The following is a 453,363-nucleotide window of genomic DNA, read 5'->3' as shown; positions in this document are numbered from 1 at the left end:
AATCCTTCAGGGATGACCACCGTAACCGCCACACTGTGCTCTCCGGGGTCAGTCTGCGGCTCGACGCCGGCGAGATCGTTTGGCTCCACGGCGACTCAGGCTCAGGAAAGTCAACAGTCCTGAACATTGCCGGGCTTCTGTCCACCCCGGATGCAGGAAGTGTTTGGGTTGATGGTCGTGACCTCACGCGTGCAGCTCCGAAAATCGCTGCTCGGACAAGGGCCGGCCGGATTGGAATGGTCTTCCAAAGCAGCAACTTATTGCCTGAGCTGACAGCGCTGGAAAATGTTCTTCTGGCGGCCCGCGAACGCCCCTCAAGGGACCAGCTCCTGCACGAACTGGACCGATTCGGTCTCACCGCAGTGGCCGATAGAAAAGCAAAGAAGCTGTCCGGCGGACAGCAACAACGCGTTGCATTCTGCCGTGCTGTTTTCAACAGGCCTGCCGTGCTCCTGGCGGACGAACCGACTTCAGGGCTTGATCCAACGAACACGGAACTCGTCCTCGAAGCTTTGCGATCGAGTGCCGCAAACGGCTGTGGTGTGTTGGTCGCGTCGCATGACCAGATTTTCGAGCAAGTCGCTCATCGAGAACTCCCAATGAGCGAGGTGCTGATTGAACAAGTATGACGTTTTTATCAAGAAGTCCGTACAGCTGACGCTTTCCAAACTGCGTCCGCTCGCGGTCCTGATGGCACTCGGCATAGCCGCCTTCGTCTTTGCGGACAGTGTGGTGGGGGCAGGAATATCCTCGTACTCGAACAACATCACCACCAATTCCGCTCTAAACTACGTTGAAGTGAGCTCCGTTGGCCCCGGCAGCGCGAAGGACATCACGGACGAGTCACTAGGGCAGTTTGATGAGATTTCACACGTTGCCGGTTCTACGGGATGGGCTCAGTTCGATCTAGCACTCCAAGAGCCGGCCACATGGCCGACCACTAACAACCCGGGAGCGTTTACCGCCACGCCCTTCATCAGCGGCGTGACGCCGAAAGTACTTCAAGGCGAAGTCCCGGAATCCGGCCCAAAGGCAGGCGAGGTGCTGCTCCCAGACACCGGACAGGGACAGAAATTCGGCCAGCTTCTCGGCAAAGAAATCAACTTCGTTTACACGAAAGTCATCGGCCCCGGGAACGGAGAGCCGGCGGCAATCGCACTGCGGGTAGTTGGCATCTACGACAACTCATCGCCGGCAACCGACGGAACCCAGGCCGCCTATGTCTCCGATAGCGTCCTTAAGTCCACAATCTCAGATTCCAGGATGGCCGGTGAAGAACTCACTTACCCCCGGGCTTTTGTTCGCGTCGACACAGCTGAAGAAGTAGTCAGCGTACAAAACGCTGTCCGTGAATTGGGCTACTCAGTCAACAGTGTGGCAGGGCAGATCAGGTCACTTACCGGACTCTTCGCACTTCTTGCCCTTGCCAGTTGGGTCATCGGAGCAGTCCTCGTCATATTCTGCCTGGGTGTTGGTATCTCAGTGGGTGGAAGTTGGATCAAGCAACGAGCTCGGGAGGTCGGACTCCTCAAAGCTGTCGGGTGGTCTGCGAAGTCGATCGGCGGGGCCTATTTGACTGAGCTGGCCGTGGTGGGACTGGCAATTGGAGTTGGGGGAGCGCTCTTGGGTTCGCTTTTGTCGATATTTGGGACAACTGTATTCAGCAGCCTCCAAATCGAACTCTTGCCAGTGACCCCGTGGGCAGCGCCGAACTGGCTTCTGGTCCTGGGTGCGCTGGGCTGTGTGCCATTGTTTCTATGCTTGGGCGCAGTGGGCCATATCGCTCGGCTCGCCCGCTTGGACGCGGATTCCTCCCTGCGCGATCTCTGAGTGCAGACTGCCGAAGGCGTGCTTTATCAAAAGCACGCGGCGCAGGCGTGCCTGGGACCCGGCGGCGACGCTTCGGCGCGGTGCTTAGTTGTGCTTCAGGCGGCCCAGCCGCGGGCAACGGCGTCCAGGGCGCCGGCGTAGACGGCGGCCCAGTCGGCATCCGGTGGGCCGACTTGTGCCAGTTCCAGGCTGACCAGGCCATGGACCTGGCCCCAGATGGCGGCGGCGACCAGTTCCACGGGCGCTTCCAGGAGGGTCCCGGCGGACTGTGCAGAAGCGACGGCGTCCATCAGCGGCTGCATGGCATTGAGGGCAACGTCCGGGTCTGGCCGGCACTCGACGTAGGCGGCCAGCACCCCGCCAAACATCAGCCGGTAGAGTGCCTGGTGCTCCAGGGCCCAGGCCCGGTACGCCGTGCCAAGTCCCTGCAGGCCGCCAGCGGCTGCGGCCGCCTGCGATTCGCCGAACGAGCGGAAACCGTCCTCCACGACTGCGGTGAGCAGCTCTGATTTCCCGCCAAACAGCGAGTAAACGGCGGTGGTGGAGGTCCCCGCGGCCGCGGCCACGTCCCGCACCGTCACCCGCGCCGGACCAGTGCGGTCCACCAGTTCAGCCGTGACGGCCAACAGGTCCTGCCTCAGGGAATCGTTATGCACAACAGGTCTTGCCATGGACCCCATTGTTTCATAACCTTGTTTTGTAACAGCGTTACACAACACCGTGCCGAAAGGGTTCCCATGTCGCAGAAGGTATTTCCGGGCCGCTATACAGCCGATCCGGGCCGGGAGTCCGTTACGGTTTTCCTGATCGGGATGCGGGCCAACCGGTGGTGGAAGGTGGGGACCGTGGGGAGGGTCGGTGCCGCCATGGGGCGGATGCTTCAGCATTTGGGCGATGACCCGGCGGCGGGGATGCTCGGTTACCAGCAATGGGTGGGGCGCACCACCATGATGCTCAGCTACTGGGAAAGTCCGGAGCACCTGCGGAAGTTTGCGGCGGACAGGGATGCGCCCCATCTGGAACCCTGGCGCCGTTTCATGAAGGAGCTCGCCGGAACCGGGGACGTCGGCGTCTGGCATGAGACCTATCAGGTGCCCGCTGCCGGCATCGAGGTCATCTACAGCGGGATGCCGCTCTTCGGGCTCGCCAAGGCCACGAACCATGTCCCGGTCGGAGCAGGCACCAACACCGCCAAGCAGCGGATGGGGCGGGCTGCCCGCCCCGCCGGCGGTTCCTGACCGCAGGGGTTTGACGACGCCGAACCGGGCTGGGGCCAGGCGTCCCCCGCCGCGGGGCAATGACGCGCGTTTCTTCCCGAGGTCCGGCTGCGCAGTAGAATCCGGATCTGACAGGAGAACAGATGACTGACGCAGCGAAACCATCCAGCCCTGCGCCGTACGTCCCGCGGCAGATCAGCGGGCCGGTGCTGATGGGCGTCGTGCCCGGCCAGCCGCTTGCCGTCGCGCACCGTGCCGCGGAGCTGGCGTTCAGCCTCGGAGTGAAGCTGGTCTGTGCCTACGTGGACGTAACCACCTACCTTGCCGGGGAGCCGGACGGCAGGGCGGAGGCCCGGCCGATCGACCCCGACGGGGTGGATGACGATATCGAAGGAATCGGTGCCACCATTGCCGCGGACCTCCGTGCAGCTTTCGACGGATCCGGGGTCGACTGGTCCTTCGTGACCCTTGCCGGTGACCCGGCCCGGGCGCTGGGACGCCTGGCGGAATCCGCCGATGCGTCCGTCATCGTGGTGGGCACCCGCGAGCGCGGACTCGGGGCCCGGCTTGAGGAAATGCTGGTGGGATCCGTGGCGGTGCACCTCACCCACCGCCAGCACCGGCCCGTGCTGGTGGTCCCGCTGTCGCCGCACAAGCACCAGCCCAAGGCGGGCCGATGATGGAACCGCCTGTCCCCGGCGCCCAGACGCAGGCGGGGAACGCGGACCAGCGGGGGGACGACGACGGGACCGGGCGTCCGGAGGCCGGCGGCCGGGAGGCTGCGGCGGACCAGGGGACGCTTGGTGCGGCGCGCCCGCACCGGCCGGTGCACCTGCATCCCGGGTTCCTGCTGGTCGTCATTGCGGGCGGCATCCTGGGGGCGCTGGCCCGTTTTGGACTGGCCGGCATCCTGCCTGCACCGGGTGGCTGGCCGGTTCCCACCCTGGCCATCAACCTTTCCGGCGCCTTCCTGCTCGGCCTCCTGCTGGAGGCCCTGGTGCGGCGGGGCCCTGACTCGGGTCGGCTTCGGCTGATCCGGCTGTTCGTCGGCACCGGGTTCCTGGGCGCGTTCACCACGTACAGCACCCTGGCGCTGGAAACGAACACCCTGTTCGGAGCCGGCCGCGTCGCGGACGCGCTGCTCTATGTGGCGGTCAGCGTGGTGGCGGGCGCGGCTGCCACCGTGGCGGGAATTTGGCTGGCGGCGGGCCACCACGCACGGGCAACCGGCAGCCGGAAGGCTCTGAAGAAGGAGAACCGGTGAACGTCGCCACCATTATCCTGGTCGGCGTCGCCGGCGGGCTCGGGGCAGCCACCCGGTTCGTGGTGGACGGCCTGGTACGGTCCAGGGCCCGCACCGCCCTGCCGGTGGGAACCATCATCATCAACGTCACGGGCTCGTTCCTGCTGGGCCTGCTCGCCGGCGCCGTGATCGTCCATGCCGCGCCCGCCGAGCTGCAGGCCATTGCCGGCACCGGGTTCCTGGGCGGGTACACCACGTTCAGCACGGCAAGCTTTGAGACGGTCCGGCTCATCCAGTCCCGCCGTACCGGGCTGGCCCTCCTCAACGGCATCGGCACCGCGGTGGCCGCGGTGGCCGCTGCTGCCGGCGGGCTTGCCCTGGGGACTCTGTTCTAGCAGGGGCAGGCGGGCGCGTCCCCAGGCGGCACCTGTTGCCGCGGTTTAATTCCCGTGCGCGCCGTACTCTTCGATCACCACGCCCGACTTGAACGAACGGGTTCCCGTCAGGGCGAACGACTGTGCAGCGAAGGGCTTGTTGCCGAACAGCGGAATGCCCGACCCGAACACCACGGGGTTTCGCTTCAGCACGAGCCGGTCAATCTCCGGCAAGAGCGAGCCGGCCAGCGCGCCGCCGCCGCACAGCCAGATGTCCAGGCCCTCTTCCCGTTTCAGTGCTCCGACGGCGGACAATGGGTCGGCGGTCACGGTGATGGCGGGGTCCAGCGTGCGCGGGCTCCGGCTGGCCACAATTTGCCGAAGATGCGGATACGGGCTGCTGATCCCGGCGTCGAGTGCCGGGGCCAGGGTCTTCCACCCCATGATCACCGTATCGAACCGTGTTCCGGGTGGCTCCGTGCCGAGTGCACAGTGTGCGTGTGCGGGCAGGGCGTCGGCGTAATCGCCGAACACGTATGCCATGTGGTCGCCGTCGGCAAGGAAGGCGTCGAATCCGCCGGTTGGGTCGGCAATGTATCCGTCAATGCTCACGGCAACGTAGTAAACGAGTTCACGCATGGTTTCTCCAATCACGACACCTGTCGTAGTTAAAGTACAACAGCCGTCGTGGTTTGGCTAGCATGATCCGTATGGCCCGAAACGATGAACGACGTTCCACCCTTGCCGACGCCGGCATCCGCGTCCTCGCGGAGGAAGGCGCACGCGGCCTCACGCATCGCGCCGTTGACGCCTCGGCGGGGGCGCCCCGGGGGACTGCCTCCAACTACTTTCCCACCCGGGACGACCTCATCGCCGCGTTGGTTGACCGCATCGGCGAACGGCTGACTCCTGATCCGGCCGCCGGCCCGGGGCAGGGCCGGGAACCGGACAGGGCACTGTTCGCCGCGTACCTGCGTGACGTTGTGCGGCGGCTCAGTGCCGACCCCCAAGTGTCCCTCGCGCTTTTCGAACTGCGGCTGGAAGCTGCCCGGCGTCCGGCTGTTGCCGACTCGCTGGGCAAGTGGCGGCAACGCGCCTTCGAAGACGACGTGAAATTCAATGACCGGGCCGGACTGCCCGGAGGCCGAACAGAGCTGGCCCTGTTCCACTACGCCATCGACGGGCTCATGCTGGACCACCTCACTGTCCCGCTGACCACGGGACTCTCCCTCGACGCCGTCGTGGACGAACTGGTGGACCGGATCCTCAAATGAGCGGGTTGCCGGCGCCGGGATCACCCCTGACCTAACGGCCCGGGCCGGGCGGCCGACAGTAGGGAGGGAACGCCCACCCAACAGAGCAGAAACGGCCCATGATCGTTGTCACCCGCCTCAACGGCACCCGCTTTGCCGTGAATCCGGATGTGATCGAGCGGATCCACGAGAGCCCGGACACGCACCTGGTCACGCTCGACGGCGCCACGTACGTTGTGCGCGAAAGCCTGGCTGAGGTTGTGGAGCTGATTGCGAACTACCGGGCCTATGTTCTCCGCCGGGCACGTGACCTGCCCGCAGCCCCCGGGCATTCGCTCAGCCTTGTCCGGACGCCCGAGGAGTAACCCATGGATCCCGCAACAATCATCGGGCTGCTGCTGGCCTTCGGCTCCGTCTTTGCCATGGTCACCCTGGAAGGCGCCAGCGTGGAGGCTCTCCTGCTGCCGGCGCCGATGGTCCTGGTGTTCGGTGCCACCCTGGCGGTGGGCCTGGCCGGCAACACCCTCCGGGACACCCTCCAGGCGTTCAAGGACCTGCCCCGGGCATTCGTGGCCAAGCCGGCCAAACCGCAGGACAGCATCGACCAGCTGGTGGGGTTCGCGGAGATTGCCCGCGGCGACGGCCTCCTGGCCCTGGAGGATGAGGCCGGCAAGGCCAAGGACCCGTTCCTGGCCCGTGCCCTGCAAAACATCGCCGACGGCACGGACGCCGAAGAGCTGCGGATGCTCATGGAAGACGAGATCGACACCAAGCAGCGCCGCGACCGGATCTCCAGCAAGTTTTTCGCCAGCCTGGGCGGGTACGCACCCACCATCGGCATCATCGGCACGGTGGTGTCGCTGACCCACGTCCTGGAAAACCTCTCCACCCCGGACCACCTGGGCCCCATGATCGCCACCGCGTTCGTGGCCACCCTGTGGGGCCTGGTGTCCGCGAACTTCCTGTGGCTGCCGTTCAGTTCCCGGCTCAAGCGCCTCTCTGACCTGGAAATCGAGCGGATGACCCTGCTGATGGAAGGCATGCTCGCGGTGCAGAACGGCACCCAGCCGCTGCTGCTCGCCGAACGGCTCAACGCCATGGTTCCGGCCGGGCAGGCCAAAGGCAAGGGCAAAACCAAGGGCGCCCCGGCCGCCGGCGAGCTCTCGGACCTGGGCCGAGCCGCTTGAGCAGGCGCCGCCGCCGGAGCCACGAGCCGGAGGAAGAACACGTGGACGAACGGTGGATGGCGTCCTACATGGACATGGTCACCGTGCTCATGTGCATGTTCATCGTCCTGTTCGCCATGTCCACCGTGGACCAGGCCAAGTTCGACAAGCTCCGGAACTCCCTGGCCACCGGATTCGGCGCCGTGGCCACGCAGACGGTGGACACCGCCAGCGGAACCGTGGTGCCGCCCGAGCAGATCAACAAGGATGCCGAAGCCTTCTCCTCCCTGGAACTGGCCATCAAAGAGGTGGACCGGCTCACCGCCCTGCAGCAGAAAATGCAGTCGGACCTCAAGGCCGGCCAGTTGGACGCCAATGTCCAGTTCCAGGTCACCGAGCGTGGCCTGACCGTGAAACTGGTGGGTTCGCAGGCCTTCTTTCTGCCGGACCGGCCCGAGCTCACGCCGCGCGCCAGCCAGGTCCTGGACACCATCAGCCCCACCCTGGCCCCGGCCGGCCTGGAGATCATGGTGGAAGGCCACGCCGCCAACGGCATCACCTCGTTCCCGTCCACCTGGGAGCTGTCCTCCGCACGGTCCGTCAACGTGCTGCGCTACCTGGTGGACCGCGGGGGAGTGCCGCCGGGCAGGATCGGGGCGGTGGCGTTCGGGTCCGCCCGCCAGGTCAACGACGATTCCACCGAGGAACTCATGGAACTGAACCGCCGGGTGGATCTGGTGGTCCTCTCGGACAAGGCGGAGGCCATCCGGGCGCTCATCCCCGAAGCCATCAAAGTGGAGGCCGCGAAACCGGCCCCGTAAGGGACAAGAACACCGGCCCACCCGCTTACGCGCCGGGAACCGCTGCCGATAGTCCCACCCGTGAGTGAACTGGAGGACCGGCAGGCGCCACGGCAACGGACCGTGGACGTCTACGATTTCCGCAGGCCCACCACCTTGCCCCGGCAGCACAGCCGGGTCCTGGAAGTGGCGTTTGAAACATTCGCCCGGCAGTGGGGCACCCAGCTCACCGCGAAGGTCCGGGTGAAATCTTCCGCCACCCTGGACCAGCTGAGCATGCAGAGCTACGACGAATACGCCGCCTCCCTGCCGGCCGTCACCGCCATGGTCCTGTGCCGGATCGAAGGCAGCGAATCCCGGCTGGTCCTGCAGTTCCCGGCCACCGCCGCCCTGTCCTGGATCAGCCGGATGCTGGGCGGCGCCACGGACCCGGTGGTCCCGGAACGCAAGTTCACCCAGATCGAGCACGCCCTGGTGCGGCGCATGGTGGAGGACGGGCTGGAGGACCTGCGCTATTCACTGGGCTCCCTGCTGTCCGCGCCGCTGGCCATGGACGTGGTCCAGTACAACTCCCAGTTCGCCCAGGCGGCGGCGCCCGGCGAGCTGATGATCGTGGCCGCGTTCAGCGTCAAGGTGGGCGAGAACCACAGCGCCGCCACGCTGGCCATCCCGGCGGACGTGCTGCTCCCGGGCCTGGGTGCGGTCAACCCGATGGTTCCCACGGCCGACGCCGGCGCCCTGGTCCGTGCCCAGGTGGCGCAGGTGCCGGTGGACGTGGCCGTGCAGCTGGCGTCCGCGCCGGTGACGCCCGGACAGATCCTTGGCCTGGCCGTGGGCGACATCCTGCCCCTGCCGCACCGCGAGAACAGCCCGTTCGACGTCACCATCAACGGCACCCGGCTGGCCACCGCGGCCCCGGCCCGGAACGGTTCCCGTGCCGCCGCCGTCATTGTCACCACCGAGGAGAACCAGCGATGACCATCACTTTGAACCTGCACGAATCCTCGGCGCAGCAACTGGCCCTGCACCTGCCGCATCCGGCGGTGCTGTCCGTTTCCGGCATCGTCCCGCCGCTGGCGGCCGCCGCGTACGCGCCGCAGGGCATCGCGGCCACGTTCGTGGGCGCCGTGACGGCGGACCTGGCCCTGGTCCTGGCGGACCGTTCGTTCCTGGCTGCGGCCGGCGGTGCGGGAGCGGCTGCCGGCGGCGGGGCACCGGGCCTGGTGTCCGCCGTCGACATCCTGCGCCCCGCCATGGAGGCGGCTGCCGCGGTGTTCGACGCCGGCGTGCTGGGGGAGTTAAGGGAAGAGGACGCCGCCGGGCTGCTCTCGGACCCGGAAACCGCGGTGTTCGAACTGACGGACGGCACCAGCCCGGCCGGCTGGTTCGCGGTGCGGGTGCGCGAGCACGGCACCGTCCATGACGCCGGCCGCGGCTCCCGCCGGGATTCCGGCGTTCCGGCCCGGCTCAGCCTGATCAGCAACGTGGAAATGTCCCTGACCGTGGAGATCGGCCGCACCAGGATGTCCGTCCGGGACGCCTTGGCACTGGAACCGGGCAAGGTCATTGAACTGGACCGCTCCGCCGGTGCCCCCGCCGACGTCCTGCTCAACGGCCGCCTGATCGCCCACGGGGAAGTGGTGGTGGTGGACCAGGACTACGCCGTCCGCATCACCCGCATCCTGGATACCGCCGAGGGACTGGGGTAGATGGATTCAGTCATCCTGGGGCTGCGCGTGCTCGTGGCCCTTGGTGCGGTGCTGGGCCTGATGTGGTACCTGCAGCGCCGCCTGGGCAAGGCAAAAGGCCACGGCCGCCGCCGCGCCAACGGCACCCTGAGCGTGGTCAGCCGCCAGAGCGTGGGCCAGAAGGCCTCCGTGGTGGTGATCGACGCCGGGGACAAGCGCTTCCTGCTCGGCGTCACCGAACACAGCATCAACGTCCTGCATGCCGGGGAGATCCCGGTGGAAGCAGTGGACATCACGACGCCGGAGCAGCGGGCCGCGCTCCCGGCACCCGGGCGGGTGGCGGCGGCGCCGTCGGAGAGTTTCGCCGCCGTGTTCCAGGAGGCGGCGGGCATGCCCCGCCGGGCCGAGCTGCACCGCCGCGTGGGCCCCGCGGCCCTGCCCGGATCCAGGGTGTCCGGTCCCGGTGTGCCGGCGTCGAAGCTGCACGGCTCCCTCCTGGCCGGTTCCACCTGGCGGCAGGCCGCCGAAGCGCTCCGCGGACGCCGGAGTTGACCGGAACCGCGGCCGCCCGCCCGCGGCCCCGCCAGGCCGCCACGGCAACCCGGCTGCTGGCGGCCGCCGTCGCGGCGGTGCTGCTCGCCGTCGTCGTCCTCTGGCTGGGCGCCGCCCTGGCCGGAACCCCCGCGCACGCCGCCCCCGTCCCGGTGCCCACGCCCACCCCGCCCGCGGCCCCCGCCGAACCGGGCAACGGCAACGTGAGCATCAACATCAACGGCCTGGACGGCCAGCCCTCCACCGCCGTGGTCACCCTGATCGGCATCACCCTGCTGTCCGTGGCGCCGGCGCTGCTGCTGATGATGACGTCCTTCACCAAGATCTTCGTGGTGCTGGCCATGACCCGGAACGCCCTGTCGCTGCCGTCCATCCCGCCCAACCAGGTGCTTGCCGGGCTGGCCCTGTTCCTGTCCCTGTTCATCATGTGGCCGGTGATCCAGGACATCAACACCGCCGCGGTGCAGCCGTACCTGAACGGCAGCATCGACTTCGGCGGGGCCGTGTCCGCCGGTGCCGCGCCGCTGCAGCGGTTCATGCTGGGCCACACCCGGCAGGAGGACATCGCCCTGATGACGCGGGCAGCCAAGATGGCCAACCCGGCCAACCCGGAGTCGGTGCCGCTGCAGACCCTCATCCCGGCGTTCATGATCTCCGAGCTGCGGGCGGCGTTCATCATCGGGTTCGTCATCTTCATCCCGTTCCTGGTGATCGACCTGGTGGTCTCCGCCGCCCTGATGTCCATGGGCATGATGATGCTGCCGCCGGTGATGATCTCGCTGCCGTTCAAGATCCTGCTGTTCATCCTGGTGGACGGCTGGGGACTGGTCATCACCTCCCTGATCCAGAGCTACGGCTGATGGATACCAACGCCGTCCTGGACATCTGCCTCCAGGCCATGATCGTGGCGGCCAAGCTCTCCGCACCCGTGCTGGTCACCGCGCTGGTGGTGGGCCTGGCCATCTCGCTGCTGCAGTCCATCACCCAGCTCCAGGAAGCCACCCTGTCCTTCGTGCCCAAGGCCGTGGCGGTGGCCATCGCCCTGGTGGTGTGCGCGCACTGGATGATCACCGAGATGGTCTCCTTCACCAACGAGCTTTTCGCCCGCCTGCCCGGGTTGATCGGGGGAGCGTGAACATCCCCATCGACCAGGGCTGGCTGGAAGTGATGCTGCTGGCCTCCGTCCGGATGGTCGCGTTCCTGGTGGTGGCGCCGCCGTTCGCGCACCAGGCCATCCCGGCGCAGGTCAAGGCCATGCTGGGCATCGGGCTGGGCCTTGCCGTGTCCGGGCGCCTGGCAGCCGGGTACGTGCCCCTGGATACGGCCGGGTTCCTCACCGCGATCGTCCTGGAGCTGGCCACCGGCCTGGCCCTGGGGTTCCTGGTGTACCTGGTGTTCGCCGCCGTCCAGTCCGCGGGCAGCCTGATCGACCTCTCCAGCGGATTCCAGATGGCCCAGGCGTTCGATCCCCAGATGATGGTCAACGGCGCCCAGTTCACCCGGCTCCTGCAGATGGCGGCGCTGGCCCTGCTGTTCGCCTCGGACGGCTACCAGCTGGTGATCGGCGGCCTCACCGGCAGCTTCACGGCGTTCCCCCTGGCCGGCGGAATCGACCTCGCCCGGCCCGCCCAGGCAATGGTCCAGGCCGTCACCGGGATGTTCCTGTGCGCGGTGCAGATCGCCGGGCCACTGATGGTGGTCCTGCTGCTGGCCGACGTCGGCCTGGGCCTGCTGACCCGCGTGGCGCCGGCCCTGAACGCGTTCGCGCTCGGTTTCCCGCTGAAGATCCTGCTCACCCTGGCCCTGGCGGGTTTCCTGTTCCTGGGGCTGCCGCGGATCGTGGCCGTCCTCGCGGGGCAAGCCGTCAACACGCTGATGGGGGTGGGCTGAATGGCGGACTCGCAGGAGCGCACCGAGCAGGCCACGGACAAGCGGATGCGCGAGGTCCGGTCCAAGGGCCAGCTCAGCCGCTCGCAGGACCTCACCGCCTGGCTGGGTGTCGGTGCCGGCGCCGTGATGCTGCCGGCCACCATCGACCGGGCCGCCAACGCCGCCGTGGACCAGGTGTTCAGCATCCGTTCCGTGATGGAAAGCCCGGACCCCGGCAAGGCCCTGCACGCCCTGGAACTGGGGCTGGGCTCGCTGGCCGGCATCCTGGGGCCCCTGCTGCTGGTGGTGTTCCTGGTGGTGCTGGCCGGATCCGCCGTGCAGGGCGGGGTGCATTTCAAGAAGTTCCGCCCCGAGTTCGGCCATTTCAACCTGCTCAGCGGGCTCAAGCGGCTCTTCGGGATGCAGGCCGTGTGGGGCGGGCTGAAGGCGCTCCTGAAGGCGGCCGTCGTCGGCGTCGTCCTCTATTTCGTGGTCCAGCGCCTTATCCCTGTGCTGCTCACCGCCGGCGGGCTGCCGGTGTCCGGGGTGATCGCCGCGGCCACGGACGGCATCGGCTCCCTGGTGCAGTTCGCCGTGGCGGCGGGCCTGGTGCTGGCGGCCGCTGACGTGCTGGTGGTGATGCGCCGCAACCGCAAGAAGACGCGGATGTCCAAGAAGGAAGTCACGGACGAGAACAAGAACACCGAGGGCGACCCCCTGATCCGCTCGCACCGGCGTTCCCGGCAGCTGGCCATGAGCCGGAACCGCATGATCGCCGCCATCGCCGACGCCGACGTAGTGCTGGTCAACCCCACGCACGTGGCCGTGGCGTTGAAGTACGACGCCGGCACGTCGGCTCCGCGGGTGGTGGCAAAGGGGGCGGGGGTCATCGCCGCCCGGATCAGGGCTGAGGCGGAGGCCAAGGAGGTGCCCATGGTGCAGGACATCCCGCTGGCCCGGGCGCTGCATTCGGCGTGCGGACTCGGCCAGGAGATCCCGGTGGAGCTGTACCGGGCGGTGGCCGGGGTGCTGGCGTTCGTGATGTCCCTCAAAGCCCGCGGCGCCGCCCGCGGGATGCACCGGATGGCGGAAGTGCCATGACCGCCGCGCTGCTTGAACCCGACCGCCGTGAAAGGACCTCCGCATGAAGAAGCCGCTTGGCCCGTTGGCCGTTCCGGTGGGGATCGTGGGCATCGTGCTGCTGCTCGTGGTCCCCGTTCCGGCGCCGCTGCTGGACGTCCTGATTGTCTGCAACATCCTGCTGGCGCTGCTGGTGCTGCTGACCAGCATGTTCGTCAAGAAGCCGCTGGACTTCTCGGTGTTCCCCTCGCTGCTGCTGGTGGCCACGCTGTTCCGGCTGGGCATCAACGTGGCCTCCACCCGGCTGGTGCTGGGGCAGGGGTACGCGGGGCAGGTGATCGAGGCGTTCGGCCATGTCACGGTGGGCGGGTCCATGATCATTGGCGCGGTGGTGTTCCTGATCCTGGTGGTCATCCAGTTCGTGGTGGTCACCAAGGGTGCCGAGCGCGTGGCGGAGGTGGGTGCCAGGTTCACCCTGGACGCCATGCCCGGCAAGCAGATGGCCATCGACGCGGACCTGAACGCCGGCCTCATCACGGACGCGCAGGCCCGCAGCCGGCGCGCGGACGTCTCGGCGGAGGCGGACTTCTACGGCGCCATGGATGGTGCGTCCAAGTTCGTCAAGGGCGATGCGATCGCGGGCATCATCATTATCATCATCAACTTCATCGGCGGCATTGCCATCGGGGTGCTGCAACGCGGCATGAACGTGGGGGATGCGCTGGGCACCTTCGGGCTGCTGACCATGGGCGATGGCCTGGTCACGCAGATCCCCGCGCTGCTCATGGCCGTGTCCACCGGCATGATCGTCACCCGGTCCAACGCCGAGGAGGACATGGGCAAGACCGCGTCCTCCCAGCTGATGCAGTCGCCCACGGCCATGATGATCGCAGGGCTGGCCGCGGCCGCCATGGCCTTCATCCCGGGCATGCCCATCCTGCCGTTCCTGCTGGTGGCCGCGCTGCTGCTGTTCGGTTCGCGGCGGCTGGCCGCAGACCAGAAGGCCCGGGCCGACGCGGCGGCGGCGGAGGAAGCCTCGCTGCTGCCGGAGGAGGACCCGAACGAGCGTCTGCTCGAGGACATGCGGGTCCACCCGGTGGAGATCCTGCTGGCCCCGGACCTGGTGGACATCGTCTCCGGAGCCTCGGATGACCTGCTGGCCCGGGTGCGTTCCCTGCGGCATAAGATCGCCATGGACCTGGGGCTGGTCATCCCGCCTGTCCGCACCCGGGACAGCGTGGAGCTGCCACCGGCCACCTACGTGATCCGGATCGCCGGGGTGGAGGCCGGCCGCGGCACCGCCCCGGCCGGGCGGATGCTGGCCTTGGGCGACTTCCTGGACGCCCTGCCCGGCGCCTCCACCGTGGAACCCGTGTTCGGGCTGGCCGGCAAGTGGATCCCGTCCGAGATGCGGCACAGCGCGGAAATGACCGGCGCCACCGTGATCGACCGCGTCTCGGTGCTGGTGACGCACCTGTCCTCGATCGTTACGGCCAACGCGGCGCGGCTGCTCTCGCGGGAGGACGTCCGGGTGCTCACCGAAGGTGTCCGGAAGCTGAGCCCGGCGGCCGTGGAGGAACTCACCCCGGGGCTGCTGTCCCTGGCGGAGATCCAGCGGGTGCTGCAGGGCCTGCTGGAGGAGCAAGTCCCCATCAACGACCTCCCACGCATCTACGAGGCCCTGGCGCTGCGGGCGAAAGCTTCCACTGATCCCGAGGCGCTGATCGAGGCGGCCCGGCAGTCGCTGGGCCCGGCGCTGGCCGCGAAGTTCCTGGACGGCGGGGTGCTGCACGTGATCATGATCGATCCGCTGCTGGAGCAGTCCATGCTGGAGGACCTCCGCCCGGGGGAGGGCGGCACGCAGATCGTCATGAACCAGGCCCGGCTCGACGCCGTGCTGGGCTCGGTCAAGCAATCCATGGAATCCGCCGCGGCGGCGGGGCGGCAGCCGGTGCTGGTGTGCGCGCCGGCGCTGCGGCCGGCGGTGCGGCGGCTGGTGGCAGGGCCCGACGGCGGCGTGCAGGTTTTGTCCTACCGCGAGGTGACAGCCGCGAACGTGGGCATCGAGACGATGGGGGTGGTGCGGCATGCCGAAGCAATTCAGGCTTAAGGGGTCCTCGCTGGAGGCCATCCGGGACAAGGCCGTGGCCCAGTACGGGCCCGGCGCCCGGATTGTCGCGGCCGAGAAAGTGACCAACCCCGGGTTCGGCGGCCTGTTCGCCAAGGACCGGTTCGAGGCCACGGTGGAGGTGCCGGACGGTGCTGCCTCCGCTGGCGTTGGCGCGTCTGTGCAGGCGCCTTTGGCAACCGCGACGCCGGCACCGGGCACGGCTGCCAACGCCCACGCCGGACTCCGGCGCCCCGCTATTGCCGCCCTGCTGGAGCAGGCGGACCAGAGCGAGCTGCGGCTCCACGGCCGGGGTGGCGGGCTTGGCGCTGCTTCAGGTTCTCCGCACGTCCCGTCCGCTGCCGCGCAAGCCGCGGAGCCCGTGGAGCCCGTGCCGGTTTCGACGGCGCGGGCCGACTTCGCCGGACTGTTAGCGCAGCTGGGTGCCGAATACGGCAAGCCGCTTGCCGCCGTCGAACCTTCCCCGGCGCTTCCCGCAGGTGCTCCGGGTGAGGCCGTTGGCCAGGCAAAGACCCGTCCGAAAGCTCCGGCACCGCTCACCGGTGCCGGGGACCTGGTGCTGCTCCTGGGGCTTGGCGACGACGCCCTGGGCCCGGCCCTGGAGATGTCCCTGGCCGCGGGGGGCTGCGATGTCCGGACCAGCGGCAAGCTGACCGCGTTCGGCCACCTGCACGTGGCGGACCGGCAGGGCGCGACGGCGGCGCGCGCCTCGGCCGTGGCCACCGGGCAGGCGGTGCTGCTGGCGTTCGGGCTGGGCAGCCCGCGCGACGTCGCAGGCCACGCAGCCGTGATCGCAAGCCTCGGCGCTGACCAGGCCTGGGTGGTGGCGGACGCCCGCCGGAAAACCGACGATACCGCTGCCTGGCTGACGGCACTGCGGAACCTGACCGCTGTGGACGCGCTCGCCGTCGTGGGTTCGCAGGACACCCTGACCCCGGGAACAGTGCACGGTTTGGGGCTGCCCGTCGGTTGGCTGGACGGCAGAAAGGTAGATTGAGTACATGTTGGTTCTGACGCGCAAGCCGGGCGAGAAAATCATGATCGGGGATGACATTGTCATCACCGTCATGGAGGGGCGCGGCGACGGCGTGCGGATCGGGATCGAAGCCCCCCGCGGCGTCACCATCCAGCGCAGCGAGGTGGTGGAAGCCATCGCAGCAGCAAACGTCGCAGCAGCGCAGGCGGGCCCGGAAACCGAAGAGCTCCTGAAGGCGTTCCTCCCGCCCGCGGACTGACGCTTCCGCCGGGGTTGGGTCCCTGGCACGTGCGGCGGAAAGCCTTACGCCGAGAGGACCGGGCGCGTGATGCCGCCGTGGGTGGCGGCGCCCATTTGGGCCATGTAGTCGTTCCGGCGGCGGGCGTTGATTCGTGACTCCGGCGCGTGGGTGGTGCCGGGGTCGTCGGCGTAGTGCGCGGCCAGGCCGTCGCGCATCAGCCGGATGGCTTCTGCACGCTGCTGGGAGACGGCGGCGTGGGTGGATCCGAGTTCGGCGGCAAGCTCCTTGACGGTGCGGCCGGCGAGGTAGATCTCTTCCACCACGTAGCGCATCTTGGCGGGCAGCGCCGTGACGGCGGCGCGAAGGTACTTGACGCGTTCATCCGCCAGCACTGCGTGTTCGGGGGACGCCGTTTCCGCAGCGAACGTTTCCACAATGACGTCGTCCAGCGGAGTGAGGGTCCGGGCGGCGTCGGCCAGGGCGGCTTCCACCACGCTTCGCTCCACTCCGAGGGATGACGCCATCTCCGACACCGTGGGGTTCCGGCCCAGGAGTCCGCGCAGGGTTTCCTCCACGGCCATGGTTTCCTTGATGCGTTTGCGGGCCGAGCGTGTGGCCCAGTCCTGGGAGCGCATCTCGTCCGCGAAGGCACCGATGATACGACGGCGGGCGAAGGCTCCGAAGGGAACGCCCAGGGCAGGATCGAAGGACTCCGCGGACGTGATCAGCGCGATGGACCCCACCGACGCGAGGTCGTCACGCGACAAATGGGAGGCTTTGGCGCACACCTCGGAAACCAGATAACCCACTAAGGGGAGGTGCTGGAGGACCAGCTCGTTGCGGTGTTCGCGATCCAAAAAAAGTCCCCCCACGAGACTGTAGTGATGGTGCTGCCGCGCAGCACTGAGCGAAGACTATCACCTCAAAGCGACCCATTACGTGTACTGTCATGCAAAAGACGGCGCGGATTTCGCATCTCCGCGGCGGCAGAACTCCATAGTGATTGGGGAACCATTGGGGGCAGATGGACTTTCCGCGACGTTGTGGCGCGAAAGACGGCAACTCGAGCTGTTGAATTTCCGCTTGGAAACGCAGCTCCTGTACCTGGGCACGGGCAAAACCCAATGGTTAACGTTCACATCCGCGGACCTGGAAGCCGTCCTGGAGAAGCTCCGCTTCGAGACCCTCGCCCGCAATATCGAGGCCGCCGCGGTCGCCGCAGAGTGGGGCGTTCCCGGCGAACCGGACCTTCAGCGCCTGGCCGCGGCGGCGCCCGAAGGCATCTGGGGCGAGCTCCTGCTGGACCACCGGCGCGACATGTCCCTGCTGCTCCAGCACATCCAGTCCGCCATAGAGGCGAACCGGGAGGCGCTGAAGTCCGCGCTGGAGGGCGTGGCCCGGGACCTGGATGCGGTCGCGTCGTCCCCCGAGCCGGCCGACGAACTCTCGGTCCTGGCCCGGCAGGCCAACGCGGCGCACGCCCTTGCCGTGGTGGAAAATTGTGGGCAGCCGCTGGTGGCGGAGTTCCTGGGCGCCACCGAGTAGGAGCCCGGCGCAGGGCATTGCGGCCGGTCACGGCGCGGGGCTACGTTGTGGCGATGGAGCGCAAGGCAACACTGGGCGACATTGATGCCATCTGCAGGGGCCTTCCCGAGGTTGTGCTGGGGACCTCCTGGGGTGACCGTCCCACCTACAAAGTGCCGCACGGACCCAAGGGCCGGGGCTTCTTGCTGTACCGGACCCCGCACAAGACGGCGATTAATCCGGAATCCGGCGAGCCGTACCAGGACCTGCTGGTCATCGTGGTCCCGGACGATGCCGCGAAGTCAGCCCTGGTGGAGGACCCGTCGCTTCCGTTCTTCACCGTGCCCCACTTCAACGGGTACAACGCCGTCCTGGTGCAGGAGTCCCGGCTTGGCGAGATGTCACGCGAAGAGCTGGCGGAGATCCTGGTGGAAGCCTGGGCGGCCCGGGCACCCAAAAGGCTGGTCAAGGAGTTCTTCGCCGGCCGTTGACGCACGACGCCGGCCCGCGACGTGCCCCATGACGCCCCGTTAGCTGGGTGGGCCTCAGCCACAAGGAGCCGCCGCACACTGTCAGGCCGCCAGGTGGAAGGTGTCCGCAAAGCGGCGGAGGAGGTCTCCCGGCCCGCTCAGCACCCGGACCACGCCGCTTTCGATCGCGCGGTCTGGTGCCATGTCGCCGGAGATGAGCAGCCGGATGTCCGGCCCGGTGGAAAAGGCGAGGTCCGCCGCGCCGTCACCGCGAATGACGTCGAGGCTCGGTCCCTGGACCCTGATCAAAAGGTCGGCGGAACCAAAGTGGGCCGCATAGGCCGTGACAGGAAGGGCGGCCGCCACATCCGGCCGGAACGCGGTGCGCAGGTCCATGGTCATCGAGTCGGGGCTGATGATCTGGTCCTCGCGTGGATCGCCCATGGCCTTGAAGCCCCAGGCGCCCAGCGCGAGGACCACCGGTTCGAGTTCCCGTCCGTACGGCGTGAGCTCGTAGACGATGACCCGCGAGCGTGGCGCACGGCGGATCACGCCGGCCGCCTGCAGTTCCTTGAGCCGCGCGGCCAGGATATTGCTCGGGATCCGTGGCAGGCCCTCGGCGAGCTCACCGTAGCGGCGCGGCCCTACGAGCAGGTCGCGGACGATCAGCAGGGCCCACCGTTCGCCGACGATCTCCATGGCCCGCGTGATGCCCGAGTACTGTCCGTAGTCGCGTGCGGCCATGAACCTCAGGCCTGCTGGTTCATGAAGGCTTCCGGGCCCTGTTCGGCGGCAGCGGCTTCCATGTAGCCAAACTCAAGGATGTTGCCGTCCGGGTCCGTCAGCTGGCGCTGGTACATGAAGCCGTAATCGGAAGCGGGCTGGGCCTCGGTCCCGCCTGCTGCCAGGCCACTGGCAACGCTGGCGTCCACTGCATCCCGGCTCTCCAGGAAGATTGCGGTGGTGGCCGATACGGTCGCGGACGGGTCGCCGATGGGCCGGTCGCTGAAGGTCTGGAAGTACTCGCGGACCAGGAGCATGAAATAGCTGTGGTCTTCCTCCACCACCACGCATGCGGCGTTGTGGTCAGTGAAGAGCGGGTTGATGGTGAAACCCACCGCCGTATAGAACGCCTTGGCGCGCTCCAGGTCAGTCACCGGCAGGTTTACGAACATTGCGGTCATCACAGTCTCATTTCCCAAGATGGAGTGGATAACCACGATACTTGCAAAAAACAAGTGAGGGGTCAATACCCAGACTGCATGCTTCCAATCCGTTCGTTCAGCCCGCCCTTCAGTCCCGCGCCAGCGGCAGTGCCAGCCTCATGGTCGTGCCGTCGGATCCGGTCCGCTGTACGTCCACGGTGCCGCCGGCTGCGGTGGCGATGTCGCGGACCAGGGCCAGGCCTATGCCAAAGCTGCGCCTGCCCCCGGATCCGTCCAACCCCGGGGCGCGGACGAACCGGTCAAAGATCCGGCCGGGGTCCACGCCGGTGATCCCGGTTCCGGTGTCTGCCACCAGGACCACGGCCCGCGATCCCTCAACACTGGTGCTGATGGTGATGCTTCCGCCGGAGGGGGTGTGGGCCAGCGCGTTATCGGCTAGGGCCAGGATGGCGCGCCGCAGCGAGCCGGGATCCGCGCGCACCCACGCCATGCCGGCCCCGGAGAAGTCCAGCCGGACGCCCTGTTGGCCGGCCAGGCCCTGGAGACTTTCGGCGGCGGACCGGGCAACCGCCGCGACGTCCACCGGCTCCGGGACAACGTCCCCGGACGCGCCGGCGGATCCGCCGGGGGATCCGGTCGCCGCCAACAGGAGTTCGTTGACGATGCCCGTCAGCGTGGCCGTGTCCTCCCGGATCTTCGCCAACGCCTGCGCCGGCTCGGACCCGGGCTCGGCCTTGCGCTGCGCCAGCTGGATACGGGTATCAAGGATCGCCAGCGGGGTGCGGAGTTCATGGCTGGCGTCCTGGACGAAGCGCCGTTGCCTGGCCAGGGCCTCGCCCAGCGGCCGGATGGCACTGCGGGCGCTGATCCAGCCCACCACACCGGCCAGCACGATGCCCCCCAGCCCGGCCAGGATCATGCCCTCGATCAGGTCCTTCGAATCCAGGTAGGTGTAGGCCTTGCCGGCGGTGGAACCGGGCGGCGTGGGATGGGCCAGCTTGTTCATGAGGCACACCGTGGCGGCGGTAAGCAGCACCAGCACCAGGACGGCCACGCCGGCGCTGATCCGCAGTGCCACCCTCAGCGACGCGCGGCGGAGGATGTCCTGGTCCGCGTCCCCGGAGCCGGAGTGGGACACGCCGGTGGAGCCAGGGCCGGAGGAGCCAACACCGGAAGAGGAAGAGGTCATGAGGGGTCGCCGATCTGGTAGCCCACGCCGTGGACGGTGCGGATGACGGTCCGGGAGATCTTGCGGCGCAGGTGGTGGACGTAGGTGTCGATGACGCCGGGCTGGTCCGTGGACTGGAAATGCGCGGCGAGCAGGTCGTCGCGGGTGAACACCCTGCCGGGTTCGGCGGCCAGCGCCGCCAGGACTTCGGCTTCCTTGGCGGTCAGCGTCACCACCTCGCCGTAGGCGGAACGGACAGCGCGCGACGCCGGATCGAAGTCCCAGCTGCCGATGCCCACCGGTCCCGCGGGCGGAGCAAAGGTGCGCGTCAGTGCGCGCAGCCGCGCCGCCAGCTCGCCGGCGTCGAACGGTTTGGTCATGTAGTCGTTGGCGCCGGTGTCCAGCCCGCGGACCTTCTCGTCCGTCTCGCCCAGCGCGGTGAGGATCAGGATGGGGGTGGCGATGCCTTTGGCCCGGAGCGCCGCGATGACGGCCAGTCCGTCCATGACGGGCAGGCCGCGGTCAATGACCATCACGTCCCAGGGCTGCGTCAGCCCCAGGTGCAGGGCTTCCTGGCCGGTGGCAGCGAGCCGGATCCGGTAGTCCGGCTCCAGCAGTTCCGCGATCAGTGGCCCCAGCGCGGGATCGTCCTCGGCGAGCAGCAAGGAGGGCCGGTCCGCGGTGGTCATGCGGCCTATTCTTCCGTGAATTCGTCCTGCCGGGCGCTGCTGCCCACCGTGTCGAGGTGCTGCGGGGCACCCGCGGAAGCGTCGTCGTCGTACTCTACGGACGGGTCTGCGGCGGCGCGGCGGTTGGCGCGGCGACGCTTGAGGTATTCCACGGCCCAAGGAACCACGGACACCAGGACCATGAGCACGGCAATGACGTCGATGTTCTTGGCGATGATTTCGTAGTGCCCCAGCCAGGTGCCCAGGAGGGTCACGGACGTGGCCCAGGCGGCGGCTCCCACAATGTTCCACAGCGTGAAGGCCTTGTACCCGTAGCGGGCGGTGCCGGCGGTCAGCGGGGCGAACGTCCTGATGATGGGGACGAAGCGGGCCAGCACCACGGCAGCGCCACCGTGCCGGCGGAAGAAGTCCTCGGTGGCGGTGAGGTGGGCGGTCTTCAGGACCTTGGCGTCGTCCTTGAACCAGCGCCGGCCGAACCGACGTCCCAGCAGGTAGCCCACCTGGTCGCCGGCGATGGCGGCGGCCGTGATCACGCCGATCAGGACGGGGAGGGCCAGCTGCAGCTGCTGGTGCAGGAGCCCGGCGGTGAAGAGCAGCGAATCCCCGGGCAGGAACGGGAACAGGACGCCGGATTCGATGAAGACCATGCCGGCGATCACGCCCAGGGCTGCCGGTCCCAGGCCGCTCAGCAGGCCGGCGGGGTCCAGCAGGGACGGTGATCCGGTGGTGGCCATGGCGGTGACCAGGTCAGGGGTGAGGAAGCTGTGCATGGGGGTCCTTTAGCGTCGGCTGGACGGGGTGGTGAGCGCGGCGGGCAGGCGGTCGAAGAGCCGGGGAGCATAGCGGTTCCAGAGCCCGGCGAGCAGCACGAAGGCGGCGCTCGCGGCCAGGAACGAGGCCGCCACGTCGGTGGGGTAGTGCACGCCGACGTACAGCCGGGACCATGCCACGATGACGGCGACGACGGCGCCGGCCGCGGCCACCAGCTTGGACCAGCGGGTGCCCCGGGCCAGGAAGTACAGGGCGAAGGCCAGGGCGACGGCGAAGCTGACGTGGCCGCTGGGGAAGCTGTTGGATCCGGTCTCCGGCGAGAGGGGGTCGAACAGCAGCGCCGGGTTGGGCCGCTGCCGGGCGACGATCAGCTTGAAGGCTTCGCTGGCCACCCAGCCCGAGCACGCCACCACGCCGAAGGCAACAGCCGTGGCCAGGTCGCGGCGCACCAGCAGCACCACCAGGGCGATGACGGCGATCAGGCCCAAGCCTGCCACCGGGCCGAACAGGAGGTTGATGCCCATCGCGACGGCGGTCAGCACGGCAACGTGGTGCGTGCTGAGGTCCTGGTCCACGTGCAGTTCGGCGGCGGTGTCGCCGGGCAGGAGCTGCACCGTGAAGCCGAGGGCGACGACGGCGGCGCACAGCAGCGCGCCCAGCAGCAGCCAGTGCCGGGCCTGGGGGAGCACGGGGAACCGGGTGCGGGCGGCGGCGATGGTGCGGGGGCCGGCTATTGTCTTGTGGGCTCGGGTTGGTCCGTTCACGAATCCTCCGGGATGGTCCTGCGGCGGACAGGGTTCTGTCCGTGGTCTCTGTTTCGATCCTTCCCCAGGGTTCCTAAGAAAGGCTTAAGAAACGTGACCGCCGCAGGGCCGCCGAAGGCGCCCTGTCAGGTCATGGGCCGGCCGAGATCGCGGTGAGGAGCGCAGCTCCGTCGGGGCTGCCGAGGCCGGTGCACGGGTCCCAGCCGGCGGCGGCCTTGTAGGTGCCGTTGTTTCCGGCGGTGATGTCGCGGAAGGCCGCCTTGTTTCGGTACAGCAGCGGCTGGATCTGCCCGAAGGTGCGGCTGGTGGACTCCGCCAGGAGTGCGATGAGTGCCGCCCAGAGCGGTGCCACGGCGCTGGTGCCGCCGATGACCATGTCCGTGCCGTCCACCCGCACTTTGTAGCCGGTCTGGGGGTCGGCCACTGCGCTGACGTCCGGCACTCCGCGGCCTTTCGGCCCTGCGGGGTGGTGGCCGCCGTGATGCGCGGACTGGCCGGACTGCCACGCGGGGACGGGGAAGGTATCGCTGTAGCCGCCTCCGGTGGCAGAGTGCGGGCCGTCGTTCCACACCGTCTCGGAGGTGATGGTCCCGGTTCCGGGGTCAGCGTCGAGGCGCGTTCCGCCGCAGGCCAGCGCGTGGGGGCTGGAGGCGGGGAAATCGGCGTGGTCTTTGCCGTCGGTGGCGCCGTCTGCGCTGCCGTTGTCCCCGGCGGCGGCGGTGACGGTCACGCCGAGTGCCGTGGCGTCGGCCAGGGCCTGGTCGAAGGCTGTCCGGGCCTGGGCGGTCCAGTCGTCCTCGCTTTGGCCCCAGCTGATGCTGATGGACGTGGGTGCCGGGGCGGCGTGGGAGGCGTTGATGATGGCGTCGAGGAATCCGGCGTCGGTGTTGGGGGCGAAGTAGACCGGAATGTCCGCCTGAGGCACCAGGGCGCCCACCACTTCGATGTCCAGGAGGACTTCGCCGTCCGCGCCCGTGGGGTCCTGTCCGGGATGGTTCGCGGCGCCGTCGACCCCCACTGCCCGCACCGTGGGCCCGGTGATGCCCAGTTCGGCGAAGTAGGCGTCCAGGTCGGATTGGGCGAAGCCGCCGCCGAGTTCGATGATGGCCACGGTCTGGCCGGCGCCGCCGCCGCCCGCGGGGAAGTTGTAGATCCGGGCAAGCTCGGGCGGTGTGTAGCTGGTCCCGGACGCCGCCCGCGGAATGGCATGGAACTGGGCGCGCGCCTGGGGCCGGTCATCAAGGCCCAGTACCGCCGTGACAACGCCGTCCAGTTCCGCGGGGATCTCCAGCCCACCGGTCCTGTGCCGGTGGGTGACATCGTGGCCGTGCGGACCGCTGCTGGTGACTTCCTCCAGGCTGGTGCCGAAGATCCGGCTCAGCACCTCCACCGTCCCGGCGAGGCGGATGCGGCGGGAGGCGGCGTCGGCCTCGACAACCTCGGCGCCGAGCCGGGTGAAGGTCTCGGTGGCAAGGTTCAGGTCAGCGTCGGAGGCGCCGTGGCGGGCTGCCAGTTCGTCGCGGGTCAGGGGCTGGGCGGGCTCGCTGGAGGTCTCCGGCAGCGGTTCCTGGCGGCGCAGGATCACGGTGACCTCGATCCTGTGCGCGGGATTGGCAGGACCCAGGGTGTTTTGGATCCGTGCCGCCGCGGGGCGTTCTGAGCCGGGGAGGGGGACACGGCTCTCTGCGTGCTCGGGGGTGGGGTTGGTGTGCTCAGACATGGGATGGCTCCGTTCGTGGTCAGGCAAGGCCAATTGTGCTCCGCGCCACTGACAATGAACAGGGAACATTGGTCCCTCCGGAGCGGCCGGCGACGCACCAGTTCCCCTCCGCCGCGCATATTCCGTTGCGCGCCAGTTATGTGGGTGCATGGAGAACCGCGGCAGCGCACGACGGCGGTCCCCGCTCCTTGAGCGGACGCAGCCCGTCCTACCGAACGCCCACCCACCTGCATAGACAACGGACGGCGGCGCGGACCCTTCAACAGGATCCGCGCCGCCGTCCAACCACAGCCGCCCAGCGATTGGGGACTCCGTCAGGGGGACAGCTCCTCAAGCACCTGGCCCTTTGTTTCGACGGCGAAGAAGATGGTGATCAGGCCGCCGATGAGGGCAACGGCCGCGAACACCGTGAAGACCAGGCTGATGCCGTAGTTGTCCACGATCCAGCCCACCAGGATGGGGCCGATCGCAGAGCCGGCCCGCAGCCAGGCGCTGCCGAAACCGGTGCCGATGGCGCGGAGCCGGGTGGGGTAGAGCTCGGCGGAGTAGAGGTAGAGGGAAAAGGAAATGGTTTGCAGGATTGCGTAGGCGATGCTGGCGAACACCACCACTTGCGTGGCTGAGACGGCACCCAGTGCGGTGAGGATGACCAAGGGAACGGTGGCGGCGAGGAAGGCGACGGAGTACCAGCGTTTCCGTCCCACGCGGTCGATGAGCAGCGCGCAGAGGATCGAGGCCACCACGCCCACTGCCGAGGTGACCCAGCCGTAGGCGAGGCTGGTCTGGAGGGGGAGGTTGAAGGCCTGTTTGTAGAGCGTTGGGAGCCAGGTGACCAGGCCGTTGTTGACCATGTAGACGCAGATCCAAAGTGCCCAGATCATCAGGGTGCGCTTCTTGTAGATGCCGGAGAACAGTTCACGCCAGTCGGTGCGGGCGGTGGCCTTGGGGTCAACAGGCCGCAGGACGGGCTCCGAAAGGGTGTGACCTGCCTTGACGGCCTCCTTTTCCAGCATGGCGACGACGGTTTCGGCCTTCTGGACGTGGCCTCTGGCGGCGAGCCAGCGCGGGGACTCGGGCATGAGCCAGCGCATGGGAATGGTGAGCAGGGCGGGGATGATGCCGACGACGAACATCGCCTTCCAGCCCACGACGGGGACGAGGAAGTACCCGGCGATGCCGGCGAACATGAGCCCTACAGGGAAGATCACCTCGTAGAGGAGGAAGAACCGGCCGCGCTTCTTGGCGCCGACGAATTCATTGATGTAGGCGCTCGCCACGGGTACCTCGCCCCCGGTGCCGATGCCCTGGATGAATCGGAAGATGATCATCGAGGTGGCGCCCCAGGCGAACAGGCAGGCGATGTCCATGGAGACAAACAGGAGGATGGTGAAGAGCAGGACCGGCAGGCGTCCGATCCTTTCGGCCAGGTGCCCGAAGAAGAGTGATCCGAAGATCTGGCCGACGTACCCGGCCGAGAGGATCATGCCGATTTCGCCGGCGTTGAGGTGCCATTCGGCGGACAGTTGCGGCATGGCGAACGCGATCGCCAGGACGGTGTAGGCGTCGAAAAATGTGGCTGACCCGATGACCACGCGGATCAGGGTCAGGCGCCGCGTGAGCGGAAGCCGCTCGAGCCTGGCTACGAGCTCTGCATTCATCCTGGCGGCGTTCGGGCTGCCGGCCATGGTGGTGGTGTTGTTCGGCTCGCGCATTGCGAGTCCTCCTTCTCCAGCTGCGATGCTGGGGTCCTCATTGACCAAGAGTGGAGATGGCTTAAGCCTAGGGGAGGGTGGCGGGCGGTTGACCCGCCACCCTCGGGATCCTTGGGATCAGGCGGAAACGGTGACGTTCCCGAGGTTTGCGGCGGCGAAGGCCTCCGCTATTTCGATGTCGGCGCCCGCCGGGAGCGGCAGGAGCGGAGTACGGACTGTGGCGTGTTCCAGGATGCCGCGGTTCACCAGGCCCCACTTCAAAGCGACGGTGCCCTCCATGTGGGAGCCACGGTGGTACACGTTCTTGGTCACCGGCAGCAGCCGCTCATGAATGGCATGGGCACGCTTGTAGTCCTGGGCCTTGCCTGCCTCGATCAGTTCGACGAGCAGTTCGGGGGCGATGTTGCCGTAGCCGACGAGCAGGCCGTCCACATCGAACATTGTCGGGAGCAGGTACTCGTCATGGCAGGACAGCACCTGCAGTTCGGGGTACGCGGCGCGAAGGGCGGGAATTTCGGTGTACCAACGGCGCATGTTGCGGACGCCGTTCTTCGTGGCAAAAACGCCCTCCTGGCCGGCGATCTCCAGCTGGGTGTCGAGGTCGTAGCTTGCTTTGGTGTTGTCGGGGTACTGGAAGAGGATTAGCGGCAAACCCGACTCTTCGTAGATCTCCTGGTAGCGCGACTGCGGGGCGCCCTTCTGGTAACCGAAGCGCAGCCACCCGTGGGAGGGGTAAACGAGGCCGGCCGACGCCCCGGCTTCCACGGCCTTCTTGGCCTCGAGGGCAGCGGTCTTGTTGCCCTCCTTCGTGATGCCGGCCACCACCGGTACGCGCCCGTCGGTTGACGCCACGAAGGCCCGGATAACGTCCAGCTGCTCCTCTTCGGTAAGGAACGTGCCTTCGCCGGCGTGTCCCAGGACCACGAGGCTTTTCACGCCCTCAATCGACCCGAGCCACGAACCCAGGCGCTGGATCGCAGCGAAGTCGACGGCGCCGTCTTCGGTGAACGGGGTGACGGGTGCAGGGCTGAGTCCGCGGAGATCGAGTGTCATTTCAACTACCTTCTTGTCTTCTTTGATGGTCGGTAGTCCCGCTAAGATGAAAACGTTTGCGGGAACGTTTTCAATATTGCAACGTGTCGCGGCTCACTGTCAAGGGAACGTTTGCAGGGGAGGAATAGAGTGGCTTCTGCACCCCTGCTGAAGAGGAGAAGCTTTATGGAACCGGCGGCACCAGGTATGCCCGTCACGCTCAAGGACGTCGCGGCGGCCAGCGGCGTCAGCGTCTCCACCGCCAGCCGTGCACTCGATGAACGCGGTAACGCACCCAGGTCGGCCGCGGCGGCCCACGTGCGCAAGGTTGCCGAGGAACTGGGTTACCGGCGTAATTCCTTCGCTTCCAGCCTCCGCCGGGGCGAGACCCGGACCCTCGGCGTCCTGGTTCCCAGGCTCAGCGACACCGTCATGGCGCTCATGTTCGAAGAACTGGAACGGGCCGCGGCCTCCAGGGGCTACTTCGCCATGGTTGCCACCAGCGGAGATGATCCCGACGACGAGCGCCGGGCCGCCGAGACGCTGCTGGACCGCAACGTGGACGGGCTGATCCTGGCAACGGCCCGGCTCGACGACGAGCTGCCGCGGCTCCTGCGACAGCGCGGCGTGGCCCATGCCCTGGTGCTCCGCACGGATGGCGTAAGCCCCTCCTCGCTGGGCGATGACGAGGTAGGAGGCTATCTCGCCGTGCGCCACCTTCTCGATCTGGGCCACCGGGATATCGCCGTGGTCACCGGCCCGGCCTTCACCTCTACTGGAACGGCGCGCCTGGAGGGTGCCCGCCGGGCGCTTGCCGAGGCGGGAATCGAGCCGCGCGACGAGTGGCTGATCGCGGCTGGCTATGGCATCGAAAACGGCTACGCGGCGGGGGAAGCCTTGCTCGCGAAGGCCGCGGGGAATCGTCCCACGGCAATCTTCGCCGCCAATGACAACATTGCCATGGGTGTCATGGCTGCAGCGCACCGTCGCGGCATCGCCATCCCGGAGGACCTGGCGCTGGTGGGATACAACGACATTCCGCTGTCGGCCCGCCTCCCCACGCCCCTTAGCTCCGTGCGCGTACCCCTCGCCCAGATTGCCGCCACGGCCATCGACCTCATCGTCAAGCCAAGCGCTGAGCCCCGCATCCGCCGGTCCATGCCCACGCTCATCCCGCGCCAGTCCAGCGGTGCACCCGTGACGTTTGCCGGCACGCCGGGCCGTTAAAGCCGCCGATTCCGCTCCGGTCTCGCCGAGTGCTATTCCGGTGCCTGTGGCGCACGGCTTGGTCCTCTCCGTGCCCGCCTTCGGCTCGCCCCATCGGTCGAAGGTGAGCGGGCGTCGGGGGAGGACCGGTCGAAGGTGAGCGGGCGTTGGGGGAGGAGCGGTCGAAGGTGAGCGCGCGTTGGGGGAGGAGCGGTCGAAGGTGAGCGCGCGTTGGGGAGGGTACACGCTTGACGAGTTCCGCCGCGCCCGCATATCCTGAACGAACGGTCGGTAAATAATTCCGAGCCGCCCGACAGGTCTTTGCATAGGAGCAACCATGGCAGCGCAGAACTTGCAGTCAGTGCCGGCTGAGCTAACCCAAGAAGCGGACGCCGCGGGCCAGGCCCACTTCGACCGCATCATCGCCGAGGACTCCCGGATCGAGCCCCGCGACTGGATGCCGGCGGCTTACCGCAAGACCCTCCTGCGCCAGGTGTCCCAGCACGCGCACTCCGAGATCATCGGCATGCAGCCGGAGGCCAACTGGATCTCCCGCGCCCCCAGCCTGAAGCGCAAGGCCATCCTCATGGCCAAGGTCCAGGACGAGGCCGGCCACGGTCTCTACCTCTACAGCGCCGCCGAGACCCTGGGCCAGTCGCGGGACAAGATGATGGACGACCTCATCGCCGGCAAGGCCCGCTACTCCAGCATTTTCAACTACCCGGCCCTGACCTGGGCGGACATGGGCGCCATCGGCTGGCTGGTGGACGGCGCAGCCATCTGCAACCAGGTCCCGCTGTGCCGCGCCTCGTACGGCCCCTACGGCCGGGCCATGGTGCGCATCTGCAAGGAAGAGTCGTTCCACCAGCGCCAGGGTTTCGAGATCCTGCTGGAACTCTCCAACGGCACGCCCGCGCAGAAGCAGATGGCCCAGGACGCGGTGAACCGCTGGTACGCCCCGGCCCTGATGATGTTCGGCCCGCCGGACGACGATTCGCCCAACTCCAAGCAGTCCATGGCCTGGAACATCAAGCGGTTCAGCAATGACGAGCTCCGCAGCCGCTTCGTGGGCATGATGGTGGAGCAGGTTCGGGTCCTGGGCCTCACCCTCCCCGATGACCAGGTCCGTTTCAATGAGGACACCAAGAAGTGGGAACACGGCCCGCTGGACTGGCATGAGTTCCAGGAAGTCCTGGCCGGCCGCGGTCCCTGCAACGCCCAGCGCCCTGAGCGCCGGAGGGCAGCGCACGACGACGGCGCCTGGGTCCGCGAGGCAGCCGCCGCGTATGCGGACAAGCAGCGAGCAAAACAGTCAGCAAAGCAGCAGAAGGAACACGCAGCATGAGCCCCCACGGCAACCCGGAAACCCCGGCCAGCTCCGCCACCGAGATCAACCGCGAAGCCCCCAAAGCATCCCCCGCGCCGCAGGAGCACCACGACCGCGGTGCCTGGGGCCTCTGGGAGGTTTTCGTCCGGTCCAGCCGCGGCCTGAGCCACGTCCACGCCGGGTCCCTGCATGCCCCGGATGCCGCCATGGCCCTCCGCAATGCCCGCGACCTCTACACCCGCCGCAACGAGGGCGTCTCCATCTGGGTGGTCCCGGCGGACGCCATCGCGGCCAGCGATCCCGATTCCAAGGGCTCCTTCTTCGAGTCCCCGCAGGGCAAGGACTACCGGCACGCCACGTACTACACCAAGAGCGAAGGGGTTAAGCACCTGTGAGCACCCCCGAAACCAGCACCCACGAAAACACGGGCCACGGCGACATCTCCACCGGCGTGGCCGGCGGCGACTCCAACGCATCGGCAACAAGAATCACCCCCGGCAACGCCCTGCGCCCGGAGGACATCGCCCTGGAGGTCAAGACCGGCCTGGTGAAGCCCAGCGGGGACGTCGCCGAGTATGCACTGAGGCTGGGCGATGACGCCTTGATCCTCGCCCAGCGGCTGGGCCACTGGATTTCCCGCGCCCCGGAGCTGGAGGAGGACATCGCCCTGGGCAACATCGCCCTGGACCAGCTGGGCCACGCCCGCAGCTTCCTGACCTACGCCGGCGCCGGCATGCCCAAGGAGGACGGTACGGCCACGTCCGAGGATGAGCTGGCCTACTTCCGCCGCGAGCACGAGTTCCGGAGTGTCCAGCTGTTCGAGCAGCCCAACGGGGATTTCGCCGCCACCATCGCCCGCCAGTTCGTGGTGAGCTATTACCAGTACGAGCTCTACCGCCGGCTCACCGAATCCACGGACGCCACCCTGGCAGCCATCGCCGCCAAGGCCGTGAAGGAAGTGGATTACCACCGGGACCACAGCAGCCAGTGGGTGCTGCGCCTGGCCGGCGGCACCGAGGAATCCCGCAAGCGGATGATCCACGGCCTGCGCCTCATGTGGCCGTACGTCAACGAACTGTTCCAGGATGATGACCTGACGCAGCGCCTCGCTGAGGCGGGCGCCGCCGTCGCACCTTCCAGCCTTAGAGGCGACTTTGACCGCCTAGTCACCGCCGTCCTTACCGAGGCCGAGCTAGAGGTGCCGGACGTGCCCGCAGCCCCGGGCGGCGGCCGGCACGGCAAGCACTCGGAGCACTTGGGCTACATCCTCGCGGAGATGCAGGTGCTGGCCCGCGAGCACCCCGGGGCCAGCTGGTGACTGCCATGTACATCTCGGACTTCGAAACCCGGACGCAGACGCCCCGGCAGAAGGCGTGGGACATCGCCGCCACGGTGGTGGACCCGGAGATCCCGGTGCTCACCATCGCGGATCTGGGGATTTTGCGGAAGGTCGACGCCGGCACGGACGGACGCGTCACGGTCACCATCACACCCACGTACTCGGGCTGCCCGGCCATGGACGCCATCAGGGACGACCTCTACGCGGCCTTCAAGAAGGAGGGCTACGGGGAGGTGCACGTTGACCTGGTCCTGGCCCCGGCGTGGACCACGGACTGGATGACGGAGGCCGGCAAGCAGAAGCTGCAGGAGTACGGCATCGCCCCGCCCAGCGGCCACTCGAAGGCCGGCGGCCACTCCGGCCCCATCCGGCTGAGCCTGGCGGTGAAGTGCCCGCAGTGCAACAGCCTGAACACCAAGGAACTCACCCGCTTCGGTTCCACGTCCTGCAAGGCGCTGTATGTGTGCCAGGACTGCAAGGAACCGTTCGACTACTTCAAAGTCCTGTAAGGAATCCCCATGCCTGTTGTCCGCCAGACCGCCGCCGAAGAGGCTGAGGTGACCGGCCGCCGTCGTCCGTCCTTCCACACCCTCACCGTGCAGGAGGTGCGCCGGCTCACCGAGGACGCCATTGAGGTCAGCTTCCACGTCCCTGCGGAGCTCGCCGGCAAGTTCGACTACCTGCCCGGCCAGTACGTTGCCCTGCGCACCACGCTGCCGGACGAGCACGGCGAGCCGAAGGAAATCCGCCGCAGCTACTCCATCTGCGCCGAGCCGCGCAGCTTCGAGGACGGCACCAGCGAGATCCGGGTGGCCATCAAGAAGGACCTGGGCGGACTGTTCTCCACCTGGGCCAACGCCGAGCTGAAGGCCGGGGACACCCTGGACGTGATGAGCCCCATGGGCGCATTCGTGTCCAAGCACGGCCGCGACGGCGTAGCGGTGGAGCAGAACGTCATGAACTCTATGAACCACCCGGAAGACCTCGCGGGGGAGGCCGGGAACTTCGTGGCCATCGCCGCCGGGTCCGGGATCACCCCGGTGATCGCGATCGCCCGGACGCTGCTGGCCGCCAATCCGGAGACCCGGTTCGACCTGATCTACGCCAACAAGGCCGCCATGGACGTGATGTTCCTGGAAGAGCTGGCGGACCTGAAGGACAAGTACCCGCAGCGGCTGGCCATCCACCACGTGCTCTCCCGGGAGCAGCGGATCGCGCCGCTGCTGTCCGGGCGGATCGATGCGGAGAAGCTGCAGCAGCTGCTGGGTACCGCCCTGCACGCGGACGATGTGGATGAGTGGTTCCTGTGCGGGCCGTTCGAGTTGGTGCAGCTGTGCCGGGACACCCTGGCCGAGCGCGGGGTGAAGCCGGAGAACGTCCGGTTCGAGCTGTTTACTTCGGGCAAGCCGGACCGCCCGGAGGGCCAGGCCGGCCGTCCCGTGGTGGTGGACGAGTCCAAGGAGACGTACAAGATCACGTTCAAGCTGGACGGCCTGCAGGGCGAGGTGGCCAGCCCCACGCATGCCCGCGAGTCGATTCTGAATGCGGCGCTGCGGGTCCGCCCGGACGTGCCGTTCGCTTGCGCCGGGGGAGTGTGCGGCACCTGCCGGGCCAAGGTGGTCACCGGCAGCGTGACCATGGACGAGAACTACGCGCTGGAGCAGGATGAGCTGGACAAGGGCTACGTGCTGACCTGCCAGAGCCACCCCACCAGCAAGGAAGTCACGGTCGACTTCGACGTCTAATCCGTTTTCACTACAAGGAGCCCCATGATTTCCCTTTCCATCAGCAACGGCATTGCAGAGGTCGTCCTGGACGCCCCGCACAAGCTGAACTCGCTTGATGAGCAGGCGCTGCGGGATTTAACCCAGGCGTACGACGACGCTGCTGCCGCCGCCTCGCGCGGTGAGGTGCGGGCGCTGCTGCTGAGGGGAGAGGGCCGGGCCTTTTGCGCGGGCCGGGACATCGCCGGGGTCACCCCGGAGAGTGACGACGCCGCAGCGTACCTGGGCGGGCTGGTGGAGCCGCTGCTGAAGAAGATGGCCGCGTTCCCGGCACCGACGTTCGCCGCGGCCCAAGGCGCCTGCCTGGGCGTGGGGCTGGGGCTGCTGCTGGCCACGGATGTGGTGTACGTGGCGGAGAACGCCAAGTTCGGCTCGCCGTTCGCCAAGCTGGGCGCCACGCTGGATTCGGGCGGCCACTGGTACTTCACGGAGCGGCTGGGCATGCACCGGACCCTGGACCTGATCTACACGGCGGACCTGATCTCGGGGGCGGAGGCCGTGGCGCAGGGCATGTTCAGCCGTGCCATGCCGGCATCTGAGCTGCTGGACTCCACCCGGGCCATCGTTTCGCGGGTCGCTACCGGTGCCACGGGTGCGTTTGTTGCGTCGAAGGAGCTGGTGGCGCATATCCGCGACCAGCGTCTGGGCCTGTGGCAGTCCATGCAGGAGGAGAACGAGGAGCAGGCGCGCCTCTGCAAGACCGCTGATTACGCGGAGGGTTTCCGGGCATTCCAGGAGAAGCGCGAACCCCAATTCCGCGGTGAGTGAGCTTGTCGACATCGAGCTTGGCGAAAACCACCGAAACCCGGTCCACGAAATCATAATTGCCCGCCGCTCCATCAAATTTGTTAAGGTTCAGCTATGACTATGGGGAGAGCTATCACCAAAGCCGTCATTCCTGCTGCCGGATTGGGAACTCGCTTCCTGCCCGCCACCAAGGCAATGCCGAAGGAAATGTTGCCGGTGGTTGACCGCCCGGCCATCCAGTATGTGGTCGAGGAAGCGGTGGATGCCGGCCTCACTGACCTGCTGATGATCACGGGCCGCAACAAGCGTGCCCTGGAGGACCACTTCGACCGCGAGCCCGGCCTGGAGGCTGCGCTGGAGGCCAAGGGGGACAAGGACAAGCTGGGCATGGTGGAGTACGCCTCCAACCTGGGTCCCATCCACTACGTCCGCCAGGGTGAGGCCAAGGGCCTGGGCCACGCAGTGCTCTGCGCCCAGCAGCACGTAGGGGATGAGCCCTTCGCGGTGCTCCTGGGTGATGACCTCATTGATGAGGCCGAGAACCTGCTGGGGACCATGATGGAGGTGCAGCAGAAGACCGGCGGTTCGGTCATCGCACTGATCGAGGTTGACCCCTCCCAGATCAGTGCCTACGGCTGCGCTGACATCTCGGTTGTTGAAGGCGAGGACTACGTCCGCGTCAACAGCCTGGTGGAGAAGCCGGCCGTCGCGGACGCACCGTCCAACCTGGCCGTGATCGGCCGCTACGTGCTGCACCACTCGGTGTTCGGCGTCCTGGAGAATACCGCTCCCGGCCGTGGCAACGAGATCCAGCTGACCGACGCCCTGCAGACCCTCGCCGCCGGCGAGGGCGAAGGCTCCGGCGTCTACGGCGTGGTCTTCAAGGGCCGCCGCTACGACACCGGCGACAAGCTGAGCTACCTCAAGGCCGTCATCACGCTGGCTTCCGAGCGCGTGGAGTTCGGCGAGGACCTCAAGACCTGGATGAAGGGCTTTGTCGGGTAGTCCTGGCGTTCTATTGTTTTTGGGAGGCCCGTTGCCGGAAGGCGGCGGGCTTCCCTTTTTGCATGGCCAGGAGTGCCACCAGGGCGCCGATGACAGCACCTGACGTGTTGGTCATGACATCTGACGGGCTTGCAAAGCGGCTGTGAAGAAACAGGAACTGCCCCAGTTCGATGCAGCCGGAAACGAGCATTCCGAAAGCTCCGATTTGCCACCATTTTTTGTTGGGAAATGCCAGGGCGGCAACGAAACCAACGGGAAGGAACAATGCAACGTTGGCGGACCGTTCCACAAAGTCGTAGTTAAACCAGCGGGGAATGCCGTGGTGGTGGAGGAAATTCAACACAATGGCCAGCTGCCCTGAGACGGGCTGGTCCACGGGTGTTGGCCAGAAAGCGACGAGCGCCAACGGAACCACCATGGCCGCGAGGATGAGCTGCCACAGCCGGTGGTTGTTGAGGATTCTCAAAGGGGCCTCAGGACGTCCGTAGAAGGGCAAAAGCGGCGGTGGCGAAGGCACAGGCCGCGAGGAGAACGAGGAGGGCGTAGCCGAGCACCTGTGGCCGGGGGAGTGGGACGGAAAAGTCGTATTCGCGTGGTGCCCTGCGCCAATGTCTCCCCATAGCCCTAATAGTTACCACAAAAGCGTTGGTGATTGAGCTTGCTGGAATCAAGGTTGCGGGAACCCGCAGCATCAGCCCCAAAGCAAAAGGTGGGTGCATCTCCGTTTCCGGAGATGCACCCACCTTCGTTGGTGCTAGGAGTTGCTGCGGTTAGGCGGCAACCTCTGCCTTGGCGCGGCGGCGAACCACCACAACGGAGGTTGCACCGGCGGCCAGTGCGCCTGCGCCCACCAGGGTCCACAGGATCAGGCCGGAGTCGGCGCCGGTGTTGGCCAGGCCGCCCGTGTTGGCCAGCGGAGCGCCGCCGTTGGCACCAGCAGCGGCGCCACCGGTGTTTGCCAGGGAGGCAGCCACGGTTACCGTGACGGGGCCAACGGTGACACCGGAGGTGTTGCCGGTTGCGGTCAGGGAGTAGGTGCCGGCTTCGCTGATGGAGATCGGCAGGGAGAAGGCGCCCTGGGCGTCAGCGGTTGCGGACAGGGTCTGCGGTGCCTGGAAGACGGGAATCTTCACGGCAACGGAGCGGCCCAGCCCGGCGCCGTTGGAGGCCGGAGCCTGGCCCGGCGTAACGGTGATGGTCAGGCCTTCGCCGGCGAGGAAGCCCTGGCCGCGGAAGACGAAGGTTTCACCCGGTCCAACGGTGCCGTCGGAAACAGCGGCCTGCGGCGGAAGTGCCGGGTAGGTTGCGGCCATGGCAGGCGCGGAACCGATGAGTGCGATGGAGCCCGCGAGTGCGAGAGCTGCGAGTGTTTTCTTCATGTGTGTCCCCCCGGAGACGTTTAATTTTTGATACCCGATTTTGGGGAGATGCCCCCTCCGCACGAGACCATGTGCAGAACTACGGATAGATATCCCAGATAGAAGGTACCATCCCGGATCGGTTGTAACCAACCTCAATCCAGTCGGTTTACATAGTGTTAACGCGACCGTCACTGGCCTTGATCACAGGAAGCATTTTCCGTCGGCAGGACAACGTCCTTTACATGCTGGACGGTCGGTGTGACAACCACGTTAGGTTCGTTGTGCTGAACAATTTTCCCGAAGGTAAAGTCCACCGTTTTGCTTTCGCCTGGCGCAAGCTGCTGGGCAACAACGCCCACTGGCCTATTTGCATGGATGTAAGGCGCAAAGGGAGTCTTCTGTCCGTCAACCGTGGCTGACTCCACGTTTGCTTGCGCTGGCCCGTAGACAACGATGTTTGTTTGGACCATACCAGGTGCTACTCCGAAAAGTCCTGCACCGGTAACGTAGGCGGGTAGTGAGGTTGCGGCATCCGCTGGAGCTGTGTTCGTGCTGGTTACACGCACCCTCGTTTGTTCGTAACCGTCCGCGGGGCACTCTTTGACAAGTTGGATGGTTCGCTTGACGTAGTAGTCCATTTTCGCGCCAGTACCGTCGTTGAAATATACGCCGAACTGAGCCGGTGAAACGCTCGGCCCGGAAACAGAGCCGCTCACGGCGTATTTTGAGATTACGTTTTGCTCGGATGCGCTTGCGGACCAGACCAAGAGTCGTCCCTCATCTGTCCCCCGCCCAAGACCGGTCATGAGTCCTTTCGCTTCGCCTTTGCCGCTGGAGAGCGCTGAAAAGACTTCTTTTGCCACGCCAGCGAAGTAAACGTCCTGAAGCTTGGGTTGCTTGATCTTCGCGTAGACATCAGAAAGCAAGGTGGAAACAACGTTGCTGCCAGTGAGTTCCGTCGGAAGGCCTGCTGCTTTTGCTGCCTCTAGCTCTGGTCCACTTAGTGCAACTGGCCCTGTGGATTGCAGGATATAGCTCAGCACTAGAGGATCAATTGAGATGACGCCGTCGACGCTTTGTCCGGTCTTTTTAGCCCACATCTCCTGAGCAGTAACGGCAGCGGTGGGAAAATCAGGAGTGAGGTTTACGTCCTGCATGTATTTTCCGAGGCGACTTGAGTAAATCTGTTGCTGTTGCGGATCCACGGGGAGGCTCGGAGACATGGCACCCAGGTCCACAGCGCTGCTCTGAGCGCCGAGCGAGAGTTTCCCGTTGTCCAAAGTCAATACCGCAAGGGCACCGGGTATTCCGCCCGATGCTCGTGACTCCGCGTTGTTTTGGATGATGAGCAGGTAGGTTCGGCGACCATCTATACCCAACATGTCTGGAGCAATAGCGGCGGCGTCTGCCGCGGTGCTAAGGGCGCCGACCGCTTGCTTGAGCTCCGTGGTGGCTTCGGCAAGTGGAATCGCAATTTGCGGAAGCAGCTGCGACGTGTCAATGGCTTCGAGCCTCTCGGCTGAAGCTTGGACTGCGTGGGCAGAGGATGCAACTCGAGGAGCTGCAACCTTGATTGGATTTAGGTTTGCCCCTGAACCGCTCGGTAGCAGTGAGTCCCAGTTTAAGGAGTCGTAAATTTCGACCAGCGGGGCGAGACCGAGTGTGGTGACGTCGTCGGCTGATCTTGCGACCTCGGCTACGGCGCTTAGGTTGGGTCCGACCCACGGCAGTCCGGACGATAGGGTCCAAAACGGATCTTCTGTCTGTTGCCGGGCAGAATACGTGTGCTCTCTAAGCCTGGTAATCGTGGCGTCAGCTGACCCTGAATCTGAGCTTAGGATTTCTTCTTTTAGCTGTGGGACTAACGCGGTGGCGGCCTCCAGATCAGTCTTCACCGAGTCTGCCTTGAGTCCCAGCCAGAGGGCTCCAGCTCCTAGCAGCACTACGATGAAAATAAGAAGCAATCCTAAGCGTATGAATGATCGGTTCGTCAGCCTTGTGCGCCGACCGTGTTCAACTGCGTTGTCGGACAATAACAAGGCTTTGTGCTGGTCGGTGGCCATCCTTATGGACGCCCGAGTCCGCGATATGTCCAGCCCGCTGCACGCCATTTGCTGGTGTCTAGAACATTTCGTCCATCAAGGATTCGTGGCGTTGATACAAGGGTCGCTGTCTCATAGGGATCCAAATTGCGATATTCCTGCCACTCCGTCAAAAGGAGAATCGCATCCGCGCGCTGCAGAGCCTTCTCCGCGGACTGCTCGTAGTGCAACTCGGGGAACCTACGAGCCGCGTTAGCTAGCGCTTCCGGGTCAGTAACCGTCACTGTGGCCCCCTGCAGTTGCAACTGGGCAGCCACGCTGAGAGCAGGAGAATCACGCACGTCGTCACTTTCCGGTTTGAAGGCTGCACCGAGGACTGTGATTCGCTGTCCCATGAGGGAACCTCCACATAGTTCTCGCGTTATCTCTACTACCCGGCTCCTACGACGCATATTGATGGCATCTACCTCACGAAGGAAAGTAAGAGCCTGATCCGCGCCAAGTTCGCCTGCCCGCGCCATGAAAGCACGGATGTCTTTGGGGAGACACCCACCACCAAATCCGATCCCAGCGTTGAGAAACTTACGTCCAATACGATCGTCCATGCCTATGGCGTCTGCTAGCAGAGTCACGTCGGCGCCCGCAGCGTCACAGAGTTCAGCCATGGCATTTATGAATGAGATCTTGGTTGCAAGAAATGAGTTCGCTGCCGTTTTGACCAATTCAGCCGTTGGCAAGTCTGTAACCAACCTGGGGATGCCTGTCTCTAATAGCCCCGCGTAGACCTCATCCAGTACCTCAACGGCACGGTCATCTTCGGATCCACTTGAGACGCCGTACACAAGGCGATCCGGATGCAGGGTGTCCGACACAGCATGTCCTTCACGAAGGAACTCCGGATTCCAAAGCAGATCCGACGCCGGCTGAGCATTGGTCACGAGTTGAGACAAGCGAGCGGCGGTACCGACTGGCACGGTTGACTTGCCGACCACAAGATCTCCTGGAGCTAGATGCGGCAGAAGTTCATTTATCGACGCATTTACGTACGATAGGTCGGCACCATTTTCGCCTTTTTTCTGGGGAGTACCGACACAGATAAAGTGGACGGTATTTCCATGGGTAGACGCCATCTCCGTCGTAAATGTGAGCCGTCCAGTTGCTTGGACTTCCTTCAGCAATGCCTCAAGACCTGGCTCAAAGAACGGCGCTCGTCCGGCCGAGAGCTCGAGGATCTTTCGTTCGTCCACGTCAATACCGACTACGTCGTGCCCGAGTTTTGCCATGCAAGCCGCATGGACGGCACCCAAGTAACCACAACCAACAACCGAAATACGCATAATTTGTTTCCTTTTCAAGGCGTATAATGAACCGCCAAAGAATTAGTAGGCTCCAGCACCTTGAAAAACAGCGCGGAAGGTCTTCATCAAAATCAGCAAGTCTCCGGCCAATGACCAGTTCTCCACGTAATATAAGTCAAGTCGAACTGAATCCTGCCAAGAGAGGTTGGATCGCCCGCTGACTTGCCATAAACCTGTAAGGCCTGGTTTTACAAGTAGCCTGCGGCGAACGTCCTGCTCATATGCCTCTACTTCTGAGGGAAGAGGCGGGCGAGGTCCGACGAGGCTCATTGATCCTCCAAGAACATTGAATAGCTGAGGTAATTCGTCCAAGCTGAACTTTCGTAAAGCCCGTCCTACAGGCGTAATTCTTGGATCATTTCTCATCTTAAAAAGGACGCCGCTACCCTCATTGCGATCTCTGAGTAACTCCAGCCGACTTTCGGCATCTATCACCATCGAGCGAAACTTAAGCATCTGAAAGTGGTGGCCTTCTATACCAACGCGATCTTGCCTAAAAAGCACCGTTCCACGATCATGGATTTTTATCAAGAGACCAACTACGGCCATGACAGGCAAAGAAGCAAAGATAAGGAGGCCGGAAATGACGATGTCAAATAGTCGCTTAGCTACTCGCTGTCCGCCCTCAAGCGTAGGGGTGGTCACGTGTATAAGGGGAAGTCCCGCAACTTGTTGAGTGTGAATCCGGGGACCGGCTATGTCCGTTAATGCGGGGGCCATGATAAGACCAACGTTTCTTGCGGCCAGTTCCCAGCCTAAATGGCGAAGGATTTGAGGATGCAACTGAACTCCAGCCGAAACTGCTACGGCGTCGGCCTTGCACGATTCTATGGCCTCCACGATAGAGCGAGTGTCGGGCGAATTTCCGACGACGGGAAGCCCGGATTCTGGATCAACTGACGGTATGTCAGCAACGTTGGGAGTATAGACAGCCACCGGCAAGTACCCTGCGTGTTTCGCGGTTCGAAGGGACCTAGCCAAATGCGCCACGGCACTCGGGCCGCCGAGCAGTAGCAAACGAGACATGCTCTGCCCCATTTGTCTGTTGACGTTTAGGTGTTGACGTATCAACCAACGCGCCAGCAGCAGCCCGAAGAGTCCAGCTGGCAGGGCAACTCCCACGTAACCACGCGCGGTATCTAATCTAAGGACATACGAGACGATTGCCACTAATCCGAAGAGCCATAGCGATGCCGCCGCAACCCGTTTGTATTCGTCAGGCCCCGCGCCAAGAATTCTGCTCTGCCTGCTGTTCCAGGCTCCGAGCATTATCCACCAGGCCGTAGCGAGAAGTAGCGACAACCACGCGTAGATTGCTTCTTGCCCAGCAATGACCAGATCAGAAGCCCAGCCAAAACGAATGACGTAGGCGCCAGCCACGGCCCAAGCGATTACGAACGCATCTACGATGCGCAATTGCCGGCCGCATCGAGCTCGCCAGTCGCGCATCTCTTTCACCAAAGTCCCCAACCTTTTGCATTCTTCGAGATAGACCGGGTCGAAGTGCTAGCTCCGAATTCCGTCACGATTTGCGCGGTACCACGTGACTGTGGACCTAATGCCCTCTTGAAGGTCTATTGATGCTTTCCATCCGGCATCCGACAACTTGGAGACATCGAGGAGCTTTCTGGGTGTACCGTCCGGCTTTGTTACGTCCCATTCGATCTTTCCCGCGTAACCAACGGCCGAGGCAACCATGGAAGCAAGTTCCTTGATTGATATGTCTGATCCCGTGCCTACGTTCACCTGTGATGGGCCGTCGTAGTTCTCGAGGAGATGTAGGCATGCATCCGCCATGTCGTCCACGTGCAGGAACTCCCTCAGAGGGGAGCCCGTTCCCCAGTTGGTGACGCGTGTGTCCCCTGCAGCAGCCGCTGCATCGTACCGCCGGATGAGCGCGGGCAGGACGTGGGACCCTTCGGGGGAGAAATTATCACCAGGCCCGTAGAGATTGGTTGGCATGGCAGAGATCCAGGGCAACCCGTACTGCCTTCTTACCGCTTGTACTTGCATAATTCCGGCAATTTTAGCTATCGCATATGCATCGTTCGTGGGTTCCAAGTGCCCCGTTAGGAGCGAATCCTCTCGAATAGGCTGCTCAGCGAACTTGGGGTATATGCAGGATGAGCCAAGAAAAAGAAGCCGCTCAACGCCATGTTCTCGTGCAGCGTCCATAACGTTCACTTGAATGCGCAGGTTGTCGCTCAAGAAGTCCACCGGATAGGTGTTGTTGGCGAGGATTCCACCTACTTTCGCCGCGGCCAGCACAACATATCGGGGCTTGGTTTCGGCAAAGAACGAAAATACTTCTTCCCGGTTCGTGAGGTCGAGTTCAGATGATGAACGACCAATCAAGTTCGTGAAGCCCTCGCTGCGGAGTTTCCGCTCGATGGCAGAGCCGACCAGCCCTCTATGCCCCGCGATGTAGAAGGGAGAGGCTCGGTCGAGTTTCGTCGGGGTAAATGAGACCTCGTTCGTCACAGGTTTTTCCAGCTTTCAAGATTGACAGTGTCAATCCAGTGGCTACCTGCGTGTTCAAGAGCTTCGATGTCGGCGTCGACCATGATCCGGGCCAATTCCGGAGTGTGAACTGACGCCTTCCAGCCGAGTTTCTCCTGTGCCTTGGAAGCATCTCCGACAAGAGCGTCAACCTCTGTGGGACGAAGGTAGCGTTCGTCGAATCGGACGTGGTTTTCCCAGTTGAGGCCAGCATGCTCGAACGAGATCTGTAAGAAATCTCGCACGGTGTAGTTGCCACCAGTTGCGAGGACAAAATCGTCGGGCTCGTCGGCCTGGAGCATGCGCCACATGCCTTCTACGTATTCAGCTGCGTAACCCCAGTCGCGCACGGCATCGAGATTGCCCATGAAGAGAAGGTCTTGCTTCCCGGCCTTGATGGCAGCGACGGCCCGGGTTATTTTCCGGGTCACGAAGGTCTCTCCGCGACGGGGCGACTCATGGTTAAACAGGATGCCGTTGACCGCAAACATGCCATACGCTTCGCGATAGTTCTTAGTTATCCAGTAGCTGTATACCTTTGCAGCACCGTATGGGGAACGCGGGTAGAACGGGGTGTCTTCATTTTGAGGTGGGGGAGTCGCACCGAACATTTCCGATGATGAGGCCTGATAGAACCTCGTCTTGATACCAGCAAGCCGCACTGCTTCCAGAAGTCGGATCGTCCCTATGCCAGTAGTGTCGCCGGTGTGCTCCGGTTCGTCGAAGGAAACACGGACGTGAGACTGGGCGGCCAGGTTGTAGACCTCATCGGGGCGTATCTCTGACAGCAAGGTCACCAGTCTGGCACCGTCGCTTAGGTCCCCGTAATGGAGAAAGAGTTTGGCGTCGCTTTCATGCGGGTCGACGTAAAGGTGGTCGACGCGCAACGTGTTGAACGTTGATGCTCGTCTAATCAGTCCGTGAACCTCGTAGCCCTTCTTCAGAAGCAACTCTGCAAGATATGAGCCATCTTGGCCTGTTATTCCCGTAATCAGTGCGCGTTTTACCATGGTGAGCCCCCAGAGGTTAGATACAAATAATGGCCATGAGTAGCCGAACATGCGCCCAGGCTGACTACGACAGAGGCAATTATATGCATCTCTCCTCGGAGAGCTACCGCTTACCATCGGCTCCAGACCTGGAGATCTTGCCCGCCCCGAGCCTAAGTAGGTATGGTACGCGCCCTGTTACGTCCGCTCGCGTTAAGTACACAGGATTGTTACGGCGTAGTGCTCGGGTAGAATTGCGCACTGGGGGCAGAGCGCAAAGTTGCGGGTCGGCGACCGATTGGACGACACAACAACGAAGGCGCAGGCAAGTCAGACGTGGCAGTAACTCAGCGGAGCATAGCGACAGGCGCACTGTGGACTTATGGTTTCAGCGGGCTAATGCTGGTGTGCCAAGTGGGCTACACATCTATCTCGGCTCGCATTCTTGCTCCCCATGACTTTGGTCCATACGCGCTGGCAGTTTCAGTGGCTCAAGTCGGTACGTACTTTGTGGGATCCGGAGTAGTCCAGGCAGTCCTTCAAGCGCGAGAGAGCGACCGCCAGTCGCGTCTGTCAGCTACTTCGTTAGTATTCGCGGCTGGGACTGTGGTTGGAATTATTATCAGCGCAATTGCGGTGTTTCTGGCAAGCAAACCAGAAACCCAAGTCATGGCCTCGATGTTGTTTCTCTTGGCGTGGATGCCAATGGTAACGGGAATTTCTGGTGTCGCAACAGCGTCTATGAGAAGATCCGGTAGGTTTCGCCTACCGTCGCTAGCTGAAGCAATTGCGCTAATTCTCAGCTTAGGTTTGTCGCTTGTGTGCATGGTGCTCGGCGTCGGGGCACTGAGCCTTGCTATAGCGTCTCTGTCGAGTCCGCTTATTAGTGCCATCTTTGTTTGGACCTTGCTCCGAGAAATCCCGGGACTTTCCTGGACTCGAATATTTAGGAATGAGCACCTCAGAGTTGCTTTCCATATTTCGGGACAGAACTTGGTTCATTACCTTCAATACACGGCACCCCTTTGGACGCTGGGCGCCAGCAATTCGACTGCCAATGTAGGGCATTATTCAAGGGCTCAGGCGGTCGCTACTATTCCTCTAAATCAGCTTTCGCAGGCTTTCACGCGGGTGGTTTACCCACATCTGGCTGCGACGCGGCATAACGGAGGAGATGTCAGTTCGCCGATAAGAAAGTCCTTGAGCATCGGACTGTCACTATCAGGAGTCGTCTTTGGCGCAATTTGCGGTCTAGCCGAGCCTCTTACGCTATCTTTCTTGGGCGAGCAATGGCGCCCAGCTATTCAGCTCACTGGTCTTTGGGCTGTATTCGCAGCCATCAATCTCTGCTACGTAGCAGCAGGGTCCTCCCTTGAGTCTCAGGGGCGGTTTAGGGCGATCTGGCGTGTGCAGTGTGTCTCGCTAGCTGTTTTGGTACCAGCACTGGCCGGTGTGTACTTCTTCGGAACCTCTCCGGTCAGGATCCTATTCGTTGCGATACTGGTGCAATTTGTAGCGCATTCTTGCCAGTTACTCATCCTAGTTCGATCTCAATATTTAAGATTCAGCGAAGTGGCATCGACATATCTGCACGGAATTCTGCTGTTTTCAGTGGTTGCGGTTGCAGGATCGTACTCGTCTGGATTTGTCGGCGGAAATTCTCCGCCGTTCCTGGCGCTATTAATCGGCGGAGTCGTTTCTACCGTAGCGGGAGTCGTCTACTTCGCTTGTACCTATTGGGCGGCTTCTACGCGCAACTTGGTCAGCGTATTAGTGGCTCTTAGACCCAAAAAAGTTAAGAAGGTATTGGTGTGAAGGGATACTCAATTGCGATGCCTTTTGGGGGCTATCGCGGTGCTGGTCTCGGAAATCAGGCTATTCCAATGGGTAAGGCGTGGCTCGCAGCTCAGGCGCTTGACCAACACTACGTAGACATTCCTTGGTCCCTAAACCCTAGGGGGTACCGTAAGGAACTAGGAGCGGCCAGATTAGATTGGTTAAGGCATGTTACCCTGCGTGCTACAACGCGCGCCGTTGAAGTGTCGACCGAGGAATACATAGACTCGGGAATTCTTGACTATGGCGAGTTCATTCAAAACTGGGCGACGGACAGCGGGCGATCTCTCGTACACACCTCAGGTATGTCTGGAGGTTATGCAAGCATTGCGGGTGCGCGTGATTTCTTGACAAGACGCCTGACTCAAACTGATTCCGCCATTGGGAGCCTCGTTCGGACTAGGCTGCAGCAAGTCCGCTTGGAGAAGGTTACTGTAGCTGTTCACGTGAGGGCGGGCGATTTTGGGAGCGATACGCCGGCGCCGGGAACATTCAACAACAGAATTCCGATTGACTGGTATGAAGACGTCATTGATTTCTTGTCCAACGGTCTTGGCGATGATGGTCACTTCTTTTTTGTTACGGAACCCGACGCTATACCCCTTGTCTCGGATCTCATTTCGCGGTTGAAAATTCGTAATTCAACTCTTTCCAGTGGGACTGCGTCCGAGGATCTCGGTATCCTAGCGTCTGCAGATGTCGTTGTTTGTTCCGTCTCAAGTTTCTCGCTGTTGGCATCATTCCTTGGTGATAACGACTACATATGGTACTCAGGACATCTAACTGCGCTAGATGGATCTGCTTACATTTGGCCCGACGGCCAATCCATGGTCTTCTCAGCGAGGAGAAAACGAGACGATCGATTCAAGCTGGGTGCGGGCGGCATTCAGGGTTTGCCCTTTCCAGGGGATAGTGGAATACAGCAGGATCTTCTAGGCCGCCTTCGGAGAAATCTTTCGGCCCGGCATCCGGAGTCAAACATGCTCTTCTATGGAAGTATTGACGAGACATATTTAAAGGAGCCCAGCAGGTGAGGCATTTAGTTGTTCTTATCGCGAGCCACAATCGCAGAAATTTGACTGTGAGAGTACTTCAACAGCTTGAACGCCAAGTGCCTTCTGGAATTCGCCTTACGGCTGTTCTTGTTGATTGTGGAAGCACAGATGGGACCGTTGAGGCTTGTGAGGAGCTCGGTGACTGGGTCCATGTAGTGAGAGCTTCGTCCGACTACTTTTGGGCCCAGGCTATGTCGATGGCGGAAAGGGTTGCTCAGGAGAAGTCGCCGGATTTGTTGTTGTGGGTCAATGACGACGTTGCCTTTGATTCCGATGCACTGACTCGCCTACTGCAATGTTATGACGAGGCAGAATCGCGGCATGATGACGTTGTGGCGATCGGCTCTATGCGCGACTCTTCCGGGAACGTTTCTTACGGTGGTGTTCGCTTTCGTAACAGGATTTCGCGATGGGAGCACGTGGTGCCTGGTGCCTCTGCTTCTCTTGCGCAGGCAGCAAATGGAAATTTTCTGTTGTGTAGCAGTGCATTCGTAGATCGGATAGGCGGAATCGATGGTTCCTTCGGTCACTCTTTTGCGGATTTTGACTGGACCATTCGTGCTTCGAAAGCCGGTGCAGCAGTGATTGTGGCGCCGGGCTATTTTGGGGTTTGCAATCGAAACTCATTGCGTGGAACCTATCGTGATCCCGGTTTGTCCGCAAAGGAACAGTGGAAACATATTTGTTCAAAAAAGGGATTGCCCTTGATTGCCAACGCTAGATTTCTTTCTCGACACGGCGGTATGGCTTGGCCCGTCATATGGGCCAAGCCATACGCCAGAATTCTGATGCGATTTGCGAGCGGTAAGTGATGAGAGACGGATGTATTCGCACGGCCTCTTGTCGAGTGAGGATTGACGCAGTTTCTGAGGAGACTGCAGTGGAAGTCATCACGACTCCTCGCGGGTTACAAAATTGGGAACCAGGGCTGGTCGTCACACCCAACATGCATCATCTGGCGTTGCTCGAGGAAGGTAGTAGCCTAACTCATGCCTATGAGCGTGCATCTTTGATCCTCGCCGACGGGTGGCCCGTTGTTGCCTTGGCGAGAATGATGGGAGTCAAAGTAAGTAGGCGCAGTACTGGCAGTGGATTGGTGGATCGGCTGTCCAAGATGTGTGGCAGGGGTCTAGCAGTATTGCTAATCGGTGGCAGTTCGTCTGAGAGTAACAGGGCGGCAGTTGCAACATTTGATGACTCAGGGTGGACGGCTTCGGGAGAGGACGCGCCTGCGTCAGAGCTTGAAGACAAGGGTCGCACTCAGCGACTTGTTGATCGAATACTTGAACGCAGTCCGGACCTGATCATAATTGGGGTCGGAACGCCTAAGCAGGAGAAGCTTGCACTGCAAGTCTTGGACGCTGGTTTCGAAGGATGGATTCTTTGCGCCGGGGCAGGTATCGACTTTCTTTCGGGACAGTCCACTCGAAGTCCTTTATGGCTTCAACGCTTGGGACTGGAATGGCTTCACCGGATCGTGCAGGAGCCGAAACGACTAATGCGCCGGTATGCCTCAGATGTCCCCCCTTTTATCTCAGTGTTCCTCCGGTCGTTCCAGGGAGTAGATCGAGTATGACTAATGTTTTGATTGTTACCCCGATGCACAACGAGGCCGACAATATTCGAGCTTTGGCTCGAAGTCTGTCATTGCAGAGCTTCAAAGAGTTCGAATGGTGGGCTGTCGACGATGGAAGTAATGATGGCACTGCAGATATACTGAGCCGACTTTCAGAGGAAGGCGTAATCAAGTTCGTTTCTAAGGATAATGACGGCGGCCTAATTGGTGGATCGGCCTACACATCTTGGCGGTTTGGTGTGAAGTCCGCGCTACTTGCTCATCGAGATAAACCGGTTACGCATGTGATGAAACTCGACGCTGATGTTCGGCTAGAGCCTGACTATCTTGAGTTAGTAATGTCGAGTTTTGAAAATGACGACGTGGCTTTGGCCGGTGGCGTCATAAGCACTGCCGGAATGAAGGAACAGAAGTTTCATGTCCCGGGTCCGGTGAAGCTGTACACGATTGACGCGTTCGAATCGTTGAGGGAACTCCCTTCTGCCATTGGATTTGACGTCATGGACGAGGTCGTCGTTGCACGGTCCGGAAGGACAGTGGCGGTGAAGACAGAAGCGAAGTTTGACCTTGCCCGGGCAATTGGCGCAAGCGAAGGCGGTCTGCACGGTCGATTTAGAAACGGACGCGTATGTCGTTGGACGGGTTACGACTTTCCGTACTTCTTATTACATTGCGTTCGATATGTCGCCAGGCGCCCATATGTGTTGGGTTCGGTTTGGATGTTGGCCGGATATGCAACGGCCGGAACCGGGCCCTATGCTCGGGACCTTCGAGTTACTCATCGGAACATTCAAAGAGCGAAACTGAGAGATGCCGTACGTAACCCTATTGACTGGTACGGGCGGGCCTACGGTAAAAGTTCGGATCGGAAAACTTCACACGCATGAAATTGAGAGCTCTAATGAGACGATTTGCCCGTCTCAATGACAGGGTCGCGATTCTTATGTTGCGGCGGATGCAGGCTCTCGAGATAGGGCGCGGTGTCATAGTTCGCGGATGGCCTGAGATAGATTCTCATCCGAAGGGGAGCATATCAATTGGTCACGACGCAGTTCTTTGTAGCCGGACTAGCGATACTGCCTTAGGTGTGACTCGCCCCGTGGTTCTTCGAACGCTTCTACCCGGTGCGCGCATCCATGTGGGTAGGAACGCTGGCCTAAGCGGAACAGTTGTTTGCGCCGCGTTCAGTGTCTCCATAGGCGATAATTCCTTGATTGGTTCTGAAGTAATTATCGCGGATACTGACTTTCATCCTGTTCATCATTCGAAAGAACGCAGGAGAGCGGCCATACCCTCGCCTCAGGAAGGACATTCTGTTTGTATTGGAGAAAATGTCTTTATTGGTGCTCGATCAATTATTCTTAAGGGAACTACCATCGGCGATGGCTCCGTTGTTGGAGCCGGGAGTGTTGTGACGGGAAAGTTTCCAGCAAATTCTATTATTGCGGGAAATCCCGCACGTATCATTGGCTTGGTCGAGGATAGCGAATGAAAATTGGGTTTGCTGCGCCAATCCATCTTCCTGGACTTGATGGCTGGCTCGACGCTGAAAGTACCCAGGTTAGGACCTATTCCTTCCCCTACATGTCTGAGCTGGTGAGCGCGTACTTGGAGCGCGGTCATGAGGTGGACGTATATTCCTACAAATTGAGTTCGCGCGACCCCAATACGCTGGGGAGAGGCCCTTTGAGGGTCTTTCTCGCAAATCGTAGAAGCCAGCCGAAATTACGCGCAGCTGACAAATTCTTTCAGGAACGACGTTCCTTGGCAAGAGTTATCGCATCTAGCAAGCCTGACGTCATCCATGCGCACTGGACGTATGAATTTGCATCTGCTGCACTCCAAAGCGGTCATCCCACATTAGTGACTGCCCATGACTCACCCAGCGCATTGCGGAAAAATTTCGGTGGCTTTTATTGGAATCGAAGGGCGAGCCTTGGGCGGCAGGTGCTTCGTAAAGTTTCGAAGCTTTCTGCGGTCAGCCCAGAACTTCTCAAAGAGCTACTCACGGACTCACCCTCACTCGAAGGGAAGTGCCGGGTCATACCGAACGGCATCGCTCCCACTTACCTCCCTTCGGTTACTGCCACTTCCGTCAAGTCTTTCGTCGCCATCGCTAATGGGTTTGATGATCGGAAAAACACAAAGGCTGTGATTGAGGCGTTTGCATTACTTCTCAAGGAACGACCTAATGCCAGATTGACCCTATTTGGGGCAGACCATGGCGAACGAGAAAAAGCATGGCAATGGGCACATAGGCGTCATTTGACCCGCTCAATTCGGTTTGCCGGTCTGGTGGAGCCAGCGACTCTCAAGCATGAGCTGTCGAGTGAGCTTCAGTGCCTGGTGCATGGAAGCCTGTGGGAGGCATGTAGCATGGCCATCCTTGAAGCGTTGGCTCTGGGGATGCCGGTTATAGGAGGAAGGCATTCAGGAGGCGTCGGCTTTACTCTGGGTTATGGGGCTTCAGGATTGCTTGTAGATGTGACGTCGCCGGCGGAGATTGCCGGCGCGATGCAGCGCGTTATGGATTGTCCGGACCTAGTCACCAACCTGCAAGACAAAGGCCTAGCTTTGGTGAAAGGCCAGTTCGCCCTCGACGCAGTAGTGGATGCATATTTAGATGAGCTTACGCTCTTGCAGAGCCCTGGCGGCGCACCGTAGCTAGCCTTATTCCGCTGTGGATAACTTGTCTCTAACTTCTTGGGCCAGCCTTACGTCGTGTTGAGCGTTGACTGGACTGCCCCACCTTTGTTGACTCGGGGGTCTTAGGCCGCTGAGAGCTCGGTCCGGTTTATTGTTTCAAATTCGGTGAGCCTCAGTTGGCCCAGCCGTCTTTGGCGGTCCAGGACTTTCTTCTGCATCTCCGAGAAAGACGAGTCCATGGTGGCGTTGTCCGCACACGCACCGAACCCGCCCATCGACTCGGTGTGGCCGTGGTGCCGGAGCGAGCCAACGATGCGACGGGAGCGGAACTGGGAACCGCGGTACGAGTTGACCGCTCTCACTTGCGGGCGGCGTGAGCGCCCCCCGTCCTCCGGGGCGGCGACGCCAGCGAGAACGTCATCCGCGAGTCCATCGAACGATCTTGGCGGAATGCCCGTCCTTCAACGCGCAAAGGTAAAGCTCGGCCTCAGCGGTAGGGTGCTCGGTGATGTACGTCAGCCACAGTTCGTTCGGAACTGCCGTGGTGAAATCCAGGTGGACCAGGCCATCATGGCCGGGCGGCGTTGGCCTGTGGTTCAAGCCTCGCCTCTTCGAGAACTCGGACCAGATGCCGTGGGGGGCAGTCCCGACATGCCCAGCCGCCTTGGGCGACCGGGCTTACCCGCTGCGGATCTTTGGCAGCATTGAAAATCACAGTGACACGCAGAATCTCACAGAGGGTCGCGGCAAAGTCTGCTTCCCGGAGTCGCCCGACTCGTTTAGTGGCTACGGTAGGTCTGCGTTGTAATAGGTTTCCTTTTTTACCCCGCCGTACTTCTTACCTCGACCTTCCCACGGGGAAGGTGCTCGCTGACCTACGGGAAGGCTCGCGCGTCGATCCAAATTCTCCAATAGGGGCAGCGGGACGAGATTTTCTGCTGACTGTCTTAGTTGGCCCGGCGTCGGCACTTGCGTAGTAAGAGTACGAATACGCGTCGGGCCCCTTTGCCGGCAGTCTGTTCATCACGATTCCCAGAACCTTGGCTTCTACCAGCTGAAGTGCATCCATGGCGCGCTGAAGTTCTTGCTGACGTAATCTCTGAGACCCGACCACGACCATGACGCCGCCTACGTGTTGGGACAGGACCGCGGCATCCGTAACGGGTAGGAGCGGCGGGGCATCGATGACTACGACATCAAATGCTTGTTCAAGCCCAGCTACGAGTTGGCCCATCTCGTCAGACCCGAGGAGCTCACTCGGGTTAGGGGGGATTTGCCCAGAAGTCAGGACGTAAAGCTGGTCCTCGCCCCATTGCTGTAATAGGTCGTTGACGTCGGTTACTCCGACGAGCGCTGTTGTGAGGCCGACCCCACGGTCCAAGCCCAAGTATTCATTGACCATCGGGCGACGAAGATCTGCGTCCACCAAGCAAACGGTTTGTCCAGCTTGGGCTAGGGCGATAGCAAGGTTTGTGGCAGTCGTACTTTTGCCTTCGCCGGGAACCGACGAAGTTACAAGCACTGACTTTGCATGCCGCGACACGTTTGCGAACTGAAGGTTGGTTCGGAGCTGTCGAAAGGACTCAGCTCGCGGGCTATGCGGCGAAGACTGCGTAAGCAGCGGCCTCTTCATCGCATCTTGATCGAACGCAATACCTCCAATTAGCGGCGCCGCTGTTATCCGGCGGAGATCTGATTCACTGCGTACTCGATTGTCCAGTAAGTTGCGTACGACCGCGGCCGCCAGCCCCAGCATGAGCCCCACCACAACACCGAGAAGTAGATTTACCTTGGTGTTTGGAGCAGACGGTGAAGTAGGTGCCTCAGCTGGCTTCGTGATGGACAAGCTGACAGGCGAGGTTCCTTTTTTCCCGGGATTTTCCAGGGCGTCCACAGTAACGATCAGGCTTTTCCCGACAGCCTGAGCAATCGCAGATGCTTGCACAGGTGATGGATCTGTGACGGCAATATTTATAAGAACCGTATTCACGTCCGTCGAGGCCGTTATTCGCTTACTGAGCTCTTCCGCGGTCGAGGGGAGACCCAGTGTCTCAATCACCGGTTGCAGAACAACGGGGGAACTAACAATCTTTACATAGGACTGCACCCGGGCTTGGCTGAACGTATTGCCTTGCTGAAGTTCTTGAACGCTTCCTGAGCCCTGGATGGAAACGAAGAGCTGAGTCTCTGATGTGTAGGAGGGCTTCGTAAGAATCGATGCGGCGCCGCCGATAAGGAGTCCGGCCAAGGCCGCAACCGCAATCAAGAGCCAGCTGCGGCGCAGCACGCGCAGATAATCGTTGAGAAGCAAACCGAAGTCCCCCTGAGTCAAATTTGTGGCAGCCGGTTGGCAGGCCCGAGAACCGCACGTTATCTCGCGATCAAGTCAATTATACCTGTCCGATGGCCGCGCGCTTTGGTTCATGGCTGGGAGCTGGCACCCCCTGTTGGCACTTTTCGTTGGGTGGAGCGCACAACTGGGTGAGTTTAGACCCGCGAGGTACTTGCCCCTCTGCGCGCGGTCAATTGGCCGCTAGTTGGAGGTTCCTTTACGGAGAATTATTCAGCCGTCAGATGGCAGTTGACGATTTGTCTGGGCTCTTCGCGTACGCATTCAGTCCCGATCATGAGGCGGGCACGCTTCCTGTAGGCGGTCTTGACTTGCCCCTCCGGCAGGGCGTCGTACTCTGTCTCACCATAAAGGGATCTCGCCACCGCATTCACCGCGTCTGCGTTGATGTCTTCCATTCTCCGACGCTAGGGGTATTCCACCGCCGTAGCACGAGAAGCTGATACCTGAATTCTCTGCCCTGACTACTTGGAAGGGCCTTAGCAAGCACCGGTACGATGCATCTAAACAAGGGAAGCTGGCAGCGCAAGTTCACGGATGTCTATCCATAGCGGTGGTTTTGAGCTTTGATCTGCTTCGGAGATTTCGAAATGGTTCCTACCGTCTCTCCTTGGACGGGCCAAGCAATGTCAATGACGAAGACATCCGCTAACGGACTCCGGAGGCGCTCGGCAGCGAACAGTGAACTTGGAATGTTTAGGAAGTCCAAAGGTGGGCCGTGCATATTCCAAGTGCGTCCCTGGCGTTGCCGTACTTGCTCTAGCGGAGCTTTGAGATGCTGTCCATGGGTACAATCGGTCACCAAGACGAACGCACGCTGCTCTGCCGGAGGTACGGAGAAACAATGTCGGAATGGCTCGAAGTCGGCACGGACAACTATGTACTGGTAACCGAAGGCTCCCTGCTGAACACTGGGGTGATCGTCGGTTCGGATCGTGCCATGGTTATCGACACCGGCTGTGGTCCCCGCCAGGGACGCGAGATTTTGGATGCAGTCAGGACATTGACCGCTCTGCCCCTCGTCGTCGTCAACACTCACGCCCACTACGACCATTTCTTCGGCAATGCCATCTTCGCCGAAGCAGGAGTCACTGAGTTCTGGGGGCACCAAAACTGTGCCACGGAGATAGACCAGCGCGGCGACGTTCAGCGTCGGCATGTTGGGACGCTGGAGCCTGAAATGGCTTCCGGCGTCGGTGAGAACGTCGAGCTCGTGGTACCCAATGTGATCGTCAAAGACCAGCCCGTCCTAGTGGACTTGGGTGGCCTGACAGCAACCTTGTTCTACTTGGGTCGCGGCCACACCGATGGTGACCTACTGGTGGGAACGCCGACCACTCTCTACGTGGGTGACTTGGTGGAACAGGGGGCCCACCCATCCTTCGAGGATTCCTACCCCGCGGAATGGGCCGACGCTCTCCGGCACATTTCCGCATTGCGCCATCGCTACGAGTTCTTGATCCCTGGACACGGCAAGCCCTGCAGCGACCAGTTCGTCAAAACCATGGCCAACACCATGACCACCGCCGTCCGCCAGGCCCAGCAGTCCATCCGCGACACCCCCAGTGACGCCACCAAAGCAATTCCAGTTCTGCCGTACGGGCCCGAACAGTCCCGTTGGTTCATTAAGCGGTTACAGGAGACGCGCAGGGAATCTGGCCGCGACTCGTAAGGCAGGAAATTGGGGACCCCAGCTCTTGTCATAGACCGTGCCCGCCTGCCACATCGGCGAAAGTCGCTGCAGACGTTCTGACCCGGCGCGTGGAGCACCGGGAGGCCCGTTGGAATTGACCGTTCGCTGCGGAACGAGCGCGACGATGGTGTCCCGGGCCACCCACCCTGCCGCGAAAGCGACGCTCTCGGACACATGATTCACGTCATCGTCAAGAAGATCGGACGAATCGCGGACGGCGGAGGCGCGGGCCGACACGAATCCGTTCGCCCGCCCGGTCAAGAGGCCACACCCGGCTCGGTTTGACGACGTCGACGTGGCTGTCGACGACTATTCCCGTCCTTCGTCGAGTTCCCGATGAGAACACCCGATAGGCGACGGATTACTTACCAAGGCCGCCAACCGCCCTTGCACGCAAGCGGCGCACCCGTCCACAGAGACATGACCTGCAGGCGTTCGTCTACCTGCTCTCCAGCTAATCTCAGGTAAGTCCAACCTTCCCGAATGGCAAGGTTGAAGTGCCCTTATTTAGCGTGCTGCCATGGATTCGGGGTTTGATTAGGACGTGCTTGGCCCCCATTTGGGCTAGGGCGTTCCGCGGACCCTTCACCTCCAAGCCAGCCAGCGCGGATGCTCCGTAGCCTTGGCTAAGATCCCAAGACAACCATCTCGGAGGCAATCCACCCAAGAGCAGGTGCAAACAACCTAACGACCTCGATAACGAGTGGGTGTTGCTCTGAGCGTTTCGCAAGCCCTAGCTTAGGTTGGCAGGCGCCCCTCTGCCGCTGAGACGCCATAGCAAAGACCACGTCCGCCTCAACGAGGCAGGGTGCACACTCCTCTCCGATACCACAGTTGAGGACGTCACCACTGATGACATCAATTCCTTAAAGAAGTTATGGCATGCACGTCCGTGACATAATCGGGAGATGGACTTTGCGGGGGTATTCGGGGTACTGCTGGTGGTCGGCTTGCTGATAGCAGCGCTCCTGGTTGTCTGGCACGTCCATAAATGGCCCGTTCTCGGATGGGGAATCATTGCGTACGGTGTCCTGACTAACTCAGACGCAACGCCAACGCCGGTTGTGAATATTGGCAGTATCCATGTATTCCAAGAGGACGCAATCGCTGCCCTACTCTTGGCGGTTGCGCTTTTAAGCGGCCGAATGATATGGCAAAACTTAGGGCGCAGACCCCTAACCCCAATCCTCTTTTTTCTTGTTTTAGTTGTAAACCTAGCGCTTGGATTTGCGGCATTTGGCATGCCGGCAATTGTTGAATTTCGCCCGTTCTTATATTTCTTCGCCTGCCTTGCATGGGGACTGTCTCTTGATTGGGCTGCGGGCCGAAATAGAAATAACGTGCGGTATTTTCTGTACATCTGCGGATGGGGTTTGGTCGCCATCGCAGCACTGAATGTTGCTAAGCACGGGATTGCATCGTCATCGGATATGTATATTGACCCAGAGGGTACCTATCACACTCTCCGGCCGGTGGTGGCGTCTCAAGCAGCTGTGCTTACTGTAGCTGGGCTGTACGCTCTCCATGAGTGGGGGCGAGTGAGGGGTGGTCGGCTGCTCCTGTCAGGACTCGCATTTTCTGGGGTAGTGCTAATTGCCCAGCATCGTTCGGTATGGATCGCTTTTGGCGCTGGTGTTCTAATCTTTGGCTTGCGGGCGGCGAATAACATTCGGTGGCGCATTGCCCTTCTCACGATCATTACCTCGTTTGGAATCCTAGTTCTCGCACTCGCCGGGGCTCTGAACACCGTATTGGATTCGTTCGCGGCCTCCATAGACGCCGTCACCGCTACGAACAGCACGCTCACCGACAGGACCTCTGGCTGGGACTCGCTGGTGTCAGATTCCTTTGGTCGAGGACCTGCAGCGGTGCTTTTTGGACAACCCTTCGGTACGGGCTACTTACGTATTGGGCCAAACGGACTGCCTCAAACATATGCTCCGCACAACTGGTACGTTTCTATCTACCTCCGCACCGGAATTGTAGGCGCACTTGCATTCAGTGGCTTGCTGTTGGGTGCGCTGGTCCGGCTTGGCAAGCAGCGCTCTTTATGGGCCAGCATCATGGCATGTATCGCCGTCTTTGCTCTCGCCTACACGGTGCAGTGGTTCCTTGCGCCTCTGATCGCTACGGCAATTGCTGTATCAAACCTCCGAAACACGGCACCTATTAACGTAGGAGCCCGGAAGGAAATGCGTCCAATTTCTGAGGCGTACAGAAACTTTCTTCAGAAAATCTGATGCCATCATTAGGAAGTGGAAGCAGTCCCGGTGGTTCATCAAGCGGCTCCAGGAAAACTGGCGCAGCGGCCACGACGCCTCGTAACAAACCGCCGTTCACAGCAAATCTTGAGGTTTGCTCCCTATGGTCAGCGCATGAGCCGGCACGGGGGAAGTTACGACGTTCGCTATTCGAAGCGGGATGTACGGCAGCGCAGGCTGCGGTTCATCTCCTATGTGGCACTGGCCGCTCTGGCCGTTGCCACTATCGGGGTGGTCCTGATGGCCGTGGAGCGCTAACCGCGCCACCGGCACACAGAGCCAAAAATCATCCCTGACCTGCACAAACACCCATTCTTGAGTCAACCTTGAGGGTAGACCGCAGGGTAAATTGAGTTCGCCCCGCCAAGGTGGAGGCATGCTCTCACGTCTCCGGGCAGGGAGCGTTGTTCTCACCTGCGCCCTGCTTGCCGCCGTCCCATTCCAGCCCGCCACCGCCGCAGCCGCGGCAGCCCCCGCGGAACGCGTCGCCGCCACCCACACCAACCCGGCCACCGCCCCCGCCAGCCTGGGCTCCGTCTCGGCCATGCCCGGCCAGTCCGGCCAACAGCTCGCGGTCCCGGTGGCCTCCGGCCTGCAGCCCGCCCGCATCACCGGCAGCATCGCCGTCACCGGCCAGCCCACCACCGGCACCATCCGCGTCAGCGCCCAGGGCCGCACCCTCCTCGAAGCACCCGCCAAGGGAACCATCGCCCTGGACGCCCCTGTCAGCGCGGCGGACCTCACCGACCACCAGCTGGTCCTGGCCCTCGAATACACCCCCGCCGTCCGGGACGTCTGCACCGCCACCCAGTCCACCGCCACGCTCAGCAGCCTCAGCCTCACCACCCAGGGCACCGAAACCGCGCCCACCACCGTGGCCGAATTCCTGTCCCCCTCCGTGCCGGCCATCCTCATTCCCGTTCCGGCCGAACCCGCCACGGACCTCTCCGCCGCCATCCTCGCCGCGTCCGCCGCCATGGCGCACCGCTACCCGGACGCCGCACTCAAGCTCGTGCCGCCGTCGGACGTGGACGTCCAGGCCGCCGCCCTCCCGGCCGGCTCCCGCATCATCACCATCAGCAGCACGGACGGCGACCCCAGCACCACGCTCGGCACCCAGGCCGGCCGCCCCAACCTCACCATCACCGGCACCGGCGAGGGCCTCCGCACCGCCGCCCGCGCCCTGGCAGACACCAAATCCGCCTTGGCGGACGGCGCCACCGTCACCGGCATGACCGCCACCGTCCCCGCCGCCGCCGGACCCGAACAAACCTTCACGGACCTGGGCGCCCAGGCCATCCGGCTGTCCGGCTATGGAACCCAGGAAACCTACCTGGGTGTCAACCAGTCCCAGTTCGGCGGCCCCGTCTCCGCCATCAGCCTCCAGCTCCGCGGCACCCACACCGCCATCCCCACCGGCGGCCAGGCCGCACTCTCCGTCTACTGGAACGACTACCTCCTCAGCTCCCAAACCCTCAACGGCGACACCTTCGACATCACCGCGGACGTCCCCGCCGGCCACATCCAGTCCCGCAACGGACTCCGCCTGCGCCTCACCGCCCTGCCCGCGGGCGGCGACTGCTCCGGCCCCGCGGGCCTCCTCCCCATGGAACTGACCGTGGACACCACCGGCAGCAAACTCACCGCCCAGCGCGGCGACTCCATCAAGCCCGGCTTCGCCCGCTTCCCCCAGGTCCTGGGCACCACCCTCCCCATCGCGTTCGACGCCGGCGCTACCGCCCAGCAAAACACCATCAACGCCGCCACGCTGGCGTTCTCCCTCCAACGCGACAACGACGCCCTCCTGGACGTCCGCCTCACCACCCCCGCCGCCCTGCTGGACTCCAGCGACTCCGGCCTCCTGGTGGGCGCCACCCCCGCCACCGCCGACCAGGCCGGCGCCCCGCTCCGGCTCGCCGGGTTCCGCACCGTGTCCAGCAAGGACATCGAATACGGCGTAGGCACCACCGCCCCCTACGGCGCCCTGGAAGCCTACGAACACAACGGCCGCAACCTCCTGCTCCTGGGCGGCTGGGCCCCGGACACCGCCGACGCCACGGCGAAGGCAGCAGCCACCCCCGGAACCCTGCAGGCCAGCCTGGCCAGCTACATCCAGCAGCAGCCCGGCGGCTGGAGCTCCCTGTCCCGCAACCTCCTGGTCACCCAGACCACCGGCAACCCCGTGCTGCTGGAAACCAACGCCATCACCCCCCAGGCCGAGGTCACGGACGGCTTCCGGCCGCTGGCACTGTGGCTCGCCGCCGCAGCCGCCGCGCTCATCCTGGCCGCGGGCACCCGGGTGCTGCTCCGGCGTCGCCACCGCCGCGCAGCCCGGGCCCACGCCGACGCCCTGGAACAGGCCGCCGCGGACACCGCCCATGGCCAGTGACCTTCAGGCGGCCCCCGCACCCCCGACGGACGCGCCGGCCGGACCGGCCGCACCGGCGGGGGAGCGGACCCCATGGCTGCGCCGCACCTGGACCGCCCTGGGGGCCCCGGCTGCCGGGCGCCGCGTCCCCGGGACGGCCGCCATCGCCGTGGTGGCGGCCGCCGTCGGCTTCCTCGCCTGCCTCTACACCACCGGGCAGGGCAGCAACCTGGACTACTCGGACGCGCAAAGCCACCTCACCATCGCCCGGCGCGTGTTCGACAGCAAAGCCCCCGGGTTCGAACAACTCGGCACCGTGTGGCTGCCCATGCCGCACCTGCTGCTCATGCCGTTCATCATCAACCTTTGGATGTTCAGCAGCGGCTGGGGCGCCTGCGTGCTGGGCATCATCGCACTCGCCGCCACCGCCTCCGGGCTCTACCGGATCTGCGCCCGCCTGGGCTACGGGCGAACCGGCCGGCTGGCCGCCGTCCTGGTCCTTCTGGCCAACCCCGCCGTCCTCTACACCTACACCACCGCCCTCACCGAACCAGTGCTGCTCATGTGCCTGGTGGCCGGCATGGCGGGCCTGGCGCACTGGGCCACCAGCCGCCGCCGCATGAGCGCCGGCGAGCTGGCCGTGTTCGCCGGCATCCCGTCCGGCGCCGCCGTGCTCTCCCGCTACGAAGGCTGGGCGCTGGTCCTCACCGGCACCCTGTTCGTCCTGGTCACCGAGCTCCGCCGCTCCCGCCGGTGGCGCGAGGCCACCAAGATGGCCGCCGCCTACGCCATGGTCCCCGCCGCCGCCGTCCTCTGGTGGCTCTCCTACAACTGGGCCATCTACGGCAACCCGCTGGAATTCATGTTCGGCCAGTACTCCGCCTACGCCCAGCAGAAGAACATCACCGACGGCGGCCTGCTTCCCACCAAGGGCAACCTGGGCCTGACCCTCTGGACGTTCCACTGGTCCCTGCTGGAAACCCTGGGCGTGGTGGTGCTCACCGCTGCGGCGTGCGGCGCCCTGGTGGTGGTGTACCGGCGCGGGCTGGCCACCAGCACCCTGCTGGTGGCCGTCACCGGCAGCGCCTACGCCTTCGCCCTGGTCAGCCTCTACCTGGGCCAGACCGCCATCAACAACGACCATTCGCTCCCCAGCACCTGGTGGAACAACCGCTTCGCCCTCACCGCGCTGCCCCTGGCCGCCGTGCTCGTGGCGGCATTCGTGCACCAGGTGACCCGCCGCCGTCGAACCCGTTCCTGGGTGGTGGCCTTCCTCCTGCTCGCCCTGGCCGGGCAAAACGCGTGGTGGCTGCAGGACCCCGCCGGCAGGATGGCCATCCTGGCCGAGGGCCGCATGTCCCACGACTCCAACACCTACTCCTTCGCCGCGGCCCGCTGGCTGAAACAGCATTACGACGGCGGCGGGATCCTCCTGGACGAAAGCGCCCGCGGGAACGCCGTGCTCCCCATGATGGGCATCCCGCTCGCCAACATCTACAACCGGGCCGCCGGCGACCACTTTGGCCCGGCCCTGCAGGACCCGGCCAAGTATGCCAAATGGGTGCTGGTGAACGTCGAAGGCGAGGACGCGCCCCTGGATTCCGGGTTCACGGACCTGGTGCACCAGGCCATCAGCGCCAGCCCCGCGTTCAACGCCCGCTACGCCGTGGTGTTCTCCAGCCCCACGCACCGGATCTACGAAAGGACCGTCAACTGATGGCAGAGCACGCCCCGGTCCTCTCCACCGCCCGCGCCGGTGGTCCCGCCGCTTCCTATGACGACGGCGTGGGCGTGCAGTCCGTGGCGCTGGGCCAGTCCCTGCTCATGGCCGGACTGATCACCCCGGAGCAGCTGGACCGCGCCCTGGACCGCGCGAACACCGAAGGCGGCCTGCTGGGCCGGCACATCATCCTGGAAACCGGGCTGAACCGGCGGCACGTCTACCAGGTGCTGGCCGAGCAATGGGACGCGCCCCTGGTGGACCTGGTGCACCACCCCTCGGACGACGCCCTGCTGGAGCAGCTGAGCTTCACCGAGGTGTCCGAGCCCGGCTGGCTGCCCTGGCACCTGGAAGACGGCGTCCTCACCGTGGCCACCGCCGTCAAACCCAGCGACGAGATCCGCCGCGCCGCCCTCCGCATCCCCGGGGCCGAACAGGTGGTGTTCCGCACCACCACCGACTGGGACATCAACCACTCCATCCAGCGCGCCTTCCGCAACCACCTGCTCTACGAATCCGCCGAACGCCTGGCCGAGGAACAACCGGACGGCTCCGCCCGCACCGCCCTGAACCTGTGGCAGCGGCTCCTGCCCGCCGTCCTGCTCAGCTGCCTGCTGGGCGGCCTGCTCCTGGACGCGCAGCTGACCGTGATCGTGCTGCTCACCGCCGTGAACGTGGTGTTCCTGGTGAGCATCGGCTTCAAGACCCTGGCCAGCCTCCGCCAGCCGTTCGACGCGCTGCATGACAGGGCCGCCGCGAAGGCACAAGCCCGGGAACTGGAACGGCGCGGCGTGGGCACCGGGGCTTTGGGGGACCCGTCCGGGCTGGCCGGGCGGATCCCCGACGGCGAACTGCCCGTGTACACCATCCTGATCCCGGTGTTCCGCGAGGCCAACATCATCAACAAGCTGCTGGCCAACCTGGGGCAGCTGGACTATCCGCGCTCCAAGCTGGACGTGCTGGTGCTGCTGGAAGAGGACGATACCGAGACCATCGAGGCCGCCAAGCGCTCCCGGCCGCCCGAATACGTGCGGATCCTGGTGGTGCCCCGCGGCGAGCCGCAGACCAAGCCCCGGGCCTGCAACTACGGCCTCACCTTCGCGCGCGGCGAGTATGTGGTGATTTACGACGCCGAGGACCGGCCCGACCCGGGACAGCTCCGCGCGGCCATTGACGCGTTCCGGCAGGACGCCTTCGAACGCCGCTACCTGGCCCCGGACCGGCGGCCGCTGATCTGCGTGCAGGCCGCCCTGAACTACTTCAACGCGGACCAGAACGTGCTCACCCGGCTCTTCGCCATCGAATACACGCACTGGTTCGACTCCATGCTCCCGGGCCTGGACCGCTCCGGCATCCCGCTGCCGCTGGGCGGCACCTCCAACCACTTCGACACCCGGCTGCTGCGGCTCGTGGGCGCCTGGGACCCGTGGAACGTCACCGAAGATGCGGACCTGGGGCTCCGCGCCGCCGTCGAAGGCTACCGGGTGGGCGTCATCAACTCCACCACCTGGGAGGAAGCCTGCTCGCAGGTGCCGGCCTGGATCAAGCAGCGCACCCGCTGGATCAAGGGATACATGGTTACCGCGGCCGTGAACACCCGCAACACCGTCCGGTACGTCAAGCGCACCGGGGTGGCCGGCGCCGTCGGCTTCCTGGGCCTGATCCTGGGCACCCCGCTGGCGTTCCTGGCCTACCCGCTGGTGCTCGGCTTCACCATCGTCACCTATGTGGGCTACAACTTCGTGGGCCTGGTGCTTCCCGAATGGCTGCTGCTGGGCGGGGTGGTGTCCATGCTGTTCGGCAACGCCATGATGATCCTGGTGTCCGGCATCGCCACCTGGCGGCGGCACGGCTGGCGGATCGCCATCTTTGCGCTGCTGAACCCGGCGTACTGGGTGCTGCACGCCGTGGCCGCGTGGCGTGCGGCCTGGCAGATGCTCTCCAGCCCGCACAAATGGGAGAAGACCCCGCACGGTCTGGATGAGGAATACCACGACGACGGGCGGTGGTCCGCGTGAGCGCGCACCTTTCCGTGCTGGACCCGCTGACCCTTCCTGTGCTGGACCCCCGGCACGTCCGGGACCTGGGGGAGGAGCTGGACAGTCCCGCCGGCGCGCACGCGTTCCTGGGCACCTACCTGGAGATGCTGCCGGACCGGCTGGCGTCGGTGTGCCACGCTGTCCGCGGTGGCGACTGGGACACCGCCATGGACCGGGCGCTCAGCCTCAAAGTCACCTCCACCATGGTGGGCGCCCTGCAACTGGCGGCGCTCGCCGAAACCATGGAGGCGCTGATGTGCCGGGGCGACTGGGCAGCCGCGGAACCCCTGCTCGAGGTCCTGGCACCCGCCGTCGCCGCCGTCCGGACGGCCGGGGGCGCCGTCGTCAACGGGCTGCTGCACCCCTGACCCGGGGTATTGGGGCGGCAGGTGGGCATGCCTGGGGAATCTTGCAGGTCCCCGCTGGAGTTTTCCCGCCGATAGGCTGGCAGGATGACTGATGTGGGGACAGTCCTTGAGGCTGAAGAGCTATTGGTGGGATACGCGGGGGCACCTGTATGCGGTGCGGTGTCGATGGCCTTGCGAGCCGGTGATGTGCTGGGAATTGTTGGCCTCAACGGTGCCGGCAAATCCACCGTCGCCCGGACACTCGCTGGACGGCAGGTTCCACTGGCCGGTGACGTCAGAGTCCAAGGGCTACCCGTGGATCCTGACACGGTCCAGTTTCGCCGGGGCGTATCTGCAGTCTTCGATGATGACCTGTTCTTTCCTTCCCTGACTGTCCGTGAGCACTTGCTGCTCGTGGCACGCGGGCATTCAATGAAAAACCCTGACGAGAGCGTTGACGCTGAACTAGCGTTCTTTGGCCTGGCTGCCCGGTCACACGTCGTACCGGGTGCATTGTCGTCCGGGCAACGGCGCAGGCTGCTGCTGGCAGCCGGCCTGATGCGTCCCTCGAACCTGCTCATCCTCGATGAGCCCGAACAGCGCCTTGACCCGCTGATGCGCGATGATCTCGGGCAGCGGCTACGCGACTATGCCAGGGGCGGGGGAACGGTGGTGCTGGTCACTCACGATCCCGTCCTGCTGAACACTGCCGCATCGACGTGCCTGGTCATAGACGACGCCGTACACACCGTCACACCGGAGCAGGGGGCGTCGACCATTGCCGGGAGTTGACGTTGAAATGCTCGATGGCCGGGCCGCAGCCGTGTCCCGGGCAGCATCGAGCCGGTCTCTTGCCTGGGAAATCGTCAGGTCAACCCGGAGATCTTCGCGCCGGTACAACCGCAGCCGTACATCCGTGGCGGACCTTTTCGCGGACCTTTACAGCTACGCCTTGGCGCTGGGCTGCGCCCTGACAGTGGCTGTGTCTTTCGTTATCGGCCTGCGCATTGAGATTGGTGACCGGGGTCCTGCCGGGCGAGGCGTCATCAGCCCGGAGTGGCTCGTGCTGCCGGCCCCGGTCCTCTGGACGCTTCTCACGTATGCGGCCCTTGCCGGGATCACGACACTTGCCCGGAGGCTCGGTCCGATTTCTGTCCGGGGACCCGAAGGGAATTGGTGGTTGCCCCTGCCGGTGGACCGGCGGCCGATGGTGCTACCGGCCTTTCTGCGCCGGTGCGTCCTCACATGTGCCGGCGCAGTTGCCGCATTCCTGCCCTTCAGTTTCCTGACCTCCCTTGAGCGCACCGCACCCGAACACCTGCTGGCATCAGCTACCTTCGGCGCAGTCAGCGTCCTGGCCGTAGCCCTGGCGGCACTGCAGCAGTTGGAGATAATCAACCACCGGTTCACCCGTTCGGCCTCCGCCGTTGTCCTGCTGCCGTGTGCTGTTCTCCCTTCCCTGACGTGGTCACCCTGGCCGCTGATCCTGGCGGCCTTGTCCGCCATCGTCCTCATCAGCGTCATCGCGCCACGTGCGGGCCAGGTTCGGGGAGCGGAACTGATCCGTGGCGGCGCCGTGGCCGGCCACGCGAGTGCATCCATTTTCTTCATGGACACCAACGAAATGTTCCGGGTGTTCCGAGGAAACCGGCACGCGGTCGAGACCGGGAGAGCAGCCCGGTTCTACGCCCGGCCTGCACGTGGCCCAGTCGGCGCGCTGTTCCGGGCAGACATCGTGGCATTCGTCCGCCTGCACTCGTCCATGGCTGCTCCGGTGTTCTGTCTGGGGGCATGCATCTCGGTTTTGCTCGTCGACGCCGGACTGCCCGCGCCCCTTCAGCTCGCCGTCATCACCCTTGCAGGCTGCGCTACTGCTTCCAGTGTTGGAACCGTGCCGCGCCGGACAGCCTTGGTTCCTGAACTCGACGCACTCCTGCCCGTAGCGCCGGCCCTGGTGAGGGCCAGCAGGACACTCATGCCGGCCCTTGCAATGTCCCTCTGGATGGTATGCCTGAGTGGCATCCTGGTGATGTTGGGGCCAGTTGAACCGGCGCTAATCCTGATGGGGGCGCTATCGGGTGTCGCGATGGGCGCCGGCGCGGTACGCAGCGCGACCCGCCCGGCACCTGACTGGTCCGTTCCCCCGGTCGAAACACCATTCGGGCCGGTGCCCCAATCACAATTTTCGTCCCTCCTGCGCGGGCTGGACGTAACCATCCTCGCGCTGGGCCCGCTGCTGCTCGCCCTCTACTTTGGCGCCGTCAACCCCTTCCTGATCATCCTGCAGGCGATCATCAGCACCGGCGTGGTGGCCGTCGTCGTACTCCGTCCTTTCAGCACGCGGTAGTCGCCGTAACACTGATGGCAACTCCTGCACCGCTGAGCCGCGGTTCCTGGGCTAGGACCCCGCTGGGCGGCACGTGGTCCCGGACCCGTATTGCAGCCAGTCCGGCAAGGCCGCGGTGAAGGCGTCCCGGATGGCGGGGGTGTTGGTGATGGTCCAGTCGATCCGGCCGTTGACCTCGGTCTCGTTCTTGTCCCACTCGAACCAGTTGATCATCTTCAGGTTGGGGAACTGTGCGTGGGTTTGGGCTCCGAACACCTGCTCCCACCAGGCGCGCTTGATCTCCGCCTCGGACGCGCCACCCACCGCAGGGTTGTATAGGGCGGCGGTTTCCGGGATGGCCACAGGCTTGTTGTGGTCCTTGCCGTACACGCCGTAGAAATCAGGCAGGAGGCTGTCATCGCCGTTGGCGCCGTCGTAGTTGCCGGTCAACTGGTCCGCGAACTTCTTCGCCTCCGGGATTTCGTTCTCGCCCCACGGGTACTTCGCGCCCCAGTGGTAGAGGGACATCCCCACCCAGTCCACCGCGTCGTCACCCGGGTAATACGGGGCGTAGGCGTCGTCCGCCATGGTGATCACGCCGTCGTGGTTGGTGTCCAGGGCGGCGAAATCCGCGGTGCCCGGCTTGGCCTCGTATTTGCCGCCGGCGAACGGGTAGCCGCCGCCATAGTTCGGCGCCCACATCATGGCCGACCCCGGCGCGGTGGTGTGCACCGCAGTGGCGAGGGTCTTGAAGGCGGCCACGTACTCCAGCGGCTGCTGCGACCAGGCATACCAGGAGCCGTTCATTTCGTGGGCGAACCGGACGATCACCGGGACGCCGTTCTTGTTGAACCGGTCCAGGTCCTTCGCCAGGGCCGTGGCGGTGGCATCGGTAATGGTGGACAACCCGTCGGCGGGCTCCAGGGTCAGGAGCATCATGTGGCCGTCGGCGCGGATCTGGTCCACCGCTTTGGCAAGGTCATCCTCATCCTTGGCTGTCAGCGGGAAGCCGGTGAAGGACACACTGACTGCCGGTTTATGGCCCAGGTCCGCGGCGAACGTGGCCAGCGGCTTGGAGTGGAAGTCCAGGTTCACGCCAAACAGGGCGCCATCAGCCGGGGCAAGCGACGCGCGGGGCTCCACCTCGCACGTGGACGCCGCCGGGGATGACTGCGACTGCCGCTGGGAGAGGTCATTGGCGAAGTTCCATCCGGCAAAGCCCAGAGCCACCAGCCCGATCAGGACGGGCAGCACGAACGCCCGGCGCAGTTCTGCCCTGTTCTCTTTCCTGGACTCGCTGTGCTCCGCAGGACGTTCCCCCACAACCGACACCAAACCTTTCCTGACCAGCAGTTCTGTCCCATCCTAGGGACGTGACGGGCAACTCGCGGACTTTTCTGCGCGCGGCGGCGTATGCCCGGGTTTGCGCCGTGGCTAGGACCCTGCGGGTCGGCAGGTGGCCCCGGACCCGTACTTGAGCCAGTCCGGCAGTGCCGCGGTGAAGGCGTCCCGGATGGCCGGGGTGGTGGTGACGGTCCAGTCGATCCGGCCGTTCACTTCGGCCTCGTCCTTGTCCCATTCGAACCAATTGATCATTTTCAGCTGCGGGAACCGGGCGTGGGTCTGGGCGCCGAACACCTGCTCCCACCAGGCGCGCTTGATCTCCGCCTCGGCCGGACCGCCGGCGCCCGGGTTGTACAGGGCAGCCGTTCCCGGGATGGCCAGCGGCTTGTTGTGGTTCACCGCGTACTCGCCGTAAAAGTCCGGCAGGGACCGCTCGTCCCCGTTGGTGCCGTCGTAGTTGCCGGTGAGCTGGTCCGCGAACTTGTTGGCCTCCGGCACCGCGTTGGCGCCCCACGGATACGTGGCGCCCCAGTGGAAGAGGGACAGGCCCACCCAGTCCACCGCGGCGTCCCCGGGGTAATACGGGGCGTAAGGGTCATCCGCGACGGTGAGGACGCCGTCGTGGTTCGTGTCCAGGGCCGCGAAGTCCGGCGCCCCGGGCTGGGCGTCATTGAGGCGGCCGGGGTAGGCGTAGCCGCCGGCGTAGGACGGCGCCCACATCATGGCCGAGCCCGGCGCCCCCGCATGGACGGCGTCAGCCACCCTGGTGAAGGCCGCCCGGTACTCAATCGGCTGCTGCGACCACGGGAACCAGAAACCGTTCATCTCGTGCCCAAAGCGGACGATCACCGGCACGCCCTGGCCGTTGATGTTCGCCAGGTCCTTGACCAGGCCGGCGATGGCGTCGGGGGTGACCGCGGACAGGCCGGTCTTGGGTTCGAGGGTCAGCAGCATCATCTGCCCGTCCTTGCGGATCTGGGCCGCGGCCTGCTGCAGGTTGGTACGGTCCTGGTCCGTGTAGGGGAAGTCCACGAAGGAAACGCTCACGGCAGGCTTGTGCCCCAGGCCCGTGGCGTATTGGGCCAGCGGCTTGGCTGCCAGGTCCAGGTTCACCCCAAACAGCGCTCCCGACGACGGCACCAGGCTGCCGCGGTCCGCCACCTCACAGACGGGCAGGCTTGGGTCCGTGGAGGCTTGCCCCGCTGTGCTGTGGTCCGTCGCGGGGGTGTCCCGGTTCCGGTCGGCCAGCCCGTTGGAGATGCTGGCCACCCCGAATCCCACGGCCAGCACCGCGGCCGCCACGGGGAGGGCCCAGGACTTGAACCTGTCCGCCATGGCCTCGCGGCGGGTCACGGAATTGTCCGTGGACTGCTCTTCAGGCAAAGCGGAACCCCCTGGTGGCCTGCGGTTTTGTCTCCCATCCTAAATGTCGTCCGGCGGTCCTCCGGTTGGCAGAGCGGACTGCGGAGCGTGCTGCGATCCGCTACGCTCCGGACTATGCCTTCGTCCTGGACCGTGTTGATCTCACTTCATGCCATTGCCGCCAGTTATTCACTGATCTTCGGCGCCGTGAACCTGTTGAGCCGGCATAAGGGCGGCAGAGTTCATCGGATCGTTGGTCGAATTTGGGTTGTTTCAATGTATGTGGTGGTGCTGACGTCGTTTGGTGTCAGGACCATAGACGGCGGGTTCAATTGGCTCCACGCACTTTCCGTGCTGACGTTCTGCACGCTGACGGCGGGACTGTTGGCCATCCGTAAGGGAAACATCAAAGCGCACCGCAGTTTCATGACCGGCAGCTACCTGGGCCTCCTCGGAGCGTTCGTGGGTGTTCTGTCAGTGCCCTCACGCCGTATCCCGCAGCTTGCCATTCATGAGCTCCCGACTCTGGGGCTGCTGATCCTCGTCCTGCTGGGAACGGCTGCACTCACCATCACCGGCATCGCCCAGATCCGCAAAACCTCATTCATCCGCAGCGGCCGTTAATCGTTCCCTACCGGGAGCCCCTGCGCCGAAGGGGCCGTTAAGAGTTGGAGGATGCGGTCACGCAGATCTGCGAGTACTTCGGTTTCGGGATTGCTGCGTGCGAGGGCCGCAAGGCCGCGGCAGGCAAGTCCAGCGTCGGTGAGTTCTCCGCTGACAAGAAAATCCATGAGTTCCGATATAGGAAGAAGCTGCACGTGGCCGGATTCAGAATCATCCCAGGTCGTTGCAAATTCTTCCGATGCATTGGCGGCGATCACAAGATGCTTACGTCGTGAAGAGTTAGCAGCAAACCATTCTGAACCAGCGTAGAAGGCTGATTCTGAGGAGTAGCCGGTTTCTTCCCGCAGCTCGCGAAGAGCCGCATCCATGGGGTGCTCGGCGTCATTGAGGTATCCGCCGGGGAGTTCGAGTAGTGACTTCCCGGGTCCAACGCGGAACTGCTCGAAAAGGACGACGTGACTTGCTGCAGGTGTGAATGCAAGGACCGCCGCAGAATCACGACCGACTATGACGTCCCAGTCCGTCACGGCTCCACTCGGCTCTTCGTAAGTTTGACGGTTGACCGTCACGAAGCCTTCGTACGCGGTCGTCGTTCGAATCTTTTTCCAGGTGTCGCTGACAGGCACAGTTCTCCGTCTCTCAGTGGCTAAACGGTCTCAACACGTCCCGCTACGACAACCAAAGCCGGGGGCACCCGAGGCAGCGAAGGCAAAGATGACGGCAACGACCGGCACAGACCGTGGATGACGTACCGGGCTATGAAGCGTTGGGGTTCTCAGCCGTGCGAATGGTCAGGATTGCTTTTGAAGCAAAGGTAATGCCGGCCAGGAGAAGAATGGCGGCCGAAAGTACGAGGTACCAGGTGCCAGCGGATGTCAGCGCGATGTAGACGCCCAGGAGTGAACAAATAACTGCCCCCAGCGACCAAATGAGCGTAGCTCTCTTGGAGTTATTCATGAGCCCAGCCTAGGCCAAAGGCCAGGTCGAGCGTCCACCGGGCGCGGCCTGTAGCATCTTGAGGAAACCTTGAGTTTTTGACGCAATTTGTCACTTTGGGTTTCATCTGGTTGGGTCTATGCGGGGGCTCACTATCACCAATGGAGACTGTTGTGGCTTTTTCCGACTACGCAATGGCGCTTGGCGCACTGCTCGGCACCCTGTTGATCCCCTTTGCAGTCCTCTACCAGATGCTGCGGCTTAAGCGCCGCGCACTCCGGATCCCCGTCCGTCCCGCACCCCGAGGTATTAAGCGCTGACATGCCGTATGTCGATATCAACCCCCACAAAGGCCGTCCCAAGTGGGTGGGCTACGCTGTCCTGACTGTTCTCCTGGTGCTCACCGTCGCCGTCGTGGCGGCAGCACTCACACACCACTAAGCATCCATCCCGGCCGGGGGAGTACCGCCGTCGCCGGGATGTCCCGGTCTCAGGCCTTGGGACTGAGCTTTCCACGGGCGACGCTGTCGTCCGAATGTGCCGGATTTCCGTTGTACGCCTGGTTTGAGATGTCCACCACCGGATACTGGGCCAAGTCGATGCCGGTGGGGATGGTGAACGAGCCCGTATCGTTGGCGAGGACGCCCAGGCTGACCATCCCGGAGAGATCGCTGGTGGCCACCCACACCTCCCGGTACCCCGAAGTCTGCTCGGCGGAGAGATGGACGGTGAGTTGGCGGGTCCCGTCGGGCAGTTGTTCCATCTGTGCCTCGCCGCTGCCCGTATGCGCGGCCAGGGGAGTCAGCGGCGTTTCGGCGAGGACCCTCGCAACCGGACCTGACCGGGCGGGGCCGGGCGACGGCGTACCCCCTTGTCCCAGGACCCCCGCAGCGGTCCATCCGGCGGCCGTGCCGAGGACGATCCCGGCGGCGGCGGTTGCCATCCACAGCCTGGGGCGGCGCCGGTCCCTGGCACCCGGCCGCAGCGGAATGGGTGCGGCAACCTTGCCGTCGTCGGGCGTTGACGGTGTCTCCACCTCGGCAGGCGGGGCGGCCGGCTGCGCCGCCTGGCTCCCGGGCGTGGCTTTGGGATCGGGCCCGGCCAGGGGATCCGCTGCCAGCGCCGGTGAAAGTCCCAAGGCCTGATGGATGGCCGTCCAGGTCCCGGCGCTGGGTTGTTCGAGCACGATGCCCGCAGTATCCAGGGTGGCGATGTCGGTGACCCGCCGGAAACCCCGCAGGGTTGCGGCGCACTCCGGACAGGTGGCCAGGTGGTGTGCGTCGGCCTCCGTGCCCGGTGTCTCGCCCAGGGCCATGAGGCCCAACAGTTCCGCGTCAAGGTGTTCCATGCTCCACCTCCAGGCGGGTGCGGAGCCGGGCCAGGCTGCGCCGGATATGGCTTTTGACGGTTCCGAGCGGCAGGTTCAGCCGCGACGAGATCTGATCGTGGGTCAAGTCATCGTAGAACGCCAGCCTGAGTATCGCCTGTTGGGGGTCTCCCAAATGTTCCAGTTCATCGTCAAGGATCAGCCGGTCGGCCACGGCCTCCGCGAGGGCGTTCTCGTCCCCGCCGGCAAACGCCGGGTCGAGGCCGGGGTCCCATTCGCGTGTGGCGGCAGCCTCCATCGGGATGCTCCTTGGGCGGCAACGGGCCTGATTGGAAGCCCCATTATGCCGCTGCACGGGACGGTCCGCTACGGGCTCATGGCACTGGCGGGACCCCCGTGCTTGTCCCCGGCGGCGCCAGGGTGCGGGCGCCGCCGGGGACAAGTTGCAGGTGCGTGCGGCCGGACTGCGGGGGTTAGTCGCAGTCGCGTCCGCGTGAGGCGGAGTCCACCACCTGGACGGCCACGCCCAGGGTGTTATCGGCCAGGCTGCCCCAGGCGTACACGATCGTGTTCTTGCCCTCGGCGATGTTCACGTCGGCGGGGCCGATGAGAGGGGTGGTGGTTCCCGCTGCCGCCACCGAGGCAGAGACGGTTCCTTCCTTCAGGGTGAGGGTCTTCTGGTTCGGGTTGGTGAGCCCCTTGACGACGGCGGTCCCGCCGGCCAGGACATCGACGGCCGGGGCGGCGGCGACGTGCCGGACGGTCAGCTTCCCCTTGCCGTCAGGGCTGGGCTTGGTGTTGTTCTTGAAAAGCGTGGCTGTGGGGGTCCCGTCCGCGGCCAGGTGCGCCACCGCCGTGTAGTCCCTGCCGGCCTTGAGGTCCACGGTGACCGGGCCGATTACCGGGTTGTCGGCGCTGGTCGCGTCGGCGCCCGTGATGGCAATTTTGTGGTCTCCGTCCGGAACCTCCAGCGGCCCGGCCAGGGTGCCCGGCGTGAAGTTGTCCAGGGTGAGCTTGCCGTCCACCCAGACGTCCACTGTCAGGCCCGGGACGCCGTGGAGGACGGAGAGTTTGGCCGTTCCGTCATGGTCGTGGTGCCACCCGGACGCCTGGGCGGGGGTGGCGAAAGCGAGTGCTGCCAGCAGCGTCGTTGCTCCTGCGACTGCAGAAAGTGTCTTGCGCATTCCAACTCCTAATGAGGGGCCCCGATGGGGCCGAGGTTCCGCTTACAACCCCTACTACCGGCCGAATGCCCTGCCCGGATGCAGCCCGCGGAAGAATCTTTGCCACTCTTACCCGGCTGGTTCCCGTGTGCGGCGCCAAGGAACTCTGCCAGCCCTGCGGTCCATCAGCGTTGCCGCGCCGAGGGCCCCTGAAATGACCACCATGCTGCCCAGCCAGCCGGCGGCAAGGATCAGCAAGGTCATCCGGTCACTGGCTTCCACCGGCGCCAGCGACTGGCCGGCCACCACCACCTTGCCGGCCGCCTCCCGCGCGACGATTGCCATCCGCAGGCCGGTCTCCGGCTGCCACGTCACAGTGTCCGTACCCAGCGTCCGCGCCGCCGCTGCCGCCGCGGGAGCGGTGTTGGCCGCACGGCGTCCGATTTGCTGGAACGTGACGTAGGTGCTGCCGAAAGCGAAAGTGGCAATGATGGCTGCGGTCACGCACCACATGATCCTTCTCATGTGAATATGATCCGCCGGAACCCTGCGAGCAACAGTGCCAAAAGGAACAGGCGCCCGCCGCCCGGGGCCGGATGCTCCCGGCATAGCCCGTAGACTTACTGTTTGAACTAGTGCTGCATAACAGTTTGCCGATCGTCCGGGGGGACAGACATGCCACAACCGGCGGATCAGAATGCAGGCGCCCCAGCAGAGGATGCAGGGCAGCCGCAACTGCGCCGACGCCGCGACCTTCGTCGTGCCGACGGAACAGTGGACGATGCCTGGACAGGAACCATGCCAGCAGTAACCCCTTCCCCTTCCAGCCAGAACGACGCCGGAAAGCCGGTGACGCGCCGCACGTCCTGGGCCGAGGCGGCCGCCGCAGCCGACGCCACCAAGCCGTCCCGCGCCCCGGCCCCCACCCGCACCCCGCCGCCGGCACCCGAAGCCCCGCCCGCTGTGCCGGTGTCGACGCCCGCCGAACCCATCGCCTCCGTGCCGGGCACCTCCCAGCCGGGAACCGCCGAACCCGCCGCGGCCGAGTCAGCCCGCCGCGCAGGCGGGGTTGCGCCGGAAGCCGCAGCGCCGTCGTCGGATACCCCGTCATTCCGCCGCAGCCGGCCCACCGTGGCCGACACGATCGCCGAAAGCCCCATGCCTGACTTCATCAGCTCGCCCGGCCTGTTCGTCAAGGAACAAAAGCCGCGGCCGGTGGGCGGATTCCGCGGTGCGCTGTACAACCTGACCGGCGGCGCCTGGAACCTGGGCCCCGGCCCCAAACAGCGCCTCGAAGACGAGCTGGGCCGCCGGATTTCCCGGCAGCTCCAAGGCAGCTACAACACCGCCGTCCTAAGCCTCAAGGGCGGCATCGGCAAGACCTCCACCACCGTGGGCGTGGGCCTGACCCTGGCCGAATACCGCGGCGACGCGCCGTGCGCCATCGACGCCAACCCGGACTCTGGCGACCTCGTGGAACGCGCCCTGGGTGAGGGCATCTACCAGCAGTCCAGCCCGCGGACCATCACGGACCTGCTGGAGAACATCGAATCCATCGATTCGCTCACCGCCCTGGCCCGGTACATGCACCACGCCGGCCGGCTGCACCTGATCGCGGGGGAGCAGGACCCGGAAGTCTCGGACTCGCTGACCGCCGAGGAATACCTGCGGATCCGCAAGCTCATCTCAAGCTACTACTCGGTGGCCCTGACCGACTGCGGCACCGGCGTGACGCACAACGCGATGAGCGGGATCCTGCAGTCGGCAGACAACCTGGTGATCGCCGCAGGCTACGCCGTCTCCGGCGCCAAGCGGGCCCGCAGCACCCTGCATTGGCTGGCCAGCCACGGGTACGAGGACCTGGCCCGGAACGCGATCGTGGTGATCACGGACAAGGACGAGGTGTCCTCCCGGGTGGACAAGGACGCCATCGAGGAACACCTCTCCGGGATCTGCCGCGAACTGATCGCCGTGCCGCACGACCGCGGGGTGGCCGACGGCGACCTGGTCACCCTGGATGTTTTGAAGCCCGAGACGCGGCGCGCCTACAAGGAGATTGCCGCCGCAATCGTGGACGGGTACCGGTAACCAGTTCGTTATTTTCCGGCGCCGGGGCAGGTATGCCGGCCGCCGGATTCAGGTATCGGTTACTGATCACATTTTTCGGGCGGCTGCATATCCTGCATTCATGCTGAAAACCGTGCTTCGGAGTTTTCGTCCCAAGCCAAAGTGCAAGGTCTGCGGCTTGGTCCTCCCTCCCTCTCCCACTGCGGTGTTTTGCTCCCGGGACTGCTATGACAGCTACCTGTCCACGGCTGACGGTGCCCGCCGCGGACAGTAGCTGATCGTCTGAGTAGTGCCCGGTGCGAAAGACAGGTAGCCGGTACCGGGGACATCCCGGCGGCACGCTCGTAGCCTCGTCAGCATGATGGATCTCATGGATGGTGGGCGCCGCCGTCGCCGCCTGCCGAAGCGCGAGACGCTGGAACTCGTTGGGTTCACGGCGTTGTCCGTGGCGGCCGCGGCTGTACTGCTGCCCGTGATCGGGGTGAAGACGGTGGTGGGCTCGCTGCCGTTCGTGAAGCCCGCGCCCGGGCACGACGCCGAGGACAGTTACCTGATCAATTAGCGCCGTGCCGGGCGCCTGCCCGGCGCTTTGCCGCGCGCCGCTTATCCACCGGCGCCTCGACTGCCTACCGTTGGGCGATCCTGAACAGCGCTCCCGTGGGATCGGCCAGGGCGGCAATGCGGCCAAACGGCGTATCCTCGGGCGGATGGATCACCGTGCCACCCAGGGACGTAGCCATGTCCACGCCCGTATCGGCGTTCCCAATCGCGAAATTCACCTGCCAGTTCGACGGAACACCCTCGGGAAGATAGGTGGCGTCCATAATGCCGGCCCGTGATGATTCACCGGATCCGAGCGTGGTGTAACGGAAGTCCTCCGTGTCGCTCAAGACCTCCGTTTCCCAGCCGAAGACGTCCTGGTAAAACTTCACCGACGGAGCATATTCGCGGGTGTGGAGTTCGTGCCAGTAGGGGGTGCCGGGTTCGCCCTTCGCCTGGTACCCGGTGTGGCCGCCGAACTGCCATGCGCCCACGGCCGCGCCGCCCGTGTCACCAAACATGGCCATGTGCCCCTGCTCCGGGACCTCCATGGGCGGCATGAAAACCTGGCCGCCGGCCGCGTGGGCAGCCGCCGCGGTGGCCTTGATGTCCTCCACCCGGAGATAGGTGGTCCACACGTCCGGGTAGCCGGATTCTCCGTCGTTCTTCATCATCCCGGCCACCGGCAACCCATTGGCCAGGGCGGTGATGTAACCGCCGTATGTCTCCTGGTCGCCTTCCTGGTAGGTCCAGCCGAACAGCCGCGAATAGAACTCGCGGGCCCGTTCAGTGTCCGAGGTCATGAGGTCGATCCAGCAAGGATCACCGGGGGCAAACGTGGGCTGGGGCATGGGGACTCCTGGGGTTCGTTGAGGAAAAGCAGGGTGGTCTGCTACCGACTCTAGTGCCGCTCTGGCCGCCCGCGACAGCCCTTGCCGGGAGGCCGTCGTGCCCTGACATGGGCGCGGTGCGCGCGTTGGCGTCCGACGGCGGCCTCCGCCACAATGGTGCCCGCGGCCCCAGTGACGTGGCTCCAGCGGCCCCGGGTGAGCCGGTCCCTGGAACGCGGGAGCAGCGGAATCATGGCTGCCTTGGGCCTGGGGATGGTGGCCTCCAGCGCCGGCTCCTGGTTCCTGTGAATTGGCTGGCAGTATCCCTCGGTCCCGGAGTTCCGGCCCGATTCCGCCGAGTTCGCGGAGTAGGGTGAAAAGACGGTTGCCGGCGTGATGTGACGCGGGGACCTGGCAACCGGTGCTGTACCACCACGCGCGGAACCGGAGACCCACATGCCCAAGGAATCCCCTGCCGCGCCGCAGCCAGCCAAGCGCCGTCGCACGAACCTCCTCCTCGCCACGGGAACCACCCTGGGCTGGATCACGCTTTTCCTGGGCGTCAGCGCGCTCTGTGGCGCCCTGGTGGCGGGCCTGATGATGCCTGCGGCGGCGGTGACCGAGACGGCAGTGGCTGACGGCGCCGCTGCGCTCAAGACCGACCTGCCCAACGACGTGTTCTCGGCGCCCCCTGCCCAGATGACGCGCGTGCTTGCCGCTGACGGGTCACTGATTGCCACCCTGTTCAGTGAGAACCGGACCCGTATTTCCCTGGACCAGATGTCCCCCAACATCAAGAACGCCATCGTGGCCATTGAGGATTACCGGTTCTACCAGCACGGCGGCATCGATCCCGAGGGCATCTTCCGTGCCTTGGTCATTGACGCCGGCGGCGGCCACCAGGGGGCCTCAACGCTGACGCAGCAGTACGTCACCAACATGCTCAACGAAAACCTGATTGCCCAGGGCAAGGACGCCCAGGTGGTGCTGAACGGGCAGAAAGGCCTGGACCAGAAAGTCCAGGAGATGAAGCTCGCCATCGGCCTCGAAGAAAAGTACTCGAAGGACCAGATCCTCGCCGGGTACCTGAACGTGGTGGGTTTCAACGCGAACGCCTACGGCATCGAGGCGGCCAGCCAGTACTTCTTCTCCGTCGACGCCAAGGACCTCACGCTGCCGCAGGGGGCGCTGCTGGCCGGACTGGTCAACGGCCCCTCGCTGTATGACCCCACCGTCCATCCCGAGGCCGCGAAAGCGCGCCGTGACCTGGTGCTGGACGCCATGCTGCAGCACGGCTACATCGACCAGCAGCAGCACGACGACGCCGTGAACACATCCCTCCAGCTCAAGGTCAATCCACCCAAGCAAGGGTGCGCCTACGCCTCCCAGGCCCAGTACTTCTGCGACTACGTGCTCCACCAGATTGAAAACGACCCCGCCTACGGCGCCACGCAGGATGAACGGGACCAGAAGATCATGGCGGGCGGCCTGACCATCAAGACCACCCTGGACCCGCGGCTGCAAGGAACGGCCCAGTCCCAGGTGGACGCCACGGCCGGCGCCAATCCGGACAAATGGGGCGCATCCCTGGTCACCATCGAACCCGGTACCGGGAAGGTGCTGTCCATGGCGCAGAACTCCAGGAAGCTGCCCGACGAAGGCAGCGGGTTCGTCTCCGACTACAACTTCAACGTGGACAGCAGCGACGCCGCCGGGAACAGCCTCGGCGGTGTTGGCGGGATGCAGCCCGGTTCCACGATGAAGCCTGTCACCCTCGCTGCGTGGCTGGGGGAGGGCAAGTCCACCAACCAGGTGGTTGATGCCTCCAAGCGCCGCTACGGCATCAACTACCCGTGGAAGACAACCTGCCACCCCGTCCAGGGCTGGTTCGACAGCACCGTGCCGCAATCCTCCGACCTGCAAAACGACGAGCCCAACTGGTACCGGCCCATGACGGTCCGGGAAGGCATCTACCAGTCGATCAACACCGCAACGTTCGCGTCGCTGGCCGGGTTGAACGATTTCTGCGACGTCCAGCGTGCGGCGGACGCCATAGGGCTGCACCTGGGCAGCGGGCACGACCAAAAGATCGACCTCTCCACCCTGGGCAACATCCTGGGCAGCCAGAACGTTGCCCCCCTGACCATGGCGAACGCCTTCGCAACCTTCGCAGCCAACGGCACCTACTGCGCACCCATCTCCATCACGGAAGTGGACGACGCCCAAGGCAAGAAGATCGGCGGACAGGCACCGTCCTGCCAGCCAGGCTCCCTGAATCCGGACGTGGCCAAAGCCGTCACCAACGTCCTCCAGGACGTCCTCACCAAGGGTTCGGGCCTGCTGATTCCGCAGAAGCTGGGGGTTCCGGACGCCGCCAAGACGGGCACCAACGAGTACAACAACCAGACCTGGGTGGTGGGCTACACCAGGGGGCTGGCCACGGCTTCGTTCTTCGGCGACCCCTTCAACGGCGGGCCCAGCCGGCTGGGGCGCAACATCACCGTCAACGGAAAGTTCTATCCGGCAGTGGACGGGGCCTACATTGCCGGACCGCAATGGGCGCAGTACATGCAGGGCGTGGTGGGCCTCTTCGACCACGGGAACTTCGACGCCCCGCCGCAGAGCTTGGTCAGCGCCCCCGGCCCGCAGCCCACCAAGAGCAGGTAACGGCGGCCCCTTCCGCCGGGTGCTGAAGGTTCCCGCATGCACTGTGGTGCGCGCCGCCGTCGTACCTCCTTGCCCTGCCGCCGGGCCTGCCCTGGCGCCGGGGCCTGCACGGGCCTACGCGGCGGTTGCGCGGGGCAGCCGGATGCAGAAGCAGGCCCCCGGGTGCTCCGGGGTGGCTGGTTCCACAGTCAGCCGGAGGTTCATGCGCTGCGCCAGCCGGGAGGCGATGGACAGGCCCAGGCCGGTGCCGGTGGGGCGCTGTCCGTCGTACCGGCGCGCTAAAACACCGCGGTCAAAGGCGACGGCGGCATCCTCCGGAGTCAGGCCCGGGCCGCTGTCACGGACCAGGATGGCGACGACGCCCGGCGGGGCTGCCAGGTGGCCGTTCCCGGGTGCCGGGCCGGGCGAGGAAGCCACGCCTTCTGTCCGGGCCTGCAGGACCAGCGGTTTCCCCGCCGGGGTGACGCGCAGGGCGTTGCCGATCAGCCCATCAATGAGCTGGCGGAGCCGCTGCGCATCCGTGCTGGCCAGCAATGGTCCGGCGGGGTCCGCGGCGGGCACGTCCAGCACCAGGTCCACGCCCGCCTGCGCTGCGGCCGGGTGCCAAGCACGTTGGGCTTGTTCAAGGACGGCGGGAACGTCGACGGGCTGGATGTCCAGGGAGAAGTCGTCCGCCTCCAGCCGGGCCAGGGCCAGCAGGTCGCGGACGAAGCCGTCCAGCCGATCGGTTTCGGCGGCAAGGGTCTGCCCAACGCGCACCGTGTCCTCGGGCGGGATCAGGCCGTCCTGGAGGGCTTCGGCGTAGCCGCGCAGGGCCGTCAGCGGGGTGCGGATCTCATGCGAAACGGACAGCAGGAACTCCCGTTGCCTGCTTTCACTGGCCAGCAGCGCGTGGTCCAGCGTGTTGATGGCCTCGCCCACGGCCCGGACCTCGGTGACCCCTGCCGGGCTGAGCTGCACGGTCCGTTCGCCCCGGGCCATCCGCCGCGCCGCCGCCGCGGTCCGGACCAGCGGGCCGGAGAGCCACCGCGCCAGCAGCGTTCCCGCCAGCACCGCGATGAGCAGCCCCGCGGCCAAAGCCAGCAGCATGGGCTGGAGGAGCCGGGCGGAGGTTGCGTTGACGTCCGCCAGGGGCCGGATCAGGGCGATGCCGCCGCCCTTGGCCAGCGGCCTGGCCTCCACCAGGTACTGGACGCCGCCGCGGGTAAGGGTGCGGGAGACTTTCTGCCCCGAGAGGACCGGTTGCACCTCGTCCATACCCAGGATCCGGCCGGCCACGCCGGTGACCGTGCCGGACGGGGTGATGCTGGCGAGGTCGTAATTGTCCGGGCCCAGCAAATGGCGTTCCCGCAGGTCCAGCGCCTGGGACGCCACCGGTGCCGCGCTGAACGCATCGGCCTGCCGGGACAGTTGTTCCCGGGCCTGGGCCACGGCGGCGGAACGGATCAGCGGGAAGGCCACGCTGCCAGTGACCAGGGCCGCCAAAACCGCGACGACGGCGGTCACCAGGGTGGTGCGGCCCGCGAGGGAACGCAGCCAGGGAGCCCGCGCGCGGCGTGGCTGCTGCTCCGGCGCCGCCGTCGTACTTGTATGGGCGCTCACGATCCCTCCGCGTCCGCGGAGTAGCCCACGCCCCGCCGGGTGCGCAGCGGGTGCCCGGGACCCAGCTTTGAACGCAGCTGGGCGATGTGGACGTCCACAGTTCGTCCCGCCGAATAGTCCGCCTGCCCCCACACCGCGGAGAGCAGCTGCTCCCGGCTGAACACCCGGCCCGGGCTGGCCATCAGGTAGGCAAGCACATCGAATTCCCGCGCGGTCAGCTCCACCGGCGAGCCGTCCACTGCCGCGGTGCGGGCTTCCGGGTCCAGGGTTACCGGCCCTGCGCGGAGGACGCCCCGGCGCGGAATCCCGGCGCTGCGCCGCAGGACCGTCTTGAGCCGGGTCACCAGCTCACGGGGAGAAAACGGTTTAGTCATGTAGTCGTCCGCGCCCAGCTCCAGCCCCAGCAGCATGTCCACTTCGTCGTCGCGGGCGGTGACGAAGATGATGGGCGTCCAGTCGTTCCGCGCACGCAGACGCCGGCACACCTCGATCCCGTCGATGTCCGGCAGGCCAACGTCCAGCACCACCGCCACCGGCCGGAGGCCCCGGATCCGGTCCAGGCCCCCTTGGCCGGTAGTTTCCACGTGCACGCCGAAACCTGCCCGGCTCAGGTAGATCCGCTGCACATCGGCGATGGCGCGCTCGTCCTCAACGATCAGCACCAGGCCGCGGGACGGCGGGGCGCTGGCCGCTGTTGGTTGTTCCATATATCTATTGAACGCTGCGGCAGCTCCGGCCAGCGGCCACGGACGCGCGACTTTACGTTCCCCTTACATTCCCCGAACACCCGCCGGATGAGGGAGCGCCAGAGTAGGAGACGCACAACCTGCAGCGCCCGGAACGTCCGGGCATGAAACACCGAGGAGTACACCATGAACACCACACCCATCGCGTCCCGCAACCGCACCGCACGCTTTTGGGCGGTCCGCGGAGGCGCCGTCGCGGCCGGCGTTGTCCTGGTGGGCGGGGCCGTCTTTGGGGCCACGGCCGCGTTCGCGGACGGCCAGAGCCCGGCGCCGTCGGCCTCCCCGTCCGCCTCCCCGTCAGCAGGCTCCGGGTCCGGTTCCGGCAACGCCAAGCACGCCGCCCACCCGTTCGTCCGTTCGCTCCGCACCGAACTCCGTGTGGACATCAAGGGCGGCGACGGCTTTGGGGACAAGGCCCACGTGATCGCGTACGCCCTGATCCACCGCGCCCAGGCCTTCGGCAAGCTGCCGGCCAACCTGCAGGCGGACCTGAAGACCCTGGAAGCAGCCGCAGCCTCAGACCGTGATGCCGCAGCCGCCAAGATCAAGGACACCGCCCTCAACGGCGGCTACGGGGACAAGGTCCAGAAGGAAGCCAAGGCCATCCAGGACAAGGTCAACCAGGCGCCGGCCAAGCAATAAGCGTCCCTGACCTGCGCCGGCGCTCTCCCAACAGTCCTGCTGGGAGAGCGCGGTCAGCGCATCGTGGCCTGGCGGGTGGCGGCGTGACAAATGGGTACCTTGAGGGTTAGTGCTGACAGGTACATATCCCGCCGAAAGGGGCGCCATGGACATCGTTGAAGTGATTCTGAACGACCACCACGAACAGCGGCGCCTGTTCGCCCTGCTCGATGAGATGCATGGCTGCTACGCAACACCAGGCCGGTGCACCGGAGTGGTGGGCGGCGTTGGCCAAGGTCAATGAATCAACGGTGATCATATGGCAGAGGAAGAACGCGAAGGCTTGACCGACTCCCGGCAGCACGCGTCCCTGGAACTGCGCCACCGCCTCGGCCTGTCATTCGCCATTTTCGAATCGAAACCCGCCGCAGGCATAAAAGCCCGGACGTCAGCCCCGAAGAGTACGTCCGCGAGAACGAGTAGGGCCTGGAACAACCGTGGGGCTCGAAACCGCTCACGTGCGTCGTCAAGGAATGTGTGCGTCGCTGATCGGCCTCGCCGAGTGCGTTCCGCTCCCGGTGGCTGTCTGAGTAGTGGCCGGTGCGAAAGACAGGTAGCCGGTACCGGGGAAATCCTGACTGCGGGCTCGTGGCGTCGTCACCATGATGGATCTCATGGAGGGTGGGCACCGCCGCCGCCTGCCCAAGCGCGAGACGCTGGAGCTTGTTGGTTTCACCGCGTTGTCCGTTGCGGCCGCGGCGGTATTGTTGCCCCTGATCGGGGTGAAGACGGTAGTGGGCTCGCTGCCGTTCGTGAAGCCCGCGCCCCGGAGCGACGCCCAGGACAGTTACCTGATCACCTAGCCCAGGCCCTGCTCCGGTGCACGCAGGCACTCGGCGCGTGCCGCCGTCGTACTTTGCCGTGCCCGCAGTGGGCAATCAGCGAGGAGCCGGGGAATGTCGAGTGCAGCGGAAGTCCAGGTACGCCGGGTCTATGACGGGACCAGGGCCGACGACGGCGTACGGGTTCTGGTAGACCGCATGTGGCCGCGCGGGATGACCAAGGCCAAGGCGGCACTGGACGAGTGGTGCAAAGACGTCTCCCCGTCAACGGAGCTGCGCCAGTGGTACGGCCACGACCCCGCCAAGTTCGACGAATTTGCCAAGCGCTACAAAGCAGAGCTCAAAGACCGGGCCCGGGCGCAGGTGCTTGACCATCTGCGCGATCTCGCCAAGGGCCAACGGCTAACGTTGCTAACGGCAACCAAAGCCGCCGAAATCAGTGAGGCCCAAGTCCTGGCCGAGCTGATCGGGCGGTAGCCACCCCCGGCGCGAGGCTCCTGGCGCTAGATGGATTGGCGGTAGCCGAAGAATTCGTGGTCGTTGTTGTATCCGCCCTCGCCGCCGCCGATGTGGGAGAAGTCTTTGACGAATTCGATGCCTTTGACCCATTTGACGAGTTTGAAGCCGAGCTGGACCTCGTTGCGCAGGCGGAGCGGGGCGCCGTGTCCGTAGGTCAGCGGTGTGTTGTTCATGTCGTAGGCGAGCATGGTGAGGTGGTAGCTCATCTGTTCGATCGGCTGGGCGTCGTAGTAGATGCCGCCGTCGGATCCTTCGGCGAAGGAGTAGAAGATCACCCACTTCGCCTCGGGGTCCGGCTGGACCAGGTCGATGATGGTTTGCATGGAGACGCCGCCCCATTTGGCTACTCCGGACCAGCCCTGGATGCAGAAGTGCTGGGTGATCTGCTCGTGGTACGCCAGGCCGTGAAGCTGGGCCAGGTCGAGTTCCAACGGGTTCTTTACCAGGCCGGAGACCCGGAGGCGGTAGTCGGCGAAGCCTGTGGCCAGGAGCGCTTTGTATTCAGTGGATTCGGGATACTTGCCGTTGTGCCACATATACGGGGAAATGTCATTCTCGGTGTACCGGCCGGGTTTTGAATCGAGGTGCTCGAACAAACGTTGCGCCGGGCCAATGAGTGCAAACCCGATCCGCTGGACCATCCGGGGATGCCGGTAGGTGAGCGGGGTGACGCCCAACCAGATGACGATCATTACGGCCAGGGAGGCGGCGAAAATCCAGAACCCGTACCAGTCGCCGGAGTTGCGGCCCGCATACATGTAGTTGAAGTTCCGCAAGGCATCCGTCGCGATCACGAGGGAGACGTGCATCACGATGAACAACAGGAACCAGACAAGGACCAGGAAATGCAGGGACCGGGCAGCCTGGATGCTGAGGACCCTGCTGATCCACCGGAATTTTGTGGACAGGGCCGGGGACATGCCCAGCCCGGTGATGAACGCCAGCGGTGCAGCGATGAAGACCGTGATGAAGTAGGCCAGGACCTGGAGACTGTTGTAGGCGACCCAGCTGTTGTCGGTTGGCCAGTCCAGGGAGGCGTACTGGATGGACATCGAGAGGGCATTGGGGATGACGTCCCAACTGGTGGGCACCAGGCGGAGCCACTGACCCGTGGTGAAGATCAGTACGTAAAAGATCAGGCCGTTGAGCAGCCAGAGCGTGTCCATGCCCAGGTGCCACCACCGGGCCAGCCCGATCGAGTGCCGCCGGCCGGGCAGACCCACGCCGTTGGGGAGGGTAATGGAGTCCTGCTTTGCCGTGTACAGCGGGTCCGGGGGCACCGGTTTCTGGATCCTGAACCACGCCTTGCCCGGGGTTGAATGCCGGGTCCAGTACAGCCTGGGATGATCGGCAAGGATGGTTACCCCGGAACGGATGATGGGGATCAGGAGCAGCATGTTGAAGAAATGCTGCCACCCGACCCAGGCCGGGAACCCGGCGCGGTCTTCGGCCCCGGGCGGAACAACCAGGCCTGGATATTCCCTGATGAACTCCGCCACGCCGGGGACACCACGCAGTCCCCTCGCAACCGCAACGGCAGTGAGCAGCAAAACGAAGCCGATCGGGAGCAGCCACAGCAGGTTGAACCATTTGCTGCTTCCTATGCGCACCCGCGGCGCCACCCCGTACTGCGCAGGGACAGACCCTGCCCAGGAATCATCGACGACGGTGGTCGCTTTGGTTGAGAGTTCCTCCCGGAGGCTGGCCGGCGTTGCCCGGCCCGTGCCCGGCGTTGCCCGGCCCGTGCCCCGGACAGCAGGCCGGGAACCGTCCCGGGTGCCCTGCTCATCCTCACGCGCCACTATGTGCCTTCAGCCGTTAATTCCCGTGCCGTTTCCGGGAGGAATGATTCCTGTTCCCCAGACTACGCCTCCACGACGGACAGCGGTGCCCAGCCCTTGTTCGGGTATGGTGTGACGGTCATCGTATGACCCCTGGCTGGACCGGTTTCTTGACCGTGGCCAGCAGGAAAACGCCCGCGACGGCGGTGGCTCCGGACAGCAGGAACAGGACGATCGCCAGCGGGGGTGCTGCGTCCGCTTCGCCGAGGATGGCGATGCCGATGGCGACGGCGACGAGCGGGTCGATGACTGTCAGGCCGGCGACCACCAGTTCTGACGTTCCCCGGGTGTGGGCATTCTGGACCAGGAAGCTGCCGGCCAATGCGGCAATGAGCAGCCCCGCCAGGCAGGTCAGGGACAACCACTCGAAATCGCCCTGGAACAGCCGGGCAATGACGGTCTTGGCCAGTGCTGCGACGAACCCGAACAGGATCCCGGCGCCGGCGGTGAACACCACTGCGCCCGATCGGTGGCGCCACAGGGCGAAAGCCATGCCCACACAGGCCAGGACGACGGCGAGCACGATCAGGATGGTGACCAGGTGCCGGTCGCTGATCTCCACGTCCTCCGCCGACAACGCCGCCACGGCGACGAACACGCCCACTCCGCCAACGCAGAGGGCGACGGCGGTCAGGGCGCGGCGCCCGGGCAGCCTGCGGGTCATTCGGGCGGTAGCCAGAGTGGTGACCATCAGGGCCACCGCACCGATGGGCTGCACCACGATCAGGGGCGAGAACCGGAGGCTGGTGAGCTGGAGGAGGATTGCAGCGCCCAGCATCCCCGTCCCGGCAAGCCACACCGGCCTGCGGATCAACGCCTGCAGGCGTCCGCCGCCCATGCTCCCCGCTGCGCGCCCGGATGCGGCCGGCTGGTCTTCCACGGCCCGGTGCTGGAACAGCGTCCCCAGCGCGAGCAGCACCGCGCCGACTGCGGCGATCGGAATCCCGAGCCAGTGATAAGACGTCAGTGCCGATACGGCCGATGCCTGGATCATGGTCCGACATTACCCAAAGCGTGCACCTCCGAACGGTTGCCGGGTCTTACGATGTTGTGGCGACGGCGAACAGTCCGGCGATGCCGAGCAGGTACAGCACCAGCACCACCAGGGAGTCCACCCCCATGGCCAGCACCTTCTTTTTCGGCCGGAAGAGAAGCCCCAGCAGGTAGACGAGGGTCAGCAAAATGGCCAGCGCGGTGAGGTAGATGTCCGTCGCGTGGGCCTGGGGGAGCACCGGCTTTCCGGTGATCAGCACCGCCACCAGGAACAGCACCGGAAGGAAGGCGTTGCCGCCGAAGATGTCGCTGAACGCGAGTTTGTAGTCCCCCTGCTTCACGGACGTGAGCCCGGTGGAGATCTCCGGCAGTGAGGTTGCCAGCGCCAGGAACGTGGCACCGAACAGCACCCCGGAGAGTCCGATGTTTCCGGCGATCGCATCACCGCTGCGCTCCAGCACCACGCCGGACCCCAGCGTGGCCAGCGCCGCAATACTGAAGATCAGCACCGACTTGCCCGTGCTCAGGTGCTTGTTCTTCTCGCTGTTCTGCTTCTTGGAGTGGCCCCGTGGTTTGTCCTGGGCGCCCGGGGCATCACCCTGTTCGTGCCAGGGGAGGCCCTTTTGGGAGCGTTGGACCAGGATCAGGCCTAGGATCCAGATCACCGCGATGAGCACTGCCGCCGGCGTGAGCCGGAAGGCCACAAGGTTGCCGGGCATCTGGCTGCCCGCGATCACCACGCCCAGGACGGCGACGACGGTGACCGCCTCGATCACCAGCGTCAGGGATGCCGCGCGGTAGCTCAGCGGGTGGCCGCCTTTGGTGCCCAGGGCATCCAGGACCACCAGCACCACCGTCTGGATGGCAATGCCGCCCAGGATGTTGCCCACCGCCACGCCAATGTTGTTGGCCAGGGCTGCGGAGACGGTGATGGCGATTTCGGGCAGGTTGGTGGCGATGGCCAGCAGGATGAGGCCGCCCAGCGCGGAGCCCAGGTGCAGGCGGTCATCGAGGATGTCCGTCTGTTTGGACAGCTGGATCCCGGCCACCCAGATCACGGCCGCAGCGGCGGCAAAGATGAGCAGGAGGACTGCAAGGGGCAGTGATTCCAATCCGGGGTCCCTTCCTGGTGGGGTCGCTAAAGCGCGTGACGTATTCCCCCATGCCTGGGCCGTACCCACATTTGTGCTGGTCACCCATCTTCACGCTGCTCAAACCCACATTGACGCTCCATTGGTTAGAGTCGTCTTTCGGGCACTGTGAAAGGCGTATGAGGCCTTGGAGGGAAGCCTTACGTGCCGAATGAATTGCTGTCTCGGCTGGTGGGGAACCGGCTGTACTCGGTGGATTTCGTCCACAACGACTACGTGCAGCTGCGCTTCGACGGCGCTTTGGCCGGGATCTCAGGTGTTGGTGCCAGGATGCCCAACAGACGTGCTTTTTGGACTGCCATGAGCCGGTCACGCACGTCCAGTTTGCGGTAAACATGCTCAAGGTGTTTGGTTGCAGTGCGTGGCGATATGGTGAGCCGCCTGGCGAGTGCTTCTGCCGTTAGACCCTCACTCAGGAGCGTGAGGATTGTCAGCTCACGACCCGTCAAATCATGTGCTGAGCTCTTCGGGACCAGGTTGGCCTGAGTCGCTGCAACACTCAGCTGGAGGGACAGCCCGGTGAGCACGGGTTGCAGCAGTCCGGCCAGCGCCATCTCCTGTTCAGTGAAGTCACTGTCAGGCCGGGAGACAAGGTAGGCGTTATGGTCGGGGCCACCGAGTCGCAGCGGTATGGAGAGCTGATGGTTAACGCCCCAGGGGCGGGACAAGTCTTCCCAAACCCCTTTCTGGTGGTCGCTGGCCAACGCGGCGGGGACCCGGCCGTAGGACTGCGGCGCGGTCTGCCCGGTGAACACAAACCAGCGAAGCAGCGGTTGTTGCCTGAAGTCGTAACCGCCTGGAGGATCGTTCGGAATGTAGTCGAGCGGCCAACAGGAAAGGATATGGTTCTCCCACTCCGGGCTCACGTGGTTCCGCGATGCAAACGAACCGTTGAACGACTCGGCCATGAGCTTAAGAAGCTGTGCCTCGTAATGCGTGGACGCGGCCGGTGGCCCCTGAAGGACGTCCCCCAAGAACTCCAGCCACAATTTGTAAAGCGCGTCATTGCGAACCACGCGAGAATCTTAGATCCAGGCGGCGCTCAACAACAGCCGCGATACTACCCATTTAAGCCCCTGTTTGGTGTTCCTTCCAGTACGTAGAACTGCTTAGGGAAACAGCCCGCAAACTTTTCTAAGCTGGACATAGCGGGCACAGAAACTTACCTCACTGTCCTGCATTTATTGAACTGGAGCCGCCTGCATCCCAGGGAGGCGGCGATCTAGGTCCGGTCGCACGGCTTGCCCGGAAGCGTGCAGGCACACTCCATTTCCGGGAACACGCATCGCACCAGCACCCAATTTTGAATAGAGAAGAATCATGAAAAATGGAGCCAAGCCCTTTGCGCTCGTTGCGCTGCTGACGGCCACCGCGGTTGCCACGGCCCAACCAGCCCGCGCAGACGATTCCCTCATCCTGCCTGCAGGTTTGGGCTGTGCAAACTTTGACCTGCAACTCCAGAGCTCCGGAGGTAACTTGCAGACAAAAGACTTCTACGACAGGGACGGAAGCAAGGTCCGTACCATTACGGCGGGAAAGGGCGTCCTGCTCACCTATACAAACCTGGCAAACCGGCGATCCATTTCTTTCAACACGAGCGGCTCGGTATCGAAGACCGCGTACAACGCTGACGGTTCCTTAACCGTCAGCGCAAGTGGCCATAACGGATTGATTCTCTTCCCCACCGACGTTCCGGCTGGCCCAACCACCACCCAGTACATCGGGACCATCGTTTACACGGTCGATCCCGCCACTGGCGTGTTCACGTTGACCAGCACCTCAGGGCAAGCCGTGGACGTCTGCGCTGTGCTGGGCTAGCAAGGCCGCAGGACGCCACACGGCAGTCACCGGGCCAGCGCAACAAGGTCGCGGCGAAGTGCTTCAATAGCCGGCATTTCCCGCCACTCTCTTGGGCTGGCCACCCATTACAGTTCATGCCGTACTTGGAGACAGCCATGATCGCACAACACAACTTAGTCATCGCCGCCCTTTTCCCTGCGCTCTTCCTCACCGGAGGAGGAACTGCCAATTCATCCGATTCCGGGGACAATCCACTGACTACATACGTGGACTGCCCGCTGGAAAGGATCGGGTCCCAGCTCGTGCGCTGCGACAATCTCACAGGCACTGGAGCGGAAGCACCTGCCTGGATCCCCGAACAGAAGTAGGCCACGAAGCCGCTGAGGCCGGCCCCCGCCGCCGGGACCCTGTCAGTGCTTCGCAAAACTGCTAATCATGCTTACTATTGTGGGGCGCGGGCTGCCCGCTGGGGGCAGAGCACCCGCGCCGCACCGGAGGTCTCTCAAGCATGGACAACGAACTGCGTCCCCTCACCGATGATGAACTGATGTCTGAGCGGGCCACCGCCCTGCCGGACAAGGAAGTGGCATCCGTCCTGGACCTGAACGCGGACCTGGACCTGGGCATTAACGCTGCGGCTCCCATCGACCTGGCCGTAGCCGCCAACGCGAACGTGGCGGCCCCCATCGACGCGGCAGCCTCGGCCAACATTCTCTCCTTCGGCTCTGACGCGCAGGCGCTCTCGAACCAGGACGCCGCGATTGACCAGGGCATCGTGGCCGACGCCAATGCCGACTCCGCCCAGGACAGCGTGATCGGCCAGGGCGACGGCACCACCGACACGGGCACAGGCACCACCGATGCTGGCACCACCGGAACCACGGATGGGACCACCGGAACAGCTCCTGCCCCCACAAGCACCGGTGGCGTCACCGACGCAGCGGGCGCGCTGAACGGCAACCTGCTGAACGTGGACGTGAACCTGGACGCCGACGCCGCCATCGCCGCCCCCATCAACGGTGCCGTGGCCGCGAACGCCAACGTCGCCGCCCCCATCGATGCGGCCGTTGCCGCGAACATCGGTTCCATCGACAGCCAGGCGTACGCCATCTCGGACCAGAGCGCCACCATTTCGCAGCACATCGACGGCGAGGCCAATGCCACCGCCGGCCAGACGTCCAACCTGCAGCAGTAAGCCAAGATGACCCAAACCCACGGCGGCCCGCCTCCCGAGGCGGGCCCGCCGTCGTCACGCGTTTCCCTCGCCCAGGAACCGCCGGGCCAAGGACGTACGACGGCGGGAGCCCACCTTCCGGCCCTGGCCGACGGCGTGCAGCTGCTTGGCACGGCTGAGGGCTCCGGCTACCGTGAGCCGCCCGCCCTGGTGCGCCGCGGCGACGGCCAGACCCTCCAGCTCACCCGGCTGCTGTACCTGGTGCTGGAAGCGGCGGACGGGAACCGGGACCTCGACGGAATCGCCCGGCACGCCAGCGAGGGATCCGGGCGGCTGGTCAGCGCGGAGAACGTCCGCACCCTGATGGATTCGCAGCTGCTCCCGATGGGCCTGCTCCGGCTTGCCGACGGCAGCCAGCCCGAGGTCAAGAAGTCCAACCCGCTGCTGGGCCTGCGGTTCCGCTACATCGTGACGGATCCCGAACGGACCCGCAGGATCACCGCGCCGTTCGCTGTCCTGTTCAACCCGCTGATCGTGGTGGCCGTGACCGCGGCGTTCCTGGCGGCCTGCTGGTGGGTGCTCATGGTCAAGGGCCTGGGCTCGGCCACCCACGAGGCGTTTGCCCAGCCCGCCCTCCTGTTGCTGATCCTCGCCGTCACCATCCTCTCTGCCGGCTTCCACGAATTCGGCCACGCCGCCGCCACCCGCAAGGGCGGCGCAACCCCCGGAGCCATGGGGGCCGGGCTGTATCTCTTGTGGCCGGCATTCTTCACCGACGTCACCGACTCCTACCGGCTGGGCCGCGGCGGCAGGATCCGCACCGACCTCGGTGGCCTGTACTTCAACGCGATCGTGGCGGTGGCCATCATGGGGCTGTGGTGGGCCACCGGCTTCGACGCGCTGCTGCTGGTGGTGGTTACCCAGATCCTGCAGATGGTCCGCCAGCTGATCCCGCTGGTGAAGTACGACGGGTACCATATCCTGGCCGACGCCACGGGTGTGCCTGACCTCTTCCAACGGATCAAACCCACCCTCCTGGGGATCCTGCCGTGGCGGTGGGGGAACCCGGAAAGCAAGGTGCTCAAGCCCTGGGCACGCGCCGTCGTCACCGCCTGGGTCCTGGTCACCGTGCCTGTACTGCTCTTCAGCATGGTGATGATGGTGCTGTCCCTGCCCAGGCTGCTGGCCACGGGCTGGGCCAGCGCGGGGAAGCAGCAGGAACAGCTCGCTGCCAGCCTGTCCGCCGGTGACTTCGCGGGCGTGGCGGTGCGGGCGCTGGCCATGGTGGTGGTGGCGGTGCCGGTGCTGGGCGTCCTGTACATCGTGGTGCGGCTGCTGCGGCAGCTGGTGACGGGGCTGTGGCAGAAGACCCGCGGCAAGCTGGTCCAGCGGACCATCGCCATGGGTGCCGTGGCCGTCCTGCTCGCCGGGCTGGCGTGGGCGTGGTGGCCCGACGGCGGGACGTACCGTCCGGTCCAGGCGTACGAACGCGGGACGCTCGGTGATGCCACCCGGGCCATCCTTCCCGTCCGCGACAGTGGGGCGTTGCGGCAGGGCAGTGCCGGACGGACCCTTGCGTTGTGGCCTGCTGGAGCCGCCAAGCCCACCCGGGACAACCCGCAGCTGAGCATGGTCTTGGTGCCCGTTGGCGGATCCCCGGCGGGTGCAACGTCCGGCACTGCGTCCGGCGGTGCCTCGCCCGCATCCGCTCCGTCCTGGGTGTTCCCGTTCGACCGGCCAGCCGCGCCGGCCGCCGACGGAAACCAGGCGCTCGCCGTCAACACCACCGACGGCTCCGTGGCTTACAGCGTGGCGTTCGCGCTCGTATGGGCCGAGGACGGCGAGCCTGTGACCAGCACCAACGAGGCCTACGCTTTCGCCAACTGCACCGGGTGCGCGGCCGTGGCCGTGGGTTTCCAGGTGGTGCTGGTGGTGGGGCAGGCCGATGTCATCGTGCCGCAGAACCTCTCCGCGGCCGCCAACTACAACTGCCTGGACTGCCTGACCTATGCGCTGGCCAGCCAGCTTGTCCTCACGCTCGACGGTCCGCTGGATGCGGCCGCCAAGCAGCAGCTCGAGGCATTGTGGGCGCAGATCGCCGACTACGGGAGGCACATCCAGGACGTGCCGCTCTCCGAGATCCAAGCCACGCTGTCCGGATACAAAGACCAGATCACGTCCATCGTCAAGGGCAATTCCGTGGCCGGAGGGACCTCGGTGGCAACGTCCCCGGCGTCCGCGGGCCCCAGCGGCGTTCCCTCCACGGGGCCCACCGCCCCGGCGGTGGACAGCCCTGCTGCGGTTCCCGCGACAGCACCCGCCGGTACCGCCGCACCTGCGCCGGCAGGGACCGGGGCGGCCACGGCACCGGCGGCCCAGTACGTGGAAGGCGGGCAGCCGACGTCGGCCGTTACGGGTGCGACGCCGGCACCCACCAATGACGCCGGGTACGGTGCCACGCCTGTTCCGGCGCCCACTTCCAGCGCCGGCTGACACCGGACCGGTTGCGCCGTTGAGCCCGGCACCCTTGTGAAAAGGGTGCCGGGCTCAATGGTTTTCCTGTTGGGTTACCGTGCGTCCGGGTCAGCCGGCCCTACTGCGTGGCCCCGGCGATGAAGTAGCCCGAGATATCGGCGATCAGGTCCGTGGTGCCGGGCGAGTTGTTCTGCAGGGCGATCTTGTTATCGGCACCGACGGGGACGGTGACGTTGTTAGGGATGGTCTGCCCGGCGCTGAAGTTCACGTTGGACGTCACCGGGACTGGAGTTCCGGACGCCCAGGCAATGATGTGTCCGTAGGACTGTGGACGGGTCACCGTGAGGTTGAAGACAATCGCCGAAACTTTCGCAGGCACTCCGGCAACTCCCGAGGCTTGGAAGGAAACCGGGGAGAACGAGCCCGCCGGGGCGGTGTTGCGGGTGTCCAGGAGCCGGGTGGGGGCAACGGGGACGAACGCGCCCGGGACTGTCGGGGTTCCGGCGATGTAGTAGCCGGCGATGTCGGCGATCAGGTCCGTGGTGCCGGGTGAGTTGTTCTGCAGGGTGATCTTGCCGTCGGCCCCGACGGGGACGGTGACGTTGTTCGGGATGGTGTCTCCGGCGTTGAAGTTTTCGTTGGAGGTGACCGGGACGGGGGTGCCGGAGGCATAGGCGATGATGTGGCCATAAGACGTCGGCCGGGTCACGGTGAGGTTGAAGACCACCGCCGAGACTTTTGCGGGTACCCCCGCCACGCCAGCGGCCTGGAACGATACCGAGGAGAACGAGCCCACCGGTGCGGTGCTGCGGGTGTCCAGGAGCCGGGTGGGGGCAACGGGGACGAACGCGCCCGGAACTGTCGGACTTCCAGCGATGTAGTAGCCGGCGATGTCGGCGATCAGGTCCGTGGTGCCGGGCGAATTGTTCTGCAGGGTGACCTTGCCGTCGGCCCCCACGGGGACGGTGACGTTGTTCGGAATGGTGTCTCCGGCGTTGAAGTTTTCGTTGGAGGTGACCGGGACCGGGGTGCCGGAGGCGTACGCGATGATGTGCCCGAACGACGTCGGCCGGGTCACGGTGAGGTTGAAGACCACCGCCGAGACTTTTGCGGGTACCCCTGCCACACCAGCGGCCTGGAACGATACCGAGGAGAACGAGCCCACAGGTGCGGTGTTGCGCGTGTCCAGGAGCCGGGCGGGGGCAACGGGGACGAACGCGCCGGGGACAGTGGGGGCAGGAGCAACGGTGAGTGGCCTGTCGGCGAACCAGTAACGTTTGGCCACGTCATCGCTGGCCAGGATTACCAGGCCTGATGCACTGGTGACCGGCTGCTTGCTCGTAGTCACGTTGTTCATGTTGGGGGACGTAGGGTCTTGGATAACGGGAGTACCGCGGCCTGCCCCGAACACTGGATTGTCCATGGACGCGGTCTTTTCGTAAATGCTGCCCGCTTCCCCTGTGAAGGAGCATCCGCTGACGGAGGCGGCCGGTGCTGTTTGAAAGACATGCACGAGGTTGTTTTCCGGATCCAGCACCACTTGCGGGCGCGTCACGCAATCGCCCAGGGTGGCAATGGTGGTCTGCGTGAAGGCCCCGGTGCCCGGCTTGAAGACGAGCATCAGGAGTTGTGGAAGCTTGGGATCGGACGAAACCTGGTCGAGGCTGGTCTTCACTGCCGCGAACACGCGCCCGGTCGAGTCTGCCTGCAGTGACTTCAGGTTCAGGTGGTCATCGGCCAGGCCGTTGCCCTTGACGGCCGACTGCACCTTCCATGAAGACGACGCTGCCGGAGCAGTTCCGTCGGTACGCGTAGCCCACCAGACGGACCCGGTGAGCTGATCGGTCCACATCACCCCGATCTTCTTGTTCCCGAAAGCGACCACCGAGGAAATGTCATCGGCTGCCGGGTGCGGGTTGGCCACGGGCAACACAAACGGCGTGGACCAGCTGGTTCCCCCGGGAGCTGAGTTGTTGACGTACACCGTGCTGGTGAAACCGTTGGTTGGATCACCCGCCACCTCCGTCCAGGTGGCCCACATGGTGCCCGTGCTGTCCTGGTCGATCGTCATGGACTCGCTGCTGTTGGGAGCGATGACTGTCGGGAACCCGCTGTCCAGCGTGTACTTGCCGCCGGCGTAGCTGTACCGGTAGAGGTAGGCAGGCTTATTGGGAACCGAGGCCTGCGGTACCGCCTCGGTGGACACCGTTACGACGTGGGAGGCAATGTACAAGTGGGTGCCGTCCCACAGGGTATCCGCGAGGGTATTGGGTCGGCTGTCATTCAGCAGGCCGGTGTCCACCCAGGTCTCGGTCCCGCGGTCCAGGCGGTAGATGTGCCAGCCGCTGCCGGTGGTCCACATGTCGGCCCACCAGGAACCGTCATTCCACCACAGCTTGCTCTGGGGCTTGTCCGCGGTGGGAGGATTCACGGCACCCGCATAGTTGATGCTCGGATTCCCGTAGGTACCGTCCGCCGCCGCATTGGCTGGAGAGGCCAGCACCGTAGCGGTAAGGACGGCGGCCAGGGCCAGTAACTGGGCCAGCCAACTAACAGAACGCTTAATCTTCATCACAGCTCTCCCGCGCTTGATCGGATTACCCCAAAGCCGGCCACGTCAGTGTGGGCCGGCAGCAGTTCTTATCCGGTCGCGTTCCGGGCACAAACCCCAGCGTTTATCAGCACACAGGTCGTGGCCGGTCTGCCGAGCCTATGGGCAGGATCCCTGGGCCGTCATGAGTAGTAAGTACTCGATGTTTTGTGGCGGGTACTCTGTGCTGACCGGCAGAATTGGCCAATCAGTACCTGTTTCCTTTGGCGTTGCTCTGCCGGAGGCGTCCCTGGTCCGGTCCTTTGCGGCGTCGAGAAGCAGCGCGCCCGCTGTTAGCCGGACGCGCTGCTTCGCCTCCGCCGATGGCTGCTGCGAGGGCGAGGCTGGCGATCGCTGACTTTACGGTGGTCTTCATGTGGGGCTCCTTCTGGGTTGGCCCTCCGCTGGAGGGGGATGACTCAAGCATCCGGGCCCCGGCTGTTCCCGATGTAGGGCTCCGCTGTGCAACCGCTGTGGAGATTCTCGGGCCGCTGAACGTTGGTGTTTGTGCCCCTGACCAGCAGGAAGCCCCTGGCATGTGTGCGCCAAGGGCTTCCTTCGGATTCTGTGCCTGTGCCCGCTACTCCGCGAGCTTGGAGACGGCCTGGGCCCAGAGGAAGAACTTGTTGGTCCCCAAGTCCTTGACGGTCTTGATGTTCAGCGCCTCTTTGAGCTTTTGGGCGTCGCCCTCGGAAAGGCCCTTCAGTGCTTCGACTGGCGCCGCAGCCAAGTCGTCGATGCCTTTGTCGAGGTATTCCTTGTCGAACTTCGCATTGATTCCAGCCATACTGTCCTCCTGGTGTTCGGGGTCCTGACTGTGCTGTGGGGCACAACCGCCATTGAACCACTGTGTTTATCAATACGCACGGGCTAACAAGTATTGGCGTAGCGGCACCGGAAGTGACCGGCACTCCACATATCTCGAAACACGCAACGGCTCCCCGGCGACGAATAGACGGGGAGCCGCTGCCCGGGTCTAGAAACGAGATGTTGCCGTGAGTGCGAATGAACCGAGCGGGTTGCCCGCCGGGTCGGCAAAGCCGGTCCCGGGGGTGTAGGTGGGAGCGTCCGGGGTGGTGGTGGTCCCGGAGGTCCCTCCGCCGGACTTGCCCAGTTTGATGGTGAGGATGCTGGACCCGTCCCAGGTTACGGAGCTCATGTTGCTCGCGTTGCCATTGCCGCTGAAGCTGAGGGCGCCGGCTGACGCGTACTTGGCGTTGGATCCCAGGGCAATCGAGCCCAGGTTCAAGGTGCAACTTGTACTGGTCACCGTCAGTAGGTTGGCAGTGCTGATGTTCACGGTGACGTTGTTGTTGCCGCTCAGAGTCTGAGTTCCGCTGTTGGTCCAGCTGGAGCAGATCTTCGTTGCGTCGATCTGTTCGGAGAACTGGATTGTCAGCGAGTCCCCTTGTTCCACCTTGCCCAACGTGCCCCCGCTGTTCACCAGCGTGACCGCGGTAACCGTCGGAGCCACCATGTCCTTCGCGGTAATGCCGGAAGCAGTGGCCGTCCCGGGGTTTCCTGCAGCATCAGTTGCTGCCGCCGTGTAAGTCAGGGTGCCGTCGGTCAGGGTGGACAGGTCCATGGTGGTGGACCAGGCCGTCCCGGTGGCTGTGACCTGCTTGGTGACACTTTGCGAGACTCCGTTCCTGACCGTCACGTTCACGACCGTCCCCGCCTCGGTGGTTCCGCTGACCGGGACCGCCGCCACGTTGCTGCTGAGGTTCACGAACATCGGCGCCGTGATGGTCAGGACGGGTGCCACGGTGTCCTTCGTGTCCGTCGCAGTGGCAGGGGCGCTGGTGTTGCCCGCGGAGTCCGTCACGGTGACCGTGTACGTCACCGTTCCGTCCCTCAGGGACGTGAGGTTGAGATTCACCGCCCAGCCTGAAGCGGTGGCAGTCGCCGTGCCGGTAACCGCCGCGGCTGAACCCGGGCTCATCGCCGAAACGGTCACCACCGCGCCGGTTTCAGCGGTGCCGGCGACGGGAACCGAACCAACCCCGGCACTGTTCACGTATTGCGGCACGCTCGAGAACTGCGCTGCGGCCGGAGCCACCGTGTCCTTAGTGCAAGTAGCCGTCTTGGCCGGGCTGGTATTGCCCGCGGCGTCCGTGGCCGTGGCCGAGTAGGTGACTGCGCCTTGGTTCAGGCTGGTCAAGTCCAGGGATGCAGACCAGGTACCCGTCCCCGATGCCGTCACCGTGGCCGAAATGGAATGCGCGGAACCCGGATCGCTGGCAACAAGCGTCACCTTGGACCCCGCCTCAGCGGTGCCTGTCAGCGGCACCGCTCCAACGTTGCCGGCATTCACGTACGCCGGAGGGGTGAACGCCGGCGCGGCTGGTGCCTGGGTGTCGATCCGCACTGTCTGGCTCTGCGCGGACCCTGCATTGCCCACCTTGTCCGTGGCGAAGTATGTGAGCGTGTGGGTCCCGTCGCCGCTGACGGGGACATTGGCCACAGCGCCGCTGACCGTCTGCTGCGCGCCGCCGTCGAGCCCGTAGGAAATGGAGGCGACGCCGGACCCGGCGGCCCCGTCATCTGCCGTGACCGTCACGCTGACGGGGCTTGTGTTGTTCCATCCGGCCGCGTTGGGCGTGGGCGAGATCCCGGAAACGGTGGCCACCGGTGCGGTGGAGTCACTGCTGGTGCCGTTGCTCCTCGGGCTCTCGGCGCCGGTCCACAGGGCAATCGCAGGCGTCACCGTGTAGTACCAGATGCCGCCGGGCACAGACAGTTCCGTGCAGGTAAGCGTGGTGACGGTCCCGGCACAGCCGCCCGTGGCAGGGGTAGCCGTGCCGCCGGTGGCCGCCGAATAGCGTGCAACGGTGTAGCCGGTGGCGGCCCGACCGTTCACAGTGGTGCCGCCGGCCCAGGTGACCGTTAATGCGGAGCCGGCGGCGGTGACCGCGGGCTTCGATCCTGGTGAGAGCGTGTCTGCCGTGGCGGCCGCGTTGCTGCTGCTGGTGCTGGAGGCCCAAAATGCGTAAGCGGCGGTGCCCGTTCCCAGCAGGAGCAGCAGGGCCGTGACGATCCAGGGCAGCCGGCGGGACGGGCGGCCGAGCAGAAGGAAACTCATTTCCGCACCTCCGCCGTCACGGGGACCTTGAAGGTTGCGCCCTGGCAGGCGGCGAGGGAAGTGGTGTCCATGGTGGCCGCTCCGGGGAGGGTGATGAGTGCTGACGAGTTCGCGGCAACGTACGTTGCGGGAGTGAGCGGCGCGGCACCCGCGAAGCGGACACCGGTGGTGGTGCAGCCCGGATGCGCGGCATCAGCGGCGGCGGGGCCGTTCGCAGTGACGCCGTAAACCTGCACCGAATACGGGTTGGGATTGGTCAGGCGGAGCACGACGTCGGCGCTGCCGCCCGGGATGAGGGCCGTCTTCGGGTTGTCGCCGGCCACCAGGGCGTCGACTGTGACTGCCTGCATGGTGCCGGCCGCGGCGGACCCGGAGCCTCCGCCTGCCGCGGACCAGTAGGCGTAGGCGGTACCGGCGCCGGCAGTGGCCAGGAGCCCGGCGAGGGCCGCGGCCTTGATGCCGCGACGACTGTGGATGCTGGTCATCTCAGTTCCCCTGTCCTGATCCCGAGTACGTCAGCTGGAGGGTTGCGCCTTTGCAACCGTCCTGGTTCCTGGAACTGTCCAGCATCCCCACCCGCGGCCACGCGGACTGTGCCAGGCGGAGACCGGACAGCGAACTGCTGCCAGTTGGCGCCACCAGGGGGTATGGCCCGCTGTACTGGGTGACGGCGAAATCGGCCGGCGTGCACGCCAGGTTCTTCGCGGTGGCATCCGCGCTCCTGGTAACCCCCGCGATAGCTACGGACAGGTTGCTCAGGGAAACAGATTTGTTGTTCGGGTTGCTGATCTGCAGGTCCAGTGCGGCCGAGGTCCCGGGCGACAGTGTCCCGGGCACGTTCCCGGAGAGGGTGAACTGCTTGATGGTTGAATCCAAGACCAGTTGAACGTTCGCGTAGGCGTACTGCGACTTCCCGGCGGCGTCCTTTCCGGTCCCCACCAGGTACAGGTTGTAGCTGCCGGTTGGTGAGGCGGCCGTGGTTGCCACCTGGAGCGTGCTCGAATTTCCGGTTGTCGGTGTGGGAGAGAACGTTGCCGTGGCGCCGGCGGGCAGTCCGCCCTGGACGCTGAAGGAAACGGCGGCGGGAAAGTTGTTGCGGGCCAACTGCAGCGTGTAGACGGCGGTTGCCCCGGGCGGGACGGTGACGGAATCCGGTGTGGATGCCACCGAGAACGCGGTGGACATCTTGTAGTTCACGGTGAGGCTGGCGTCCACGCTGCCGGACACCTTGCCACTGGTTCCGGTAATGGTCAGGGCATTGGTCCCGGCCGGAGTAGTGGCGCCGGTGGTGGCGTTCAACGTTGCGGTCGCGTTGCTGCCGGAGGTCAGGGTGACGGACGACGGCGTGAAGGCGCCTGCCGCGCCGGCCGGGAGTCCCGCGGTGGCCAGGTTGACGGCTCCGCTGAATCCTCCGGTGGACGTCACCGTCACCGTGTAGGAGGCCGACTGGCCCTGCTGGACGGACTGGCTGGCAGGGGAGACCTGCACAGTGATGCCCGGCTTTGGATTGTTCGATGCCGCGATCAGCGCCCCCGCACTGCCCAGCAGCAACAGCAGCGCTATCAGCGCTGCCTTGATGCCGTTCCTTGTGCCGTGCCGTGATGGCCCGTCCTGCTTGTGCACCTTGTGCCCCCTTGTTCCTTGGTGCAGACGACGGCAAGCCGGGGGCGGATTGCGCCGCCCCCGGCCAGCTGTTGGCTAGTTGCTTCCGACGGTCACGGTGATGGTTGCGCCCTTGCAGGCATCCTGGTTGACCGTTGCACTGTCAGTCAGGGTCAGGGTTCCGGTGCCCAGGGCAGTGGCTGTCGCGCCGGCAGGAACGTTGGTGGCGCCGGTGGGAGCGGTGGCCGTAAACCAGGCAGGCAGGCAGCCCTCAACATCGGTAGTGACGACGGGGGTTGCCAGCGTCACTTGGGTGTTGCTGGCATTGGGGTTGGCGGCGGTGTAGGTGATGTTCTTAGGCGTGCCTGGGGCAACGCCCGGCGCCACGGTCACGTTGATGGTGACGGGGCTGGTGCCGGAGGAGGCTACCGCGGAGCCGTTACCACCGCCTGTGGTGCTCCAGTAGGCGTACGCGGCACCGCCACCGACGGCCACCAGGGCGATGGAAGCGGCAGCTGCGGCGATCTTGTTCTTCTTGGTCATTGGGCGCATGGAAAGACTCCTTGTGTGTGTGATTGAGAACCCGTTCCCCCATAGGTGGCTCCATCGAGGTGCCTTCCGGTGGATCGATGACCCAATATTTGCGAACGCAATAGGGCGCAACAACACGTAGTGGTACCCGAATTTCCAGCGACTGGAATTGACCGCTACTTGGATCGGCGGGCGGGTACTCGCACGGGTGGGCAACGCCCTGCCCTGTGCGTCGGCGTCACCTCCCGGCGCCGACGGCAAGGGGTGGTCGGCGACTTAGCCCGCTTCTACCGCGTATCCACGTCCTCGAACACCAGGAAAGTCTGCGTATCCAGGACGCCCGGCATGGTCTGCAGTTGGTCGAAAATGACCCGGCGAAGGTCGATGTTGTCCACGGCCCGGACCAGGAGGATCACGTCGAAATCACCGCCCACCAGGGCGATATGGTGCACCTCCGGGATGGCGCCCAGCTGGTCCCGAAGTTCCCGCCAGGAGTCCTGCTTCAGCTTGAGGGTGACATAGGCCGATGACTTCAGCCCTGCCTTGATGGGGTCTACCAGTGCGGTGAAGCGGGTCAGCACCCCGTCGCCGGTCAGCCGGGCGATCCGCGAGTAGGCATGTGCCCGGGAGATGTGCACGTTTTCCGCCACCTGGGTCACGGACATCCGTCCGTCCCGGGTGAGCTCACTGATGATCCGGCGGTCAATGTCGTCCAGCGGGACCTCGGCTGCAGCATCCTTGCCCGGCATTTTGTCCACGGCTCCCGTCGGTAATCCACGTCACAGTTACAAATCGTCTCCCATAGTAGGCGCTTTGAAGCAGCTTCTCCACGATTTGCCCACCCGGTAGATACGAAACCTGCTGCGGGACCATACTGGGAGCGAATAGTGGCAACCGAAGGACGGACCAATGACGATCTCCGCAGACCACACCGCGCCGGACACCACCAGCACCGAGCCAGCAGGAAACGCGCTGACCGACGCTGTGAAGAAGTTCGGCATCACGGTGGAGGACTACATGCTCCCCGCCCGGCACCAGATCCAGATGGTGGACCCGGACGGCCGGCTCATCCCCGAAGGTGAGCAGGGCACCCAGCCCGGCCACGAATACCCCGTGCCCGGCGACAAGGAACTGCTGGCAGCCTACGAGCAACTCGTCGTCGGCCGCCGCGTCAACGACCAGAACTCCGCCTTGGTCCGCCAGGGCCGGATGGCCGTCTACCCCTCCAGCCACGGGCAGGAAGCCTGCCAGGTTGCCGCCGCCCTGTGCCTCTCCGACGCCGACTGGATGTTCCCCACCTACCGCGACGCCGTGGCCGTCATGACCCGTGGCGTGGACCCGGTGCAGGTGATGACCATTTTCCGCGGCGACTGGCACGGCGGTTACGACCCCCTCGAAAACAAGGTGGGCATCCAGTGCACCCCGCTGACCACCCAGCTGCTGCACGCCGTCGGGGTGGCCCACGCCGCCAAGCTCCGCGGCGAGGACACCGTGGTCCTGGCCATGTGCGGCGACGGCGCCACCAGCGAAGGCGACTTCCATGAGGCCCTCAACTTCGCCGCCGTCTTCCACCTGCCGGTGATCTTCTTCGTCCAGAACAACAAGTACGCCATCTCGGTGCCGCTGGCGCACCAGTCCGTGGCGCCGTCGCTCGCGCACAAGGCCGTGGGCTACGGCATGGCCGGCGAGCGCGTGGACGGAAACGACGTCGTGGCGCTCCTGGCCGTCCTGGACCGCGCCGTCAAGCTCGCCCGTGAAGGCTCCGGCCCGCTGCTGGTGGAAGCGAACACGTACCGCATGCAGGCCCACACGAACGCCGACGACGACACCCGCTACCGCGAAAACAGCGAGGTTGCCGAGTGGCGGGCCAAGGACCCGGTCAACAGGATGCGCACGTACCTCACGGACCGCGGGTTGTTGGACGACGACGGGGAGGCCCGCATCAGGGAACACGCCGAGGCCGTTGCCGCGCAGCTCCGCGAAGGCCTCAGCGAGGACGTTCCCGTCGACCCGCAGGAACTGTTCCGCCACGTTTTCGACCGGCAGACACCGCAGCTGGCGGAAGAATCCGCCATGCTCGCCGACGAACTCGCCCGCGACGCAGCTGCTACCGATTCACAGGAGGCCGGCAAGTGAGCCCCACCATCACCACCTCGTCCGAGGCCAACGGCAACGTTTCCGCCGCCACCGCCCGGGCCGCAGCCTCCGCGGCGGCGTCCGCCGAAGCCGCCGGCCCGCAGCCGGTCACCATGGCCAAAGCCCTGAACACGGCGCTCGCCGACGCCATGCACGCCGACTCCTCCGTCCTGGTCTTCGGCGAGGACGTGGGCATGCTGGGCGGCGTCTTCCGCATCACCGACGGCCTCACCGCCACGTTCGGCGAACAGCGCTGCTTCGACACTCCGCTGGCCGAATCCGGCATTGTGGGCATGGCCGTCGGCATGGCGATCAACGGGATGCGCCCGGTGATCGAGATGCAGTTCGACGCGTTCGCGTACCCCGCGTTCGAGCAGATTGTCAGCCACGTGGCCAAGATGCACAACCGCACCAAGGGAGCCGTGAAACTGCCCATGGTCATCCGCATCCCGTACGGCGGCGGCATCGGCGGAGTGGAACACCACTGCGATTCCTCCGAGTCCTACTACGCCCACACCGCCGGCCTGAAGGTGTACACCCCCGCCACCGTGGCGGACGGCTACCGGATGCTCCGCGAAGCGATCGACTCCGACGACCCCGTTATCTTCATGGAGCCCAAGAAGATGTACTGGACCAAGGACCAGGTGGACTTGGGTGAGCTGCGCCGCGAACACGCGGAAGGCACGACGACGGGACGCACCTCCGAAGGCCGGGCCGCCGTCGCCCGTCCCGGCACGGACGCCACGCTAATTGCCTACGGTCCGTCCCTCCCCACCGCGCTCGCCGCCGCCGAGGCCGCCGCCCTGGAAGGGCGCTCGCTGGAAGTGATCGATGTGCGGACGATTGTGCCGTTCGATGATGAGACCGTGTGTGAGTCCGTCCGCAAGACCGGCCGGGCCGTGGTGATCGCCGAGGCCCACGGCTTCGCGTCCGTCTCTTCCGAGATCGTTGCCCGGGTCCAGGAACGCTGCTTCCACTACTTGGCCGCGCCCATCCGCCGGGTCACCGGGTTCGACGTCCCGTACCCGGCGCCCAAACTCGAGAAGTACTACCTGCCCGGCGTGGACCGCATCCTCGACGCCGTCGACGACCTTCAGTGGGAGAACTGACCATGAGCCAAGCACGTGTGTTTTTGTTGCCGGACCTGGGCGAAGGCCTGACCGAAGCCGAACTCGTTGCCTGGCACGTTTCGGTGGGGGACACGATTGTTGTTGACCAGCCGATCGCCGAGGTGGAAACCGCAAAGTCCGCCGTCGAGGTTCCGTCCCCGTACGCGGGGATCGTCACCGAGCTGCACGGGAAGCCGGGGGAGACCCTGGACGTGGGGAAGCCGCTGATCTCGGTGACGCCGCTCTTTACTGGTGTCGCCGGTGGGGCTGACGCGGATGACGCCGCCCCCGCCCCTTCGCCGGACGACCATGCTGCAAGCAGCATGTCGTCCGGCTCAGGAAGGCCCGATGCCACTCCCGGGGCGGCATCATCCGCGCCAGCTGCCTCAGAGGCGGCAGCCGAGACTTACCGGGAAGAGGAGAAGGCCGGGTCAGGGAATGTCCTGATTGGTTACGGCACTCCCGGGGGTCACGGCGTTGCCCGGCGCACCCGTGCTCCCAAAGCCTCGCTCTCGGTGGTTGAGCCTGTCGAAACCAAGCCTGTCAACACCACCGAGGACGACCTCAGCCTCCTGCGCACCCGCGTCCCCGGCAGGCTCGGCGCGGTGATTTCACCGCTGGTCCGGCGCATGGCCCGGGAGCACGGCGTCGATCTCGGCGGCCTCCAAGGCTCCGGCGACAGTGGCCTCATCATGCGCCGCGACGTCGAAGCGGCCATCTCCACCCCGGCGGTCGAGCAGGCGGAAACCAGGCGCACCCCGGTGGTTGAGCCTGTCGAAACCAAAACCGCAGACCCCCGCACGGGTCTCGCCGTCTCCGCCCGCACTCCTGTCCGCGGTGTCCGGAAGGCAGTGGCCGCGAACATGGCGCGCAGCCGCTCGGAAATCCCGGAAGCGACCGTGTGGGTGGATGTGGATGCCACGGCGTTGATGGAGCTGCGGGAAGGACTCAAAGCCAAGGGTGGGGAAGCTCCGGGCCTGCTCGCCTTCATCGCCCGGTTCGTCACCGCCGGGCTGAAGAAGTACCCGGAACTGAACACGCGGATCGAAACGGCTGAGGACGGCTCGCAGGAGATCGTCTCATTCGACGGGATCAACCTCGGCTTCGCGGCCCAGACCGAGCGTGGCCTGGTGGTGCCTTCCGTCCGCGGCGCCGAGAAACTCAGCGCCCGGGAACTGGACGCGGAAATCCGCCGCCTCACGCAGGTGGCCCGGGACGGCAAGGCGACACCCGCCGAACTCGGCAGCGGCACCTTCACCCTGAACAACTACGGCGTATTCGGCGTGGACGGATCCGCTGCGATCATAAACCACCCGGAGGTGGGCATCCTCGGGGTGGGCCGCATCATCGACAAGCCCTGGGTGGTCAACGGCGAGCTCGCTGTCCGCAAGGTCACCGAGCTCACCCTCACCTTCGACCACCGGGTGTGCGACGGTGGCACCGCCGGCGGCTTCCTCCGCTTCGTGGCGGACGCCATCGAAAACCCCACGTCCTTGCTGGCGGACATCTGAGCTCCTCCACGTTCGACGAGCGCCGCCGGTAGGTTGGCCCTTAGCCGGCCAGCCCTCGGCGGATGTTCCTTATGTGGAGGTAGGCCATCAGCACCAGCAGGGGAGTGTGGATGGCCGGAAGGTTGTGGGCGAACCATTTCGGCAGGTAGATGTCCGTGACCGAGCCGGTTTCGGCGCCGTACCGTTTCGCGAGGCCGGTGAGGGGGCAATGGAATCCGTTGGCGGCAAATACCAGGGTTTCGGCGGCGACCACTGCCGCCGCCATGCCGACGCGCTTGTCGGTCCGCCCGGCCAAGCCGGTGACGAGCACGTAGACGACGCATAGCTCAATCGACAGCCACGCGAGAGTGTGGACTGCCTTGATTGCTGCCACGGCGGACGGATTGTGTTTCGTGGCTGTCACGTTGCCACGGCTTCCCATCGTGACCCCGGGGCTGCTTCGGGAGTCCCCTCGGCAGCCAGCGCGGTGTCCTTGGCCATTCTGCGTTTCCTTTCGGGCGGGATGCACTGGCACCTGCTGGTACCAGTGCATCTCCGGGGATGGTCCCGGACCAGAGGAATAGGTCCCGCCGAAAGGAAACCTAGGGCGTGGTGTGGCCGGGGAGGTCCTGGCTGTTGGCGTCGCCGGGCTGGTGGGCGCGGTACACGAAGTGCTCCACGCGGCGGTCCGGGACCAGCCAGATCAGCGCCACCACCGTGTACACGGCGATACCCAGGAGCGGCTGGGCGAGGGTCAGGGCTATGCCGACGAGGTAGATCAGTGGCGAGGCCTTGCCTTTCCAGTCGCGCCCCAGGGCCTGGGCGACGGCCCCGGTTTTGCCCTGTTCGCGGATGAGTGCCTGCTCCAGGATGTAGAAAGCGATGGCTGCGGCGAGAAGGTTGATGCCGTAGACCAGCACCGGCACCTCTACGAACCCGGACTCATCCATCCACCGGGTGGTGAAGGGGAACAGGGAGAGCCAGAACAGCAGGTGCAGGTTGGCCCAGAGGATGGCACCGTTGACGCGGTCCGCAATCTGGATCAGGTGGTGGTGGTTGTTCCAGTAGATCCCCACATAGACGAAGCTGAGCAGGTAGCTGAGCAAGGTGGGCAGCACCCCGGCGACGCCATGCCAGGTGGGCTCCTCAGGTACTCGCAGCTCCAGCACCATGATGGTGATGATGATTGCCAGCACGCCATCGCTGAACGCCTCAAGCCGGTTTTTGTTCACAGTTCTGCCCTCCGTCAGAAGCATAATGCCCGGTCGCTGGCTTGGGCACCGGTCGCTGCCATGTCAGACGCCGGTCGCGCCCCGCCGTCGAACGCCGTGCCTTTTTTCGATTAGGGTCTTTACGCCCTAGCCGGAGGTCACTAAAGTGATTTAGGTCATAGTCCGGATGGGCGCCCGGGGGCGTCCGGGAAGGGGGAGTGCATCAACACCGACCACTATCGGAAGCCAAGTGACAACCACTACGTTGAAAGCCCCTCCTAGGAGGGGCTTTCCCTTTGCCGCGGGCCACGGCGAACCGGCAACTGGCGGCGTCAGCCGGCCAGGCCGGACAGGCGGGCACGGAGGAAACGCTGCTCGGCTTCGTTGTCCGTCAGGATCAACGCCTCCTCGAACGCCACCCGCGCCTCATCCGGCCGGCCCAGCCGGACCAGGAAGTCACCGCGCGCCGCAGCCAGGTACGGGTACCTGGCAAGCTGCGGCTCGGCGCCAAGCGCATCGAGTTCTGCCAGCCCCTCGGACGGCCCCACCGCGAAGCCCAGGGCGATGGCCCGGTTGAGCCGGACCACGGGGGAGGGCCACCGCTCCATCAGCAGGTCGTAAAGGCCAAGGATCTCCTGCCAGTCGGTGCCGGACCAGGACCCGCTCTCGTCATGGACGGCAGCGATGGCTGCCATGAGGACAAAGCGGCCGGGCGGCCGGGACGCCAGCGCCTCGCGCAGGAGCGCCACTCCTTCCGTGACGGCGTGCCGGTCCCACTTGGACCGGTCCTGGTTCTCCAACAGGACGAGGTCCCGGTTCCCGTCCATCCGGGCATCCCGCCGCGCCTCTGTCAGCAGGACCAGGGCCAGGAGCCCGGCCACATCGGGGTCGGCAGGAAGCAGTTCACGCAGCAGCCGGGCAAGCTCCGCGCCGCGCTCGGCAAGGTCCCGGCGCATCAGGTCGGCTCCTGACGGCGCCGTGTGCCCGGTGGTGTACACGAGGTACACCACCGACAGGACTCCGTCCACCCTCTCGTGCAGCTCGTCCGCCGACGGCACCCGGTAGGGGATGTGAGCGGCCGTGATCTTCTTCTTCGCCCGGGTGATGCGGGCCGCCATGGTGGCCTCGGGGACCAGGAACGCCCGCGCCACCTCGGCCGTGGACAGTCCGCAGAGCAGCCGCAGCGTCAGGGCCACCCGTGCCTCAAAGGGAAGGGCAGGGTGGCAACAGGTAAAAATCAGCCTCAGCCGGTCATCCGGAATATCGTCCCCATCTGTGAACCCGCCGTCGTCGTCCTCACGGCCAAGGAGCTTGGGCAGAGCCCGTTGCGCCGTTGCCGCACGGCGCCGCATATCCAAGGCCCGTCGTCGTGCCGTCACCGTCAGCCAAGCCCCGGGATTGCTCGGGATGCCGTTCCCGCCCCACGTGGACAAGGCGCTGGCGTACGCGTCCTGGACGGCTTCCTCAGCGGCGTCAATGTCCCCGGCAACCCGCACCGTGGCCGCCAGCACGAACGCCCACTCCCGGCGGTGCGCATCGGCAACCGCGGCAGCAACCTCCGAGCCGGCGGCCCGCGCCATCAGCTGACCACCCGGACCGGCCACACCTCAACCCCGACGCCGGCGGGCACCTCCTTGCCGATCTGGAGCGCTTCGTCGAGGTCGGCCGCCTCCACCAGGTAGTAGCCGCCCAGGGTCTCCTTCGACTCGGCAAAGGGGCCGTCCGTCACCACGAACCCGCCGGCCCCGTCGCGGCGGATGGATGTCGCCGTGGAGGACGGGTGGAGGGCGGCGCCGCTGATCAGGGACGCTCCGCGGCGTTCCATGAACTCCTGGTAGTTGGCGCTGATCGACTCGCCTTCGGCCTGCCTGGTCACCGCTTCGTCCTGGTAAATCAGGATCAGATACTTGGACATTTTGAACTCCCTTCGCTTGTCAATAAGAGCCCACTGTTGGAGCCCCTACCCATACGACGCGCAGGGGAAGCCCGGATCGACAACGCTCTAAAAAAAGTTCGCCCGGGCAGCGGAGTTTATGCCGCCGCCCGGACGAGTGTCCGCCTAGCCCAGCTCAGCGCAGATGTTCCGCTGCGTGCCTGACTGCTGCTGGAAGGGCTGGGTCAGGGTGTAGTTGCTGTCAGTGGTGTACTTGACCACACCGGTGTACAGGATGGTGGACGGTCCGCCGAGGTCAACCTTGTCGAACAACAGGACCAGGTTTGCGCCGGACAGCGACCACGTAATGTCGCCGGTGTCGATGTCCGTGGCGCTCCTGGTGACCGAACCCTTCGTGCCGAACGTTACTGACTTTCCGGATTCGGCATTGGTCACCGTGATGGTTGTTCCACGGCCGGCGACGACGGTGTAGATGATTCCGTCCTTGATTCGTGTCATGCGGACGTCCTGTGTCCCACCGGTCGAACTGAGCGTGACGTCAAAACCGGGGCACGCAGGATACGCCGGGACCGGCGGGGCGGCCTGGACCGCTTGTGGAGCCAGCAGCGCCATCGCTGCCAAGAGCGTCGCCAGAAGCAGGCGCACTAGTATTTTCCTCATTTTTGGTTTCTCCATTTTTGCCTGAATTGAGCAATGTGGTTGGCGCACCACCAAGACGGGGGAGGAGACCGTTCGCCATGCAAAGTCGGGGCTATGCCCTGTGTGCAGCACCGGAACGGCGCTGTGTGGCGTCCATGGCCGCTGTGCGGCCTACGCCACAGCGTACGGAGGATCGGTGTGGCGCAAACAGTCTTGACAGGTGTAAAGGCGGGTGAATTCGGCGTAAACGGCGTGCCCATTGGTCGATGACGCACGCGCGTCCTGGGGGCGGGCCGTTCCGCCCGGCGTAAAGGAATCGTTAAAGTTTCGGCCGAAAGAGCAGCCGGCGGGCTGTGCCGCAGGCGCCGGCAAGTACTTTGGACGCAGTGCCGCCTTCTCAGGGACCCCCAACCTGGAGAAGGCGGCACGCCTGCTTTTGGGGCGGCAGTCGTCCCTGTATTTCCAAGGTACCGCGCTCCGGGGGGCTTGCCGCAAGGCCCCCGGGCTGACGCATACTGGGTGCCGCATCCCGGCTGGCGGGTGCAGGAACGGGCGGGGACAACATGCATGATGTGGTGATAGCGGGGAGCGGGCCCACGGGGTTGATGCTCGCGGCGGAATTGCGCCTGGCGGGCGTGGAGGCGCTGGTGCTGGAGCGGCGGCCGTCCCAGGAGCTGGCCGGCTCCCGCGGCGGTGGAATCCACGCGCGAACCATTGAACTGCTGGACCAGCGCGGCATCGCGGAGCGGTTCCTTGCCGAGGGCAAGACCGTTCAGGCGGCAACGTTTGGCGCCACCCAGCTGGACCTGGCCGGCCTGCCCACGCGCCACCCGTACACGCTGGCCCTGTTCCAGAACCACATCGAGCGGCTGCTGCTGGGCTGGGCAGAGGAGCTGGGCGTGCAGGTCCGGCGGGGCGTGGAGGTCACCGGCGTGGTTGCGGACGACGACGGCGCCGACGTGCAGCTCGCCGGCGGCGGACCCGTGCGGGCCAGGTTTGTGGTGGGCACCGACGGCGGACGCAGCGTGGTGCGGCGCTCGGCGGGGATCAACTTCCCCGGCCCGGACGCCACCCGCAGCAGCCTCATCGCGGAGGTGAAGGTGGCCGGCGAACCCGTGCAGCAGGGCACAGTGGATGCCCGCGGCATCCACGGGCTGTACCCGATGGGGGACGGCATGGTCCGGGTGGTGGTGACCGAAGGGGAGCTGGGTCCCGCCACCGAGCCCACGCTGGAGGACCTGCGCCGCGCTTTGACCGATGTGTTCGGCACGGACTTCGGCGTGCACAGCCCTGCCTGGCTCTCGCGTTTCACGGACGCCACCCGGCAGGCGGAGTCCTATCGGAAGGGCCGCGTCCTGTTGGCCGGCGACGCCGCCCACGTCCATTCCCCGACCGGCGGGCAGGGCATTGGCCTGGGCCTCCAGGATGCCGTGAACCTCGGTTGGAAGCTGGCGCAGGTGGTCCGCGGAATATCCGGGGACCACCTGCTGGACACCTACCATGCCGAACGCCACCCGGCAGGCGCCCGCGCGCTCAAATACACCATGGCGCAGTCCCTGTTCCAGAAGGCCGATCCCCGGCAGGAGGCGCTGCGGGACCTGCTGGACGAGGTCCTCCGCCGCGATGGCGCCGCCGATCCGGTGACGGCACTGGTCACCGGCCTCGACGTCGCCTACGGTCCTGGCACGGGCCACCCCCTCGTGGGGCGCCGGATGCCCGACCTGGATATCGCCACCGTTGGGGGATCCGTGCGGATTTGTGAGCTGTTGCACCAGGCACGGCCACTGCTGCTGGAACTTGGCGGTGCCGGCCTGGACGCGGGTGCGTGGACTGGACGGGTGCGGCAGGTTTCCGGGACGTACGACGGCGCGTGGGAGCTCCCGGTGCTGGGCGTGGTGCCTGCACCAACGGCAGTGCTGGTGCGTCCCGACGGCTACGTGGCCTGGGCCGGCGGGCACTCGGCGTCGGGCCTGCCGGAAGCGATGGCGGAGTGGTTGGGTCCAGCCCGCTGAATCCTTGCATGATCTTGACAGAAAATTGTGCGCTTGCACGCTGTTGCCGGAAGGCAGGTGCTTGTAGGCTGGCCCAAGGTCAGGCAGACGGCCAGCAACGCACCGTCTGAGGATATCCGTGACCGCTCTCCCCACAACACCCGAGCCCCTTCCGGGCGTGCATCCGCCTCCCCCCTAGCTGGCGCGGATGTGGCCCAAGGGAAATCCATGATTCGGGGGTGGGCCACATCCACGCCGTACACTCCGGGAGTCAGCAGCGTCGCTGGCTCCCGGGCCGGCGGGGAACGCCGCCGGCGTGCAACCTCAATCCTCGAAGTAGGCGGCTGTGGGCTGGGAGCCCGTGAACCGGTCCACCAGCGACTGGGCAAGATCGTTGAGCTTTTGGTTCCGCGTGTTGGAGGCCCGGCGGAGTACTTCAAACGCCTGGTCCTTGCTGCACTGGTTTTGCGCCATGATGATCCCGCAGGCCACGTCAATCGCGGTCCTGGTGTCCATCGCGGCCTTCAGGTGCTCGGCACGCTGGTCCGCGGACGCTATCCGGATGGCCAGGCGCAGGGCCATGCCCGCCATGTCCGCAAACCGTACCGCCTCGGACACCGCCCGCTCACTGAAGAGCCCGCTGGCGGGTGCGAAAAAATCCAGGACGGCCCCGGCGTCGTCCTGCAGTTTCATGGGCACCCCCAGCGCGCTGGCGATGCCCGCGGCTGCGAGGGCCTGGCGGTACTCGGGCCACCGGGGGTCGGAGTCCACGTCACCCAGCAGGACGGGGACGCCGGTCTCCAGCGCGTCGACGCAGGGCCCGTCTCCCAGCGTCTGCTCGATCCTGTCCAGCACCACCGCAGTATCGCTGCTGCCGCCAATGGTGGCCGTGTGCTTGCGGCGGCGCAGGGTCACGGCGCATTCAATAGGCGTGCCGGTGGTGTCCGTCATGGTGGCCGCCGCAAACGTGGTGATGGCGTCCAACACGGATTTGATGTCTTCCGTGCCGCCGATCAGTTCGACGAGCCGCTCGAAATCTTCTGCCATGTCCTGGTCCACCATGTGTTCAATGTAGAAGGCGCGCCGGCCGGCCACAAGCCACGATGTTGGGCCCCGTTTTCAGCGTCCGCCCAGCTTCCACACAGGGCAGTTATGGAAACGTTATATATGCTTGCTTAGTGGTTTTTAGGTCAAGCAGTGGAATTTTGTCAGCCGCGGAGCGCCCGGCCTTGCCCGGAACGGGGCTCATCGCCGGGCGCAAGCATGCCCTGGACGGGCTCCGCACCATCGCCGTGGCGGGAGTGTTCTTTTTTCACACGGCCACCGATCTTGTCCCCGGGGGATCCATCGGCGTCGACGTCTTCTTCACGCTCAGCGGCTTCGTGATCACGCTGCTGATCATGAAGGAGTGGAGCACCACCGGCCGCCTCCACCTGGGCATCTTCTACGCCAAGCGCCTGGCCCGGCTCTGGCCGGCGTTGCTGGCGCTCTGCGCGGTGATCCTCGTGGCAGGCCTCCTGTTCCCGGCCTCGGGCTGGGGCGGACAGGCGGGGTTCGTCCTGCCGGCCGCGGCCTACGTGATGAACCTGGCGCACTTTGGCGTGTTCGGCGACTCCATCGCCGGGGAAACGCTGGGCCCCACCTGGACCCTGGCCGTCGAGGAGCAGTTCTACCTGGTGTGGCCGCTCCTGCTGCTGGTGATGCTCCGGTTGTGGAAGGTCCGCACCGTCGCCTTCGCCACGCTGGCGGTGGCCGGCGCGTTCCTGCTGAACCGGATCCTGCTGGTCACCGAGGGCCAGCCGCTGGCCCGGATCTACAACGGCCCGGATACCCGCGCCGACGAGCTGCTGATTGGCTGCGCACTGGCCCTGCTGTTCACCTCCGTGCGGACCGGCTCCCGGCTGCACGGTGGGTTGGTGTCCGTGGCCCGCTGGGGAGCCCCGCTGGCGGCCATTACTCTGGCGGCCGCCCTGTTCCTGTTCCTGGAACCTGACAGACCTGGCGTGTGGTTCACGGTTTTCTGGGCTGCCGGGCCCGCGGTGCTCGCCCTGTTGTCAGCGGTGCTGATAGGAGCCTTGGTGCTCGAGCCGGCAGGGTTCCTGGCGCGGATCCTGAGCCACCCGTGGCTTGCCAACCCCGGCCGCGACCTGTCGTATGCGATGTACCTCTGGCACTTGCCGGTGTACCTGTTGCTGATGCGGCTGATCCCGGCGTTGCCCCTCCGGATCGCGTTGACCGCGGTCCTCACCGTGCTGGTGGCGTACGCGTCGGTCCGCTTTGTGGAGCGGCCGCTCCGGCAGTGGGCCAACGCAAAGCTGGAACCCGCCGTCGAGCCGGTACCACGGGAACGCACCAAGGAGCCGGTGGCCGCCTGAGCCACTCTGCTCCCGGCGGCCGAAGGCCCGGCCGGCAGGCGGCCTGTGCCGTCAGTGCTGGATGCTTTCCTGGTCGCGGTGCGCAGCGGGTTCGATCTGGAAGGTGGAATGCTCGATGCTGACGTCGAAGTCCTTGGCCACGCAGCGTTGCAGGTCGGCCAGGATGCTTGCCGAGTGCCCGTCGCGCATGCACTGATCCTGCACGGTGACGTGGGCGGACAACACCGGAACGCCCGAAGCCACCAGTGAAGCGTGCAGGTCGTGGACGTCGATGACGTGCGGCAGGGCCAGGATGTGTTCCCGTACTTTGGCCAGGTCCAGGCCCGGGGGAGTACTTTCCATCAGCACGTTCACTGTGTCCCGGAGCAGGCTGAGGGTGCGCGGGATGATCAGCGCACCGATCAGCAGGGACACGACGGCGTCCGCCCGGGTCCAGCCGGTCAGGGCGATGACCAGTGCTGCCACGATCACCGCGATGGAACCCAGGGCGTCGTTGAGCACCTCGAGGAACGCGGCCTTCATGTTGAAGTTGTGGTGACGGCCGGAGGCGAGCACCAACAGCCCCACCGCGTTGCCGGCCAGGCCGATGACGCCGAACCACAGCATGAGGGAGCCGCCCACCTCGGGAGGGGCAAACAGCCGGCGGATGCCCTCCACAATGACGAATCCGCCCACGCCCAGCAGCAATGCGGCCTGCCCGGCCGCGGCGATGATTTCGGCGCGCTTGTAACCCCAGGTGCGGGTGTGGGTGGCAGGCTTCAGGGCGAGGGATGCCGCAATCACTGCAATGAGGAGCCCGGCGGAATCGGTAAACATGTGCCCGGCGTCCGCCAGCAGGGCCAGGCTCCCGGTCAGGACCGTTCCGAGGATCTCGGCCAGCATCACGGTAAACGTGATGCCGAAAACCAGCAGCAGCTTTCCGCGCTGGCCGTGGTGGTCGGCTCCGCCGTGGGAGTGGCTGTGTCCGCTGCCCACGGGTCAGCCTTTCCTCATGGTGGGCATGCCCAAGGACTGCGGAGCCGGCCCGCAGCAGTCGTCGCCGGCCGGGTCCTGCTCCGCGTGCGGAACCGCGCAGCAGGGGTCCCCGCGCCACGCACTGATGCCTTCACGGACGGCGATTGCCGCAATGACCAGGGCGGCCCCGGCATCCGCCCACCACCAGCCCAAGGTGCTGTTCAGGACCAGGCCAACCAGCAGCACGGCGGAGAGGTAGGTGCACAGCAGGGTCTGCTTCGAATCGGCCACTGCCGTCCGGGAGCCGAGTTCGCGGCCGGCACGGCGCTGGGCCCAGGACAGGACGGGCATGACGGCCAGGCTCAGGGCCGCGATGACGATGCCGGGACCCGAGTGCTGCGCTTCTCCCGCGCCTGCCAGCGAGCGGACGGCGTCAACGGCCACGAACGCGGCAAGGGCAAAGAAGGAAACGGCGATGATCCGCAGCGTCAGGTGCTCGCGCCGCTCCGGGTCCTTGGCGGAGAACTGCCAGGACAACGCCAGTGCGGACGCCACCTCGATCACCGAGTCCAGCCCGAAGCCGATCAGGGCCGAGGAGTCGGCCACCCCGCCCGCCCACAGCGCCACGGCGGCCTCGATGACGTTGTAGGTGATGGTGGCCGCTGCAAAGAGCCGGATCCGGCGGCTGAGGACCCGCCGGCGTTCCGTGCCGGGCATGTGGAGTGCTGTCATCACGCCACGTTCCCGTCGGGGCCGCAGCAGGTGGGGTCCACGGCCAGGACCACGTTGATCAGGTCCGTGATGGCGTGGCCGATCCGGGCATCCGCGAGCTCGTAGCGTGTGCGCCGGCCGTCCGGAACAGCAACCACCAGGCCGCACCCGCGCAGGCACGCCAGGTGGTTGGACATGCTCTGCCGTGACACGCCGAGGCTGTCCGCCAGGTCCGAGGGGTACGAGGCTGCCCCGGAAAGCGCCAGGAGGACACGGGCGCGGGTGGGGTCTGAGACCGCGTAGCCGAACCGGGCCAGCACGGGAGCCTGCGTGAGGGTTTGCATGATCCCAAAGTACATAGCTGGCTGTATTCAGGCAACTGTGTACTTTGGGACTGCGACGGCCCCCGGGTTGCTAGTAGCCGGAGGTGTTGGTGGCCTGGCAGGTCTGGTCGCTTCCGGTCTGCGCCACCACGCTTCCGGAATCAGCTGACGACGGCGGTGTGGCGGGCTTGGTGCCGGTCACGAAGTCGGTGCCGGCAGAGAGCTGCACGCCCTGGATGTTGGCCACCTGCTGGACGCTGCCGGCCGGCAGGCCGAACAGTGCGGCGACGTCCGCTGCCACGTCTTCATACCCGGCGCTGTAGTAGACCATGGTCTGGGTGCGGACGGTGGCCTGGAGCTTGGTCACCTTGGTGAAGCCGGCGTCGGCCAACAGGCCGGCGATGGCAGTGCTTCGGGCCGTCACGCCGGTGCCGTTGGCAACGGATACCGGCTGCAGCGCCTTGTCGTAGGCGGGTGCCGCGGGTGTCGCGGGTGCCTGGGTGGGGGCGGCGGTGGCCGGCTGGCTCAGGTCCGGATTGCTGCGCAGTGCAGCGAAGAAGTTGGCGGCCGCCGGCTCGTCCAGGGCCAGCCTGTTGGGGTCCTGCGGCGCCGGGACGGTGGGAGTGGTGATGAAGTTGACGCTCGCCGGATCGATGTTCTTCAGCCGGTTGGCGATGGTCAGCAGCGACGGCACGGAGGACAGCCCCGAATCCACGGTCAGGTTCTTGGTGACCGTATCAGCGATGGTCAGTACCTTTTGCGGGTTGCTGAGTGTTCCCTCGGACTTGAGTTTGCGGGTCAGCGAGGCCAGGAATCCCTGCTGGGCCTTGATCCGGCCCAGGTCCCCGCCGTTGGCGAAACCATGCCGGGTGCGCAGGAACGCCAGCGCCTGTTCACCCTGCACCTGGGAGGTGCCGGCGGGCAGGTGCAGCCCGGAATCGGGATCGTCCACGGCGTCGCTGACACATACGTCCACGCCGCCCACCGCGTTGGACAGTTCCTTGACGGCGTTGAAATCGGCCATCATGAAGTGGTCGATCTCCAGGCCGGTGAGCTTGTTCACGGTGTCCACTGCGCAGCCGATTCCAGCCTGCTTCATGGCGCTGTTGATCATGGCGCCCTGCTGTGCGGGATACTTCTGGCCGGTCTTCGGGTCCGTGCAGGCCGGGATGTTCACCAGGAGGTCGCGGGGAAAGCTCACCACGTTGACGTGTTTGTTGTCCGCCGAGATGTCCAGCAGCATCATTACGTCGGACTGTCCGTAGCCGGAGGAATCGTCCGCGCTGCCGTACTCGCTGTTGTTCCCGCTCCGGGTGTCCGAGCCCAGCACCAGGATCTGCATCCGGTCCGTGCTGTCATTGACCGCACCTTCGGTGCGTTCGCCACCGGCGGTCAGCGCCGCGGTGCTGATGTTGGACTGCAGGCGCCAGGCCCAGTAGCCGCCGAACGCCAGGACGCCGAGGAGGAGCACGGAGACGACGGCGACCACAGCCTTGACCCAGCGCGGGGCACGGCGGCGGGGCCTGCTGTGGCGGAAACTGGCGGCGTACAGCTCGCCTTGGCCCGGATAGGCAACGGGAGTGGAGCCTTCCTGTTCCGGGCCGGGAGATTTTCTGGAACCGAACACGACGAAATGACCTTCGGGAGGGGACAGGTTTCCGCTACCCTACAGGGCCAAGCTGGCAATTTCCCCAGAATGCCGGTTTCCCGGCCGCGCCGGTGCGGTCCCCGGGCGGCGGGGGCGTACTCTTTTTTCTCGGCGGTACCCGCCCCGGAGATGGGCCCGGCCGTGGAGGAAGCCCGGGGTGCAGGCTGAGGAACGGACAGATGGATACAGGTCAAAAACAACGCAGCGCGGCCCGCCCTGCCCGGCCCGGATGGGGACGATTTACTCTCTGGCTGGAGGATGACTCGCCGGGTCGCCTCCGGCCGCTGATCCTGGCCGTGGTCCTCACGCTCTCGGCGATCGGGCTCGTGGAGGTGGCGTCGGCGTCGTCCGTGGAATCCGTGGCGGCAGGAAACAATCCGTACGATCTCCCGCTCAAGCAGGCCATGTGGACCGTTGCAGGCGTGGTGATCATGCTGCTTCTGGCCCGGATGCCCGTGCGGCGGATCCGGCGCCTGGGCTGGCCCATGCTGATCGGGTCACTGGCAGCGCTGGTCCTGGTGTTCACGCCGCTGGGCATGTCCGTGAATGGCAACCGGAACTGGCTGAGCGTAGGCGGATTCACCGCCCAGCCCTCCGAGTTCGCCAAGCTGGCGCTGATTGTCTGGGCCGCGGCCATCCTGGACCGGAAACAGGCCCTGCTGGCGAACTGGAAACATGCGGTGGTACCGCTGGGCCCCGCCGGCGGGCTGATCATGATCATCGTGGCGTTGGGGCACGACCTCGGCACCACCATGATCATCATGTTGATCCTTGCCGCCACCATGTTCTACGGCGGGGTTCGGATGAAGGTGTTCTCCGTGGCCGGCCTGATCTGCGTTGTGGCCGCCCTGGTCCTCGCGGCAACCAGCGGCAACAGGATGGGCCGGATCTCGTCCTGGCTGGGCATGGGTTCGGACGAGGACGCCCAGGGCATGGGTTACCAAGCGCAGCACGGCGCATACGCGCTTGCCTCCGGCGGCTGGTTCGGAGTGGGCCTGGGGCAGAGCCGGCAGAAATGGAATTGGATCCCGGAAGCCCACAACGACTTCATCTTCTCCATCCTGGGCGAAGAACTTGGGCTGGCCGGCACCCTCCTGGTCCTCGGGCTGTTCGCGATCCTTGCCATCACGGTCTTCAAGACGATTGCCCGCACCACGGACACCTTCTCGCGGATCGTTGCCTGCAGCGTGATCACCTGGATCCTGGGGCAGGCGGTGATCAACATCGCCATGGTGAGCGGGTTGCTGCCGGTCATCGGTGTCCCGCTGCCGTTCATCTCCTACGGCGGCTCGGCCATGGTCTCCTCCCTGGCCGGCATCGGGGTGATCCTGGCCGTGACCCGGCCGGAACATCCGGACACCAAGTCCCCGGCCAAAGCTGCCGCCCCGGCGAAGCGGGTGAGGGAACACGAACACCAGCGGTAGCGCCGGTAGGGCCGTTCCGGGAACGCCCATGACGGCTGTCCGCTTCATTGTGGCCTTCGGGATCGTCAGTGCCCTGATGGACATGGTGTACGAGGGCGCGCGGAGCGTCACCGGGCCCTACCTGGGCGCCCTGGGTGCCTCGGCGCTCCTCGTCAGCGTGGTCACGGGGGCGGGTGAGGCCGTCGCCCTGGTCCTCCGCCTGCTGTTCGGGCGCCTCGCGGACCGGCCGGCACTGCGTTGGTCCCTTGCCATCTCCGGCTATGCCCTCACGGCGTTGTCCGTGCCGCTCCTGGGCATCAGCAATGCACTGTGGATCGCCTGCCTCCTGGTCCTGGCCGAACGGCTGGGCAAGGCCGTGCGGAGCCCTGCCAAAGACACCATGCTGGCTGAGGCCGGTTCCGCCTTGGGCCAGGGCAAGGCCTTTGCGCTGCACGAAGCGCTGGACCAGGTGGGAGCACTGCTGGGGCCCCTCCTGGTGGGGGCGGCGCTCGCCCTGACGGGAAGCTACGGGCCGGGATTCCTGCTGCTGGCCATCCCCGGGCTGGCGGCCATGCTGTTGCTGTTCTGGCTGAAGAACAAGGTGCCGGACCCGGCCGCCTACGAGACCGTCCCGGGCCAGCCGCCCGCGGAACACGCCACCCCGCAGGCCGATGCCCGTCCTGGGGCTCCACCCGCACCGCCCGGCAGGGCTGCCCCGTTGCCCCGGCAGTACTGGATTTACGCCGCGTTCAGCAGCCTCACCATGTTTGGCTATGCCACGTTCGGGCTTCTCTCGTTCCACCTGGTGCAGGCCGGACTGCTTCCGCCCGCGCTGGTCCCGGTCCTCTACGCGGTGGCCATGGGAGTTGACGCCGTGGCGGCCCTGGCCTCCGGGTGGCTCTTTGACCGGGTGGGCCTGAAAGTCCTCGTGGTCCTGCCGGTGCTGGCCGCAGCAGTCCCGTGGCTTGGCTTCAGCAACAACACAATGCTCGCGGTGGCGGGGGTGCTGGTGTGGGGAGCGGCCATGGGGGTCCAGGAAAGCACCATGCGGGCCGGCGTCGCGGGGCTGGCACCCGCAGCCCGGCGGGGGAGTGCATACGGGATGTTCACTGCCTGTTACGGCCTTGCCTGGCTGGCGGGAAGCTTCCTCATCGGCCTGCTCTATGAACAATCAATTCCGGCCTTGGCGGTGACCATCACCGGGGTGCAGGCAGTGGCCCTGGTGATCTTCGTCGTCGTCCGTCCGCACGCCGGCAGGCCATAAGCCGGCCGGAGGAGGCGCCGAAGGGACTCAGGCGACGGCACTCTCAATCTCGGGGCACTCACTGCAACGGACCTCCGCAACCAGCGAGCCGGCGTCGTCCTTGCGGAAATGCGTGACGTGCTTAGTGGCCCTGCCGCAGGTGGGGCAGTAGCTCTGGCTTTGTTTTGTCCACATGCATGAATAATACGGAACGCCCCGCCAAAGGGAAGATCGGGGAACCGAACTATGTGGATGCCCGCAGCTGATTTTCATCAGATCTTGACCAAACCTGCTGGCGATCCTTCGGGAAACGCTGAGACTCGGCGCGTAGCTTGGGCTCATCAGGCAGTTTCAGTGGCATGGACGGAGCGCAGGGCAATGACCATTACAGATTACTTCGTGGCTCTCGGCGGCATGTTGGCTTCCCTCGGAGCTGCCGGGCTCGTCGCGGCCGGGCTCATCCGGGCGCGGGCGCGCCACTAACCCCTCCGGGTACCGGTACGCCGCTGCCCTTCCGGTAGTCCTCAGGCAAACGCCGGGGGCTCAAACCGGGTGCCCGCGGCGCCGCTGGGCATGGTGCTGAGGATGCTGTCCGCAACGCTGCGGACCTTGAGGTTGCGGTGCCGCGACGCCCCGGCGAGCCTGCTGAAGGCCTCGGGGTAGGAACAGCGGTTTTGTGCCATCAGCACACCGCAGGCCACATCGATGGAGGTCCTGCTCTCCAGCACCTGCTTCAGGTTGTCCCCGGAGCGGATGACGCCGTGGACGTCCAAGGCCAGCTTCAGGCTCTGTGAGGCCACCCCGGCAAACCAGGCCGCCTCGTTGGTGATCCGGGTGATGAAGGCGTAGTTGCCGTGGGCCAGGAACACCAGGGCTCCCGACGATCCGGGCCTCAGTTCGAGGGGGAGGGCCAATGCCGCTCCGTATCCGCCGTCCAGCAACCGGTGACGGTACGCCTGCCAGCGCGCGGCGGAGCCCGTGGGGTTGACCACCACGGGCGCTGACAACGCCACGCCCAGCGCTGTGGGCCCGTCCCCGTGTTCCTCCTCGGCCGCCGCGAAGCGGGCTGCTCCCGGTGTGCTGCCGGCACCGGCGGCGTAGGTTCGCTGCCTGTGCAGCACGGCGCCGCACTCGATCGTTGAGCCGGCCGTCGTACTGAGCCACCTGGCCCCTGCGTCGGCGAGCGTCTGCAGGGAGCCGGCGTCGTCTTCGGTACCTGTTATCAGGTCCAGCAGGAACCCTTGCCGTTCGGGTCCCCTGTTATGCGCCGGGCCAACCGCCACCCCGCACCCCCATTCAAGTCGTACCCAGTGGCATCGGCCGCCGCAGGTTTCCTTGCAATTTATTGGGTGGCCAGGGCGCGTGCACGAGTAGCCGGTACTCTACTTTTTCCGGCGGCCGGCGCAGGTACTTGCCCGGGCTCTTCGGGAACCGGGCCGGCGGATGGGCTACGATAGATTCGTTAGACAGCCAAGCAAGTAGGATATCGAAGGAATTCGCATGAACCCGCATGGTGCAAGCGAAGGCTACTCGTACCCCACCCTGGAAGACACAGAGCCCAGGGCCGTTGATGTGATCAACGCCCTCCGGGAGTTCCGCACATCCGAAACCGCCATGCGCCGGCGCACCCGCTCGTCGCCCGCAATGGGGGAGACCGATCTCTTGGCCCTGCGGTACCTCATTGACGCAGAAGCCGCCGGCGTGGGCGTACGCCCCACGGAACTGGCAGGCCGGCTGGGAATCACCTCGGCCTCCATGACCACGCTCGTGGACCGGCTGGTTGCCAGCGGCCATGTAACGCGTGAACGCCACCCGTCGGACCGCCGCGCCATCATTCTCCGGCCCGCACCCGGAGCCGACGAGGAAGTCCGGCATAACCTCAACCAAATGCATAAGCGCATGCTCGAGGCCGCCGAGTCCCTGTCGCCGGAGGAAATCAAAGCGGTGATGCACTTCCTGATGCGCATGCGCGAGGCGGTGGACGCCGTCAACATGGCTCCGCACATTGGATCCCGGTAGACAACGAAGTAATCCTAGTTAGACTAGCTACATTGTTAGTGAACTATCGGATGGTGGATCGAATGACTGCAGTACTTGAACCTCAGGCGGCCGGGCACTCGATCCCGGTGACGATAGACACCGAGACTCCCGCCCGGCCCGCGGAAAGCGTGGCGCTGGACATCACGGCACCCGCGGCCCCCATGCATTGCGGCGTGGAAATGACGGCCTCCCCGGTCCCCATTGCTTCCCTCGGCTGGGCTCCACTTGAGCTCGGCTCCTCCGAATGGTCATGTGCCTGCGGGTACAGGCTGGATAGCGAACCTGCCGGAGATCCACTGGAAGCGGTCCGACTGGCCTCCGCGCGGGTGGAAAGCATCCAGTGGGAGCTGGATGCCGCGCAGGAGGGGTTTGCCAACGCCGTGCGCGGCGCCTCCCGGCTGGGTGCCGCGCCGGACGCCCTGAGCGACGCGGCGGGCCTGACCCAGCTGGAACTCCGGGAGTTCCTCGCCGGCAGCGACCGGCTGCTGTAGGTCCAGGAGCTGTTCGACCCGAAACTCCCGGAAGAAAGCCATGACGTCACGAAGTGCAGCCACCCGTCTGTTCGGGTGCAGCTGCACTTCGTTGGTTAAAGCGGGAGAGGAAAATGTGGCCGGCCGGCTCTGGCCCGATCAGGGGGCGCGGCGAGCGGCCGGGACGGGCTATGCGGCCTGGCGGGCAGGCGTCGCGGAACGATGCCGCCGGTCAGCCAGCACGCTGATGGTGCAGGGTGCCTGGCCGGGATCGATCTTGGCCGGCAGGTGCCTGGACCGGGCTGCGGAACGGAGCATTTCCAGCGCATCCTCATCCACCCAGGCGCTGGAGATATCAAGCTCCAGGTCCAGGCCCCCTTTGAGGGAGTTGGCACGCTTGGCCACGACATAGAGTGCGTTGATGCTGTGGATGGTGATATGCCCCTTTGCAATCACCTGGGCCTTGCTGTGGTCCAGGTCAATCCGGACCACGATATTAAGCTTCGAATTCACGTTGTAAAGCCTTCCCCGGCATTGGCTGCGACGCTGCAGCTTCTTGCATGGCCTGTTTGCTTAAGCCTCAACCAGAGTAGGGACAGAATGTGATGTGCGCAACACTGCGGCCTTTATGACATCGAAGCGATCGTTGGCCCTCCCGCTCTGATCCGTGATGTGATCAAGGCACGCCCAGTAGCACCGCCTCCGAAGGACAACCCATGAGCAAAGAACAGCTGATCATTATCGGTTCCGGCCCGTCCGGCTACACCGCCGCCATCTACGCCGCCCGCGCCGGACTGAACCCGCTGGTCCTGGCCGGCTCCGTCACGGCCGGCGGTGCCCTGATGAACACCACCGAAGTGGAGAATTTCCCCGGTTTCCCGGGCGGCATCCAGGGCCCGGAGCTGATGGACGGCCTGCAGCAGCAGGCGGAAAAGTTCGGCGCCCGTATCGAGTACGACGACGCCACCTCCGTTGAGCTCAAAGGCCCCGTCAAGCGCGTGGTCACCGGCGGCGGGGAGACGTACGAGGCGCAGGCGGTCATCCTCGCCACCGGCTCCGCCTATAAGGAACTCGGCCTGCCGGAGGAGAAGAAGTTCAGCGGCCACGGCGTCTCCTGGTGCGCCACCTGCGACGGGTTCTTCTTCCGCGACCAGGACATCATCGTCGTGGGCGGCGGCGACTCCGCCATGGAGGAAGCAACTTTCCTGACCCGCTTCGGCAAGACCGTCACTGTGGTGGTCCGCAAGGGCGAACTGCGGGCCTCCCGCATCATGGCGCAGCGGGCCAAGGACAACCCCAAGATCCGGTTCGCCTGGAACTCCGCGGTCAGCGCCATCCACGGCGACGGCAAGGTCACCGGCGTGACCCTCACGGATACCCGCACCGGCGAAACCCGGCACCAGGACGCCACCGGCATCTTCGTGGCCATCGGGCACCTGCCGCGGACCGAACTCGTGGCCGGCCAAGTGGATCTGGACGAGGAGGGCTACATCAAAGTGGATGCCCCCACCACCTGCACCAACCTCGCCGGAGTCTTCGCCTGCGGCGATGCCGTTGACCACCGGTACCGGCAGGCCATCACTGCGGCCGGCACCGGCTGCGCGGCTGCCCTGGACGCGGAACGCTTCCTGGCAGCCTTGGAGGACGCAGCCAGCATCGCGACCGCGCTGGTGGAGGAACCGACGCACAACTGAGGCAGTCCGGCGGCGGGCCCCCGGGGTCAGACCACTTCGGGGAGCCTGCCCGTTAATACAGAGACCGGAGCGGCAGACCAGCGCTCGCGTTCGGGCTCGTAGGAGATCACCATCGACGCGTCGTTCTCGCGAGCCTCGTCGATGGCGAGCAGCAGGGCATCCTCCATGTGCCGGGCATACTCCAGGCGCTCCTGCAGGGAACCCTGCAGGCCGGCGTCGTCAATCAGCACGTGGCCCTTGCCGTCCACAATGACCTTCAGTGAATACCCGCGGTCCTCGTGCAAGGACCCCCGGGTGGACGCAATCTCGGTGACCCGGTCTGCCCGGACCAACCCGTTGCCCAGAGTGCGAACCCACACTTCACCCATGAAATGACCTCCCCTTGGCGGTGGGCACGAATCAGCGCCCCATAAGGCGAACGCTACTCCTCGCCGGCCCTTTTGTGACCCCTGTATTTTTACCGCCGGGACGCACGCCGGTGGGGGGACCTTCGGCACTTTCGGCATGCGGTGGGGCCGGGGGAGGGTGGTGCCATGGCGGACCGGACTTCCACCGGCGGGAGCGGCAACGTTGGCTCCGCAGTGGTCAATGCCCTGCTCCTGTACGGGATCAACATCTGGCCCGGGTGGCAGGTGCTGCCCTTCCTCACCTCCGGCATGGTCCGCGTCCTTGACCTCATCAACGCGTCCCTGATCGCCGGCATCGTGGTGGGCGTGGTCTGCGTCCTGATCCGTGCCCGGGCCCTTTGGGCCGTGGGAAACCTGGTGGCGCTGGGCTTCGGCCTGGCCGCCACCGTCCGCGTCTGGGAGGTCTTCCCCTTCGACTTCACGGGCGGCTGGACCGGCTGGCCGGTGCTGGTGCGGGTGCTCCTGGTGATCGCCATGGCGGGCTCGGTCATTGGGGCTGTGGCGGAGCTGGTCAACCTGGTCCGGGCGTTGGCGGGCATCGAGCCCCGGCCCAGGAAACGTTAGGGGCCGGGGGCGCTGCCACACCCCGTCCTTCGCGTCACGGCCCTGATGCGTTGGCGGCGGCCATAGGATAAATCTGATGACTTCCCCGGATGACGCCCAGCCCTTCAACCTGCGCAGTATTGCGGTCGCCGCGTTCGGTCCCACGCTGCTCTTCGGAATCGGCCAGGGTGCCATCCTCCCGGTGGTGGCATTGTCGGCCCGCGAGCTGGGCGCATCAGTGGCCGTGGCAGCCCTCATCGTGACCCTCATCGGCCTGGGCTCCTGGTTCTTCAACCTTCCCGCGTCCCTGGTGACCCTGCGCTTCGGAGAGCGTTGGTCCATCGTGGGCGCCGCCGTCGCCGCCGGCCTGGCCCTCGCCGCCGCCGCCACCTCCGCGCTGGCCCCGAACGGACTCTGGCTGCTGGCCGTGGCGATGACCGTCGTCGGGATGTCCGGTGCGGTGTTCGGCCTGGCCCGGCAGAAATACCTCACCGAGGCCGTGCCCGTGGCGTTCCGTGCCAGGGCACTGTCCACCTTGGGCGGGGTGAACCGTATCGGAGTGTTCATCGGCCCCTTTGCGGGCGCGGCCGTGATGCAGTTCTTCGGCATCGCCGGCGCGTACTGGGTGGGCGTGGTGGCCATGGCCGCGGCAGCCCTGCTGTCCCTCACCATCCCGGACCTGGCCGTGCCGGACGCCCCGCCGGGCGGGGACGGCGCCGCCCAGCCCACGCTCCGGAGCGTCGCGGTTTCGCACGCCGGCGTATTCCTCTCGCTGGGCGTGGGCATCCTGCTGCTCAGTGCGTTGCGGTCCTCCCGGCAGGTGGTGATCCCGCTCTGGGCCGACCATCTGGGCATGGACGCCACCTCCGCGTCCCTGATCTACGGCCTCTCCGGTGCGATCGACATGCTGGTGTTCTATCCCGCCGGCAAACTGATGGACCGCAAAGGCCGGCAATGGGTGGCCATCCCGTCCACGTTGCTCATGGGAACCGCACTGCTGTTGATCCCGCTCACCGGATCCTTTACGGGACTGCTGCTGGCTGCGCTGCTGATCGGCTTCGGCAACGGCATCAGCTCCGGGCTGGTGATGACCCTGGGAGCGGACTTCTCGCCGGATCGCGGCCGCGGCCAGTTCCTGGGACTCTGGCGGTTCATGGCGGACGCCGGGTCCACCGGGGGCCCGGTGCTCCTCTCCGGGGTGACGGCACTGGCCTCCCTGGGGCCGGGGATCTCAGCCACGGGCATCCTGGGGTTCGCGGCGGCGGCCGTGTTCGGCGTCGTCCTTCCCCGCCTCAAGCATCGCCGGAACTACTGACGCCGGCAGGCTATTCTCGACACATGACCGACCCCGGCGTGAGCGCCCGCATCAGCCCCCTGCACAAAGCCGTGTGGTGGGCCCAGGATTATGCCTATGCCACCGGCTGGCAGGTCAGGGGGTTCCTCTCCCGCGTGCAGCCGGCCTCCTTCCGGACCGGCACCCTGCAGCCCGTGGTGATCATCCCCGGCGTCTATGAAAACTGGCAGTTCATGATGCCGCTCATCCGGGCCATCCATGATGCCGGGCATCCCGTTCACGTGGTCACTGTGCTGCAGCGCAACAAACTCAAGGTCCCGGACGCCGCCAGGCTGGTGGCCCAGCACCTGGAGGAGGCGGGCCTGCACAACGCCATCCTGGTGGCCCACAGCAAAGGCGGGCTGATCGGCAAATACACCATGCTGTCCCTGGATCCCGAGCACCGGATCGACCGGATGATCGCCGTGTGCGCACCATTCTCCGGTTCCCGCTACGCCCGGTACATGCTGCTGCCCAGCCTGCGGATCTTCTCACCGCGCAACGCGTTAACCCTGCAGATGGCGCGCGAGCAGACCATCAACAGCCGCATCACGTCCCTGTACGGCCCGTTCGACCCGCACATCCCGGAGGGCAGCGTGCTCCCCGGCGCCAACAATATCGAGTTGCCGGTGGCCGGGCACTTCCGGATCCTTGGCGACCCCGGGACCGCGAGGATCATTGTGGAGCAGTTGAGCCTTCCGGCCTGACCGCATCCGGTGCTGCAGTTGATGATCCCGCGGCTGCCGCCGGTGCCGCGGCTGCCGCGATCCTGCCGGCGATGAATTCCGCGTCGCGGCCTACGCCGTGGACCATGGAGGAGGCGAGCGAATGCTGGAAGGTGGCGCCGAGGAAGTAGAGTCCGCGCTGGCTGGCGGCCACGCCCCGGTCTTGGGCAGGCTGGCCGTCCGCGCCCATCACGGGCAGGTGGATCCAGTCCAGGTCCGGAGTGAATCCGGTACACCAGATGACGTTGGCCACTTCCAGTGTCCTCCCGCCAGCCAACAGCGGAAGGCCGTCTTTGGTGCCTTCCGTCCTGGCAACGCGTACGACGCCGGCGCGGACCAGGTCCCGGTTCTTCACCCTGACCAGTGGCCCGCTGTGCGAGAGGACCCGGGGCCGGGCCTTCCGGCCGGCGGGCGTGCCGAGCGTGAGGATATGGGAGAAGGCGAAGAAGACGGCCAGCGTCAGCGGGCGGGCGGCGAGGGCGTCGACGCGCCAGGGGATTTCGCCCGGATGGCGGCCGGACAGGTAAGTGGTGCGGGTGGAAGCAAGTTCCAGGGCGATGTCCGCGCCTGAATTGCCGGCGCCGACCACCAGGACCGGTCCCGGCGCGAGGTCACGGGGGCTCCGGTAGCTCCCGGCTGTGAGCTGCCGGATGGCCTGGCTGAGCTGCCCGGCGAAGGCGGGAATCCGGGGTTTCCGGTCCCAGCCGGAGGCGACCACCACGTTGTCGGCTTCGAACCGCCGGCCGCCGGCGTCGATGACGAAGGCGTGGCTGTCGTGGCGGAGGCCGGTGACCCGGACATTGTGCCGGACCGGCAACCTGAACTCTTCACCATAGCGGTCCAGGTAATCGGCGAACTCTTCGCGGGAGGGGAAGGACCATTGCGGTGCGGGGAACCGGCTGCCTGGCAGGGCGTCGTACCGGGCCGGGGTAAAGAGCCTGAGGGAGTCCCAGCGGGCGCGCCAGCTGTCACCGGCTGACGCATGTTCATCCAGGATCACAAACGGCCGGTTGAGGCGGGCAAGGTGGTAGCCCATGGCCAGGCCTGCCTGGCCGCCGCCGATGACCACGGTGGTGAAGTGCTCCGACACGGTGTCCTGCCCTTCCGTCCGTGCCGCTCCGCTGCGGTCCCGGGCTTCCTGCTACAATTCATCCGAAAGATGTTCGGATGAATTAAGGCTAGGCCCGGCGATGAGTGAAGTCAATGCCCAGGCACGCCGCTACAACTCCCCGTTGCGGAGGGAACAGGCGGCGGCAACCCGGGACGCGGTGCTCTCCGCTGCCCGGGACCTGTTCGTGGGCGAGGGGTACCGGTCCGCCACCGTTGCGGCCATCGCCCGGCGGGCGGGTGTCGCCGTCGACACGATCTACGCCACGATCGGGCGGAAGCCGGACCTCCTGCGCGGGGTGGTGGAGACGGCGATCTCGGGGACCGGCCAGGCCGTCCCGGCCGAGCGCCGGGACTACGTGATCCGCATACGCGAGGCGACGCGGGCGGCCGAGAAGATCTCCCTGTACGCCCAGGCCCTGGCACACATCCAGCCCCGGCTGGCGCCGGTGTACGAGGCGCTCCGTGATGCGGCCGGCACCGATCCGGACTGCGGCGCGCTCTGGCGGGAGATCTCGGACCGGCGCGCGGCCAACATGCGCCAATTCATCGCGGACCTCGCCACGACGGGGGAGCTCCGCACCGACCTGCCGGCCGCGGAACTCGCCGACGCTGTATGGAGCATGAACGGGCCGGAGTACTGGGGGCTGCTGGTGGGCCAGCGCGGCTGGGATCCGGAACGGTTCGCCGTGTGGTTGGGCGATGCCTGGTGCCGGCTGCTGCTGGACCGGTCCTGAGCCGGGGTTGCGCCTATAAGTGAAACGCTCCTCCGGAAAGCCTTGTCGGCCTTCCGGAGGAGCGTAACTACTGTGTCCCGGACGGTATCACCCGTCGGAGCCGGCCGGGGTGGTGGTGGCGGTGTAGCCCTCAAGCTTCAGTGCCGCCTGGGCATACTTCTGGTCGAACGTATCCGCCATGTTGACCTTGGAGGTATCAACCCCGATGGTCTTCTCCTCGTCAAAGACTGTCTTGGGGCCGCCGGCGGGCATGATGCCGTCAGGGAGGAACTGGCCCTTGTCCTGGTCCAATGCCTTGACGTAGTCGTCCTTGCTGATGGTGCTGTTCTGGACGAAGGCCGGCGGCAGCTTGTCCGCGATCTCCTGGGCGGAGTGGGTGCTGATCCAGTGCATGGTGTCCACCAGCGCATCCACCACTTTCTGGGCTTCATCCTGGTGGCTGTTGACCCAGTCCGCCTGGGCGAGCAGGCCTGCGGACGGCAGCGAACTGCCGAGGGCCGCCTTGGCACCATCCGCCGTAGCCAGGTCAATGGCGGGAACCGCAAGGTTCTTGGCCTCGAGGGCGCCCACTGTTGGCTGGGTGGTCATGACGCAGTCGGCGGACCCGCGCTGGATGGCGGCGATGGCGGTGGCGCCGGCACCGACGGCGATGGTCTGGTAGTCGCTCTTGGACAGGCCGGCCTTGGACGCAATGAACTGGGTGAGTTCGTCGGTACCGGAGCCGAGGTCCGTGACACCGACAGTCTTGCCCTTGAGGTCGGCTCCGGAGTGGACGTTTGCCTTGGGGCTGCACATGATGCGCTCGCCGGGGGCGCCGGAGAGCTGGATGAGGTTGGTGACCTTCTTGCCTTTGGCCTGGAAGTCCACGGTGTGGATGTACCACGCGCCGGCCATGTCCACCTGCCCGGACGCCATGGCCTCCTCCGCACCGACGCCGCCCTGCTGCTCGGTGGAGAGTTCCATCTTGACCCCGTACTTCTCGTAGTAGCCCAGCTGCTGGGCCAGTTGGTACGGGAGGTAGATCTGCTTGTCGATGCCGCCCACCATCATCTTCACAGTGGGCATGGAACCGGTTCCGGCGGACGCACTGCCGCCGGCGGAGCTGCCGCTGGCTGCAGGGGTTGAACTGCTGCCGCAGGCCGCCAGGCTGAGGGCGACGGCTCCGGCTGCTGCCGCGGCAAGAATAGGGCGCTTCATCATCATTGTTTTACGCATCCTTTTGTTTGTCCCGATCGGGACATGGGGGTGGGTTACGGGTAGTGCGGGTTGGAAAGCTGGGTCCGGGGTCAGATGGCCTGGGCCTCGGAACGGTTCGGCGGGCGCCATTTGAGGAGCCTGTGTTCGAGGAGGTTGATCAGGGATTCGGCAAAGAGAGTGACGACGGCGATGATCACCATGCAGGCGAAGACCGTATTGGGATCGAAGGTCCCCTGTGCCTGGCTGATGATCAGGCCGATGCCTTTCTGCGCGCCGAGCACCTCGGCCACAAGGGCTCCGATGATGGCGAAGCCGAAGGCGGTGTGCAGGCTGGCGATGATCCACGTCATCGCAGAGGGAATGGTCACGTGCATCGCCACCTGGTACGGCGAAGCGCCGAGCACCCGCACATTCGCCACCAGGTTCTGGTCCACCTCACGGACGCCTTGGAAAGCGTTGAAGAACACCACGAAGAAGACCAGCACGGCTGCGAGCAGGATTTTCGGGAAGACCCCGAGCCCGAACGCCACGATGAATATCGAGCCGAGCACGATGCGCGGAATCGAATTCACGATCCGGATGTAGGGCCCGACGACGGCCGACAGGTACTTGTTGGACCCCAGGAGGATGCCGAGGATCACGCCGACGAAGGTTCCCAGCAGGAAACCAAAGAACGCCTCCTGGGCGGTGACCCCCAGGTTCTCCCAGATGGTGCCGAACGCCGTCCCTTCCGTGAAGAGCTTGACCAGGCTGTCCCAGATTTCAGAGGGCTGGCCGAAGAAGAATTTGTCAACCCATCCTTCCGTGGTGAACCACTGCCAGCCGCCCACCACCGCGACGGCCAGGACCACCCGGCCGATCCAGATGGACGTGGTGCGGCGCCGGGCTTTGATCCGGCCGGCGCTCTTCGCTGCTGTTTCTGGTTCCACTGGCGTCTCGCTTTTGCGGGTTTCGGGGTGGGCAACGGTTGTCATGCCGCACCTGCCGTCAGGGCATAGGCGCGGGTGACTTCGTCCTTCAGGGATTCCCAAATACGGCCCTGGAGTTCCAGGAACCGCTCCTCGTGCCGGATTTCCTGGACATTGCCGCGGGGCCGGGGAAGGTCGATGTCGAAGACGTCCTTGACGGACCCGGGGCTGCTGGTCATGATGACCACCCGGTCCGAGAGTGCCACCGCCTCGTCCAGGTCGTGGGTGATGAACAGGACCGAGGGCCGCAGTTCCTCCCAAAGCTTGAGCAGTTCGTTCTGCATGATGGCCTTCGTCTGCACATCCAGCGCTCCGAACGGCTCGTCCATGAGGAGGATCCGCGGATTATTGATCAATGCCGCCGCCATGGCCACGCGCTTGCGCATACCGCCCGAAAGCTGGTGCGGGTACCGGTCCTCGAAACCGGCCAGGCCCACCCGGCGCAGCCAATCCCGGGCAAGGTCCGTGGCCTGCCGCTTTGGCATGCCGAGCAGGATGGGCCCCATCATGACGTTGCTGAGGACGCTCTTCCAAGGGAACAGGGCGTCCGCCTGGAACATGTAGCTCACGCCGTTGGTGATGCCTTCCACCAGGTTGCCGCCCACCCTTACCGAACCGGCACTGGGCCGCTCCAGGCCGGAGACCTGGGCCAAGGTGGTGGACTTGCCGCAGCCCGTGGGTCCGACGATCGAGCAGAACTGTCCGGCCTCGACGGTTACCGTCACATCACGGATGGCCGTGAAGGTTTCGCCTTTCGGCGTCAGGTAACGCTTCGTCAGGCCGGACACTTCGATCCGTGCCCCTTCGGCGGCCTTCTGCGGAGGCCCGGGCGGCCTGGGTGTGGGGGTGCTGTCCATTGCAAGACCTCGCTGTCTCTTGTCCATGTAGTTCTGGTTCGTGATGTTGGTCACTGGAACTGTGTGAAGCTTAGGAAGTGATCATTCCGGCCAGAAAGACTTCCGTAAGATGTGTGCTTTAGCCGCAAAAGTGCACGTTTTGTGCATTTTCTGCCCCCATGCAAAAACCGTGCCTCCGAGGCTTCGATGAGCAACGAATCAGCGCCGCGCAGGCCACGGGCTGGCAGGCTTTTCACAACGCTGACGGCCCAAATCCTGCTGGCCTCGCTGTCGCTGCTGATCTTCACCGTGGCCTTGGGCGGTTTCCTCTTCTCGATGATCAGCAACCAGACGCTGGACCAGCAGTACCAGCTGCGCGCCCTCGGGATTGCGACCACCACGGCGCAGATGTCGGAGATCCGCTCCGCAGTGGCCTCCGGGGACCCCGGCCACCTCATCAACGGGATTGCCCGCCAGGTCATGGCAGCCGCCGGGACCGATTACGTCGTCGTCACCGACCGGGAGGGGATACGGTTCTCGCACCCGGATCCAGCGTTGATCGGCCACCGGCTGGAAGAACCGGTGGCGGTCCTGGACGGCCAAACCCATGTCGGTTTCGACCCCGGAAGCCTGGGCCGCTCCGCGAACGCCAAGGCCCCCATTTTCGGCGCAGACGGCTCGGTGGTGGGCCAGGTCTCGGTGGGGATCGAGGACACCCAGGTCCTGAGCAACCAGATGCAGAACATCTGGCTGATCACGGGCTTCTCCGCCCTGGTCCTGGCCTTGGGCATCGTGGGCTCCCTGCTCCTCTCGCGGCGCATCAAGCGGGTCACGTTCGACCTGGAGCCAGCCGAGATCGCCTCCCTCCTGCAGGAACGTGAGGCCCTGCTCCACGGAATCCGGGAGGCCGTCGTCGGCCTGGACGATGCCGGCAAGGTGACGGTGATCAACGAGGAGGCCCGGCGGCTGCTCCACCTGGAAGGGGAGGCCCTGGGGAAACCCATTGCCGAGCTGCTGCCGCACGGCCGCCTCCGGGACCTGCTGGCCGGCCGGCTCCCCGGTGCAGACCAGGTGGCGCTCACCGAGGATGCCCTGCTGGTTGTCAATAGGATGCCGGTGGCCACCGCCGGCCGCAGTATTGGGTCCGTGGTAACCCTTCGGGACCGCACCGAAATCGAAGGCCTGGTGCGTGACCTTCACTCGATCCAAGGTTTGATGGAGGCCATGCGGGCCTTGGAACATGAGTACGCGAACCGGCTCCACATTGTTGACGGCCTGCTGGAAATGGGGGACCTTGACCAGGCCAAGAAGTACGTCTCGCAGGTATCAACCATGTCCAGGTCCCTGGGGGAAAGGCTGCGCGCCAGCATTTCCCCGCCGGAGCTGGCTGCCTTGCTGCTGGCCAAGGTGGCCGTCGCCGCCGAACAAGACGTGCAGATGGAGGTGACCGCCGACTCCAGGCTGGAACATCCGGAGGCCGATCCCACCGAGCTGGTAACCATCGTTGGCAACCTCCTCGACAACGCCGTGGACGCGCTGGCGACTACGCCGCGGCCCCGCCGCGTGACGGTACAGTTCGATGACGCGGACGGCGTCTTCATCGCCGTCCGGGACAACGGGCCCGGCATCCCTGCCGACAAGCTTGACCAGGTCATGGTGGACGGATACTCAACCAAGGACCCGCGGCCAGGGATGCGTCGAGGCATCGGGCTGGCCCTGGTAAGCAGGATCGTGCGCAGGGCAGGCGGAACACTGGATGTGTTTCCAGGTCCCGGCGGTAACTTTGAGGTGTGGCTGCCGGCAAAGACGCAGGCAGCGGTTGAAGACAGGAGTGCAGGCGTTGATTAAGACGCTCGTCGTGGATGACGATTTCCGGGTTGCGGGCATCCATGCGGCCAGGGTGGAGCGGGTGGACGGATTCGAGTGCGTCGGCCAAGTCTACAGCGCCGCGGCCGCACGGGATGCCATCGTCCGTCTGAACCCTGACCTCCTCTTGCTGGACATCCACCTGCCGGACGAGGACGGACTCTCCCTCCTCCGGTCCCTGCAAGCAGCCGGAACCCAGGTAGACAGCATCGTGATCACCGCCGCGCAGGACCTGGCCACCGTCAAATCCGCGATGACCAGCGGCGCCATCTACTACCTGGTCAAGCCCTTCGGGTTCGACCGCCTCCGCACGCAGCTGGAGGCCTACAAGATGTGGCGCGAGGAGCTGGAAGCCGTTTCGACGGCAAGCCAGGCAACCATAGACAGCCTCTACAAGGCCCGGCTGGCAGGGATCAAGGCGTCGGCTCCAGCCCCGCGCCTCCAGCCCACCATGCAGAAAGTGTTCGACGCCGTCCGGGCCGCCCGCGGGCCCGTCAACGCCGCGGAAATTGCGGAGCAGCTTGGCGTCAGCAGGCCAACCGCCCAGCGCTACCTGAGCACCCTGGAACGGAAGGGCCTCCTGGTCCTGGACTTGGCCTACGGCAGTACAGGCAGGCCGATGAATTCCTACACGATTTCCTAACTGCCGCCCTGACCGGCCGGCCACCGCTGCCGGGTGGCAGTAGTGATATAACCGCAGGTCAAGCAGCAGTTGAAATTTCAAATACCTTGAGCATTTGTTGACTCTTTACCCCCTCGCTTCCTGAGCTTGGCCCTGCAAAGTAGTTCCCAGCTAGTCAAAACGAACACCACAAAGTCTGAGGGGACACCATGAAGAACAGCACTCTGGTCAAGGGAACTGCCGCTATCGCCGTTGGCGCCGCACTGCTGCTGGGCGGCGGGGGCACCCTGGCCAACTGGAACGCAGAAGCAACCGCCGCTCCCGGCACCATCGTTTCCGGCGACCTGAACGTCGTCAAGGCCGTCAACGGCGTCTGGAAAGACCGTACCGGCACCGTCATTCCCGACATCTCCGCTTACAAGGTTGTCCCGGGCGACAAGCTCACGTTCACCCAGGACCTGACCGTGACCCTGGTGGGCAACAAGATGGCCGCCAACGTCACCACCACCGGCATCAGCGCCACCAACGGCTTCACCCCGGCCAACGTCTCGGTCAGTGCTCCCGCGCTCACCGTGGGCAGCACCGCCGTCGCAAACCCCCTGGTTCCAACGGGATCGGACCAGACGGTCACCGCAACCATCACCTTCGAATTCCTGTCCACCACCACCGGCCGCGCGGACACCACCAAGAGCTACAACTTCAACAACGTGGCCTTCCAGCTGACCCAGGTCACCCAGCCCGGCCTCTCCTAGCCTGACGTGGCCGGGTGGCCCCAGGGCCACCCGGCCGGCAGTACCAGGAAACAGGACCAGGAGGAAGCCACATGCGCATCACGCGCTCACTAAAGGCAGCGGCATTGATCGCCGCTGCCGTGGTCCTGGGCCTGTTCACCGTGCAGGGAACTTTTGCCCTCTGGAACGCGTCCGCGGTGGCCGCTCCCGGAACCGTGACCGCGGCCTCGTTCGATGTGGCGCTGACGGCGGTCAACTCCGGCACCACCACGAACATGACCCTGGCCACCGGGGCCGCGGCGAACCTGGCATTGTCTCCAGCCGGCACGCTCGGGCCAGGGAGCCCGGTCTCCGGGGGAGTGGTGGTCACCAACAACACCAACGCCGGCGGCCAGTTCAACACCGCCACCACTTTGGGCCAGCCAACAGTGGCCAACACCGGCGGGGGCACGCTGGCCTCCTACATCATCGTGAGCGCGAAGACCGCCGTTTCCTCCACGGAATGCAGCTCCAGCACCGGCTACGCGCAGATCGGCGCCAGCGGCCTTGCCTCGCCCACAGTGGGCAAAGGCGGGTCCACCATCTTCTGCTTCCAAGTCAGCCTCGCCTCCGGCGCCCCGTCAACAGTGAAAGGACAAGCAGTGACCATCTCCCTTCCACTCACCGCACGTCAACTCTGCGGGGTGCCCAGTGGCTGCTGACCTGACCGAACGCCTTCTCGGCGGAGACACCGAACCCGTCACTCCGGCAGCCGAGCCAAAGCCGGCACGCCGGCGCAAAGGCGCCTGGGCCGCCGTCGGACGCATTCTGAGCATGGCGGCGATGCTCGTGGCGCTGTTCGCCGCCATTGTCCTGATCGTGGTGCCGGTGGCGACCGGATCGCAGACCTACACCGTACTGACCAAGTCCATGGCGCAGCACTACCCGCCGGGCACCTTCATGGTGATGAAGCCGGTGCCGTTCAACGAACTCAAGTACGGCGACGTCATCACCTTCCAGCTGTACTCGGGCCGGCCCGACGTGGAAACGCACCGGATTGTCGGGTTTGGTTCCACCCAGTCCGGGGAGAAGACGCTCATCACCAAGGGCGACAACAACGGGGCCAACGATCCCGAGCCCATCCGGGCCATCCAGGTCAAAGGCAAGCTGTTCTACGCCGTCCCGTATGTCGGTTTCGTGGCCAACTTCCTGGGCAATTCGGACCGGGAAATGTGGACGGTCATCGCGGCTGTGGCACTGATCGGCTACGGCTCCATCACGGTCTACAAGTCCGTTCGCAAGGCCCGCAAGCATGATGACCCCGCTGCCGAGGCCGCCTGAATGCCGCGGCTGAGGAGCATTCGAGGAGCCACGTTCGCCGTGGGGGCATTTTTGCTCACAGTGCTGCTGGGTGCCGGCGCCGGCACGGCCTCGGCCCTCTGGCAGCAAAGCGCGACGGCAAGTATGGCCGTCACGGCGTCCGGCACCTGGCCGACGCCGGTCCTGCCCACCCCTGCCTGCACCGCCGGGGACACCGCCAACAAGACCATCCAGTTGAGCTATTCCGGATTGTCCGAGGTACCAACAAAGTTCACCGTTTCTGCGGCCGGGTCCAACGGGACGTACGGATCCAGCCTGGACTTCGCGGGATCCGGCGGGACATCCGGGAGCTTCGTGGTTTCGGGTGATTCCGTGGTCTTTTCCCAGGTCAGTTCCGCCACCGCAACCGTGCGGGTGGTTGCCACGTTTGCCAGCGGGGCGCAGTCCACCGCATCGGTCAAGGTCACCCTGGACATCGGCACCGGAAACAGGAAGGTCTACTGCGCCTGACCACCGCCAGCCCGGCGGAAGAGGGCGCCGCTGCAGCCCCCCTTGCAGCGGCGCTCCCTCCCGCCGGGCTGGCCTCGCGACACCCACATTCGGTGGCGACCCGGAGCCGCCCGGACGCCCCCGAAATGTGGGACGCGCAAGGGAGAATTCACCGCGAAAAGGGGTTTGCGCGTCGGTAGACTGCGGTCATGTCATCCCGAATCAGTGAACTCGTCCTGAATTGCGCCGACCCCGAACTGCTTGCGGGGTTCTGGTGTGGAGTCCTTGGCTACGTCGAGCTGGACCGCGAGGAGGGCTCGATCGAAATCGGGCCGGCGGCCGGTTTCGGCGGCCTTCAGCCCACCATCATCTTCAGCCCCAGCAGCAACCCGCGCGTGGGGCGGCTGCCGCTGCACATCGACATCAACCCGGTGGACCGGGACCAGGATGCCGAACTGGAACGATTGCTGGCACTGGGAGCGCGGCCGGCCGACGTCGGCCAGACCGGCCGGGAGCAGTGGCACGTCCTGCAGGACCCGGAGGGCAACGAGTTCTGCCTCCTTCGCAGGCGGCTCGAACCCTGAGCCTGGCCGGCCCCGGATACTGGAGTGCCTGGGGGCGCCCACTTCAAGACGCCGCCAGGCACTAGCAACTATCGACGGCGGCGCTCAAGTTACCCGGAGTAAATTCCGCAAGGTTCGGTCAAGAGTTTCCGGCTGCGGGCCGGACCTCCAGGCTCCGACATAAAATGGGCAGCCGACTTCGGTGCCGGCGCGTCCCGTTCAGGTACTAGGACCCTTTACCGGCGTGCCAGGGAAGGCGCTAAATTGTAGCTACCTATCCGGGCGACGCCCATGACAGCCCGCGGCTATGGAGGGACGAACGTGGAACTCTTCGGCGACAAACCTGCCGTCGCTGCCGCGGCCCTGACCAGGCTCGTCGCCGCCGAGGCCCGGACTCCTGGAAAGCCGGCCGGCCGCCTCCAGGCGTACCTCAGCGATCTGGTGGTGCGGAACGGGCCCCGCATCGTCGAGCAGCTCGCCATCGAACTGGCACGCCAGCACTTGGCCACCATGGATTTGCTGGCCAAGGAGACGGGAAAGCCCGCCGCCCGCTACCTTGACGACGTTGAGCTGGCGGCCGCCATGGATGAGAGCATCGGCCGGGATTCGGCAGACCCCGGCGACGGTTACTGACGCCCGCCGGTGGCCCTTTACGGGCCGGTCGCGTCCCGGCGCCGTGCCGCGAACGCGAACAAGGACGTCGTTGCCACCGTAGCCAGGTACCCCGCGATCACAATCAGCGAGATCCCGGCCCAGAAGTAGTTCGTGGTGCTGGTTTCCTGCCACGGGCTGGGCGCAATCCGGATCAGCGAATAGACGGCCACCCCGGCCGAGGCCAACCCGATCAGCACCGGAAGCGTCAGCCAGATCCGGGCCGAGCCAAGGTGCCGGCCGAACCCGTCCCACTCGTTCCAGGAACCGCGGCGCAGGATCAGCCAGCCCGCAGGGATCATGAAGGCACCCACCAGCAGGAAGGCGGCCACCACGTCCGCGGGCCGGTGCCACTGGTTGATCAACGTGGAGGCGCCGGAGGCAATGGCAAACGAACCACCAATGAAACCGGCCATGGGGCGCCAGCGCGGGGATGCCATCAGGAACACTGCGGCCGCGGCGGAGGCCGCCAGCGTGGTGTGCCCCGACGGCAGGGAGTTGAGCTCAAGGGTCAGCACGCCTTTGTCCGGACGGGCAGGCAGCAGGTCCTTGAGCACCTGTGTGGCCACGTTGGCGCCGATGCACGCCGCCACCGCGATTCCCGCTTCCGCCCAATGCCGCCGGATCACCGTGACGAACAGGACCACGACGGCGGCCATCACCAGGGAGATGGTGGGCAGCCAGTCCAGGAACTGGGTGGCTGCCTTGCCTGCCGGTCCGTGGATGTCCACGGCTTCCACCAAAGCGGACTCATCGATGAACTGGCCCGTTGCAGTCTGGACGAAGAAGTAGTAGGTGGCAACCAGCCCGGCAATGCAGGCCACAGTGGACAGCACGAACAGGAACGCCGAGCCCGGAGCGGGCCGGGAGGGTGTCCTGGTGGGTAGTTGCTGTGAAGAAGTCATCGCGCTTAAGGGTGACACAAAAAGCTGGATGGCTGCTCAGGGGCCGGCGGCATCCGGCTTAACGGGGTCGAGCCGGGGAATGCTTGCTGCCGCCACCAGCACGGCGAGGACGCCCAGGCCGAACGGCAGCGCCGTGGCCGTCGCGATGCCGCCCACCAGGAGCGGGCCGCCGGCGTCACCCAGTTCGCGGCCGAGGTCGGCCGAGCCCATGGTCCGGCCCATCCGTTCCGGCGGCGTGGTGTCCGCCAGGTGCGCGAAGCCCAGCGGCGTGGCGGCGCCGATCCCGGTCCCGATGCACGCCGCGGCCACGAAAACGGTCACCACGCCCGGGGCAGCCGCAACGAGGGCGACGCCCGCGGCAATCAGCAGCAGGCCAACGGTGGTGCCCCTGTTGTCAGTGACGGCGTTCCGGTCACGCAGCCTGCCGATCCACGGCTGGGTCAGCACCGAGCCCAGCGCCACCACGCTGACCGCGGCCGTGCCGGCGAAGGCGTCCATGCCATGGCGGGCGGCCAGTGCCGGAAGGAAACCGACGGCGGCACCCAGCGCGCCGGTGGACGCGGCCAGCACCAGCGTGGGAACCAGGAACTGACGCTCGCCCACCTGCCGGGCCAGGTCCATCACCGTGTACCGCTTCCGGGGGAGCGGTTCCAGGTTCGCGACGGACACCAGCACCCACACGGCCGTGAGCGCCGCCAGGACGGAGAGGGCGCCGAACAACAGCGGGAAACCGCCCGCCAGGATCAGCCCCGCACCCAGCGGCGGCCCGATGATGTAGCCCAGGCTCTTCCAGGAGCCATACCGGCCAAAGTAGGTGCCGGCCTTGCCGCCGCGTGCCATCCGGGCCACCATCGCGGACGACGCCGGCGAAAAGGCCGACGCCGCAGCGCCCTGTCCCAGCCGGGCCAGGGCAAGGACCAGGGGATCGGCCGCGCCAAGTCCGATCAGCGACAGCACGGCGAAGGCCAGCAGGCCGCCCACGACGACAGGTTTGGTTCCGATCCGGTCGCTGAGCGCACCGAAGACGGGTTTGAGGAACACCTCGGCAACGTCATACAAGGCCAGGAGGATTCCGAGGTTCAGCAGCGTCAAGCCAATATTTCCGCTTTGCGAGCCCAGCCCGGCCGCGATGCTGTGGGCGCCGAAGGCTGTGACGAATCCCGCTGCGTACAGTGGCGCCGAGGACGAGCGGACGGCCTGGCCTTCAGTGCTCATGATTGGGACTTTAGTACCTTCACAAACTTGTGAAAACTCCGAAGATTAATCCATGAACACTGTCATCCAAACTGTGGGCTTGCATAAAAACTTTGGCAAGGTCCGTGCCCTGGACGGGCTGGACCTTGACGTCCGGGCAGGGGAGATCCATGGCTTCCTGGGGCCCAACGGCGCAGGGAAATCGACCACCCTGCGCATCCTGCTGGGCCTGGCCAAGGCAACTTCCGGTTCCGCCACCGTCCTAAGCATGGACCCCTGGACCCAGGCTGTTGAACTCCACCGGCGCCTGGCCTATGTCCCCGGCGACGTCAGGCTGTGGCCCAACCTCTCCGGCGGCGAAACCATCGACCTGCTCTCCCGGCTCCGCGGCGGTACAGCGGATGGTGCGGCGTACCGCCGCAGCAAGGACCGGCTGTGCCAGGCCTTCGACTTTGATCCGGCCAAGAAGGGGCGCGCCTACTCCAAAGGCAACCGGCAGAAGGTGGCCCTGATCGCGGCCCTCGCCACGGACGCCGGGCTTTACCTGCTCGACGAGCCCACGAGCGGCCTCGACCCGCTCATGGAGGAGGTCTTCCGCCGGGAACTGCTCGCCGTCGTCGAACGGGGCGCCACCGTGCTGCTCTCCAGCCACATCCTGACCGAGGTGGAGGTCCTGTGCCACCGGGTAAGCATCATCCGCGCCGGCAGGATTGTGGATGGCGGAACGCTGGACTCCCTGCGCCACTTGACCAGGACCGAAATTTCGTTCGCCGCCGATGGCCTGGACACAGCCTCCCTGGCACGGCTGGGGGCCGTGCATGACCTGACATTCGACGCCGGCCGGGTCAAGTTCAGCGCGGAATCGGACCGGGTGGCGGAGGTGCTGCCCGCCCTGGGCGCCCTGGCGGTGCAGGGGCTGACCATTACGCCGCCGTCGCTCGAGGAACTGTTCCTGCGGCACTACGGCGACCCGGCGGCAGGTGCCGAATCCGGGGCGCGGGACGATGACGGGGACCACCGGCACGGCGCGCGCCGGCACCTGCTGGGCGCCAGGGGACGTGGCTGACATGGCCGTCCTCATGATCCTCTGGGGCCAGCGGTTGCGCCGTGACCGCTGGCAGCTGCTGAGCTGGATCCTGGGAATCGGCGCCTTCGCCCTGTTCGCCGCCTCCGCCGTGACCCAGACGTACGGCAACGCCGCCAGCCGCGCCGAAATTTTGCAGGTGGCCATCGCCACCCCCGCCATCCTGATGCTGCGCGGCCTGCCCCGCGGCGCTGACCAGGGCGCCTTCACGTTCTTCCTGGTCTATGCCTTCCTGGCCCTGCTGGCCGGACTGATGAGCACGTTCCTGGCCGTGCGCCACACCCGTGCCGACGAGGAAACCGGGGGCGCCGAGCTGGTGGCCGCCACCCCCGCGGGCCGGCTCTTGCCCACAATTGCCACCGTCCTGCACGGTGCGGCGGCCAATGTCCTGGCGGCGCTCGCCGTCTTCGCCGGCCTTGCCGCCCAGGGCCTGGACCTGCAGGGGTCCCTCGTTGCGGGTGCGGCCACGGGCGCCGTCGGCCTTGCCTTCCTTGGCGTGGGCATCCTGGTGGCCCAGTTCATAAGCACCTCGCGCGGCGCCAACGGTGTCTCCTCCGCCCTGGTTGTCCTGGCGTACGTGCTGCGCGGGATCGGCGACGCCACCGGAACCCCGCACGCTGACGGAACGTCCATGACCGAAGGCGCCGCCAGCTGGTTCTCGCCCATCGGATGGGGCCAGCAGACGTTCGCCTTCTCCGGCAACCGGGCCTGGCCGTTGCTGCTGCCGCTGGGGCTCGGCGTCGCCTGCCTCGGGGCCGCATGGGTCATCCTGGGCACGCGGGACAGCGGCGCCAGCGTTTGGGGTGCCCGCCCCGGACGCCTCACCGCCCGGCCGGGCCTGCGCAGCCCTGCGGCCCTCGCCCTGCGCCTGCAAGCCAACTCGATCATCGGCTGGGCACTGGGTGGCCTGGCCCTCGGCCTGCTGGCCGGGTCGCTGGGAAAGGCGATTGCCGCCGTCGACACGCCGGACACCAATATCACCGCCGTCCTGAGGTCGATCCTCCAGTCGCAGGGCACTTCCCTGACCCAGCTCATGGTGTCTGTCCTGTTCTCGATGGCAGGGATCCTGGCCGCTGCCTGCGCGCTGCAGGCCGTGATCAGGCTCAGGCAGGAAGAGGCCGCCGGGACCGCGGAACTGCTGCTCGCCGCTCCGGTGGGGCGGATGCGCTGGCTGGCCGGCTACCTGGTGCTCGGTGCCGCAGCAGTGGTCCTGGTTATTGGCCTGACCGCGGTGGGCACGTGGATCACGTTGACCGGTTCCGGTGACCAGGCCATGCCGGCCGATGCACTCTGGCAAACCGCCGTAGCGCAGCTGCCGGCGGCGCTGGTCTACCTCGCCGTGCCCGCCCTGGTGTTCGTCCTGTGGCCCGCCGCGACCATCGGCGGTGGCTGGGCCCTGCTGGGGCTCGGGGTGTTTCTGGGGATCTTCGGCGGCATGCTGGGCCTGGACCAGAGCCTCCGCGACCTCTCCCCGTTTACCCACACGCCGGTCCCGCACGGGAACGCGACCGACTGGAGCGGGGCGTGGTGGATGCTGGCCATCGCCGTCGTCGCCGGCGCGCTTGCCGTCGCGGCGATGCGGCGGCGGGAGGTGGGGGCGGCATGAGCGCCGGGACGGGGGTGGCTGCCGCCCGGGACGCCGGGGTGGCCGCCGCTGCTGCCGAACGGACGGCTGCCGCGTTCGCCGCCGCCGGGTTTCCCAAGATGCCCGCCAGGACGCTGCTGGCCCTGGTGTCATCCGAGCAGGGGAGCCTTACGGCTGCAGAGCTCGCGGAGCGGCTGGGGGCCAGCGCCGCCGCCGTGTCCGGGGCGGTGCGCTACCTGCAGACCGTCGGCTTCGTGCACCGCGTATCGCAGCCCGGCAGCCGCCGCGACCTCTACGCACTGCACGACGACGAGTGGTACGTGGTGTCCATGCGGAACAGTCCCATTTACGAGAAGCTCGCCGAGCTGACGGACGCCACCGCCGAGGCCCTGCCGGAGGGTTCGGCGGCCCGGGCCCGGGTGGCCGAGATGGCCCGCTTCTACCGCTTCCTCAAATCAAGGATGCCGGCCCTGCTGGACGACTGGGAAAAGGAACGGGAGGCGCAGCCGTGACCATCATCGACAACGCGGTGTACGTGAACGGGCTGCGGACCGAGGACCCCGAGGACCTGGACGAAACCTATTTCCTGCTGCGGCAGCGTGAGGGGATGGCATGGATCGGGCTCTACCGGCCCGATGCCGCCGAACTGGAGTCCGTCGGCGAGGAATTCGACCTTAACCCCCTGGCCGTTGAAGACGCGCTCGCCGGGCATCAGCGCGCCAAACTGGAACACTACGGCGAGTGCCTGTTCCTCGTGCTTCGGCCCGCCAAGTACCGTGACGACGTCGAGAAGGTCGACTTTGGCGAGATCCACGTCTTCGTCGGCGAAGAATACGTCGTCACCGTCCGGCACGCCGAGTCCCCGGACCTGGCCCGGGTCAGGCGGCGGATGGAGTCCATGCCGGAATTCCTTGCCCTCGGCCCGGACGCGGTGCTGTACGGCATCCTGGACCAGGTGGTGGACGAATACGAACCCGTCGCCGCCGGGCTGGAAAACGATATCGACGAGATCGAGGACGACCTCTTCGGCGCGGACCCGGACGTATCCCGCCGCATCTACGAACTGTCCCGCCAGGTGATCATGTTCCAGCGTGCCACCAGTCCGCTGGCCGGGATCCTGCAGGCCCTGATGTCCGGAACCCCGGACCGCGAGCAGGCATCGGAGCTCCGTGACCACTACCGGGACGTCCTGGACCACGTGCTCCGGCTCAACGAACGCGTAGCGGCCTTCCGCGCCCTGCTGCAGAACGCCCTCGCGGTCAACGCCGCCTTGGTGGCCCAGCGGCAAAACGATGAAATGAAGAACCTGACAGTTTCCAGCTACGCCCAGAACGAGGAGGTCAAAAGGATCTCCTCCTGGGCTGCCATCCTGTTCGCCCCCACGCTCGTGGCATCCATTTACGGCATGAACTTCCGCATCATGCCCGAGCTCGAGTGGGACTACGGCTACCCGTATGCCATTGGACTGATGCTGCTCCTCGGGCTCATCCTGTACCTGGCGTTCAAGCACAACAAGTGGATCTAGGTTTTCCACACCGCCGGTGCCGCAGATCCGGGAGGACTCCGGCGCCGGTACAGTGAAACGCATGCCGCGCCACGATGCCCCGATACCCCCGCTGGACGAACTCCTTGCGGGAGCGCACGTGGTCAGCCTGCCGATGCGGGTCAAGTTCCGCGGCATCATGGAACGTGAATCACTGCTGCTCCGCGGCCCGGCCGGGTGGGGCGAGTTCTGCCCGTTCCCGGAGTACGGCGACGCCGAGGCTTCCCGCTGGCTGGCCGGCGTCATTGAAGCGGGCTGGCAGGGCTTCCCGGCGCCGCTGCGCACGTCCGTACCGGTCAACGCCACCGTGCCCGCCGTTCCCGCGGACCGGGTGCCGGAGGTCCTGGCCAGGTTCGGCCGGGTGGACGCGGTCAAGGTTAAGGTCGCCGAGCGCGGACAGTCCCTGGACGACGACGCCGCCCGGCTTCACGCCGTCCGGGCGGCCCTGCCCGGGGCCGCCATCCGGGTGGACGCCAACGGCGGCTGGGACGTGCCCGCAGCGGTGGAAGCCCTGACCCGTCTGGCCGCCGTGGGCCTGGAATACGCCGAGCAGCCGGTACCCACCATCGAAGGGCTGGCCGAGGTCCGCTCCCGGCTGCGGGACGCCGGGACGCCGGTGCTGATCGCCGCCGACGAGAGCGTGCGGAAGGAAACCGACCCCCTGCGCGTCGCCAGGGCCGGTGCGGCGGACCTGATCGTCGTCAAGGTGGCCCCGCTCGGGGGAGTGCGGCGCGCCCTGGACATCGTGGCGCAGGCTGGACTTCCCGCCGTCGTCAGTTCCGCGCTGGACACCTCGGTGGGGATCCGCGCAGGCTTGGCCCTGGCCGCAGCACTGCCGGACCTGCCCTACGCCTGCGGCCTGGGCACGGTGTCGCTGTTCGAATCCGACGTCACCCTGGACCCCCTGGTGGCCGACGACGGCGCGATCGGCCTCCGCGACGCCGTTCCCGACGCCGGGCTGCTGGAGCGGTTCGCGGCTCCGGCCGAACGCCGGGACTGGTGGCTGGACCGGGTCCGCCGCGTCCACGCCCTCCTCACCGCCTCCTGACACGCCCGCTCACTTTTGGCGGTTTTTCCTGGCACGCCCGCTCACTTTTGGCGGTTTTTCCTGACACGCCCGCTCACTTCTGGCAACGTCCCTGCAGGTCACGGGCGGTTAACCATAACTTCATCAAATGGACGGTTTCCTGTAGGAACGGGCTGGAAGGGTGGGCGGGCACCCCAAAGACATTCCTTCGGAAGGCTCCCCATGTCTGAAACTGCTCGCAAGTTCACCCTGCTGCCCATGCTCGGCCATACGAAGGGCAAGCGCAGCCCGGTCACATGTGCACTCAAATGCGACAACGCCTGCGCCGGCGAGGTCTGCAACACCAGCTCCAACAGCTACTTCCGCGACATTGCCTCCGCCACCCTGTCCCGCCGTGCCGCCCTGGGCCTGGGCGCCGCCGGTGCGCTCGCCGTCGTCCTCGGTTCCGCGGTGAACTCCGCCGAACCCGCCTCCGCCGCAGGCCTGTCCAAGGCTGCCAAGGAGGGCTTCGGCAAGTCCAAGCTGCAGTTCACCGCCATCAAGCCGGTGGACAAGGCCGTTGATGCCTTCACCGTCCCGGACGGATTCACCTGGCAGCCCATCATCCGCTGGGGTGACCCGCTGTTCAACGATTCCCCGGACTTCGACCTGAACAACCAGACCGCGGCAGCGCAGGCCCGGCAGTTCGGCTACAACAACGACTACACGGACATCGTGGGGATCCCGGACAGCAAGGGCCGCCGCGCGGTGCTGTTCACGAACCACGAGTACACCAACGAGAACATCATGGTTCCCGCCGGCTACGACGCCAAGGAAACCCGCGCCATCGGACGCGCCGCCCATGGCCTGGCCGTGGTGGAACTCGAGCGCAAGAACACCACCAAGCCGTGGTCCTACGTCAAAGGCGCGCCGCTGAACCGCCGCTACCTCTCCGACACCACCTACGAACTGACCGGCCCCGTTGCCGGGTCGGCCCTGGTCAAGACCGTCGCCGACCCCTCCGGCCGCGCCATCAAGGGAACGTTCGGCAACTGCTCCGGCGGCACCACCCCCTGGGGCACCATCCTCTCCGGCGAGGAGAACTTCAACGGCTACTTTGTCTCCGGTGGCACATCCGCCAGCGACAAGCGCTACGGCCTCACCGCCAAGCCCACCGCCCGCCAGTGGGAGTTGGACGATCCCCGCTTCGACACCCGCAACGCCGGCTACGAAAACGAAACCAACCGGTTCGGCTGGATCGTCGAAGTCGACCCGTTCGACCCCACCTCCACCCCCAAGAAGCGCTCCGCGATGGGCCGCTTCAAGCACGAGGGCGCCAACGTGATCGTGGCCGAATCGGGCCATGTGGTGGCCTACATGGGTGACGACGAGAAGTTCGACTACCTCTACAAGTTTGTCTCGGCCGGGAAATACCGCGAGGGCGACCGCAGGAACAACATGAACCTGCTCTCCGAGGGCGACCTGTATGTCGCCAAGTTCACCGGAAACTCTCCCGCGTCGGAAATCACTGGCACCGGGGCGCTTCCCTCCGACGGCGCGTTCGACGGCACTGGCGAATGGCTGCCCCTTGTGGTCGGCGGCAAGTCCGCCGTCCCCGGCATGTCCGTGGAGGAGGTCCTGGTCTACACCCGCCTGGCCGCGGACAAAGTGGGACCCACCAAGATGGACCGTTGCGAAGACGTCCAGCCCAGCCCGCACACCGGCAAGGTGTACGTCGTCTGCACGAACAACTCGGACCGCGGTACCGGCACCAAGGAAGGCGCCACCGAAGTCAACCCGCGCACGCAGAACCGCGACGGGCACATCGTGGAAATCACCGAAACCGGGGACCAGACGTCCACGAAGTTCAACTGGACCCTCCTGATGGTCTGCGGCGATCCCGCCCAGGGCGATGTCACCTACTTCTCCGGCTACCCGGTGGACAAGGTCTCGCCCATCTCCTGCCCGGACAACGTGGCCTTCGACTCCGTGGGCAACCTCTGGATCTCCACCGACGGTGCCCCATCCGGGATCGGCTACAACGACGGACTCTTCAAAGTCACCCTGGACGGTGCAGAGCGCGGCAAAGTGGAACAGTTCCTCTCCGTTCCCCGCGACGCCGAAACCTGCGGGCCGGTCATCCACGACGACGAGCGCACCGTCTTCGTCTCCGTTCAGCACCCGGGCGAGGAAGGCACTTTCGAGGCGCCGCATTCCTACTTCCCGGACTATGTCCCGGCCGGTACGACGCCGGCACCCGGCAAGGTGCGTGCGCCCCGTCCCGCAGTGGTCCAGGTGTTCCGCGGCTAACGCCTGCCAACGCCCGCTCACCTTCGACGGGATTTCCGGTAACGCCCGCTCACCTTCGACGGGTTTCGTGGCAACGCCCGCTCACCTTCGACGGGTTTTCCGGTAACGCCCGCTCACCTTCGACGGGTTTTCCGGTAACGCCCGCTCACCTTTGACGGGATTTCTGGTAACGCCCGCTCACTTTTGCCCTTCTTGGGCGCATAAGGTGAGCGGGCGTTTCCTTTTGAGTTGTCATAGGTGAGCGGGGGTTGGGGGATTGGTTGTCATAGCTGAGCGGGGGTTGGAGGGTGGCAGACTGGTTGGGTGACTTTGCCGAACGAACCCGCACCGGACACCTCCGCCGAAACCGATCCCGGGAACGCCAACGCGCCTGCCGACGCCGCGCCCGGGTTGGGCGCGCTTGCTGCGGCACGGATCGCCGTCGATGTCCTGCTCGACGGCGGCGTGCGGCACGTGGTGGTATCGCCCGGATCCCGGTCGGCCCCCATGGCCTATGCCCTGGCAGAGGCGTCCGCGGCCGGCCGGGTGGAGCTCCTGGTGCGGATCGACGAGCGGTCTGCCGGCTTCACGGCCCTGGGCCTTGCCCTCGCCACCGGAACGCCGGCTGCCGTCCTCACCACGTCCGGGACCGCCGTCGGGAACCTGATGCCGGCGGTGATGGAGGCCAACCACGCCGCCGTGCCGCTGATCGTCCTGTCGGCGGACCGGCCGGAGGAACTGCGCGGGACCGGCGCCAACCAAACCACCGTCCAGCCGGACCTGTTCGGCGAGCAGGTCAGGTTCGCCGCCGACATTCCCGCCGGGACAAGCCCGCAGCGCGCCGTGGAAACCGGGCTGTCAGCGGCCACCGGGGCATTCCCGGACCTGCCGCCGGGGCCGGTCCAGCTCAACCTCGCGTTCCGGGACCCGCTGGTTCCGTCGCCACGTGACGGGTTGCCCGAGGCGGTGGAGCGGCAACGCTACCGGGTGGGTTTCGAGCCGCTGGTCATGAACCTGCCGCCCGCCCCGGAGGACCTGCCCGAGCGGCGCACCGTGGTGCTCGCCGGGCACGACGCCGGGCCTGTCGCCGAGGCCTTCGCCCGCGCCCACAACCTCCCGCTTCTGGCTGAGCCCTCCTCCAACGCCAGGTTCGGACCCAACGCGGTGGGCCCCTACCGGCTGCTGCTGGAGCACTTCGGGCCCGGTTCCATCCAGCCCATAGAGCGGGTGGTGCTGTTCGGCCGGCCCACGCTGTCGCGCCCCGTAGCCTCCCTCCTTGCCCGCGCGGACATTGAATCAGCCCTGTACCAGCCGGTTCCGGTCGCCTGGTACGAACCCGGGCGCCGCACCGAACTGCCGCTGGAAAACCTCGCGGACCTGGCCGACTTCGCCGGCCGCGGGAGCTCCGCCTGGCTGGACACCTGGCTGCTTGCCGGGTCGGCCGCCCAGCACGCGCTGGACCAGGTGGTCTCCGAAGAGTCCGCCGCCACCGGCCCGTCCGTTGCATCCCTGGTGTGGAGGAATGCCCGCGGCCAACTGCTGCTCGGATCCTCCAACGGCATCCGGGACGTTGACCTCGCCGGTTTGCCGGCCCCGGATCCTGCCGCCACGGTTTACGCCAACCGGGGCCTGGCCGGGATCGACGGCACCATTTCCACAGCCACGGGCATCGCGTTGGGCGGGCTGCAGGAAACCACGGTCCTGCTGGGCGACGTGACGTTCCTGCACGACGCCGGCGGCCTCTTCCTCGGCGCAGGCGAGGAACAGCCGGACCTGCGGATCGTCGTCCTCAACGATTCCGGCGGCGCCATCTTCAGCCTGCTGGAGCACGGGGGAGTGGAAGAGGGAGGCCGCTACGGGGACGCCGTCGAACGCCTCTTCGGCACCCCGCACTCGGTGGACATCGCGGCACTTGCCACGGCGTACGGCGTCGGGCATTCACTGGTCAGTACGACGGCGGGACTCGCCGAAGCGCTCGGCCAGCCGGTGCAGGGGCGCAGCATCGTCGAAGTCCGCACGGACCGCCGGCAGCTCAGGCGGCTCCATGCCCGCATCAAGGACGCCGTGTCCGCCGCCGTCGCGGGAGTCCTCGCGGGCCGGTAAGCGCCGCCCCTGCGTCGGTGCCCCTCGACGGGTGAACTGCCCCGTGACGCAAAAATTCCCTGGCGCTGCCGGAATGACGGCAGCGCCAGGGAATGTGCGCATCGAACGGGGAATGCAGGAACGTCAGAGCACGCGGCCCAGGAACTCCTTGGTCCGGGCATGCTGCGGGTTGGCGATGATCTCCCGGGGGTCGCCCGATTCCACCACCACACCGCCGTCCATGAAGGTCAGGGTGTCGCCCACTTCGCGGGCGAAGCCGATCTCGTGGGTCACCACGATCATGGTCATGCCCGACTTTGCCAGGTCCTTCATCACGTTCAGGACATCGCCCACGAGCTCCGGGTCGAGCGCCGAGGTGGGCTCGTCGAAGAGCATGAGTTCCGGGTCCATGGCCAGGGCACGTGCGATGGCAACGCGCTGCTGCTGGCCGCCTGAGAGCTGGGACGGGTAGTGGCCGGAGCGGTCCGCCAGGCCCACCCGGTCCAACAGTTCCAGCGCACGCTTCTGCGCGGCAGCCTTGGACTGGCCCTTGACGTGCACGGGTGCTTCCATCACGTTCTGCAGCGCGGTCTTGTGCGGGAACAGGTTGAACCGCTGGAACACCATGCCGATTTCGCGGCGCTGGGCGGCGATTTCCTTGGTCTTGAGGTCGTGGAGCTTGCCGTTGACCTCGCGGTAGCCAATCAGCTGGCCGCCCACGGAAATCCGCCCGGCGCTGATGGACTCCAGCAGGTTCACGCAGCGCAGCATGGTGGACTTGCCGGAACCCGACGGCCCGATCACCACCGACACTTCGCCTTGCCGCACCGTCATATCGATGCCCCGGAGGACATGGTGGGGCCCGTAGAACTTGTGCAGGCCTTCGATCTTGACCAGCGGCTTTTCTGCTGTGACCGTCATCGTGCACTCTCCTCGGGGAAGTCCGTCTTCATGGACCGCTGGGCGTCGGCACCCGCACCTGCAGCCTTGGCCGCTGCCGGATTCACGGCAGCGGGAGCGAGGTTGTCCACGCCCTTGCCGTAGTACGCCTCGAGGTAGTGCTGGCCCACCATGAGGATGCTGGTGACGAGAAGGTACCAGAACGCGGCAACGATCAGCAGCGGAATCGGGAGGTAGATGCGGTTGGCCAGGGCATTGGTGGCAAAGGTCAGGTCCAGGGTGAACGGGACCGCCAGGACCAGTGAGGTGGTCTTCAGCATGCCGATGGTTTCGTTGCCGGTGGGCGGGACGATGATCCGCATGGCCTGTGGCAGGATGATCCGCCACATGATCTTGCCCTTGGACATGCCGAGCGCCTCCGCGGCCTCCTGCTGGCCCCGGTCCACGGACTTGAGGCCGGCGCGGAAGATTTCCGCCAGGTAGGCCGACTCGTTCAGGCCGAGGCCCAGGATCGCGGGAATCAGGCCTTTGCTGGGATCGGAGAGTGCATAGCTGAACAGTTCAGGACCAAACGGGATCCCCAGCGTGAAGGCCGGGTAGAGAACCGTAACAAGGCCCCAGAACACCAGCTGCGTGTAGACCGGGGTTCCGCGGAAGAACCACACCCAGACCCAGCTGGACCAGCGGAAGACCGGGTTCTCGGACTGCCGCATGACTGCCAGCAGGATGGCCAGGACGATGGCCAGGACCATCGAGGCGACCGTCAGCAGGAGCGTCCACCCCACGCCCTGGACAACCTTCACGTCCAGGATGTAGGTGCCCACAACGTCCCAGCGGAAGTTGGCGTTGGTGAACAGGCTCTGCACGAGCCCGGCCACCAGCAGGAGGATGATGGCGGCGCTGATCCACCGGCCGGGGTGGCGCACCGGCACTGACTTGTTCAGTACGGGTGCGTCCCCGTGTTGATGGTGTTCCATGTGCACGCCTGACTTGTCGTCGGTAACGCGAAAACTCAAGACTTAACCGCCGGGTTGACCTCGGACTTGGTGATGGCGCCCTCGGCGTTGCCCCAGCCTTCCAGGATCTTCTTGTAGGAGCCGTCCTCCATCAGCTTGGTGACGGCCTTCTGGATGACGTCAGCCCAGGCGGTGTCGGCCTTGGCCACGGCGATGCCCTGCGGCGCCGAGTCGTAGACGTCGCCCAGCTTCTCCAGCTGGCCGTTGGTCTGGGTGAGGGCGTAGCCGATGATGGGGGAGTCGGCCGCCATGGCGTCGATGCTGCCGTTCACCAGGCGCGTGGTGACGTCGGTCTGGTTCTTCAGCGTGACGATGTCAATGGGCTTCTTGCCGTCGGCCGCACACTTCTTGTTGCGGTCGGCAAGGTCCGGGTCTTCCTGCACGGTGCCGGTCTGCACGCCGATGGACTTGCCGCAGACGTCGTCCAGCGAGAACTTCTTGGGGTTGCCCTTCTGTACCGCCCAGGCGGTGCCGGCGTTGAAGTAGCTGACCATGTTCACGGCCCCCAGGCGTTCCGGGTTGATGGTGAACGAGGAGATGCCCAGATCGTACTTGGGGCCGAGGGCCGGGAGGATGCCGGTGAACTCGGCAGTCTGGACCTGGACCTTGAGGCCCAGCGTGGCGCCGATGGCCTTGGCGATATCCACGTCGTAGCCCACGGGAGTCTGGCCGTCCGGACCGAGGAATTCGGCGGGGGCGTAGCTGGTGTCAGAACCAACGGTGATGGTGCCCTTGGACTTGATGGCGTCCGGGACCATGGCGGCCAGGGCGTCATCCTTCTTGACGGTGGTGGGATCAAAGCTGGCGCTGGCGCTGCCTGACGAGGTAGCCGCGCTGGAAGGACCCGTTTCCGAGGCATTGGTGCATGCTGAGAGGGCCAGGGCGCTGATGGCGATCATAGTGGCGGCGGTCAGCTTGGAAGTGCCCAGGAGGGTACGGGGAGTCTGCATTTCTTACCTTTTGTTGCAGGGGCTATGAGGTACTAACGCGGCTTATAGTGTAACGCTCAACAAGAGAGGTACGTCACACGCAACTAAGTTTCACTATTGGATAACTGTAGCGGGGGCAAAATCAAGCCTTCCAGAGCAGGACTTGTCTGTCATCCCAGACTCAGGGCCCCGAGAAGCTAGCTGTTGATGCCCAGGGACTCCAGCATCGGCCGGAATTTAGCCCAAGTTTCAGCCAATTCGGCCTCCGGCAAAGAGCCGTCAACAATTCCGCACCCGGCATACAGCCTGACGGTGTCGGGTGACTCGATGACGGCGCCGCGCAGCGCGATGCCCCATTCGCCGTTACCCGCGGCGTCCAGCCAGCCCACCGGCCCGGCATACGGTCCACGGTCCAGGTGCTCCAGCTTGCGGATCAGCTCGCCCGCCACGAGGGTGGGCGTCCCGCAGACGGCCGCGGTGGGGTGCAGTGCGTTGATCAGGGCCAGGCACGTGGGGACGTGCCCTTCCACTTCGGTGAGCTCCGCCTTGACGTCGGAGGCCAGGTGCCAGACATTGGGCAGTTCCAGGATGAACGGCTCGTCGTGGGCATTCATCGCCTCGGAGAAGGGCGCCAGCTGCTTGGTCAGCGACTGGATGGCGATCTCGTGCTCATGGCGCTGCTTTTCCGAACCCGCCAGGACCCGGGTGGCGTAATCCATGGGCGCGCCGTCCTCACCGTGGGCGTCCCGCCGGTCAAGGGTGCCGGCGAGCACCCGGGCCTGGGCGGTGCGTCCTTCCACCTGGATCAGCATCTCCGGTGTGGCGCCCACCAGGCCATCCACCCCGTAGGTCCAGCATTCGCGGTACCTGGCGGCGAGCTCACGCAATACATCGGCGGCATGTACGCCGGAAGGAATGGTTGCCACCACATCCCGCGCCAGCACCAGCTTCTCCAGCGCTCCGGTACGGATCTCGGCGACACCGGCGGCCACAGCGTCCATCCAGGCTTCCTCGCTGAGGGACCCGGTGTGCAGTGTTGCGCCGGCGGCCAGGGGGAGGGGACGCACGACGGCGCCGCGGCCTTTGCCGGGCACGCCGCCCTGGGGAGCGTTCCCGGCGGAGTCCGCCGCCGTGGTGCCCTTAGCGTCCGGGTTTCCGGCGGCAGCACTGCCGAGCCAGCGGTCCAGTGCCGCAACCGCCGTCTCTTCGGTGAGCGGGCCGTCGTCGAACGTTAACTGGGTGAGCCACACCTGGTTGTCCCGGACGCCCACCACGATCTCCGGCACGATCAGCCGCGACTCGTGCCGCGAGGTCTTCGAGAAAGCGAAGGAACCGAAAGCGACGGGCCCGGTGCCGGGCAGCTCCACGGCATCCGTGACGTCCGCCTCAAGGACCAGGTGCCGCCACCAGATATCCGCTTCCAGGAACCGGTCCGGACCCGTGGCGGTGAAGCGTGAAATTTCGCCAAACCCGGCCAGCCCGGCTTCGCGGCGGGTCCAGCACAGGACATCGTCCCGGACCAGAAACGAAGGCAGCCCCCCGGGGAATGTTTTGCCATCCAGGGGGACTGTCAGGGTGCGGAACGTGCTCGTCATGATGAGACAACACTACTCCCGCGTAGGCCGGGGCCATCTCCGGGTGCAGGGAGGGGCAAAAAGGAGATGGAGGCGCTGGTCCGGACCGCCGCGAACATTTGAGACAATGTCATGGTGAACCGAGCATCCTTGGATAAGCGTCCGGACGAAGTAGCCACGATGTTTGACGACGTCGCACCGAAATACGACGTCGTCAACGATGTCCTTTCCATGGGACAGACCCGCCGCTGGCGGAAGATCGTGGTGGACGCGATGGAAGTCTCCAAGGGCCAGCGCGTCCTTGACCTGGCGGCCGGCACGGGCACGTCCAGCGAACCATATGCCGACGCCGGCATAGACGTGGTGGCCTGCGACTTCTCCTTGGGCATGCTCAAGGTGGGCAAGCGCCGCCGCCCGGACATCGACTTCATCGCCGGTGACGCCACCAACCTGCCGTTCGCTGACAACACGTTTGATGCCACCACCATCTCGTTCGGCCTGCGCAATGTGAACGAGCCCAAGAAGGCGCTGGCCGAGATGCTGCGCGTCACCAAGCCCGGCGGCCGCCTGGTCATCGCCGAGTTCTCCCAGCCCGTGGTCCCGCTGTGGCGCACCATGTACACCGAATACCTGATGCGTGCCCTGCCGGCCATCGCCGTCAAGGTCGCCTCCAACCCGGATGCCTATGTCTACCTGGCCGAGTCCATCCGCGCCTGGCCGGACCAGGACCACCTGGCAGCCTGGCTGCAGGACAGCGGCTGGGAAAAGGTCACCTACCGCAACCTCACCGGTGGAATCGTGGCCGTGCACCGGGCCTTCAAGCCCGCCGGCGCACCCGAGGGTGCCGCGGCCGCCATCGCCGCGCACAAAGGCCCGGTGGCCAAGCTGCGCCGCAACATCGTCCGCTGACCTGTGAGGGTACTGATTGTCGGCGCAGGTCCGGCCGGGTCCACCGCCGCGTACTACCTCGCCAAGGCCGGCCTTGAGGTCACGGTCCTGGAGAAGACGCAGTTCCCGCGCGAGAAGGTCTGCGGGGACGGCCTCACGCCCCGCGCCGTCCGCGAAATCCAGAAGCTCGGCCTGCCGCACCCCGAGAACGACGGCTGGCGGAGGAACAAGGGCCTGCGCCTGATCGCCGGTGGCCGCACCATCGAGCTGCCCTGGCCTGAGGTGTCCGACTTCCCGCAGTACGGCCTGATCCGCACCCGCCTGGGCTTTGACGAGGAACTGGCGCGGCACGCTGAGGCTGCCGGTGCCACCATCCTTGAGCGGCACAGCGTCACCGATGCCCTCCGGAACGACGCCGGCCGCGTCACCGGGGTCCGCGCAGCGCTCCTTGACGGGAACGGACGCAAGACCGGCGAGACGCGTGACTTTGCTGCCGACGTCGTCCTCGCAGCCGACGGCAACTCCACCCGCACGGCCGTGTCCCTCGGAATCCAAAAACGCGACGACCGGCCCCTGGGCGTTGCCGTCCGCACCTATTTCACGTCGCCGCGCACCGACGACGACTGGATGGAAGGCTGGCTGGAGCTCCCCGGCCGCGACGGAAAACTGCTGCCCGGCTACGGCTGGGTGTTCGGCGTGGGCGACGGCACCTCCAACGTGGGCCTGGGCATCCTGAACTCCTCCAAGGAATTCGGCAAGCTCGACTACAAGCAGGTCCTGCGCGAATGGACCGCCGGGATGCCCGCCGACTGGGGCTTCACACCGGAAAACCAGGTGGGGGAAATCCGCGGCGCCGCGCTGCCCATGGGCTTCAACCGCACTCCCCACTACTCTCCGGGCCTGCTCCTGCTGGGCGACGCCGGTGGCATGGTGTCCCCGTTCAACGGTGAGGGCATCTCCTACGCGATGGAGTCGGCACGATTTGCGGCCGAGTTCATCATCGACGCCTCCTCCCGTTCGGCTGCCTTGGGCGGAACGTACGACGCCGGCGCACACCTGTCGCGGTACGCGGACTACGTGCGCGGCCAGTGGGGTTCGCACTTCACCCTCGGCCGGGCCTTCGCCGCATTGATCGGGAAGCCGGCCGTGATGAAGCTCGCCCTGCGGACCGGCATGCCCATCCCCGTCCTGATGCGGTTCGTGGTCCGGCTCCTGGCCAACCTCACGGACCCGTCAGCCAAGGGCTTCGAGGACCGGGTGATCCGCGTCCTGGAATCGCTGGTTCCGGCCACGTCCAATACCCCGTCAGCTTCGAATCAGCGGTATCCGCAACAAAAAGTTAGGGTTAACCCGTGACCAAATCCGCAGACCACAGCTGGACGCACGCCGGGCACGGCCTGCCGGACTCCGAACCCAGCCTCAATACCACCGCTATTGCCACGGGACTCCAGCTGCCGGCCGGTTTTGCCGCCATTGCGGAGGATGCCGAGCTTGGCCCGGCCATCACCAACAACCTGGCCAAGGTGGAGAAGAAACTCCGGGAGGCGATCGCCAACTCGGACCCCCTGGCCGATGCCACGTCCCGCCACCTGGTGGAAGCCGGGGGCAAGCGCATCCGGCCGCTGCTGACCCTGCTGTGCGCCCACCTCGGCGACGCATCCCTGCCCGCCGTGGTGCAGGCCGCCGTCGTGGTTGAACTGACGCACCTGGCCACCCTCTACCACGACGACGTCATGGACTCCGCCCCGTTCCGCCGCGGCGCTCCCACAGCCCACGAAGTCTGGGGCAACTCCGTGGCCGTCCTCACCGGCGACCTGATCTTCGCCCGGGCATCCATCCTGGTGTCCGAACTGGGTGGCCGCGCGCTGGGCATCCAGGCCCGCACGTTTGAGCGCCTGTGCCTGGGCCAGTTGCACGAGACCGTGGGTCCGCGTCCGGACGAGGACCCGGTGGAGCACTACCTGTCCGTGATCGCGGACAAGACGGGTTCCCTGGTGGCGGCCTCGGGCCAGTTCGGTGCCATCTTCTCCGGCGCCGACGAGGCATTCGAGGACATCCTGGTGGAATACGGCGAGAAGGTGGGCGTTGCCTTCCAGCTGGCCGACGACGTCATCGACGTCACCGGTGTCAAGGTCAAGTCCGGCAAGTCACCCGGAACGGACCTCCGCGAAGGGGTCCCCACCCTGCCGGTGCTGCTCCTGCGCAAGGCTGCCGCCGACGGCGACCAGTCCGCCGTCGAGCTCCTGACGCTGATAGACGGCGACCTGACCTCGGACGAAGCCCTGGCCGCCGCCGTCGCCGGGTTGCGGGAGCACCCCGTCACGGCCGAGTCCTGGGTAGTGGCACGCCGCTGGGCCGACGAAGCCATCGCCGCCCTCGCGCCGCTGCCGGACGGGGTGGTCAAGGAGTCGCTGTCCAACTTTGCGCTCGCCGTGGTGGACCGCGCCAGCTGATCTTCTGCGGGAGCCCGGCGCCTCTGGTCCAGCCAGCAGGTGCCGGGCTTCTTTTTTGATGTGGCGTTAACGGGATAGCCCCGGTCCTCAACAACCGAAGCTGCTGTGAACCGGGGCTATCTCTCCGTTCGCATCAGACCCGCCGGAGGCGTTTAGCGGATCCGTGAATAGCTTATGACAGCTTTGTCACAATGCGCAAGTCTTCTGTAACTGCCTGTGTCAAAAAGTTTTTCCGCTGAGTCTGCCCGCCTTTCAGCGCCGGCGGGTGACCAACCCCGGCATGTTGCAGTGGCGCGCCGGGACGGCAGCCGGAACGTGAGGAGTTTCAGCGCCGCGGGTTACCCACATAGCGCGAATCAGGCTCCCCGGCGGGGGCAGCCGTCCGCTGTGCTGACCTCATGGATGTTTGTCACTTCCTTCGCAATGCCGGTTCTGTGGCCCGCACGGCAACAATCCTCAAGGCCGGGTTCTCCGAGGGACATCCGCAACGCGGCGGCGTCCGGTGAACTCTGCCGCCTGAGGCACGGGGTGCTGGCCCTCCGGGAAGCCCCTCAGGACTTTGTTGCCGCGGTGCGGCAAGGCGTGACGACCTTGCCGTACCTGCATCAACGGCTGCCGGGAAACCGGAATGGAGCCGCACGCCAAGTCCTGGACTTTGTCGACGGCAGCGCGGATTCGCCACTTGAAGTGGTGGCCCGCATCCTCTTTCGTGCAGCGGGAATCCATACCCAAACCCAGGTCGGGTTGCCCGGAATCGGCTACGTCGACTTCCTGCTGGAGGGGTTCCTGATCGTCGAGATCGACGGCGCCAGCCACCTGGAGCCGCGACAGGTGAAGAAAGACCGCTCACGGAACAATGCCAGCACCCTCAGCGGCTATGCGGTGTTGCGATACGGGTACGCGGACGTCGTCCACAACCCGCAGAGGGTGCTTGCCGAGGTCTGGCAGGTGCTCAGGGGCAGGGTCATCCGCTGAAATTCCCCAACTTTCAACCGCAAAGCCGGGGACTCGCGGGCAAAACCGGGGAACACGCCGTCGGCACCCCTCAAAGGCGGGGAGATTCAGCGAGGGCCGGCCCAGCAGGGGAGTGGGGAGCCCCTACTCTTCCTCTTCGTCGTCCTCGAAAGCCCACTCGAACATGTCGAACACGAACTCGGAGAAGGTGCCTTCCTCGGACTTCCACTGGCCGCGGGCGTTGTTGCGGCGGTACACAATGGGGTCCGGGACGCCGAGGTCGCCCACGCGGAAACCCCAGGTGAACTGTTCCTCTTCGTCTTCGAGGAACATCAGGAAGCCCTCGTCATCGACCTCGAGCTCTTCCGGGTCCCAGAAGTAGTGGTAGGCCTCCATCAGGTCTTCGCAGCCGCCCAGGGCAAGGTAGAACTCGCGCAGGACCAGCGGGATCTCGAACTGGTGCTCGGCGAGGGCGCTGTCCAGTTCCTCCGGGGTCAGGCCATCTGCTTCCTGCCATTCATCCTCGAGATACTTCGGAACAAGCGCGCGGAACTTCTCGAGGAACATGTCAGTCATGCTCATATCCTAGCCAATGCCGGACCCTCCAAAATGACACGGAGCAGCCACTACAGCCCCGTATCGCCAGCCCGCCGGTGCCATCCGCGGACGGCAAGCGGCGCCTGCCACGACCGCCGCCAGGCCAGGACCCGGAACGTGAAAACCAATGCCGCGATGGCCGCCGCCGTCAGCACGTTGAAGACGCCCAGCACCCACAACACGGCGGTCAGGGACGAACCCAGGAACGCCGGCAGCGCGTAAATGTCCTTGGGGTTGAAGAGTTCCGGCACCTCGTTGGCGGTGATGTCGCGCAACAGGCCGCCGCCTACCGCGGTCGTCACGCCCAGCAGCACGGACGCCACCGGGTTCAGCCCGGTGGCCAGGGCCTTGAGGGTGCCGGTCATGCAGAACAGGGCCAGGCCGGCGGCGTCAAAGAGGACCAGCAGCGACGTGTAGCGCTGGACGCTGGAGAACAGGAAATACACGAGCGCCGTGGCGAAGACCGGCGGGAACAGGTAGGCGGGGTTGGTGAATGCTGCCGGGACCACGGCGATGATGATGTCCCGGATGACACCGCCGCCAAGGCCCACCAGCGAAGCCAGCAGCAGGGAGCCGACAATGTCGATCTGCTTCCGTGCCGCAAGCAATGACCCCGATACGGCAAAGAAAAACACGCCCAGCAGGTCCAGCCATACCGGGGAGTTGTCAAAGGCGAATGTCATGGGGCGTCCCGGTATTTCAAAGAGGGCGGACAGGGCGGCTCCAACGTTACGCTAGCCCCTATGAACAGCCCCATCATGATCGCCTGCGCCCATGGGACGTCCAACACACAGGGAGCCGCGGAGGTCAACGCGCTGCGCGCCGCCATCGCTGGACTCCGGCCGGGCCTGGAGGTCAGGGAAGCATATGTTGACGTCCAGCAGCCGGACCTGGTGGACGTGGTGGCCGGCCTGCCGGAGGGGGAGTCCGCGGTGGTGGTCCCGCTGCTGCTGAGTGTCGGGTACCACGTGAAGGTGGACATTGCGCGGGCCGTGAAGAGCCGCCCCGGCAGCGCCGCCGCCGCTCCGCTAGGCCCGGACCCCCGGCTTGCCGCCCTGCTGGACCAGCGGCTGCGTGAGGCGGGCACCACGGACAACGACGTCGTCGTCCTCGCCGCGGCGGGCTCGTCCAATCCCAACGCCGCCGTCAGCGTCGAGGAGCTGCTGGGCCAGCTCCGGGAGCTCCGGTCCAACCGGATCGTGGCCGCGTACGGCGCCTCGGCCAAGCCTTCGGTGCCCGACGCCGTCGCCATGCTTCGGGAGGAGCTGGCAGGAGGTGCGGGCGCGGGGGAGTCCGCAGGAGCGGTCGACGTCGGCGGCCGGGTGGTGGTTGCCTCCTACCTGCTGGCGCCGGGCTTCTTCCACGACCAGCTCGCGAAGGCGGGTGCCGACGTCGTCACCGAACCCCTGCTGCCATCCGCGACGCTCGCGGACATCGCGCTGGACAGGTACGACGCCGCCGTCGCGGCGATGCACGCAACCCGCTCCGAACCTGCCCCGGAAGCCGCGCCCGCAGCACCGACGGCGGGAGTGCCCGGGGCACCCGCCGATGCACAGCAGGGTGGCATCTTCAAGGCCGTTCGGCGTTTCGTGACGAAATATTTCCCTAGGTGACTCAGCATTTCCGGACCTTTGTGACGTAAATCGGGGGCACCCTACAGTCGTTGCATGACTGATACAGCTCTAGCCGGAGCGTCTGCGGACTCCGCTGCCCCCAAGCGCCCCGCACGCCCGTCCCGACCCGCCGCGAAGCCGCACGGCCAGTGGAAGGTGGACGGCAAGACGCCGCTGAATGCCAACGAAACCTGGAAGCAGGAAGACGACGGCCTGAACGTCCGCGAGCGTATCGAGACCATCTACGCCAAGGAAGGCTTCGACGCCATCCCGAGCCAGGACCTGCACGGCCGGTTCCGCTGGTGGGGCCTGTACACCCAGCGCAAGCCCGGGATCGACGGCGGCAAGACCGCCACGCTCGAGCCGCACGAGCTTGAGGACAAGTACTTCATGCTCCGCGTGCGGATCGACGGCGGCGCGCTCAGCACCGAGCAGCTGCGCGTTATCGGCCGGATCTCGGTGGACTTCGCCCGCGACTCCGCCGACCTGACGGACCGCCAAAACATCCAGCTGCACTGGATCCGGGTGGAGGACATCCCCGAGATCTGGAACCGCCTGGAATCCGTGGGCCTGTCCACCACCGAAGCCTGCGGTGACGTTCCCCGCGTCATCCTGGGCTCGCCCGTGGCCGGCATCGCCAAGGACGAGATCATCGACCCCACCCCGCTCATCGCCGAGCTGGGGGAGCGGTTCATCGGCAACCCGCTGCTGTCCAACCTGCCGCGCAAGTACAAGACCGCCATTACCGGCCACCCCAGCCAGGACGTGGTGCACGAGATCAACGACTTCGCGCTCGTGGGCGTCGAGCACCCCGAACTCGGCATCGGCTACGACCTGTGGGCCGGCGGCGCCTTGTCCACCAACCCCATGCTGGGCAAGCGCCTGGGCGCCTTCGTGAAGCCGGAGCAGGCCGCCGACGTGTGGCTCGGCGTGACCAGCATCTTCCGCGACTACGGGTACCGCCGCATGCGCACCAAGGCCCGCCTGAAGTTCCTGATGGCCGACTGGGGGCCGGAGAAGTTCCGCCAGATCCTCGAGGACGAATACCTTGGCTACAAGCTGGCCGACGGTCCCGCCGCGCCCAAGCCCGCCACCCCGGGCGACCACGTGGGCGTGCACGAGCAGAAGGACGGCAAATTCTTCATCGGCGCCACGCCGCTGGCCGGCCGGCTCTCCGGCTCCACGCTGGTCAAGCTCGCCGACACCCTGGAGGCACGCGGCTCCTACCGGCTGCGCACCACCCCGCACCAGAAGCTCGTGGTCCTGGACGTCCACAAGGACCAGGTGGAGCCGCTGGTAGCCGAGCTGGACGCCCTGGGCCTCTCTGCACGGCCGTCGGTGTTCCGCCGCGGCACCATCGCCTGCACCGGCATCGAATACTGCAAGCTGGCCATCGTTGAAACCAAGATGACGGCCGCCACCGCCGTGGCCGAACTGGAACGCCGCCTGGCCGACCTCGCCGAATCAGGCCAGCTGCCGCAGGCACTGTCCCTGCACATCAACGGCTGCCCCAACTCCTGCGCCCGGATCCAGACGGCGGACATCGGCCTCAAGGGCATGATGCTGCCAACGCCCGACGGCGAGCCCTCCCCGGGTTTCCAGGTCCACCTTGGCGGCGGCCTGGCTAACAACACCCGCGAGGAAGCCGGCCTGGGCCGGACCGTCCGCGGCCTGAAAGTGTACGTCGACGACCTGCCCGATTACGTGGAGCGCGTGGTGCGCCGGTTCGTCGCCGACCGCACCGAAGGCCAGACCTTCGCCGAATGGGCCCACGCAGCAGACGAGGAGGCACTCCAGTAATGGCAAAACACCTGGCACCCGCACCCGCCAAGCGTCCGGTCGAGGAGCTCAAGGCACTGGCTGAAGCCGGCGCCGCGGAACTCGGCTGGGACGCCCCCGCCCGCGACGTCATCGCCTGGGTGGAACGCAACTTCGACCTGCCCGCCGTCGCCGTCGCCTGCTCCATGGCCGACGCCGTCCTGCCGGCCTTGGTCGCGGACCAGATGCCCGGCGTCGACGTCCTGTTCCTGGAGACCGGCTACCACTTCCCGGAAACCTATGCCACGCGTGACGAGGTGGCCGCGAACCTCCGCGTCAACGTGGTGGACGTGCTCCCCGAAAACACCGTGGAGCAGCAGGACCGGCTCCTGGGCAAGGACCTCTTCGCCCGCGACGCCGCCCAGTGCTGCGCCCTCCGCAAGGTGGCTCCGCTGCAGCGCACCCTGGCCGGCTACGAGCTGTGGTTCACCGGGGTCCGCCGCGACGAAGCCCCCACCCGCACCAATACGCCCCTGATCGGCTGGGACGAGAAGAACGGCCTGGTCAAGGTCAACCCGATGGCCGCCTGGACGTTTGACCAGCTGGTCCAGTACTCCGACGACAACCTCCTGCCCGTCAACCCGCTGCTTTCCCAGGGCTACCCCTCCATCGGCTGCCAGCCCTGCACCCGCAAGGTGGCACCCGGCGAGGACCCCCGCGCCGGCCGCTGGGCAGGAACCGACAAGACAGAATGCGGACTACACGTATGAGCACTTCACTTACCGAGGAGACCCAGGTGACTGACGCCGCCGTATCCACGCGCCTGTCCAGCCTGGACACCCTGGAGTCCGAAGCCATCCACATCATCCGCGAGGTTGTTGCCGAGTTCGAGAGGCCTGCGCTGCTGTTCTCCGGCGGCAAGGACTCCGTGGTGATGCTGCACCTGGCCACCAAGGCGTTCTGGCCCGGCAAGGTGCCGTTCCCCGTGCTGCACGTGGACACCGGCCACAACTTCCCCGAGGTCATCGACTTCCGCGACCGCACCGTGGAGCGGCTCGGCCTGAAACTCGTGGTCGGCTCCGTCCAGGAGTTCATCGACCGCGGCGAGCTGGCCGAGCGCGCCGACGGCACCCGCAACCCGCTGCAGACCGTCCCGCTGCTGGACGCGATCCAGCAGAACAAGTTCGACGCCGTCTTCGGTGGCGGCCGCCGCGATGAGGACAAGGCCCGCGCCAAGGAGCGGATCCTGAGCCTCCGCGACGAGTTCGGCCAGTGGGACCCGCGCAACCAGCGCCCCGAGCTGTGGAACCTCTACAACGGCCGCCACACCGTGGGCCAGCACGTCCGGGCCTTCCCCATCAGCAACTGGACCGAGCTGGACATCTGGCGGTACATCGAGCGCGAGAACATCGAACTGCCGGGCCTCTACTACGCCCATGAACGGGAGGTCTTCGCCCGCGACGGCATGTGGCGCGCCGTCGGCGAGGTCTCCCAGCCCCGCCCCGATGAGGACGTCATTACCAAGACCGTCCGCTACCGCACAGTGGGGGACATGTCCTGCACCGGTGCCGTGGAATCCAACGCCTACACCGTGTCCGATGTCGTGGTGGAAGTCGCCGCCTCCACCCTCACCGAACGTGGCGCCACCCGCGCAGATGACCGCATCTCCGAGGCCGCCATGGAAGACCGCAAGAAGGACGGGTACTTCTAATGAGCACGATTTCCGAGATTTCGACAGGCTCAATCAACGACAGCCTCCCCACCACCCTCTTCCGGTTCGCCACGGCAGGATCGGTCGACGACGGCAAGTCCACCTTGGTGGGCCGCCTCCTGCACGATTCCAAGGCCATCCTGGCTGACCAGCTCGACGCCGTCGCCCGCACCTCGGCGGACCGCGGTTTCGGCGGCGACAAGGGCGGCATCGACCTGGCCCTGCTGACCGACGGCCTGCGCGCCGAGCGCGAACAGGGCATCACCATCGACGTGGCCTACCGCTACTTCGCCACCGACCAGCGCAGCTTCATCCTGGCTGACTGCCCCGGGCACGTGCAGTACACCAAGAACACGGTGACCGGCGCGTCCACCGCGGATGCCGTCGTCGTCCTCATCGACGCCCGCAAGGGCGTGCTGGAGCAGACCCGCCGGCACCTGTCCGTGCTGCAGCTGCTCCGCGTGGCGCACGTGATCGTGGCCGTGAACAAGATCGACCTGGTGGACTTCAGCGAATCCGTCTTCCGCGGGATCGAAGCCGATGTGCAGCAGGTGGGCCGCGAACTGGGCCTCGGCTCGGACGGCATCAGCGACCTGTTGGTCATCCCGGTTTCGGCGCTCGACGGCGACAACGTGGTGGACCGCTCCGAGCGCACCCCCTGGTACACAGGCCCCGCCCTGCTCGAGGTCCTCGAAACCCTCCCCGCCGCCGATGAGCTCGAGAGCCACCTGGAAAGCTTCCGCTTCCCCGTGCAACTGGTGATCCGGCCGCAGGGCGCCCTGGCTCCGGATGCCGTCGCCGCCGGCCTGGACGCGGAGGCCTACCGCGACTACCGCGCCTACGCCGGCCAGATCACCGAAGGCTCGGTCAAGGTGGGGGACAAGGTTTCCGTACTGACGCCGGGCCAGTCTCCGCGCACCACCACCGTGGCGGGCATCGACTTCGCTGGCGCTTCGCTGCAGGAAGCCGCCGCACCGCAGTCTGTGGCCATCCGGCTGGCGGACGAGTTCGATGTCGCCCGCGGTGACACCATCGCCGCCGCAGGAACCGTCCGCGAAGCCTCCGCCGACCTGTACGCCGCCCTCTGCTGGTTGTCCCCGAAGCCGCTGCGCGAAGGCCAGAAGGTGCTGGTCAAGCACGGCACCCGTACGGTGCAGGCGATGGTCCGCAACGTCTCCGGCAAACTGGATCTGGCCACCTTCAAGCTGGAGGCCGCCTCGAACCTGGAGCTCAACGACATCGGCCACGCGCAGCTCCGGCTCGCCGCCCCGTTGCCGCTGGAGAACTACCTGCACCACCGCCGCACCGGAGCGTTCCTGGTCATCGACCCGCTGGACGGCAATACGCTGGCCGCCGGCCTGGTCAAGGACCACCCGGGCGACCACGAAGACGAGCGCTACAGCATCTAGTCCTCCTTCGATTCGCCGGAAAACTGCGGGCTCGCCGTTCCTGAACAGCGAGCCCGCAGGTTTCCGGCGTTTTCGCATTTATGCGGCAACCCGCACGTTAACCGCAAAATGTGCCCGCCGGATCTTTCGGGACGAAGTGTGGCATGGGAAGCTCAGGCATTGTTGCTCGATGCCCGCGGTTCCAAGCCCGGGCCATTCGCTCGGGAGGCGTGATGCCAACCATCCACCGGTGGCGGACCACAGCGGTACTGGCATGTGCCCGTGATGCCCGGGAGTGGCGGATCACCCGGCGGCAGGCAGTGACGCTCGCCCTGATCCCCGGCGGTATTTCGGTGGCGGCTGCGGCCACGGTCGTATACCCCCCGCTGTACATCTGGCTCCTCGCCGAGGACTCGCTGGTGGAGTGGCTGCAGTTCCTCAGCCTCCTGGCGGCGGCGATCTTCCTGACGTTCATCGCCGCCCGGCTCCCGGCGTCCGGACAGAGGGGCATGGCTGTTGTTTACGGTCTGGTCGGCGCCGCGGCATGGTTCCTCGCGGGCGAGGAAATTTCCTGGGGACAGCGCATCTTTGGCTGGCAGACTCCCGAATCCATGGAGCAGATCAACCGGCAGGGTGAAACCACGCTGCACAACATCCGAGGCGTGCAGGAACTGGTCCCGGCAGCCATGCTCCTGGCCAGCCTGTACGGCGCGTGCGCCCCTCTGGTGTGGGCGGCGGTCCGGGCACGTTGGAAGCAGGCCGCGCCCTTGCACTTACTCATTCCGCCCCTGGGCCTGGTGCCGGCCTTTGGGCTTGCCGCGGCGTACCGCCTCTTCCGCCTGTTGGTGTGGCCGGCGGCCGATTACGGAATTTCTGAGTATTCCGAAGTGATGGAGTTCTGCCTGTACCTGGGACTGGCCTTGTTTTGCTGGCTCAACGTGCGCCGCCTGCTCCACCACCGGGCGAGCGTGGCAGGACCCCGCCACCGAGGTGGCGCACATGCCGTGGCAGTTGGTCAACGCCGCAGCGCCTGAATTTGTGAAACCGGGCCCCGGGGCGGCCTAATGTGACGCTACATGAACGTGCGTGACCCCCCGTTTCCGCGTCATTGAACGGGTTTGGGCCACTCCCTATGGTGAAACAATGACTAGTTCCAAGCCCGGGATGACCCGCATCGTGGCAGGCGAAAGCGCGGTTCCCAAGCGCAAGCGTGCCATCGAAGCTGCCCTGGCCATCGGGCTGGTCTTCCTGATCGCCGTCGGAGCCATTGTGGCCTCGAACGTCTCCCGCAACACCGAGGCCCAGGCCGCAGAGCCCAGCCCCGCGGCCGAGCTGAAGCTGGGCTACTTCGGCAACGTCACGCACGCCCCGGCCCTGGTGGGCGTCAAAAAAGGATTCCTCCGGCAGGCCCTTGGCAGCACCACGCTCAGCACCCAGACGTTCAACGCCGGACCGGCCGCCATCGAAGCCCTGAACGCCGGTGCCATCGATGCCGCCTACATCGGCCCCAACCCGGCCATCAACTCGTTCGCCAAGAGCCAGGGCGAGTCCGTCCGGGTGATTGCCGGGGCGGCGGCGGGCGGTGCCCAGCTGGTGGTCAAGCCGGAGATCAACTCCGCCGCAGACCTCAAGGGCAAGACCCTCGCATCGCCCCAGCTGGGCGGAACCCAGGACGTCGCGCTCCGCGCCTGGCTTTCGAAGCAGGGCTACAAGACCAACGTGGATGGCAGTGGCGACGTCGCCATCAACCCCACCGAGAACGCCCAGACCCTCAAGCTGTTCCAGGACGGAAAGCTCGACGGCGCGTGGCTGCCGGAGCCCTGGGCCTCCCGCCTGGTGCTCCAGGCCGGCGCCAAGGTGCTGGTGGATGAAAAGGACCTGTGGGACGGCACCGGGACTGGCAAGCCGGGTGAGTTTCCCACCACCATTCTGATCGTGAACCAGAAGTTCGCGGCGGACCACCCGGATACCGTCAAGGCGCTGCTGACAGGCAACACCGAATCCGTGGCCTGGCTCAACTCCGCGTCTGCTGACGAGAAGGCGAACCTCGATTAACGCCGCACTGCAGGAATCCGCCGGGGCAGCATTGCCCACCGATGTCCTCACCAGGTCGCTGGCAAACATCACCTTCACCCTTGACCCGCTGGCCGGCAGCTACCCCAAGCTCCTGCAGGACGGCGTGGATGCGGGAACCACCAAGAAGGCCGACATCAACGGGCTCTTCGACCTCCGTGCGCTCAACCACGTCACCGGTGGCGCCGACAAGATCTCCGCGGCCGGCCTCGGCCAGGACTGACCCACCCACTACCTAAGGACGGCACCATGCCAGTCGTACTGGAAAACCTGGGCAAACGCTTCGGCGACGGCGCCCCGGTACTGGACGACGTCAACGCCAACATCAAGCAGGGCGAGTTCGTTGCCCTCCTCGGTGCCTCCGGCTGCGGCAAGTCCACCCTCCTGAACATCATCGCGGGACTGGAAGCGCCGACGTCGGGCGCCCTGGAAGTGCCCAGCGACGGCGCCGCCTTCATGTTCCAGGACGCCGCGCTCTTCCCGTGGCTCACGGCCCGGGAAAATATCGAACTGGCCCTGAAGCTCAGGGGAGCGGGCAAAACCGAGCGCCGCACCAAGGCCCAGGAACTCCTGGAACTGGTGCACCTCGGCTCTGCCGGGGACAAGCGTCCGCACGAACTCTCCGGCGGCATGCGGCAGCGAGTATCACTGGCCCGCTCGCTGGCGCAGGACCGGCAACTGCTGCTCATGGACGAGCCCTTCGCCGCGTTGGACGCCATTACCCGTGACCTGCTGCACGATGAGCTGGAACGGATTTGGAAGGAAACCGGACGCACCATCGTCTTCGTCACCCACAACGTCCGCGAGGCCGTCCGGCTGGGACAGCGCGTCCTGCTCCTGTCCTCCCGTCCCGGACGGGTGGTCCAGGAATGGTCCGTCACCGAGGAACACCGAACCGACGCCGGGCTCGCCGGCCAGCTGACCGGGGTCATCACGGCCCGGCTGCGGGAGGAGATTCGCCGCCATGCCAAGTAACCCACCCCTGGTTGAGGAGGAGCCGGTGGTTGAGCCTGTCGAAGCCACGGCCGCTGAAACCCGTCACGTCCACGCCGCCCTGACCAGGACCTCCACTGGCAAAGAGGACCTCCGGGAGCTGGAGTCCGGCCTGGATTCCCTGCAGTCCGACGCCGACCGGAAGCACCGGATCGACTGGAGCCGGATCCTCCTGCCCGTGGCTGCCCTGGTGGTCCTGGTGCTGGTCTGGCAGTTTTACGTCTCGTTGGGCGTCAAGCGCCGCGACCTGGTGCCGGGTCCGCTGGACGTCCTCGGCCAGCTGGGCGTCCTCTGGAGCGACGGCAAGCTGCAAGAGTCCGTCTGGACGTCACTGCAGCGGGGCGTGGTGGGTTTCCTCATCTCGGTGGCCATCGCCACGCCGGTGGGGCTGCTCCTGGCCCAGGTGGCGCCTCTGCGGCGCGCTTTCGGCCCGCTGATCTCCGGCCTGCAGGTCCTGCCCTCGGTGGCCTGGGTCCCCGCGGCCATCATCTGGTTCGGCCTCACCGACGCCACCGTCTACTTCGTGGTGTTCATGGGAGCCATCCCCTCCATCATCAACGGGCTCATCTCCGGCGTGGACCAGATCCCGCCGCAGTACCGCAGGGTGGGCACGGTGCTGGGTGCGTCCCGGCTCCAGATGGCGTTGCAGATTGTCCTTCCGGCCGCGCTGCCGGGGTACCTGGGCGGCCTGAAGCAGGGCTGGGCCTTCTCCTGGCGTTCCCTCATGGCCGCTGAAATCATTGCGGTGGGCGGCACCATCGGCTTTGGCCTGGGTTCGCTGCTGGACCAGGGCCGGACCCTTTCGGACATGGCCGTGGTCATGGCTGCCATCCTCCTGATCCTGGCGGTGGGCATCCTGATTGAGCTGCTGGTCTTCGGCCCCATCGAGAAGCGGCTCCTCCGCAGCCGGGGCCTCCTGTCCGGCAGTACCCGCTAGCCCACGCCGGCACCCAACCCTGCAGAGAGCCCGACGGCGAGTCCCGCTGTCGGGCTTTCTGCTGTCCTGCCCGCTCGGGTCGGGAACAGGTGGCAGACTGGCGCCATGACAGCCAGCTTCGTATGCCGCACCGAGTCCTCGCTCCCCGTGGAGCAGCTCTTCGACCGGGCACGCAGCATCGACCTGCACGTGGACTCGCAGCAGGCATCCGGGGAGCGCGCGGTGGCCGGTGTCACGGGCGGGCTGATCGGGCACGGCCAGGAGGTCACCTGGCGGGCACGGCACTTCGGCGTCCCGCTCACCATGACCAGCCGCATTACCCATCTGGATTACCCGCGCAGCTTCACCGACGAACAGTTGAGGGGCCCCTTCAAGGCCTTCCGGCATGTCCATGACTTCGCGCCCACTGCCACGGGAAGCGTGATGACGGACCGGGTGGAGTTCACCGCCCCGCTCGGGGCCCTGGGTACCGCCGTCGAACGGCTTGTCCTGGCCCGCTACCTGGAGCGCCTGATCATCCGCAGGGGCCGGTTCCTCGCCGGGCGGCCCTAGGAATCTTTTGTGACGCAGCATTACCTTGCGTGAACTGGTGTTGCTCGGCCTTTGTTGGCGAATGTGACGCGGCCCTACCGTTGATCCATGGCAATTCAGGACATATACCCCACGGCGCTGCGGCTGCTCGGCCGCCCCGTGCTGGTGGTGGGCGGCGGCCCCGTTGCCGCACGCCGCGCCAAAGGCCTGCTCGACGCCGGTGCAGTGGTCACGGTCGTGGCCCCGGTTGCCTCGCCCGCGCTGAAGGAGATGGCCGACGCCGGCCTGCTCACCTGGGAAGCGCGGCCCTACCTTTCCAGCGACGTCGACGGCGTGTGGTTCGCCCAGACCGCCACCGGCGACCCGGAGGTGGATGCCCAGGTATCAACCGACGCCGAGGCGCAGCGGGTTTGGTGCGTCAATGCCTCCAACCACGAAGCCTCCGCCGCCTGGACGCCCGCCGTCGCCGAGGTGGATGACGTCAAGATCGCCGTGAACGCCGGGGGAGACCCGCGCCGCGCCATGGCCGTCCGCGACGCCGTCGCCACCGCCCTCGAAACCGGCGACCTCCCGCTGCGCCGCCGCCGCGCACACCGGGGAACCGTTGCATTGGTTGGTGGCGGCCCCGGCGATACCGGCCTCATCACGGTCCGCGGCCGCCGGCTCCTGGGGCAGGCCGACGTCGTCGTGGCTGACCGCTTGGGCCCCCGCGGCCTCCTGAACGAACTGGCTCCGGACGTCCGCGTCATCGAAGTGGGCAAGACCCCCGGCCACCACCCGGTGCCGCAGGCGGAGATCAACCGGATCCTGGTCGAAGAAGCGCTGAAGGGCCACCGCGTGGTCCGGCTCAAGGGCGGGGACCCCTACGTGCTGGGCCGCGGCGGCGAGGAAGCCGAATACTGCCGCCAGCACGGTGTGGAGGTTGAAGTGGTTTCCGGCGTTACATCGGCCATCTCCGTCCCGGCCGCCGCAGGCATCCCCGTGACGCACCGCGGCTTGGCCAAGGGCTTCAGCGTGGTGACCGGACACGAGGGACTCTCCGAGGTTCCCGCCCGCCCGGACCACACCATCGTCCTGCTCATGGGCGTCGGCCAGCTCCGGGAATCCGCGTCCGCGCTGGGCGAAGCGGGCATGCCGGCGGACACCCCTGTTGGTATCGTGGAAAACGGCTACCTGCCGGACCAGCGCGTCACCATCGGCACGCTCGGTTCCATCGCGGACCAGGCCGACGCCGCCGGTGTTGCCAACCCCGCCGTGATCGTCATCGGTGACGTGGTGCGCGTGAGCCCGTTCGCTCCGCCGCACTTCAAAACCGCCGACTACGGCACCACCACCCCGAACAGCCCCCGCAAGACCGTCCTCACCACCTAGCCCCACCCAACTGACTGGCAGTTGTTGTCGTTCTGAGCCGTCAAAACGGCAACGAATGCGAGCCAGTTGGGCCGGAACGAAGAAAAGGAACACAGCCGTGTCATCCAGCACCACCGTAGGAACTGCTGCGCGTCCGCTGCGCGTCGCCGTCGTTGGCTCCGGCCCGGCCGGCGTCTACGCCGCTGACATCCTCACCAAGAGCGAGGCCGTCAAGAGCGGCGAGCTGACCGTCAGCATCGACCTCTTCGACCGCTACCCGGCGCCCTACGGCCTGATCCGCTACGGCGTGGCCCCGGACCACCCCCGCATCAAGGGCATCGTCAACGCCCTGCACAAGGTCCTGGACCGCGGCGACATCCGCTTCTTCGGCAACGTGGACTACGGCACGGACCTCACCATCGAGGACCTGCGCACCCACTACGACGCCGTCATCTTCGCCACCGGCGCCATCAAGGACGCGGACCTGAACATCCCCGGCATCGAGCTGGACGGCTCCTACGGCGGCGCCGACTTCGTCTCCTGGTACGACGGACACCCGGACGTCCCCCGTGAATGGCCGCTCGAGGCCAAGGAGATCGCCGTGATCGGCAACGGCAACGTGGCGCTGGACGTGGCCCGCGTCCTGTCCAAGCACGCCGACGACCTCCTTGTTTCCGAAATCCCGGACAACGTCTACGCCGGCCTGAAGGCTTCCCCGGTCACGGACGTCCATGTCTTCGGCCGCCGCGGGCCTGCCCAGGTCAAGTTCACCCCGCTGGAGCTCCGCGAGCTGTCCCACTCCAAGGACGTGGACATCATCCTGTACCCGGAGGACTTCGAGTTCGACGAGGAATCGGACCGCCAGATCCAGACGAACAACCAGACCAAGACCATGGTGGGCACGCTCACCAACTGGATCGCAGAGCAGCCCGAAGACCTCTCCGAGCTCACGGCTTCCCGCCGCCTGCACCTGCACTTCCTGCACAGCCCGGTGGAGATCTACGACGACGCCGAAGCTCCGGGCAAAGTGGCCGGCATCAAGTTCGAGCGCACCGAGCTGGACGGCACGGGCAACGCCCGCGGCACCGGCGAGTACGTGGACTACCCGGTCCAGGCCGTGTACCGCGCCATCGGCTACTTCGGTTCTGCCCTGCCGGAGATCGAGTTCGACCACAAGCGGGGCGTCATCCCGAACGACGGCGGCCGCGTCCTGGACGCCGAAGGCAACCATGTGCCGGGTATCTACGCCACCGGCTGGATCAAGCGTGGCCCCGTCGGCTTGATCGGGCACACCAAGGGCGACGCCCTGGAAACCGTGACCTACCTGCTGGAAGACCGCGAAAACCTCCCGGTCGCCTCCGCGCCTGCTGAAGACGCCGTCGTCGAGCTCCTCGATGCCCGCGGCGTGAAGTTCACGTCCTGGGAAGGCTGGCTGGCCCTGGACGCCCACGAACTCGCGCTTGGCGCGGCCGCCACCGAGGCCGGCGGCTCGCACGGCGTCGAGGTCAAGCGTGAGCGCATCAAGGTGGTCCCGCGCGAGGACATGGTGTCCATTTCCCGTGATGGCGTGTCCGCCCAGGTCTAGGATCCTGTTGCTGCAGGAGCCGCGGAACCACCGCTCCGCGGCTCCCGCCATTTAACCCTGCTGCGCTATTTTCCCGCGCCGCCGATGGCCATGAGCTCGAGCCGGCGAAGGGTCTCGCGGTTCCGGGCGGAGATGACAGGATCCCGGAGGAATTTCGGCATCAGCTTTCCCGGCCCGCGGATGGCGTCCTCGGCAATGGTCACCAGGCATTCGCCGCCGCGGTCCTCCAGCCTGATGTCCACCTTGGCCTCGCCCACGGGCCAGCCGCGCGCCACGAGTTCCAGGGAGCGGCCGGGATCCACCGCGGTGACACGGCTGCTGTCGTTGAGCACCAGCGGCCACGCTCCTACGGAGTGGTGGAGCCGGGCTCCGGGCCCCGGCCATTCGGGATCCACATCCCTGATCCGGGAGGCGCCCACCACCCAGCCGGAATACAGCCAGCCGTCGGCGATGACCCGCCAGACGTCGGCAGCGGGGCACGTGAACAGCTGCGAGACAGTGGACATGGGGTTCCTTCTCTCTTCATGGGCAAAAGGCGGTGCTACATGCGGCCGAACCGGGCTCGGATCATCGCGAAAATCCCGTAGGCGATGAAGCCAGCGCCAATGGCCACCAACAGGGTGGGGCCGAACGGGTGGTCCTGGAGGGCCTTGAGGCTGCCGTCCAGTCCGGTGGATTCATCGGGCCGGTGCCGGGCTGCCGCGATCACGAACAGCAGGCCGGTAAGGACCAGGGCGATGCCCTTGGCCACATGGCCCGTGACGCCCAGGCTGTCGATCAGCCGACCCCGCCGGGTGCCGTCAAAGTGGAACAGCTCCTCCTTGAACCCGCGCCGGAGGCCCTTGACGATGAAGTAGATCCCAATGCCGAGGATGGTCAGGCCCAGGGCCACGAGGACCCAGGGCCCTGCGGGGTGCGCCATCACGCCGGAACTGAAATCCCTGGTGTTGTCGCCCGAGTCGCTGGGCTGCCCAACGGCGAATCCGGCAAAGCTGAGGCCCACGCTGCCGTACGCGATGGCAAGGAAACCCGACGACACCAGTTTGGCCAGCCGTTCCTTCCGGGGCAGGCTCCGGGCACGGAGGGTCGCTTCGCTGGCCTGCCAGAGAGCCAAGGCCAGGCAGGCCACCACGCACCCCCACATGACGACGGTGCCGAAGGGGTTGTCCGCCAGCCGGGCGATGGCCCCGGTTGGCTCGGCGTCCCCTTGGTGGCCGAAGCCGATGGCGATCGCGATGGCACCCACGATCACATGCAGCAGGGCCATGACGGCGAATCCCGCGCGGGCCAGGACATCGAGGACCTTGTGGTTGGACGCGTCTTCGACCGCGTCCGCTGCCTGGCTGAGGGTGGAATCGCCGTCGGACATGCCCTAGCCGTTCATGGGCCCTTCGGCCCGCATGTTCTCGGCTCCGGGGCCCTCAACATGGACAGTGCAGCGGACCACCAGCTGGCCGGGGGCGTTGTCCAGTTCCACCAATGAATCATGCCCGCTGAGGACGGTGAACACTTCGGAACCGGCGAGGACGCTGACGCCCTTGGCCTTGGCCGTTTCCCGGGCGTTCCCCAATGCCTGGCGCTCCAGCGCATCCACATAGCCGCTGTCACTTTCCCGGGCGGGGTTCCCGAAGGCCCAGCCGAACAATGTCCCTGTGTTTCCCATGGCGTTGATATTACGCGGTCGGCGGGGCCGGGGGCCGGGCTTTCGTAATATTAGTAAGTGTGCTTAGTATGAGCAGACCATACCTTGATTAGGACACGGCATGCGACACCCGCGGAGGGCAGCACGCCGGAACCCGTTCACAACGTTAGGAATGCACATCATGGCAGGAAATCTCTTAGCGCGTTCAGTTCACGACCTGACGGCGGCAGCATGGTTCGGCGGATCGCTGATGGGCGCCATCGGCCTGAACGGGGCGGCCGCGCAGGCCAAGGATCCCGCCGAACGCACCCGGCTTTCCAGCGCCGGCTGGATGCGGTGGGCGCCGGTCCAGACGGCGGCGTTCGCCGCGCACCTGGCGGCAGACCTCGCCATCGCCTGGGAAAACAAGGGCCGGATCGCCAAGCAGGACGGCGTGGCACGCGACACCGCCATCAAGACCGTCGTGACCCTTGCGGGCGCCGGGGTGACCCTGTACTCGGGCATCCTGGGCAAGAAGGTGGACAAGCTTGCCGATGAGGGGGCCAAGGGAGCCACCGAGCCGCAGCCGGCGGCATCGGACGAGCTGAAGTCCGCTCAGCAGCAGCTCAAGCTCCTGCAGTGGGCCATCCCCGGATTCGCCGCGCTGGTGATCATCCTGGGCGCCAAGCACGGCGAGATGCAGCGCCCCACGAACGTCCTCGCAGGCCTGCGCCGGAGCTGATTCACCGGCAGGCGCAGGACGGACGACGGCGGCCCGGCACCACAGTGCCGGGCCGCCGCCATGCGCGGGGAGATTTACTCCGCCAGCCACTCCGCGCAGGAGTTCAGGTTCCGGTTCACGGTGGCGACGGCGTCGTCCTCGTGCCGCCGTTCAATGGCGTCCAGCAGTGTTTCGTGGCCGTCCCGCGGGAGCCCATTGAAGCCGGGCCGACGCTGTTGCGTGAGCAGGTCCTGGTGGAATGCCGTCCCGAAGCTGGCGTACAGCTCATGCAGCAGCGGGTTGCCGGAGGCCTGGGCCACTCCCTGGTGGAACTGCCAGTCTGCGTCGGCCCACGCCTCGATGTCGCCGATCTTCCAGGCCTGGTCCCGGGCGGCGAGGAAGGCGCGCAGGGCCGTGACGTCGTCGTCCGTGGCATTGCGCGCGGCGAGCCGGGCAGCCTGGGTGTCCAACCCCAGCCGGACCTCGAGGATGTGCTGCTCGGTATGGTCCTGGTAGAGCCGCCGCGCGGCACCGGACATCTCATTCGTGGCCCGCACGTAGGTTCCGTCACCGCGGCGGACCTCCAGCATGCCCCCGTGGGCCAGGGCCTTCACCGCCTCGCGCAGGGTCCCGCGGGAAACCCCCAGCCGCGCCATGAGTTCGGGCTCGGGCGGAATGCGCTGATTCAACGCCCATTCGCCGGAGTGGACCATCTCCCGCAGCTTGGCGGTAACTTCGGCGGCCAGCGGCTGGCGGACGGACGGGCTCAAAGACAAGGTGCTACTTCCTTTCCGCAGGGCGGGTTCCGGACATCGGGCGCCCCGTGATCAGGTGGGCCACCACGATTTGGACCAGTGCCAGTGCCAGCAGCAGCACCAGCGGCAGGGTCCAGCCGCCGGTGGCGCTGTGCAGCAGGCCCATGCCGAAGGGACCTGCCGTCGCCAGCAGGTACCCCGAGGACTGGGCCAGGGTGGACAGTGCCGTGGTTTCGGCGGTGCTGGACCCGCTGCGGCTGATCATCACCATCACCAGGGGGAAAATGCCCAGGCCGAAACCGATCAGGACGGCCGGAATGGCCGCCAGTCCCACAGGAAGCACCAACAGCGCCGCGATCCCGGCCGCCATGGTGACGCTCACCAGGTAAAAGGCCGGGCGGAGCATGCGCGGGCGGGATCCGATGGCAATCAGCACCATGCCCGCCGGGACGGACACGAGCTGCATCAGCCCGAACATCAGTCCGCTGTCCGAGGCGCTCATTCCCATGGTGGTGAGCATGTACGGCAGCCAGCTCAGCAGCGCGTAGGCCAGGAGTGCCTGGAGGGTGAAGATCGCGGTGAGGAGCCGGCCTTTCCCGGTCCGCAGGAGCGGCCAGGGCGAGATGTGGGCTGCGGTGCTCCGGACGGTGTGGCGGTGGGCGTGCAGCGCCACGGGCAGGAAACCCAGGAATGCCGCCACGGCCGCGATGCCCACCGCCCCCACCGCGGCGGACGGCGACCCGAGGGCCTGGGCCAGTGGAACGACCAGGACCGAAGTCAGGGTGCCGCCGGTAGTCATTGTCACCGTGTAAACGGCGGTCATGAGCGACGTCCGGGAGGCGAAGTGCTCGCGGATGAAGGACGGCATGGCGACGTTGCAGATGGCCAGCCCGGACATGCCCACCACGCTGCCGGCCACCAGCATGCCGGTTGCCGGGACGCCGCGCAGCAGCAGCCCGCCGGCCAGCAGCGCCAGCGACAGCAGGATGGCCTTCTCCACGCCCAGCTTGCCGCTCAGCCAGGAAGTTGCGGCTCCGGCCACCGCGAAGCACAGGGTGGGAATGGACGGGATGATGGCCGCCACCAGTGCCCCGTAGCCCAGGACGGCTTGAAGGTCGTGCAGCAGGGCCGAGGCTCCGGTGATCCCGGCACGGAGGTTCAGCCCGATGAGCACCAGGGCAATCACGCCGAAGACGACGGCGGAGCGCGGCTTGGCGGGCACCGCGCCGGCGGTGCCGGCCGGGACGGTTGCGGTTGCTGCCGGCGCGGACGCGGGGGGAGTGGCGGACATACCATCCACCCTAAAGGTTAGACGTTTGATGTTTGCGGTTTTGTGGGCAACCTCTCGCCGATGCCGGGGCTGGCATAGACTGCGAACGGACTGTCGGAGGGCCTGGCATGGACCGGGCGGTGCGGAAGGACGGCTGTGGAGGCTTCGCGGGGACTTGAGATCGAGAAGAAGTACGACGTCGACGACGACGCCGTGGTGCCGGCGCTGGAACAAGCCGCCGGGGTGGCCCGGACCGGGAAACCCCACACCGACCTCCTCGAAGCGGTGTACTTCGACACCCCCGCCCACGACCTGGCGGCCCGCCGGATCACCCTGCGGCGCCGCACCGGCGGCACCGACGCAGGGTGGCACCTGAAGCTCCCGCCCACCGCCGCCGCCACCGCTGAAGGTCCCGCGCCGCGGACGGAGCTGCACGCGCCCCTTGGCCGTCCCGACGCCGTGCCGGACAGGCTGCTGGCCCACCTTCACGCCTACCTGCGGGGATCCGTTCCGGTGCCGGTGGTCCGGCTGGAAACCCGCCGCACCACCTACGCCCTGTACGGTGACGACGGCGTGCACCTCGCCGACCTCGCCGACGACCACGTCACCGCCGAGCGGCTGGCCGGCCGGGACAAGGGCACCGGCGCGCACGGGCAGTGGCGCGAGTGGGAGGTGGAACTGGTCCACGGCGGGCCCGCCCTCTTCGGGCCGGTGGAAGAACTCCTGACCGCCGCCGGCGCCCGGCCGGCCGGGTACGCCTCGAAGCTGGCGCGCGCCCTGGGCGCCGGCAAGGCAGCCGCGAAACGCTCCAACGGTGCCGCCCCCGACGACGATGCGAACGGCAGTGACGCCGGAAGCAGCCCCGCCCTGCTGGCAGGCAAGCGCGCCCCGGCAGCCGCCGTCGTCACCGTCTTTGTGGCGTCGCAGATCGACGAGATCCTCGCCATCGACGCCGCCGTCCGGTTGGAGGAGCCGGAAGCGGTGCACACCATGCGCTCCTCGGCCCGCCGCATCAGATCGGTCCTGGCAGCGTACGGCAAGCTGTACAGGGCATCGCCGGTGCGCCGGCTCCGGGGCGAGCTGAAGTGGCTGGGCCGGCTGCTCGGCGAACCGCGCGACGCCGAAGTCCTGCGCGCGCAGCTCCGCAGCCAGCTGGCCGACCTTCCGCCGGGGGAGGGCCTCGCGGCCGCCACGGCAGCGGTTGACCACCGGACAGGTGAAAATTTCGACGCCGCCTACCGCCTCCTGCAGGAAGCGCTCGGCTCGGCCCGCTACTTCCGGCTCCTGGACAACCTCGAGGATTTCCGCGACAACCCGCCGGTGCGCGCCGACGCCGTCACCTCCGGCCGCAAGGCGGCAGCGAAAGCCGTGGACAAGGGCGCCAGGAAGTTGAAGCGCTCGCACAAGGCTGCCACGCGCGCCCGCCGCGGCACGGACCAGGAACTTGCCCTGCACCGCGTACGCAAGGACGCCAAGCGGCTGCGCTACGTGGCGGAATCGGCCGCCCTGGTCCGCGGCAAGCGCGCCGCCAAGGTGGCCAAGGCCGCCCGCCGGCAGCAAAAGATCCTGGGCAGCTTCCAGGACGCCGTGGTGGCCAGGGAACTGCTGACGGCCCTTGCCGGTGACGGCAGTGACCCGGCCACCGCGGCCGTCTACACCGAGCTGCTCAGCCAGCAGGATGCGATCATGCTCGCCGCACACGCCAAATATCTGAAGGCCCGGAAGAAATCCCGAGACCTTTTCCGCCGCGGCATCATCTAGGGCGGGTTATTTGCCCTGTCGCGCCGACAACCGCGCCACGGCCAGGGCCAGCCACAATTGCACCCGGTCCGCGGTGACGGCGGGGTCGTAGCCGGTCAGCTCGGTGATCTGGGCCAGCCGGTACCGCACCGTGTTACGGTGCAGGGTCAGCTCTTCCGCCACCGCGGCCACCGAGCCATTGTTGTTCAGGTAGCTCTCCAGCGTGGTCATCAGCTCCGAGCCGTGCGCCGCATCGAAGGCGCGCAGCGGGTTCAGCGACTCATGCGCCATATCCGCCAGCGGCACGTCCTCGCTGGCCAGCAGCAGCGACGTCAGGCTCAGCCGCTCGGGTTCATTGACAGGCAGGCCGTGGCTTGCGGCGTCCCGCGCCTCGAAGTAGCTCCAGCGCAGGCCATTGGGCTTGGTGTACGCCCCGCCGATGCCGATCGTGGCGTGGATCCCGGCCTCGGCGAGGTGGTCGCTCAGCTTCCGTGCCAGCGCCGGCGCCGCCCCGCCGTCGTCATTGACCACCAGCACCAGGTCCTTGCCCACCACGGCGGCAACGGCCTTTTCGAGGTCCAGCGGCACCGAGGTGCTTCCCAGGGCCTTGCCATGGGCGGCGGACACCGCCAGCAGCACCACGTTCTTGCGGGTGCTGTTCACGCCCACGCCGGCCAGGCGGCGCTGCGCCTCGCTGGTCTCCAGCGCGCCATGGATCACGTCCTCCAGCACCTGGCCGCAGAGCGCCCGCTGGGCCTGGCGCTGCTTGACCATGTTGTTCAGCTCCACGCTGATCAGGTTCTGCGCATACCCGATGATGCCTGTGTCCTCGAACGGCTGGCGGACCCACAGCGTGCAGGCATCCCTCCGGCCGGTGGGCACGGGGTAGCTGGACCAGGCATCCGCGGACGGACTGGACGTGCTGCTGTTGTACAGCTGCGCGGCGAACTGGGTCAGGGCAACATCCGTGCGCAGCATGCCGCCCAAATTCTTCAACAACTCGGCCAGGCCCCCGCCGGTCAAAAGTGCCCGGGCCAGCACCTGGTGTCCGGCGATCAGCCGCTCAAGCTTGGCGTAGTGGTCTGCCGACTGGGCGTCCGCCACCAGCTTGGTAATGGCGATGAACGGAGTCTCGTACGGCACCTCCACCACAGGGAGGCCCCACCGGTTCGCCTCCGCCAGCAAGGCCGGCGGCACTGCCTCGTGCGTCAGGCCCACCCCGAATCCGATGCCCACGGCGCCGGCCCGCTGCACCTGGCGGACAAAACGTCGCTGTTCGGGGGCGGACCGCAGCCGCAGGCCGGTGGTGAGGACCAGCTCCCCGCCGTTGAGGAACCGCTGGGGATCCTCAAGCTCGGTGACGGCCACCCAGTTGATGTCCTGGTTCCAGGTAGTCTCCGCCACGCCCGCCTTGGACAGCTTCAGGGACGTCACGCCCACCAGGGCAGCAAGGGAAATGGCCATGAAGCAAGGATAAACGTGAGCTGGGCAACCGCACTAAACCTATTCCGTAAGGGTGTGCAGGTGGCTATTCACCGCGGTGGGGCCCTGGCATAGGCTCAATGCAGTTCCATCCATCCGTCCCGGCCTCCGCCCGGGCGCCGATGGCTCCTACGAAAGAGGTTGCACACCGTGGTCCAGACCTTGCAAAACTTCATCAACGGCACGTTCGTCACGCCGGCCGGCACCGCCCTGCTGGATGTGGTTAACCCCGCCAACGGCGAAGTGGTGGCACACGCCCCCGTTTCCGTGCAGGCCGACGTCGACGCCGCGATGGCTGCCGCGAAGGACGCATTCCGGACCTGGAAGCACGTCACCCCCGGCCAGCGCCAGCTGATGCTGCTCAAGCTCGCCGACGCCATCGAGGCCAACAGCGACGAACTCGTCGAGGCACAGCACCGCAACACCGGCCAGGTGCGCTCCCTGATCGCCTCCGAGGAAATCGCCGCCGGCGCAGACCAGCTCCGCTTCTTCGCCGGTGCCGCCCGCATCCTGGAAGGCAAATCCGCCGGCGAGTACTTCGAGGGCCACACCTCCTACGTCCGCCGCGAACCCATCGGCGTGGTGGCCCAGGTGGCGCCGTGGAACTACCCGTTCCTGATGGCCATCTGGAAGATCGGCCCCGCCCTGGCCGCCGGCAACACCGTGGTCCTCAAGCCCTCAGACACCACGCCGGAGTCCACCCTGGTGCTGGCCCGCCTCGCCGGAGAGATTTTCCCGGCCGGCGTCCTCAACGTTGTCCTGGGCACCGGCGAAACCGGGGCCATGATGGTGGAGCACAAGGTCCCCGGCCTGGTGTCCATCACCGGCTCCGTGCGCGCCGGCATTGCCGTCGCCTCTGGTGCCGCCAAGGGGCTCAAGCGCGCGCACCTGGAGCTGGGCGGGAAGGCTCCGGCCATCGTGTTCAAGGACGCGGACATCAAGAAGAGCGCCGCGGCCATCGCCGAGTTTGCCTTCTTCAACGCCGGCCAGGACTGCACCGCCATCACCAGGGTGCTCGTGGAGGAGTCAGTGCACGACGACGTCGTGGCAGCCATGGTGGAGCACACCAAGACCCTGCACACGGGCTCGCAGAACGACGAGGACAACTACTTCGGCCCGCTGAACAACATCAACCACTTCAATGCGGTCACCTCCGTGGTGGAGAACCTGCCTGAGAACTGCCGGATCGAAACCGGCGGCCACCGGGCGGGGGAGAAGGGCTTCTTCTTCGAACCCACCATCATCACCGGCGCCAAGCAGACCGACGACGTAGTGCAGAAGGAAACCTTCGGCCCGGTCATTACCGTGCAGAAATTCAGCACCGAAGCCGAAGCCGTGGAACTGGCCAACGACGTCGAATACGCCCTGGCCTCCAGCGTCTGGACCACCAACCACGGTACCGCCATGCGGCTGAGCCGGGACCTGGACTTCGGTGCCGTCTGGATCAACACCCACATCCTGCTCACCGCCGAAATGCCCCACGGCGGCTTCAAGCAGTCCGGCTACGGCAAGGACCTCTCCATGTACGGCGTGGAGGACTACACCCGCATCAAGCACGTCATGTCCGCCCTCGACGCCTGACCAGTTTCCGCGGGTTGGGCTCTCCGAGAACCGCGGTTTCGGCAAGCCCAACCACCAGCACAGAAAGAACCCCAATGACCACCACCGCATCAGACATCACCTACCGGCTCGAGCAGAAGCGCAACGTCCAGGCCGACTTCCCGGGCCCCAAGTCCGTGGCATTGACCGAGCGCCGCAAGTCCGTGGTGGCTGCCGGCGTCGCCTCCAGCGTCCCGGTCTACGTTGCAGACGCCGACGGCGGCATCATCCATGACGTCGACGGCAACTCCTTCATCGACCTCGGTTCCGGCATCGCCGTGACCAGCGTGGGTGCCTCCGACCCCGCCGTCGTCGGTGCCGTCAAGGAAGCGGTGGAGCACTTCACCCACACCTGCTTCATGGTCACCCCGTACGAAGGCTACGTCGCGGTCGCCGAGCAGCTGAACCGCCTCACCCCGGGTGACCACGAAAAGCGCACCGTCCTCTTCAACTCCGGCGCCGAGGCCGTGGAGAACGCCGTCAAGGTGGCCCGGCTGGCAACCGGCCGGGACGCCGTCGTCGCCTTCGACCACGCCTACCACGGCCGCACCAACCTGACCATGGCGCTGACCGCCAAGGCCATGCCGTACAAGACCAACTTCGGCCCGTTCGCCCCTGAGGTCTACCGCATGCCCATGAGCTACCCGTACCGCGAGGAGAACCCCTCCATCACCGGTGCCGAGGCAGCAAAGCGCGCCATCACCATGATCGAAAAGCAGATCGGCGGGGACCAGGTTGCCGCGATCATCATCGAACCCATCCAGGGCGAGGGCGGCTTCATCGTCCCGGCCGAGGGCTTCCTGCCGGCGCTGGCCGCCTGGGCCAAGGACAAGGGCATCGTCTTCATCGCGGACGAAGTCCAGTCCGGTTTCTGCCGCACCGGTGAATGGTTCGCCGTGAACCACGAGGGCGTCGTCCCGGACATCATCACCATGGCCAAGGGCATCGCCGGCGGCATGCCGCTGTCCGCCATCACCGGCCGCGCCGACCTCCTCGACGCCGTCCACCCCGGCGGCCTGGGCGGCACCTACGGCGGCAACCCCGTGGCGTGCGCCGCGGCGCTGGCGTCCATCGGGTCCATGGAGGAATACGACCTCAACGGCCGTGCCCGCCACATCGAGGAACTCGCACTGGGCCGGCTCCGCGACCTGCAGTCCGACCTGGCTGCTGCCGGAACCGCCGTCATCGGCGACGTCCGTGGCCGCGGTGCCATGCTCGCCGTCGAGCTCGTCCAGGCCGGTTCCACGGAACCCAACCCAGAGCTGACCAAGGCCGTGGCCGCCGCCTGCCTCAAGGAAGGCGTCATCATCCTCACCTGTGGCACCTACGGAAACGTCATCCGCCTGCTGCCCCCGCTGGTCATCACCGACGAGCTGCTCAACGACGGGCTGGATGTCCTGGCCGCGGCGATCAAGGCCAACGCCTAACCGGAACGACTCCCTCCGGCAACGCAAAGAAGGTGGGCTCCCAATTGGGGAGCCCACCTTCTTTGTGCCCGGGCAGCCTTTTCAGGCTGCGGCGCGGAGCGCGGCTCTTCGGACCAGCGAGTTCCGTCGTGCCGTCCGCAGCATGTCCACCGTGAGGAGCAGCAGGGCCAGCCACACCACTCCAAACCCGATCCAACGCTCCACGGTCATGGCCTCCCGGAAGACCAGCAGGGCCACCAGGAACTGCAGCACCGGCGCGAAGTATTGCAGCAACCCGATGGTGGTCATCGGCAGCCGCCGGGCGGAGGCGCCGAAGAAGAGCAGCGGCACCGCGGTGATGACGCCGGAGGCCAGCAGCAGCCAGAAATGCCCGGCCCCCTGCGTGGTCAGCGTGGCGGTGCCGCCGGCGGCCAGGACAACCATCGCCACGCCGGCCAGCGGGGCCAGGACCATGGTTTCCACGCTGAGGCTGGTAATGGCGTCCACCCTGGAGCCCACCCGGTTCTTGACGAACCCGTACAGTCCGAAGCTGAATGCCAGTGTCAGGGCGATCCAGGGAAGCTTTCCGTACGAGTACGTCAGCACGCCCACGGCGATGAAGCCGACGCCGACGGCGGCCCACTGGAGCGGCCGGAGGCGTTCCTTCAGCACGAACACGCCCAGCAATACGGAAACGAGCGGGTTGATGAAGTAGCCCAGCGAGGTTTCCACTGCCTGCCCGGTGGTCACGCCGTAGGTGTAGGTCAACCAGTTGATCGCGATCAGGAACGCCGCCAACGCGAGCGGAGCGAACACCCGCCGGTCCCTCACCGCGGCCGCAAGCACGGTCCAGGTCCGGGTCACCGTGATCAGGAGGGCGCAGAACAACAGCGACCACACCACGCGGTTGGCCACGATTTCGACGGCGCCGGCTGGCATGAGGATGAAGAAGTACAGGGGGAGCAGCCCCCACAAAACGTACGCGCCGATGCCGAAGAGCATGCCCGCCGTCGTGTCCTTTGCAACGGCCTTGGGGCCCGTGGTGGCCGCGGGCTTCTGCCCTGGGGCCGGGGACGTGGTGAGTGGGGCGGCGTGGGACGTTCGTTCTGGAATGGGCACGATGTCCATAACAGCAGTCCCGGGACAGGTATTCCAGCCCGAACACGGGCAAACCGCAAAACAATCAGTAGGCTTTCTTTTATGACATCCGCTAACCGGCCATCCGGCGCCCGATGAGACTCCGACGCAGCAACGCCTCCGGCCGCGGCTACCGCAGGGTGGCTGCAGGAACAGGCTTCAGTTACCGGGACCTTGACGGTTCCACCCTGCCGCCCGGACCCGTGCGGGACCGGCTGGAAAGCATCGGCATTCCCCCTGCGTGGACCGACGTCTGGATCGCCCCGTTCGAGAACGGCCACATCCAGGCCACCGGCCTGGACGCAGTGGGGCGGCGCCAGTACATCTACCATCCTGAGTGGCGCGAGCGGAAGGACCGGGTGAAGTTCGACCGGTCCCTGCAGCTGGCCGAATCGCTGCCCGTGGCCCGGCGCCGGGTCACCATGGACCTGCGAAGCGAGGGTTTCAGCCGTGAACGCGTCCTGGCGGCAGCCTTCCGGATGCTTGACAGCGGATCCCTGCGGGTCGGCTCCGAGCGCTACACCAACGAAAACGGCAGCCGCGGCCTGGCCACGCTGCTGTGTGCCCACGTCCGGGTGCGCAAAGACAGGATCCTGCTGAGCTTTCCGGCCAAGAGCGGCAAGGACTGGGAATCGGAAATCCGCGATCCCGACCTCGCCGACCTTTTGCGCCTGCTTAAGCGGCGCGGGTCCAACGCGCGGCTCCTCGCCTACAAGGAGGGCCGCACCTGGCGGCCCGTGACCAGCGCGGACATCAACGCCTACGTCAAGGAGCGGACCGGGTCCGACTTCACGGCCAAGGACTTCCGGACCTTGCGGGGAACGGCTGCCGCAGCGGCCAGCCTGGCACGCACCGGCGCCTTGCGCACGGCCGCCAAGCGGAAGCGCGCCATCAGCCGGGCCATGGTCGAGGCCGCGGAGACCCTGGGAAACACCCCCTCGATCGCGCGCAAGAGCTACGTGGACCCCCGCGTGGTGGACCACTACCACGACGGTGAAACCATAGATCCGAAGCGGCTGGACTCCGCCGAAGCCGAACTCCGGGCACTCCTGTACCGGGAAGGCCGGGTGGTGCCCCTGGCCGCCAACTAGAATGGGGCCTTGTGCGTTGCACCATGCAGCACATGAATCATGAGCAGGACCAGTTCAGAAGGGCTCCCGGTGACTAATCACAGCGAATCCGCCGCCAACCGTCCGCTCCGCGTCGCCATTGTCGGCGCCGGACCGGCAGGAGTCTACGCTGCGGACATCCTCACCAAGTCCAGCGGCGTCAAGGACGGCGACTTCCAGGTCAGCATCGACCTCTTCGAGGCTTACCCGGCACCGTACGGGCTGATCCGGTACGGCGTGGCCCCGGACCATCCCCGGATCAAAGGCATCGTCAACGCCCTGCACAAGGTCCTGGACCGCGGCGACATCCGTTTCCTGGGCAACGTGAGCTACGGCCGCGACCTGACCCTGCACGATTTCCGCGCCTTCTACGACGCCGTGATCTTTTCCACCGGCGCGGTCAAGGACGCGGACCTGGACATCCCGGGCATCGACCTCCAGGGTTCCTTTGGCGGAGCGGACTTCGTGTCCTGGTACGACGGGCACCCGGACGTTCCGCGCGAATGGCCCCTGGACGCGAAGGAGATCGCGGTCATCGGCAACGGCAATGTGGCCCTGGACGTGGCCCGCATGCTGGTCAAGCACCCGGAAGAACTGCTCAGTACCGAAATCCCGGACAACGTCTACCAGGGCCTGAAGTCATCTCCCGTCACTGATGTCCACGTCTTTGGCCGCCGCGGGCCGGCCCAGGTCAAGTTCACCCCGCTGGAGTTGCGGGAGCTCAGCCACATGGACGACGTCGACATCGTGCTCTACCCGGAGGATTTCGAATTCGACGACGCCTCGGACGAGGCCATCCGCAGCAACAACCAGATCAAGACCATGGTGAACACCCTTACCAACTGGCTGGTGGAAGAGCACGCCGAAGCCGAGAACCCGTCCTCCCGCCGGCTGCACCTGCACTTCCTGCACAGCCCGGTTGAAGTGCTCGACGACGGCACGGGCAAGGTGGGCGGCATCAAGTTCGAGCGGATGCAGCTGGACGGGACCGGAAACGCCAAGGGCACGGGGGAGTATGTCGAATACCCCGTCCAGGCCGTCTACCGCGCCATCGGCTACCACGGCTCAGCGCTTGACGAACTGGAGTATGACGCCAAGCGCGGGGTCATTCCGAACGAGGGCGGCCGCGTCCTGGACGCCGAGGGCAAGCCAGTCCCCGGAATCTACGCCACCGGCTGGATCAAGCGCGGCCCCGTCGGCCTGATCGGGCACACCAAGGGCGATGCCCTGGAGACCATCGGGTTCCTGCTGGAGGACCGGTTGAACCTCCCGGCGGCCCGCAACCCGGATCCGCAGGCCATCATCGACCTCCTGGAGGAGCGCGGCGTCGAGTACACCACGTGGGAGGGCTGGAACAAGCTCGACGCCCACGAGGCCGGCCTCGGCGCTGCCTGGACCGGCCCCGAAGGGCTGGACCACGTGGTGCGCGAACGCATCAAGGTGGTCCCGCGCGAGGAAATGATCCGCATCTCCCGCGGCTGAGCCTCCGGCCGGCGGGGTTAGAATAGCCGCCACACCCCTGCGCTTTCCGGGAGTTCGATGACGAACCTGATCCAGCCTGAACCGCGCCAGCGTGCCGCGCTGGCCGGACACGAGCGCCTGGACCATGCGTTCGCTGACGCCACCCCTGAAATACCCGGTTTGCGCGCCCTGATCCGCGAATCCTGGCTGCGGTCCGCCCGTTTCAAAGCGAACCCGGACAACGCCGCCGCGCCCCTGGCGTTCGACTGGGATGAACTGGAGGACTACCGCCGCCGGCACCCCTTGGCCGCGATCATGCCGGTCATCAACAAACTGCTGGTGCAACCCAGCCACGACAGCGGGCTCCTGGTGGCCGTCGGGGACGAAGTGGGCAGGCTCCTCTGGGTGGACGGCGATCCCGCGCTCCAGCGCCGGGCTGAAGGCATGATGTTCGTCGCCGGCGCCAACTGGTCCGAAGCGAGCGTGGGCACCAGCGCACCCGGAACGGCACTCGCCCTGGGCAGGGGAATCCAGATCTCCGGCGCAGAGCACTACCAGCGCGCCGTCCACCCCTGGAGCTGCACCGCCGTTCCGTTCCACGACCCCGACTCGGGAGCTGTCCTCGGCGTCGTGGACATCACCGGGACGGCTACCGCGGTGGCGCCGCACACCTTGTCGCTGGTCGAAGCAACGGTAGCGGCCGCGCAGGCGCAGCTGCGGGTGGAGCGCCTGCAGCACGCGGCAGAACTGGCAAGGAAACCCGTCCGACGCCGGAGCCCGGCTGCGGCGGCCGGGCAGGGCCGCGGTGCCACGGGAGGCAGCCTCTACCGGAACAGCCTGCAGCTGCTGGGCCGCGACCAGGCACTCCTCAGCCTCGGAGGAAAGACGGTTGCCCTGTCCGCCCGGCACAGCGAAATCCTTGCCCTGCTGTGCATGCATCCGGACGGGCTCACCGCCGAGGAACTCAGTTCTTTGCTGTACCCGGGGGAGGGCTCCACCATGACGCTCCGGGCCGAGATGGTGCGCCTGCGAAAGGTGATCCAGCAGCTCAGCCCCGAGGCCGTCCCCGGCTCGCGTCCCTACCGGCTTCCGGCGGACATCGTGGCCGATACCGGCCAGGTCCTCAGCTGCCTGCAGCGCGGAGCCCACCGGATTGCGCTGGAGATCTACCGGGGCGCGGTGCTTCCCCGCTCCGAGGCCCCCGGTGTCGTGGACCTCAGGAACAAGGTGTCGTCCCTGCTCCGTGAGGCGGTCCTGACGGACGGCAGCGCCGAGTCCCTGCTCAAGTTCGCCGCGCTTCCCGAGGCAGCTGACGACGTCGGCATCCGCCGTGCCGCACTCCGCCTCCTGCCGCCGCGCTCACCCAAGCGGGCCGCCGTCGTCGCTGATCTTGAACGGCTCGAAGCCGAGCTCCGCGCCTGAAACCCGGCCACCCGATGGTTGCGATCGTCGAAACCGGGTTCGGCAACCTCAACCCCCGTTGCAACCTGGCTGCAACCTCCCGGCTCCTACGCTGTAGGCATCGGCGGGCCCCCAGCGGGCCGGCCTCCTGCACAGCAAAGGAGCTAAGCAATGACCGTTTACGCACAGCCAGGAGCCGACGGTTCGAAGGTCACCTTCAAGGACCGGTACGAGAACTGGATTGGTGGCGAATGGGTTGCCCCGGTGAAGGGCCAGTACTTCGAAAACATCACCCCGGTCACGGGCAAGGCCTTCTGCGAGGTGGCCCGCGGCACCGCCGAAGACATCGAGCTGGCGCTGGACGCGGCCCACAAGGCGGCACCATCCTGGGGCAAGACCTCCGTGGCAGAACGGGCCGCCATCCTGAACAAGATCGCGGACCGCATCGACGAAAACCTCGAAATGCTCGCCGTCGCCGAAACCTGGGACAACGGCAAGCCGGTTCGCGAAACCCTCAACGCAGACCTTCCGCTGGCCTCGGACCACTTCCGGTACTTCGCCTCGGCCGTCCGGGCCCAGGAAGGCAGCCTGTCCCAGCTGGATGACAACACCACCGCCTACCACTTCCACGAACCGCTCGGCGTGGTGGGCCAGATCATCCCCTGGAACTTCCCCATCCTGATGGCCGTCTGGAAGCTGGCCCCCGCGCTCGCGGCCGGCAACACCGTGGTGCTCAAGCCCGCCGAGCAGACACCGAGCTCCATCCTGGTCCTGATGGAACTCATCGGCGACCTCCTGCCCGCGGGCGTGATCAACGTGGTCAACGGCTTCGGCGTGGAGGCCGGCAAGCCGCTGGCTTCCAGCTCCCGGATCCGCAAGATCGCGTTCACCGGCGAAACCACCACCGGGCGGCTCATCAGCCAGTACGCCAGCCAGAACCTGATCCCCGTCACCCTGGAACTGGGCGGCAAGAGCCCCAACATCTTCTTCAACGACGTCGCCCAGGAGAACGACGCCTTCTACGACAAGGCGCAGGAGGGCTTCGCCCTGTTCGCCTTCAACCAAGGCGAGGTCTGCACCTGCCCGTCCCGCGCCCTGGTGCAGGAAGACATCTACGAGTCCTTCATGGCCGATGCCGTGGCGCGGGTGGAGAAGATGATCCAGGGCAACCCGCTGGACACCGAAACCCAGGTAGGCGCCCAAGCCTCCAACGACCAGCTGGAGAAGATCCTCTCCTACATCGACATCGGAAAGCAGGAAGGCGCCAAGATCCTCACCGGCGGTGCCCGTGCCGAACTGCCGGGCGACCTGGCAGGCGGCTTCTACGTCCAGCCCACCGTGTTCGAGGGGCACAACAGGATGCGGATCTTCCAGGAGGAGATCTTCGGGCCCGTCGTGGCCGTGACAAGGTTCAGCGACTACAACGACGCCATGGGCATCGCCAACGACACCCTCTACGGCCTGGGCGCCGGCGTATGGTCCCGCAACGGCAACGTGGCCTACCGCGCCGGCCGGGAAATCCAGGCCGGACGCGTCTGGGTCAACAACTACCACGCCTATCCGGCCGGTGCCGCCTTCGGCGGGTACAAGTCCTCCGGCATCGGCCGCGAAAACCACGCCATGATGCTGGACCACTACCAGCAGACCAAGAACCTGCTGGTCAGCTACGACGAGAACAAGCTGGGCTTCTTCTAGGCCCAGCCGCACCACCTCCACTACAACGACGCAAGGATTTCGCCAATGACGACGACAATGCAAGCAGCAGTAGTAACCGAATTCGGCACCGAACTGTCCGTCCAGGACATCGACGTTCCGGTGCCCGGGCCAGGGCAGGCACTGGTCAAGGTGCTCACCACCGGCGTCTGCCACACGGACCTGCACGCCGCGGAGGGCGACTGGCCGGTGAAGCCCACTCCGCCGTTCGTTCCCGGCCATGAAGGTGTGGGCGAAGTGGTGGCCCTGGGCGAGGGCGTCACCGACCTCGCCCTTGGCGACCTCGTGGGCAACGCCTGGCTCTGGTCCGCCTGCGGCGACTGCCAGTATTGCCGCACCGGCTGGGAAACCCTCTGCGAGTCGCAACAAAACGGCGGCTACAGCGTGGACGGCTCTTTCGGGGAGTACATGCTCGTGGACTCGCGCTTCGCGGCCCGCATACCGGCGGGATCCGACCCCGTCGAGGTGGCGCCGGTGCTCTGTGCCGGCGTCACCGTTTATAAAGGCCTGAAGATGACCGAGGCGACGCCGGGCCAATGGGTCACCATCTCCGGCATCGGTGGCCTGGGCCATATCGCCGTCCAATACGCAGTGGCCATGGGCCTGCGTGTCGCCGCGGTGGATATCGCCGATGACAAACTCGCCTTGGCCAAGACCCACGGCGCCGAAGTGACGGTCAACGCCTTGCATGAAGACCCGGCGGAAGTGATCCAACGGGAAACAGGAGGCTGCCATGGAGTTCTGGTTACTGCGGTGCACCCGTCAGCGTTCGGGCAGGCGATCGGGATGGCCCGCCGCGGTGGCACCATCGTGTTCAACGGTCTGCCGCCTGGGGACTTTCCGGCGCCGATTTTCGACATTGTGCTCAAGGGGTTGACGGTCCGCGGCTCGATCGTCGGCACCCGGCAGGACCTGGCGGAAGCCCTGGATTTCTACGCCCGGGGGAAGATCCACCCCACGGTCTCCGTGCGGGAGCTTTCCGAGGTCAACGCCGTGTTCGACGAGATGAAGCACGCCAAGATCGACGGCCGCGTGGTGCTGAAGTTCTGATGCCTATCCATGGGCTTGAGGCCGCCGTGACGCTGCCCGGGGAAGACTTCTCCCGGGTGGCGCTCACGCCCGCGGCCGTGGACCTCCTGCGGATGCTCTGGGAGCGGCACGGTCCGCTCATGTTCCACCAGTCGGGCGGCTGCTGTGACGGGTCCTCGCCAATGTGCTACCCGGCAGGGGATTTCATCACCGGGGATTCGGACGTCCTGCTGGGGCTGTTCGACCTGTCGGACGGAGTGCAGCCCCTGCCCCTGGAGTTCTGGATGTCCCGGGAACAGTTCAATTACTGGAGCCACACGCATCTGACCGTCGACGTTGTTCCGGGCCGGGGAAGCGGCTTTTCCGTGGAGGCGCCCGAGGGCAAACGCTTCCTGATCCGCTCAACCCTGATGGACTGGCCCGTCTAGGAAGTTCGGCCAAGATGCTCCGGGGCTCTCCATCAGGAGGGCCCCGGATGCGTTGGCGGAATATAGTTCGAGGTTTTGGCCGTCTCACTATTCGGGACAATTGGGACCGTCCAGTGGATGGACACTATCCTTCATAGGTCTGTTTCCATCACATACCAGGATTGTGACCCCCAATGAATCTTCTGCGGACAAAACCCATCGAGCAATCGATCGCTGACGCCGATGAACCCGGACGCAAGCTCAAGCGCTCCCTCAGCACCTGGGACCTCATGATCATGGGCGTCGCCGTTGCAGTGGGCGCCGGCATCTTTTCCGTTGGCGCCAAGGCTGCCGCGAACTTCGCCGGCCCCGCCGTCACGCTGTCCTTCGCCATCGCCGCCGTCACCTGCGCGCTGGCCATCATGTGCTACGCCGAGTTCGCCACCGCCATCCCCGTGGCCGGTTCAGCCTATGTCTTCACGTATGCCACCATGGGCGAACTCCTCGCCTGGATCATCGGCTGGAACCTGATCCTGGAGTTGTTCACCGCCGCCGCCGTGATTGCCAAATACTGGGGCATCTACCTCAGCAAGGTTTTCGCGCTCACCGGGGTCGATATCCCGCCCGCCATCTCGCTGGGTGGCGTGGACCTCTACTGGGGCGCCTTCCTGATCGTGGCCATCTTCACGGTGCTGCTGGTCCTGGGCACCAAGCTCTCGGCCCGGGTTGGCAATATTTTCACCCTGATCAAGATCGGCGTGGTGCTCTTCGTGATCGTGGTGGGCTTCACCTACGTCAAGGTCGAAAACTACACGCCGTTCATTCCCGCGGCGGAGCCCACCGCCGGCGCCGGCGGCGCGGATGTGCTGAAGCAGTCCTTCTTCGGTTTCCTGACCGGTGCCGCCCCGGCCCAGTACGGCACCCTGGGCATCTTCGCCGGCGCCGCCCTGGTGTTCTTCGCCTTCATCGGGTTCGACGTGGTCGCCACGTCGGCCGAAGAAGTGAAGAACCCACAAAAGACCCTTCCCCGGGGCATTTTCGGCGGCCTGGCCCTGGTCACGCTGCTGTACATTCTGGTGTCACTGGCGCTGACCGGCATGGTGTCCTACACCCAGCTGGCCGAGGCCAAGAGCCCCACCCTCACCACCGCCTTCGAGGCGGTCGGCGACACGTCGGCCGCCAAGGTCATCGCCTTCGGATCCCTGGTGGGCCTGACCACCGTGATCATGGTGCTCCTCATGGGCCTGTCCCGCGTGGTGCTCGCCATGAGCCGCGATGGCCTGCTGCCCCGGGCCCTGTCCAAGACCAGCGAAAAGCGTTCGACGCCGGCGCGCCTCCAGATCATCTGCGGCGCCGCGGTAGCCCTTGTTGCGGGCCTTACCAACGTGGACCTGCTGGAGGAAATGATCAACATCGGTACGCTCTCCGCGTTCGTGGTGGTGAGCCTGGGAATACTGGTGCTCCGAAAGAAGCGCCCGGACCTGAAGCCGGCCTTCCGTGTCCCGTTCGGCAAGGTGCTGCCGGTTGTCTCCGCCGTCCTGTGCCTGTACCTCATGACCAACCTCGCCGTGGAGACCTGGATCTTCTTTGCCATCTGGCTGGTCATCGGCCTGGCCATCTACTTTGCCTACGGCCAGCGCCACTCGCGGCTCAACGAGCGCTTCGCTGAAGCCAACGCGGCCGTCAACAGCCGTACCGGCACCGAAGAGGCAGCTGATGCGTCAGATGACGAGGACGAGCTGTCCCGGACCTGAGGTCCCTTCACCCGCAAGAACTGCCCGCCCGGCCCCTGCCGGGCGGGCAGCGGCGTTTCCGGCTCCTAGGATGGAGGTATGGCACGTCCCTCCCGTTCAGAACGCAAAACTGAACTGCTCGCTGCCATCCTTGACTACCTGATGGACAAGACCCTGGCCGAGCTGAGCTTCCGGAGCCTCGCCGAGGGCCTGGGGATGAGCTCCTACACGCTGGTGTACCACTTCGGCAGCCGGGAACAATTGATCAACGACATCGTGGTGTCCATCGAGTCGCGCCTGGACCGGATGCGCAATACCGATGTCCGCGATATTGACCGGGACGCGTGGCGGGCATTCCTGCTCGACTCGTGGCAGTGGACCATGGCCCAGCGGAACCGGCACCTGACCCGGCTCGAATTCGAGGCCACGGCGCAGGACATTGTGGCTGCGACGCCCCGGGGCACCGCGCAGGAGCATTTCCGCCTGCTGCACCACAAGACCCGCGACTGGCTGATGGTCCAGGGCATTCCCGAAGAGTACGCGGACACCGATGCCAGGCTCTTTACGTCCACCTTCTACGGCCTGCAGTTCGATTTCGTGGTGATGAACCAGCCCGATGCCGCCACCAAGGCCTTCGAACTCATGTTGGCCGTGTTCTTCAACAACCTCGAGACGCGCCTCGAAGCCGCAGCACAGCACCCCGCAGCACAGCATCCGGCAGCACAGCACCCCGCAGCACCATAGGCCGGAGGGTATCAGGGGGCTGCGTAGCGGCCCACCCACTCTACGAGCGGACGGAGTTTCCGCCACCGTTCTTCAATCTCAGCCTTGGCGTCCGGTGTGGAAACCCACCCCGGCTGGCCTACCTCGACCCCGGCGGACAGCGATTTGTGCTTGAGGAGCTCGGCGCGGGGGTGGTCTCTGGCGAAACCCCGCGGGACGGTCTTCAGTTTCTCGCCCTCGATGGCAAAACCTGCTCCGGTCACGGCATCCACGATGTCCTGCAGCGCGGACCCGCTGGCGGAAGCGTCGGCGGCCGATCGGAACCGGGCCAGCTGGGCAGGGGTGTGGGAATGGTAGCCGCCGCCGATCAACAGTCCGTCCGCATTGATCTGGAGATAGAAACCGACGCCTTCCTGGCGTGCGGCGAATGCTCCCTGGGCGGTTTTGTACGGCGACTTGTCCAGTGAAAAGCGGATGTCCCGGTTGGGGCGGAACAGCTTGGCGGGGCCAAACTCGGGCTCCAGCTCGGAGAGAAGGGCGGTGAGGGGCTGTTTCACCGCCTGCTCATACGTCGCCTTGTGTTCCTGCCACCAGTCGCGGTTATTGTTCTCTTCCAGCTGCGCGTAGAAGCCAAAAGCCTCGGGTGGAATGCCTGCGAAAGTGCTCATGTAGGGAGCCTAGGACTGCCTGCCGCAACCGGCCAGATCCCGTGGGCGTATGTGCAAAAACACCTGCCGGACAGCAGAACACCCCGTTCCCGGCAGTCCGGGAACGGGGTGTTCTGTGGCCCGCGGGCCTGAAGGCGGTACTAGCCGACCTTGTTGGCGGACTCTGCGGCCGACGTCGGAGCGGAGGGGGCATCCCCTGCGCCGAGGTTGGCGCGCAGCTTGGCGCCGAGTTCGGCGTCGACGTTGGTCCAGTACTGGATGGCCCGTTCCTTGATGTCGGCGCTCTTGACGCCGCCCACTGCACCGGAAATGGTCTCCAGGAACCGGGCCTTGGCGGCCTCGTCGTAGACCTCGCGGTACAGCGCACCGGCCTGCACGAAGTCGCTGTCCTCCGCGTGGAGGGAGTGCGCGGCAAGGGTCAGCCCGCCGTCGTTCTCCCAGCCGCCGGCCGGGTTCTGCGGCTCAACCGCAGCGGGGCCGCCCACGGAGTTCGGTGCATAGACCGGAACCGACGGGGCGTTGAACAGGTAGCGTCCGGCGCCGTCCTGGCTGTAGTTGTTGACCTGGTTCTTGGGCTGGTTCACCGGGATCTGGGCGTGGTTGGTGCCCACGCGGTAGCGGTGCGCATCGGCGTAGGAGAAGATGCGGGCCTGCAGCATCTTGTCCGGCGAGGCGGCAATGCCGGGGACGAAGTTCGACGGCGCAAAGGTGGCCTGCTCGATCTGCGCGAAGTAGTTCTCCGGATTGCGGTTCAGTTCCATGGTGCCAACCTTGATCAGCGGGTAGTCGCCGTGCGGCCACACCTTGGTCAGGTCGAAAGGGTTGAAGCGGTAGGTCTTGGCGTCCTCGTACGGCATCACCTGGACGTGCAGGTCCCAGGAGGGGAAGTTGCCGGCGGCGATGTTCTCGGACAGGTCGCGGATGTAGAAGTCCGCGTCGGAACCGGCCAGCTGCTCAGCCTGCTCGCTGGTCATGGAGTTCACGCCCTGGTTGGACTTGAAGTGGTACTTGACCCAGAAGCGCTCGCCTGCGGCGTTGATCCACTGGTAGGTGTGCGAGCCGTAGCCCTGCATTTCGCGCCACGAGGCAGGCAGGCCGCGGTCACCCATGAGCCAGGTGACCTGGTGTGCGGACTCGGGGGACAGGGTCCAGAAGTCCCACTGCATGTCGGCGTCACGCAGGTGCGTGCCCGGGAGGCGCTTCTGCGAGTGGATGAAGTCCGGGAACTTGATGCCGTCGCGGATGAAGAAGACGGGGGTGTTGTTGCCCACGAGGTCGTAGTTGCCCTCGGTGGTGTAGAACTTCACGGCAAAACCGCGGGGATCGCGCCAGGTGTCCGGGGAACCGTTCTCGCCGGCGACGGAGGAGAAGCGGATCAGCATCTCGGTCTCGGCGCCCGGCTGCAGGAACGCGGCCTTGGTGTACTTGGAGATGTCCTCAGTGGCCTTGAACGTGCCGAAGGCGCCGCCGCCCTTGGCGTGCACTACGCGCTCCGGAACCCGTTCGCGGTTGAACTGGGCAAGCTTTTCGATGAGGTAGTGGTCGGTCAGGATGATGGCACCGTCGGCACCAACTGACTTCGAGTGAGCGTCGGACGTAACCGGCGCACCTGACTGGGTTGTGGAAACGGCAGTCATTGTTCTCCTATTTCTCTTTTTCTTGCGAGGGACTATGGGGAGGAAGTTGCTGGGCCCGCTGGCAGTCCTGGCAGATGCCCTGGTACATGACGTCCGCGATCTGGATGGTCATGGGCTTGGCGTCAGGGTTCCAGTGGGGCGTGAGGCACGGGGCATGGCCGACGGCGCAGTCCACGTCCTCCACCCGCCCGCAGCTGATGCAGATGGCGTGGTGGTGGTTGTCGCCCACGCGTGTCTCGTACAGCGCGGGGGAGTGCGGGGGCTCGAAGCGGCGCAGCATGTGCAGGTCCGTCAGGTCGCCCAGGACCACGTAGACAGACTGGGCCGTCAGCTCGGGCAGTTCGGCCCGGGCGGCGGCCAGGATGCTTTCGGCAGGTGAATGCGGGTGGCGTTCGACGGCGGCCAGAACAGCGAGCCGCTGCTTGGTCACCCTGCGGCCGTGGGCGCGCAGGGCCGCAGCCCAAGCGTCCTGGCCGTCAAAGTGCTCCGTCATGGCTCCATTCAAACACTTATTTTGAATTTATCGCAATAAGGCGCGGCTAACCTCCCGCCAATTCCTGGTGAACGGCAGGCGGTCCAGGTGACATTAGGGTTGCAGGGTGGGGAAACTGCTTGCTGACATGACGCCGCTCAAGGAGAGCCCCGCATTCCGCCGGCTCTGGCTCGGCTCGGCGGTATCCGCCGTGGGCAGCCAACTCACCCTGGTGGCCGTAAGCCTCGAGGTGTACCGGCTCACCCAGGACAGCTTTTATGTTGGCCTGCTGGGCGTCTTTGCGCTGGTTCCGCTGGTGGTGGGCGGGCTCATGGGCGGTTCCATTGCGGACGCGCACGACCGCCGGCGCATCGCCCTGCTGGCCACTGCGGTGCTCTGGTTGACCACCGGCCTCATTGCCCTGCAGGCCTGGGTGCAGCTGGGCAACGTGTGGGTGCTGTACCTGCTGGTGGCACTGCAGAGCGGGGCGCAGGCCATCAACCAGCCGGCCCGCAGCGCCATCATTCCCATGCTCATCCGCAAGGAACTCCTGCCTGCCGCCAACGCCCTGAGCATGCTCTCCCTGGGCCTTGCCATGACCGCCGGGCCCCTGCTGGCCGGCCTCCTTGTCGCGTGGCTGGGCTTCGGCTGGACGTACACCATCGATTTCGTGAGCTTCGCGTTTGTGCTGTGGGCTGTGTACCGGTTGCCGCCCATGGCGCCCACCGGGGGCCAGCGCAAGGCGGGGATCCGCTCCGTGGTGGAGGGATTCCGGTTCCTTGGCACCCGGCCCAACCTCCGCATGACGTTCATCATCGACCTCATCGCCATGATCCTTGCCCAGCCGCGGGCGCTGCTGCCCGCCGTTGCCGCCGTGATGATCGGCGGCGGAGAGGCAACCGTGGGCATCCTGCTGGCATGCACCGCCGTCGGCGCCTTTCTTGCCGGGCTGTTCTCCGGCCCGCTGGGCAGCGTGCGCCGCCAGGGGACCGCCGTCGTGGTTTCCGTCATGGGCTGGGGCGCATCCATCGGGGCCTTCGGGCTGGTGGTTCTGCTGGCCGGCCGGGCGCCGGGCGGCGGCGCCACCCTGTGGTTGGTGCCGGCTGCCGTCTGCTGCGCCCTGGCCGGCATCGCGGACTCCATCAGCAGCGTCTTCCGCAACACCATTCTCCAGGCGGCCGCCCCGGACCACCTGCGCGGGCGGCTTCAAGGGGTCTTCATCGTGGTGGTGGCCGGCGGACCGCGGATCGGCGACCTGCTGGCCGGCGGCGCGACTAGGATTTTGAATGAGGGCTGGGTCCTGCTGCTCGGCGGTCTGTTGTGCATCGCGGGCGCCTGGCTGGCGGCTCAGCTGCAGCCGGGATTCCGCCGGTATGACGCCCGGAACCCGGTACCTTAGCGGACCGTTCCCTTAGTGAGGAGGAAACGTGCACAATCATCACAACGGCTTGAAGACTGCGGCCCTGTTTGGCGTCCTGTGGGCGGTGCTGCTGGGTCTCGGCGGCCTGATCGGCGTGGGGACACGCAGCTCGGCCCCCATCTGGATCATGGCCCTGATCGGCGTCGGCACCACCTTCTACGGGTACTGGAACAGCGACAAGATCGCCATCCGGTCCATGCAGGCTTTTCCGGTCACCGAAGCGCAGGCCCCGCAGCTTTACCAGATTGTCCGGGAGCTCTCGGCCCGCGCCAACCAGCCCATGCCGCGCATCTATGTGTCGCCCACCATGAACCCCAACGCGTTCGCCACCGGACGCAACCCGCGCAACGCGGCCGTCTGCTGCACCGAGGGCATCCTTCAGCTCCTGGATGCCCGCGAGCTCCGGGGTGTGCTGGGGCACGAACTCATGCACGTGTACAACCGCGACATCCTCACCTCCTCGGTGGCTGCCGCCGTCGCCGGCGTCATCACCTCGGTGGGGCAGATGCTCCTGTTCTTCGGCGGGGGAGACCGGCGGAACGCCAACCCGCTGGCCATGATCGCCATGGCTTTGCTGGCGCCCTTCGCGGCGTCACTGATCCAGATGGCCATCTCCCGAACCAGGGAATACGACGCCGACGAGGACGGTTCGCAGCTGACCGGCGATCCGTTGGCGCTTGCCTCAGCCCTGGCCAAGATTGAGCGCGGCGTCAGCATTGCTCCGCTGCCGCCGGACCAGCGCCTGGTCAACGCCTCGCACCTGATGATCGCCAACCCGTTCCGTGGGGGCGCCATGAACAAGCTGTTCGCCACCCACCCGCCCATGCGGGACCGGATCGCCCGGCTCGAGCGGATGGCCGGCCGTCAGCTGTAGCCGCTCCCTGCACGCATGTGCGCGCAGGGAACGCCTGCGGCGGCAGCCTAGCTGCGGAAGTTCACGAACTGCAGATCGGCTTCCTCAAAGTCCTTCAGGAGCGCCATGGTGGCCTGGAGGTCGTCACGGGACTTGGAGGAGACGCGCAGCTCATCGCCCTGGATTTGCGACTTGACCGACTTGGGGGCCTCGTCGCGGATCAGCTTGTTGATCTTCTTGGCCAGGTCTTGGGCGATGCCCTCCTTGATGGAGGCTTCCAGGCGGAATTCTTTGCCGGAGGCGTAGGGCTCGCCGGTGTCCAGTGACTTCAGTGAGATGCCCCGGCGGATCAGCTTGGACTGCAGCACGTCCAGGACGGCCAGGACGCGCTCCTCCGAGTTGGCCTTCATGAGGATCTTCTCGCCGCTGAAGTCCACCTCCGCGCCGACGCCCTTGAAGTCGTAGCGCTGCGTGAGTTCCTTCTGGGCCTGGTTGAGGGCGTTGGCCACTTCCTGCTTGTCCACTTTGCTTACGACGTCGAACGTTGACTCGCCTGCCATGACTCTCCTTTTGCTGATGGGAGCCCTGCGCGTAACAGGGCCGGGATCGCTGGCATCAAGCCTAATACGGATGCCCCACCCGGGGGTGGCGATGAATTCACAGTTCCCTCTCAGCGGACGCACCGCGGGAACGAAGGCGCCTTGGCGAGAGTTGGAGCAGTTGTAAATGCTCGAAGGGAACACCATGCACCGCAAAGCCGCCCGTTACGTTACCCGGACCACCTCAGCAGCAGCCGGGGCGGTGGCAACGGCAGCAACCTCGGTGGCCGCTGCGGCGGTGGCGGCCTCGATCGTCTTCAGCCCGGTGGCGGACGCGTCCTCGCGGATGGACGGCGTGCGGGCCGACCTCCAGCGGGCGGTGCAGTTGAACCAGATCACCGCAGAGCAGGCGCTCAGTTTCGAAGCCAAGCTCGCAGGGCGCATCCTGGGTGAAGCCTGACCGGGGGCGTCTTTTCCCGTCATTCCAGGGGATTATGGGTGCTGCAGGGCCCGATTCGATTCTTCGCCGGAAGTTCTGTAAAGTTGTCTTGCCCGCGGTTACTGGAAGCGGAACGGACCGGAAACGGACGCTCCGAACACTGCATCGGCGGGTACTTCTTTTGAAGTTCGGCAGATTACCCGAGCGGCCAAAGGGGGCTGACTGTAAATCAGCTGGCAACGCCTACGGGGGTTCGAATCCCTCATCTGCCACCAGCCAGTAATGGCAAGGAATTTAGCCCTTCCGGGATCTCTTAGGAGAGACCGGAGGGGCTTTTTTCATGCCCAGTGAGCACAGTTGTGAGCACACTCTTACGCGCAGGCAGCAAAGAGGCCGCACCTTCCACTGCATTCCGGGCGGCGTCACCCACCATGTGGGCGTACAGGTCCCGGGTGATCTGGCTGTTGCTGTGGCCCATGGACTTGGACACGATGGCGAGATCCTGGCCGCTGGCAAGCATCAGCGAGGCATGTAGGTGCCTCAGGTCATGCAGCCGCATCATGGGCAGCCCCAGCTTCTTCACCGTCAGTTCGAAGAGCTTGGACACGTAGCCGGGGCGGAGCTGCCGGCCATCCTCATAGGTGAACACCCGGCGGCTGTCCGTGTACGCCTCAGCCCACTTCTGGCGCTCTTGGTCCTGCTGGATCTTCCAGGCGATCAGAGCGGCCACAGCGCGGTCTGAGAGGGCCACCACGCGGTCCTGCCCGGCGTCGGTCTTGATGGTCCCCTCGATGATGTCCTTCCCCACTTGCACGAGCTGGACCCGGACGAACAGGCGGCGGCCGGGAAGGTCGATGTCCTGCCACCTGAGGCCGCACAGCTCCCCGCGGCGCATGCCCGTGAGGACGGCGACCTCAAACATGGCGCCCAGGCGGTGCTCCGCGACGGCATCAAGGAAGCGGCCGGCGTCGGACGGCTCCCAAACCTTGATCTTCTTCTTCTCAACCTTGGGCAGGCGAGCCCCGGCAGCCACGTTCTCAGCCAGCAGCCCATCCTGGACGGCGTCAGTGAGGGCGCTCGAGAGGGTGGCGTGGATCCGCTTGATGGTCACAGCGCCCCGGCCAGCGTCCTGCAGGCCCTTGATCAGACCAGCCACGTGGGGGCGGCGGAGGTCCTTCAGGAGGATCTTGGACCCGAAGGCTGGCACCACATCGTTGTGGATGTACCGCTTGTACATGCGCAGCGTGGAGGGCTTCAGCTGGGCGTGCCGCTCCTGGCCTTCCAGCCACTCCGTCAAGTATGCGGCGGTGGTGGTCTTCTTGAAGTCGTACACCTGGCCGCGGAGTTGCTTCTCAGCCTCCCGCATGGCCTCTTCAGCATCCCCGGAGGACGTGAAGCTGTAGTTCGTCACGTATTGCCGTTTGCCCGTGACCGGGTTGAAACCGGCCGACAGGCGATAGCCCCACGTCCCATGCCGGTAGCTCTTCAGCTTCGGGCACGCAGCGCCGTACTGCTTGCCGTTCTCGTCCCGGCAGCCGCACCGCCTAGTTACTTTGGCCATCGGATGCTCCCTTCTCCGCGCCCGATACGTGCGCAGCGATTCTGTCGTCAATGGATTTGAGTCGGTCCGCAACTTCTGCCGTTAGGATCTCCTGCGCCCTGCCGGCGGCGGCCCAAGCCTGGCGGACCTCATCCATGAGGTCCCGAAGTAGGGCCACGGTTGCATCGGATGAGCCCGCAAGGTTCTCGGGGAGACCCAGTAGGAGGTGGCGGTCAACAATCAGGTGACCCACTTCTACCGTCTTGGCGGCCAGAGGTGGAACAAGCAGGAGTGATGGCGTTGTCTCCAGAACGTGAGCCACGGCCACCAGGTCGTTAGCGGTCATGGCCCGGTCGCCGTTCTCCATGGCTGACACGGTCTGCCGCTTCCACGGCCGGCCCAATGCTTCTTCCATTCGGGTCCCGAACGTCGCTATCTCCATACCAAGCTCTGTGCGCCGGGCCCGTGCGTTGTGCCCGACTACGCGTGACATATCCCAGGTCATCTGTTGTCCTCTCCAGTGGTTGTCAAGAAATATCTTGACACACAAGAAAGCACTTGCAAAGACCGGAGGTCATGTGTAGTGTCAATCTCGCAAGGAAAAACTTGCAGCGAAAGCAAACGCTAGACAGGGGACATCATGCAGGGAACCTACACGGAGGAAGTTCAGGCCATCCTCCGGAAACCAACCGCCTCAGTGGACGAACTGAAAGTTGTCTTGGGGATCGGTCGAGGCCAGGCGTACGACTTCGTACGGCAGGGCCGCATCAAAAGCCTGCGGGTCGGGAGCCGCATCCTCATTCCCACCAGCGCAATTCGGGCTCTGCTCAATGAGGACCAGCCTCAGGACGCAGCCTGAGGCACAAAAAAGGGAGCCAGCGTCAACTGACTCCCAAGAATCCACCCACCATCACCCAGAAGGAAGAAAGATCAAGATGAACACTACAGCAGAACGCGACGTCTACGCCACGGAAGCCACCCCTCAGCTCCGCCGGCACCACTGGCAGAACCTGGCCGGACTGGTCTGCAGCTTCCGGCCCGAATGGCCCATCGATGACGTGCTGGATGCTCTCTGGGCTTCCCGGAACCTGCAGGACTTCCCGGGCCTCGCAAGGCTGGCTACGGCTGCTGCATTGGACCCGCGGTGCAAGGGTGCCGCAAGCATCCGCATGGCGGCACAGGGGCTGATCGACCTGTGAGCGCCCTTCAACCGTTCCTCTACGCCGGCCACGAGGTCCGCACCCTGCAAATGGACGGCGAGCCCTGGTTCGTCCTCGCTGACCTTTGCACGGTCCTGGGCCTGCGCAACGCCACGATGATCTCCCAGCGGATTGACCCGGATGCCCTAAGCCAGGCTGAGGTCATCGACTCTATGGGCCGCAAGCAGACCGCCAGTGTCGTCAACGAGGCCGGCATGTACGAGGTGGTCATCCGCTCGGACAAGCCGGAGGCCGTCAAGTTCCGCCGCTGGATCACGGGGGAGGTGCTGCCGATCTTGCGCAAGACCGGCGCGTACACGGCAGGTCCGGCGTACACGCTTCCGCAGAGCTTCGCTGACGCGCTCCGCCAACTCGCGGACTCGTGTGAGCAACTGGAGGCAACAGCGCCCAAGGTCGAGGCGTACGACGCGCTCATGGAAACGGACGGACTCCTGTCCATGCAGGCAGCCGCTAAGGCCCTTGGCTACGGCCCGAACATCCTGTACCGGGACCTGCGCCGCATGGGCGTCCTCCAGGGCAACAACCTGCCGTACCAGCGCTACCTGCACCACTTTGACGTGAAGCTCGGCAGCTACCGAAACCGCAGAGGCGAAACCGTTCCCACGACCACCACCATGGTCCGGCCAGAAGGGTTGGACTTCCTCCGCCGGAGGCTCGCCAAGGCCGCAGAACAGGCCACAGCAGCCACCGCCACCCTCTCCCAGACTGGAGCCACCACAGATGATCACTGAAGCAGACCTGGCCGCCGCTTGGGCGTCCGGCTACTGGCACGGGACCACCCACCGTGGACCGCTGAACGATGCCGCCGTAGCCGCCAAGAATCCGTACACCGCACATGGCCCGGCGCCCACCGAAGCCAGCATCCCGCCCATGTTTCGTTGGGTAGACGCCTCCAGTTCTCCCACTGACTAACTACACGGATTGGAGGTACCACCCCGTGGGAGCTGGAAACGTAGCCCTCGCCTTTACCTACTGGACGGCGCTGGATGACCGGTCCTTCCGGGTGCTCTGCCGCATGGCTCTCGTGTCCATGGACAACGGGACCCCGCCCCGCTACTTCGCCGGCCGTGATGACCTCGCGGCGGCGCTGGGAAAATCTGTGCCAGCAAAGCCAGACGACGCTGACAACACCCCCGAAGCGGAGGCCGCACGCAAGGCCCGGGCCAGCGTTTACGAAGTCGTCCGTAAGGCAGTCGCCAGGCTTGTGAAAGAGGGCGTCATTGTCTCCAGCGGGGATGCCCGCTTCAGGAACCGTGCGGAGTATTCCCTGTACCTCCACAGGCCAGGACAGACCCAACAAAACGTTGCCCCAGTACCCAACGATTCATTGGCCCAACAGCCCCAACATTCTGTTGCCCCTATGACCCAACAAAACGTTGCCCCATTGGCCCAACAGATCGTTGGTACTGACCCAACAGATCATTGCCCCCTAGGAGTACAGGATGAACTGGAGGAAGAACGTATAGGAATATCTGCAGGAGCAACCTCGCCTGAGGTGCCAGAGTCACCTGCAGCAGCAACACGGGAGCAGGGGGAGATAGACCTTGATCTCCCTGCTAAAAAGCCTCCACTCTCCAAAGCTGCCCTAGCTAAGCAGATAGCGGAGGACTTTACCGAGTGGTATGCGGTCTACCCCAAGCACATAGCTAGGGGAGCGGCCACTAACGCCTACACCAAGGCCCGCAACAACGGTGCCACCGCTGAGGAACTCATAGCAGGGGCCAGGCGCTACGCGGCAGAGCGCAAAGGTGAAGACCCCAAGTTCACCGCACAGCCGGCAACGTGGCTGAACCAAGAACGCTGGACCGACGATCCCACCCACATGGGGGAGATCGACGTGGACGCCATCCTCGGCAAGGACTACTGGACCCCAGGCACACCCCCGGAAGGGATGAGCGTCTCGGAAGAGATCGGCTGGAAGAAAGAGCAGCGGGCCCTGCATAACGCCGAACGGCTCGCAGAGGCCAAAGCCAAGGCCGCCGCCAAGCCCCTCAGCCCATGGGATCCCGCCTACCACCAGGGCGGGAAGCTGACGACGTCTCAGAAGATGCAGAACACCATAGCCAACGGCATGCGCCTGCAAGCCCAGTACGACGCAGCCCGTGGCCTCCCCACCGTGCCCAGGCAATACGAATGGTGCAACCCACCCCGAGAAATCGAAGCCCCAGAAGAGGAACAAAGCGCATGACCCCCACAGAACTCCATGGCATCGGCTACGTCATGCCCTCCCAATGCGACCAGTGTGTGGTCACCGTCGTCCACGGCGACTACGTCACCCACTACGCCCACGAAACCGACTGCATCCACTCCAGAAAGGACCACACCAAATGACAGGAACGAATGCGTACGGTACGCACCTTGCGCGTGCGGACGCGGGCGCGTTGGGCCACGACGACGGTTCGGACGGTACGAACGCACGGAACGGTTCCGATGCCTCTCGTGTACACGCGCACGTTGGGCCAGCTTCGAATCCGAACCGTTCGGAAACGCCCCCCAATGCACACGGTGCGAACGCCGGCCGTGCGCGTACGCGGGTTAGGCCACGGCTGGACGGCAACACGGACACCCGCGGACTGGTGGACGATGCAGAACGGGAACTCTTGCAGCCGTTCGGTACGGAAGTCCGGGCCATGCGGAAAGCGGCGGGGCTGACTCAGGAGCAGTTGGGGAAGCTGGCAGGCATCGGCATCACTCATATTTCCCGACTGGAGCATGGGCGCAGACGGCCGTCCGTAGACGCCATCAAGGCACTGGCCCGGGTGCTGGCGCCGGAAGGGACTATGGACGCCGCAGAACAGCGCCTGGCACGCCTTGCGGGGGACTCCCTCAGGACCGGGGCAGCACGGCGGAAGCGGCAGCGGGACAACAAGCACCGCCGCGCAGCGTTGAAGCAGATCGAGCGGGCCCGCCGAATACTGAACCGTCCGGACCCACGCCTCCAGCAACTCCTTGCGGATGAGGAAGAGATAGCGGCCCACATGCGGCGGGAGCTACAGGAGCAGGACGACCAAGGCATCCCTGGTTTCACCCCACAAGACGATCGTGGGAGGCGCGACAGGTTCAGCTACAGCCGCCCGAAGAGTCGCAGCCTGAAGGACATACAGGCATGGCTGGACGCCCATGGCGTCGTGCCTGACGACGACGATGCGCTTTGACCGGTCGAAGCGGGCCAATGCACACGCACGCGTTGGGCCACGCCATCCCTTTGACCGGTCAACCAGCATGCCAGCTGATTGGGGAACAGTTCGCCACCCGTTTATCCCCGGAACTACAAGGAACTTTCGCCCCGTGATCACACGGTGAGCACACCCATCCAACATCAGCACCTAGAGAACGGACACCCAATGGACCAGGACAACTTCACCACACACACCCTCACTGCCGTCGAATACCCGGCCTACTACGGGTTGCACCCGTCAACGAAAGGCGCTGGACTCATCCGGGCCACAGCGAACGCCACCGGCCAACGCGTCACGGTCATCGTTGACGCCGGCTACGCCGCGATGATCCGGCAAGTGCAGGCGGACTCCCTCCCGGATGAGGACGCCGTCCTGACAGGCGAAGCCGTCCGATGGATGCGCCTCGGCTGGCCGGAGGACTGGACCCCGGGCCGTGCCCCCGGAGCATGGGCTCCCGTGTACCTCCCGGAGTACAACACCCCTGGCGAAGACGGGCACGGCCTTGGCTGACCCGCAGGAGCCCGGCCTGGAGGACCTGATCACCGGCCCGGTGGCTGATGCCGTCCTCAGGGCCCTCATAAGGGACCAGGCGCAGCAAGGCAGGGTGAACGGAGCGGGCGTGCCCCGGTGGGCGCTCCCCGTGTACAAGGCCCTGCAGGACGCCGCAGGCCAAAATCTCTCCCGCCCGGCACTCATGGCCGTTAAAGGACCACCAATTGGGAGGCTGTCTTCATCCAGTTGGTTGGGTGTCATGGACGCCGCGGCTCGGACCGGAATGAGTGAACGGCACATCCGCCGGCTCGCATCATCCGGCCGGGTCGTGGCACGCCGGGTAGGCCGCCGTAACTGGGTAGTTGACATCGATTCATTGGAAAACGTCCTAAGGAACCAGGCAGCATGACCACCACAGAACCCAGCCCCCGGGCCATCATCGCGGAAGCGGAGCAGGAAGCACGCGAAGCCGCGGATCTCGTCGCGAGCCTCGAAGAGAAGGTCCGCGACGGTGACGAGTCGGTGACGTTCGAGGAGGTGGAGAAAGCCCGCGGCCTGCTGTCGTTCGTGCGATTGCGCCAGGAAGCGGCCCGCCGGAAGGCAGATAAGGCGAAGGCGGCCGCCCGGCTGGCAGCCTGCGAAGCCCTGCACGCTGAGATTCAAGAGCATGCCCAGGGCGAGGGCGCAGAACTGGCGGAGAAGCTCAAAGCGGTGACCGACGCCATCCGGGAGTTCTCGGATTCCGTGGAGGCACGGAATAGCCGCATCCGGGGTTACCGGGAGCGTGCTGTGAATCTGGGCATCCCCGAACACATCAACCCCACTCCGCCGCCGGCCGCACATGGCCGCGTTGGCCTGACTCCGAATGGCGGTTCGGGTGGCCTTGACGGGGTGAAGGTTGGCCACCGCAGGGTGGAACAGATCAATAGGGACGTGTTCCTGAACAGGGCGCTGGATCTCGTGACCCGGGAGGGCAAGCTCAAGCGGGTTGAGAATGTGGACGCTGGCGTGGACTTGTTCGGTGACCTGGCCGCCATCGATACGGAATCCGCCGGACCGTCCGGCAACTACTTCTACCGCGGGCCCAACGGCGCAGTCATTGCCAAGGATGAGCCCTTCACCGCAGAGGAGGTCCAGCGCCTCCGGCTGCAGGAAGTATCCAAGGCCAAGGCGTACGGCGAATGAGCGGCGAACAGCAGACGGTCTACCAGCGTTCACAGGTCACAGCTGAGCAGCTCCGGAGCATGTCCGCTGAGGAGATCATGGAAGCCCAGGAGAAGGGCCGTCTGAACACCCTGCTGGGCCGTCCTGAGCCGGGGGAGGGCACCCCATGAGCGGCGGCACGCACAATGTCGGCAGCATCGAGGCGGTCCTCAAAGTCGATGACTCCGACTTCAAGCGGGGCATGACCGAAGCGAAGACGGAGGCCAAGGAAGTCGGGGCACTGGAGCCCAAGGTCAAGGTAGACGCGAACGTTGGCCCGGCACTGGCGAAACTGGAAGCTGTCGCCAAGGCCGAACGGGACCTGGACATTGCGTTCCAGCGCTCCACGATCGCTCAGGAGAAGCTGGACATCGTCACCCAGAAGTACGGTGAGGATTCCCTTCAGGCCGCGTCCGCAAGGTTGGCCCTCACCCGGGCGACAAACGCCGAGTCCGACGCCCAGGCCAAGCACGCTGGCCTGCTGGCGCGGGACACGGAGGAGCAGGACAAGAACACCGAGTCCACGAAGGCCGGGGTCCGGGCGAACCGGGACCGGGTCAGTGGGCTGCAGGTCTTGATGGCGCTGGCCCCGGGTATCCTCGCCGCCGCCGCCCCGATCGCCGGGGCCGCCACGGGCCTCGCTGTCGGGTTCGGTGTCATGGGCCTCTCCGGTGTGCTGGCCTTCAAGGGCATCAAGGACGCCATGGAAGTCGGGGATTCTGTCGGCAACCAGTACGCCGCCGGGCTGCAGGGCCTGAAGACAGACATGAACGCCCTCGCCGGGACCAGCGCCAACGCGATGCTGTCCTCCTTCAACAACATCGTTGGCGACATCAACAACCGGATGCCGTTTCTGACCAACATGATCGGCCAAGGCTCAGCCGCACTTGGCGTGATGGGCGGGACCGCCCTCCGGGGCGTCCTGGACGGGCTTCAGACCATGAACCCGCTGATTCAAGCCGGAGAGGTCGAGCTTAGCAAGTTCGTCGCATGGCTGTTCTCCTTCAATGGGACTTCCGGCTTTCAGTCGTTCATCTCCTATTCCATCGACAACCTGCCCTCCGTGATGCACCTCCTGGAAAACCTCGTCATCACAGCTGGGCACATCCTCTCCGCGTTCGCCCCGCTTGGGCCGGTCATGATCAGCCTCCTGAACGGGTTGACGGACGGGCTCAATGCACTCCCCCTCCCGGTCCTCGCCGGGCTGGTCACGACAGCGACTCTTGTAGGGCCAGCCCTGCGGATGGCCTTCGCGCCTGGGGTGTCCACCTTGATCATTTCCGTGGCTGAGGCCATCGGCTTCACCGGGGTGATGGCTAACCTCGCCGTCCCAGTCGTCGGGGTTCTCACGGCCTTGATCGCCGGGGTGGGCATCGCGGCGGCCACGTCAGCCCTTGGTACCGACAAAGCCACTGCCGCCGTGCAGGACTACACCCAGGCGCTGAAGGACGATACCAACGCCATCGGTGCCCACGTCCAGGCGCAGGCCGCCAAGGCGCTCTCCGACGCCGGGGCTTTCGACGCTGCCCGGACCCTCGGTATCTCGCAGAAAACTCTGACCGATGCCGTCCTGGGCAGCACGGACGCTATCAACAAGGTCAACGACGCCGTGAAGGCCGGCAAGGAGTTCCAGAACGACTGGACCCAGGGCGTCGTGGACGCCAACACCGGTATCTACATGGCCACCCAGGCGCAGAACGACATGGGCAAGGCCATCGACGTGGTCACTGGGCAGGTCAAGTCCCAGACGGACGCGATCGACCGGTCAAAGCAGGCCAACAGCGATCAGACGGCAGCCACGTCCGCGCAGACCGCGGCCCTGCAGGCAGAGGCCACCCAATACGGGACCACGGTCCAGGCGCTTCTGGCGGCCAAGGACGCCCAAGACAAGGCAGGGCAGTCCACCGCCGAGACCACGGCGAAGATGCAGCAGCAGAATGACGCCGCGGGCTTGCTGAAGATGACGCTTGACGGGCTCAACGGCAAGGCGATCTCCGCAGCTCAGGCGCAGAACTCGTTCGACTCCTCTCTGGCGAACATGGGCGACCATGTGGACAAAACCGGCAAAAAAATCACCTTCACGACCACCAGCATCAGCGACATGTCCGCGGCGTCGGTCGCGCTCCGCGGCCAACTCAACACCCAGGTTCAAGGGCTGCAGGCAGTGGTGGAGGCCAACGGCGGGCTGGACGATTCCACCGGCAAGGCCAAGGAACAGATGGAGGCCATGCGGACGCAGATCATCGACAACGCGGTAGCTCACGGTGTGGACAAGGACGCCGTGACCGCCTACGTCGATAACCTGCTGACCATCCCGAAGTCTGTGCCGCCCACCAAGGTGGACATCGACAAGGCCGAAGCGGAGAAGAAGCTTCAGGGCTTCCAGTCCGCGATCAACTCCCTGACCGGCAAAACCGTTGACATCTACTCGGTGACGCACATCCAGGAGGTGCGGGACGGGCCGGCGGTCAACGGGATCAGCGGCAACGCGATCGCCAACTCCATGAACGCCGCCAACCAGTACGCGCAGGACAACGCCTACAACCACGCCGATGGTGGGGAGATCCTGTACCGGGCCGGTGGTGGCGGGGTGCCGTTCCGGCCCTCGGGGACGGACACGGTCCCGGCGATGCTCACCCCCGGTGAGGTCGTCATCAACCGGGCATCTGTGCAGTCCCTCGGGCTCGGGAACGTACTGCAGGCAAACAGGACCGGGTCCTGGCCGCAACAGGGCGCCAGCTTCCCCTCCAGCATTACGCTGGTTGTGGACGGCCGGGAGTTCAACGCATACGTTGCGGAGATCGCAGACGCACGCACGGAGGCCGCCCTAGACCATACAGCGCGTATGATCGCCGGCATGCGCGGTGGGAGGAACTGGTAGTACGTGCCCCCACTAGGCCAGCCCGCTGTCAGGGAATGCCGCCCGGCTCTGACAGCGGGCTTTCCCGCGCTGGTGTGCTCACCGTGTGATCACGGGGTGAATCTGCCCAGCAACCGCAAGGGATTCGGGCGGGGGAGTTGATACGGAATCAACTGACATCAGCAAGTGGTGAGCCCGCTGTACCTCCCAAGACCTTGAAGAAGTCATCCACCGACTGAAGTGTGTGGCGTGTGGGCTTGCCCGCCAAGTGTGCTTGGTATGTCTCGCGTTGCGCCTCGGTCCGCCGGTTGAGTTGGCCCGGTTCTGGAAGGTCTTCGAGAGGAAGCCAAACTACTTCGCTGAACACTTTTGGGAAGACGATCGGCCACATGGCCCCATCAACCTTTTGCAGGGTCATGGGGAGGCTATGAGTTTTGAGGTTCCGGATATAGCGCAGCCCCGGCAGCAGTTGGCCTCCTAGGCTTTGGGCCCTTGCATCCTCGTACTCGTCCCACTGCCATAGCTGCTCATCGACGGCCGCGGCCCAGTATGCGCATTCAGCCGTTGGTACGAACAGCCGTAGTGGGTCTGATGTAGTCCTCAATGCTTGGTGCCGAGCGAAAGCTTCCCGAAAGCCCTCGACGGCAATCTGCAGCATGCTTACCGGGCTCAACCCTCTGCTCTTCCTTTCACCCGGCGATAGGACTCCATGGCACAACCCTATCGGGCCGGCGATGGCCTTTATCGGACCCGTCTTGGGCACCATGGGGCAAATGACCTTCTCACCCGATAGGTAGACCAGCCGTTGACGAACTACACCTTCTCCAAGACCCCCACAATCAACTTCAACACAGTCCCCCCATCCATCGCCCGCTCAGCTACTGGCAGCGTCTACGCGGTCGGAGACACCGGTTACACGACCCCACTGAACATGACCATGGTCATCGGCGGGGCCGTGGTCACCACGATCTCCTCGGATGCGCTGGGGCTCCTGCCTGACTTCACCCTGCTGGACCGGACCACATGCGTCTGGAAGCAGGCCGGTTCGTCCTTCGCGACGGTCCTGACCACGTCAGACCCGATCCCGGGCCCTCCCGGGCCGAACACGGTCCCGACGCAGTCCGCGATCCAGTCTGAGGTCACGACCCCCGGCACGCCCACGGCAGCGGCACTTACTGCCACTTATGACCGCATCTCACAGGTCACTGCGGATGCCACACTGGCGGACGGTGTAACCGATAATCGGGCCTATCTTCAGGGCCTCATCGACGCCGCCCACACACAGGGCATTGACCTCATCCGCATCCCCAAGGGGCGCGGCGGGGCGTGGATGCTCTCAGGCCACCTTGACCTCTGGTCCGGGCAGACGCTCGATGCCAGCGGCGCCCGCATCTCGGTTACCGTGGCTACGCAGGACTTCATCCTGGGCAACAAGGCCCGCGAGCCCATCGCAACAGTGACGGGCGTGTCCACCACGCTCAACTCATCGGCTATTACATCTACAGGAGCGACGTTCAACGCCGCCCACGCGGGCAAGCAAGTAGCTATCCTCGGCGCCGGATTCTCCGGAAGCCCGATGTACGGCACCTACAACCACACCTCCACCACGGCTGCGTCCGTGCTGCCGGTCGTGGCAGCAACTCCTGCCACCGTGGACATCCAAGCGCTGACCGCCGTTACTGGGGCCAGCATGCAGGTCTTTGACCGGGACAAGGACATCACCGTCATCGGCGGAACTTGGGTCAAGCCGGCCAACTCGACGGCCGGCGCGGACGACTACAAGCTGCACCTGATGATGTTCCGCCGCGTTGATCGCATCAAGATCATCGACGCCTCATTCGAGGCGGCAGGCGTGGCGAAATACTCGATCAACCTGGGCGACGTGACCGACTACCACGTAATCCGCCCACGATTTAACAGCACCATCTCTGACGGCGTCCACATCAACGGCCCCGCCAGAGGCGGACGCATCGACGGCGTGCGTGGTGCGACAGACGATGACATCGTGTCTTTCACCGCTGCGGACTACTGGGATGGCTCTATCAAAGCCAAGTTCAACGACACATCCGGCGATATCGCAGGATGTGAAGTAACCGATCTGTCCCCGACGCTGGCGAAGTCCGGCGTCAAGGTGCTCGGTGGTGGACAGTACAAGATCCGCGGCGTGGCCGTGCGCGGTTTCTCCGGAAGCGTCTACCGTCGCCCCGTCTACATCGCGGACGACCTCACGGGCAGCTCAGACGTGTCGGTGCTCATTGACGGACTGACGTGCAAGCCGGGCGACGGATACAACACGGTGTTTATCAACGCGACCAACGCCAAGGACATCACGCTCCGGAACGTTGAGCCGACCATCACGGCTGCGCAGACGGTGCCGGTTATCCAGTTGGCAACGAACGCGCTGGTGCAGACCCTCTCGCTCGACTCCTGGGTGATCCGCGACGCGCAGCTCTCCACCTACACGCTGCTCCAGGTCAACAGCGGATGCACCATCAGCGAGCTGACCGCCTCCGATATGAGGGTCAACTATCCCTCTGAAACTACTGGCTTGGTGTACTCGATCATCGGAACCGTGAACCGCGTCCGACTCTCGGATAGCCACTACAAGAATGCGAAGACTGTCCTCCAGCACAATGGTGGAGCGGCGGCTATGGTGGCTGAAATTCTGAATGTGACCGTTGAGAACGGCGAGTACCCTGTGGTTACTGCGGCGGCGACGTCGCTTGACGTGTCGTTCGCCAACTGCTCGTTTGATGCCTTCGGGGCCTACGCCCGGACCACAGGGACGGGGACTCTGACCGTGCGGGGAGACTCACCGCGCAACCTGCGGGCAGGCACAACCAATGGGCTGATCAGGTCCGCCACGCAGACAGTCCGATGCATCATCTCCAGTATGCCGGTTGACGTGTCGATCCTTGCTAAGAGCATGGGTGACCGGGCCTACAATACCAACGCCGGCCTGTCCTGCGGCGTCGGTCCCGTGATCAGCGACGGCACAAACTGGAAGCACGCCTACACGGGCGCTACCTACTAAGGGCCACATAAGACACGGAACTGTTGACTAACTGAGTTCGCCCAAAAGCAAGCCCCCACCGCCGCGAAGGCAGTGGGGGCCTGCATGGGTCAGGGGTTATTTGGAGTCGGTTACGACGACGCGGAGGCCATTGTCCGGGTGGTAGGTCCAGGACGCGCTGTAGCCGTCCCAGGTCGCCTTCTGGGTGCCGTCCAAGGCCCTTGTGCCTTGGATCTGGGAGACGACGCTGTCCGGTACATGCACCTCATGGAGCATGCACATTACGTCGGACACGTCGAGCCCAACGGTCCCGTACTTGGATTTTGACTGCAGGGTGGCTGTGTGCCCGTTATCCCCGACGTCAAGGCCCTCGTGGGTCGCCAAGTTGCATTTGACCCGGGCGGCGTAGAACGGAGCTACGCTCTCGGTTGGTGATGGTGTGGCGGCCGCCCCGCCGCCGCAGCCTGTAAGTGCAATTGCCAGCAGTGCGATGCCAGCTACCCCCATTGTTGCTTTCATGGCCTGATGCTATCCCGTGCGGGGGTGAAATTAACAGCGCCGACTTTGAGGAAGTCTGGGCAGGAACATGGGGAACTCTTGCCCAGGCTCGCCGCGGAACTTGGAAACTCCGGGACCTTGGGTGTGACTCGCTGTAGCTTCTCTGCCATGACAAGCAATTACTCAAAGAATGTTGATGCAAACGTGCGGCAAGTAGCCGAGTATCTGGGCCTCCACCCGGAAACGGTGCGCACCATGGCTAGGTCAGGGGACTTCCCTAACTCTTACAAGACCGGCCGTGGGGGTCAGTCGAACCATATCCGTATCCCGTGGGCTGATGTTGAGGCGTACCGGGCCAAGCAACCACGGGTGAACCGCTGAGTGCACTCTGACTCTGACGATCACATAGGGTCGGCATTAGTGATCCGGACCAGCGGGGCCCGGACATCTGAAAGGAGCACAGTGGCCAGCACCGAAAAAGCCGAAGCACTGGAGAATGCACAGCTGAAAATACTCAAAACGATCGAGCAGCTAGCTGGGAGCGCTGCCAATCGAAACGCGGTCTACCAGTATGCGGCTGCTTACGCACTGCTGGAAGGAAGTCTGGAGGAATTTCCCGGTAGCTTGGAACAGACAACATAGGCGCTCGTGATCACCATGTGAGCACACACTCCACGACACAGGCGGAGTCAGGCGGGTACGGTTCAGCGCTCCGTACCCCGAAGATCCCCGGAATCTAGAGCATCCGGGGATCAGCGGGTCTTGGGGGTCACGGCGGTCAAATCACTGTAAATCAGCTGGCAACGCCTACGGGGGTTCGAATCCCTCATCTGCCACCCTTGGAAAAGCCTCCGGAACCATCAGGTTCCGGAGGCTTTTTCGTGTCTCCGGGCAGGTCCGGAGGACGCCCGGAAGCGGCGCCGGACCGTCGTCGACACCACGCAACGGCCGGGCCGCCAATGAAGGACGCCGAACTCACCCTCCGGCGAAGCGTCATGGCCTTGTCCGCGGATCCTGCCGGTTAAGGTTCGGACCCGCGGACAAGCTTCTGAAATCCCGGCTCAGCGCCGTGGTTTACGTGCAGTCAGTTCAACGCGATCAGGAGCATCGTGCTGGTGCCCGGGATGCAGGTTTGCAGGATGGCCCGCGGGAACCCGCCGAAGACAGCAATCACGTCGTTGGTGGTTCCGGGGTTGGGGACGGTGCCGCGGCCGGTCACGGTGTAGGTGCCGTAGCCGGGGATGCTGACGGTCTCACCCACCCCTATTCCGGAGAACCGCGCCCAGCCGCCGCAGAAGTCGTGCTCTGTGATGAACAGCGAGTACCCGTCGTTCGGGGTGAAGTGGATGGGGCCGATGCATGCGTCCACCATTGACTGGCCGCCCGACCCTGCCACATAGATGGTGCGGACAGCGGGTGCTGCCGGTGCCGGTGCCGGCGCAGGTGCGGGAGCCGCGGCGGGGGCCGGGGCTGCTGCCGGGGCAGGCGCGGCGGCTGGAGCCGGAGCCGGGGCGGCCACCCCTATGGCAGGGCCGGTCAGCACCAGTGTCTGGCCCGGGTAGATGATGCTGTACGCGCCCAGGCCGTTGGCCGCGAGCATGGCATTCATGTCCACGCCGTGGCTGGCAGCAATCCCGCCCACCGTGTCGCCAGAGACCACGGTGTAGACGTTGGGGTCACCCGCCGGTTCGGGAGCTGGAGCCGGAGCTGGAGCCGGTTCGAGAGCTGGAGCCGGTGCAGGAGCGGGAGCTGGAGCCGGTTCGGGGGCTGCTGCCAGTGCCGGGGCTGGGTCCGCAGCTGGCGCGGCCGCAGCGGCCGGCGTATCGGGTGCGTTTTCTCCGGAGGAGTCTGCTGCCTCGCCGGAGTCAACGTCGGGAGCCGGCGACGGAACGGCGGCCGCCGCCACCTGGACCGCCGCCGCGGGTGTGCCTCCGCTGAGGGACGCAGGCGGCGCAGCCATGGCGCCGATGCCCATCGCGGCCACAACGGCCGCCGTGGCCATGCCGGCCCATAACTTGTTGCTGATGACCGGACGTCCGGTGGTGAGGTCCGTCCGGGGTTCGTCGGTGACAAAGCTTCTGCTGGTGCCGTCGGAAGGGGGGAGAGGCTGGTTCATGGGGGGCCCATCTGGGTTCGGTCCCGCCAGGACATGCGGTGCATGCCCACGGTCAAGGACGGATCGCGATGCCGTTGCACCGCTGGCCCCGGCGGGTGCCGGAGGCCGCGTGCGGCGCAAGATGGAGGCATCCGCATACCCAGAAAATGCGGAGCTCCGCGTGATGGCAGGAACGTCCGGAAGCAACCCGGTGCACCTGCCGGTGCGTGGTGGTCCTAGGAATCCCGAGTCTAGGAATCCGGCCACCGAGCGGGCACCAGTAGGAATTACCCGAGTTTTCGGCACCGGTACTCGTCCCCGGCAGCGCCCCTACTCAGGCCGGGAGCGTGCGGTACTTGCTGCTACAGCGCCCGGCGGTCCCGCAGTTCCGCGATTTCCCGGCGCAGCAGGGCGATCTCAGCCACCAGTTCCGCCACTTCCACCCGCATGGGTTCTTCAACGGCTTCGGCAACCGATTCCGCTGTGTCCTCCACCCGCTGGACCAGCCACGATGCGATGGAGGCCGTTACCACGCCCAGCACGGCAATCCCGCTCATCATCAGCGCGGTCGCCACCAGCCGGCCAATGGGCGTGACCGGATACATGTCCCCGTAGCCAACCGTGGTGATGGTGGACGTGGCCCACCACAGGGCGTCGCCGAACGTGAGGATCTTGGCGTCCGGCGCCCACTGTTCCACGTCCAGGACTGCCAGCGCGCCCACGAAGACCAGCAGGGCGGCGGAACCGGCCACATAGGTAACCACCCGGCCGCGCAGCGTTTCGCCCACTGTCCGGTGCAGGACTGACAACAGGGTCACCAGCCGCAGCAGGCGCAGCGGCCGGAAGAACGGCAGCGCCACGATGACCAGCTCGTGGAGGTTGCGGATGAACCACTGCCGGCGGTTCTCCGCCAGCCACAGGTTCGCCGCATAGTCCAGCACGAACACGCACCACGTCACCCACATGACCATTTCCAGCCAGTCCGCGCCGCTGCCCTCAAGCCGGCCGATGACCTGCCACGCGTAGGCTGCCAGGAACACCAGTGCCGTTGCCATCAGGGGCCACTCCGCCAGATCGCGGTAGCGTTGCTGCGTCATGCAGGAAATCCTACGGTGATGCCCCAGCCAACAGCAGGTGCCCAGCATGTTACCCGCGGGTAGCATTGGGGCATGCACCTGCTCCTGAGAACCATCCTCCTGCTGTTCCGTTCCGCCCGGCGCGCGCCCGTCTCCGTGTGGGAGTCCTCGTCGCTGCCACTTCGGGTCCTGCCCACGGACATCGACATCGCCATGCACGTGAACAACGGCATGTACCTCTCCCTCATGGACCTCGGCCGGTTCGACCTCATGGTGCGCAGCGGCGTCTGGAAGCGGATGCGCCGCCGTGGCTGGAGCCCGGTGGTTTCCGCGGAAACCATCGCCTTCCGCAAGTCGCTGCAGCTGTGGCAGGACTACACCATCGAGACCCGCGTCATCGGGCTGGACACCAAGGCGATCTTCTTCGAGCAGCGCATGGTGGCCGACGGCGAGATTTACGCACGTGCCTACATCGCCACCCGGCTGGTCACCAAAGGAGGCCCGGTCAGCCAGGAAGACATCATCGCGGAGTTTGGTGCCCCGCCGGCGGACCTGGTGCTGCCCGAATGGATCCACGAATGGCGCGCTACCAGCGCCCTCCCCGGCAGCCGCACCCCCGCCCCGCACCTGTGGGATGCCTACCGCTGAACCGTTGTGTCGTCGTCGTACGCCGGGTATTCCCGATGACGCGGGGAGCGAACACCCGCGACACGGACAGCCCCGGGCGCGTAGCGTAGTCGCATGGCTACCCTTGACATCACAGGTGAACAGTTCGCATCCACGATCGAAGGCAACGACATTGTCCTGGTGGATTTCTGGGCAGAATGGTGCGGCCCCTGCAAGCAGTTCGGCCCCACCTACGCCGCCGTTTCCGAGAAGCACCCTGACGTCGTGTTCACCAAGGTGGACACCGAAGCAGAGCAGCAGCTGGCGGCGGAGGCAGGCATCACCTCCATCCCCACGCTGATGGCCTTCCGTGAAAAGGTGCTGGTGTTCTCGCAGCCCGGCGCCCTGAACGCCCAGCAGCTGGAGCAGGTGGTGGACGCGGTTAAGGCCTTGGACATGGAGGAGGTCCACGCGCATGTGGCCCGCCAGCGGGAAGAAGCCGCTGCCGCGGCCGGGAAGCCCGCCGGCACCCAGGGCGGTCCACAGGACGGCACCCAGATTCCCGACTTCTAGACCCTCATTAACGCACACTGCGGGACCCCGTCCGGGGTCCCGCAGTGTGCGTTAATACGTCCCTAGACGCGTTCCACCTTGACCGGTTCGGCCAGCAGTGCGCTCAGCGATTCGTTCAGGTCCTGCACCGCGGTGCCCTTGGAGTGCTTGTCCAGCTCTTCCTGGGACGCCCACTGCTCGGTCAGCACCAGCTTCTCCTCCGTGGCTTCGGTCAGCTCGTAACGGATGCAGCCCGGTTCATTCACCACCTCATCAATTGCGATTTCCAGGGCAAGTTTGACGCGGAAGAACTCGCCGTCGTTGGGAATGAACGTTGCTATCAGGTCAATGGGTGCACTCATGGTTTTCACAATACCGGGCGCCGCCGGTCCGTCTCGTGCGTTGCGGCCGAGTCCGGCCCCGCCTTCCTTCTCCCGCCGGGATCCTGTTGGTAGCGTTCCACCATGCGTGCATATACAGCCGGGGACACTGACGTCCCGCTCCTGGAAGAAACCATTGGCGCGAATTTCGAGCGCGTCGCCGCGCACTTTCCGCTGCATGACGCGCTGATCGAGGCCGCGCCCGTGCCCGGCGCCGATGCCCGGCGCTGGAGCTACACCAAGATGAACGACGACGTCGACCGACTGGCGCGTGCGCTCCTCGCCCTGGGTGTCGCCAAGGGGGAGCGGGTGGGCATCTGGAGCCCCAACTGCGCCGAATGGACGCTCCTGCAGTACGCCACCGCCAAAGCCGGCGTGATCCTGGTCAACGTCAACCCCGCCTACCGCAGCCACGAACTCGAATTCGTCGTCAAGCAAAACGGCATGCGCATGCTGGTCACGGCGCCATCGGACAGCAACAGCGACTATGTCGGCATGGCTCGCCAGGCCCTGGCCGCGTGCCCGGACCTGAAGGAACTCGTCTTCCTGCCGGACCATGGCCTGGACGGGCTGTCGGCCGGCAGCCCCCAAGGCGGCGCGGAACTCACGTACGCTGAACTGCTCAAGCGGGCGGACGACGTCGGGCACGCTGCCCTGAAGGCCCGGATGGCTGAGCTCAGCCCGCATGATCCCATCAACCTGCAATACACCTCCGGTACCACGGGATTCCCCAAAGGCGCCACGCTGACCCACCACAACATCCTCAACAACGGCTACGCGATCGGCGAGTTGCTGGGGTACACCGAGCACGACCGGGTGGTCATCCCCGTGCCGTTCTATCACTGCTTCGGCATGGTGATCGGCAACCTGAACGCGCTCAGCCACGGGGCCGCCACCATCATCCCCGGGCGCGGTTTCTCGCCTGCCGCCGCACTCGAGGCCGTGCAGGACTTTGCCGGCACGTCGCTGTACGGGGTGCCCACCATGTTCATCGCCGAGCTGGCACTCCCGGACTTCGGCTCCTATGACCTTTCGACGCTCCGGACCGGGGTGATGGCCGGCTCGCTGTGCCCCATCGAGGTGATGAACCGGGTGATTTCCGAGATGAACATGGTGGATGTGGCCATCTGCTACGGCATGACCGAAACGTCCCCGGTTTCCACCATGACGCGCAAGGGCGACACGCTGCACCAGCGCACCGAGACCGTGGGCCGCACCATGCCGCAACTTGAAAGCAAGATCGTGGATCCTGCCACCGGTGAAGACCTTGAACGCGGGCAGATCGGAGAACTCTGCACCCGCGGTTACGCCGTCATGGCTGGATACTGGAACCAGCCGGACAAGACCGCCGAGGCCATCGACGCGGAAGGTTGGATGCACACCGGCGACCTGGCCCGCATGGACGACGACGGCTATGTGGTGGTGGAAGGCCGGATCAAGGACATGGTGATCCGCGGGGGCGAGAATATCTACCCGCGCGAGATTGAGGAGTTCCTGTATTCCCACCCGTCCATCCAGGACGTCCAGGTCATCGGGGTCCCGGATCCGAAATATGGCGAGGAACTGATGGCCTGCATCATCCTCAAACCCGGAGCGGAGCCACTGGACGCCGCGGCAGTGGCTGAGTTCTGCCGCGGCCGGCTGGCGCACTTCAAGATTCCCCGCTATGTGGAGGTCCGGGAGAACTTCCCCATGACGGTCTCCGGGAAGATCCGCAAAGTCCAGATGCGGGAGGAAGCGGTGGCGCGGCTGGGGCTCTGACTAGCCGGGCTGCTGCACCAGGTCGAATCGGACTTCGCCCTCGCAGATCGAGGTGATCCGGACGGTGTAGCCGTCAAAGGTCGCTTCCTGCCCGAGTGCCAATCCTGGAAAGTCCTTCGATGCCGGGCTGCTGACCTCGAACAAGGCTACCGACAGGTCCGCCGTCGGCGGGTCATTCTTCAGGTGTGTGCTGGACAGTCGCACGAGCGGTGTGGCATCCGGGCCCCGCGGGGAGTCCGGCAGAAGCGGAAAAGAGCCATTTGCAGACGGGATGATCCGGTAAGTTCCAGTGTGGGTGCAGCTTGCCGTTGACGTCATGGTTGGCTCCTTTGAGGCTTGGGATGAGTGCGGTTGGGACGGCTCCGCCGAGGGGGAGCAGCCGCTCAGCGAGAGTGCCAGAGGCAAAACCGTGCAGGCGAGAACGCGGCTGCGAAGCCGCAGGGCGGGACGCGGCATCAGCCCGCCACCGTGGCATCGCTGAAGAGCCTGCTGAATTCGTCCTGCGAGATCTGCATGCGCGGCTCGGAAGGGCCCCATGGATTTTGAAGGATGATGTTCCCCCGCTCGTCAACTCCGGTCACGAAATAGGCGTGGCCGGCATGGTATCCGATGGGCGCCTCCTCCGGCGTTTCACCCAGTGTTGTGACCAAGGCCGGGCGTCCCCTGCGGGCCGCTTCCCACAGCTTCCCGGCGTCATCGGTGCGTTCCACGTCCGGTCCCGCCAAATACTGGAATGCGTCGGGACCCCAGTTGCCTTCAATGGCGCGGTAGTTCCCTGGCGGGTACGCCTGGTCCGGGGGCGCCCCTTCCGCTGTCCCGTCGTTTCTGTCGTCTTCGGTGTAAACCTGGGCCAGCGCTTTCTCAACATAGGCAGGCCAGTTGCCGCCAAACCCTGCTTTGGCTCCCATCTGTGCGCCATTGCTGTTTGCCGGCAGGTCCGAGGTGACGGTCACCCACTGCTCCTCTCCGTTCTTGTCGAACAGCAGGACGGAAACCGTGCCGTTGCCGTTATCCGTTACGTGCTCGCGGGCCCAGCCCGGATCGGCATTGACCATGGCCCCGGCGGCGGCCAAAACCACGCAGTCCCCGTACTGCCCCTGCCTGATGTCGCCAGTGCCCGGGCGTTGTCCGATCACCGGCCACTTGGGTTCCATCCACCGGTCCGTGCTGCTGGCGTCAGGGCCATCAGGCCTCGCTGCATCTCCCATGGCCTGCCCGTCCGGCTGGGCCCACGGGATGAGGTCCTTCAGGCGCCCCACCTGCTCTGCCGACGCCTTGGACAGGAACTGGTCCAGCAGTTGCAGACGTTCGAAAGGCGTGGTTCCCTCCCAGTTGAACAGTCCCTTGCCGTCGGCCGCCGCGCCGCTGCCCAGGCTTCGGAGCTCATCATCGGTTAACGACTCCAGCAACTGGTTCAGCTGGGCGGGTTTGAGCCCGGTCAAGGCGTCGCGGAGCTTGTTGACGTCCGAATCGTTGCCCACAAAGAAGTTGTCGCCAGACGCAGCGTCCCTGACCAGGCCCCGGAGCCTGTCCAGTTCGGGCGCCGAAAGGTTCGCTTCGCCGCGGTCGGGGTGGCGAACCACGGAATGCTCCCCGCCAGTCAGGTAATCGGACGTCGCATCCCCGGCGGCCGTGCCGGGAGGGCCCCCGGCCGAACTGGTCCGGCCTGCCGCGCCACCGGCGCCGCTGGCGCGTTCCTGCTCGTCCGCGTGCCGTGCGGCTGCCTTCCCTGCGTCCGCAAGGGCCTCAATGACGCGGCCCAGGAGGAGGCTGTGCGTGCCATTCCAGTCGTTCCGGAACCCCTCGGCGTCGGCCCCTTTCCAGGTGCCTGGCTCGCCCACGTTCCTCGACAGCGCCGTGGCAGTGGTCATCAAGCGCGCGGAGGAGGCGGTAAGGGCCTTCCCCAGGGCGCGAAGTTGGGCGACGTCCGCCCCGTAAATGCCTGCCATTATTCCCCCAATATCCAGGCGCAAGCTTACGCGAGGCGCCCCGCCGGAGGCATGGGGAGAACTGCCCGCTAGCTACTGCGGCCGGTTGGGCGGCGGGACAGCCGTAGCGCCACAACGGCGACGGCGCCCGCCGCCAGTGCGACCAAGGCCAGGACCGCTGCCCCGTTCCTTCCGGCCTGGGTGGCCTGCCGCGTCCCGCCGCCGGTCACCTCGTTGGCGGGAATCTGCCACTCGGACGGTGCCGGAAGGATTCCCTGCGGCAGTTGGGTCTCGCGCAGTTTCCGTCGGGCGGCCAGCCGCTCCCGCACCGCCTCATCGGGGGCAGCCTCCAGATCATCGGCGGCGATGGCAGTTGGGTAGTCGATGATGTAGGGCTCACCGTAAAACGCAGAGGACGCCGCCGACTCCACCCAGGTGAACGGTGGTGGGGCAACGTCCCGCGCTGCGAACGCGGTCAGCAGCATCTCCCGGATTTCCTCAAGGCTCTTGCCCGCGGCCCCGCGGCGAATCACGTCGAAGATGGCCAGTTGCAGCTTCAGTTTGGCATCCCCGTCAGGATCGTGCGCTTCCGGGTCCACCACCGCGGGGTCTTGCCCGGTTGGATCCACGTCCAGGGGTTCTCCGCCGGCGTGGTTGGTTCGTCCTGGATCGGAGCTCATGGGGTTCCTCTCACTCGTGGTCCGGCCGTGCCTGGCCGGACGCCACACCCTAGCCTTACCCATCCCGGTCCGGATCAAGCACCGGTTGACCTGCCGCGGAGGGTTTCAGAGCCGGCGGTGGTCCTGGATAGTCATGCGCGGGCCAAAAGTGGGCTTGCGGTAACCGGTGCTCTGGATCATCCGCACCACCCGCTGCCGGTGCCCGCGCCAGGGTTCCAGCAGTTGGATCATGCCGGCGTCGTCGGTCCTGCGCCCCGTGAGCGCGGCCCCGATGTAGGCCGCCAGGTGGTAATCGCCCACGGCGATGGAGTCCGGGCAGCCGTGGGTGCGCTGCACCACCTCGGCGGCGGTCCAGACTCCAATCCCGGGAATCACCTGCATTTTTTCTGCGGCTTCCGCGGCCGACGCCGCTGCCAGCCGCTCCAGGGCGGCGGCGGAGCGCAGCGCCCGCATGACGGTGGCGGAACGCTGGGGACCCACGCCGGCCTTGTGCCACTCCCAACTGGGGACCTGCAGCCATTGGGCCGCCGTTGGCGCCACGATGAGTCCTGCCGGAGTGGAGGCCCCCGCGCTCGGGGCCGGCGTCCCGTAGCGGTGGACCAGGTACCGGTAGGCGCGCCGGGCCTCCACCACCGTTACCTTTTGTTCCAGGATGATGGGCACCAACTGGTCCACCATGCGGCCGCTCGCGGGCAGGCGCAGCGCCTGGCTGCGCCGGCGTGCCTCCCGGACCATGCGGGGCAGCGTGGCATGGAAGGCGGGTTCGTCGAAATCCCGCCAGTCGTCGTCGGCCCCCAACAGCCGGGGTGCTGCCTGGACCGCGGCCGCAGCACCCGGGCCCCATGCCTGGACGTCCACCCAGGGGCCGCCCGCTCCGCCGCCCGCGGAGGACAGCCGCAGGGTGGCCGGGCCGGTGGGGGACGTAAAGGCATTCCAGATCACGTCGCCCTGGACGCAGAAAGACGGATCGCTGTTGCCCCGCAGCAGCGGTCCAAGGGTCCGGGACAAGCTGTAGGGCGCCTCCGGATACCAGCGCAGGGACACGTCCGCGGCGGCCGCCAGCCGGGGAGGTGCGTCTGCGATCGTCATGTCTTCCATGGTCCCACGGCCCACCGACACCGGCGGGACCATCGGCCCTTCTCCGCGTCGCAGCCCGGGACTAGGATCACTGCTGGCGCACGGGCAGCGGCTGCCCATAAGCCGTGCCGTCGAGAACCAGGAGGCCATGGTGGGCGGAGCAGTGCATTTTGAGATTCCCGCGGACGACCCTGAGCGGGCAATGAAGTTCTACCAGGAAGCCCTGGGGTGGCGGATGGAACCGGTGCCGGGGATGGACTACACCATGGTGATCACCACGGACATGGATGCGGCCACCGGGCAGCCAACCACGCCCGGGGCGATCAACGGCGGAATGATGGCCAGGGAAGGACGGATCACCGCTCCCGTCATCACCGTGGATGTTCCGGACATCAACGCCACACTGAAGACGGTGGAGGAGTTGGGCGGTGCAGTGGTCATGCCCAGGAACGAGATCCCCGGCATGGGCTACACGGCATACTTCCAGGATTCCGAGGGCAACGTGATGGGGCTCTGGCAGAACCTCGCGCCGCAGGCCACCGGGACCCCGGACGGCGCCTGAGCACCCTGGAAAGACGAGCCGTCAGGGCATCCCGGAAACCAGCCACAGCGCCAGCACGGCCAGCGGCACCGTCAGCAGGACTGCCACCAGCCCGGCCACCGCAAACCCGCCCCACCTGACAGGGACGTTCAGTACCCGCAGGCGCTCATGCCACAGCAGCGTGGCCAGCGAAGCCCAGGGGCTCACCAGCGGGCCCAGGTTCACGCCGATGAGCAGGGCGGCCAGCCTGGCCGGAGATCCGGCCACCGGCTCCAGGGCCAGGTAGGCGGGAAGGTTGTTTGCGGCGTTGGCCGCCCCCGCGCCCAGCCCGGCCAGTTGCAGGAGTGCCGGCAGTCCGTCGCCCGATCCGGCGATGCCTGCCAGCAGCGTGGTCAGCCCGTGTGCGTGCAGCGTTTCCATCAGCATGAACAGGCCCACTGTCAGCATCAGCGGCCGCCACGGGACCATGGACCAACGCAGGGCCGAGGGCCTGCGGCGCAGGAAGACCGCCAGCAGGACCGCCGCCGCGGCAAGGGCGGGGTACTGGACCGGGACGCCTGAGACCAGGGCCGGGAGCAGGACCAGGAGCGTCACGGCGGCGGCCTTCAACAGGGTGCGGTCACGGACGGGATGCGTTGGCTGCGGCCCGTAGGTTCCGCGCAGGTCCCGCCGGAACGCCAACCAGAGCAGGACGAGGGGGACCAGCAGTCCCACGACGGCGGGCGCCCAGACCAGTCCCGCGAAGCGCCAGGGGCTCAGGCCAAGCCGGTCCTGGGCCAGGAGGTTGGTCAGGTTGGAGACGGGCAGCAGGAGTGAGGCCGTATTCGCCAGCCAGATGCTGGTCAGCGCGAACGGCAGGGGAGGGATCCGGGCGTGGACAGCCAGGAGGACAACCACGGGTGTCACCAGCACGGCGGTGGTGTCCAGGGACAGGAACACCGTGGCCACGGTGGCCACGGCCACCACCAACAGCCACAGGGTGAAAACGCGGCCCCTGCCCAGCGCCGCCAACCCGTCCGTCACCACGCGGAAAAGTCCTGCCCCGTCCACCAGTTCGGTCACCAGGGACATGGCCAGCACGAAAGCCAGGATGGGAATGGTGCGTCCGGCCAGTTCGCCGAAGGCCGGGACGGGGAGGGCGCCGACGGCGAGGGTGGCCAGGCCTGCCGCCAGGGTTGCGCCGGGCAGCAGGTAGCTGCGGGTGGCTTTCAGCCATGCGAACTGCATCACCGGGCTATCCTCGCATCCCGGGCGGGGAACGGCCTGCAGGAAGCGGTAGCTTTGTATCTATGAAGTACGCCCAGTCCATCCTGGACCTCATCGGCAATACGCCGCTCATCAAACTCAACCACGTGACCGAGGGCATCAAAGCCACCATTTTGGTCAAACTGGAGTACCTGAACCCAGGCGGCTCCATCAAAGACCGCATCGCGGCGCAGATGATCGAGGATGCCGAACGCGAAGGCAAGCTGAAGCCGGGCGGCACCATCGTGGAGCCGACGTCCGGCAACACCGGCGTGGGCCTGGCCCTGGTGGCGCAGCAAAAGGGCTACAAATGCATCTTCGTGGTCCCGGACAAGGTGGGCGAGGACAAGCGGGCCGTGCTGCAGGCCTACGGCGCCGAAGTGGTGGTCACGCCCACGTCGGTCCCGCCGGAGAGCCCGCAAAGCTACTACGGCGTCTCGGACCGGATCACCCGGGAGACACCCGGTGCGTACAAGCCGGACCAGTTCTCCAACCCCGCCGCTCCGGGCAGCCACTACAAGACCACCGGCCCGGAGATTTGGCGTGATACCGACGGCAGGATCACGCACTGCGTCATCGGCGCCGGCACCGGCGGCACCATCACCGGGACCGGCCGCTATTTGAAGGAAGTTTCGGCTGACCGGCCGGAGTCCGACGGCGGCGTGGTCCGGATCATCGGCGCCGACCCCGAGGGCTCGGTCTACTCGGGCGGCACCGGGCGGCCCTACTTCGTCGAGGGCGTGGGCGAGGACATGTGGCCCGGCAACTACGACAAGTCCATCCCCGACGACGTGATCGCCGTCAGCGACGCCGACTCCTTCGCCATGACCCGGCGCCTGGCGCGGGAGGAAGGCCTGCTGGTGGGCGGTTCCTCCGGCATGGCGGTGGTGGCAGCGCTCAAGGCGGCGCGGGACCTGCCCGAAAGTGCCGTCGTCGTGGTCATCCTGCCCGACTCGGGCCGCGGATACCTGGCGAAGATCTTCAACGACCAGTGGATGCGCTCCTACGGCTTCCTCTCCGGGGGCGAGGAAACGTCGGTGGGTGAGGTCATCAAGTCCAAGACCGGCGAACTTCCGGACCTGGTACACATCCACCCCAACGAATCCGTGCGGGACGTCATCAACATCATGACCGAGTTCGGCGTCAGCCACATCCCGGTCCTCTCGCAGGAACCGCCCGTGGTCATGGGTGAGGTCCTGGGTGCCGTGGACGAACGAACGCTGACCGCCAAGCTGTTCCGCGGCGAAGCGAAGCTGACGGACAAGATTTCCGAACACATGGGCCCCAAGCTGCCCGTGATCGGGTCGCTGGAAACCATCTCCGCCGCCAGGGAGCTGCTCTCGGACACGGATACCCTGATGGTCACGTTTGTGGGCGCGCCCGTGGGAATCCTCACCCGGCACGACCTGCTGGCCTACCTGAGCAACTAAAGGAGCACCCATGACTGCCTCTGAGAACCAAGGCTTCAACACCCGGGCCGTCCACGCCGGCCAGGCTTTCGAGCCCCGTACCGGCGCCGTGGTCCCCCCGTTGCACTTCAGTTCCACCTACGCCCAGGACGGCATCGGCGGCCTGCGCAGCGGTTACGAGTACGGCCGCGGCGGCAACCCCACCCGGGACGCGCTGCAGGAACAGCTTGCCGCCCTGGAACTCGGGACGCACGCCTACAGCTTCAGCTCCGGCCTGGCTGCGGAGGACGCCCTTATCCGTGCCCTCACCCGCCCGGGCGACCACATCGTGCTCGGCAACGACGCGTACGGCGGCACCTACCGGCTGATCAGCCGCGTGCTGGGCGATTGGGGGATCGGCAACACCCCGGTGGACATGGCCAACCTGGACACCGTCCGCAGCGCCGTCGCTGCCAACAAGACGCGCTTCGTGTGGGTGGAGACCCCCTCCAACCCGCTGATGAAGATCACGGACATCGCCGCGCTCGCGGATATCGCCCACGCCGCCGGCGCCCTGCTGGTGGTGGACAACACCTTCGCCTCGCCCTACCTGCAGAACCCGCTGGCCCTCGGTGCCGACGTGGTGGTCCACTCCACCACCAAGTACATTGGCGGACACTCGGATGTGGTGGGCGGCGCCGTGGTGGTCAAGGACGCGGAGCTGGCGGAGAAGATCGGTTTCGTGCAGTTCGCGGTAGGTGCGGTTTCCGGGCCGATGGACGCCTTCCTGACCACCCGGGGGCTGAAGACGCTTGGCGTGCGCATGGACCGGCACAGCGAGAACGGCCAGGCGGTGGCCGAGTGGCTGCTGGAGCGTCCTGAAGTGGAGGCTGTGCTGTACCCGGGCCTGCCGACGCACCCCGGCCACGAACTCGCCAGGACGCAGATGCGCAAGTTCGGCGGCATGGTGTCCGTGCAGTTCAAGGGCGGTGAAGCCGCGGCCCGGAAGGTGGCGGAGTCCACCACCGTGTTCACCCTGGCCGAATCGCTCGGCGGCATCGAATCGCTCATGAACTACCCGTCAGAGATGACCCACGCCTCGGTGAAAGGTACCGAGCTGGCAGTTCCGGTCAACCTGCTGCGCCTGTCCTGCGGCATCGAGGACGTCGAGGACCTCATCGCCGACCTCGACCAAGCCTTTTCCGCAATACCGTAGCGGCGGCAGGGGAACCCTGGCTTTCTTGAAGAAAGTCAGCTAGGGTTCCCGTATGCCTCTCCGATCTGACTGGTCCCAACGCACCTGCAGCATGGCCCGCGGCCTGGACATCCTGGGCGACCCCTGGTCCGTCCTGGTCCTGCGCGAGGTCTTCTTCGGGAACGGCCGGTTCGACCCCATGAAGGCCCGCCTCGAAGTGGCCGACTCGGTCCTCACCAAGCGGCTCGCGGGTCTGGTTGAGTCCGGGCTGCTGGAGAAGAAGCCGTACGACGACGGCGGCCGTACCCGCCAGGAATACGTGCTCACCGCCATGGGTGAAGACGCACTCCCGGTCCTGAACGCGGTCACCATCTGGGCGGAGAAGCACCTGCCCGCGCCCTCGGAGCAGGCCCACCTGTACGTCATCCATTCGGGCTGCGGGAAACCCACCACCTCGGCCGACACCTGCACGAGGTGCGGGGAACGGCTCACCGCCGCGAACACCAGCTGGCACAGCCGGTCACGGTCCGAGCAGCCCATCCGGTTGTCCACCGCAGCCCGGGAGGGAACGGCCGCGTGAGCACCCTGCCCGAGGAAGCAGCCGAACTACCCGCCGAAGCCGCCGCCGGGCCGGACACGGTCCGGCGCCGCCGGCTGCACCCGGCATGGATCGTCGCCGCCGTGGCGTTCCTTGCGCTGGTCGGGGCGGCTGGATTCCGGGCGGCCCCCGGGGTGCTCATGGTCCCGCTCCAGCAGGAGTTCGGCTGGTCCACCACGGTCCTGTCGGCTGCGGTCAGCATCAACCTTGTCCTGTTCGGCCTGACCGCACCGTTCGCCGCCGCCCTGATGGAACGGTTCGGCATCCGCGCCGTCACGGCAACAGCCCTGGTCCTGATCGGCCTCGGCAGCGCCTTGACGGTGCTGGTGAACCAGTCCTGGCAGATCCTGCTGACCTGGGGCCTGCTGATCGGCCTCGGCACCGGTTCCATGGCCTTGGTCTTCGCGGCCACCATCGCCAACACCTGGTTCACCAAAAACCGCGGGCTGGTCATCGGCATCCTGACCGCCGGCAGCGCCGCCGGCCAGCTCGTCTTCCTGCCGTTCATCGCCCTCCTGGCACAGGACCCCGGCTGGCGGCAGGCATCCCTGCTGATCGCCGCGGGCGCCCTCGCCGTGGTCCCGCTGGTGCTGAAGTTCCTCAAGAACTCGCCCGCCGACGTCGGGGTGTTGCCGTACGGTGCCCTTCCCCCGGTGCCCGCGGACGCCGTGATGCCGGACGGAGCCAAAGTCCCCGCAGCCGCGGACGGGCCCCGCGCCAACGCCGCCGTCCGCGCCCTCCAGGTCCTCCGCCGGGCCATCAAAGTCCGGACGTTCTGGGCGCTGGCGGCAGGTTTCGCCATCTGTGGAGCCACCACCAACGGGCTGATCGGCACCCACTTCATCCCCTCCGCGCACGACCACGGCATGCCCGAAACGACGGCCGCGGGACTGCTCGCCGTCGTCGGGATCTTCGACATCATCGGCACCATCGCCTCCGGCTGGCTGACCGACAGGTTCAATCCCCGCGTCCTGCTGGCCGTCTACTACCAGTTCCGCGGCATCGGGCTGCTGGTGCTGCCATTGCTGCTGAACGCCGAGGTCCAGCCCAGCATGATCGTGTTCGTGGTCATCTACGGCCTGGACTGGGTAGCCACCGTTCCTCCCACGGCCGCCATCTGCCGCGAGACGTTTGGTGCGGACGGCAGCGTGGTCTTCGGCTGGGTGTTCGCGGCCCACCAGCTGGGCGCCGCCGCGGCGGCCATCGCCGCCGGAGCCCTGCGCGATGCCACCGGGCACTACACCTACGCCTGGCTGGGTGCGGCGGCCATGTGCACCATCGCTGCGGTCATCAGCGCCACCATCCGCCGGGACCGGAGTTCGCGGGAAGCGGAGCCGGCTGCGGCCTGAACCAGCGCCCCACAAGGCGGCGCTAGGCTGGTCGGATGGAATCAGACGCACCCGCCGCTGCCCGCCCCGTTGCCCTGGTCACCGGCGCCGGGCGCACCGGGAACATCGGTGCCGGCATCACCCGGCAGCTGGCCGCCGATGGCTGGGACCTCGTCCTCTCGTACTGGGCGGGCTATGACGCCCGGATGCCGTGGGGGAGTGAGCCTGACGATGTCCTCCGCCTTACCGCCGAGCTCGAAGCCATCGGCGCCACGGTCCACGCCGTTCCCGCGGACCTGCAGGACCCCGGCGTGCCGGACAGGCTGGTGGCCGAGGCCGTGGAGCTTGCTGGTCCGCTGCGGGGCCTCGTGCTCAGCCATGCCGAATCGGTGGATTCGGGGGTGCTGGACACCAGCGTGGAGTCCTTCGACCGGCACTTCGCGGTGAACACGCGCGCCAGCTGGCAGCTGATCGCCGCGTTCGCCCGCCAGGCCCCGGACGACGGCGGCGCGATCGTGGCACTGACCAGCGACCACACCGCGTTCAACCTTCCCTACGGCGCCTCCAAGGGTGCCCTGGACCGGATCGTCATTGCCGCCGCACGCGAGCTGGGTCCACAGCGCATCTCGGCGAACGTCCTGAACCCGGGGCCCATCGATACGGGATGGATGACTCCCGACCTAAAGGAGGAGCTCACCGCCCAGCAGCCCACCGGCCGCCTCGGCACCCCTGCAGACGTCGCCGGAACGGTGGCGTTCCTGCTCTCGCCCGCCGGGCGCTGGGTCTCCGGGCAGCTGATCAAGGCCGACGGCGGCTTCTCCGCCTGAGCTCCCTGCGGCCCAGTTCGCCCCGCGCCCTCCCAACTGGCTCGCACTAGATGTCGTTTTGGATCGCCAAAACGACAACAACTGCGACCTGGTTGGGAAGAAGGGTCAGTGGAAGGCGTCCAGCCCGGTGACATGCCTGCCCAGGATCAGGGTGTGGACCTCGTCGGCGCCTTCGTAGGTCCGGACCGACTCGAGGTTCGCGGCGTGCCGGAGCGGTGAGTAGTCGCCGGTAATGCCGTTGCCACCCAGGATGGTCCGGGCTTCGCGCGCCACGGCGATGGCTTCGCGGACGTTGTTCAGCTTGGCCAGCGAAATCTGCTCCGGCCGGAGGGCCCCGGCGTCCTTCAGGCGGCCCAGGTGCAGCGCCAGGAGAGTGCCTTTCTGGATCTCCAGCAGCATGTTCACCAGCTTCTCCTGCGTGAGCTGGTACCCGGCCAGCGGTTTGCCGAACTGCTGCCGGTCCAGCGAATAGGCCAGCGCGGCCTCGTAGGAGTCACGGGCCGCGCCCATGGCGCCCCAGGCGATGCCGTACCGGGCCTCGTTCAGGCAGGTGAACGGGCCACGCAGCCCGCGGGCCGCAGGCAGCAGCGCCTCCGGGCCCAGCCGGACGTCGTCGAACACCACGTCGCACTGGATGGACGCGCGCATGGAGAGCTTCTGCCGGATGGGCGTTGCCGTCACGCCGGGGGTTCCCGCCGGCACCAGGAAACCGTGCACGCCGTCGTCCGTCATGGCCCAGACCACCATCACCCCGGCCACCGAGGCCAGGCCGATCCACCGCTTGGCGCCGTTCAGCACCCACCCGGCGTCATCCCCGCTGCCGTCCCGCTCGGCGAAGGTGGCCATGGCGGCAGGATCTGAACCAGCGCTGGGTTCGGTCAGGGCGAAGCAGCCGATCACCTCGCCGGCGGCCATCCGCGGCAGCCACTCCTGCTTCTGCTCCTCCGAGCCCCAGGTGTGGATGGCGGTCATGGCCAGCGAACCCTGGACGGACACGAACGTGCGGATTCCGGAGTCGCCCGCTTCCAGTTCCATGGCCGCGAGTCCGTATTCGACGGCGGTCCGGCCCGGGCAGCCATAGCCTTCCAGGTGCATCCCCAGGACGCCCAGCTCGCCGAGTTCGGTGGCCAGCTCCAGCGGGAACACCGCGTCCTCGTACCAGCGGGCGATATCCGGTTTGATCCGTTGGCGGGTGTAGTCCCGGATGTGCTCGCGGAGCTCCAGCTCGTCTGCTGACAGCAGGGAGTCGAGGTCCAGGACATCGGACGGGCCGGCGCTCAACGCTTCACCTCGAAGTAGCCGCGGGTGGCCGGCAGGAACCTGCACACGGCGGCCAGGACCACGCCCAGCGCCAGCAGCACCACGCCGCTGACAAAGGCACCGCCAACGCCGAGGATCCGGGTATTCCCGTACGCCGGGTCCCACATCTGCACGGCGGAGACGAAGAACGCAGCAGTCAGCAGCACCGCCCCGAGGAGGGGAAGGATGCCGCGGAACCAGAGGTTCCGCGCGGAGTCCCGCAAGGTGGTACGGAAGTACCAGAAGCAGGCGTACCCGGTGAGGGCGTAGTAGAACGCGATGAACAGGCTGATGGCGCTGATGGAGTCAGCCAGCAGGTTCTCGCTCAGGAAGCTCATGGCCACGTAGTAGGCAGCAGCCGCCCCGCCCATCACCTGGGTGGAGAAACCGGGCGTCTGGTTCCGCTCGTGGACCTCCGCGAATTTCGCCGGAAGGGCCCCGTGGACACCCATGGACAGGGTGCCGCGGGCCGTTGGCAGGATGGTGGTCTGGGTGGAGGACAGGACGGAAGCCAGGACCGCGACGACGATCAGCCAGCCCCAGGGTCCCAGGACCACGTCCTTCATGGCGAGGAAGACATCGTCCTTGTTTGCCTCGTTGCCCAGGCCGATGCCCTCGGAGCCCACGGTGGCGTACATCATCACCAGCAGTGCCACCGAAACGTAGATCGCCATCAGGACGAACGCTGAAATCACGGCCCCGCGGCCGGGCGTACTGGCGGGGTTCTCGGTCTCCTCGTTCACGGCAAGGCAGGTGTCCCAGCCCCAGTAGATGAACAGGGCAAAGAGGGTTCCATGCACCACGGCTCCGGGATCGGCGAAGGCTCCCGCCGGGTTGAACCACTCAAAGTCGAAGGCCTGGCCCTCCGGGGCGCCGCCCACGATCCGCGCCACCAGGGCAAGGGCGAAGACGCCCAGGGCGATGTACTGGACATAGGTCAGCACCCGCTGGACGTGCTCACCCAACCGGATACCGCGGTAGTTCACCAGGGTCATCAGGACGATGAACAGCAGGCCCGTGGCGGTGACCACCACCTTGTTCTGCGCAAGCGATCCGTCACCCACCAGCAGCCACACATACTGGCCGGCCACCTGGGCAAGGTTGGCCAGGACCACAATCCCGGCCAGTGCCACTCCCCAGCCGCCCAACCAGCCCGCCCACGGGCCGAAAGCCTGGCGGGACCAGGTGAAAGTGGTGCCGCAGTCCGGGATTGCACTGTTGAGCTCGCGGAAGGCGTAAGCGATGAACAGGACCGGGACGAATCCCAACAGCAGGATCAGGGGAGTGTAGTTGCCGTTCACGGCAACGATCAGGCCCAAGGTGGCGGCCAGCGAGTACACCGGGGCAGTGGAGGCCAGCCCCAGCATCACCGAGTCGCCGAGGTCCAGGATCCCGGCCCGCAATCCCTTGCCCGGCACCGGGGCGCCGGGCCCGCTGCCGGGGCCTCCCGTCGTCGTGATATCCGTGCTCATGCTGTCTCCGGGTTCATAGGACGATACCTGCCTTGCTGGAGTTGGCCACGGCCGAAAGCGGTGCCGGTGCGTCGATGGTGTTGGGTACGAAGCGGCAGAAGTAGTCCGTGACCGGGCCGTCGGATTCCCGGATGCCGCAGCCCACGGATTCGCCGTCCACCACCCAAAGGCCCAGCACGGGACGGTTGCCGTCGAAGTCGGGAAGGGCATGGTACTGCTGGTAGCACCACCCCTCGCGGCCGTAACCGCCAGGCTGTTCCACGGTGAGGCCGTCCGCGTGGATCCGGATGTTGTCGCCTTCGCGGCCGTGCAGGGGCTTGGCCACCCATTCCGTCAGCGGCCCCGGGTCCGTGAGGTACGCGGGCAGCAGGTTGGGGTGGTCCGGGTAGAGGTGCCACAAGGCGGCCAGCAGGGCTTTGTTGGAGAGCAGCATTTTCCAGGCCGGCTCAACCCATCGCGGATTATGGGCACGTTCCAGGAGGCGGGGCCCGAACTCTTCCTTCATCATCAGCTCCCACGGGTACAGCTTGAAGATGGTGCTGATCATGAAGTTGTCCAGGTCCACGAACCGGTTCAGGTTGGGGTCCCAACCGATATCCGACATGTTGATCCCGATGGTGGTCCATCCCGCCTGGCTGGCGACGTCGCGCATGTACGCGGCAGTCATCCAGTCCTCGCCTGATTCCTCCACCTCGGAGTGGGCCACGTGGAGGGTGCTCATGCCGGTGCGGTACTGGAACTTCTTCCACTGCCGGATCAGGGCCTCGTGGATGCCGTTCCACTGGTCCTTCTCCGGGAACACGTCCTGCAGCCAGAACCACTGCGCCACGGAGGCCTCGATGAGTCCGGTGGGGGTGTCGGCGTTGTATTCGAGCATCTTGGCCGGGCCGCCCCGGCCGTCGTAGATGAAGTCGAACCGGCCGTAGACGTCCACGTCGGCGGCCTGCAGGGATTCAGCCGCCAGCTCCAAGGCCTGGGGGCCGATGCCGATGCTCCCCATGGCCCCGGTGGCCAGGAACTTCGCCGCCTCCAGGCACATCCGGTGCATGTCCTCGGCCGCGACCTCAAGAGTCTCCACCTCGTCCATGCTGAACTCGTAATACGCCGATTCGTTCCAGTACTCGATCCGGCGTCCGTCGTCCATAGTGGTGGTGGAGAAGACCAGGCCCTGCTCTTCGATCTTCTGCTTCCAGCCGGGCCGTGGTTGGGATGTCAGTCTCTTCACCGCTCAGCCTCCCGAGACCTTGCCGCCGCCGCCACTCGAGCCGCTCTTGGCGCTGGAACCAAACCCGCCGCGGCTGACCGTGCCGCCCTTGCTGCTGTACCCCGTGGAGGCCTTTGCCCCGCTGGGGATAGTCCGCGTGTAACCCGGCGCCGTGGACCTGTTCTGGCCCACCGGCGGAACGCTGGCCCCGCGGGAGTAGAAATACCAGGCGTAGACGCCGCCGCTGCGGCCGGCGGAGCTGTCGCAGTTGGTGTCCTCGACGCGCTCGCCGGTGTCGTCGTTGAAGCAGACCTGCGCGTATTCGGGGTCATCCTCGTTGCTGGCCACCACCGCCGTGATGGTTCCCGCCAGGAGGGCCGTGACGCCCAGGCCCACCACCACCGTGCGTCGCTGGGAACGCTTCTTCCGCGCCGCAGCGGCGTTGAGCTGCTTTTCGCGCTCGCGGGCAAACGGATCCACCAGGGGGACGGGCTCGTTGAGGAGGTCGGGGCGCAGCTCCGGCTTGGGGACCTGCCAAGGCGGCGGCTTGACGCTTCCGCCTCCCTCCGGAGGTGTTTTCTCCGGGTCCTCTTTCGGGTCTTTTTCGTTCGAGTCCACGGCCGTCCCCCTCGGTTGTCAACACTATTTGGGCGCAGCGCTGCACCCCCACCTGCAAGTCTCGACCCAGCGTAGTCCCTGCAACAGTGAGTTGACGAGATTGGCACCACCGGCAGGAACCCTAGACTGAAGCCATGGAACCAGCTTCTGTCCTCGCCGTCTGCCGCGTCCACCAGCTCCTGGGAGACCAAGGAAACGTTGGTGTCACCGCGATCGACAAACGCCCGTCCGAAGGTCCCGTGAAGGTGCACAAGTTGGGCGTACACGGGGACATCCAGGCCAACCGGGTCCACCACGGCGGCGAGGACCAGGCCATCTACGCCTACTCGCAGTCCGACGCGGACTTCTGGACCGGGACGCTCGGACGCGAGCTGCCGCCGGGAATCTTTGGGGAGAACCTGCGGGTCTCCGGCATCGAACCAACCAACGCGGTGATCGGGGAGCGCTGGCAGGTGGGCGCCGACGTCGTCCTTGAGGTCACCTCTCCGCGCGTCCCTTGCGCCACCTTCCAACGCCGGATGAAGGAACCCCAGTGGGTGAAGCGCTTCACCGAGGAAGGGCGGGTGGGCGCCTACCTGCGCGTCATCCGCACCGGCACCATCCAGGCGGGCGATTACATCCACCAAACATTCGTGCCGCGCCATGGAGTCACCATCGGCCGGTGGTTCAGTGCGCCCGACGCGGAGGCCGTCGAGGCCCTCCGCGATGCCGAGGCCGACGGCGAAATCAGGCTCCAGGAGGAATACCACACCAGGTTCGAGGCACTGATGCGGCGGCTGGGGGAGTAGCCGCCACAAGCCCCGTTGCGCGCTGTTCCCGGGCCGTGTGCGCAAGCTCACCGCCGTCGTCGGGCCCTTGATTTCCCGCAGGCGGTGTCCGTCCCTTACACTTGAAATATCCCCCACTCCGGAAATCCCTTATTCCTGCCCAATTTTTGAGGCAGGACTGGCAAGTGTTGGGGCCCGCGCAAGCGATGCGGGCATTTTCATAGGGAGAGCCGGCTAAAGAAAACGCTGTACAGACTGCTGGGATAGCAGCCAAGAGATGCAGTGCGAAGTCCTGCCACGGGATTGCGAAAGCGCCGGACTTCTGTGACCGGCCGGTCAACGTCTGCCCGGCACCATCGGCACGTGTACTGCGGCTCCGCTCACCTCGGGTTGTGCCGCCTGGCCCCCTATGGATGAGGAATATCTCCCTATGCCCGAAAATCAGAACGAAACCACCGCTGTTGTCGAGGACGCCGCCGAGGCTCCCGTAACCGCTCCCTCCGCAGCCCCCGCTGTTGAAGCGCCTGCTGCCGAGGCTCCCGCCGCGGAAGCCCCTGCTGCTGAGGCGCCCGCCGCGGAAGCCCCTGCTGCTGAGGCCCCCGCCACGGCCACCCCTGCTGCGGACGAAGACGAAAACACCGTCAAGTTCGCCGATCTTGGCATCGATGGCCGCGTCCTGGCCGCCCTGCAGGACGTCGGGTACGAAAAGCCGTCCCCCATCCAGGCAGCCACCATCCCGCTGCTGCTTGAAGGCCGCGACGTCGTGGGCCTGGCCCAGACCGGCACCGGTAAGACTGCAGCATTCGCAGTACCGGCACTGTCCCGCCTGGCCGAACTCCATGACCTCAACGGCCCCTCCCGGAAGACCCAGGCCCTGGTCCTGGCTCCCACCCGCGAGCTGGCGCTCCAGGTCGCCGAAGCGTTCACCTCCTACGCCAAGCACATCGATGACTTCACCGTGCTGCCGGTCTACGGCGGGTCCGCCTACGGCCCCCAGCTCGCCGGCCTCCGCCGCGGCGCCCAGGTGGTTGTGGGTACCCCCGGCCGCGTGATCGACCACATCTCCAAGGGTTCCCTGGACCTGTCCGAACTCCAGTACCTGGTGCTGGACGAGGCTGACGAGATGCTGCGGATGGGCTTCGCCGAAGACGTGGAGCAGATCTTCCAGCAGACCCCGGAGGACCGCCAGGTGGCGCTGTTCTCGGCCACCATGCCGGGTCAGATCCGCCGGATGTCCAAGCAGTACCTCAACAATCCGGCCGAGGTCCAGGTCAAGTCCAAGACCACCACCGGTGCCAACACCCGGCAGCGCTACCTGCAGATCATGGGCCCGCAGAAGCTGGACGCGCTGACCCGCATCCTTGAGGTCGAAGACTTCGACGGCGTCATCGCCTTCGTGCGGACCAAGATGGCCACCGAGGACCTGGCCGACAAGCTGAAGTCCCGCGGATTCCAGGCTGCCGCCATCAACGGCGACATCCCGCAGCAGCAGCGCGAGCGCACCGTTGACGCGCTGAAGGAAGGCCGGATCGACATTCTGGTGGCCACCGACGTCGCCGCCCGTGGCCTTGACGTCGAGCGGATCAGCCACGTCATCAACTACGACATCCCGCATGACACCGAGTCCTACGTGCACCGCATCGGCCGCACGGGCCGTGCCGGCCGTTCCGGCGAAGCGATCCTGTTCATGACGCCGCGGGAGAAGTACCTGCTGCGTTCCATCGAAAAGGCCACCCGCCAGCCGGTGGAACAGATGCACCTGCCCACGGCCGAGACCGTGAACACGCTGCGCCTGGGCAAGTTCGCCGAGCGCATCACCGAGACCCTCGCCTCCGAGGACGTCGCGGCCTTCCGCGACCTCATCGCCTCCTACGAGGAAGAGCACAACGTCCCGGCAGCAGAGATCGCTGCGGCCCTTGCCGTGATGGCGCAGGGCGGCCAGCCGCTCCTGGTCAAGGAGCTGCCCGCCGCTCCTGAATTCCAGAAGCGCGAGCGCTCCAAGGACGGCTTCGGTTCCCGCGGGCCCACCCGCGCACTGACCGAGGGCAATGCCACCTACCGGATCGCCGTGGGACGCCGCCAGCGCGTCATGCCCGGCTCCATCGTGGGCGCCATTGCCAACGAAGGCGGCATCTCGTCCGCGCAGATCGGCGGGATCGACATCCGCTCGGACCACTCCCTGGTGGAGCTGCCCGCAGACCTGAGCCCCGAGCAGCTGCGCGCCTTGTCCCGTACCCGGATCGGCGGCGAATTGATTCACCTCGAGCTGGACAACGGCCGCAGGCCGTCCGGCGACCGTCCCAGCTACCAGGGCAACCGCGGAGGCAACTTCAAGGGCAACGGCGGGTTCAAGAAGGAATTCCGGAAGAACGACGGCGAACGGTCCTCTGCTGAGCGCGGCGGACGTTCTTACACCGAGCGGTCGGAGCGGTCCTTCAGCGACCGGGGCCAGGCCGGCGACTCGCGCTTCGGTGGCCACGGCGACGGCTCCCGCAAGCCCCGCCACGGCGGCGACAGCGGACACCGCGACTTCAACCGCAAGGGCAAGTGGTAAACGCCCCGCGTTGAGGAATTGACGACGGCGATGGGCCGGCTTTCGAGCCGGCCCATCGGCGTTTAAGCGCACGGGTGTGGGACTCGCCACATTCGTGCCCCGGAGCGCTGGGCAGAGGGCCCGAAAAGACCGCTGCCGCCGTCGTCCTCCTTGCTGCCCTTTGCCCCTGCAGCCCCGGAAATCCGGGGAAAACAACCTTTCGCGGACCTCCAAAGAGCCTGTCCAACCGTCCGGGAGGGGCTCCAGGCGCCGATTTGTTGGTGCGGAAATCTTCCGGTAGAGTATTTACTCGTTGCCCCCCTAGCTCAGTGGTAGAGCGCGTTCTTGGTAAGAACGAGGTCACCGGATCGATTCCGGTGGGGGGCTCTGAATGAGGGCCTGCGTCAAGGCGGTTTTGACCGGCTTGACGCAGGTTTTTCTCATTCGTGGCGGTGTAGCTCAGTTGGTTAGAGCGCACGACTCATAATCGTGAGGTCGGGAGATCGAGCCTCCCCACCGCTACAGGCTAAGCCCCCGGAATCCGCAAGGATCCGGGGGCTTTTCTGTTTCCCGGATCGGCAGTAGCTTTGCAGCAACTGGCGGATGGGTGATTCGGTGGATGTTGTTGCTGCGGTCCTGGAGCCGTTCCGGTGGCTGGTGTCCGTCATCATGGTGGCTTTCCACGACGGGCTCAGTTCGGCGGGAATGCCTCCGGCGGCCGGCCTAACGTGGACCCTGGCCATCGTGGGCCTGGTCCTGGTGATCCGTGCCGCCCTTATTCCGGTGTTCCTGGCCCAGGTCCGGGCCCAGCGCAGGATGAACCGCCTGCAGCCGGACCTGAAGGAGCTGCAGGACAGGTACAAGGGCAGGACAGACCAGGCTTCACGGCAGGCCATGGCCCAGGAGCAGATGGCCCTGTACCGGAAGCACGGCACCAATCCCTTCTCCGCGTGCCTGCCCCTGCTGATCCAGGCGCCGTTCTTCCTGGCCCTGTTCCAGGTCCTGTCAGGGGTCTCAAACGCCTCGCAGCAGGGGACCGGCATCGGCGCCATGGGCCCGGCGCAGGTGGCCCAATTCGACTCGGCCAGCATTTTCGGGGCACCCCTGTCCGCGTCCCTGGTTCACGGCGGGGGCGATCCCGCCACCGTGGCCGTGCTCGCTGTCGCCATGATCCTGTTGATGATCGGATGCCAGTTCCTGACCCAAAGACTCGTGGCTGCACGGGCCATGGGCACGCAGGACCCGGGGAGCCCGCTGGTCCGGCAGCAGAAGATCCTGCTGTATGTGCTGCCGCTGGTTTTTGGCGTGGGCGGCATTTTCTTCCCCATCGGCGTGCTGGCCTACTGGACCGTCTCCAACCTCTGGACTTTTGGGCAGCAGTACCTGGTGGCACGAAGTCCTGGGCCTGCATGAGTTCCACGTGCAGAATGGGCCCATGGCGCAGCTGATCTATTCCGGAATCATGTCCCTCGACGGCTACACCGCGGGCCGGGACGGCAACTTTTCCTGGTCCGCCCCCGACGAGGAAGTCCATGCCTTCATTAACGACCTCGAACGGGAGGTGGGTACGTACCTTTTCGGCCGCAGGATGTATGAGGTCATGTCGGCCTGGGAAACGTGGGACACATCGGATGAACCGGCCGTGATCCAGGACTATGCGCGGATCTGGAAGGGGGCGGACAAGGTGGTGTACTCGACGACTCTTGACGCCGCGGCGACACCCAGGACCCGGGTGGAACGCCAGTTCCGGCCGGAGGATGTGCGCAGCCTGAAGTCCGCCGGCGGCAAGGACATCGCCATTGGCGGGCCCACGCTCGCGGCGCACGCCCTGAATGCCGGCCTCGTGGACGAGTACCGGCTGTTCATCACCCCGGTGGCCGTCGGTGGCGGCCTGCGTTTCCTGCCGGACGGCCTGCAGTCCGGGCTGGAGCTCGTCGATGAGCGCCGCTTCGAGGCGGGCACGGTGTACCTGCGTTACAGATGTCTGACCTAGCAGGCAGAATGGGGGCATGACACGCATCGCCATCATTGGCGGCCACGGGAAAGTGGCCCTCCTCCTGTCCGCCCTCCTGACCGGGGAGGGCCACAGCGTCACCTCGTTCATCAGGAATCCCGACCATGCAGCGGACGTTCAGGAGACTGGCGCCACGCCGGTGGTCCTGGACGTCGAGAATGCCACCACGGCGGACATCGCCGGCGCACTCCAGGGCCATGACGCCGTGGTCTGGTCCGCGGGTGCCGGCGGCGGCAACCCTGACCGGACCTACGCTGTTGACCGGGACGCTGCCATCCGCTCCATCGACGCCGCCGGCCAGGCGGGCGTCAACCGCTACGTCATGGTGTCCTACTTCGGCGCAGGCAAGGACCACGGGGTCCCCGAGAGCAACAGCTTCTTCGCCTATGCGGAGGCCAAGGCCGCCGCGGACGAGTACCTGCGCGGTACCGCGCTGGAGTGGACCATCCTGGGCCCGGGTGCCTTGACTGACAAGCCCGGAACCGGCCTGATCGACGTCGACCCGTCACCTGACGGGGACCGCGACACATCGCGGTCCAACACGGCGATCGTTGCGGCGGCGGTGCTGGACCTGCCCCAGACCGCTGGGCGGACCATCGAGTTCCGCGACGGCACCCTTCCGGTCTCCGCCGCCCTGGGACCGCGCGCCTAGGCGCCGGGCAGAAGCCGAATGGATCAGCTCGCCCTCATCATTGGCCTGCTGCTTGCCACGGTGGTGGCCGTCGGATTGGGCGACCGGTTGAGGCTGCCATACCCGGTCCTGATGCTGCTCCTGGCCGTGGCGTTGACGTTCATTCCAGGTTTTCCGGATCTCGAGATTCCACCCGAGCTGATTCTTCCCAACTTCCTGCCGCCGCTGTTGTTCGCAACCGCCCAGCGCAGCTCGTGGGCGGTGTTCCGGGTCCGCTGGCGCACGTTGATCATGCTGGCCGTGGCCCTGGTGGTGATCAGTACCGCTGCGGTGGCCGGAGCAGCCTGGCTGATGATTCCCGGCATCGGAGTTCCAGCCGCCATCGCGCTCGGCGCCATGGTGGCCCCTCCGGATCCCGTGGCGGTGGAGTCCGTGGCCGGCCGGGTGCACATGCCGCGGCGCCTGATTACCGTGCTGCAGAGCGAAGGCCTGTTCAATGACGCGGCCGCCATCGTCATTTTCCAGGCGGCCGTCGCCGCCGCCGTGGGCGGCACCAAGGTGGGGTCCGACGTCGTCCTGAACTTCCTCCTGGGCGCCGCGCTTGCCGTGGTGGTCGGTGTCGCCATGGGGTGGGTCATCGCCCTGGTCACCAGGCTGGTCACGTCCATGGTCGCCCGGAGCGCAGTGACCCTGGTGGTGCCGTTCGCCGCCTACATCCTGGCGGAGGAGGTGCACGCATCCGGTGTGATCGCCGTCGTGGTCACCGCACTCGAGATGCAGCGCCACGCCCGCCCCCAGGACGCCGCCGAGCGCGTCACGCGGAACGCCTTCTGGGACGTGGTGGAACTGCTGGTCACGGGGCTGGCCTTCGGCCTGGTGGGGCTGGAGATCCGGCACGTCATCCGGGATGAGGGTGCCGATATTTTTGGCATGACCGGTGTGGCCGCCGTGGTGTGCATCCTGGTCTTTGCTGTCCGGTTCCTGTGGCTGGCCATCCTCGCCGCGGGTGCCCGGAAGCGCAAGAACGTCCTCCAGCCCACGTCGTGGAAGGAAGTCCTCATCCTGACGTGGTGCGGGATGCGCGGGCTCGCCACCCTGGCACTGGCCCTGGCACTGCCCCTGACCCTGGCAGACGGTGCGCCGTTCCCCGGCCGGGACTACGTGCTGGTGATTGCCTGTGCGGTGCTGCTGGCCACGCTGGTCCTTCCCGGCCTGACGCTGCCGTGGCTGATGCGCGTCCTGAAAGCCTCCGAGGACGGGACGGCCGAACGCGACGCCGTCCGGGTACTCGCCGCTCGCGCCCAGGCCGCCGCCGTCGCGGCCCTGAAGCAGCACCACCTGATGAAGGACCTGCCGCAGGAAAAGGTGGCCCTGGTCAAGGAGCGGATGCGCCGCCTGCAGGTCGAGCTGGCGGGCGGCAACCTGCCGGATGAGCCCTTGGCGGATAAACGGAAGCGCGGGCGGGAACTGGCCGTCGCGGTCCAGACGATTGCGTTGGATGCCGCGCGGCAGGAAGTGGTGGCGGCCCGCAACGAACCGGACATGGATCCGGAGGTGGCGGACCGGGTGCTGCGGCAACTGGACCTGCGCACCATGATCATGCCGGAATAGCTACGCCTGCGCCGGCAGAGCCAACTCAAGGTCGAGCGAATGCTTCTCCACGTAGTCCAGGGCGCAGCGCACCGCACCCACCGTCACGATCGAGTCCCCCAGCGGGGAGACGGACACCCGCGCGGGGGTGGCGGTAAAGTTCTTTAGCCGTGCGGTGATGGGGCCCAGCAGCACGTCCGCGGAATTGGCCACGCCGCCGCCGATCACCACGAGCTCCGGATTGAGCAAGGTGGCCACGGTCCCCACCACCCGGGCCATCCTGTCCGCCAGCCGGTCCAGAATGTCCCGGGCCACGGCGTCACCGTCCGCGGCGGCCGAGAACACCTGCTCGGCCTCGACCCGGCCCGGCTGGAAGGCCCTGAGTGCGGTGGGGGCGGACCCGGCCAGGGCTTCCGCGGCCCAGGTCCGGGCCAGGTGGGCGATCCCGTAGGTGTCGCCCACCCCGTCCACCAAATCCAGGTAGGCGAGCTCGCCGGCGCTGCCGCGGTTGCCGTGAACCAGCCGGCCCCCTTCCACGATTCCGGATCCCAGCCGTTCGCTCGCAAGGATCACCACGACGTCATCGATCCCGGCGGCCGAGCCCAGCCACCGCTCGCCCAGAGCGGCCAGGTTGGCGTCGTTCTCGAGCAGGACAGTCCACCCCCGGGCCTCCTTCAAAGCCGGCCGCAGTCCCAGATCGAACAGGCCCCAGAATTCCTGCGTTGCCAGCACCTCCCCGTGCCGGTCCACCGGCGCGGCCACGCCGGCGCAGACCGCCAGGACCTGGTCCGGTGCCGCTGCGGCGGAGCGCAGTGCGGCCGTGGCAACGCCATCAATGAACGCAATGCGTTCCGCGGATCCCACCTCGCCGGCCTGGAACGGCTGGCTGGCGCGTCCAATGGTTGTGCCCCGAAGGTCCGAGACCGCCACGGTGACCTTGGCGTATCCGATGTCCATACCCAGCACTACGCCGGCGCGGTCGTTGAGTTCGAACCGGCGGGCAGGCCGGCCCTTCTGGTAGCCCCCGAACTCGCGCTGGTTCTCCCGCTCCAGGATCCAGCCCCGCCGGACCAAATCCTCGCAGACGGCAATGGTGGTGGCGCGGGTCAGGCCGGTGGCAGCCATGACGTCCGTGACGGTCACTGCCGCAGCGGAGCGCATGAACTCAAGGACCGCGCCGGCGCTGACCCGCCGCAGCAGTTGGGGAGTCGCCGGAACCAGCTCAGGCATGCTGTTGACCTTCCTGCACAATGCACCAGATAATACTTGGGGAAGTAAATTTAGATCCAATATAAATATACCCGCACCGACGAAAAGGACCGTTCCTTGTCCACCACCGCCACGCTGGCAACCCTGTCCGACTCCGACCGCCTTGCCGACCCCAACTGGTGGCGCCAGGCTTCCGTCTACCAGATCTACCCGCGCAGCTTCGCGGATTCCAACGGCGACGGCATCGGTGACCTGAGGGGCATCACCGCCAAGGTGCCGTACCTGAAATCGCTGGGAATCGACGCCGTCTGGCTGAGCCCGTTCTACCCCTCCGCGCTCGCTGACGGCGGCTACGACGTGGACGACTACCGCGACGTCGACCCCAAGCTCGGAACGCTGGCGGACTTCGACGAGATGGCCAAGGCCCTTCACGACGCCGGCATCAAGCTGATCGCCGACATCGTCCCCAACCACTCCTCCAACCGGCACCGGTGGTTCCAGGAGGCGCTGGCCGCACCCAAGGGATCCCCGGCCCGCGACCGCTACATCTTCCGCGACGGCAAGGGCCCCAACGGGGAGTTCCCGCCGTCGGACTGGGACTCGGTGTTCGGCGGACCGGCCTGGGAGCGGATCACCGAACCGGACGGCACGCCCGGCCAGTGGTACATGCACATCTTCGCCAAGGAGCAGCCGGACCTGAACTGGTCCAACCGCGAGATCCGCGACGACTTCCTGGAGACCCTGCGCTTCTGGTCCGACCGCGGCGTGGACGGCTTCCGTGTCGACGTGGCGCACGCGCTGACCAAGGACCTCACCGAGCCCCTGCTGTCCAAGCTGGAACTGAGCGCGGCCAACACCGGTGTGGACGGATTCGACGACGGCTCGCACCCGTTCTGGGACCGCGACGAAGTCCACGAAATCTACGCCGAATGGCGTGAGGTGTTCAACGAGTACAACCCGCCGCGCACCGCCGTGGCCGAAGCCTGGGTGCACGCCACCCGGCGCGCCCGCTACGCCAGTCCGCAGGGACTGGGCCAGGCGTTCAACTTCGACCTGCTGCAGGCCGACTTCGACGCCGCCGAGTACAAGGAGATCATCACCCGCAACCTTGCCGAGGCCGCTGCCACCGGTGCCTCCTCCACCTGGGTGTTCTCCAACCACGACGTCGTCAGGCACGCCACCCGTTACGGCCTGCCGCAGGTGGCCAAGGAGAAGGCCGGTGCCAAGGGCCAGGACGGCAAGGACTGGCTGCTCGCCGGCGGACCACAGGACCAGTTGGACGTGGAACTCGGCGAACGCCGGGCCCGTGCCGCCACCTTGCTGATGCTCGCAGTTCCCGGCTCCGCCTACCTCTACCAGGGCGAGGAACTGGGCCTGCAGGAAGTGGCTGACATCCCGGAATCGGAACGCCAGGATCCGTCCTACTTCCGCAACAAGGGCGTGGAAATCGGCCGCGACGGCTGCCGCGTGCCGCTGCCGTGGAAGGTTGAGGGAACCTCGTTCGGCTTTGGTGACGGCGGCTCGCACCTGCCGCAGCCGGACTGGTTCAGCAAGTACGCCGTCGAGGCACAGGACGGCACCGACGGCTCCACCCTGGAGCTCTACCGCAAGGCCCTGAAGCTGCGCCGGGAACTGCTCACGGGTGAAGAGTTGGAGTGGATCGAGTCCGGCGCACCGGATGTGCTGCACTTCAAGCGCCCCAACGGCTGGCAGTCGGTGACCAACTTCGGGACCACGGCTGTGGACCTTCCCGCCGGTGAAGTGCTGGTCAGCAGCTCGCCGCTGGAGGATGGCAAGCTGCCGGCGAACACCACCGCGTGGCTGCGCTGATGCACGGCAGCCGTGGAACCGGGTGCCCCTGATGCAGGAACTCATCTACGGGTGCATGGGACTGGGCGGCAGCTGGTCTGACGAGCCGCATGAAGCCAAGCATGTGGACCAGGCCGCTGCCGCCGTCCAGGCGGCGATGGACGCCGGGATCACCCTGTTCGATCACGCGGACATCTACCGGCGGGGCAAGTCGGAAGCAGTTTTCGGCGAGGTGCTGGCGGCCACCCCGGGCCTGCGGGAGCGGATCCGGCTGCAGACCAAGTGCGGCATCCGGCTCAATGAACGCGGCCTGCAGACCCACTACGACCTCAGCCGGGAAGGCATCCTGGAGCGGGTCAACGGCAGCCTCGGGAGGCTTCGGACGGACTTCGTGGACGTCCTGCTGCTGCACCGCCCGGATCCGCTGGCGGACCCGGCAGAGGTCGCGTCCGCCGTCGGGCAGCTGATGGCCGAAGGCAACGTCCGGCAGTTGGGCGTATCCAACATGTCCGCCGCCCAGATCGAGGCTTTGCGGGACCGGCTGGAGACGCCGGTGGTGGCCAACCAGCTTGAGATGAGCCTGCTCAAGCGGGCATGGCTGGAAAGCCAGGTCCTGGTCAACCACCCGGACCACCCGGAGTACAGCTTCCCGCACGGCACGCTGGAGTACTGCGCCCGCAACAACATCACCCTGCAGGCGTACGGGTCCCTCGCCCGCGGCGCCTACACCGGGGCGGAGCTGGAAAGCCCGGCCCCTGCAGAGGCCGCCACCGCAGAACTTGTGGCGGAACTCGCGGTGCAGTACGGGACCACCGGCGAGTCGGTCCTGCTGGGCTGGCTGATGAAGCACCCGTCCGGCATCGCGCCGGTGATCGGGACGGCCAACCCCGAACGCATCCTCGCCTGTGCGGATGCGGAGAGGGTGGCCGGTGCCATGACCCGGGCCGACTGGTACCGGCTCTGGGTGACGGCGCGCGGCAGCAACATCCCCTGACCGTTCCGCAAGGGTGGCGGCGGGCGTCCCGATGCATGGTCATCAGGGCGCCCGCCGCTTCCGTATCCGGTCATAACGCGTTTAGTTCGTATTGATCCTCACAAGCCGGCCGTTTTCTTCGCCGTGCCGCTTCCCGGGCGGATACTGTAGAAACCATGACGTCTACCATCGCCGCCGAAACCGTAAGGCCGGAACGCAATATCCCCGCAGAGATCGCCCGTTCGTGGCTCCTCGTCAATGCCATGAAGCCGGAGCTCTTCGACCAGTCGGCCGTGTCCCGGGCCGATTCGATCATCCTGGATATTGAAGATGCCGTGGACCCGTCGCAGAAGGACCAGGCCAGGGCCAATGTGGTGGACTGGCTGACCGCCGGCGGCCAGGCCTGGGTCCGGATCAACGACGCCACCAGCCCGTTCTGGGCCGATGACCTCGCGGGCCTGCGCGGCACCCCGGGCCTGCTGGGGGTCATGCTCGCCAAGACCGAGTCGGCTGACCAGGTGACCGAGAGCTTTCACCGCATGGACGGCAAGACCCCGGTGATCCCGCTGGTGGAATCCGCGGTCGGCATCGAGGAAGCCAACAACATCGCCAAGGCACAGGGCGCGTTCCGGCTGGCGTTCGGTTCCGGCGACTTCCGCCGCGATACCGGCATGGCCGCCACCCCGGAGGCCATGGCCTACCCCCGCGCCAAGCTGGTGGTCGCCAGCCGGGTGGGCAACCTGCCGGGCCCCATTGACGGCCCCACCGTGGGCACCAACCACCCCATCCTGCGCGAACAGACCGGCATCACGGTGATGATGGGCATGACCGGCAAGCTCTGCCTGGCGATCGACCAGACCCCGGTGATCAACGAGGTCATCAGCCCCACCCCGTCCGACGTCGCCTGGGCCACCGACTTCATGAACGACTTCGAAGCCAACGGCCGCGTCATCCGTGACGGCTCCGACCTGCCCCGCCTGGGCCGCGCCGAGAAGATCATGAAGCTCGCCGTAGCCTTCGGGGTCCAGCCGGCCCTTTAACGCCGCCCCGTTCCCGCAGGAGACCCCGTTGACCGATACCCCCTATCTGGTCCACGGGGTCTTTTGGGATGGGGTGCCCGCCTCCCCGGCGGCGCAGGCGTCCACAGCAGCGCACGACGCCGGCAGCCCGGTTTTGCGCCTGCAGTCACCGGACGGGGACTTCCGGGAGCTCAGCCTCACGCCGCGGGCACGCCTGGGCTTCGAGGTGGCCCGTCCCGGGAAATCCTGCCTGGGGCATACGGTGGTTCACTCGTCAACGCGGCGGGACCATATCCCTTGCGCCTCGGCGGCGGCCGCAGCCCGCGGAAAACAGTGCGAGCGGTGCTTCGTGCTGGACGAGTCCCGGCTGATGCATGATTTCCATCGTGGCGGCCGGGTCACGCCCGGCTTGCGGGACTACCTGATGCAGGAACACTGGCTGTATGTGGCCACCTTCGCAGGCGGCGCCACGAAGGTGGGAACGGCCTCCGGACCGCGAAAGTGGAACCGGCTGGCCGAACAGGGAGCCGCGGCGGCAACTTACGTCGCCAGGGCACGGGACGGAAAGGTGGTGCGTGTCCTTGAGGACCTGGTGACGGAGCAGGCCGGCCTGACCCAGCAGGTCCGGTCCGCGGCCAAGGCCGAGGCCCTGTTGTACCCCCTTCCGGCCGCCGAATTGACGGCCGTCAACGCCCGCGCCGCGGGTGAGGTGCGGGCCCTGCTGGCCCGCACCGCCGTCGAGGGCTTCGACGCCGTGTCGGAGCAGTGGGTACGGCCGGTGCATGCCGGGGCCCTCCATGCGGCCGGGCCACGCCACGCGTACCCGCACGCATTGGACCGGGGGTGCCACGGCTTCGACGTCGCGTCCCTGAGCGGAGCGAATGCCCTGGCCCGGCTGGACGGCACGGACGCCGGGTTCGTGGTCAACCTGTCCCAACTGGCCGCCAGGACCATCGTGCTGGGGGAGTACGCCTCACCAGTGCCGGCACTTCAGGAAGCCCTGTTCTGACCCGCCGGGTTTGCCGGGCCCCCGGGCTCGGTAGACTTGGACGGTGCTGAACGAATTCTGGGCCACCGCGCCAACCCGCTACAAAGTCCTGGTCTTCAGCGCGATGGGACTGATTGCCGTCGGCATTGTCCTCAACCTCATCGGCAACACCGGCGGCAACCAGGGCCTGGCCATGGCTTCCCTGCCCCTGATCGGGCTGGGCCTGGTGCTGCACGTCGTCGGCATGGTGGTCCGCGGCCAGTCCATCCGGAAGAACCTCCGCCGGTAGCGTTTCGGCGCGCGTTTCCTGCCGCCAACGCGCTGAGGATAGGCTGGAATCCATGACTATCAATCCGGACCTGCAGGGCCGCAGCTACCCTGCCGCAGAGGTGTACGACGTTGGCCGGGAGAAAATCCGCGAGTTCGCATGCGCCGTGAAGGCCACGCACGCTGCACACTTCGACGTTGAGGCAGCAAAGGCGTTGGGCCACCGCGATCTCGTGGCCCCACCCACGTTCGCCATCATCATCGCCCAGCGGGCCGATGCCCAGCTCATTGAGGATCCGGAAGCCGGAATCGACTTCTCCCGCGTGGTCCACGCCGACCAGCGGTTCACCCACCACCGCGCCATCGTGGCCGGAGACCGCCTCGTCGCGGAGCTGCACGTCGACGGTGTCCGGGCCATGGGCGGCGGCGCCATGATCACCACCCGCTCAGAGATCTTTGCCCTCGGCGACGGGGATTCCCGCGAGCAGGTCACCACCACCACATCATCCATCCTGGTCCGCGGAGAGGGACAGTAACCATGCGCCCCAGCCTCACTGAACTCAGCCCCGGCCAGGACATCGGCAACCGCACCATCGAGGTGACCCGCACGGACCTGGTCAAATATGCCGGCGCCTCCGGGGACTTCAACCCCATCCACTGGAACGAGGCTTTTGCCACCAGCGTGGAACTGCCCGGTGTCATCGCGCATGGCATGTTCACCATGGGCTCTGCCGTCCAGCTGGTCACCGATTGGGCGGGCGACCCTGCCGCCGTCGTCGATTTCCAGACCCGCTTCACCAAGCCCGTCCTGGTCACCGATACCACAGGCACCACGGAACCCGGCGCCACCGTGGAGGTCAGCGGCATCATCGGAAAGCTCGATGCCGAGGCCAACACCGCACGTATTGACCTCACGGTTGTGGCCGCGGGGCAGAAGGTGTTGATGAAGGCCCAGGCACTGGTCAAGCTGGCCTGACCGGGCGCTGGCATCCAGCCCGGCCGTTTTCACGGGTGCGGCTGTCTAATGCGGTTGAGGGAGGACGCCCCGCGGGCATCCTCCCTCAACCTTTTTGGCACGTGTGGGTCAGGAAGCGGCGGCGGCGTTGTAGGCCGACTGGATGACCGAGCCCCAATACGGGCCGTACATGGTGGTGGAGTTGCTGCCGTAGCCATAGCTGTTGACCGAGTTCTGGTAACCGCCCGCGGAGGTGCCAATGAACCAAGGACCGCCCGACGAACCGCCGGTCATGTTGCAGGGGATGCCTTGGGTGTTGAACTGCGGGTTATAGGGATCGTTGGTGGCCGTCCCCGAGCAGCTCTTGAGGGATTCGCCGTTGAAAGGCGGCGCGGCCGGGTAGCCGAATGCCTTGTAGGCGAGGCCGCGGGCGGCATTGAACCGGACCCCGGAGGCGCCCACGACGTCCGCGAGGTTGCGGCCGTTCAGCGGCGACATGACGGCGAAACCGGTGTCGTACTGCATGTTGCCCGAGGAGCTCCACTGGGTGGGGGCGTAGAGGGCACGGGCCGTCCACTTGCCGTACGGGGCTGATCCGTTGAGGTAGGCGGGGACGAAAGTGAACCGGGTGGCGAAGGCGCCGGGGCCCTCGTTGATGCAGTGGCCCGCAGTGGACACAGTGCTCCGGTTCGCGGCGGCCACCGAGTTGGCCGAGCACACATAGTCGGTTCCGCCCAGGGTGAAGAACACCTTGCCGATATGCGGGACGGGGCTTTCGCTGGCGTTCGCCATCGGCTGGACCGTTGGATCCGATCCCTTGATTTTGGTTTCGGTGCCATTACTGGGCGTTTCCCCCAGCGGGGCAGCATTGCCCTTTTGCCGCTGCAGTGCCTTCTTGGCGAGCGCATCGCCCGGGACGGCTGCCCGCATCCGCTCCGGCGTCCAGTAGTCGGCGGCGTCACCGGTTGTCCTGGTGCTGCTGATCCCGGGAGTTGCGTCGTTCCCGGGGGCGGAGGGTGCCGCTGTTGCGCCGCCGGCCGAGGAGAAAGCGAACACTGCGGCTGTCGATAGGCTCATGAGGCTCGTGGCCAGAGTCCTGGTAATGGTCATAGCAGTCCTATGCGGTATCGGGGAAAGCGGACCCAGGTCTGTGATCCGCTGGCTCGAAAATACGCACATATGACAACTTTGTAAATATTCAACACTGAGCTTGTTAGTTAATTGTTGATTCTGTTACTCCTTGCACGGCGGCGCTTGGCCGTGGCACCTTGGGCGTTCCCTAGTATTGTTGACGGGTGACTGCCACCAAGCTTTCCCAGCTGACCACGTCCGCCGTCGGCGGCCCCGCCGGCACCTTCATCGAGGCCCGGACCGAGGGCGAGATTATCGACGCCGTCAGGTCGGCGGATGCCGCCGGCGAGCAGGTCCTGATCATCAGCGGCGGCTCCAACCTTTTGGTGTCCGACGACGGGTACCCCGGGACCGTGGTCAAGATCGCCTCGGAGGGCTTCACCGTGAATGCGGAGGACTCGTGCGGCGGCGTGGCCGTCGTGGTGCAGGCAGGCCACAATTGGGACCGGTTGGTGGAGTACGCCGTTCGCCATGCCTGGTCGGGGATAGAGGCCTTGTCCGGTATCCCTGGCTCCACCGGGGCCACGCCCGTCCAAAATGTGGGAGCGTACGGTGCCGAGGTATCCCAGACCATCGCCGCCGTCCGCACCTGGGACCGGGAACGGAACGCGGTGCAGACGTTTACCAATTCCGAACTTGAATTCGGCTACCGTGACTCCATCCTGAAGCGGACCACCGTTGACGGTTCCCCCCGGTACGTTGTCCTTACTGTTGAATTCCAGCTGCCGCTGGGCCGCATGAGCGCGCCCATCCGGTACGCCGAGCTGGCCCGCTCCCTCGGCGTCGAGGTGGGCAAGCGCGCTTACGCCAATGACGTCCGCCGGGAAGTGCTCCGCCTGCGCGCCTCCAAGGGGATGGTGTGGGACGCCGCCGACAGGGATACCTATTCCACCGGGTCGTTCTTCACCAACCCCATCGTCCCGGCGGACGTGGCCGACACGCTGCCCGAATCGGCTCCCCGCTATCCGGCAGGAGGGGACGGACTGGTGAAACTCTCGGCAGCGTGGCTGATTGACCAGGCCGGGTTCGGCAAGGGGTTCGGGCTGGAACCGGGAAGCGTATCCGCGGGCCGCGCCTCCCTGTCCACCAAGCACACGCTCGCCGTCACCAACCGCGGCTCAGCCAGCGCGGCGGACATGGTGGCCGTGGCGCGGGAGGTGCGCACCGGCGTCGAACGCCGTTTTGGGATCCTGCTGCACCCCGAGCCGCTGCTTATCGGACTGGAACTCTAAGGGACCGGGTGTAGCTCCGGGCAGCCGTGCCCCGGCCTAGGATGGGGCCATGGCTGCACGAGGTGCCCTGCGCGACCGCAGGATGATAGGCAGGCTGCGGCTCGCGTCGCAACGGCTTGCGGGCGGAAGCGGCACGGTGCCGGAACTGGTCCGGTGGATGACTGCCTTGCAGGCGCAGGACCTGCCCGCAGCCCTGTGGGCGGTGGGAGTGCGGATGCCTGGTGCCGGACTCACGGACGTGCGTGCCGCCATCAACACCGGCGCGGTGGTGCGGTCCTGGCCTATGCGCGGAACGCTTCATCTGGTGGCGCCCGAAGACCTGCGCTGGATGCTCGACCTAACGGCCGATCGGCTCACCCGGAGCATCGCTGCCCGGCACCGCCAGCTGGACATTGCGTGGGCGGACGTTGAGAAGGCGCGGGACATTGCCCTTGACCGGATCCTGGCGGATGGCCCCATCAGCCGCCCGGAATTGTTCCGGGAATTCGACGCCGGCGGCCAGCCGACCCAAGGGCAGCGGGGCGTCCACCTCCTGGGCTCGCTCTGCCGGCACGGCTGGCTGGTGCTGGGCCCCCTGGCCGGGAACCAGCAGCTGATCGCCGCGTACGACCAGTGGATACCCTCGTCCCGCCGCCTGGACCGGGAGGAGGCACTGGCGGAATTCCTGCTGCGCTACCTCCGCAGCCACGGCCCGGCCACGCTCCGGGACTTCGCCTGGTGGACGCAGCTGCCGCTGACCGAGGTGAGGTCCGCGCTCATGGAGGTCAGGGCGCAACTCGCTCAGCTGGAATGGGAGGGGACCACATACTGGATGTCGCCCGAGACGGCGTCCCTCATCGATACCGGCCTGCCGGGCGCCCGCTCCGTGCACCTGCTGCCCGGGTTCGACGAGTTCGTCCTCGGCTACACTGACCGCACGCCCGTCCTGGCCCCGGAGCACTTCGACCTGATCGTTCCGGGCGGCAACGGCATCTTCAAGAAAACCCTGGTGGCCGCGGGAATGGTGGCTGGCACCTGGACGGTCCGGGGCACCGGCCGGAGCGCCGTCGTCGTTCCCGAAATGTTCGACGCAGCCGCGGCGTTCGGCCCGGCAGCCCAAAGAGCGCTTGCCAAGGCCGCGCGGGAGTATCTGGAGTTCCTGGCCCGCTAGGTTGTCGGAAGCGGCTTCGCAGCTGCCGGCGGCGTCCACCGCCGGGCGGCACGCTGCCCTGCAAAGGCACTCGCGGCGATCGTGACCAAGGCCCCGAGCAGCACTGCGGCGCCCTCCCCGGGCAGCAGCCCCCCCGTCCGGGTTCCGATGCTGGCCGCGGCCACCGGGATACCAAGCTGGGCAGCGGACAGCACGCCGAGGATGGCCGGCACGCCCAGCAGGCGGAGGACCACATGAATGAGCAGTGATCCGCCACCGAGGCACAGTCCCAGCAGGATCATGCCAGGGTGCACCGCCAGCTCGCTTAGGTTCAGCGAGGCGCCCAGGCACACAAAGAAGACAGGGCCCAGGAACCCGTCGCTGACCGCGAACAACTGGTGGGCAAGGCGCCGGGGCTCACCCACGGCTGCCACCACCAGGCCGAAGGCGAAGCCGGCCAACATGATGGATACGTTGTTCAGCACGGCCAGTCCGGCCAGCGCGAAGAGGATTGCCAATTGGATCCGGAGTTCCAGGGCGAACCTCCGGTTTTCCGACAGTTTATGCAGCCTGGCCCGGGCGCCTGACTGCTCGGCGCGCCGCAGCAGCAGGAACAGCACCACTGAGCAAAGCGCGACGGCGAGGGAGCCTACCGCGGCCCGGCCGGCGTTCACGGGGTCCAGGGCAAGGGGGAGCGCCACGATGCAGGCGACATCGGCGATGGCCACCTGTGCCGTCATGGCCAGCACGGGAGGGCCGCTGAGGCCCAGGGAGTCAACGATCGGCAGGAGCATCGCCGCCGAGGAGGAAGCGAGCAGGACCGCGTAGAGCGGGGCATGGCCGGTACCGAAGGCCGCCGCAACTGCAACGCCGGTGGCGGCAGCCAGGACCGCAGCCACCCCGGCCTGCACCGCACCGTGGCCGAGGGCTGCCCGGATCCTGGCGTCCCTGACGGGCACATGGGTACCGACGACAAACATCAGCAGCGCAAAGCCGACGTCGGACAGGAGCCGCAGCGTGGGGTCGGAGGCGTCGACCAGGTTCAGCCCGCTACGGCCAATGGCGACGCCGGCGAACAGCTCGCCGGCCACCACTGGAACCCGCCATTTGGCAGGCAGCGCCAGCAACGGGCCGGCCATGGCCACCACGGTGATCAGGGCGAGGACCAGGAATGCCATGATCTGCCTGCGCGGCGGCCGGGCCGGCTGTTACAGGTTGCCGGTGGCGATGTTGAGCATGCGGCGCAGCGGCTCGGCGGCCCCCCAGAGGAGCTGGTCGCCCACGGTGAAGGCGCTGATGTACTGCGGGCCCATTTCCATCTTGCGGATGCGGCCCACCGGGATGTCCAGGGTTCCGGAGGCGGCGACGGGGGTGAGGTCGGCCATGGAGGCTTCCTTGGTATTGGGAACCACCTTGGCCCACTGGTTGTCCTCGTCCAGCAGCTTCTCGATCTCGGCCACGGACAGGTCCTCGCGGAGCTTGAGGGTGAGGGCCTGGGAGTGGGAACGCATGGCGCCGATACGGACGCAGAGCCCGTCCATGATCACCCGGTTTTCGTCGGAGTTGCCCAGGATCTTGTTGGTTTCAACCCCGGCCTTCCACTCTTCCTTGGACTGCCCGTTGCCCAGGTCCGCGTCGATCCAGGGGATCAGGGAGCCGGCCAGGGGGACGCCGAACTGGGTGGCGCCGATGTCCGTGCGCTGGTGGGCGAGGACCTTGCGGTCGATGTCCAGGATGGCCGATGCGGGGTCGTCCAGCTCCGTGCTCACCTCGGCGTTGAGCGTGCCGAACTGGCTGAGCAATTCACGCATGTGCCGGGCTCCGCCGCCGGAGGCAGCCTGGTAGGTCATGGAGGTGCCCCACTCCACCAGCCCGTTCTTGAACAGGCCGCCCAGGCCCATGAGCATGCAGGACACGGTGCAGTTGCCGCCAATGAAGTCCTTGGTGCCGTTGACCAGGCCCTTGTCGATGACGTCGCGGTTGATGGGGTCCAGGACGATGATGGAGTCGTCGCTCATGCGCAGGGTGGAAGCGGCGTCGATCCAAAGGCCGTCCCAGCCGCGGCTGCGCAGTTCGCCGTGGACCTGCTTGGTGTAGTCGCCGCCCTGGGCAGTGACGATAATGGGCAGCTTGGCCAGCGTGTCGACGTCGAAAGCGTTCTCGAGCTTGCCGGCGCTGCCTCCTGCTGTTCCGGCAATCGACGGCGCGGCACCTCCGGCGTTGGAGGTGGAGAAGAACACCGGGTTGATGTTGGCGAAGTCGCCCTCGTCCTGCATGCGCTGCATGAGGACGGAGCCGACCATGCCGCGCCATCCGACCAGGCCGACGGAAGGGGTAGCTGCTGTAGTCATTCGACCAGTTTAGACTTCGGAACCAGCCGGGCGCAGTCGGTTACGTCACGGCCGGCCGGGCCCTCCCCGTCAAGGTGGCGGGCGCCTCGTGCGGCCATGCGGTTCATTCACTGAGGGGTCCTGCTCCGGGTTCCGGCGCATGCCTTTCCTTCCGCAGTTTCTTGGCCCGGTACTCGTCCCTCGCCATGCCGAAGGTATACCAGGCTCCAAAAATGCCGAATGCAGTGAGGACCAAGGCGCCCCAGAACGGCTGGCCGCCGTCCGGCAGGGGCCTGAGCAGTATAACGAGGGAAAGGAGGGTTAAGAGCACCATGACGCCGGTCAGGATCCCCATACCCCACCAGGTTTGGACCTGTACGTGGCCACGGCCTGGGGAAAACCCAATTTCGTCGGCGGGGTAACTGTGCAATTCGCCGGTGCTGGTGGTGCGCAGCACCCGCTTTTCACCCCGTGCAAGCGCGGCCTTGTGTTCGGCGTGAACGGCGTCGTTGCGCCGCTCGCGGTCACGGTCGAAGGTCACAGTCAGTCCTGACGGATGGCGCGGATTTGGTGAAGGAGGCCGGCGTCGTCCACGCCTTTGGTTTCAGCGATGTCTGCCTGCCTGGGTGTGGAGGTACCAGTGGTCCATGATCCGTCGCCGCCATTTTTCACGTACAGGGTCTGTCCGGTGGGATCCTCGCGGCGGCGGAGAGTGGCGCCGCCCCCCGGGTTGCTGTCCAGGTGCTGCTTGATAACCATGAGGTTGGCTTCGGCGGCGGTAACGTCCGGCCGCTGGGCCATTGCCCACCACGTGAAGTAGGAGCGGGGCTGGAACAGCAGATGGATGTCGTCATTTTCCATGAAGACCACGCTGTCGCCCCCTTCGGCCGTCAGCAGCGAGATCTCAATGCGACGGAGGGCGGAGGAGAGCAGGGCAGCCACGGCAGCAGTGGGTCCTGACACTGAGAGGAGCCCGTCATTTTCGGCTTTGGCCAAGCCTCGGGCCACCAGTGACGACGCGCCTGCACTCACCATGTCCGTATTGTCCATATAGCCGTCCACCCTCAGTGCTTCAGCGCTGAGGACCGCAGCGTCCCCGCCCTGGAGGCTTGCAAGGGTAACCATTTCGGCAAAGCCATATCCGATCGCATCAGGGATGGTGGCGGCTTCCGTCGCTGTCTCAGTCATCGTCCATACCTCTCGTTGTGGGCTCAGAATCCAAAGAAGTCGCCGACTTTTTCGGCGGCGTCCCCAGCGCCTTCCCAGACTTCCTTGGCACCGTCAGCGATGGACCCGCCGATGGCATTCACTGTTTCCTTGACTATGGGCACATTGTCATAGATGGCCAACGCTCCGGATGCGACCATGGCCGCCGTTCCGACAGGCGGGGGAGCGAAACTTACCACTCCGAGGCCGGCCTTGATTCCAGAGTAGACGGCGGCCCCTGTGTCGCCCTCCTTTGCGTTGTTGACGGTGTCCAAAACGTCAAGACCCACCCCGATTCCACCCAGGGCCCTGCCACCAAATTTGAAGAACTCCGCCGCCTTGCCACCTTCGGCGAGACGCAAGGCCGTATCCCACCTGCCGTCGAACAGTTCCGATGAAGTGTTGAAATACTGGCTCAACATGTTCGTGTTCTGGAATGCTTTTGCCACGTTCTGGAAGTCCCTGGAGAACAGGAACTCACCGAGGTTGTCTGCCTTGCTAATGAAATGGGGAAGATCGAACAGTCCTGCCCGAAGGTTCGGCAACGCTTTGGTGAGGTTGTAGATGTCCCAGCCGCTGCGGAAAGGGGAGTTGGGATCCGTGAGCCAGCCCGGGCCCCACGGATCATTGCTGCCCTGACCCGGGATTGGCGGGCGGGGACCGTTGTTGCCGGCGGGAGAGCCGTTGCCAGGTCCTCCGCCGGCGCCGGAGCCGGTGCTGGCCTTCTCCTGCTCGTCCGCGTTCCTGAGCAGGACTTTGGACTCCTGCTTCAAGCGGGCGACGGTTTGTTGAAGGAGCGTGCGGTGGCTGCTGTTCCAGTCAGACCGGAACCGCTGGGCGTCAGCGCCCTTCCATGCCGGATTGTTGTTGATCTGGCTGCTTAGCTGCGTCGACTGCTGCTGCAACAGGTCGGCTGTCTTGTTGAACTGCTGCGCAAGGGCCCGCAGTTGCACGACGTCGGCGCCCCACAAAGTTCCTGCCACCAGGATTCCCCCCAATATTTTATTCGACAGCCCCCAGAGTGCCGCGTGCCCAGCCTAGGCCAGGACCGGGCTACCCGCGATGGGGTGGCCTCCCCATGCCGCTGCCGTAAGCGCTAGCTTTGGTCCGACTGCTCCAGCACGGCAGCTTTCCGGGCGCGCAGCGCAAAGAACGCGCCGAAGGTGAACACCTGAGTGACCACCACCAGCACGATGGCCCCGGCGATCTTGTTGCCGCCCAGGATCATGGTCAGCCCCACGATCGCGGACAGCAAGGCCAGCAGGGGCAGCAGCATGTAGCCCAGGACGAACAGGGTTTCGGGTTTCTTCAGCATGTTCCTAGCCCTCGGTCCGTGACCATGTGGTGAATCGGTAGCGTGTGCCGTTGGCGGCAGTCAGCCAGCCGTCCGGCGGGACGGCGGCCGTGGCCTCCCAACTGGGGCCAAGCTCCGGGGCGAACGTGTCGCCGTCGGCTTTCACATCGATGGTGGTGACCACCGCGACGTTGGCGAGGTCCGTGGACTGGCGGAAAACATCGCCGCCTCCCAGGATCCAGACTGTCTCGCCGCCGTCGACGAACTGCGACTCAAGGAGCGCGTCATCCAGGGAGGGAACCACCACGGCGCCCTCCGCCTCCGGCGTGCCGGCCCAGCTTTTCTGCCGGGTGATGACGATGTTGGTGCGCCCCGGCAGCGGACGGTACTTGTCCGGGAAGGACAGCCAGGTCTTGCGGCCCATGATGACCGGGTGCCCGGTGGTCAGCCGGTTGAAGTGCTTGAGGTCCTCCGGCAGGTGCCAGGGCATGTCTCCGTCCATCCCGATGACCCCGTCAGAGGTCTGGGCCCAGACCAGGCCCACGCCGGTGACGGAGGCGGCCAGTTCCTCCGTGAAGGACTGCGGATCGGTGAAGTTTTCGGTGCTCATACCGCGATCGGCGCCTTGATGGTGGGGTGGTGCTGGTAGCCCACCACATCGAAGTCCTCCAGCGTGTAGTCGAAGATCGACGCGGGCTTCCGGGTGATCGTCAGCTGAGGATACTCGTAGGGCTCGCGTTCGAGCTGCTTGAGGACCTGGTCCATGTGGTTTTCGTAGATGTGGACGTCTCCGCCGGTCCAGACAAACTCGCCGGGTTCGAGCCCCACCTGCTGGGCGATCATGCAGGTGAGCAATGCGTAGGAGGCGATGTTGAACGGCACGCCCAGGAACATGTCAGCCGAGCGCTGGTAGAGCTGGCAGGAGAGCTTGCCGTTCGCCACGTAGAACTGGAAGAACGCATGGCAGGGCGGGAGCGCCATGTCGTTGAGCTCGGAGACGTTCCAGGCGGACACAAGGTGCCGGCGGGAATCCGGGTTCGACTTCAGGTTCTCGATGAGTTCGGCGATCTGGTCGATGTGGCCGCCGTCGGGGGTGGGCCAGGAACGCCACTGCACGCCGTACACCGGGCCCAGGTCGCCGTCTTCGTCGGCCCATTCGTTCCAGATGGTGACGCCTTGGTCCGTCATCCACTTGATGTTGGTCTCGCCGCGCAGGAACCACAGAAGTTCCACCGCCACGGACTTGAAGTGGACCCGCTTGGTGGTGATCAGCGGGAAGCTCCTGGAGAGGTCAAAGCGAATCTGGCGGCCGAAAACGCTGGTGGTTCCGGTGCCGGTGCGGTCCGATTTATGGGTGCCGGTGGCCAGGACATCGCGAAGGAGGTCTTCATAAGGCGTAGGGATGCTCACGCCCCAAGTCTACTGGGTGGTCCCAACGAAAGGCTGGCTTCGGGGCCCCGGGCAATGACGGAGACCGGGGCCACTGCGATCAGTACGGCGGTGGCGGTCAACAAGGCGCCGAGGCCGGATGCCCCCTGCCACACCGCGTCCCATGGGCCTGGACCGGAAGCCGCCGGCCGCCCAAGGGTGGGCCCCGCGCTCATCAGGAGCACCCCCGCTTGGGCAGCGAAGAAGGCTGTCAGCGTCCGCGCCACACGGTATACCGTGATGGCCCGGAGGGCTGCGTCGAGTCCCGGAACCCCGGGCGCAACACTGCGGCGGCGCCTCGCGAGCGCGAGGGGGACGGCAGAGAGGAGCGCTGTGCCTGCGCTGGCCCATACTGTCACTTCCCACGCGGCCTGCACCCCGAGTTCATCCTGCCGGCCCGCGACACAGGCGATCACCACCGTCAGGAGAGCTGCCGCTGCCACAAGAGCCACCATCAAGGCGGGATGCACGGGCTGCCGGGGCCAATGCCGGGGCGCGCCAGCCCAGCCGTGATTGCGGTGCATCACCAATTCCCCGAGTGAAACAACGGCCGGCACCGCAGCCGCTGACACGGCCGCCACCGGGGCGGCATGCCCTGTCACCGCCCACGGGACGAAAATAGCCACCGGCACGGGAACGAACGCCGCGAGCCCCATGGCCGGTCCCACTGATACAGCCAGCATCGTCTCGGGCCGGGCAGTGACCTGGGCGGACTTGCGGGGTGGCCGTTGGCCCGGGAGGGCAGGCGGGCGCCAGAGGAACATCACCACCAGGACCACCAGGTTTAGGGCACCGGCAGGATTGGCCCAACTGTTGGTTCCGGCGGCCGGATCGGGACGCGCTGCGTGGTTTCCGGCGATCGCCCCCAGCCCGGACGCCACAGTTGCCACCGTCCGGAGGAGGCGGTTGCCGGCGATTATCCGCAGCAGGTGATCCTCCCTCGGAGTCAGGCCGGTGAGAGGCGGCCGGCGGGCGGCCAAGGCCAGGACGAACAACGTCCCTGCCGCCAGGACGATCAGGGCGCCGCCCAGGTACGGTGCCAGCTCCTGGCCCGGGATGCGCCCTTCCCCACCGAAAGTGGTGAAACCCCCATGGCCGTCGGGCCGTGACTCGTAGGCGCGGGAAGGAAAACCCGGCAGCGCGGACATCCACGCGATGAGCGCGGCGGCTCCCGCGAAAATGGCCGCCACCGTCCATCCAAGGCGGCGCGGAACGATGTCACGGATCCGCCGCCGGGGTCCGCCTGGAGTGTCCGGTGGCGACTGCCGCCGGGGATAACTCAGTTGCCCAAGGACATGCGCAGCCAAGCAACCGAGGACCGGCCAGGCAAGGGCAGGAAGGATGGCTGCCGGGATGGCCGCTGAGTGGGGGAGGGGAATGATCCCTGCGTTCGCGGCGGGCACCAGGGAACTGGCAAGCCACCCGACCAGCCCCGCCAGGAAGGCGTGGCGCGACGCCGACGCCCTGGGGCTGCCCTCCCTCGCTCCCCGGATGACCCTCGAGAGGAGCCAGTACACTCCACCGGCCAGGACAAGGGGCCACAGCAGGGCCAGCGGTGGAACGTCGTCGAAAACAGCGATGGTGGCAGCGTGCACGTTATCCCCCCAGAACAGTGCGTGGTCCCCCAGTCAAGACGGACTGGAGCCCTCGGTCAAGCCGGTGCCCGGTTAATCGTCGAACGGCTTGAACTGTTCCACAGCCACGATCCGCTTCTTCCCGCCATGGGTTACATGGCACACCACCAGCTCGCCGGGGGAGAGGAAGGGCTCGTCCGCGGGCAACAATTTCGCCAGGTGCGAAGGCATGTGGCCGGCAAGCTGCTTGAGGACTGTCGGCAGGGCCGGCCGGTGGGTGCAGGCAACCACCGGCCGCTGCTTGTCGAAGAGCGATTCGATGACGGCCGCCGTTTTGCGCGGGCTCCGCTGGTGCCTGTGCTCGGTGAGGCCTTCGGCGAGCTTCACCTTTGCCCCGGTGGCCCGTGCGTACGGAGCAACGGTGGCAACGCAGCGCAGCCACGGGCTGGTGACCACCCGCATCGGCTTCCATGCCTGCAGGAGCCTGCCCACGGCCTGCGCCTGCCGGGTCCCGGTGGCAGCCAGCGGCCGCTCGCCCTCGGCCTTGCTCCAGGACGAACGGGGTTTGGCCTTGGCGTGGCGGAGTACCACCAGGGGCCACGTGTCCAGGCTGCCGCGGCCATGCGCGTCCCGCAGGTACTCCAAAGGGACGACGTCGGACGGGTTGGACAGCAGGCGGGCTGCCTTGTCGGGGCCGCACCACATCACGCTGTCCACCTCCTTGCCGTCCGGAACAAGCCCATTTCCGTTGACCTTGACCGCCCAGTAGTGGACCTTCTTGAGGCCGGAGGCGACGTGGTAGTGGATGGGCGGCAAGGGAATTCCCAGCGGCGCGTCGAGGCCGATCTCCTCGCGCACCTCCCGGACAGCGCATTCCGGGACCGTTTCGCCGTCGTCGATCTTTCCCTTGGGCCATGACCAGTCGTCATAGCGCGGCCGGTGGATCAACAGGACTTCCAGCCGGTCTTTGTTGACCCGCCACGGGATGGCACCCGCAGCCGTCACGGCTACGGGTTCCCCCGGGTGGTCAGTCTGGTCGGCTACGAGTGCATCGCTCGACAATGCGCTGCCTAGCGCCGGCTCAGGCTGCGCTGCCGCGGCCGGGACGCCAGCAACCAGGACTGGACATCCTCAAGCGGCTTGCCGTCGTCGGAAAGGTGGTGCCGGGTCCAGCGGCCCTCGTTGTCCAAGTGCCAGCTGGACGTTTCCGGGTCCATGTAGCGCTGCAGGAGGTCAAGGACATAGGTGATGTCGTCCGCACTGCTCAACTGGACCAGTGCCTCCACCCGGCGGTCCAGGTTGCGGTGCATCATGTCCGCCGAACCGATGTACACCACGGGGTCGCCGCCATTGGCAAAGGCGAAGACCCGCGAGTGTTCAAGGAACCTGCCCAGGATGGAGCGCACGGTGATGTTCTCGCTCAGGCCCGGGACGCCCGGGCGCAGCGAGCAGATGCCGCGGACGATGACGTCCACTTTTACGCCGGCCTGCGAAGCACGGTACAGCGAATCGATGATGGCCTCGTCCACCATCGAGTTCACCTTGATCTGCACCAGGCCGGGAACGCCCGCGCGCGCATTGCGGATCTCCGTCTCGATCCGGTCGATGAGTCCCGAGCGGACGGACCGGGGCGCTACGAGCAGACGCTTGAAGGTGGACTTGGGGGCGTAGCCGGAGAGCTGGTTGAACAGCTTGGAAAGGTCCTCGCCCACCTGGTCGTTCGCGGTCAGGAGGCCCAGGTCCTCGTAGTACCGGGCGGTCCGGGGGTGGTAGTTGCCGGTGCCGATGTGGCAGTAGCGGCGCAGCCCGTCAACCTCCTGGCGCACCACCAGCGAAAGCTTGCAGTGCGTCTTCAGGCCGACGATGCCGTACACCACATGGACACCTGCCTGCTCCAGCTTCCGGGCCCAGGAAATGTTGGCCTGCTCATCGAAGCGTGCCTTGATTTCCACCAGGGCCAGGACCTGCTTGCCTGCCTCCGCGGCGTCGATCAGGGCATCGACAATGGGGGAGTCCCCGGACGTGCGGTAGAGGGTCTGTTTGATCGCCTGGACCTTTGGATCCGACGCCGCCTGCTCCAGGAACGCCTGCACCGAGGTGGAGAAGGAATCGTACGGGTGGTGCAGCAGGATGTCCCGGCGCCGCATGGCAGCAAAGACGTTGGCGGCCTTGGAGGTTTCGGACTCGTTAAGGTACCGCGACGTGTGCGGCATGTGCTTGGGGTAGTGCAGGTCGGCGCGGTCGATTCCGGCAATGACTGACAGGCCACGCATGTCCAGCGGCGCGGGGACGGAATACACCTCGGATTCCTCCACCCCCAGTTCGCGGATCAGGAGTGCACGGATGTTTGGGTTGATGTCCGTGGTCACCTCAAGCCGCACCGGAGGGCCGAAGCGGCGGCGCAGCAGTTCCTTCTCCAGCGCCTGCAGGAGGTTCTCGGCGTCGTCCTCCTCCACCTCCACGTCCTCGTTGCGGGTAACGCGGAAGGTGTGGTGCTCCAGCACTTCCATGCCGGGGAACAGCTTGTCCAGGTGGACGGCAATGACTTCCTCAAGGGCGATGAACCGTGCCACCCGCCCGGGAACCGCACCGGCCCGCGGACCGTCGATGGAAATCAGGCGGGGAAGCTGGTCAGGCACTTTGACGCGGGCGAAGAGCTCCTTGTCGCTGACCGGGTTCCGGACCACGACGGCAAGGTTCAGTGACAGCCCGGAGATGTACGGGAACGGGTGCGCCGGGTCCACTGCCAGCGGCGTGAGGATGGGGAAGACCTTCTCGGCAAACATCACGCTGAGTTGCTGCTGGGCGGCGTCGTCCAGTTCGCCCCACTGCATGACGTGGATGTGCTCGTACGCCAGTGCCGGGCGGATCTGGTCGGCGAAGACCTGGGCGTGCCGCTCCTGCAGCCGGTGGGCTTCGTCGCTGATCCGCTCCAGCACCTCCACCGGGCTGAGTCCGGCGGGCGACGGAACGGCGAGGCCGGTGGCGATGCGCCGCTTGAGGCCGGCCACGCGGACCATGAAAAATTCGTCCAGGTTGGAGGCGAAGATGGACAGGAAGCTGACGCGTTCAAGGAGGTGAAGGGTGGGGTCTTCGGCCAGCTCCAGCACCCTGGAATTGAATGCGAGCCAGCTCAGTTCGCGGTCCAGGAATCGGTCCGGCCGGATGTCGCCCTCAGGCTGCAGGTTGGGCGCGAATTCCGGGATGTCGATGCGGTCCTGGGTGGCCCGTGCCGCAGGGACCTCGGAGGAGCCGAAGCGCGCCCGGGCAGGCAACGCAACATCCTGGGACGTGGCTGTTCCGGAGGGTTCCGGGTTCATGGCTTCTCCTTATGGCTGGCGCTGTGGTGCCGGCGCTTCCGCCCCGCGCGGCTCCATTCCAACCTTACAAGCATTCACCGGCCCCACGGCCCTGTTTAACGCACCGCCGGGCTTTGTCCCGGGGCCCGTAACCTAGCCTGCAGCCGGGCCATACATGACGTCCATGTCCCAACGGGTGAACCCCAGCCGCCGGTACAGCGCAACTGCCGCAGTATTGTCCGCATCCACGTACAGCATGACCCCGCTGAGGCCGGAGTCGCGCAGGTGCTTGATGCCGGCGATCGTCAGGGCCTTGCCCAGGCCCAGGCCCTGCGCCTCCGGCGCAACACCAACCACGTACACCTCGCCGATGGCCGGATGCTCTCCGTGACGCGGGTGGACCTTGGTCCAGTGGTAGCCGAGCAAACGCCCTTCACGGTCCTCGGCCAGGAAGAACCCGGCCGGATCGAACCAGTCCTCCGCCATCCGGGCGTCCAGGTCCGCACGGGTCAGGTTTCCTTGCTCGGGGTGGTGTGCGAAAGCCGCCCGGTTCGCTGCCAGCCAGGCCTCCTCATCCTTGCCGGGCACGAAGGCGCGGATGGCCACACCGTCCGGCAGTCCGGCGTCGGGCAGCTCGGCGCCGGCCGTCGTCATCCGCATCTTCCACAATTCGCGCACCGGCGCGTAGCCGTACCGGGCCGCGAGGTCCGCGGCTGCTTCATGGTTTCCATGGGACCAGGCTTTCAGCCCGTCGAAGCCCCGCACCTCCTTGAGCGCGCCCACCAGCCGGTCCGCCACGCCCTGGTTGCGGTAGGAGGGGTGCACGGCGATCTCCAGGACACCGTTGCCGTCCGGCTCGTCCACCACCACGGCGAACCCGGCCAGGTCCTGGCCGGTGGCGGGGTCGGAGTCCTCGTCCGGCGCGTACAGGGCCAGCGTCAGCAGGGTGTGGTCCGGCGAGTCGCCGGCGCGCATGGTCACCAGGGTCTGTTCGGAGATCGAGGGATTGCCGTCCGATTCCTCGGCCGCCGCAAGGAGGTCGCGGCAGTCTTTCAGGAGCTGCTGGTCAACGCCGCCCCGGACAACATGGACGGGCCACTTCTGCGGATGCGCTGGAGTCATGAGCCAAGGCTATACGGCGAAGGCGTGCAGGGCTCAGGCTTCGGTAAGTTCGTCTTCCTGCTGCCTGACCAGGGTGAGGCGGTAGCCCACGTTCCTGACCGTGCTGATCAGGTTCTCGTGGTCCGCGCCAAGCTTGGCGCGAAGCCGGCGGACGTGGACATCGACGGTGCGGGTGCCGCCGTAGTAGTCGTAGCCCCAGACTTCCGTGAGCAGCTGCTGGCGGGTGAAGACGCGGCCGGGATGCTGCGCCAGGTACTTCAGGAGCTCGAACTCCTTGAAGGTCAGGTTCAGCGGTGCGCCGTTGACGCGTGCCGTGTAGCTTGCTTCGTCGATGATCACACCGGCCGCCCGGATCTCGCTGGGCGCGTCCTCCTGTTCCGGGACGGCCCGCGCCACGGACAGCCGGATGCGGGCTTCCACCTCGGCGGGTCCGGCAGAATCGAGGACGATGTCGTCAACGGCCCACGCCGAGGAAACCGCCGCCATGCCGCCCTCGGTGAGGATCAGGACAAGGGGGGCGCTCAGTCCGGTGGCCTTCAGCAGCTGGGTGAGGGAACGGGCACCCACGAGGTCTTTGCGCGCATCCAGCAGGACGATGTCGCACGGGTCAGTCTCCAGCAGGGCAGTGGGTTCCGCGGGCAGGATATGGACCCGGTGGTTCAGCAGCTCAAGGGCAGGCAGGATGTCCACCGAAGAACCGGTGCTGTTCGTCAGTAACAGGATGTGCGACATTGTTCCTCCAAGGGCCGTCCGCGCATCTTTGGGCGACTGAACCGGATTCTCACCGGCCGGTACGGGCTTCCTGCGGGAGGTTTGTGGACCGTCAGCGCGCCGCCGGCCAGCCACCTCAGCAGGGAGCGTAGCTGAACCTTGAGTATACCCGGCACCCCCTTCCAAGCCACAGATTGGGGCCCTGGACAGGTACGTTTTGCGACATAAGCGGTTCATATAGGGCAGGATTGGAGCAGGGCGGACCAGCCCTGCCACGAGGGGGCGGACCAGCCTTCCAGCCGACGCCAGGATGGGAAATCAGCGCAGTGAGTGCACCGACAAAGCACAGGCCGGGCCCCGGATGACGGCGGAACTGCAGTCACCTGTGCGGTCACTTGGCTCCTGGACCATCGGGGTCGTCGGGATCGCCGGGCTCATTGCCATCATCGCCGGCGTCTATTCCTCCCCGGAAGCCCTGGCCGCCGTCGGCATCCTGATCGCCGCAGCCGTGGGCATCGGGTGGCCGCACTTCCTCCGCATTCCGGCGAAGAAGACCCTGGCCGCCGTGATCGCCCTGCCGGGAGCCGCCGCCGCGGTCTGCGCCTCCGTGGCCCCGCCCCCCGGCTACCTCGACTGGACGCCCGCCTTCGTCGCCCTGGGCATGATGGCCGTCTTCGTGGTGCAGCTCATCCGCGGCACCGGCCAGGCGCAACGGCTGGAATCCACCCTCGGGTGCTGTGTCGGTGTCCTCCTGTCCTGCCTCGGCGCCGGCTGGATAGCCGGCGCCCGGTTCAACGGCGTCCGCGAAATGCTCCTGGTGGCCGCGATCAGCGCCGCCGTAGCGCTCCTTGCCGGGCTCATCCAATGGCCGGACAGCATCGTCGCGCCCCTGGGCGTTGTGCTGGCCGGCCTGGCCGGTCCGCTCGCCGGCCTGGTCCTGTCGGACATTGCTGTCCTGCCCGCGGCCGTCTTCGGCGTCATCGTCGGTGCGGTCCTGGCCAGCTTCCGCAGGCTCGCGACACTGCGCGGCGCACCGTTGAATATGCCGGCAGCCTTGAGCATGGGCCTGGCCCCGGTCTCAGCCGTAGGATCCCTGGCGTACTTCATAGACAAACTACTCATCTACTAACGGGTTAGGATTGCACCATGTCCGTACTTGCATTTGAAATCTTCTTCCTCGTCCTGCTCGGTATCGCGAGCGTTTCCATGGCCTGGTTTGCCGGTTTCGTGGTCTACCGCCTCTTCAAAGGCCAGAAGTAGCCACATCCTTTCCCACCGCCGTATCTCGAGGTAATAGACAGTGCCCATTGAGATTCCCACAGACCTGACTCCCGAACTCGTCCCCCTATCCTGGCTCATAGGTGAGTGGGAAGGACGCGGCCGGCTGGGCAGCGGTGACGAGGATTCCGAGCATTTCCTGCAGCACGTGTCCTTCACCCACAACGGGCTGCCGTACCTCCAGTACCGCGCCGAAAGCTGGTTGACCGACGACGACGGCACGCGGCTGCGGCCGCTCACCGTCGAGACCGGCTTCTGGGCGCTGGAGCGCAAACAGCTGGACGCCGACGGCGGCCCGGGGCTGGTGCCGGCAGACATCGTTCCGGTGTTGAAAAGCGCCGACGAGGTGGAGGCGCTGCGCAACAAGGACGGCGGCTTCGACATCTCCGTATCCATCGCCCACCCTGGCGGCATCACGGAGCTGTACTACGGCCAGATCAAGGGACCGCAGATCCAGCTGACCACCGACATGGTGATGCGCGGCAGCCATTCCAAGGACTACAGTGCCGCCACCCGGATCTTCGGCCTGGTGGACGGGAACCTTTTGTGGCGGTGGGACGTGGCAACGGGTGGAGAGGCCGGAAAAGGGCTGGAGGCCCACGCCTCTGCATTCCTGAAAAGAGTTTCCTGACCCGGAAAGGCCCCGCCATGGAAGACGGAACGGAACACGCAGGCAAGCCCACCAGCTACAGCGACCTCAAGGCCGTCTTCTTCAACGGCACCCTGAAGAAGTCACCCCAGACCTCCAACACCGAAGGGCTGATTACCATCAGCCGCCGGATCATGGAGAAGCAGGGCGTCAGCACCAGGCTCATCCGCACTGTCGATCACGACATCGCCACGGGCGTCTACCCGGACATGACCGAGCACGGCTGGGCCACCGATGAATGGCCGGAGATTTACCCCGCCGTCCAGGAAGCGGACATCGTGGTGGTGGCCGGCCCCATCTGGCTGGGCGACAACTCGTCCCAGACCAAGAAGCTGATCGAGCGCCTCTACGCCCACTCCGGCCAGCTCAACAGCCAGGGCCAGTGGGCGTTCTACCCGAAGGTCGGCGGCTGCTTCATCACCGGAAACGAGGACGGCATCAAGCACTGCGCCATGAACGTCCTCTACAGCCTCCAACACATCGGCTTCAGCATCCCGCCGCAGGCCGACGCCGGGTGGATCGGGCCGGTAGGGCCCGGCCCCAGCTACCTGGACGAGGGCTCCGGCGGCCCGGAGACAGACTTCACCAACCGGAACACGACGTTCATGACCTGGAACCTCCTGCACCTGGCCAGGATCCTCAAGGATGCCGGAGGCTACCCGGCCTACGGCAACCTGCCCGGTGAATGGGAGGCCGGTACGCGGTTCGATTTTGAGAACCCGGAATACCGCTAGCGTTGGCTGAACCTTCACAACCCGGAATACCCCGCTGCTAAAGGACGTTGCCGCCAATATGAGTACGCCCAGCCCTTTGTTGTCGCGTCCCGGCGCCGTTGAGGCCGCCGGCCCCGACGCCGGTGTCGCCGCCCACTACGGCGAGCCGTTGCGCGAGCAGCGCGCACTCGCTGCCGGAACCGCCGTCGTCGACCTGTCACACCGCGGTGTGGTCACCGTCACCGGACCGGACCGGTTGAGCTGGCTCAACACCCTCTCGTCCCAGCAGGTGGCAGCCCTGGCGCCGGGTGAGTCCAGCGAACTGTTGCTGCTCAGCGTCCAGGGGCGCATCGACTTTGATGCCAGGGTTGTTGACGACGGCGGGACCACCTGGCTGATCGTGGAGGCCGCCGAGGCTGCACCGCTGGCCGAGTACTTGAACCGGATGAAGTTCATGCTGCGGGTGGACATCGCCGACGTCTCCGCCGATTGGGCCGTGGTGGGCAGCACCACGGCGGTTCCCGAATGGGCCGGACGCCTTGCCTGGCAGGATCCCTGGCCGCATGTCTCGGCGGGCGGGTACTCATACGCCACTGTGTCCGAGGAAAACCACCCGGGCCTTGAGCGTCCCTGGTTCGAATACCTCATCCCCGCCGAGGAACTCGAGGCCGCAGTCGCCGGACGCCCGCTGGCCGGAGTGCTCGCGGCCGAAGCCCTCCGCGTCGCTGCCTGGCGCCCCAGGATCGGCGCAGAAACCGATGACAAGACCATCCCGCACGAACTCGACCTCCTGCGCACCGCGGTGCACTTGGCCAAGGGCTGCTACAAGGGACAGGAAACCGTCGCCCGCGTGCACAACCTTGGCCACCCGCCGCGGCGGCTGGTGTTCCTGCAGTTGGACGGTTCGCAGCACACACTGCCCGCGGCCGGCAGCCCGGTCATGGCAGGGGAACGCAAAGTGGGCACGGTGACGTCCGTTGCGCAACACCACGAGATGGGTCCCGTGGCGCTGGCGGTCATAAAGCGTTCCGTGGCGCCGGATGAAATACTGACGGTCCTGGACGGCGATGAACCGTATCCGGCCGTCCAGGAGCTCATTGTCGCCCCGGACGCCGGCCAGGTTGTTGGGCGGCAGACCGGATTCCTGAGAGGGCCCCGCTGATGACAGACCACACCGCACCGGGTATTGCGCCGGAGGCCACGCAGGACAATGATGCCGCGGTGGCGCTGGCGCACTCGCTGTTCCAGGCGGCCCGCGACGGCAACGACGCCCTGCTTGGCGCCTACCTTGAAGCCGGGGCGCCGGCAACCATGACCAACGCCACAGGAGACTCCCTGCTGATGCTGGCCGCGTACCACGGCCACGTCGATACGGTGGAGTTGCTCCTTAAGCACGGCGCCGACGCCAACACTGCCAACGACCGTGGCCAGACCCCGCTTGCCGGGGCAGCCTTCAAGGGCTACCCGGACGTGGCCCGTGTCCTGCTCGACGCCGGAGCCGATCCGGATGCCGGAGCGCCGTCGGCACGGGCCGCGGCCCAAATGTTCGCCCGCGCGGAGATCCTGGATCTGCTGGGCTAGCGCTTTCGCCGGGTCCGCCCGGCACCAATACCAAAATTTCAAAGGATGATCGAGTGGAAAACGTAGCGAAGCCCTGGCCGGCCCTGTGGTCCCTGGTGATCGGGTTCTTCATGATCCTGATCGACACCACCATCGTGTCCGTGGCCAACCCCCGGATCATGGAAGGCCTGGACGCGGACATCAACTCGGTCATCTGGGTGACCAGCGCCTACCTGCTGGCCTACGCTGTCCCGCTGCTCATCACCGGCCGCCTCGGCGACAGGTTCGGGCCCAAGAAGCTGTACCTCTCCGGCCTGGTGGTCTTTACGCTGGCCTCGCTGTGGTGCGGCCTGTCCGGCGACGTCCGGGTCCTGATCGCGGCCCGCGTGCTCCAAGGCCTCGGCGCCGCCATGATGACTCCCCAGACCATGGCTGTCATCACCCGCATCTTCCCGCCGGACCGCCGCGGCTCTGCGATGGCAGTCTGGGGCGCAACCGCCGGTATGGCGACCCTCGTCGGGCCCATCCTCGGCGGCGTCCTGGTGGACGGGCTCGGCTGGGAATGGATCTTCTTCATCAACGTCCCGGTTGGCTTGGTCGGGTTCATCCTGGCGTGGCGCAACGTGCCGGCACTGAGCACGCACCCGCACAAGTTCGATATCCCCGGGGTCCTGCTCAGCGCCGTCGGCCTGTTCCTGCTGGTTTTTGGCATCCAGGAAGGCGAGACCTACAACTGGGGCACCATCACCGGACCCATCAGCGTATGGGGCCTGATCATCGCCGGCATCGTGGTGCTGGCGGCCTTCGTGGCGTGGCAGCGCTTCAACAAGGGTGAACCGCTGCTTCCCTTGGCGCTGTTCAAGGACCGGAATTTTTCGCTCGCCAACATCGGGATCACCACGGTGGGCTTCACCGTGACCGCCTTCAGCCTGCCGCTGATCTTCTACTACCAGCTGGTCCGGGGCCTGACTCCCACCCAGTCCGCCCTGATGATGGTGCCCATGGCCCTGATATCCGGCGGACTCGCACCCGTCGTGGGCAAGCTGGTGGACCGCGTCAACCCCAAATACATCACCGCCACCGGGCTCGTGCTGATGGCTGTGGCGCTGCTCTGGAACTCAGCCCTGATGCAACCGGACACACCCATCCTGATGTTCCTGCTGCCCAGTGCTGTCCTGGGCTTCGCCAACGCGGGCATCTGGGCCCCGTTGAGCACTACGGCCACCAGGAACCTGCCGCCACGGCAGGCCGGGGCGGGTTCGGGCGTTTACAACACCACCCGCCAGATCGGCGCAGTCCTGGGCAGTGCCGCCATCGCGGTGCTCATCCAGTCGCGGCTCGCGGCCGAACTGCCTGCGGGAGGCCCCGGCGGATCCGCCGGCGAAGGTCTGGCCATGGGCGGCTCGCTGCCCGAATTCCTGCACGGCGGATTTTCGACGGCGATGGGCCAGTCCATCCTGCTTCCCGCCGGGGTGATCCTGGTGGGGGCAGCCGTAGCGTTGTTCTTCGCAAAGCCGCAGCCCGTCCAGGGTTGGGGAGCGCCGGCCCAAGGCCAGCCGTCAGCGAAGGTGGACGCTGGTCTGGATTCCGCCGGCTGAAAGGCCAAGCTTCCGGGCCAACGCCAGGCAGCCCGTGTTGCTGACGTCCGCGCGCCACTGCAGCGTCAGTCCCGCTGCGAGTGCTTCGTGGGCCGCGATGGAGCCCGCCAGGGAACCAAGGCCGCGCCGGCGCCACTTCGGGTCGACCAAGACCCCCATGTTCGCCAGCAGGCCTTCCCACTCGCCGTAGGCCCCGCAGGCCAAGGGCACGCGCCGGCCATCCTGCTCGTGGACGATCGTGTACCGGTTTTCCAGGTCGGAGAGGCCAACTTCGTTGACGTCATCGGGCGGGCAGCGGCCCTCCAACTCGATGGCCTCGGGGTTGCCGTGGGACACGGTGAGCTCGTCGGAGGGCTGCTGCAGGGGCAGGTCGTCCGCGAAGAACAGTGCCGCGGCACCGAGGCCGTGACCGCCTCGGTCCCTGGTGAGGGTCAGGAGGGTCACGTGCTGGGCCATTTCCTCATCCGGGATGCCGGCGGCGGCGTCGATCACGCTCTGCGGCCCCACCAGCACCGAACTTCCGAAAAGCCGCACGAACTCAACGGTCCGGACTGACTCGTCGGCCCGCACAATCCGTTCGGCCGAGGCGAGTCCGGTCCCGAACGCGTCGTCGTCAAGGCCCAGCCGGCGTGCCCACGCCAACTGGATGATGGCAGCAGAGCCGGGGTCGAGTGTCATGGTCCCAGCCTAGGGGGGCCTTGCGGCTTATCCGAACAGGACAGCCGCTTCGTCGTACCGGTTCTGCGGAACGGTCTTCAACTGGCCGAGGGCTTCCTGGAACGCGACGTGGTGGATATCGGTTCCCTTCAGCGCCACCATGGTGCCCCAGTACCCCTCCACCACGGAATCGATGGCGGCCATGCCCAGCCGGGTGGCCAGGACGCGGTCGAAGGCGGACGGTACGCCGCCGCGCTGGATGTGGCCCAGGATGGTTGCCCGGGTTTCGATGCCGGTCCGGGCCTCCAGCTCGGGCGCGAGCTGGTCGGCGATGCCGCCCAGCCGGGGCCGGCCGAACGTGTCCAGGCCGCGCTCGGAGTGCGGGCTCTCCATGTGCTCCGGGACAAAGCCCTCAGCCACCACCACCAGCGGCGCGCGGCCGCGGGCGTGGGCTTCATTGACCCACTCGGTGATCTGCTCGATGCTGACTTTCTGCTCCGGGATGAGGATGGCGTGCGCACCCGCGGCCATGCCGGCGTGCAGGGCGATCCAGCCCACGTGCCGGCCCATGACTTCGGCGATCATGCAGCGGTGGTGGGACTCGCCGGTGGTGCGGAGCCGGTCAATCGCTTCGGTGGCGATCTGGACGGCGGTATCGAAGCCGAAGGTGTAGTCGGTGGCGTCGAGGTCGTTGTCCACTGTCTTGGGGACACCGACAATCTTCAGCCCGGCGTCGGTCAGGCGCTTGGCGGCGGCGAGCGTTCCCTCACCGCCGATCGCGATGATGGCGTCAATGCCCAGCCGGTCCATGTGGGCCTTGATGGCCTCGGGGCCGCCGCCGTTTTCGAACGGGTTGGTGCGGGAGGTGCCCAGGATGGTGCCACCCTGTTTCGCGATGCCGCGGACCATGGTGCGGGGGATGTCGATGATGTCGCCCTCCACCACGCCGCGCCAGCCATCGAGGAATCCGACGAATTCGTGGCCGTGGATGGCGATGCCCTTCAGCACGGCGCCGCGGATCACGGCGTTCAAGCCGGGGCAGTCGCCACCACTGGTAAGGATTCCAATTTTCATGTTCAGCTCAAATCCTGGGAGAAGGTTTACAGGCAGAGCGCCACGCTGAGCTCACCTAGAAGTGTAGTGGGGTGTGTGGGGTACGACACAAACCGGTTACATGCGGTGCGCTTTCCCGGCGGGTGGCCGCGGGCAGGAAAAAGCCCCCGCATCCGTGATCCGTTCACGAGGGCGGGGGCCTGGTCCCCCAGTGGGGGAGGTACCTTCCGTAGCTACATCCGTGGGCCGTTGGTCGAGCGGCGCTCCAGGAAGGTTTGCAGCGGGATCTCGTCGCGCTGGTCCGGAAGCACCACCCAGGCCAGCAGGTAGAAGACGACGGCGGGTCCCGGGAGGAGGCAGAACAGCAGGAACGCGATGCGCACGTAGGCCACGTCCACGTTCAGCTTGGCCGCGATGCCGCCCAGCACCCCGCCGAGCCAGCGCTGCGGGCCGCGCTTCAGGCCAAGGCCCCTGACAATGCTGAAGAACTTATCCATGGTTCAAGACTTCCTTTTCAGTGGGTCGTTGTCACGTTTGCGGGCAGAGAGCAGGCCGCCGGCCACCAGGGCCACTCCGGCGCCGATCATGAGGCCGATCAGGACGTAGGTCCCGTTGAGGGTGACGATGCCCAGTTGCGCCACGATGATCAGCGCGGCCAAAGCCAGGACGATCAGGCCCCACACCACGGTTCCCACCCTGGCCGGCGCCGCATCGGCAGGCTCGTGGCCCGCCGTCGTCGGAATGTTGCTGTCCATGTCAGTTGCCTTCCTGGATTGTGACGTTGCTGAAGGTGCCATCGATCCGCACCACCAGGTGGTTGCCGGGTTTGTCCGCGTTGTAGCTGCTCTCGCGGGTGGTGGTCCCGCCGCGCTGGCCTGTGGCCTCGTTCAGGTTGCCCATGGTCATGTCCGCCTTGATATCCACGGGCACGTTCTGCGGGATCACCACGGTGACGTTGCTGGCCGTGATATCGAGCGGAACCACGACGTCGGAGGTCAGGGGGGCTAAGGGGGACAGGTCCGTGAGGTTCACGGTTCCCCGTCCGGCGGTGATGTCGATGCCGCCGCGCGCCTCCTCGATGCTGGCGGGGTTCCAGTCCACCTGCTGGAAACGCATCCTGCCGTCGATCGCCACGTTGTAGACGCCGCCGGTAACCAGGGCGATCACGGCGAACAGGCTCAGGATCCCCGAGGTCCGGCCGCGCAGTCCCGCCACGAGGATGCCCAGGCCAAGGACTGCCGCGGCGCTGGCCCAGACAATCGCGTTGCCGGAGCCGCCAAGGTCGATGACATGCCCGGCGTCCAGTGCCTTGAGGCCTCCGCCCACCAGCAGGGCAGAGCCGGTGGCGATGGCGACGGCGGGGGCACCCGGGCCGGCCGGCCGGGGCTTGGGCGGCCGCGGCGGAACCCACGGCGCCGGGTATCCGTCCCCGCCGGAACCGCCCGGGCCGCCGGTCCCTCCGAATGCTCCCGGGCCATTCCCTGCGGGCCCGCCGGCGGTGCCGCCGCCATAGGCGGGCGCTGGAGGGAACGCCTGGGCGGGGCCGGACGTGGTGGCCGCGGAGAAGGACGACGTGTGTTCGGAACCTGGCCGTCCCGCCGTGTATGGCGCACCCGGAGCCGCCGGAGCATGGCCCGCCATGGTGGGACGTGCTTTGTTGCGCTGGGAGAGGTGGTAGATCAGGAAGATCGCGCCGGCCACCCAGAACACGGTCCAGAGGAGGCCGCTCAAGCCGTTGTGGCTCCACCCCCAGAACCCTCCGCCCAGGCCGGTGAATCCGAGGACGGTGGCGATCAGTGCGCCCGTCATGCCACTGGACCAGCGGCCCGCGCCGGCTTCCTGGACGTGGATCCGGCCGTCCGGTTCCGGGAGGAAGGCCCAGGCCAGGCCGTAGAGCAGTACGCCGATGCCTGCCAGGAGGGTCAGGACTATAAGGGCGCCGCGGATGATGATGGGGTCCACGCCGAGCCGGTGGGCTATGCCGCTGCAGACGCCGCCGATCCAGCGGTCGCTGCCCCGGGAGATGCCCTGGCTGCGGATCCAGCCGAAGAAGTCGCTTGAGGCTGCTGGCGGGGTGGGGCCGGCGTGGAAGGCATAGCCCTGTGCCGGGTCGGAAGCTGGGGGAGCGGTGGGGCCATCCTGCGAACCGCCGGGGCCGCCCTGGGCGGGGCCCGACGCCGGGCCCGGAGGAATCGCGTCGGAGGCCGGCAGCGGCTCGGTGGGCCGCTGGTTGCCGGAGCCGGGCAACGGCCCGGTTGGGTGTTCGTCGTCGGGGGAAGGGGTCTGCGAGTTCATACTTCGATCCTCCCGTCCAAGCCCGTCGCCGCTCTACTGGGGGAAACCCTGAACGGTCCCTGAGCCACCCCCGGGAAAGCGCACAACCCGGTCCGGGCCACCCTGATCCATGCTTGGATTGATCCATGACAACCCTCCCCGCGCGGCCGCCCCTGGCCCGGAGCAGTGACCGGGTCATCGCCGGCGTGTGCTCCGGCCTGGCCCTGCACCTCGGGTGGCCCGTGAAGACCGTCCGCTGGGGCATGGTCCTCGCGTCCTTCGCAGGCGGGGCCGGCCTGGTGTTTTACGCGTGGCTCTGGATCATGGTTCCCACCGCGGATGAGGCTGCCCGGCGCAATACCCGCCGCCCGGCGTCGCCCATTGCCCCGGCGGTGAGCCGGCCCGCCGCCGCAACAACGGACGACGACGGAAGTCCCACGGGTGCCGCGGGCTCCGGCCCGGCCGGCACGGGCGCAACCCCCGGCGCTCCCTGGTTCCGGGTGCGGGGCATGCGCTACGGCAAGGAGATCCTGCTCGGCTGCGGGCTCCTGCTGGTCGCCGGGATCATGATCGCCCAGTTGCTGGGTGTTGATGTGTCCCTGGGCACCCTCATCCCCGCCGCCGCTGTCCTGGGTGGCGCCTCGATCGCCTGGATGCAACTGGACGAGACCCGCCGGGCGGGACTGGTGGACAAGACCAAGGCGGACCAGGCCGGCGGCTGGGGCCGGCTCGCAGCGGGGCTGGCGCTGGTGGTTGCCGGTGTCCTGGTGATGGTGTCCGGCTCGGGTTCCTGGGAACAGACGTGGCTTGCGCTGCTGGCTTCCGTGGCGGTCCTGGGCGGCGTGGTGCTGGTCCTGCTGCCGTGGGCCTTGAAATTCTGGCGGGACCTCGAAGCCGAGCGTGCGGGCCGCATCCGGGAAACGGAACGCGCGGAGATCGCGGCCCACCTGCACGACTCAGTGCTGCAGACGCTCGCCTTGATCCAGCGGCGGGCGGGCAACGAGCACGACGTCGTCCGCCTGGCCCGCGCGCAGGAGCGTGAGTTGCGTGGCTGGCTCTTTCAGGACCACGGACGGGAAAGCGGCCAATTGTCGGACCGGATCAAGGCCGCAGCCGCCGAGGTGGAGGACCTGCTCGGCAACGCGGTGGAGGTGGTCACGGTGGGTGACGCCGCCATGACGGAGGCTCACGAAGCCTTGGTCCAGGCCAGCCGTGAGGCGATGCTCAATGCCTCCCGGCACGGCGGCGGAACGGTGTCCGTTTATCTTGAGGCTTCGGACGGGCAAGCCGAGATCTTCATCAAGGACAGGGGCCCCGGTTTTGAGCTGGGGAACGTTCCCTCGGACAGGCTTGGCGTCCGGGAATCGATCATCGGCAGAATGAAAAGGCATGGCGGCTCGGCTGCCATCCTCAGTACGGATGACGGCACCGAGGTTCGGCTGAGGCTGCCGGCAGCGGAGAACGCGGAAGGGAAACCATGAGCACCATCCAGGGAACAGGGGGCGCAGCCGCCCGGCCGGCCAAATCCGTGCGGGTGGTGATCGTGGACGATCACGCGATCTTCCGCTCCGGGTTGAAGGCCGACCTCGACGCCAGCATCCACGTGGTGGGGGAAGCCGCCACCGTGGAACAGGCCATCGCCGTGATCGCCGAGCAGCGGCCCGACGTCGTCCTCCTGGACGTGCACCTGCCCGGTGGGCTGGGCGGCGGCGGCCGGGAAGTCATCGCCGGCTCCGCACCCCTCCTCTCCGCCACCCGCTTCCTGGCCCTGAGCGTTTCCGACGCAGCGGAGGACGTGGTGGCGGTGATCCGCGCCGGGGCCAGGGGCTATGTCACCAAGACCATTTCCGGCGCCGAGATCACTGATGCCGTGTTCAGGGTGGCCGGCGGCGACGCCGTGTTCTCTCCGCGCCTGGCCGGGTTCGTCCTGGACGCATTCGGAACCGCTCCCGCGGACATTGCCGACGACGAGCTGGACAAGCTCTCGGCACGCGAACTGGAGGTCATGCGGCTCATCGCCCGGGGCTACAGCTACAAGGAAGTGGCCAAGGAACTCTTCATCAGCATCAAGACGGTGGAAACCCACGTGTCCGCGGTGCTCCGGAAGCTGCAGCTTTCCAGCCGGCATGAGCTGACCAAGTGGGCCGCCGAGCGCCGCCTCCTCTAACAACGCCAGCTCACCTTTGACGCCTTAGACACCGACGCCCGCTCACTTCCTCAAGGAAAGTGAGCGGGCGTCGGTGTCTAACCAGCCGGAAGTGAGCGGGCGTCTACTGGGCCTTGCCCAGGAAGTCCTGCAGGCGCTGGACGCCGGTGGCGAGGTCGTCATCGCCCAGTGCGTAGGAGAGGCGCACGAATCCGGACGGGCCGAACGCCTCGCCGGGGACCACAGCCACCTCTACCTCATCCAGGATCAGGGCGGCCAGCTCGGCAGACGTCTGAGGCGTGGCGGTGCCTGACGCGGTGGGGAATTCCTTGCCCAGCAGCCCCCGGACGTCCGCGTAGACGTAGAAGGCGCCCTTCGGCGTCGGGCATTCCACGCCGTCAATGGCGTTCAGGCCGGCGACGATGGCCTTGCGGCGGCGGTCGAAGGCCACCTTCATCTCATCGACCGCGGTCAGCGGACCGGACACGGCGGCGAGGGCCGCAATCTGCATGATGTTGGAGACGTTGGACGTGGCGTGCGACTGCAGGTTGGTGGCGGCCTTGATGACGTCGGCGGGGCCGATCATCCAGCCCACGCGCCAGCCGGTCATCGCGTACGTCTTGGCGACGCCGTTGAGGATGACCACCTTGTCGCCAAGTTCGGGGGCTGCAGTGGCGATGGAGGTGAAGGGGACGCCGTCGTAGGTGAGGTGCTCGTAGATCTCGTCCGTGACAACCCAGAGGCCCTTTGCTGCGGCCCACTTGCCGATCTCAGCCACCTGCTCCGGCGAGTAGACAGCGCCGGTGGGGTTCGACGGCGAGACGAACAACAGGATCTTCGTCTTGTCCGTGACAGCCGCTTCCAACTGCTCGACGGTTACCAGGTACTCCTGCTCGGGCCCTGCGAAAACTTCCACGGGCACGCCGCCGGCCAGGCGGATCGCCTCGGGGTAGGTGGTCCAGAACGGGGTGGGCACGATCACTTCGTCGCCCGGATCCACCAAGGTGGCGAACGTGTTGTACACAGCCTGCTTGCCGCCGTTGGTGACCAGCACCTGCGAGGGGTCAACGGTATAGCCCGAGTCCCGGAGGGTCTTTTCGGCAATGGCCTTCTTCAGCTCCGGCAAGCCGCCCGCAGGGGAATAGCGGTGGTACTTGGGCTGGCCGGCCGCTTCGATGGCGGCCTGGACAATGTAGTCCGGGGTGGGGAAGTCGGGTTCGCCCGCGCCGAAGCCAATAACCGGCCGGCCTGCTGCCTTGAGCGCCTTCGCCTTGGCATCAACGGCAAGGGTTGCGGATTCGGCAATTGCGGATATGCGCTTGGAAACGCGGGCGGCAGACATGGCAGGTCCGTTCTTCGCTTGCAGCCTGAAGGCTGGAATGTGGGTTTCGACGAGTTCTACTCTAAGCTGTTCAGCGGACCCTCCGGGGAGCCGGTTTGGTTTTGTGACTGCTGACTGCTGCACAAGTCGGACCGGCCGGCGGATGGGCCGGGTCGGGCCGGTTTTACCTACGCGGACTTCTTGCGTAGACTGGTTCACCGGTGTTGAAACACGGATGATGGCGTGCGCCCCAGTTCAAACTGGTGCATGGGTCGTCAAAGAGTGGCATTCACTCCATAGGGTAGTGGCGCAATTGGTAGCGCAGCGGTCTCCAAAACCGCAGGTTGCAGGTTCGAGTCCTGTCTGCCCTGCGCAAGCTGTCTCCGGGCGAAAGCCCGGGGCAGGCGCAGCAACCATGGTTCTGATCAGGGCCGGGTAATCCACCATTGCAAAGATGAGCGAGGACCAGGTGACCGAAACAGCTGCCAGCAGCTCCAAGGGCCGCCCAGCTAAGAAGGAAGCCAAGGCAAGCTTCTTCGCCCGCATTGCTCTCTTTGTCCGCCAGATCATTGGCGAACTCAAGAAGGTTGTGGCCCCCACCCGCAAGGAACTGATCAACTACACGCTCGTGGTGCTGGTGTTCGTGGCCATCATGATGGTCATCGTCAGCCTGCTGGACATTGGTTTCGGAACCGCTGTCAGCTGGATCTTCGGCGGTACCGGCTCGACGGACAGCTAAGGCTGGATGGTCCGCAGGCCGCGTGTTTCGTCCGGGAAACCGGAAGGGAAGCGCCGGTGTGCGGAATTGAGCCATTTAAATAGGCATGTTAGGCAATGAGGAAGCAGGAGACCAAGTGTCTGAGCAGGAGCTCGAGGTAACCGAGTCTGGGCTGGAACAGTCCCAGGACGTCGCGGCAGAAGCCGGTGAAGAGTCCGAGGTTGAGTCCTTCGCGCCCGAATCCGACGACGCCGGCTCCGATGCTGACGGTGCCGCCGGTGAAGAAGCCGACGCCACGGAAGACGGCGACGACGAGTCCGCCGACGCCCTCGCCGCCGCAGCGGCCACCGCAGCCGCTGATCCCGCCGAGGAGTTCAAGGCCAAACTGCGCCGCCAGGAGGGTGACTGGTACGTCATCCACTCCTACGCAGGTTACGAGAACCGCGTGAAGGCCAACCTTGAAACCCGCATCCAGACCCTGGACATGGAAGATTACATCTTCGAAATCCAGGTGCCCATGGAAGAAGTCGTGGAGATCAAGAACGCCCAGCGCAAGGTGATCAACCGCGTCCGCATCCCCGGCTACGTCCTGGTCCGCATGGACCTGACCGACGCCTCCTGGGGCGCCGTCCGCCACACCCCCGGCGTGACCGGCTTCGTGGGCAACGCCCACAACCCGGTCCCGCTGCGCCTGGACGAGGTCTTCTCCATGCTCGCCCCGGTCTTCGAGGAAGAGCAGGCCGAGAAGGGCAAGCCGGTCAACAAGCAGAACCAGGCTCCCGTGGCCGTCGACTTCGAGGTCGGCGAGTCCGTCATCGTCAAGGAAGGCCCGTTCGAGACCCTTCCCGCCACGATCTCCGAGATCAAGCCCGAGTCCCAGACCCTCGTGGTGCTGGTCTCCATCTTCGAGCGCGAAACGCCCGTCACCCTGGCGTTCAACCAGGTCACCAAGATCTGACCAACCGAGAATTCGTTCCGGCACCGCCCGCTTAGCGGCGCCGGAACGGCCGGCCGCCTTGCCATGGCGGCCACAAACCTGAGGCACGCTCCTGTGCCCCAGGACGTTATTGAGAGAAGGACCCTACATTGGCTCCCAAGAAGAAGGTCACCGGCCTCATCAAGCTGCAGATCCAGGCAGGTGCCGCCAACCCGGCCCCGCCGATCGGTCCCGCGCTTGGCCAGCACGGTGTCAACATCATGGAATTCTGCAAGGCGTACAACGCTGCGACGGAAGCCCAGCGCGGAAACGTCATCCCCGTGGAAATCACGGTCTACGAGGACCGTTCCTTCACGTTCATCACCAAGACCCCGCCGGCTGCAGAGCTCATCAAGAAGGCTGCAGGCGTTGCCAAGGGTTCATCCACCCCGCACACCGTCAAGGTTGCCAAGCTGACCCAGGCCCAGGTCAACGAGATCGCCTCCACCAAGATGGAAGACCTCAACGCCACCAGCCTCGAAGGCGCAGCCAAGATCATCGCCGGCACCGCCCGCTCCATGGGTATCACCGTCGAGGGCTAACCACCCTTCCCGCTGTCCAGCGTCAAGGTAATTGACGACGACGGGCGGCACCGCCGGGACACCGGCACCAAACACATTGAAATGTCGGTCATCCGGGCCGGATAACGAACCGGATCACCGACTGTGGCAGGGCCCAGCGCGGTCCGCAGACCACAACTGCACAAGGAGAAATAAGCAGCATGGCAAAGCGCAGCAAAGCATATGAGGCAGCAGCCGCCAAGATCGACGCGGAGAAGCACTACGCACCGTTCGAGGCAGTAACGCTGGCCAAGGACACCAACCCGTCCAAGTTCGACGCAACCGTCGAGGTGGCTTTCCGCCTGGGCGTTGACCCCCGCAAGGCTGACCAGATGGTCCGCGGTACGGTCAACCTGCCCCACGGCACCGGTAAGACCGCCCGCGTCCTGGTCTTCGCCACGGGCGACAAGGCTGAGGCAGCAATCGCAGCCGGCGCGGACTTCGTTGGTTCCGACGACCTGATCGAAAAGATCGCCGCCGGCTGGACCGACTTCGACGCAGCCGTTGCCACCCCTGACCTCATGGGTAAGGTTGGCCGCCTCGGTAAGGTCCTTGGTCCGCGTAACCTGATGCCGAACCCGAAGACGGGCACCGTGACCCCCGACGTCACCAAGGCCGTCAACGACATCAAGGGTGGAAAGATCGACTTCCGCGTCGACAAGCACTCCAACCTGCACTTCATCATCGGCAAGGTGTCGTTCGACGCCATCAAGCTGGCCGAGAACTACGCAGCCGCCCTGGAAGAGGTCCTTCGCCTGAAGCCGTCCGCTGCCAAGGGCCGCTACATCCAGAAGGCCACCGTTGCCACCACGTTCGGTCCCGGCATCTCCGTCGACCCCAACGTCACCAAGGTGCTCACCGAGGCTTAGTCCTTGATGAAAGTTCCTGCCCCGGGCTGATCCCGGAGCATCAGGAGCCCGCCCCGACGCGCATGCGCCGGGGCGGGCTCCTTTGTTGTCCGGCGTATTTGCCTAAGCTGGCTGCATGGATAATCCGGACCCCGCTGGCGTCCCGCCGCTGCCGGCACGTGACGTACTGGTGATTGGCGCCGTCGCGATCCCTGCCGCCGGAAGCGGCCAAGGTCCCTCCGGTACGTTGGCGGACTTCCGGGAGTGCCAGGCCATGCGGGCAGCGGAGGACATGGCTGTGTGGGGAAGCCTGGAGCGCTGCCTGACCGACAAGGAGGCGCTTGAGTACTGGCGTGGCAACCCCTATGAAGAACGGCAGCTCTTCCTGGCCCGGATCGGCAGCGAACCGGTGGGCCTGTGCTCGGTCACCTTCCCGCTGCGGGACAACACGGCCACGGCGGGCATTGAGGTCCTGGTGGTTCCCCGCTGGCGCCGCCGGGGGATCGGGCGTGCGCTGCTGGGCCATGTCGAGGCCGTGGCCCACTCCCGGGGTCGGTCATCCCTTGGCGGCTTCCATGAAATACCCCTGGACGCTTCGGGACATGGCGCCGGCAGGCTGGCCGCGAAGTCCGGGGCCGGGCACTTGCCACTGGACCACCCCGCAAGCGCTTTTGCCCTGTCCGCCGGCTACCAGCTGGAACAGGTGGAACGCTCCAGCCGGCTGGCCCTGCCCGTGGCTGGTGACCGGCTGGCCCGGCTCGAAGCGGAAGGGATCGCGCGTGCAGAGTGCTACACGCTGACGGCCTGGGATGATCGTTGCCCGGAAGAGCTTGTTGCCGCCTTTGCCCGGCTCAAGGAGCGGATGAGCACGGATGCGCCTACCGCGGGCATGGACTGGGAACGCGAGGACTGGGATGCGGCCCGGGTCCGGGGGGACGAATCGGCCCTTGTCCGCAGTGGCGTCCAGTCTTCCGTGGCGGCCGCCGTGCACCGGCCCACTGGCGAGCTGGTGGCGTACACGGTCCTCACCTGGCGCCCCGAGGTGCCGGAGTCGCTGATCCAGCAAGACACCTTGGTGTCGGCAGAGCATCGCGGGCATCGGCTGGGCATGCTGGTCAAGGTGGCCAACCTCCGCCGCGCGCAGGAAAAGTGGCCCCCGGCGCGCTCGGTCCTGACATGGAATGCCAGCGAAAACCAGCATATGCTGGCGATTAATACCGCACTTGGATTCAAGCCTGCCGGCTATGAAGGTGAGTGGCAGAAACGGCTGGGATGATGCCCGAATGGCGATAGACGTAAAGATCGAACAGCTGTGGATTCCGGATTCCCTGGACACCCCGGACGCAGCCGACTTCCTGGCCGCCGTCGAGGTGGGGCGCAAGGTGCGGATGCAGACCTGGGGGAGTGACGATCTCGCCTACGGTCCGCTGGAAAAACTGCTCGAGTTTGCTGATCCCTATGAGCGGCAGCTGATCCTCGTCGCCAAGGTGGACGGAGACATCGTGGGCACTGTGGACATCGCGCTGCCGCTGACGGACCACCTGGACCTTGCCGAACTCACCCTGGACATACTGCCCGAGTTCCAGCGCCAGGGCGTGGGCCGGCGCCTGCTTGAGGCGGCCGAACAGCTGGCTCGCGGCGAGGGACGCACCATGATCCTGGTGGACACCAACCACCCCGGCGCATCACTCCACGAATTTGGTCAGGCCCAGTTGGTCCCGGGCACCGGCCAGGGGTTCGTTCCCTTGGAAAGCCGGGAGGTGGAGTTCGCGCAGCGGACCGGGTACACACTCCAGCACATTGAGCAGTTCAGTTCCTGCCTGCTTCCCCTCGACACGAAGCTGGTGGCCGACCTCCAGGCTGAGGCCGAGGAAGCCAATGGCGGCCGGTACCGGCTGCACCATTGGACGGACCGCTGCCCGGACCAGTGGCTGGAGGCCGTGGCGGTCCTGGAGAACCAGGCGGGTGCAGACGTCGACCCCTCCCTGGACGTGCCGGTTGAGCAGGACATGGTGTTCGACGGCGGGATCCTGCGTGAGGCCGAAGACGTCGCCATCGCGCAGGGAAGGCGGACGGTGGTCACCGCCGTCGAGCACATCGCCACGGGATCGCTGGTGGGACTGACCACCATCACCGTGCTGGCCCACCGCGCCGACGTCGTTTTCCAGGACGATACGTTGGTCCTGCAGGAGCACCGCGGCAACAAGCTGGGCCTGCTGATCAAAGTGGCCAACATGGAGCGGCTCAGCGAGCAGTTCCCGGATGCCCGCATCATCTACACCTGGAATGCCCCCGAGAACCGGTACCTGCTTACGGTCAACAAGCAGCTTGGGTTCCAGACGGCAGGGGTGACGGGTATCTGGCAAAAGGAACTTCCCACCTTGCGGACCAGCACCAGCTGACGCCCGATTTGGCGGACCGGTGCTCCCTCACGTAAGCTGGGAGTACCAAAGACCGTCGGTTGTTGGAAATCCACTCTCCTGTTCATGGCTCAACTCTGCAGTTGTGCGCCGGAGGCCACAGTAGGTTTCCGGACGAAGGACCCTCAACGCAGGGCGGCCGGCGCAGGTGAACGAAGCAAAGCTCCACGGCTCAGCCGTGTTGAGCCAAGCCCCGTGCATCTGCGCGGGGCGTTTTTAGTTTTAGCTCTTTTGAGCGGGGACCGTCGAATACCGGCACTATCCCCGGAAGGAGGGTTATGGCAACGCCTACCAAGGTTTCAGCAGTAGCTGAGATCACTAACGATTTCAAGGAATCGAACGCCGCTGTCCTGACCGAATACCGCGGGCTCACCGTTGCACAGCTCAAGCAGCTGCGTGTTTCTCTCGGCCAGGACACCAAGTTCGCGGTCGTCAAGAACACCCTGACCGCCATTGCAGCCAAGGAAGCCGGCGTCGAAGCATTCGACGGCCAGCTTGCCGGCCCCACTGCAATCGCGTTCATCAAGGGTGACGCAGTTGCCGCTGCCAAGAGCCTGACGGATTTTGCCAAGGCCAACAAGCAGCTGGTCATCAAGACCGGTTACTTCGAGGGCAAGGCATTGGACGCCACCGAGGTTGCAGCCCTGGCTGCCCTCGAGTCCCGTGAGCTGCAGCTCGCCAAGGTTGCGGGCGTCCTCAAGGCACCCGCCGCCGCAGCTGCACGCATCATCGACGCACTGCGCCTCAAGCTTGAAGAAGAGAACGGTGCACCGGCAGCTGCCGAAGCGCCTGCCGCTGAAGAATCTGCTGACTCTTCAGCTGAAGCAGTAGCCGAGGCACCCGCCGAAGCTGCCGCTGCCGAAGAGAACTAATTCTCTTTACCCCACCAGACTCCGGTGTCAGGCCCGGCTCCGCGCCGCTCGGACACCACAACAGGAAGGACGCCAACCATGGCGAAGCTCAGCAACGAAGAGCTCATTGAAGCTTTCAAGGAACTGACCATCATCGAGCTCTCCGAGTTCGTCAAGCTCTTCGAAGAGACCTTCGAAGTTACCGCCGCTGCTGTTGCAGTTGCCGGCCCCGCCGGTGGCGGAGCTGCTGAAGAGGTTGAAGAGAAGACCGACTTCGACGTCATCCTCGAATCTGCCGGTGACAAGAAGATCGCCGTCATCAAGGAAGTTCGCGCCATCACCTCCCTCGGCCTCAAGGAAGCCAAGGACCTGGTTGACAGCGCCCCCAAGGCTGTTCTCGAAGGCGCCAACAAGGAAGCTGCCGAGAAGGCCAAGGAGCAGCTCGAGGCTGCAGGCGCCACCGTTACCCTCAAGTAACAACGCCTTTTCCTCGGGAAACCCCGCCCCACTGCGAGCCAGTTGGGCGGGGTTTCCTGCTTTAAGCGGGGCCGAAGGGTCAGCCGGGATCTGAGATGTCGGCGACTACGGCATCCAGGGCTGCGGTCAGCGAGTCGGCGTCAACGAACGCACTGTAGCCGTGGGCTCCGGCGCCCATGGAGATCCGGCGCCCGGTGATCGTGGCGTCGGCATAGACAGGCCATGCCGTGGTGCTGCCCAGCGGCGTGATGGTGCCACGCTCGTAGCCGGTCACTTCCAGGGCAACGTCTGCCGGTGGCAGCGAGAGCTTGTTGACGCCCAGCAGGGACCGGAGTTTCGGCCAGGAAATCTGCCGGTCGCCTGGAACCAGCGCGAACAGGAATGAACCGTCCTTGTGCTTGACCACCAGTGACTTCACAATGTCGGCCGGCGGGATGCCCAGGATATCGGCCGCTTCGGCGAGGCTGGGTGCCTGCGGACGTTCCACGACGTCAACGTGCAGGCCGCGCGCGGCGGCGTCGGCCAGGAAACGTTCCCGCCCGACGCCGTCCGTTCCGTTTGCGGTCAGGCCCGCCATTAGTCGCGGTAGAGCAGGAGCGCTTCGCCCTGCCCCCCTCCGCCGCACAGGGCCACCGCGGCCTTGCCCGTCCCGCGGCGCTTGAGCTCATGGGCGGCGTGCGCGGCCAGCCGCGCCCCGGAAGCCCCGATCGGATGCCCCAGGGCGATCGCCCCGCCATGGATGTTGCACTTTTCCAGGGGGTAGTCCAAATCCTTGAGCGACTGCACGGCAACGGAACCGAAGGCCTCGTTGATCTCGATGAAGTCCAGGTCGGCCGTGCTCCAGCCGGCTTTGCCGAGGGCATTCATGATCGCGTGCGAAGGCTGTGAATGCAGGGAGTTGTCCGGTCCGGCAACCTGGCCCGGCTTCCCGACGACGGCCAGGTACTCCAGGCCGTGTTCGTCGGCGTAGGCGCGGGAAGCGAGCACCAGTGCGGTGGCGCCGTCGGACAGGGGAGAAGAGTTGCCGGCCGTGATGGTTCCGTCCGTAACGAATGCGGCGCGCAGCCCGGCGAGCGACTCCACGGAGGTGTTGGGGCGCACGCCCTCGTCGGTGTCCACCACCAGTGGATCGCCCTTCCGCTGCTTCACGCTGACCGGGGCGATTTCGCCGTCGAACGTTCCGTTCTTTGCCGCGAGGGCCGCGCGTTGGTGGGACTGTGCGGCCACGTTGTCCTGGGAGGTCCGGTCGATGCCCAGGGTGAGGTTGCGCGTCTCGGTGGACAACCCCATGGACTCGCCGTCGAAGGCGTCGGTCAAACCGTCGTGGGCGGCTGCGTCAAGTGCCTGGATGGAGCCGTAGGTCCATCCCTGGCGGGACCCGGGGAGCAGGTGCGGTGCCCGGCTCATGGATTCCTGGCCGCCGGCCACCACCACGGCTGCTTCGCCGGCCCGGATCATGCGGGCGGCGTCGATCACGGCGGTGAGCCCGGAGAGGCATACCTTATTGACCGTCACGGCGGGGACGTTCCAGCCGATCCCGGCGCCGATGGAGCTTTGCCGCGCAGGGTTTTGGCCGGCACCCGCCTGCAGTACCTGGCCCATGATCACGGCTTCCACGTCGGCTGCATCAATGCCGCTGGCCGCCAAGGCAGCCCTGATGGCGTGGGCGCCGAGGTCCACCGCCGTCAGGCTGGACAGTTGGCCGTTGATGCGGCCCTGCGGGGTCCGCGCTGCTGCAAGGATGACAACGTCACTGTTGTCAGGAGAGTTGCCCATGGTCATCACTTTCAATCCGGTTCAGGTGTAAGCCACCAAGGCTATCGTGAGCCTGGTCACCCATATACTCAAACGCCGAATCGTCTGTGTGCATTCCGGCGTCCCGGTTGCGGCAGGAATCCTCCCCTCCGGGCGGGAGGCCGCGGCAGGCGGGGGAGAGGTCCCCATCCCGGCATTGTGCACGACGGCGGCGCCTTGCGTAGGGTGGTGGGCGAGGCTTTCCAGGGGGACACCGGTTCCGGGGCCGTGACGGACGGAGCGAGAACATGAAGACGACATTTGCCGCAGCAGCCCTTGCCGCCGTTGCCGCGCTCACCGGCTGCTCGGTATCGACACCGTCGCCGGCGGACTCAACTCAGCCGTCCGCTTCGCCCTCGGTCCGGTCCAGCGATGGCAGCACGCCCCGTGCGTCAGCAACGTCAACAGGCGCCGGCAACGCGGCTGCGGGTACCAAGGAAGCCTGTGAACTCTTCAACACATTGTTCGCGGACTATGCTGCCGTTTCCCCCACCGATGCAAAAGGCTACGAGGACGTCTACCTGAAGGCCCAAGATGCCAAAGCCACGGTTTCCGGCGACCTTGAGGGACTCTTCGCCTCGCTCAGCCTGCTTGCGATCGACCACTCGGCTGCCGCTGAGTCCGGCGGCACGCCCGCCCAGGAGTCCAAGGACGCCGTGCGTGACGCCGTCTTCGCCAACTCGGGAACCTGTACGGCGGAAGGCGTCACGCTGCGCCTGTAGGGTGCCCGGTGCACAGCGTGAAAACAGGTGCTTGCAATCCGGCCGGATGTGGGGTAGACACGTAGGTTGTTTTGCCGTATCGTAGATATTTGCGTCTTCCCTGTTTACCTTCAGCCTTCATATAGCGGTGGGCTTTGCCTGGCAGCTGGCAATAAACGTGCCGTGACAACGTCACAGCATCGTCAGCGCGGGTCCCGGGTCATATAGCGGAACCGGATGGTAGCGCTGCGGAGTCACTCCGCAGGGTGCACAGCGGGGGAGATCTGAAAACGCCTGAAGGTCTGTGGAAGGATCCCTCTTGGTCGCCTCGAGCACCTCTAATAACGAAACCGCTAACACCGCCGACAGCACTGATGGTGCCACTCGCCGGCTCTCATTCGCAAAGATTCACGAACCTCTTGACGTTCCGAATCTGCTTGCCCTGCAGACAGACAGCTTCGACTGGCTGGTCGGCAATGAGCGCTGGCAGGCACGCGTGGCAAAGGCTGTCGAAGAAAACGATCTCAGCGTCGCCACCACGTCCGGCCTGTCGGACATCTTTGAAGAGATCTCCCCGATTGAGGACTTCCAGGGCACCATGTCCCTGAGCTTCTCCGATCCGGAGTTCGCTGACCCCAAGTACACAATGGCCGAGTGCAAGGACCGGGACGCAACGTACTCGGCTCCGCTGTACGTGAAGGCCGAGTTCATGAACAACAACACGGGCGAAATCAAGCAGCAGACCGTGTTCATGGGCGACTTCCCGCTGATGACCGAGAAGGGTACCTTCGTGGTCAACGGCACCGAGCGTGTCGTCGTCTCACAGCTGGTCCGTTCGCCGGGCGCCTACTTCGAGCGCGCCGCTGACAAGACCAGCGACAAGGACATCTTCACCGCCAAGATCATCCCGTCCCGCGGTGCCTGGTTCGAGCTCGAGATCGACAAGCGCGACCAGGTAGGTGTCCGCCTCGACCGCAAGCGCAAGCAGTCCGTCACCGTCCTGCTGAAGGCCCTCGGCTGGACCGAAGGCCAGATCCTCGAAGAGTTCGGCCAGTACGACTCCATGCGGGCAACCCTGGAGAAGGACGCCACCGAGACCCGCGAAGACGCCCTGCTGGACATCTACCGCAAGCTGCGTCCGGGCGAGCCGCCCACCGTCGAGGCTGCCCAGTCCCTGCTGGACAACCTGTACTTCAACTCCAAGCGCTACGATCTGGCCAAGGTTGGCCGCTACAAGATCAACCGCAAGCTCGGCATCGACCGCTCCCTTGGTGACAAGGAAGCCTCGGTCCTGCACGTTGAAGACATCGTTGCCATGATCAAGTTCCTCGTCGCGCTGCACGCCGGCGAGAAGACCATCAAGGGCACCCGCGATGGCCAGGAAGTGGACCTGCGCGTCGAAATCGACGATATCGACCACTTCGGCAACCGCCGCATCCGCGCCGTCGGCGAGCTCATCGAGAACCAGGTCCGCACCGGCCTGTCCCGCATGGAGCGCGTCGTCCGCGAGCGTATGACCACCCAGGACGTCGAGGCCATCACGCCGCAGACCCTGATCAACATCCGCCCTGTGGTTGCAGCCATCAAGGAGTTCTTCGGAACGTCCCAGCTGTCCCAGTTCATGGACCAGAACAACCCGCTCTCGGGCCTGACCCACAAGCGCCGCCTGTCCGCGCTTGGCCCGGGTGGTCTGTCCCGTGACCGTGCCGGCATGGAAGTCCGTGACGTGCACCCGTCCCACTACGGACGTATGTGCCCCATCGAAACTCCTGAAGGCCCGAACATCGGCCTGATCGGTTCGCTGGCGTCCTACGGCCGGATCAACCCGTTCGGTTTCATCGAAACCCCGTACCGGCTGGTCAAGGACGGCGTCGTGTCCGACGACGTCCAGTACCTGACGGCCGACGACGAGGCCGAGGTGCTTATCGCGCAGGCCAACGCCCCGCTGGACGAGAACAACAAGTTCGCCGAGGACACCGTCCTGGTCCGTGCCCGCGGTGGTGGAGGCGAGCCCGTCCTGGTTCCCGCCGCCGACGTCGAGTTCATGGACGTCTCCCCGCGCCAGATGGTGTCCGTGGCAACCGCCCTGATCCCGTTCCTGGAGCACGACGACGCCAACCGTGCGCTCATGGGTGCCAACATGCAGCGCCAGGCCGTGCCGCTGGTCCGTTCCGAGGCCCCGTTCGTGGGTACCGGCATGGAACGCGCCGCCGCCGTCGACGCAGGTGACGTTGTCATCGCCAAGAAGGCCGGTGTGGTCACCGAGGTTTCCGCCGAGCTCGTCATCATGCTCAACGACGACGGTACCGAGACCAACTACCGCATCAACAAGTTCGCCCGTTCCAACCAGGGCAACTGCTACAACCACCGCGTCCTGGTGAACGAAGGCCAGCGCCTGGAAGTCGGCGGCATCATCGCCGACGGCCCGGCAACGGACCAGGGTGAACTTGCACTCGGCAAGAACCTGCTCGTGGCATTCATGTCCTGGGAAGGCCACAACTTCGAGGACGCCATCATCCTCTCGCAGCGCATCGTTGCCGAGGACGTCCTCTCCTCCATCCACATCGAGGAGCACGAGATCGATGCCCGCGACACCAAGCTTGGTGCCGAGGAGATCACCCGTGACATCCCCAACGTGTCCGAGGAAGTCCTGGCCGGCCTGGACGAGCGCGGCATCATCCACATCGGTGCCGAGGTTGAAGCAGGCGACATCCTGGTCGGAAAGGTCACCCCGAAGGGTGAAACCGAACTGACCCCGGAAGAGCGCCTGCTGCGCGCCATCTTCGGTGAGAAGTCCCGCGAAGTGCGCGACACCTCCCTGAAGGTGCCGCACGGCGAGTCCGGCACCGTCATCGGCGTCCGCGTCTTCGACCGCGACAACGACGACGAGCTGCCCCCGGGCGTGAACCAGCTGGTCCGCGTCTACGTGGCTGCCAAGCGCAAGATCACCGACGGCGACAAGCTCGCCGGCCGCCATGGCAACAAGGGCGTTATCTCCAAGATCCTCCCGGTCGAGGACATGCCCTTCCTTGCCGACGGCACCCCCGTTGACATCGTCCTGAACCCGCTGGGTGTTCCGGGCCGCATGAACGTGGGCCAGGTGCTCGAAACGCACCTCGGCTGGGTTGCCAAGACCGGCTGGAAGATCGAAGGCGAGCCCGAGTGGGTCAAGCAGCTGCCGAACCTGCCGCGCGAGAGTGGCCCCACCACTGTTGCCACGCCGGTGTTCGACGGTGCCCGCGAAGAGGAAATCACGGGCCTGCTGGATTCCACCAACGTGACCCGTGACGGTGACCGCCTGATCAACTCCTCGGGCAAGACCCGCCTGTTTGACGGCCGCTCCGGCGAACCGTTCCCGGATCCGATCTCGGTCGGCTACATGTACATCCTGAAGCTCCACCACCTGGTGGACGACAAGATCCACGCGCGCTCCACCGGCCCGTACTCCATGATCACGCAGCAGCCGCTGGGTGGTAAGGCACAGTTCGGTGGCCAGCGCTTCGGTGAAATGGAAGTGTGGGCGCTCGAAGCTTATGGCGCCGCCTACACGCTCCAGGAGCTCCTCACGATCAAGTCGGATGACATCCACGGCCGCGTGAAGGTCTACGAAGCGATCGTCAAGGGCGAGAACATCCCCGAGCCGGGTGTTCCCGAATCCTTCAAGGTCTTGATCAAGGAAATGCAGTCGCTGTGCCTGAACGTGGAAGTGCTTTCCACGGACGGAACCACAATTGAAATGCGTGACTCTGATGACGCAGTCTTCACGGCTGCGGAAGAACTGGGCATCGATCTGTCTCGCGCAGAGCCCAGCTCCGTAGAAGAGGTCTAGCAGGAGGTTGACGACGGCGGGTGACCACCCGCCGTCGTACGCCCCCTCCCTCCTCCCGCAACCAGGGCGCCCGGTGGTTGAGCTGTCGAAACCCCGGCGCCGTCAAGACTTCAGAATTTAGAGAACAAGAGAGAACAGGGACCATATGTCCAGCGAATCCTCCTTCGGCCTCATGCAGATCGGCCTCGCCACCGCGGAAGACATCCGCGGCTGGTCGTACGGCGAGGTTAAGAAGCCGGAAACCATCAACTACCGCACGCTCAAGCCCGAGAAGGACGGCCTCTTCTGCGAGAAGATCTTCGGCCCGTCCCGGGACTGGGAGTGCTACTGCGGCAAGTACAAGCGCGTGCGCTTCAAGGGCATCATCTGTGAGCGCTGTGGCGTCGAAGTCACCCGCGCCAAGGTCCGCCGTGAGCGCATGGGCCACATCGAGCTGGCCGCTCCCGTCACGCACATCTGGTACTTCAAGGGTGTTCCGTCCCGCCTGGGCTACCTCCTTGACCTGGCTCCGAAGGACCTCGAAAAGGTCATCTACTTCGCCGCCTACATGATCACCAGCGTCGACGAGGCCGCCCGCCACGAGGAACTGCCCAACCTGCAGGTTGAGCACGACATCGAGAAGAAGCAGCTGATCGACAACCGCGACGCCGACATCGCCGCGATCGCCCGCGACCTCGAAGGCGAAATCGCACGCCTCGAGGGCGAAGGCGCCAAGGCAGCGGACAAGAAGAAGGCCCGCGACTCCGCCGACCGCCAGATGGCCAACGTGCGCAAGCGCGCCGACGCCGACATCGAGCGCCTCGAGCAGGTCTGGGACCGCTTCAAGAACCTCAAGGTCGCGGACCTCGAAGGTGACGAAGGCCTGTACCGCGAACTGCGCGACCGCTACGGCATGTACTTCGAAGGCTCCATGGGTGCCGAGGCCATCAAGAAGCGTCTTGAGAACTTCGACATGCAGGCTGAGTCCGACCTGCTGCGCGACATCATCGCCAACGGCAAGGGCCAGCGCAAGACCCGCGCCCTCAAGCGCCTGAAGGTGGTCAACGCGTTCCTGACCACCAACAACAGCCCGCTCGGCATGGTGCTCGACGCCGTCCCGGTGATCCCGCCGGAACTGCGCCCGATGGTCCAGCTGGACGGTGGCCGCTTCGCGACCTCCGACCTGAACGACCTCTACCGCCGCGTGATCAACCGGAACAACCGCCTCAAGCGCCTGCTTGACCTTGGTGCTCCGGAGATCATCGTCAACAACGAGAAGCGCATGCTTCAGGAAGCTGTTGACAGCCTCTTCGACAACGGCCGCCGCGGCCGTCCGGTCACCGGACCGGGCAACCGTCCGCTGAAGTCCTTGAGCGACATGCTCAAGGGCAAGCAGGGCCGTTTCCGCCAGAACCTCCTCGGCAAGCGCGTCGACTACTCCGGCCGTTCGGTCATCGTCGTCGGCCCGCAGCTGAAGCTGCACCAGTGCGGCCTGCCCAAGCAGATGGCCCTGGAGCTCTTCAAGCCGTTCGTGATGAAGCGCCTGGTTGACCTCAACCACGCCCAGAACATCAAGTCGGCCAAGCGGATGGTGGAGCGCTACCGCCCGCAGGTCTGGGACGTTCTCGAAGAGATCATCACCGAACACCCGGTGCTGCTCAACCGTGCACCTACCCTGCACCGCCTGGGCATCCAGGCGTTCGAGCCGCAGCTTGTTGAAGGCAAGGCAATCCAGCTGCACCCGCTGGTTTGTGGCGCGTTCAACGCAGACTTCGACGGTGACCAGATGGCAGTCCACCTGCCGCTGAGCCCCGAAGCGCAGGCTGAGGCCCGCATCCTGATGCTGTCCTCGAACAACATCCTGAAGCCCTCCGACGGACGCCCGGTCACCCTGCCCTCGCAGGATATGATCATCGGCCTCTACCACCTGACCACCAAGCGCAAGGGTTCAGCCGGCGAAGGCCGTATCTTCGGTTCGGTTTCGGAAGCCATCATGGCGTTCGACGCCCGCGAGCTGCACCTGAACTCGCAGGTCAAGATCCGGCTCGAAGGCTTCGTGCCCTACGCCGGCTGGGAAGCTCCGGAAGGCTGGGAGCAGGGTCAGCCCGCTCTCGTCCAGACCTCCCTGGGCCAGGTCCTCTTCAACGAGACCCTGCCCGAGGACTACCCCTGGGTCGAGGCTGTTGCCGACAAGGGCGAGCTGTCCCGGATCGTCAACGACCTCGCCGAGCGCTACCCGAAGGTGGTCACCGCGGCAACGCTGGACAACCTGAAGGACGCCGGTTTCTACTGGGCCACCCGCTCAGGCGTCACGGTTGCCATCTCCGACATCGAGGTCCCGGCTGCCAAGCCGGAAATCCTTGCCGGTTACGAGGAACGGGCCGCCAAGATCCAGGGCCAGTACGACAAGGGCCTGATCGACGACGACGAGCGTCGCCAGGAACTGATCGAGATCTGGAACAAGGCCACCAACGACATCGCCTCGGTGATGCGCGAGAGCCTGTCACCGATGAACACCATCAACCGCATGGTGTCCTCCGGTGCACGTGGTAACTGGATGCAGGTCCGCCAGATCGCGGGTATCCGTGGCCTGGTGGCCAACCCGAAGGGCGAGATCATCCCGCGCCCCATCAAGTCCTCCTACCGTGAGGGCCTGTCGGTGCTGGAATACTTCATCGCCACGCACGGTGCCCGTAAGGGCCTGGCCGATACCGCCCTGCGTACCGCCAACTCGGGTTACCTGACCCGTCGCCTGGTGGACGTCTCGCAGGACGTCATCGTCCGTGAAGAAGACTGCGGCACCGAGCGCGGCTTGGTCACGCCCATCGCCGTCGCCGATTCCAACGGTGAGCTCGTCCTGGACGAGAACGTCGAGAACAGCGCCTACGCCCGTACGCTGGCCGTCGACGTCGTGGACTCCGAGGGCAATGTCCTCGCAGCCGCCGGCACCGACTGCGGCGACGTCGTCATCGCGGAACTCTTCAAGGCAGGCATCACCGAGGTCAAGGTCCGCTCGGTCCTCACCTGTGAGTCCAGCGTCGGCACCTGCGCCCTGTGCTACGGCCGTTCGCTGGCCACCGGCAAGACCGTGGACATCGGCGAGGCCGTGGGCATCATTGCCGCACAGTCCATCGGTGAACCCGGTACCCAGCTGACCATGCGTACGTTCCACACCGGTGGTGCAGTTTCCGCCGGCGGTGGCGACGACATCACCCAGGGTCTGCCCCGTATCCAGGAGCTCTTCGAAGCCCGTACTCCGAAGGGTGTCGCGCCGATTGCCGAAGCAGCCGGCCGCATCACCATCGAAGAGTCCGAGCGCCAGATGCGCCTGGTCATCACCCCGGATGACGGAACGGAAGAGATCGCTTACCCGGTCCTGCGCCGTTCACGCCTGCTCATCGAAGACGGTGACCACGTCACCGTTGGCCAGAAGCTGATCAACGGTCCCGTGGACCCCAAGCAGGTCCTGCGCATCATGGGTCCGCGTGCCGCCCAGAAGTTCCTGGTGGACGAGGTCCAGGGCGTCTACCGCAGCCAGGGCATCGGTATCCACGACAAGCACGTCGAGGTTATCGTCCGCCAGATGCTGCGGCGCGTCACGGTCATCGAGTCCGGTGAATCGGACTTGCTGCCCGGCGAGCTCGCCGAGCGGAGCCGGTTCGAGGAGGCCAACCGCCGCGTTGTGTCCGAGGGCAAGACTCCGGCTTCCGGACGTCCTGAGCTCATGGGCATCACCAAGGCGTCGCTGGCCACCGAGTCCTGGCTCTCGGCCGCTTCCTTCCAGGAGACCACCCGCGTCCTGACGCAGGCGGCCATGGAAGGCAAGAGCGATCCGCTGCTTGGCCTGAAGGAGAACGTCATCATCGGTAAGCTGATCCCCGCCGGCACGGGCCTCCCGCGCTACACGGAGGTCACGGTCGAGCCCACTGAAGAAGCGAAGGCCAACCTGTTCACCGGCCCCAGCGCATTCAGCGATTTCTCGTACGACACCCTGGGCGGTGACGGAGCTCCCGAGTTCCACGCCATCCCGCTGGATGACTACGACCTCGGCAACGACTTCCGCTAACGAGCAGAAGCCGGCTTAGCCGAAAGGGATGGTCCCGCACCGCACGGTGGGGGACCATCCCCCTTTAACCCGTCGATTAAGGCCTGGACACTGTCCGTGGTAGACTGGTTACCAATTGTTATTGTGGCAGTGGATGAGTGCGCCGGTATCAGCTGAAAGGCTGGGCCAGAGCGACGTTTCCGGTTTGCAGGGTTCTTGTGCAACGTATGCCACATTTTTGCATGCCTAGGGACTGATGGGATCGCAAGCTCCTTCCCGGTATGCGATCCGACTATTAAAGGCTTCGCCTTCGCCGCCATGAAGATCCTCTTCAGGGCTCGGGCGGCGGGGCAACGCAACAAGAGAGTGGCCGGAAACAGCCACTCCGGATAAAACGGAGAACACGAGAGTGCCTACGATTAACCAGCTGGTCCGCAAGGGCCGCACGCCTAAGGTCTCAAAGACCAAGGCTCCCGCGCTTAAGGGCAGCCCCATGCGCCGCGGTGTTTGCACCCGCGTTTACACCACCACCCCGAAGAAGCCGAACTCGGCTCTGCGTAAGGTGGCGCGTGTTCGCCTCAACGGCGGCGTGGAAGTTACCGCCTACATCCCCGGTGTTGGCCACAACCTGCAGGAGCACTCCATTGTGCTCGTCCGCGGTGGTCGTGTTAAGGACCTCCCCGGTGTCCGCTACAAGATCGTCCGTGGCGCCCTTGATACCCAGGGCGTGAAGAACCGTAAGCAGGCCCGCAGCCGCTACGGCGCAAAGATGGAGAAGAAGTAATATGCCTCGCAAGGGTCCGGCCCCCAAGCGGCCGCTCGTTTCGGATCCGGTTTACGGCTCCCCGCTGGTAACCCAGCTCATCAACAAGGTGCTTGTTGACGGCAAGAAGTCCACTGCAGAGCGCATCGTCTACGGTGCCCTCGAAGGCGCACGCGCCAAGTCCGGTGGCGACCCCGTCGCAGCGCTGAAGAAGGCCATGGACAACGTCAAGCCTTCGCTTGAAGTTCGCTCCCGCCGCGTCGGTGGCGCCACCTACCAGGTCCCGGTTGAGGTCAAGCCGGGCCGCTCCACCGCACTCGCCCTGCGCTGGCTGGTTGGCTACTCCAAGGCCCGCCGTGAAAAGACGATGACCGAGCGCCTCCAGAACGAAATCCTGGATGCGTCCAACGGTCTCGGTGCCGCTGTGAAGCGTCGCGAAGACACCCACAAGATGGCCGAGTCCAACAAGGCCTTCGCACACTACCGCTGGTAATACTCCCCGGGCGCCGCCGGCTCAACAGAGCCGGCGGCGAACGTGTAGTCCATCCCAAAAGGAGACCCCGTGGCACAGGACGTGCTTACCGACCTTAGTAAGGTCCGCAACATCGGCATCATGGCCCACATTGATGCCGGCAAGACCACCACAACCGAGCGCATCCTGTTCTACACGGGTGTGAACCACAAGATCGGCGAAACGCACGACGGCGCTTCGACCACTGACTGGATGGAACAGGAAAAGGAACGCGGCATCACCATCACGTCTGCCGCCGTGACCTGCTTCTGGGAGAACAACCAGATCAACATCATCGACACCCCCGGCCACGTTGACTTCACGGTTGAGGTTGAGCGCTCCCTGCGCGTCCTCGACGGTGCAGTTGCCGTCTTCGATGGCAAGGAAGGCGTTGAGCCGCAGTCGGAAACCGTTTGGCGCCAGGCTGACAAGTACAACGTTCCGCGTATCTGCTTCGTCAACAAGATGGACAAGCTCGGTGCTGACTTCTACTTCACCGTAGACACCATCATCAGCCGCCTCGGTGCCAAGCCGCTGGTCATGCAGCTGCCCATCGGTGCCGAGAACGACTTCATCGGCGTCGTCGACCTGCTTTACATGCGTGCCCTGGTTTGGCCGGGCGACGCCAAGGGCGACGTGACCATGGGTGCCAAGTACGAAATCCGCGAGATCCCTGCCGACCTGCAGGAAAAGGCTGAAGAGTACCGCGCGAACCTCGTTGAGACGGTCGCCGAGTCCTCTGAGGAACTCATGGAGAAGTACCTCGAGGGCGAAGAGATCTCGATCGACGAGCTCAAGGCCGGCATCCGCAAGATGACCATCAACTCCGAGCTGTACCCGATCTTCTGTGGCTCCGCCTTCAAGAACCGCGGCGTCCAGCCGATGCTCGATGCCGTGGTGGACTACCTGCCGAACCCGCTCGACGTCCCCCCGATGGTCGGCCACGATCCTCGCGACGAAGAGAAGGAACTGACCCGCAAGCCTTCCTCGGAAGAGCCCTTCTCGGCTCTGGCCTTCAAGATTGCGGCCCACCCCTTCTTCGGCCAGCTCACCTTCATCCGCGTGTACTCCGGTCACGTGGAAGCAGGCGCCCAGGTGGTCAACTCCACCAAGGGCAAGAAGGAGCGCATCGGCAAGCTGTTCCAGATGCACGCCAACAAGGAAATGCCCGTCGAGGGTGCTACCGCCGGCCACATCTATGCAGCCATCGGTCTGAAGGACACCACCACGGGCGACACCCTGTGCGATGCCAACAACCAGATCGTGCTCGAGTCCATGAGCTTCCCGGAGCCCGTGATCTCGGTTGCCATCGAGCCGAACACCAAGGGTGACCAGGAGAAGCTCTCCACGGCCATCCAGAAGCTCTCCGCTGAGGACCCCACCTTCCAGGTGTCCCTCAACGAAGACACCGGCCAGACCATCATCGCCGGCATGGGCGAGCTCCACCTGGACATCCTGGTGGACCGCATGCGCCGCGAATTCAAGGTCGAGGCCAACGTGGGCAAGCCCCAGGTTGCTTACCGCGAAACCATCAAGCGCGCCGTCGAACGCCACGACTACACGCACAAGAAGCAGACCGGTGGTTCGGGCCAGTTCGCAAAGATCCAGATCGCGATCGAGCCGCTGGACACCGCCGAGGGCGAGCTGTACGAGTTTGAGAACAAGGTCACCGGTGGCCGCGTTCCCCGCGAGTACATCCCGTCTGTTGACGCGGGCATCCAGGATGCGCTGAACGACGGCGTCCTGGCCGGCTACCCGGTTGTCGGCATCAAGGCCACGCTGATTGACGGCGCGTACCACGATGTTGACTCTTCGGAAATGGCGTTCAAGATCGCCGGCCGCATGGCTTTCAAGGAAGCTGCGCGCAAGGCGAACCCGGTCCTGCTTGAACCGCTGATGGATGTCGAGGTCCGCACCCCTGAGGAATACATGGGTGAAGTTATCGGTGACCTCAACTCCCGCCGTGGCCAGATGCAGTCCATGGAAGATGCACAGGGCGTCAAGGTCATCCGTGCGCACGTTCCGCTGTCCGGCATGTTCGGCTACATCGGTGACCTGCGCTCGAAGACCCAGGGCCGTGCTGTGTACTCCATGACGTTCAACAGCTACGCCGAGGTCCCGAAGGCAGTTGCCGACGAGATCATCCAGAAGACCCGCGGCGAGTAGTCCTTCGGACTTTTCGCAGCGAAAAACTCGGGTGCGCTTGCCGGTTACGGAAAGCACAGCCGGTGCAGGTGGCCGGGGCACGGTCGGATTCGTCCGGTCAAGCCGGTTCCCGGCCATCTGCACGAACAGGCTCTAGGGACTAGTATTAGTTCCTGAATCTGCAATTTCACCAATCCAAAGCCCCCCAAGTAGACTTACCTGAGTTTCTGCCGCGACAAGAGCGGCAGGAGGGTATGTCATTTGAAAACGTTCTAGGAGGAACCTGTGGCAAAGGCAAAGTTCGAGCGGACTAAGCCGCACGTCAACATCGGCACCATTGGTCACGTTGACCACGGTAAGACGACGCTGACGGCCGCCATTTCCAAGGTGCTGTACGACAAGTACCCGACTCTCAACGAGAAGCGTGACTTCGCGTCGATCGACTCTGCACCCGAAGAGCGTCAGCGCGGTATTACCATCAACATCTCCCACGTGGAGTACCAGACCGAGAAGCGTCACTACGCACACGTTGACGCCCCCGGCCACGCTGACTACATCAAGAACATGATCACCGGTGCTGCACAGATGGACGGCGCAATCCTCGTGGTTGCCGCTACCGACGGCCCGATGGCTCAGACCCGCGAGCACGTTCTGCTGGCCCGCCAGGTTGGTGTTCCCTACCTGCTGGTCGCGCTGAACAAGGCCGACATGGTTGACGACGAAGAGCTCCTCGACCTCGTCGAAATGGAAGTTCGCGAGCTCCTGAGCTCGCAGGGCTTCGATGGCGACAACGCTCCGGTTGTCCGCGTCTCCGGCCTGAAGGCCCTGGAAGGCGACCCCGAGTGGGTCAAGTCCGTTGAGGACCTGATGGCTGCAGTCGACGAGTCCGTTCCGGACCCCGTACGTGACCGCGACAAGCCGTTCCTGATGCCGATCGAAGACGTCTTCACCATCACCGGTCGTGGCACTGTTGTTACGGGCCGCGCCGAGCGTGGAACCCTCGCCATCAACTCCGAGGTCGAGATCGTCGGCATCCGCCCGGTCCAGAAGACCACGGTTACCGGTATCGAGATGTTCCACAAGCAGCTCGACGAAGCATGGGCCGGCGAGAACTGTGGCCTCCTGCTCCGCGGTCTGAAGCGCGACGATGTCGAGCGTGGCCAGGTTGTCGTCAAGCCGGGTTCCATCACCCCGCACACCGACTTCGAGGCCAACGTCTACATCCTGTCCAAGGACGAAGGCGGACGTCACAACCCGTTCTACTCCAACTACCGCCCGCAGTTCTACTTCCGCACCACGGACGTAACCGGCGTTATCACCCTGCCCGAGGGCACGGAAATGGTTATGCCCGGCGACAACACTGAGATGACCGTTGCGCTCATCCAGCCCATCGCAATGGAAGAGGGCCTCGGCTTCGCAATCCGTGAAGGCGGCCGCACCGTTGGTTCGGGACGTGTCACCAAGATCATCAAGTAGTTTCTGCTGATCACGGACCATCCGAATCCTTGATTCGGTAATCCACAGGAAACCCCGCTGCCCAGTGCAGCGGGGTTTTCTTTTGCTACCATTTATCCAGTCGTTTGATAAATAAATGGGGACCGTTGTCTTATGGAAGAAGGCCCGACATGAGGGACGAGTCGTATGCCGCAGGGTACCGCGCCGGTCATCTGCAGGGGTGGCTGGACGCCATGGCTCAAGTAGACCAAATGCGGCGTCCGGCCAGTGCGGACCAACCCGCGGCGCAGGAAGTGAACCCGGCGCGGGTCTCTGTGGACGCGGCTCCTCCTGTGCTTCCGCCAGTTGCCGGAACGCTCGCCGCGGCAGCCGCTTTCGGGCAGCCCGCACCGGCATCCTCCGCACTGACCCGGCAGGCCGACGCCGACCGGTTGGGAATCGTCTCCGGCCCCGGACGGGCGGTACCGCCGCGGCCCCCCGCGCCAGTCCCATCGGGTGCCCGTGCCGTGCCGCGTGCCGTCACGCCGGCCGAGCGCCAGGCGCGCCGGGAACGCCGGGACCGGCAGAACATCAACATAACGCTCTACGTCGCAAGCATGCTCCTGGTGGCGGCTGCGGCACTCTTCGTCGGGAGCAGTTTGCCCCCGATGCTGCGCTTCGCCGGTGTTGGAGCCGTCACCGCAACGTTCTACTGTCTGGGCTTCGGGCTGCATGCAAAGATCGCCCGGTTGAGGCCGGCCGCCGTTGCCTTCACCGGCACCGGGCTGGCGCTGGTGCCGGTTTCGGGCCTGGCACTGTACAACTTTGCCTGGCACAACGGGCCGGCCACCTGGTTGCTGACGTCCCTGCTGGGGACCGCTGCTTATGTGGCGGCCGCCATCAGGCTGGACAGTAAAGTCCTGACCTACCTCTCGTTGACGTTTGTGGTGTCGACGGCGTGGTCGGGGGTTGCTGTCCTCGGAGGAGCACTCGTTTGGTATTTCGCGGCCATGATCAGCGTGGCCGTGGCCTTCACGTTGTTGTCGCATCGGCGCCCGTCTTGGCTGCCGCCTATTTTCGCCGGGCCGCTTGCCGCACTGCACCCCTATGTGGTGCCAGGTGTCGCGGTTGCGGCCACGTTTTCGCCGTTCCTGCCCGGTGGCCCGGGATTGACCAAGGCCGAGTATGCGCTGGTCGTCGGCGCCTGCGGGGCATACTTCGCCGTGTTTGCAGTGACGACGGCTGGTCTGCGGGTGGCGTATTTCAGGGCCGCGAGGGTGGCTCTGACAATCGCGGCGACGGTGGGGATCTGGCACGTGTCAGGACGCGGGACGGTCGCCCTGTTCACCCTTGCCGTTGTGGTTGGCGCCCAGGCAGTGGCAGTGGCATTCATGGGCGGACACCTTGAAGGCTGGATCACGCGGGCAGCAAGCGGGTCCGGCGGGCACCAACGGACGGTCGACGCCGGCCCGCAGGCGGGCACGGCACGCTGGCGGCGTGACGCGTTCGTCACGTTCGGCATCCAGTTCGCGGCCACGGCCGGCTACGCGCTGGCCGTCGTCGTCGCGGGCTTCTTCCTGCCGGCCCGGATATCTGCAAGTCCTGTGCCACTGTGGCTTCCAGTCCTGCTGAGCCTTGTCACAGGCTTCGCGCTGGCTGCCAGGCTTCGCGGCCGCGCGGAGATCGTGCCACTCCCGGCACTGTTGCTGGCAGCCCTCGTCAGCCATCACCTCGGTGAGGGCGTGTTTGCGCTGATGCTGTTCCTGGCCTGCGTCTTTTGGGCAGTCCGGGCCTACGTGGCGGACGGGGCACTGCGGCACCGCATGGTGCTCAACGCGCGCCTGGCCTGCACGGTGCTGGCTCCTGCGCTGGCAGCAGCCCTGACCGAAGGCGCCGGGCAGAACCGGGCCGTGTGGTTCACGTTGCTGATCGCGGCGGCTGTGCAGCAACTTCTCTCTGCGGCGATGCAGCGTTTCGGAATGAGGGCCCTGGCGCCCAGCATGAGCCTGGTCGGCTTCACGCTCCTCGGCCTCGGGAGCATCGCCAGCCTCTCGTCAGTCGCGGGCCTCGGGTCCCAGGGGCTGGTGTGGGCGTCAGCGCTGATCCTGCTCACGGCTGCTCTCGTGACCGGCTTCTTGTTGACCGGCAAACCTGCGGACTGGCGCAACTGGCGGCCCGGCGCCGGAGAGGTACTGGCGCCGGTGGTGGGCGCGATGCTTGCGGCGTTCGCGTTTGGCAGGCTGACGGAGGGGGCCGGGAACGTGGTCCTCTTGCTGTTGCTGGCGTACCTGGTCGCTTCTGCGTCCAGGCTCCCGGCGCTGGGGCACCGGTGGGCTTATTGGTGGGTCGCCCGGGCGACAGGAACCGTTTTGGTGTTGACGGCGTTCTCCCAGTTGCAGCACAGCACCGGCAGCCTCGTTGTCGGAGGGGAGGCGCTGCATCCGGCCACCGTTCTCGTCGCCGCCCTCTTTGCCCAGATGTCCCTGCCGTTGGGCGCGAAGATCCTGCGACGGGCCCCGTCGGGCGTAGTTTTCGACGCTGCCGGTGTCATCGTGCTGCAGCTCGCCGCCTGTGCTGTCCTGGCGCTCCAGGCATCCGGGAGCTGGCAGCACCTTGCTGCCGTGTCCGGAGCTGCAGTTTCCGCCGCACTGACTGCCTACGTCCTGCGGACGGAGCCGGCCGCTGGAGTCTTTGCCCCTGTGTCCTTCATTGTTCTCGCGGGCCTGTCGCTCGGAAATGCCCGGGCAATGGAGGTTCTGCTGGGTGTCTTCGCGGTGTTTGCCGGCGTCATGGTGGCAGCGGTGCCCCGGCCTCGGAGCAAAGGGTGGTACTTCGTTGCCGCGCGCGTCCTGACTGCCGTCCTTGCCTTGGTGCTCAGCGACGACCTGACGGCGTCACCAACCGCTGTTTCCGTAACGTTTGCGCTCGTCCTTGCTGCCCAGCATGTCATTCGCTGGTTGATGCGTTTCCGGCTCGCTGCCGTGCCCTTCCAGCAGGCCGCCGTGTGGATCACCCTTGCAGGCCAGGCTCTGCTGCCCTTGGTGTACGCCGTGCAGCACGGGGCGTTGCGGCTTGGCCCGACCCTTGGTGCTCCGCTGCCGGGCGGTGGAACCGGGGTGGACGGCGCGGGCCGTTGGGTGTTGCTTCTAGAGCTCGGGCTGCTGGTGGTGTCGGCCGCCGTGGCCCGCAGGCTGTTCGTTGCCCGGGGTGCGCTGTACTTCGGCGTTTACGGGCTGCTCTTCGGCGTATTGTCCCTCAGCCCGGTGGTTGCTTTCGGGGACGTGGCTGCCTTCAGCTTCACCGGGACAGCCGTTGTGCTTCTGCTCCTGGGCCTTGCGGCAGCCGCCGCCGGTCCGGAGTGGCAGCGCCGCAGTGTCTCTACGGGCCCGGAGCGCCGCCTGTGGCTCGCCGCAGCAGGAACATTCACCGCTGCGGCGTTGGCTGTGTCGCCCCAGGCTTCCCACTGGGTTCCGGGCGCTTCCGTGCTTGCCGTTGCAACGGTCCTGCTGACGGCGTCCCATGTGGAAGCGAGGCCGCTCCTCTATCCGCCGGCTGCGGCCGCCGTGCTCGGCGGAGCCTTCATGCTGGCGGCCGCCTGGCTGGGAGAATCCGAGGGCAATGGCCCGGGGGAGTGGGCACAGTACCTGCCATGGCTGGCAGGGCCAGGCGTGGCGGCAGCGGGGCTCTACGCCGTGCGCCGGGCACGGTCCAGGGCCCTAACGGATGATCCGTTCCGGCGCTGGTCCTTGGCCGGCGGCGCTTTTGCCGGCCTTCTCCTGGCAGCGCTTGCGGGCCTCTACCGTGATGGAACTTCCTGGACCGGTGTGGGCGTCCTCGTTGCCGCCGCCGCTGTTGCTGTCGCCGAAGCGACACCCCGCATGCGCCGGCCTGCAGCGGAGCTGGCGGCATTCGCGATCGTGGCTGCTGTCCAGCGGGCCGCCCTGTTCGAGTTCGGCGCAGTCCAAGGACTCCTGCCGTGGCCAGCCGATTCCCACGCGGACCCCTTCTGGGTGGCGCAGTGGTACATGCTGCTGGCCTCCGTGCTGGCTGGCCTGCGATACCTGGCGAACAGTCGCACCATCGGCCGGCGCTATGTGTGTGCCGCCGCGGGGCTGCTCAGCCTGTCAGGGGCGGGCACGGTGTTCGGGGGTGAAGCCTCACAGCAGTTGTGGGTACTGGTATGGCTCGCCCTGCTTCTGGTCGCCGGGCTGGTCCTCGGTGACAGGCTCTTTGTCAGGTGGGGCGCCGCTGGGATTGCCGTCTGCGTCCTTTGGGCAATGCGGCAGTACACGTTTGCGCTCCTGACCGTGGTGGCCGTCGGCCTTATTGCTTTTGCGGTCTGGCGCCTCAACCGTGGCACCGCTGGTGAGGACAAGGCCGGGAACGCGCCCTGATACTGTTTCAGCACTGAAAGGAGTCCATCATGGGGTGGTTTATTTTCCTGATCGTCGCGGTTGTCGTCGTCGCCGGGGCGTTTTGGGCCAAAAGGTATTTCCGGCACGAGATCGATCGCGCCAAACGGATCAACAGGTCCAACAAGAACCCGTAACACCGTGCGGAGCAGATTCGCTGGTACACCGTAGTCCTACTTTTCGGTATACCTAAATTCGCGCTATCCTCGTCTTGTAGATGCCCGCAACGATGAGGACACGTAATGGCTGCTCCCACACTGACGGCCGGACCTGCAGGCCCCAAGGCCTGGTCCCGGCTCCTGCTGCTCGGACCCGCCTTTGTGGCGGCTATCGCGTACGTGGACCCGGGCAATGTCGCCGCAAACCTGACGGCCGGGGCCAACTTCGGGTACCTGCTGGTGTGGGTCCTCGTGGCCGCCAACGCCATGGCGGTGCTGATCCAGTACCAATCCGCGAAGCTTGGTCTGGCCACCGGTATGAGCCTGCCGGAAATCCTGGGCAAGCGCCTGGGTACCCGGCGCCGCCGCGCCTACTGGGCCCAGGCAGAGCTTGTGGCCGGGGCTACGGACATGGCCGAAGTGATCGGTGGCGCTGTGGCGCTGAACCTCCTTTTCGGAGTGCCCCTGCTGGCCGGTGGATTCATCATTGGTGTTGCCTCCATGCTGTTGCTGGCCCTTCAATCGCACCGCAGCCAGAAGTCCTTCGAGATCGCCATCCTGACGCTCCTGGGCGTGATAGCGGTGGGGTTCGTCTCGGGCCTGTTCGTCAGCCCGCCTGACGCGGGCGGTGCGCTGGCCGGCCTTGTCCCGCGGTTCGAGGGGACAGACACGGTTCTGCTGGCCGCCAGCATGCTCGGGGCAACGGTCATGCCGCACGCGATCTACCTGCACTCGGCCCTGGCACGGGACCGCCATGGCTTCTCGCCTGATCCCGGGGTCCGGTCCAGGCTCATTCGGGCAACGCGCGTTGACGTCGCCGGTGCCCTGCTTCTTGCCGGAATCGTCAATATCGCCATGCTGCTGCTGGCCGCCACCAGCCTCCGCGGGGTGGAAGGAACCGACACCATTGCCGGGGCGCATGCTGCTGTGACGTCGGCACTCGGGCCGGTGATCGGCGTCGTCTTTGCCGTAGGCCTCCTTGCCTCCGGCCTGGCCTCCACCTCGGTTGGCTGCTACGCCGGAGCCACGATCATGGGCGGCCTCCTGAAGGTGAGGGTGCCCCTCCTGGTCCGGCGGATCATCACCTTGATCCCGGCACTGGTGGTCCTGGGTGCCGGGATAGAGCCGACGCTTGCCCTCGTCTTGAGCCAGGTGCTCCTCAGCTTCGGGATTCCATTCGCGCTGATCCCCCTGATCCGGCTCACCGGCAGCCGCGAAGTGATGGGCATCCACGTGGATTCCAAGCCGCTGCGGCTTGCCGGTTGGACCAGTGCCGCGCTGATCGTCGGACTGAACTGTGTCCTGATCGTCCTCACGGTGTCCGGACATAGCTGAGCCGGCGCCGGCAGCCCTGCGCTAGCTGTCCCGGCGTGCCCGGGCCCGCGAGAGGGCCTGGTACCAGTAGAAGGACTTCTTGGGGGTCCGTTCAAGGGTCTCAAAGTCCACATGCACCAGGCCGAAGCGCTGCGAGTAGCCGGCTGCCCACTCGAAGTTGTCCATCAGGGTCCACACGTAGTAGCCGCGCAGGTCCACGCCCTCCGCAATACCGCCGGGCGCCGTGGCCTCCAGCGCAGTTCCCAGGTGCGTCGCCAGGTAGTCCACCCGGTCGGCGTCGTCCAAAGTCTCGGACACGCGGTCGGGCTCGGGGAAGCTGGCCCCGCCCTCGGTGATGTACACCGGCGGCAGGGCATCACCGTAACGGTCCCGCATTTCCTGCAGCAGGATCCCCAAGTGGTGTGGCGCCACCGGCCAGCCGAAACCGGTGCTGCCGTACTCCGGATACCCCACTTCGTGGAAGGGAAGCTTGGCCAGTTCCTGGTGCATGTCCGCCGGCAGGGGCGTAATGCCGGGCCCCAGCGCCACCTTGACCGGGAAATAGTAGTTGAGCCCATAGAAATCCAGCGGCTGGTGGATGGTCTTCAGGTCTGCATCGGAGATCCTGCCGATGGAACGCAACCACGGCCTGGCATACAACGGCAGGGATGGGTAGCGGCCCAGCAGGACGGGGTCGGCATACAGCCGGTTCATCAGCAGGTCGTACAGGTGGGCGACCATCCGATCGCCGATCTTCCGGGACGCTGGCCTGACCGGTGAGTGCAGGTTCGTCAGGCCGATGCCGCCAACAACTCCGGCGGCCCGCAGCGCCTGGACCCCCAACCCGTGCGCCAGGAGCTGGTTGTGGATGGCGGGCAAGGCATCGAACATCAGGCGGCGTCCAGGTGCATGCACCCCCAAGGCATAGCCGTTCAGGGTTACCGATACGGGCTCATTGAGGGTGACCCACTGCGGCACCCGGTCCCCGAACCGCTCGCCGGCCGCCCTGGCGTACTCGGCGAAGCGATGCGCCGTGTCCCGGTTCAGCCAGCCGCCCCTGTGCTCGAGCGGCAAAGGAGTGTCCCAGTGGTAGAGAGTGGCCATGGGGGCGATGCCGGCCTCGAGGAGTTCGTCGATCAGCCGGTCGTAGAAATCCAGTCCCTGGGCGTTGAAGCTGCCCTGGCCGTCGGGCTGGATGCGGGGCCAGGAGAGCGAGAAGCGGTACGAGCCAACGCCGAGCTCCTTGAGCAGCGCCACATCTTCGGGCAACCTGTTGTAGTGGTCGCAGGCGACGGCGGGGGAGTGGCCGTCCAGGATTGCCCCGGGCTTTTCGGCGAAGGCGTCCCACCCGGAGGGTCCCCGGCCATCCGCCTTGAGGGAGCCTTCGATCTGGAACGCCGCAGCCGCAACACCCAGGGTGAACGACGGCGGCACCCGCCCGGCCAGTTCGGTCACCGATTCCGTGCCTTCCATGGTCATGCCCCTATCATCCAGTGGCTTCCGGTCCACGGCAATGGCAGTTCATGGGGCTGAAAAGCGGCGATTCGCATCTGGCAGGGTTTTCCGGCATACTAGATGAGTTGTTCAAGCGCTTCTTCGCGTCCCGATCCGGATAATGCCGGGTGCAGGGTCCAAGCTGAAGACCAAACATAACCCACCCCCATGGAACTGCGGATTCATATGCGCGCCCAGCGCGACACGCCCGACCGCGGGGGTCGGTTACGCCGGCAAGGTGAGGAACCCGGATTTATCCGGATTCAGTTTGTGCGGCGGATGGTGGTTACGACCTCAAATGCTTCGGCAGCCATACAACAGGTAAGTGAACAGGGCAGCCCTAAACCGGGGAAGCACAGACTGAAAGAGAGTCAGGCGACATGGCGGGACAAAAAATCCGCATCCGGCTGAAGTCATACGACCACGAGGTCATTGACGTTTCAGCACGGAAGATCGTTGAGACGGTCACGCGCGCAGGCGCAACGGTAGTCGGCCCCGTGCCGCTGCCGACGGAGAAGAACGTGTACTGCGTGATCCGCTCTCCGCACAAGTACAAGGACAGCCGCGAGCACTTTGAAATGCGCACGCACAAGCGTCTTATCGACATCATCGATCCCACGCCGAAGGCCGTCGACTCGCTCATGCGTCTCGACCTGCCGGCTGACGTGAACATCGAAATCAAGCTGTAGGGAGGTGCTGAGAAACTATGACCGCAACCCGTAACGTAAAGGGCCTGCTGGGCACGAAGCTCGGCATGACCCAGGTCTGGGACGAGAACAACAAGCTCATCCCCGTCACTGTGGTCCAGGCAGATTCGAACGTCATCACCCAGCTGCGCAACGCTGAGGCCGATGGCTACGTCGCCGTCCAGATCGGCTACGGCCAGATCGATCCCCGCAAGGTCACCAAGCCGCTGGCTGGTCACTTTGAAAAGGCAGGCGTCACGCCTCGCCGCCACGTCGTCGAACTCCGTACCGCAGATGCTGCCGAGTACGAGCTGGGCCAGGAGCTCTCCGTAGAGGTCTTCGAAGCCGGCCAGAAGATCGACGTCATCGGCACCACCAAGGGTAAGGGCTTCGCCGGTGTTATGAAGCGTCACGGCTTCCACGGCGTTGGAGCTTCCCACGGTGCCCACAAGAACCACCGTAAGCCCGGTTCAATCGGTGGCGCATCCACCCCGAGCCGCGTCTTCAAGGGCATGAAAATGGCCGGCCGCATGGGCGCCGTTCGTCACACCACGCTGAACCTCACCGTTCACGCGGTTGACGTCGAGAAGTCGCTGCTCCTGATCAAGGGTGCCGTTCCCGGTGCCCGCGGCCAGGTCGTCCTCGTACGTACCGCCGTGAAGGGAGCCTAGTTCAATGGCTAACACTGTCCAGGTTGACCTGCCTGCAGAGATCTTCGACGTTCAGACCAACGTGCCGCTGCTGCACCAGGTTGTCGTTGCCCAGCTCGCTGCTGCCCGCCAGGGAACCCACAAGACCAAGACCCGCGCTGAAGTTTCCGGTGCAGGACGCAAGCCGTTCAAGCAGAAGGGCACCGGCCGCGCCCGTCAGGGTTCCATCCGTGCTCCCCACATGACCGGCGGTGGCGTTGTCCACGGTCCCACCCCGCGTGACTACAGCCAGCGGACCCCCAAGAAGATGATTGCTGCTGCACTGCGCGGCGCACTCTCCGACCGGGCCCGCAACGGACGCATCCACGTTGTCGCTGAACTGGTTGAAGGCACCAAGCCTTCCGCCAAGACCGCACTGGCAACGCTCCGCGGTGTTTCCGACCGCAAGAACCTGCTGGTCGTCATCGAGCGCGACAACGACGTTGCCGCACTGTCCGTGCGCAACCTCGCCGGCGTTCACGTTCTGTACGCAGACCAGCTGAACACCTACGACGTTCTCGTCTCCGATGACGTTGTCTTCACCAAGGCAGCCTACGAAGCATTCGTAGCCGCCAAGGCAGCTAAGAACGAGGAGGATGCCAAGTGAGTGCAGCCACCATCAAGGATCCCCGCGACGTCGTGCTTGCACCCGTCGTGTCGGAAAAGAGCTACGGCCTGATCGACGAGGGCAAGTACACCTTCCTGGTGGACCCCCGTTCGAACAAGACCGAGATCAAGCTGGCCGTGGAGAAGATCTTCTCCGTCAAGGTCGAATCGATCAACACCATCAACCGTGCCGGTAAGCGCAAGCGCACCAAATTCGGATGGGGTACCCGCAAGAACACCAAGCGTGCGATTGTCACCCTCAAAGAAGGCACCATCGACATCTTCGGCGGTCCGCTCGCGTAGCGGAGACCACTTTAACGAGGAAATAAATTATGGGAATCCGTAAGTACAAGCCGACTACCCCGGGCCGTCGTGGCTCGAGCGTAGCGGACTTTATCGAAATCACGCGGTCGACGCCGGAAAAGTCGTTGGTACGTCCGCTGCCCAAGAAGGGCGGCCGTAACAACACCGGTAAGATCACCACCCGCCACAAGGGTGGTGGACACAAGCGCCAGTACCGTCTGATCGACTTCCGTCGCCACGACAAGGACGGCGTCAACGCCCGCGTTGCCGAAATCGAGTACGATCCGAACCGCACGGCTCGCATCGCCCTCCTGCACTACGTTGATGGCACCAAGCGTTACATCATCGCCCCCAACAAGCTCTCCCAGGGTGACGTTGTGGAGGCAGGTGCCGGTGCAGACATCAAGCCCGGTAACAACCTGCCCCTGCTCAACATCCCGGTGGGTACCGTCATCCACGCAGTTGAACTGCGCCCGGGCGGCGGCGCCAAGATGGGCCGCTCCGCCGGTGCATCCATCCAGCTCGTTGCCAAGGAAGGCCGTTTCGCCCAGCTGCGCCTGCCTTCCGGCGAAATCCGCAACGTTGACGTGCGCTGCCGCGCAACCGTCGGCGAGGTCGGCAACGCCGAGCAGTCGAACATCAACTGGGGCAAGGCCGGCCGTATGCGGTGGAAGGGCGTCCGCCCGACCGTCCGTGGTGTCGCCATGAACCCGGTTGACCACCCGCACGGTGGTGGTGAGGGTAAGACGTCCGGTGGACGTAACCCCGTCAACCCGAACGGTAAGCGTGAAGGCCGCACCCGCCGCCCGAACAAAGAGAGCGACAAGCTTATTGTGCGTCGCCGTCGTACTGGCAAGAACAAGCGATAGGAGCCTGGACACATGCCACGCAGCCTGAAAAAAGGTCCTTTCGTTGACCAGCACCTCTTTGTGAAGGTCGCCAGGGAAAACGAAAAGGGCACCAAGAACGTCATCAAGACCTGGTCCCGCCGTTCGATGATCATCCCCGACATGCTCGGGCACACGATCGCCGTACACGACGGACGCAAGCACATCCCGGTGTTTGTCACTGAGTCGATGGTCGGGCACAAGCTCGGCGAATTCGCTCCCACGCGGACATTCCGCGGCCATGTCAAGGACGACCGTAAGGGCAAGCGCCGCTAGGCGCCTGCGTTTACGTCAAAGACGAGAGAAGGAAAGCAATGGAAGCCAAGGCAATTGCGCGCCACATCCGCGTAACGCCTATGAAGGCCCGGCGCGTCGTCAACCTTGTTCGTGGATTGCAAGCGAATGAGGCTCTGGCAATTCTGAAGTTTGCCCCCCAGGCAGCTTCGGAGCCGGTATTCAAGGTAGTTCAGTCGGCAATCTCCAACGCCCGGGTCCTCGCGGACCGCGACGGCGTGGCGTTTGACGAAGGTGACCTCATCATCAGCGAAGCGTTTGTTGATGAAGGCCCGACCATGAAGCGGTTCCAGCCGCGTGCCCAGGGTCGTGCATTTCAGATCAAGAAGCGCACCAGCCACATCACCGTGGTAGTCGCTACCCCGGAGAAAGAGGAGGCTCGCTAAGTGGGACAGAAAGTAAACCCGCACGGGTTCCGACTCGGCATCACCACCGATCACGTATCGCACTGGTTCGCTGACAGCACCAAGGCCGGCCAGCGGTACAAGGACTTCGTTCGCGAAGACATCCGCATCCGCCAGCTCATGTCCACGGGCATGGAGCGCGCCGGTATCGCCAAGGTCGAGATCGAGCGCACCCGTGACCGTGTCCGCGTGGATATCCACACGGCCCGTCCCGGCATCGTCATCGGACGCCGTGGAGCAGAAGCAGACCGCATCCGCGGCGAGCTCGAGAAGCTCACCGGCAAGCAGGTCCAGCTGAACATCCTCGAGGTCAAGAACCCCGAGATGGAAGCCCAGCTTGTGGCCCAGGGCGTTGCAGAGCAGCTGACTTCCCGCGTGGCATTCCGCCGTGCGATGAAGAAGGCCATGCAGTCCGCACAGCGTGCAGGTGCCAAGGGCATCCGTATCGCCTGCTCGGGCCGCCTCGGTGGCGCTGAAATGTCCCGCTCGGAGTTCTACCGCGAAGGCCGTGTGCCCCTGCACACCCTCCGCGCGAACATCGACTACGGCTTCTACGAAGCCAAGACCACCTTCGGCCGCATTGGTGTGAAGGTCTGGATCTACAAGGGCGACGTCACTGCCAAGGAACTGGCCGCCCAGGCTGCCTCGGCACCGTCCCGCGGCAACCGTGGCGACCGTCCCGGCCGTCCGGGTGGCGCCGACCGCGGTGACCGCCGCCGTCGCAACGACCGCCCGGCCGCTGACGCAGCTCCTGCTGCTGAAGCTCCGGCAGCTGAAGCTGCACCTGCAGCAGCAGAAGGAGGACAGGCTTAAATGCTTATCCCACGTCGAGTCAAGCACCGTAAGCAGCACCACCCGGGTCGTTCCGGCGCTGCAACGGGCGGCACCGAGGTCTCGTTCGGTGAGTGGGGTATCCAGGCTCTGAGCCCGGCATACGTCACCAACCGCCAGATCGAATCTGCCCGTATCGCGATGACCCGCCACATCAAGCGTGGCGGTAAGGTCTGGATCAACATCTACCCGGACCGTCCCCTGACCAAGAAGCCTGCCGAAACCCGCATGGGTTCCGGTAAGGGTTCGCCGGAATGGTGGGTCGCCAACGTCAAGCCGGGCCGGGTTCTGTTCGAACTCTCCGGTGTCAATGAAGAGGTAGCTCGCGAGGCCCTGCGCCTGGCAATCCACAAGCTGCCGTTGAAGGCACGCATTGTGCGTCGCGAAGGTGGTGAGTAGAAATGGCAGTAGGATCCAAGGATCTGGCTCCCGCACAGCTGGACGGTTTCGACAACGAGCGTCTCGTTGAAGAACTCCGCAAGGCCAAGGAAGAGCTGTTCAACCTGCGCTTCCAGTCCGCCACCGGACAGCTGGAGAACCACGGTCGCCTGCGTGCAGTAAAGAAGGACATTGCCCGCATCTACACCGTTCTCCGCGAACGCGAGCTGGGCATTCGTGCCGAGGTTGCCGCACCGGTTGTGGAAGCCAAGGAAGAAAAGAAGTCCAAGAAGGCTGCAACCAAGAAGGCCGAAAAGGCTGAAACGGTTGAGACCGAGGAGGATGCCAAGTGAGTGAAAAGGACGAGAACGTGACGGAAACTGCTACCGCCGCCAAGGCTGGGGAGCGCGGTTACCGCAAGACGCGTCGCGGCTACGTGGTCTCCGACAAGATGGAAAAGACCATCGTTGTTGAGGTTGAGGACCGCGTAAAGCACGCCCTGTACGGCAAGGTTATCCGCCGTACCTCCAAGGTCAAGGCACACGACGAAGAGAACACCGCCGGTATCGGCGACCTCGTTGTCATCGCCGAGACCCGTCCGCTGTCCGCCACCAAGAACTGGCGGCTCGTGGAAATCCTCGAGAAGGCCAAGTAGCACCTGCTGCTTAGCTGTTGCCCCTGCTCCCTTCCGGGAGTGGGGGCTTCCTCGTTTAAAGGGCCGGCAGTGTCACGCCAGGCACCCTTCGGACGCCGCGGACGACGCCGGCGCCTGGGCCGGCGGGGGACAGGCACCATGGGTGGGCCGAAAGGCTGCCGTGCGTGACGCCGTCGTCCGTCTTGCGGTGCGGATGCGAGGGGTGATATGGGGACTGGCGGAAAACGTGCTAGGATATTGAGTTTGTATGGCGCCTTCTGTGCGCCGTCATCAACCTCGTAAACAAGCGTGCCACAGCATAGTGCCCCTGTGCGCCCGGGATCCGTCCCGGAACGGATGGGAGCAACTGCTTCTGGCACGGGCGTTTAGGCCTGGTCTGGCAAAATCCAGGCAGGTCAAGAGACACCCCGATCAACCGTTCCGCAAGGCTCATTCCGTAGCAAGACCACGGCCTGAGAACCGGCGCGACGCAAGGAGTAAATAGTGATTCAGCAGGAGTCGCGACTGAAGGTCGCCGACAACACGGGTGCTAAGGAAATCCTTACCATTCGCGTTCTCGGTGGATCCGGCCGTCGCTACGCAGGCATCGGCGACGTCATCGTCGCCACCGTCAAGGATGCAATCCCGGGCGGCAACGTAAAGAAGGGCGATGTGGTCAAGGCCGTCATCGTCCGTACCAAGAAGGAACGCCGCCGTGCGGATGGTTCCTACATCAAGTTTGACGAGAACGCAGCTGTGATCCTGAAGAACGACGGTGACCCCCGCGGTACCCGTATCTTCGGACCGGTTGGTCGTGAACTGCGTGACAAGAAGTTCATGAAGATCGTTTCTCTGGCTCCGGAGGTGCTCTAGTCCATGGCTGCAAAGATCAAGAAGGGTGACCTGGTTCAGGTCATCACTGGCGCCAAGGCTGAGCGCGGCGGCGACCGTGGCAAGCAGGGCAAGGTTCTGCGCGTTTTCACCGACACCAACCGCGTGCTGGTTGAGGGCGTTAACCGCGTCACCAAGCACACTCGGGTTGGACAGTCGCAGCGCGGCACCAAGACCGGCGGCATCGAGGTTGTAGAGGCCCCGATTCACGTTTCCAACGTGGCCCTGGTTGACCCGTCGACCAAGAAGCCGACCCGCGTGGGCTTCCGCCTCGACACTGTGGAGAAGAACGGCGTCAAGAAGACCGTCCGCATCCGCGTGTCCAAGAGCACCGGGAAGGACATCTAATGACCGAGACTATCGAGACCCCGGCAACGAAGATCGTTCCTCGTCTGAAGACCAAGTACGCCGAATCCATCAAGGCTGCGCTGCAGGATGAATTCAAGTACTCGAACGTGAACCAGGTACCCCGTCTGGTGAAGGTTGTTGTGAACATGGGTGTTGGAGATGCCGCCAAGGACTCCAAGCTGATCGACGGCGCTGTCCGCGACCTCACCCAGATCACCGGCCAGAAGCCGCAGGTTACCAAGGCCCGCAAGTCGATCGCACAGTTCAAGCTGCGCGAAGGCATGCCCATCGGTGCACACGCAACCCTGCGTGGCGACCGCATGTGGGAATTCGTGGACCGCCTGGTCAGCCTGGCCCTGCCCCGTATCCGCGACTTCCGCGGCCTCAGTGGCAAGCAGTTCGATGGCAATGGCAACTACACCTTCGGTCTTACCGAGCAGGTTATGTTCCACGAAATCGACCAGGACAAGATCGACCGCGTCCGCGGTATGGACATCACGGTTGTCACCACTGCGAAGACCGACGACGAAGGCCGTGCGCTGCTCAAGGCGCTTGGTTTCCCGTTCAAAACCGAAGCTTAATTAACTACGTAAAAGGTCCGGCTGCTCCGCTCCCCAGGGGACGGAACGGCGGAAACCGTTATGAGGAAGGGCATGAGCCCACATGACAATGACAGATCCTGTCGCAGATATGCTTACGCGCCTGCGTAACGCAAACTCGGCGTACCACGACTCCGTGACTATGCCGTACAGCAAGCTCAAGGCACGCGTTGCCGACATCCTCAAGGCCGAAGGTTTCATCGCCGGCTGGAAGGAAGAGGACGCAGAGGTTGGCAAGAAGCTGACCCTCGAACTCAAGTTCGGTCCGAACCGCGAGCGTTCCATCGCCGGTGTACGCCGGATCTCCAAGCCGGGTCTCCGCGTTTACGCGAAGTCCACCAACCTCCCGCACGTGCTCGGTGGCCTGGGTATCGCAATCCTGTCCACCTCTTCCGGCCTCCTGACTGACAAGCAGGCCGGCAAGAAGGGCGTGGGCGGCGAAGTCCTCGCGTACGTCTGGTAACGGGAAAGGAAGAGAATAATGTCACGTATTGGACGTCTCCCCATCACCGTTCCTGCCGGCGTTGAGGTCAAGGTTGACGGCTCTGTCGTCAGCGTCAAGGGTTCCAAGGGGGAGCTTAGCCACACTGTGGCCAGCCCCATCGAGGTTGCCCTGGACGAGAACACCCTGACCGTTACCCGCCCGAACGATGAGCGCGCCTCCCGTTCACTCCACGGCCTGACCCGCACCCTGATCGCCAACATGATCCAGGGCGTCACCGCAGGCTACGAGAAGAAGCTTGAAATCGTCGGTACCGGTTACCGCGTTCAGGCCAAGGGATCTGACCTTGAGTTCGCTCTCGGCTTCAGCCACCCGGTCAGCGTTTCCGCTCCGGCCGGCATCACCTTTGCAGTAGAGGGTCCGACCAAGCTCTCTGTCTCAGGCATCAACAAGCAGCAGGTCGGCGAAGTTGCTGCCAACATTCGCAAGCTGCGCAAGCCTGACCCCTACAAGGGCAAGGGCATCCGTTACGCCGGCGAAGTCATCCGCCGCAAGGTCGGAAAGGCTGGTAAGTAACCATGGCCATCGCCATTAACAAGAAGCGTACGAACAAGAGCAAGGCAGCTGCACGCAGCCGCCGCCAGCTTCGTATCCGCAAGCGCATTGCCGGTACGGCTGCCCGCCCCCGTTTGGTGGTTAACCGCTCCGCACGCCACGTATTTGTCCAGGTTGTCGATGACAGCATTGGCCAGACCGTAGCAAGCGCGTCCACTCTGGAAGCTGACCTTCGTGCATTCGACGGTGACAAGACTGCCAAGGCCAAGCGCGTCGGCGAGCTCGTTGCCGAACGTGCCAAGGCTGCCGGTGTCGAGGCTGTCGTATTCGACCGTGGTGGTAACAAGTACCACGGCCGGATCGCCGCCGTCGCCGACGGTGCACGCGAAGGTGGGCTGTCACTGTGACCGAAGCAAACAAGGAAAAGGACACTGTGTCTGCAGATCAGAAGGCGCCCGAAGCCGCAGCTGCTGAGACCACTGCCCCCGCTGCCGAGGACCGCCGTGGTGGCGCCCGTCGCGGCGAGCGTGGAGACCGTGGCCAGGGCCGCGGCGACCGCGGTGGCCGTGGCGGCCGCGACGGTGGCCGTGAAGCCGAAAAGAACCAGTTCGTAGAGCGCGTTGTCACCATCAACCGCGTTTCCAAGGTCGTCAAGGGTGGTCGTCGCTTCAGCTTCACCGCTCTGGTGGTCGTTGGTGACGGTAACGGCATGGTCGGCGTCGGCTACGGCAAGGCCAAGGAAGTTCCCGCTGCTATCGCCAAGGGCGTTGAAGAGGCCAAGAAGTCCTTCTTCCGCGTTCCCCGCGTCGGCAGCACCATCCCGCACCGTGTTCAGGGTGAAGCCGCTGCCGGCGTCGTAATGCTGCGTCCGGCCTCCGCCGGTACCGGTGTTATCGCCGGTGGTCCGGTCCGTGCAGTACTGGAGTGCGTGGGTATCCACGACATCCTCTCCAAGTCGCTCGGTTCCTCCAACGCCATCAACATCGTTCACGCGACCGTTGATGCCCTGAAGCGCCTCGAAGAGCCGGCATCCGTGGCAGCACGCCGCGGCCTGCCGCTGGACGAGGTTGCTCCCCAGGCACTGGTGAAGGCCCTTCTCGCCCCGAAGGCAGGTGCCTAGTCATGGCTAAGAACCTGGTCCCCTCCGACGCTCAGTTGGAGATCACTCAGATCAAGTCCGCCATTGGCGGCAAGCAGAACCAGCGCGACACCCTGCGGTCGCTCGGCCTGAAGCGGATCGGACACACCGTTGTCCGCACCGCCGACGCCGTGACCGTCGGGATGATCAACACGGTTCCGCACCTGGTAAAGGTAGAGGAGGCGAAGTAAATGGCAGAGAACACTGCTGATAAGGCACAGGCTGCTGAGAAGCAGAACGCCCTGAAGGTTCACCACCTGCGTCCCGCTCCGGGTGCCAAGACCGCCAAGACCCGTGTTGGTCGTGGTGAGGCATCCAAGGGTAAGACCGCCGGCCGCGGTACCAAGGGTACGGCTGCCCGCTACCAGGTGAAGGCTGGCTTTGCCGGCGGCCAGTTGCCGCTGCACATGCGCCTGCCGAAGCTGCGCGGCTTCAAGAACCCGTTCCGGGTTGAGTTCCAGGTTGTAAACCTGGACAAGCTCAACGAGCTGTTCCCGGAAGGTGGCGCAGTCACCGTGGAGAACCTGGTCGAAAAGGGTGCCGTTCGCAAGAACCAGCCCGTCAAGGTGCTGGGCACCGGCGACATCACCGTCAAGGTTGACGTCACCGCCCACGCATTCTCGGCCAGTGCCGCAGAAAAGATTGCCGCAGCAGGCGGAAGCACCACCGCCCTCTAAAGGGACGGCGCCAGCTGTTGAACTCCCGGTATCCGCGGGCTTTGGCCCCGGATACCGGGAGTTTTCCATATCCGCCGGGCGAATTTTTCCTGCCTTCCGGCGCACCCCGGCGGGGATGGATTGTTCGCATGGCGCATCCAACCGTTAGACTCGGTTGTCGGGATTTATCAAGTTCCGCAACCCCACTCTTATTGACACCACAGGAGGACGCTTGCTTAGCGCATTTGGCCGGGCCTTTCGCACGCCTGATCTGCGACGCAAGTTGTTGTTCACGCTGGGAATCATCACCATCTTCCGCTTGGGTGCTTTCATTCCCTCGCCCGGTGTGAACTACCAGAATGTCCAGCAATGCTTGCATAACGGTCAGACTGCCGGCGGGCTGTACCAGCTCGTCAACCTTTTCAGCGGCGGCGCGTTGCTCCAGGTGTCCATCTTCGCCCTGGGCATCATGCCGTACATCACGGCCAGCATCATCGTCCAGCTGCTCCGGGTGGTCATTCCCCGGTTCCAGCAGCTCTACGACGAGGGCGCATCGGGCCAGTCCAAGCTGACCCAGTACACCCGCTACCTCACCATCGCCCTGGGCCTGCTCAACGCCACCACTTTGGTGTCCCTGGCCCGCTCCGGCCAGCTTCTGCCGGGCTGCCAGCTCCCGGTGATCCCGGACACGAGCATCATCACCACCATCCTGATCATCATCACCCTCACGGCCGGCACCGGCCTGATCATGTGGATGGGCGAGCTCGTCACCGAAAAGGGTGTGGGCAACGGCATGTCGCTGCTGATCTTCACCTCCATCGCAGCGCAGTTCCCCACCTCGCTCGGCGCGATCTGGACCTCCCAGGGACCGGGGACTTTCTTCCTCGTCCTGGTGGTGGGCCTTCTCACGGTTGCCCTGGTGGTCTTCGTGGAACAGTCCCAGCGGCGCGTTCCGGTCCAGTACGCCAAGCGGATGATCGGCCGCCGGACCGTGGGCGGAACCAGCACCTACATTCCCATCAAAGTGAACATGGCCGGCGTCATTCCGGTGATCTTCGCTTCCTCCATGCTTTACATTCCAGGGCTGATCGCACAGTTCAACCAGCCTCGGAACGGCGAGCAGCTCCAGCCGTGGGTTGAATGGATCAACAACAACCTGACCCGCGGTGACCACCCGATCTACATGGCGGTTTACTTCCTCCTGATCGTGTTCTTCACCTACTTCTACGTCGCGATTACCTTCAACCCTGAAGAAGTCTCGGACAACATGAAGAAGTACGGCGGCTTCATTCCAGGTATCCGCGCCGGCCGGCCGACCGCGGACTACCTGCAGTACGTGCTCTCGCGGATCACGCTGCCCGGCGCCCTCTACCTGGGTTTCGTGGCACTGATTCCACTGGTGGCACTGGTACTGATCAACGCAAACCAGAACTTCCCGTTCGGTGGCACCTCGATCCTGATCATGGTGGGCGTTGGCCTGGAGACCGTCAAGCAGATTGATGCGCAGCTACAACAACGTCACTACGAAGGGCTTTTGCGATGACGAGAATGCTGATTATTGGACCTCCCGGTTCCGGAAAAGGAACGCAGGCGGAGCGGATTTCAGAACGCCTTGGCGTTGTGGCCATCTCCACCGGCGACATCTTCCGCGCCAACGTGAAGGGCGAAACCCCGCTCGGCATCGAGGCGAAGAAGTACATGGACAACGGTGACTTCGTGCCGGACAGCGTGACCAACAAGATGGTCCGCGACCGCCTGGGCGAATCCGACGTCGAAAACGGCTTCCTGCTGGACGGCTACCCGCGCACCACCGCGCAGGTGGACTACCTTGACGAGATCCTCGCCGACGGCGACGAGAAGCTCGACGTGGTGCTGCAGCTGACGGCCGACGACGAGGAACTGGTTCACCGCCTCCTGGGCCGGGCCAAGGAAACGGGCCGGAGCGACGACAACGAAGCCGTCATCCGCCACCGCCTTGACCTCTACCACGAGCAGACGGAGGCAGTCGTGGCCAAGTATGCCGAGCGTGGCATCCTGACCCAGGTGGACGGGATCGGTCCCATCGACGAAGTAACCAACCGCGTGATGCAGGCCATCAAGGCCGCACAGGCAGCCTGACCCAAGGCGCCACGGTTATCGAGGCTCCTCCCGGAATCCGGGAGGAGCCTCAGCCATTTGAAAGGACACACCATGGCCTTCGGCCAACCCCGCATCGAATTCAAGAACAACGCCCAGATGCGCACCATGCATGAAGCAGGACTGGTCCTCAGCCGCGCGCTGGACGCCGCCGTCGCCGCCGCGGTGCCCGGTGTCACCACCAAGCACCTGGACGACGTCTTTGCAGCGGTCCTCAACGAAGCGGGCGCGAAATCCAACTTCCTGGGCTACCACGGCTTCCCGGCCACCATCTGCACGTCCGTGAACGAGGAAGTGGTCCACGGTATCCCGGGCAGCCGGGTCCTGCAGGACGGTGACATCATTTCCATCGACGGCGGTGCCATCGTCGACGGCTGGCACTCCGATTCCGCGCGGTCCGTGATCGTGGGCACAGCGGATCCCGAAGACCAGCGGCTCTCCGACGTCACCGAGGCAGCCATGTGGCGTGGCATCGCGGCGCTGGCCACGGGAAGCCATGTGGGCGATATCGGTGCCGCCATCGACGATTATGTCTCTTCCGTTCCGGGCAAGCCCCTGGGCATCCTGGAGGACTACGTGGGCCACGGGATTGGCTCCGAGATGCACATGGCCCCGGACGTGCTGAACTACCGCACCAACCACCGGGGACCGAAGATCAAGCCAGGCGTGTGCCTTGCCATCGAACCCATGCTGGTCCGTGGCGGCATCGACACCGCGGTTCTTGAGGACGACTGGACCGTGGTCACCACCGACGGCAAGCGGTCCTGCCAGTGGGAGCATTCGGTTGCTGTGCATGAGAAGGGCATCTGGGTGCTTTCGGCCCCCGACGGCGGCGCGGAGCACCTGGTGCCGCTGGGCGTCACACCCGTTCCCATCCCTTAGGCCAAACCGCCAAGAGCGGTACGACGCGTGTTTTCTTCAGCGACACGCAAAAGCCCTGGCGAACCCATAAACGGGGTTCGCCAGGGCTTTCGCGTGTCGAAAAGCGCTAAGCCTTCAGCTTCGGCTTCACATCCCGGTCGTAGATCCCCTGCAGGGTGCTCTTCAGGTCCGTCATGGAGGACTTGACGTCGCCCTGCTGGGTGAGGATCTTCGCGGCAGCCTTGGCCATCTCCTGGTCTGCGCCCGGCAGGAACACCCGGGCGTTGTCCTGGACCTTGGTGACGGCCAGTTGGTCCATGGCCGTCTTGATCTGCGGCGTCTTGGCCAGGACCGCCGTCATGTCGGCAGACTTGCGGGTGGGCATGTAGCCGGTGGCGGCAGAGAACTCCGCGGTGCTCTCCGGCTGCGTGATGAACTTCAGGAACGTACCCGCGGCCAGCTGTTCCTCCTTGGTGATCCCGCTCGGGATGCCCAGGCCGGCGCCGCCGGTGGGGCATACGTTGGACTGCGCCTTCGGGCCGCCCGGCAGGAAGCCTACGCCCACATTGAACTTGGCGGACTTCAGGATTCCCAGCAGCGAGCCGGTGGAGGAAATGGTGGTGGAGGTCAGGCCGGCGGAGAAATCGTCAGCGGCTTCCTTGGAGGAGACGCCAGCCCACTTGTCCTTGTAGATCGAGTCCTGGGCCCACTGCAGCGCCGCCACGGACTCGGTTGAGTCGCACGTGATGTCCCATTCGTTGGACCAGCCGCCGCCCCAGCCCCACAGCATGTTCTGCAGCGTCCACCCCGCATAGCCGGCCAGGGCCGGGTAAATGTAGGCGTACTGGGCGCCGGAGCTCGCCTTCAGCTTGGGTGCCCATTCCCCGAACTCGTCCCAGGTCTTGGGGGCGCGGTCGGGCAGGCCCGCGGCGGCGAAGTGATCCTTGTTGTAGTAGAACAGGGGCGTTGAGCGGCCGTAGGGGAGGGCCCACTGCTTGCCGTCGTATTTGTAGTCGTCCACCAAGGACTTCTGGAAATCGTCCATCTTCATGTCCAGCTGCTTGGTGAGGCTGTCGACGGGGATGATGCTGCCGTTGGTGTAATAGCGGAACCACCAGACGTCGGACAGGACCACGACGCCGGGGAGGCCCGACTTGGCCGCCTGCGCGGTCTGGAATTTCTGGGCGATCTCCTCATAGTTGGCGCCGGCCGTAACCAGGTTGACCGTGATGTCCGGGTTCTGGGCGTGGAATTTGTCAATCAGGCTCTTTTCGACGTCCTGGGACTGGCCAGGGTGGCTGGACCAGAAGTCGATCTTGGCCGCAGGCTTTACCCCGCTGAAGTCGATGTCGGCCGCTTGGGACGTGGCCTGGCCGCCGCCGGTGGTTGAGGGTCCGCCGCATGCTGCCAGGGCGGCCGCGGAGGCGGTAGCCCCTGCCAGGCCCAGGAAATGCCTCCGGTCCAGATGCAATGCCATGAGAGTTCCTTTCGGTTGTTGCCTTGTGGAAGGTGGAAGTTCGACGGCGGCCGGCAGCTTAGCCGGTCACGCTGCCTTGGGTGAGGCCCGCCACGATGTAGCGCTGCAGGGCCGCGAAGATGATCAGGATGGGCACGATGACCAGGACGGCGCCGGCCATGAGCACGCCCCAGCCGGCGGCGTTGCTCTCACTGTTTTGCAACAGCGTCAGGCCCACCGGGAGGGTCATGGTCTCCGGCCGGTCTGTGATGATCAGCGGCCAGATGTAGTCGTTCCATTCGGTCACGATGGTCACCAGTGCCACCGTGGCAATGGAGGGGACCGAGACCGGAACCACGATCTGCCACAGCCGGCGCCAGTGCCCGGCCCCGTCCATTTCCGCCGATTCCAGGATGGAGGCGGGCAGGGTCCGGAAGTGTTGGCGCAGCAGGAAGGTACCGAACGCGGTGCCGAGGCCCGGCAGGATGATGCCCCACAGGGTGTTCTTTCCGCCTATCCCGGCGATCAGGATGAAGTTGGGCAGGATGGAGACCTGCGGCGGCACCATGAGGGCCACCAGGATCAACAGGAAGATGAAGTTCCGGAACGGGAAGCGGACAAAGACCAGCGCGTACGCCGTCAGGATCGCGAGCAGCACCTTGATGGTGGCCCCCGCCAGGGTAACGATGGTGCTGTTCAGGAAGAACTGTCCAAACGGGACGGTGGTCATGGCGGTCCGGTAGTTCTCCAGGTTCAGGCTCTCCGGGAGGATCTTCAGGTCCGTGGTGACAATCTCGCCGGAGGACTTGAAGGAGCTAAGGACCATCCAGAGCAGGGGCAGGAACACCACCAGTGTGGCAATGAGCAGCGGCAGGTAGCCGCCAACAATCGTCTGGACAAGGTTTCGGCGCGAAAAGGGGCGGTCGGGGCGGAGGGCCGGATCCGGCGTCGACACCGCCGGGGCCGCCGGGTCCGGGTTGACCGGTGATAGGGACGTCACGAGTAGTGCACCTTTCGTTCCACGAAGCGCAGCTGCAGCACGGTGATCACCAGGAGGATGGCAAACAGCACCACGGAAATGGCTGCCGAATAGCCGGCCCGGTTGTACGCCCCGAACGCTTGGAGGTAGGCCTCGTAGATCAGGGTGCTGGTGCCGGCGCCCAGCGGCGTCATGATGCGGATGAGGTCAAAGGCCTGCAACGAGCTGAGCATGGTGGTGATGAGGAGGAAGAACGTGGTGGGGGACAACAGCGGCAGCGAGATGCTCAGGAAACGCCGGAACCCGTTCGCACCGTCGAGGGATGCAGCTTCCATGACGTCCTTCGGCAGGGACTGCAGCCCGGCAAGGTACACCACGGCGCAATAGCCAAGGTTCTTCCAGACGTACACCAGGATCACCATGACCAGCGACAACTGGGGGTCGTTGATCCACTGTGGGCTCTGCTGGCCGATGCCGCGCAGCAGCCAGGCGAGGACGCCGTAGCCGGGGTCGAAGATGAACAGCCACACCAGGCCTACGCCCACGCCGGAGAGCACGTAGGGCGCAAACACGGCGGACCGGGCAAACGTGGTGCCACGGATCTTCCCGTTCAGCGCCACCGCCACCAGCAGGCCCAGCAGCATGGATCCGCCCACCGTCACCACGGTGAACACGGCGGTGGTCCCCAAGACTTTGGGGGCGTCATTGCTGGTGAAGAAGGTGGCGTAGTTGGCGAGGCCCACGACGGTGGCGGTGGGGGAACCCAGCGTCCAGTCCAGCGTGGAGTAATACATGTTGCTGATCAGCGGACGGTAGGTGAAGACGGCGATCAGCACCAGGTTGGGCAGCGCCATGGCAAGGAAAACAAAGAAGTCCCGGCGGTTCCTTGCGGTCCACCGCCGGTGCGGAATCTTCGCTGCGGGTCCTGGCGGCCGCTTGGGCTTGGCGGACGGATGCGGGGCGAGTTGACGGGTCATGCGTGTCTCTCCCGGGTCGGGAGCCTGCTCGTGGCGGGCACTGGCTGAATCTAGGGACTAACTACACCAGACCGTCAGTGGGCTGAAGCCCGCATTTGCCCTTCTCGAAGGACTGTTATCCGAGGCTTCGTCGCCCGTTAACGCTGTGTTGGATGCAGTCTCGCATAAAGTTTGCCCTTGCGGCAGGGGCGCGCCCGCGACGTGCAGAATAGGGGCATGGGAACCATTGCAGACGTCCCGGGCATCCGGGTAGGCCACTACCAGCGGACCGGCGATGGCTGGCTGACCGGAGTCACGGTGGTCCTGCCGCCGCCGGGCACCAAGGGGTCGGTGGACGTCCAGGGCGGCGGCCCCGCCACCCACGAAACGGATGCGCTCGACCCCACCACGCTGGTCAGCACCGTGGATGCGGTGGTCTTGGCCGGTGGCAGCGCCTACGGGCTTGCCGCCGCCGCCGGCGCCCAAGCCTGGTGCGAGGCCAACGGCCGCGGGTTCGCCGTGCCCGGGGGAGTCGTCCCCATCGTTCCGGCAGCCGCGATCTTCGACCTTGGCAGGGGCGGCGACTTCGCCGCACGGCCGACGCCGGACATGGGCTTCGCGGCAGCCGCCGCCGCGTCGGCACAACCGGAAGGGCACGACGTCGAGCGCGGCAACGTCGGTGCCGGCACCGGAGCCCTCATCGGCAGGGGACAGTTCAAAGGTGGCGTGGGAACAGCATCGGTCATGCTGGAGAACGGCGTAGTTGTGGGTGCGCTGGCCATAGTCAACGCACTCGGGCTCCCGGTGGGTGGGCTTGTCGAGAACCGAACCCTCGATTCCGACAGGCTCCATCACCGGGAGGACAAGCCGGGACGTCCGGCGCCGTTGAACACCACCCTGGTCGTCGTGGCCACCAATGCCGTGCTGGATGCGGCGGAGTGCAAGCGCACGGCATCTGCCTCACACGCCGGGATTGCCCGTGCCCTGAATCCGAGCCACACCCTCGCCGACGGGGATACCGTATTCTGCCTCGCAACCGGCGCCCTGGCGCTGGACCGCACGGACGAAGCCGCCCGGCAAACCAGCCTCATTTCGCTGCAAAGCGCGGCAGCCGACGTCGTCCGCCTGGCCGTCCTGGACGGCGTGGCCAGCGCGGAGGCCGTGACCACTCCTGCGGGTGCGTATGGTGCATACGGCGACCGGATGCGCTAGCATGGCTGGATTTAACTTTCGCCGCCAGATGGCGTAGTGTTGTCTGTTGGTTGTCTGGACTGCCGCGCCCTTTTGGGCTTGGAGATGGCAATCGATCCAACAAAAACGTTCGTAGTCATGTCCGGTGCAATCCGGCGGGGCTGCGGCAACAACAGTTAGCGGAGGGTATGGCCAAGAAGGACGGGGTCATTGAGATCGAAGGCGTTGTGACCGAGGCGCTGCCTAACGCGATGTTTCGCGTTGAGCTCACCAACAAGCACATCGTTCTGGCACACATCTCTGGAAAGATGCGTCAGCACTACATCCGGATCCTCCCCGAGGACCGCGTAGTGGTGGAGCTGAGCCCGTACGACCTCACCCGTGGTCGTATCGTCTACCGCTACAAGTAAATTGCTGGGCAGCTGCAGCGCATGCTGACTGCTGCTCCAGCTGACCAACTGTTACACGCAAAGGAACGCCATGAAGGTCAAGCCGAGCGTCAAGCAGATCTGCGAAAAGTGCAAAGTGATCCGCCGTAACGGCCGGGTCATGGTGATCTGCGAGAACCCGCGCCACAAGCAGCGCCAGGGCTAATTTCCTTCCCCGAAGGAAATCCTGGGTTGCTAACCCACGCAAGTAAATAAAGGCAGCACAAGCTGATCTGGAACATTGAGCTCGAAAGAGTCCGGACAGCTAACCCCCGGTCGGAGGCTGGGGCCGTACGGAATGTGCGGGTGTACTGCCTACGACCTCCGGTTTATCAAGGAGTACTGCCACTATGGCTCGTCTCGCTGGCGTAGACATTCCCCGCGAAAAGCGGCTGGAAATTGCGCTTACTTACATCTACGGCGTGGGCAAGACCCGTGCACACGAAACCCTGGCTGCCACGGGCATCAGCGCTGACGTTCGCGTCAAGGACCTGACTGACGCCCAGCTGGTTGAGCTGCGTGACTACATTGAAGGCAACTACAAGGTTGAGGGTGACCTTCGCCGCGAAGTAGCAGCAGATATCCGCCGCAAGGTTGAAATCGGCAGCTACGAAGGCCTGCGCCACCGCAAGGGCCTGCCCGTACGCGGTCAGCGTACGAAGACCAACGCACGTACCCGCAAGGGCCCGAAGCGTACCGTCGCCGGCAAGAAGAAGGCCCGTTAAAATCCCCGCTCGGGATTTACGGACTTTCCCCAATAACTTTCTGTAGGAGAAAAAATGCCCCCGAAGACTCGTGGCGCGGTTCGCAAGCCGCGTAAGAAGGACAAGAAGAATATCGCGCTTGGCCAGGCGCACATCAAGAGCACCTTTAACAACACCATCGTTTCCATCACGGATCCCTCCGGTGCTGTTATTTCCTGGGCTTCCTCTGGCGAGGTTGGCTTCAAGGGCTCGCGCAAGTCCACCCCGTTCGCTGCCCAGATGGCTGCCGAAGCCGCTGCCAAGCGTGCGCAGGAGCACGGCATGCGCAAGGTTGACGTTTTCGTCAAGGGACCGGGTTCCGGGCGCGAAACCGCAATCCGTTCGCTGCAGGCCGCAGGCCTCGAGGTTGGCTCCATCCAGGACGTCACCCCCGCAGCGCACAACGGCTGCCGCCCGCCGAAGCGCCGCCGCGTCTAATTCTTTTCCGCAGCAGGAGCTTGCCCGGACCAGTGATGGCCCGGGCAAGCCCAGCGCGTTAAGTCTTCAGACCGAATTTCCACCACCTGTGTTGCGTCATATAGCGGATGCTCGCCGAAAGGAAACCTAAGTGCTCATTGCACAGCGCCCCACCCTCTCCGAAGAGGTAGTCTCCGAAAACCGTTCGCGGTTCATCATCGAACCGCTGGAACCGGGCTTCGGCTACACCCTCGGAAACTCCCTCCGCCGTACCCTGCTCTCCTCCATCCCCGGTGCTGCCGTAACCAGCATCCGGATCGATGGTGTGCTGCACGAGTTCACCACGGTTCCGGGTGTCAAGGAAGATGTCACCGAGATCATCCTTAACATCAAGAGCCTGTCGGTTTCCTCCGAGCACGACGAGCCCGTCGTGGCTTACCTGCGCAAGCAGGGCCCCGGAGTCGTCACCGCCGCGGACATCGCTCCGCCGGCCGGCGTCGAATTCCACAACCCGGATCTGCACATCGCCACGCTGAACTCGAAGGGCAAGTTCGAACTTGAACTGACCATCGAGCGCGGCCGCGGCTACGTTTCGGCAGCTCAGAACAAGTCCGGCGACGCAGAGATCGGCCGTATCCCGGTCGACTCCATCTACTCGCCGGTCCTGAAGGTTACTTTCCGCGTGGAAGCAACCCGTGTTGAGCAGCGCACCGACTTCGACAAGCTGATTGTCGACGTCGAGACCAAGCAGGCCATCGCCCCGCGCGATGCCGTCGCTTCCGCAGGCACCACCCTGGTGGAACTGTTCGGTCTGGCCCGTGAGCTGAACACCGCAGCTGAAGGTATCGAGATCGGCCCGTCGCCTACCGACGCTGCCCTGGCAGCCGACATGGCACTGCCGATCGAGGATCTGGACCTCACCGTCCGTTCCTACAACTGCCTCAAGCGTGAGGGCATCCACACCGTGGGTGAACTCGTTGCCCGCTCCGAGGCCGACCTGATGGACATCCGCAACTTCGGTGCAAAGTCCATTGACGAGGTCAAGGCAAAGCTGGTTGAACTGGGCCTGTCCCTCAAGGACTCGCCTCCCGGTTTTGACCTCGCAGCACGCGCCGCAGCAATCGAAGAGGACGACGCCGCCTTCGGCGACGACGAACTCTAAACCAGACCTTGGCCGCGGGCAGCACCATGGTGTGCCGCCCACGGCTTCCACATGAGGAGAAACAATTATGCCTACCCCCACTAAGGGTCCGCGCCTCGGAGGCGGCCCGGCTCACGAGCGCCTCATGCTCGCGAACCTGGCAGCATCCCTGTTCGAGCACAAGCGGATCACCACCACGGTGACCAAGGCCAAGCGCCTGAAGCCGTACGCAGAGCGCCTGGTGACCTTCGCCAAGCGTGGCGACCTCGCTTCCCGCCGCCGCGTTCTCGGCCTGATCAGCAACAAGGGCGTCGTCCACGAGCTGTTCACCGACATCGCCCAGGCAGTGGAGAACCGTGACGGCGGCTACACCCGCATCACCAAGATCGGCAACCGCAAGGGCGACAACGCTCCCATGGCTGTCATCGAACTGGTCCTGGAGCCGGTTTCCGCCAAGCAGGCCGTAGTAGCCGAGGCTACCTCTGCCGCCAAGCGCGACGCCGACAAGAAGGAAGCTGCCGCTGCCGCTCCGGCTGCCGAAGAGGCTCCCGCCGCTGAGGAAGCTGCCGCAACCGAAGAAGCACCTGCTGCCGAGGACGCCGCAACCGAAGAGGCTCCGGCCGCTGAGGAAGCTCCGGCTGCCGAGGAGAAGGACGCGAAGTAATTCGCTGACCTGCTTCGCATAGACTTAGGTCTGTGAACCACCAAAAACCCGCGGCCCCCGTCTTAGGGGGCGGCGGGTTTTTGCGTCTCCGGCTCGATCTTTCGTACGACGGCGGTCCCTTCAGCGGGTGGGCGCTGCAGCCGGGCCTGCGGACTGTCCAGGGAGTCCTTGAGGAAGCGATCGAGCTGGTGGTGCGCCGCGCGGTCCGGGTCACCGTGGCCGGCCGTACCGATGCCGGCGTTCACGCCCGCGGCCAGGTGGTCCACCTGGACCTCACTGAAGCTGAATGGCTGGCACTGCCGCGCGGGCACGAACTTGATCCCGCCGTCGCCCTGCTGCGCCGGCTCCGTGGCGCGCTGAACCGTGCCCTGGGCGATCTCCACGGCGCCGTCGAAGTCCATGACATCGCCCTGGCGCCTGTGGGCTTCGACGCCCGCTTCTCGGCCCTCTGGCGGCGCTACAGCTACCGGATCGCGGACGGACCAGCCCTCTGGGATCCGCTGGCACGGTACTTCACGCTGTGGCACAAGAATCCGCTGGATGTCGGCCTGCTCAACCAGGGTGCCTCGCAGCTGCTGGGCCTGCAAAACTTCCTGTCGTTCTGCAAGCCGCGCGAAGGTGCCACCACCATCAGGGAGCTGCAGCGCTTCGAGTTCGCCCGCGGTGACGACGGCGTCATCGTGGCCACCGTGCAGGCCGATGCGTTCTGCCACAACATGGTCCGGGCCTTGGTGGGTTCGGCCCTTTACGTGGGGGAGGGCACCGTGGAACCGGGCTGGCTGCACGAACGGTTGCTCCTGCAGAAACGGGACGCCAAATCAGTTTTGGCCGCCCCGCACCCGCTGGTGCTGGAGGAAGTGGCGTACCCGTCCGACCACGAACTGCTGGCCCGCGCCGAACAGACACGGGCACTGCGCCAACATTAGAACGACGGCGGTGGGCCCTCGGCCGGCAGCGTCACCGTAAAGGTGCTGCCTTGGCCTTCGCCGCTCTGGCACGTGATGGTGCCGCCATGCCGCTCCACGATCATTCGGGTGATGGACAGGCCGAGCCCGGCACCGGGTATGGCGGCCTGACGCGCGGATTCGGCGCGGAAGAATCTGTTGAACACCCTGGCGGCGTCCTCCGCTGACATCCCCATGCCGGTGTCCTTGACGCTGAGTGAGACCCACTGGGCGTCCGCTTCGGCGCTGATGCTCACCGTACCGCCGTCGGGCGAGTATTTGATGGCGTTGGACACCAGGTTGTCCAGTACCTGGCCGATCCGGAGCGGATCAGCGTAGGCCCAGAGCGGCGAGGGGACCTCGGCGGCGAACTCCACGTGGGACCGCTGCGCCGACGCCTGCGCGGAGCCGAGGCTGGTCTCCACCAGGCTGGCGAGGTCGGTCCGTTTCGGGTGGACGTTCATGGTGGTGGACGCCGAGGCCGTCAGGTCAGCCACCAGGTCGATCATCCGCTCCGCGTTGCGCTGCACCACCAGGAGGCGTTTGGCTGCGTGCGGCGGCAGGTCGGCAATGTCGTCGAGCACCAGGTCCACGTTGCCGATGATCGAGTTCAGCGGGTTCTTGAATTCATGCGACACGTTGGACACCAGGTCCTGGTTTGCCGCCAGCGACTCGACCCAGCCGGTGACGTCGCTGTACACCACCACGGCGCCGGTGAGCCTGCCGTCCTCGCCCACAAGCGGACGGGCCGCGGTGGAGACTGCCCGCTGTTCCGGGCCCTCGCCCGCCCACACCAGGTAGTCGGCGAAGGATTCCCCGGCCATCGCCCGGCTGATGGGCCGCCGGTCCGGGGGAAGCAGGGTCCGCCGGTCCTGGCCGTAGATCAGCTGGTGACCCTGGCCGGGAACTTCCTCGTCGGCGCCGGTGACCCGGCGGAAGTTGCGTTGCCTGCTGTTGGAGACCAGGAAGTGGCCTGATCGGTCGACGGCGGCTATGCCGACGTCGGTGGCGTCCAGCACCGTTTCCAGCAGCTTCTCCCGTTCCCGGCTTGCGTCCAGCAGTTCACGGAGTTCCCGGTCCTTTTCGGCGAGTTCGCGTTGCTGCAGCCGCAGGTTCACGCTCGCGAAGCGGATGGCCAGCGAAACCGCGAGCATCATGAGGGGGAAGAGGACCACGGTGGTGAGGTCCGAGGCCGTGACGGACGGGAAGTGGGCCACGGTTGGCGGGACCATGATCAGGAAGGGGCCCACAAAACTGAGCACCAGGCTGGTCCGGGTCAGCATGCCGGAGGCGGACAGCCAGATCACAGGGAAGACCACCAGCACGGCCAGGCCCGGCAGCAGCGGTGCGGCGCCGTTGCGGAGGAACCCGATGGCCGCGAAGTCCAGTACCGGGATCAGCAGGTAAGCCCGGTGTGCCAGGCGTTCCCAGGGGATCAGGAAACAGGCGAGGAACAGGACTGCGTGCAACGCAATGCCTGCCAGGTACAGGGGGCTGTGCGTGAGCGACGGCCAGGCAAGGGGGGTGGCTACGGCAATGATGGCCACAATGACCGTGATGGGGAGTTGGCACAACGCCACTTGGGCGCGGGTTCCCAGCCTGCGGAAGATGCGGCCGGGTCCCCGGTGGAACAATGGCTCAGCCATGTTTCTGACTCGTACCCCTTACGTGTGGAAAGCAAAGTGCCCGGGAGGCCTTCTCTATTGCTCCCATACCGGGCAGGTACCCCTTTCCGCCCATATTGCACATGTCTTGTCATAATAATTGACTTTTCAATTTTTAGGGCCGTTGCGGATGTCATCAGCAGGGCTTACTAGTAGCGTATAAATGGTTGGAGCGGGTATGGCATTGGCGCTGGGCCAATGGGGGGCCATCTCCGCCTGGCGCAGGGATAGCAATGGACGATCTTGGTGTAGCTGTGGTCATCGAAGATGACGCCGATGTGCGGAACCTCCTTGAAGGTGTTTTGACCCAGGCGGGCTTTGAAGTGCATACAGCTGATGATGGGCGGTCCGGGGTAGAGGTGGTCCGCAGCAAGCAGGCCAACGTTGTGACTCTCGATATCGGGCTGCCGGACATTGACGGGTTCGAGGTTTTGCGGCGGATCCGGACCTTCAGCAACGCCTACGTGGTGATGCTGACGGGGAGGACTGAGGAACCGGACCTCTTGTCAGCCCTGAACACCGGGGCTGATGACTACATAGCCAAGCCGTTCAGGCCCAGGGAGCTCCGTGCCCGGGTGGCGGCAATGATGCGCAGGCCACGCCAGGAGGTTAACGGGCCGCGCCCGTCACCTGCCGCGTGGGGCCAAGCAGCGGGTCCTGCCGCCGCGCCCGCCGAGTCCGGAATCCTGCAGCACAACGGGCTTCGCCTGAACCACCGGACGCGCACCGTGGAAGTCAGGGGGGAGCCGCTGGGCCTGACGCGCAGCGAATTCGACCTGCTCCATGTGCTGCTGAAAGGTGGCGGCGCCGTGTGTACCAGGGCTGACCTGGTGCGGGCGGTCCGCGGGGAGTTCTACGACCATGACACCTACATCAGCGAAGCGGACGAGCGGGCCGTCGAAGTCCATGTGGGAAACCTGCGGCGCAAGCTCAAGGAGGACCAGCTGGCGCCGCGCTGGCTGCAGACGGTCCGCGGGGTGGGGTACAGGCTCGCGCCGCGGCGGCCCGACGACGCCTGACCGGACAGCTACCCCTGCTCGAGGATGAAGGTTGACTGGAGCTCGGACACCGTCCGCGCGCCGTCATGGGCAACGCCGGCCATCATGGCCTGCCCCTGGACGAAGTCGCCTTGCCGGATCAGGGCTTCGAGGACCTCGGCGAGCTTGGCGAGCCGGATGCCGCCCACCATGGCGGAACTGATTTTGAGGCTGATTACCGCGTCAAGGGCTGAGGCCTCGTCCTGGCTGTCCACGGCTGTTCCCAGCCGGGCCAGGCGCGTGTCCCACATGGCGGCGTAATCCCGGGCGAAGCGCCGGGCCAGCCCGGACCCTGCGAGTTCGTCGTCGAGTTCATCCAGCACGGATGCATCAATGAGAGGCAAGAGAGAGGCCGCCTTCAGCGAATGGGCCGCACCTGCGGCTGGGATGGACGGCGGCGCGATCCCGGCCGGCGGTAAATCCGCAGCGGGGCTGTTTCCGCTGGAGCCGGGATCGGGATTGTGCATTGTCCAAGGCTACTTCCTGGAAATCCTTCAGTGACCTGTTTCGGATGATTCTGTGTAAACCTTGAGGCAACCTTGCCGCCATGCTGAGCAACCCTACTGGCCAGTAAAGGTGGCGATGGTATTAATGACCGCCGGTCCCAAAATGGCAATAAAGAGCACCGGAAATATAAAGAACAACAGCGGGAAAAGGATCATGACGGGCAGTTTCATGGCCTTTTCCTCGGCCCGCTGGCGCCGCTTGACGCGCATGACCTTGGCTTGGACGCGCAGTACCCGGCTGATGGCGATTCCATACGTGTCGGCCTGCACCACGGCCTGCACGAAGCTGCGCAGTTCGGGAATGCTGGTCCGCTCCGCCAGGGCGATGTAGGACTCCCGGCGGCTGCGCCCCACCTGCATGTCCTGCAGGGTGCGCACCAGTTCCTCGGCAAGGGGGCCTTTGCCGTTCTCACCGGCCCGTGCCATGGCGCCCTCGAAGCCCAGCCCGGCTTCCACCGAAATGAGCATCTGGTCCAGGGTGTTGGCAAGTTCCAGCTGCATGGCCTTCTGCCGTTCCGACCCTTTGCTGTAGAGCATGAGGTCCGGGATGAAGTAGCCAAGAACCATGACGAAGAGTCCGGCCAGCTTCATTATCGGTGAGCTGCCGATCGAGGTCAGGTAAAGGCCAACGGCCGCGCCGGCCACACCAAGTCCGAGCTTGGACCCCAGCACCTTTCCGAGCGGCATGGATGCAGGCCGGCCGGCCAGGGCCAGGAGCCGGTCAAGGAAGGCGACATAAGCGGGGGGAGTCAGGCGCCTGCCCAAGGCCTCGAGGAGTCCCGGCCCTGTTCCGGCGGGGGCAGCGGCAGTGGGCGGCGCACCACGCGAGAGCAACTCGGCGGCAGCGATCCGGCCCTGCTTGTCCACGGTCAGGACGGACCAGGTCAATGCGGCCAGGGGCAGGCAGACCAGCAGGATTGAAAGCACGACGGTCAGGTTCATGGCTTCCTCAGAACTTCAGGTCGATAATCTTGCGCATCCACAGCGCACCGATGGTCATCAGGACGAACGAGGCACCGATCATCACCCAGCCCAGGGGGTGGGTAAACATCGAATTCATGTAGTTGGGACTGACGGCCAGCAGCATGGCCACGATGCCGAACGGCATGGCGATGAGGATGTAGGCCGAGAACTTGCCTTCGGCGGCCAATGCCTTGATGTGGCCCTTGATCTCCGCGCGCTCGCGGATGGTCTCGTTCACCTGGTCCAGCACTTCGGCCAGGTTGCCGCCCACCTCACGGTTGATCTGGATGGCTTGCGAGATCCACACAAAGTCCTCGTTCTTCATCCGTTCGGCGGTGTCGTTCAGTGCTGCCAAAAGGTCGCGGCCCAGGCTGGTCTCGGTGATCACGCGGCGCATCTCTTCCGAGGTGGGTTTTTGCGATTCCATGGCCGCGGCGTCGATGGCGCGCAGGATGCTGTGTCCGGCGCGCAGGCCGCCGGAGAGCAGTTGCAAGGTATCGCCGAGCTGACCGTCGAACGCAGCCCGGCGCTTGCCGGACAGGAACCCGAGGACAAGCTTGCCGGCGAACGGTGCCAGGAGCGCAAGGAGCAGCCCTACCAGGGGTCCCACGGTGACAATGCCCACCAGCATTCCCACGCAGGCTCCGATCCCCACCAGCAGGAAGAATTCCGCCTGGCTCAGCCGCAGCCCCGCGTTCTCCAGTTCCGCCCGGGAGAAGAGATTCACGTTCCGGCCGGCGAGCAGCCGTTCGAAGGACTTGACCCCCGAGAGGGCCAGGCGCGTCAGGGAGGACGGCGGCTGGGGTTCAAAGGGACGACGGCGGTCCAGCGGCACCGAGGGGGCGCCCGGCAGGAGGACTGCGACGCCGAGCAGGCAGATGGCCGCCAGCAGGATGACGGCTCCAATGCCGACGATCATGAGTGTTGCCCCTGCTTCGCGCCCGGTGACAGCGGGCCGGCGAAAACTCCCGGTGAGACATGGATGCCAAGGTCCTCGAACCGGTCGATGAACCGGGGACGGATGCCGGTGGCTACGGGCTTGCCCAGGAAGCGGCCCTGGGCGTCCACGCCTGCGGAGTAGTCGAAGACGAACGCGTCCTGGAGGGTGACGATGTCGCCTTCCATCCCCTGGACCTCGGTGACATGGGTAATGCGGCGGGACCCGTCGCGGAGCCTGGAGATCTGCACGATCAGGTTCACCGCGGAGGCGATCTGTTCACGGATGGCCCGCAGCGGAAGGTCCATGCCGGCCATCAGCACCAGGGTTTCGAGGCGGGCAACGGCGTCGCGGGGCGAGTTGGAGTGCACGGTGGACAGGGAGCCGTCGTGGCCGGTGTTCATTGCCTGCAGCATGTCCAGCGATTCGCCGCCACGGACCTCGCCCACCACGATCCGGTCCGGACGCATACGGAGGGAGTTGCGGAGCAGCTCACGGATGGTCACCTCGCCTTTGCCTTCGGTGTTGGGCGGCCGGCTTTCCAGCCGGACCACGTGGTCCTGCTGGATCTGCAGTTCCACGGCGTCTTCGATGGTGACGATCCGTTCATCGTGCGGCAGGAAGGAGGACAGCACGTTCAAGAGGGTGGTTTTGCCCGTACCCGTGCCGCCCGAAACGATGATGTTGAGCTTGGCCTTGACGCAGGCGTTGAGCAGCTCCGCCATTTCCGGGGTGAGCGTGCCGAAGTCAATGAGGTTGCGGACGGTCAACGGGGTCTTGGAAAACTTTCGGATGGTCAGCGAGGAGCCGCCAACGGCCAGCGGGGGGATGACGGCGTTGACACGGGAGCCGTCTTCTAGGCGTGCGTCCACAAGGGGGGAAGACTCGTCGATGCGGCGGCCCACCTTGGACACGATCCGTTCGATGACTTTGCGGAGGTGTTCCTCTGAGCTGAAGCGCGACTCGGTAAGTGTCAGCTTGCCCTTCCGCTCGACGTAGATCTGGTCCATCCGGTTGACCATGATTTCGGTGACGGCGGGGTCGTCCAACAGGCGCTGGAGGGGACCGTAGCCCAGCACGTCGTCAGCCACGTCGCGGACCAGGCGGGCGCGTTCCTCTGCGCTGAGCGGCACCTGCTCTGCATCGATGATGCGGGTGAGCTCATCCTTGGCGGTGCTCCGCAGTTCCTGCTCGGTGACGGCGGCGTCGTTGAAGCGCGCTCCCATGCGCTCGAACAGTGCGGTGGCCGCCCTGTCCTTCATGGCTGCGAAGACGTCCACGCCAGGTGCCTTGGGCACAAAGGAGGTGCCGGCGTCATGCGTTGAATGCACGACGGCGGCGTGGGCGGGAAGGCGCTTGTCCGTACCGTCGGCGGCGGCGGGGACAGGCGCGGGGGCCGGGTGTGGAGACTCAAGCAGCGCGGTGCCGGCCGGTGCCGGGGGACGGCCCTGGGCCGCGTTGATGCGTTCGGAGAGTTTCATCAGATAACCACCCTTCGGTGAAGCTTCCGTTGGGCCTGTGTGCGCCAGGCCGGGTTGAAGCGCTGGACCAGTTGGCGGAGGCTCTTGACGGCCGGGTCCTTCTTGGAGTCCTGGAGGACGGGGATGCCGCGGTTGGTGGACAATGCCACGGCCCTGGAGCGGGGGACGCTGACGTCCACGGGGGCGCCAATGGTGGATTCGACGTCCCGGACGTTCAGGCCTGCTTTGGCGTCGGCCATGTTCAGGACCACGTGGCGGGATTCGGGCATGATGTCCAGTTGGCGGAGGACTTCCAGGCCGGAACGGAGGCCGCGAAGGCTGGGGATGTCCATGGCACTGACCCAGACCACGTCGGTGCATTTTTCCATGGCGGCCAGCCCGATTTCCGGCATGCCGGGGGCGGTGTCCAGCACCACGTACTGGAACTCCTGGGCCAGCTGGTCCAGGAGGTGGCTGACCTGGTCCGGGGTGATGTGGTCCGCATCCACCGGGTTGGGTGGTGCGCACAGGGCGTAGATGCCGGCCGGGTGCACGGTGAGGAAGGCCTTGAGCACCAGGGAGTCCTGGGCTGCGGCCGGGGTGACGGCATCGGTGACGGTGTGTTCGGGGTTGAGGTAGAGGCCGGAGGCGACGTCGCCGAACTGCAGGTCAAGGTCCACGATGACCACGCTCATGGGCGCCACCTGGCCCAGGCCGATGGCAATGTTGGTGGCCAGGGTGGTCTTGCCGACTCCGCCCTTGGGGGAGAAGACGCCGATAACCAGGCCCTTGCCGTCTCCGGGCTGCTGCGCCTCGGGGCCGCGGTGTCGGGTGGCGAACGACTGGCAGGCGCGCTCCAGCAATACCCGGATTTCGGCGGCGTCCGCCTGGGGGCTGAGGATGTCGCGGATACCCGCCCGCATGGCGTGCAGCAGGCCGGCGGGGTCAACGTCGCTGACCAGGACCAGGCTGAGGCCGGGCAGCTGGACGTCGAAGACCTTGGCGAACCGGAGTGCTTCCTCGTACGGAACATCCGGGCCGATGATGAGCACCTCGGGTTGCTCCTGGTTGAGGAGGGAGAACAGTTCCGCAGGGCCCGCCGGAAGGATATCGCTCGAGATGGTCTGGACATTGCCGCGCAAGCCGTTGACGACGGCGGCGCGCAGCTTCTGGTCGAAGTCGCCGTTGGGGGAGAGGAGGACGAAGCGGCTCACTTGTACACCGTGTCCTTCCTGGCGATGAAGCCGCCGTTGTCCTGGGCGTCGAGGGGTTCCTTGGTGAGCCAGAGATCGCCGTTGTTTGAGGAATAGATGATCTTGGTGGCGTCGATATCGCTGACGGCAACGGTGACCATGAACGACCCCTGCGGGAGGGTGGTGTCCTGCGGGTTGGTGCCGTCTGTGGGCTTTGCGCTGGGTTGCGGGGCACGCTGGACGGCGGTGACGAGGACTTTTCGGAGGGTGAGCTGGGTGGTGGCTTCGCCTGCTTTTGCCTTCTCCGCAGCGAAGCTGAAACCAATGCCTACATGGTCGCCCGCGTCGATCCTGCCGCCCACCACGCGCTTGGGTTCAAGCTCAAAGGTGACTTCCTGCATGCCTGTGGGCACTTTGATGGCAGCACTTGACTTAGCGTCCGCCGGGTCAACCAGACGTTCGGCAAGGAGTTGCTCTCCCGGGACGAGGTCCACGGCGGCCACTTTTCCAGTCGAGCTGTCGAGGTTTTTCAGGGCGGTTTTTGAAACAGCCGTTGCGGGCACCTGCTGCACCGCAACTGACGCCTTTACGATATCGAGGGAGGAGCCGGCCGGTACGGCCTTGGTCACCACAAGCACCCCGACGGGATCCATGTCCTTCATGGCGCGGGCATCGGCGCCCTGGGCGTACGCGATGATGAGGACCGCTCCGATGATGGCCAGCACCACTGCTGATACACCGGCCAACATACGTGACTTCACTGACTGCTCCTGTTGCTTCTGGCTAGGGGGTGAGGCGTACGATCGAGGCCCCGTAATTCGGGACGCTTCCCAGCGCGAACGCTTGAGCCAAGGACACGAACTTGACGAAATAGCCGCGGATCGTTTTGTTCTGGATACTGCCGCCGGTGGACCAGTTGTAGCTGGCAAAGTGGTAACCGGTGATGTGGAACGCGGCGAAGCCCTTCACGTAGTACTTGACGGCGGTGCCAGTGCCTGTCGCCAGATCAAAGAGCGGGAGAAGGACAGTCTGATCGTTCATCTGGTTGAAATCGGTAACAGTGCAGGTTGACGGGGCGCTGGCACCCGGGTCACTGTCGAACCAAATCCCCGAGTCGTTCGATTGGCCTGCGGTCATGGTGACCGAACAGCTTGTCCCGGTGGTGGTAATCCAACCGAATCCGCCCGGAAGTTTGTTGTCGCACGCCGGTGTTTGTTGATCCAGTACCTGGACAACGCCGGTCGATCCGCCGACGGGGATGTCAAGCTTGCAGTAGGCGATTGCCAGAGGCAGGATTGCCGGGCCCTTGGCGGGGGTGCCCCATTGTGCTTTGGAGGTTGCGTTCACTTCGGCCGATGAAATGCCGAGAGCACTGGCGAAAAACAGCGACACCTGGTTGGGAGTCTTGCCGGCTTCCTGGGCACCCGCCGTGACCGTCACGGACTGGTTAGGCAAATCGATCGATGTTGCCTTCATGTTGGTGAGGCCGTCGTTTGCGTTGCCATTGGCAAGACTCGCGGCCAGCGCGGAGGTACTTGTGCAGTCCGGGTCAGCGGTGCTCTTGGCGCACTTCTGAGCGATGGCGAGCGCAGCGGCGTCAGCGCCGTTTCGAACTTGAGTACGCTCTGAATACATCATCGAGACATCAACCGCCACGGCGGCGAAACCAAGGAGAGCCACCATCATGATTGCCACGATGACACTGACGGCACCCTGTTCAGAGCGGGAATTTTTGCGGATCTTCTTCAGCCGCCGCACAACATGGCTCCTTGGCCAGTCATAGTGAACGGTCCGGCTATACCCGTCAGCGTCGACAGTGTGTAGGTGATGGTGACAGCAATCCGGTTACCTGATGAGCAGGTTGTAGTGCCCGTGTCGAGGTTCTTGAAGGTGATGTTTGCATCAGCGAGTACGGGATTTAGGGAGACGGCCGTGTTTTCGGCTGCCGTCCGAGACGCCGCCGGGTCATTGGTTATGGCCATTACCCGAACCCCCTCGCGGGCCGCAGCCGACAGCGATGCCTGGGCGTTGTAGGCCCGGCTGAATTCCATGATGCCAAGGAGCAGCATGATGAGGACAGGAACGACGATGGCGAACTCAACGGCCGCCGCCCCGCGTTCTGATGGCCTCACCATGTGCTGCTTTCCTCTCTAATCACTGTTGTGATGCGTCGATTTGTACGCGTGAAACAGATTGTGCGGTGCAGTTGAGCTGCACCGCACAAACAGCCCGCCGTGACAGGCCGGGGGTCCTGCTTTAGGGGCCGACTTCAGAGATTGGACGTGACGCCGGTGAACATGGTGTTCAGCTGGCCACCCAAGGTGCTTACAGCGACGATGATGACAACTGCGATGAGTCCGACCATGATGCCGTATTCGACAGCTGTTGCGCCCTTTTCTTCGTGGAGGCGGTTCTTGAGGTTGAGGCCGAGGGTATGAAGGGCGGCGATGAGAGACAGCATTTGTTAACTCCTGAGCGAGTAGGCTTGACTGGCCCTACACCAGCACTATGACGAATTTTGTGGGGCCTGATGCGGTGTTGACCGGGTCTTACAGGATCGTGTGCGAAGGCTTTTCAGGGTGTCCCTTTCCTGCGCAGTTACGTGGAATCCCTGACGGAAACGTCGAATGGCCGGCTGTCCGCTTCGGTCGCTTCGACGGGTTGGGTTCGGCGACGTCGAGCAGACGGTTCCAGGCCCTTCGCCCGAGCTAGAGCTTGGCTGTGACGCCGGTAAACATGGTGTTCACCTGGCCACCCAAGGTGCTTACAGCGACGATGATGACGACTGCGATGAGTCCGACCATGATGCCGTATTCGACAGCTGTTGCGCCCTTTTCGTCGCGGAGGCGGTTCTTGAGGTTGAGGCCGAGGGTCTGAAGGGTGGCGATGAGAGAAAGCATTGTGAACTCCTGAGCGAGTGGTTTTGGCTGGTCCTGCACCAGCACTACGACGAAGTTAGCAAGGCTTGATGCGGTGTTGACCGGGTCTTGCAGGATCCTGTGCAAAGGCTTTTCAAGGTGTACCTTTCCTGCGCAATTGCGTGGAAAACCCTGCGTAAGTACAGCGCCTCCCGCTGTTAAGGCAGCAGGTTGTAATACTGGGCGTCGCCGATTTGCTCGGCGTGGTAATGGCTTCTAACCCAGTCCACGATTCTTGCCGACTCTCCGCGGCCTTCAATGGTGAGCGGCGGCAGATCCTGAACCACTACGCAGGCCACCTGATGGTCGGTGACCATTCGCTGAAACTGCTCCAAGGTTGGGAATGGATCGGTGCCGTCAAAACCGCCCAGCGGCAGCACCGATCGCATGCTGGCCAACTGATAGTTGGCTGCTGTCTCAGAGCCCACCATGGCCGCCGCCCATTTGGCAGTGGACGGCGTCGCACGGAGGCGGGAAACGATTCCGGATTCAGGCACGTTGCCGAACATTACTTCAATGAAACTGGCTGGCACATCGGGACCCATCTGCTGACGGTCAGGATGATCCGTGCGTATGCCGAGGATACTGGGACCAGCCACGACGCCTGCACCCTCATGGGGACTCAGAACCGTGTTGATGGACCACACGAAAGGACCGACCAATAGCGCCACTGCCAAAAGTCCTGTTGTCATTTTCCGAAGGGCTGGAAAAGGCGGTGGGACCACAAGAAAGGTGATGGCCACGGACCAAACCAGAAGCGCCACCAAAGGACCCAGCGGGAAATCAGCGGTTGAGCGACTCGCGGAGAGGAAGCTCAGAACCATCGTTATTAAGAGGGTTCCAACCAGCATCCAGCGTGCGCTTCGTCGTCTACTAAGCCTGTATAGGTGCAGCAGGCCTGTCCCTGCGAGGCAGCATAGCGGTGGTACAACAGTCAGGCAGTAATACGGATGGACTATCCCAGACATGAACGCCAAAACCGTTGAAGCGGAGAGAAACCAGAGAACGCACAGACTGAGGAAGGCCCGGTATTTGTGGCTGCCGCTCTGCCGCTTGATATGCCAGACGGCGACGCACATTCCTGCTACAGCCAGGGGCAGGAACCAGCCGAACTGGCCCGAGAATTGCGGTTGAAGGAAACGCTGAAAGCCAGGATCCAGTTTTTCCGCAAGGCTCGCTGTACTGGGAGACATCGTCCGGCTGGCATCCTCTCCGGTGAGGCGGTCCAGACCGTTGTAGCCCAAGCTTAATTCCACCGCGCTGTTAAGACGGGATCCTCCGACGAATGGCCGGCTGGCCGCCGGGACCATCTGCACAAGGACAAACCACCAGCCTCCGGTAACCATTGCGGTGAGCAGGGCGAGCGAGACGCGCGTTATACGCTTCAGGACTGGTCCGCGGGCAAAAGCCAGATAGGTAACAGCGACGGCGGGCAGCAGCAGCGCGATTTGAAGCTGCTTCGTCAGCAGGGCAGCACCCGTGAGCGCACCGGCTAGAATCAGCCACCTTGGCTTGTCGCGGCGAATTGACTCCAAAGCGGTGTAGGCCACGCCGATCATCAGCAGGGTAAGCAGTGCATCTGGGTTGTTGTAGCGGAACATCACCACGGCAACTGGGGTTATGGCGAAAAATGTCGCCACGAGAAGTGCTGCGGCGCTCCCGACATAAGTGCGAACCATCCTGTAAAGCAGGTAGACGCTGGTAATTCCCATCAGGGCCTGCGGCACCAGGATGCTCCAGGGGCTCAGCCCGAAAGCGCGTACGGAAGCCGACATTACCCACAGGCTGAGCGGTGGCTTGTCGACGCTAATGGCGTTGCCTGGATCCGAGGAAGAAAAGAAGAATGCGGTCCAATCCTGTGAGCCGGCCATGGCTGCAGCAGAATAGTACGAGTTGGCCCATCCGTTTCGATCCAGGCCCCAAAGATAGAGCACAGCAGTTAGGGCCAACAGGGCCCACAGCGCCAATGTTTCCCGCCGACGGCCTAGGTACGGTGGGGATGGTGTACCGCCGGTTTGGCGCAAACGAAGCCCTCCTGCTGGAAGCTCAGAGGGGTCCCATGGGTCTGGTGCCGCGGGCTTCAAGAGGCCTGCGCCGTTTGGGCACCTGAGGTCACAACGCGGCTAGCTGCTGCATCGGCCCTGGGAACACGGAAAACCCAGACCCGCAACATGACGAAGCGCATAAGAGTCGCGAGGATATTCGCCGCGGTAAGTGTCACGAGCTCCATCGTAGGGGAGGAGTGCGGGGCAGAGGCGTGCAAAATCAACAGCGACGATGATGTTATTGACCAAGCCAGTGTAAAGACGACAAGTCCTTGGAACTGTTGGGTGAAGAGCTTCTCCGGGCCGTTCATCCCGAAGGTAAAACGGCGGTTAGCGGCCGTATTGCCCACCGCTGTCAGGAGGAGGGCGAGGAAGTTGGCCGGCTGTGCGCCAAAAGGCTCCTGGAACAGCACATAGAGCAGGGCGAAGGCCACAGTTGATATGGCTCCGACAACGCCGAACCGAATAACTTGCCCAAAGAAGCTGGGTCTCGACTGTGGAACCACGGGGCGCCGCCCCAGCTCTGCATAAATGGCTTGAACGGGAATCGACCCCTTCACGAGGGAACCAGCAACCCGAATGAGACCGCGAATGTCATCAACTGCAGTCTGCATGATGTCCACTCGACTGTCAGGATCGTCCACCCAGTCCACCGGGATTTCATGGATCCGAAGGCCCGAGCGCTCCGCGATGATGAGGAGTTCCGTGTCGAAGAACCATCCGTTGTCCTCCACATGAGGAAGGAGCTTCTTCGCGACGTCCGCCCGGATGGCCTTGAAACCGCACTGGGCATCGGAGAATCGAACCTGCATGGTGCGCTTCAGCAGAAAATTATAGGAGCGGGAAATGAACTCGCGCTGCGGGCCGCGGCTAACGCGGGAGCTCTGGCCAAGCCTCGTGCCGATGGAGATATCCGAGTGGCCGGACAATAACGGCGCAACCAATGGCGGAAGTGCCGCCAGATCCGTGGAGAGGTCCACGTCCACATACGCCAAGACTTCCGCGTCGGAGGAACCCCAGGCGTCACGAAGGGCCCACCCTCGGCCCTTCAGGTCTAGCCGACGGTAAGCGACGTTTGGCATACGACCGGCCAGGTTGGCCCCAATCACGGGGGTGCTGTCAGTGCTTGCGTTGTCGGCGATGGTAATCTGCCACGTCACCGCAAATTCGCTGTGGAGATAATTTGCGAGTTCGGTGATGCTTTTTTCGAGTACCGATTCCTCATTGAAGACCGGTACCACAATTTCAAGCGCCAGGCCCCCGTGGCTAAGTTTCATGCTATGTATGCTATGGACGGCTTGGGGGCCGAATGCAGAAACTTGGGGAATACTGATGAACTACTTGGGGAATCCTTGATCTCTTGGCTTGCGGCCCTGCCGGGCTTTTGTGTTGCGGGTGCTGTACTCCTGCTGCCCGGACTTGTTTTTGGCTGGGCCCTGGGCTTACGGCGAATCTGGATGATTTCGCTTGCCCCGGTCCTGACAGCATCACTCGTTGCTGTCTCCACACTTGTTTGCTGGTGGTTGCACGTTGACTGGCAGCTTGGCGTTTTCACCTTTGCCACAGTGGTGTGTGCCGGAGTTACGCTCATTCTGGTCCGTGCAGGGGCGAGACGGTGGCCGAAGTTCTTCTCATGGGATCAAAGAGAAAAACCGGTGGGCCGTGCATACTGGATTGCGCTGCTCACCAGCGGGATCCTCCTCTCTCTTCGATATGCCCAGATCGTTGAGGATCCGGCCAACATCAACCAAGGCATAGACACGCCATTCCACCTCAACCTGGTACAGCAGATCATCGATTCCCGTGACGGATCACCCTTCTCTGTACGGGGGCTCATGGGTGAGTCCGGAGGGTTTTACCCACAAATCTGGCACGCACTTGCTGCACTTATTGCCGAGGCAACCGGGTTACCGGTGGTTGACGCAGCGAACGCCTTAAACTTCGCTGTTGTAGCCATAGCTTGGCCAATCGGTGTACTTTCCTTGGTCAACGTCGTTGTGGGTCCCAAGATGGTCGCTTTGCTATCTGCCGGTATTGCGAGCGCCGGTTTCTTCGCGTTTCCCTTCACTGTCATGCAGAGCCAAAAGAGCGACTTTGGTCCGCTGTTCCCGTACATGCTTGCAGTCACGTTCTTGCCTCCCCTGGTGACGGTTGTGGCCTCGCTACTTGGATTTGGCCGCACGTCACCGGTTCCTTGGCCGCTGGGCCTCACAACGCTCCTTGCCGGGCTGCCCGGGTTGGTTGCCACGCATATGTCGGCTTTGGTAGCCCTTGTGGGTCTTACCTCGGGCTTCACCGCCATGGCAGCTGTGCGGTCTTTCAGGAAAATCAAACAGGCGAGGTCCGGCCCATATCCCTACTTGCAATGGATAGCACTTTGGACAATCGTGTTCACATTCGGCTTGATAGTTTGGGCCGGGGTGCGGCCTTTGACCACTACTTGGGATCCGATTGACACTTTTCCAGCGGCCGTTCGAAGTGTTTTCGAAGTAGCCCCCACACATGGGGACGTAAGCTGGGGCCTTGCGGCGCTCACTCTGCTGGGAACCGGGGTCATATTCGGTCGCGCAAGCGAACGCTGGTTTCTGGCTGCGTACGCCGGCGCCGTCGCGCTTTATCTTGTTGCGGCGGCGCTGCCGCAGCCGCTGGTGAGGCAACTCATTATTGGTGCGTGGTACGGGGACCCACCCAGGCTCGCTGCCCTACTGCCGATTTTCTGGGCCGTCTTTGTCGGCCTGGCGGCGACCTGGTTCTTCGAAAAATTCGGCTCCGACTTCCGCATCAAATGGCTTGGGGTCGTTGCCATCACGGCGGTCGCGGTAACGACCGTAGTGTGGCCAACAAATTCGCAAACGACACCAGGAAGGGAACGCACCTACGCTCTGGCAAGCGACTCGCCGCTGGTGCGTCCCGATGAACTCGAATTGCTGGGACGGCTTAGTACCGAAGTGCCTGAGGGTGCCGTGATGGCTAACAACCCGTGGAACGGCAGTTCTACGGCGTTTGCGATCGCGAACCGGCGTGTGCTCTTTCCCCACGCGTACACCGGTTCGAATGCGGACCGCCTGCTCCTGGCCAAGACGTTAAACCAAGCCACACCTGGCTCTGAGGCTTGCGCGGCGGCAAAAAGGGAGAGGGTTGGATTCCTCCTTGACTTTGGCCAGCACTACATTGACCCGCTACGTACCGAGGTCAATGATTTTCCGGGGCTTAGTGTGCCGGCTAATTCGGCAGCGTTTGTGAAAGTGGACCAACAAGGGGCCGCGGTCTTATATCGATTCGTGGGTTGCGACCTGTAGGCCGCGACTGCCTGTGGTGAATGGTACGGCTTCGCCTATGAACGTAAAACGGACCCCCTCGGTTCTGGGTGCCGAGGGGGTCCGGACTATGGGCGCAAGCTGCGCGAAGTGGTGCTGTGAAGGAATTAGAAGGCGCTCGCGAAGGTCTTCATGACATTGATTGCCGCCGGGCCGATGATCACGATGAAAAGAACCGGCAGAATGGCGAACATCAGCGGGAAGAGCACCTTGACGGGAAGTTTCATGGCCTTTTCTTCTGCCCGCTGCCTGCGCTTTACCCTCATTTGTTTTGCCTGCGTCCTGAGGACCTTTGCGATGGCGATGCCGTAGATGTCAGCCTGAACCACGGAACGGACAAAGGACCTCAAATCGGGTACGTCGGTCCTGGTGGCCAAGGCCTCATAGGCTTCACGCCGGCTTCGGCCAACTTGCATGTCCTGCAGGGTCCGCATGAGTTCAAAGGCCAGTGGCCCTTTTCCGTTTTGTCCTGCCCGGGCCATTGCAGCTTCAAAACCCAAGCCCGCCTCAACCGAAATGAGCATCTGATCCAAGGTGCTGGGCAGTTCCAGCTCGATTGCCTTCTGGCGTTCGGCGCCCCTGCTGTGGACAAGAATGTCAGGCGCGAAATATGCGAGGGCCGCTGCAAGGACTACGAACAGGGCGGCGGACGGCGTAACACTGTTGCTGATGAATAGAATTCCCAAGACTCCGACGAGGAGAGCCAGTGCCGGCTTGGCAATCAGAAGCCGTGGGAGGGGCAGCTGAGCCGGCCGGCCGGCGCGCGCAAGGAGTTTATCCAGCCAAGCAACGTAGCCCTTCGGCGTAACCCTCATGCCGAAAGGAACCGCCGGCTTGGCCTCGGTATGCGCGGAAACGATTGCTCCCGGCACTCCGCTGTCAATCAGGCGGATACCTTTGCCGAGGTTGCTCCGGACCGCCGCAACGCCCCGCCTGTCCACCGCGAGGAAAGACCACGCCAGAAACGAAGTGGGGAACACGATCAGGCCAACAATGAGCCAAGCCATGGTTGTCATTTATTCCTCCTAGAACTTGATCTTGACGACGCGGCTCAGCCAGAACGATCCGACGCCCAGAAGCACGACGGCTACGCCCAGCAGGATCCAACCCAGTAGGTTGGTGTAGAGCGTGCCGATGTAGGAGCTGTTGACCACCGACATGTAAAGGAACATGCCGACCGGAAGTGCGACGAGGATGTAGGCGGACAACTTACCTTCTGCGCTGAGGGCCTTGACCTGGCCTTTGATCTGGCTGCGTTCCCTGATGGTTTCCCCGACCTGGTCAAGGACTTCCGCCAGATCGCCGCCCACTTCGCGGTGGATCTCGATCGCTTGCCCTACCCATTCGAAGTCCTCGCTGCGCAGCCTGTGTGCCGCATCGAGCATTGAGTCCCTTAGGTCCCGGCCGAGCCTGTTTTCGTTCACCAGCCTGGCGAATTCTTCAGAGGTTGGAGCGTCTGCCTCCTTTGCCACGGCATCAACAGATCGCAGAAGGCTGTGTCCGGCCCGCAGCCCACCTGAGAGCATCTGCAGGGTATCGCCCAGCTGAGACTCAAACTTGGCTCGCCTCCGGGAGGACAACACGTTCAAGGCCACCTTGGCCAGGAGCGGCGTTGCCGCAATGAAGAGAAGCGCCGGCAGCAAGCCCCCAAGAATGAAGCCAACGAAACCTGCAGTGACGGCGCTGCAGGCGACGAGAAGCAGGAAGTCTGCCTGGCGCATCTTCAGGCCGGCCTGCTCCAACGAAGCCCTGCTGCCGAACCGGGCGTTCTTGCTGACGTTCCGTTCCAGGAAGGCGGTAGCTGTATCCGTGGCCCGTGTCAGCAGGGTGGGGCCATTCACCACGCCGGGACGTCGTCGGGAGATGGCTATTTCCCCCCGGGCGCTCTTGAACGTGACCAGGAAAAGGACGGCCCCCGCAGCCAGGCAGAGGGTAATTCCCAAAGCGAGGAACACCGGGTTCGTAACTGTCACCGGAACCCACCGCCTACCGGAGACGAACCGAAAACAGCGGGGGACAGCGGAATGCCCAGCTCAGCAAAGTGATCCACGAACCGGGGACGCACCCCGGTGGGCACCGGGCGGCCCAGGAACTTTCCGTTTGCGTCCACTCCAGCGCTGTAGTCAAAGACGAAAGCATCCTGAAGAGTGACAATGTCCCCCTCCATCCCTTGGACTTCAGTCACGTGGGTGATCCGTCGCGAGCCATCCCGAAGCCTCGAAATGTGAACGATGAGGTTCACTGCCGAAGCAATCTGCTCGCGGATGGCGCGGAGGGGAAGATCCATACCTGCCATAAGGACCAGCGTCTCGAGCCTGGAGATCGCATCCCGGGGTGAGTTCGCGTGGACAGTGGAAATTGAGCCGTCGTGGCCTGTATTCATCGCCTGCAGCATGTCCAGGGACTCCCCGCCACGAACCTCGCCGATCACAATCCTGTCAGGCCGCATTCGCAGTGCGTTGCGGACCAGGTCCCTGATGGTGATCTCCCCCTTGCCTTCGATGTTTTGCGGGCGGCTTTCCAGCCGGACTACATGGTCCTGCTGCAACTGAAGCTCCACCGCATCTTCGATGGTGACAATTCGCTCGTCTGAAGGCAGGAACGATGACAAGACATTGAGCATGGTCGTCTTACCTGTTCCAGTACCTCCGGATACGATGATGTTCAGTCTGGCGCGGACGCAAGCGTGGAGAAGCTCCGCAATTTCCGGAGACATCGACCCCAAGGAGATCAAATTGTTAACGGTCAGGGGTACCTGGCCAAACTTACGGATCGTCAGGGACGAGCCGCTGACAGCCAAAGGCGGGATGATGGCGTTGACGCGGGAGCCATCGCTAAGGCGGGCATCCACCAGCGGTGAGGATTCGTCAATCCGTCGACCAACCTTTGTCACAATCCGTTCAATGACTTTCCGGAGATGGTCCTCATCGTTGAACCGGGAACCGGTGATTCCCAGTTTTCCCTGGCGTTCGACATATATCTTGTCCGGCCCGTTGACCATGATCTCAGTGATCTCGCCGTCCTTGAGGAACTTCTCGAGGGGCCCGAGCCCCAGGACGTCGTCGATGATCTCCTGAACGAGGCGATTGCGCTCGCTGAGGGTCAGCGGAATGTCTTCCTCTTCGATGATCTTCTTCAGTTCGTCTTTGACGTACTGCTGAAGTTCGGCGTCATCAATGGAAGAGTCCGTGATCCGGCTGCCCATCCGCTCATACAATGCAACGCCGGCGCGGTCCTTGACAGCGCTGAGGGCTTCATTGGGTTCGTTCGCGTAACCGGGCGGAGTGAGTGAATCGGTAGTGGGTGCGGCGTTTGGGTGCCAAGGACCAGCCGGCGCCGTGCCTGGACCACCGGTTTTAGCTTCATCGATTCCCCGGGCTGCTTCTAACCTTCGTGCCAAAGTCACTGGACTACCGCCCTTCTGTGGAGCTTCTTGTGCTGTTTTTCTTTCCAATCCGGCTTTAGCCGGTCCACCAATTGGGCAAGCCCGCGGGCGGCCCCGTCCCTGCTGCCGTCCTGCAGAAGCGGCACTCCCTTGTTGGTGGAAAAGGGCACAGCGCGGGAACGCGGAAGGACCACATCCACGGGACAGCCGATGGTGGCCTCAACGTCTTGTACCGTCAGGCCGCTCCTGCGGTCGGCGAAATTAAGCACGACGTGGCGGTTTTCCGGGATAAGGTCCAACTCGTCAAGGATCCGAAACCCCGTTCTCAGGCCACGGATGCTCGGGATGTCCATGCCGCATACCCACACCGCATCGGTCGCCCGGTCCAGAGTTGCCAAGACGTGCTCTCCCAGGCCTGGAGCGGTATCGACGACGACGTACTGGAACTCGCCGGCCAGTTGGGAGATAAGGTGGCCTACCTGGTCTCCGCTGATCTGGTCGGCTTGCGCCGGGTTGAGGGGTGCACAGAGTGCGTAGACGCCTGAGGGATGCAGCGTCAGATAGGACTTGAGCACCATGCTGTCCTGGACCGCAGCTCCCGTAACTGCATCCGCCAAAGTGCGTTCCGGCTCCAGCATCAGCCCGGAAGCCACGTCACCGAATTGTAGGTCGAGGTCGACAACCACGACGCCGGTTGGAGCGACTTTGCCCAGGCCAACGGCCAAGTTGGTGGTCACCGTCGTTTTCCCTACCCCACCCTTGGGAGACATCACCGCGATGATTCGGGTGCCTGTGGGGGCCTCTGCTACCGATGCCCCCAAGCCCCGGCGGCGTCCTGCGGATGCCAGGCTTGCCCTCTCCAGCATGGCCCGGATCTCGTCAACTGCCGCCTCCGGACTGAGCAGGTCACGAACACCGGCACGCATGGCAGGAAGGGCAACCTCCGATCCACCTCTGGTCACCAGGACCACACTGATCTCTGGGAACTGCAGATCAAACAGACTTGCCAGCCTGATGGCGTCGTCGATGGGAAGCCCGGGTCCAAGAAGAATGACTTCAGCCGGGTCTCCGTTGATCGCCCGAAGAATATCGTCCGGACTCGGCGGGAGGTAGTCGGCTTGCAGCGTTTGCAACGTCCCGTGAAGCCCGCTGGTAGCCTGCTTGGTTTTCTGAACGAAGGCGCTATCCGTTGTGATCAATACGAACCTGCTCATTTGAGCAACTCGGCTTTCTTGATAATGCTCGAGGCGCTTTCCGTGGCTGAGGCGGGTTCCTTAGTGAGCCACAGCTTTCCAAACTCCGCCGCGAACGCGATCTTCTGGGCATCGACATCATTTCGCGCGAACGTGACCAGCAGTTGACCCGTCGGAAGCTGCGTGTTTGCTTGCTCGCTGGAGGCGCCCTGGGAACCGGCGGAGGCCTGCGCCGCAGCCCGTTGAACGCTGGTGACCAAGACCTTGTGGAAGATCTGCTGTGCCGTCCCGCCGTCCGCATTATCGCCGGCAAACAAGGCAACTACGCCGACGGTGTCACCGGCCGCAATTCGTCCGCCGACCACCCGCTGGGCATCGAGCTGAACCGAGATCTCCTGCATACCGGCAGGCACGGGCACTGATCCTGGAGCCGCAAGGCTCGTCGGGTCTACCAGGCGGACCCCCAGAAGGGGCTCTCCCGGGACCAGATCGGCAGATGCTACTTTCCCATCCAGCCCATCCAGGCTCTTAAGGGCCCCGTTGGGAACTGACGCGGATGGGAGGGAAGTGAGCTTTACGGCTGATTTGATTTGCTCCAGCGTTGATCCTTGGGGGATCTGCTTTTCAACCACCAAAACATCTATGGGTTGTAGATCAGCTTGGGCCCTGGCTTCAGAACCTTGGACGTATGAGACGAGAAGCAGCGTGCCTACCACAGCGAGCACGAGCGCAACGATGCCTCCCAGAAGGCGAGTTTTCAATGTAACTCCTAACTTGGTTCCTATTTGGAGAGTGAGACACTTGAGGTGCCAAAGTTTGATCCGCCTGAACCTCCGGTCGAGGTTTTGTATTCGACAAACTGGCCGATGATGCAGCGGTCATTTCCACTCGAACAGGCCAAGTTGGCGTTCATGCCAGGGTCCGTCGAAGTGTCGCGGAATTCGTATGGGCCTGCGGCATTTCCGAAATGCCAACCCTTGATGCTGAATGTTGCGTATCCGACAATGTGAAATACGCCCGTGTTCCCGCTGCCTGATGCCGTGTCAAAGATGGGGAACGTCGCCTTCACCGTCCCACCTGCGAGGAGCGTGTCTTTCCACCCTTGAAGGACTGTTTGACAGGTCGTCGGTGGGTTGTTGCCGGGGTTGCTGCTGGTGAAGTTGCCCACTGAGGTGACGGCTGTGCATGGATCGCTTGAAGCGTCATCCAGCCAGCCCCAACCACCAGGAATGGTCAGACCTGAGGCGTTTGTACATGACGGCGTCCCCGGCTTCCACGTGATCTTCTGGACGTCACCCCCGGTTGGCGTCGCTGGACCCAGGTTCCAGCAGCTTTGCGAGAATGCGAGCGGGAATCCGCTGCCGTTGCTCGGATAACCCCAGGTAGCGCGTGCTGAAGCGCTGATATCGGCCGTCGGAATTCCAATCACCCTTGCGAACTGAAGCGAGAAATGATTGCTTCCGTCGGGGGCCTGGGACTGCACTGTGACATCCACTGTCTTTGCAACAGCATCGGCCACGGCGCTGACGACATTGCTGTGGGCGTCCAAAGCATTCCCGTTCGCATATCCAGACGCTGCGGACACTTGGTTCGAAGCACACGGGGTTGCGGCTTTCGAGCACTGGTTGGCAATGGCCAGCGCCGAGGCATCGGCGCCATTTTGGAGTTGCGCGTGCTCGGAATACATGGTGGCAACATCAACTGCGAACGCCGCCATTCCCATCAGGAACACCATGATCAGTGCTGTCAGTGGTGCGACGACTCCACGCTCGGAGTGTCTTGTCTTCATGCGCCGCACCGCATTACTCCTTTGCCTTGGATGGTAAGGCTGGCCGGCATTCCAGGAATGAGATTGGGAAAGCCGGTCATCCAGGGGGTGGTGTAGCTGACGTTCACGGAGACGTCATTCCCGTCGGCGCAACTGCCGGTTCCCGTGTAAGCGATAGCGATGTTTGCGTTCGTGAGGGCCACAGAAGGAGCCGCTGCCACGCCGGCAGCTTGAGCGTTGGACGGCGCGTAGCCGGCCTCTGAACAATGAACGGCCGCGTAGCGGGACGCTTGACGGGCAGCTTCGCTCAGTGACACCTGAATATTGAATGCTCGTCCCATCTCCGCGATACCGAGGACGAGAACCAAGAAGATTGGCAGGACCAAAGCGAACTCGACTGCCACTGCGCCGGCCTCCCTCGCACTTCGAGGACGCGATCTGCGCTGAAGAAGGGACTTCATGATGATGACCAGGATTCTGGAAGGCCGGTGCCAGGACGCCGGCGAGTCTTATGTGATTCGTAGCAACACGTAGAACGTGCGGGATAAGGCTGCTTGACTAAGAAGAAAGGAGCCCAGGAGCGGGGACGAACGTTGACTGCGTCTTATTCGTCTCGCCCCTGGGCTCCTCGTTGTCAGATCTGCTTTAGAGCTGGCCTGAAACGGTATTGAATGCGGTGTTGATCTGGCCGCCCAGGGCAGCCACCACGACGATGATCACGGCAGCAATAAGAGCCACCAGGAGTCCGTACTCAACAGCCGTAGCGCCCTTCTCTGACTCCAGGCGGTTTTTGACGCCTGTAACCAGAGAGATAAACGAGATCATGAGAGCCGACATTTTGTTCCCCCCTCGCAGTGGTTCTGCTCGTTACAGCTGGCCGGAGATCTTGGTGAATGCGGTGTTGATCTGACCGCCGAGGGCGGCCACGACCACCACGATGACGGCGGCGATCAGGGCAACAAGGAGGCCGTATTCAACAGCCGTTGCGCCCTTTTCGGAAGAGAAGCGATCCTTGACGCCGGCGACGAAAGCCATCATCGAGACCATGAGAGAAGTCATTGTATTTTCCTTAATTCGGTGAAATTGAATTGATGTTTATTTCAACGAATTTCCAGCTGCCCCCATAAATCCTTAGCGGCTGGACTTCGCTAAGAAGAGATTGTCATTTACGCCGATGGGCAACAATGCGTAGTGGTACTCGACTTTTAGGCGGCGCACTGAAAGGACGTACTCGAATACTCGGAAAGGTACCTAGGGCGCGATCAGCCTGCTCCAGCGACTACTTGGATGGGCGTGCTTCAAATCGAGCGCAAGGAGTCTCTCGGCTGCAGTTCGCGCTACTGGATGAGCAGTGCAGTGAGGGCCAAGGCGCCAAGCATGGCGGGGCCGTGGGGCACTTCCTTGGCCATATTCCGGCGTTTTCCACCGAGGAGCACTGCTGTTGTGATTCCGTTCACGATGAAGCCCAAAAGGCTGCCGTAGAGCAGCTGGCTCCAACCTAGGTACCCCAGGTAAAGGCCGACGGGCGCGGCCAGCTTCACATCGCCCATTCCGATGCCGCCAGGCGAAATCAACGCCAAAATAAGGTAGGCGGCGAACAAAATGACCGCGCCAACGAGAGCTCTGATGAAATCGTCAGCTTGCTGACTAAATATCAGCGGAGCTGCCAACAGGACAATGCCAGCGACTAAAAGAAAAAATACGAGCTGGTTGGGCAATAAATGCAGAACGATGTCCACCCTGGAAAGTTGAACACCTATCACTGCCAAGAGGATTAGTGCCGGCAGGCCTGGCATATTTCCAAAGCGCAAGACGAAGGCGACGCACGCGGCACCGGTGACGGCCGCCGTCGTCATCCGAACCCGCGGCGCCGGCAGCGCACCCAGTCGCGGCAGCAGCCGCGCAATCAGGATCTCAGCTGCGGGGGAGAGGAAACACCCCAACAGGCCTATGGCAACGACAAGGAGCCAAGCCGCCGAGCCTCCGCCCTCTGCTGATACCACTGCGCCCCCTGCGTTGATGGGGTTGGCGCATGACGAGCCAACCGCCGCTACCCCATTTTGACCCTGAACCACCTGACGCGCTAATCTAGGTAGTCGTTGTGCGTGTCCTATTCCGATGGTGCGTGCCCGCTTGAGAATCCGGTTGCAGGATAACTACTCAACGTGCACATTCGGAACTTCAGGATGACTGGTTACATGGAGCCCTCACCTCTGTTCCGGTAGCGCGCAGACAGTAGGTGCGCGAGCTAGCGACACCTAAACAAGAACGCCAGAACAAGAACGAGGCAAACACCGTGCGTACGTACACCCCGAAGCCCGGCGATATCAACCGCCAGTGGCACGTCATTGACGCCACCGACGTTGTCCTTGGTCGTCTTGCAAGCCAGACCGCAATCCTGCTGCGCGGCAAGCACAAGGCCACTTTCGCGTCCCACATGGACATGGGCGACTTCGTCATCATCATCAACGCTGAAAAGGTTGCCCTCACCGGCGCCAAGCTGGAGCAGAAGCGCGCATACCGCCACTCCGGCTACCCGGGCGGCCTGACCTCCGTCAACTACGCGGAACTGCTGGAATCCAACCCGGTCCGCGCCGTTGAGAAGGCCATCAAGGGCATGCTCCCCAAGAACTCCCTCGCTGCACAGCAGCTGGGCAAGCTGAAGGTGTACCGCGGTGCTGAGCACCCGCACGCCGCCCAGCAGCCCAAGACTTTCGAAATCACCCAGGTCGCCCAGTAGTCCTGGCCACCAAACAACTTATCTATACAAGGAGAATCGTGGCTCAGAACGAAGAGACCACCGAGGCCGTCGAGGCCGAGGAAAACCTGACCAGCTACACCTCTGAGAGCTCAGCTTCCGAAGCTGCTCCCAAGAAGGAACGCCCGGCCCTGACGGTTGCCGGCGCAGCTGTTGGCCGCCGCAAGGAAGCCGTTGCACGCGTGCGCGTTGTGCCCGGCTCCGGCAAGTGGACCATCAACGGCCGCGAGCTGGCGAACTACTTCCCGAACAAGCTGCACCAGCAGGACGTCAACGAGCCCTTCAAGATCCTTGATCTCGAAGGCGCCTACGACGTCATCGCCCGTATCCACGGTGGCGGCATCTCCGGCCAGGCAGGCGCCCTGCGTCTCGGCATCGCTCGTTCGCTGAACGAGATCGACGTCGAGAACAACCGCCCGACCCTGAAGAAGGCCGGTTACCTGTCCCGCGACGCCCGTGTCATCGAGCGTAAGAAGGCCGGTCTCAAGAAGGCCCGCAAGGCCCAGCAGTACTCCAAGCGCTAAATCCGCTTGCACAGAAGCCCGTCCCACCTTTTGGTGGGGCGGGCTTTTTGCGTGCCGGCCCTCCTTCGCTACTTGGTGAAGTCGTAAAATTCCGCTCCATCGAGGGTCTCCTTGGGAAACCTTGCGCGTACCCAATCGACAATCCGCGCAGACTCCCCACGGCCCTCGAGAGTCAGGGGCGGCAGATTCTGGATTGTTAGCGAACCTACTTTCTTATCGGCGACCATCGTTGTGAATTGATCGAGGGTTGGGAATGGGTCCGTGCCGTCAAAGCCTCCAATGGCCAGCACAGGGCGCCGCAGTTGAAGCTGGTAATTTGCGGCCGACTCTGAGCCAACGGTGGCCGTTACCCATGTGGTGGTGGTTTTTGTGCTCTCCAGCCTGCGGAGTACGGATGCGTTCGGGATGTCCCCGAACATCACGGCGATAAAGCTCGGCGGCACTGTAGGTCCCAATTGCTGTCTGTCAGGATGATCGGTACGGATGCCCAGGAGACTGGGCCCTGCTACTACTCCAGCCCCAACATGTGGGCTCAGGATTGTGTTCACGGACCAGATGACCGGTCCGCTCATGAGTGCGAAGAGCAGCAGAGCGGATGACAGCGTTTGGACTGGATTGCGTCCTGGGACCAGTTGCAGGGCTGCAACTATTGCCCACAACCCTAGAAATATCTGGGGCAGGCCCGGAAAGTCTGCGGTGGAGCGCGAAGCGGTAGCAAACACCATCACCATCGTTGAGAGAAGTGTTGCGGCAAGAACCAGTCGCTGTTTCCAGCCGGTACGCCACCGTGCGAGCTTCGTGAAACCGACAGCGGCCAAGGCACAGAGCGAGGGAACCACGGCCAACGAATAGTAGGGGTGAACGATTCCAGACATGAAGGCGAGCACCGTCGCTGAGCAGGCAAACCAGAGCACCATGAACAGCAGGAACACCCGCCTGCTTCGGTCTTCGCGCCGTTGCCAAATGGTGTAGATGGCAATGCCCAAACCGGTTAAAGCGAACGGTAGGAACCAGCCGAACTGTCCGGAGAATTGCGGTTGAAGAAAACGCTGAAAGCCTCCGTCCAGCTGCTCGGCAAGGGCCTGGGTATCTGGCGACATCGTCCGGCTTGCATCAGCCCCTGTCAGCCTGTCCAATCCGTTATAGCCGAGCGTCAGCTCAACGACGTTATTGAGTCTGGTCCCGCCCACGAAGGGCCGCTCTGACGGATCGGTCAGCTGAATTAGCAGGAACCACCACCCGCCACTTACCAGCGAGACTGCCGCCGCAAGGACAAGGCGGGCCAGCCGGCGCCAAGGCGCACCCGATGCGTAGGCAAGATATGCCAGGGTTACCGCTGGAAGAATCAGCCCGACCTGCAGTTGTTTGGTCAGCAGGGCTGCACCGATCAATACCCCCGTAAGCATGAGCCAGCGCAGCTTCGATCGTCTAATGGACTCCAAGGTGGACCAAGCAATGCCGATCATCAGCAGGCAGAGCAGGGCATCGGGATTGTTGTAGCGGAACATCACCGTCCCGACCGGAGTGACCGCCAGGAAAGCACCCGCAAGAAGGCCCGTTTTGGCATCGGTGTAGGTGCGAACCGTTCGAAAAAGCAGATAGACGCTTGCAACTCCCATAAGGGCCTGCGGAACGAGGATGCTCCAAGAACTGAGGCCGAACAGCCGGACGGACAGCGACATAATCCAAAGGCTCAGTGGCGGCTTGTCTACGGTGATCGCATTTGCCGCATCGGAGCTGCCGAAAAGGAAAGCGGTCCAGTCCTGGGCTCCGGACATAACCGCGGCTGAGTAGTAGGAGTTGGCCCAGCCGTTCCGGTCGAGGCCGAAAAGGTAAAAAACAGCAGCAACGGCCAGCAAAGACCAAAGGGCCGTGCGTTCCCACAACTCGCGATTTCCGAACCGCTCCGTGGAAGGATCTTTCGTCCCTGGACCCGCGGTACTGGAGGAACGGACAACGAGTGGCTGTATGTCCGCCTTTGTCATCGGAGGGCCCCTCCGGCCGGACGCAAGGACCCGAGAGACGCCTTCTTGCTGTCCCGCTCCCGGAATACCCAAAGCCGGAGTGCTACGAACCTTAAGAGCGTTGCGAAAATATTCGCCGCAGTGAGCACCAGGAGTTCCAGGCCGGGTAATGCATCGGCATTCATTGCGTGCAGTACAAGAAGCGAAGATGAAGTAATTGTCCACGCCAAAAGGAAGACAACCAGCCCTTGGAATTGCTGCGTGAATAGCCTTGTCGGTCCGCTAATACCAAAAGTGAACTTTCGGTTGGCTGCGGTATTACCAACTGCTGTCAGCAAGAGGGACAGGAAATTCGCTTCCTGCGCCCCAAAAGGTCCCTGAAGAACCAGATAGAGGAGTGCGAATGCCAACGTGGACACGGCTCCAACCAGGCCAAATCGGAGTACTTGGCCAAAAAAGCTCGGGCGTCCAGGTGCGGCCATCGGGCGACGACCCAGTTCTGCGTAGATTGCCTGAACGGGAATTGCCCCCTTGACCAGCGAGCCGGCCACGCGGACCATTCCACGGAGATCATCTGTGACTGTCTGCACAATGTCCACCCGACTGTCGGGGTCGTCCACCCAGTCCACCGGTATCTCGTGGATTCGCAGCCCCGAACGCTCAGCAATAATGAGCAGTTCAGTGTCGAAGAACCAGCAGTTGTCCTCAACGTGCGGAAGCAGTCGTTTCGCCACGTCTGCCCGAATCGCTTTGAATCCACACTGGGCGTCGGAAAAACGCACCCGCATCGTCTGATGCAGCAGGAAGTTGTAAGTCCGCGAAATGAACTCGCGTTTCGGACCACGACTCACCCGGGAACCTTGACCGAGCCGGGTACCGATTGAAATGTCCGAATGACCTGATAAGAGCGGGGCAACCAATGGAGGAAGAGCCGCGAGGTCAGTCGACAGGTCGACGTCCAAGTATGCGAGGACCTTGGCGTCAGAGGCGCTCCAAGCATCCCTGAGTGCATGCCCGCGGCCTTTCACATCAAGACGCCGATAAGCCACGTTCGGCATGCACTCGCTGAGCCGGGTGGCGATCACCGAGGTTCGGTCCGTGCTTGCGTTGTCGGCAATCGTTACTTTCCACGTCGCCGTCATCTCGTTCGTCAGGTATTCGGTGAGCCGTCGGATGCTCTTCTCCAGTACCGCCTCCTCATTGAAGACAGGTACTACAATTTCGAGCGCCAAGCCCCCATAGCCAGGTGTCATGCATGGATCGTAGGAGCGCCCGACCATTGGTGGCGAGGTTCTGGGCCAAAGACAGGTACTTACTGAAAGAAGGCAAGTAGTCCCCAACGAAATCGGATCGACTGGCAGGTAGTCCGCAAATCCTGCAGGTAAGGCGTCCCGGCATGCTTCAGGGTCTGTGCAGCGGCCCTTCTTGACCCGGTTCCGCGGAAATTGGTGGGGCGGAGCCTTTTCGAAACTTGGATACAAGCACCTCTGGAAACAGGTATCCACTACTCGGGTGCTAAGGCAGGCAGGATCGATAGGTTCAGGCCCATGGGTGGGCCCAAGAACCAGAATCGATCTTCGCGCTACATCGCATTGGATGCGTTGCGTGGTGTTGCCGCCGTGGTAGTGCTGTTACATCATTGCTTCCTGAGTTCTCCCGGGCTTGCCCTAACAGACTCCGGCGGGGTGCCCACATCCCCGGATGGATGGGTTTGGTGGCTCGGCTCGACGCCCCTCCGGCTGCTCTGGGCGGGACAGGATGCAGTCTTTGTTTTCTTCGTTCTTTCCGGATTCGTACTGGCTCTCCCATTCTTCGGGAATAACACGCCGGGTTGGGGACCGTATTACGCGAAGCGCGCCTTGAGAATCTATTTACCGGTGTGGGCATCGATTGTTTTCGCACAGGGAGCAGCCTGGGTGTCGCCGAGAACGGCTGGCCAGGACTTGAGTTCCTGGCTGAACGGGCACGATGAAATCGCCTATCCCATAAGGGACATGTTGCTGGTTCTGGGGACCGGCCAACTGAATTCCCCACTCTGGTCGCTGCGGTGGGAGTTGGTCTTTTCGCTTTCGCTCCCGCTTTATTGGGTCGCCGCAATTTGCTTGAAACGCCTGTGGCTGCCGGCGATTGGGATGCTCTTGGCCGTCGTTGCCGCAGGTGAGATTGCCGGTTCGGCTGCGCTCGCCTGTCTCCCGATCTTCGGAATCGGTGTCCTGATGGCAAGACACCGAGACGAACTTGAAAGGTGGGCTGACAGCCTTGGCCCTTGGAGTTGGCGCCTGCTGATTGCTGCATCACTTCTCCTGCTGTCATCCCGTTGGCTGTTCCCGGGCATGCCCGGGACAATGTCGGCCAGCGTGCTGGGGGCAGCCTTGGTGGTGTTCATCTTTTTCGGACAGGGCTCAGTAAAGGTATGGACTGATCGCCGGCTGTTCCATTGGCTGGGGTCCCGATCATTCAGCCTCTATCTCGTCCACGAGCCAATAGTGGTCTCCTGGGCCTTTGCATTGCACACTGGGAACAGCCTCCACATTGCCCTTCTCGGCGTGCCATCTTCGTTGCTAGCCGCCGAAGTGTTTTACCGGCTCATCGAGAACCCCAGCCAGGAGTTTGCCGTTCGGGTCGGAAGACGGATAGCGGGAACGTCCGGTGAAACGGCAAAGACCGTTGCGCCTGCGTAGGGTACTTCCAGGATTAAGTACACGGATACGTGTGCGTAAGGACCCGCCCCCAAAGCCCCACGCCCCATCCTCTACACTTGACCGGTGTCTAGATTATTTGGAACTGATGGTGTCCGGGGGTTGGCCAACGGCTTGCTGACAGCTGAGCTGGCCCTGCAGCTGGCCCAGGCGGCCGCCGTCGTGCTCGGCCATGACCGCAACTCCAACGGCTCCCGCCCGCGCGCGGTGCTGGCACGCGACCCGCGCGCCAGCGGCGAATTTATCGCCGCCGCAGTGGAAGCCGGACTCTCCAGCTCGGGCATCGACGTCTACGACGCGGGTGTGCTGCCCACTCCGGCGGCGGCCTACCTCGTAGCGGACCTCGATGCGGACTTCGGCGTCATGATTTCCGCGTCCCACAACCCGGCGCCGGACAACGGAATCAAGTTCTTCGCCCGCGGCGGCCAAAAGCTGCCGGACGAGGTCGAAGACGCCATCGAAGCCCAAATGAGCAAGGAAGCCGTCCGGCCCACCGGAGCCGATATTGGCCGCATCCAGCGCTTCTCCGACGCGGAGGACCGCTACATCGTCCACCTCCTGCGTACGCTGCCGCACCGCCTGGACGGCCTCACGGTTGTCCTCGACTGCGCCAACGGCGCCGCCAGCGGATGCTCACCCCAGCTTTTCAAGGACGCCGGCGCGCGCCTCATCGTCATCGGCGCAGATCCCGACGGACTGAACATCAATGACGGCGTCGGCTCCACCCACCTGGGACCCCTCAAGGAAGCCGTGATCAAGCACGGCGCGGACCTGGGAATTGCCCACGACGGCGACGCCGACCGCTGCCTTGCCGTTGACCACGAAGGCAACGAAGTGGACGGCGACCAGATCATGGCCATCCTCGCGGTGGCGCTCAAGAAGTCCGGGAAACTCAAGGACGACGTCCTGGTGGCCACGGTGATGAGCAACCTGGGACTCAAGCTCGCCCTCCGCGACGCCGGCATCACCATCATGGAGACGGCAGTGGGGGACCGCTACGTCCTCGAAGGCATGCGCGACGGCGGCTACAACCTCGGCGGCGAACAGTCCGGCCACGTGATCTTCTCCGACTACGCCACCACCGGTGACGGCCTCCTCACCGGCCTGCAGCTTGCCGCACAGGTGGCCCTCACCGGGAAGCCGCTCAAGGAGTTGGCCACGGTGATGACCAAGCTCCCGCAGGTCCTCATCAACGTCAAGGGTGTGGACCGCAGCAAGGTTGGCAGCAACGACGTGCTGGCCCAAGCGGTGGGGGCGGCGGAAGCGGCGCTCGGCGATACCGGCCGTGTCCTCCTCCGGCCTTCCGGAACCGAACCCGTTGTCCGGGTGATGGTCGAGGCCGCTGACGAGGAAACCGCCCAGTCCATCGCCGAGCACCTGGCACAGGTGGTCCGGGCGGAACTCGCCCTGGAACTCGTCTCCGACTAACTAGCAAGACCAACCAAATGTGGCCCGCCTCCCGGAAGGGAGACGGGCCACAAATGTTCAGGCGGCATTAGGGCGTTACGGGTTCCGGCTCTGGAGGGAATCGCGGATCTCGGTCAGCAGCGCGATCTGCGGGTCTTCGGCGGCTTCTTCCTTCACGCCCTGGTTGATCCCCAGCCGGCGGTTGCGCCGTTCGATCATGTGGTTCATGGGCATGACCACCACAAAGTAGATGGCACCCGCAATCAGCAGGAAGTTGACGATTGCGGTCAGCAGCACGCCGAACTCCACGGCGTTTCCCCTGAAGTCCCACCGGGCAAAGCTGTCAAAGTTCGGGGATCCCACAAGTCCTGCGATGAACGGCATGAGCACCTTGTTCACCAGTGCGGTGACAACCGCGCCGAAGGCAGTACCCATGACAACAGCGACGGCAAGGTCAACGACGTTGCCTTTCATGATGAAATTCTTGAATCCTGTCAGCATGGGAACCACGCTAGCCCAGGTAGGCGGCCCGCCAGATGACGCCGAGGTAAATTCCCCACGCGTGTCAGGCCCGGGAAGAGCCTGCTCGGCCCCTCACAGGTAGGCGGGTGCCGCCTCCAGTCCGAAGTATTCCTCCAGTGTGCCGATGCCGCGCTTCGCCATGTCCGTGGCCGCCTCAACCCCCACGAACCGAAGGTGCCAGGGCTCGTAGTAGTAGCCCGTGATGGGGTGCAGCATCCACGGATACCGCACGACGAAGCCGTACCGGTAGGCGTTCGCTTTCGCCCAGGTGGCCGCCGGCTGCTCCGCGAAGCACGGCTGGAAGCTGCAGGCCCCGCCGCCGTCCCCGATGTCGAACGCCCAACCCGTCTGGTGCTCCGAGTGGCCGGGCCGCGCACTGGCGGTGTCGGCGTCGGCCTGTCCCCGCGCGGCGACGTACCCGTTGTAGGTGGTCACCTGGGTGCTGTACGAGCGGTAGCCGCTGGCCAGGACCATCGCCACGCCATCCCGCGCCGCAGTCGCGAACATCGCCTCGGCCGCTGCCGCCGTCGTGCTGTTCAGCAGGGCCGCTTCACCCGAGGCGGAAATGGCGACGGCGGGACGCACCAAGTCAGCCGGCGCATAGTCCGCGGGCGCCAGCGGCCGGTGCTTGTTTACGATGACCCACTGGCTTGCGGGGTCGTCCAGCGAGAACTGCCGCGCCAGCGTGGCCGAGGGCGACGGTGTGGGGGACTGTGCTTCCGGCGACTGGCCCACGGTGGCCACATCCGGCGTCGTGGTGGCGGCAGGGGAGGGGGGTGCGGAAGGCGCAGCGGACGACGACGGCGCAGCCGGAGGTGCCGCGGGCGTACAGGCTGCCAGGACCGCCAGCCCGGCCCCCGCCGCGAGGAAGCGGGCAAAGCTGCGGCGCGTGGCCGATCCGCATTCGTAGCACACGTGTGCTAGACCTTCCGGAGGAGCATGCGGCGGATGGAATGGTCGGCCTCTTTGGTCAGCACCAGTTGCGCCCGGCCCCTGGTGGGCAGGACGTTTTCCTCCAGGTTGGGCTCATTGATCCGCTTCCAGATGTCCCGCGCGGTGCTCTCGGCTTCCTCATCGGAGAGGGTGGCGTAACGGTGGAAGTAGGACTCCGGCTGCGCGAACGCGGTGCTCCGAAGCTTCCGGAACCGGTCCACGTACCACTCCTCGATGTAGGAGGTCTTGGCGTCGACATAGATGGAGAAGTCGAAGAAGTCACTCAGCGCCAGCCCCTGGCGTCCGTCATGCCGGGGCCGGGCCGGGGCCAGCACGTTCAGGCCCTCCACGATCAGCACGTCCGGCCGGCGCACCACCACTTCTTTTTCCGGCACGATGTCGTAGGTGACGTGCGAGTACCAGGGGGCCCGCACTTCCTCGGCCCCGCCCTTGATTTCGCTCACGAAGCGCAGGAGCGCCCGGCGGTCGTAGGACTCGGGGAACCCCTTCCGGTCCAGCAGTTGCCGGCGCTTCAGTTCAGCAAGCGGATACAGGAAACCGTCGGTGGTGATCAGTTCAACATTGGGGGTACCGGGCCAGCGGCGCAGCATCTCGCGCAGCACGCGGGCGATGGTGGACTTGCCTACCGCGACGGAACCGGCCACCCCGATCACGAACGGCGTGCGCTGGGTCTGCTCACCCAGGAAGGTGGTGGTGGCTGCATGCAGCTGCCCGGCTGCCTCCACATACAGGTGCAGGAGCCGCGAGAGGGGGAGGTAGACGTCGCGGACTTCGTTCATGTCCAAGGGGTCGCCGAGCCCGCGAAGGCGCAGCACATCCTCTTCGTTAAGGGGCTGTTCCATCTGGGCTGCGAGCCGGGACCAGGTATGCCGGTCCAGCTCCACGAACGGAGAGGCACCCTCCCCGTTCGCTTCATTGCGTTGCGAAGTCACGCTAAAGATTCTGCCCCCCGCCCGGCGCATCGCGAAATGACGCCCCTGCTCAGCGCGGCGAGCTGCGTCACGTGGGCCGTGCGGCGGCGCTTACCGGTTTAGAGCAACCGGCACGCTGCCGATAGTCTTGTGCCTATGTGTGGAATCGTGGGTTACGTAGGCCGTTCGACCGACGGTGCAATTAATGGTCACAGCGCGTTGGACGTTGTCCTTGAGGGGCTCCGCCGCCTGGAGTACCGCGGTTATGACTCCGCCGGTGTGGCAGTGGTGTCCGAGGGCGCCATCGAGTCGCGGAAAAAGTCCGGAAAGCTGAGCAACCTGATCGCTGAGCTTGAGGCGCGCCCGCTGCCCGAGACGGTGACCGGGATCGGGCACACCCGCTGGGCGACGCACGGCGGTCCCACGGACCGCAACGCGCACCCGCACCTGGCGGACGGCGGCAAGCTGGCCGTGATCCACAACGGCATCATCGAGAACTTCGCTGAGCTCAAGCTCGAGCTGCTGGAAAAGGGCGTCACCTTCCTCTCCGAAACGGACACCGAGGTGGCCGCTGCACTCCTGGCCGACATTCTCCGGAACAAGCTGGGCGGGGACACCGCGAACGGCGGACTGACCCACGCCATGGAGCTGGCCTGCCAGCGCCTCGAAGGCGCCTTCACCTTGCTGGCCGTGCACGCGGACCAGCCCGACGTCGTCGTGGCCGCCCGCCGCAACTCACCGCTGGTGGTGGGCCTGGGCGACGGCGAGAACTTCCTGGGCTCGGACGTGTCCGGGTTCATCGACTACACCCGCCGGGCCGTGGAGCTGGGCCAGGACCAGATCGTGACCATCACCGCGGACTCGGTGGACATCACCGACTTCTACGGCAACCCGGCCCAGGGCAAGGAGTACCACGTTGACTGGGACCCGGCCTCGGCGGAAAAGGGCGGCTTCTCCTCCTTCATGGAGAAAGAGATCAACGACCAGCCCGACGCCGTGGCACAGACCCTGCTGGGACGCTCGGACATCAAGGGCAAACTGACGCTGGACGAGGTGCGGATCGATCCGGAGCTGCTCAAGCAGGTCAACAAGATCATTGTCCTGGCCTGCGGCACCGCCGCCTATGCGGGGATGGTGGCCAAGTACGCCATCGAGAACTGGTGCCGGATTCCCACCGAGGTGGAACTGGCACACGAGTTCCGCTACCGCGATCCCATCCTGGACGAGAACACCCTGGTGGTGTCCATCAGCCAGTCCGGCGAGACCATGGACACCCTGATGGCGGTCCGTTACGCCCGCGAACAGGGCGCCAAGACCATCTCCATCTGCAACACCAACGGCTCCACCATCCCGCGTGAATCCGACGCCGTCCTGTACACGCACGCCGGGCCGGAAATCGCCGTCGCCTCCACCAAGGCCTTCCTGGCGCAGATCACCGCCGCCTACCTCCTTGGCCTGTACCTCGCACAGCTGCGCGGCAACATCTTCTCCGGCCAAATCAAGGACGTCCTGGCGGACCTGAACAAGATCCCCGCCAAGATCCAGAAGATCCTGGACAACGCCGGACCCCTGCGCGAACTGGCCCGCAGCATGGCCAACGAGAAGTCCGTGCTTTTCCTGGGCCGCCACGTGGGTTACCCGGTGGCCCTTGAAGGTGCGCTGAAGCTCAAGGAGATCGCCTACATCCACGCCGAGGGCTTCGCCGCCGGTGAGCTCAAGCACGGCCCCATCGCCCTGATCGACGAAGGCCAGCCGGTGTTCGTCGTGGTTCCGTCCCCGCGCGGACGCGATTCGCTGCACGCCAAGGTGGTCTCCAACATCCAGGAAGTCCGTGCCCGCGGCGCCCGCACCCTGGTCATCGCCGAGGAAGGCGACGAAGCCGTCAAGGCCTACGCCGAGTATGTCTTCTACGTACCGGAGACCCCCACCCTGCTCATGCCGCTGCTGACCACCGTTCCGCTGCAGATCTTCGCCGCGGAGCTGGCCGCAGCGAAGGGGTACGACGTGGACCAGCCCCGCAACCTGGCCAAGAGCGTCACCGTCGAGTAGCGGTGACTCCCCAACGCGGGAAGCCCCGGGCCCACAAGCCCGGGGCTTCCCGCGTTAACCCACGCAATTGCGCTATCGGCGGACAACGGAAAGAACCCGCGCCAACGGCGGTGCACCCGGGCGTGCGGGGGATGGTCCCACCGTAGAATGAGCCCATGATCGTTGGCATTGGGGTAGACGTAGTAGACATCGAGCGGTTCGGCCGCCAGCTGGAGCGCACACCCGGGCTGAGGGACCGCTTGTTCGTCCCCGCGGAGCGGGAACTGAACACCCGGTCCCTGGCTGCCCGGTTCGCGGCCAAGGAAGCCGTGGCCAAGGTCCTCGGCGCGCCCGCCGGAATGAACTGGCAGGACTGCTGGATCGGCCTGGACCAGAACGGGCCCACCGTCCAGGTGAAGGGCACCGTCCTGGCGGTTGCCGAGGCCAAGGGCGTCAAACGCTGGCACCTGTCCATCAGCCACGACGGCGGCATCGCCACCGCAACGGTACTGGCCGAAGGCTGACCCGGCGGCCGCCGCATGATCACCGCCTATACCGGAACCCAGGTCCGCGCAGCCGAAGAACCCCTCCTCGCCGCCGGGCGCGGAGAGGAACTCATGCTCCGCGCCGCGCACGGCCTGGCCACCGGCGTCGTCCATGAGCTTCGTTCACGCGGTGCCCGCCTGTACGGCGCCAACGTGGTGGTGCTGGCGGGAAAGGGCAACAACGGTGGAGACGGGCTCTACGCTGCTGCCTTCCTCGCCGCCCGGGGAATGCGTACGACGGCGGTACTCACCGGGGATGCCGCCCATCCGGGTGGGCTCGGTGCATTCGAGCGGGCCGGCGGCCGGGTGAACCGCCTCACTGAAGAGGCACTTCCGGAGCTGGCGGCGGAAGCCGCGCGCGCCGACGTCGTCATAGACGCCGTTCTGGGAACCGGCGCCAAGGGCGGCCTTCGGGGACTCGCCGCAGACTTCGTCCAGGCCCTTGCGGGCGCGCGGACAGCCGGCCGCGCCCAAGGCCTGGTGGTGGCCTGCGACCTCCCCAGCGGCGTCGACGCGGACAGCGGAGAGACCGCCGGCGAGGTGCTCATGGCGGACCTGACGGTGACGTTCGGGGGAGCGAAGTCCGGGCTTATGGCCGATCCCGGAGCCGACTATGCAGGCCGCGTCCTGGTGGTACCGATCGGGATTGAAGAGCACTTTCCGCAGCCGTCCCTGCGCAGACTTGAAGGCGCCGAGATGGCAGGCCTGCTGCCGCACCCCGCCCGGCGCGCCCACAAGTACTCCCGGGGTGTGCTGGGAGTGGTGGCCGGCTCTGAGGACTATCCCGGTGCCGCCGTCCTCGCCTGCCGTGGGGCGCTGGCCGCAGGCGCGGGCATGGTCCGGTACCTGGGTCCGCCGTCAGTGGCCCACCTGGTCCGCCAATCCTGCCCCGAGGTCGTGTGCAGCACGGGGAGCGTCGCGGAAAACCGCGTGCAGGCCTGGCTGGTGGGCTCCGGCATGGGCCCAAAGGACCATGACCAACTGGCCCGCGCCGGCGATGCCGTCACGTCCGGCCTGCCGGTCGTGGCTGACGCCGGCGCCTTGCCTGCCCTTCCGGACACGCTGGCGCCGCATGTGGTGCTGACCCCGCATGCCGGGGAGCTTGCCTCACTGTTCCAGCGGCTCGGTGGCGGCGAAGACCGGGAGGCCGTGGAAGCGGGTACCCTCGACGCTGTCCGCCGCGCTGCCGACCGTACCGGTGCCACCGTCCTGCTCAAGGGCGCCACCACGCTGGTGGCTTCGCCATCCGGCCAGACCTTCAGCCAGGCGGACGGCACCCCTTGGCTGGCCACCGCCGGGAGCGGGGACGTCCTGGCCGGTGTCATCGGCGCGCTGCTCGCCCAGGCGGGGTCCGCCGTCGAACCTTTCCGCCAGCTGGGCCTGGACGACGACGACCGCTGGGCAGCCCTGGCCGCACTCGGAGCCGCGCTGCATGGGCGCGCCGGGACGGCCGCGTCGGAGTCCGTGGCGGGCGGACCCGTCACGGCGGCCCGCATCGCGGAGGGTATACCTGAAATTTGGGGTAAAGTCAGCATGCTTAGTAAATATGGAGCCTGGAAACGTAATAGTCACAGCCAACCACTACGGTAGGCATTAGTTCGCACCAGCAGCAGGGGCGTTCCGATGCCCTCTGCTGCTGACCACAAAATGAGGAGCACGATGGAAGTCTGGCCTGGAACTGCCTATCCGCTGGGAGCGACCTTTGATGGCACCGGCACCAATTTCGCCCTGTTCAGCGAGCGGGCCGAGCGGGTCGAACTCTGCCTCCTGGCTGATGACCTGACCGAGACCCGGATCGAACTGACCGAGGTGGACGGCTATGTTTGGCACTGCTACCTGCCGCACATCCAGCCCGGCCAGAAGTACGGCTACCGCGTCCATGGTCCGTACGACCCCGCCAGCGGGAACCGTTTCAACCCGAACAAACTGCTGATGGATCCTTACGCCAAGGCCATCCAGGGCCAGATCGACTGGGACCCGGCCCTGTTTTCCTACGAGTTTGGCGACCCGGACTCCCGCAACGACGCCGACTCCGCCCCGCACACCATGCACGGCGTGGTCATCAACCCGTTCTTCGAATGGGACGGCGACCGCCAGTTGCGGATTCCCTACCACCAGTCCGTGATCTACGAAGCCCACGTCAAGGGCCTGACCGAACTCCACCCGGAGATTCCCGAAGAGCAGCGCGGCACCTACGCCGGCGTGGCGCATCCGGCCGTGATTGAGCACCTGAAGAAGCTTGGCGTCACCGCCATTGAGCTCATGCCGGTCCACCAGTTCGTCAATGACGGAACCCTGGTGGAGAAGGGGCTCAACAACTACTGGGGCTACAACACCATCGGGTTCTTCGCCCCGCAGAACACCTACAGCGCCACCGGCGACGTCGGGCACCAGGTCCAGGAGTTCAAGGCCATGGTCCGCGACCTGCACCGGGCCGGCATCGAAGTGATCCTCGACGTCGTCTACAACCACACCGCCGAAGGCAACCACCTTGGCCCCACGCTGTCCTTCAAGGGCATCGACAACCAGGCCTACTACCGCCTGGTGGACAACGACCTCAAGCACTACATGGACTACACCGGCACGGGCAACTCGCTGAACGTACGCCACCCGCACTCCCTCCAGCTGCTGATGGACTCCCTTCGCTACTGGGTCACCGAGATGCACGTGGACGGCTTCCGGTTCGACCTCGCCTCCACCCTGGCCCGCGAGTTCTACGACGTGGACAAGCTCTCAACGTTCTTCGAACTCATCCAGCAGGATCCGATCGTTTCCCAGGTCAAGCTCATCGCCGAGCCGTGGGACGTTGGCCCCGGCGGCTACCAGGTGGGCAACTTCCCGCCGCAGTGGACGGAGTGGAACGGTAAGTTCCGCGACACCGTCCGCGACTTCTGGCGCGGCGAACCGGCCACCCTGGGCGAATTCGCATCCCGCCTGACCGGTTCCGCAGACCTCTACGAAAGCTCCGCCCGCCGCCCGGTGGCGTCGATCAACTTCGTCACCGCCCACGACGGCTTCACCATGCGCGACCTCGTTTCCTACAACGAGAAGCACAACGAGGCCAACGGCGAAGGCAACAACGACGGCGAATCGCACAACAGGTCCTGGAACTGCGGCGTTGAAGGCGACACTGACGACGACAAGGTCCTGACCCTGCGGGCCCGGCAGCAGCGGAACTTCATCGCCACCCTGATGCTCTCGCAGGGCGTGCCCATGCTGCTGCACGGCGACGAACTGGGCCGCACGCAGCAGGGCAACAACAACACCTACTGCCAGGACTCCGAGCTCAGCTGGATCCACTGGGAAGCCATGGACCAGCCGCTGGTGGAATTCACCGCGTTCGTCAACAAGCTCCGGCACGACCACCCCACGTTCCGGCGCAGCCGCTTCTTCGACGGCCGCCCGGTAGTCCGTGGTGAGGGCGAAAAGCTCCCGGACATCGTCTGGTTGAAGACCGACGGCACCGAGATGCGGCCCGAAGACTGGGGAAGCGGCTTCGGCCGGACCATCGGCGTGTTCTACAACGGCGACGGCATCCAGGAGCAGGATTCACGCGGCCGCCGCATCACCGACGACAGCTTCATCATGGCGTTCAACGCCCACGACGACGTCGTGGACTTCTGCCTGCCCTCGGACGAATACTCCCAGTACTGGGAAGTCCTGATCGATACGGCAGCGCAGGCCGAAGCCTACGAACCGCTCAAAGCCGGCGCAACCCTGGCGCTGGATGCCAAGTCGATGGTGGTACTGCGCGCCTACTCAGGCCCCGAGACTGAAGTGGATACCTCGGCAGCCGCGTCCCTGGCCTCCATGGCAGAACACGAGGAGGCCCAGGGGGAGATGGTGGAGGCCCAGACCAAGGCAGCGGAGGCGAGCGAGGCGCGGGCAACCGAAGCCACCGAAGCCGCCGACGCAGCTGACGAAAAGGCAACCGAAACGGGTGCCACAAAGGCAACCGACAAATGAGGACGCCGACTTCCACGTACCGGCTCCAGATCCGGAGCAGCTTCACCCTCTTCGACGCCGCAGAGAAGGTCCCGTACCTGAAGGACCTCGGCGTGGACTGGGTGTATCTGTCTCCCATCCTTACGGCGGAGGAGGGCTCGGACCACGGCTACGACGTAACCGACCCCTCTGCCGTCGACCCTGAACGCGGCGGCCCCGAAGGCCTCCTGGCCCTCTCCAAGGCGGCCCGCGAGCACGGCATGGGCGTCCTGGTGGACACTGTGCCGAACCACGTGGGCGTGGCCTCACCGCCACAGAACCCGTGGTGGTGGTCGCTGCTGAAGGAGGGCCGCGAGTCCCCTTACGCCGAAGCCTTCGACGTCGACTGGGAACTGGGCGGCGGAAAAGTCCGGCTTCCCATACTGGGATCGGACGCCGACCTGGACAAACTTGAGGTCAAAGACGGCGAACTCCGGTACTACGACCACCGGTTTCCGCTGGCCGAGGGCACGTACACCGAAGGGGACTCCCCGCAGGACGTCCACGCCCGCCAGCACTACCAATTGATGGACTGGCGCCGTGCCGATGCCGAGCTGAACTATCGGCGCTTCTTCGCGGTGACCACCCTCGCCGGGATCCGGGTCGAGGTACCTTCCGTCTTCGAACAGGCGCATGCGGAGGTAGGCCGCTGGTTCACCGAGGGCCTGGTGGACGGGCTCCGTGTGGACCATCCGGATGGCCTCGCGGATCCTGCCGGCTACCTCCGGTGGCTCAAGGACCTCAGCGGCGGCGCCTACGTCCTGGTGGAAAAGATCCTGGAACCGGGTGAAGTCCTGCCCCAGGAGTTCGCCTGCGAGGGCACCACCGGTTATGACGCGCTGGCCGACGTGGACAGGGTCTTCGTGGACCCGGCAGGCCAACAGGCCCTCGACGCCCTGGATTCCGGTCTGCGTGGTACCGCGGAACCGGCGGACTATGCAGCCATGATCCGCGGCACCAAGCGCATGATTGCCGACGGCATCCTGCGTTCGGAGGTGCTGCGGCTGGCCCGGCTGGTTCCCGGGTCGTATGGGCTCAGCGTGGACCAGGCAGCCGACGCCATCGCCGAGATCATCGCATCCTTCCCGGTGTACCGGTCCTACCTGCCGGTAGGCGCCGACGTCCTCAAGGAAGCCTGCGAATCCGCCGCAGCGCACCGGCCGGACCTGGACGTCGCGGTGGGCACCCTCCTCCCGCTGCTCCTGGACCCTGCCAACCCCATCGCCATCCGGTTCCAGCAGACCTCCGGCATGGTTATGGCCAAGGGCGTGGAGGATACCGCGTTCTACCGCTACACCCGGCTGGGCACCCTGACCGAGGTGGGAGCCGAACCCACCGAATTCGCCGTGGCCCCGGAGGAATTCCACCGGCGGATGCAGCGGCGCCAGCAGGACCTGCCGCTGTCCATGACCACCCTGTCCACCCACGACACCAAGCGCAGCGAGGACGCCAGGGCCCGGATCTCGGTCATCGCCGAACTGCCGCGGGAGTGGGCGGAAACGCTGGACACGCTGCGTGGCCTGGCGCCGATCCCCGACGGCCCGTACGAGAACCTGCTGTGGCAGGCAATCATCGGCGCCTGGCCCGCCAGCCGTGAGCGGTTGCAGGGGTATGCGGAAAAGGCCGCCCGGGAGGCGGGCAACTCCACCACGTGGACCGATCCCAACGAGGACTTCGAGTCCAAGGTGAAGGCCGCCGTGGATGCGGTGTTCGACGACGCGAAGGTTGCCAAGGTGGTCGCGGACTTCGTGGCCCGCATCGACTCCTTTTCCGCAGCCAATTCGGTGTCGGCAAAGCTGGTCCAGCTGACCATGCCGGGTGTGCCGGATGTATACCAGGGCAGCGAGTTCTGGGAACGGTCACTCACGGACCCGGACAACCGCCGGCCAGTGGACTTTGCTGTCCGGCAGGCGGAGCTGGCAAAGCTCGACGCCGGACAGTTGCCGGCCGCGGGCACGGAAGCCAGCAAGCTTCTGGTCACCTCGCGGGCGTTGCGCCTGCGGCGGGACCGGCCCGAGCTGTTCCAGGGCTACGCTCCCGTGGCCGCCACCGGGGCCGCAGCAGATCACCTGCTCGCGTTCTCCCGCGGAACCGAGGCCTCCACCGGTGTGCTGGCACTTGCTACCCGGCTCCCGGCCGGACTGGAAGCCGGCGGCGGCTGGCGGGACACCGCCGTCGACCTTTCCACCGCCATGCGCGACGAACTGACGGGCGTCGGCTACGGACCGGGCCCGGTTGCCGTGGCCGAGCTGCTGGGCACCTACCCGGTGGCCCTGCTGGTCCCCGTGGATGGAGGGAACGAATGACGCTCGTCAACGCTGGCCCCGGGCGGTTCGATGTGTGGGCGCCGGACGCTTCATCGGTGGTCCTGCAGGCCGATGGCCGTGCATACCCCATGCAGAAAATGGACACGGCTCCCGGATCCGAGGGATGGTGGACCGCACCTGACGCCCCGGCCGGCGGCGAGGTGGACTACGGCTACCTGCTGGACGGGGACTCCACTCCCGTCCCGGATCCAAGGTCGCGCCGCCTGCCCGCCGGTGTGCACAAGCTGTCCCGCACCTACGATCCTGCCTCCTTCGCGTGGCAGGACACGGGGTGGCGCGGCAAGGACCTGCACGGTTCCGTGATCTACGAACTCCACGTGGGCACCTTTACTCCCGAAGGAACCCTGGATGCCGCGGTGGACAAGCTGGGCTACTTGGTGGACCTGGGCATCGACTTCGTGGAGCTGTTGCCGGTCAACGGGTTCAACGGAACGCACAACTGGGGCTACGACGGCGTCCAGTGGTACGCGGTGCACGAGGGCTACGGCGGGCCGGCCGCGTACCAGCGGTTCGTGGATGCCGCCCATGCCGCCGGGCTAGGCGTCATCCAGGACGTGGTGTACAACCACCTGGGACCCAGCGGCAACTACCTGCCCAAGTTCGGCCCGTACCTGAAGCAGGGCGATGCCAACACGTGGGGCGACTCGGTGAACCTGGACGGGCCAGGTTCGGATGTGGTGCGCGAATACATCCTGGACAACGCGGCCCTCTGGCTGCGCGACTACCACGTGGACGGACTCCGCCTCGATGCCGTGCATGCGCTGCGGGATGAGCGCGCAGTCCACATCCTTGAGGAGTTGGGCGCTCTGGGCGACGCCGTCTCGGCTGAAACCGGGCTGCCCAAGACCCTCATTGCCGAATCGGACCTGAACAATCCGCGCCTGATCTACCCCCTGGACGCCAACGGGTACGGCCTGGCCGGCCAGTGGAGCGACGACTTCCACCACGCGGTACACGTCAATGTCAGTGGCGAGACCACCGGCTACTACTCCGACTTCGAGTCCTTGGCCGTGCTGGCCAAGGTGCTGAAGGACGGGTTCCTGCACGACGGCAGCTACTCCAGCTTCCGAGGCCGGCACCACGGGCGGCCTATCAACGGTGCCCTGGTGCACCCGGAGGCACTGGTGGTCTGCAACCAGAACCACGACCAGATCGGCAACCGGGCCACGGGGGACAGGCTCTCGCAGTCCCTGTCGTACGGACAACTGGCCGTGGCCGCGGTGCTCACCCTGACCTCGCCATTCACGCCCATGCTGTTCATGGGCGAGGAATACGGTGCCACCACGCCGTGGCAGTTCTTCACCTCCCACCCGGAACCCGAGCTTGGGAAAGCCACCGCGGAAGGGCGCATCAGGGAGTTCGAGCGCATGGGGTGGGATCCCGCCGTCGTGCCGGATCCGCAGGACCCGGAAACCTTCCGCCGGTCCACGCTGGACTGGGCCGAGGCCACCACGGGCGAGCACGCCCGGTTGCTGGAGCTGTACCGGTCGCTGACGGCGCTGCGCCGCTCCCATCCGGAGCTGGCAGGCCTTGGCTTTGACGGCACGCAGGTGGAGTTCGACGACGACGCCGGCTGGCTGCGGTTCCGCCGCGGTTCCGTTGAGGTGCTGGTGAATTTCACCGACGCGAAGGTACGCCTCGACGCTTCGGGGAACGTCCTGCTGGCCACGGATGACGGGACCGGCCTGGACGGCGGCTACCTGGCCTTGGCTCCGTGGAGCGCGGCCATCCTCGCGTCCTAGGAAGGAGAAGTTACGCCGCGGGCATCCGCGGCGTAACTTTTCTGCTGAGCGCTAACACATGATGTGCAGCGCGTCACAACTGGCAGGATGGAACCCATGACTTATTCAGCAGCGGACGACCGCTACGACTCCATGCCTTACCGCCGTGTCGGCCGCAGCGGACTCAAACTCCCTGCCATCTCCCTGGGCCTCTGGCACAACTTCGGCGACGACAAGCGCTTTGAAGAGCAACGGGACATCCTGCGCCGGGCCTTCGACCTCGGCGTGAACCACTTCGACCTCGCCAACAACTACGGGCCCCCTGACGGCTCCGCCGAAACCAACTTCGGCCGTCACCTCAAGGACGACTTCAAGCCCTACCGGGACGAACTGGTGATCTCCACCAAGGCCGGCTATTACATGTGGCCCGGCCCGTACGGCGAGTGGGGATCCCGCAAGTACCTGATCTCCAGCCTCGACCAGTCGCTGCAACGCATGGGCCTTGATTACGTGGACATCTTTTACAGCCACCGGCCCGATCCCGAGACGCCGCTGGAAGAGACCATGGGCGCCCTGGACTATGCGGTCCGGTCCGGCAAGGCACTCTATGCCGGCATCTCCTCCTACACTCCTGAGCAGACGCTTGAGGCGGCCCGGATCCTGAAGGAGATGGGAACGCCGCTGCTCATCCACCAGCCCAGCTACTCCATGCTGAACCGCTGGACCGAGGACGGATCGCCCAACCTGTACGAGGCGCTGGACCAGGTGGGCGCCGGGTCCATCGCATTCTCGCCCCTCGCCCAGGGGATGCTCACCGACCGCTACCTCCATGGCATCCCGGAAGATTCCCGTGCCGCCAAGGCCCGGTTCCTTTCCGAGGACTCCATCACTGAAGAGAAGCTGGACCGGGTCCGCGGGCTGCGGCGCATTGCGGAGGGCCGCGGACAGTCACTGGCCCAAATGGCCATCGCCTGGATCCTGCGCGACCAGCCGAAGGGCTCACCGGTCACCTCTGCCCTGGTGGGCGCCTCCAGCGTCAGCCAACTCGAGGACACACTCTCCGCCATCAACAACCTCGAGTTTTCCGCCGACGAACTCACCGCCATCGACGAGTTCGCCGTGGAGTCCGACATCAACCTCTGGAAGCAGGAGTCGTAACGTCCGCTTCAACGGACAGCGCTGACGAAGCTTTCTTACGCAGCGGGACCCGGCGCAACAGCGCCGGGTCCCGCTGCGTTGGGTAGTATGAAAAGGCGCCGTGCGGCGCCGTGCCAGCCGGCCGCCGTCGGACTTCCTGCGGAGCCATACCCGGCCGGCTGACGTTTGTTCCCAAAGGAGTTTTGTGTCTTCACATCCGATCCGTGTTGCAATCGTTGGCGTGGGCAACTGCGCCGCTTCGCTGGTGCAGGGCGTCCAGTACTACAAGGATGCCGATCCCGCGGAGACCATTCCGGGCCTGATGCACGTTGAGTTTGGCCAGTACCACGTGGGCGACGTTGAATTTGTCGCCGCGTTTGACGTCGACGGCAAGAAGGTCGGCGTTGACCTCTCCGACGCCATCCTGGCGAGCGAGAACAACACCATCAAAATCGCTGACGTTCCGCCCACGGGCGTGACGGTCCAGCGCGGCCACACCCTGGACGGGCTGGGCAAGTACTACCTCGAGACCATCGAGGAATCCACCGAAGAACCCGTGGACGTTGTCCAGGCTCTCAAGGACGCCAAGGTGGATGTCCTGGTCTGCTACCTGCCCGTGGGTTCGCAGAAGGCGGCAGAGTTCTACGCGCAGGCCGCCATTGACGCCGGCGTGGCCTTCGTCAATGCGCTGCCGGTCTTCATCGCCGGCACCAAGGCGTGGGCCGACAAGTTCACCGCCGCGGGCGTGCCGATCGTGGGCGACGACATCAAGAGCCAGATCGGTGCGACCATCACGCACCGCGTCATGGCCAAGCTGTTCGAGGACCGCGGCGTGACCCTGGACCGGACGTACCAGCTGAACGTCGGCGGGAACATGGACTTCAAGAACATGCTCGAGCGCGACCGGCTTGAGTCGAAGAAGATCTCCAAGACCCAGGCGGTGACCTCGAACGTTGAGGCGGAACTGGCTGCCAAGGACGTGCACATCGGCCCGTCGGACTACGTGCAGTGGCTCGATGACCGCAAGTGGGCGTTCGTGCGCCTGGAGGGCCGGAACTTCGGTGATGCCCCCGTCTCGCTGGAGTACAAGCTCGAGGTCTGGGACTCGCCGAACTCGGCCGGTGTGATCATCGACGCGATCCGTGCGGCGAAGATCGGCTTGGACCGTGGCATCGGCGGCCCGCTGCTGTCGGCGTCGAGCTACTTCATGAAGTCCCCGCCGGAGCAGTTCAACGACGACCTCGCCCGCGAAAAGGTCGAAGCCTTCATCCGCGGCGACCTCGAACGCTAGCACCCCTCGAACGCTCCCTCACCCGTACAGGTGGGGGAGCGTTCCTGCTTAACCACGCCCGCTCACCTTTGACGTGTTTTCCTGAAACGCCCGCTCACGTGTGACGTGTTTCCCGAAACGCCCGCTCACGTGTGACGTGTTTCGCCGGAACGCCCGCTCACGTGTGACGTGTTTCGCCGGAACGCCCGCTCACGTGTGACGTGTTTTCCTGAAACGCCCGCTCACGTGTGACGTGTTTTCCGCGATTAGCTGAGGGTGCGGTCCTCTATCCAGCGGGTTTCACTCGTTGGCGAAGCCCGAGGCGGCCACAGGATTGGCGGCGGAATTTCTTAGGGCATGCCTGATTCTGTTGAGCGCTCCCGCAAAACCGTCCTCCTGATCGGCCCTTTCGACGATGATGACGGTCCAGCCGGCTCGTTCGAAGGCCTTGTTCCTGCGCCGATCGATCTGTTGCTGCGGTTCGAAAAGGTGATGGCCGCCGTCGTACTGAATAGCAACTCTGGGCAGACGAAAGCCGAGGTCGGCCGATGGCGAGCGGGGGTCCCCCGGACGAAGTTCTATCTGCAGCTCCGGTTCAGGAAGACCGGCGTCCAGCATGGACAATCGAAGGAATGTCTCCGGCGCAGAGTCCGCCCCTACCCGCATAAGGTCCAGTGCTTGCCGGGCGCGGACAACGCCTTGAAGATTTGGATGTCGGCCGACCAAAGCCTTTAGTTCCCCAAGTGTTGAGTACGCGCCCTCTCTGCCTTCGAGGTCAGGCCGTGGTCTCCGGATGAGCTGGTCTCCCGCAGCCACCAAATCGTTCAATGGGAGTAGCCGTGCCAAATCCAGCCACGTCCGGGCACGGGTGCTGAGCCACATCCCTTCAACGCACTCAATCTCGCCAGGCTTCACAATGAGCCGATGGCCGTGGATTCCCCTCCTGCGTGCGCCGGGAAGGGCGCTGGGTTTACTGAGGTGCAGCTCGTTGGAGTCTGACAGCCAAGGCGGAAGGAGGAAACTCCGGAGTCGAGCCGCGGTGACATGGGAAATCCACGCGCCAGGCGAAGCCTCCGACAGGCTGCGGGCGGCCTCCTCCAGACAGAAATCCCAACCGGCCGGACGGTAAAGCCCACGGCTTACATGCTCAACATCTGCGCGCCGTAAGCGGCTGTAGTGCAGCCCTGCGCGCCTGGAACTTTCGAGGGTGAACGGACTGCTTGCCAAGTGGGAGGGCAGGGGCGGCTGGGATCGCATACTGCATTCTTATTCAAGCAGCCGGAGCCCGTCGGAAGTTATCCACAGGCGCTCATTCGGTTTGGTCGAAAGTGAGCGGGGGTTTTGTTGGAGAGGGGCAAGAAGTGAGCGGGGGTTCGTTGGAGGCCGGTCGAAAGTGAGCGGGGGTTCGTTGGAGAGCGGTCGAAAGTGAGCGGGGGTTTCAGGTGAGGCCCACAGGGTTGCCGTCGGCGTCCACATCCATGCGGAGCGCAGCCGGGACGGGCGGCAGGCCGGGCATAGTCATCACGGCACCCGTCAGCGCGACGATGAAGCCTGCCCCGGTTTTGGGCAGCAGGTCCCGGACGTGGATGGTGAAGCCCTTCGGGGCGCCGAGGCGGGAGGCGTCGTCCGTGAAGGAATACTGCGTTTTGGCCATGCACACGGGCAGCCCGCTCCAGCCGTTCCGTTCGATATCTGCCAAGCGCTTCAAGGCCGGCACGGAGAAGTCCACCCCGTCCGCCCCGTAGATCTCCTGGGCGATGGTCCGGATCTTGTCCTCCACAGAGAGCTCCAGCGGGTACAGGTAACGGAATTTGTTGGGTGCCTCCAGGGCCCGTGCCACCAGCGCCGCGAGCTCATCCCCGCCGTCACCGCCGCCGCCCCGGCCCCACACATCTGCCACGGCAGCCGGAACACCTTCCGCGGCGCACCACGCGAGCAGCCAGTCCAGTTCCTCCGCCGTATCCGTGGCGAACCTGTTGATGGCCACTACCGGGGTCACACCGAACTTCTCCACGTTGTGGACGTGCCGGCGCGGGTTCGCCACGCCGGCCTCAAGCGCGGCCAGGTCCGGGCGCGTCAATGCGTCCTTGGCCACGCCGCCCTGCATTTTGAGCGCCCGCACGGTGGCCACCACCACGACGGCGGACGGGGCCAGGCCGCCGTACCGGGCCTTGATGTCCATGAACTTCTCTGCCCCCAGGTCGGCACCGAAACCGGCTTCCGTCACCACCAGGTCCGCGAGCCGCCGCGCGGTTTGGGTGGCGATGAGCGAATTGCAGCCATGCGCAATATTGGCGAACGGCCCGCCGTGCACCAAAGCGGGAGTCCCCGCGATGGTCTGCACCAGGTTGGGCTTGACCGCCTCCTTCAGGAGCAGGGTCAAGGCACCCTCCACGCCCAGGTCCGCCACCGTCACCGGCGTCCGGTCGTAGGTGTAGCCGAACGTGATCCGGCCCAACCGCGTCCGCAAATCCGACAGGTCCGTTGCCAGGCAGAAGACGGCCATGATTTCGGACGCCACCGTGATGTCGAAGCCGTCCTGCCGCGGCACCCCCTGTGTTGGTCCGCCCAGCCCGATGACAACCTCGCGCAGGGACCGGTCGTTCATGTCCAGGACGCGCTTGAACGTCATCCGGCGCGGATCGATGTTCAAGGCGTTGCCCTGGTAGATGTGGTTGTCCACCAACGCCATGAGCGCGTTGTTGGCCGAGGTGATGGCATGGAAGTCGCCGGTGAAGTGCAGGTTGATCTCGTCCATGGGCAGCACCTGCGAGTAACCTCCGCCGGTAGCGCCGCCCTTCATCCCGAGCACGGGTCCCAGGGACGGCTCCCGCAGCGCGATCATCACCTTGTGGCCGGCGCGGGCGAGCGAATCGGCCAGTCCCACCGTGGTGGTGGATTTGCCTTCTCCAGCCGGGGTGGGGGACATGGCGGACACGAGCACCACCTTGCCGTATGGTGCCGGTGCCTCGAGCCTGGCCGGATCGATCTTCGCCTTGTACCGCCCGTAGAGCTCCAGGGCGTCGGCGTTGATCCCGGCCGCTGCAGCGATTTCCCCGATGGGCCGGATCCGGGCGGCCCGGGCTATCTCAAGATCAGAAGGAAGACCAGACATCGTTGTCCTTTCCTGTACCGGCCGGCGCCGGACACCTGCCCCTAAGCTAACAGCACCCGGGCCGGCTCCGAGGGAACAGCCGTCAACGGGAGTGGCCTCCGAAGCAAGGGCGGAGGGTTGTCAGGAGGCCGGCACTGCCGGGGCGAGGCGGTGCCCCGAGTAATGGTCGACGGCGGCGTGGTAGCTTTCGAGCGTGATGGCGGCCGTGCGCTGCCAGCCGGAGCTCTGGGCACGGATGGCGGCCGCCCGGCCCAGGTCCTCGCGCGTGGCGGGATCGTCGTACAGGGCTTCGAGCGCATCCGCCCAGTCCGCCGCATGGTGTCCGTCCACCAGGAGCCCGGTCCGGCCGTGGAAGATTGCGCGGGACAGGCCGCCCACCCGGGTGGCCACCACGGGCGTCCCGCAGGCTTGGGCCTCAAGGGCCACCAGTCCGAAGGACTCGCTGAAGGAAGGCATCACCACCACGTCCGCCGCGCGGAACCAGGATGCAAGCTCAGGTGCCTTCACCGGCGGAAGCTGCGTGACGACGTCGTCCATTCCCGCCTCCGCCACCAGGCAGCGGAGGTTGAATTCCTTGTTGCCGCTCAAGGCGCCCAGGATGGTGACCCGAAGGTCGATGTCCGGGCGGCGTTTGCGCAGCAGTGCCGCTGCCTTGACCAGGACCTGGGGACCCTTGAGCCGCTGGATCCGGCCGGCAAACACCAGATGGAAGGTGTTGGGGCCAACGCCGTGCTCTGCCCTGGCCCGCGCCCGGAACGCCGGGGTGAAGGTGCTCAGGTCCACGCCGGGCGGCGCGATGTCGATCCGGTCGTAGGTGGCGCCGTAGTGGGACACGAGTTCGGCGGCCTCGGAACTGGTGTTAGCGATGAGCCTGGCCGCGCCCTCCACGATGCGGTGCTCGCCCAGCTCGCGCCGGCGGGGTTCGGGTTGTTCGCCGGACTCCAGCAGCAGGTTCTTGACCTTTGCCATGGTGTGCATTGTGTGGACCAGCGGAACGTCCCAGAGCCGTGACAGCTCAAGCCCGGCGATCCCGGACACCCAGTAGTGCGAATGGATGACGTCGTACCGGCCGTGCGGCTGGCGGCGGCGGATCTGCTCGATTTCCGCCACCATGGCGTGCAGCAGCCCCGGCAGCTCCTCCTTGGGGACCTTGGTGGGCGGTCCGGCCAGGACGTTGTGGACGCAGACGCCGGGATCCGGGTGTTCGACGGCGGGCTGGTCGGGGGAGGTGGCGCGGGTGAAGATTTCGACCTCAACACCGGCTTCCGCCAGCGCCGAAGCCAGCTCACGGATGTACACGTTCATTCCGCCGGCATCGCCGGAACCGGGCTGTTCCATGGGGGAGGTGTGGAGGGAGAGCAAAGCGACCCTGCGGATCAGTGCCACGGGACCTCCTTCCGGCCGCCGGCGCGCGTGAGCGGAGCCGGTCGAGTGCACATTCGATAAAACATTACTCCTTCACCCAACGCCCGCCGCCCGCCCAGATCTTCCCCAGTGCCGGAAACGCCTGCTCGTAACCGTCCAGCAGCCTGGCGGCCAGGTCCGTCGAAGCCACGAGCGGGTGCCGGGCAAAGGCCTGCACGGCGGCGTCGCGGCTGCCCTCGGCAGCGGCCAGGACGGTGAGCCGTTCGACGTCCTTGACCTGCCGGATCAGTTCGAGCTGCGGTCCGGCGGGCGCTTGCTGGGGCAGCGGGGCGGCGCCGGCGGGGGTGACGGTGCAGGGAACTTCGACGACGGCGTCCGACGGCAGGCCGGGGATGGCCGGTTGGGGAATAGCCGAGTCTGCCGTGGCGGCCTGGGGAGCGGGACGTTCCTGGGCCGTTTCGGCTGCTTCGCCGGCGGCCGGGAGGACGTTGCGGGTGTTGAGGATCAGCTGCGTGTCCCCGCCGCCGGCGAGGGCGCGCATGGCGGCCAGGGCAACGCGTTCATAGCCGCCGCCGGCCAAATCCTCCTCGTTCCGGCGCTCCCCGGCTCCCCGGGCCTCGGCCAGGTATCCCTCTTCCCGGGACCTGCGTGCCTCTTCCCACAGCCGGTAGGCGTCCGGGCCGGCCACGGCAAGCCGCGGATAGAGCTCCTGCTGCTGGCTGTGGATGGCCTCGCCGCGGGTCTGCGCCATGGCGTTCATGGCCTGCCGGGCGGCGTCGCGCCGGTAGTAGTAGTACAGGTATTCGTTGGGGAGCGTGCCCAGGCTGGCCAGGAACCGCTGTGGGAAAAGCCTGCCTTCTTCGAACGACTGGAGGGCCGGCGCGTTGGCGAGCAGGTCCGGGAGCACGTCCCGGCCGCCGGCTTCAAGGCGGTACAGCCAGCCAAGATGGTTCAGCCCGTAGTAGCCGACGCCGCCCAATCGCCCCTCCGGCAGGGGGACGCCGGCGGCCGACGCAGCCCGCTGCACCAGGCCGGCCGCTGAATCGCAGATTCCGATGACCCGGTGCCCCAGCACGGGGAGCAGCGCCTCCGTCACCATGCCCGCGGGGTTGGTGAAATTGATCAGCCACGCGTCCGGACAGTGTTCCCGCATCAGCCGGGCCAGCTCCAGCATGGGGGGAATGGTCCGCAGGGCGTAGGAAATCCCGCCGGCTCCTGTCGTTTCCTGGCCGAGCAACCCCAGGCCCAGCGGCACCTTTTCATCGGTGATCCGGCCCGCGGTGCCGCCGGGCCGGATCGCGGCGAACACCATGGAAGTGCCTTCGAGGGCCCCGGCGGGATCCGTAGTGGCGTGCACGGCGGGCCCGGCACCCGAGCCGCCGGGCATGCTGGCCAGGACTGCGGTAACGGCTTCGAGCCGGGCAGGATCGACGTCGTAAAGCACCACCTCGGTGACCAGCCCGGTATAGCGGCCGGACGTCAGGGCCCGGTATATCAGGGGCACGCGAAAACCCCCGCCGCCCGCAATCATAAGCCGCATACCATGCAGTCTAGGACCCGTGCCGGCCAGCTTGTCCACAGCGTTCCTGCGCCCCTACCGCCGCATGGCGCCACGGCGTATTGTGCCGAACATGGACGCGATTCCCGCACGCCCGTTCGATCCCTTGGCCGCCGTCCGTTCACCCGTCGAGCCGGGATTCGATCTGTTGCTGGCCGGGACCGTTTTCCAGGACATCATCTTCACCGGACTGCCGCACGGGCCGGAGCCCGGGACGGAAGTCTGGAGCGACGGCATGGGCAGCTGTCCGGGCGGGGTGGCAAACCAGGCCATCGCCGCCGCAAGGCTGGGCCTGCGGACCGGACTGGCGGCAGCCTTCGGCGATGACGGGTACGGCGACTTCAACTGGAAGATCCTGTCCAGCCAGGAACACGTGGACCTCAGCCTCTCCCGCCGCGTCCCGGGCTGGCATTCCCCGGTGACGGTATCCCTGTGCGTGGACCAGGACCGCTCAATGGTCACCCACGGGCATTCGGCACCGGTGACCAACTCCGAGCTGATCGGGGACCCGCCCCGGGCACTGGCTGGCATCGCGGAACTGGGTGTGGAAGTGGAACCGTGGGCGAAAGCGGCCCACGCGGCGGGAGTTCGGCTCTTCGGCGACGTCGGCTGGGATCCCAGCGGGGAGTGGGCGCCGGTGCGGCTCGAGAACCTGCAGCACTTTTACGCCTTCCTGCCCAACCAGCGCGAGGCCATGGCGCTCACCGGCAAGGACAACCCTTGGAGCGCCCTTTACGCGCTGGCGGACCGGGTTCCGGTGGCTGTGGTGACGCTCGGGGCCCAGGGCGCCATGGCGGTTGATTCCCAAACCGGGGAGGAGGAATGGGTGCCGTCCCTTCCGGTCAAGGCGCATGACCCCACCGGCGCCGGCGACTGCTTCGACGCCGCGTTCATCGTGGGTACCTTGGCCGGGTGGCCGCTCGGGGACCGGCTGCGGTTCGCCAACCTGTGCGCATCGCTGGCGGTGCAGGAGGTGGGCGGATCGCTGGCAGCCCCGGGCTGGGGCGACATCGCCGACTGGTGGAAACGCGCCAACGCCCGCCCCGAACGGCAGACGAGCCAGTGGTTGCGGCGCTTCGGTTTCCTCGCGGACATCGTCCAGGACGTACCGCTCGCTGCCCAGCGCCGGGCGGCCGCCACCATCGCCCACCTGTCGGACGCCTGAGGCCAGGCCGTCGCCGATTATTCGGCGCGAAGTGCCCGCACTAGAATCACTTAGGTGACTTACCCCGCAACAACCGGTGATTTCAGTGCTGCCTCCGGGCCGGACCCCCGCCACGAACGGTCCGCGGTGATCGACCTGGATGCCATCCGGCACAATGTCCGCCGGCTGGCCGACGCCGCGTCCCCCGCGAAGGTCATGGCCGTGGTCAAGGCCGATGCCTACGGGCACGGCGCCGTTCCCGTGGCCCGTGCGGCCCTGCAGTCGGGTGCGGCCTGGCTGGGGGTGGCCCACATTTCCGAGGCCCTTGCGCTGCGCGCCGCCGGTATCGACGCACCACTGCTGGCCTGGCTGCACACCACCGACAGCAACTTTGGCGCCGCCGTTGCCGCCGGCGTCGACATTGGCTGCTCGGGGTGGGAACTGGAACGGATCGTTGCCGCGGCCCGCGAACAGGAGCGTCCGGCCCGCGTGCACCTCAAGGTGGACACGGGACTGGGGCGCAACGGTGCCACCCCCGAAGCCTGGGACCGCCTGGTGGGCGAAGCCGTGGAATACCAGGACCAGGGACTGCTGCGCGTGGTGGGAATCTTCTCCCACCTGGCCGTGGCCGATGAACCGGACCGCCCTGAAACTGATGACCAGTTGGCGGCGTTCAGGGAAGCCCTCGCCATTGCCGAGGACGCGGGCGTGGACCCGGAAGTGCGGCACCTGGCCAACACCCCCGCCACCTTGTCCCGGCCGGATACCCACTTCGACCTGGTGCGGGTTGGCCTGGGCATTTATGGGCTCTCGCCGTTCGAAGGCCAGACGTCCGCGGAACTTGGCCTGCGCCCTGCCATGACGCTGCGCACACTGGTGTCCCAGTGCAAAGGGGTTCCGGCCGGGCAGGGCGTTTCCTACGGCCTGCACTACCGGACCAGGGAGGCCAGCACACTGGCACTGATTCCGCTGGGCTATGCCGACGGTGTCCCGCGCGTGGCCACCGGCGGCCCCGTCCGCGTGGCCGGGAAGACCTACCCGGTGGTAGGGCGGATCGCGATGGACCAGATGGTCATCGACCTTGGGCCGGAGGCCCGGGATTCCGGCCTGCTCGGTGCCGAAGCGGTGCTGTTCGGGACCGGTGCCGACGGCGGTCCCACGGCTGACGACTGGGCACAGGCGGCAGGAACCATCAATTACGAGGTGGTCACCCGCATCAGCCCGCGGGTTCCGCGCCGCTTCATCAACGAGGACCAGCCGGCCGGCAGCAGCCCCGGCCTGGCGGGAGTACCCGGTAAAGCGGGAGCGGCATGAGCGGGACAGGACGGCCGGCCGCCAACTGGGAAGTGACGCTGGCTGCGACGACGGCGGAGCAGACGCAGGCGCTCGGCCGGCATATTGCGGAGGTGCTCCAGGCAGGAGACCTGCTGGTCCTCTCCGGTGAACTTGGCGCCGGAAAGACAACCTTTACCCAAGGCCTGGGGGAGGGGCTGGGTGTCCGCGCTGGCATCATCTCGCCCACCTTTGTCCTGGTCCGCATCCACCCGAACCTGCCGGACGGTCCGCGGCCAGGCGGCCCGGACCTGGTGCACGTGGATGCCTACCGCCTGGGATCTGCGGCGGAGATCGATGACATCGACCTCGAGAACACGATGGACTCTTCGGTGACCGTGGTGGAGTGGGGCCTTGACCGGGTGGAGCACCTGAGCGAGAGCCGCCTGGAGATCGACCTGCACCGTGCCATCGGTCTTGGCACCGCCGCGGAAGCCGCAGGTGACCTCGGTGACGCCGGCACCACGGGCGGCCCGTCCGCAACCCTCGACTTTGACGACGACACCGACGAACCGCGCACCATCGTGGTGCGCGGCTACGGGCCCCGCTGGGCGACGGCACCGGCGCTGGGCGGTTTTGAAGGAGGACTCCCATGCTGATCCTCGCCATTGACACCTCGGCGGTGGCCAGCGCCGCCCTGGTGTCCGACGACGCCCCTGAAAGCGTGGTCGCGAGCTTCGCGACGGCGGACACCCGCAGCCACGCCGAGGTGCTCGCGCCCGGCATCCACGCCATGCTGTCCGAGGCCGGGGTCAACGGCGCTGACCTCGACGCCCTGGTAGTGGGCGTCGGCCCCGGACCGTTCACGGGGCTGCGTTCGGGCATTGCCACGGCCCGCACACTGTCGTTCGTCTGGGGCAAACCCCTGCATGGGCTGATGAGCCTCGACGCCGTGGCCTTGGAAGTGGCCGAATCCACCGCTGCCGCCCCGGAATTCCTGGTGGTCACCGATGCCCGGCGCAAGGAGGTCTACTGGGCCCGCTACAGCTTGGCCGACGGCCAGTTGCCGCTGCTCCAGGACGGTCCGCACGTCAGTGTCGCCGCGGGCCTTCCCGAACTGCCCGCGTTCGGTGCCGGTGCCGGGCTCTACGGCGACGTCCTGGATGCCCACCCGGAATTCGCGGCCGAGCAGCCGGACGCGCTCTACCTTGGCCAGTTCGCCCTCGCCAGGCTGGCCTCCGGAGAAGCCCTGTTGGACTCCACCCCCCTGTACCTCCGCGAATCCGACGCCCAGGTCCCCGGACCACGGAAGAGGGCACTGTGAACACCATGCAGGATCCGCGGTCGGCGGGAATCACGGTCCGCGACATGACCTTGGACGATGTCCCCGCCGTCGGACTACTCGAACACCGGCTGTTCCCGATCGATGCCTGGCCAGTGCAGATGTTCCTGGATGAGCTGTCCCAGCCGGAAACACGCCGCTACCTGGTGGCGGAGGGCAGTGACGGCATCGTGGGCTACGCCGGCCTGATGTGCATCGAGCCGATCGCAGACGTGCAGACCATCGCCGTCGTCCCGGAGTACGAAGGGCGCGGCATCGGCAGCGACCTGCTCACCCGTCTCATCGGAGAGGCCCGACGGCGGGGCGCCGCCGACGTCCTGCTCGAAGTCCGGGCGGACAATCCGCGGGCCCAGCAGCTGTACCTGCGGTTCGGTTTCGAGCAGATCCATATCCGTCCCCGCTACTACCGCGACGGCGTGGACGCCCTGATCATGCGGCTCCCCTTGGCCGCTCAAACCGCCGGTGACGACGCAACGGAAGCAGGCAGGCAATGAACCGGACGCAGCCCCTGGTCCTGGGGATCGAATCTTCCTGCGATGAGACAGGCGTGGGGGTTGTCCGCGGCACCACCCTTCTGGCCAACACCGTTTCCTCCTCCATGGACGAGCATGTCCGGTTCGGCGGGGTTATCCCGGAGATTGCCTCCCGTGCACACCTGGACGCCTTCGTTCCCACCCTGGAGCAGGCGTTGGCGGACGCGGACGTGCGCCTTGCCGACGTGGACGCCATCGCGGTGACATCAGGCCCCGGACTCGCGGGCGCACTCATGGTGGGAGTCTGCGCCGCCAAGGCGCTCGCCGTCGCCACCGGGAAGCCGCTGTACGCGATCAACCACCTGGTGGCCCACGTTGGTGTCGGCCTCCTGGATGACCGGGCAACCGGCAGGACGCAGGACCTGCCGGCCAACCTGGGCGCCTTGCTGGTGTCCGGCGGCCACACGGAGATCCTGCGCATCAACAGCATCACCAGCGATGTGGAGCTCCTGGGCGCCACCATCGACGACGCCGCCGGTGAGGCGTACGACAAGGTGGCCCGCATCCTGGGCCTGGGCTACCCCGGTGGGCCGGCCATCGACAAGGTGGCCCGCAACGGCAATCCCAAAGCCATCCGCTTCCCCCGCGGACTGAGCCAGCCCAAGTACATGGGCACGGCGGACCAGCCGGGGCCGCACCGGTATGACTGGTCCTTCAGCGGCCTCAAAACCGCCGTGGCCCGCTGCGTGGAGCAGTTCGAGGCCCGCGGGGAGGAGATCCCGGTGGCTGACATCGCTGCCGCCTTCCAGGAAGCGGTGGTGGACGTGATTTCGTCCAAGGCGGTGCTGGCCTGCCGCGAGCACGGAATCAAGGACGTCCTGCTGGGCGGCGGGGTGGCGGCCAATTCACGCCTGCGGGAACTGACCGGGCAACGCTGCGCGTCGGCCGGGATCCGGCTGCACGTTCCCCCGCTGGATCTCTGCACCGACAACGGCGCCATGGTGGCGGCCCTCGGTGCGCAACTGGTGATGGCCGGCGTGGATCCCAGCGGAATCGGCTTCGCCCCGGACTCGTCGCTGCCGGTCACCTCGGTGTCGCTGCCGGCCTGACGGCAGGGGGCCCGGCGAAAGCGAACCGCCGCCGGCCGCTTTGGCGGCCCCGCCGTCGTACATCACGACGGCGGCCGGCGTGTCCGTGCCGAAGTTCCCCACCTCGGCAGAAGCAGACTAGGCGGTGGGGCCGTTGCGCATCTGCTTGACCAGGTCCAGCACCACAGCCTGCAGGTTTCCGCCGTTTTCGGCTGCCACCCGGCGCTGGCGCTGGTATCCGGCGCCGCGGCGGATGATCTTCTCGACGTCGGCGAGCTCGTCGGAGCAGCGCAGCTTGGCTGCCACGGGCTCCAGCCGGTTCAGCGTCTCCAGCAGGTGGTCCGTGACCAGCTGTTCCTTGCCTGCGGCGTCCAGGATGATGATGGCATCCATGCCGTAGCGGGCGGCGCGCCACTTGTTTTCCTGGACATGCCACGGCGGCATGGTGGGGATGGTGCCGCCGTTGTCCAGGGTGGTGGAGAACTCATCCACCAGGCACTGGGTGAGGGCGGCGATGGCACCCACTTCCTCCAGCGTGGCCAGGCCGTCGCAGATGCGCATTTCGATGGTGCCCAGGGCCGGCACTGGCCGGATGTCCCACCGGATCTCGGAAATGGTGTCGATGACACCGGTGGTGAACATGTCCTGGACGTAGGACTCGTACTCCGCCCAGGATTTGAACTGAAAGGGCAGCCCCGCGGTGGGGAGCTGCTGGAACATCAAGGCCCGCTGGGACGCGTAGCCCGTGTCCTCACCGCCCCAGAAGGGACTGGAGGCAGAGAGCGCCTGGAAATGCGGGAAGTAGTTGACCAGTCCGTCCAGGACGGGCAGCGCCTTGTCCCGGCGGTCCAGTCCCACATGGACGTGGACGCCGTAAATGACCATCTGCCGTCCCCACCACTGGGTCCGGTCGATCAGCTTGGCATAGCGCGCCTTGTCCGTGACCGGTTGCAGCTGCGGCGGGCTGAACGGGTGGCTGCCCGCGCAGAACAACTCCACGCCCATGGGATCGGTGATTTCGCGGACCGCGGCCACGGACCGGCTGAGGTCCGCCTTGGCTTCGGCGGCCGTTTCGCAGATCCCGGTGACGAGTTCCACGGTGTTGAGCAGGAGTTCCTGCTTGATGTGCGGGTGCTCGTCGTCTTCGTTGAGTTCCGGGTGCCGGGAGGACACCCCGCGGAGCACCTGGTTGGCGACGGAGGCGAGCTCGCCCGTCTTTCCGTCCACCAAAGCGAGCTCCCACTCAACACCGAGGGTTGACTGCCTCGATGACGCGAAGTCGATCTTCACACAATTCCTTACTGTCCGGTTTGCCGCTGGCTGGTGCCGCTCACAGGCTGCAGCCGGCAGGCGAACGGATGGTCCAAGTCTAGTCCAGGGGTAGCATCGTACTGATGGCCTCGTTCCCGCTGCGTCACAGTCCCGCCAAATCCTTTCCCCTCATCCTCGCGTTGTCAGCCGTTGCCCTGGGCTCCTGCACCGCCTCGCCCAGCGCCGCGCCGCCGTCGTCCACGGCACCTGCGCCCAGCGCGTCCGCCGCGGAAAGTACGACGCCGGCGCCCCCTTTGGCTTCCCCGTCACCTGATCCGGGTTCCCGGCCCCTGGGGTGGGGCCCCGAGCAGCGGGACCAGGACGCCGCCGCGGCGGCTGTGGCGGCCATGACGCCGGAGGAAAAAGCCGGCCAGGTCCTGCTCCCGTTCTTCAAGGGCAACCAGGTGGAAGCCCACGCGGCGCTCATCCAGCGCCTCCACCTGGCCGGGTCCATCATCATGGGCGACAACGTCCCGCGCGACCCGCAGGGGAAGGTGGACGTGGCCGCGATGGGGGCCGTGAACCAGCGGCTGCGTCAAGCCGCCACCGCGGACGGCCGGCCATGGCCCGGGATCATCGGCGTGGACCAGGAAGGCGGCGCAGTGGCCCGCCTGGGCGCCCCGCTCACCGAATGGCCGGTGCCCATGAGCTACGGCGCCGCGGGCAGCGAAGACCTGACCCGCCAGGCCGGCAAGGCGTTGGCCGCCGAGCTGCTGCCGTTGGGGTTCGACCTCGATTTCGCGCCCGACACGGACGTGACCATCGGCCCCAAGGACCCCACCATCGGCGCCCGCTCGATGTCCGCCGATCCGGCAGTGGCGGCAGCGCAGGGAGTGGCGTTCTCCCGGGGCATGCTGGACGCAGGCATCCTCCCCACCGTCAAGCACTTCCCCGGGCACGGCTCGGTGACGACCGATTCCCACCTCAACCTTCCCGTCCAGCCGGCCTCCATCGACGAGCTCCGGGGCAGGGACTGGAAACCGTTCCAGGCCGCCGTGGCCGCTGGCTTGCCGGTCGTCATGACCGGGCACATCGCCGTGCCCGCGCTGGAACCCGGCGTGCCGGCGTCGCTCTCCGCGCCCAGCTACGCGGCACTGCGGAACCTGGGATTCCAGGGCGTAGCGGTGACGGACGCCCTCAACATGGGAGCCGTGGAAAAGCAGTATCCGGCCGGCGCGGCCGCCGTGAAGGCCCTGGCCGCCGGCGCCGACCTGCTGCTGATGCCCGAGGACGTGGAACAGGCGCATGCCGCCATCCTGCAAGCCCTCGCAGCTGGCAGCCTCCCGGCCGCACGGCTCGATGACGCCGCGAGGCGGGTTGCCACCATGATGATGTGGCATGCGCGCACAGCGGCCCCTGCGGGGACCCCCGGTGCGGGTGCTCCGGCCGGCAGCGGCGCAGCCCTGTCAGCCAAGGTCTCGGCAGCCGCCGTGACAGTCCTCTCCGGCCCCTGCCACGGACCGCTGGTGTCGGGTTCGGTACGCGTCCAAGGCGGTGGCCCGGGGGACCGCGAACGCTTCGAAGCCGCTGCCGCCCGTGCCGGCCTGGCCGTCGGCTCCGGCCCCGTGGTCAACCTCATCGGCTTCGGCGGCACACCGGGAGCGGGCGACATCGCGGTAGCCCTGGACGCGCCCTGGCCGCTGCAGGACTCCAACGCACCGATCAAGCTGGCGCTCTACGGCCGCAACGACACCGCCTTCGACGCCCTCGCCGCCGTCCTGGCAGGGAAGGCAACGGCGCCCGGAAAGCTGCCTGCCGCCGTCGGGCCCTATCCTGCCGGAACCGGCTGCACTCCGTGACTTGCGAGCGGGAGCAGCCGGGAGCGCGTTTAATGGTCGGGTGCCCATTCTGAATAAAGACATGACCCTCTGCATCTCGCTCTCCGCCCGCCCCAGCAACAACGGGACCCGGTTCCACAACCACCTTTACGGGCAACTGGACCTGAACTGGATCTACAAGGCGTTCGCGCCCACCAACCTTGAACAGGCCATCGCCGGCGTGCGGGGCCTGGGCATCCGGGGCTGTGCCATCTCCATGCCCTACAAGGAAGACGTCATAGCCCTGGTGGACGAGATGGACCCCTCCGCCAAGGCCATCGACTCCGTGAACACGATCGTGAACACCGATGGCCACCTCAAGGCGTACAACACCGACTACACGGCCATTGAGCAGCTCCTGGCCTCCAACGAGGTCCCCACCAGCTACTCCGTGGTGGTGCAGGGATCCGGCGGCATGGCCAAGGCCACGGTGGCGGCCTTGCGGGACGCCGGCTTCACCAACGTCACGGTCGTGTCCCGGAACGAAGCCTCCGGCCGGGCGCTCGCGGACCAGTACGGCTTCCAGTGGCGGGCAGCGCTCGACGGCAGGACGGCTGACCTCATCATCAACGTCACGCCCATCGGAATGGCAGGGAGTATGGCCGGCGGGGCGGACGCAGAGACCGTGTCGTTCCCGGCGGAGGCAATCGAAGCGGCCCGCCTGGTCTTCGACGTGGTGGCCTTGCCCGCCGAGACGCCGCTGATCCGGGCCGCCCGTGCAGCCGGCAAGCCGGTCATCACCGGCGCCGAAGTGGCCACCATCCAGGCCCTCGAACAGTTTGTCCTGTACACCGGGGTACGGCCCACGGCTGAGCAGGTGCGGGCCGCCGAGGAGTTCATGCGCGCCCAGTAGCGGACGGGCGGCCCGCCCGGCCGGCCCTAGGGCATGCCGGTCGGGACGGGTTCCACCACGACGGCCACCCGGTCCTCGCCAATCCGGGTCAGGACCAAGGTGGCGGCCTTGCCGGCGGCCTTCTTGCCGGAACCCTTGCCGGCCGCCTTTCCGCCCGGCAGCAGTTGCTTCCGCAGTTCTTCGGGGGTGACGGCAGTGCCCCGCTTCTTGATGTCCAGCACGGTGATGCCCTCCTGCTTCACCCAGGCTTTGAGCGCCTTGACGTTGTAGGGCATCACTTCCCGCACTTTGTAGGCGCGGGCGAACGGCGTGGCCACAAGTTCCGGCGCGCAGATGTAGGCGATGTGCTCATCCACCAGGTGGCCGCCGAGTTCCAGCGCGACATCCGCCACCAGCCCGGCCCGGATCACGGCGCCGTCGGGTTCGTACAGATAGCCCTCCACCGGTCCCACCGGTGCGGTGGGGCCGGCACCGAATTCGTTGCCGCTGGTCAGTTCGGCCGCACCTTCCGGGCCAAGGACCAGGGCGGCGCGGCGCACCCCGGGCCTGCTGACGGCGTTGAACCACAAGGTCACTTCGGTGACGTCTCCGGCTACCGACACCCACTGGGCTTCGCAGCCGGCGGGCACGGATTCGTGCGGCATGCCGGGCCCCATCTTGACGCCCACCGCCTTCCCTGACGCCGCGAGCGATTCAACGAAGGACAGCGGCGGTGAGAACGCTTCCGGGTCCCAGATCCGCTTCGTGCCGGACGTGGAGGTGACCCGGCGTGCTGGATCCAGCCACACGCCGTCGACCCCCTCCAGCGGCACCGCTGCCGCGTCCGCGTGCACCACGGTGGCGTTGGGGAAGGGGATCAGGTTCACCGTGGCGCAGGCCGCCGTGGTCTCGTCCATTTCGACGGCGGTCACTGTGAGGTCAAGGGATGCCAGGGCCAGGGAATCGGCGCCCAGGCCACAGCCCAGGTCCGCCACGTGGCTGACCCCGGCGGCGGCGAACCGCTGTGCGTGGCGCGCCGCGACGTTCAGGCGGGTGGCCTGCTCCAGGCCTGCCTGGGTGAAGAGCATCTGGCGGGCGAACTCACCGAACTTCGCCTCGGCCTTGGTGCGCAGCCGCGACTGGGTCAGGACGGCGGAGACCAGCCCGGCAGGATGGCCGGCCTTCCGGAGCGCGGAGTTGAGTTCGAAGGAATCCTCGTCCCGGTAGGGGCCCAGGGAGGCCAACAGCTCCCAGCCTTCGGGGGTCAGCAGCGGTGCGATCTGGTCCTGGGGAGCGTGAGCCATGGGTTCCAGCCTAGTGGAGGAGCGCATGCGGGGTTGCCGATAGTGTGGACACCATGGATGAAACCGCAGCCCCCGGGGGCACCGGCGAACACGACCCCAAGGAACGGGGTCCTGCCCGGTTTGCCCGCCCGGTCCTGATCGCCGCGGCCGTGGTGGCACTGGTGTGCATCGCACTTCTGGTGATCATCTTCGTCCTGGACACATTCAACGCCACTGTCTACTCGGTGGGCGGCAACGACATCTCGGACAACACGCAGGAAGCCCGCGACATCCGCGGACTGTACGATGGCGCGCGGGCCGGGAGCATCTTCTTCCTCGTGGCGGCACTGCTCACCGCGGCCGCTGCGGGCTGGGTGCTGTTCCGTAGCCGGAAGCAGGGTGGCAGTGATGCCGACGGCGGCGAAGACGTGGACTTCGACGATCTGGGCCGCTGAAGCTGCCTGGGCCCCCGCTGCTTCCGAAACCGCGCCCAACGGAATACGCCGATGACGAAAAACTGGCACTCGCCTTGACCGAGTGCTAACCCTTACATAGAGTTTCAATTAGCACTCTCCCCCGGAGGGTGCTAACACATGAAGAGCTGCCAGCCAGGCTGCTGCCGGCACCGCGACGACGGTTTGCCAGCCACGGCGGAAAGCTTTCCAGTCCACGAATTTGCTGACGAAAAGGAGAGGTCCGAGTGTCGGTCTCTATTAAGCCTCTTGAGGATCGTATTGTTGTCCGCCCGCTCGAAGCCGAGCAGACCACGGCTTCCGGCCTGGTCATCCCGGACTCCGCACAGGAGAAGCCGCAGGAAGGCGAAGTTGTTGCAGTAGGCCCCGGCCGCTTCGAAGACGGCAACCGCGTTCCTGTCGACGTGGCCGTTGGCGACGTCGTCATCTACTCCAAGTACGGCGGAACCGAAGTCAAGACCGGCGGCACCGAGTACCTCGTGCTGTCCGCCCGCGACGTCCTGGCGATCGTCGTCAAGTAACTCTTTCGGATCCCCGTGCCGCCGGCCACGCTTATGCTGGCCGGCAGTGCGGGGTTTCTGTCTTTGAAAGGACAAAACCATGGCAAAGCAGCTTGCGTTTGACGACGCTGCACGCCGGGCCCTCGAGGCCGGCATCGATAAGCTCGCCAACACCGTCAAGGTGACGCTCGGCCCCCGCGGCCGCAACGTCGTCCTGGACAAGAAGTGGGGCGCCCCCACCATTACGAACGACGGCGTCACCATCGCCCGCGAAGTCGAACTGGACGACCCCTACGAGAACCTTGGCGCCCAGCTGGCCAAGGAAGTCGCCACCAAGACCAACGACGTTGCCGGTGACGGCACCACCACCGCCACCGTCCTGGCACAGGCCCTGGTCAAGGAAGGCCTGCGCAACGTTGCCGCCGGTGCTGCCCCCGGCCAGATCAAGCGCGGCATCGAGGTTTCGGTTGAAGCCGTCGCCGCCCGCCTGCTGGAGAACGCACGCCCCGTCGAGGGCACCCAGGTTGCCAACGTTGCCGCCATCTCGGCGCAGAGCGACGAAATCGGCGAACTCCTCGCCGAGGCCTTCGGCAAGGTGGGCAAGGATGGCGTCATCACCATCGAAGAGTCCTCCACCACCCAGACCGAACTGGTCCTCACCGAGGGCATGCAGTTCGACAAGGGCTACCTGTCCCCGTACTTCGTCACCGACGCAGAACGCCAGGAAGCCGTCCTCGAGGACGCCCTGATCCTGATCAACCAGGGCAAGATCTCCTCCATCCAGGAATTCCTGCCGCTGCTGGAGAAGGCGCTGCAGAGCTCCAAGCCGCTGTTCATCATCGCCGAGGACGTCGACGGCGAGGCCCTGTCCACGCTGATCGTCAACCGCATCCGCGGCACCCTGAACGTCGTGGCCGTCAAGGCACCGGGCTTCGGTGACCGCCGCAAGGCCATGCTCCAGGACATCGCCACCCTCACCGGCGCACAGGTTGTGTCCCCGGAACTGGGCCTGAGCCTGGACACCGTGGGCCTGGAGGTGCTCGGCACCGCCCGCCGCATCACCGTCACCAAGGACAACACCACCATCGTCGACGGCGCAGGCTCGGCCGAAGACGTTGCGGCCCGCGTCGCGCAGCTGCGCGCCGAGCTGACCCGCACCGACTCCGATTGGGACCGTGAAAAGCTCCAGGAGCGCCTGGCCAAGCTGGCCGGCGGCATCGGCGTCATCAAGGTGGGTGCTGCCACCGAGGTTGAGCTGAAGGAAAAGAAGCACCGTATCGAGGACGCCGTTTCCTCCACCCGCGCTGCCCTCGAAGAAGGCATCGTGGCTGGTGGCGGCTCAGCCCTGATCCACGCCCTGAAGGCACTGGATGAGGACCCGTCCGTCAAGGCACTCGAAGGCGACGCTGCTGCTGCCGTGGGCATCGTCCGCCGCGCCCTGGTCCAGCCGCTGCGCTGGATCGCCCAGAATGCCGGCTTCGACGGCTACGTCATCACCTCCAAGGTGGCCGACCTCGAAACCAACAACGGTTTCAACGCCAAGTCCGGCGAGTACGAGGACCTGATCGCTGCCGGTGTCATCGACCCCGTCAAGGTCACCCGTGCTGCCCTCCGCAACGCGGCCTCCATCGCCGCCCTGGTTCTCACCACCGAGACCCTGGTCGTGGAGAAGCCGGCCGAAGAGGACGAGCACGCAGGCCACAGCCACTGATCCTGCCCGTCTTCACCTGCAGAAAACCGGTCCAGCATCTGCTGGGCCGGTTTTTTGTGCACCAGGGGCTCGGATCAGGTTGCGGCCATCTCGGACGTTTCAACCCCGCCCGCGCGTTCGTAAACCAGCGAGACAGCCCCTTTCGGGAAGCTGCGTACCGGCTCGGCGAGGCGGTACGACGCCGGGACAGTGCCGGCGTCGAACAGGCGTTTGCCCTGGCCCAGCGTGACCGGATAGAGCCAGAGGTGCAGCCGGTCCAGGACATCCGCAGCCAGCAGCGAGCGGATCAGGACGCTGCCGAACATGTGCACCTCCCCAAACTCGTCACCGAGGCGTCCTGCAGCCCGTTCATCCGGCAGGACTGTGGTGCCTGCCCAGCCTGGCCCGGACAGCGTGCGCGAGACCACGAACTTCGGTACCCGGTTGAGTGCATCAGCAATGTCCCCTGCCTGGTGCGGCCAGTAGGCCGAAAAGATGTCGTAGGTCCGCCGGCCGAGAAGCAGGGCATCCATGCGGCCAATCTCTGCGGCAATGGCGGCGCCGCCCTCGTCGTCGGACACCGGTGCCTGCCAGCCGCCGAAGGCGAACTCTCCGTAGGTGTCTTCCTCCCGGCCGCCGGGAGCCTGGTAGACGCCGTCGAGGGTGATGAACAGGTTTGCCACGATGAATCCCATGCGTCCAGTGTGGGAGGGGCCTTGGGCGCTGTCCAGAGCAGGGAGCCGGCGCGTGGCAGGATGGTGCCATGCTGCTCCTCGAGCTCGTCAAAACCTCGGACGCCGTGGCGTCCACCCGCTCCCGCCTGGCGAAGGTGGATGCACTGGCGGACCTGCTGCGCCGGCTTGAACCGGCGGAGATTCCGACGGCGGTGGGCTTGCTGGCGGCGAAGCCCCGGCAGGGCCGTGTTGGTGTCGGATGGCGCAGCGTCGCGGCTTCGAAGGCCGAACCGGCCCTGGAAGCAAGCCTCACTGTGGCCGACCTCGACGCGGCCCTGGACACGCTGCTCGCCACCGCGGGGGCAGGTTCGGCGGCCGGTCGCGCCGCGACGCTCGGGAACCTGATGCGGGCTGCGACGGCGGGGGAGCAGGGTTTCATCTCCGGCGTCCTGCTGGGTGAGCTGCGCACCGGCGCCCTCGACGGCGTCCTGACCGATGCCGTGGCCCGCGCTGCGGACAGGCCCGTTGCCGCCGTACGGCGTGCCGCGATGCTCTCCGGGGATCTCGGCGGGACCGCCCTGCTCGCCATGACCGGGACCGCAGCCGAGCTGGAGGCGGTGGGCCTCGTCGTCGGCCGCCCCGTGCAGCCCATGCTTGCCGCCACGGCGGCCAGTCCAGGCGAAGCCCTGGAAACCACGGGAGAAGCCTCGGTGGAATACAAGCTCGACGGCGCCCGGATCCAGGTCCACCGGTCCGGCGCCGAGGTCAGCATCTACACCCGCAACCTCGCCGATGTCACGCACCGCCTCCCGGAGGTGGTTGACCTGGTCCGCGGGCTGCCGGTGCAGGATGTGATCCTCGACGGCGAGACCCTGGCCCTCGATGAAGACGGCGGCCCGCGGCCGTTCCAGGAAACCATGGCCCGGTTCGGCGCGGATGCCGTGCGGGAAACGGTACTGCACCCCTGGTTCTTCGATGTTCTGCACATCGACGGGCGGGATCTGCTGGACGAACCGTTGTCTGTGCGCATCGACGCGTTGGAACGGATTGCCCCGGACCATCGGATCCCGGGCGAAATTACGGCGGACCCGGAGGTTGCTGAACGGGTGTCCCGCGAGGCGCTGGCTGCGGGTCACGAGGGTGTGGTGGTGAAGGCCATCGGGTCCGCCTACGCCGCCGGACGGCGGGGATCCAACTGGGTGAAAGTCAAGCCGGTGCTCACCTACGACCTGGTGGTGCTTGCCTGTGAATGGGGGTCGGGCCGCCGGACCGGGCTGCTCTCGAACCTGCACCTCGGCGCACTGGACCCGGACGGGGACTTCGGCGAACCAGGCGGCTATGTCATGGTGGGCAAGACCTTCAAGGGGCTCACCGATGAGCTGCTCCGCTGGCAGACGGAGACATTCCAGGAGCTCGAGGTGCGCCGCACCGCCGGCACCGTGTGGGTTGAGCCGGTCACCGTCGTCGAAATCGCCATCGACGGCGTCCAGCAGTCACCGCGCTACCCGGGCGGGATCGCCCTGAGGTTCGCCAGGGTGAAGCGCTACCGGGACGACAAATCGCCGGCCGAAGCCGACACCATCCGGACCCTGCGGGCCTTGCTGCGTCCTTAGCGGACTGTGCCTTGTCGGCTGTGCGGGTGCTGGGGCGCTCAGTGGCGGAGGCCGCTCCGTTGGCCCCGCACGCTGTGCGCCGCTGCCGCGGGCCGCCGCCTGGCCACCAACCGGTAGAAGAGAAGGACCGCGACCGCGGCCACGACAATGCCGACGAGGTTCAGCAACAGCTGCAGGGCCGAGCCGGCCGCCTTCGGGTATTCACCCAGCACCAAGGCAACGGCAACGTACCCGGCGGCCGGGACCGTGGTCACCGAGATGAATACGCCGATGAGTGCCGCCGAGCGCCTGCCGATAATCGACAGCATGCCCGCGATACCCGCCAGCACGGCAACGATCAGTGAATAAGGGCCCGGATGGTAGATGAATTCGACGGCCGAACCCGTATCCAGGGCATTGCGCGGGAAGAGGCCCAGCGGGATGGACAGCCATGCAGTCAATGCCGCCAGCAGCATGGCTACGGGGAACCCAACCCCCAAGGCAATGGCGGCGCGGCGGCCAAGCTTCCACTGCCGGGTGGCCAGCGAAACGGCGAGGGCGGCCAGCGGCCCAAACTCCGGTCCCACCGCCATGGCACCCACAATTGCGATCGGCGAATCGGTCACGATGCCGATTCCGGCGAGCTGGGTTGCCAGCACCAGGAAGGCCAGGAAGTTCCAGGTCAGCCTGGAGTCCTCACCGGTTTGGCGCGTTACGTCGTCCCAGATCACCGCGTCCGCGCCGTCCCCGGGGGCGGCATGCTCCGCCCGGTCGGCACTGCTGGAGAGCACGAACTCCGGCGTCGTCATGGCCACGGATCCCACGTCGCGGATCTTCAGGACCTGGAGCTTCTCCAGGAGTTCCTCCACGGATTCCCTGGCGACCTGGACCTCGATGACGTCGCCCGCCGGCACCACGGACGCGCCGGGAACCAACGCCACCCCCGCCGTTCCCACCTGGTCCCGGCAAGTCTGCACCGTCACCTCGGACAATTCTTTGGGCACGCAAATCCGCAATTGGACAATCACGCCGGCTCCCTTCCACACCTCGGCCCAGCTTAGTTCGCGCCGGACCCCGGATTGGCCCTTCCAAACCCCGGTGCGTAGGCTTAATGTTTTGGCTGGCCGGCGGCGTGAGGGGTTTTGGAGTGTCGATGACAGGAACCCGGACAGCGCCGCATCCAGCGGGACAAGCCCCCGGCCGCGACCGTAAACCGACCTTCCGGCCAGAGGTCCAGGGACTGCGTGCACTGGCGGTCCTCATGGTCGTGGCCTATCACGTCTGGTTGGGACGCGTGTCCGGCGGGGTGGACGTATTCCTGCTGATCTCGGCCTTCCTGCTCACGCTCTCCTTTGTCCGCAAGGCAGAGTCCGGCCAGCCCTTCCGGCTGATGGCCCATTGGCTGCACCTCTTCAAGCGCCTCCTGCCGGCCGCCGTCGTGGTGATCCTCGGGGTGCTGGCCGGCACATGGCTGATCCTGCCCCAAAGCCGCTGGCCGCAGATCCTGGACCAAGCCTGGGCCTCGCTGTTGTACAGCCAAAACTGGGTACTGGCTGACGCCGCGGTGGACTACTACGCCCAGGACCACGCAGGAGCCAGCCCGCTGCAGCACTTCTGGTCCTTGTCCATCCAGGGGCAAGTCTTCATCCTGTGGCCGCTGATCTTCGCCGCAACCGCCGCGCTCCTGCCCGCCGCCCGCCGGATCCCCCTGTTGCGCCGCATGGCCTACCGGGGCCTGTTGGCCGTGGTTTTTGGCGTGGTGTTCGCCGCGTCCCTGGCCTACTCGATTGACCAGACGGCCACCAACCAGGCTTACGCATACTTCGATACCGGCGCCAGGCTCTGGGAGTTTGCCCTCGGGTCGCTGCTGGCGCTGGCGTTGCCGTACCTGCGGCCCGGCCGCGCGCTGAGGGTGGTCCTGGGCTGGGCGGGGCTCGCCGGCATGGTCTCGTGCGGATTGCTCCTCACGGTCGACAGGTCCTTTCCCGGCTTTGTGGCCCTCTGGCCCACACTGGCCGCCGCCGCCATCATCGTCGCCGGGCAGTCCGGCAGCCGCTTCGGCGTGGACAGGCTCCTGAGCAGCCGCCCGGCGGTCGCCTTGGGCGACAACTCCTACGCCCTTTACCTCTGGCACTGGCCCCTGCTGGTGCTGGCCCTGGCGGCCACGGGGGTGGAGGCGCCCAACCTCAAGCAGGGCCTCGGGATCGTTGCAGCCGCCGTCGTACTTGCCTTCCTGACCACCCGCTTCGTTGAAAAACCGTTGCGCGACTGGCACTGGCCCAAGCTCCGGGCGTGGCGCACCGCCGTCGTCGTAGTTGCCTGCGGTGCGCTGCTGGCCGGTCCCGTCGCCGTCTGGCAGACATCGCTCACCGCGGAGGAAAGCGCGACGGCGGCACAGCCCCGGGAGCTGACGCCGGGTGCGTTGGCGCTCACCCCGGAGAACGAAAACGTGCCGGCTCCCCGGGCAAGGACCATTCCCGGCCCGACTGCACTGGACAACGACTGGGCCGGAATCGACTCGCCCTGCACGGGTTCAAACGCCACGGACGACCCCATCCTGGAGGGGTGCCGCCAGGAGCTGCCGGAAGAACCGGCCACCAAACGCATCGTGGTGCTGGGGGATTCGCACGCCCAGCAGTACCTTGCCGCCCTGGCTCCGGTGGCCGCTGCACGCGGTTGGGAACTGGTGACATTACTCATGCCCGCGTGCCGGTTCGGCGCGGAATCGGAAACCCGCAACGCGGAATGCAACGCCTACAACAGGGCCAGTTCCGCCTACGTCCTGGAACATCGTCCGGATGCTGTCTTCACAGTGGCGTCGCTGACGCATGAGGACGCGCCCTTCGAAACGGAGGTGCCCGGCTACCTTGCAGGAGTCGCTCCGTTCGCCGAGGCGGGCATCGAGATCGTGGGCATCCGGGACAACCCCAGGTTCACGTTCAACATGCCCGAGTGTGCGCAACGCAACGGCGCCGACGCGCCGGAGTGCAACCCGTCGCTGGCCGAGTCCCTCGTGGAGCCCTCGCCGCTGGAGAACTACCGCGGCAAGGTACCGGGCCTTCACCTGATGGATATGAGCGACTTCATCTGCGCCCGCGGCGTCTGCCCTGCCGTCGTCGGGAACGTCTACGTCTACAAGGACGACAACCACCTGACCCGGACCTATGTGGAGACCATGATCCCCATGTTCGAGCAACGCCTGCTGGCCGCAACGGGATGGAGCTGAGTGCGGTTGCTCACATTGCGGGCCTGGAATAGGGGGATCGGGCCGGAGGTTCTAATATTTAGTCAACACTTTCTGCCCCCGGAACGCCGTATCCCACGGTGGTCCCGCAAGAACGTCTGCACAGGCCAGTTCCGTAATAACGGGCTGGTCATCGGCTGCAACCCCTACCCGTGACCCAGCAACCAAGGTAAGAGGCGCACTCATGACCGAGCCCGAACACAATCCTTTTGGCTTCATTGGCCTGACCTACGACGACGTCCTGCTCCTGCCGGGCCACACCGACGTCATCCCCTCCGAAGCCGATACCTCATCGCGGATCTCCAAGCGGATCAGCGTGCAGACCCCCCTGCTCTCGGCAGCCATGGACACCGTCACCGAGTCCCGCATGGCCATCGCCATGGCCCGCCAGGGTGGCTTGGGCGTGGTGCACCGCAACCTCTCCATCGCAGACCAGGCGGACCAGGTGGACCGGGTCAAGCGGAGTGAATCGGGCATGATCACCAACCCGCTGACCATCCGCCCCGAGGCCACGCTCCGGGAACTGGATGACCTCTGCGCCCACTACCGCGTGTCAGGCCTTCCCGTGGTGGACGAGGACAACCGCCTGCTGGGCATCGTCACCAACCGCGACACCCGCTTCGTACCGGAGTCCGACTTCCCGCTGCGGCTGGTCAGCGACGTCATGACCAAGATGCCCCTGGTCACCGGCCACGTGGGCATCAGCCGCGACGAAGCCTCCCATAAGCTGGCCACCAATAAGATCGAAAAGCTCCCGCTCGTGGACGAGCAGGGCCGGCTCAAGGGCCTGATCACCACCAAGGACTTCACCAAGGCCGAACAGTACCCGCTGGCCACCAAGGACGACGAAGGCCGCCTCCGCGTAGGTGCAGCCATCGGCTTCTTTGGTGACGGCTGGGAGCGCGCCATGACCTTGGTGGACGCCGGGGTGGACGCCCTGTTCGTGGACACCGCCAACGGCCACTCCCAGGGTGTGCTGGATATGATCCGCAGGCTGAAGTCCGACCCTGTTGCCGCGCACGTGGACATCATCGGCGGCCAGGCCGCCACCCGCGAGGGCGCCCAGGCACTGATCGACGCCGGCGCCGACGGCATCAAGGTGGGCGTTGGGCCCGGCTCGATCTGCACCACCCGCGTGGTGGCCGGTGTGGGTGTTCCGCAGATCACCGCCATCTACGAGTCCGCCAAGGCGGCCATCCCGGCCGGCGTTCCACTGATCGCCGACGGCGGCCTGCAGTACTCCGGCGACATCGGCAAGGCCCTGGTTGCCGGTGCCGACACCGTCATGCTCGGTTCCCTGCTCGCCGGCTGCGACGAGTCCCCGGGTGAGCTGATCTTCGTCAACGGCAAGCAGTTCAAGTCCTACCGTGGCATGGGGTCGTTGGGTGCCATGCAGTCGCGCGGCAAGAACACGTCCTACTCCAAGGACCGCTACTTCCAGGCGGACGTTTCCGGCGACGACAAGCTGATCCCGGAAGGCATCGAAGGCCGCGTGGCGTACCGCGGCCCGCTGTCCTCGGTGGCCTACCAGCTGGTGGGCGGCCTGCGCCAGACCATGTTCTACACCGGCGCGCCGACCATCCCCGAGCTGAAGGCCCGTGGCAAGTTCGTCCGGATCACCTCCGCCGGGCTGAAGGAATCGCACCCGCACGATATCCAGATGACGGTGGAAGCACCGAACTACGGTTCGCGGTAGGCACAGGAGTCAACAAAGGAGGCAGGGTTTCGGCCCTGCCTCCTTTTGTTTTCCGCCGCAGGCCTCGTCGTCTTTGAATGTCGGACCCCCGTTGGATGATGTGTTTATGGGAATCGGTTCTGATTTGGCGGTGGTGATGGAGGGTGTTTCTGCCTCTGTTGCTGCGCTCAGCGGGCTGGTTCGGGTGGATGGTTCCTTCGCTTCAGGTACCGGCACTGGCGCTGATGTGGATGTGTTGCAGCGGCGGTATGAGTCATGTCTGGGGCGGCTGGAGGTGGTGGCCCGGTTGGAGGCCCAGCTGGCGGCGGTGAAGGCGCGGGATGTGGCGGATGCGGTTGAGATCCAGCATGCTCTGCTTCCGCCGGACGCTCCGGTGGATGAGCGCACGTTCGCGGAGATGTCGGTGGTGGAGGAGATCGCCGGGGTCCTGACCATCAGTTCGGGGGTTTCCGGGGCGCTGGTGGAGCAGTCCCGCCGGGTCTGCTCCCTGCCCCCTGTGGTTGAGGCCCTGTCCACGGGTGCGGTGTCGTGGCAGCACGCCCGGATCGTGGCCGACGAAACCGAAGGCCTCACCCCTGCAGGGGCGGCCGGGTTGGTGGCGCACTTCTTCGACCCCGACGCGCCCAACCCCGCCCGCGGCGCGGCGCCCGGTGACCTTGTCCCGTCCCGGTTCCGGGCGAAGGTCCGGGCCTGGCGGGAACGCCACCACCCCGAAACCCTGGAAAAACGCCACGCCAAGGGGGTGGCGGACCGGCGGATGGATTACGCCCCGGACCGCGACGGGATGGCCTGGCTCTCGCTCTACCTGCCCGGGGACACCGCGTGCGCGATCTGGAACCGCAGCACCGCCACCGCCCGCGGCCTCCAAACCCCCGACGAGCCCCGCACCCTCACCCAGCTCCGCGCCGACGTCACCGCGTCCCTGCTCCTCGGCGCCGGAAACGCGACAGCCCCGGGTGAAGCTGCCGCAGATGCCGGTGCTATTGGCAAGATCCCCACGCCGCGGGCGGATGTCCTGGTCACGGTCCCGGTGTTCTCGCTGCTGGGCCTCACCGAGGAACCGGCCGTGCTGGACGGGTTCGGGCCGGTCCCGGCATCCATGGCACGCAAGCTCGTCGCCGGCGGGACGGAATCGTTCTACCGGGTCCTGGTCGACCCCCGCGACGGGGCACCCCTGGAAATCGGCCGCACCCGCTACCGGCTCCCGGAGACCATCAAACAATGGCTCCGGCTGCGGGACACCACATGCACCTTCCCCGGCTGCACCAACCACACCCCCGACAACGACACCGACCACCTCAACCCCTGGCACCACGGCGGCACCACCGGAACCCACAACCTCGCCCAACTCTGCCCCCGACACCACCGCCTCAAACACCACACCACCTGGACCCCCGACCCAGCCACCAAAAACAAACCACCCGGCTGGACCTCACCCACCGGCCGCCACTACAAACCCGAACACCCAGACCCCCAACCAACCCACTGGCCACCAGGAACCCTGCCGGCCAGAACTAAAGCAATGCCCATCCAATTCCACGGCGAACAGGCAGGCATTGAAGACCTCCCGCCATGGGAACCGGACGACGCCAACCTCATAGACCTCAACGACCTCCCGGAAGAGGACCCCGTCCGGGCCGGATACTTCGCAAAACCGTTCGTGCTGTCGGTCTAGGTCGTGTCTGACGTCGTTCAGCAGATCGTCCGGTGTTGACCGTTTCAACCGGTGCCAGCACTAGGCTGATTCCATGTCCCAACCGCGCCATCCGGCGGAACTCACCCCAAAACGCGATACGCAAAAACGGCTTGCCATCAGGCCGTACGCGCGCGCCGTAGCCCAGGTCCTCAGGGTCAGTTTCCGGGCGTCCCCGGGCGCGGTGATCATGAAGGTGCTCGGCTCGCTGATTTCGGCCGTCCTTCCCCTGGTCACCACCTACTTTGCGTCACGGACCACCACGGCGCTTGCTGCTGCATATGCGGGCGACGCCGGAGCCGGACGCCTTGCGATCGTCTACGTCGTGGTCACCGCGGCGCTGGGCCTCTTTTGGGGCGCCTTCAGCAGCGTCGACCGCTACATCCAGCAGTTGATGAGCTTCAAGGTTGGCGCCATCGTGGGCGACCAAATGTACGAACGATTCCTTGCGCTGGAATTCTGGCGCTACGACGACAAGGAGACGGTGGACCTCTACGACCGCGCCAAGCGGTTCTCGGACTCGTACGCCCGCGTCCTGGACCGGATCGCCGCCATTTTCACTCAGCTGGTCTCGGTCATCCTGGCCATCGGTGCCCTGCTGCTGGTGAGCTGGTGGATCGCCGTCATCGTGCTGGTGGCCATCATTCCCAGCGTGTATCTGCAGTTCAAGCTCTCCCGGGAGCAGATTGCGCACTGGAACACCCAGGTGGACTCACGCCGCCAGCGCCGAATGATCGAAACCAACCTGCTCCGCCCGCAGCACATCGCAGAGATGCGGCTCTACGGGATCGTCCGCTTCCTCATGGACCTCCGCTCCCGCCTCCGCGACGCGGACGAACGGCGCCGTCTTGATTACCAGCGGCGCTACATCCCCAGGCAGCTGGCTGCGGACGCCCTGCAGTACGGCGCCGAGGTAGTCTCGCTGATCTGGGTGGTGGGCCAAGTCATCGCCCGGGCCCAGCCCGTAGGCCAATTCCTGTACGTCCAGCAGATCGTCAGCCGCGCCTTGTCCACCGCCAACAACCTGGTGTCCTCACTAAGTTCCATTGACGAAGACCTGGCCAACCTGACGGACTACGAGACCTTCATGGGGATGCCCGTTCACGCCGAACATGCACCGCCCCTGTTGGAGGCTCCACAGGAAGTGGAACTGAAGGACATCCGCTTCACCTACACGGGCAGTGATATCGAGGTGATTCGGGGAATCAGCCTCACCATCAGGCGCGGCCAGCACATCGCCATCGTGGGGGAGAACGGCGCCGGAAAGTCGACGCTGATCCGCATCCTCGCCGGCCTCTACCGCCCGGACTCCGGACAGGTGCTGCTCGACGGCGTGGACCTCGCCGCCGTCGACGTCACCTCCTGGCACCGGCACCTGGCGGTCCTTAGCCAGGAGTTCCTGAAGTACGAGTTCGCCACGGCCGCGGAGAATATCTATTTCGGCGACGTCGACAGCCGGCGCGATGACGGCCGCATCCGGCGGGCGGCAGCAGACGCCGAAGCTTTGGAGTTCATCAACAAACTGCCCAACGGCCTGGACAACCACGTCAGCAACTGGATGGAGGATCCGCGGGGCCGTAAAGGAAGCGGCCTCTCCGGCGGCCAATGGCAGCGCCTGGCCATGGCCAGGAACTTCTACCGGGACGCCTCGTTCATGGTGATGGACGAACCGACGTCCGCCATCGACGCCCTCGCCGAGCACAGGATATTCACCCGCCTTTTCGCCGACCGCGACAGCACCATCATTGCCATCAGCCACCGGCTGGCCACCATCGAAAAGGCCGACGTCGTCTACATGCTGGAAGACGGCAGGATCGTCGAGCAGGGCACGCACAAAGAACTGGTGGCCCTCCGCGGCAGGTACTTCAGGATGTTCGAATCCCAGTTGACCGTCGAGGAACCGACCGGAACCTAGGACTGCACCACGGTGGTGCGGACCCGTGCCACGCTCGGCCTGGGCGGGACGCTGCTGAACCCGAACGTCACGGCGGGCCGGATGGGAGCCAGGGTCCCGGCGTCGGCGCCTTCCCAGCGGACGACGGCGGAGGTGACGTGGTGCAGGTCGCTCACCCCGTAATACTCCGCCCTGCCGCTGCCCGCCGTGCCGTAGGTGCGGGCTCCCGGGGCCGCCAACGCGGCAAGCGGACTGACGGCGGAAAGCCAGCGCGGGTGCACCGCAAGGCGCCGCGGTACGGCCCGCAAAGCCGTACCCAGGAAGGTCCTCGCCCCGGTCACGGCCCGGATTGCCAAGGGGCCGGCGTCGACCCTTAGCGCCCGTTCACCCAACACGGCGGAGACGTCAACCAAACGCACCTCATCGAACGTGTAGGTGGCCGCGATGAACTCTGCCACATCCGGCCGGGGTGCCAACAGCAGCCGGTGCCCCGAGGGTTGCTGCACCATGACGTCGGCAAACGAACCGAAGGGGGAGTCTTGCCAGATGCCCACCACGGCGCGGAGCCCGGATGCCGTGCCAATACCTGCAATATGCCCGTCGAAGATCCAGCGTTTGCCCATCACAATCCTGCCGCTGACCGGTTATCAGAGCGGTCCGTAGGCGGCATTGCCATGAGGATCGCGCCAGAGGGCCAAATCTTCTTCAACTGCCCGCCGAAGCTCGGGGTTGGATTGCACCCTTTCCCGGAACGATTGCCGGGCGCGGCCCATGACCGTTGACGGGACCACGATGCATGCGACCAGGAGAAGCAGGATGAGTACGAAGGCTCCCACGAGTGTTATTGCCGCACCATTGCCCTTCGCCGTGGCCGAGGGCAGGTAGAGGACCATGATGGCGCCCAGCGCGACTGCCAGTACTGACATCATGGCGACGCCACCACGGGCGGATCCCGGGCCACGGCTGATCAGGACCCTGTCGGGGGTGGGCAGGGCGGCCCGGGCTCGCTTCCATCCAAAGAGGCCCGAAAGCATCAGGCCAACCCCCAGAGGGACCAGTACGAGCGCTGCGGCAGGGTTCCCCGACGTGACGGCAAAAAACATGCCCGCGAGGGCCAGGACGGGACCGCCGGCGATTGCGCTGCTCCAGCCGGCGGCTCCGGTACCTTGGGCGTCAGCCAGTTGACGCAGCCGGGACGGAGCGTTTGGCGGGCTGATCCGAGCCAGTTCCGGAGCCAGCCAGTGCTCGAGGGAGTGGACGGGCGCATCTGCGGGGAAGGGATTGTGATGTGTCATGCCGGAAGCAAGCCCAGTCCATGGCGCAGCCGGTCCGCCAGGCCCGGGGCCGTGGTCGCAGGCTGCGTTTCGTCACCGGCGGCGATTTCCACGCCGGCCGCACCTGTACCGGCGTGTTCGTGCTGGTCAGCCTGCGGGAGGGATGTCTTTGAGCCAGCTGGCAGGGACGGCGAGGTCTGCTTCATCATCGGCTGCCAGCGACGGATAGAACAGGTGGCCATGGTTGGTTCTCCTCGGAAGGTGGGCGCGGGGAGCGTTCACCGAATTCCCCTGCCCAAGGCTACGCGGTAGCCAGGCAGTTCTTCCATGGGCAGGGCTGCACCCTTGCATGCAGTCCGGACCCGGCCAGCGGAGCTGCTGGGATAACCTAGAGCAGTGACTTATGAGATCGAGATCGGCCGTGGCAAGCGTGGGCGTCGTGCCTACTCCCTGGATGACATTGCAATCGTCCCCAACCGTCGCACCCGCGACCCCAAGGACGTCTCCGTCTCCTGGCAGATCGACGCCTACCAGTTCAGCATGCCTGTGATCGCCGCCCCGATGGACTCGGCCATGTCCCCGCAGACCGCCATCGCCCTCGGCAAGCTTGGCGGCCTGGGCGTCCTTGACCTGGAAGGCCTGTGGACCCGGTACGAGGATCCGCAGTCCGTGCTGGACGAGATTGCGGCCCTTCAGGACGAGGTCAACAGCCCCGCCGTGACAGGCCGGATGCAGGAGCTGTACCGTGCGCCCATCCAGCCGGAACTCATCACCTCCCGTCTGGCCGAGATCCGCGAGGCCGGCGTCACCGTGGCCGGATCGCTCACCCCGCAGCGCACCCAGGAGCACTACAAGACCGTCGTCGCCGCCGGCGTCGATATCTTCGTCATCCGCGGAACCACGGTGTCCGCCGAGCATGTCTCCAAGAACCACGAACCGCTGAACCTGAAGCAGTTCATCTACGAACTCGACGTCCCCGTCATCGTGGGCGGGGCGGCGGGCTACACCCCGGCACTGCACCTGATGCGTACCGGCGCGGCAGGTGTGCTGGTGGGCTTCGGCGGCGGCGCAACCACCACCACGCGTCGCGCCCTGGGCATCCACTCGCCCATGGCTTCAGCCATTTCCGACGTCGCGGCCGCCCGCCGTGACTACATGGACGAGTCCGGCGGCCGCTACGTCCACGTGATTGCCGACGGCGGCATGGGCACCTCGGGTGACATCGTCAAAGCCATTGCCATGGGCGCCGACGCCGTCATGCTGGGCAGCGCCCTGGCCAGGGCAGAGGAGGCGCCGGGCAAAGGCTGGCACTGGGGCCAGGAAGCCCACCACACGGAGCTCCCGCGCGGGGACCGCGCCAACGTGGGCACCGTGGGACCCCTGGAGGAAGTCCTGTTCGGACCCGGCCACCACACCAACGGCACGTCCAACCTCATCGGCGCGCTGCGCCGCTCCATGGCGACCACCGGCTATTCGGACCTGAAGGAATTCCAGCGGGTCGACGTCGTGGTCTCGCCCTACGCGGGGAACTGACCCGATTGGGCGGGGCGGCAGTCACCGCCGCCCTGCCCAAAGCGCGCTTCCAGCAAGTAGTGTGGGTTTACTACCGGCACTAGCGGCACTGGAGGCGTTCAATGAAGAGTGTTCCTGCAAACGGCGGAGTTCTCGGCCCGGAAGCCAGGGAAGCATCCATAGGGCGGTTGCGCGCCACCGCGGAACCTGGCCAGGAACTGGACATCCTGATCGTGGGCGGCGGCATCGTCGGTGCGGGAGCCGCACTGGACGCCGTGACCCGCGGGCTGAGCGTTGGCATCGTCGAGGCAAGCGACTGGGCCGCCGGAACGTCGTCGCGGTCCTCGAAACTCATCCACGGCGGCCTGCGCTACCTGGAAATGCTTGACTTCGCCCTGGTCAAGGAGGCCCTCCAGGAACGCGGACTGCTGCTTTCGGAAATTGCCCCGCACCTGGCCCGGCCGGTGCCATTCCTCTATCCGCTGACCAAGCCGTTCATTGAACGGCCCTACGTCGGCGCCGGCATTGCGCTGTACGACGTCATGTCGATCTCCAGCGGGCACAGCCGCGGCGTGCCGTTCCACAAACACCTGAGCAGGCGTGGAACCCTCCGTGCCGCCCCCAGCCTGAAGGACGACGCCTTCGTGGGCTCGATCCGCTACTACGACGGCCAGGTGGACGACGCGAAGTACGTGGCCAACCTCATCCGTACCGCCGCCTACTACGGAGCCCACGCCGTCAACCAGATGGCCGTGGTGGACTTCCTGCGCGAAGGGGAGCGGGTGGTGGGAGCCAAAGTTTCCAACCGCGAGGACGGCACGGAGTTCAAGGTCCGCGCGAGGCAGGTCATCAACGCCACAGGCGTCTGGACCGACGAAACCCAGGCCATGGTCACCGACCGGGGCCAGCTCAAGGTCCGCGCCTCCAAGGGCATCCACCTGGTGGTTCCGCGGGACCGGTTCCAGTCAACGGTGGGGCTGATCCTTCGCACGGAGAAGTCCGTCCTGTTCGTCATCCCCTGGGGGCGGCACTGGATCATCGGCACGACCGATACTGACTGGCACCTGGACAAAGCCCACCCGGCCGCGTCCAGCAAGGACATCGACTACATCCTCGAGCACGTCAACAAGGTGCTGAAGCGGCCATTGACCAGGGAGGACGTTGAAGGGGTCTATGCCGGACTGCGGCCGCTGCTCGCCGGTGAAAACGACTCCACGGCCAAGCTCTCCCGCGAACACGTGGTGGCGCACCCCGTCCCGGGCCTGGTGGTGGTGGCCGGCGGAAAGTGGACCACGTACCGGGTCATGGCCAAGGACGCCGTCGACGAAGCCACCCGCACCATGGACGAACGGGTTCCGCCCAGTTGCACCGAAACCATCCCGCTTCTCGGTGCCAGCGGCTTCCGGGCCGCCTGGAACCGGAGGAACCGCACCGCCGAGGAATCCGGCGTGCACGTGGCCCGCATTGAACACCTCCTCAACAGGTACGGATCAATGACGCCCGAGGTCCTGGCCATCATCGCGCAGGATAAGGAGCTGGCCGAACCCATCCCCGGGGCCGATGACTACCTGCAGGCCGAAGCCGTCTACGCCGCCACCCATGAGGGGGCCCGCCACGTGCAGGACGTCCTGACCCGCCGTACGCGGATTTCGATCGAGGCGTGGGACCGGGGCGTGTCTGCTGCCCCCGTTGTCGCTAAACTGATGGGTGACGTTCTTGGCTGGAGTGACGCGCAGCGCGAAAACGAAGTCCGCCACTACATTGCCAGGGTGGAGGCCGAGCGCCTCAGCCAGCAACAGCCGGACGACGAATCCGCGGACGCTGCCCGCCTGGGCGTGGAAGACATCGTGCCCTTGCGCTGAGGGGCCGCTCGCCCCGCACTGCTGACTGAAGGGATACGCCTTGGCGGAACCACTTGACCCGTATGACGCCGAACTCACCACCCCCGAGATGGTGATTCTGGAACTGGAAGCGACGGACAAAACCGACGCCACCAACCAGCTGGCGGAACGGCTCCATGCCGCCGGGCGAATTTCCGACCTTGACGGATTCCTCAAGAACGTCAACGCGCGCGAGCACCAGCTGGCGACCGGCCTCCCCGGCGGGGTCGGTCTCCCGCACGCCCGCAGCGAGTTCGTCTCCCGGACGTCGATCGCCGTCGGCATCACCAAGTACGGCCATGCCCTGGACTTCGGCGCCACGGACGGCCCGGCCACCGTCATCCTGCTGATCGCCACGCCCGCCAGTTCATTCTCGGACCACCTGGAAGTGCTGGCCACGCTGGCCCGGTCGCTGTCCAAGGAATCCTTCCGGGAATCCCTGCGGCGGGCCTACGATGCAGAAGTCATCGCCGAGCTCATCAATTCCAGCCTGGTGTTCTTCGACCACTAAGCAGCCGGGTCCCTGCGCCGCATCCGAATGCACAGGCGTTTAGTTGTTCTACAGAAGTACGAAGTACGGTTAAGACGTGTGGAAAACAGCCCTCAAACCCCGATGGATCGCAGGCTTCATCTTCGCGATCGCGCTTTCCGGGGTCTTCGTGCTGCTCAGCCAGTGGCAGTTCGGCCGGTCCACCCAGCCCGAAGCGCCGGTCAACCCCGCCACCGAACAGGTCCAGCCGCTCACCAGCACCCTCCAGCCCGGCGAATTCTTCCACGGCAGCGTCTCAGACCAGATGGTCACCGCGGAGGGAACCTACAGTCCCGACAAGCAGGTGCTCGTCCCTGGCAGGCTGCACGATGGAAAGACCGGCTATTGGGTAGTTTCCGCTTTCGCCGTTAACGGCGCCCCCACCCTTAAAGGTGCGGCTGCCTCCCCACAAACCTGGATTCCGGTGGCGCGGGGCTGGGTGGCGGACCCTTCCGACGCACCAGCCCCTCCGTCGGGCCTGGTGCAACTGACGGGGCGCTTGATTCCTTCTGAAGCGCCGGTTCCCGGGAAGGCCCCCAAAACGGGGGAGGCCTCGGCCGTGTCTGTTGCCGAACTCATCAACTACTGGGGCGTCAGCAGCTACCCGGGATTCGTCTCGGCCACCGCGGAGGTGGCGGGCGGCAAAGATGTCAGCGCCGCGTCCGTGCCTGGCAGCCTGCTTCCGCTGAACATCGGCCCCCAGCCACCGTCGCAGCAGATCAACTGGCTGAACCTCTTCTACTCCATCGAATGGGTGGTTTTTGCCGGCTTCGCCCTCTTCATCTGGTGGCGGCTGGTCAAGGACGACTACCACCGGGACCTTGAAGAGGCCCTCGACGAAGCCGAGGAGTCGGATGAACCGGAACAGCACCAGAACGAACAGCAGCAACCTGATCAGCACCAGCAGAAGGTACAGCCATGATTGATCCGAAACCGGCCACCCCCTCGTCCCAAGCCTCCGGCGCCAAAGGATCCGGCAAGAAGCGCCGCTTCGGCGGCACCGAAGCGCAGATCCGGTCGGCCCTGAAGTTCTACAAGGTCATGGCCTACCTGACCGGCACCATGCTGCTCCTGCTGTGCGCGGAACTGGTGGCCCGGTACGGCTTCGGGCAGTACCTGTTTGCCGGCGGCACCAGCGCACTCACCGGCCAGCCCTTCGGTTTTGGCTTCGCCGACGCCGAACCGCCGGCGGTACTGAACGGTGTGAACGTCTCCGTCACGGTCCTGATCGTCCACGGCTGGATGTACGTGGTGTACCTGATCTCCAACTTTCGGCTCTGGTCCCTCATGCGCTGGCCGTTCCTGAAGCTGGTCCTGCTGGCCCTCGGCGGCGTGGTGCCGTTCCTGTCCTTCATCGTCGAAAAGAAGTTCCACGCCGAGGCTGAGGCCGAGCTCGCCGCCAACCCGCAGGCACCCCAGCGCTACTGAGCGTTTCCGCCTTCACTGACGTCTGCTCCGTCACAGGGAGGTCTCTCAAGGTGCGTCGGTGCAACGGCGCAAAGTAGGCTATTACGGTGACTACTCCCACTGCATCCCAGACTTCCCAGAAGCCGGTGCTGGTTGTTGATTACGGTGCCCAGTACGCGCAGCTCATTGCCCGCCGCGTCCGGGAAGCGAATGTGTATTCGGAAGTGGTTCCGCATACCTACACCACCGAGCAGCTACTGGCCAAGAATCCCGCCGCCATCATCCTCTCCGGCGGCCCCTCCAGCGTTTATGCCGACGGCGCCCCGAGCGTCGGTGCCGACCTCTTCGAAGCCGGAGTCCCCGTCTTCGGCATCTGCTACGGCTTCCAGGCCATGGCCAACGCCTTGGGCGGCAAGGTGGACAAGACCGGGCTGCGGGAGTACGGATCCACCGAAACCACCATCCTGGGTGACGGGCGCTCCGTGCTCGAAGGCATGCCCCAGCACCAGAAGACGTGGATGAGCCACGGTGACTCCGTCCACGAGGCGCCCGAAGGCTTCGATGTCCTGGCCACCACCGCCGGCGCTGAAGTCGCGGCCTTCGCCAATGAGGAGAAGTGCCTGTACGGCGTGCAGTGGCACCCGGAGGTCAAGCACTCCGCCTACGGCCAGCAGGTCCTGGAGAACTTCCTCTTCAAGGGAGCCAAGCTGGAACCCAACTGGACTACCGGCAACATCCTCGAGGAGCAGGTGGAGCGCATCCGCCAGCAGGTGGGAGACGCCCGGGTCATTTGTGGACTCTCCGGCGGTGTCGATTCTGCCGTGGCCGCCGCCTTGGTGCAGCGCGCAGTGGGCGACCAGCTCACCTGTGTCTTCGTGGACCACGGCCTGCTGCGTGAAGGCGAGGCAGAGCAGGTGGAGCGCGACTTTGTCGCCGCCACCGGCGTCAAGCTCTACGTCGCCAACGAGCAGGAGCGCTTCCTTTCGGCACTGGCAGGCGTCAGCGATCCGGAAACCAAGCGCAAAATTATCGGCCGTGAATTCATCCGTGCTTTCGAGGAAGCGGAACTGGCCATCATCGCCGATGCTGCTGCCCACGGCGAGAAGATCAAATTCCTGGTCCAGGGCACCCTGTACCCGGACGTCGTCGAATCCGGCGGCGGCGAAGGTGCTGCCAACATCAAGAGCCACCACAATGTGGGCGGCCTCCCCGAGGACCTGCAGTTCGAGCTCGTCGAACCCCTGCGCGCCCTGTTCAAGGACGAGGTCCGTGCCGTGGGCGCACAGCTCGGCCTGCCGCAGGAAATCGTCGGCCGCCAGCCCTTCCCCGGCCCCGGCCTGGGCATCCGGATCGTCGGTGACATCACCAAAGAACGGCTGGACCTGCTCCGCAAGGCGGATGCCATCGCTCGTGCCGAACTGACTGCCGCCGGCCTGGACGACGAAGTCTGGCAAATGCCCGTTGTGCTTCTCGCCGACGTCCGCAGCGTCGGCGTCATGGGGGACGGCCGCACTTACGGCCACCCGATCGTGCTCCGTCCCGTGTCCTCCGAGGACGCCATGACCGCCGACTGGTCGCGCCTGCCCTACGATCTTTTGGCACGGATCTCCAACCGGATCACCAACGAGGTGGACGGCGTCAACCGGGTGGTGCTGGACGTCACCAGCAAGCCGCCGGGAACCATCGAATGGGAATAGTCCCCTGAGTGGCCGGCCTCCGCCAGCGGAGGCCGGCCACTGTTTTTCCCGGGAGAATCCCAGCAATTTCCTGTGCTCCAGTGTTGCGGTCGCCAAAGTCCGGCACCGGAGCGGCTACTCTCGAATCTATGCCGGTATGGTCCAGGGCGTCACGTGCAAACGCAGAAAAGAAGGCAGAAGTGTCAGTTGGTCAAGGCCACCCGGAAGGCTCGGAAGAGCTTCGCAAATGGCTGTCCGGGCTTAAACCCGTCACTGGCGCGGACACGATGCTGCGCTTCACCAAGACCCCCGAAGGCTCCATCGACCTCACCTCGGCGCATCCCTCGGGGCTCGCCCAGCTCATGGCAGGGCGCCGCACACGCCTGTCCACGCTGATCCGGGACCGCCAGCAGTACGTCGTGGCAGCCAGGGCATCGCGCAACATCCGGTCAAAGATCTTTGAGCTCTCCAACGACCGCGGCATCGACGCCGGGTACCTGTCCGCCGGCACTGTGGTGTGGACGTCCGCCGTCGGAGGCAAACCCCAGCGCGTGTCCGCCCCCGTCATGCTGACCGCCATATCCCTCACCGTCCGTCCGGGGGAGGACGACTTCGAGCTGCAGCTCACCGAGCAGGCGCACATCAACCCCGCCCTGGTGCGCCACCTGAAGAACATCCACGGGATCGTCTTCGACGTCAACGCCGTGACCCGCCTCGCCTACAGCACCGCACGGTTCGACCCGCAGCCCGTCCTTGACCGGTTGGCCACGCTGATCCGGCCCATCCATGGCGCAGAAACCCAGCACAACCTGCTCGTTTCGACCTTCGCCGATCTTTCCGGGAACCTGGACGACCCTTGGATCAACGACTCCCACCCCATTGTGTCCGCGCTGGCGACCGCCGCCGGGGGCGAAGTTGTGGATGTCGAAGACCCGGACCCCTCGCGTTTCCCGCACCTGGACAACAGGCATCCCAAGGACGAGCTGTTGCTGCTGGACGCGGACACGGACCAGCAGTATGTGATTGATGCGGCCCGAGCCGGTGACTCCTTCGTTGTCAGCGCCCCGCCGGGTACCGGCCAGACGCAGACCGCGATCAACACCATCGGTGCCCTGGTGGACGCCGGGAAGACGGTGCTGGTGGTTGGTGACCGCCGGGCCAGCCTGAATGAAGTCTCCGGCCAGCTCGAATCCCTGGGACTGGAATCCATCCTGTTCCAGCTTTCCGGGAACGTCACGGCGCAGCAGCTGAAGGGCCAGCTGGTGCGGGCGATTGTCCGCAACGAAAAGTCCTTGGAACCGCAGTTGGGCAACCTGCACACCACCCTGACTGAGCACCGGCACGCGCTCATGGACCACGTGGCGTCGCTGCACAACGTCCGGGACCGGTGGGGCTGCTCGCCCTACCAGGCCATGCAGTCCCTCGCGGAGCTCACCTCGATCCATCCGGCGCCGGCCACCACCGTCCGGTTGAAGCGCAGTGTCCTGGACAGCATCCGCGACCGCGAGGAGCTGGCCGGAAGGCTTCGCCGTGCTGCCGAACTGGGCAGCTTCAGCAAGGCCGCCACCACCAGCCCCTGGCACGGCGCGCGGTTGCTGACCCGGAAGGAAACCGCGGAAGCGCAGGATCTGGTCCGCTCCGTGGCCAAGAGCCTCCCGGTGCTGCGCGACCGCATGGACGCCGTCGCCGAGCACGCTGAAATCCGGCTGGGGGAGTCCTTTGCGGAATGGGGCGAGCAGCTCGAGCTGCTGGTTGCCGTCCGCGGCAGCCTGGACAAATTCACGCCGGACATCTTTGACCGGCCCGTGACGGACCTGATTTCCGCCACGGCCCCGTCAGCGTGGCGCCGTGAGCGCGGCATCGAAATGACGTCCATGCAGCGTTCCAGGCTTCGGCGGGTGGCCAAGGAATACGTCCGCCCCGGCGTGCACATCGCCGACCTGCACACATCCTTGGTCCTGGTCCAGGAGCAGCGCGCCCTCTGGGCCGGGTATGCCACCACCCAACGCCATCCGGCGGTTCCGTCCGGCCTTGCCGAAATGAACGCCATGTACCGGTCGCTGGACGCGGAGCTGGAACAGCTGGGCCAGGCGCTCCGGCACACGGATGCCGGCGGGTCGCTCGCCACTGCGCCCTACGGCCAGCTGATGGAGCGGCTGGAACGCCTCGTGGCGGACACCGATACCCTCAAGACCTTGCCCGAACGCACACTCCTGATCGAAAACATGCGTGAGCACGGTTTGGGCGAACTCCTTGCCGACCTCGCGGAGCGGGAAGTCCCGGAACGGTCCGTTGCAGCCGAGCTGGAGTTGGCGTGGTGGCAGTCGGCCCTTGAGGCCATGATCAGCGGCGATGACTACTTGGCCATGTCCGACGGCGACGCGCTGCGCCGGCTCGAGGCCGAGTATCGGTTGGCGGACAACGCGCACATCGCCAGCGGCGCCGCACGCCTTCGCTGGGACTTGGCGGAACGCTGGCGCGGGGCGATCGCCGAGCAGCCGCGCCAGGCGGGCCTGCTGCGGAGCCTGCTCAAGGACGGCCGGGTATCGCTCCCGTCCTTGACCGCCCAGGCTCCTGACCTGATCGGCACGCTGGTTCCGGTGTGGTCTGTCAGCCCGTACCTGATGACCGGGCTGCTCCCGGCAGAGCAACACTTCGACGCCGTCGTGATCCTGGATGCCGAGGCCACGTCCCTGCAGGCCGTCCTGCCGTCGATCGCCCGTGCACGCCAGGTGATTGCGTTCGGCGACCCGCGCATCGCGTCGCCCCGGACCTTTACCGTGGGCGTGGAACGCCTCGCCGCTGGTGAGTCCGCCCACCACAGGGTGGAGAGTGCCTTCACGGCTCTCTCTGCGGTGCTTCCGGTGTGGCGGCTGAACGTGGTGTACCGGGCCGTGGACGAGGACCTCGTCCTGCAGCTGAGCAAGAACTTTTACGACGGCGGGTTGCGCCGGCTGCCCGAGGGCCAGTCGGCGACGGGCTTGGACCGGTCGCTGCTGGTGGAGTACCTGCCTGACGGAACCGGCTTGCCGAGCGCAGACCACGAGGGTGTGGAGTCGGTGGTGGCCGAGGTCAACCGGGTGGTCGAGCTCGTGTTCGAGCACGCCCGCCTGCGTCCGCGCACTTCGCTCGCCGTGGTCACCGCCAGCCTCCGGCATGCCGCCAGGATTGGCGAGTCCATCCGCCTCCAGCTGGCCAACCAGCCCGGAATGGCCGGTTTCTTCGGTGCCGGTGCTGAGTCCTTCAGGGTGGTGGACCTGGAGAGGGCCCAGGGGCTGGTTCGCGACCATGTTATTTTCTCCCCAGGTTTTGGCCGCACCCCGCACGGCCGGGCGCTGCACAACTTCGGACCATTGTCCGCGGAAGGTGGCAGGGAGAAGTTCGCCCTGGCCATGACGCGGGCGCGCCGGTCCATGCATGTGCTCACCTGCTTCCGGCCCGAGGACCTGGACCACACCAGGCTCACGCACGGGGCGGTGGATCTGTACACGTTGTTGAACCGCGAAATTTCGGGTAACACTGACCTCGGAACTCCCGCCTCCCGGGCTGCCGCCAGCGAACAGGCACTCGGTGCGGACCCGCTGGTCGCCGACTTGGGTGACCGTTTGCGCGCCCGCGGCGCCCGGGTTTGGCACCAGTACGACGGCGCCATCGACGTTGTGGCCGCGGCTGACCCGCTGAATACCATAGGCAAGGATGATGCCGACCTGCCACGACCAGTGGCGATCGAGTCTGACGGCACCGGGCAGTACCGCACCATGAGCGTCCGGGAACGCAGCAGGCTCCGCCCGGAGCTGCTGGAGCGCCTGGGATGGCGTTATATGCCGTTGTGGACCATCGAGGTATTTACCGACCCGTCGTCCTGTGCCGACCGCATTGCCGGGTACCTCGGCCTGGAAAACCTGGTGCTGCCGGGCAGGACCGGGCACTCGGCTGGATTCCTTGACGACGACGTGGACCAGGCGCTCAATGGTATCGATGCAGCACCGGCCGCCGGTGTTGCCTATCTGCCGCGGAACGCCAATGGCGGGAACCGGAGTGACTCCGGAGACCCCGCCGCGGGCATCCGCCCCAGCCAGGGCCGGCGGGCCGGTGGCCTGGACACCAAGGAGGCCAACGGCATGGTCGCGGAAGACAGTGTCTCCGACGACAGTGTCTCCGACGTCAGTGTTTCCGACGTCAGTGTTTCCGACGACAATGGTTCCGGCAGCGATATTTCCGACAACAATGGGCCCGCGGAAGATCGGGCCGGAGAAGATATGAGCGAGAACGAGAAGACGGAAGCGGTACCTGACGGCGGAAATCCGGCAGGTGCGCCTCACTCCACTCCAGCGCCAGGGCGGGCCACCTCAGGTACCGACGCTGTGCTGCCCAGCAAGGCTGCGGAGGACGACGCCCGCAGCTGGGGCGACCGGGAGGATGACCACGACGCGTGGCTGAAGGAACAGAAACCGCCGCACTGGGGCTGACCAGCAGCGGGGCTGACGAGCAGCCAAGCCTTTGGGCCCGGGCAACCCGGAAGTTGTTGAGGGATCGTATCCGTGGTGTCACGGCGGACCAACCAGGACGAAGAAGAGCCTGCCCTGCGTTGACGCTCCAGCCAGCCGGGATGACTGTTCCGCGTTTGCTGCCACCACTATCAACCCGTCGGTCTCCGTTGTACCCAGCCACTGGCCACCCTGGCCGCCCTTGTTCGAAGTCCACAGCACGGGAACCGCAGACGCCAGCACCTCGGAGGGGCCTTGCTGGTCAAACCCGTTGGCAGATGTGAGCACCACATTGACCAACTGGCCCGGGGCCACAAGCTGAATGGAGGACGGGTCCGCCATGCGGAGCGGAACCGCGGCCGAGCCCGGAGGCGTCCCAACGAGAAGGCCCGGTCCCAGGAGTTGGGCGTCGGTAACGAGCTGGCCCTTTCGTAACGGACCGGCGAGCTGCTTGCCGGCGGCTGCGGCAGTGTCTTGGAGGAAGCCCTCCGCCACCATCCCGGGCGGCACATGAACGCTGGCCAAATCTGCCGCCGTCACAGCGGTACCTGCCGGAAGATCCCGCGCAGCAGCAAGTGCTGTCACGGTCGAGAGCGGAGCCGGCGTCAGTTGATTGACAGTGATGGCCGCCGCTGCACACAGGACCAGGGCGGCGGCCAGGCGGCGGTTGCGGCCCAGCCAGGACGCTACCCGCGCCGGGATGGGGTGGTTGGCCTTGGCGGGACGGCCGGTGGTGCGGGACGTCGTGGGAATCCGGAGGCTGTCGCGGCCGCGGCGTGGATATGCAGGCATGCGCCCACGCTATGGGCAGCCGAAGCGGCAGGACAGTGGTGGCTGCAGCTATGTGGACAAAGGCGGCCGGCGCCCGAAGGTGCCGGCCGTCGTCGTCATCAGTGCTTGGGGCTAGCTGGCCGCTGCAGCCGGGGCTGGCGATGCCGCCGGCGTCGCCGGCGTCGCTGCCGGGGCGGGGGAGACCGAGCTGCCCTTGGAATCGCGGGAGTCGGTACGGTAGAAACCTGAGCCCTTGAAAACCACACCCACGCTGTTGAACTTCTTGCGCAACGTGCCCTCGCATTCGGGGCAGGATGTCAGGCTGCTGTCCGAGAACGACTGGACGATATCGAAGGCGTGGCCGCAATCCTTGCAGGCGTAAGCATATGTTGGCACTGGTGCTCCTCCTCTTGGGCAAACGAGAGGTCCCGTGCTGCCACCCGGTAATTCGTTAGCAGTCGCAGGGCCTGAGTGCTAATTCTATCACTGCGCCCGGAAGGGACCGGGCTCAGCCGCCACCCGCCAGGCCCCGGTACCCGGAAGGCATCAGGACACCCGGGACCGGGCGGTCGAATTCCTCGGCAGGAATCCGCCCCGCGGGAAGCAATTCATCGTCGTAGATAACAGCGGCCAGCGGTATTTCCTTCCCGGCAGTGGCGAGATGCCCCAGGAAGGTGTCGTAGTAGCCGCCCCCCTGGCCGATCCTGTTGCCTGACAGGTCCACGGCAGTGGCGGGAATGATGAGCGCCGCTGCGCTTCCGGCCGCGTCGGGCCCGTGCCGTCTCCCGGCGGGTTCCAGGATGGGCGCGTACCGGCTGCGTTCGAAGCTGGTGTCCGGGGTCCAGAACACCCAGCTCAGCTCCCGGCCCGGCTCGCATACCGGAAGCAGGACCTCGTGGCCGCTGCCGTGCAGCGCATTGACCAGCGGCATGGTGGGCGGTTCCTTGCCGACACCCAGGTAGACGCATACGGTGCCTGGGCGCCCCGCAGTGACGGATGCTGCCCAGGCTTCCCCGTGGCGAGCCAATGCCGAACCGGCGGCGTCCAGCTCCGCCTCCGTCAGCGCGGCGCGCCGGCGCCGGTGGGCCGCCCGGATATCGTCCTTGGCGGGATTCGTCTGCTCCTGCATGGTGTCCTTCCTTGGTACCGGCGTTCCGCGGCGTCACGGGCGGATGACGGCCCGCTGTGCCGGTGGTTACTGAAATGCTTGACGCTGACGTTAGATTAGTCCGGTGACTACCAGTAACCCCAGAGTCCGCAAAGCCGTCATCCCAGCAGCGGGCCTGGGCACCAGGTTCTTGCCGGCCACCAAGGCAATGCCGAAGGAAATGCTCCCCGTCGTGGACAAACCTGCCATCCAGTACGTGGTGGAGGAAGCCGTCCATGTGGGCCTGAACGACATCCTGATGATTACGGGCCGAAACAAGCGTGCACTGGAAGACCACTTCGACCGCGTGCCCTCGCTCGAATCGACGCTTGCCGACAAGGGCGACACGGAGAAGCTCGCCTCCATCCAGGCAGCCAGCCAGTTGGGCGACATCCACTACGTCCGGCAAGGCGACCCGCACGGCCTGGGCCACGCCGTGCTCCGCGCCAAACAACACGTCGGCGACGAAGCCTTCGCTGTCCTGCTGGGTGATGACCTCATCGATGCCCGTGACGAACTGCTGAGCACAATGATCGACGTGCAGGCGAAGACCGGCGGGTCCGTCGTCGCCCTCATCGAGGTGGAGCCGGCACAGATCAGTGCCTACGGCTGCGCCGACGTCCAGGAACTGGACGGCGAAGGCTATGTCCGCGTCAACCGGCTCGTGGAGAAGCCCTCACCCGAGGAAGCACCGTCCAACCTGGCGCTGATCGGCCGCTACGTCCTGCACCCCGCGGTATTTGATGTCCTCGAGCACACCGCACCCGGCCGCGGCGGCGAGATCCAGCTGACCGATGCCCTGCAGGAACTCGCGTCCGGAGACGGGGAGGGCTACGGGGTCTTCGGTGTGGTGTTCCGCGGCCGCCGCTATGACACCGGGGACAAACTCAGCTACCTGAAGGCCTGCGTCCAGCTGGCCGTCGACAGCGATGACCTGGGCCCCGGCCTGCGGGAATGGCTGCCCGGTTTCACCGCCGGCCTTTCCAGCTGACGCCGTGCGTACCGGTCCCATCTGGCCGGTCACCCTCGAATGCGGTGACCTGGTCCTGCGGCCCATCCGCTACCGCGACAAAAGGGAATGGACCGAGGTGCGGTCCAGGAACAGCGAGTGGCTGGCGCCCTGGGAGGCCTCCAACCCCGAACCGGGAGGCGGGCTGCCCGACTACCGTCATATGGTGCGCTCATTGAACGCGCAGGCGGCCCAGGCCACGGCGCTTCCATTCGTCATCACCGAGCGGACGCCGGGACTTCGGAATCCGGCCATCGTGGGCCAGCTGACGGTGTCCTCGATTGTGTGGGGTTCGGCCATGATGGCCACGCTGGGGTACTGGGTGGATCAGGCCCGGGCCGGCCGGGGGATCGCGCCCACATCCGTGGCCCTGGTGACAGACCACTGCTTCCGGACCCTTGGCCTGCACCGGATGGAAATCAACATCCGGCCGGAGAACGCGCCCAGCCTGAGGGTGGTGGAGAAGCTGGGATTTCGGGATGAGGGATACCGGCCCCGTTTCCTGCACATTAATGGCCGGTGGGCGGATCACCGTTCGTTTGCCTTGACCTCCGAAGAAGTCCCGGCGGGCCTGCTGGCGCCGTGGCTGGCGTCCCGCCCGTCATAAATCCATCGGTTTGTGGACAGGGGTACGACACACCGGGGCTAATGCGGCCTGAGCAGGCATGATGCTCATACGGTTTTGAGTGTGGACTTCCCCCTAAGCAGCTCAGTGATCCTCGTGGTTGCCGTCGCGCTCTGGATCCTTTGGGTCGCCCCGTACGTCCTCCGGAACCGAAGGCGCCAGGTCCAGGCCGCCGGCGACTTCCTGGCAGACGTCCCCGCCGATGAAAGGCCGGACCAGACCGCCGGCAAAGTGTTGAACGTCGTCGCCCAGCAGGAGAAAGCCATGGAACCCAACAAGAGCGCCGCAGCCGCTGCCGGCGCTGCCAGCACCCCGCCCCCGGCCCGGTTCCGCATCCGGTACGGCCGGACGGCAGTGGCCTTGGCGGGTCTGCTGTGCTTGGTGACCGCGTTCATCTCAGGTGTGCTCCTTCCCTTCGGTGTGGGATCGCCCGCGCTTCCCCTCACCGCCTTTGCGCTGGCTTTCGGCGCGGTGGCCCTGCTCCGCTGGCTGGCCCTCCGGGACCGCAAAGCGAAGGTCAACGCGGCCTTCCGCTCCGCCATGAATGCGCCTTCCCGGCGCCAGGAGCCGGACCCCGTCACCGTGCCCGAAACCGATACAGCTCCGGCCCGGCCGGAAAGCCCGTTGTTTGACGCCGAAGCGGGTGAGGCCAAGGCCAAACCGCTCACGGCAATGGAACTGCGTGAGGCGGCCCTCGCCGTCGCCGTTGCCGCCGGTGACACCAGTGCGGCCGCCGCGTCGGCAGTCGCTCCCGTGGGCAGTCCGTGGGAGCCTGTTGACGTTCCGAGGCCAACCTACGTTGAGGCAGCCAAAGCTGAGCGCCCCGAGCCGCTGCCGCTTGAACTGCCGGAGGCTCCGAAAGCGGTTGGCAAACCGTCGCTGAAGCAGGGGGCCGCCGGTGCCGACGCCCCGGAAGCCGCGTCCCAGCCTGCGGGTTCACCTCAATTGACCAAGGCACAGAGTGCCTTGAGCAACCTCGACGACGTCCTCCAGCGCCGTCGGGCATAGGCGGCCGGCAAGCATTCCCATCCGCTGTGCCGCACCGGGCGCGTCAATTTGGTGTTGGACACGGATTATTTGTAGCCTAGGGACACCGGTTCCGCACCGGCCTGGAGTACCACGCAGGCCGCGGTCAATTCCGGGGCTATAGCTCAGTTGGTAGAGCGCTTCGTTCGCATCGAAGAGGTCAGGAGTTCGAATCTCCTTAGCTCCACCAGAACCCTGCCCCCAGCGCAATGTTTATGGGCGAAACGCAGTCGAATGCCCGGGCCGTTACTGCATGGCGGGCCTAGAGTGGCCCCATGGGAATAATCATCGGACTTCTTGTCATTTGGCTCATTCTGTCCATCGTCGGCTTTGTCGTGAAGGGCCTGCTCTGGCTCGCCATCATCGGCCTGGTCCTGTTCGTCGCAACAGGTGTTTGGGGTTGGCTCAAGCGCAGGACCAACGCCTGACCTGATCCTGACGCAACGCGCCAAACGCCCAAGGAACCACCCTCCACAATGGGGTGGCGCCTTGGGCGTTTGGTTTAAATCCAGCCCTTCTTCTTGAAGATTCCGTACATGAGTGCCGCTGCGGCCACCATCAGGCCCAGCGCCATGGGATAGCCCCAGGGCCAGTGCAACTCAGGCATGTTGTCGAAGTTCATGCCGTAGATGCCGGCAACGAACGACGGCGCGAACAGGATGGCCGCCCAGGACGAGATCTTCTTGACCTGCTCGTTCTGCTCGGCGCTGACCTCGTTCTGCCGGTTTGCCGTCAGTGTCCCATCCAGGGTCAGCGCGTTCTGCAAAATGTCGCGGAAGGAGTCTGCGCGGGAGATCACCCGTTCCACGTGGTCCTCAACGTCCCGCAGGTTGTGCCGCAAATCGGTCTCCACCCCGTATTTTTCGAAACCACGCTTCAGTTGGTCCATCATTTCCGGCAGGGGATGGATGGCGCGCTGGAACTGGATGACTTCCCGGGCCAATTCGTAAATCCGCCGGGACACCGAAGAATCGCCGCTGAAGAGTTGGTCCTCGATTTCGTCGATGTCGTTCTCGAGCCCGGCCACCACCGGGGCGTAGTCGTCCACCACCCGGTCCAAAAGGGCGTACAGGACGGCTTCGGGCCCATGCTGGAGGAGGTCGGGCCGGGCCTCCAGACGCTGCCGCACCCTGGCTACGCCGGCCGTTTCGGCGTGGCGTACCGTGACCACAAAGTTCTTGCCCGTGAAGACGTGGAGCTCGCCGAATTCCACCGTTTCGTCTGAGTCCACATACCGGGCCGGGCGCAGGACGGTAAAGAGATTGTCGTCGTACCGCTCCAGCTTGGGCCGCTGGTGGGCTGAGACCGCATCCTCCACCGCCAGGCCGTGCAGCCCGAATTCCGCCGCCACCGCCGCCATTTCCTCCGCCGTGGGCCGGTAAAGCCCGATCCACGCCATGCCACCATGCCGGGCAAGGGTTTCGAAGGTCTGCTCCAGGCTTTCGGGCTCCGCGTGGCGGACACCGTTGACGTAGACGGCGTTATCGATGATGGTCATTCAGGAAATCCTAGCCGCCGCGGACGCGGCATTGCTGAGGCCGCTGATGAGGGGCTCTGTCCGGTAGGGGATATGGGTGTGCAGGGCCAGCACCGTCTCAGTCCGGATGACCCCTTTGATCCTCAGGACCTGGCGCAGCGATGCCTGGAGATTGTGCGTGTCCGTGGCCACCACCCGGCACCATACATCCCCGCGGCCGGAGATTTCGTGGACCTCCAGGACCTGCGGGATAAGCCGCAGCGCCGCCACCACCCCGTCCAGTTCCCGGTGGGAGACCTCGATGGTCACGAAGGCCACGACGTCATAGCCCACCGCATCCAGATCAACCTCGCGGCCGCCCGGACGCAGGACACCTGCGCGGAGCATTCGGCGCACCCGGGACTGCGCGGTGTTCCGGGCAATGCCCAGGGACTCGCTGAGTTCCCCGATCTGTATCCGCGGATCCTTGATCAGGGCCAGGAGGATCTTCAGGTCAGTGGGGTCCAACTTGTTCACGATCGTCACTCTCCACCACATTGGGATCTGATATTTGATGATTGTGCTCAATTATCCATCCAAGAACTGTTGGATCGCGCAACCCTGCCGCACGCTTGAAGCATCACAGTTGTATCCGCACCGGCGTCCCACAAGGACTGTCCGCTGCGGCGATCCCTAAGGCGGCACGATGACGGTCTTCAGTGAGCTGCGCATGCGCCCGGCAGCGGCCACCCACGCCGGGTGGAATGCCTCCACCACGGCCCGGCTGGTTATTTCGGGTGCGGTCATTTTCATGCTCCTCGTAGGCGCCAACCTGGCCACACCGCTGTATCCCCTCCTGCAGTCCAGCCTTGGGCTCTCGAGCCTGGACGTCACGGCAGCGTTTGCCAGCTACGTCCTGGCGCTGGTGGGAACCCTGCTGGTGGCCGGCCACTGGTCGGACCACATCGGACGGCGGGCAGCCCTCCTGGTTGCTGTGCTGACGGGTCTGGCCGGCGGCTGGATCTTTGCGGAAGCGCAGTCGCTCGCTGCCCTCTGTGCCGGCCGGGCACTGCAGGGAACCGCCGTGGCACTTGCCACCGGAGCCAGTGCCGCCGCCCTGCGGGAGCTGCTTCCATCCCGGCCGGAGTGGGCATCGCGCTTTACGCTCCTGGCCTCCTCAGGAGGCGTCGCCGCAGGCCCGGTCATCGGCGGCCTGCTGTCGCTGCTTCCCGGCGCCACCACGGCCCCTTACGTCGTCCACTCCCTGCTGCTCGCCGGGCTCCTGGTTCCGCTGTACCTGGTCCGTGCGCGCCCTGCCATCGTGGCCCCGGCACCGACCCGGCCGCTCCACGCCCTGGCGCCCCGTCGCCCTTCCGTGTCACGCCAGGCGCGCGGAGCCTTCTGGCTGGCATCCGGCGTCGGCTTCCTCAGCTTTGCCGTCTTTGGCTTCAGCCTTTCGCTGGCTCCCGGCTATTTCGCCCAGGTCCTGGCCACGGATTCCCGGCCGTTGATCGGCATCCTGGCAGGCCTGCCGCTGGGGGCTTCGGCCCTGAGCCAGCTGGTCACAGTTCGAGGCCGGTTCACGGTGCCGGCGGGCCTTGCTGTCCTTGGCGTTTCGGTGGTGATGCTGGGAGCCGCCGGTGCCTGGCACAACCCGGCGCTGCTGGTGGCAGCTGCGGTCGCCGCCGGCGTGGGGCAGGGACTGGCGTTCCGGACCGTCTTCAACGATGTCGCGGCCAGGGTGGAGCCCGCCCGGCACGCGCAGATCATCAGCACCGTCTATGTCATTACGTATCTGGGAAGCGCGGTTCCGGTCCTTGGCCTGGGGTGGGCCAGCGCTGCGGTGGGGATGGGCGCGGCGGTCCAGGGCTTCGTCCTGGTGTGCGGCGCGGCGGCGCTGGTCCTCTCCGCCGCGACGCTCGTTCAGTCCGCCAGGCGCAGCGCCGCCTGACGGCATTACCGGGCAACCCAGGTCACAGCCAGGCGCCCCGCTACTCCGGGAGCGGGCCGTGGTTGCCCTGGATGTGTTCGAAGACCAGGGTGGTTTCGGTATGGCCCACGACGGGGTCGGTAGCCAGGTTGTCCAGCACCCAGTCCCGAAGGTCTTCGGTGCTGCCGACGGCGATGTGCAGCAGGTAGTCCACCGACCCGGACGTATGGAAGGTGGAGAGGACAGCCGGCAGGTGCGGTACCCGTGCCGTGAAGCGGTCGATCTGGTCGCGGTCGTGGGCGCGGAGCCGCACGGCCACCAGTGCCTGCACAGACCTGCCGATCGCCGACAGGCTCAACTTTGCCTCGTAGCCCTGCACAATGCCCCGCTCAGACAAAGCGCGGGTGCGCATCAGGGCGGTCGACGGGGCTATCCCCACCATCTCGGCGAGTTGCTTGTTGGAGATCCGGGCATCGGCCACCAAGGCTGCCAGGAGCCGTTCGTCAATGGCATCCAGGGGTTCCAGGTGCGCCCCGGGCCTGATGTTCCTGGCATTCGTGCTCACAGCGTTTCCTTCCAACGGGTCCTCTGTTCATCCTAGACCGCAGAAACGCCGTCATCCGCGGTACAGGAGCGCGCCCCGCCGAACATTCAGGCTGCCCGGCGGTGCCTTGAAGCCCGTTAATTCGAGTCCGTCCAAGGCCGTCAGGCGGCGGCGGGGTCCGTTCCAGGATGGACGACGGCGACAGTTGCGGCCGTCAGGCACGCCAGGACGATCACGGCTCCCGCCAGGGCGTTCCAGCCCCAGGCCTGGAAAACCAGGCCGCCGGCCCAGCCGAGCAGGCTGGAGCCAAGGTAGTACGCCAGGTTGTACAGCGACGCCGCCTGGGCCCGGCCGGTGCTGGCTATGGCGCCCGTCCAGCCGGAACCGATGCTGTGGGCCGCAAAGAAGCCCCCGGTGAACACCACCAGGCCGGCCAGGATGAGCACCAGGTTCGAGGCCAGGGTCAGGGCGAGTCCGGCCATGGCAAGGGCAAGCCCTGCCAGGAGGACGTTGCGACGCCCGAACCGGGTGGTCATGGTGGCTGCCCAGCGGGAGGAGAACGTCCCGGACAGGTACGCCAGGAAGATCAGGCTGATAACGGTGGCCGGGAGTCCAAAGGGGGCGCCCGACAACCGGAAACCGAGATAGTTGTAGACGGCCACGAAACCACCCATCATCAGGAAGGCCTGCGCATAGATGGCCAGCAAGCGGACATTGCGCAGATGGCCGCCGAGCATCCGCAGGGCTCCGCGGAGTCCGGCCACCTTCGCGGGCACGAAGCCCTGCGCCCTGGGAACGAGGACCAGGAACGCGACGGCGGCGGCTGCCGCGAGCAGGGAAACGGCCAGGGCCGCGGCCCGCCATCCCCAGAGCTCGCCGACCGGGCCCGCCACCAGCCGGCCGGACAAGCCGCCCAAGGTGGTCCCGGCTACATAGCTTCCTGCCGCGAGCGCCGCGTGGACTTTGCTGACCTCCTCGTTGAGATAGGCGATGGCAATCGCGGGGATGCCGCCCAAGGCCATTCCTTCCAGCAGTCGCAGGGCCAGAAGCATCGCGAACCCGGATGACAACGGCACCAGCAGTCCCAGGACGGTGGCCGTGGAAATGCCCCACATCATGGCTTTGACCCGGCCGATCCTGTCCGCCAGGAAAGACCAGGGAATGACGGTGGCTGCCAGGCCAACGGTGGCCAGCGAGATGGTGAGCGCGGCTTCGGCGGCAGTGACCTGCAGGTCGGATGCCAGCAGCGGGAGGACGGCCTGCGTGGAGTAGAGCTGCGCGAACGTCGCCACACCCGCGCAGGACAGTCCGGCGAGGATGCGCCCGTAGGCCTTGGATCCCTTGGCGTGGCCGGTCCAGCGTGGGGGAGCGGCAACGCCGCCGCGCTGAGTCTTTGGCATCCCGCCAGCGTAGTCCCGCCCCAACTGATGCATCCAATGCATGTTTTATGTCAAACTCATAGCAAAACCGAATTTGCCGACCAGATGCGCCGCCCCGCTGGCCGCTCGGAAGACAGGCGTTCCCCGGCGGGCAAGGAAGGAAGCGGAAGTGGAACCGGACCGCAAGCAACTGGCGCAGCTCCTGCCGCTTCTTCCGGTCCTGGCTGAACTCGGCCGGACCGAGCACGTCACGGAAACCGCCGAGCTTCTGGGCGTACCCCAGTCAACGGTGAGTCGGGCGCTGGCCCGGGCAAGTGCCGCCGTCGGCACCGAGCTCCTGGTGAGGGACGGACGCGGCGTCCGCCTCACCCCTGCCGCGCGCACGCTCCTGCCCTACATCGAGCAGGCGCTCGCGGAGTTCCAGGCCGGATTGGATCTGGTGCGCAATGAGTCCGAGGTGGTCCGCGGGACGGTTTCCGTGTCCTTCCAGCACACCTTCGGCGAGGCCACGCTGCCCCTGCTGATCAGCACCTTCCGCGCCCGGCATCCCGGGACCGGGTTCCGGCTGAGCCAAGGCGCAAGGGACTCCTGCATTGAGGAACTGGCAGCAGGGGAAGCCGACCTTGCCCTCACGGCTCCGGTTGCCGCCCCCGGACGCACTCTCGATTCGGCGGCGCTGTACCGTGAGCCGCTCCGGCTGGTGGTCCACCATGCCCACCCGCTGGCGCGGCAGCGGACGGCCCGGCTGGCCGACATCAGGACCGAGCCATTCGTAGCGCTCGGCCCAGGCTATGGTCTGCGCTCCCTGACGGACGCCCTGTTCCGGGACGCCGGGTTCCGGCCGCGCATCGCCTTCGAAAGCCAGGACTCCCACACAGTCCGCGGGCTCGTCTCAGCCGGGCTGGGCGTCGGCATCCTGCCACCCGCCGCAGGGGCACCGGGCTGGACCGGCCGCCCCAAAACCGGAGACCTCGGTTGGGTGGAAGTACCGCTGGATTCCCGGCTGGCCTTCCGGGAGGTCGGCGTCAGCTGGCGGCGCAGGAAACCCGGCGCCGAGCCTGCGCCGGCACGCTTGTTCCGCGAACTGGTGGTGGCCGAAGGCCCGGGCCTGGTGGCCGGCCTGGCCACCCGGGCAAGTACCCTTGTGACGTGACGAACACCCAGAACACCCCCACCACCCACGCCGGGCCCGCTGACAATCCCGCCAATCCACTGCACGGCATCACGATCGGGCTGGACATCGGCGGCACCAAGACGCATGGCGTCCGCTTCGAGGACGGCATCCCCGTCGCCGACGAGTCCGCCGGAAGCTCCAACGTCCAGAACGTCACCCGGGATGAGGCAGCCCGCAACCTGGCGGACCTCTTCGCCCGGATCGGAGCCGGCCCCGTGGCACGGGTATACGCCGGATCCGGTGGCATCGACACCGACCAGGACGCCGCCGCCCTTGCCGGCCTGATCCAGCCCCTCGTCCCGGGGGCTACCGTCACCGTTGTGCACGACTCGCGCCTCCTGCTCGCCGCCGGGCGGGCCGCAACAGGAGTGGCGGTCATTGCGGGCACCGGCTCGGCCGCCTGGGGACGCAATGCCGACGGCGGCGAGGCCAGGGCAGGCGGTTGGGGCTACCTTCTCGGGGACGAAGGCAGCGGTTATTGGCTGGGCAGGGAAGCGGTGCGGCACAGCCTGCGCCGGATGAACCAAGGACTGCCGATCGATCAACTCACTTCCGCCCTGCTCAAGAGCTGCGGACTGGACCACCCGAACAAGCTCATAGCGCTGTTCCACTCACCCGAAACCGGGAGGCGGTTTTGGGCGCAGCAGGCCAGGCACGTCGTGGAGGCAGCAGCAGAAGGACACGGGGACAGCGCAGCCCTGCTGGAACAGGCCGGCAAGGACCTTGCCGCGCTGGCCGGCCAGGTGCTGACACAGTTGGGACTCCACGGTCCGGTGATCCTTGGCGGCGGCCTGGGCATGAACGTGGTGCCCCTGCAGGAGGCCTTCCGCCGGAATTTGGCCGACGCCGGAGTCACGGACGTCAGGGTCCTGGACCAGGAACCTGTCTTCGGTGTGCTGGAGCTGGTGGCCCGGCCCGCCTAGTCCACGGTGCGTTTCCGGGGCGTCAGCCGGACCCCCGGAAGGGGCGGGGCCGGGATGCGGCCGGCTTCGGCCCCGGCATCCGGCCCGTGTCCGTGCACCAGGCCGTAGCGGGCGTCGGCGGCCATGGCGTCCGGAAGTGTTGCCTGGGCCTCCCAGTCCCCGCGGGCCTGTTCCACTTCCTCGTGCGTGCGGCCCACGAAGTTCCACCACATCAACAGTTCCTCGCCGAAAGGCTCACCGCCGATCAGCAGGAAGCGGGTGTCCGGGCGTGCCTGGACCTTCAGTTCGCTCCGCCCGGCGCCCAGGTAGCCCAGCGGCCCCGCATGCAGATCCTGCCCGTCCACCGCCAGGCCGCCGTCGAGCACCAGGACACCGTGCTCAAAGTCCGGGTTCAGCGGCAGAACCGCGTCCCCTTCACAGGCGACGTCTGCGCCCACAATTGGCGAGTACATCGTGGCGGGAGACACCACGCCGCCAAACTCACCCACCATGACCGTGGCTGAGAACCCGCGGCCATCCGCCACCGGCAACTCCCGGTGTTGTTCGAAGGCAGGCGCCCGGTGCCGGTGGGCATCGGGAAGCGCAACCCAAAGCTGCAGGCCCCGCTGCAGCGGCAACCCGCCGCCGTCGGCAGGAAGCACTGCGAACTCGGAGTGCGACACCCCGTGCCCGGCAGTCATGATGTTCAGCTCTCCAGGCCGAACAACCACGTCACTGCCCACGCTGTCCCGGTGCCGGATATGTCCTGCCAAGGGCCACGTCACGGTCTGCAGCCCGATGTGGGGATGGGGAAGGACCGACATCGCTGTCCGGTCCGGACCAAAACTGTCCAGGAAGCACCATGCCCCGATCGTCGGCAACCCGCGCTGCGGCAATGTGCGTTTGACGTTCATGGCGCGCACCCCGCCCAGCGGCACCTCGCGCTCCGGCCACAACTGCAGGCAGGGTCCGGATCTCCCTTCCGCCGGGGCCGGGGGACAGATTTCCTGCTGGGGTGAAACTTCCAAATTGGTCACGCCTCCACTTTAGGCGGGCCCCGGCCGGCCGGACATGCTCTTTCCCGCCCGGATACCCATCCTCCCCCGCCGCGGCACCGAATGGTCACAGTAGGGATTCCTTTGTGGGGTTTGGGGCCAGATCTGGTGAACCCGGCCCCTGATTGGGTTACCGTAACTATCAGCGTGCTGATGGCAAAGTCGCGGTGCTGGGATCAGCCCGTCCGAGAGAACAGGTAAGTCCGCACCATGGACCAGGCGATGATCGAGTTCCAGAGCGTCACCAAGCAGTACCCCGGCGGCCAGCCTGCCGTGGACGGGTTGTCCATGTCCATCGCCAAGGGCACCATTACCGTCTTTGTCGGTCCTTCCGGTTGCGGCAAAACGACGTCGCTCCGGATGATCAACCGCATGGTGGAACCAACGTCGGGAACCATCACGGTGGACGGCAAGGACGTCACCTCCGTCCCGGCCGCGGAACTGCGCCGCTCCATGGGCTACGTCATGCAGTCGGCGGGGCTGCTGCCGCACCGGTCGGTTCTGGACAACATCGCCACCGTGCCCCGGCTGAACGGTGTCTCAAAGGCTGACGCCCGCAAACGCGCCTCGGAACTCCTGGACGTTGTGGGCCTGGCGTCGTCCCTCGGCAAGCGCTACCCCTCCCAGCTCTCCGGCGGCCAGCAGCAGCGCGTCGGCGTGGCCCGCGCCCTGGCAGCAGACCCGCCGGTGCTGCTCATGGACGAGCCGTTCAGTGCAGTGGACCCCGTGGTCCGTGACGAACTCCAGCAGGAACTGCTGCGCCTGCAAAAAGACCTTGCCAAAACCATCGTCTTTGTCACCCACGATATTGACGAGGCCACCATCCTCGGGGACAGGGTGGCCGTCTTCGCCACCGGCGGCAAACTGGCTCAATACGCCACGCCGGAGGAGATTCTGCGGGCGCCCGCCAACAATTTCGTCGCCTCCTTCGTGGGGCGTGACCGCGGCTTCCGCCACCTTGGGTTCACCCCGTCCGACGGCGTGGTCCTGCACCCCGTACCTACGATTATCCGGGGCGCCCAAGGAAACGTGTCGGACCACGGTGCGGCCGGTGGCTGGCAGTTGGTGGTCGATGCTGACAAGCGGCCCCTGGGCTGGTCGGCGCCCGGCACCGAAACTGAACTTGTTCCCGGCGGGTCGCTGTTCCGCCCCGGCGAGAGCCTGCGGCGGGCCCTGGACGCGGCCCTCTCATCGCCGTCGGGCCTTGGTGTTGCCGTGGATCCCGACGGCCGGGTGCTGGGGGTAGTCCGCGGCGGCGAGGTCCTGGCACTGATCGAGGAAGCGCGGCAGCTGCGGCAGGCGGCACTCTGATGGAGTGGTTCCTGGCCAACAGCGGCATGGTCTTCGAACGAGGCGGCCAGCACCTGGTCCTGGCGCTCGTTCCCATGGTCCTGGGCCTCGTGATTTCCATCCCGCTCGCCCAGCTGGCCCGGCAGAGCGGTGCGCTGCGCTCCGTGGTGCTGACGGCGTCGTCCCTGCTGTACACCATTCCCTCGCTGGCACTGTTCATCATCCTCCCCACCGTCCTCGGCACCCGCATCCTGGACCCCGTCAATGTGGTGGTGGCGCTCACCATCTACGCTGTGGCGCTGCTGGTCCGCGCGGCGCTCGACGCGTTCGACTCCGTGGATGCCGAAGTCAGCCAGGCCGCCCAAGCCATGGGGTTTAAACCGCTCGCACGCTTCCTGAAGGTCGACCTGCCGCTCTCCCTTCCGGTGATGTTCGCCGGGTTGCGCGTAGTGTCGGTCAGCAACATCTCCCTGGTCAGCGTTGCCGCCCTGCTGGGTGTTGGCAACCTGGGCATGCTCTTCACTGACGGCCTCCAGCGGGACTTCGTCACCGAGGTGGTAGTGGGGATCATCGCCATCCTGGTCCTGGCGCTGGTCATGGACGCCCTCCTCGTCCTGCTGGAACGTATCCTCACGCCCTGGGAACGGACGGGTAAACGGCGCGGAGGCGGGGACGGCGCCGGCCGCACGGGGGCCTCCGCCGCCACGGGGCCCCTCGCCGCAAGCGGGACGGGAGGGGGAGCATGAGCAACGTCATCTCGGACACCGTTGCGTGGCTCGCCGATCCGATGCACTGGTCCGGAAGCATGGGCATCCCCACCCGCGTGGTCGAGCACCTGCAGTACACCGGTCTGGTCATGCTGATCGCCACCGCCATAGCGGTCCCGGTTGGATTGTTCGTTGGCCATACCGGGAGGGGAAGGGTAGCTGTGGTTGCCCTGGCCGGTGCGCTGCGGGCCCTGCCCACCCTGGGCCTGCTGATCCTGTTCGTGCTGCTGGCCGGTATCGGGCTGATGCCCCCGATCTGGGCCTTGGTGATCCTTACCGTCCCACCGCTCCTGGCCGGGACGTACGCCGGTATCTCCAGCGTGGACCGTAACGTGGTGGACGCCGCAAGGGCCATGGGCATGACGGAATTGCAGGTCCTGTTCCGGGCCGAGTTGCCCAATGCCCTCACGGTCATGTTCGGCGGCTTCCGGACCGGCGTGCTGCAGGTGATCGCCACGGTTTCCGTGGTTGCCTACATCAACCTGGGTGGCCTGGGCCGATATCTCTTCGACGGCCTGGTCCTGAGCGACTTTCCCCAGATGCTGGGCGGGTCCCTGCTTATCGCTGTCCTGGCCATCGCCGTGGACCTGGTCCTGTCCCTATTCCAGAGGCTGTTCCTGGCAACAGGCACCTCGAAGCAGTCCCACCGCAGCCAGGAGGCTGCGGTTGATCTCACAGACCCCGTGGTTGCGGAGACTGTTGTACAAGGAGGTAAGTCATGAAAGATAGCCGTCCCCCACGCCTCGGCAGGCGGGCCTTCGGCGGCCTGGCCGCCGGGCTTGGCCTGGCAGTGGCGTTATCCGCCTGCGGTGGTTCGTCCAATCCGCTGAGCAACGCGCCGGCATCCAGCGGCGGCGCCTCCGGCGGGGCAACGTCCCTGGTGGTTGGTTCCGCTGATTTCCCGGAGAGCCAAATCATCGCCGAACTGTATGCCGGCGCCCTGAACGCCAACGGAATCACCGCCACCACCAAGCCGAACATCGGCTCCCGCGAGGTCTACTTCAAGGCCGTCCAGGACGGTTCCGTGGACGTGGTGCCGGACTACAGCGGCAACCTGCTGCTCTACGTCAACAAGGAAGCCACCGAGGTTTCCGCTGGCGACATTGCCAAGGCACTGCCGGGCAAGCTCCCGGACGGCCTGGCCGTGCTCGACGCCTCCAAGGCCGAGGACAAGGACGCCATGGTTGTCACCAAGGCAACCGCGGAGAAGTACCAGCTGAAGTCCATCGAAGACCTCGCCAAGGTCTGCAGCGACATCGTGGTGGGCGCTCCGGCCACGTTCGGTGAGCGCGCGTACGGCCTGCCGGGCCTGAAGAAGAACTACAACTGCGTGCCCAAGAAGCTGGAGCCCTTCAGCGACGGCGGCGGCCCGGTGACGCTCAAGGCGCTCCTTGAGGACCAGGTGCAGGTGGCGGATATCTACACCACCACGCCGTCGATCGCCGACAACGACCTGGTGGTGCTCGAGGACCCGAAGAACAACTTCATCGCCCAGCAGGTCCTGCCGCTGTACAACAAGGCGAAGATGACGGACAAGGCCAAGCAGGCCCTGAACTCAGTGTCCAGCATCCTCACCACCGATGACCTCATCAACCTCAACCGGGCTGTCAGCGGCAGCCAGAAGCAGGACGCCAAGACGGCCGCAGCCGCCTGGCTCAAAGACAAGGGCATCGTCAAGTAACAGCCCGCCTTCCCCGCCCACAGGGGCGGAGCAGCAGGTGATCACGACGGCGGCTGCCGGACTTCCAAAGGTCCGGCAGCCGCCGTCGCGCGTGTGGCGGAGGTCTCAACGGTGATGCATCCTTCCTGTGGCATATTTGAGGGATGGCAGAATTCAGGCAGTCCACGAAGCTCAACAACGTCCTCTATGACATCCGTGGACCGATCCTGCAGGCCGCCCAGCAGATGGAAGCGGAAGGCCACAGAATCCTCAAGCTGAACATCGGCAACCCCGCGCCGTTCGGATTCGAGGCGCCCGACGCCATCCTCGTGGACATGATCCGCCACCTGCCCCACGCCCAGGGCTACAGTGACTCCCGCGGCATCTTTTCCGCACGCACCGCCGTCTCGCAGTACTACCAGACCCGAGGGATCCAGAACATCCACGTAGACGACATCTACCTGGGTAATGGCGTCAGCGAGCTCATCACCATGTCCCTGATGGCGTTGCTCGATTCCGGCGACGAAGTCCTCATTCCCACGCCGGACTACCCGCTCTGGACCGCCTCCGTGGCGCTCGCCGGTGGCAAACCGGTCCACTACCTGTGCAATGAGGAATCCGGCTGGCAGCCGGACCTTGAGGACATGGAAGCGAAGATCACGCCCCGCACCAAGGGAATCGTGGTCATCAACCCCAACAACCCCACCGGCGCCGTCTACCCCGATGCCACGCTCAAGCGCATCGTGGAGCTGGCCGAGAAGCACGGGCTGGTGGTCTTTGCCGACGAGATCTACGAGAAGATCCTGTACGAAGACGCCGTCCATGTGAATCTCGCCAAGCTCACCGGCGACGACGTCCTGTGCCTGACGTTCAGCGGCCTGTCCAAGGCGTACCGGGTGTGCGGCTACCGGGCCGGGTGGATGGCGATCTCCGGGCCCAAGAAGGAAGCCGCCGACTACCTGGAGGGCATCAACCTGCTGGCCAACATGCGCCTCTGCGCCAACGTCCCGGCCCAGCACGCCATCCAGACGGCACTCGGCGGCTACCAGAGCATCAACGACCTGATCCTTCCGGGCGGCCGCCTGCTGGAACAGCGCAACAAGGCCTACGACATGCTCAACGCGATTCCAGGTGTCAGCACGCAGCAGGCACGGGGCGCCCTGTACCTTTTTCCGCGCCTTGACCCGGAGGTCTACCACATCAGGGATGACGAGAAGTTTGTCCTCGACCTCCTGAGGGAACAGAAGATCCTGGTGTCGCATGGCCGGGCATTCAACTGGGTGCGGCCGGACCACTTCCGCATGGTCACGCTGCCGAACGTGAAGGACATCGAGGAAGCCATCGGCCGGATGGGGGACTTCCTAAGCCGGTACCAGGGGAACTAGCCTGTGGTCACGGGCGCGCCGCGTCCATGACCCTCCCAGGGAAGGACCCCCGTGGCCAGCATTGTCGGTTTCGACCAGCACCCCTCTGACACCCTGCGCGTTGGCAAGGGATTTTCCCTGGCCGCGGTGGACCCCGACGCCACTCCGGGCTACAGCGGCAACAAAGCTGACGGCGAAGCGCTGCTGGCTGACCTGGACGGGAAGCTCACGGAGATGCAGGAGAAGCTGTTCGCGGAGTCACGGTTCGGCGGGAGGAAGCGGATCCTGCTGGTCCTGCAGGCGATGGATACCGCTGGCAAGGGCGGCATCGTCAACCACGTCATGGCCACCATGGACCCCCAAGGCGTCCAGTTCAAGGCATTCAAGGCCCCCTCCGAGCAGGAGAAGTCCTACGATTTCCTTTGGCGCATCGAGAAGGAGGTGCCGGCGGCCGGGATGGTGGGGATTTTCGACCGCTCCCATTACGAGGACGTCCTCATCCACCGGGTCCACAATTGGGCCACGCCGGAAGAGATCACCCGTCGCTACCGGGCCATCAACGAATTCGAGGGACGCCAGGCAGACGCCGGCACCAGGATCGTCAAAGTGATGCTCAACATCAGCAAGGATGAGCAGAAGTCCCGGCTGTTGGCCCGCTTGGACAATCCCGCCAAGCACTGGAAATACAGCAGCGGTGACTTGAAGGAACGGGCCTTCTGGGACGACTACATGGCGGCGTACCAGGCTGCTTTTGACGCAACCAGCACGGCTGCGGCCCCCTGGTACGTGGTTCCGGCCAACAAGAAGTGGTACGCCCGGATCGCCGTGCAGCAGTTGGTGATGTCGGCACTGTCCGATCTTCGCCTGGAGTGGCCCAAAGCAGAGTTCGACGTGGATATCGAACGGGAGCTCGTGGCCCGGTCCTGACCGGCGGCCGCGGCGGCTTAGAGCGGCTGGTCGCGTGCGGCTGCCAACCTCTTCCGTGCGCCCTCCAGCCACTCCTCGCAACGTGCGGCCAGCGCCTCCCCGCGCTCCCACAATGCCAAGGATTCTTCCAGGCTTGCCCCGCCTGCTTCCAGCCTGCCCACCACCGCGATGAGCTGCTCCCGGGCTTCTTCGTAGCTCAGCCCCGCGACGTCCGACTCCGGTTTTTGTTCGGTCATGCCTTCTCTTCCAATCCTTGCTGGTGGTCTGGTTTGCCTGGTTGCAGCACCCCGGTGGACGTGGCGCCAAATCGGCCCTCGGCCACCCGGATCGACAAAGCGGAGCCCGCCGGCGCCTCAGCAGGGCGGCGGACAACGGCGTGGCCGGACGCCGCAATCCGGGCGCTCTGGTCACCTGCCAGTTCGACGACGGCGTACCCCCGGTCGAGCGTCTTCTGCGGTGACAGCGCGCGTACCTGGGCCTTCAGGTGCTCCAGCTGGTCGGCCGCCCGCACCACCGTGGAATTCACGGCCGCCGAGGAGCGCCGCAGCAGCCGCTCTATTTCCTCGGCGCGGACGGAAACCATACCCTCGGGTGCTGCCATCACGGGCCGCGAGTGCAGCGAGGCCAGGCGGTCCGACTCGCGGTCCACCAGCCGTTCCATGCAGCGCCGCAGCTGTTCCCGCGCCTGGCGGACGCCTGCCAGTTCTTCGGAGACTTCCGGAACGATCCGCTTGGCAGCATCCGTAGGCGTGGAGGCCCGAAGATCGGCAACGTAGTCCAACAACGGACGGTCCGCCTCATGCCCGATGGCACTGACCACGGGGGTGGCCGCGGCAGCCACTGCCCGGACCAGGTCCTCGCTGTTGAACGGCAGGAGGTCCTCCAGGGCGCCACCGCCCCGGGCAATGACAATGACGTCAACTTCCGGCAACCCATCCAGTTCACGGAGTGCCCGGACCACCTGGGACACCGCAGTGTTGCCCTGCACCGCTACTTCACGGATCTCGAACTCCACGGCCGGCCACCGTAATGCCGCGTTGCGCAGGATGTCCTTCTTCGCGTCCGAGTCGCGGCCGGTGATCAGGCCGATGCGGTGCGGCAGCAACGGCAGGGGCTTCTTCCTCGAATCGGCGAACAGGCCCTCCGCGGCCAGCGCCTGGCGCAGCCGTTCGATCCTGGCCAGAAGGTCGCCCAGGCCGACGGGACGGATGTCCCGCACCAGCATGTTCAACCGGCCGGTCTTCATCCAGAACTCGGGTTTCAGCAGCGCAACCACCCGTGAGCCCCGCTCGAGCGGAAGGTTCTGCCGCTCCAGCACTTTCGTCCAGACGGACGCGGGCAGCGATACTTCCGCATCAAGGTCGCGAAGGGTGATGTACGCGTTGGTGCCGCGGCGGTTCAGTTCGATGACCTGGCCTTCCACCCATGCCGACGGAGTGCGGTCGATGTGCGCCTTCAGCTTCTGCGACAACAGCTGGAGGGGCCACGGATTGTCCGGGCTGGTTTCCGCTGCGGTGGCCGGCAAAGTGGTGGGTGCGGCACCCGGAAGGGATGCCTGGTCAGACATGCGGACGCCGGTGCGGGGCTGGTGCTGCGGGCATGGGGTCCTTCAACTGTTGTGGGCGGTCAATCAACCTTATCCATAAGGTCTAGCACCCGGGGCTGACAGGGACGGCCAGGCGGCCTGCCTAGGATGGAGTGAGGCCCCCAACCCCGAAGGACCTGCCGTGCGCACTTTCATTTCCGCCCTCGCCACCGTGCTGGGCATCCTCCTGGCATCCGTCGCCGTCCCCGCCATGTGGGTGGACCGGAACATCATCCAGGAAGACGGATTCGTCCGGCTTGCGGCGCCGCTGGGCAAGAACGCGGACTTCCAGAAGAAACTCGCTGCCGCGGCCGTGGGAACGATCGATACGGGTTCGGTTCCCGGCGCCCTGTCCGGGCTGGTCGATTCGGTCCTGGAGAAGGCCGCGGAGTCCCTGACCCAGCTTCCCGGCTACCCCGCAGCGTGGGAGGAGACCCTTCGCAGGAGCCACCGCCTGAACTTCGCAGGCCCGGCGGGGGAGGCCGGCAACGTTCCGGCGTCGTCGCTGACCCTTGACGTAGCCCCGCTGGTTGCCCTCGGTTCGGAGGAAATCTCCCGCACCACGCGGCTTCCCCTCAACCCGCCGGACCAGGCCCTCATCAACGTCGGCCAACCCGCACAGCGCGAGTGGGCGGAGCGGTTGGCCACCTACGCGCCCATGGGCTACATCGCCGTCATCGGTGCCGGCATTGCGTTCCTGTTGGCACTCGTCGCAGCCCGCCGCCGCTGGACAGTCCCGTTCGGTGCGGGCCTTGGCGGCCTGGCCCTCGCCGGTCTCTGGTCGCTCGGACTGCAGCTGGGATCGGCCCGCGCCGCGACCGCAGACACGGGCAGTTCGGTGGCAAACATGTTTCGCGACGAATTCGTGGGCGTGGCAGCGGCTGACTTCCAGGCGTGGATCGGTGCCACCGCGGTGACTGGCGGGGTCCTGGTGGCAGTGGGAATTGTGACGTTGTTCGCCTCCCGGAAACGGGTGCAGGCCAGCCGGTAGCATGGAGGGATGACCACCTCGGCTGTACCCCTTTCGATGCCAACCGTTCCGCGCCGGCGCCGCTCTCCCCAGGAAGTGGCGGCCGCGGCCCCCGTGAACGGAACCAAGAAGGTGCTGCTGGCCGCTCCGCGTGGCTATTGCGCCGGTGTTGACCGGGCAGTGATCGCCGTCGAGAAGGCCCTGGAGCACTACGGTCCGCCCGTGTACGTCCGCAAGCAGATCGTCCACAATGTCCACGTTGTCAGCTCGCTCGAGGAAAAAGGCGCCATCTTCGTGGACGAAACTGACGAAGTGCCAGAGGGCGCGCTGGTGATCTTCTCGGCCCACGGCGTTTCCCCGGCCGTCGTCGAATCGGCGGAGAGCCGAGGACTGCGCACCATCGATGCCACCTGCCCCCTGGTCACCAAGGTGCACAAGGAAGCCGTCCGCTTCGCCAAGGACGACTTCGACATCCTCCTGATCGGCCATGACGGCCATGAGGAAGTGGAAGGCACCTCCGGTGAAGCGCCGGACCACATCCAGATCATCAATGGGCCCCACGAAGTGGACAAGGTGACCGTCCGCGATCCGGAGAAGGTCATCTGGCTGTCCCAGACCACCCTCAGCGTCGACGAGACCATGGAAACCGTCCGGTTGCTCAAGGACCGGTTCCCCACCCTGCAGGACCCGCCCAGCGATGACATCTGCTATGCCACCACAAACCGGCAGGTGGCCATCAAGAAGATCGCGCCCAAGGCAGACCTGGTGATCGTGGTGGGTTCCGCCAACTCGTCCAACTCCGTCCGGCTGGTCGAGGTGGCGCTGGAATACGGCGCCAAGGCCTCGTACCGGGTGGACTTCGCGAACGAGGTTGACGAAGCCTGGTTCGAAGGCGTTGCCACCGTGGGCGTCACGTCCGGGGCCTCAGTTCCGGAGGTCCTGGTGCAGGACGTCCTGCGGCTGCTGGCCGACTATGGCTACGGCGCGGTGGAAGAAGTGGTCACCGCCGAGGAGGACCTGCTGTTCTCGCTGCCCAAGGAACTCCGTGCAACCCTCAAGGAAGCCGGCGATGTCAGCCGCGCCCTGGGCGGCCGCCGGACCCGCAGCTGACCACCCCCGCCGCCGGGGACCCAGCACAGCAGGCCGACGGCGGCAATCAACAGTGTGAAGGAAGGGCCGGGCAGTTTCAAACAACTGCCAGGCCCTTCCAGCACCCCCAAGGTTCTCAGGCCGCTTCGTCGTCGCCCTGGAGTTCAGGCGCCACCAGCGCGCGCGGGGTTGCTTCCACCAAGGCCGGCGTGACGAGGCCTGAATCTTCCAGGGTGTTGAGTTTCCGGGCCGTGGGCAGGATCCGCGCTTCCAGGGTCCCCACCATGGCGTTGTAGCGATCCACCGACGACTTCAGGGACGAGCCGAGCTTCCCGACGTTCTCACCCAGCGTCCCCATCCGGTCGTACAGCTGCCGCGCGAGCTCGAATAGTTCGCGTGCGCTGTCCGTCAGGACATCCTGGCGCCAGGTGAACGCCACGGACTTCAATACCGCAAGCAGCGTGCTTGGCGAGGCGAGGACCACGTTGCGTGACAATGCATAGTCCAGGAGTCCGGCATCTGCCGTCAGCGCCGCCGCAAGAATCGATTCCGCGGGAATAAAGCAGACCACCAGTTCCGGCGAATTTCCCGGAATGTCCCAGTACTTCTTGGTGCCCAAAGCGTCCACGTGCGCCCTCAACGCTTTGGCGTGCGCTGCCAGCAGTGCCTGGCTGCGGGCATCATTCGCGGACCGCGCCCCGGAGGGCTGGACCGTGCGGGGATCCGCCACACCGAGATCCTGCGCCTCCAAGTAGGACGACAACGGCACCTTGGCGTCCACCACAAGTTGTTTCCCGCCGGGCAGCTGCACCACCAGGTCGGGGCGGACGGAAGAATCGTGGCCCGCACTGTGGGCCTGCTCCACGAAGTCCACGTGGCGGAGCATCCCCGCGGCCTCCACGACCCGCCGAAGCTGTACCTCGCCCCATTGGCCCCTGGCACTGTTTGACCGTAAAGCCGATTCCAGCGCGTGCGTGGAGCGGATCAGCTGCTCGTCGGACAGCCGGGCTTCCTGCAACTGCTGTGCCAGCTGGCCGTACTGTTCCACCCGGTCCCGTTCCAGGAGTGCCACCTGATGCTGGACCGCGGACAGTTTTTCGGCCACCGGGGCCAGGGCACGCAGCACGCTGCCGTCCTGCGTCCGCGCCTCACCGAGCTCACGGTTCTGGGCAGCCAAAAGCCGCCGCTCGGCGTCGGCCGCTGCCAACTGGGCCGTCACCTCCGAAAGCCGGGACGAGACAGCGTCAAAGTCCGCCTCCAGTCCGCGGGAGTTCCTGCGCAGCAGGACGTACATGGCCGCCGCACCGGCCAGTGCACCCAGAAGCAACATCAGAAGGGCCAAAATCAAGGCAAAAGCATCCATGGCTTCACTGTTGCACGGGCCTCTGACAATCACGGCTAGTGACATCCCCGGGTACTGGCGGCAGGGCCCCGGCGGGTAGAATCAATGCTCGTGGCTCTAACTATTGGCATCGTCGGACTGCCCAACGTCGGCAAATCAACCCTTTTCAACGCACTGACCCGCAACCAGGTGCTCGCGGCGAACTACCCGTTCGCCACGATCGAGCCCAACGTCGGCGTCGTCAACCTGCCGGACCCGCGGCTGGAAAAGCTGGCTGCCATCTTCGGCTCCCAGCGCGTGCTTCCCGCCGCCGTGTCCTTCGTCGACATCGCCGGGATCGTCAAGGGCGCCTCGGAGGGCGAAGGGCTGGGAAACCAGTTCCTGGCCAATATCCGCGAGGCCGAGGCGATCGCCCAGGTGGTCCGCGTGTTCGACGATCCCGACGTCATCCACGTCGACGGCAAGGTGGACCCCCGGTCCGACATGGAGACGATCAACACCGAGCTGATCCTCGCTGACCTGCAGACGATTGAAAAGGCCGTCCCGCGGATCGAAAAAGAAGTCAAGATCAAGAAGCGCGAAGCCGCCGAACTGGCCGCCGTGAAGGCCGCCCAGGCGGTGCTGGAACGTGGCGACACGATTTTCTCCTCGATCAAGAGCGACAAGCTGGAGATGGAGCACCTGAAGGAACTCGGCCTGCTGACCGCAAAGCCGTTCATCTACGTCTTCAACTCCGACGAGGGAATCCTCGGAAGCCCCGAGAAGCAGGCTGAGCTGCGCGCCCTGGTGGCCCCGGCCGACTGCATCTTCCTCGACGCCAAGCTTGAGTCCGACCTTGTCGAACTGGACGAGGAAGAAGCCCGCGAGATGCTCGAGATGAACGGCCAGGACGAATCCGGCCTCGACCAGCTCGCCCGTGTTGGCTTCCACACCCTGGGGCTCCAGACGTACCTCACCGCCGGGCCGAAAGAAACCCGCGCCTGGACCATCCGGCAGGGCGATACGGCACCTCAGGCCGCCGGTGTCATCCACTCCGATTTCCAGCGCGGGTTCATCAAGGCCGAGGTGGTGTCCTTCAACGACCTCGTCGAAGCAGGATCCATGGCCGAGGCAAAGTCCCGCGGCAAGGTCAGGATCGAGGGCAAGGAATACGTCATGGCCGACGGCGACGTGGTGGAGTTCCGCTTCAACGTCTAGTCCAGGGGCGCCGGTGCGATGGCCGCTAAGAACGATGGTTCTTGGCGGCCTTCGTTCTTTGGTCTCCGGTTGGCGGGCATCATGCGGCCACCCTCATGCCCGATGGCTGCGAAGCATCCGGGGGAAGTTCCTCAGAACAGCGGCCAAGGTACCGCCGACATTTCGCCGCTCGGAGCCGGAAACCGCCCCGTCTGGCGCAACCGGGCGCAGCGGGCGGCGAGCGATGCGATTTCTTCGGCGCTGATCAGGTCCGCCAGGTCCCGGCCCAGTTCGCCGTCAAGTCCCGCGCTGACACGGTCGACGCCGGCGCGCTCCTCGGCGGTCAGGGCCTCTCCCAGCCATCCCCACAGCACCGTGCGGAGCTTGTGGTCGCTGTGAAAGGTGAGCCCATGGTCCACGCCGTGCCGGTGTCCGCGCGGCATGGCAAGGATGTGGTCGCCCTTGCGGTCGGCGTTATTGACGATGATGTCGAACACTGCCATGCGCCTGAGGGCCGGCGAGTCTTCGTGGACCAGCGCGACCATCCGTCCACGCTCGTCCTGTCCCTCGAGGATTTGTTTCCAGCCCGTCTCCGGCACCTGCTCCGTAGCGACCAGGTCCACGGGGCTCTGGGCGGGGTCCCGCTCCTGCCAGAGCTGGACCATCCCTTCGCCCATCGGACCATCGCGCAGCCAGGTGCGGGGCACGATGTCCCAGCCCAGGACCTGCGAGACCCGGTACGCGGCCACCTCCCTGCGGGCCAGGGATCCCGCGGGAAAATCCCACAACGGCCGCTCGCCTGCAACCGGCTTGTAAACGACGGCCACGTCGCCGATGCTGCCCAGGAACGTAGCGTTTGATGCCGTCGTGATGCGGCCGGTGAGAGTCAGCTCGGCGGCCAGCAGGTCCGGCGCCGGCATCAGGCCTCGGGAAGGGTGCAGGTGTGCCCGTCGGCGTCTATGGGGTAGCCGCAGATCGGGCACGCTGGACGTCCGGCGCCCACGATCTCACGGGTCCGCTTGGCGAAGGCACGGGCGGTGCCGACAGGCATCCGCACCACCAACATTTCCGACTCGTCGGAGTCCTCGTCAAACGATTCGTCGTCGTCATCGGCATCGGTAATGGGATGCGCCTCAATCACCACCTGGGCCGTGCTGGGGTCCCACCCCAAGCTCATGGCCCCGGTGCGGAACTGTTCCTGGACGGCCTCAAGCTGGTCGTTGTCGACAAGTTCAAGGGGCGTGCCAGTGGGAATGCTGAAGGGATTGCCCTCGACGGTGATGAGCTGGTCGAGGATTTCGTCGATCTTCTCCGCAAGCAGGGCGGACTGCTGCTTCTCCATGGCGATACTCACCAGCTGCGCCCCTGCCCGTACCTGAAGGTAGAACGTACGCGCCCCCGGCAGGCCAATGGTGCCAACAACCACCCGGTCAGGCCAGTCAAACTCGTGAACACGTGTAGGCATGTCAGTATTCTAGGCACATGGGGTTCACGGCGCCTTGTGCCCCGCGCCGCCGCCTACCGGAGCGTCGACGGCGTCCATGCCCTTCGACAACCACGACAGGTCGCCGGCATCGGTGTTGGTGGCGTAGACGCTCGGCCGGTTGGCACCGTAGCGCACGATCGATACGGACGCGGGACCGACGTTAATCCGCTGGAACAGATCAAGGTGCATGCCGAGCGCGTCAGCGAGGATTGACTTGATGATGTCGCCGTGGCTCACCGCTGCCCAGACGGCCCCCGGCCCGTACTCGGCTTCGAAGGCTGCGTCGTGGCGTCGGACAGCTGCCACCGACCGGGCCTGCATCGTGGCAATGGCTTCGCCGCCCGGAAAGACGACGGCGGACGGTTGCGACTGCACGACCGGCCACAGCGCGTCGGTTGCGAGTTCGCTGAGCAGGCGGCCCTGCCATTGGCCGTAATCGCACTCAGTGAGATCCGGATCGGTCGGCGCATGCGGCGCACCGGCCTGGCGGTCCAGGATGAACCGGGCGGTCTGCAGGCACCGCTCAAGCGGACTGGACACCACGCCGACCAACGGCACCGGCGCGAGCCGGTCCGCGGTCAGTGCCGCCTGGTCCCGTCCGAGCTGGTCCAGGCCGACGCCGGCCGCCCGGCCGGCCAGCAGCCCCGTGGCATTGGCAGTGGTGCGGCCATGCCGCACGAGAATAACGGTCGCCATGCACCCAGCCTATCCACCCTGTCGAACGTTCACAGGCAGTGGCCGTCCGGGAGTCCAGCCTCAAGGTGTACCGGGCGTTTGTGCGGGTCCCATTGGCTAGAGTTGTCGGATGCTTGAGATCCGTCCCAATTGCGAATGTTGCGACCGCGACATTGCGCCGTCCGATCCCGCCTACATCTGCACCTTTGAATGCACGTGGTGCCCGGACTGCGTCGGGCGCTTCCCCAACAGGTCATGTCCCAACTGCGGTGGCGACCTGCAGCGGCGGCCTGTCCGCCCCGCGGCAGCCCTGGTCAACAATCCGGCGGGTACGGTCAGGGTGGTGTCGCCCGGTTGCCTCCAGCAAACCACCCGTAGCTGAGGCCGGCCGGGACCAGAACGGGTGCAGGCCCCGGCGGTCAGCCTGCCCTGGCGTCCCTCACAAGCAGGCCCAGGGCAGGTATTCCGGCGAACACTGCCGGAATCACCAGAAGCACGCCGTACTCGGGCACCAGGGCAGACGCGGCGCCGGCAGCGATACTTGCCGTCAGGGCAGCAGAAAGGGACAACCGCAGTGGCTTGCGCTCATCCCTCGGGTTGAAGAAACGGAACCCCCCGAGGCCGGCGGTGACAACAGCGCAGGCAACGACGACGACGGACAGCACCCCCGCCGTCGTTCCTGGAGAATCCTTGAGCCGGTCAATGAGGACAACCGGGACTGCGAGCATCCAGCCGCCGAGGAGCAATGCCAGGACGCAACCGGCCAGCCGTCCTTTCGGCACCGGTTCCAGGGCGGACAACTGTTCTGCCGGCAGGTCCGCCTGCCGGACGCGGCGATGGGCTGCAGGTGGTGGCGGCTGTGACGGCCGTGCGGTGTTTTCAAGCATTCTTCCCCCAATGCCATTGCCTGACGTCCGTCCACCCTACCGCCCGCGGCCCTGGCCGAAACCGAGGCACCATAGGGTTTCCCTATGACTGATGGACCACGCCTGCGCCTTGTCCTGCCCCATCAACTCTTCGAGAAGCACTGGGAGGAGACGGGCACGGACACCGTCTTCGTGCTCATCGAGCATGACCTCTACTTCCGCCAGTACGCCTTCCACTCCCACAAACTGGTGCTGCACCGCGCATCCATGGCCAGGTTCGCCCGCCGGCTTCGCGGGCTCGGCTACGACGTGGTGGTCCTCGCCAGCGACCGGACCCGGACGTCACGCGTCCAGCTTGCCGAGCTGGTCAGGCAACGGCGTCCGCTGTCCGTCACCTGGTTCGACGTCGTCGATGACTGGCTTGAGCAGGACTTGGCTGCGGGACTGGCCGACGGCGGGTACCGGCTGCGCAGCGAAGACGTGCTCGAGACGCCGAACTTCCTGACGGCCCGCACGCAGATCGACGACTGGTTCTCCCATAACCGGCCACGGATGCAGGACTTCTATATCTGGCAACGCCGGCGGCTGGACATCCTGGTCGATAACGGCGAACCGGCCGGCGGAAAATGGTCCTTCGACGCGGAGAACCGCAAGAAGCTTCCCCGGGGGCATGTTCCACCCACCGTCAGCCGCTTCAGGGACCACCCCGCTCTCCAGCAGCAAGGCGCGTTCGACCTTGATGCGCTGGCTGAGCCCTCCCTGGCGGCCCGAAGCCGGCACAGCGACGAGGCATCCCGCGAGGTTGGCCTTGCGATTGAATGGGTGGCGCACGAATTCCCGGATGCCCCGGGCGACCCGCGCCTGTTCGCCTGGCCTACCACGACCCGGGAGGCCCGCGAACATCTGCAGGAATTTGTTTCAGAGCGCCTGGGCGGCTTCGGACCCTACGAAGACGCGATCTCAGCCGAGCATCCGTTCATCAACCACGGCCTCCTTACTCCGGTCCTGAACATCGGCCTGCTGGATCCGCGCGAAGTCCTGGACGCTGCCTTGGACGGCGCCGGCGACGCCACATCACTGGCCTCGCTTGAAGGTTTCGTGCGGCAGGTGATCGGCTGGCGCGAATACATGCGGGCCACCTACCGGGTGCGGGGCCGCCGGATGCGAACAGCCAACCTGCTCAACCACCGGAACCGGCCCGGTGCGGGCTGGTGGGATGCCAGGACAGGGCTGGCACCCGTGGACCTGGTCATATCGCGCGTGCTGGCCACCGGTTATGCCCACCACATCGAACGGCTGATGGTGCTGGGCAACGCAATGTCCCTGCTGCGGATCCACCCTGACGATGTCTATGCGTGGTTCATGGAGATGTTCATCGACGCCTACGACTGGGTGATGGTGCCCAACGTCTACGCCATGAGCCAGTTCGCCGCGGGGGCCGACATCACCACCAAACCCTACGTCTCGGGCAGCAACTACCTGCGGAAGATGTCGGACCTGCCGGCGGGGGAGTGGATGGCTGACTGGGACGGGTTGTACTGGTCGTTCATCGATGACCACCGTCCGGTCTTCGAACGGAATCCGCGCTCGCGGATGGTCGTGTCCTTGTGGGACCGGATGGATCCGGCGGTCAAGGACAACCACCGGGCCCGTGCCCACGCCTTGCTGGATGACCCCGGCCGTGACCGGCTGGTCCGGAAGCCCCCGTTTACGGGAGAGGGGGACAGGATTCGATGACTGGGCAGTGGCACCGCGTATCCTGATTTCACCGGGCGTGTTCGTGGCGGCCCGTTGCCCTCCGGAGAGGGAAAAACACAAAGGAGGCGGCATGCCGGCCAGGCAGCTGATGCAACTGCTCACTGCTGCGGTGGCGGCCGCCCTGATTCTGTCCGGTTGCTCCGGCGGGGGTGCCCCTTCGGTGGTGGTGGGGGAGGCCAAGCGCGGCGGCAGCGTGACCGTCGCGGAAGTAAACGCCTTCTCCTCCTTCAACCCGTACAGCGCAAACGGCAACACCGACATCAACACGAAGATCGGCGCCATTACGCACTCCGGCTTCTTCTTCCTCGATGACAGCTCCAAGGTGGTCCGCAACGACAAGTTCGGGCACTACGAAAAGGTGTCGGACCAGCCCCTCAAGGTGAAATACACGGTCAACGAGGGAGTCAAGTGGTCCGACGGTGCTCCGGTAGGCGCCGCCGACCTGCTCCTGAGCTGGGCTGCCGGATCCGGCTACTTCGACGACGTCGACCCCGGCACCGGGAAAGGCACCAAATACTTCGCAACAGCCTCCAACGCCACCGGCCTGGCAGGGACGGTCTTTCCGGAACTCGGCTCGGACGGCAGATCCATCACCCTCGAGTACGCCGCACCGTACGCCGACTGGGAAGTGGCATTCGACGTCGGGCTCCCGGCCCATGTGGTCGCGGCCAAGAGCGGGCTAACCGACGAAGGAGACCTGGTCGACCTCCTGAAGGACACGCCGCGCGGCAATCCTGAGAAGCCTGTAACCATCGCGGCCCTCAAGAAGGTCAGCGACTTCTGGAACACCGGTTTCGACACGAAGAAAATCCCGGATGATCCGGCGTTGTACCTTTCCAACGGCCCCTACATCGTCCGGGACATCGTCCCGGAGGTTTCCATGAAACTGGTTCGGAACCGGGACTACACGTGGGGCCAGGAACCCTGGCTTGACGAGATCAACGTTCGATTCACCGGTGCCGTGCCTGCCGCCGTCGACGCCCTGCGCAACGGGCAGGCGGACATCATCTCGCCACAGCCATCCGCTGCCACCGATGCGCTGCTCACGGGCCTGTCCGGGCAGGGCATCACTGTGCAACGCTACAAGCAGGCCGGTTACGACCATCTCGACCTGAACTTCGCCGGCCCCTTCAAGGACAAGGACGTCCGCGAGGCCTTCCTCAAAACTGTTCCCCGGCAGGACATCGTGGATGCCGTGCTGGGCGGCCAGGCAGTGGACAACAAACCGCTGGATTCACAGGTCTTCCTGCCCGATCAGCCCAAATACGCGGACACCGTAAAGAAAAACGGCTCCTCGGATTACGCCGAGGTGGACATCGACGCCGCCAAGGGCCTCCTGAGGGGCGCCACGCCCACCGTGCGCATCCTCTACAACCGGGACAACCCCAACCGCGCCAAGGCCTTCGCACTGATCCGGGGTTCGGCCGAACGGGCGGGCTTCCGGGTGGAAGACGGCGGCCAGGCAAGCGCCGACTGGGCAGCATCGCTCAGCCGCGGCGGCTATGACGCGGCGTTGTCCGGATGGATCGGCACGGAAGCGGGAGTCAGCCGGGTACCGCAGATCTTCCGCACCGGAGGCGGCAGCAACTTCACGGGCTATTCCGACGCCGATGCGGACAAGGTGATGGCGCAACTGGCCGTCACCACCGACCTTGGCAAACAGGACGAACTCCTTGCCGACATCGACAGGCACGTCTGGGAGGACGCCTACGGCCTGCCGCTCTACCAGACCCTGGGCACCACCGCGTTCAACTCCCGGGTGGCCGGCGTGAAAACCAGCCCCGGTCCCGTGGGTGTCTGGTGGAACGTCTGGGACTGGCGGCTGGCGTAGGCCGGGAGCGCCCTTCGCTGCGAACGGAGGCGCCTAAACGTGAACGATCACGGCCCCGATTCGCCGTCTGGCGTACCGACGAGTAGCATGTGACGTGCGTAACTGCCCACCACTCGCGGGGTATTTGACTGCTCCGGTCACGGTTTGGCAACGGAGTACCAGTATC

At 65.6% G+C, this 453,363-nt stretch carries 445 protein-coding genes, 5 tRNA genes and 4 pseudogenes (1 of these 454 only partly in view); 274 read left to right on the top strand and 180 right to left on the bottom strand.

Annotated features, from left to right (window positions below; genetic code table 11):
• Positions 1-629, top strand: the 3' portion of a protein-coding gene (locus AC4EEV_RS06695) for an ABC transporter ATP-binding protein (RefSeq protein ID WP_133830491.1). 34 nt of this gene lie to the left of the window's left edge; 629 of the gene's 663 nt are visible here — the last part of the coding sequence; its start codon lies beyond the left edge, outside the window; the stop codon is at positions 627-629.
• Positions 616-1,830: an ABC transporter permease gene (locus tag AC4EEV_RS06690; RefSeq protein WP_491330465.1), complete on the top strand. Its 1,215-nt coding sequence runs from the start codon at positions 616-618 to the stop codon at positions 1,828-1,830. Before AC4EEV_RS06695 ends, AC4EEV_RS06690 begins: the two co-directional genes overlap by 14 nt.
• Positions 1,831-1,925: 95 nt before the next feature.
• On the opposite strand, the gene AC4EEV_RS06685 is transcribed toward AC4EEV_RS06690, so the two are convergent.
• Positions 1,926-2,501, bottom strand: coding sequence for a TetR/AcrR family transcriptional regulator (locus AC4EEV_RS06685; RefSeq protein ID WP_491330464.1), 576 nt, complete (start codon positions 2,499-2,501; stop codon positions 1,926-1,928).
• A gap of 66 nt (positions 2,502-2,567) precedes the next feature.
• Here AC4EEV_RS06685 and AC4EEV_RS06680 point away from each other — a divergent pair, with 66 nt between their 5' ends.
• The 4 genes from AC4EEV_RS06680 to crcB all read left to right on the top strand — a co-directional run bounded on the left by AC4EEV_RS06680 (position 2,568) and on the right by crcB (position 4,685).
• Positions 2,568-3,068: a DUF4188 domain-containing protein gene (locus AC4EEV_RS06680; RefSeq protein ID WP_109045303.1), complete on the top strand. Its 501-nt coding sequence runs from the start codon at positions 2,568-2,570 to the stop codon at positions 3,066-3,068.
• A 122-nt stretch (positions 3,069-3,190) separates the two neighbouring features.
• On the top strand, positions 3,191-3,727 hold the full coding sequence (locus AC4EEV_RS06675; protein WP_491330463.1) for a universal stress protein: 537 nt from the start codon (positions 3,191-3,193) through the stop codon (positions 3,725-3,727).
• Entirely contained in the window at positions 3,724-4,311 is a 588-nt protein-coding gene (locus AC4EEV_RS06670) for a fluoride efflux transporter FluC (RefSeq protein WP_491330462.1), read from the top strand. The genes AC4EEV_RS06675 and AC4EEV_RS06670 overlap by 4 nt, the downstream gene beginning before the upstream one ends.
• The gene (crcB, locus tag AC4EEV_RS06665; protein WP_491330461.1) at positions 4,308-4,685 is read left to right on the top strand and encodes a fluoride efflux transporter CrcB; all 378 of its coding nucleotides are present in this window, start codon (positions 4,308-4,310) and stop codon (positions 4,683-4,685) included. The genes AC4EEV_RS06670 and crcB overlap by 4 nt, the downstream gene beginning before the upstream one ends.
• Before the next feature lie 45 nt (positions 4,686-4,730).
• Here the strand turns inward: crcB and AC4EEV_RS06660 are convergent, their stop codons facing one another.
• A complete protein-coding gene (locus tag AC4EEV_RS06660) occupies positions 4,731-5,303 on the bottom strand; it encodes a dihydrofolate reductase family protein (protein ID WP_491330460.1) in 573 nt (190 codons plus the stop codon).
• A gap of 71 nt (positions 5,304-5,374) precedes the next feature.
• On the opposite strand from AC4EEV_RS06660, the gene AC4EEV_RS06655 reads away from it, so the two are divergent.
• From AC4EEV_RS06655 to csrA, 14 genes are all read left to right on the top strand, one after another.
• Positions 5,375-5,938: a TetR/AcrR family transcriptional regulator gene (locus tag AC4EEV_RS06655; protein ID WP_491330459.1), complete on the top strand. Its 564-nt coding sequence runs from the start codon at positions 5,375-5,377 to the stop codon at positions 5,936-5,938.
• Positions 5,939-6,036: 98 nt separating this feature from the next.
• Entirely contained in the window at positions 6,037-6,282 is a 246-nt protein-coding gene (locus tag AC4EEV_RS06650) for a flagellar FlbD family protein (protein WP_109045310.1), read from the top strand.
• A gap of 3 nt (positions 6,283-6,285) precedes the next feature.
• Positions 6,286-7,104: a motility protein A gene (locus AC4EEV_RS06645; RefSeq protein WP_491330458.1), complete on the top strand. Its 819-nt coding sequence runs from the start codon at positions 6,286-6,288 to the stop codon at positions 7,102-7,104.
• A gap of 41 nt (positions 7,105-7,145) precedes the next feature.
• Positions 7,146-7,904: an OmpA/MotB family protein gene (locus AC4EEV_RS06640; protein ID WP_491330457.1), complete on the top strand. Its 759-nt coding sequence runs from the start codon at positions 7,146-7,148 to the stop codon at positions 7,902-7,904.
• A 60-nt stretch (positions 7,905-7,964) separates the two neighbouring features.
• Positions 7,965-8,861 carry a flagellar motor switch protein FliM gene (locus AC4EEV_RS06635; RefSeq protein ID WP_133830482.1) on the top strand — a complete coding sequence of 299 codons (897 nt, stop codon included), beginning with the start codon at positions 7,965-7,967 and terminating at the stop codon, positions 8,859-8,861.
• The gene (fliN, locus tag AC4EEV_RS06630; RefSeq protein ID WP_109045314.1) at positions 8,858-9,592 is read left to right on the top strand and encodes a flagellar motor switch protein FliN; all 735 of its coding nucleotides are present in this window, start codon (positions 8,858-8,860) and stop codon (positions 9,590-9,592) included. Before AC4EEV_RS06635 ends, fliN begins: the two co-directional genes overlap by 4 nt.
• Positions 9,593-10,123: a flagellar biosynthetic protein FliO gene (fliO, locus tag AC4EEV_RS06625; protein WP_285319395.1), complete on the top strand. Its 531-nt coding sequence runs from the start codon at positions 9,593-9,595 to the stop codon at positions 10,121-10,123.
• A complete protein-coding gene (gene fliP, locus AC4EEV_RS06620; protein ID WP_491330456.1) occupies positions 10,120-10,983 on the top strand; it encodes a flagellar type III secretion system pore protein FliP in 864 nt (287 codons plus the stop codon). The genes fliO and fliP overlap by 4 nt, the downstream gene beginning before the upstream one ends.
• Complete coding sequence (fliQ, locus tag AC4EEV_RS06615; RefSeq protein ID WP_109045316.1) at positions 10,983-11,258, top strand: flagellar biosynthesis protein FliQ; 276 nt, start codon at positions 10,983-10,985, stop codon at positions 11,256-11,258. The genes fliP and fliQ overlap by 1 nt, the downstream gene beginning before the upstream one ends.
• Positions 11,255-12,013 carry a flagellar biosynthetic protein FliR gene (locus AC4EEV_RS06610; RefSeq protein ID WP_491330455.1) on the top strand — a complete coding sequence of 253 codons (759 nt, stop codon included), beginning with the start codon at positions 11,255-11,257 and terminating at the stop codon, positions 12,011-12,013. The genes fliQ and AC4EEV_RS06610 overlap by 4 nt, the downstream gene beginning before the upstream one ends.
• Positions 12,014-13,093: an EscU/YscU/HrcU family type III secretion system export apparatus switch protein gene (locus tag AC4EEV_RS06605; RefSeq protein ID WP_491330454.1), complete on the top strand. Its 1,080-nt coding sequence runs from the start codon at positions 12,014-12,016 to the stop codon at positions 13,091-13,093.
• 43 nt (positions 13,094-13,136) lie between these two features.
• The gene (locus AC4EEV_RS06600) at positions 13,137-15,182 is read left to right on the top strand and encodes a flagellar biosynthesis protein FlhA (RefSeq protein WP_491330453.1); all 2,046 of its coding nucleotides are present in this window, start codon (positions 13,137-13,139) and stop codon (positions 15,180-15,182) included.
• Positions 15,160-16,197: a hypothetical protein gene (locus AC4EEV_RS06595; RefSeq protein ID WP_491330452.1), complete on the top strand. Its 1,038-nt coding sequence runs from the start codon at positions 15,160-15,162 to the stop codon at positions 16,195-16,197. The genes AC4EEV_RS06600 and AC4EEV_RS06595 overlap by 23 nt, the downstream gene beginning before the upstream one ends.
• A 4-nt stretch (positions 16,198-16,201) precedes the next feature.
• On the top strand, positions 16,202-16,435 hold the full coding sequence (csrA, locus tag AC4EEV_RS06590) for a carbon storage regulator CsrA (RefSeq protein WP_109045321.1): 234 nt from the start codon (positions 16,202-16,204) through the stop codon (positions 16,433-16,435).
• 44 nt (positions 16,436-16,479) lie between these two features.
• Here csrA and AC4EEV_RS06585 read toward each other — a convergent pair whose 3' ends face one another.
• The gene (locus AC4EEV_RS06585; protein ID WP_109045322.1) at positions 16,480-17,274 is read right to left on the bottom strand and encodes a sigma-70 family RNA polymerase sigma factor; all 795 of its coding nucleotides are present in this window, start codon (positions 17,272-17,274) and stop codon (positions 16,480-16,482) included.
• A 226-nt stretch (positions 17,275-17,500) separates the two neighbouring features.
• Here AC4EEV_RS06585 and AC4EEV_RS06580 point away from each other — a divergent pair, with 226 nt between their 5' ends.
• Together AC4EEV_RS06580 and AC4EEV_RS06575 are read left to right on the top strand one after the other, a co-directional pair.
• Positions 17,501-17,962: a hypothetical protein gene (locus AC4EEV_RS06580; protein WP_491330451.1), complete on the top strand. Its 462-nt coding sequence runs from the start codon at positions 17,501-17,503 to the stop codon at positions 17,960-17,962.
• 53 nt (positions 17,963-18,015) lie between these two features.
• Entirely contained in the window at positions 18,016-18,432 is a 417-nt protein-coding gene (locus tag AC4EEV_RS06575; protein WP_491330450.1) for an MmcQ/YjbR family DNA-binding protein, read from the top strand.
• A gap of 81 nt (positions 18,433-18,513) precedes the next feature.
• On the opposite strand, the gene AC4EEV_RS06570 is transcribed toward AC4EEV_RS06575, so the two are convergent.
• The 9 genes from AC4EEV_RS06570 to AC4EEV_RS06530 form a co-directional block, all read right to left on the bottom strand.
• On the bottom strand, positions 18,514-19,155 hold the full coding sequence (locus AC4EEV_RS06570) for a winged helix-turn-helix transcriptional regulator (protein ID WP_491330449.1): 642 nt from the start codon (positions 19,153-19,155) through the stop codon (positions 18,514-18,516).
• A 5-nt stretch (positions 19,156-19,160) separates the two neighbouring features.
• Positions 19,161-19,595: a VOC family protein gene (locus tag AC4EEV_RS06565; RefSeq protein WP_018761641.1), complete on the bottom strand. Its 435-nt coding sequence runs from the start codon at positions 19,593-19,595 to the stop codon at positions 19,161-19,163.
• 109 nt (positions 19,596-19,704) lie between these two features.
• The gene (locus AC4EEV_RS06560) at positions 19,705-20,766 is read right to left on the bottom strand and encodes a sensor histidine kinase (RefSeq protein WP_491330448.1); all 1,062 of its coding nucleotides are present in this window, start codon (positions 20,764-20,766) and stop codon (positions 19,705-19,707) included.
• Entirely contained in the window at positions 20,763-21,434 is a 672-nt protein-coding gene (locus tag AC4EEV_RS06555; RefSeq protein ID WP_491330447.1) for a response regulator transcription factor, read from the bottom strand. Before AC4EEV_RS06555 ends, AC4EEV_RS06560 begins: the two co-directional genes overlap by 4 nt.
• Positions 21,435-21,439: 5 nt before the next feature.
• On the bottom strand, positions 21,440-22,204 hold the full coding sequence (locus tag AC4EEV_RS06550; protein ID WP_491330446.1) for a DedA family protein: 765 nt from the start codon (positions 22,202-22,204) through the stop codon (positions 21,440-21,442).
• Positions 22,205-22,213: 9 nt separating this feature from the next.
• Positions 22,214-22,969, bottom strand: a complete 756-nt coding sequence (locus AC4EEV_RS06545; protein ID WP_491330445.1) for a phosphatase PAP2 family protein — start codon at positions 22,967-22,969, stop codon at positions 22,214-22,216.
• Between the two features lie 130 nt (positions 22,970-23,099).
• Positions 23,100-24,689 carry a S53 family peptidase gene (locus AC4EEV_RS06540; RefSeq protein ID WP_491330444.1) on the bottom strand — a complete coding sequence of 530 codons (1,590 nt, stop codon included), beginning with the start codon at positions 24,687-24,689 and terminating at the stop codon, positions 23,100-23,102.
• 314 nt (positions 24,690-25,003) lie between these two features.
• Entirely contained in the window at positions 25,004-26,401 is a 1,398-nt protein-coding gene (locus AC4EEV_RS06535; protein ID WP_491330443.1) for an MFS transporter, read from the bottom strand.
• Between the two features lie 117 nt (positions 26,402-26,518).
• Positions 26,519-27,454 carry a dihydrodipicolinate synthase family protein gene (locus AC4EEV_RS06530; protein WP_491330442.1) on the bottom strand — a complete coding sequence of 312 codons (936 nt, stop codon included), beginning with the start codon at positions 27,452-27,454 and terminating at the stop codon, positions 26,519-26,521.
• 165 nt (positions 27,455-27,619) lie between these two features.
• Here AC4EEV_RS06530 and AC4EEV_RS06525 point away from each other — a divergent pair, with 165 nt between their 5' ends.
• From AC4EEV_RS06525 to galU (AC4EEV_RS06490), 8 genes are all read left to right on the top strand, one after another.
• Positions 27,620-28,660, top strand: coding sequence for a LacI family DNA-binding transcriptional regulator (locus AC4EEV_RS06525; RefSeq protein ID WP_491330441.1), 1,041 nt, complete (start codon positions 27,620-27,622; stop codon positions 28,658-28,660).
• A 316-nt stretch (positions 28,661-28,976) separates the two neighbouring features.
• The gene (paaA, locus tag AC4EEV_RS06520) at positions 28,977-29,984 is read left to right on the top strand and encodes a 1,2-phenylacetyl-CoA epoxidase subunit PaaA (RefSeq protein ID WP_491330440.1); all 1,008 of its coding nucleotides are present in this window, start codon (positions 28,977-28,979) and stop codon (positions 29,982-29,984) included.
• Positions 29,981-30,361, top strand: coding sequence for a 1,2-phenylacetyl-CoA epoxidase subunit PaaB (gene paaB / locus AC4EEV_RS06515; protein ID WP_018761633.1), 381 nt, complete (start codon positions 29,981-29,983; stop codon positions 30,359-30,361). Before paaA ends, paaB begins: the two co-directional genes overlap by 4 nt.
• Positions 30,358-31,284, top strand: a complete 927-nt coding sequence (gene paaC / locus AC4EEV_RS06510; RefSeq protein ID WP_491330439.1) for a 1,2-phenylacetyl-CoA epoxidase subunit PaaC — start codon at positions 30,358-30,360, stop codon at positions 31,282-31,284. The genes paaB and paaC overlap by 4 nt, the downstream gene beginning before the upstream one ends.
• 5 nt (positions 31,285-31,289) lie before the next feature.
• Complete coding sequence (paaD, locus tag AC4EEV_RS06505) at positions 31,290-31,814, top strand: 1,2-phenylacetyl-CoA epoxidase subunit PaaD (RefSeq protein WP_491330438.1); 525 nt, start codon at positions 31,290-31,292, stop codon at positions 31,812-31,814.
• 9 nt (positions 31,815-31,823) lie between these two features.
• Positions 31,824-33,050: a 1,2-phenylacetyl-CoA epoxidase subunit PaaE gene (gene paaE, locus AC4EEV_RS06500; protein WP_491330437.1), complete on the top strand. Its 1,227-nt coding sequence runs from the start codon at positions 31,824-31,826 to the stop codon at positions 33,048-33,050.
• 24 nt (positions 33,051-33,074) lie between these two features.
• Positions 33,075-33,857, top strand: coding sequence for an enoyl-CoA hydratase/isomerase family protein (locus AC4EEV_RS06495; protein WP_491330436.1), 783 nt, complete (start codon positions 33,075-33,077; stop codon positions 33,855-33,857).
• A gap of 93 nt (positions 33,858-33,950) precedes the next feature.
• Positions 33,951-34,841 carry a UTP--glucose-1-phosphate uridylyltransferase GalU gene (gene galU, locus AC4EEV_RS06490; RefSeq protein WP_026264556.1) on the top strand — a complete coding sequence of 297 codons (891 nt, stop codon included), beginning with the start codon at positions 33,951-33,953 and terminating at the stop codon, positions 34,839-34,841.
• 10 nt (positions 34,842-34,851) lie between these two features.
• Here the strand turns inward: galU (AC4EEV_RS06490) and AC4EEV_RS06485 are convergent, their stop codons facing one another.
• The 7 genes from AC4EEV_RS06485 to gmd all read right to left on the bottom strand — a co-directional run bounded on the left by AC4EEV_RS06485 (position 34,852) and on the right by gmd (position 43,111).
• On the bottom strand, positions 34,852-35,307 hold the full coding sequence (locus AC4EEV_RS06485; RefSeq protein ID WP_491330435.1) for a VanZ family protein: 456 nt from the start codon (positions 35,305-35,307) through the stop codon (positions 34,852-34,854).
• 304 nt (positions 35,308-35,611) lie between these two features.
• Positions 35,612-36,220, bottom strand: coding sequence for an LPXTG cell wall anchor domain-containing protein (locus AC4EEV_RS06480; RefSeq protein WP_133830464.1), 609 nt, complete (start codon positions 36,218-36,220; stop codon positions 35,612-35,614).
• A 170-nt stretch (positions 36,221-36,390) separates the two neighbouring features.
• Positions 36,391-38,097 carry a DUF4012 domain-containing protein gene (locus AC4EEV_RS06475; protein ID WP_491330434.1) on the bottom strand — a complete coding sequence of 569 codons (1,707 nt, stop codon included), beginning with the start codon at positions 38,095-38,097 and terminating at the stop codon, positions 36,391-36,393.
• 170 nt (positions 38,098-38,267) lie between these two features.
• The gene (locus tag AC4EEV_RS06470; protein ID WP_491330433.1) at positions 38,268-39,581 is read right to left on the bottom strand and encodes a UDP-glucose dehydrogenase family protein; all 1,314 of its coding nucleotides are present in this window, start codon (positions 39,579-39,581) and stop codon (positions 38,268-38,270) included.
• Between the two features lie 42 nt (positions 39,582-39,623).
• Complete coding sequence (locus tag AC4EEV_RS06465) at positions 39,624-41,051, bottom strand: sugar transferase (protein WP_491330857.1); 1,428 nt, start codon at positions 41,049-41,051, stop codon at positions 39,624-39,626.
• A gap of 57 nt (positions 41,052-41,108) precedes the next feature.
• Positions 41,109-42,083: a GDP-L-fucose synthase family protein gene (locus AC4EEV_RS06460; RefSeq protein WP_491330432.1), complete on the bottom strand. Its 975-nt coding sequence runs from the start codon at positions 42,081-42,083 to the stop codon at positions 41,109-41,111.
• Positions 42,080-43,111: a GDP-mannose 4,6-dehydratase gene (gene gmd, locus AC4EEV_RS06455; RefSeq protein WP_491330856.1), complete on the bottom strand. Its 1,032-nt coding sequence runs from the start codon at positions 43,109-43,111 to the stop codon at positions 42,080-42,082. Before gmd ends, AC4EEV_RS06460 begins: the two co-directional genes overlap by 4 nt.
• 378 nt (positions 43,112-43,489) lie before the next feature.
• On the opposite strand from gmd, the gene AC4EEV_RS06450 reads away from it, so the two are divergent.
• The 7 genes from AC4EEV_RS06450 to AC4EEV_RS06420 all read left to right on the top strand — a co-directional run bounded on the left by AC4EEV_RS06450 (position 43,490) and on the right by AC4EEV_RS06420 (position 50,221).
• Positions 43,490-44,905 carry an oligosaccharide flippase family protein gene (locus AC4EEV_RS06450; RefSeq protein WP_491330855.1) on the top strand — a complete coding sequence of 472 codons (1,416 nt, stop codon included), beginning with the start codon at positions 43,490-43,492 and terminating at the stop codon, positions 44,903-44,905.
• 440 nt (positions 44,906-45,345) lie between these two features.
• Positions 45,346-45,960: a hypothetical protein gene (locus AC4EEV_RS06445; protein ID WP_491330431.1), complete on the top strand. Its 615-nt coding sequence runs from the start codon at positions 45,346-45,348 to the stop codon at positions 45,958-45,960.
• The gene (locus AC4EEV_RS06440) at positions 45,957-46,793 is read left to right on the top strand and encodes a glycosyltransferase family 2 protein (protein WP_491330430.1); all 837 of its coding nucleotides are present in this window, start codon (positions 45,957-45,959) and stop codon (positions 46,791-46,793) included. Before AC4EEV_RS06445 ends, AC4EEV_RS06440 begins: the two co-directional genes overlap by 4 nt.
• Positions 46,793-47,557 (top strand): WecB/TagA/CpsF family glycosyltransferase, encoded by a 765-nt coding sequence (locus AC4EEV_RS06435; RefSeq protein ID WP_491330854.1) that lies wholly within the window; start codon positions 46,793-46,795, stop codon positions 47,555-47,557. The genes AC4EEV_RS06440 and AC4EEV_RS06435 overlap by 1 nt, the downstream gene beginning before the upstream one ends.
• Positions 47,554-48,444, top strand: a complete 891-nt coding sequence (locus tag AC4EEV_RS06430) for a glycosyltransferase family 2 protein (protein ID WP_491330429.1) — start codon at positions 47,554-47,556, stop codon at positions 48,442-48,444. The genes AC4EEV_RS06435 and AC4EEV_RS06430 overlap by 4 nt, the downstream gene beginning before the upstream one ends.
• 323 nt (positions 48,445-48,767) lie before the next feature.
• Positions 48,768-49,049: a DapH/DapD/GlmU-related protein gene (locus tag AC4EEV_RS06425; RefSeq protein ID WP_491330428.1), complete on the top strand. Its 282-nt coding sequence runs from the start codon at positions 48,768-48,770 to the stop codon at positions 49,047-49,049.
• A complete protein-coding gene (locus AC4EEV_RS06420) occupies positions 49,046-50,221 on the top strand; it encodes a glycosyltransferase family 4 protein (protein ID WP_491330427.1) in 1,176 nt (391 codons plus the stop codon). Before AC4EEV_RS06425 ends, AC4EEV_RS06420 begins: the two co-directional genes overlap by 4 nt.
• Positions 50,222-50,325: 104 nt before the next feature.
• Here AC4EEV_RS06420 and AC4EEV_RS06415 read toward each other — a convergent pair.
• From AC4EEV_RS06415 to AC4EEV_RS06405, 3 genes and pseudogenes are all read right to left on the bottom strand, one after another.
• Positions 50,326-50,839 (bottom strand): annotated as a pseudogene (locus AC4EEV_RS06415) (transposase family protein); the annotation flags it as partial.
• A 202-nt stretch (positions 50,840-51,041) separates the two neighbouring features.
• Positions 51,042-52,514, bottom strand: coding sequence for a tyrosine-protein kinase domain-containing protein (locus AC4EEV_RS06410; protein ID WP_491330426.1), 1,473 nt, complete (start codon positions 52,512-52,514; stop codon positions 51,042-51,044).
• Between the two features lie 248 nt (positions 52,515-52,762).
• Entirely contained in the window at positions 52,763-52,951 is a 189-nt protein-coding gene (locus tag AC4EEV_RS06405; protein ID WP_491330425.1) for a hypothetical protein, read from the bottom strand.
• 446 nt (positions 52,952-53,397) lie between these two features.
• Between AC4EEV_RS06405 and AC4EEV_RS06400 the strand changes: the two genes are divergently transcribed.
• The 9 genes from AC4EEV_RS06400 to AC4EEV_RS06360 all read left to right on the top strand — a co-directional run bounded on the left by AC4EEV_RS06400 (position 53,398) and on the right by AC4EEV_RS06360 (position 65,328).
• Complete coding sequence (locus tag AC4EEV_RS06400; RefSeq protein WP_491330424.1) at positions 53,398-54,225, top strand: MBL fold metallo-hydrolase; 828 nt, start codon at positions 53,398-53,400, stop codon at positions 54,223-54,225.
• 929 nt (positions 54,226-55,154) lie between these two features.
• Entirely contained in the window at positions 55,155-56,486 is a 1,332-nt protein-coding gene (locus AC4EEV_RS06395) for an O-antigen ligase family protein (protein WP_491330423.1), read from the top strand.
• 135 nt (positions 56,487-56,621) lie between these two features.
• Entirely contained in the window at positions 56,622-56,765 is a 144-nt protein-coding gene (locus AC4EEV_RS06390; protein WP_175316129.1) for a hypothetical protein, read from the top strand.
• Between the two features lie 118 nt (positions 56,766-56,883).
• Entirely contained in the window at positions 56,884-58,896 is a 2,013-nt protein-coding gene (locus AC4EEV_RS06385) for a hypothetical protein (protein ID WP_491330422.1), read from the top strand.
• Positions 58,886-60,592 (top strand): ArnT family glycosyltransferase, encoded by a 1,707-nt coding sequence (locus tag AC4EEV_RS06380; protein ID WP_491330421.1) that lies wholly within the window; start codon positions 58,886-58,888, stop codon positions 60,590-60,592. Before AC4EEV_RS06385 ends, AC4EEV_RS06380 begins: the two co-directional genes overlap by 11 nt.
• Positions 60,592-62,613, top strand: a complete 2,022-nt coding sequence (locus AC4EEV_RS06375; RefSeq protein WP_491330420.1) for a glycosyltransferase — start codon at positions 60,592-60,594, stop codon at positions 62,611-62,613. The genes AC4EEV_RS06380 and AC4EEV_RS06375 overlap by 1 nt, the downstream gene beginning before the upstream one ends.
• The gene (locus AC4EEV_RS06370; protein WP_491330419.1) at positions 62,610-63,002 is read left to right on the top strand and encodes an Hpt domain-containing protein; all 393 of its coding nucleotides are present in this window, start codon (positions 62,610-62,612) and stop codon (positions 63,000-63,002) included. The genes AC4EEV_RS06375 and AC4EEV_RS06370 overlap by 4 nt, the downstream gene beginning before the upstream one ends.
• A gap of 84 nt (positions 63,003-63,086) precedes the next feature.
• Positions 63,087-63,773, top strand: a complete 687-nt coding sequence (locus AC4EEV_RS06365; RefSeq protein ID WP_491330418.1) for an ABC transporter ATP-binding protein — start codon at positions 63,087-63,089, stop codon at positions 63,771-63,773.
• Positions 63,774-63,780: 7 nt separating this feature from the next.
• Positions 63,781-65,328: a DUF6297 family protein gene (locus tag AC4EEV_RS06360; RefSeq protein WP_491330417.1), complete on the top strand. Its 1,548-nt coding sequence runs from the start codon at positions 63,781-63,783 to the stop codon at positions 65,326-65,328.
• A 51-nt stretch (positions 65,329-65,379) separates the two neighbouring features.
• Here AC4EEV_RS06360 and AC4EEV_RS06355 read toward each other — a convergent pair whose 3' ends face one another.
• Both AC4EEV_RS06355 and AC4EEV_RS06350 read right to left on the bottom strand, forming a co-directional pair.
• Entirely contained in the window at positions 65,380-66,561 is a 1,182-nt protein-coding gene (locus tag AC4EEV_RS06355; protein ID WP_491330853.1) for a glycoside hydrolase family 26 protein, read from the bottom strand.
• A gap of 180 nt (positions 66,562-66,741) precedes the next feature.
• Positions 66,742-68,034: a glycoside hydrolase family 26 protein gene (locus AC4EEV_RS06350; RefSeq protein WP_491330416.1), complete on the bottom strand. Its 1,293-nt coding sequence runs from the start codon at positions 68,032-68,034 to the stop codon at positions 66,742-66,744.
• A gap of 114 nt (positions 68,035-68,148) precedes the next feature.
• On the opposite strand from AC4EEV_RS06350, the gene AC4EEV_RS06345 reads away from it, so the two are divergent.
• Positions 68,149-68,637, top strand: a complete 489-nt coding sequence (locus tag AC4EEV_RS06345; RefSeq protein ID WP_491330415.1) for a DUF2306 domain-containing protein — start codon at positions 68,149-68,151, stop codon at positions 68,635-68,637.
• On the opposite strand, the gene AC4EEV_RS06340 is transcribed toward AC4EEV_RS06345, so the two are convergent.
• A complete protein-coding gene (locus tag AC4EEV_RS06340) occupies positions 68,634-69,263 on the bottom strand; it encodes an NUDIX hydrolase (protein WP_491330414.1) in 630 nt (209 codons plus the stop codon). The genes AC4EEV_RS06345 and AC4EEV_RS06340 overlap by 4 nt on opposite strands.
• Positions 69,264-69,393: 130 nt before the next feature.
• Positions 69,394-69,594: a hypothetical protein gene (locus AC4EEV_RS06335; protein WP_133830444.1), complete on the bottom strand. Its 201-nt coding sequence runs from the start codon at positions 69,592-69,594 to the stop codon at positions 69,394-69,396.
• A gap of 152 nt (positions 69,595-69,746) precedes the next feature.
• On the opposite strand from AC4EEV_RS06335, the gene AC4EEV_RS06330 reads away from it, so the two are divergent.
• On the top strand, positions 69,747-69,893 hold the full coding sequence (locus AC4EEV_RS06330; RefSeq protein ID WP_166651652.1) for a hypothetical protein: 147 nt from the start codon (positions 69,747-69,749) through the stop codon (positions 69,891-69,893).
• A gap of 170 nt (positions 69,894-70,063) precedes the next feature.
• On the opposite strand, the gene AC4EEV_RS06325 is transcribed toward AC4EEV_RS06330, so the two are convergent.
• The 4 genes and pseudogenes from AC4EEV_RS06325 to AC4EEV_RS06310 all read right to left on the bottom strand — a co-directional run bounded on the left by AC4EEV_RS06325 (position 70,064) and on the right by AC4EEV_RS06310 (position 72,567).
• The gene (locus AC4EEV_RS06325; protein ID WP_491330413.1) at positions 70,064-70,921 is read right to left on the bottom strand and encodes an anti-sigma factor; all 858 of its coding nucleotides are present in this window, start codon (positions 70,919-70,921) and stop codon (positions 70,064-70,066) included.
• Positions 70,908-71,120 (bottom strand): annotated as a pseudogene (locus AC4EEV_RS06320) (RNA polymerase sigma factor); the annotation flags it as partial. The gene AC4EEV_RS06325 and the pseudogene AC4EEV_RS06320, both read right to left, overlap by 14 nt.
• Before the next feature lie 253 nt (positions 71,121-71,373).
• Complete coding sequence (locus tag AC4EEV_RS06315; RefSeq protein ID WP_491330412.1) at positions 71,374-72,084, bottom strand: DUF4397 domain-containing protein; 711 nt, start codon at positions 72,082-72,084, stop codon at positions 71,374-71,376.
• A gap of 108 nt (positions 72,085-72,192) precedes the next feature.
• The gene (locus tag AC4EEV_RS06310) at positions 72,193-72,567 is read right to left on the bottom strand and encodes a hypothetical protein (RefSeq protein ID WP_491330411.1); all 375 of its coding nucleotides are present in this window, start codon (positions 72,565-72,567) and stop codon (positions 72,193-72,195) included.
• Between the two features lie 294 nt (positions 72,568-72,861).
• Here AC4EEV_RS06310 and AC4EEV_RS06305 point away from each other — a divergent pair, with 294 nt between their 5' ends.
• On the top strand, positions 72,862-74,151 hold the full coding sequence (locus tag AC4EEV_RS06305; protein WP_491330410.1) for a MinD/ParA family ATP-binding protein: 1,290 nt from the start codon (positions 72,862-72,864) through the stop codon (positions 74,149-74,151).
• Positions 74,152-74,488: 337 nt separating this feature from the next.
• Entirely contained in the window at positions 74,489-74,692 is a 204-nt protein-coding gene (locus AC4EEV_RS06300; protein ID WP_491330409.1) for a hypothetical protein, read from the top strand.
• Positions 74,693-74,756: 64 nt separating this feature from the next.
• Here AC4EEV_RS06300 and AC4EEV_RS06295 read toward each other — a convergent pair whose 3' ends face one another.
• Positions 74,757-75,521: a VOC family protein gene (locus AC4EEV_RS06295; RefSeq protein WP_491330408.1), complete on the bottom strand. Its 765-nt coding sequence runs from the start codon at positions 75,519-75,521 to the stop codon at positions 74,757-74,759.
• A gap of 435 nt (positions 75,522-75,956) precedes the next feature.
• On the opposite strand from AC4EEV_RS06295, the gene AC4EEV_RS06290 reads away from it, so the two are divergent.
• Positions 75,957-78,167 (top strand): transglycosylase domain-containing protein, encoded by a 2,211-nt coding sequence (locus AC4EEV_RS06290; protein WP_491330407.1) that lies wholly within the window; start codon positions 75,957-75,959, stop codon positions 78,165-78,167.
• 114 nt (positions 78,168-78,281) lie between these two features.
• Here the strand turns inward: AC4EEV_RS06290 and AC4EEV_RS06285 are convergent, their stop codons facing one another.
• Both AC4EEV_RS06285 and AC4EEV_RS06280 read right to left on the bottom strand, forming a co-directional pair.
• The gene (locus tag AC4EEV_RS06285; protein ID WP_491330406.1) at positions 78,282-79,769 is read right to left on the bottom strand and encodes a sensor histidine kinase; all 1,488 of its coding nucleotides are present in this window, start codon (positions 79,767-79,769) and stop codon (positions 78,282-78,284) included.
• Positions 79,766-80,476 carry a response regulator transcription factor gene (locus AC4EEV_RS06280; protein ID WP_491330405.1) on the bottom strand — a complete coding sequence of 237 codons (711 nt, stop codon included), beginning with the start codon at positions 80,474-80,476 and terminating at the stop codon, positions 79,766-79,768. The genes AC4EEV_RS06285 and AC4EEV_RS06280 overlap by 4 nt, the downstream gene beginning before the upstream one ends.
• A gap of 165 nt (positions 80,477-80,641) precedes the next feature.
• Here AC4EEV_RS06280 and AC4EEV_RS06275 point away from each other — a divergent pair, with 165 nt between their 5' ends.
• The gene (locus AC4EEV_RS06275) at positions 80,642-81,157 is read left to right on the top strand and encodes a hypothetical protein (RefSeq protein ID WP_491330404.1); all 516 of its coding nucleotides are present in this window, start codon (positions 80,642-80,644) and stop codon (positions 81,155-81,157) included.
• A gap of 106 nt (positions 81,158-81,263) precedes the next feature.
• Here AC4EEV_RS06275 and AC4EEV_RS06270 read toward each other — a convergent pair whose 3' ends face one another.
• The gene (locus AC4EEV_RS06270; RefSeq protein WP_491330403.1) at positions 81,264-81,521 is read right to left on the bottom strand and encodes a hypothetical protein; all 258 of its coding nucleotides are present in this window, start codon (positions 81,519-81,521) and stop codon (positions 81,264-81,266) included.
• A gap of 277 nt (positions 81,522-81,798) precedes the next feature.
• Here AC4EEV_RS06270 and AC4EEV_RS06265 point away from each other — a divergent pair, with 277 nt between their 5' ends.
• Together AC4EEV_RS06265 and AC4EEV_RS06260 are read left to right on the top strand one after the other, a co-directional pair.
• Entirely contained in the window at positions 81,799-81,999 is a 201-nt protein-coding gene (locus tag AC4EEV_RS06265) for a hypothetical protein (RefSeq protein ID WP_491330402.1), read from the top strand.
• 93 nt (positions 82,000-82,092) lie between these two features.
• Entirely contained in the window at positions 82,093-82,455 is a 363-nt protein-coding gene (locus AC4EEV_RS06260; protein ID WP_491330401.1) for a DUF488 domain-containing protein, read from the top strand.
• A 26-nt stretch (positions 82,456-82,481) separates the two neighbouring features.
• On the opposite strand, the gene AC4EEV_RS06255 is transcribed toward AC4EEV_RS06260, so the two are convergent.
• From AC4EEV_RS06255 to AC4EEV_RS06240, 4 genes are all read right to left on the bottom strand, one after another.
• Positions 82,482-84,299 carry a molybdopterin-dependent oxidoreductase gene (locus AC4EEV_RS06255; RefSeq protein ID WP_491330400.1) on the bottom strand — a complete coding sequence of 606 codons (1,818 nt, stop codon included), beginning with the start codon at positions 84,297-84,299 and terminating at the stop codon, positions 82,482-82,484.
• 118 nt (positions 84,300-84,417) lie between these two features.
• Positions 84,418-85,332 (bottom strand): multidrug DMT transporter permease, encoded by a 915-nt coding sequence (locus AC4EEV_RS06250; RefSeq protein WP_491330399.1) that lies wholly within the window; start codon positions 85,330-85,332, stop codon positions 84,418-84,420.
• Positions 85,333-85,378: 46 nt separating this feature from the next.
• On the bottom strand, positions 85,379-86,443 hold the full coding sequence (locus tag AC4EEV_RS06245) for a sodium:calcium antiporter (protein WP_491330398.1): 1,065 nt from the start codon (positions 86,441-86,443) through the stop codon (positions 85,379-85,381).
• Between the two features lie 251 nt (positions 86,444-86,694).
• Positions 86,695-87,498, bottom strand: a complete 804-nt coding sequence (locus AC4EEV_RS06240) for a helix-turn-helix transcriptional regulator (RefSeq protein WP_491330397.1) — start codon at positions 87,496-87,498, stop codon at positions 86,695-86,697.
• A 304-nt stretch (positions 87,499-87,802) separates the two neighbouring features.
• On the opposite strand from AC4EEV_RS06240, the gene AC4EEV_RS06235 reads away from it, so the two are divergent.
• From AC4EEV_RS06235 to AC4EEV_RS06225, 3 genes and pseudogenes are all read left to right on the top strand, one after another.
• Positions 87,803-88,300 carry a hypothetical protein gene (locus AC4EEV_RS06235; protein WP_491330396.1) on the top strand — a complete coding sequence of 166 codons (498 nt, stop codon included), beginning with the start codon at positions 87,803-87,805 and terminating at the stop codon, positions 88,298-88,300.
• 490 nt (positions 88,301-88,790) lie between these two features.
• Positions 88,791-89,477 (top strand): peptidoglycan-binding protein, encoded by a 687-nt coding sequence (locus AC4EEV_RS06230; RefSeq protein ID WP_491330395.1) that lies wholly within the window; start codon positions 88,791-88,793, stop codon positions 89,475-89,477.
• A pseudogene (locus AC4EEV_RS06225) lies at positions 89,440-91,949 on the top strand (hypothetical protein). The gene AC4EEV_RS06230 and the pseudogene AC4EEV_RS06225 overlap by 38 nt, the downstream one beginning before the upstream one ends.
• Before the next feature lie 100 nt (positions 91,950-92,049).
• Here AC4EEV_RS06225 and AC4EEV_RS06220 read toward each other — a convergent pair.
• The 8 genes from AC4EEV_RS06220 to AC4EEV_RS06185 all read right to left on the bottom strand — a co-directional run bounded on the left by AC4EEV_RS06220 (position 92,050) and on the right by AC4EEV_RS06185 (position 100,485).
• Positions 92,050-94,503: a hypothetical protein gene (locus AC4EEV_RS06220; RefSeq protein WP_491330394.1), complete on the bottom strand. Its 2,454-nt coding sequence runs from the start codon at positions 94,501-94,503 to the stop codon at positions 92,050-92,052.
• A gap of 226 nt (positions 94,504-94,729) precedes the next feature.
• Positions 94,730-94,897 carry a hypothetical protein gene (locus AC4EEV_RS06215; protein ID WP_491330393.1) on the bottom strand — a complete coding sequence of 56 codons (168 nt, stop codon included), beginning with the start codon at positions 94,895-94,897 and terminating at the stop codon, positions 94,730-94,732.
• Positions 94,898-95,101: 204 nt separating this feature from the next.
• On the bottom strand, positions 95,102-95,308 hold the full coding sequence (locus AC4EEV_RS06210) for a hypothetical protein (RefSeq protein WP_018760638.1): 207 nt from the start codon (positions 95,306-95,308) through the stop codon (positions 95,102-95,104).
• A gap of 189 nt (positions 95,309-95,497) precedes the next feature.
• Positions 95,498-97,603, bottom strand: coding sequence for a beta strand repeat-containing protein (locus AC4EEV_RS06205; protein WP_491330392.1), 2,106 nt, complete (start codon positions 97,601-97,603; stop codon positions 95,498-95,500).
• A complete protein-coding gene (locus tag AC4EEV_RS06200; RefSeq protein WP_491330391.1) occupies positions 97,600-98,088 on the bottom strand; it encodes a hypothetical protein in 489 nt (162 codons plus the stop codon). The genes AC4EEV_RS06205 and AC4EEV_RS06200 overlap by 4 nt, the downstream gene beginning before the upstream one ends.
• Before the next feature lies 1 nt (position 98,089).
• Positions 98,090-99,226 carry a COG1470 family protein gene (locus tag AC4EEV_RS06195; RefSeq protein WP_491330390.1) on the bottom strand — a complete coding sequence of 379 codons (1,137 nt, stop codon included), beginning with the start codon at positions 99,224-99,226 and terminating at the stop codon, positions 98,090-98,092.
• A 75-nt stretch (positions 99,227-99,301) separates the two neighbouring features.
• Positions 99,302-99,757: a hypothetical protein gene (locus AC4EEV_RS06190; RefSeq protein ID WP_285319306.1), complete on the bottom strand. Its 456-nt coding sequence runs from the start codon at positions 99,755-99,757 to the stop codon at positions 99,302-99,304.
• A gap of 266 nt (positions 99,758-100,023) precedes the next feature.
• A complete protein-coding gene (locus AC4EEV_RS06185) occupies positions 100,024-100,485 on the bottom strand; it encodes an Lrp/AsnC family transcriptional regulator (RefSeq protein ID WP_109044260.1) in 462 nt (153 codons plus the stop codon).
• A gap of 160 nt (positions 100,486-100,645) precedes the next feature.
• On the opposite strand from AC4EEV_RS06185, the gene pdhA reads away from it, so the two are divergent.
• The 3 genes from pdhA to AC4EEV_RS06170 are packed head-to-tail and all read left to right on the top strand — an operon-like array spanning position 100,646 to position 104,492.
• Positions 100,646-101,872 carry a pyruvate dehydrogenase (acetyl-transferring) E1 component subunit alpha gene (gene pdhA, locus AC4EEV_RS06180; protein WP_491330389.1) on the top strand — a complete coding sequence of 409 codons (1,227 nt, stop codon included), beginning with the start codon at positions 100,646-100,648 and terminating at the stop codon, positions 101,870-101,872.
• A complete protein-coding gene (locus tag AC4EEV_RS06175) occupies positions 101,869-102,981 on the top strand; it encodes an alpha-ketoacid dehydrogenase subunit beta (RefSeq protein ID WP_491330388.1) in 1,113 nt (370 codons plus the stop codon). The genes pdhA and AC4EEV_RS06175 overlap by 4 nt, the downstream gene beginning before the upstream one ends.
• A gap of 2 nt (positions 102,982-102,983) precedes the next feature.
• Positions 102,984-104,492, top strand: a complete 1,509-nt coding sequence (locus AC4EEV_RS06170; protein WP_491330387.1) for a dihydrolipoamide acetyltransferase family protein — start codon at positions 102,984-102,986, stop codon at positions 104,490-104,492.
• 40 nt (positions 104,493-104,532) lie between these two features.
• On the opposite strand, the gene AC4EEV_RS06165 is transcribed toward AC4EEV_RS06170, so the two are convergent.
• The 5 genes from AC4EEV_RS06165 to AC4EEV_RS06145 form a co-directional block, all read right to left on the bottom strand.
• Entirely contained in the window at positions 104,533-104,895 is a 363-nt protein-coding gene (locus AC4EEV_RS06165; RefSeq protein WP_240617667.1) for a hypothetical protein, read from the bottom strand.
• A gap of 178 nt (positions 104,896-105,073) precedes the next feature.
• The gene (locus tag AC4EEV_RS06160; protein WP_491330386.1) at positions 105,074-105,703 is read right to left on the bottom strand and encodes a TMEM175 family protein; all 630 of its coding nucleotides are present in this window, start codon (positions 105,701-105,703) and stop codon (positions 105,074-105,076) included.
• Between the two features lie 311 nt (positions 105,704-106,014).
• Positions 106,015-107,262, bottom strand: coding sequence for an RNA polymerase sigma factor (locus AC4EEV_RS06155; protein ID WP_491330385.1), 1,248 nt, complete (start codon positions 107,260-107,262; stop codon positions 106,015-106,017).
• Complete coding sequence (locus tag AC4EEV_RS06150; protein ID WP_018760625.1) at positions 107,262-107,597, bottom strand: YciI family protein; 336 nt, start codon at positions 107,595-107,597, stop codon at positions 107,262-107,264. Before AC4EEV_RS06150 ends, AC4EEV_RS06155 begins: the two co-directional genes overlap by 1 nt.
• 144 nt (positions 107,598-107,741) lie before the next feature.
• The gene (locus tag AC4EEV_RS06145; RefSeq protein WP_491330384.1) at positions 107,742-108,074 is read right to left on the bottom strand and encodes a hypothetical protein; all 333 of its coding nucleotides are present in this window, start codon (positions 108,072-108,074) and stop codon (positions 107,742-107,744) included.
• A gap of 704 nt (positions 108,075-108,778) precedes the next feature.
• Here AC4EEV_RS06145 and AC4EEV_RS06140 point away from each other — a divergent pair.
• The gene (locus AC4EEV_RS06140) at positions 108,779-110,227 is read left to right on the top strand and encodes an FAD-dependent monooxygenase (protein ID WP_491330383.1); all 1,449 of its coding nucleotides are present in this window, start codon (positions 108,779-108,781) and stop codon (positions 110,225-110,227) included.
• A gap of 303 nt (positions 110,228-110,530) precedes the next feature.
• Here AC4EEV_RS06140 and AC4EEV_RS06135 read toward each other — a convergent pair whose 3' ends face one another.
• Positions 110,531-111,268, bottom strand: a complete 738-nt coding sequence (locus tag AC4EEV_RS06135; RefSeq protein WP_043423694.1) for a GAF and ANTAR domain-containing protein — start codon at positions 111,266-111,268, stop codon at positions 110,531-110,533.
• 143 nt (positions 111,269-111,411) lie between these two features.
• Here AC4EEV_RS06135 and AC4EEV_RS06130 point away from each other — a divergent pair, with 143 nt between their 5' ends.
• Entirely contained in the window at positions 111,412-112,581 is a 1,170-nt protein-coding gene (locus tag AC4EEV_RS06130) for an acyltransferase family protein (protein WP_491330382.1), read from the top strand.
• 51 nt (positions 112,582-112,632) lie between these two features.
• Here AC4EEV_RS06130 and AC4EEV_RS06125 read toward each other — a convergent pair whose 3' ends face one another.
• From AC4EEV_RS06125 to AC4EEV_RS06110, 4 genes are all read right to left on the bottom strand, one after another.
• Positions 112,633-113,556 carry a cation diffusion facilitator family transporter gene (locus tag AC4EEV_RS06125; RefSeq protein ID WP_133830419.1) on the bottom strand — a complete coding sequence of 308 codons (924 nt, stop codon included), beginning with the start codon at positions 113,554-113,556 and terminating at the stop codon, positions 112,633-112,635.
• Between the two features lie 3 nt (positions 113,557-113,559).
• On the bottom strand, positions 113,560-114,267 hold the full coding sequence (locus AC4EEV_RS06120) for a cation efflux transmembrane domain-containing protein (protein WP_491330381.1): 708 nt from the start codon (positions 114,265-114,267) through the stop codon (positions 113,560-113,562).
• Entirely contained in the window at positions 114,267-114,590 is a 324-nt protein-coding gene (locus AC4EEV_RS06115; RefSeq protein WP_133830417.1) for an ArsR/SmtB family transcription factor, read from the bottom strand. Before AC4EEV_RS06115 ends, AC4EEV_RS06120 begins: the two co-directional genes overlap by 1 nt.
• A gap of 70 nt (positions 114,591-114,660) precedes the next feature.
• Complete coding sequence (locus tag AC4EEV_RS06110; RefSeq protein ID WP_491330380.1) at positions 114,661-116,196, bottom strand: LCP family protein; 1,536 nt, start codon at positions 116,194-116,196, stop codon at positions 114,661-114,663.
• Between the two features lie 200 nt (positions 116,197-116,396).
• Here AC4EEV_RS06110 and ftsW point away from each other — a divergent pair, with 200 nt between their 5' ends.
• Together ftsW and AC4EEV_RS06100 are read left to right on the top strand one after the other, a co-directional pair.
• Positions 116,397-117,641: a putative lipid II flippase FtsW gene (gene ftsW, locus AC4EEV_RS06105; protein ID WP_491330379.1), complete on the top strand. Its 1,245-nt coding sequence runs from the start codon at positions 116,397-116,399 to the stop codon at positions 117,639-117,641.
• Positions 117,642-117,669: 28 nt separating this feature from the next.
• On the top strand, positions 117,670-118,884 hold the full coding sequence (locus AC4EEV_RS06100) for an MFS transporter (RefSeq protein WP_491330378.1): 1,215 nt from the start codon (positions 117,670-117,672) through the stop codon (positions 118,882-118,884).
• Positions 118,885-118,911: 27 nt separating this feature from the next.
• Here the strand turns inward: AC4EEV_RS06100 and AC4EEV_RS06095 are convergent, their stop codons facing one another.
• Together AC4EEV_RS06095 and AC4EEV_RS06090 are read right to left on the bottom strand one after the other, a co-directional pair.
• The gene (locus AC4EEV_RS06095) at positions 118,912-119,058 is read right to left on the bottom strand and encodes a hypothetical protein (RefSeq protein WP_165837969.1); all 147 of its coding nucleotides are present in this window, start codon (positions 119,056-119,058) and stop codon (positions 118,912-118,914) included.
• A 329-nt stretch (positions 119,059-119,387) separates the two neighbouring features.
• Positions 119,388-120,146 (bottom strand): ANTAR domain-containing protein, encoded by a 759-nt coding sequence (locus AC4EEV_RS06090; RefSeq protein ID WP_491330377.1) that lies wholly within the window; start codon positions 120,144-120,146, stop codon positions 119,388-119,390.
• 217 nt (positions 120,147-120,363) lie between these two features.
• On the opposite strand from AC4EEV_RS06090, the gene AC4EEV_RS06085 reads away from it, so the two are divergent.
• Positions 120,364-120,882: a MarR family winged helix-turn-helix transcriptional regulator gene (locus AC4EEV_RS06085; protein ID WP_109044268.1), complete on the top strand. Its 519-nt coding sequence runs from the start codon at positions 120,364-120,366 to the stop codon at positions 120,880-120,882.
• Between the two features lie 62 nt (positions 120,883-120,944).
• Positions 120,945-121,394 (top strand): hypothetical protein, encoded by a 450-nt coding sequence (locus tag AC4EEV_RS06080; protein ID WP_240617671.1) that lies wholly within the window; start codon positions 120,945-120,947, stop codon positions 121,392-121,394.
• A 168-nt stretch (positions 121,395-121,562) separates the two neighbouring features.
• Here the strand turns inward: AC4EEV_RS06080 and AC4EEV_RS06075 are convergent, their stop codons facing one another.
• Positions 121,563-121,886, bottom strand: coding sequence for an aminoacyl-tRNA hydrolase (locus AC4EEV_RS06075; protein WP_018760610.1), 324 nt, complete (start codon positions 121,884-121,886; stop codon positions 121,563-121,565).
• A gap of 203 nt (positions 121,887-122,089) precedes the next feature.
• On the opposite strand from AC4EEV_RS06075, the gene trxB reads away from it, so the two are divergent.
• Positions 122,090-123,067 (top strand): thioredoxin-disulfide reductase, encoded by a 978-nt coding sequence (gene trxB, locus AC4EEV_RS06070; RefSeq protein WP_133830412.1) that lies wholly within the window; start codon positions 122,090-122,092, stop codon positions 123,065-123,067.
• 26 nt (positions 123,068-123,093) lie between these two features.
• On the opposite strand, the gene AC4EEV_RS06065 is transcribed toward trxB, so the two are convergent.
• Entirely contained in the window at positions 123,094-123,435 is a 342-nt protein-coding gene (locus AC4EEV_RS06065) for a thioredoxin domain-containing protein (protein ID WP_491330376.1), read from the bottom strand.
• A gap of 165 nt (positions 123,436-123,600) precedes the next feature.
• Here AC4EEV_RS06065 and AC4EEV_RS06060 point away from each other — a divergent pair, with 165 nt between their 5' ends.
• From AC4EEV_RS06060 to AC4EEV_RS06050, 3 genes are all read left to right on the top strand, one after another.
• Positions 123,601-124,038 (top strand): hypothetical protein, encoded by a 438-nt coding sequence (locus tag AC4EEV_RS06060; protein WP_491330375.1) that lies wholly within the window; start codon positions 123,601-123,603, stop codon positions 124,036-124,038.
• A 76-nt stretch (positions 124,039-124,114) separates the two neighbouring features.
• Positions 124,115-125,332 carry an MFS transporter gene (locus AC4EEV_RS06055; protein WP_285319282.1) on the top strand — a complete coding sequence of 406 codons (1,218 nt, stop codon included), beginning with the start codon at positions 124,115-124,117 and terminating at the stop codon, positions 125,330-125,332.
• 23 nt (positions 125,333-125,355) lie between these two features.
• The gene (locus AC4EEV_RS06050) at positions 125,356-126,057 is read left to right on the top strand and encodes an esterase/lipase family protein (protein WP_491330374.1); all 702 of its coding nucleotides are present in this window, start codon (positions 125,356-125,358) and stop codon (positions 126,055-126,057) included.
• Here the strand turns inward: AC4EEV_RS06050 and AC4EEV_RS06045 are convergent.
• Positions 126,026-127,165 carry a flavin-containing monooxygenase gene (locus tag AC4EEV_RS06045; protein WP_491330373.1) on the bottom strand — a complete coding sequence of 380 codons (1,140 nt, stop codon included), beginning with the start codon at positions 127,163-127,165 and terminating at the stop codon, positions 126,026-126,028. The genes AC4EEV_RS06050 and AC4EEV_RS06045 overlap by 32 nt on opposite strands.
• Positions 127,166-127,265: 100 nt before the next feature.
• On the opposite strand from AC4EEV_RS06045, the gene AC4EEV_RS06040 reads away from it, so the two are divergent.
• Positions 127,266-127,919 carry a TetR/AcrR family transcriptional regulator gene (locus tag AC4EEV_RS06040; protein ID WP_491330372.1) on the top strand — a complete coding sequence of 218 codons (654 nt, stop codon included), beginning with the start codon at positions 127,266-127,268 and terminating at the stop codon, positions 127,917-127,919.
• A gap of 87 nt (positions 127,920-128,006) precedes the next feature.
• Here the strand turns inward: AC4EEV_RS06040 and AC4EEV_RS06035 are convergent, their stop codons facing one another.
• The 3 genes from AC4EEV_RS06035 to AC4EEV_RS06025 form a co-directional block, all read right to left on the bottom strand.
• The gene (locus AC4EEV_RS06035; RefSeq protein WP_491330371.1) at positions 128,007-129,116 is read right to left on the bottom strand and encodes an ABC transporter substrate-binding protein; all 1,110 of its coding nucleotides are present in this window, start codon (positions 129,114-129,116) and stop codon (positions 128,007-128,009) included.
• An 89-nt stretch (positions 129,117-129,205) separates the two neighbouring features.
• Positions 129,206-130,090: an ABC transporter permease gene (locus tag AC4EEV_RS06030; protein WP_285248511.1), complete on the bottom strand. Its 885-nt coding sequence runs from the start codon at positions 130,088-130,090 to the stop codon at positions 129,206-129,208.
• Positions 130,087-130,995 carry an ABC transporter ATP-binding protein gene (locus AC4EEV_RS06025; protein WP_491330370.1) on the bottom strand — a complete coding sequence of 303 codons (909 nt, stop codon included), beginning with the start codon at positions 130,993-130,995 and terminating at the stop codon, positions 130,087-130,089. Before AC4EEV_RS06025 ends, AC4EEV_RS06030 begins: the two co-directional genes overlap by 4 nt.
• A gap of 132 nt (positions 130,996-131,127) precedes the next feature.
• Between AC4EEV_RS06025 and AC4EEV_RS06020 the strand changes: the two genes are divergently transcribed.
• From AC4EEV_RS06020 to AC4EEV_RS05985, 8 genes are all read left to right on the top strand, one after another.
• Complete coding sequence (locus AC4EEV_RS06020) at positions 131,128-132,768, top strand: ATP-binding protein (RefSeq protein ID WP_491330369.1); 1,641 nt, start codon at positions 131,128-131,130, stop codon at positions 132,766-132,768.
• Entirely contained in the window at positions 132,761-133,429 is a 669-nt protein-coding gene (locus AC4EEV_RS06015; protein WP_491330368.1) for a response regulator, read from the top strand. Before AC4EEV_RS06020 ends, AC4EEV_RS06015 begins: the two co-directional genes overlap by 8 nt.
• 188 nt (positions 133,430-133,617) lie before the next feature.
• Complete coding sequence (locus tag AC4EEV_RS06010) at positions 133,618-134,160, top strand: alternate-type signal peptide domain-containing protein (protein ID WP_018760602.1); 543 nt, start codon at positions 133,618-133,620, stop codon at positions 134,158-134,160.
• A gap of 71 nt (positions 134,161-134,231) precedes the next feature.
• Positions 134,232-134,840 carry a hypothetical protein gene (locus tag AC4EEV_RS06005; protein ID WP_491330367.1) on the top strand — a complete coding sequence of 203 codons (609 nt, stop codon included), beginning with the start codon at positions 134,232-134,234 and terminating at the stop codon, positions 134,838-134,840.
• The gene (locus AC4EEV_RS06000) at positions 134,830-135,459 is read left to right on the top strand and encodes a signal peptidase I (RefSeq protein WP_018760600.1); all 630 of its coding nucleotides are present in this window, start codon (positions 134,830-134,832) and stop codon (positions 135,457-135,459) included. The genes AC4EEV_RS06005 and AC4EEV_RS06000 overlap by 11 nt, the downstream gene beginning before the upstream one ends.
• 39 nt (positions 135,460-135,498) lie before the next feature.
• Positions 135,499-135,948: a hypothetical protein gene (locus tag AC4EEV_RS05995; RefSeq protein ID WP_166651650.1), complete on the top strand. Its 450-nt coding sequence runs from the start codon at positions 135,499-135,501 to the stop codon at positions 135,946-135,948.
• Positions 135,949-136,136: 188 nt separating this feature from the next.
• Entirely contained in the window at positions 136,137-136,511 is a 375-nt protein-coding gene (locus AC4EEV_RS05990; protein WP_109044277.1) for a VOC family protein, read from the top strand.
• Positions 136,512-136,781: 270 nt separating this feature from the next.
• On the top strand, positions 136,782-137,123 hold the full coding sequence (locus AC4EEV_RS05985; RefSeq protein ID WP_491330366.1) for a hypothetical protein: 342 nt from the start codon (positions 136,782-136,784) through the stop codon (positions 137,121-137,123).
• A gap of 17 nt (positions 137,124-137,140) precedes the next feature.
• On the opposite strand, the gene AC4EEV_RS05980 is transcribed toward AC4EEV_RS05985, so the two are convergent.
• Both AC4EEV_RS05980 and AC4EEV_RS05975 read right to left on the bottom strand, forming a co-directional pair.
• Positions 137,141-138,046: a phosphatase PAP2 family protein gene (locus tag AC4EEV_RS05980; RefSeq protein WP_491330365.1), complete on the bottom strand. Its 906-nt coding sequence runs from the start codon at positions 138,044-138,046 to the stop codon at positions 137,141-137,143.
• A 36-nt stretch (positions 138,047-138,082) separates the two neighbouring features.
• Positions 138,083-139,261, bottom strand: coding sequence for an MFS transporter (locus tag AC4EEV_RS05975; RefSeq protein WP_491330364.1), 1,179 nt, complete (start codon positions 139,259-139,261; stop codon positions 138,083-138,085).
• Between the two features lie 52 nt (positions 139,262-139,313).
• On the opposite strand from AC4EEV_RS05975, the gene AC4EEV_RS05970 reads away from it, so the two are divergent.
• The 7 genes from AC4EEV_RS05970 to menD all read left to right on the top strand — a co-directional run bounded on the left by AC4EEV_RS05970 (position 139,314) and on the right by menD (position 148,850).
• On the top strand, positions 139,314-140,306 hold the full coding sequence (locus tag AC4EEV_RS05970) for an ABC transporter ATP-binding protein (RefSeq protein WP_491330363.1): 993 nt from the start codon (positions 139,314-139,316) through the stop codon (positions 140,304-140,306).
• On the top strand, positions 140,245-141,930 hold the full coding sequence (locus tag AC4EEV_RS05965; protein WP_491330362.1) for an ABC transporter permease: 1,686 nt from the start codon (positions 140,245-140,247) through the stop codon (positions 141,928-141,930). Before AC4EEV_RS05970 ends, AC4EEV_RS05965 begins: the two co-directional genes overlap by 62 nt.
• Entirely contained in the window at positions 141,927-142,421 is a 495-nt protein-coding gene (locus AC4EEV_RS05960; protein WP_461840409.1) for a GbsR/MarR family transcriptional regulator, read from the top strand. The genes AC4EEV_RS05965 and AC4EEV_RS05960 overlap by 4 nt, the downstream gene beginning before the upstream one ends.
• Complete coding sequence (gene corA, locus AC4EEV_RS05955) at positions 142,418-143,434, top strand: magnesium/cobalt transporter CorA (protein WP_109044283.1); 1,017 nt, start codon at positions 142,418-142,420, stop codon at positions 143,432-143,434. Before AC4EEV_RS05960 ends, corA (AC4EEV_RS05955) begins: the two co-directional genes overlap by 4 nt.
• A 61-nt stretch (positions 143,435-143,495) precedes the next feature.
• Positions 143,496-144,500 carry an o-succinylbenzoate synthase gene (locus AC4EEV_RS05950; RefSeq protein WP_491330361.1) on the top strand — a complete coding sequence of 335 codons (1,005 nt, stop codon included), beginning with the start codon at positions 143,496-143,498 and terminating at the stop codon, positions 144,498-144,500.
• Between the two features lie 201 nt (positions 144,501-144,701).
• On the top strand, positions 144,702-146,768 hold the full coding sequence (locus AC4EEV_RS05945) for a PhoX family protein (protein ID WP_491330360.1): 2,067 nt from the start codon (positions 144,702-144,704) through the stop codon (positions 146,766-146,768).
• 309 nt (positions 146,769-147,077) lie between these two features.
• On the top strand, positions 147,078-148,850 hold the full coding sequence (gene menD, locus AC4EEV_RS05940; RefSeq protein WP_491330852.1) for a 2-succinyl-5-enolpyruvyl-6-hydroxy-3-cyclohexene-1-carboxylic-acid synthase: 1,773 nt from the start codon (positions 147,078-147,080) through the stop codon (positions 148,848-148,850).
• A gap of 123 nt (positions 148,851-148,973) precedes the next feature.
• Here menD and AC4EEV_RS05935 read toward each other — a convergent pair whose 3' ends face one another.
• The 4 genes from AC4EEV_RS05935 to AC4EEV_RS05920 form a co-directional block, all read right to left on the bottom strand.
• A complete protein-coding gene (locus AC4EEV_RS05935) occupies positions 148,974-149,750 on the bottom strand; it encodes an amino acid ABC transporter ATP-binding protein (RefSeq protein ID WP_018760587.1) in 777 nt (258 codons plus the stop codon).
• Positions 149,747-150,706, bottom strand: coding sequence for an amino acid ABC transporter permease (locus AC4EEV_RS05930; protein ID WP_491330359.1), 960 nt, complete (start codon positions 150,704-150,706; stop codon positions 149,747-149,749). The genes AC4EEV_RS05935 and AC4EEV_RS05930 overlap by 4 nt, the downstream gene beginning before the upstream one ends.
• Positions 150,707-150,741: 35 nt before the next feature.
• Entirely contained in the window at positions 150,742-151,695 is a 954-nt protein-coding gene (locus AC4EEV_RS05925) for an ABC transporter substrate-binding protein (protein ID WP_491330358.1), read from the bottom strand.
• A 176-nt stretch (positions 151,696-151,871) separates the two neighbouring features.
• Positions 151,872-153,269 carry an isochorismate synthase gene (locus AC4EEV_RS05920; protein WP_491330357.1) on the bottom strand — a complete coding sequence of 466 codons (1,398 nt, stop codon included), beginning with the start codon at positions 153,267-153,269 and terminating at the stop codon, positions 151,872-151,874.
• A gap of 114 nt (positions 153,270-153,383) precedes the next feature.
• Between AC4EEV_RS05920 and AC4EEV_RS05915 the strand changes: the two genes are divergently transcribed.
• The 4 genes from AC4EEV_RS05915 to AC4EEV_RS05900 all read left to right on the top strand — a co-directional run bounded on the left by AC4EEV_RS05915 (position 153,384) and on the right by AC4EEV_RS05900 (position 157,564).
• Positions 153,384-154,157, top strand: coding sequence for a demethylmenaquinone methyltransferase (locus AC4EEV_RS05915; protein WP_231369820.1), 774 nt, complete (start codon positions 153,384-153,386; stop codon positions 154,155-154,157).
• 3 nt (positions 154,158-154,160) lie between these two features.
• Positions 154,161-155,492: a geranylgeranyl reductase family protein gene (locus AC4EEV_RS05910; RefSeq protein WP_491330356.1), complete on the top strand. Its 1,332-nt coding sequence runs from the start codon at positions 154,161-154,163 to the stop codon at positions 155,490-155,492.
• Positions 155,489-156,589, top strand: coding sequence for a polyprenyl synthetase family protein (locus AC4EEV_RS05905; protein WP_018760581.1), 1,101 nt, complete (start codon positions 155,489-155,491; stop codon positions 156,587-156,589). The genes AC4EEV_RS05910 and AC4EEV_RS05905 overlap by 4 nt, the downstream gene beginning before the upstream one ends.
• Positions 156,590-157,180: 591 nt before the next feature.
• Complete coding sequence (locus AC4EEV_RS05900) at positions 157,181-157,564, top strand: endonuclease domain-containing protein (RefSeq protein ID WP_491330355.1); 384 nt, start codon at positions 157,181-157,183, stop codon at positions 157,562-157,564.
• Between the two features lie 123 nt (positions 157,565-157,687).
• On the opposite strand, the gene AC4EEV_RS05895 is transcribed toward AC4EEV_RS05900, so the two are convergent.
• Entirely contained in the window at positions 157,688-158,119 is a 432-nt protein-coding gene (locus tag AC4EEV_RS05895) for a hypothetical protein (RefSeq protein ID WP_018760579.1), read from the bottom strand.
• A gap of 50 nt (positions 158,120-158,169) precedes the next feature.
• Positions 158,170-158,823 carry a trimeric intracellular cation channel family protein gene (locus AC4EEV_RS05890; protein WP_018760578.1) on the bottom strand — a complete coding sequence of 218 codons (654 nt, stop codon included), beginning with the start codon at positions 158,821-158,823 and terminating at the stop codon, positions 158,170-158,172.
• Between the two features lie 60 nt (positions 158,824-158,883).
• On the opposite strand from AC4EEV_RS05890, the gene AC4EEV_RS05885 reads away from it, so the two are divergent.
• From AC4EEV_RS05885 to AC4EEV_RS05830, 12 genes and pseudogenes are all read left to right on the top strand, one after another.
• Positions 158,884-159,753: a sirohydrochlorin chelatase gene (locus AC4EEV_RS05885; RefSeq protein WP_491330354.1), complete on the top strand. Its 870-nt coding sequence runs from the start codon at positions 158,884-158,886 to the stop codon at positions 159,751-159,753.
• Positions 159,754-159,807: 54 nt separating this feature from the next.
• Positions 159,808-161,553, top strand: coding sequence for a nitrite/sulfite reductase (locus AC4EEV_RS05880; protein WP_491330353.1), 1,746 nt, complete (start codon positions 159,808-159,810; stop codon positions 161,551-161,553).
• Entirely contained in the window at positions 161,553-162,281 is a 729-nt protein-coding gene (locus AC4EEV_RS05875) for a phosphoadenylyl-sulfate reductase (RefSeq protein WP_018760575.1), read from the top strand. The genes AC4EEV_RS05880 and AC4EEV_RS05875 overlap by 1 nt, the downstream gene beginning before the upstream one ends.
• Complete coding sequence (cysD, locus tag AC4EEV_RS05870) at positions 162,278-163,222, top strand: sulfate adenylyltransferase subunit CysD (RefSeq protein ID WP_491330352.1); 945 nt, start codon at positions 162,278-162,280, stop codon at positions 163,220-163,222. The genes AC4EEV_RS05875 and cysD overlap by 4 nt, the downstream gene beginning before the upstream one ends.
• Positions 163,222-164,631: a sulfate adenylyltransferase subunit 1 gene (locus tag AC4EEV_RS05865; RefSeq protein ID WP_109044293.1), complete on the top strand. Its 1,410-nt coding sequence runs from the start codon at positions 163,222-163,224 to the stop codon at positions 164,629-164,631. The genes cysD and AC4EEV_RS05865 overlap by 1 nt, the downstream gene beginning before the upstream one ends.
• 212 nt (positions 164,632-164,843) lie before the next feature.
• Positions 164,844-165,644, top strand: coding sequence for a hypothetical protein (locus AC4EEV_RS05860; protein ID WP_109044294.1), 801 nt, complete (start codon positions 164,844-164,846; stop codon positions 165,642-165,644).
• Positions 165,645-165,774: 130 nt separating this feature from the next.
• Positions 165,775-166,906: pseudogene (locus AC4EEV_RS05855) on the top strand (ABC transporter substrate-binding protein).
• 26 nt (positions 166,907-166,932) lie between these two features.
• A complete protein-coding gene (locus AC4EEV_RS05850) occupies positions 166,933-167,658 on the top strand; it encodes an ABC transporter ATP-binding protein (protein WP_018760570.1) in 726 nt (241 codons plus the stop codon).
• Positions 167,648-168,613 (top strand): ABC transporter permease, encoded by a 966-nt coding sequence (locus AC4EEV_RS05845; RefSeq protein ID WP_109044297.1) that lies wholly within the window; start codon positions 167,648-167,650, stop codon positions 168,611-168,613. The genes AC4EEV_RS05850 and AC4EEV_RS05845 overlap by 11 nt, the downstream gene beginning before the upstream one ends.
• Positions 168,614-168,718: 105 nt before the next feature.
• On the top strand, positions 168,719-169,165 hold the full coding sequence (locus AC4EEV_RS05840) for an SRPBCC family protein (protein WP_491330351.1): 447 nt from the start codon (positions 168,719-168,721) through the stop codon (positions 169,163-169,165).
• A gap of 87 nt (positions 169,166-169,252) precedes the next feature.
• Positions 169,253-170,515 (top strand): uroporphyrinogen-III C-methyltransferase, encoded by a 1,263-nt coding sequence (cobA, locus tag AC4EEV_RS05835; protein WP_491330350.1) that lies wholly within the window; start codon positions 169,253-169,255, stop codon positions 170,513-170,515.
• Positions 170,516-170,612: 97 nt separating this feature from the next.
• A complete protein-coding gene (locus AC4EEV_RS05830; RefSeq protein ID WP_018760566.1) occupies positions 170,613-172,079 on the top strand; it encodes an FAD-dependent oxidoreductase in 1,467 nt (488 codons plus the stop codon).
• 65 nt (positions 172,080-172,144) lie between these two features.
• Here AC4EEV_RS05830 and AC4EEV_RS05825 read toward each other — a convergent pair whose 3' ends face one another.
• The 3 genes from AC4EEV_RS05825 to AC4EEV_RS05815 are packed head-to-tail and all read right to left on the bottom strand — an operon-like array spanning position 172,145 to position 173,742.
• The gene (locus tag AC4EEV_RS05825; RefSeq protein WP_018760565.1) at positions 172,145-172,585 is read right to left on the bottom strand and encodes an SRPBCC family protein; all 441 of its coding nucleotides are present in this window, start codon (positions 172,583-172,585) and stop codon (positions 172,145-172,147) included.
• A gap of 35 nt (positions 172,586-172,620) precedes the next feature.
• Entirely contained in the window at positions 172,621-173,448 is an 828-nt protein-coding gene (locus AC4EEV_RS05820) for a DUF1206 domain-containing protein (RefSeq protein ID WP_018760564.1), read from the bottom strand.
• A gap of 3 nt (positions 173,449-173,451) precedes the next feature.
• Positions 173,452-173,742: a hypothetical protein gene (locus tag AC4EEV_RS05815; RefSeq protein ID WP_026264322.1), complete on the bottom strand. Its 291-nt coding sequence runs from the start codon at positions 173,740-173,742 to the stop codon at positions 173,452-173,454.
• 160 nt (positions 173,743-173,902) lie between these two features.
• On the opposite strand from AC4EEV_RS05815, the gene AC4EEV_RS05810 reads away from it, so the two are divergent.
• Positions 173,903-174,442 (top strand): hypothetical protein, encoded by a 540-nt coding sequence (locus tag AC4EEV_RS05810; protein WP_026264321.1) that lies wholly within the window; start codon positions 173,903-173,905, stop codon positions 174,440-174,442.
• Between the two features lie 74 nt (positions 174,443-174,516).
• Here the strand turns inward: AC4EEV_RS05810 and AC4EEV_RS05805 are convergent, their stop codons facing one another.
• Both AC4EEV_RS05805 and AC4EEV_RS05800 read right to left on the bottom strand, forming a co-directional pair.
• Positions 174,517-175,197: a FadR/GntR family transcriptional regulator gene (locus AC4EEV_RS05805; protein WP_026264320.1), complete on the bottom strand. Its 681-nt coding sequence runs from the start codon at positions 175,195-175,197 to the stop codon at positions 174,517-174,519.
• 4 nt (positions 175,198-175,201) lie between these two features.
• Positions 175,202-176,467, bottom strand: a complete 1,266-nt coding sequence (locus AC4EEV_RS05800) for an MFS transporter (protein WP_018760560.1) — start codon at positions 176,465-176,467, stop codon at positions 175,202-175,204.
• A gap of 135 nt (positions 176,468-176,602) precedes the next feature.
• On the opposite strand from AC4EEV_RS05800, the gene AC4EEV_RS05795 reads away from it, so the two are divergent.
• Entirely contained in the window at positions 176,603-178,207 is a 1,605-nt protein-coding gene (locus AC4EEV_RS05795) for a CYTH and CHAD domain-containing protein (RefSeq protein WP_018760559.1), read from the top strand.
• Positions 178,208-178,213: 6 nt separating this feature from the next.
• On the opposite strand, the gene AC4EEV_RS05790 is transcribed toward AC4EEV_RS05795, so the two are convergent.
• Positions 178,214-179,650 (bottom strand): PucR family transcriptional regulator, encoded by a 1,437-nt coding sequence (locus AC4EEV_RS05790; RefSeq protein WP_018760558.1) that lies wholly within the window; start codon positions 179,648-179,650, stop codon positions 178,214-178,216.
• A 168-nt stretch (positions 179,651-179,818) separates the two neighbouring features.
• On the opposite strand from AC4EEV_RS05790, the gene AC4EEV_RS05785 reads away from it, so the two are divergent.
• Together AC4EEV_RS05785 and gabT are read left to right on the top strand one after the other, a co-directional pair.
• Entirely contained in the window at positions 179,819-181,249 is a 1,431-nt protein-coding gene (locus tag AC4EEV_RS05785) for an aminobutyraldehyde dehydrogenase (RefSeq protein WP_109044309.1), read from the top strand.
• Between the two features lie 74 nt (positions 181,250-181,323).
• Positions 181,324-182,694 (top strand): 4-aminobutyrate--2-oxoglutarate transaminase, encoded by a 1,371-nt coding sequence (gene gabT, locus AC4EEV_RS05780; RefSeq protein WP_018760556.1) that lies wholly within the window; start codon positions 181,324-181,326, stop codon positions 182,692-182,694.
• 81 nt (positions 182,695-182,775) lie between these two features.
• Here gabT and rarD read toward each other — a convergent pair whose 3' ends face one another.
• Complete coding sequence (gene rarD / locus AC4EEV_RS05775) at positions 182,776-183,801, bottom strand: EamA family transporter RarD (RefSeq protein ID WP_018760555.1); 1,026 nt, start codon at positions 183,799-183,801, stop codon at positions 182,776-182,778.
• Between the two features lie 104 nt (positions 183,802-183,905).
• Between rarD and AC4EEV_RS05770 the strand changes: the two genes are divergently transcribed.
• The 8 genes from AC4EEV_RS05770 (at position 183,906) to AC4EEV_RS05735 (ending at position 193,407) form a co-directional block, all read left to right on the top strand.
• Positions 183,906-184,901: a DNA topoisomerase IB gene (locus tag AC4EEV_RS05770; protein WP_133830371.1), complete on the top strand. Its 996-nt coding sequence runs from the start codon at positions 183,906-183,908 to the stop codon at positions 184,899-184,901.
• A gap of 39 nt (positions 184,902-184,940) precedes the next feature.
• Positions 184,941-186,401: an FAD-dependent oxidoreductase gene (locus AC4EEV_RS05765; protein WP_491330349.1), complete on the top strand. Its 1,461-nt coding sequence runs from the start codon at positions 184,941-184,943 to the stop codon at positions 186,399-186,401.
• A gap of 57 nt (positions 186,402-186,458) precedes the next feature.
• The gene (locus tag AC4EEV_RS05760) at positions 186,459-187,802 is read left to right on the top strand and encodes a helix-turn-helix domain-containing protein (protein WP_491330348.1); all 1,344 of its coding nucleotides are present in this window, start codon (positions 186,459-186,461) and stop codon (positions 187,800-187,802) included.
• 150 nt (positions 187,803-187,952) lie between these two features.
• The gene (exaC, locus tag AC4EEV_RS05755; RefSeq protein ID WP_491330347.1) at positions 187,953-189,476 is read left to right on the top strand and encodes an acetaldehyde dehydrogenase ExaC; all 1,524 of its coding nucleotides are present in this window, start codon (positions 187,953-187,955) and stop codon (positions 189,474-189,476) included.
• A 45-nt stretch (positions 189,477-189,521) separates the two neighbouring features.
• Complete coding sequence (gene adhP / locus AC4EEV_RS05750) at positions 189,522-190,544, top strand: alcohol dehydrogenase AdhP (protein ID WP_491330346.1); 1,023 nt, start codon at positions 189,522-189,524, stop codon at positions 190,542-190,544.
• Positions 190,544-190,951 (top strand): DUF779 domain-containing protein, encoded by a 408-nt coding sequence (locus tag AC4EEV_RS05745; RefSeq protein ID WP_018760549.1) that lies wholly within the window; start codon positions 190,544-190,546, stop codon positions 190,949-190,951. The genes adhP and AC4EEV_RS05745 overlap by 1 nt, the downstream gene beginning before the upstream one ends.
• Positions 190,952-191,124: 173 nt before the next feature.
• Positions 191,125-192,684, top strand: a complete 1,560-nt coding sequence (locus AC4EEV_RS05740) for an amino acid permease (protein ID WP_491330345.1) — start codon at positions 191,125-191,127, stop codon at positions 192,682-192,684.
• Positions 192,685-192,762: 78 nt separating this feature from the next.
• Entirely contained in the window at positions 192,763-193,407 is a 645-nt protein-coding gene (locus tag AC4EEV_RS05735; protein ID WP_491330344.1) for a TetR/AcrR family transcriptional regulator, read from the top strand.
• 11 nt (positions 193,408-193,418) lie between these two features.
• Here the strand turns inward: AC4EEV_RS05735 and AC4EEV_RS05730 are convergent, their stop codons facing one another.
• The 3 genes from AC4EEV_RS05730 to AC4EEV_RS05720 all read right to left on the bottom strand — a co-directional run bounded on the left by AC4EEV_RS05730 (position 193,419) and on the right by AC4EEV_RS05720 (position 196,184).
• Positions 193,419-194,054, bottom strand: a complete 636-nt coding sequence (locus AC4EEV_RS05730; protein ID WP_018760546.1) for a DUF2461 domain-containing protein — start codon at positions 194,052-194,054, stop codon at positions 193,419-193,421.
• A gap of 140 nt (positions 194,055-194,194) precedes the next feature.
• Positions 194,195-195,691: a catalase gene (locus tag AC4EEV_RS05725; protein ID WP_491330343.1), complete on the bottom strand. Its 1,497-nt coding sequence runs from the start codon at positions 195,689-195,691 to the stop codon at positions 194,195-194,197.
• A gap of 7 nt (positions 195,692-195,698) precedes the next feature.
• The gene (locus AC4EEV_RS05720) at positions 195,699-196,184 is read right to left on the bottom strand and encodes a Fur family transcriptional regulator (protein ID WP_018760544.1); all 486 of its coding nucleotides are present in this window, start codon (positions 196,182-196,184) and stop codon (positions 195,699-195,701) included.
• A gap of 106 nt (positions 196,185-196,290) precedes the next feature.
• Here AC4EEV_RS05720 and AC4EEV_RS05715 point away from each other — a divergent pair, with 106 nt between their 5' ends.
• Together AC4EEV_RS05715 and htpX are read left to right on the top strand one after the other, a co-directional pair.
• On the top strand, positions 196,291-197,562 hold the full coding sequence (locus tag AC4EEV_RS05715) for an MFS transporter (RefSeq protein WP_109044315.1): 1,272 nt from the start codon (positions 196,291-196,293) through the stop codon (positions 197,560-197,562).
• Positions 197,563-197,590: 28 nt separating this feature from the next.
• A complete protein-coding gene (gene htpX / locus AC4EEV_RS05710) occupies positions 197,591-198,457 on the top strand; it encodes a zinc metalloprotease HtpX (protein ID WP_491330342.1) in 867 nt (288 codons plus the stop codon).
• A gap of 47 nt (positions 198,458-198,504) precedes the next feature.
• On the opposite strand, the gene AC4EEV_RS05705 is transcribed toward htpX, so the two are convergent.
• Positions 198,505-198,996 (bottom strand): YajQ family cyclic di-GMP-binding protein, encoded by a 492-nt coding sequence (locus AC4EEV_RS05705; protein ID WP_018760541.1) that lies wholly within the window; start codon positions 198,994-198,996, stop codon positions 198,505-198,507.
• 184 nt (positions 198,997-199,180) lie between these two features.
• Between AC4EEV_RS05705 and AC4EEV_RS05700 the strand changes: the two genes are divergently transcribed.
• Positions 199,181-199,435 carry a hypothetical protein gene (locus AC4EEV_RS05700; protein WP_285248574.1) on the top strand — a complete coding sequence of 85 codons (255 nt, stop codon included), beginning with the start codon at positions 199,181-199,183 and terminating at the stop codon, positions 199,433-199,435.
• Positions 199,436-199,604: 169 nt separating this feature from the next.
• Positions 199,605-199,689, top strand: a tRNA-Tyr gene (locus AC4EEV_RS05695).
• Between the two features lie 38 nt (positions 199,690-199,727).
• Here the strand turns inward: AC4EEV_RS05695 and AC4EEV_RS05690 are convergent.
• A complete protein-coding gene (locus tag AC4EEV_RS05690) occupies positions 199,728-200,975 on the bottom strand; it encodes a tyrosine-type recombinase/integrase (protein ID WP_491330341.1) in 1,248 nt (415 codons plus the stop codon).
• Positions 200,959-201,369 (bottom strand): helix-turn-helix domain-containing protein, encoded by a 411-nt coding sequence (locus AC4EEV_RS05685; RefSeq protein ID WP_491330340.1) that lies wholly within the window; start codon positions 201,367-201,369, stop codon positions 200,959-200,961. The genes AC4EEV_RS05690 and AC4EEV_RS05685 overlap by 17 nt, the downstream gene beginning before the upstream one ends.
• A 225-nt stretch (positions 201,370-201,594) precedes the next feature.
• Here AC4EEV_RS05685 and AC4EEV_RS05680 point away from each other — a divergent pair, with 225 nt between their 5' ends.
• The 11 genes from AC4EEV_RS05680 (at position 201,595) to AC4EEV_RS05630 (ending at position 209,929) form a co-directional block, all read left to right on the top strand.
• Positions 201,595-201,813, top strand: coding sequence for a helix-turn-helix domain-containing protein (locus AC4EEV_RS05680; protein ID WP_491330339.1), 219 nt, complete (start codon positions 201,595-201,597; stop codon positions 201,811-201,813).
• A gap of 76 nt (positions 201,814-201,889) precedes the next feature.
• Positions 201,890-202,153 (top strand): hypothetical protein, encoded by a 264-nt coding sequence (locus AC4EEV_RS05675; RefSeq protein ID WP_491330338.1) that lies wholly within the window; start codon positions 201,890-201,892, stop codon positions 202,151-202,153.
• Entirely contained in the window at positions 202,150-202,905 is a 756-nt protein-coding gene (locus AC4EEV_RS05670) for a phage antirepressor (RefSeq protein WP_491330337.1), read from the top strand. Before AC4EEV_RS05675 ends, AC4EEV_RS05670 begins: the two co-directional genes overlap by 4 nt.
• Entirely contained in the window at positions 202,895-203,086 is a 192-nt protein-coding gene (locus tag AC4EEV_RS05665; RefSeq protein ID WP_491330336.1) for a hypothetical protein, read from the top strand. The genes AC4EEV_RS05670 and AC4EEV_RS05665 overlap by 11 nt, the downstream gene beginning before the upstream one ends.
• A 25-nt stretch (positions 203,087-203,111) precedes the next feature.
• Entirely contained in the window at positions 203,112-204,362 is a 1,251-nt protein-coding gene (locus tag AC4EEV_RS05660; RefSeq protein ID WP_491330335.1) for an LvrA C-terminal domain-related protein, read from the top strand.
• Entirely contained in the window at positions 204,359-204,505 is a 147-nt protein-coding gene (locus AC4EEV_RS05655) for a hypothetical protein (RefSeq protein WP_491330334.1), read from the top strand. The genes AC4EEV_RS05660 and AC4EEV_RS05655 overlap by 4 nt, the downstream gene beginning before the upstream one ends.
• A 245-nt stretch (positions 204,506-204,750) precedes the next feature.
• Positions 204,751-205,329 carry a helix-turn-helix domain-containing protein gene (locus AC4EEV_RS05650; protein ID WP_491330333.1) on the top strand — a complete coding sequence of 193 codons (579 nt, stop codon included), beginning with the start codon at positions 204,751-204,753 and terminating at the stop codon, positions 205,327-205,329.
• A gap of 189 nt (positions 205,330-205,518) precedes the next feature.
• Positions 205,519-205,863 (top strand): hypothetical protein, encoded by a 345-nt coding sequence (locus AC4EEV_RS05645; RefSeq protein ID WP_491330332.1) that lies wholly within the window; start codon positions 205,519-205,521, stop codon positions 205,861-205,863.
• A gap of 387 nt (positions 205,864-206,250) precedes the next feature.
• The gene (locus AC4EEV_RS05640) at positions 206,251-207,030 is read left to right on the top strand and encodes a hypothetical protein (RefSeq protein WP_491330331.1); all 780 of its coding nucleotides are present in this window, start codon (positions 206,251-206,253) and stop codon (positions 207,028-207,030) included.
• The gene (locus AC4EEV_RS05635) at positions 207,027-207,179 is read left to right on the top strand and encodes a hypothetical protein (protein WP_491330330.1); all 153 of its coding nucleotides are present in this window, start codon (positions 207,027-207,029) and stop codon (positions 207,177-207,179) included. Before AC4EEV_RS05640 ends, AC4EEV_RS05635 begins: the two co-directional genes overlap by 4 nt.
• Complete coding sequence (locus AC4EEV_RS05630; protein ID WP_491330329.1) at positions 207,176-209,929, top strand: hypothetical protein; 2,754 nt, start codon at positions 207,176-207,178, stop codon at positions 209,927-209,929. Before AC4EEV_RS05635 ends, AC4EEV_RS05630 begins: the two co-directional genes overlap by 4 nt.
• Positions 209,930-210,077: 148 nt before the next feature.
• Here AC4EEV_RS05630 and AC4EEV_RS05625 read toward each other — a convergent pair whose 3' ends face one another.
• A complete protein-coding gene (locus AC4EEV_RS05625) occupies positions 210,078-210,326 on the bottom strand; it encodes a hypothetical protein (protein WP_491330328.1) in 249 nt (82 codons plus the stop codon).
• Between the two features lie 387 nt (positions 210,327-210,713).
• On the opposite strand from AC4EEV_RS05625, the gene AC4EEV_RS05620 reads away from it, so the two are divergent.
• The gene (locus tag AC4EEV_RS05620) at positions 210,714-212,942 is read left to right on the top strand and encodes a hypothetical protein (protein ID WP_491330327.1); all 2,229 of its coding nucleotides are present in this window, start codon (positions 210,714-210,716) and stop codon (positions 212,940-212,942) included.
• A gap of 96 nt (positions 212,943-213,038) precedes the next feature.
• Here AC4EEV_RS05620 and AC4EEV_RS05615 read toward each other — a convergent pair whose 3' ends face one another.
• On the bottom strand, positions 213,039-213,440 hold the full coding sequence (locus tag AC4EEV_RS05615; protein WP_491330326.1) for a hypothetical protein: 402 nt from the start codon (positions 213,438-213,440) through the stop codon (positions 213,039-213,041).
• A 6-nt stretch (positions 213,441-213,446) separates the two neighbouring features.
• On the opposite strand from AC4EEV_RS05615, the gene AC4EEV_RS05610 reads away from it, so the two are divergent.
• Positions 213,447-213,800, top strand: coding sequence for a helix-turn-helix domain-containing protein (locus AC4EEV_RS05610; protein WP_491330325.1), 354 nt, complete (start codon positions 213,447-213,449; stop codon positions 213,798-213,800).
• A gap of 81 nt (positions 213,801-213,881) precedes the next feature.
• Entirely contained in the window at positions 213,882-214,061 is a 180-nt protein-coding gene (locus AC4EEV_RS05605) for a hypothetical protein (protein WP_491330324.1), read from the top strand.
• A 442-nt stretch (positions 214,062-214,503) separates the two neighbouring features.
• Here the strand turns inward: AC4EEV_RS05605 and AC4EEV_RS05600 are convergent, their stop codons facing one another.
• Positions 214,504-215,535 carry a LysM peptidoglycan-binding domain-containing protein gene (locus AC4EEV_RS05600; protein WP_491330323.1) on the bottom strand — a complete coding sequence of 344 codons (1,032 nt, stop codon included), beginning with the start codon at positions 215,533-215,535 and terminating at the stop codon, positions 214,504-214,506.
• A gap of 341 nt (positions 215,536-215,876) precedes the next feature.
• Complete coding sequence (locus AC4EEV_RS05595; protein WP_133830363.1) at positions 215,877-216,611, bottom strand: potassium channel family protein; 735 nt, start codon at positions 216,609-216,611, stop codon at positions 215,877-215,879.
• Positions 216,612-216,683: 72 nt separating this feature from the next.
• Here AC4EEV_RS05595 and AC4EEV_RS05590 point away from each other — a divergent pair, with 72 nt between their 5' ends.
• Positions 216,684-217,238 (top strand): acyl-CoA thioesterase, encoded by a 555-nt coding sequence (locus AC4EEV_RS05590; protein ID WP_018760537.1) that lies wholly within the window; start codon positions 216,684-216,686, stop codon positions 217,236-217,238.
• Positions 217,239-217,331: 93 nt separating this feature from the next.
• On the top strand, positions 217,332-217,769 hold the full coding sequence (gene trxA / locus AC4EEV_RS05585; protein ID WP_018760536.1) for a thioredoxin: 438 nt from the start codon (positions 217,332-217,334) through the stop codon (positions 217,767-217,769).
• Positions 217,770-217,831: 62 nt separating this feature from the next.
• On the opposite strand, the gene AC4EEV_RS05580 is transcribed toward trxA, so the two are convergent.
• The gene (locus AC4EEV_RS05580; RefSeq protein WP_018760535.1) at positions 217,832-218,110 is read right to left on the bottom strand and encodes a putative quinol monooxygenase; all 279 of its coding nucleotides are present in this window, start codon (positions 218,108-218,110) and stop codon (positions 217,832-217,834) included.
• A gap of 102 nt (positions 218,111-218,212) precedes the next feature.
• On the opposite strand from AC4EEV_RS05580, the gene AC4EEV_RS05575 reads away from it, so the two are divergent.
• Positions 218,213-219,889 carry an AMP-binding protein gene (locus AC4EEV_RS05575; protein ID WP_018760534.1) on the top strand — a complete coding sequence of 559 codons (1,677 nt, stop codon included), beginning with the start codon at positions 218,213-218,215 and terminating at the stop codon, positions 219,887-219,889.
• Here the strand turns inward: AC4EEV_RS05575 and AC4EEV_RS05570 are convergent, their stop codons facing one another.
• From AC4EEV_RS05570 to AC4EEV_RS05555, 4 genes are all read right to left on the bottom strand, one after another.
• Positions 219,890-220,207, bottom strand: a complete 318-nt coding sequence (locus AC4EEV_RS05570; protein WP_133830360.1) for a hypothetical protein — start codon at positions 220,205-220,207, stop codon at positions 219,890-219,892.
• Between the two features lie 137 nt (positions 220,208-220,344).
• Positions 220,345-221,838 carry a calpain family cysteine peptidase gene (locus tag AC4EEV_RS05565; protein WP_491330322.1) on the bottom strand — a complete coding sequence of 498 codons (1,494 nt, stop codon included), beginning with the start codon at positions 221,836-221,838 and terminating at the stop codon, positions 220,345-220,347.
• Positions 221,839-221,906: 68 nt separating this feature from the next.
• Positions 221,907-222,497, bottom strand: a complete 591-nt coding sequence (locus AC4EEV_RS05560; RefSeq protein ID WP_491330321.1) for a hypothetical protein — start codon at positions 222,495-222,497, stop codon at positions 221,907-221,909.
• Between the two features lie 105 nt (positions 222,498-222,602).
• On the bottom strand, positions 222,603-223,586 hold the full coding sequence (locus AC4EEV_RS05555) for a DNA-3-methyladenine glycosylase family protein (protein WP_491330320.1): 984 nt from the start codon (positions 223,584-223,586) through the stop codon (positions 222,603-222,605).
• A 136-nt stretch (positions 223,587-223,722) separates the two neighbouring features.
• Between AC4EEV_RS05555 and AC4EEV_RS05550 the strand changes: the two genes are divergently transcribed.
• The gene (locus AC4EEV_RS05550; RefSeq protein WP_018760529.1) at positions 223,723-224,136 is read left to right on the top strand and encodes a VOC family protein; all 414 of its coding nucleotides are present in this window, start codon (positions 223,723-223,725) and stop codon (positions 224,134-224,136) included.
• A gap of 21 nt (positions 224,137-224,157) precedes the next feature.
• On the opposite strand, the gene AC4EEV_RS05545 is transcribed toward AC4EEV_RS05550, so the two are convergent.
• Complete coding sequence (locus AC4EEV_RS05545) at positions 224,158-225,342, bottom strand: SLC13 family permease (protein ID WP_491330851.1); 1,185 nt, start codon at positions 225,340-225,342, stop codon at positions 224,158-224,160.
• Positions 225,343-225,404: 62 nt separating this feature from the next.
• Between AC4EEV_RS05545 and AC4EEV_RS05540 the strand changes: the two genes are divergently transcribed.
• Genes AC4EEV_RS05540 through AC4EEV_RS05520 form a run of 5 tightly spaced genes read left to right on the top strand, consistent with a single transcriptional unit; the run spans position 225,405 to position 230,696 of the window.
• Positions 225,405-226,790 (top strand): cystathionine beta-synthase, encoded by a 1,386-nt coding sequence (locus AC4EEV_RS05540; RefSeq protein WP_018760527.1) that lies wholly within the window; start codon positions 225,405-225,407, stop codon positions 226,788-226,790.
• A 10-nt stretch (positions 226,791-226,800) separates the two neighbouring features.
• Complete coding sequence (locus AC4EEV_RS05535) at positions 226,801-227,964, top strand: cystathionine gamma-synthase (RefSeq protein WP_018760526.1); 1,164 nt, start codon at positions 226,801-226,803, stop codon at positions 227,962-227,964.
• A gap of 52 nt (positions 227,965-228,016) precedes the next feature.
• Positions 228,017-228,523, top strand: a complete 507-nt coding sequence (locus AC4EEV_RS05530) for a winged helix-turn-helix transcriptional regulator (RefSeq protein WP_026264312.1) — start codon at positions 228,017-228,019, stop codon at positions 228,521-228,523.
• Between the two features lie 5 nt (positions 228,524-228,528).
• Positions 228,529-229,890, top strand: a complete 1,362-nt coding sequence (locus AC4EEV_RS05525) for an MFS transporter (protein WP_491330850.1) — start codon at positions 228,529-228,531, stop codon at positions 229,888-229,890.
• 35 nt (positions 229,891-229,925) lie between these two features.
• The gene (locus tag AC4EEV_RS05520; RefSeq protein ID WP_491330319.1) at positions 229,926-230,696 is read left to right on the top strand and encodes an SDR family oxidoreductase; all 771 of its coding nucleotides are present in this window, start codon (positions 229,926-229,928) and stop codon (positions 230,694-230,696) included.
• A 105-nt stretch (positions 230,697-230,801) separates the two neighbouring features.
• On the opposite strand, the gene AC4EEV_RS05515 is transcribed toward AC4EEV_RS05520, so the two are convergent.
• From AC4EEV_RS05515 to AC4EEV_RS05500, 4 genes are read right to left on the bottom strand one after another with little or no spacing between them, the layout of a single operon-like run.
• The gene (locus AC4EEV_RS05515; protein WP_491330318.1) at positions 230,802-231,977 is read right to left on the bottom strand and encodes an acyl-CoA dehydrogenase family protein; all 1,176 of its coding nucleotides are present in this window, start codon (positions 231,975-231,977) and stop codon (positions 230,802-230,804) included.
• The gene (locus AC4EEV_RS05510; protein ID WP_491330317.1) at positions 231,974-233,467 is read right to left on the bottom strand and encodes an APC family permease; all 1,494 of its coding nucleotides are present in this window, start codon (positions 233,465-233,467) and stop codon (positions 231,974-231,976) included. Before AC4EEV_RS05510 ends, AC4EEV_RS05515 begins: the two co-directional genes overlap by 4 nt.
• Positions 233,468-233,480: 13 nt before the next feature.
• Positions 233,481-234,692 (bottom strand): glutathionylspermidine synthase family protein, encoded by a 1,212-nt coding sequence (locus tag AC4EEV_RS05505; RefSeq protein ID WP_491330316.1) that lies wholly within the window; start codon positions 234,690-234,692, stop codon positions 233,481-233,483.
• Between the two features lie 3 nt (positions 234,693-234,695).
• On the bottom strand, positions 234,696-235,289 hold the full coding sequence (locus AC4EEV_RS05500; RefSeq protein ID WP_491330315.1) for a Tat pathway signal protein: 594 nt from the start codon (positions 235,287-235,289) through the stop codon (positions 234,696-234,698).
• A 134-nt stretch (positions 235,290-235,423) separates the two neighbouring features.
• Between AC4EEV_RS05500 and AC4EEV_RS05495 the strand changes: the two genes are divergently transcribed.
• From AC4EEV_RS05495 to AC4EEV_RS05460, 8 genes are all read left to right on the top strand, one after another.
• Entirely contained in the window at positions 235,424-236,077 is a 654-nt protein-coding gene (locus AC4EEV_RS05495) for an MOSC domain-containing protein (protein WP_491330314.1), read from the top strand.
• A gap of 409 nt (positions 236,078-236,486) precedes the next feature.
• Complete coding sequence (locus AC4EEV_RS05490) at positions 236,487-238,610, top strand: DEAD/DEAH box helicase (protein ID WP_491330313.1); 2,124 nt, start codon at positions 236,487-236,489, stop codon at positions 238,608-238,610.
• A 294-nt stretch (positions 238,611-238,904) separates the two neighbouring features.
• A tRNA-Thr gene (locus tag AC4EEV_RS05485) sits at positions 238,905-238,976 on the top strand.
• Between the two features lie 61 nt (positions 238,977-239,037).
• Positions 239,038-239,111, top strand: a tRNA-Met gene (locus tag AC4EEV_RS05480).
• An 81-nt stretch (positions 239,112-239,192) separates the two neighbouring features.
• Positions 239,193-240,002 (top strand): membrane protein insertase YidC, encoded by an 810-nt coding sequence (yidC, locus tag AC4EEV_RS05475; protein ID WP_491330312.1) that lies wholly within the window; start codon positions 239,193-239,195, stop codon positions 240,000-240,002.
• Between the two features lie 22 nt (positions 240,003-240,024).
• The gene (locus tag AC4EEV_RS05470; RefSeq protein ID WP_491330311.1) at positions 240,025-240,582 is read left to right on the top strand and encodes a dihydrofolate reductase family protein; all 558 of its coding nucleotides are present in this window, start codon (positions 240,025-240,027) and stop codon (positions 240,580-240,582) included.
• A 16-nt stretch (positions 240,583-240,598) separates the two neighbouring features.
• Complete coding sequence (locus AC4EEV_RS05465) at positions 240,599-241,255, top strand: SDR family oxidoreductase (RefSeq protein ID WP_018760514.1); 657 nt, start codon at positions 240,599-240,601, stop codon at positions 241,253-241,255.
• A gap of 18 nt (positions 241,256-241,273) precedes the next feature.
• Positions 241,274-242,845 (top strand): Na+/H+ antiporter, encoded by a 1,572-nt coding sequence (locus tag AC4EEV_RS05460; RefSeq protein ID WP_491330310.1) that lies wholly within the window; start codon positions 241,274-241,276, stop codon positions 242,843-242,845.
• On the opposite strand, the gene AC4EEV_RS05455 is transcribed toward AC4EEV_RS05460, so the two are convergent.
• Positions 242,846-244,054 carry an ROK family protein gene (locus tag AC4EEV_RS05455; protein ID WP_491330309.1) on the bottom strand — a complete coding sequence of 403 codons (1,209 nt, stop codon included), beginning with the start codon at positions 244,052-244,054 and terminating at the stop codon, positions 242,846-242,848.
• 96 nt (positions 244,055-244,150) lie between these two features.
• Between AC4EEV_RS05455 and AC4EEV_RS05450 the strand changes: the two genes are divergently transcribed.
• The 7 genes from AC4EEV_RS05450 to AC4EEV_RS05420 all read left to right on the top strand — a co-directional run bounded on the left by AC4EEV_RS05450 (position 244,151) and on the right by AC4EEV_RS05420 (position 250,065).
• Positions 244,151-245,863 (top strand): glycoside hydrolase family 13 protein, encoded by a 1,713-nt coding sequence (locus tag AC4EEV_RS05450; RefSeq protein WP_491330308.1) that lies wholly within the window; start codon positions 244,151-244,153, stop codon positions 245,861-245,863.
• Between the two features lie 31 nt (positions 245,864-245,894).
• Entirely contained in the window at positions 245,895-246,836 is a 942-nt protein-coding gene (locus AC4EEV_RS05445) for an aldo/keto reductase (protein ID WP_491330307.1), read from the top strand.
• Between the two features lie 155 nt (positions 246,837-246,991).
• Positions 246,992-247,855 carry an HpcH/HpaI aldolase/citrate lyase family protein gene (locus tag AC4EEV_RS05440; protein ID WP_018760509.1) on the top strand — a complete coding sequence of 288 codons (864 nt, stop codon included), beginning with the start codon at positions 246,992-246,994 and terminating at the stop codon, positions 247,853-247,855.
• 28 nt (positions 247,856-247,883) lie between these two features.
• A complete protein-coding gene (locus AC4EEV_RS05435) occupies positions 247,884-248,843 on the top strand; it encodes a DUF2797 domain-containing protein (RefSeq protein ID WP_491330306.1) in 960 nt (319 codons plus the stop codon).
• Between the two features lie 43 nt (positions 248,844-248,886).
• Positions 248,887-249,111 carry a DUF3188 domain-containing protein gene (locus AC4EEV_RS05430; RefSeq protein WP_018760507.1) on the top strand — a complete coding sequence of 75 codons (225 nt, stop codon included), beginning with the start codon at positions 248,887-248,889 and terminating at the stop codon, positions 249,109-249,111.
• Positions 249,112-249,163: 52 nt separating this feature from the next.
• Positions 249,164-249,625 (top strand): FAS1-like dehydratase domain-containing protein, encoded by a 462-nt coding sequence (locus tag AC4EEV_RS05425; RefSeq protein WP_491330305.1) that lies wholly within the window; start codon positions 249,164-249,166, stop codon positions 249,623-249,625.
• A 2-nt stretch (positions 249,626-249,627) separates the two neighbouring features.
• Entirely contained in the window at positions 249,628-250,065 is a 438-nt protein-coding gene (locus AC4EEV_RS05420; RefSeq protein WP_387456144.1) for a MaoC family dehydratase, read from the top strand.
• A gap of 108 nt (positions 250,066-250,173) precedes the next feature.
• On the opposite strand, the gene AC4EEV_RS05415 is transcribed toward AC4EEV_RS05420, so the two are convergent.
• Positions 250,174-251,154, bottom strand: a complete 981-nt coding sequence (locus AC4EEV_RS05415; protein ID WP_109044339.1) for a trypsin-like serine peptidase — start codon at positions 251,152-251,154, stop codon at positions 250,174-250,176.
• A 185-nt stretch (positions 251,155-251,339) separates the two neighbouring features.
• Here AC4EEV_RS05415 and AC4EEV_RS05410 point away from each other — a divergent pair, with 185 nt between their 5' ends.
• Complete coding sequence (locus AC4EEV_RS05410) at positions 251,340-252,407, top strand: UDP-N-acetylmuramate dehydrogenase (RefSeq protein ID WP_018760503.1); 1,068 nt, start codon at positions 251,340-251,342, stop codon at positions 252,405-252,407.
• 49 nt (positions 252,408-252,456) lie between these two features.
• Positions 252,457-253,557: a winged helix DNA-binding domain-containing protein gene (locus AC4EEV_RS05405; RefSeq protein WP_491330304.1), complete on the top strand. Its 1,101-nt coding sequence runs from the start codon at positions 252,457-252,459 to the stop codon at positions 253,555-253,557.
• Here AC4EEV_RS05405 and AC4EEV_RS05400 read toward each other — a convergent pair.
• From AC4EEV_RS05400 to AC4EEV_RS05340, 13 genes are all read right to left on the bottom strand, one after another.
• On the bottom strand, positions 253,554-254,714 hold the full coding sequence (locus tag AC4EEV_RS05400) for a cation:proton antiporter (RefSeq protein WP_491330303.1): 1,161 nt from the start codon (positions 254,712-254,714) through the stop codon (positions 253,554-253,556). The genes AC4EEV_RS05405 and AC4EEV_RS05400 overlap by 4 nt on opposite strands.
• 30 nt (positions 254,715-254,744) lie before the next feature.
• Positions 254,745-255,887, bottom strand: coding sequence for an aspartate-semialdehyde dehydrogenase (gene asd / locus AC4EEV_RS05395; protein ID WP_491330302.1), 1,143 nt, complete (start codon positions 255,885-255,887; stop codon positions 254,745-254,747).
• A gap of 103 nt (positions 255,888-255,990) precedes the next feature.
• Positions 255,991-256,407, bottom strand: a complete 417-nt coding sequence (locus AC4EEV_RS05390) for a hypothetical protein (RefSeq protein WP_018760499.1) — start codon at positions 256,405-256,407, stop codon at positions 255,991-255,993.
• Positions 256,408-256,409: 2 nt separating this feature from the next.
• Positions 256,410-257,054, bottom strand: coding sequence for a hypothetical protein (locus AC4EEV_RS05385; protein WP_133830339.1), 645 nt, complete (start codon positions 257,052-257,054; stop codon positions 256,410-256,412).
• 23 nt (positions 257,055-257,077) lie between these two features.
• Positions 257,078-258,055: a hypothetical protein gene (locus AC4EEV_RS05380; RefSeq protein ID WP_133830338.1), complete on the bottom strand. Its 978-nt coding sequence runs from the start codon at positions 258,053-258,055 to the stop codon at positions 257,078-257,080.
• Between the two features lie 113 nt (positions 258,056-258,168).
• Positions 258,169-258,387 carry an NF038396 family protein gene (locus AC4EEV_RS05375; RefSeq protein WP_018760496.1) on the bottom strand — a complete coding sequence of 73 codons (219 nt, stop codon included), beginning with the start codon at positions 258,385-258,387 and terminating at the stop codon, positions 258,169-258,171.
• Between the two features lie 4 nt (positions 258,388-258,391).
• Positions 258,392-258,976, bottom strand: a complete 585-nt coding sequence (locus AC4EEV_RS05370; RefSeq protein WP_491330301.1) for a dihydrofolate reductase — start codon at positions 258,974-258,976, stop codon at positions 258,392-258,394.
• Positions 258,973-259,776 carry a thymidylate synthase gene (locus AC4EEV_RS05365; protein ID WP_491330300.1) on the bottom strand — a complete coding sequence of 268 codons (804 nt, stop codon included), beginning with the start codon at positions 259,774-259,776 and terminating at the stop codon, positions 258,973-258,975. The genes AC4EEV_RS05370 and AC4EEV_RS05365 overlap by 4 nt, the downstream gene beginning before the upstream one ends.
• Entirely contained in the window at positions 259,773-261,389 is a 1,617-nt protein-coding gene (locus AC4EEV_RS05360; protein ID WP_491330299.1) for a hypothetical protein, read from the bottom strand. Before AC4EEV_RS05360 ends, AC4EEV_RS05365 begins: the two co-directional genes overlap by 4 nt.
• Before the next feature lie 72 nt (positions 261,390-261,461).
• Positions 261,462-262,430 (bottom strand): NUDIX hydrolase, encoded by a 969-nt coding sequence (locus tag AC4EEV_RS05355; RefSeq protein WP_026264307.1) that lies wholly within the window; start codon positions 262,428-262,430, stop codon positions 261,462-261,464.
• 8 nt (positions 262,431-262,438) lie between these two features.
• Complete coding sequence (locus AC4EEV_RS05350) at positions 262,439-264,688, bottom strand: RNA degradosome polyphosphate kinase (RefSeq protein ID WP_018760491.1); 2,250 nt, start codon at positions 264,686-264,688, stop codon at positions 262,439-262,441.
• 132 nt (positions 264,689-264,820) lie between these two features.
• Positions 264,821-265,789 carry a mycothiol synthase gene (mshD, locus tag AC4EEV_RS05345; RefSeq protein ID WP_491330298.1) on the bottom strand — a complete coding sequence of 323 codons (969 nt, stop codon included), beginning with the start codon at positions 265,787-265,789 and terminating at the stop codon, positions 264,821-264,823.
• Between the two features lie 33 nt (positions 265,790-265,822).
• Positions 265,823-266,521 (bottom strand): winged helix-turn-helix transcriptional regulator, encoded by a 699-nt coding sequence (locus tag AC4EEV_RS05340; protein WP_018769102.1) that lies wholly within the window; start codon positions 266,519-266,521, stop codon positions 265,823-265,825.
• A gap of 340 nt (positions 266,522-266,861) precedes the next feature.
• On the opposite strand from AC4EEV_RS05340, the gene AC4EEV_RS05335 reads away from it, so the two are divergent.
• The 6 genes from AC4EEV_RS05335 to AC4EEV_RS05310 all read left to right on the top strand — a co-directional run bounded on the left by AC4EEV_RS05335 (position 266,862) and on the right by AC4EEV_RS05310 (position 272,298).
• Entirely contained in the window at positions 266,862-267,629 is a 768-nt protein-coding gene (locus AC4EEV_RS05335) for a hypothetical protein (protein WP_018760489.1), read from the top strand.
• A 171-nt stretch (positions 267,630-267,800) separates the two neighbouring features.
• On the top strand, positions 267,801-268,409 hold the full coding sequence (locus AC4EEV_RS05330; RefSeq protein WP_018760487.1) for a nitrobindin family protein: 609 nt from the start codon (positions 267,801-267,803) through the stop codon (positions 268,407-268,409).
• A gap of 17 nt (positions 268,410-268,426) precedes the next feature.
• Positions 268,427-269,161 (top strand): flavodoxin family protein, encoded by a 735-nt coding sequence (locus tag AC4EEV_RS05325; protein WP_491330297.1) that lies wholly within the window; start codon positions 268,427-268,429, stop codon positions 269,159-269,161.
• 58 nt (positions 269,162-269,219) lie between these two features.
• Positions 269,220-270,302: a CAF17-like 4Fe-4S cluster assembly/insertion protein YgfZ gene (ygfZ, locus tag AC4EEV_RS05320; RefSeq protein ID WP_491330296.1), complete on the top strand. Its 1,083-nt coding sequence runs from the start codon at positions 269,220-269,222 to the stop codon at positions 270,300-270,302.
• Complete coding sequence (locus AC4EEV_RS05315) at positions 270,302-270,721, top strand: ankyrin repeat domain-containing protein (protein WP_491330295.1); 420 nt, start codon at positions 270,302-270,304, stop codon at positions 270,719-270,721. The genes ygfZ and AC4EEV_RS05315 overlap by 1 nt, the downstream gene beginning before the upstream one ends.
• A 53-nt stretch (positions 270,722-270,774) precedes the next feature.
• Entirely contained in the window at positions 270,775-272,298 is a 1,524-nt protein-coding gene (locus AC4EEV_RS05310; RefSeq protein ID WP_133830333.1) for a DHA2 family efflux MFS transporter permease subunit, read from the top strand.
• Here AC4EEV_RS05310 and AC4EEV_RS05305 read toward each other — a convergent pair.
• From AC4EEV_RS05305 to AC4EEV_RS05285, 5 genes are all read right to left on the bottom strand, one after another.
• The gene (locus AC4EEV_RS05305; RefSeq protein WP_491330294.1) at positions 272,260-272,976 is read right to left on the bottom strand and encodes a GNAT family N-acetyltransferase; all 717 of its coding nucleotides are present in this window, start codon (positions 272,974-272,976) and stop codon (positions 272,260-272,262) included. The two genes, AC4EEV_RS05310 and AC4EEV_RS05305, sit on opposite strands and share 39 nt — an antisense overlap.
• A 27-nt stretch (positions 272,977-273,003) precedes the next feature.
• Positions 273,004-274,029, bottom strand: coding sequence for an ATP-dependent 6-phosphofructokinase (locus tag AC4EEV_RS05300; RefSeq protein WP_018760481.1), 1,026 nt, complete (start codon positions 274,027-274,029; stop codon positions 273,004-273,006).
• Positions 274,030-274,241: 212 nt separating this feature from the next.
• Entirely contained in the window at positions 274,242-274,505 is a 264-nt protein-coding gene (locus AC4EEV_RS05295; RefSeq protein WP_018760480.1) for a PspC domain-containing protein, read from the bottom strand.
• A 3-nt stretch (positions 274,506-274,508) separates the two neighbouring features.
• Positions 274,509-274,763 (bottom strand): hypothetical protein, encoded by a 255-nt coding sequence (locus tag AC4EEV_RS05290; RefSeq protein WP_018760479.1) that lies wholly within the window; start codon positions 274,761-274,763, stop codon positions 274,509-274,511.
• A gap of 1 nt (position 274,764) precedes the next feature.
• Positions 274,765-276,303, bottom strand: a complete 1,539-nt coding sequence (locus AC4EEV_RS05285; protein ID WP_491330293.1) for a PspC domain-containing protein — start codon at positions 276,301-276,303, stop codon at positions 274,765-274,767.
• Positions 276,304-276,428: 125 nt separating this feature from the next.
• On the opposite strand from AC4EEV_RS05285, the gene AC4EEV_RS05280 reads away from it, so the two are divergent.
• Positions 276,429-277,763 (top strand): ATP-binding protein, encoded by a 1,335-nt coding sequence (locus AC4EEV_RS05280; RefSeq protein WP_018760477.1) that lies wholly within the window; start codon positions 276,429-276,431, stop codon positions 277,761-277,763.
• Positions 277,760-278,449, top strand: a complete 690-nt coding sequence (locus AC4EEV_RS05275) for a LuxR C-terminal-related transcriptional regulator (protein ID WP_208294350.1) — start codon at positions 277,760-277,762, stop codon at positions 278,447-278,449. Before AC4EEV_RS05280 ends, AC4EEV_RS05275 begins: the two co-directional genes overlap by 4 nt.
• 103 nt (positions 278,450-278,552) lie before the next feature.
• Here AC4EEV_RS05275 and AC4EEV_RS05270 read toward each other — a convergent pair whose 3' ends face one another.
• Complete coding sequence (locus AC4EEV_RS05270) at positions 278,553-279,770, bottom strand: pyridoxal phosphate-dependent aminotransferase (protein ID WP_109044351.1); 1,218 nt, start codon at positions 279,768-279,770, stop codon at positions 278,553-278,555.
• Between the two features lie 277 nt (positions 279,771-280,047).
• Between AC4EEV_RS05270 and AC4EEV_RS05265 the strand changes: the two genes are divergently transcribed.
• The 9 genes from AC4EEV_RS05265 to rplL all read left to right on the top strand — a co-directional run bounded on the left by AC4EEV_RS05265 (position 280,048) and on the right by rplL (position 286,599).
• Positions 280,048-280,120, top strand: a tRNA-Trp gene (locus AC4EEV_RS05265).
• An 83-nt stretch (positions 280,121-280,203) separates the two neighbouring features.
• Entirely contained in the window at positions 280,204-280,488 is a 285-nt protein-coding gene (secE, locus tag AC4EEV_RS05260; protein WP_018760474.1) for a preprotein translocase subunit SecE, read from the top strand.
• A gap of 115 nt (positions 280,489-280,603) precedes the next feature.
• Positions 280,604-281,425: a transcription termination/antitermination protein NusG gene (gene nusG, locus AC4EEV_RS05255; protein WP_491330292.1), complete on the top strand. Its 822-nt coding sequence runs from the start codon at positions 280,604-280,606 to the stop codon at positions 281,423-281,425.
• 128 nt (positions 281,426-281,553) lie between these two features.
• Positions 281,554-281,985, top strand: coding sequence for a 50S ribosomal protein L11 (gene rplK, locus AC4EEV_RS05250; protein WP_018760472.1), 432 nt, complete (start codon positions 281,554-281,556; stop codon positions 281,983-281,985).
• A gap of 179 nt (positions 281,986-282,164) precedes the next feature.
• Positions 282,165-282,872: a 50S ribosomal protein L1 gene (gene rplA, locus AC4EEV_RS05245; RefSeq protein WP_018760471.1), complete on the top strand. Its 708-nt coding sequence runs from the start codon at positions 282,165-282,167 to the stop codon at positions 282,870-282,872.
• A 115-nt stretch (positions 282,873-282,987) separates the two neighbouring features.
• Positions 282,988-284,127 (top strand): GNAT family N-acetyltransferase, encoded by a 1,140-nt coding sequence (locus tag AC4EEV_RS05240; protein ID WP_491330291.1) that lies wholly within the window; start codon positions 282,988-282,990, stop codon positions 284,125-284,127.
• 7 nt (positions 284,128-284,134) lie between these two features.
• Positions 284,135-285,253, top strand: a complete 1,119-nt coding sequence (locus AC4EEV_RS05235) for a GNAT family N-acetyltransferase (protein WP_018760469.1) — start codon at positions 284,135-284,137, stop codon at positions 285,251-285,253.
• Between the two features lie 296 nt (positions 285,254-285,549).
• On the top strand, positions 285,550-286,143 hold the full coding sequence (rplJ, locus tag AC4EEV_RS05230) for a 50S ribosomal protein L10 (RefSeq protein WP_018760468.1): 594 nt from the start codon (positions 285,550-285,552) through the stop codon (positions 286,141-286,143).
• A 78-nt stretch (positions 286,144-286,221) separates the two neighbouring features.
• Positions 286,222-286,599: a 50S ribosomal protein L7/L12 gene (rplL, locus tag AC4EEV_RS05225; protein WP_018760467.1), complete on the top strand. Its 378-nt coding sequence runs from the start codon at positions 286,222-286,224 to the stop codon at positions 286,597-286,599.
• Between the two features lie 79 nt (positions 286,600-286,678).
• Here rplL and AC4EEV_RS05220 read toward each other — a convergent pair whose 3' ends face one another.
• Both AC4EEV_RS05220 and AC4EEV_RS05215 read right to left on the bottom strand, forming a co-directional pair.
• Positions 286,679-287,176, bottom strand: coding sequence for an aminoacyl-tRNA deacylase (locus tag AC4EEV_RS05220; protein WP_491330290.1), 498 nt, complete (start codon positions 287,174-287,176; stop codon positions 286,679-286,681).
• The gene (locus AC4EEV_RS05215; protein ID WP_285319145.1) at positions 287,176-288,375 is read right to left on the bottom strand and encodes an acetyl-CoA C-acetyltransferase; all 1,200 of its coding nucleotides are present in this window, start codon (positions 288,373-288,375) and stop codon (positions 287,176-287,178) included. Before AC4EEV_RS05215 ends, AC4EEV_RS05220 begins: the two co-directional genes overlap by 1 nt.
• A 266-nt stretch (positions 288,376-288,641) precedes the next feature.
• Here AC4EEV_RS05215 and AC4EEV_RS05210 point away from each other — a divergent pair, with 266 nt between their 5' ends.
• The 10 genes from AC4EEV_RS05210 to AC4EEV_RS05165 all read left to right on the top strand — a co-directional run bounded on the left by AC4EEV_RS05210 (position 288,642) and on the right by AC4EEV_RS05165 (position 307,705).
• The gene (locus AC4EEV_RS05210; RefSeq protein ID WP_018760464.1) at positions 288,642-289,115 is read left to right on the top strand and encodes a hypothetical protein; all 474 of its coding nucleotides are present in this window, start codon (positions 288,642-288,644) and stop codon (positions 289,113-289,115) included.
• Between the two features lie 298 nt (positions 289,116-289,413).
• On the top strand, positions 289,414-292,923 hold the full coding sequence (rpoB, locus tag AC4EEV_RS05205) for a DNA-directed RNA polymerase subunit beta (RefSeq protein WP_018760463.1): 3,510 nt from the start codon (positions 289,414-289,416) through the stop codon (positions 292,921-292,923).
• 145 nt (positions 292,924-293,068) lie between these two features.
• Positions 293,069-296,968, top strand: coding sequence for a DNA-directed RNA polymerase subunit beta' (locus AC4EEV_RS05200; protein WP_018760462.1), 3,900 nt, complete (start codon positions 293,069-293,071; stop codon positions 296,966-296,968).
• Between the two features lie 388 nt (positions 296,969-297,356).
• A complete protein-coding gene (gene rpsL / locus AC4EEV_RS05195; RefSeq protein ID WP_009358312.1) occupies positions 297,357-297,731 on the top strand; it encodes a 30S ribosomal protein S12 in 375 nt (124 codons plus the stop codon).
• A gap of 1 nt (position 297,732) precedes the next feature.
• Positions 297,733-298,203: a 30S ribosomal protein S7 gene (gene rpsG, locus AC4EEV_RS05190; protein WP_003803829.1), complete on the top strand. Its 471-nt coding sequence runs from the start codon at positions 297,733-297,735 to the stop codon at positions 298,201-298,203.
• A 69-nt stretch (positions 298,204-298,272) separates the two neighbouring features.
• On the top strand, positions 298,273-300,387 hold the full coding sequence (gene fusA / locus AC4EEV_RS05185; RefSeq protein ID WP_018760461.1) for an elongation factor G: 2,115 nt from the start codon (positions 298,273-298,275) through the stop codon (positions 300,385-300,387).
• A 264-nt stretch (positions 300,388-300,651) separates the two neighbouring features.
• On the top strand, positions 300,652-301,842 hold the full coding sequence (gene tuf, locus AC4EEV_RS05180) for an elongation factor Tu (protein ID WP_018760460.1): 1,191 nt from the start codon (positions 300,652-300,654) through the stop codon (positions 301,840-301,842).
• Positions 301,843-301,991: 149 nt separating this feature from the next.
• Positions 301,992-306,194, top strand: coding sequence for a hypothetical protein (locus AC4EEV_RS05175; protein WP_491330289.1), 4,203 nt, complete (start codon positions 301,992-301,994; stop codon positions 306,192-306,194).
• Positions 306,195-306,223: 29 nt separating this feature from the next.
• The gene (locus tag AC4EEV_RS05170) at positions 306,224-306,349 is read left to right on the top strand and encodes a hypothetical protein (RefSeq protein WP_491330288.1); all 126 of its coding nucleotides are present in this window, start codon (positions 306,224-306,226) and stop codon (positions 306,347-306,349) included.
• A gap of 105 nt (positions 306,350-306,454) precedes the next feature.
• Positions 306,455-307,705 carry an Nramp family divalent metal transporter gene (locus tag AC4EEV_RS05165; RefSeq protein ID WP_018760457.1) on the top strand — a complete coding sequence of 417 codons (1,251 nt, stop codon included), beginning with the start codon at positions 306,455-306,457 and terminating at the stop codon, positions 307,703-307,705.
• 21 nt (positions 307,706-307,726) lie between these two features.
• Here the strand turns inward: AC4EEV_RS05165 and AC4EEV_RS05160 are convergent, their stop codons facing one another.
• Positions 307,727-309,163 carry a GH1 family beta-glucosidase gene (locus AC4EEV_RS05160; protein ID WP_491330287.1) on the bottom strand — a complete coding sequence of 479 codons (1,437 nt, stop codon included), beginning with the start codon at positions 309,161-309,163 and terminating at the stop codon, positions 307,727-307,729.
• Positions 309,164-309,558: 395 nt separating this feature from the next.
• On the opposite strand from AC4EEV_RS05160, the gene rpsJ reads away from it, so the two are divergent.
• The 23 genes from rpsJ to map all read left to right on the top strand — a co-directional run bounded on the left by rpsJ (position 309,559) and on the right by map (position 322,537).
• Positions 309,559-309,867 (top strand): 30S ribosomal protein S10, encoded by a 309-nt coding sequence (rpsJ, locus tag AC4EEV_RS05155; RefSeq protein WP_003803825.1) that lies wholly within the window; start codon positions 309,559-309,561, stop codon positions 309,865-309,867.
• 17 nt (positions 309,868-309,884) lie between these two features.
• The gene (gene rplC, locus AC4EEV_RS05150) at positions 309,885-310,535 is read left to right on the top strand and encodes a 50S ribosomal protein L3 (protein ID WP_013601833.1); all 651 of its coding nucleotides are present in this window, start codon (positions 309,885-309,887) and stop codon (positions 310,533-310,535) included.
• 4 nt (positions 310,536-310,539) lie between these two features.
• Entirely contained in the window at positions 310,540-311,160 is a 621-nt protein-coding gene (gene rplD, locus AC4EEV_RS05145) for a 50S ribosomal protein L4 (protein WP_018760455.1), read from the top strand.
• Positions 311,157-311,462, top strand: coding sequence for a 50S ribosomal protein L23 (rplW, locus tag AC4EEV_RS05140; RefSeq protein WP_011692807.1), 306 nt, complete (start codon positions 311,157-311,159; stop codon positions 311,460-311,462). The genes rplD and rplW overlap by 4 nt, the downstream gene beginning before the upstream one ends.
• Positions 311,463-311,491: 29 nt before the next feature.
• Entirely contained in the window at positions 311,492-312,331 is an 840-nt protein-coding gene (rplB, locus tag AC4EEV_RS05135) for a 50S ribosomal protein L2 (protein ID WP_026264302.1), read from the top strand.
• Positions 312,332-312,343: 12 nt separating this feature from the next.
• The gene (gene rpsS / locus AC4EEV_RS05130) at positions 312,344-312,625 is read left to right on the top strand and encodes a 30S ribosomal protein S19 (RefSeq protein WP_003803803.1); all 282 of its coding nucleotides are present in this window, start codon (positions 312,344-312,346) and stop codon (positions 312,623-312,625) included.
• Positions 312,626-312,663: 38 nt separating this feature from the next.
• Complete coding sequence (gene rplV / locus AC4EEV_RS05125; RefSeq protein ID WP_009358304.1) at positions 312,664-313,029, top strand: 50S ribosomal protein L22; 366 nt, start codon at positions 312,664-312,666, stop codon at positions 313,027-313,029.
• Entirely contained in the window at positions 313,030-313,860 is an 831-nt protein-coding gene (rpsC, locus tag AC4EEV_RS05120; RefSeq protein ID WP_018760453.1) for a 30S ribosomal protein S3, read from the top strand.
• Complete coding sequence (gene rplP, locus AC4EEV_RS05115; RefSeq protein ID WP_015937848.1) at positions 313,861-314,277, top strand: 50S ribosomal protein L16; 417 nt, start codon at positions 313,861-313,863, stop codon at positions 314,275-314,277.
• Between the two features lie 2 nt (positions 314,278-314,279).
• Positions 314,280-314,609, top strand: a complete 330-nt coding sequence (gene rpmC, locus AC4EEV_RS05110; RefSeq protein WP_018760452.1) for a 50S ribosomal protein L29 — start codon at positions 314,280-314,282, stop codon at positions 314,607-314,609.
• Positions 314,606-314,911, top strand: coding sequence for a 30S ribosomal protein S17 (rpsQ, locus tag AC4EEV_RS05105; RefSeq protein WP_018760451.1), 306 nt, complete (start codon positions 314,606-314,608; stop codon positions 314,909-314,911). Before rpmC ends, rpsQ begins: the two co-directional genes overlap by 4 nt.
• 483 nt (positions 314,912-315,394) lie before the next feature.
• Complete coding sequence (gene rplN / locus AC4EEV_RS05100; RefSeq protein ID WP_003803789.1) at positions 315,395-315,763, top strand: 50S ribosomal protein L14; 369 nt, start codon at positions 315,395-315,397, stop codon at positions 315,761-315,763.
• 3 nt (positions 315,764-315,766) lie between these two features.
• Positions 315,767-316,129, top strand: coding sequence for a 50S ribosomal protein L24 (rplX, locus tag AC4EEV_RS05095; protein ID WP_018760450.1), 363 nt, complete (start codon positions 315,767-315,769; stop codon positions 316,127-316,129).
• A complete protein-coding gene (gene rplE, locus AC4EEV_RS05090) occupies positions 316,129-316,710 on the top strand; it encodes a 50S ribosomal protein L5 (protein WP_018760449.1) in 582 nt (193 codons plus the stop codon). The genes rplX and rplE overlap by 1 nt, the downstream gene beginning before the upstream one ends.
• An 82-nt stretch (positions 316,711-316,792) precedes the next feature.
• Positions 316,793-317,191 (top strand): 30S ribosomal protein S8, encoded by a 399-nt coding sequence (gene rpsH, locus AC4EEV_RS05085; RefSeq protein ID WP_018760448.1) that lies wholly within the window; start codon positions 316,793-316,795, stop codon positions 317,189-317,191.
• Between the two features lie 18 nt (positions 317,192-317,209).
• Positions 317,210-317,746, top strand: coding sequence for a 50S ribosomal protein L6 (gene rplF / locus AC4EEV_RS05080; protein ID WP_018760447.1), 537 nt, complete (start codon positions 317,210-317,212; stop codon positions 317,744-317,746).
• A gap of 2 nt (positions 317,747-317,748) precedes the next feature.
• Positions 317,749-318,132: a 50S ribosomal protein L18 gene (rplR, locus tag AC4EEV_RS05075; protein WP_018760446.1), complete on the top strand. Its 384-nt coding sequence runs from the start codon at positions 317,749-317,751 to the stop codon at positions 318,130-318,132.
• A complete protein-coding gene (rpsE, locus tag AC4EEV_RS05070; RefSeq protein ID WP_018760445.1) occupies positions 318,129-318,845 on the top strand; it encodes a 30S ribosomal protein S5 in 717 nt (238 codons plus the stop codon). The genes rplR and rpsE overlap by 4 nt, the downstream gene beginning before the upstream one ends.
• Positions 318,846-318,847: 2 nt before the next feature.
• A complete protein-coding gene (rpmD, locus tag AC4EEV_RS05065) occupies positions 318,848-319,054 on the top strand; it encodes a 50S ribosomal protein L30 (RefSeq protein ID WP_018760444.1) in 207 nt (68 codons plus the stop codon).
• Positions 319,055-319,540, top strand: a complete 486-nt coding sequence (rplO, locus tag AC4EEV_RS05060) for a 50S ribosomal protein L15 (protein ID WP_013601817.1) — start codon at positions 319,055-319,057, stop codon at positions 319,538-319,540.
• A 211-nt stretch (positions 319,541-319,751) separates the two neighbouring features.
• Complete coding sequence (gene secY / locus AC4EEV_RS05055) at positions 319,752-321,062, top strand: preprotein translocase subunit SecY (RefSeq protein ID WP_026264301.1); 1,311 nt, start codon at positions 319,752-319,754, stop codon at positions 321,060-321,062.
• A gap of 5 nt (positions 321,063-321,067) precedes the next feature.
• On the top strand, positions 321,068-321,637 hold the full coding sequence (locus AC4EEV_RS05050; protein WP_018760442.1) for an adenylate kinase: 570 nt from the start codon (positions 321,068-321,070) through the stop codon (positions 321,635-321,637).
• 72 nt (positions 321,638-321,709) lie between these two features.
• Complete coding sequence (gene map, locus AC4EEV_RS05045; protein WP_491330286.1) at positions 321,710-322,537, top strand: type I methionyl aminopeptidase; 828 nt, start codon at positions 321,710-321,712, stop codon at positions 322,535-322,537.
• Between the two features lie 106 nt (positions 322,538-322,643).
• Here the strand turns inward: map and AC4EEV_RS05040 are convergent, their stop codons facing one another.
• From AC4EEV_RS05040 to AC4EEV_RS05030, 3 genes are read right to left on the bottom strand one after another with little or no spacing between them, the layout of a single operon-like run.
• Positions 322,644-323,993, bottom strand: coding sequence for an ABC transporter substrate-binding protein (locus AC4EEV_RS05040; RefSeq protein ID WP_018760440.1), 1,350 nt, complete (start codon positions 323,991-323,993; stop codon positions 322,644-322,646).
• Positions 323,994-324,051: 58 nt separating this feature from the next.
• Entirely contained in the window at positions 324,052-324,972 is a 921-nt protein-coding gene (locus AC4EEV_RS05035; RefSeq protein WP_018760439.1) for a carbohydrate ABC transporter permease, read from the bottom strand.
• On the bottom strand, positions 324,969-325,928 hold the full coding sequence (locus AC4EEV_RS05030) for a carbohydrate ABC transporter permease (protein ID WP_208294349.1): 960 nt from the start codon (positions 325,926-325,928) through the stop codon (positions 324,969-324,971). The genes AC4EEV_RS05035 and AC4EEV_RS05030 overlap by 4 nt, the downstream gene beginning before the upstream one ends.
• Positions 325,929-326,144: 216 nt before the next feature.
• On the opposite strand from AC4EEV_RS05030, the gene AC4EEV_RS05025 reads away from it, so the two are divergent.
• The 8 genes from AC4EEV_RS05025 (at position 326,145) to AC4EEV_RS04990 (ending at position 331,417) form a co-directional block, all read left to right on the top strand.
• Positions 326,145-327,119: a P1 family peptidase gene (locus AC4EEV_RS05025; protein WP_491330285.1), complete on the top strand. Its 975-nt coding sequence runs from the start codon at positions 326,145-326,147 to the stop codon at positions 327,117-327,119.
• 167 nt (positions 327,120-327,286) lie between these two features.
• On the top strand, positions 327,287-327,508 hold the full coding sequence (gene infA / locus AC4EEV_RS05020) for a translation initiation factor IF-1 (RefSeq protein WP_009358723.1): 222 nt from the start codon (positions 327,287-327,289) through the stop codon (positions 327,506-327,508).
• A 70-nt stretch (positions 327,509-327,578) separates the two neighbouring features.
• Positions 327,579-327,692, top strand: a complete 114-nt coding sequence (gene rpmJ / locus AC4EEV_RS05015; protein WP_009358722.1) for a 50S ribosomal protein L36 — start codon at positions 327,579-327,581, stop codon at positions 327,690-327,692.
• A gap of 184 nt (positions 327,693-327,876) precedes the next feature.
• Positions 327,877-328,251: a 30S ribosomal protein S13 gene (rpsM, locus tag AC4EEV_RS05010; RefSeq protein WP_003803743.1), complete on the top strand. Its 375-nt coding sequence runs from the start codon at positions 327,877-327,879 to the stop codon at positions 328,249-328,251.
• Positions 328,252-328,305: 54 nt separating this feature from the next.
• Positions 328,306-328,707, top strand: a complete 402-nt coding sequence (gene rpsK, locus AC4EEV_RS05005; protein ID WP_018760435.1) for a 30S ribosomal protein S11 — start codon at positions 328,306-328,308, stop codon at positions 328,705-328,707.
• 130 nt (positions 328,708-328,837) lie between these two features.
• Positions 328,838-329,848: a DNA-directed RNA polymerase subunit alpha gene (locus AC4EEV_RS05000; RefSeq protein ID WP_013601812.1), complete on the top strand. Its 1,011-nt coding sequence runs from the start codon at positions 328,838-328,840 to the stop codon at positions 329,846-329,848.
• 67 nt (positions 329,849-329,915) lie between these two features.
• On the top strand, positions 329,916-330,491 hold the full coding sequence (gene rplQ / locus AC4EEV_RS04995) for a 50S ribosomal protein L17 (protein WP_109044358.1): 576 nt from the start codon (positions 329,916-329,918) through the stop codon (positions 330,489-330,491).
• Positions 330,492-330,523: 32 nt separating this feature from the next.
• On the top strand, positions 330,524-331,417 hold the full coding sequence (locus AC4EEV_RS04990) for a tRNA pseudouridine synthase A (RefSeq protein ID WP_491330284.1): 894 nt from the start codon (positions 330,524-330,526) through the stop codon (positions 331,415-331,417).
• On the opposite strand, the gene AC4EEV_RS04985 is transcribed toward AC4EEV_RS04990, so the two are convergent.
• Complete coding sequence (locus tag AC4EEV_RS04985; RefSeq protein WP_491330283.1) at positions 331,414-333,081, bottom strand: sensor histidine kinase; 1,668 nt, start codon at positions 333,079-333,081, stop codon at positions 331,414-331,416. The two genes, AC4EEV_RS04990 and AC4EEV_RS04985, sit on opposite strands and share 4 nt — an antisense overlap.
• 251 nt (positions 333,082-333,332) lie before the next feature.
• On the opposite strand from AC4EEV_RS04985, the gene AC4EEV_RS04980 reads away from it, so the two are divergent.
• Complete coding sequence (locus AC4EEV_RS04980) at positions 333,333-334,118, top strand: response regulator transcription factor (protein WP_491330282.1); 786 nt, start codon at positions 333,333-333,335, stop codon at positions 334,116-334,118.
• A gap of 8 nt (positions 334,119-334,126) precedes the next feature.
• On the opposite strand, the gene AC4EEV_RS04975 is transcribed toward AC4EEV_RS04980, so the two are convergent.
• Positions 334,127-334,480 carry an Hpt domain-containing protein gene (locus AC4EEV_RS04975; protein ID WP_231369817.1) on the bottom strand — a complete coding sequence of 118 codons (354 nt, stop codon included), beginning with the start codon at positions 334,478-334,480 and terminating at the stop codon, positions 334,127-334,129.
• Between AC4EEV_RS04975 and AC4EEV_RS04970 the strand changes: the two genes are divergently transcribed.
• Positions 334,470-334,637 carry a hypothetical protein gene (locus tag AC4EEV_RS04970; protein ID WP_491330281.1) on the top strand — a complete coding sequence of 56 codons (168 nt, stop codon included), beginning with the start codon at positions 334,470-334,472 and terminating at the stop codon, positions 334,635-334,637. The genes AC4EEV_RS04975 and AC4EEV_RS04970 overlap by 11 nt on opposite strands.
• A 59-nt stretch (positions 334,638-334,696) precedes the next feature.
• On the opposite strand, the gene AC4EEV_RS04965 is transcribed toward AC4EEV_RS04970, so the two are convergent.
• The 11 genes from AC4EEV_RS04965 to AC4EEV_RS04915 form a co-directional block, all read right to left on the bottom strand.
• On the bottom strand, positions 334,697-335,584 hold the full coding sequence (locus AC4EEV_RS04965; protein WP_461840496.1) for a type II secretion system F family protein: 888 nt from the start codon (positions 335,582-335,584) through the stop codon (positions 334,697-334,699).
• Between the two features lie 7 nt (positions 335,585-335,591).
• Positions 335,592-336,524: a type II secretion system F family protein gene (locus tag AC4EEV_RS04960; protein WP_491330280.1), complete on the bottom strand. Its 933-nt coding sequence runs from the start codon at positions 336,522-336,524 to the stop codon at positions 335,592-335,594.
• Positions 336,521-338,023, bottom strand: coding sequence for a TadA family conjugal transfer-associated ATPase (locus tag AC4EEV_RS04955; RefSeq protein WP_491330279.1), 1,503 nt, complete (start codon positions 338,021-338,023; stop codon positions 336,521-336,523). Before AC4EEV_RS04955 ends, AC4EEV_RS04960 begins: the two co-directional genes overlap by 4 nt.
• Positions 338,023-339,216 (bottom strand): CpaE/TadZ family protein, encoded by a 1,194-nt coding sequence (locus AC4EEV_RS04950; protein WP_491330278.1) that lies wholly within the window; start codon positions 339,214-339,216, stop codon positions 338,023-338,025. Before AC4EEV_RS04950 ends, AC4EEV_RS04955 begins: the two co-directional genes overlap by 1 nt.
• Positions 339,213-339,956 (bottom strand): Flp pilus assembly protein CpaB, encoded by a 744-nt coding sequence (gene cpaB, locus AC4EEV_RS04945; RefSeq protein ID WP_491330277.1) that lies wholly within the window; start codon positions 339,954-339,956, stop codon positions 339,213-339,215. The genes AC4EEV_RS04950 and cpaB (AC4EEV_RS04945) overlap by 4 nt, the downstream gene beginning before the upstream one ends.
• Before the next feature lie 22 nt (positions 339,957-339,978).
• A complete protein-coding gene (locus AC4EEV_RS04940; protein WP_491330276.1) occupies positions 339,979-340,953 on the bottom strand; it encodes a pilus assembly protein TadG-related protein in 975 nt (324 codons plus the stop codon).
• The gene (locus AC4EEV_RS04935; RefSeq protein ID WP_491330275.1) at positions 340,941-341,330 is read right to left on the bottom strand and encodes a TadE/TadG family type IV pilus assembly protein; all 390 of its coding nucleotides are present in this window, start codon (positions 341,328-341,330) and stop codon (positions 340,941-340,943) included. The genes AC4EEV_RS04940 and AC4EEV_RS04935 overlap by 13 nt, the downstream gene beginning before the upstream one ends.
• Before the next feature lie 134 nt (positions 341,331-341,464).
• On the bottom strand, positions 341,465-341,656 hold the full coding sequence (locus AC4EEV_RS04930; RefSeq protein ID WP_491330274.1) for a Flp family type IVb pilin: 192 nt from the start codon (positions 341,654-341,656) through the stop codon (positions 341,465-341,467).
• A 247-nt stretch (positions 341,657-341,903) separates the two neighbouring features.
• The gene (locus tag AC4EEV_RS04925) at positions 341,904-342,095 is read right to left on the bottom strand and encodes a Flp family type IVb pilin (RefSeq protein ID WP_491330273.1); all 192 of its coding nucleotides are present in this window, start codon (positions 342,093-342,095) and stop codon (positions 341,904-341,906) included.
• 176 nt (positions 342,096-342,271) lie between these two features.
• Positions 342,272-343,984, bottom strand: a complete 1,713-nt coding sequence (locus AC4EEV_RS04920; RefSeq protein ID WP_491330272.1) for a glycosyltransferase family 39 protein — start codon at positions 343,982-343,984, stop codon at positions 342,272-342,274.
• A 209-nt stretch (positions 343,985-344,193) separates the two neighbouring features.
• Positions 344,194-345,435 (bottom strand): bifunctional glycosyltransferase family 2/GtrA family protein, encoded by a 1,242-nt coding sequence (locus AC4EEV_RS04915; protein ID WP_491330271.1) that lies wholly within the window; start codon positions 345,433-345,435, stop codon positions 344,194-344,196.
• Positions 345,436-345,438: 3 nt separating this feature from the next.
• On the opposite strand from AC4EEV_RS04915, the gene AC4EEV_RS04910 reads away from it, so the two are divergent.
• Entirely contained in the window at positions 345,439-347,457 is a 2,019-nt protein-coding gene (locus AC4EEV_RS04910; RefSeq protein WP_491330270.1) for a DUF6541 family protein, read from the top strand.
• A gap of 125 nt (positions 347,458-347,582) precedes the next feature.
• Here AC4EEV_RS04910 and AC4EEV_RS04905 read toward each other — a convergent pair whose 3' ends face one another.
• The 10 genes from AC4EEV_RS04905 to AC4EEV_RS04860 form a co-directional block, all read right to left on the bottom strand.
• The gene (locus tag AC4EEV_RS04905) at positions 347,583-348,491 is read right to left on the bottom strand and encodes a type II secretion system F family protein (protein WP_491330269.1); all 909 of its coding nucleotides are present in this window, start codon (positions 348,489-348,491) and stop codon (positions 347,583-347,585) included.
• A 9-nt stretch (positions 348,492-348,500) separates the two neighbouring features.
• The gene (locus AC4EEV_RS04900; protein ID WP_491330268.1) at positions 348,501-349,448 is read right to left on the bottom strand and encodes a type II secretion system F family protein; all 948 of its coding nucleotides are present in this window, start codon (positions 349,446-349,448) and stop codon (positions 348,501-348,503) included.
• Entirely contained in the window at positions 349,445-350,881 is a 1,437-nt protein-coding gene (locus AC4EEV_RS04895; protein ID WP_491330267.1) for a TadA family conjugal transfer-associated ATPase, read from the bottom strand. The genes AC4EEV_RS04900 and AC4EEV_RS04895 overlap by 4 nt, the downstream gene beginning before the upstream one ends.
• Positions 350,878-352,074, bottom strand: coding sequence for a CpaE/TadZ family protein (locus tag AC4EEV_RS04890; protein ID WP_491330266.1), 1,197 nt, complete (start codon positions 352,072-352,074; stop codon positions 350,878-350,880). The genes AC4EEV_RS04895 and AC4EEV_RS04890 overlap by 4 nt, the downstream gene beginning before the upstream one ends.
• A complete protein-coding gene (gene cpaB, locus AC4EEV_RS04885; protein ID WP_491330849.1) occupies positions 352,071-352,769 on the bottom strand; it encodes a Flp pilus assembly protein CpaB in 699 nt (232 codons plus the stop codon). The genes AC4EEV_RS04890 and cpaB (AC4EEV_RS04885) overlap by 4 nt, the downstream gene beginning before the upstream one ends.
• Before the next feature lie 65 nt (positions 352,770-352,834).
• Positions 352,835-353,842, bottom strand: coding sequence for a pilus assembly protein TadG-related protein (locus tag AC4EEV_RS04880; RefSeq protein ID WP_491330848.1), 1,008 nt, complete (start codon positions 353,840-353,842; stop codon positions 352,835-352,837).
• Entirely contained in the window at positions 353,839-354,225 is a 387-nt protein-coding gene (locus AC4EEV_RS04875; protein WP_491330265.1) for a TadE/TadG family type IV pilus assembly protein, read from the bottom strand. The genes AC4EEV_RS04880 and AC4EEV_RS04875 overlap by 4 nt, the downstream gene beginning before the upstream one ends.
• Before the next feature lie 241 nt (positions 354,226-354,466).
• The gene (locus AC4EEV_RS04870; RefSeq protein ID WP_491330264.1) at positions 354,467-354,646 is read right to left on the bottom strand and encodes a Flp family type IVb pilin; all 180 of its coding nucleotides are present in this window, start codon (positions 354,644-354,646) and stop codon (positions 354,467-354,469) included.
• A gap of 42 nt (positions 354,647-354,688) precedes the next feature.
• Positions 354,689-354,880, bottom strand: coding sequence for a Flp family type IVb pilin (locus AC4EEV_RS04865; RefSeq protein ID WP_491330263.1), 192 nt, complete (start codon positions 354,878-354,880; stop codon positions 354,689-354,691).
• A gap of 278 nt (positions 354,881-355,158) precedes the next feature.
• Positions 355,159-355,824: a prepilin peptidase gene (locus AC4EEV_RS04860; protein ID WP_491330262.1), complete on the bottom strand. Its 666-nt coding sequence runs from the start codon at positions 355,822-355,824 to the stop codon at positions 355,159-355,161.
• Positions 355,825-356,117: 293 nt separating this feature from the next.
• On the opposite strand from AC4EEV_RS04860, the gene rplM reads away from it, so the two are divergent.
• Positions 356,118-356,561, top strand: a complete 444-nt coding sequence (rplM, locus tag AC4EEV_RS04855; protein ID WP_015937805.1) for a 50S ribosomal protein L13 — start codon at positions 356,118-356,120, stop codon at positions 356,559-356,561.
• Between the two features lie 38 nt (positions 356,562-356,599).
• Positions 356,600-357,103 carry a 30S ribosomal protein S9 gene (gene rpsI / locus AC4EEV_RS04850; protein ID WP_018760410.1) on the top strand — a complete coding sequence of 168 codons (504 nt, stop codon included), beginning with the start codon at positions 356,600-356,602 and terminating at the stop codon, positions 357,101-357,103.
• Between the two features lie 68 nt (positions 357,104-357,171).
• Here rpsI and AC4EEV_RS04845 read toward each other — a convergent pair whose 3' ends face one another.
• Both AC4EEV_RS04845 and AC4EEV_RS04840 read right to left on the bottom strand, forming a co-directional pair.
• A complete protein-coding gene (locus AC4EEV_RS04845) occupies positions 357,172-358,989 on the bottom strand; it encodes a glycosyltransferase family 39 protein (protein ID WP_491330261.1) in 1,818 nt (605 codons plus the stop codon).
• A gap of 95 nt (positions 358,990-359,084) precedes the next feature.
• Entirely contained in the window at positions 359,085-360,320 is a 1,236-nt protein-coding gene (locus AC4EEV_RS04840) for a bifunctional glycosyltransferase family 2/GtrA family protein (protein ID WP_491330260.1), read from the bottom strand.
• Positions 360,321-360,614: 294 nt separating this feature from the next.
• Here AC4EEV_RS04840 and AC4EEV_RS04835 point away from each other — a divergent pair, with 294 nt between their 5' ends.
• Together AC4EEV_RS04835 and glmM are read left to right on the top strand one after the other, a co-directional pair.
• Positions 360,615-361,748, top strand: a complete 1,134-nt coding sequence (locus tag AC4EEV_RS04835) for an acyltransferase family protein (protein WP_491330259.1) — start codon at positions 360,615-360,617, stop codon at positions 361,746-361,748.
• 84 nt (positions 361,749-361,832) lie between these two features.
• Complete coding sequence (glmM, locus tag AC4EEV_RS04830; RefSeq protein ID WP_491330258.1) at positions 361,833-363,194, top strand: phosphoglucosamine mutase; 1,362 nt, start codon at positions 361,833-361,835, stop codon at positions 363,192-363,194.
• Between the two features lie 75 nt (positions 363,195-363,269).
• Here the strand turns inward: glmM and mscL are convergent, their stop codons facing one another.
• The 3 genes from mscL to coaA form a co-directional block, all read right to left on the bottom strand.
• Complete coding sequence (mscL, locus tag AC4EEV_RS04825) at positions 363,270-363,674, bottom strand: large conductance mechanosensitive channel protein MscL (protein WP_461840516.1); 405 nt, start codon at positions 363,672-363,674, stop codon at positions 363,270-363,272.
• Between the two features lie 93 nt (positions 363,675-363,767).
• A complete protein-coding gene (locus tag AC4EEV_RS04820) occupies positions 363,768-364,610 on the bottom strand; it encodes a M15 family metallopeptidase (RefSeq protein WP_491330257.1) in 843 nt (280 codons plus the stop codon).
• Positions 364,611-364,615: 5 nt separating this feature from the next.
• Positions 364,616-365,611 (bottom strand): type I pantothenate kinase, encoded by a 996-nt coding sequence (gene coaA / locus AC4EEV_RS04815; protein WP_491330256.1) that lies wholly within the window; start codon positions 365,609-365,611, stop codon positions 364,616-364,618.
• Between the two features lie 105 nt (positions 365,612-365,716).
• On the opposite strand from coaA, the gene glmS reads away from it, so the two are divergent.
• The 8 genes from glmS (at position 365,717) to AC4EEV_RS04775 (ending at position 378,593) form a co-directional block, all read left to right on the top strand.
• Positions 365,717-367,609 carry a glutamine--fructose-6-phosphate transaminase (isomerizing) gene (glmS, locus tag AC4EEV_RS04810; protein WP_491330255.1) on the top strand — a complete coding sequence of 631 codons (1,893 nt, stop codon included), beginning with the start codon at positions 365,717-365,719 and terminating at the stop codon, positions 367,607-367,609.
• A 155-nt stretch (positions 367,610-367,764) separates the two neighbouring features.
• The gene (locus AC4EEV_RS04805) at positions 367,765-368,112 is read left to right on the top strand and encodes a holo-ACP synthase (protein WP_018760400.1); all 348 of its coding nucleotides are present in this window, start codon (positions 367,765-367,767) and stop codon (positions 368,110-368,112) included.
• A gap of 15 nt (positions 368,113-368,127) precedes the next feature.
• Positions 368,128-369,723: an NAD(P)H-hydrate dehydratase gene (locus AC4EEV_RS04800; protein WP_491330254.1), complete on the top strand. Its 1,596-nt coding sequence runs from the start codon at positions 368,128-368,130 to the stop codon at positions 369,721-369,723.
• A 69-nt stretch (positions 369,724-369,792) separates the two neighbouring features.
• Positions 369,793-372,099, top strand: coding sequence for a glycogen debranching protein GlgX (gene glgX, locus AC4EEV_RS04795; RefSeq protein WP_491330253.1), 2,307 nt, complete (start codon positions 369,793-369,795; stop codon positions 372,097-372,099).
• Positions 372,096-374,423, top strand: coding sequence for a malto-oligosyltrehalose synthase (treY, locus tag AC4EEV_RS04790; protein ID WP_491330252.1), 2,328 nt, complete (start codon positions 372,096-372,098; stop codon positions 374,421-374,423). Before glgX ends, treY begins: the two co-directional genes overlap by 4 nt.
• Positions 374,420-376,186, top strand: a complete 1,767-nt coding sequence (gene treZ, locus AC4EEV_RS04785; RefSeq protein WP_491330251.1) for a malto-oligosyltrehalose trehalohydrolase — start codon at positions 374,420-374,422, stop codon at positions 376,184-376,186. The genes treY and treZ overlap by 4 nt, the downstream gene beginning before the upstream one ends.
• A gap of 96 nt (positions 376,187-376,282) precedes the next feature.
• Entirely contained in the window at positions 376,283-377,323 is a 1,041-nt protein-coding gene (gene mgrA / locus AC4EEV_RS04780; protein ID WP_109044391.1) for an L-glyceraldehyde 3-phosphate reductase, read from the top strand.
• Positions 377,324-377,507: 184 nt separating this feature from the next.
• Positions 377,508-378,593 carry an inositol-3-phosphate synthase gene (locus tag AC4EEV_RS04775; protein ID WP_018760394.1) on the top strand — a complete coding sequence of 362 codons (1,086 nt, stop codon included), beginning with the start codon at positions 377,508-377,510 and terminating at the stop codon, positions 378,591-378,593.
• Positions 378,594-378,872: 279 nt separating this feature from the next.
• Here the strand turns inward: AC4EEV_RS04775 and AC4EEV_RS04770 are convergent, their stop codons facing one another.
• From AC4EEV_RS04770 to AC4EEV_RS04755, 4 genes are all read right to left on the bottom strand, one after another.
• Positions 378,873-379,196 carry a hypothetical protein gene (locus AC4EEV_RS04770; protein ID WP_491330250.1) on the bottom strand — a complete coding sequence of 108 codons (324 nt, stop codon included), beginning with the start codon at positions 379,194-379,196 and terminating at the stop codon, positions 378,873-378,875.
• An 814-nt stretch (positions 379,197-380,010) separates the two neighbouring features.
• Positions 380,011-381,687, bottom strand: coding sequence for a formate--tetrahydrofolate ligase (locus AC4EEV_RS04765; protein WP_491330249.1), 1,677 nt, complete (start codon positions 381,685-381,687; stop codon positions 380,011-380,013).
• Between the two features lie 120 nt (positions 381,688-381,807).
• Positions 381,808-383,073 carry a D-inositol-3-phosphate glycosyltransferase gene (mshA, locus tag AC4EEV_RS04760; protein ID WP_018760391.1) on the bottom strand — a complete coding sequence of 422 codons (1,266 nt, stop codon included), beginning with the start codon at positions 383,071-383,073 and terminating at the stop codon, positions 381,808-381,810.
• A gap of 64 nt (positions 383,074-383,137) precedes the next feature.
• Positions 383,138-384,592 carry a 6-phospho-beta-glucosidase gene (locus AC4EEV_RS04755; protein ID WP_491330248.1) on the bottom strand — a complete coding sequence of 485 codons (1,455 nt, stop codon included), beginning with the start codon at positions 384,590-384,592 and terminating at the stop codon, positions 383,138-383,140.
• Positions 384,593-384,683: 91 nt separating this feature from the next.
• On the opposite strand from AC4EEV_RS04755, the gene AC4EEV_RS04750 reads away from it, so the two are divergent.
• From AC4EEV_RS04750 to tsaD, 6 genes are read left to right on the top strand one after another with little or no spacing between them, the layout of a single operon-like run.
• Positions 384,684-385,775 (top strand): carbohydrate kinase family protein, encoded by a 1,092-nt coding sequence (locus AC4EEV_RS04750; RefSeq protein WP_026264285.1) that lies wholly within the window; start codon positions 384,684-384,686, stop codon positions 385,773-385,775.
• Between the two features lie 54 nt (positions 385,776-385,829).
• Entirely contained in the window at positions 385,830-387,068 is a 1,239-nt protein-coding gene (gene alr, locus AC4EEV_RS04745) for an alanine racemase (protein ID WP_109044396.1), read from the top strand.
• Positions 387,065-387,685: a tRNA (adenosine(37)-N6)-threonylcarbamoyltransferase complex ATPase subunit type 1 TsaE gene (gene tsaE / locus AC4EEV_RS04740; RefSeq protein WP_109044397.1), complete on the top strand. Its 621-nt coding sequence runs from the start codon at positions 387,065-387,067 to the stop codon at positions 387,683-387,685. The genes alr and tsaE overlap by 4 nt, the downstream gene beginning before the upstream one ends.
• Positions 387,679-388,350 (top strand): tRNA (adenosine(37)-N6)-threonylcarbamoyltransferase complex dimerization subunit type 1 TsaB, encoded by a 672-nt coding sequence (gene tsaB / locus AC4EEV_RS04735; RefSeq protein ID WP_491330247.1) that lies wholly within the window; start codon positions 387,679-387,681, stop codon positions 388,348-388,350. The genes tsaE and tsaB overlap by 7 nt, the downstream gene beginning before the upstream one ends.
• 5 nt (positions 388,351-388,355) lie before the next feature.
• On the top strand, positions 388,356-388,862 hold the full coding sequence (gene rimI / locus AC4EEV_RS04730) for a ribosomal protein S18-alanine N-acetyltransferase (protein WP_043423681.1): 507 nt from the start codon (positions 388,356-388,358) through the stop codon (positions 388,860-388,862).
• Positions 388,859-389,950 carry a tRNA (adenosine(37)-N6)-threonylcarbamoyltransferase complex transferase subunit TsaD gene (gene tsaD, locus AC4EEV_RS04725; RefSeq protein ID WP_491330246.1) on the top strand — a complete coding sequence of 364 codons (1,092 nt, stop codon included), beginning with the start codon at positions 388,859-388,861 and terminating at the stop codon, positions 389,948-389,950. Before rimI ends, tsaD begins: the two co-directional genes overlap by 4 nt.
• A gap of 117 nt (positions 389,951-390,067) precedes the next feature.
• On the opposite strand, the gene AC4EEV_RS04720 is transcribed toward tsaD, so the two are convergent.
• Complete coding sequence (locus tag AC4EEV_RS04720) at positions 390,068-391,219, bottom strand: glutamate--cysteine ligase (protein ID WP_109044400.1); 1,152 nt, start codon at positions 391,217-391,219, stop codon at positions 390,068-390,070.
• Positions 391,220-391,587: 368 nt separating this feature from the next.
• Here AC4EEV_RS04720 and AC4EEV_RS04715 point away from each other — a divergent pair, with 368 nt between their 5' ends.
• Complete coding sequence (locus tag AC4EEV_RS04715; protein WP_491330847.1) at positions 391,588-393,039, top strand: glycoside hydrolase family 3 N-terminal domain-containing protein; 1,452 nt, start codon at positions 391,588-391,590, stop codon at positions 393,037-393,039.
• A 61-nt stretch (positions 393,040-393,100) separates the two neighbouring features.
• Positions 393,101-393,910, top strand: coding sequence for a shikimate 5-dehydrogenase (locus tag AC4EEV_RS04710; protein WP_018760380.1), 810 nt, complete (start codon positions 393,101-393,103; stop codon positions 393,908-393,910).
• A 26-nt stretch (positions 393,911-393,936) separates the two neighbouring features.
• Here the strand turns inward: AC4EEV_RS04710 and AC4EEV_RS04705 are convergent, their stop codons facing one another.
• A complete protein-coding gene (locus AC4EEV_RS04705) occupies positions 393,937-395,193 on the bottom strand; it encodes a THUMP-like domain-containing protein (RefSeq protein WP_491330245.1) in 1,257 nt (418 codons plus the stop codon).
• Between the two features lie 53 nt (positions 395,194-395,246).
• Here AC4EEV_RS04705 and AC4EEV_RS04700 point away from each other — a divergent pair, with 53 nt between their 5' ends.
• From AC4EEV_RS04700 to groL, 3 genes are all read left to right on the top strand, one after another.
• Positions 395,247-395,627, top strand: coding sequence for a hypothetical protein (locus tag AC4EEV_RS04700; protein WP_491330244.1), 381 nt, complete (start codon positions 395,247-395,249; stop codon positions 395,625-395,627).
• A 245-nt stretch (positions 395,628-395,872) separates the two neighbouring features.
• Positions 395,873-396,166: a co-chaperone GroES gene (gene groES, locus AC4EEV_RS04695; RefSeq protein ID WP_003805290.1), complete on the top strand. Its 294-nt coding sequence runs from the start codon at positions 395,873-395,875 to the stop codon at positions 396,164-396,166.
• Between the two features lie 79 nt (positions 396,167-396,245).
• Positions 396,246-397,856: a chaperonin GroEL gene (groL, locus tag AC4EEV_RS04690; protein ID WP_018760377.1), complete on the top strand. Its 1,611-nt coding sequence runs from the start codon at positions 396,246-396,248 to the stop codon at positions 397,854-397,856.
• Positions 397,857-397,930: 74 nt separating this feature from the next.
• On the opposite strand, the gene AC4EEV_RS04685 is transcribed toward groL, so the two are convergent.
• Complete coding sequence (locus AC4EEV_RS04685) at positions 397,931-398,530, bottom strand: dihydrofolate reductase family protein (RefSeq protein WP_491330243.1); 600 nt, start codon at positions 398,528-398,530, stop codon at positions 397,931-397,933.
• A 68-nt stretch (positions 398,531-398,598) separates the two neighbouring features.
• On the opposite strand from AC4EEV_RS04685, the gene AC4EEV_RS04680 reads away from it, so the two are divergent.
• Positions 398,599-400,122, top strand: a complete 1,524-nt coding sequence (locus tag AC4EEV_RS04680) for an ATP-dependent DNA ligase (protein ID WP_491330242.1) — start codon at positions 398,599-398,601, stop codon at positions 400,120-400,122.
• A gap of 38 nt (positions 400,123-400,160) precedes the next feature.
• Here AC4EEV_RS04680 and AC4EEV_RS04675 read toward each other — a convergent pair whose 3' ends face one another.
• Entirely contained in the window at positions 400,161-401,084 is a 924-nt protein-coding gene (locus AC4EEV_RS04675) for a DUF389 domain-containing protein (protein ID WP_285319073.1), read from the bottom strand.
• 170 nt (positions 401,085-401,254) lie between these two features.
• Between AC4EEV_RS04675 and AC4EEV_RS04670 the strand changes: the two genes are divergently transcribed.
• The 4 genes from AC4EEV_RS04670 to AC4EEV_RS04655 all read left to right on the top strand — a co-directional run bounded on the left by AC4EEV_RS04670 (position 401,255) and on the right by AC4EEV_RS04655 (position 408,649).
• Positions 401,255-403,327, top strand: coding sequence for an acyltransferase family protein (locus tag AC4EEV_RS04670; RefSeq protein WP_491330241.1), 2,073 nt, complete (start codon positions 401,255-401,257; stop codon positions 403,325-403,327).
• Between the two features lie 202 nt (positions 403,328-403,529).
• Entirely contained in the window at positions 403,530-405,041 is a 1,512-nt protein-coding gene (guaB, locus tag AC4EEV_RS04665) for an IMP dehydrogenase (protein ID WP_018760372.1), read from the top strand.
• Between the two features lie 106 nt (positions 405,042-405,147).
• On the top strand, positions 405,148-406,716 hold the full coding sequence (locus tag AC4EEV_RS04660) for an HNH endonuclease signature motif containing protein (protein WP_491330240.1): 1,569 nt from the start codon (positions 405,148-405,150) through the stop codon (positions 406,714-406,716).
• Between the two features lie 73 nt (positions 406,717-406,789).
• Positions 406,790-408,649, top strand: coding sequence for an ABC transporter ATP-binding protein (locus AC4EEV_RS04655; protein ID WP_491330239.1), 1,860 nt, complete (start codon positions 406,790-406,792; stop codon positions 408,647-408,649).
• On the opposite strand, the gene AC4EEV_RS04650 is transcribed toward AC4EEV_RS04655, so the two are convergent.
• From AC4EEV_RS04650 to AC4EEV_RS04640, 3 genes are read right to left on the bottom strand one after another with little or no spacing between them, the layout of a single operon-like run.
• A complete protein-coding gene (locus AC4EEV_RS04650; RefSeq protein ID WP_133831038.1) occupies positions 408,646-409,251 on the bottom strand; it encodes a hypothetical protein in 606 nt (201 codons plus the stop codon). The genes AC4EEV_RS04655 and AC4EEV_RS04650 overlap by 4 nt on opposite strands.
• A 24-nt stretch (positions 409,252-409,275) precedes the next feature.
• Positions 409,276-409,923: a hypothetical protein gene (locus tag AC4EEV_RS04645; protein WP_018760368.1), complete on the bottom strand. Its 648-nt coding sequence runs from the start codon at positions 409,921-409,923 to the stop codon at positions 409,276-409,278.
• Positions 409,920-410,144, bottom strand: coding sequence for a hypothetical protein (locus AC4EEV_RS04640; protein ID WP_491330238.1), 225 nt, complete (start codon positions 410,142-410,144; stop codon positions 409,920-409,922). Before AC4EEV_RS04640 ends, AC4EEV_RS04645 begins: the two co-directional genes overlap by 4 nt.
• A gap of 154 nt (positions 410,145-410,298) precedes the next feature.
• Here AC4EEV_RS04640 and AC4EEV_RS04635 point away from each other — a divergent pair, with 154 nt between their 5' ends.
• The 7 genes from AC4EEV_RS04635 (at position 410,299) to AC4EEV_RS04605 (ending at position 421,375) form a co-directional block, all read left to right on the top strand.
• A complete protein-coding gene (locus AC4EEV_RS04635; RefSeq protein ID WP_018760366.1) occupies positions 410,299-411,435 on the top strand; it encodes a GuaB3 family IMP dehydrogenase-related protein in 1,137 nt (378 codons plus the stop codon).
• A 101-nt stretch (positions 411,436-411,536) separates the two neighbouring features.
• The gene (locus tag AC4EEV_RS04630) at positions 411,537-413,276 is read left to right on the top strand and encodes a glycerol-3-phosphate dehydrogenase/oxidase (RefSeq protein ID WP_109863693.1); all 1,740 of its coding nucleotides are present in this window, start codon (positions 411,537-411,539) and stop codon (positions 413,274-413,276) included.
• A 40-nt stretch (positions 413,277-413,316) separates the two neighbouring features.
• The gene (locus tag AC4EEV_RS04625) at positions 413,317-413,805 is read left to right on the top strand and encodes a PTS sugar transporter subunit IIA (RefSeq protein ID WP_018760364.1); all 489 of its coding nucleotides are present in this window, start codon (positions 413,317-413,319) and stop codon (positions 413,803-413,805) included.
• A 76-nt stretch (positions 413,806-413,881) separates the two neighbouring features.
• Complete coding sequence (locus tag AC4EEV_RS04620) at positions 413,882-414,745, top strand: SURF1 family protein (RefSeq protein WP_109863694.1); 864 nt, start codon at positions 413,882-413,884, stop codon at positions 414,743-414,745.
• Positions 414,742-415,251, top strand: a complete 510-nt coding sequence (locus tag AC4EEV_RS04615) for a DUF3817 domain-containing protein (protein ID WP_491330237.1) — start codon at positions 414,742-414,744, stop codon at positions 415,249-415,251. Before AC4EEV_RS04620 ends, AC4EEV_RS04615 begins: the two co-directional genes overlap by 4 nt.
• Positions 415,252-415,337: 86 nt before the next feature.
• Entirely contained in the window at positions 415,338-416,927 is a 1,590-nt protein-coding gene (gene guaA, locus AC4EEV_RS04610; RefSeq protein ID WP_026264280.1) for a glutamine-hydrolyzing GMP synthase, read from the top strand.
• Between the two features lie 128 nt (positions 416,928-417,055).
• Positions 417,056-421,375 (top strand): AAA family ATPase, encoded by a 4,320-nt coding sequence (locus AC4EEV_RS04605; protein ID WP_491330236.1) that lies wholly within the window; start codon positions 417,056-417,058, stop codon positions 421,373-421,375.
• 78 nt (positions 421,376-421,453) lie between these two features.
• On the opposite strand, the gene AC4EEV_RS04600 is transcribed toward AC4EEV_RS04605, so the two are convergent.
• From AC4EEV_RS04600 to AC4EEV_RS04590, 3 genes are all read right to left on the bottom strand, one after another.
• Positions 421,454-422,185 carry an RcpC/CpaB family pilus assembly protein gene (locus AC4EEV_RS04600; RefSeq protein ID WP_018760359.1) on the bottom strand — a complete coding sequence of 244 codons (732 nt, stop codon included), beginning with the start codon at positions 422,183-422,185 and terminating at the stop codon, positions 421,454-421,456.
• A 111-nt stretch (positions 422,186-422,296) separates the two neighbouring features.
• Positions 422,297-422,560: an FmdB family zinc ribbon protein gene (locus tag AC4EEV_RS04595; RefSeq protein WP_018760358.1), complete on the bottom strand. Its 264-nt coding sequence runs from the start codon at positions 422,558-422,560 to the stop codon at positions 422,297-422,299.
• A gap of 112 nt (positions 422,561-422,672) precedes the next feature.
• The gene (locus AC4EEV_RS04590) at positions 422,673-423,293 is read right to left on the bottom strand and encodes a 5-formyltetrahydrofolate cyclo-ligase (protein ID WP_491330235.1); all 621 of its coding nucleotides are present in this window, start codon (positions 423,291-423,293) and stop codon (positions 422,673-422,675) included.
• Between the two features lie 103 nt (positions 423,294-423,396).
• Here AC4EEV_RS04590 and galU (AC4EEV_RS04585) point away from each other — a divergent pair, with 103 nt between their 5' ends.
• The 5 genes from galU (AC4EEV_RS04585) to AC4EEV_RS04565 all read left to right on the top strand — a co-directional run bounded on the left by galU (AC4EEV_RS04585) (position 423,397) and on the right by AC4EEV_RS04565 (position 426,399).
• Entirely contained in the window at positions 423,397-424,302 is a 906-nt protein-coding gene (gene galU / locus AC4EEV_RS04585) for a UTP--glucose-1-phosphate uridylyltransferase GalU (RefSeq protein ID WP_026264278.1), read from the top strand.
• 4 nt (positions 424,303-424,306) lie between these two features.
• The gene (locus AC4EEV_RS04580; RefSeq protein WP_018760355.1) at positions 424,307-424,927 is read left to right on the top strand and encodes a GNAT family N-acetyltransferase; all 621 of its coding nucleotides are present in this window, start codon (positions 424,307-424,309) and stop codon (positions 424,925-424,927) included.
• A gap of 105 nt (positions 424,928-425,032) precedes the next feature.
• Entirely contained in the window at positions 425,033-425,953 is a 921-nt protein-coding gene (locus AC4EEV_RS04575; RefSeq protein WP_018760354.1) for a hypothetical protein, read from the top strand.
• A gap of 132 nt (positions 425,954-426,085) precedes the next feature.
• Positions 426,086-426,161, top strand: a tRNA-Ala gene (locus AC4EEV_RS04570).
• Positions 426,162-426,246: 85 nt separating this feature from the next.
• On the top strand, positions 426,247-426,399 hold the full coding sequence (locus AC4EEV_RS04565) for a hypothetical protein (RefSeq protein WP_018760353.1): 153 nt from the start codon (positions 426,247-426,249) through the stop codon (positions 426,397-426,399).
• Between the two features lie 74 nt (positions 426,400-426,473).
• Here the strand turns inward: AC4EEV_RS04565 and corA (AC4EEV_RS04560) are convergent, their stop codons facing one another.
• Complete coding sequence (gene corA / locus AC4EEV_RS04560; protein WP_285320027.1) at positions 426,474-427,469, bottom strand: magnesium/cobalt transporter CorA; 996 nt, start codon at positions 427,467-427,469, stop codon at positions 426,474-426,476.
• Positions 427,470-427,964 (bottom strand): Lrp/AsnC family transcriptional regulator, encoded by a 495-nt coding sequence (locus AC4EEV_RS04555; RefSeq protein ID WP_196803301.1) that lies wholly within the window; start codon positions 427,962-427,964, stop codon positions 427,470-427,472.
• Positions 427,965-428,133: 169 nt separating this feature from the next.
• Here AC4EEV_RS04555 and AC4EEV_RS04550 point away from each other — a divergent pair, with 169 nt between their 5' ends.
• Entirely contained in the window at positions 428,134-429,378 is a 1,245-nt protein-coding gene (locus tag AC4EEV_RS04550; RefSeq protein ID WP_491330234.1) for an MFS transporter, read from the top strand.
• A 40-nt stretch (positions 429,379-429,418) separates the two neighbouring features.
• Here AC4EEV_RS04550 and AC4EEV_RS04545 read toward each other — a convergent pair whose 3' ends face one another.
• Together AC4EEV_RS04545 and AC4EEV_RS04540 are read right to left on the bottom strand one after the other, a co-directional pair.
• A complete protein-coding gene (locus AC4EEV_RS04545) occupies positions 429,419-429,922 on the bottom strand; it encodes an Lrp/AsnC family transcriptional regulator (RefSeq protein WP_018760349.1) in 504 nt (167 codons plus the stop codon).
• A 140-nt stretch (positions 429,923-430,062) separates the two neighbouring features.
• Positions 430,063-431,301 (bottom strand): MFS transporter, encoded by a 1,239-nt coding sequence (locus AC4EEV_RS04540; protein WP_491330233.1) that lies wholly within the window; start codon positions 431,299-431,301, stop codon positions 430,063-430,065.
• A gap of 148 nt (positions 431,302-431,449) precedes the next feature.
• Between AC4EEV_RS04540 and AC4EEV_RS04535 the strand changes: the two genes are divergently transcribed.
• Positions 431,450-432,433 (top strand): LysR family transcriptional regulator, encoded by a 984-nt coding sequence (locus AC4EEV_RS04535; protein ID WP_109863701.1) that lies wholly within the window; start codon positions 431,450-431,452, stop codon positions 432,431-432,433.
• Positions 432,430-433,377 carry an N-acetylglucosamine kinase gene (locus tag AC4EEV_RS04530; RefSeq protein ID WP_491330232.1) on the top strand — a complete coding sequence of 316 codons (948 nt, stop codon included), beginning with the start codon at positions 432,430-432,432 and terminating at the stop codon, positions 433,375-433,377. Before AC4EEV_RS04535 ends, AC4EEV_RS04530 begins: the two co-directional genes overlap by 4 nt.
• On the opposite strand, the gene AC4EEV_RS04525 is transcribed toward AC4EEV_RS04530, so the two are convergent.
• Positions 433,374-434,393: a pirin family protein gene (locus AC4EEV_RS04525; protein WP_109863703.1), complete on the bottom strand. Its 1,020-nt coding sequence runs from the start codon at positions 434,391-434,393 to the stop codon at positions 433,374-433,376. The genes AC4EEV_RS04530 and AC4EEV_RS04525 overlap by 4 nt on opposite strands.
• A 228-nt stretch (positions 434,394-434,621) precedes the next feature.
• Here AC4EEV_RS04525 and AC4EEV_RS04520 point away from each other — a divergent pair, with 228 nt between their 5' ends.
• The 6 genes from AC4EEV_RS04520 (at position 434,622) to AC4EEV_RS04495 (ending at position 440,419) form a co-directional block, all read left to right on the top strand.
• Entirely contained in the window at positions 434,622-435,722 is a 1,101-nt protein-coding gene (locus AC4EEV_RS04520) for an ABC transporter ATP-binding protein (protein ID WP_018760344.1), read from the top strand.
• Entirely contained in the window at positions 435,722-436,447 is a 726-nt protein-coding gene (locus AC4EEV_RS04515; RefSeq protein WP_133831028.1) for an ABC transporter permease, read from the top strand. The genes AC4EEV_RS04520 and AC4EEV_RS04515 overlap by 1 nt, the downstream gene beginning before the upstream one ends.
• Positions 436,444-437,190 carry an ABC transporter permease gene (locus tag AC4EEV_RS04510; protein WP_018760342.1) on the top strand — a complete coding sequence of 249 codons (747 nt, stop codon included), beginning with the start codon at positions 436,444-436,446 and terminating at the stop codon, positions 437,188-437,190. Before AC4EEV_RS04515 ends, AC4EEV_RS04510 begins: the two co-directional genes overlap by 4 nt.
• Positions 437,187-438,149, top strand: a complete 963-nt coding sequence (locus tag AC4EEV_RS04505; protein ID WP_109863705.1) for an ABC transporter substrate-binding protein — start codon at positions 437,187-437,189, stop codon at positions 438,147-438,149. Before AC4EEV_RS04510 ends, AC4EEV_RS04505 begins: the two co-directional genes overlap by 4 nt.
• 143 nt (positions 438,150-438,292) lie before the next feature.
• The gene (locus tag AC4EEV_RS04500) at positions 438,293-439,513 is read left to right on the top strand and encodes a pyridoxal phosphate-dependent aminotransferase (RefSeq protein WP_491330231.1); all 1,221 of its coding nucleotides are present in this window, start codon (positions 438,293-438,295) and stop codon (positions 439,511-439,513) included.
• Between the two features lie 51 nt (positions 439,514-439,564).
• Complete coding sequence (locus AC4EEV_RS04495) at positions 439,565-440,419, top strand: polyphosphate kinase 2 family protein (RefSeq protein WP_109863707.1); 855 nt, start codon at positions 439,565-439,567, stop codon at positions 440,417-440,419.
• Positions 440,420-440,436: 17 nt separating this feature from the next.
• Here AC4EEV_RS04495 and AC4EEV_RS04490 read toward each other — a convergent pair whose 3' ends face one another.
• Together AC4EEV_RS04490 and xseA are read right to left on the bottom strand one after the other, a co-directional pair.
• Entirely contained in the window at positions 440,437-440,655 is a 219-nt protein-coding gene (locus tag AC4EEV_RS04490) for an exodeoxyribonuclease VII small subunit (protein WP_109863708.1), read from the bottom strand.
• A complete protein-coding gene (gene xseA / locus AC4EEV_RS04485) occupies positions 440,652-441,986 on the bottom strand; it encodes an exodeoxyribonuclease VII large subunit (RefSeq protein WP_491330230.1) in 1,335 nt (444 codons plus the stop codon). The genes AC4EEV_RS04490 and xseA overlap by 4 nt, the downstream gene beginning before the upstream one ends.
• 160 nt (positions 441,987-442,146) lie before the next feature.
• On the opposite strand from xseA, the gene AC4EEV_RS04480 reads away from it, so the two are divergent.
• Positions 442,147-442,995, top strand: a complete 849-nt coding sequence (locus AC4EEV_RS04480; RefSeq protein WP_491330229.1) for a hypothetical protein — start codon at positions 442,147-442,149, stop codon at positions 442,993-442,995.
• A gap of 9 nt (positions 442,996-443,004) precedes the next feature.
• Positions 443,005-444,084: a 4-hydroxy-3-methylbut-2-enyl diphosphate reductase gene (locus AC4EEV_RS04475; protein ID WP_109863711.1), complete on the top strand. Its 1,080-nt coding sequence runs from the start codon at positions 443,005-443,007 to the stop codon at positions 444,082-444,084.
• Positions 444,085-444,199: 115 nt separating this feature from the next.
• Here AC4EEV_RS04475 and AC4EEV_RS04470 read toward each other — a convergent pair whose 3' ends face one another.
• Positions 444,200-445,426 (bottom strand): DNA recombination protein RmuC, encoded by a 1,227-nt coding sequence (locus AC4EEV_RS04470; RefSeq protein WP_109863712.1) that lies wholly within the window; start codon positions 445,424-445,426, stop codon positions 444,200-444,202.
• A gap of 90 nt (positions 445,427-445,516) precedes the next feature.
• Between AC4EEV_RS04470 and ychF the strand changes: the two genes are divergently transcribed.
• Positions 445,517-446,602: a redox-regulated ATPase YchF gene (ychF, locus tag AC4EEV_RS04465; RefSeq protein ID WP_109863791.1), complete on the top strand. Its 1,086-nt coding sequence runs from the start codon at positions 445,517-445,519 to the stop codon at positions 446,600-446,602.
• 131 nt (positions 446,603-446,733) lie between these two features.
• Here the strand turns inward: ychF and AC4EEV_RS04460 are convergent, their stop codons facing one another.
• From AC4EEV_RS04460 to AC4EEV_RS04450, 3 genes are read right to left on the bottom strand one after another with little or no spacing between them, the layout of a single operon-like run.
• The gene (locus AC4EEV_RS04460) at positions 446,734-447,501 is read right to left on the bottom strand and encodes an SCO1664 family protein (RefSeq protein WP_109863713.1); all 768 of its coding nucleotides are present in this window, start codon (positions 447,499-447,501) and stop codon (positions 446,734-446,736) included.
• Complete coding sequence (locus tag AC4EEV_RS04455) at positions 447,501-448,046, bottom strand: DUF3090 domain-containing protein (protein ID WP_109863714.1); 546 nt, start codon at positions 448,044-448,046, stop codon at positions 447,501-447,503. Before AC4EEV_RS04455 ends, AC4EEV_RS04460 begins: the two co-directional genes overlap by 1 nt.
• A 24-nt stretch (positions 448,047-448,070) precedes the next feature.
• A complete protein-coding gene (locus AC4EEV_RS04450; RefSeq protein ID WP_491330228.1) occupies positions 448,071-448,763 on the bottom strand; it encodes a histidine phosphatase family protein in 693 nt (230 codons plus the stop codon).
• A gap of 109 nt (positions 448,764-448,872) precedes the next feature.
• On the opposite strand from AC4EEV_RS04450, the gene AC4EEV_RS04445 reads away from it, so the two are divergent.
• Complete coding sequence (locus AC4EEV_RS04445; RefSeq protein WP_491330227.1) at positions 448,873-449,124, top strand: DUF1272 domain-containing protein; 252 nt, start codon at positions 448,873-448,875, stop codon at positions 449,122-449,124.
• A 37-nt stretch (positions 449,125-449,161) separates the two neighbouring features.
• On the opposite strand, the gene AC4EEV_RS04440 is transcribed toward AC4EEV_RS04445, so the two are convergent.
• Positions 449,162-449,629, bottom strand: a complete 468-nt coding sequence (locus AC4EEV_RS04440; RefSeq protein WP_133831024.1) for a hypothetical protein — start codon at positions 449,627-449,629, stop codon at positions 449,162-449,164.
• 84 nt (positions 449,630-449,713) lie between these two features.
• Here AC4EEV_RS04440 and AC4EEV_RS04435 point away from each other — a divergent pair, with 84 nt between their 5' ends.
• Both AC4EEV_RS04435 and AC4EEV_RS04430 read left to right on the top strand, forming a co-directional pair.
• Positions 449,714-451,345: a cryptochrome/photolyase family protein gene (locus tag AC4EEV_RS04435; protein WP_491330226.1), complete on the top strand. Its 1,632-nt coding sequence runs from the start codon at positions 449,714-449,716 to the stop codon at positions 451,343-451,345.
• A 91-nt stretch (positions 451,346-451,436) separates the two neighbouring features.
• Complete coding sequence (locus AC4EEV_RS04430) at positions 451,437-453,197, top strand: ABC transporter family substrate-binding protein (protein ID WP_491330225.1); 1,761 nt, start codon at positions 451,437-451,439, stop codon at positions 453,195-453,197.
• The last annotated feature ends 166 nt before the right edge of the window (positions 453,198-453,363 follow it).

Source organism: Pseudarthrobacter sp. MOO14 (assembly GCF_058267675.1).
This window is presented reverse-complemented; position numbering and strand designations above follow the sequence as displayed.

Coding starts and splice junctions, on each gene's coding strand:
- AC4EEV_RS05985 (WP_491330366.1), top strand. CDS start 136,782: ATGACAGCCCGCGGCTATGGAGGGACGAACGTGGAACTCTTCGGCGAC.
- AC4EEV_RS06150 (WP_018760625.1), bottom strand. CDS start 107,597: ATGTCCAAGTATCTGATCCTGATTTACCAGGACGAAGCGGTGACCAGG.
- AC4EEV_RS04765 (WP_491330249.1), bottom strand. CDS start 381,687: ATGTCTGGTCTTCCTTCTGATCTTGAGATAGCCCGGGCCGCCCGGATC.
- AC4EEV_RS04455 (WP_109863714.1), bottom strand. CDS start 448,046: ATGCCTACACGTGTTCACGAGTTTGACTGGCCTGACCGGGTGGTTGTT.
- AC4EEV_RS05635 (WP_491330330.1), top strand. CDS start 207,027: ATGAGCGGCGAACAGCAGACGGTCTACCAGCGTTCACAGGTCACAGCT.
- AC4EEV_RS06535 (WP_491330443.1), bottom strand. CDS start 26,401: ATGCGCGAGCCGAACAACACCACCACCATGGCCGGCAGCCCGAACGCC.
- AC4EEV_RS05270 (WP_109044351.1), bottom strand. CDS start 279,770: ATGTCTGCCGCCCGCGTTTCCAAGCGCATATCCGCAATTGCCGAATCC.
- AC4EEV_RS06650 (WP_109045310.1), top strand. CDS start 6,037: ATGATCGTTGTCACCCGCCTCAACGGCACCCGCTTTGCCGTGAATCCG.
- AC4EEV_RS05420 (WP_387456144.1), top strand. CDS start 249,628: ATGCGCCCCAGCCTCACTGAACTCAGCCCCGGCCAGGACATCGGCAAC.
- AC4EEV_RS04840 (WP_491330260.1), bottom strand. CDS start 360,320: ATGACACCTGGCTATGGGGGCTTGGCGCTCGAAATTGTAGTACCTGTC.
- AC4EEV_RS04490 (WP_109863708.1), bottom strand. CDS start 440,655: ATGACCGAACAAAAACCGGAGTCGGACGTCGCGGGGCTGAGCTACGAA.
- AC4EEV_RS06290 (WP_491330407.1), top strand. CDS start 75,957: ATGCCCAAGGAATCCCCTGCCGCGCCGCAGCCAGCCAAGCGCCGTCGC.
- AC4EEV_RS06275 (WP_491330404.1), top strand. CDS start 80,642: ATGAACACCACACCCATCGCGTCCCGCAACCGCACCGCACGCTTTTGG.
- AC4EEV_RS06120 (WP_491330381.1), bottom strand. CDS start 114,267: ATGACAGCACTCCACATGCCCGGCACGGAACGCCGGCGGGTCCTCAGC.
- AC4EEV_RS06565 (WP_018761641.1), bottom strand. CDS start 19,595: ATGACCGCAATGTTCGTAAACCTGCCGGTGACTGACCTGGAGCGCGCC.
- AC4EEV_RS05400 (WP_491330303.1), bottom strand. CDS start 254,714: ATGGCATTCCTGGTCCTCGCCCTGATCACCGTGGTGGCCATGGCCGGC.
- AC4EEV_RS04630 (WP_109863693.1), top strand. CDS start 411,537: ATGAAGAGTGTTCCTGCAAACGGCGGAGTTCTCGGCCCGGAAGCCAGG.
- rpsK (WP_018760435.1), top strand. CDS start 328,306: ATGCCCCCGAAGACTCGTGGCGCGGTTCGCAAGCCGCGTAAGAAGGAC.
- gabT (WP_018760556.1), top strand. CDS start 181,324: ATGACCACCACCGCATCAGACATCACCTACCGGCTCGAGCAGAAGCGC.
- AC4EEV_RS06595 (WP_491330452.1), top strand. CDS start 15,160: ATGCCGAAGCAATTCAGGCTTAAGGGGTCCTCGCTGGAGGCCATCCGG.
- gmd (WP_491330856.1), bottom strand. CDS start 43,111: ATGGTAAAACGCGCACTGATTACGGGAATAACAGGCCAAGATGGCTCA.
- AC4EEV_RS06210 (WP_018760638.1), bottom strand. CDS start 95,308: ATGGCTGGAATCAATGCGAAGTTCGACAAGGAATACCTCGACAAAGGC.
- AC4EEV_RS05560 (WP_491330321.1), bottom strand. CDS start 222,497: ATGAGCTCCGATCCAGGACGAACCAACCACGCCGGCGGAGAACCCCTG.
- AC4EEV_RS05235 (WP_018760469.1), top strand. CDS start 284,135: ATGGCGATAGACGTAAAGATCGAACAGCTGTGGATTCCGGATTCCCTG.
- AC4EEV_RS05580 (WP_018760535.1), bottom strand. CDS start 218,110: ATGAGTGCACCCATTGACCTGATAGCAACGTTCATTCCCAACGACGGC.
- AC4EEV_RS04670 (WP_491330241.1), top strand. CDS start 401,255: ATGACAGGAACCCGGACAGCGCCGCATCCAGCGGGACAAGCCCCCGGC.
- AC4EEV_RS06675 (WP_491330463.1), top strand. CDS start 3,191: ATGACTGACGCAGCGAAACCATCCAGCCCTGCGCCGTACGTCCCGCGG.
- AC4EEV_RS04960 (WP_491330280.1), bottom strand. CDS start 336,524: ATGATCGTCGGCATTGGAGCCGTCATCCTGCTGGCGGCCATCTGCCTG.
- AC4EEV_RS05460 (WP_491330310.1), top strand. CDS start 241,274: ATGGATCAGCTCGCCCTCATCATTGGCCTGCTGCTTGCCACGGTGGTG.
- AC4EEV_RS05495 (WP_491330314.1), top strand. CDS start 235,424: ATGGAACCAGCTTCTGTCCTCGCCGTCTGCCGCGTCCACCAGCTCCTG.
- AC4EEV_RS05305 (WP_491330294.1), bottom strand. CDS start 272,976: ATGACACTCGACCCCGGCTCTGCTGCCATCATCCAGTTGGCGTGGGCA.
- AC4EEV_RS05745 (WP_018760549.1), top strand. CDS start 190,544: ATGCCTATCCATGGGCTTGAGGCCGCCGTGACGCTGCCCGGGGAAGAC.
- AC4EEV_RS05425 (WP_491330305.1), top strand. CDS start 249,164: ATGACTATCAATCCGGACCTGCAGGGCCGCAGCTACCCTGCCGCAGAG.
- AC4EEV_RS05865 (WP_109044293.1), top strand. CDS start 163,222: ATGAGCACGATTTCCGAGATTTCGACAGGCTCAATCAACGACAGCCTC.
- AC4EEV_RS06325 (WP_491330413.1), bottom strand. CDS start 70,921: ATGGAACACCTTGACGCGGAACTGTTGGGCCTCATGGCCCTGGGCGAG.
- AC4EEV_RS06065 (WP_491330376.1), bottom strand. CDS start 123,435: ATGGGTGAAGTGTGGGTTCGCACTCTGGGCAACGGGTTGGTCCGGGCA.
- AC4EEV_RS05685 (WP_491330340.1), bottom strand. CDS start 201,369: ATGGAAGAAGCATTGGGCCGGCCGTGGAAGCGGCAGACCGTGTCAGCC.
- AC4EEV_RS04915 (WP_491330271.1), bottom strand. CDS start 345,435: ATGAAACTTAGCCACGGGGGCCTGGCGCTTGAAATTGTGGTACCGGTC.
- AC4EEV_RS06645 (WP_491330458.1), top strand. CDS start 6,286: ATGGATCCCGCAACAATCATCGGGCTGCTGCTGGCCTTCGGCTCCGTC.
- AC4EEV_RS06335 (WP_133830444.1), bottom strand. CDS start 69,594: ATGAATAACTCCAAGAGAGCTACGCTCATTTGGTCGCTGGGGGCAGTT.
- AC4EEV_RS04475 (WP_109863711.1), top strand. CDS start 443,005: ATGACCACCTCGGCTGTACCCCTTTCGATGCCAACCGTTCCGCGCCGG.
- fliQ (WP_109045316.1), top strand. CDS start 10,983: ATGGATACCAACGCCGTCCTGGACATCTGCCTCCAGGCCATGATCGTG.
- xseA (WP_491330230.1), bottom strand. CDS start 441,986: ATGTCTGACCAGGCATCCCTTCCGGGTGCCGCACCCACCACTTTGCCG.
- AC4EEV_RS04985 (WP_491330283.1), bottom strand. CDS start 333,081: ATGGCTGAGCCATTGTTCCACCGGGGACCCGGCCGCATCTTCCGCAGG.
- AC4EEV_RS05740 (WP_491330345.1), top strand. CDS start 191,125: ATGAATCTTCTGCGGACAAAACCCATCGAGCAATCGATCGCTGACGCC.
- AC4EEV_RS05415 (WP_109044339.1), bottom strand. CDS start 251,154: ATGACCATTACCAGGACTCTGGCCACGAGCCTCATGAGCCTATCGACA.
- AC4EEV_RS06020 (WP_491330369.1), top strand. CDS start 131,128: ATGAGCAACGAATCAGCGCCGCGCAGGCCACGGGCTGGCAGGCTTTTC.
- AC4EEV_RS04660 (WP_491330240.1), top strand. CDS start 405,148: ATGGGAATCGGTTCTGATTTGGCGGTGGTGATGGAGGGTGTTTCTGCC.
- corA (WP_285320027.1), bottom strand. CDS start 427,469: ATGACCATCATCGATAACGCCGTCTACGTCAACGGTGTCCGCCACGCG.
- AC4EEV_RS04980 (WP_491330282.1), top strand. CDS start 333,333: ATGGACGATCTTGGTGTAGCTGTGGTCATCGAAGATGACGCCGATGTG.
- AC4EEV_RS05815 (WP_026264322.1), bottom strand. CDS start 173,742: ATGGGAAACACAGGGACATTGTTCGGCTGGGCCTTCGGGAACCCCGCC.
- AC4EEV_RS06655 (WP_491330459.1), top strand. CDS start 5,375: ATGGCCCGAAACGATGAACGACGTTCCACCCTTGCCGACGCCGGCATC.
- rplO (WP_013601817.1), top strand. CDS start 319,055: ATGGCAGAGAACACTGCTGATAAGGCACAGGCTGCTGAGAAGCAGAAC.
- AC4EEV_RS06405 (WP_491330425.1), bottom strand. CDS start 52,951: ATGGAAGACATCAACGCAGACGCGGTGAATGCGGTGGCGAGATCCCTT.
- AC4EEV_RS05200 (WP_018760462.1), top strand. CDS start 293,069: ATGTCCAGCGAATCCTCCTTCGGCCTCATGCAGATCGGCCTCGCCACC.
- paaD (WP_491330438.1), top strand. CDS start 31,290: ATGTACATCTCGGACTTCGAAACCCGGACGCAGACGCCCCGGCAGAAG.
- AC4EEV_RS06100 (WP_491330378.1), top strand. CDS start 117,670: ATGACGGCTGTCCGCTTCATTGTGGCCTTCGGGATCGTCAGTGCCCTG.
- AC4EEV_RS06230 (WP_491330395.1), top strand. CDS start 88,791: ATGGACAACGAACTGCGTCCCCTCACCGATGATGAACTGATGTCTGAG.
- AC4EEV_RS06465 (WP_491330857.1), bottom strand. CDS start 41,051: ATGCGCGACTGGCGAGCTCGATGCGGCCGGCAATTGCGCATCGTAGAT.
- AC4EEV_RS06570 (WP_491330449.1), bottom strand. CDS start 19,155: ATGGCCGCACGCGACTACGGACAGTACTCGGGCATCACGCGGGCCATG.
- AC4EEV_RS05600 (WP_491330323.1), bottom strand. CDS start 215,535: ATGAACCAGCCTCTCCCCCCTTCCGACGGCACCAGCAGAAGCTTTGTC.
- AC4EEV_RS05930 (WP_491330359.1), bottom strand. CDS start 150,706: ATGGAACACCATCAACACGGGGACGCACCCGTACTGAACAAGTCAGTG.
- AC4EEV_RS05860 (WP_109044294.1), top strand. CDS start 164,844: ATGCCAACCATCCACCGGTGGCGGACCACAGCGGTACTGGCATGTGCC.
- rplD (WP_018760455.1), top strand. CDS start 310,540: ATGGCTAACACTGTCCAGGTTGACCTGCCTGCAGAGATCTTCGACGTT.
- AC4EEV_RS05280 (WP_018760477.1), top strand. CDS start 276,429: ATGACAACCCTCCCCGCGCGGCCGCCCCTGGCCCGGAGCAGTGACCGG.
- coaA (WP_491330256.1), bottom strand. CDS start 365,611: ATGCGCCGGGCGGGGGGCAGAATCTTTAGCGTGACTTCGCAACGCAAT.
- AC4EEV_RS05945 (WP_491330360.1), top strand. CDS start 144,702: ATGTCTGAAACTGCTCGCAAGTTCACCCTGCTGCCCATGCTCGGCCAT.
- AC4EEV_RS05510 (WP_491330317.1), bottom strand. CDS start 233,467: ATGAGCACGGATATCACGACGACGGGAGGCCCCGGCAGCGGGCCCGGC.
- AC4EEV_RS06575 (WP_491330450.1), top strand. CDS start 18,016: ATGGAGCGCAAGGCAACACTGGGCGACATTGATGCCATCTGCAGGGGC.
- AC4EEV_RS05925 (WP_491330358.1), bottom strand. CDS start 151,695: ATGCAGACTCCCCGTACCCTCCTGGGCACTTCCAAGCTGACCGCCGCC.
- AC4EEV_RS04500 (WP_491330231.1), top strand. CDS start 438,293: ATGGCAGAATTCAGGCAGTCCACGAAGCTCAACAACGTCCTCTATGAC.
- AC4EEV_RS06035 (WP_491330371.1), bottom strand. CDS start 129,116: ATGAAGCGCCCTATTCTTGCCGCGGCAGCAGCCGGAGCCGTCGCCCTC.
- mscL (WP_461840516.1), bottom strand. CDS start 363,674: ATGCTGACAGGATTCAAGAATTTCATCATGAAAGGCAACGTCGTTGAC.
- AC4EEV_RS05315 (WP_491330295.1), top strand. CDS start 270,302: ATGACAGACCACACCGCACCGGGTATTGCGCCGGAGGCCACGCAGGAC.
- AC4EEV_RS04715 (WP_491330847.1), top strand. CDS start 391,588: ATGACGCCGGAGGAAAAAGCCGGCCAGGTCCTGCTCCCGTTCTTCAAG.
- AC4EEV_RS05700 (WP_285248574.1), top strand. CDS start 199,181: ATGCACCGCAAAGCCGCCCGTTACGTTACCCGGACCACCTCAGCAGCA.
- rplL (WP_018760467.1), top strand. CDS start 286,222: ATGGCGAAGCTCAGCAACGAAGAGCTCATTGAAGCTTTCAAGGAACTG.
- AC4EEV_RS06200 (WP_491330391.1), bottom strand. CDS start 98,088: ATGACCAGCATCCACAGTCGTCGCGGCATCAAGGCCGCGGCCCTCGCC.
- AC4EEV_RS06525 (WP_491330441.1), top strand. CDS start 27,620: ATGGAACCGGCGGCACCAGGTATGCCCGTCACGCTCAAGGACGTCGCG.
- rplX (WP_018760450.1), top strand. CDS start 315,767: ATGGCTGCAAAGATCAAGAAGGGTGACCTGGTTCAGGTCATCACTGGC.
- AC4EEV_RS06140 (WP_491330383.1), top strand. CDS start 108,779: ATGCATGATGTGGTGATAGCGGGGAGCGGGCCCACGGGGTTGATGCTC.
- AC4EEV_RS05880 (WP_491330353.1), top strand. CDS start 159,808: ATGACTGATACAGCTCTAGCCGGAGCGTCTGCGGACTCCGCTGCCCCC.
- rpmD (WP_018760444.1), top strand. CDS start 318,848: ATGGCTAAGAACCTGGTCCCCTCCGACGCTCAGTTGGAGATCACTCAG.
- AC4EEV_RS06235 (WP_491330396.1), top strand. CDS start 87,803: ATGAAAAATGGAGCCAAGCCCTTTGCGCTCGTTGCGCTGCTGACGGCC.
- AC4EEV_RS06420 (WP_491330427.1), top strand. CDS start 49,046: ATGAAAATTGGGTTTGCTGCGCCAATCCATCTTCCTGGACTTGATGGC.
- AC4EEV_RS05040 (WP_018760440.1), bottom strand. CDS start 323,993: ATGGCATTGCATCTGGACCGGAGGCATTTCCTGGGCCTGGCAGGGGCT.
- exaC (WP_491330347.1), top strand. CDS start 187,953: ATGACCGTTTACGCACAGCCAGGAGCCGACGGTTCGAAGGTCACCTTC.
- rpsG (WP_003803829.1), top strand. CDS start 297,733: ATGCCTCGCAAGGGTCCGGCCCCCAAGCGGCCGCTCGTTTCGGATCCG.
- AC4EEV_RS05175 (WP_491330289.1), top strand. CDS start 301,992: ATGAGGGACGAGTCGTATGCCGCAGGGTACCGCGCCGGTCATCTGCAG.
- AC4EEV_RS06540 (WP_491330444.1), bottom strand. CDS start 24,689: ATGTCTGAGCACACCAACCCCACCCCCGAGCACGCAGAGAGCCGTGTC.
- AC4EEV_RS04955 (WP_491330279.1), bottom strand. CDS start 338,023: ATGAAACTCTCCGAACGCATCAACGCGGCCCAGGGCCGTCCCCCGGCA.
- AC4EEV_RS04835 (WP_491330259.1), top strand. CDS start 360,615: ATGGGTGGGCCCAAGAACCAGAATCGATCTTCGCGCTACATCGCATTG.
- AC4EEV_RS06530 (WP_491330442.1), bottom strand. CDS start 27,454: ATGACACTCGATCTCCGCGGACTCAGCCCTGCACCCGTCACCCCGTTC.
- AC4EEV_RS06470 (WP_491330433.1), bottom strand. CDS start 39,581: ATGCGTATTTCGGTTGTTGGTTGTGGTTACTTGGGTGCCGTCCATGCG.
- AC4EEV_RS05680 (WP_491330339.1), top strand. CDS start 201,595: ATGCAGGGAACCTACACGGAGGAAGTTCAGGCCATCCTCCGGAAACCA.
- AC4EEV_RS04605 (WP_491330236.1), top strand. CDS start 417,056: ATGCCGGTATGGTCCAGGGCGTCACGTGCAAACGCAGAAAAGAAGGCA.
- AC4EEV_RS05350 (WP_018760491.1), bottom strand. CDS start 264,688: ATGAACCCGGAACCCTCCGGAACAGCCACGTCCCAGGATGTTGCGTTG.
- AC4EEV_RS04800 (WP_491330254.1), top strand. CDS start 368,128: ATGATCACCGCCTATACCGGAACCCAGGTCCGCGCAGCCGAAGAACCC.
- AC4EEV_RS04935 (WP_491330275.1), bottom strand. CDS start 341,330: ATGGTGAGGCCATCAGAACGCGGGGCGGCGGCCGTTGAGTTCGCCATC.
- AC4EEV_RS05160 (WP_491330287.1), bottom strand. CDS start 309,163: ATGACCATGGAAGGCACGGAATCGGTGACCGAACTGGCCGGGCGGGTG.
- rpsH (WP_018760448.1), top strand. CDS start 316,793: ATGACAATGACAGATCCTGTCGCAGATATGCTTACGCGCCTGCGTAAC.
- AC4EEV_RS06430 (WP_491330429.1), top strand. CDS start 47,554: ATGACTAATGTTTTGATTGTTACCCCGATGCACAACGAGGCCGACAAT.
- AC4EEV_RS05290 (WP_018760479.1), bottom strand. CDS start 274,763: ATGGACAGCAACATTCCGACGACGGCGGGCCACGAGCCTGCCGATGCG.
- AC4EEV_RS05790 (WP_018760558.1), bottom strand. CDS start 179,650: ATGGCCATTTCCCTTGCTGCCCTGGTGGGCGTGACGTCCCTGAAGCTG.
- AC4EEV_RS05665 (WP_491330336.1), top strand. CDS start 202,895: ATGATCACTGAAGCAGACCTGGCCGCCGCTTGGGCGTCCGGCTACTGG.
- AC4EEV_RS04910 (WP_491330270.1), top strand. CDS start 345,439: ATGTATGCTATGGACGGCTTGGGGGCCGAATGCAGAAACTTGGGGAAT.
- groL (WP_018760377.1), top strand. CDS start 396,246: ATGGCAAAGCAGCTTGCGTTTGACGACGCTGCACGCCGGGCCCTCGAG.
- AC4EEV_RS06435 (WP_491330854.1), top strand. CDS start 46,793: ATGAGAGACGGATGTATTCGCACGGCCTCTTGTCGAGTGAGGATTGAC.
- AC4EEV_RS06155 (WP_491330385.1), bottom strand. CDS start 107,262: ATGGCGCGGGCCGCCGGCTCGGAGGTTGCTGCCGCGGTTGCCGATGCG.
- AC4EEV_RS06050 (WP_491330374.1), top strand. CDS start 125,356: ATGACCGACCCCGGCGTGAGCGCCCGCATCAGCCCCCTGCACAAAGCC.
- AC4EEV_RS06385 (WP_491330422.1), top strand. CDS start 56,884: ATGCTCTCACGTCTCCGGGCAGGGAGCGTTGTTCTCACCTGCGCCCTG.
- AC4EEV_RS05030 (WP_208294349.1), bottom strand. CDS start 325,928: ATGACCCGTCAACTCGCCCCGCATCCGTCCGCCAAGCCCAAGCGGCCG.
- AC4EEV_RS05575 (WP_018760534.1), top strand. CDS start 218,213: ATGCGTGCATATACAGCCGGGGACACTGACGTCCCGCTCCTGGAAGAA.
- AC4EEV_RS04645 (WP_018760368.1), bottom strand. CDS start 409,923: ATGACACATCACAATCCCTTCCCCGCAGATGCGCCCGTCCACTCCCTC.
- mgrA (WP_109044391.1), top strand. CDS start 376,283: ATGACTTATTCAGCAGCGGACGACCGCTACGACTCCATGCCTTACCGC.
- AC4EEV_RS05590 (WP_018760537.1), top strand. CDS start 216,684: ATGCACCTGCTCCTGAGAACCATCCTCCTGCTGTTCCGTTCCGCCCGG.
- rpsS (WP_003803803.1), top strand. CDS start 312,344: ATGCCACGCAGCCTGAAAAAAGGTCCTTTCGTTGACCAGCACCTCTTT.
- AC4EEV_RS05215 (WP_285319145.1), bottom strand. CDS start 288,375: ATGGGCAACTCTCCTGACAACAGTGACGTTGTCATCCTTGCAGCAGCG.
- AC4EEV_RS05965 (WP_491330362.1), top strand. CDS start 140,245: ATGACGGGGACCACCGGCACGGCGCGCGCCGGCACCTGCTGGGCGCCA.
- rplJ (WP_018760468.1), top strand. CDS start 285,550: ATGGCAACGCCTACCAAGGTTTCAGCAGTAGCTGAGATCACTAACGAT.
- rpsM (WP_003803743.1), top strand. CDS start 327,877: ATGGCTCGTCTCGCTGGCGTAGACATTCCCCGCGAAAAGCGGCTGGAA.
- AC4EEV_RS05610 (WP_491330325.1), top strand. CDS start 213,447: ATGCTATCCCGTGCGGGGGTGAAATTAACAGCGCCGACTTTGAGGAAG.
- paaE (WP_491330437.1), top strand. CDS start 31,824: ATGCCTGTTGTCCGCCAGACCGCCGCCGAAGAGGCTGAGGTGACCGGC.
- AC4EEV_RS05570 (WP_133830360.1), bottom strand. CDS start 220,207: ATGACGTCAACGGCAAGCTGCACCCACACTGGAACTTACCGGATCATC.
- AC4EEV_RS06295 (WP_491330408.1), bottom strand. CDS start 75,521: ATGCCCCAGCCCACGTTTGCCCCCGGTGATCCTTGCTGGATCGACCTC.
- AC4EEV_RS05470 (WP_491330311.1), top strand. CDS start 240,025: ATGGCGCAGCTGATCTATTCCGGAATCATGTCCCTCGACGGCTACACC.
- AC4EEV_RS04925 (WP_491330273.1), bottom strand. CDS start 342,095: ATGCTTTCTCTCATCGCCACCCTTCAGACCCTCGGCCTCAACCTCAAG.
- AC4EEV_RS05730 (WP_018760546.1), bottom strand. CDS start 194,054: ATGAGCACTTTCGCAGGCATTCCACCCGAGGCTTTTGGCTTCTACGCG.
- AC4EEV_RS06145 (WP_491330384.1), bottom strand. CDS start 108,074: ATGACACGAATCAAGGACGGAATCATCTACACCGTCGTCGCCGGCCGT.
- treZ (WP_491330251.1), top strand. CDS start 374,420: ATGACGCTCGTCAACGCTGGCCCCGGGCGGTTCGATGTGTGGGCGCCG.
- rpmJ (WP_009358722.1), top strand. CDS start 327,579: ATGAAGGTCAAGCCGAGCGTCAAGCAGATCTGCGAAAAGTGCAAAGTG.
- AC4EEV_RS06220 (WP_491330394.1), bottom strand. CDS start 94,503: ATGAAGATTAAGCGTTCTGTTAGTTGGCTGGCCCAGTTACTGGCCCTG.
- AC4EEV_RS05895 (WP_018760579.1), bottom strand. CDS start 158,119: ATGACTGACATGTTCCTCGAGAAGTTCCGCGCGCTTGTTCCGAAGTAT.
- AC4EEV_RS06660 (WP_491330460.1), bottom strand. CDS start 5,303: ATGCGTGAACTCGTTTACTACGTTGCCGTGAGCATTGACGGATACATT.
- fliN (WP_109045314.1), top strand. CDS start 8,858: ATGACCATCACTTTGAACCTGCACGAATCCTCGGCGCAGCAACTGGCC.
- AC4EEV_RS05615 (WP_491330326.1), bottom strand. CDS start 213,440: ATGAAAGCAACAATGGGGGTAGCTGGCATCGCACTGCTGGCAATTGCA.
- rplE (WP_018760449.1), top strand. CDS start 316,129: ATGACCGAGACTATCGAGACCCCGGCAACGAAGATCGTTCCTCGTCTG.
- guaB (WP_018760372.1), top strand. CDS start 403,530: ATGACCGAGCCCGAACACAATCCTTTTGGCTTCATTGGCCTGACCTAC.
- AC4EEV_RS05465 (WP_018760514.1), top strand. CDS start 240,599: ATGACACGCATCGCCATCATTGGCGGCCACGGGAAAGTGGCCCTCCTC.
- AC4EEV_RS05890 (WP_018760578.1), bottom strand. CDS start 158,823: ATGACATTCGCCTTTGACAACTCCCCGGTATGGCTGGACCTGCTGGGC.
- AC4EEV_RS05735 (WP_491330344.1), top strand. CDS start 192,763: ATGGCACGTCCCTCCCGTTCAGAACGCAAAACTGAACTGCTCGCTGCC.
- glmS (WP_491330255.1), top strand. CDS start 365,717: ATGTGTGGAATCGTGGGTTACGTAGGCCGTTCGACCGACGGTGCAATT.
- AC4EEV_RS06600 (WP_491330453.1), top strand. CDS start 13,137: ATGAAGAAGCCGCTTGGCCCGTTGGCCGTTCCGGTGGGGATCGTGGGC.
- AC4EEV_RS04430 (WP_491330225.1), top strand. CDS start 451,437: ATGCCGGCCAGGCAGCTGATGCAACTGCTCACTGCTGCGGTGGCGGCC.
- AC4EEV_RS05340 (WP_018769102.1), bottom strand. CDS start 266,521: ATGTCGCACATCCTGTTACTGACGAACAGCACCGGTTCTTCGGTGGAC.
- AC4EEV_RS05520 (WP_491330319.1), top strand. CDS start 229,926: ATGGAATCAGACGCACCCGCCGCTGCCCGCCCCGTTGCCCTGGTCACC.
- rplA (WP_018760471.1), top strand. CDS start 282,165: ATGGCAAAGCGCAGCAAAGCATATGAGGCAGCAGCCGCCAAGATCGAC.
- AC4EEV_RS05445 (WP_491330307.1), top strand. CDS start 245,895: ATGCAGGAACTCATCTACGGGTGCATGGGACTGGGCGGCAGCTGGTCT.
- AC4EEV_RS05840 (WP_491330351.1), top strand. CDS start 168,719: ATGACAGCCAGCTTCGTATGCCGCACCGAGTCCTCGCTCCCCGTGGAG.
- AC4EEV_RS05375 (WP_018760496.1), bottom strand. CDS start 258,387: ATGCTGAAGAAACCCGAAACCCTGTTCGTCCTGGGCTACATGCTGCTG.
- AC4EEV_RS04905 (WP_491330269.1), bottom strand. CDS start 348,491: ATGACAACCATGGCTTGGCTCATTGTTGGCCTGATCGTGTTCCCCACT.
- AC4EEV_RS05550 (WP_018760529.1), top strand. CDS start 223,723: ATGGTGGGCGGAGCAGTGCATTTTGAGATTCCCGCGGACGACCCTGAG.
- AC4EEV_RS04890 (WP_491330266.1), bottom strand. CDS start 352,074: ATGAGCAGGTTCGTATTGATCACAACGGATAGCGCCTTCGTTCAGAAA.
- AC4EEV_RS05565 (WP_491330322.1), bottom strand. CDS start 221,838: ATGGCAGGCATTTACGGGGCGGACGTCGCCCAACTTCGCGCCCTGGGG.
- AC4EEV_RS06250 (WP_491330399.1), bottom strand. CDS start 85,332: ATGATCCAGGCATCGGCCGTATCGGCACTGACGTCTTATCACTGGCTC.
- rplC (WP_013601833.1), top strand. CDS start 309,885: ATGACCGCAACCCGTAACGTAAAGGGCCTGCTGGGCACGAAGCTCGGC.
- tsaD (WP_491330246.1), top strand. CDS start 388,859: ATGAACCGGACGCAGCCCCTGGTCCTGGGGATCGAATCTTCCTGCGAT.
- AC4EEV_RS04700 (WP_491330244.1), top strand. CDS start 395,247: ATGGATGAAACCGCAGCCCCCGGGGGCACCGGCGAACACGACCCCAAG.
- AC4EEV_RS06055 (WP_285319282.1), top strand. CDS start 124,115: ATGACTTCCCCGGATGACGCCCAGCCCTTCAACCTGCGCAGTATTGCG.
- cysD (WP_491330352.1), top strand. CDS start 162,278: ATGAGCACTTCACTTACCGAGGAGACCCAGGTGACTGACGCCGCCGTA.
- AC4EEV_RS04440 (WP_133831024.1), bottom strand. CDS start 449,629: ATGCTTGAAAACACCGCACGGCCGTCACAGCCGCCACCACCTGCAGCC.
- AC4EEV_RS05810 (WP_026264321.1), top strand. CDS start 173,903: ATGGCAGGAAATCTCTTAGCGCGTTCAGTTCACGACCTGACGGCGGCA.
- AC4EEV_RS05050 (WP_018760442.1), top strand. CDS start 321,068: ATGCTGATTATTGGACCTCCCGGTTCCGGAAAAGGAACGCAGGCGGAG.
- AC4EEV_RS05690 (WP_491330341.1), bottom strand. CDS start 200,975: ATGGCCAAAGTAACTAGGCGGTGCGGCTGCCGGGACGAGAACGGCAAG.
- rplR (WP_018760446.1), top strand. CDS start 317,749: ATGGCCATCGCCATTAACAAGAAGCGTACGAACAAGAGCAAGGCAGCT.
- AC4EEV_RS04640 (WP_491330238.1), bottom strand. CDS start 410,144: ATGGCCACCTGTTCTATCCGTCGCTGGCAGCCGATGATGAAGCAGACC.
- AC4EEV_RS05980 (WP_491330365.1), bottom strand. CDS start 138,046: ATGACTTCTTCACAGCAACTACCCACCAGGACACCCTCCCGGCCCGCT.
- AC4EEV_RS06205 (WP_491330392.1), bottom strand. CDS start 97,603: ATGAGTTTCCTTCTGCTCGGCCGCCCGTCCCGCCGGCTGCCCTGGATC.
- AC4EEV_RS06480 (WP_133830464.1), bottom strand. CDS start 36,220: ATGAAGAAAACACTCGCAGCTCTCGCACTCGCGGGCTCCATCGCACTC.
- AC4EEV_RS05540 (WP_018760527.1), top strand. CDS start 225,405: ATGAAGTACGCCCAGTCCATCCTGGACCTCATCGGCAATACGCCGCTC.
- AC4EEV_RS05655 (WP_491330334.1), top strand. CDS start 204,359: ATGACCCCCACAGAACTCCATGGCATCGGCTACGTCATGCCCTCCCAA.
- AC4EEV_RS04680 (WP_491330242.1), top strand. CDS start 398,599: ATGCTGCTCCTCGAGCTCGTCAAAACCTCGGACGCCGTGGCGTCCACC.
- AC4EEV_RS04970 (WP_491330281.1), top strand. CDS start 334,470: ATGAGAGGCAAGAGAGAGGCCGCCTTCAGCGAATGGGCCGCACCTGCG.
- AC4EEV_RS06080 (WP_240617671.1), top strand. CDS start 120,945: ATGACTGCAGTACTTGAACCTCAGGCGGCCGGGCACTCGATCCCGGTG.
- rplB (WP_026264302.1), top strand. CDS start 311,492: ATGGGAATCCGTAAGTACAAGCCGACTACCCCGGGCCGTCGTGGCTCG.
- AC4EEV_RS05960 (WP_461840409.1), top strand. CDS start 141,927: ATGAGCGCCGGGACGGGGGTGGCTGCCGCCCGGGACGCCGGGGTGGCC.
- AC4EEV_RS04705 (WP_491330245.1), bottom strand. CDS start 395,193: ATGGCTCACGCTCCCCAGGACCAGATCGCACCGCTGCTGACCCCCGAA.
- AC4EEV_RS04435 (WP_491330226.1), top strand. CDS start 449,714: ATGACTGATGGACCACGCCTGCGCCTTGTCCTGCCCCATCAACTCTTC.
- AC4EEV_RS04505 (WP_109863705.1), top strand. CDS start 437,187: ATGAAAGATAGCCGTCCCCCACGCCTCGGCAGGCGGGCCTTCGGCGGC.
- AC4EEV_RS04550 (WP_491330234.1), top strand. CDS start 428,134: ATGACGGTCTTCAGTGAGCTGCGCATGCGCCCGGCAGCGGCCACCCAC.
- AC4EEV_RS05170 (WP_491330288.1), top strand. CDS start 306,224: ATGGGGTGGTTTATTTTCCTGATCGTCGCGGTTGTCGTCGTCGCCGGG.
- AC4EEV_RS05975 (WP_491330364.1), bottom strand. CDS start 139,261: ATGAGCACTGAAGGCCAGGCCGTCCGCTCGTCCTCGGCGCCACTGTAC.
- AC4EEV_RS05405 (WP_491330304.1), top strand. CDS start 252,457: ATGGCTGCACGAGGTGCCCTGCGCGACCGCAGGATGATAGGCAGGCTG.
- AC4EEV_RS06495 (WP_491330436.1), top strand. CDS start 33,075: ATGATTTCCCTTTCCATCAGCAACGGCATTGCAGAGGTCGTCCTGGAC.
- AC4EEV_RS05220 (WP_491330290.1), bottom strand. CDS start 287,176: ATGGCGGGCCTGACCGCAAACGGAACGGACGGCGTCGGGCGGGAACGT.
- AC4EEV_RS05705 (WP_018760541.1), bottom strand. CDS start 198,996: ATGGCAGGCGAGTCAACGTTCGACGTCGTAAGCAAAGTGGACAAGCAG.
- AC4EEV_RS06135 (WP_043423694.1), bottom strand. CDS start 111,268: ATGGTGGACCAGGACATGGCAGAAGATTTCGAGCGGCTCGTCGAACTG.
- tsaB (WP_491330247.1), top strand. CDS start 387,679: ATGCTGATCCTCGCCATTGACACCTCGGCGGTGGCCAGCGCCGCCCTG.
- AC4EEV_RS04615 (WP_491330237.1), top strand. CDS start 414,742: ATGATTGATCCGAAACCGGCCACCCCCTCGTCCCAAGCCTCCGGCGCC.
- AC4EEV_RS05845 (WP_109044297.1), top strand. CDS start 167,648: ATGCCAAGTAACCCACCCCTGGTTGAGGAGGAGCCGGTGGTTGAGCCT.
- AC4EEV_RS05935 (WP_018760587.1), bottom strand. CDS start 149,750: ATGACGGTCACAGCAGAAAAGCCGCTGGTCAAGATCGAAGGCCTGCAC.
- rplQ (WP_109044358.1), top strand. CDS start 329,916: ATGCCTACCCCCACTAAGGGTCCGCGCCTCGGAGGCGGCCCGGCTCAC.
- AC4EEV_RS04590 (WP_491330235.1), bottom strand. CDS start 423,293: ATGCAGGAGCAGACGAATCCCGCCAAGGACGATATCCGGGCGGCCCAC.
- paaB (WP_018761633.1), top strand. CDS start 29,981: ATGAGCCCCCACGGCAACCCGGAAACCCCGGCCAGCTCCGCCACCGAG.
- map (WP_491330286.1), top strand. CDS start 321,710: ATGGCCTTCGGCCAACCCCGCATCGAATTCAAGAACAACGCCCAGATG.
- AC4EEV_RS04515 (WP_133831028.1), top strand. CDS start 435,722: ATGGAGTGGTTCCTGGCCAACAGCGGCATGGTCTTCGAACGAGGCGGC.
- AC4EEV_RS05535 (WP_018760526.1), top strand. CDS start 226,801: ATGACTGCCTCTGAGAACCAAGGCTTCAACACCCGGGCCGTCCACGCC.
- AC4EEV_RS05370 (WP_491330301.1), bottom strand. CDS start 258,976: ATGAGCACCGAAAACTTCACCGATCCGCAGTCCTTCACGGAGGAACTG.
- AC4EEV_RS05850 (WP_018760570.1), top strand. CDS start 166,933: ATGCCAGTCGTACTGGAAAACCTGGGCAAACGCTTCGGCGACGGCGCC.
- AC4EEV_RS05970 (WP_491330363.1), top strand. CDS start 139,314: ATGAACACTGTCATCCAAACTGTGGGCTTGCATAAAAACTTTGGCAAG.
- AC4EEV_RS05825 (WP_018760565.1), bottom strand. CDS start 172,585: ATGTCCACTGTCTCGCAGCTGTTCACGTGCCCCGCTGCCGACGTCTGG.
- AC4EEV_RS04470 (WP_109863712.1), bottom strand. CDS start 445,426: ATGGATGCTTTTGCCTTGATTTTGGCCCTTCTGATGTTGCTTCTGGGT.
- AC4EEV_RS06315 (WP_491330412.1), bottom strand. CDS start 72,084: ATGCGCAAGACACTTTCTGCAGTCGCAGGAGCAACGACGCTGCTGGCA.
- AC4EEV_RS05240 (WP_491330291.1), top strand. CDS start 282,988: ATGGATAATCCGGACCCCGCTGGCGTCCCGCCGCTGCCGGCACGTGAC.
- AC4EEV_RS05285 (WP_491330293.1), bottom strand. CDS start 276,303: ATGAACTCGCAGACCCCTTCCCCCGACGACGAACACCCAACCGGGCCG.
- AC4EEV_RS05990 (WP_109044277.1), top strand. CDS start 136,137: ATGTCATCCCGAATCAGTGAACTCGTCCTGAATTGCGCCGACCCCGAA.
- AC4EEV_RS05595 (WP_133830363.1), bottom strand. CDS start 216,611: ATGACGCAGCAACGCTACCGCGATCTGGCGGAGTGGCCCCTGATGGCA.
- AC4EEV_RS05760 (WP_491330348.1), top strand. CDS start 186,459: ATGACGAACCTGATCCAGCCTGAACCGCGCCAGCGTGCCGCGCTGGCC.
- rpsJ (WP_003803825.1), top strand. CDS start 309,559: ATGGCGGGACAAAAAATCCGCATCCGGCTGAAGTCATACGACCACGAG.
- AC4EEV_RS04750 (WP_026264285.1), top strand. CDS start 384,684: ATGGACGCGATTCCCGCACGCCCGTTCGATCCCTTGGCCGCCGTCCGT.
- adhP (WP_491330346.1), top strand. CDS start 189,522: ATGACGACGACAATGCAAGCAGCAGTAGTAACCGAATTCGGCACCGAA.
- AC4EEV_RS06390 (WP_175316129.1), top strand. CDS start 56,622: ATGAGCCGGCACGGGGGAAGTTACGACGTTCGCTATTCGAAGCGGGAT.
- AC4EEV_RS04445 (WP_491330227.1), top strand. CDS start 448,873: ATGCTTGAGATCCGTCCCAATTGCGAATGTTGCGACCGCGACATTGCG.
- AC4EEV_RS04930 (WP_491330274.1), bottom strand. CDS start 341,656: ATGCTGTCTCTCATCGCCGCCCTTCATACCCTCGGCCTCAACCTCAAG.
- AC4EEV_RS06365 (WP_491330418.1), top strand. CDS start 63,087: ATGACTGATGTGGGGACAGTCCTTGAGGCTGAAGAGCTATTGGTGGGA.
- cobA (WP_491330350.1), top strand. CDS start 169,253: ATGGCAATTCAGGACATATACCCCACGGCGCTGCGGCTGCTCGGCCGC.
- AC4EEV_RS06380 (WP_491330421.1), top strand. CDS start 58,886: ATGGCCAGTGACCTTCAGGCGGCCCCCGCACCCCCGACGGACGCGCCG.
- AC4EEV_RS06185 (WP_109044260.1), bottom strand. CDS start 100,485: ATGCCGGGCAAGGATGCTGCAGCCGAGGTCCCGCTGGACGACATTGAC.
- AC4EEV_RS04920 (WP_491330272.1), bottom strand. CDS start 343,984: ATGGCCGGCTCACAGGATTGGACCGCATTCTTCTTTTCTTCCTCGGAT.
- AC4EEV_RS04880 (WP_491330848.1), bottom strand. CDS start 353,842: ATGAAGACAAGACACTCCGAGCGTGGAGTCGTCGCACCACTGACAGCA.
- AC4EEV_RS06260 (WP_491330401.1), top strand. CDS start 82,093: ATGTCGAGTGCAGCGGAAGTCCAGGTACGCCGGGTCTATGACGGGACC.
- AC4EEV_RS06170 (WP_491330387.1), top strand. CDS start 102,984: ATGAGCCAAGCACGTGTGTTTTTGTTGCCGGACCTGGGCGAAGGCCTG.
- trxA (WP_018760536.1), top strand. CDS start 217,332: ATGGCTACCCTTGACATCACAGGTGAACAGTTCGCATCCACGATCGAA.
- ftsW (WP_491330379.1), top strand. CDS start 116,397: ATGGATACAGGTCAAAAACAACGCAGCGCGGCCCGCCCTGCCCGGCCC.
- AC4EEV_RS05025 (WP_491330285.1), top strand. CDS start 326,145: ATGGGAACCATTGCAGACGTCCCGGGCATCCGGGTAGGCCACTACCAG.
- AC4EEV_RS06555 (WP_491330447.1), bottom strand. CDS start 21,434: ATGACCACCGCGGACCGGCCCTCCTTGCTGCTCGCCGAGGACGATCCC.
- rarD (WP_018760555.1), bottom strand. CDS start 183,801: ATGGACATCGTGCCCATTCCAGAACGAACGTCCCACGCCGCCCCACTC.
- yidC (WP_491330312.1), top strand. CDS start 239,193: ATGGGTGATTCGGTGGATGTTGTTGCTGCGGTCCTGGAGCCGTTCCGG.
- AC4EEV_RS06040 (WP_491330372.1), top strand. CDS start 127,266: ATGAGTGAAGTCAATGCCCAGGCACGCCGCTACAACTCCCCGTTGCGG.
- AC4EEV_RS04710 (WP_018760380.1), top strand. CDS start 393,101: ATGACCCTCTGCATCTCGCTCTCCGCCCGCCCCAGCAACAACGGGACC.
- AC4EEV_RS06300 (WP_491330409.1), top strand. CDS start 74,489: ATGATGGATCTCATGGATGGTGGGCGCCGCCGTCGCCGCCTGCCGAAG.
- AC4EEV_RS06605 (WP_491330454.1), top strand. CDS start 12,014: ATGGCGGACTCGCAGGAGCGCACCGAGCAGGCCACGGACAAGCGGATG.
- AC4EEV_RS06560 (WP_491330448.1), bottom strand. CDS start 20,766: ATGACCTCTTCCTCTTCCGGTGTTGGCTCCTCCGGCCCTGGCTCCACC.
- treY (WP_491330252.1), top strand. CDS start 372,096: ATGAGGACGCCGACTTCCACGTACCGGCTCCAGATCCGGAGCAGCTTC.
- paaA (WP_491330440.1), top strand. CDS start 28,977: ATGGCAGCGCAGAACTTGCAGTCAGTGCCGGCTGAGCTAACCCAAGAA.
- AC4EEV_RS05885 (WP_491330354.1), top strand. CDS start 158,884: ATGAACAGCCCCATCATGATCGCCTGCGCCCATGGGACGTCCAACACA.
- AC4EEV_RS06360 (WP_491330417.1), top strand. CDS start 63,781: ATGCTCGATGGCCGGGCCGCAGCCGTGTCCCGGGCAGCATCGAGCCGG.
- pdhA (WP_491330389.1), top strand. CDS start 100,646: ATGACGATCTCCGCAGACCACACCGCGCCGGACACCACCAGCACCGAG.
- AC4EEV_RS06550 (WP_491330446.1), bottom strand. CDS start 22,204: ATGCACAGCTTCCTCACCCCTGACCTGGTCACCGCCATGGCCACCACC.
- AC4EEV_RS05385 (WP_133830339.1), bottom strand. CDS start 257,054: ATGACTGAGACAGCGACGGAAGCCGCCACCATCCCTGATGCGATCGGA.
- AC4EEV_RS06030 (WP_285248511.1), bottom strand. CDS start 130,090: ATGACAACCGTTGCCCACCCCGAAACCCGCAAAAGCGAGACGCCAGTG.
- AC4EEV_RS04460 (WP_109863713.1), bottom strand. CDS start 447,501: ATGCCGGCGCCGGACCTGCTGGCCGCCGAGCTGACTCTCACCGGCCGC.
- rpmC (WP_018760452.1), top strand. CDS start 314,280: ATGGCAGTAGGATCCAAGGATCTGGCTCCCGCACAGCTGGACGGTTTC.
- infA (WP_009358723.1), top strand. CDS start 327,287: ATGGCCAAGAAGGACGGGGTCATTGAGATCGAAGGCGTTGTGACCGAG.
- AC4EEV_RS06450 (WP_491330855.1), top strand. CDS start 43,490: ATGCTGGTGTGCCAAGTGGGCTACACATCTATCTCGGCTCGCATTCTT.
- AC4EEV_RS05920 (WP_491330357.1), bottom strand. CDS start 153,269: ATGACGAGCACGTTCCGCACCCTGACAGTCCCCCTGGATGGCAAAACA.
- AC4EEV_RS05770 (WP_133830371.1), top strand. CDS start 183,906: ATGAGACTCCGACGCAGCAACGCCTCCGGCCGCGGCTACCGCAGGGTG.
- glgX (WP_491330253.1), top strand. CDS start 369,793: ATGGAAGTCTGGCCTGGAACTGCCTATCCGCTGGGAGCGACCTTTGAT.
- AC4EEV_RS06115 (WP_133830417.1), bottom strand. CDS start 114,590: ATGCAAACCCTCACGCAGGCTCCCGTGCTGGCCCGGTTCGGCTACGCG.
- AC4EEV_RS06670 (WP_491330462.1), top strand. CDS start 3,724: ATGATGGAACCGCCTGTCCCCGGCGCCCAGACGCAGGCGGGGAACGCG.
- rplP (WP_015937848.1), top strand. CDS start 313,861: ATGCTTATCCCACGTCGAGTCAAGCACCGTAAGCAGCACCACCCGGGT.
- tsaE (WP_109044397.1), top strand. CDS start 387,065: ATGAGCGGGACAGGACGGCCGGCCGCCAACTGGGAAGTGACGCTGGCT.
- AC4EEV_RS06215 (WP_491330393.1), bottom strand. CDS start 94,897: ATGAAGACCACCGTAAAGTCAGCGATCGCCAGCCTCGCCCTCGCAGCA.
- AC4EEV_RS04865 (WP_491330263.1), bottom strand. CDS start 354,880: ATGACTTCTCTCATGGTCTCGATGATGGCTTTCGTCGCCGGCGTCAAG.
- AC4EEV_RS05165 (WP_018760457.1), top strand. CDS start 306,455: ATGGCTGCTCCCACACTGACGGCCGGACCTGCAGGCCCCAAGGCCTGG.
- AC4EEV_RS06345 (WP_491330415.1), top strand. CDS start 68,149: ATGCCTTCGTCCTGGACCGTGTTGATCTCACTTCATGCCATTGCCGCC.
- AC4EEV_RS05765 (WP_491330349.1), top strand. CDS start 184,941: ATGAGCAGGACCAGTTCAGAAGGGCTCCCGGTGACTAATCACAGCGAA.
- AC4EEV_RS06085 (WP_109044268.1), top strand. CDS start 120,364: ATGAACCCGCATGGTGCAAGCGAAGGCTACTCGTACCCCACCCTGGAA.
- AC4EEV_RS05275 (WP_208294350.1), top strand. CDS start 277,760: ATGAGCACCATCCAGGGAACAGGGGGCGCAGCCGCCCGGCCGGCCAAA.
- AC4EEV_RS05645 (WP_491330332.1), top strand. CDS start 205,519: ATGGACCAGGACAACTTCACCACACACACCCTCACTGCCGTCGAATAC.
- AC4EEV_RS05455 (WP_491330309.1), bottom strand. CDS start 244,054: ATGCCTGAGCTGGTTCCGGCGACTCCCCAACTGCTGCGGCGGGTCAGC.
- AC4EEV_RS06265 (WP_491330402.1), top strand. CDS start 81,799: ATGATGGATCTCATGGAGGGTGGGCACCGCCGCCGCCTGCCCAAGCGC.
- AC4EEV_RS05440 (WP_018760509.1), top strand. CDS start 246,992: ATGACGTCTACCATCGCCGCCGAAACCGTAAGGCCGGAACGCAATATC.
- AC4EEV_RS05820 (WP_018760564.1), bottom strand. CDS start 173,448: ATGTCCGACGGCGATTCCACCCTCAGCCAGGCAGCGGACGCGGTCGAA.
- rimI (WP_043423681.1), top strand. CDS start 388,356: ATGCAGGATCCGCGGTCGGCGGGAATCACGGTCCGCGACATGACCTTG.
- AC4EEV_RS06305 (WP_491330410.1), top strand. CDS start 72,862: ATGCCAGCAGTAACCCCTTCCCCTTCCAGCCAGAACGACGCCGGAAAG.
- AC4EEV_RS05325 (WP_491330297.1), top strand. CDS start 268,427: ATGGAAGACGGAACGGAACACGCAGGCAAGCCCACCAGCTACAGCGAC.
- ygfZ (WP_491330296.1), top strand. CDS start 269,220: ATGAGTACGCCCAGCCCTTTGTTGTCGCGTCCCGGCGCCGTTGAGGCC.
- AC4EEV_RS04510 (WP_018760342.1), top strand. CDS start 436,444: ATGAGCAACGTCATCTCGGACACCGTTGCGTGGCTCGCCGATCCGATG.
- AC4EEV_RS05875 (WP_018760575.1), top strand. CDS start 161,553: ATGGCAAAACACCTGGCACCCGCACCCGCCAAGCGTCCGGTCGAGGAG.
- AC4EEV_RS05335 (WP_018760489.1), top strand. CDS start 266,862: ATGACGGCGGAACTGCAGTCACCTGTGCGGTCACTTGGCTCCTGGACC.
- AC4EEV_RS05295 (WP_018760480.1), bottom strand. CDS start 274,505: ATGGATAAGTTCTTCAGCATTGTCAGGGGCCTTGGCCTGAAGCGCGGC.
- AC4EEV_RS05725 (WP_491330343.1), bottom strand. CDS start 195,691: ATGACTGCCGTTTCCACAACCCAGTCAGGTGCGCCGGTTACGTCCGAC.
- trxB (WP_133830412.1), top strand. CDS start 122,090: ATGAGCAAAGAACAGCTGATCATTATCGGTTCCGGCCCGTCCGGCTAC.
- AC4EEV_RS05640 (WP_491330331.1), top strand. CDS start 206,251: ATGACCACCACAGAACCCAGCCCCCGGGCCATCATCGCGGAAGCGGAG.
- AC4EEV_RS06400 (WP_491330424.1), top strand. CDS start 53,398: ATGTCGGAATGGCTCGAAGTCGGCACGGACAACTATGTACTGGTAACC.
- AC4EEV_RS06280 (WP_491330405.1), bottom strand. CDS start 80,476: ATGGAACAACCAACAGCGGCCAGCGCCCCGCCGTCCCGCGGCCTGGTG.
- AC4EEV_RS04805 (WP_018760400.1), top strand. CDS start 367,765: ATGATCGTTGGCATTGGGGTAGACGTAGTAGACATCGAGCGGTTCGGC.
- AC4EEV_RS06095 (WP_165837969.1), bottom strand. CDS start 119,058: ATGTGGACAAAACAAAGCCAGAGCTACTGCCCCACCTGCGGCAGGGCC.
- AC4EEV_RS05555 (WP_491330320.1), bottom strand. CDS start 223,586: ATGACGATCGCAGACGCACCTCCCCGGCTGGCGGCCGCCGCGGACGTG.
- AC4EEV_RS04520 (WP_018760344.1), top strand. CDS start 434,622: ATGGACCAGGCGATGATCGAGTTCCAGAGCGTCACCAAGCAGTACCCC.
- AC4EEV_RS04540 (WP_491330233.1), bottom strand. CDS start 431,301: ATGCCAAAGACTCAGCGCGGCGGCGTTGCCGCTCCCCCACGCTGGACC.
- csrA (WP_109045321.1), top strand. CDS start 16,202: ATGTTGGTTCTGACGCGCAAGCCGGGCGAGAAAATCATGATCGGGGAT.
- AC4EEV_RS05210 (WP_018760464.1), top strand. CDS start 288,642: ATGAAGACGACATTTGCCGCAGCAGCCCTTGCCGCCGTTGCCGCGCTC.
- mshD (WP_491330298.1), bottom strand. CDS start 265,789: ATGACTCCAGCGCATCCGCAGAAGTGGCCCGTCCATGTTGTCCGGGGC.
- AC4EEV_RS04655 (WP_491330239.1), top strand. CDS start 406,790: ATGTCCCAACCGCGCCATCCGGCGGAACTCACCCCAAAACGCGATACG.
- AC4EEV_RS05300 (WP_018760481.1), bottom strand. CDS start 274,029: ATGAAAATTGGAATCCTTACCAGTGGTGGCGACTGCCCCGGCTTGAAC.
- AC4EEV_RS04870 (WP_491330264.1), bottom strand. CDS start 354,646: ATGATCTCGTTTATCTCTCTGGTTACAGGCGTCAAAAACCGCCTGGAG.
- AC4EEV_RS05625 (WP_491330328.1), bottom strand. CDS start 210,326: ATGACCCTGCAAAAGGTTGATGGGGCCATGTGGCCGATCGTCTTCCCA.
- AC4EEV_RS04450 (WP_491330228.1), bottom strand. CDS start 448,763: ATGGCGACCGTTATTCTCGTGCGGCATGGCCGCACCACTGCCAATGCC.
- AC4EEV_RS06680 (WP_109045303.1), top strand. CDS start 2,568: ATGTCGCAGAAGGTATTTCCGGGCCGCTATACAGCCGATCCGGGCCGG.
- AC4EEV_RS06005 (WP_491330367.1), top strand. CDS start 134,232: ATGCGCATCACGCGCTCACTAAAGGCAGCGGCATTGATCGCCGCTGCC.
- AC4EEV_RS06190 (WP_285319306.1), bottom strand. CDS start 99,757: ATGCGCCCAATGACCAAGAAGAACAAGATCGCCGCAGCTGCCGCTTCC.
- AC4EEV_RS05490 (WP_491330313.1), top strand. CDS start 236,487: ATGCCCGAAAATCAGAACGAAACCACCGCTGTTGTCGAGGACGCCGCC.
- AC4EEV_RS04965 (WP_461840496.1), bottom strand. CDS start 335,584: ATGAACCTGACCGTCGTGCTTTCAATCCTGCTGGTCTGCCTGCCCCTG.
- AC4EEV_RS05675 (WP_491330338.1), top strand. CDS start 201,890: ATGAACACTACAGCAGAACGCGACGTCTACGCCACGGAAGCCACCCCT.
- AC4EEV_RS06395 (WP_491330423.1), top strand. CDS start 55,155: ATGGACTTTGCGGGGGTATTCGGGGTACTGCTGGTGGTCGGCTTGCTG.
- AC4EEV_RS05720 (WP_018760544.1), bottom strand. CDS start 196,184: ATGACGGAGCACTTTGACGGCCAGGACGCTTGGGCTGCGGCCCTGCGC.
- AC4EEV_RS06060 (WP_491330375.1), top strand. CDS start 123,601: ATGGCGGACCGGACTTCCACCGGCGGGAGCGGCAACGTTGGCTCCGCA.
- fliO (WP_285319395.1), top strand. CDS start 9,593: ATGGATTCAGTCATCCTGGGGCTGCGCGTGCTCGTGGCCCTTGGTGCG.
- AC4EEV_RS05800 (WP_018760560.1), bottom strand. CDS start 176,467: ATGTCCGCCACTCCCCCCGCGTCCGCGCCGGCAGCAACCGCAACCGTC.
- secE (WP_018760474.1), top strand. CDS start 280,204: ATGAGCGAGGACCAGGTGACCGAAACAGCTGCCAGCAGCTCCAAGGGC.
- AC4EEV_RS04685 (WP_491330243.1), bottom strand. CDS start 398,530: ATGGGATTCATCGTGGCAAACCTGTTCATCACCCTCGACGGCGTCTAC.
- rplV (WP_009358304.1), top strand. CDS start 312,664: ATGGAAGCCAAGGCAATTGCGCGCCACATCCGCGTAACGCCTATGAAG.
- AC4EEV_RS05950 (WP_491330361.1), top strand. CDS start 143,496: ATGCCGCGCCACGATGCCCCGATACCCCCGCTGGACGAACTCCTTGCG.
- galU (WP_026264556.1), top strand. CDS start 33,951: ATGACTATGGGGAGAGCTATCACCAAAGCCGTCATTCCTGCTGCCGGA.
- AC4EEV_RS04755 (WP_491330248.1), bottom strand. CDS start 384,592: ATGCGGCTTATGATTGCGGGCGGCGGGGGTTTTCGCGTGCCCCTGATA.
- AC4EEV_RS05545 (WP_491330851.1), bottom strand. CDS start 225,342: ATGCAGTTCGCATGGCTGAAAGCCACCCGCAGCTACCTGCTGCCCGGC.
- AC4EEV_RS06010 (WP_018760602.1), top strand. CDS start 133,618: ATGAAGAACAGCACTCTGGTCAAGGGAACTGCCGCTATCGCCGTTGGC.
- AC4EEV_RS04565 (WP_018760353.1), top strand. CDS start 426,247: ATGGGAATAATCATCGGACTTCTTGTCATTTGGCTCATTCTGTCCATC.
- AC4EEV_RS04650 (WP_133831038.1), bottom strand. CDS start 409,251: ATGGGCAAACGCTGGATCTTCGACGGGCATATTGCAGGTATTGGCACG.
- AC4EEV_RS06375 (WP_491330420.1), top strand. CDS start 60,592: ATGGCAGAGCACGCCCCGGTCCTCTCCACCGCCCGCGCCGGTGGTCCC.
- AC4EEV_RS05630 (WP_491330329.1), top strand. CDS start 207,176: ATGAGCGGCGGCACGCACAATGTCGGCAGCATCGAGGCGGTCCTCAAA.
- rplF (WP_018760447.1), top strand. CDS start 317,210: ATGTCACGTATTGGACGTCTCCCCATCACCGTTCCTGCCGGCGTTGAG.
- AC4EEV_RS06685 (WP_491330464.1), bottom strand. CDS start 2,501: ATGGCAAGACCTGTTGTGCATAACGATTCCCTGAGGCAGGACCTGTTG.
- AC4EEV_RS05530 (WP_026264312.1), top strand. CDS start 228,017: ATGCCTCTCCGATCTGACTGGTCCCAACGCACCTGCAGCATGGCCCGC.
- asd (WP_491330302.1), bottom strand. CDS start 255,887: ATGACTACAGCAGCTACCCCTTCCGTCGGCCTGGTCGGATGGCGCGGC.
- AC4EEV_RS04600 (WP_018760359.1), bottom strand. CDS start 422,185: ATGCCTGCATATCCACGCCGCGGCCGCGACAGCCTCCGGATTCCCACG.